This window comes from Pseudomonas sp. R3.Fl, from assembly GCF_023516765.1.
Lineage (GTDB): Bacteria > Pseudomonadota > Gammaproteobacteria > Pseudomonadales > Pseudomonadaceae > Pseudomonas > Pseudomonas citronellolis.
The window spans coordinates 4,552,105-5,005,231 of the sequence record NZ_JAMGSO010000001.1 but is presented as its reverse complement, the minus strand read 5'-3'; the positions used below and the strand labels follow the sequence as shown (position 1 = coordinate 5,005,231).

The following is a 453,127-nucleotide window of genomic DNA, read 5'->3' as shown; positions in this document are numbered from 1 at the left end:
GCCGTCCGGCACGCGGGTCGTCGGCGGCCAGCAGGTGCGCCAGGCGGCGCACCACCTGCTCGGCCTGCTGGCGCTCGGCCGCCGGCAGTTCGACCGCCGGCGGCCCCGCCGGTTCTGGCGCCTCCAGCAGCGGCGGCGCCGTCGAGGGCGAGCGCAGGATGCGCGACAGGTCGATGGGCCGCGCGTCCTCCACATGGCCCAGGGGCAGGCGGCACCAGAACAGGCTGCCCTTGTCCGACTCGCTGTCCACCCCGACCTCGCCGCCCATGGCCTCGGCCAGGCGCTTGCAGATCGCCAGGCCCAGGCCCGAGCCGCCGTAGCGCCGGGTGATGGAGTTGTCGGCCTGGCGGAAGGACTCGAACAGGCGCTCCTGCTGCGCCGGGCTGATGCCGATGCCGGTGTCGCGCAGGCCGAAGTACAGCCAGTCCTCGTCGCCGGCCTGCATGTCCAGGCGCACTTCCAGCTCCAGCCCGCCGTGCTCGGTGAACTTGAGCGCGTTGTTGCCGTAGTTCATCAGGATCTGCCGCAGGCGCAGCGAGTCGCCCAGCAGGTGCGAGGGCAGCCGCGGGTCGATGTGGCAGTCCAGGCTCAGGCCCTTGCCCGCGGCGCGGATCGCCAGCAGGTCGACCAGCTCGCCGAGCAGGCGCTCCAGGTCGAAGTCCAGGTGCTCGAACTCCAGGCGCCCGGCCTCCACCTTGGACAGGTCGAGGATGTCGCTGATCAGCTCCAGCAGGTACTGGCCCGAGCCCTGGATCTTGCCCAGGTAGTCGCGTTGCTGCGGGTCCAGGGCGGTCTGTTCGAGCAGGTGCGCCAGGCCGATGATGATGTTCAGCGGGGTGCGGATCTCGTGGCTGACGTTGGCCAGGAACTCGCTCTTCAGCCGAGCCGCCTGCTCGGCCAGGTCGCGGGCCTGGGCCAGGGCCTCCTCGGTGGCCTTGCGCGCGGTGATGTCGCGGCTCACCCCGACCAGCCCGAGCAGCGCGCCGTGGTCGTCGTGGAAGGCACTGCGCAGGGTGTCGAACAGCACCCGCCGGCCGTCCGGGTAGACCACCCAGCCCTCGCTGGCGAACGGCTGGCTGGCCGACAGCGCCTGGCGGTCGCGCTCGCCGCGGCCGGCGCTGGCGGCGTCGCTGAACAGCTGGGCGTCGCTGCGCCCGATCACGTCCTCGGCCGGCAGCCCCAGGCATTCGGCGAAGGCGTGGTTGGCGCCCAGGTAGCGGCCCTCGGTGTCCTTGAACCAGATGGGGTCGGGGATGGCGTTGATCAGCGCCAGCAGGGTGCGCCGCTGGCGGTGCTCCTCGGCCTCGGCGCGGGCGCGCTCGGCCACCTGGATCTGCAGGCGGCGGTTCCAGACCAGGACGAAGGCGAGCAGAGCGAAGAAGCCCGCCACGTAGGGCCAGGCCGCCTGCAGCAGCTGCATCCAGTCGAAGGCGTCGATCTGCGGCAGCCAGCGCTGGCGGATGCGCTCCTGCTCGTCGTCGTCGATGCTGGCCAGGGCACGGTCGAGCAGCGGCACCAGGGGCGCCAGCTCGCGGCGCACGGCGAAGCGCACCTGGCTGTTGTCCAGGCCGCTGTCGCCGCGCACCTCCAGGTTGCTCAGGTTGAGCTGGCCGATCAGGTAGTTGGTCGAGATGAGATTGCCCACGTAGGCGTCGGCGTTCCCGGAAGCCACGGCCTTGAGGGCTTCGGTGGTGTCGTCGACGATGACGAAGGCCACCCCCGGCACCGCCGTGCGCAGCAGGTCGTGCACGGCGAAGTCGCGCTCCACGGCCACGCGCTTGCCGGAGAGGTCGTCCAGCACCCGCACATTGCTGTCGCGGCGGGCGAAGATCAGGCTGCTGGTGCTCAGGTAGGGCTGGCTGAAGGCGAGGAAGCTCTCGCGCTCGGGCGAGCGCGCCACGGTCGGCAGCAGGTCGACCTCGCCCTTGCGCGCCGCTTCGATCACCTGCGCCCAGTCGTCGAAGGTCTGCGTCTGCAACTGCAGGCCCAGGCGCTGGGCGACCTGGTTCAGATAGTCGGCGCTGATGCCCTGGAACCTGCCCTGGGCGTCGACCATCTCGAACGGCGGCCAGCCATCGCGGGAAATGCCCACCCGCAGCGTCGGGTGGGCCTCCAGCCAGCTGCGTTCGTGGCCGCTGAGCGCCAGTTCCGCGCCCCACAGCGGTGGGCACAGCAGGAGGCAAAGCAGCAGGCAATGACTGAGGAGTCGGCGGCAGGGCATGGCGGGCTCTCGACGGACCTCCTGCAAGCGTAGCCGGCAGTTTGAAAAGCGATTACGGATTGCCCGCCCGCCGGGTGACGCCGACAATTTCCCCATGTACCCGGTCCTCCCTGGAGAGCGCCATGCCCCCACTTCCCGATGATGAACGCTGCTGGCAGGCGGTCTGCGAGCGTGACGCCGGCTTCGACCAGCGTTTCGTGTTTTCCGTTCGTTCCACCGGCGTCTATTGCCGGCCGAGCTGCCCGGCGCGGCGGCCGAGCCGCGCCAACGTGCGTTTCCATGCCGACGCGGCGGCCGCCGAAGCCGCGGGCTTCCGCCCCTGCAAGCGCTGCACGCCCGACGGCGAAAGCCCGGCGCAGCGCCTGGACGCGCTGGTCGCCGCCGCCTGCCTGTTGCTGGAGCAGGCCGAGCGCCCGTTGACCATGGACGAACTGGCCGCGCGCATCGGTCTCTCGGCTTCGCACCTGGCCCGCGCCTTCAAGGCCCGTACCGGCCTGACGCCCCGCGCCTGGGCCGAGGCCCGCCGCCAGCAGCGCCTGGCCGCCGCCCTGCCGCAGGCGCGTTCGGTGCTCGATGCCGCCCTGGAAGCGGGCTATTCCGGCACCCGCGCACTCTACGAGGCGCCCACCGCACTGAGCCCGGCGCAGCGCCGGCAGAAAGGCGCCGGCACCCGCCTGCGCTATGCCATTGCCCCCTGCCCGCTCGGCCAGGTGCTGCTGGCGGCAAGCCCGCGGGGCGTCTGCGCCCTGCTGTTCGGCGACGCGCCGGAGCAGTTGGAGGCGGAACTCCGCCAGCGCTTCGCCGCCGCCGAACTGCAACGCGACGACGCCGGCCTGGGCGACTGGCTGGGCCGGGTGCTGCGCCAGCTGGAGCAGCCCGAACGCGCCGCCGGCCTGCCCCTGGACCTGCACGGCAGCGCCTTCCAGCTGCGCGTCTGGCTCGCCCTGGCGCAGATTCCCAGCGGGCAGACACGGCGCTACGGCGAACTGGCCGAGCAGTTGCACAGCCATCCCCGGGCCATCGCCCGCGCCTGCGCGAGCAACCCGGTGGGGCTGCTGGTGCCCTGCCACCGGGTGGTGGCCGCCGACGGCGGCAGCGGCGGCTACCGCTGGGGCCTGGAGCGCAAGCGCGAGCTGCTGCGCCGCGAGGACCGGGCGGCGCAGCAGGACGAACCGGCCTGAGCCGCCTCCGATCGGCCGGGCCCATGGCAGAGCCGTCGCTGTGCTATGGTTCGGCCCCTCGAAGGACCGCCTGCAAGCCCCATGACCCTCTGGAACCTCATCACCCGTTTCGGCGACAGCTCGCTGCTGTTGCCCTGCGCGCTGTTCATCTATGCCTGGCTGCTGCTGCGCCGGGAAAGCCAGAACGCCCACTGCTGGCTGCTGCTGTTCGGCCTGGCCGCCAGCGTAACCCTGGTCTCCAAGCTGGCCTTCATGGGCTGGGGCATCGGTATTCCGGCGTGGAACTTCACCGGGCTGTCCGGCCACAGCATGATGGCCGCCAGCGTCCTGCCGGTGCTCTGCAGCCTGCTGCTGCCCGCCCGCCCCGCCTGGCGCCTGGCCGCCGCGGCCGGCGGCGCCGTGCTGGCGGTGCTGGTGGGCGTGTCGCGGCTGCAGATCAACGTCCATTCGCCGGCGGAGGTGTACGGCGGGCTGGCCGTGGGCCTGGCCGCCAGCGGCGCCTTCCTCTGCCTGACGCAGCGCCGCCTGCCGTCGCTGTCGCCCGTGCTGCTGGCCCTCGTCCTGCTGCTGGCCTCGCTGCAGGGCGTGACGGGCGTGCGCGCCCCCACCCACCAGATGCTGGAACGCATCGCCGCCTACATGGCCGACCGCGACAAGCCGTTCAAGCGCGGCGAGTGGGGCGGCTTCCATCGCCTCGACGGGCAGCGGGCGCCGGCGGCCTGAGCCGAGATGCGCTTCGCAGGATGGGTTGAGCCTGCGAAACCCATGCTGTCGTGGTGATGGGTATCGCTTCGCTCAACCCATCCTACGGTGAAATACCCTGCCTCCCTTACAGACCGCGCCGGAGTGCTCTTCGTAGGAGCGGGCCCTGCCCGCGATTCGCGCGCAGGGCGCGCTCCTACAAGGGAGCGGCGTGCGCGTTCGGAAAACCGAACACACGAACGGCGTCTATTCGGCAGTCCGAACACCCGTCTCGCCAACGGCCCGCCGATCCCGAATATAAATCCTTTAAATTCAATTACTTGAAATAAATCCCAGGGACTGGCACGGTCCCTGCTCCAGTGCTTCCCGTGAGCATGCGGCAGCGCCGCGCTTGCCCGCCGGCCGCCAGGAGGGCCCGCCGCCGGGTACGCCTGCCGCAGGATCGACAACAACCAGAACAAGTCGAGGAAGCATCAATGCGTATCGCACCCCGTGTGCTGGGCGTGGCCATCGTCGCCGCCCTGTTCGCCACTCCGGCCCTTTCCGAGGAACTCACCGGCACCCTGAAGAAGATCAAGGACTCCGGCACCATCGTCCTCGGCCACCGTGACGCCTCCATTCCCTTCTCCTACCTGGCCGACGACCCGCGCCAGCCGGTGGGCTATTCCCACGACCTGCAGCTGAAAGTGGTCGAGGCGGTCAAGCAGGAACTGGGCATGCCCGACCTCAAGGTGCGCTACAACCTGGTCACCTCGCAGACGCGCATCCCGCTGGTGCAGAACGGCACCGTGGACATCGAGTGCGGCTCCACCACCAATAACCTCGAGCGCCAGAAGCAGGTCGACTTCTCCCTCGGCATCTTCGAGGTCGGCACCCGCCTGCTGACCAGGAAGACCAGCGGCATCAGCGACTTCGCCGACCTCAAGGGCAAGAACGTGGTGACCACCGCCGGCACCACCTCCGAGCGCCTGCTCAAGTCGATGAACGCCGAGAAGAAGATGGGCATGAACATCATCTCGGCCAAGGACCACGGCGAGTCCTTCCTGATGCTCGAATCCGGCCGCGCCGTGGCCTTCATGATGGACGACGCGCTGCTCTACGGCGAAATGGCCAAGGCCCGCAAGCCCGACGACTGGGCGGTGGTCGGCACCCCGCAGTCCTACGAAATCTACGGCTGCATGGTGCGCAAGGGCGACGAGGGCTTCAAGAAAGTGGTCGACAAGGCCATCGCCGATACCTTCGCCTCCGGGCAGATCAACGACATCTACGCCAAGTGGTTCACCCAGCCGGTGCCGCCCAAGGGCCTGAACCTCGAATTCCCGATGAGCGACACGCTCAAGAAGCTGATCGCCAGTCCCACCGACAAGTCTGCCGAGCAGATGTAACGGTGGCGCCCCGCCGCGCTCACGAGGCGCGGTTGGGCGGGGAACGGGAGCGCCAGCGGCGCTCCCGGCCTCCCCTTCCTTCCTGATCCACCACCGGAACACGCCCGCCACCCACGGGCGCAGGCGCCTGCGCGCCGCGTTCCGGCCGTTTCGACGCCCCGCACGGGGCCATCGAGGGCAACCTTCATGAACTACAACTGGGACTGGGGCGTGTTCTTCAAGTCCACCGGGATCGGCGACGAGATCTACCTGGACTGGTACCTCACCGGCCTGGGCTGGACCATCGCCGTCGCCCTCAGCGCCTGGCTCCTCGCGCTGGCGCTGGGCTCGCTGCTGGGCGTGCTGCGCACCGTGCCGAACCGCTGGCTGTCGGCCATCGGCACCGGCTACGTCGAGCTGTTCCGCAACGTGCCGCTGCTGGTGCAGCTGTTTATCTGGTACTTCCTGGTCCCGGACCTGCTGCCGCAGCCGCTGCAGGACTGGTTCAAGCTCGGCCTGGCGCCGGAGACCTCGGCCTTCGTCAGCGTCGTGGTGTGCCTGGGCCTGTTCACCGCCGCGCGCGTCTGCGAGCAGGTGCGCACCGGCATCCAGGCGCTGCCCGGGGGGCAGGTCGCCGCCGGCCGCGCCATGGGCTTCAGCCTGCCGCAGGTGTACCGCTACGTGCTGCTGCCGCAGGCCTTGCGCATCATCATCCCGCCGCTGACCTCGGAGTTCCTCAACATCTTCAAGAACTCCTCGGTGGCCTCGCTGATCGGCCTCATGGAGCTGCTGGCGCAGACCAAGCAGACTGCCGAGTTCAGCGCCAACCTGTTCGAGGCCTTCACCCTGGCCACGGCGATCTACTTCACCCTGAACATGAGCCTGATGCTGTTCATGCGCCTGGTCGAGCGCAAGGTCGCGCTGCCCGGGCTGATTTCCGTGGGAGGCAAATGATGGACTTCAGCTCGATCGTCCCGGCGCTGCCGGGCCTGTGGGACGGCATGGCCATGACCCTGCAGCTGACCGGCCTGGGCGTGCTCGGCGGCGTGGTGCTGGGCACCCTGCTGGCGCTGATGCGCCTGTCCCACAACCGCCTGCTGAGTAACCTCGCCGGCTTCTACGTCAACTACTTCCGTTCCATCCCGCTGCTGCTGGTGATCACCTGGTTCTACCTGGCGGTGCCCTACATCCTGCGCTGGATCACCGGCAGCGACACCCCGGTGGGCGCCTTCACCAGTTGCCTGGTGGCCTTCGTGATGTTCGAGGCGGCGTACTTCTGCGAGATCGTCCGCGCCGGCATCCAGGCCATCCCCAAGGGCCAGATGGGCGCCGCGCAAGCCCTGGGCATGACCTACGGCCAGTGCATGCGGCTGATCATCCTGCCCCAGGCGTTCCGCAAGATGACCCCGCTGCTGCTGCAGCAGAGCATCATCCTGTTCCAGGACACCTCGCTGGTCTACACCGTCGGCCTGATGGACTTCCTCAACGCGGCGCGCTCGCGCGGCGACATCATCGGCCAGCCCCACGAATTCCTGATCTTCGCCGGTCTCGTCTACTTCATCGTCAGCTTCACCGCCTCCTTCGCGGTCAAGCGCCTGCAGAAAGGGTTAGCCCTATGATCACCATCGACAACGTCAACAAGTGGTACGGCGACTTCCAGGTCCTCACCGACTGCAGCACCTCTGTCGCCAAGGGTGAAGTGGTGGTGGTCTGCGGGCCGTCCGGCTCGGGCAAGTCGACGCTGATCAAGTGCGTCAACGCCCTGGAGCCGTTCCAGAAGGGCGACATCGTGGTCGACGGCACTTCCATCGCCGATCCGAAGACCAACCTGCCGAAGCTGCGCTCGCGGGTGGGCATGGTGTTCCAGCACTTCGAGCTGTTCCCGCACCTGACCATCACCGAGAACCTGACCATCGCCCAGGTCAAGGTGCTCGGCCGCGGCAAGGACGAGGCTACCGAGAAAGGCCTGGCGCTGCTCGACCGCGTCGGCCTCAAGGCCCACGCCCACAAGCACCCCGGCCAGCTCTCCGGCGGCCAGCAGCAGCGCGTGGCCATCGCCCGCGCCCTGGCCATGGACCCGATCGTGATGCTGTTCGACGAACCGACCTCGGCGCTGGACCCGGAGATGGTCAACGAAGTGCTCGACGTGATGGTCCAGCTGGCCCAGGAAGGCATGACCATGATGTGCGTGACCCACGAGATGGGCTTCGCCCGCAAGGTGGCCGACCGGGTGATCTTCATGGACCGCGGGCAGATCGTCGAAGACTGCGCCAAGGAAGAGTTCTTCGGCGACCTGGAAGCCCGCTCCGAGCGCGCCCGGCAGTTCCTGGCCAAGATCCTCACCCACTGAGAAGCCGACAGGCCTCTCGTAGGGGCGAGCTTGCTCGCGAACAGACTCCGCAGCGGGGCTCGTTCGCGAGCAAGAACTAGGCGTCCCCCTCGCTCCTACGAAGAGCAGCATTGGCACCTCTCCATCGGCCCGGCCCGGCGCCGGGCTGGTCCGCTTCCGACGACTGTGATGCAATGCCCGCCCAGCCATTGACCCTGCCACCGCCGAACGTGAAGCCGAGCCTCGTGCGCAACCTGCTGTTGCCGATTCCGCTGATCCTGCTGATGCTCGGCTTCGGCTACGGCGGCTACCTGGTCAGCGCCGGCGCCGGCACCCGCGCCCTGGTCGCCAGCGGCGAGCGCCAGCTGGAGCTGCACGCCCGCGGGGTGGAAAGCGAGATCAGCCGCTACACCTACCTGCCCAGCCTGCTGGAGCTGGAAAACAACGTCACCCGCCTGCTGCTGGAACCCACGCCCTACCGCCGCGACCTGGTCAACGCCTACCTCGAAGGCCTCAACCGCCGCGCCGGCAGCCGCGCCATCTACCTGCTCGACACCTCCGGCCGCGTGCTGGCCACCAGCAACTGGCAGGACGCCGACAGCTACCTGGGCGAGGACCTGTCCTTCCGCGCCTACTTCCAGGACGCCGTGCAGGGCCGCCCGGGGCGCTTCTACGGCATCGGCAGCACCGTCGGCGAGCCCGGCTACTACCTGGCCCACGGCCTGGTGCATGGCGGGCGCATCGTCGGCGTGGCGGTGGTCAAGGTGAAGATGGAGGCCCTGGAGGAACGCTGGGAGAAAGCGCAGTTGCAGGCCTTCGTCAGCGACGAGAACGGCATCATCGTCCTCTCCAGCAACCCGCAACTGCGCCTGAAGGCGGTGCGCCCGCTCAGCGCCGAGGACAAGGAACGCCTGGCGCGCAGCCTGCAGTACTACTGGTGGGCGCTCAACGAATGGCAGCCCAGCTCGCGCCGGGCCCTGGGCGAGGGCGTGGAGGAAATCGGCTTCCGCGACCGCGACGCCAGCGGCGAGCAGCACGCCGAGCGCCTGTACCTGAAGCAGAGCCGCCGCCTGAACGACACCCCCTGGGACTTCACCCTGCTCAGCCCGCTGCAGGACGTGCGCCGCGAAGCCATGATCCACGGCGTGCTGGCCGCGGTGGGCTTCGCCCTGCTGGCGTTTCTGCTGATCGCCTGGAACGAGCGGCGCAAGGTCCTGGCCACCCGCCTGGCCGCCCGCGAGGCGCTGGAACAGGCCAACGACGAACTGGAGCGGCGCATCGCCGAGCGCACCGCCGACCTGCGCGCCAGCAACCAGCATCTACGCGAACAGATCCGCGAGCGCCGCCAGGCCGAGGACACCCTGCGCAAGGCCCAGGACCGCCTGGTCCAGGCCGGCAAGCTGGCGGTGATCGGGCAGATGTCCACCAGCATCGCCCACGAGCTGAACCAGCCGCTGGCGGCGCTGCGCACCCTCTCCGGCAACACCGTGCGCTTCCTCCAGCGCGGCGCCCTGGACATCGCCAGCAGCAACCTGGAGGCGATCAACGAAATGGTCGACCGCATGGGCCGCATCACCGCCAGCCTGCGCGCCTTCGCCCGGCGCGCCGACGACCACGGCCAGGCGCGCCTGGGCAAGGCGGTGGACGCCGCGCTGCGGGTGCTGCAGGTGCGCCTGAAGGACTGCCCGCTGGCCCTGCACCGCGAATTCGACGACGTGTGCCTGGGCATCGACCAGACGCGCCTGGAACAGATCCTGGTCAACCTGATCGCCAACGCCCTCGACGCCATGAGCGCGCAGGCCGACCGCCAGCTCTGGCTCAGCGGCCGCGCCGAGGGCGCGCAGTACCACCTGACGGTGCGCGACAACGGCCCGGGCATCCCGCCGGATGCCCGCGAGCACCTGTTCGAACCCTTCTTCACCACCAAGCCCGGCGAGCACGGCCTGGGCCTGGGCCTGACGCTCTCGGCCAGCCTCGCCACCGCCGCCGGCGGCAGCCTCGGCGTGGCCCACCCGGAGGCCGGCGGCACCGCCTTCGAACTCAGCCTGCCACTGCTGCCCACTCAGGAACCCACGCCATGAGCGACGAAAAACTCCGCGTACTGGTGGTCGAGGACGACCCCCACGTGCTGCTCGGCTGCCAGCAGGCCCTGGCCCTGGAAGACCTCGACAGCGACGGCGTGGCCAGCGCCGAGGAAGCGCTGCGGCGCGTGGGCGCCGACTTCCCCGGCATCGTCATCAGCGACATCCGCCTGCCCGGCATGGACGGCCTGCAACTGCTGGCCCGCCTGCGCGAGAAGGACGCGCAGCTGCCGGTGGTGCTGATCACCGGCCACGGCGACATCGCCATGGCGGTGCAGGCCATGCGCGACGGCGCCTACGACTTCATGGAAAAACCCTTCGCCCCCGAGCGCCTGGTGGACGTGGCGCGGCGCGCCCTGGAACACCGCCAGCTCAGCCGCGAGATCGGCCAGCTGCGCCGCCAACTGGCCGGGCGCCAGGCCCTGGAAGCCCGGCTGATCGGCCGTTCGCCGGCGATGCAGGCGCTGCGCGAGCTGATCGCCAACGTCGCCGACACCTCGGCCAACGTGCTCATCGAAGGCGAGACCGGCACCGGCAAGGAGCTGGTCGCCCGCTGCCTGCACGACTACAGCCGGCGCCAGGCCAAGGCCTTCGTCGCGCTGAACTGCGGCGGCCTGCCGGAAAGCCTGATCGACAGCGAAATCTTCGGCCACGAGGCCCACGCCTTCACCGGCGCCGGCAAGCGGCGCATCGGCAAGATCGAACACGCCGACGGCGGCAGCCTGTTCCTCGACGAGATCGAGAGCATGCCGCTGAACCTGCAGATCAAGCTGCTGCGGGTGCTGCAGGAACACCAGCTGGAACGCCTGGGCTCCAACCAGCTGATCCCGGTGGACTGCCGGGTGATCGCCGCGACCAAGTCGGACCTCGCCGCCATGGGCCGCGAGGGCAGCTTCCGCAGCGACCTCTACTACCGCCTCAACGTCATCACCCTGCAACTGCCGCCGCTGCGGGAAAGACGCGAGGACATCCTGATGCTCTTCGAGCACTTCCTGCAGCAGTCCTCGCTGCGCTTCGACCGCCCGGCGCCGGCCATCGACAACGCCACCGCCGCCAGCCTGATGGCCCACGACTGGCCGGGCAACGTGCGCGAACTGCGCAACGTCGCCGAACGCTTCGCCCTCGGCCTGCCGGTGCTGACCAGCAGCGGCCAGGGCCCGGACGCCAGCGAACCGCGCTTCGCCGAAGCCGTGGAAGCCTTCGAGCGCAGCCTGCTGCAAAGCGCCCTGGAACGCCACGCCGGCAACCTCAGCCAGGCCGCCGTGGCCCTGGGCATGGCCAAGACCACGCTGTTCGACAAGGTGAAGAAGTACGGCCTGGCGTAACGCCAATCCCTACGGGGTTCGCGAGCAAGCTCGCTCCTACGGTTCCGGGGAAGCACGGTCGTAGGGCGTATAACGCTCCGCGTTATACGCCGCTACACCCATGCCCTCGTCGACGCCGGGGTCGAACCGGGGCAATCCTCTTCCGTCGGTGGAGACGGCCAAGGTCGGCTCCGAGCAGGATGTGGCCGAGGTCAGGCGGCGTATAACCGCGAACGGTTATACGCCCTACGCGAATCGCGGGAAGCACGGTCGTAGGGCGTATAACGCTCCGCGTTATACGCCGCTACACCCATGCCCCCGCCAACGCCGGGGTCGAACCGGGGCGATCCTCTTCCGTCGGCGGAAACGGCCAAGGTCGGCTCCGAGCGGGGCATGGCCAAGGTCAGGCGGCGTATAACCGCGAACGGTTATACGCCCTACGCTACACTAGCCGCCTTTCCCATCGCCGCCCCGCCGGAGCCGCCCCATGTCCGCCAAATCCGAAGCCTTCTGGAACCAGCTCTGCGCCGACGCCGGCGTCGATCCGCAGCGGCGCCTGGCCGCGCGCCAGGCCATTCTGGCCGACGCGAAGGCGGTGGATGCCTGCTTCTACCGCCCCGATGACGCCGACCCGGACGCCGAGGAACTCGACCTGGGCGACGCCAGGGTACTCATTCTCGGCCCCTTCGAGGCGCCCGCCGACTGGGACGCCGCCGAGCGCGAGGCGTTCTTCGAGGACGCCGACCCGGCGGCCTTCTTCAGCGCCCTGGTGGAGTGCGAGGCCGCGCCCGGCAGCAAGGCCTTCTTCGTCCCGGAGATCGGCGATTTCGTCGCCGTGATGCCGAGCCCCGACAAGGTGCAGATGTACTTCCTGCACGACTGGCACGAAGAGGAAGACGGCTGCCATTGCGTGCTGGTGCGCGACGACGAAGGTCTCTGAGCCGACACGCAACCCAGGCTTTTTCCTACAGAAGCAGCGGTGAATCTCCACTAGGCCGGGCGCCGGGCCGAACCTACAGTTGCGGGCTCATTGCACCCAGCGGCGCCCGCCATGCCCCACGATCACGACAGCCTGCCGGTGGAACTCGAAACCCACCTGCCCAACCACGCCCCGCGCATCCTGCGCGGGCGCATCAGCCTGAACGACTACCACGACCTGCTGCTGGGCGACACGCCCGCCCTGGTGCGCCTGACGGACCTGCATGGCCAGAGCGACCTGTTCATCCGCGGGGTGAACATCCGCTGGGTGGTCCGCACCGACGACAGCGACGCAGCCGCCTAGGCGCCACGCCGAAACGTGCCCGGGCGCGGGGCTAACTGAACCGAAGCTGAATATCGCCACGATTCATTGGCGCCCGGGGAACCGGGCGGCGCGGCGTCAGTCCCAAGGGAATACGAAAGGTACTTCGGCAACTTCCTACGCAGCCTTCGGCAGCAGCGCCGTGCGAGAGCCCACCATGCAACCGGATCAAGACACCCTCTGGGTCGAACTGGAAACCCTGGACAACGCCCAGCGCCCGCACCGCCTGCGCGGACGCATGCAACTGCGCGACTACTTCGACCTGCTGGCCGGTTGCGCCCCCAGCCTGGTGCGCCTGGACGACTGCCGCGCCGACCGCCGCGGCCCGGTGGCCGACCTGTTCATCCGCAGCGTGCACATCCTGCGGGTGATGGCCCTGGGCCCGGTGCCGGCCTGAAGCGCCTTCAGTCGGCCATTCCCTTGTAGACATAGGTCATCGGCCTGGGCCCCGGCAGGTACTCGCGGCTCAGTTCGCGCACCTGGAAACCGCCGGCCTCGATCAGCGCCGGGATGTCGCGGTCCAGGTGGCAGCCGCCGGCCAGCGGCTTCCAGATCGGCGTCAGGCGGTGCTGCCAGGCGCGCACGCCAGCGTCCGGCGCCAGGCCGTGTTCGCAGAAGAGGAACTCGCCGCCCGGCTTGAGCACCCGGCGCATCTCGCGCAGCGCCGCCAGCACGTCCGGAATACTGCACAGGGTGAAGGTGCAGACGATGGAGTCGAAGCTGCCGGCGTCGGCGCGAATCTGACCCAGCTCCAGCGCCACCATTTCCACCGGGATGCCGATGCCCGCCGCGCGCTTGCGCGCCAGGCCCTGCATCTGCGCCGCCGGGTCGACGCCGACGATTGTCGACACTTTCCCCGCGTCGTAGAAACCCAGGTTCAACCCGGTGCCGATGCCGATCTCCAGCACCCGGCCACGGGCCCGCGGCACCAGCTTCGAACGCTGCTTCATCACCTCGCCCATGCCGCAGGCGCAGTCGATCAGCCGTGGCAGCAGGTAGCGATCGTAGACACCCATGCTCGTCTCCCCTGGCGGTTTCGCCCAGCCTAGCGCAGCCCAGGCCGCGCCGCGCGGGCTTTTCCGCCATCCGCCGGATTCCTGGGAACCTTTGTGCATAACTCGTCGGCCCATTAGACGATTGTCGACAATCCCCTTGACCACACGAACAAGGGGGGTTAGTTTTCGCCGCACCTGATGTGGATTGTCGACACCATGAACGAATCCCTGCTCCTGCCCAACGACGTCGAAGGCGACGGCGAGACGCTTTCGGAACACGTGTTCCGCAAGATCCAGTCGGCCATCGTCAAGGGCGAGATCGCCCCCGGCAGCAAGATCTCCGAGCCGGAGCTGGCGCGCACCTACGGCATCAGCCGCGGCCCGCTGCGCGAGGCGATCCACCGCCTGGAGGGCCAGAAGCTGCTGGTGCGCGTGCCCCACGTCGGCGCGCGGGTGGTGTCGCTGAGCCATGCCGAACTGATCGAGCTGTACGAAATCCGCGAATCCCTGGAAGGCATGGCCTGCCGCCTGGCCGCCGAGCGCATGAGCCAGGCCGAGATCGACGAGCTGCGCCGGGTGCTCGACACCCACGAGCGCGACGAGGCCTTCCAGGCCGGGCGCGGCTACTACCAGCAGGAAGGCGACTTCGACTTCCACTACCGGATCATCCAGGGCAGCGGCAATCGCACCCTGAGCCAGATGCTTTGCGGCGAGCTGTACCAGCTGGTGCGCATGTACCGCCTGCAGTTCTCCGCCGTGCCGAACCGGCCGCGCCAGGCCTTCGCCGAGCACCACCGCATTCTCGATGCCATCGCCGACCGTGACGGCGAACTGGCCGAACTCCTGATGCGCCGTCACATCGGCGCTTCCAAGCGCAACATCGAGCGTCACTACCTGGACGCCCAAGCCAAGACAGCCAACGAACGAGGTGAGTCATGAGTCTGCTTTCCCCCGGCCAGCGTTTCCGTACCGCCCTTGCCGAAGAGAAACCGCTGCAGGTGATCGGTGCGATCAACGCCAACCACGCCCTGCTCGCCAAGCGCGCCGGCTTCAAGGCCATCTACCTGTCCGGCGGCGGCGTGGCCGCCGGCTCCCTGGGCCTGCCGGACCTGGGCATCAACACCCTGGACGACGTGCTCACCGACGTGCGCCGCATCACCGACGTCTGCGACCTGCCGCTGCTGGTGGACATCGACACCGGCTTCGGCCCCAGCGCCTTCAACATCGAGCGCACGGTCAAGAGCCTGATCAAGGCCGGCGCCGCCGCCGCGCACATCGAGGACCAGGTCGGCGCCAAGCGCTGCGGCCACCGTCCGGGCAAGGAAATCGTCTCCACCGAGGAGATGGCCGACCGCGTGAAGGCCGCCGCCGACGCCAAGACCGACCCGAACTTCTTCCTCATCGCCCGCACCGACGCCATCCAGGCCGAGGGCGTGGACGCCGCCATCGAGCGCTGCCTGCGCTACGTGGAAGCCGGCGCCGACGGCATCTTCGCCGAGGCCGCCTACGACCTGCCGACCTACAAGCGCTTCGTCGACGCGCTGAACGTGCCGGTGCTGGCCAACATCACCGAGTTCGGCGCCACCCCGCTGTTCACCCGCGACGAGCTGGCCTCGGTCGGCGTGGCCATCCAGCTCTACCCGCTGTCGGCCTTCCGCGCCGCCAACAAGGCCGCCGAAGCCGTGTACACCGCGATCCGCCAGGAAGGCCACCAGCAGAACGTCATCGAGCTGATGCAGACTCGTGCCGAGCTGTACGACCGCATCGGCTACCACGCCTTCGAGCAGAAGCTCGACGCGCTCTTCGCCAGCAAGAAATAAAGCCGATAAAGGCCGAAAAAAGCGCTGGAGGCTGAACGACGAGAGCGGATGCCCTTCGTCCAGCCTACAGCCTCCAGCGCTCTTATCGGCTCTTGAAGCCCAGAACAATAGAGATGAGGAAACACCGATGAGCGCGACTGAAACCACCACAGCCTTCAAACCGAAGAAATCCGTGGCCCTGAGCGGCACCGCCGCCGGCAACACCGCCCTGTGCACCGTCGGCCGCACCGGCAACGACCTGCACTACCGCGGCTATGACGTGCTCGACTTCGCCAACCGCTGCGAATTCGAGGAAATCGCCCACCTGCTGGTCCACGGCAAGCTGCCCAACGTCGCCGAACTGGCCGCCTACAAGGCCAAGCTGAAGGCCCTGCGCGGCCTGCCGGCGGGCGTCAAGGCCGCCCTGGAAACCCTGCCGCCGTCGGCCCACCCGATGGACGTAATGCGCACCGCCGTGTCCGTGCTCGGCTGCCTGTCGCCGGAGAAGGACGACCACAACCACCCCGGCGCCCGCGACATCGCCGACAAGCTGATGGCTTCCCTGGGCTCGGCCCTGCTGTACTGGTACCACTTCAGCCACAACGGCAAGCGCATCGACGTGGAGACCGACGACGACTCCATCGGCGGCCACTTCCTGCACCTGCTGCACGGCGAGAAGCCGCGCGAGTCCTGGGTGCACGCCATGCACACCTCGCTGAACCTGTACGCCGAGCACGAGTTCAACGCCTCCACCTTCACCTCCCGCGTCATCGCCGGCACCGGCTCGGACATGTACTCCTGCATCGCCGGCGCCATCGGCGCCCTGCGCGGCCCGAAACACGGCGGCGCCAACGAGGTGGCCTTCGAGATCCAGAAGCGCTACGACAACCCGGACGAAGCCGAGGCCGACATCCGCGCCCGCGTCGAGAAGAAGGAAGTGGTGATCGGCTTCGGCCACCCGGTCTACACCGTGTCCGACCCGCGCAACAAGGTGATCAAGGAAGTCGCCCGCCAGCTCTCCGAAGAGCAGGGCAACAGCAAGATGTACGACATCGCCGAGCGCCTGGAAAGCGTGATGTGGGAAATCAAGAAGATGTTCCCCAACCTCGACTGGTTCAGCGCCGTGAGCTACCACATGATGGGCGTGCCCACCGCCATGTTCACCCCGCTGTTCGTGATCGCCCGCACCGCCGGCTGGTCCGCCCACGTTATCGAGCAGCGCATCGACGGCAAGATCATCCGCCCGAGCGCCAACTACACCGGTCCCGAAGACCTGAAGTTCGTGCCGCTCAAGGACCGTAAATAATCATGAACAGCCAATACCGTAAAAGCCTGCCCGGCACACAACTGGACTACTTCGACGCCCGTGCGGCCGTCGAAGAGATCCAGGCTGGTGCCTGGGACAAACTCCCGTACACCTCGCGCGTGCTGGCCGAACAGCTGGTGCGCCGCTGCGAGCCGGAACTGCTGACCGCTGCGCTGGAACAGCTGATCTACCGCAAGCGCGACCTCGACTTCCCCTGGTACCCGGCACGCGTGGTCTGCCACGACATCCTCGGGCAGACCGCGCTGGTCGACCTGGCCGGCCTGCGCGACGCCATCGCCGACCAGGGCGGCGACCCGTCCAAGGTCAACCCGGTGGTGCCAACGCAGCTGATCGTCGACCACTCCCTGGCCGTGGAAGCCCCGGGCTTCGACCCGGAGGCCTTCGAGAAGAACCGCGCCATCGAGGACCGCCGCAACGAGGACCGCTTCCACTTCATCGAGTGGACCAAGACCGCGTTCAAGAACGTCGACGTGATCCCCGCCGGCAACGGCATCATGCACCAGATCAACCTGGAGAAGATGAGCCCGGTGATCCAGGCGCGCGGCGGCGTGGCCTTCCCCGACACCTGCGTGGGCACCGACTCGCACACCCCGCACGTGGACGCCCTGGGCGTGATCGCCATCGGCGTCGGCGGCCTGGAAGCGGAAACCGTGATGCTCGGCCACCCATCGATGATGCGCCTGCCCGACATCGTCGGCGTCGAGCTGACCGGCAAGCGCCACCCGGGCATCACCGCCACCGACATCGTCCTGGCGCTGACCGAGTTCCTGCGCAAGGAGCGCGTGGTGGGTGCCTACGTGGAGTTCTTCGGCGAAGGCGCCGACAGCCTCTCCGTCGGCGACCGCGCGACCATCTCCAACATGTGCCCGGAATACGGCGCCACCGCCTCGATGTTCTACATCGATGGCCAGACCATCGACTACCTCAAGCTCACCGGCCGCGAGCCCGAGCAGGTGGCCCTGGTGGAGAACTACGCGAAGACCCTCGGCCTGTGGGGCGACGCCCTGAAGACCGCCGAGTACGAGCGCGTGCTCAGCTTCGACCTGGGCAGCGTGGTGCGCAACATGGCCGGCCCGTCCAACCCGCACCGCCGCCTGCCGACCTCGGCGCTGGCCGAGCGCGGCATCGCCGACGAGGCCAAGCTGGAATCCGGCCGCGACGAAGAAGCCCATGGCCTGATGCCCGACGGCGCGGTGATCATCGCCGCCATCACCAGTTGCACCAACACCTCCAACCCGCGCAACGTGGTGGCCGCCGGCCTGCTGGCGAAGAAGGCCAACGCGCTGGGCCTGGTGCGCAAGCCCTGGGTGAAGACCTCCTTCGCGCCGGGCTCGAAAGTCGCCAGGCTGTACCTGGAAGAAGCCGGCCTGCTGACCGAGCTGGAGAAGCTCGGCTTCGGCATCGTCGCCTACGCCTGCACCACCTGCAACGGCATGTCCGGGGCGCTGGAGCCGAAGATCCAGCAGGAGATCATCGACCGCGACCTGTACGCCACCGCCGTGCTCTCGGGCAACCGCAACTTCGACGGGCGCATCCACCCCTACGCCAAGCAGGCCTTCCTCGCCTCGCCGCCGCTGGTGGTGGCCTACGCCATCGCCGGCACCGTGCGCTTCGACATCGAGCAGGACCCGCTGGGTACCGACGCCAACGGCAACCCGATCACCCTCAAGGACCTGTGGCCGTCCGATGAAGAGATCGACGCCATTGTCGCGGCCAGCGTGAAGCCCGAGCAGTTCCGCCAGGTGTACATCCCGATGTTCGACCTGGGCAGCGTGAAGGAAGCCGATAGCCCGCTGTACGACTGGCGCCCGATGTCCACCTACATCCGCCGCCCGCCCTACTGGGAAGGCGCGCTGGCCGGCGAACGCACGCTCAAGGGCATGCTGCCGCTGGCGATCCTGCCGGACAACATCACCACCGACCACCTGTCGCCGTCCAACGCCATCCTCGCCAGCTCCGCGGCCGGCGAGTACCTGGCGAAAATGGGCCTGCCGGAGGAGGACTTCAACTCCTACGCGACCCACCGCGGCGACCACCTCACCGCGCAGCGCGCCACCTTCGCCAACCCGCAGCTGGTCAACGAAATGGCCGTGGTCGATGGCGCGGTGAAGAAGGGCTCGCTGGCCCGCGTGGAGCCGGAAGGCAAGGTGATGCGCATGTGGGAAGCCATCGAGACCTACATGAACCGCAAGCAGAACCTGATCATCGTCGCCGGCGCCGACTACGGCCAGGGCTCGTCCCGCGACTGGGCGGCCAAGGGCGTGCGCCTGGCCGGCGTGGAAGTGATCGTGGCCGAAGGTTTCGAGCGCATCCACCGCACCAACCTGGTGGGCATGGGCGTGCTGCCGGTGGAATTCAAGCCGGGCACCACGCGCCTGACCCTGGGCCTGGACGGCACCGAGACCTACGACATCGAAGGCGAACTGTCGCCGCGCTGCGACCTGACCCTGGTGGTCAACCGCCGCAACGGTGAAGTGCTCCGCGTCCCGGTGACCTGCCGCCTGGACACCGCCGCCGACGTCAGCGTGTACAAGGCCGGCGGCGTGCTGCAGCGCTTCGCCAAGGACTTCCTCGAGTCGTCCGCGGCGTGATGCCAGCTGGGTTGGGCGGGGCGATACCGCATGGGTATCGCTCCGCTCAACCCATCCTACGCGGCTCATGCGAACCGTAGGTTGGCGTTGAGCGCAGCGATACCCAACAGCATTCCAGGACAGCGACCCCATGCCCCACGTACCCCAAGTGAAAATCCCCGCCACCTACATCCGCGGCGGCACCAGCAAGGGCGTGTTCTTCCGCCTGCAGGACCTGCCCGAGCGCTGCCAGGTGCCCGGAGCGGCGCGCGACAAGCTGTTCATGCGCGTGATCGGCAGCCCCGACCCCTACTCGGCGCACATCGACGGCATGGGCGGCGCCACTTCCAGCACCAGCAAGTGCGTGATCCTGTCGAAAAGCAGCCAGCCCGGCCACGACGTCGACTACCTCTACGGGCAGATCTCCATCGACAAGGCCTTCGTCGACTGGAGCGGCAACTGCGGCAACCTCTCCACCGCCGCCGGCGCCTTCGCCATCCACGCCGGCCTGGTCGATCCCGAACGCATCCCGGACAACGGCACCTGCGTGGTGCGCATCTGGCAGGCCAACATCAACAAGACCATCATCGCCCACGTCCCGGTCACCAACGGCCAGGTCCAGGAAACCGGCGACTTCGAGCTGGACGGGGTGACCTTCCCCGCCGCCGAGATCGTGCTGGAATTCCTCGACCCGTCCGACGACGGCGAGGAAGGCGGCTCGATGTTCCCCACCGGCAACCTGGTGGACGACCTGGAAGTGCCCGGCGTCGGCACCTTCAAGGCGACCATGATCAGCGCCGGCATCCCCACCGTGTTCGTCAACGCCGAGGACATCGGCTACAAGGGCACCGAGCTGCGCGAAGACATCAACTCCGATCCCGAGCAACTGGCGCGCTTCGAGCAGATCCGCATCGCCGGCGCCCTGCGCATGGGCCTGATCAAGACCCCGGAAGAAGCGGCCACCCGCCAGCACACGCCGAAGATCGCCTTCGTCTCCCCGCCCAAGGACTACCGCACCTCCAGCGGCAAGCAGGTGCAGGCCGGCGACGTCGACCTGCTGGTGCGCGCGCTGTCCATGGGCAAGCTGCACCACGCCATGATGGGCACCGCCGCCGTGGCCATCGGCACCGCCGCGGCCGTGCCGGGCACCCTGGTCAACCTGGCCGCCGGTGGCGGCGAGCGCAGCGCCGTGCGCTTCGGCCACCCCTCCGGCATCCTGCGCGTGGGCGCCGAGGCGAAGCAGGTGGACGGCGAATGGAGCGTGACCAAGGCCATCATGAGCCGCAGCGCGCGCATCCTCATGGAAGGCTGGGTGCGGGTGCCAGGCGACGCCTTCTGAGCGCCGCCCCGTAGGAGCGGACTCCGTCCGCGATGGCCCCTCCTGCCGTCGGGGAGGCCCGGCTTCTCGTAGGAGCGAGCTTGCTCGCGAACAAACGCGGTGCCATGCGATTCGCGAGCAAGCTCGCTCCCACGAAGAGCGCCCCGGCGCGACCTGCAAGACAGTTGCTCTTACGTTGTTTTCTGGGTTCCCGCGTTCGCGGGAATGACGGGATCGAGTGTCGTGTTTCCCGGCGTCATTCCCGCGAACGCGGGAACCCAGTAGACAACCCCAGCGTCTAGACTCTCCCGGATTACCGCGCAGGAGCACGCCATGAGCACCAACGCCGATCCGAACACCCGCCCCGACTACGACGGCGTCCTGCAGCAGATCGCCGACTACGTCCTGACCTACCGCGTCGACTCCCCCGAGGCCCGCGACACCGCGCGGCTGTGCCTGATGGACAGCCTGGCCTGCGCCCTGCTGGCCCTGCGCTTCCCCGAATGCACCAAGCTGCTCGGCCCGCAGGTGGAAGGCACCGTGGTGCCCCACGGCTCGCGGGTGCCAGGCACGCGCTTCTGCCTCGATCCGGTCAAGGCCGCCTGGGACATAGGCGCGCTGGTGCGCTGGCTGGACTACAACGACACCTGGCTGGCCGCCGAATGGGGCCACCCGTCGGATAACCTCGGCGCCATCCTCGGCCTCGCCGACCACCTGGCGCAGCGCGCCCAGGCCAATGGCGAACCGCCGCTGAGCATGGGCGACGTGCTGGAATCCATGGTCCTGGCCCACGAGATCCAGGGCGTGTTCGCCCTGGAGAACGCCTTCAACCGCGTCGGCCTGGACCACGTGCTCCTGGTCAAGCTCGCCTCCACGGCGGTGAGCGCACGGCTGCTCGGCGCCGACCGCGAGCAACTGCTCTCCGCCCTCTCCCACGCCTGCGTCGACGGCCAGGCCCTGCGCACCTACCGCCACGCGCCCAACGCCGGCTCGCGCAAGTCCTGGGCCGCCGGCGACGCCAGCAGCCGCGGCCTGCGCCTGGCGGACATCGCCCGGCGCGGCGAGATGGGCATCCCCGGCGTGCTGACCGCGCCGCAATGGGGCTTCTACGACGTGCTGTTCAGCCACACCAACAAGGACCTGGCGCTCAAGCCCGACGACCAGCGCCGCTTCCGCCTGCCGCAGCCCTTCGCCAGCTACGTGATGGAGAACGTGCTGTTCAAGATCAGCTTCCCCGCCGAGTTCCATGCGCAGACCGCCGTGGAAGCCGCGGTGCAGCTGCACCCGCTGGTGCGCAACCGCATCAGCGAGATCACCCGCATCGTCATCGACACCCAGGAATCGGCGATCCGCATCATCTCCAAGACCGGACCCCTGGCCAACGCCGCCGACCGCGACCACTGCATCCAGTACATGGTCGCCGTGCCGCTGATCTACGGCACCCTGGAGGCCGAGCACTACGAGGATGCCTTCCACGCCGCGCACCCACTGATCGACCGCCTGCGCGACAAGATGGAAGTGGTGGAAGACGCGCGCTACAGCCGCGAATACCTGGAGCCGGGCAAGCGCAGCATCGCCAACGCCGTGCAGGTGTTCTTCTCAGACGGCAGCAACACGCCGAAGATCGAGGTGGAATACCCGGTGGGCCACCGCCGCCGCCGCGCCGAAGGCATCCCGCTGCTGGAGGCGAAATTCCGCAACGCCCTGGCCACCCGCTTCGCCCCCCAGCGCTGCGCGCAGATAACCGCGCTGTGCGACGACCCCGCGCAGCTGGAAGCCACGCCGGTGCACCGCTTCATGGATTTGCTGGTGATCTGAAGCGCTTTTGCAGGATGGGTTGAGCCCTGGCGAAACCCATGCGGTCATGGCGATGGGTATCGCTGCGCTACGCCATTCCCTTGTAGGAGCGCGCCCTGCGCGCGAATCGCGGGCAGGGCCCGCTCCTACAGGTTGCCGTGAGGCATGGCATTCTCTCCCCGTAGGAGCGGACCTTGTCCGCGATAGCCGGAACCAACGGCGCGATTCGCGGATGAGATCCGCTCCTACAGGGCGGCCACAACGCTCAGGCCAACAGATCCCCCTGCAACTGCTCCAGCAGCACCTGGATGCGCGCCAGGCGTACCGTGGGGTCGTCCATCTCCAGCAGCACCTGCTTCTGCTCCGGCTCGAAGGGCAGCAGGTAGGCCAGCTGGCAGGCCAGCTCCTGCTGGCCGTGGACTTCGCCGCCCATCTCCAGGGTGGCGACCATCGGGTGCAGCGACAGCGCGCCGAGCAGCGCAGCCAGGTCGTCGTGCTCCTCGGTCAGCGGCTGGTCGGGTTGCTCCTCCAGCCAGGCCACGTCGGCTTCCAGCAGTTGGTCCGGCTGCACCTGCGTATCGCTTATCCGGAAACGCCGGCCACCCTCGACGCGGATGCCCAGCAGCCCATTGGGCAACTGCTGCCAGTCGCGGATCAGCGCCTCGCAGCCGACCTGGCTGAACGCCTCCGGCGCCTCGCCCACTTCGCGGCCTTCGACGATGGACACCACGCCGAAGCCGCCGCCCTGCTTCATGCAGCGGCCGATCATGTCCAGGTAGCGCGCCTCGAAGATCTGCAGGTCCAGGCGGCAACCGGGGAACAGCACGGTGTTGAGGGGGAAGAGCGGCAACTTCATGTGAATCTTCCTGCTTCAGGCGATCAACGCTACCGCCAACGGTAGCAGCACTGCGGTGGCCACGCCCATCAGGCTCATCGCCAGGGCGGCGAAGGCGCCGCATTCCTCGCCCTCCTGCAGGGCGCGGGAGGTGCCCACGGCGTGGGCGGTCATGCCCAGCGCCATGCCCTGGGCGGCCGGGTGGCGCACGCCGATGCGGCGCAGCAGCTCCGGGCCGAGGATGGCGCCGAGCACCCCGGTGATCAGCACGAACACCGCCGCCAGCGCCGCCACGCCGCCGATCTGGCTGGCCACCAGCATGGCGATGGGCGAGGTCACCGACTTCGGCGCCAGGCTCATCAGCAGCTCGCCGCGCAGGCCGAACAGCCAGCCCAGGCCGATGCCGGCCACGGTGGCCAGCACGCCGGCCACCAGCAGGGTGACCAGGGTCGGCCAGAACAGCTGGCGGATGCGCCTGAGGTTGAGGAACAGCGGCACCGCCAGGGCCACGGTGGCCGGGCCGAGCAGCACGGTCAGCACGCTGACCCCGGCGCTGTAGGCCTGGTAGTCGATGCCGGTGCCCAGCAGCACCAGGATCACCATGGCCATGGACACCAGCACCGGCTGCAGGAACACCCAGCGCGTGCGCTCGTAGGCCGCCAGGGCCAGTTGGTAGGCCGCCAGGGTGATGCCGATGCAGAACAGCGGATGGTGGGTGACCGCCTGCCAGGCGCCTTGCCAGTCAAGCATCGCGGGCTTCCTTGCGGCCGCGCTGGCGGTCGATCAGCTTCTGCATCAGCCAGCCGGCGAACAGGAAGGAGCCCAGCAGCGACAGCGCCAGGGCCCCGGCCAGCGGCCAGAAGTCCGCCAGCAGCTGGCGGCCGTAGACCATCACCCCCACCGCCGGCGGCACCAGCAGCAGCGGCAGGTAGCGCAGCAGCGAGGAGGCCGCGAGCGTGATCGGCTCGCCCACTTCCCCGCGCGCCAGCAGGAACGCCAGCAACAGCACCAGCCCAATGATCGGGCCGGGGATCATCGGCAGGATGAGAACATTCAGACCGGTGCCCAGCAGTTGGAACAGCACCAGCCAGGTCAGGCCGCGGAGCAGCATGGCAACCTCCTGTGAAAAAGCCCGACATTATGCCCAAGTACGCCCGGCCTATGGCATGGCATTCGCTTCAAGCATAGGTGCGCAGCCGTCATCGACCTGTGCCATGCTGCATCGCACGCAAAAAACAACAACACGCGTTCGCGGAGGAAAACATGCCGTTCGTTCCCGTCAGCACCCTCAAGGACTACATTGGCAAGGACCTGGGCCATTCCGAATGGCTCACCATCGACCAGAACCGCATCAACCAGTTCGCCGAGTGCACCGAGGACCACCAGTTCATCCACGTGGACCCGGAGAAGGCGAAGAAGACCCCGTTCGGCGGCACCATCGCCCACGGCTTCCTCTCCCTGTCGCTGATTCCCAAGCTCTGCGAGGGCCTGCTGGTGCTCCCGGAGAACCCGAAGATGGTGGTCAACTACGGCCTCGACAGCGTGCGCTTCATCCAGCCGGTGCCGGTGGATTCGCGGGTGCGCCTGCAGGTGACCATCCTCGACGTCAGCGAGAAGAACCCCGGCCAGTGGCTGATCAAGGCGCGCTGCACCCTGGAGATCGAAGGCCTGCCCAAGCCGGCCTACATCGCCGAATCGCTGAGCCTGGCCTTCGTCTGACGCCGGCGCCCGGCCCCCGGTAAAAAAGCCCGCGCCCGCGGGCTTTTTTGCGTCACACTGGTGCAAAACCGCCGTGACCGACCTGCCGCATGCGCCTGCACCTTCCCCTCCTCGCCCTGATCCTGGCCCTGGCGGCCTGCGACCAGGGCCCCGCCCAGCCCTCGGCCGACCTGGTGCTGCCCGACGGCGCGCGCTACCACGGCGCTCTCGTCGATGGCCGCCTGCACGGCGAGGGGCGCCTGGAGCACGGTAACGGCGCCTGGTACCAGGGCCGCTTCGCCAAGGGCCTGTTCGACGGCCCGGGCGAATGGCACGGCGCCGACGGCAGCCACTACCAGGGCGGCTTCCGCGCTGGCCTCTACCACGGCCAGGGCCAGCTGGACGATGGCCAGGGCAACGAATACGCCGGCACCTTCGAGAACGGCCAGTTGCGCGGCAAGGGCAGCTTCAGCGACGCCGACGGCGACCGCTACGAGGGCGGCTTCGAGAACACCGAATTCAGCGGCCAGGGGCGCTTCGTCAACGCCGACGGCGACGTGTGGAGCGGCCAGTTCAGCCAGGGCGCGCTGAACGGCCAGGGCAAGTACGAAGGCCGCGACGGCAGCCGCTACGAAGGCGGCTTCAAGGACTGGCGCTTCGCCGGCGAAGGCGTGCTGACCCAGGCCGACGGCCAGGTCTACCGTGGCCAGTTCGCCGACGGCAAGTTCGCCGGCAAGGGCAGCCTGCGCGGCGCCGACGGGCGCCTGCAGGCCGGCACCTGGAGCAACGGCCTGCTGCGCCGCGACGAACAGGGCCGGCGCCTGCCCAACCCGGTTGAGGTCGGCCTGCTGGAACAGGGCCGCCTGCTCGACCGCGCCCTGGCCGCGCTGCCGCCCTCCACGCCGCAGGTGGAGCTGTACGCCCTGAGCGTGGGCGGCGACGGCAAGCAGAGCGTGTTCCTGCGCGAGGCCGACTACGTCGCCCGCCTGCTCGGCCAGCGCTTCGGCGCGCGCGGCGTGGTCACCCTGGTGAACAACCGCAACCACGCCGACGACCGCCCCATGGCCACCCGCGAGAGCCTGGCGCGGGCGATCCGCGCCCTGGCGCGTAGCAGCGGCCCGGAGGACCTGGTGTTCATCTACCTGACAAGCCACGGCAGCCACGACCACCAACTGATCCTCGACATGCCCGGCATCCGCCTGGACAACCTGCCCGCCGCCGACCTCGCCGAACTCCTCGCGCCGCTGAAGGAGCGCTACAAGGTGCTGGTGATCTCGGCCTGCTACAGCGGCGGCTTCATCGAACCTCTGAAGGACGACAGGACTCTGATCATGACGGCGGCGCGCAGCGACCGGGTGTCCTTCGGCTGTTCCGAGGAAGCGGACTTCACCTACTTCGGCCAGGCCCTGTTCGCCAACGCCCTGAACGCCACCGACGACCTGCAGCAGGCCTTCCAGCTGGCCAGCAGCGAGGTCGCCCGGCGCGAGACGGCGGACGGCTTCGACGCCTCCGAGCCGCAGCTGTGGGCGCCGCCGGCCGTCCTGCAGCGCTGGAACGCCTTGCGCGCAGGCCAGGCTAGCCGGGCCCTGAGCGCCGATGCGGGGCACGTGCAGGAAAAACGATAGCCCGGCAACTACGCTTGTAACTGTGTCAGCGGAGAAACCAGGATGTATTCAACACCGACGCATGTCATTCTCGCCGGCGCCACCGGCCTCACCGGCGAACACCTGCTCGACCGCATGCTCAGCGAGCCGACGGTCAAGCGCGTGCTGGCGCCGACGCGCCGGCCACTGGCCGCCCACCCGCGCCTGGAGAACCCCATCGGCCCGCTGGCCGAACTCATCCCCGGCCTGGCCGGGCCGGTGGACACGGTGTTCTGCTGCCTGGGCACCACGCTCAAGGAGGCCGGCTCCGAAGCGGCCTTCAAGGCGGTGGACTACGACCTGCCGCTGGCCCTGGGCGAGCACGCGCTCAAGCTCGGCGCGCGGCACTACGTGGTGGTCAGCGCGCTGGGCGCGGACAGCAAGTCCTCGCTGTTCTACAACCGCGTCAAGGGCGAGCTGGAAGAAGCCCTGCAGAAACAGGGCTGGGCGCAACTGACCATCGCCCGCCCGTCCCTGCTGCTGGGCCAGCGCGAGGAAATCCGCCTGGCCGAACTGCTCGCCGCGCCCTTCGCCCGCATCCTCCCCGGCAAGCTGCACGGCATCGAAGCCTGCGCCCTGGCCCGCGCCCTCTGGCGCCTGGCCCTGGAGACGGGCAAGGGTGTGCGGTTCGTGGAGTCGGATGAGCTGCGCAGGCTCGGGAAATAACCCCAGCTGCGCCGAGATGCTCTTCGTAGGAGCGAGCTTGCTCGCGAATGAGCCCCGCAGCAGAGTTTGTTCGCGAGCAAGCTCGCTCCTACGAAAAGCGGTGTTCGCCTGCAATGTAGCGATAGCCGGAGGCTCCGGCGCGGTTCGCGGATAAGATCCGCTCCTACGCGACGCCCACCTGCAGGAGCGCGCCCTGCGCGCGATTTCGCGGGCAAGGCCCGCTCCTACAGTTCGGCATGAGGCATGGCATTTCCCCTGTAGGAGCGGACCTTGTCCGCGATAGCCGGAGGTTCCGGCGCGGTTCGCGGATGAGATCCGCTCCTACGCGACGCCCACCTGTAGGAGCGCGCCCTGCGCGCGATTTCGCGGGCAGGGCCCGCTCCTACAGTTCGGCATGGGGCATGGCATTCCCCTGTAGGAGCGGACCTTGTCCGCGATAGCCGGAGGTTCCGGCGCGGTTCGCGGATGAGATCCGCTCCTACGCGACGCCCACCTGTAGGAGCGCGCCCTGCGCGCGAATCGCGGGCAAGGCCCGCGGCGTCAATTCCCGCCCCACACCTGCAGACCGATCCCCAATTCGGCGGCGATCGACAGCGGCAACAGCACGGTATCCAGCAACGCACTCCCCGGCAGGTCCAGCCGCGGATACTTCGGCGCCTCGGTGCCGTAATGATCCTGCGGGCAACAACCGCCGTTGATGGAATACCAGTCCAGCCGCGTGCCGGCATAGATCAGCGGGGCGCCGGGCTTGTTGGCGTTGAGGGTCTTCACGGTGGCGCAGCCGCCCAGCTGCAACAGCATCAGGGCGGCGAGGAGCTTATTCGTCACTGACAAGGTGGTGTTCGCCCCAGCGCGGCAGCATGTCCTGGGGAATGCCCAGTTGGTTGAGGATGCGCGCGACCACGAAGTCGACCAGGTCGTCGATGGTCTGCGGCTGATGGTAGAAACCCGGCGCCGCCGGCAAGATCACCGCGCCCAGGTTGGACAGCTTGAGCATGTTCTCCAGGTGGATGCTCGACAGCGGCGCCTCGCGCGGCACCAGGATCAACTGGCGGCGCTCCTTCAGGGCGACGTCGGCGGCGCGCTCGATCAGGTTGTTGCAGGCGCCGCTGGCGATCGCCGACAGCGTGCCGGTGGAGCAAGGCACCACCACCATGGCGCCGGGCGCGCCGGAGCCGGAGGCCACCGGGGCCATCCAGTCTTCCTTGCCGTAGACGCGGATCTGCCCCGGTGCGGCGCCGGTGTATTCGCTGAGGAAGGCCTGCATCGCCTGGGGCTTGCCCGGCAGGGTCACGTCGGTCTCGGTGGCCACCACCAGTTGCGCGGCCTTGGAGATCAGGAAGTGCACCTCGCGGTCTTCCTGCACCAGGCAATCGAGCAGGCGCAGGCCGTACTGCGCGCCGGAAGCGCCAGTCATCGCCAGGGTGACGCGTTCGGCTCCCGCCATCTCAGTCCTCCAGGGCCTTGGCCAGCTTGCCGTGCAGGCCGCCGAAGCCGCCGTTGCTCATGATCACCACCTGGGTGCCCGGCGTGGCCACGGCCTTCACGCCTTCGATGATGGCCTCCAGGGAATCGCATACCTGGGTCGGCACGGTCGAGCCGGCCACAGTGGCGGCCAGGTCCCAGCCCAGGTTCGGCGGCGCATACCAGAACACCCGGTCGGCCTGGGTGACGCTGTCCGCCAGGCCGTCGCGGTGGGCGCCCAGCTTCATGGAGTTGGAACGCGGCTCGACCACAGCGATCACCGGGGCGTCGCCGACGCGCTTGCGCAGGCCGTCGAGGGTGGTGGCGATGGCGGTCGGGTGGTGGGCGAAGTCGTCGTAGAGGGTCACGCCCTTCACTTCGGCGACCTTCTCCATGCGCCGCTTGACGCTCTTGAACGCCGACAGCGCGGCGCAGCCCAGCTCCGGCACCACGCCGACGTGGCGCGCCGCGGCCAGGCAGGCCAGGGCGTTGGCGACGTTGTGCTGGCCGGTCAGTTCCCATTCCACCGTGCCCTGGGCGGCGCCGTCGAACAGCACCTCGAAGCGCGAGCCGTCGGCGCTGAGCAGGCGCGCCTGCCACTGGCCGCCCTCGCCGGTGGTCTGCACCGGGGTCCAGCAGCCCATGCCGATCACGCGCTTGAGCGCGGTTTCGTTTTCCGGGTGGATGATCAGGCCTTCGCCGGGGATGGTCCGCACCAGGTGGTGGAACTGCCGCTCGATGGACGCCAGGTCCGGGAAGATGTCCGCGTGATCGAATTCCAGGTTGTTCAGGATGGCGGTGCGCGGGCGGTAGTGGACGAACTTCGAGCGCTTGTCGAAGAAGGCGCTGTCGTACTCGTCGGCTTCCACCACGAAGAACGGCGTGCCGCCCAGGCGCGCGGAGACGCCGAAGTTCTGCGGCACGCCGCCGATCAGGAAACCCGGGCTCATGCCGGCGTGCTCCAGCACCCAGGCCAGCATGCTGCTGGTGGTGGTCTTGCCGTGGGTGCCGGCGGCGGCCAGCACCCAGCGGCCCTGCAGCACGTGGTCGGCCAGCCACTGCGGGCCGGAAACGTAGGGCAGGCCCTTGTTCAGCACGTACTCCACCGCCGGGTTGCCGCGCGACAGGGCGTTGCCGATCACCACCAGGTCCGGCGCCGGCTCCAGGTGGGCGGGCTCGTAGCCCTGCATCAATTCGATGCCCTGGGCCTGCAGCTGGGTGCTCATGGGCGGGTAGACGTTGGCGTCGGAACCGGTGACGCGGTGCCCCAGTTCCTTGGCCAGCACGGCCAGCGAGCCCATGAAGGTGCCGCAGATGCCGAGGATGTGGATATGCATGCAGACTCCTGCAATCAAGCCTGGGAAGGCGCTTCGAATGGGCGGCAGATTAGCACAGCGCCGGGTGCCGGCGGGGTGGCTGGATGCATCAGACGGCGCCATTGGGCGGGGGTTCCACGCAAGCCATTGGTGGGCCTGGCGTAGGGCGTATAACCGTTCGCGGTTATACGCCGATACACCCAATCTTCACCCAAAGCCAAGGTCGAACCTGAAGCCGTCCATCTACACAGCCGCCCCCACCGCCAAGGTCGAACCCGGAGCCGCCTGGGGCCTGGGTCAAACGGCGTACAACCGCGAACGGTTGTACGCCCTACGGTACGGAGCGGCTCAAACCGTGGCGGCGCAGCTTGCGGTAGAGGGTGTTGCGGCTGATGCCCAGTTGCTGCGCGGTGCGGCTCATGTGCCAGCGCTGCGCCTCCAGCACCGCCAGCAGCGCGCCGCGCTCGGCGTCGAGCAGGCAGTCGGCGGGCGCCTCCGCTTCGGGCGCGGGCTTGGGTTGCGCGGCGCGGCGGATGTCCACCGGCAGGTCGGCCAGGTGCACGCGGCCGCCCTCGCTCAGCGCCACCAGGGTGCGCAGCACGTTGCGCAACTGGCGCACATTGCCCGGCCAGGGATGGTCGAGCAGGACCTGGCGCACGTCCTCGTCGAGCACGATGGGCCGGCCCCGGGACTCCTCGGCGAGCAGTTGCGCCAGCAGCTGCGGCCGGTCCTCGCGCTCGCGCAGAGCCGGCAGTTGCAGCACCAGGCCGTTGAGGCGGTAGTAGAGGTCTTCGCGGAAGGTGCCGGCGGCCACCAGCTCCTCCAGGTTGCGGTGGGTGGCGCTGATCAGGCGCAGGTCCACCGGCTGCGCCACGCCGTCGCCCAGGGGCACCACCTGGCGCTCTTCCAGCACCCGCAGCAGGCGCGTCTGCAGGGCCAGGGGCATGTCGCCGATCTCGTCGAGGAACAGGGTGCCGCCGTCGGCCTGCAGCAGCTTGCCGCGCATGCCTTCCTTGCGCGCGCCGGTGAAGCTGCCGCCGCGGTAGCCGAACAGCTCGCTCTCGATCAGGCTTTCCGGGATGGCCGCGCAGTTCAGCGCGACGAAGGCCTTGCCGGCGCGCTCGCCGGACTGGTGCACGGCCTTGGCGAAGGCCTCCTTGCCCGAGCCGGTCTCGCCGTGCAGCAGCAGCGGCACGTCGTGAGCGTAGACCTTGAGCGCGCGACGGAAGTCCGCGGCCAGGCGCTCGTCGCCCAGGCACAGCCCCGGCGCGGCAGGCGCCGGCCGTGATACGGGAATCGCCAGCGGCCGCGGCTCGCCACGCAGCTGGGCGTGGAACTGGCGCCCGGCGTGGCTGCGCAGCGGCCAGCTGAGGCCGGCCTGGGTGCTGGCGCGGCCGAGCAGCTCGTCCAGGCGGATGTCGAAGCAGTCCTCCACCGATCGGCCGAGCAGGCCGTCGCGCGGGCGGTCGAGCAGGTTCAGCGCGCCCTGGTTGGCGGCGAGGATGCGCCCGGCGCCGTCGAAGGCCACCAGGCCCTCGCTGAACAGCCCGACGTACTCGGCCTGCAGGTGGAAGCGCAGCAGCCACTGGCCTTCGAAGCGGCGCAGGAAGTAGCAGCTCTCGATCATCTTCGCCGAGAGGTTGACCAGGGCCATGGTGTGGAACTGGCTCTGCCGCGACAGGTCGCGGCGCGCCGAGGACACGTCGAGCACCGCCAGCAGTTCGCCGTGGGGGTCGAACACCGGGCTCGCCGAGCAGGTCAGGCCGGTGTGCAGGCTGCGGAAATGTTCGTCGCGGTGGATGGTCAGCGCCTGGCGCTCGATCAGGCAGGTGCCGATGCCGTTGGTGCCCTCGCGGGCCTCGCTCCAGTCGGCGCCCAGCCACAGCCCGGCGTGTTCGAAGGTGGCGCGCTCGGCCTCGTCGCAGACGCGGTTGAGGATCACCCCGCGGGCGTCGGTGAGCAGCACCGCGTGGCCGGCGCCGGCGAGCTGCTGGCGCAGGCTGGTCATCTCGCCGCTGGCGATCTCCAGCACCTGCTGCAGGCCTTCGCGGCGCTCCAGCATGCGCCGGTGCTCCAGCACCGTGGGCGGCAGCGTCTGCGCCGGGTCGAGGTGGTATTCCTCCAGGCAGCGCAGCCAGGAACGGGCGATCGACGGATCGGCGGCGGGGCCGCTGGCCGGTTGCTGCCCACGGGCCACTGTCATGACCTGGCGGGCGTGGCGACTCATGGCGTTCGCACTCATTGTTATGGTTCTCCACGGAAGGGACGGCAGGCAGTCCCGGGGCGACCGTTCCCGCAGCATCGTCCAGCGCGCCGCGCAATGCAATGCCCGCGTGACCTGGCGGTCAGTCGCTGTACCGGATGCGGGACAAACTGTCACCCCGGCCTGTGCCAGCGCTGCCACACCGCCCGTCGGCGCGCGCCCGCCAGCCGACCGCCGGCCCAGCAACCACGCGGTTCGCACTGGCATGGCCCGGCCCTTGCTCTACGCTTGTCAGACCGCAAACGCGTCCTCCCCAACAAGCACAAGAGCCAGGAGATCCACCATGCGTTACGCCCAACCCGGTAGCCAAGGTGCTGTCGTTTCCTTCAAGTCCCGCTACGGCAACTACATCGGTGGCGAGTTCGTGCCCCCGGTCAACGGCCAGTACTTCGTCAACACCTCGCCGGTGAACGGCCAGCCCATCGCCGAGTTCCCCCGCTCCGACGCCGCCGACATCGACAAGGCCCTGGACGCCGCCCATGCCGCGGCCGATGCCTGGGGCCGCACTTCGGTGCAGGAGCGCTCGCTGGTCCTGCTGAAGATCGCCGACCGCATCGAACAGAACCTGGAAGTGCTCGCCGTCACCGAGACCTGGGACAACGGCAAGCCGGTGCGCGAAACCCTCAACGCCGACATCCCGCTGGCCGCCGACCACTTCCGCTACTTCGCCGGCTGCATCCGCGCCCAGGAAGGCTCGGCCGCGGAGATCAACGACAGCACCGTGGCCTACCACATCCACGAGCCGCTGGGCGTGGTCGGGCAGATCATCCCGTGGAACTTCCCGCTGCTGATGGCCGCCTGGAAACTCGCCCCGGCCCTGGCCGCCGGCAACTGCGTGGTGCTCAAGCCGGCCGAACAGACGCCGCTGGGCATCTGCGTGCTGATGGAAATCATCGGCGACCTGCTGCCGCCGGGCGTGCTCAACGTGGTGCAAGGCTTCGGCAAGGAAGCCGGCGAGGCGCTGGCCACCAGCAAGCGCATCGCCAAGATCGCCTTCACCGGCTCCACCCCGGTGGGCTCGCACATCCTCGAATGCGCAGCGAAGAACATCATCCCCAGCACTGTCGAGCTGGGCGGCAAGAGCCCGAACATCTACTTCGAAGACATCATGCAGGCCGAGCCGACCTTCATCGAGAAGGCCGCCGAGGGCCTGGTGCTGGCCTTCTTCAACCAGGGCGAGGTGTGCACCTGCCCGTCCCGCGCCCTCGTGCAGGAATCCATCTACCCGCAGTTCATGGAAGTGGTGATGAAGAAGGTCAAGGCGATCAAGCGCGGCGACCCGCTGGACACCGACACCATGGTTGGCGCCCAGGCCTCGCAGCAGCAGTTCGACAAGATCCTCTCCTACCTCGACATCGCCCAGCAGGAAGGCGCCGAAGTGCTGGTCGGCGGCCAGGTCGAGAAGCTCGAAGGCAGTCTGGCCACCGGCTACTACATCCAGCCGACGCTGCTCAAGGGCAGCAACAAGATGCGCGTGTTCCAGGAAGAAATCTTCGGCCCGGTGGTGGGCGTCACCACCTTCAAGGACGAAGCCGAGGCCCTGGCCATCGCCAACGACACCGAATACGGCCTGGGCGCCGGCGTCTGGACCCGCGACATCAACCGCGCCTACCGCATGGGCCGCGGCATCAAGGCCGGCCGCGTGTGGACCAACTGCTACCACCTGTACCCGGCGCACGCCGCGTTCGGCGGCTACAAGAAATCCGGCGTGGGCCGCGAGACCCACAAGATGATGCTCGACCACTACCAGCAGACCAAGAACCTGCTGGTGAGCTACGACATCAACCCGCTGGGCTTCTTCTGATAGCAGCGAGCTTTCGACTCTCTTCTGCGCGGCCTTCGGGCCGCGCTTTTTTTCGTCTCGAAGAAGTAAGCGTTCGCGGTTACCCGCCGTTATCTCCCGCCATGGATGGGAAATTCGCAGTCAACCTGTAGGAGCGGCGCGGGTCGCGCAGCATAATCCGCGCCGGAATCTCCGGTTATCGCGGTCAAGGTCCTACGTTGCAGGCGTGCACGGCTTTTCGTAGGAGCGAGCTTGCTCGCGAATGAGCCCCGCAGCGGGGTCTGTTCGCGAGCAAGCTCGCTCCTACGAAGAGCGCGCCGGCGCGGCCGGGAAGATCAGGCCTCGTCGCTGCGCCACTGCCGCGGGCTCACGCCGAACCAGCGGCGGAAGGCGCGGGAGAAGGCGCTGGTCTCGGAGTAGCCCAGCAGCGGCGCCAGTTCGGAGATCGGCCGCTGGCGCTGGCGCAGGTAGTGCACCGCCAGTTCGCGGCGGGTGTTTTCCACCAGTTGGCTGAAGCTCAGCCCCGCCTCACGCAGGCGCCGTTGCAGGCCGGCGGTGGTCAGCTCCAGGCGCTCGGCGATCAGTTCCAGCACCGGTTCGCCCTCGCTCAGGGCCAGGCGGATATGGGTGCCGGCGTCTTCCAGCAGGTCCGGCCCGCGACCCTGCTCGCCGAGGCGGCGGATCACGTCCTGCACCAGGAACAGCAGGTTGGCGTCGCGCTCGGGCATCAGCCGGCCCTTGATGTCGGCCTTGGGCACCAGCAGCGAATTACAGCCGCGCTGGAAATGCACCGGCGCGCCGAACACCCGCGCATGCTCCTGCCAGCCCTCCGGGCGGGCGTGCTCGAAGCCCACCGCGCGCGGCGACCAGTCCTGGCCGAGGGCATGGCGCAGCAGGTTCAGCGCCATGCCCATGGTCAGCTCGGCATCCTGCCGGCGGTCGAGGATGGCGCCGTGCTGCACCTGGTAGTCGAAGCGGAAGCACTCGCCGCAATCCACCAGGCGGATCAGGGTGCTGTGCTGGTGGAAGGGAAAGGCCGCGGCGAAGTTGCGCAGGGCGTCTTCCAGGGTTTCCGAACACAGCCCCACGTAGCCCAGCAGGCCAAGGGCGCGGGGCTGGAACTGCTGGCCGTAGCGCAGGCCGAAGTTGTCGCAGCCGGACTGCCGCGCCGCCTCCTCCAGCACCTGGCAATAGTTGGTCAGGGCCAGGCTCAGGGTGGGGTGGCGCAGGCGCTCGGGGTCGATGCCGGCGCGGCCGAAGACCCGGTCGATGTCGCCGCCCTGCGCGGTGATGAAGCCATCCAGGCCGCTGGCGGCGGCGGACAGCACGCCCAGGTTGCTCGCCGAGGGCGTGGCGACGGCACAGGAAAACAGGGACGGGTTCATGGGCACGCTCGTTGTTATTGATCGCTTATCCGACAAAACCACATAGCAATTACCGTGCCTCGCCCCGGAGGCCCGAAATACCCCATGACAGCCGCCGCATCGGCCCGTGGACGCGACATTCCCGTGCAGGCCCCGCGCCATCCTGGGGCGATGGGTAACACCTCGTTGCAACTTGACCGCAGAGGCCGCACGGCGGGCTCCAGGGTCAAGTCCTGGGCCCCCGCCGTCGCTACCATCGAAGCCAGGCAACCCGTCCACGCCCCGAGGGGCAGAGGAGTCCGCAATGAGCGCATCACAACTAAAACCGACGCTGGGAACCTTGCACCTCTGGGGCCTGGCCGTGGGCCTGGTGATTTCCGGCGAGTACTTCGGCTGGAGCTACGGCTGGGGCACCGCCGGCACCCTGGGCTTCCTGGTCACCACCCTGATGGTGGCCCTGATGTACACCTGCTTCATCTTCAGCTACACCGAGCTGACCACCGCCATCCCCCACGCCGGCGGGCCCTTCGCCTACAGCCTGCGGGCCTTCGGCAAGAACGGCGCGACCATCGCCGGCATCGCCACCCTGATCGAATTCGTCTTCGCCCCGCCGGCCATCGCCATGGCCATCGGCGCCTACCTCAACGTGCAGTTCCCGGCGCTGGACCCGAAATGGGCGGCCACCGGCGCCTACGCCATCTTCATGACGCTGAACATCCTCGGCGTGAGCATCGCCGCCACCTTCGAGCTGGTGGTCACCGTGCTCGCGGTGGCCGAGCTGCTGGTATTCATGGGCGTGGTGGCGCCGGGCTTCAGCTTCAGCAACTTCGTGCTCAACGGCTGGGCCGGCTCCAGCACCTTCAGCAGCGCGGCCATCGGCGGCATCTTCGCGGCCATTCCCTTCGCCATCTGGTTCTTCCTCGCCATCGAGGGCGCGGCCATGGCCGCCGAGGAAGCCAAGGACCCGAAACGCACCATCCCGCGCGCCTACATCGCCGGCATCCTCACCCTGGTGACGCTGGCCATCGGCGTGATGATCTTCGCCGGCGGCGTCGGCGACTGGCGCGAGCTGTCGAACATCAACGACCCACTGCCGCAGGCGATGAAGGCGGTGGTCGGCAACAACTCCACCTGGATGCACATGCTGGTGTGGATCGGCCTGTTCGGCCTGGTGGCCAGCTTCCACGGCATCATCCTCGGCTACTCGCGGCAATTCTTCGCCCTGGCCCGCGCCGGCTTCCTGCCCGCGGGCCTGGCGAAGCTGTCGCGCTTCCAGACGCCGCACCGGGCCATCCTCGCCGGCGGCGTGGTGGGCATCGCGGCGATCTTCAGCGACAACCTGATCAGCCTGCAGGGCATGACCCTGACCGCCGCAATGATCACCATGAGCGTGTTCGGCGCCATCGTCATGTACATCATGAGCATGCTCAGCCTGTTCAAGCTGCGCCGCAGCGAGCCGCACCTGGAGCGCACCTTCCGCGCGCCCGGCTACCCGATCGTGCCGGGCATCGCCCTGGCCCTGGCACTGGTCTGCCTGGCTGCCATGCTGTGGTACAACCAGGTGATCGCCCTGGTGTTCCTGGCGCTGATGCTCGCCGGCTTCATCTGCTGCAACCTGGTGATCGCCGCGCGCCGTGGCGTACCGGCCAGCTTCGCCAGCGAAGGTTGATCCACCCGCGCCGGGCCGCGAGGTCCGGCGCCGTTGAGCACAAGGAGTTCCCATGCCCGGATACGCCCACAGCGTCGGTGGCCAGACCTGGCGCTTCGACAGCCTCAGGCAGCTGATGGCCAAGGCCAGCCCGGCGCGCTCCGGCGACTGCCTGGCCGGCGTCGCCGCCGGCAGCGACGCCGAGCGCGTGGCCGCGCAGATGGCCCTGGCCGAGGTGCCGCTCAAGCGCTTCCTCGACGAGGCGCTGATCCCCTACGAGCAGGACGAAGTCACCCGCCTGATCATCGACGGTCACGACCGCACCGCCTTCGCCCCGGTCAGCCACCTGACGGTGGGCGACTTCCGCGACTGGCTGCTCGGCGACGCCGCCGACGAGGCCAGCCTGCGCGCCCTGGCGCCGGGGCTGACGCCAGAGATGGCGGCGGCGGTATCGAAGATCATGCGCGTGCAGGACCTGGTGCTGGTGGCGCAGAAAATCCGCGTGGTCACCCGCTTCCGCAACACCCTGGGCCTGCGCGGCCGGCTGTCCACCCGGCTGCAGCCCAACCACCCCACCGACGACCCGGCCGGCATCGCCGCCAGCGTCCTCGACGGCCTGCTCTACGGCAACGGCGACGCCATGCTGGGGATCAACCCGGCCACCGACAGCCTGCAATCCATCTGCACCCTGCTGGAGATGCTCGACGCCATCATCCAGCGCTACGAAATCCCCACCCAGTCCTGCGTGCTGACCCACGTCACCAGCTCCATCGAGGCGATCAACCGCGGCGCGCCGTTGGACCTGGTGTTCCAGTCCATCGCCGGCACCGAGGCGGCCAACGCCAGCTTCGGCGTGAGCCTGGCGGTGCTGCAGGAAGGCTACGAAGCGGGCCTGTCACTCAAGCGCGGGACACTGGGCGACAACCTCATGTACTTCGAGACCGGCCAGGGCAGCGCGCTCTCGGCCAACGCCCACCACGGCGTCGACCAGCAGACCTGCGAGGCCCGCGCCTACGCCGTGGCGCGGCACTTCAAGCCGTTCCTGGTGAACACCGTGGTCGGCTTCATCGGCCCGGAATACCTGTACAACGGCAAGCAGATCATCCGCGCCGGCCTGGAGGACCACTTCTGCGGCAAGCTCCTCGGCGTGCCCATGGGCTGCGACATCTGCTACACCAACCATGCCGAGGCCGACCAGGACGACATGGACATGCTGCTGACCCTGCTGGGCGTGGCCGGCATCAACTTCATCATGGGCATCCCCGGCTCCGACGACGTGATGCTCAATTACCAGACCACCTCCTTCCATGACGCCCTCTACGCCCGCCAGAGCCTGGGCCTGCGCCCGGCGCCGGAGTTCGAGGAGTGGCTGGAACGCATGCACATCCTGCAGCAGCGCGAAGGCAAGGTGCGCCTGGCCGAGCAACTGCCGCCGGCGTTCCGCCCGGCCCTGGCGCAACTGAACTGAGGACGCGCGGATGAGCGAAGAGAAGTCCACCGCCACCCCCAACCCCTGGCAGGAACTGCGCCGCCTGACCCCCGCGCGCATCGCCCTGGGCCGCGCCGGCACCAGCCTGCCGACCAGGGCGCAACTGGACTTCCAGTTCGCCCACGCCCAGGCCCGCGACGCCGTGCACCTGCCCTTCGACCATGCCGGCCTGAGCGCCGCCCTGGCCGAACGCGGGCGCGCCAGCCTGCTGCTGCACAGCGCCGCCGCCGACCGCCACACCTACCTGCAGCGCCCCGACCTGGGCCGCCGCCTGAATGAAGATTCGGCAGCGCTGCTGCGCCGGCACGGCGAGGCCAACCCCGCGGGCTACGACCTGGCCGTGGTGGTGGCCGACGGTCTCTCCGCGCTGGCCGTGCAGCGCCATGCCCTGCCCTTCCTGGAACGCTTGGAGGACATGGCCGCAACCGAGAACTGGAGCCTGTCGCCGGTGGCCCTGGTGCAACAGGGACGCGTCGCGGTGGCGGACGAGGTGGGCGAACTGCTGCGGGCGAAGATGGTGGTCATCCTCATCGGCGAACGCCCCGGCCTCAGCTCGCCGGACAGCCTCGGCCTGTACTTCACCTGGGCGCCGAAGGTGGGCCTGAACGACGCCTACCGCAACTGCATCTCCAACGTGCGCCTGGAAGGCCTGAGCTACGGCATGGCCGCCCACCGCCTGCTGTACCTGATGCGCGAAGCCTGCCGCCGCCAGCTCTCGGGGGTGAACCTGAAGGACGAGGCGGAACTGCCGACGCTGGAAGGCCAGGGGCCGGGGGCCAACTTCCTGCTGGCCGGGCGCTGAGGCCGGCTGCGCCGAAGCGCCCTTCTTCCTTCGTAGGATCGAGGGGGACGCCTAGTTCTTGCTCGCGAACCACATGGCACGGCGTCTGTTCGCGAGCAAGCTCGCTCCTACGAGAAGCCGGGCCTGCCCGTACGGTAGGAGCAACTGTCTTGCCGGCTGCGCCAAGGCGCTTTTCGTAGGATGGGTTGAGCCTTGGCGAAACCCATGCGGTCGTGGTGATGGGTATCGCTTCGCTCAACGCCATCCTACGGGTCTTGTGTTTGCCGGAGGGCGTAGGAGCGGGCCCTGCCCGCGATTCGCGCGCAGGGCGCGCTCCTACATGAGCAGGGTGCGTGGCCGGCTATCGCAGATGAATCCGCTCCTACGGCCGAGCCCATGGAACGTAGGGCGCATAACCGTTCGCGGTTATCCGCCGTTGGCCGGAACACCGCCACCCCACACGCACACCGAAACACCACTGTCGATCAAACGCTCGCTTGGATTGCGCTTTCAACGATTTCTGGTGCAGCATCCGGGCAGTGCTGTGCTGGCACAGCACCTGCATCGTGACAGCAGCCCATTCACCGAACGCAGAGATCCGCCCATGCGCATCGTGCAAGCCACCCTCGATCACCTCGACCTGCTCGCCCCGCTGTTCGTCAAGTACCGTGAGTTCTACGGGATGCTGCCCTACCCCGAATCCTCGCGGAAATTCCTCGAGAAGCGCCTCAAGCGCAAGGAGTCGGTGATCTACCTGGCGCTGCCGGACGACAGCGACGACAAGCTGCTGGGCTTCTGCCAGCTCTACCCGAGCTTCTCCTCGCTGTCGCTCAAGCGCGTGTGGATCCTCAACGACATCTACGTCGCCGAGGACGCCCGCCGCCAGCTGGTGGCCGACCACCTGCTGCAGCACGCCCGGCAGATGGCGCGGGAAACCAACGCCGTGCGCATGCGCGTGTCCACCAGCACCAACAACGAGGTGGCGCAGAAGGTCTACGAGTCCATCGGCTTCCGCGAGGACACCGAGTTCAAGAACTACATCCTGCCCATCAGTGACGATCTCGTCTAAGCCGAGGGCGCATTACGCTGGCAATGGCTTAACGCCAGCATTACAGTGAAGCATCGCACGTGCCGCCCGGCGTTCGGCGGCTAAGGGGCTCCATGGGCAATCCCCAGCGTCTACTGCGTCACTTCACCCTGCTCCTGCTGTTCGGCCTGGGCACCGTCCAGGCCGATACCCTGCGCGTGGCCACCCTCGACTGGGAACCCTACGTCGGCGCCGACCTGCCCGGCCAGGGCCTGGCCAGCCGCATCCTCGACGAGGCCCTGGCGCTCAACGGCGACCGCGCCGAACGGGTGTTCCTGCCCTGGCAGCGGGCCCTCAACGAAACCCGCGAAGGCCACTACGACGCCCTGATGCCGGCCTACCTGTCGGCCGACCGCAGCCGCGACTTCTACACCTCGATGCCGCTGCTGGACTCGCAGCTGGGCTTCTTCCACCGCCGCGACCGCGCCATCGCCTACCGCGCCGGCGACCTCGACAGCCTGCGCCCCTACCGCATCGGCGTGGTGCGCGGCTACGTCAACCAGGCGGACTTCGACAAGGCTGACTTCCTCACCAAGGAAGTGGTCAACAACGACTGGCAGAACCTGGAAAAGCTCCTGCGCGGGCGCCTCGACCTGGCGGTGGTGGACCGCTACACCGGCTACCACCTGCTGGCGCGCAACGCCCCGGCGCTGCGCGAACAGTTGGAATTCATCGAGCCGCCGCTTGAGGTCAAGCCCCTCTACGTGCTGATTCCCAAGACCCGCACCGGCGGCGAGGCGCTGGCCGCCAACCTCGACCGCGGCCTGCGTACGCTGCGCCAGAGCGGTCGCCTGCAACAGCTGATCGCCGACGCCCACCTGGAAACCGCCCAGGGCATGCGCGCCGTGGCCGAACACCCGCTAGCCGAGCAGGTACCAGGCGCCGCCGGCCACGACCGCGCCCGCGAAGGCGCCGACAACCGCCCAGCGGCGCCAACCCTGGACTGGCAGGCGAGCCTGCGCTAACCCGGACTCCAGGGCCTGGACCAGTTCCGACAGCGCCTCGAAGCGGTTTTCCGGCTCCGGCGCCAGGGCCCACGCCAGGCAACCATCCCAGCCGGGCGGCACAGCCACCCCGAGGTCCGCCAGGGGTTGATAACGCACTGCCGCGCCAGCCTCCGGCAAGGCCGGCTCGGGCCAGCGCCCGCTGGCCAGCCAGTAGGCATAGGCGGCCACCACGAACTGCTCGGCGCGGCTGTCCAGCGCTCCGCCCGCGCGCAGCTCCGGCGCCAGCGGCAGCACATCGGCCGGCAACGCCTGACGCGGGCAGCCCGGCACGATCGCCGCCAGCTCCGGCAACAGCAGCAGGCGCCCGCGCTCGTCCACCACGATCTGCCGCGGAGATATCCACAGCCCCTGCATGCCCCGCCGCTGCAGAGCCCGCAGGGCCTCCACCAGTTGCCGCAGCAAGCCCAGCAGCTCCGCCGGGCCCGGCTTGCGCCAGGCGCCGCGCCAATCCGCCAGGCTGCGCCAGCGCCCCGCCGGCAGGGCGAACAGCTGGTAGGCATGCTGGCGCGGCACACGGGGTGAGAGCACGTCGGGCAGGCTCGCCACCTTGCAGCCACGCAGCGCCCATTCGCGCAGCCAGAAGGCCTGGTCGGCAGCCTGTGCCGCGGCCAGCAGCCAGGCCTCGCGGCCATCCTCGTGACGCACGCGGAACAGCCGCCCCTCGGGCCCATAGGGGCAGGCCTCCAGCAGCCGCCAGCCTTCCAGCGCTATCCCCGGCCGCAGCACCGGCGGCGCCGGCCAGCCGGTGGGCACGGGCAGGCCCGGCTGCGCCACCAGGCACTCCGGCAACACCAGCGCGGCGGCGCCGGGCGCCCGCAGCAGCGGCTCCAACAACACCGGCAGCTCAGCCTCGGCGAGCCGTCCAAGGCCCTCCAGCAGCGGCCGGCGATCGATCACCTCGAGCAGCGGCTGTGGCGCCATCAGCAAGGCCTCACCCGCCTGCAGCGACAGGTTGTGCTGGGTCAGCGGCAGCTCGGCCTGGCCACCCAGGCTGCCATCCTCCCGGCCGGGCAGGGCCTGCAGCTCACCGGCGCGGTAACGCAGCAGGCCGATGTTGCCGCAACGCAGGAAATGCGCCTGCCCACCCTGGACCAACAGCACGCCCGCGGCCAGTTCGGCGCTTGGCCGGCCAGCCCGGGCGCGGCGGAAATTCAGCATGTTCAGCGACGCCAGCACCTGGCGCACCGCCTGGGCCTCGGACCAGGCGTCGGGCGCGCAGGCGAAATCGGCGAAGAGCGTATCCAGCTGCACCTCCAGCTCCTGCACCAGATTGGGGCAGCCGCGCCCCCAGAGCAGCCCCAGCATGAACAGCGCCGGCCGCCCCTGGCGCCCGCCCAGCCACTCGGCGCGCACCCGCGCCGCCTGGGCCGGCAGATCGGGCCCGGCGCCAAGGGCGACACCGGGCAGGGGCGAATGGGCAAGACGCAGGGACATGGGGCGAGGTTCCGACAGAGATTTCCACTGCGGAACTGCAGCCTTCATGCCGACAGTCTTTTCACTCGCGCGCTGTAATATCCTGCAACCTGTCCTAGGCAGACGCCTGCGACAAAGCGCGCCCCACTGTAACGCGGGGGTGCCTATAATGCCGGGCTCGGCAGTTCACCACGCGGTTTTCAAGGCTCCTCATGGATTTCAACCCGATCGACCTCGTCCTGCACCTCGACACCTATCTTTCGCTGCTGGTCAGCGACTACGGGGTCTGGATCTACGCCATCCTGTTCCTGGTGATCTTCTGCGAAACCGGCCTGGTGGTAACGCCCTTCCTCCCCGGCGACTCCCTGCTGTTCATCGCCGGCGCCATCTGCGCCACCGGCGGCATGGACCCGTGGGTGCTGGGCGGCCTGCTGCTGTTCGCGGCCATCAGCGGCGACAGCACCAACTACGTGATCGGCCGAACCCTGGGCAAGCGCCTGTTCAGCAACCCGGACTCCAAGGTGTTCCGCCGCGACTACCTGGACCAGACCCACGCCTTCTACGAGCGCCACGGCGGCAAGACCGTGACCCTCGCGCGCTTCCTACCCATCGTGCGCACCTTCGCCCCCTTCGTCGCCGGCATGGCCTACATGCCCTACCTGCGCTTCCTGTTCTTCAGCGTCGCCGGCAGCATCGCCTGGGTCGGCGGCCTGGTCACCCTGGGCTACTTCTTCGGCAACGTGCCCTTCATCAAACAGAACCTGTCGGTGATGATCATCGCCATCATCGCCTTCTCCCTGGTGCCCATGCTGATCGGCGTGATCCGCCACAAGCTGGCGCGCAACGGCAAGCCGCAGGCCTCGGAGCGCTGATACCGCGATGTGGTCGTTCAGCGCCTGGCGCCGCCGGCGCTTCCTCACCCGCCACCCGCTGGACGCCCAGCTGTGGGCCGAGGTGCTGCGCCACCTGCCGATCCTCGACGGCCTGAGCGAAGAGGAACTGCGCCTGCTCGGCGAGCGGGCGCTGCTGTTCCTGCGCGACAAGCACCTCACCGCCCTGCCCGGCGTCGAGCTGGACGACTTCCGCTGCCTGCTGCTGGCGGCCCAGGCCCAGCTGCCGCTGCTGCACCTGCCAGAGCTGAACTGGTACGGCGGTTTCCACGAGCTGGTGCTCTACCCGGACGACTTCCTCAGCCCGCAGAAGCACCGCGACCCGGCCGGGGTAATCCACGAGTTCGACGACGAGCGCAGCGGCGAAACCTCGCTGCAGGGCCCGGTGGTGCTGGCCTGGCCCGGAGTGGAAAACGGCGGCGGCTGGGACGCCTACAACCTGGTGATCCACGAACTGGCGCACAAGCTGGACATGCTCGACGGCGACGCCAACGGCCTGCCGCCGCTGCACCGCGACATGCGCATCGGCGACTGGTCGGCGGCGATGAAATCGGCCTACGACGAGATGAACCGCAAGCTCGACCGCCATCCCGAGGCGCACACCGCCATCGACCCCTACGCGGCGGAGAACCCGGCGGAATTCTTCGCCGTCACCAGCGAATACTTCTTCACCGCCCCGGACCTGCTGCACCGGGCCTATCCGAAGGTCTACGAGCAACTGGGGCTGTTCTACCGGCAAGATCCGCTTGCGCGCCTGCAACGACTGCAGCGCGAGCACCCCGACTATCAGGAAACTCCGGCGCACTGAGCGATGTCTGTGGCTTGACCACGGCAATCTGCCTATAATCCGCCGCACTTTTTCGGCCCGACCAACCCCCTTGGAGTCGTCCATGAGCTACAGCAGCATCCCGGCTGGCAAAGACCTGCCGAACGACATCTACGTCGCCATCGAGATCCCGGCCAACCACGCGCCGATCAAGTACGAGATCGACAAGGACACCGACTGCCTGTTCGTCGACCGTTTCATGGCCACCCCGATGTTCTACCCGGCCAACTACGGCTTCATCCCCAACACCCTGGCCGACGACGGCGACCCCCTGGACGTGCTGGTCGTGACCCCCTACCCGGTGGCCCCGGGTTCGGTGATCCGCGCCCGTCCGGTCGGCGTGCTGAACATGAGCGACGAAGCCGGCGGCGACGCCAAGCTGATCGCCGTACCGCACGACAAGCTGAGCGTGCTGTACCACGACGTGAAGGAATACACCGACCTGCCGGCCCTGCTGCTGGAGCAGATCAAGCACTTCTTCGAGAACTACAAGGACCTCGAGAAGGGCAAGTGGGTCAAGGTCGAAGGTTGGGGCAACGCCGAAGAAGCACGCTCCTACATCACCAAGGCCGTCGCCGCCTTCCAGGCCAAGTGATGGTCGCGGGGCAACCCGCCACGAAGAAGCCCCGCCCCCGCGCGGGGCTTTTTTCTGCGCGCGACGGGCACGCTCGTCGCAACGACGGCGCCCGGCGGAAATGCCATTAGGCAAGCCCGGCCGAATTTGCTAAAGTGCGCGCCCACGACGCCGGTCCCAGAGCCGCGTCCACAGAATTCAAAGGCGGTCGCTGCTTACCAGAAGTAAGGACGGGCCACCCCCTGAAGAGCCGGCCACAAGCCGGCTTTTTTAATGCCTGCAGAAATCCACCAATGTCCGTCAAGCCCTAGAAAATCAAGGGCTTGAGACGTACCATCTGTCTCTCAACATCCACCAATAATCGATAGAATCTCCCGCCAAAGTGTGGGTGAAGGTGTGGGTAGATAGGGAGTCTGTATGGGTAAGCTAACGACCAAGACCATCGAATCCTTGGCTAGGACTGCAGAACCTGGAAAAACCAACGATGGCGATGGGCTCTACTTCCAGGTAGCCAAAGGCGGCTCTTCGAGCTGGATCTTTCGTTACAAGCTGGACGGGCGAAGCCGTGAAATGGGACTCGGCCCCTTCCCGGTCATTACCCTCAGCCAAGCGCGGCAACTCGCAGCGGATCAGCGAAAACTTCTCGCGACCGGGATTGATCCCCTAGCCGCCCGAGATGCAGAACGAGAAGCGAAGCGAGAGGCTGAGCGCCAAGCTGCAGCGCGTCGTACCACGTTCGAAGATCTTGCCCGCGATCATCAACAGGCCCATGGAGCCACCTGGTCTGAAAAATGGCGTAAGGGCTGGCTGCGGAAGCTGGAGCTATACGCATTCCCCATCATCGGGAAGCTATCGGCTGACGACATCCAAACCGATCACATGCTGAGCGTCTTGCGGCCGATTTGGTCGACAAAAACACGCACCGCCGATGAGGTGCGCGGACAAATCGAGCAAGTGCTAGATGCAGCAAAGGCTCGCCGCCTTCGCGGCGGTGACAATCCCGCCCGCTGGCGCGGCCATCTGGAAAACCTCCTCAGCAAAGCTGAAAAGAAGAAAGCTCGGCAACGCCAACACTTCCCAGCCATGCATTGGCGTGACTTGCCGAAGCTGATGAGCAAATTGGCTCAAGACTCCAGTCGGGATGCGGTAGCCGCACGCCTGCTGATCCTAACTGGGGCTCGCTCCCACATGATCCGCTTTGCGCAATGGCCCGAGATGGACTTTGCAGCTGGGACATGGGCGCTTCCGGCCGAACGCATGAAGATGAGAAAGCCGTTCGTCATTCCCCTACCCTCTCAGGCTGTGGATATCCTGCAAAGCCTGCCTCGTACGGATTCGCCGTATCTGTTCCCAGGAAAAGGCAAGAGCGGTGCCATACATGCCAATGCCATACGCAACCTCCTGCATAAGCTAGGGCATGCAGACATTACTCGACATGGCTTTCGCTCCACATTCCGCGACTGGGCCAACGAGAACACTCACTACCCACGAGAGGTATGCGAACTCGCACTCGCTCATGACGAACGGGATCAGACCGAAGCCGCTTACTCTCGCTCAGACTTTCTAGAGAAACGCAGGGCGCTGATGGCTGATTGGGCTGAATTCTGTACAAACCCCATGCGCCAGAAATAACCCCCTTCAGTCGCCTTCTTATCGGCAAAGATCGACCACCAATCCCGACTGTTCACACTCTGCCTTAGCCTTTCTCAACCACTCGACGCCTTTCTGGCAGCCCACTAGTAGCCCCCAGTGGATACACTGAGCCCCCTTCATCGCACAATACCACTTAGCTAGTATCGACTCAGGAGTTCTTCTTCATGTGGCCTAGGGGGGGAGGTACGTCCCCCTGGGCTCTTCGCTAAAATCCTACAGACGCAGCCACGACAGCACGTGCAGCCGCCAGGCGCTTGAGCATCTTGCGCAGCGGTGCGCAATCAAGATACGAACGGGTCAATTTCGCGTGTACTCGATCGATGGCCTTCAGTTGCTCCCTGGCCGTCCGGTACCGCGCAAACTCATTCCCGCTGTAGTAGGCATCCTCTTCCTCCCTGGTGCACTTCCGGTTGCCCCAGGAATTTTCAGCAAACATCCAGTCTTCGAGCTCCGACCGAATGCCACCGAGCGTGTTGTAGGCATCGATGTGGAGATCGGAAACGCTCAGCCGCTGGAAGATCTCGCCCAACGCAACGTGGTTAGCAAGGCTCATGGACGTATCAGGGCGCCACAACGGCTTGAACCCTGGACGGCGCCAGTACTCAATCGCGTTTTTGCTAACCCCATAGGTGGTTCCCGGGCGTGGCTTGCGCTTCGCTCCAGCAGCTTCACGCGAAGGGCTCACAAACTGCGACAGGTAGTCAGCGGAAGTGCCCTGCCATTCATCCAGATCAAGGACTACCTTTGGCAAGGCCTCGATCGTCTGCACCACCTGCTGCAGTAGCGCCTGGTCGGCACAGATCAAGTGGGGAACAGCTTTGTTCGGGTAATAGAGGCCACCCCACGTTGGTCGAGCCCAAAACAACCCATGACTATCCACCCAGGCTGCCCGCGCCGCCGACAACTCTGGCTCAGTAACATGACCGTAGGGCTCATCCAGGACAATCCACTGGCCAGACGGAGCCAGCCAGCGTGACAGATGATCGCGCTTGGGCAAGTTCTCGACGATCTGCATCCTCTTCCGCTGAACCTTGGTCGTTGCCGGGCGCAGACGAGTTGCCTCCATGAACTGCAGCGTCAGCGCAGCGCGGCACAGCACCTCATGCGCACGCTCCTGCGAGCCCAGATCCCCACGCCTCTCAAGGTGGTCATCGTATTCGATATAGAAACCATCAAGATTCCGTGCACTGCTGCACTGGTGCTTCTGCACGATCACAAGCAGCGGACTGGGCAACTCGATCTTCAGCGTTTCCAGTCCCCACTGGAATGGCTTAGTCGACGTGTCGCGCCAATAGGCCGACAGGTAGATGCTGTAGCTTCCCGGCGTAGGGATATCGCCCACACTCAGCCGTTCCAGGACACGACGAGCATGGTGATAATCCTGGTACCCGCAGTTTTGGGCTGCCTGGTTGAGCGCTTGAAAATGGGGAATCTCTTGTTGCCGGCCGATCGACTTAGCCGATCGTTTGATGCCAGGCAGAGATGAAGGAAGTGCGGAATTCGATTGATGGCGCATGGTTTTTTCCTCGCCCCTTCTGCACACGCCACCCGCCTACGCTGCTGAGGGACCAGAGAAAACCTTGGCCTTGAGCTTGGTTTACAGGGTAGTGCCGATTTCCAGCTGCCACTGACGGGTGAGTTGCGCCTACCCAGCGCAACTCAAATCTAACAACAAGCCAAAGTCAGTGCCAGGAGTCTTCAATTTTTGCCCCGGCCCTTAGACCTCGATAAATAATCACCGTCATCAGGCAAGCTGGAGGAATGAGCAGCCCCCGCCCCATAAGGTCCCCTGGGGCAGAAAGGCTTATCTGTACAGATTTGAAAGCGAGGACAGGAGTGATCATCCGATACCGAGTGCGCGCCTGATGAACGTCTGATCCACATCCCCCAAGAACTGACGCCAAGAGCCCTGAGTCTGTCGAAGATACTGGCCTAGGCCATCTACGTCGACCTGCTCGGGAAACTCCAGATTCTTGGCCAAGCGATGTAGCGTCTGAATTGGAATTCCGATTTCCTCCAAGGCATTAACCCCGGCTGGCAGGTGAAAGCTCTCGAAAGTCATCTTGACGTGCGTGTAATCGATCTTGCTGCGGATATCTCGCTTCAGAGCATGAGATTTGACGACATCCTCCAGCAGGCTCAGAAGTTTGGGCAGCGTGTATCCAAAGGTATTGCTGATGATTTTCAAATCGTTGTTTAGCGCGCCTGAAAGCGTGCGTTTCTCCCCTTCGGTGATCCACTGTCTCGCATAGGCAATCTGATTTTTCAGATATTCCGAATAGCTTGAAGCGGTGAGGTAACCGGCGAGCTTGGCGACCATGACGTCAGTGGGGTTAACCTGGACCCCATTGCGACTGAACGTATGGGGCACCAGTCTGGCAATGATTGCTGCAAAAGTCTTGAGAAAGTTGGTCGCGGGGGCCCAATGAAATACCAGCGAGGCAAACTCGGCGTCGTCCATCATCTCGATCATGCTATGCAGTTCCTCGAACTGCTCGACACGGAAGTACGAGTGCTTCTTCACGAGGTCAATGGGAACGCGATCATTCGCGAAGACCTCATCAAAGCGATCCTGCGAAAACTCAGATAAGTGATCTGGCTGAACGCTGGCTAAGAGGTTGATCGGGGTGTCGATGCTTTGAATACCGAGCGGAATCTCCACCTCTTGGTTTAGGTTGTCTTCCGGGATTTCCTCTAAGCAAAAGATTTTACCCACGAAGTGAACGCCCATGCGCCCGGCGCGTCCCTTGATGTTCCCGTGGGTGAATTTGTCGATGCTGCGAATACCGTCGCGGTTATCGTAGATCACGACATTCTTGGCAACGGTGTTGACGCCTTCAATGATCGTGGACGTGCAGAGAAGGAAGCGTAGTTTTCCAGCATTGAACTGGTCTGCGGTGTATTGCTGTAGAGCCCTTGGCAACGCGCCAAAATGCAAGCCAATACCGTTTCTGAGTGCAACGGTGTAATCCCAATCGACATCGAATTCTTCGCTGACCCAATCGATGTGAGGACTCGTAGTCGGAGTGCCATGTCCGAGCCTGATTAACTCGCGTGCAACCACGCCGGCAACAGTTGGCGACTTGCAATAGATGATAGTTGCACCGACGCATGCACACGCAATCTCAGCCAACGCGCTGAGCTTGGCTTTGTCATCATTCGCCTTGATACCGAAGGTTTGGACATCGAGCGCAACCGTGTTGAAGTCGGTGGATACGAAGGTATGCGGGTACCCGAGGCTTTCGAGGCCGCGAATGCTGTTGACGAACGGTCCGGTCAGATAGAACTGCTTGGAGACCTTAAGCAGCTTGCTCAGCGCGATGTTGAGTTCGATGACTCGCTCATCCTGGTAATCCACGGTGCCGTTTTTGAGCTCCCGGAATGCCAGCTTGTAAAACTCATCGATGACGAAAAGGTCGATGTCGACGATGTCGTCTCGCTCGTTCACCCGCTCCTGCGTTAGCACGTAGACAGCTTGCTCGGAATGGCATTCTTGGGAACTGTGGTGAATGATCTGGTATCGACCACCGAACCGCTCTTGCAATCGGCGACGAGTTTCGTCGGCAAGGGCCACGGTCGGAACAACCAGGACGAGCCGCTTCAAAGTGCCCAGGCCGAGCAACGAATCGACAATTGCGCTTTTGCCCATGCTCGTAGGGGCACTCAGCACCACGTTTTGACCTGCCTTGAGCAGATCGAATATGTGGAACTGCATCGAGTGGAAAACGAAGTCGTCCGAGAACGGCGTCCGGTACAAATCAAGCACCCTGAGGTCGTCCGGTGTCAGATCGGTGAATTCCTTTTTTAGGTACGGAAACAGCCCAGACTTTCTCACCATGTTTTTCAGAATGGTGGTATGGCCAGAAAACCGCTCGCGCGCGTCGAGAGCGCGCACGATCAAGTCTCGTCCCAGGTCATAGGAGACTGGATTGGACAGAAGCCTGTTGATCACAGACAAGTATTTGAAGGATGAGAAGTCCTCACCTTGCAGGCTTTGCTTCGCCTGTTCATAGAACTCCATCATATTACCTCCTTCACCTTGGTCTCGACCAATTTGGTTAACTGTTCAAGACTCGGAGCGGGATAGATAAAAACGTGGACGCAAAGAGCCGCGAATGGCGAACCCTCAATGAGGTCAGCAGCGAATTTCTCGAACAGCACTGCCGTTTCCTTCTCTAAGTCATCCTCGTACCCCGGGGTCTCAGGGTCGGTGAGCAGGTGCGAGTCATAGCCTACGAACAGGACGAACGTGAAGCGATCGAGATGAGCATCGAAAGGCTGGCTGCCATCGAGGATCTCGTCGATGTCGTGGCGAAGCAGGTAGTCATCGTCTTTGACGTCGAGGATCTTTTTGCGCGCTGTATCAATGCACTCCGCAATATCTTCGTACAGTTGATCTCGTATCTGCGGCAATCTGACGGCTATGTCGACATCAGTCACTAACTCGCTGAAGCCAATCCAGAGCTGATCACCTTCAGGATCGCGACGAATGATGTGCACGTTTTCGAGAATTTTCTCAGACCCAGACCTTTCCACGTACAGCATGCAGGGTATGGGTTGACTCTCATGGTGTTGTCGAATCGTGGCGTGCAACAGCACTCGTCCCAAAAACTCACGGACATCATGGAGTGATTTGAAGACGGACGTTCGTAGTCGTTCTTGCTTTTCTACGAGCGTCAGCTTGTGAATATCGGACATTTCTTTTGGCCGGAGAAAGACCTCATCCAGCCATTGGCAGACGTTGTCCACGATGTGCTTGTAGCGGTATTGCCTAAGCGAGTACTGCTGATGTAGTACCTGCCCGTTACGCTTGGCGCAGGCCGAAACCATAGGCGCTCTGAATGGCGAAAGAATGTGGGGCAAGTCCCGTTTTACGTAGATTTTGCGGCCTGATCGAGACTGATCATCCTCGACACGCAGCTTGAACCACTCCAGGAGGTCTGGTCGAGTGTAAGTCTTGTCATCAGCACTGTGGATGCGCCGAGAGTACTCGCCCTTACGCGTCACGGTGTCGAGGATACGGCACCATATATCTTCAGCGACGCTTTCGGAGCTGAGAATAACCCCATGCAGATCCTCAGAGGCCATTCGTATGTTTCTAATCCCCATGAGCTCCAACTCGCGCAGGGAGTGATAGACCTCCCAGGTCGCCGCCTCGACCCAGTCGGCGACGCTCACACCCAACGCAGTTTGGTAATTCGTCGTACGCTTGTTGAGATCATCGATCAGCTCCTGCCGGCCAGGCTTACCTGCCCGGGCTGTGAGGCTGATCGTCAGGTACTCTAGGGTTTTGTTCACCTTGTCTTCGGTGACGATCAAATACCTACGGGACAAACCGGCACCTGACTCGCACTGCATCGACTTGTGCAATATTGAACTGCAGGGGATTGTTTTCTTATCGGCGCCCTTGGAGTTCTTGACGATGTCGGAGATGTTCCAGCGTGCTTTCTCGGTACTTTTCACCTGCACGAAGTCGATGTGCCTGTCCGATATGATGTCGATATCGTCTGTGACCTCGCACCGGACACTGCGGATAGTCTTGTCACGAAGCATTCGGGTGACATGGTAAGCGGCAACACAGTCCTGAAATAGGAAACCGTGCTTGGCGGCTACACCGCCTGAATCATTTGATTCCATCTCGACGTCCGTGACAATTTGCCGAGAATCTAGGGGATTCCTCCACCATAGTCCATTCGAATAACGGCACTTGGCCACCTAGGTGCCCGGAGGTAGGGTCTGACGAGATCTAACAATGCATCTAAGGCCCATTGAAAGAGCTCTTATTGCCGAGGCAGTCCAAACAGCGGAGGCGCCGCTGGTCAGGCACGAAGCTGAAATGAAAAGCTGCCCCCCATAGCGGAGCCTTGGTCGCCCTGCTCGATGGCCGATACCCGCAAGTGGCTTGCAGACCGAAAATTACACGGGCCTCCTGATGGCCTATGGCGTCAAAACAGTGGGTCGGGGCGGTTCCCGATGCGACCTCAGTCGAGTTGCCACGCTGGCTAGTGGACGAGCGCCGGCTGGCCGCTTGCTGCCGGCCGCGACCGGCAGCTTTGGGTTTTCTACGTCACAGCAATTCGATTCGAAAAAATCTCAGTCCTACATCACTGCAATGACATACCCACCACGGAGGCCTTCCATGTCATTGCAGTGCCCTCGCTGTAATTCCCCCAAGATCGCAACCCTGCATCCCGCCATGAAGATCGGTGCCCTCGTCGGCACGGTCGGTGGTGTCGCGCGTGGTGCTTCCGCCGCTCTCGCTGGTGGTCAGGCCGGCGCGGCAGTTGGCGCTCTCGCTGGTCCATTAGGTATTACCCTAGGTTCGTTGTCCGGCGCCATTCTTGGCGGCTTGGCTGGCGGTGTCGGCGGTTGTGCTCTGGGCGCCCAACTTGGCGACCAGTTGGATCGTCACGTGCTCGCCAACAACCTCTGCCTGATTTGCGGACATCGCTTCAACCTGCCGTCCTGATCGGCTTCGTTCTTCGCTCCCCTTCCCTTTTATCCCTTTCGCCGGTGCTGCGCGTTGCGCAGCGCTTTATGCCGGCTATTGCTCACAGGAAACTCATCATGGCTCATCTCGTAGAACGTATGGCGTATGTCGGCGAAGCTCCCTGGCATGGCCTGGGCAGTCGCCTGTCCCCGAAACAACCCCTGGAGGTCTGGCAACGCGAAGCTGGGATGGATTGGCAGATCCAGGAGAGCCCGGTCCACTTCAAAGCGGACTCGGTCGGCCACCTGGGCAGCATCCACTCCTTCCCCGAACAGAAGGTGCTCTACCGCTCCGACACCAAGGCCCCGCTCTCGGTGGTCTCCCAGCGTTACCAGGTGGTGCAGCCGCGGGAAGTGCTGGAGTTCTACCGCGACCTCACCCAGGTCTCCGGCTACGAGTTGGAAACCGCCGGCGTGCTCAAGGGCGGTCGTAAGTTCTGGGCGCTGGCACGCACCGGACAGAACACCTCGCTGAAAGGCAACGACCTGGTCAACGGCTACCTGCTGCTGGCCACCTCCTGCGATGGCACCCTGGCCACCACCGCCACGCCGACCACGGTGCGGGTGGTGTGCAACAACACCCTGACCATCGCCGTCGACGGCGCCATCCGGGCGATCAAGGTGCCGCATAGCACCCGCTTCGACGCCCAGGCGGTGAAGAAGCAACTGGGCATCGCCGTCTCGCAATGGGACGAGTTCATGTATCGCATGCGCCACCTGGCCGAGCGCAAGGTGCAATGGCACGAGGCGATGGGCTACTTCATGCAGGTGCTCTGCGATGCCCAACCCAGCAATCCGTTGCCGGATGCCCTACCGAACGAGCGCGCGCTGCGTCGGGTGCAAAGCCTGTACGAAGGCCGCGGCCGTGGCTCGCAATTGGAAGCCGCCAACGGTACTGCCTGGGGCCTGCTCAATGCCGTCACTGAGTACGTCGACCACGAGCGCCGCGCCCGTAGCAACGAGTACCGCATGGACTCGGCCTGGTTCGGCCAGGGAGCAGTGATCAAGCAACGCGCCCTGGATGCAGCCCTGCAGCTGGCGGCCTGACGGCAGCTCCCTCTTCTCGTTGTCCTTCTTCGCCCGCCCAGTTCTGCGACGACAGCAATGGCTCGCAGGTACCGCAGCATTGGGCGTTCCCTTCCACCCGCCGGGGTTCCGCTCCTGGGGAGTGGGCTCCGGTGTTTCATTGGAGGCCTCTCTCATGGGCTGGCTGTTCTCATCCTGTACCCGGTCAGAACTCATCCAAGATCTGATCCGCCCCGAAGACACGGCGCGGGCCAGTGTTCGTGTGCTTGTGCATACCTTGCGCGGCAATGTGCTGTGGTCCGTCAGCGAAGTGACGGCGAAAACCGAAGGCGTTCACCCAGACCTCGCTCCCGGCGAGTCCATGCGCTACATCCGCTGTGATCTGTTGCAACGCAGTGGCGGTGAGTGGGGGTACAAAGCCATGGATGAGTCCATGGCGCCGTACTACTACAGCTGCCCGCTGCGCTATCTCGACATGGCCAAGGAGCTCTCGCCCGGCTGGCGCGAGAAGGTTCGAGCCCATCACGCACGGCGACGGCAGTCGGTGACCGCCATGGCTGGCGGGACAACCCGGTAAGTGGGAGTGATCGCTGCGCCGCCTGGATACGGTCCTCCCATTGATGGCCTGACAGCCATTGCCCACTTCATTCCCCCGATGCCCGACCGGTTCTGCCGGCCGGGCATTTTTATGTCCGGAGAAAAATCCTCATGACTCATGCTCATTCCACGCCCAACAGGGCACGGCAGCGCCCTGCCCTGCGCCTGGTCGGCACCAAAGAGCTGTCCCGTGACGACTGGCTGGCGGTACGCAAGCACGGTATCGGTAGTTCGGACGCGGCGGCCGCGGTCGGCCTCAACCCCTACAAGTCGCAGCTGGAGCTGTGGCTGGAAAAGACTGGCCGCGATGCCGGACTACCCAAGAGCGATCCGAACGACGAGGACAGCCCGACCTACTGGGGCAACATCCTCGAACCCATAGTCGCCAACCACTACGCCCGGCGTACCGGCAACCGGGTGCGGCGGATCAATGCCGTGCTGCAGCACCCTGATTCCAAGTTGGACTGGATGCTGGCCAACATCGACCGCGAGGTGATCGGCGCCAGCGACGTCCAGATCCTCGAATGCAAGACGGCTGGCATCAACGGAGCCCGTCTCTGGAAGGAAGGCGTGCCGGTGTACGTGCAGTTGCAGGTGATGCACCAGTTGGCCGTCACCGGCAAGCAGGCGGCCGACGTGGCCGTGCTACTCGGCGGCCAGCACCTGGAGATCCACCGCATCGAGCGCGATGAGGAGCTCATCGGCCGGCTGATCGATCTGGAGCGCGACTTCTGGGGCTACGTACAACGCGATACGCCACCGCCGGCGGATGGCACCGACTCGGCGGAGCAGGCTCTACGTTGCCTGTACCCGGAGGACCATGGCCACACCCTGGACTTCACCCAGGATCCGGTGTTGTCGGCCGCCTTCGACGAGTTGCAGGCCGTCCGCGCCAGCCTGGAATTACAGAACAAGCGCGAAGCCGAACTGAAGCAACAACTGCAGCAGGCCATGGGTGATGCCAGCCGGGCCTTGTTCACCAACGGCACGGTGTCCTGGCGCAAGGCCAAGGACAGCGTGGTGCTCGATGTGCCGCGGCTGCTCAAGGAAAAGCCCTACCTGCTGGTGCGCTACCCCACCACCAAAACCGGCAGCCGGCGCTTCCTGATTACCTGATTTCGATTCCCCCCTTGACCACCTCGGCGTTTCCCCTGCGCCGGGGTGGTCTTTTTTATTCATCCACTGGAGAACCACCATGCTCAAAGGCTTGGCCATTACCCCGCCGATGCTCGGGCGGATTTCCATCGGCAAGGTCGTCGAGAAGAACGGCAAGCGCCTGCCGGAGAAAGACGATCAATTCACCCTGACCTCGCAGGTCCAGCTGCGCGACGGCTGGCTACCCCATCCCCTAGACGAGGAACTGCGCAAAGCGCAGGGCGGCAAGATCCGCAGCATTCCGATCCGCCTGCTGTTCAACGCGCCGGAGCTGAACTTCCGCGCGGAGTACTGCCTGTTCGATCGGCAGTCCGGACGGCCGCTGTGTGTCGGCAACGGCGAAACCTGCAAGCGCCGCAGCCAGGACGGTATCGCCTCGCTGCCCTGCCCTTCGCCGGATGGCTGTCCGTTGGCAAAGGGCGGTGCCTGCAAGCCCTATGGTCGCCTCAACGTCGCCATCGGCGATGAGGATCCGCTAGGGTGCTTCGTGTTCCGCACCACCGGCTTCAACAGCATCCGCACCCTGGCAGCCCGGCTGCAGTACCTGCAGGCGATTTCCGGCAACCGCCTGGCGTGCCTGCCGCTGGAGCTACGCCTGCGTGGGAAGTCCACCCGACAAAGCCACGGCTCGCCGATCTTCTACGTCGACATCACGGTACGCAGTGGGCTGTCGATGGAGGAAGCGCTGCAGCAGGCGCGGGAACTCGATGAAGCGCGCCAGGCCTCCGGCTTCGACCAGGTGGCGCTGGATGCCACCGCACGGCTGGGCTTTGCCAATGGTGCCTTCGAGGACAGCGATGAGGAGACCGGAGCCATCGCCGAGGAGTTTTTCCCGGAGCCGACTCCTGAATCGCCCCCTTCAACTGTTCCTGCAGCAGAGCCACACACTGCACCGAAAACCACCCTGTCGACGCTGCTGAAAGCCCGCGCCGAAGCTCGGGCCCAACACGCCGCGGAGTGACATCCGCGGCATCACCACCATTCAACCTACGAGGAGGATCGCGCCATGAACCTGGTGCGCTTCATTGGTTTGCTGTTCGTGTTCATCGGTGTGCTGGCCAGCTGTGCAGTGGCTGTTGTGCTGCTGGTACTCATGTTGCGCTTCTGGCCACTACTACTAGTGATCAGTGCCGCCTGCGCAGTCTTCAATAAATTCTTAGAAGGAGGCACGCCGGCTAATCAACCGGGGCAATTGAAGGAGCCAGTCTAACTAGCAAGCAATTCGTCGAGGTATTGCAGCAGTTGTATGCGCTTCGAAGCCTCTAACTGATGAAACTTGGTCAGAAGCTCAGCCTCGTCTTCCTCAGTCGAATAGAAGTAGGCCGCCGGAACCCCGAGAACCAACCCCAAACGCTCGACAAAGTCGGGTGTGGGAATGCGTTTCCCCAGTTCGTAGCGGTTCATGCGCGCGCTAGCAGACATCTCGTCCAAACCAGCCTCTAGCCCGAGACGCTCCTGCGAGAGCCCAACTCGCATCCGGGCCTGCTTGATTCGGCTTCCCAGCACCGACATCCCGATAACTCGCTGCAAAAGCAGCATCGTGCATGTTGGTACTTCACCAAATACTACCGTTTTGGTAGTGTCGCGATGACACTAGGACCCGAACGGATACCTGCGCCCTCATTACAAGGACCAGTCCCTATGCGTAAACACATTTTCACCTCCACATTGCTCAGCCTGATATTCATTACCGCCGCTCACGCCGGCACCAATGAATGGAGCGCCAGCTACACCCAGGGCGTCGAGGAGCACCTGGTCGCCGACGGCCACGGCAACCAGTTGAACATCACCTGCCCGGACGATGACGAAAGCCCCGTCTCCGCCTACGCCACCCTCGCCGGCAAGCGCTACTCCTCCGAAAAAGATGGCTTCGACGTCATCGTCGACGGCACCACCTTCAGCAATCCCTTCTACACCGACTGCGAAGCCTGCAGCTCCAGCTTCCCGGGCTTCTGGGCCGCGCTGCGCAAGGCCCGCACCCTGCAGCTCAGTGCCGGTGGCCAGACGGTGACACTTCCGACCCAGAACCTTCCCCAGGTTCTCCAGCCCCTGACCAGCAAGAAAAACCTCTGCCGCTCCGCCTGGTAGCCCGGAGCTCTTTCACAGGAATCCTTTCGATGAAGAAGTACCTCCCCCTGCTCCTGATCGTCGCCGCGCTGACCGGTTGCGACTCCAAGCCCCCTATCACCGTTGAACTGGGACAGAACGAAATGTGGGGCAGCCCCCAGCTCCAAATCACCTCCAAGAAGAACGAGGTCACCATCAACAGCGTGGAAGTGAACCGAGGGAACTGTAAGCGCTACGTCTGGGAAGACCTTCCGCACAAGATGGCCTTCGGCGAAGTGCTGAAAGTCGATTCCCGCTACTGTCAGAAGGTCGTCGAGGTTTCCATTTCCACCAGCGAAGGTGACTACGAATTCAGCTTCGACAGCTAATACCCAGCCTCCGCTAACCCCCACTCGGAATACCCAACTCCGCCCACGGCCATCGTCTGGCCGTGGGCGGAGCGGGGACCTTTTTGTTTTTTGAAAACCCAGGAGCTGCCCATCGAGACACACCCCAAAAGAACAAAGCACCACGGCCATACACACTCAAGGATCTGAACGCATGACACCGACATACCGTAAAACCCTGCTCGCCCTGGCCATTTCCGCCAGTACCCTTCCCCTCGCCGCCCAGGCACTGACGCTGACCAACAGCGGCCTGAATAGCGAAGGCAACACCTACACCGACAGCACCGAAGTGACCGGTGCCTTCACGGGCAGCGACCAGCCTCTTCGTTTTTACAGCGACACCTTCAACCACGACCTGGTGCTCAATGCCCAGGTGCAAGCCACGGGCGATGACCTCAACGGTGTCGACCTGTCCTACGCTGGCGACGATGACACGCCTTCGCCCATCGGCGCGCCGACTGAAGTCTTCGGCAACCTGCAGAACAAGGGCAACATCACGGTGAAGGGCGCTGGTGTCACCGGTCTACTCATTGATCCGGCCACCATTCACGGCAACCTGGTCAATGAAGGCACCCTGCAGGTGACCGGTGGTGTCCTCGAGGGCGATGGCATTCGCGGCCTCAAGTTCGCCGGCCAGTCGGTGTTGCAGGGTGACCTGGTCAACGCTGCGAGCGGCAAGATCCTCGCCGATGGCGACGAGGCCACGGGCATCCAGCTCAAGGGCGGCAGCATCGGCGGCAAGCTGATCAACAACGGCCTGATCCAGGTCAGCGGTACAAAATCGACGGGCGTTCTCGCTACCTATGACGATGACATGGGTGGCCCGGATCGGCTGGACCTCGGCGGGATCGAGAACCATGGCAGCATCGTGGCCAGCGGCGATGATGCAACCGCGTTGCGTCTCGACGGTGTGAGCTTTGCCAGCGCGCCGGTGCAGGTGCTCAACACCGGCACGATCCAGGCTGACGATGCCGCCATCGAGGTCGGTGCCTTCGACATCGACAGCGCGAATGCCAGCAATCCCCTGGTCATCCAGAACAACGGCAACCTGATCTCCAAGGACGAAGCCATCGATGCCTCCCAGGCCAGTGGCGGTGTACACCTGGTGTGGAATGCCGGCAGCATCACCGGCAACCTGATCGACCTATCCAATATCGAAGTGAACGGTGACGTGACCTTCAATGGCACCGACGCCAGTACCGATGGCGCGAACATCCGCCTGAAGGACGCCGGTTGGCTGGATGTCGGCAGCGATGCGGGCAACACGCCGGCGCACCTGGAGTTCGGTCAGCCGCACACCACTATCCAGGGCAACCTGGACGTGGCCGGCAACTCCTCGCTGGGGCTCAACCTGAGCACAGCCACGGATCCGAACAAGGCCGTGGTTGCGGTCTCCGGTACCGCAGAGTTTGCCAAGGGCTCGCAAATCCAACTGGCGGCCCAGGGCAACGACTTCAAGGCCCAGGGTACGACCTATACCCTGGTCCAGGCCGGCACCCTGCAGGATGAAGGCGTAAGCGTGACCAGCCGCTCGGCCCTGCTGAACGTCGACACCGTCAGCAGCGGCGACAACCAGATCGTGGCCAAGGTCAGCACCAAGAGCCAGGACGAAGTGGGCGATGTGATCGGCCAGATCGGTGGCTCAGCCAACGCCCAACGTGCGGGCGCGGCCTTCAGCCAAGTGGTGACCGGGCTGGCACAGAGCAATCCCAACGATCCGGTGTTCCAAGCCTACGTGAATGCCTCGCAGGATCCGGCAGCGCTGAAGAAATTGGCTGAGCAGTTGGCCCCCGAGGTGAACGGTGGCGCAACCCAAGCCGCCACCAGTGGGCAGACGCTGGTGAGCAATGTTACCGGCAATCGCACCAGCAGCCTGCGCGGTGCGTCCTCTGGCGACACGCTGCAGAACACCGGCATCTGGGCCCAGGCGTTGTATAGCGATGCGAACCAGGACCTGCGTGATGGTGTGGCCGGCTTCAACGCCTACAGCCGTGGCATCGCCATCGGCGCCGATGGCAAGCTCACCGACCAGTTGACCCTGGGCGTGGCCTACAGCGTCCTGCATACCAGAGTGAACAGCGACAGCGGGAACACCACCGATGTCGATGGCAATGCCCTCACCCTGTACAGCGGTTTCGAACAGGGCAACTACTTCGTCGACGCCAACCTGAGCTATGGCCTCAACGACAACGAGAGCAAGCGACGCATCGCCAGCACCACGGCCAAAGGCGACTACGACAGTCAGGTCCTGGGAGCCAACGTCGTCGGTGGCTACACCTATCACCTGAACGAGCAGTTCCTGGTCGAGCCGCGCCTAGCCGCACGCTATGCGCGCGTCGATATCGACGGCTACCACGAGAAAGGCTCGTCGGCAGCGCTCAAGGTGGATAGCCAACGCTACGAAGTGGCGGAACTCGGTGCTGGTGTGCGGGTAGCCGGAGACTTCCAGGTCGGTAACGGCAACCTGCAGCCGCAAGCCAAGCTGATGGCCTACCATGACTTCGCCGCGGACAAAGCCCAGAGCACCTCGACTTTTGTGCTGGGTGGTACGCCCTTCGTGAGCCAGGGCGCCAAGGCGGTGCGCAACAGCTACGAAGCGGGTGTCGGTGCGGACTATCACCTGGGTGCGGTTACTGTCGGGGTCAGTTACGACTACACCGGCAAGACCGACTTCAATGCCGACACCTTCACCGCCAAGGTCCGTTACGACTTCTGATGAGCCACTACCTTTCCGGCCCACGTGCGTGGGCCGGTTTTCTTCGAGTTATCCCAACGCTGCTGCTCGGCGTCCTCCTCGTCGGCTGCCAGTCGCCCCGCGAGGCACTGCAGCAGTTGGCGGATGAGCATGGGCGGCAACTGGAGATACTGTCGGGGCAGCCGTTCCCGTTGGCCATGCTTCCACCGCAGAGCACCACGAAAGCCACTCGTTTACGCGTCTACCTGGAAGGTGATGGCCACGCCTGGGCCACGGCGACGCAGCCCAGCTTGGATCCGAGTCCGCACAATCTACTGGTGGCACAGCTGGCCGTGGACGATCCGACACCGAATGCCTACCTGGCTCGGCCCTGCCAATTCGTCACTGCACCGGCCTGTGAACCCTCGCTCTGGACCAATCGGCGGTTTTCCCAGGAAATCGTCACCAGCCTCAGTCAGGCACTGGACCAACTGAAGCAGCGTTATGGCAATCGGGAATTCGAGCTGGTGGGGTATTCCGGAGGCGCAGCGTTGGCACTGCTGCTGGCAGCCCAACGGAAGGATGTTGCTCAGGTCCAGACTCTAGCGGGCAATCTCAGCCCACGGCTTTGGGCGCAAATGAAAGGGTTCTCGCTCCTCAGCGGCTCGCTGGATCCGTTGGACTATCAGTGTCGGCTGGCATCGATACCACAGCGGCACTTGGTGGGGGACGCAGACGACGCGGTCCCCGCATCGCTAGCCACGACCTACTTGGTGCGGCTGCATCCATATGTCTGCAGTCAGGTTGTAATCTCTCCTGCTACAGATCACCAGCAAGGCTGGGAGACTGCCTGGAAAACATGGCGAGATAAGCCGTTAAGCTGCAAGAGCAACTGGCCAAAACACCTACGACATCAACAATCTGATCGCCCTCAGCGAAGCAAGCCTGGCCCGCTATCGGCCGATTCTGTTGAAAAAGTCGGTTCTGCGGCAGCCAGCCAAGTGCGCCTGCTGTCGAAGTGCCTGCAAGCCACTTCAAGTTGCGGTTCGGCGTTTCACTGAGCGTCCGGACTCAGGTTTGAGGGTTAATTCAAAGGTTTCTGCTCGCAGCAGGCATAACTATCCCGTGAGCGGTGGCCCTTGAGGCAAGGGCTTGGCCATACGGCGCAGATTCTGCACTGTCGCCGCCAAGGTGAATTCGTCAGTGGTACCTGTCAGGCACAGTCTTTCGCTCGCAGCGAGAGACGAGGTACATAGCAAGACACTGTCCGAAGGAGGCTTACCTCAACTTCAGGAGCAGGAGTGTTCCCCCATCAGGAGTGGCTGGCTAGCGTCGGCCCTTTCGCGCAGGAAATTCCAGGTGGCTTTCATCCGAGCAATATCCTTAAGCTCGATAGGCATCAGCATCCAGAAGGTACGAGTGAAGGATATCTGCTCGCCAAGCACGCACTGCAGGCGCGCATCGGCGTCCGCCGCGAACGACGGTAGAATAGCAATCCCCGCCCCCGCAACCGTAGCCTGATGCTGGGCCAAAATACTGGTACTGCGCAGAGCGATGTGCAGGGGCTTGCCGATCTCCTCGAGATAGAACAGCTCCTTGCTATACAGCAGATCATCTATATAGCTGACAAAGCTGTGCTGGCGTAGATCCTCCCCGCTACGTATCGTCGGGTGGTGCTCAAGGTAGTCACTTGAGGCGTACAACTTGAGCACGTAGTCAGTCAATTTGGTGATGATGAACGGCCCACGCTCAGGCCGCTCCAAAGTGATCACAATATCGGCCTCACGTCGCGATAGATGCACCATGCGCGGTACTGCCAGCAGATCAATTCCCAAGTTCGGGTGTTGTTGAGTGAATTCAGCCAGTTGTGGGCCGAGCATTAGCGCACCGTAGCCCTCTGTCGCACCAATGCGTACATGACCAGACAGGCTCTCCCGCTGGCTCTCATGGGTCTTTTCAATGGTAGAGAAGGCACTCTCCATAGCCTCAGCCTGTGGCAGCAGGTCACGCCCCGCCTCGGTCAGGCTGTAACCGGCAACTCCACGCAAAAACAGTTGCGCATCCAAGAGCTTCTCCAACGCCTGAATGCGCCGCGCCACCGTCGTGTAATTGACCCCCAATCGACGGGCCGCAGCACTCAATGTGCCAACGCGAGAAAGCTCAAGGAAATAACGCAGATTGTCCCAGTCCATTCATTCGCCTCATGACTATGCAAAAACGCATATGAGCCCTGCATTTATCCGCATTGATACAGATAAAAACGCACCCTAGCATCATTGCCTGAACCTTATAAAGCCGCCCCTCCATATCTGCTCTTAAAAGCCGGAGCCATAAGCAATGACCGCGCAAGCCAATACTCAGAATGCGATCCCCACCATCAAGCTGTTGATCGGTGGCGAACTCGTCGAATCGAAGACCACCCAGTGGCGCGAGGTAATCAACCCCGCTACCCAGGAAGTGCTGGCCCGCGTGCCCTTCGCCACCGAAGATGAGATGAACGCAGCCGTGGCCGCCGCCAGGACCGCGTTCAAGACCTGGAAGAAGACCTCAATCGGTGCCCGCGCACGCATCTTCCTCAAGTACCAGCAACTGATCCGCGAGAACATGAAGGAACTGGCGGCGATCCTCACTGCCGAGCAAGGCAAGACTCTGGCTGACGCCGAAGGCGACGTGTTCCGCGGCCTCGAGGTGGTCGAGCACGCCGCGGCCATCGGCAATCTGCAACTGGGCGAGTTGGCCAACAACGTGGCCGGCGGCGTCGACACCTTCACCCTGCTGCAGCCGTTGGGCGTGTGCGCCGGGATCACCCCGTTCAACTTCCCTGCGATGATCCCGCTGTGGATGTTCCCCATGGCTATCGCCACCGGTAACACCTTTGTCCTCAAACCCTCCGAGCAGGACCCGATGGTGACCATGCGCCTGGTCGAACTGGCCCTGGAGGCCGGCGTCCCGGCCGGGGTACTCAACGTCATCCATGGCGGAGCCGAGGCGGTCAACCTGATCTGCGACCACCCGGACATCAAAGCCGTTTCCTTCGTCGGCTCGACCAAGGTCGGCACCCACGTCTACAACCGCGCCTCGCTGGCCGGCAAGCGTGTGCAGTGCATGATGGGTGCGAAGAACCACGCCATTATCCTGCCCGACGCCAACAAGGAGCAGACACTCAACAACCTCGCCGGAGCCGCCTTCGGCGCGGCCGGCCAACGGTGCATGGCACTATCGGTAGCGATTCTGGTGGGTGAAGCACAAAGTTGGCTGCCGGAGTTGGCCGAAAAGGCTAAGTCGCTCAAGGTCAGTGCCGGTGTCGAACCAGGCACCGATGTCGGCCCGGTGGTTTCCTGTGCCGCCCTGGACCGCGTCAGCGGCCTCATCGAGCGCGGTGTTAACGAGGGTGCGGAACTGGTGTTGGACGGTCGCAAACCGGAGGTTTCCGGTTACTCCAAAGGCAACTTCGTCGGCCCGACCATCTTCTCTGGCGTCACCCCAGAGATGAGTATCTACAAGGAAGAGATTTTCGGCCCGGTCCTCTGCGTAATGCACGCTGCAACCCTGGACGAAGCCATTGAGCTGATCAACGCGAACCCCAACGGTAACGGCACAGCCATCTTCACCCGCTCTGGCGCCGCTGCCCGCCACTTCCAGGAAGAGATCGACGTCGGCCAGGTGGGTATCAATGTGCCGATTCCTGTACCGGTACCGATGTTCTCTTTCACCGGCTCGCGCGCTTCCAAACTCGGCGACCTCGGCCCCTACGGCAAGCAGGTAGTGCAGTTCTACACCCAGACCAAGACCGTCACCCAACGCTGGTTCGACGAAAACGAAGTGGGTGGCACCGTCAACACCACCATCAACCTGAAATGATCCGGCGCGGCCGGCGCCCTGTTGCGCCGGCTGCTTGCTAGGAGGCAAAGATATGCAGCTGGAAACCCTACTGATGGACATCGAGGACCGGGTCGGGCTGATCACCCTGAACCGCCCGAAAGCGCTCAATGCGCTGAACAGCCAGTTGATCGCTGAACTCAACCAGGCTCTCGACCACTTGGAAAACGACCCGGCCATCGGCTGCATCGTCATCACCGGTTCGCCCAAGGCTTTCGCCGCCGGCGCCGACATCAAGGAAATGGCCGACCTGACCTTTCCTCAGATCTATCTGGACGATTTCTTCGCAGCGGCCGATCGCATCGCCAACCGGCGCAAGCCGATTATCGCCGCTGTGGCAGGTTACGCCCTGGGCGGCGGCTGCGAACTGGCGCTGATGTGCGACTTCATCTACGCCGCCGATAATGCCCGCTTCGGTCTGCCGGAAATCACCCTCGGCGTGCTGCCGGCAATCGGCGGCACCCAGCGCCTGACCCACGCCCTAGGTAAATCCAAAGCCATGGAGCTATGCCTGACCGGTCGCCAGTTGAATGCAGAGGAGGCCGAGCGCGCCGGTTTGGTCGCCCGCATCTTCCCGCTCGACCATTTGCTCGAAGAAACCCTCAAGGTCGCTCAGGGCATCGCCGCCAAATCACTGACCGCCACCCTTATGGTCAAGGAAAGCATCAACCGCGCTTTCGAGGGCAGTCTCAGCGAAGGCCTGCGGTTCGAGCGTCGGGTGTTCCACGCGATCTTCGCCACCTTCGATCAGAAGGAAGGCATGGCTGCCTTCGTCGAGAAGCGGCAGGCACAGTTCAAGCATTGCTGACTTAACAAGAACAAGAGGTTTCCACCATGCATATCGGTTTTCTCGGTCTCGGCAACATGGGTGCCCCCATGGCCCGCAATCTGCTCAAGGCCGGTCACAGGCTGAGTGTCTTCGACCTTTCCGCCAGCGCGGTCGCCGGCCTGGTCGAAGCCGGCTCGACATCAGCCGCATCCCCCGCTGCACTGGCGCAAAGTGATGTCGAGGTGATCATCACCATGCTACCGGCGGCCCCCCATGTGAAGGGTGTCTACCTTGGCACCGATGGCCTGCTGGCCAACGTCCGTCCCGGTGTGCTGCTGATCGACTCCTCGACCATCGATCCCCACAGTGCTCGCGAGGTGGCCAATGCGTCCCTCGCCCAAGGCAACCCGATGCTCGACGCACCAGTCTCCGGCGGAACTGGTGGAGCGACAGCTGGCACTCTGACTTTCATGGTTGGAGGTGCTCGAGGCGACTTCGAGCATGCCCAGCCAATCCTTGCCGCGATGGGCAAGAATATCGTGCACTGCGGCGGGACCGGTAACGGTCAGGTTGCCAAAGTCGCCAACAACATGCTGCTAGGAATCTCGATGATCGGCGTGGCCGAAGCCATGGCCCTCGGCGTTGCCCTAGGCATGGATGCCAGCGTGCTGGCCGGGGTGATCAATACCTCCAGCGGTCGCTGCTGGAGTTCGGATACCTACAACCCCTTCCCTGGCGTCATGGACAATGCTCCGGCATCGCGCGGCTATAGCGGCGGCTTCGGCACCGACCTGATGCTCAAGGACCTAGGCCTCGCCACCGAGGCGGCCAGGCAGGCACATACACCGGTGCTGCTTGGCGCGGCAGCACAGCAGCTCTATCAGGCCTTCAGCCTGCAAGGCAACGGAGCCCTGGACTTCTCCGCCATCATCAACCTATACCGCAAGCAAGAGGCATGAGCATGAGCGATGCCGAAGCCCCGGTACTGGTCGAAGTGCGCAATCGTGTCGGCCACCTGACGCTGAACCGCCCAGCAGGACTGAACGCGCTGACACTGCCGATGATCCGCATCTTGCAGCAACAGTTGCAGGCTTGGGCGGACGACCAGGCGATCCTCGCCGTGGTGCTGCGCGCCAATGGCGAAAAAGCCTTCTGCGCCGGCGGAGACATTCGTGCACTGTACGATAGCTACCGGGCCGGCACTGACCTGCAGCACATCTTCTTTGAAGAAGAATACGCCCTTGACCAATACATCCACGGCTACCCCAAACCCATTGTCGCGCTGATGGATGGCTTCGTTCTCGGTGGCGGCATGGGCCTGGTCCAAGGCGCAGCGCTAAGAGTCGTCACCGAGCGAGTGAAGATGGGCATGCCGGAAACCGGTATCGGCTATTTCCCGGATGTTGGCGGTAGCTATTTCCTCCCTCGCCTGCCGGGTGAGCTGGGTCTCTATCTCGGGATCACCGGCATCCAAATCCGTGCCGCCGATGCCCTGTATGCACGACTTGCCGACTGGTGCCTCCCAAGCGCACAGATCAGCGAATTCGATCGCCGTCTAGATCAGATCATCTGGGTCCACCCTCCGCGGGAGACACTAGCGGGTCTGCTTTCCAGCCTGGCCAACAACCGCCTGCCGGGGGCAGAGCTCAAGACCCTGCATCCAGCCATCGACAAGCACTTTGCGCAACCCGACCTGGCTGCGGTCCGCGCCTCACTACAGGCAGAGAGCCGTCCTGAGTACCAGGATTGGGCTGAGCAAACGGTCGCATTGCTCAACAACCGCTCGCCGCTAGCCATAAGTACCACCCTGAAACTGCTGCGCCTGGGCCGAACCTTGTCTCTGGCCAACTGCTTCGAGTTGGAACTACACCTCGACCGACAATGGTTTGCCAAGGGCGACCTCATGGAAGGAGTGCGTGCACTCCTCATCGACAAAGACAAGACGCCACGCTGGAACCCTCCAACCCTGGAGCAACTCGATGCCAGCCGCGTAGACGAGTTCTTTGACGGCTTCCAGCCCGCCCAAACATGACACTGCGCACCTAAGTCGTACTTCAAAAAATAGAGAAAACTCGATGCATGACCTCGAATTGAGCGAAGAACAACGCATGATCCGCGACATGGCCCGCGACTTCGCTCGCAGTGAGATTGCCCCCAGGTCACAAGCCTGGGAAAAGGCGGGATGGATCGACGACGCCGTGGTGGCGCAGATGGGCGAGTTGGGGTTGCTTGGCATGGTAGTGCCAGAAGAATGGGGTGGCACCTATGTCGACTATGTTGCCTACGCTCTGGCGGTAGAAGAAATTTCCGCTGGTGATGGTGCCACCGGAGCGCTCATGAGCATCCATAACTCTGTCGGTTGCGGACCCGTCCTGCTCTACGGCACTCGGGCACAGAAGAATGAATGGCTACCGGGCCTGGCTAGCGGACAGGCCATAGGTTGTTTCTGCCTGACGGAACCACAGGCAGGTTCCGAAGCACACAATCTCCGTACCCGAGCCGAACTTCGAAATGGACAGTGGGTACTTAGCGGCGCCAAGCAGTTCGTCAGCAATGGTAAACGCGCCAAGTTGGCGATTGTCTTTGCTGTCACAGATCCAGAGCTGGGTAAAAAAGGACTCTCCGCTTTCCTGGTGCCAACCGACACCCCCGGTTTCGTGGTCGATCGCAGTGAGCACAAGATGGGCATCCGCGCCTCCGATACCTGTGCAGTAACGCTAAACGACTGCCACATCCCCGAAGACAGCCTGCTAGGCGAACGCGGTAAGGGGCTGGCAATTGCCCTCGCCAATCTCGAAGGTGGGCGTATCGGTATTGCCGCCCAGGCTTTAGGTATAGCGCGAGCTGCATTCGAAGCGGCCTTGGGATATGCCCGCGAACGCATCCAATTCGGCAAACCCATCATCGAACACCAGAGCGTAGCCAACCTGCTCGCCGATATGCATACCCAACTCAATGCTGCGCGCCTATTGGTGTTACATGCAGCACGGCTAAAGAGTGCCCGGGTTCCCTGCCTATCAGAAGCCTCGCAGGCCAAGCTGTTTGCCTCGGAAATGGCTGAGCGAGTCTGTTCCAAGGCCATTCAAGTGCATGGTGGCTACGGCTACCTGGAGGACTACCCGGTAGAGAAATATTACCGCGACGCCCGCATAACCCAGATTTACGAAGGCGCAAGCGAAATCCAACGCCTGCTGATCGCCCGCGAGTTGGCTCACTATGCCCTGTGAGCCTCATTACGCCGGCGATTTTCCATAGCCCTACTTTTTCCATTTCCACGAGAAGCCCTTTATGAAAATCCTTGTTGCCGTTAAACGAGTGGTCGACTACAACGTCAAGGTCCGCGTCAAGGCGGACAACTCCGGCGTCGATCTCGCCAACGTGAAAATGTCCATGAACCCCTTCTGCGAAATCGCCGTGGAAGAGGCCGTGCGTCTGAAGGAAAAAGGCGTCGCCACTGAAATCGTCGCCGTTTCCGTCGGCCCGACCGCGGCCCAGGAACAACTGCGCACCGCCCTGGCCCTGGGCGCCGACCGCGCCATCCTGGTCGAGATCAACGAAGAACTGAATTCCCTGGCCATCGCCAAGGCCCTGAAGGCCGTGGTCGACAAAGAGCAGCCGCAGTTGGTCATCCTCGGCAAGCAGGCCATCGACAGCGACAACAACCAGACCGGCCAGATGCTGGCCGCGCTGACCGGCTACGCCCAGGGCACCTTCGCCTCCAAGGTCGAAGTGGCTGGCGACAAGGTCAACGTCACCCGTGAAATCGACGGCGGTCTGCAGACCGTTGCGCTGAACCTGCCGGCGATCGTCACCACCGACCTGCGCCTGAACGAGCCGCGCTACGCGTCGCTGCCAAACATCATGAAAGCGAAGAAGAAGCCGCTGGACGTGGTGACCCCGGACGCCCTCGGCGTTTCCACCGCTTCCACCGTGAAGACTCTGAAAGTGGAAGCTCCGGCTGCCCGCAGCGCCGGCATCAAGGTCAAGTCCGTGGCTGAACTGGTCGAGAAACTGAAGAACGAGGCGAAAGTAATCTGATGGCTATCCTGGTAATCGCTGAGCACACTGCTTCTGCAAACGAGAGCGGCGTCCTGGTCCCCGCGACGCTCAATACCGTGACGGCCGCGAAGCGGATCGGTGGCGATGTCGCCGTGCTGGTCGCCGGCCAGAACGTCGGCGCCGTGGCCGAAGCCGCCGCCAAGATCGCGGGCGTTGCCAAGGTGCTGGTCGCCGACAACGCCGCCTACGCCCACCAACTGCCGGAGAACGTCGCTCCGCTGGTCGCTGCTCTTGTTAAAGAGAGCGGGGGCAAGGGCTACAGCCACATCCTGGCCGCCGCCACCACCAACGGCAAGAACTACCTGCCGCGCGTCGCCGCGCTGCTGGACGTCGACCAGATCTCCGAGATCATCGACGTGGTCAGCGCCGACACCTTCAAGCGCCCGATCTACGCCGGCAACGCCATCGCCACCGTGCAGTCCTCGGCTCCGGTCAAGGTCATCACCGTGCGCACCACTGGCTTCGACGCCGTCGCCGCCGAAGGCGGTTCGGCTGCCGTCGAGCAGGTTTCCGGCCCGGCCGATGCCGGCAAGTCCGCCTTCGTCGGCGAAGAGCTGGCCAAGTCCGACCGTCCGGAGCTGACCGCCGCCAAGATCGTGGTCTCCGGTGGCCGCGGCATGGGCAACGGCGACAACTTCAAGATCCTCTACGCCCTGGCCGACAAGCTGGGCGCCGCCGTCGGCGCTTCCCGCGCCGCGGTCGACGCCGGCTTCGTGCCGAACGACATGCAGGTCGGCCAGACCGGCAAGATCGTCGCCCCGCAGCTCTACATCGCCGTGGGCATCTCCGGTGCCATCCAGCACCTGGCGGGCATGAAGGACTCGAAAGTCATCGTGGCCATCAACAAGGACGAAGAGGCGCCGATCTTCCAGGTCGCCGACTACGGCCTGGTGGCGGACCTGTTCGAGGCCGTGCCGGAACTAGGACAGGCAATCTGAGGCCCGGCGCCCCGGCAGGCACAAGCATCTGCTCATACCGCGGATGCATCACTGGACATCCGGCAGAACAGGCTTATCCAAACCCTTCACCGGAGAATAACCAGTGCACATTGGTGCCCCCTTGAGGGCATGCGCGGGTAGCCGCAATCCCGGAAACCATCAAGAAGCTGATCGGCCAAGGCCACCGGGCGAAGGTCAGAGCGATGCTGGTATCAATGCCTGCCAGTCGGACTGCGCCTTCGAAGCCGCCCGCGTACTGATCCTCGACGCCGGCCTGCAGGCCATAGCCACGGCCAGACGCCTGAGCTCGGTGATCGTGACCTCGGACCTACGCCCGGCGGTGAAGGAGCAGATCGAATTCTTCGGCGCACCAGACTGACGAGGAGGTCAGTGCGCCGAAGGCGCCGGTTATATCTGGTCGACCTGCTGGTCGCCTTCATGCAAAGCCTGATCGGCCTGCGAGCAGCACAGCCCGATTTTCGTCGACGGACAAAATCGGGCAGTTCATGACTTTGCTTCTGCTGCAAATGCTGACTCCCTGCCGCTCGAAGTAAATCGGACATTTCAGCAGATTCGCATAGGCGATTACGTCAACGGGTCGTTCGTGCCTGGAAAGCGCCTCGAACGGCCCCTGGCTTGCCGGCATTCCAATTACAGCAGCGGCCCGGCAACGAGCGTATCGAGGGTCCGGTAGATTGGCGATGCTCCGCCAGTGTCGAAGCTGGAGGAAAGGGGAAAGTCCTCGAGGGTTTCGGCAAGCATCACCGTGGGGGAACTTGAGATCGGGCGGGAAGAACGTGCGAAGCGATGCAAGGCATCACCCGGCCCTGCTCATCCACCGGCATCACATAGCCGAGGACTACATCGTCGATCAACACGGTATCGAGCCTGTACCGTGCCATCAGCTCAAAGAAGCTCATCGAGAACAACAAAAAGCATAGCCCTGCACAACACGCGCAAGGCCATGCTACTTCTTTCAGAAGCCCCGTATCGTCACTTCTCCAGCACACCGAGCTGGGACTTGCCTAGGATGTCGTACACCACATCACCGGCCAGGGGCTGGTAGATGCCGGCGCGGGCATCACGGAACGCACGCTCGAGCGCACCACCACGGCGGATGGCGCTGCCGCCGGTCAGGCGCATGGCGATGTCGCTGACCTTGATCGCAGCCTCGGTGGCGGCGATCTTGGCGATCGAGATGCGTGCCGGCCGTTCGGAGGCGCTCCAGGTCGCGTCCACCCCTTCGGACAGCAGGGTGGCGGTTCCCTTGAGCACGCGCTCGGCCATTTCCAGCTCGACCAGGGCCTGACCCAGTTGGTGCTGGACATAGCCGGTGTCACGCACCATCACGTTTTCGCCGGAAACGGTATGGCCCAGCGATTTCTTGGCCAGCGAGTCGCGAACCAGGCGATAGGCGCGATCGGCGATCCCCAAGTAGACGCCGCCGAACGGGAACGCCACCCACTCCATCTCGCCCACCAGGCCGGTACGGAACGGGCCCGCATAGCACTCGGCGGAAACCGGCACCTTGTCCATCACGCAGGTATGGGTACCCGATGCACGCATGCTGAACGTATCCCAAGTGTAGTCGATGCTCATCCCCGGCTGGTTGGCCGGCACGATGAACACCGACTCGCGGGCGGCATGCTCCTTGTAGTCTTCCGGAAGCTTGCCATCGGCATCGGTGATGGTGGCGTTGAAAGTGACGATGTCCGCGCCTTCAATGAAGGTCGCCCAGTTCTTTTTCCCCGACACCAGCCAGCCACCGTTGCCATCAGGAACGGCGATGGTATCTGCAATGGTCGAGAAGCCGGCGCGCTGCTCACTGAAAGGCCCGGAAATCAGGGCCTGCTCCTCGACGATCTGCTTGAACAGACGGGCACGCGGCTCTTCCGGCAGCATGCCGCTGAAAATCCCCACCATGACATGGTGCATGTTGAACGAAAGAGTGATGGCCGGGTCGCCGTAGGAAGACAGAACCTTTTCGACCTGGGCGACTGTCCACAGATCCGCCCCGTGGCCGCCATAGCGCTTGGGCACGATCAGAGAGGCAAGACCGCTCTCCTTGTAGTAGGGGATCAGTTCCAGGGGCAGCCTGCCCTCGGTATCAGCCTTGGCCCCTACCTCTGCGAATTTTTCCGCAAGCCTGTGCGCACGCGCGATAAGAGCTGCGCTTTCGGCAGGAGTGATCTCGATATGGTGTTTTTGTTTTTCCATGATCTTGTCCTCGGATGATTGCTCAGTGGTGTGTATGCAGGCGCAGCAGCGCCTGTTCATGAACTTGGCGCCCGACCGCGGCCAATTGGCCGGCGGCGCCGGCATCGGAACAGCTACCGCCCTCGAAGGCTGTCTGCGAGGTGTTGATGGTGGCTCCCAGCGGGGTCGGCCAGCCGCGCAAGGCATGGACGATCGAGCGCAGGGCGCCCAGGGTCGAGCCTGTGGCCTGCCAACCCCAGGCGGTGACAATCAGCCCCACGGGCAGGCCATCCAGATAGGCGCGCTCGTCCTTGGAGGTGTCCTCGATGTAATCGATGGCGTTCTTCACCAGGCCAGAGATGCTGCCGTGGTATCCAGGGCTCGCGATGATGATTCCGTCGGCTGCGCGTATGGCCTCCACCAGGGCCTTGCCCTCTATGGATATCTGTGCAGCGGGAGTCAGGTAATGCGGCAACGCTGCCAGGTGTTCGCCACCGAACAGTTGCGTCCGCGCGCCCTGGCACTCGGCCGCGGACAGAGCCAGGGCGAGTGCCTGTTCCGTGGAGGAACCCGGTCTGGTGGTGCCGCCGATGCCGACGATAAACGGGGAATATTGTTGTTCTGCCACGTTCGTACCTTCCTTTAGAAGTCTTGCCAGAAAGCTCCACCGGGATTGCGGGCATGACGCCTGATCCGCTCGAAGCGACGGGAGGCGGCCTCCTTTCCACCAAACTAAACACAGAATAATGTATCCATACATACCATGCAATAAGTAAACAGTTTACCAAATGAACATTATTATTTTGGTAGGATATGAAGCTCACGCGGGAGCAGCAGCCGCTCGATCCGGACGCCACCAGCATGGAAATCACGATGAAAATCCAGGAAGACACCACCGCCAACTCTTGCACTCCACTGCCGCCCCGGGCGCTCGTGGAGCAATTGCTGGTTTTCTTCTATCCCATCCACTACCGACTCGGCATGGATCTCGAAACGGTGATGTGCCAAGGGCGCATCTCACGCAAGCAGGCCGCCATCCTTTGGCTGCTCCACTCCCGGAGCACGAAGGGAGGTTGGGTACGTCGCAAGGAAATCGAAACCAGCCTGGCGGCCTGGTTCGAAATGAGTAACTCCAACGTATCCAAGCTGCTGCGAGAGCTGACCAAGCCGCCCCTGCAACTGATTCGTCAGGAAGAGAATCCCGACTCGGGTCGGGAAAAGGTGATATGCCTGACTCCGGCCGGCAGGCTTTTCGTCAAGGACATGATCGAGGCTTCCATCGACTTCCTGACGGAGCAGCTCTCGCACATTTCACAGGATGAGCTGCGCGCGGGTATCCATTTCTTGGCCCGCGCCTCCACGCCGCCTGACGCGCTACAGGACTGAGATGTCCGATGAACATCGCCGTCGGCGCCCAGGTCGAAACCGACCCGGGCGCCGGCGAGCGAACAGACCGCTCACTCCTTCACGGCCGGCTTTCGCCCACTCCCGATCAGGAAAGCGGCAAGCGCAGGTCCGAGCAAGATGGCGCCGAACAGATTGACGACGAACATGAAGGCCAGCAGAACCCCCATGTCTGCCTGGAACTTGAGCGTCGAGAACATCCAGGTTGCGACCGACAGCGACATGGTCACGGCGGTGAACAGCGATGCCGAACCACGCTCGCGCAGCGCCAGGATGAAAGCCTCGCGTAGCGCATACCCGGCGGCCATCTCGTGCTTGGCCCGCTCGAACAGATAGATGCCATAGTCGATGCCGACACCGACCGCGATGGCGATGACAGGCAAGGTATTGACCTTTACCCCGATGCCCAGGACCGCCATCAGGGCATTGCACAGCAAGGTCACCAGTAGCGCAGGCAGCACCACGCAGAGGGTTATGCGCAAGGAACGGAACATGATCAGGCACATCAGGCCCAGAGAAGCGAACACGGTGAAATGCAGCAGCAACTCCGAGCGTTCGACCACTTCGTTCGTCGCCGCCATCACGCCGATGTTGCCCGACGCCAATCGGAACACCAGTTCGTCACTGTCATTCTCGGCCTTGAACGCCTTGATCGTATCGATGATGTGACTGATGGTAGTGGCCTGATGATCGGTGGTGTAGATCGAGATCGGAATCGCGGTGCAACCGGAGTTGAGGTACTCGTTGCCCAGACGGGTCGACATGCCCACGCCCTGTGCGATTTGTGGGACGGTCTCTGGCAGCATCCGCCACTTGTACCACCCCTCGGCAAACTCCTGGGTCACCTGATTGATGAAGCCGGGCAGACTGCGCACCGCCGCCACCCCCTCGGTCTGGCGCATGAGGAAATCGAAGCGCTCGATCTTCTCCTGAATCTCGCGTTTGACGCAGGGCGTCTCCTCGTCGCTGTGGATTTCGGCAATCACCTGCAACAGGTCGACGCCTATGGCGAACTTGTCGGTGATTACCGTGACATCCTGGTTGTAGCGCGAGTCGGCGCGTAACTCCGGCACCCCCTTACCCATGTCGCCAATCTTGAGATCCTGGGCTTTCCACAACCCCAGCCCAAGCATCAGGACAGCGAGCGACAACGGCACGATGGCGCCCACGGGCGTGGTCAGCCAGCCCAGGTGATCCCAGATTCGCCCAGGCTTGTCCTGCTTGCTCTGCAACCGGGCCGTCTCCTTCGAGGAGAAGCGCATGTAGGACAGCAGGATCGGCAGCAGGATCTTATTGGTCAAGATCATCCCGGTGACGCCGATGCTCAGGGTGAAAGCCAGCTCGCGCACCACCTCGATATCAACCACGGCGATGGTGGCGAAGGCCAGGGCGTTGGCGGCCAGCGCAGTGATGCCGGGCATGAACAGCTTGCGGAAGCAGTTGTGCGAAGCGAGGACACCATCACAACCACGCAGGGTCTCCAGCTTCCACGCCTTGGTCATCTGTACCGCGTGGGAAACCCCGATGATGAAGATCAAGAATGGCACCAGGATCGACATCGGATCCAGTCCCAACCCCACCATCGGCAGGAAACCGAGTAGCCATATCACCGGCAACAGCGCGACGATCAATGCCCAGGCCGAGAGCATCAGCGAGCCTGAGTAAAAGTAGAGCAGCACCGCAGTGATCACGAAAGCTATCAGGAAACCCACTAGCACGCTGCTAGCCCCACCAGCGATGTCGGCGGTAGCCTTGGCGAAACCAATGATATGCAGCGACACCCGATCGTTCTCGAACTTGCCGCGAATTTTCTCCAGTTGCTTGCCGACAGCGATCAGATCCAGCGGCTCCCCACTACCCGGCTTGGTCGGGCTGAGGCTGGCAACCACCATGGTGGCGCTCATGTCGTCCGAGACGATGCGACCGATCCAGTCGGACTTTAGGACATTCTCGCGAATCTGCTTCAGCTCGCTCTGGGTACCGAAGAATTCACCCGGCACCAGTCGCCCGCTGCGGAATCCCTCCTCCACCACTTCGTTGTAGCGCACGTTGGTGGTTGTCAACGAGGTGATAGAGTTGCGGTCGACGCCGTCCACATAGAACACTTCGTCGGTGACCTTCTGGATCAGTTCGATAACGTCCTTCTGGAAGATGTCACCGTCCTTGACCTGGATCGCGATCATTATCTTGTCCGCGCCACCGAACTCGTTGCGGTACCGAGAGAAGGTATCCATGAACTCGTGATGGGCCGGAAGCATCTTGTAGAAACCCGAACTAAGTTGCAGCCGAGTCGCCGACCAGGCAAAGAATGCGGTTACGATCACCCCCATGATCAGAAGGGGCAGGCGCCAGAGAAAGATCAGCCGGGCACAGCGATCGACGAAACGACTGACGCCAGCCCCATCGTTTGCTGCAGAGGAAGACTCGGCGCTCTTGCCGGCTACGTCAGTATTCACAAGCACACCTCATGTTCTAATTCGTAGTGGTGTCGTCGGTAATCCGGCCGGTGGCCATGTATCCGACATAGACCAGAACCCCGTCCGCGGCATACAACGCGCTGCCGATCGACGAGGCACTATGTAGCTCGAGCCGGGTGAAACTCTGCCCACGATCATGGCTGACGGTGATCAGGCCCTTGTTGCCAACCAGTACCACACGGCCGTCGGGGGTCACCGATCCCCCATTGATGGTGCTGTTGCTGCCCAGGTCGACCTTGCTCCAGCTCAACCCGCCATCGCTGCTGCGGAACAGGTTGCCCCGCATACCGAATGCCAGCAGCTCGCCACTGGGCAGCGCCTTGATACCGAAGAGCGAGCCTTTATAGGGGAACTGCAGCTTGTCCCAATGGACACCACCGTCACGGGAAATGCCGGCGGTACCGGCCTCACCCACCAGGTAAAGTGCCCCCCCACTCTCTATCACCTCAGAGATGTGCCAATCGAAATCTTCCGAGAAAGCAGACTGACGCCGCCAGCTCTTGCCACCATCCTCAGAGACGCAGTACAGGCCGTAAGCGCCGTAGGCAAGAACCCGACCGTCGCGCAGGACGGTCAGGCCGAGAAATGAATCGCTGCCAGCCCCATCGACGGCAATGCGCTGCCAACTATCACCACCGTCATCGCTACGCAGCATCACTCCGCCATGCCCCGCGGCAAGCAAGGTCTGGCCGCCGAGCACGGCCAGGGAAGTCAGGGTGCGGTCGGTCGGGGTGCGCAGGTATTCCCAGGTGCGCCCCTGATCCCGCGAGCGCATAACCACACCCTCCTCCCCCACGGCGATCAACGCGTCGCCAACCTGTTTCACCTCCATCAGGGCGGTTCGATCCGCCCGCACCCTGACAGTTGCCACTTCACTGGCCGCCGCCTCGGGGAGTACGGTTGATAGCATCAGGCAGGTCAGTAGAGACAGACTTGCAATCAGAACTTTCATGACCATGGATATCCTGAGGTCGGGCTGATGATTGGCCACGCCGTCACGCGCCTGGCCAAAGGAAAGAGTCCGTCAAGCTCGACTGATGTCGGCGGCATTGACCACCCCGTAGATCAACGCGTACCGCGCCGGCGGATGGCGTCGACGCCGAAGTCGGCAGCATTGCCAGTCTGGTTCCACTGGTAGACCGGCTGTTTACGCTCGTTGCCGATGGAGGTGACGATGAAGTTACCGTTGCTCAGGTCAGACTCGATCATCGTGGTCTGGAACATCACTTGCGCATCGTAGGCCTGGAACAGAGGGAAGAACTGGGCACGCCAGAGGTTGCCCCGGCTGTCATAAGCCTCCGAGAGCACGATGAGGTGACTGTCCTCGTCGATATAGAAGCGTCGTTTGGAGTAAATGTGGGAGGCCCCCTCCTTGAGGGTCGCCTCCACTACCCATACGCGGTGCAGCTCGTTGCGCACCAGGTCGGACTTGACGAACCCCTTGTCGAGCATCTCGTCATATTTCAACGTGGGGTCCATCAGCTTGTAGACGTTGTAGGGAATGTACTTTTCCTGCTTGCCCAGCAGCTTCCAGTCGAAGCGGTCGATGGCTCCCTGGAAGCCAAAGAAGCTGTCGATGGTGCGCATCCCTTCAGAACCGTCCTCGATGCCGTCGTAGGCCAAATCCGGTGCCCGCCGCACACGACGCTGCCCGGCGTTATAGATCCAGGCCTGACGCCCCTCGAACGACTTGTCGACAGGATCGAGCACCAGGTAGATGGTACCGACCAGGCTGGAGGGGCGGTCGTAATTGGCTATCAGCGAATACAGGTTGTCCGGCCTGGGCGGGTTCATGTTCGTACCTTGGACCCGGTGCTGGCAGAAGCCGGTGCGATAGAAGGAACCGTTGGCCCGTACCGGCAACCAGTCGGTGCAGGCCTTGTAGCCACCGTAGTATTGCATCAGGTGGTTATAGATCTCCTCGACACCGGTCTTCGGTACTGGGAAGGGAGTTCCGGGCAAGCCGAAGTTCTCCAGCTTGTAACCATTGATACGCGCGCTGCCGGACTTCTCCCGGGTCGCGTCATAGATCGCTTGTGGGTTGGCGAAGGTACGGTGAGTGGGATAGACCGACACATGGAAGCTCGGATACTTCTGCATCATGGCGAGCTGGCCGGGAGTCAGCTTGTCCTTGTACTGCTCGGCATTTCCCGCATTGATCACCACCAGCGGATGTTCGTCCTTGAAGGGATCGACATAGCCTTGCTCAGGCCGCCACCCCGCCGGCGGAGCCGTCAGACCGCCGTCCCAGGCCGGGATCGAGCCATCGTCATTGCCGGCCTTGGTTGCGCCGTTGGGGGTGAGTTCCTCGGCTTGTACCGGCAGCTGTAACGCGCCAACCAACATTCCGAGCAGCGCAAGTTTCAAGGCTCGAGATAGAGTCATTGACATTGTTCTAATCTCCTCAATCATCGGTGATGCGTCCGCAAAGCCCGCATCGCAAGGTATTCGTCAGAAACTCATGGTGAGGGCGGCCGAATAGAAACCACGGTCGCGCAACGGGTCGTAGTCGGCATTGCGATTGAACTCGGTAATCCCCAGATCCAGCGTGTATTTCTTCGCGTAGTTGAATTTGGCGCCCAGACCCAGAGCCATACGATCCTGGGCGAACTGGTTATCGATCGACCAACCGCGCACGTCGTGGGAGAAGAACAAGCTTGGGGTGAAACTGACCCCCGTGTTGAGGACGTTGTTGTAGGTCAGTTCCCCACGCAGTCGATAGCCCCAGGCGGAACGCGTGAAATAGCCGTCATCCTTGCGCCCTTCCTTGGAGATGTTCAGAGGCCCGCCCAGAACCGGGTTCACGGCGCCGGTGTCGCCCCAGGAGCTGTCGGAACCCGGCCCGAATATGAAGCCGCGCCCGTAGCGATAGTCCGACAGATCCAGATCGTTCCACTGCACCCCCACCTCGGCCACAAAAACGTACTGATCCGCCGCAAGCACATTGGTACCGGCCTTGATCGCGTTGAACTGCAACTGAGTCTTGTTGGCGCGGGTATAGCCTTTGTAGTAGGTGCCGCTGTTCCATGCGGTAACGGCCTGATCACCATAGGGACCGAACGGCGTGCCGGCAGGAACCCCGAGTGGCGCACCGAAACCACCGGCGAAGAGTGCCGAATACAGGAAGTCATTGGCATCCTTCTGCACCGCAACGCCACGATGGTGACCCAGCTCAGCCGACACCGACCAGCCCATGAGGTTGCTGGAAATACTGGCGCCAAACACCTTGACGTCTTCCGGATATTCCCACTTGGCACTGATCGGGCTCAGGGTGCCGTTGGTATTGGCCTTGTCGAAGACAGCGGAAACCACCGGAGTACGCGAGTGAATCTTCATCGCGTACAGCCCCACCTCGGAATCGATACCTTCGATATAGCGGCGGAAGGACAGGCCGAACTGCCCGCTGTTACGTGCCTTGTCTCCCTTGAGCGTCGGAATGTACGCGCCGGCGGCGTAGGAGGCCGGATTACCGCCGGAGATACCGGCCAGATGGCCGAAGCCCAGCACGGCATCACAGGAGCCCGGACTGGCACTGATCGAGCCAGCCGCCACGCCCCAATAGTTGCCGCAGGCCCCCTCGATCGGGGTGTTCTCCCATTTGGCTTGCCAGAAGGCCTCCACTGTACCGATGTCCCCCAGACTCTGGGTGGCTAGCACAATGGGCACAGGCAGAAACACTTCCTTGACCTCAACACCCGGCTTGCGGAACGACGGCAGGTCGATCGGGTTGATCTGATTGATGCCCTGGATGAACAGGCTCTCGCCCCAGTTGACCACCTGGTTGCCGACCCGCAGTTGCAACGGGTTACCCGAGACGTCGAAGGTATCGTAGACGTAGGCATCGAGCAGATACGTGCCATCGAAGCGGGCCAGGCGCTCGAAGCCCTTATCGGACAGGCTGTCCTTGCGATAACCGTTGGGCTGGTTGCCGTAATGGACATCCTCTTTATCCTGGGCGTAGTCGTACCACGCCTTGCCACGCACGAAGAAGCCAAGATCATCCTTGCTGGCGCCAACTTCGGTGATCAGCTTGACCTGAGTCGAGAAGGCATCGCCGCGCTGATAGTTGAGGTTACCCTCGTCGGTGCCGTTGTTTCCGGTACCGTTGTACTTTCCAACCAGGGGCCCGTTGTCTTGCCCATAGAGCGCCGAATCTGCGTTGCGCAAACGCCAACTGGAAGACAGAGAGAGGCTGGAGTTCCAACTACCTTCCCAGCTATCGCCGAACTGGAAATCGACCGCTTGCGCTGCTGTACCGTACGCCAGCATGGCGGTCGCGGCAGCAATGCAGGAGCCCTGGCATCTCGCCCTGACGAATGTACATCCCATCATGTTCACCTTCTTGTTTTTGTTGTGAAACACCCTCCATCGGAGAGATGGAGCGATGAGCCGGGCTAAGGCACCAGGTATCCATCAGGAGCAGCCCTGGCACCGTCCCTTTCAGCAATTTAGTACACTACAATATCTTATTCAATACAAACCTTATGCCATCAGGCATTCGTGGCGGAGCGCTTGAGCTGCAACCCACTGCGCCTGCAGTGCGCCACCAGCTCTCCATGCTGGTTGTATGCGCGATGAAGGAATACCACTACGCCGGCATTCGGCCTCGATTGGCTCACCCTCAGCTCCAGTACCTCGGTCTCCACCCGAATGGTGTCGCCATGGAAAAGCGGCTTGGGAAAGCGCACTTCATCCCAACCCAGATTCGCTATCGCAGTGCCAAGGGTGGTGTCTCCCACCGAGATACCGACCATCAGCCCCAGGGTGAAGGCGCTGTTGACCAGACGCTGGCCAAACTCGGTATTCTCACGGCAGTACTCCTCATCCAGGTGCAGTCTGGCCGGGTTGTGCGTGATAGCGCTGAACCACACATTGTCGCTTTCGGTGATGGTGCGCTGGATGTCATGTTTGAACACCTGCCCCACTTGCAGCTCGTCAAAATAAAGTCCCGCCATTGCTACCTCCTCGTCGCCCCAAGGCGCTCTCGATCACCACAAGTACCGCATGAATAAATTATGCAAGCATACCAAATAGACGAATAAATCCCTCTACTTTTGCCTCGCTTAGCCGGGAGTCACCCCCCAGTCACGCAAGGCATCCTGCACATGCTGGCCCGGCTCCGGTGGCGACAGCCGGACTCCGCCAGGAGTCCGGCTGAAGCGTGGTGCGGGCATCGGCTGAAACACGCCATCGCGCTCGCAGTACATGCCACGCTCACGCGCCAACGGATGCTCGCGGGCCTCGTCGAGATCGAGTACCGGAGCGAAACAGGCGTCGGCCGTACCGAACAATTCGCTCCACTGATCGCGACTTCGGCTGCGGAATGCGTGCCCCAACCGTTCTCGCAGGCGTGGCCAGCCAGCACGGTCGTACTGCCCGGGTAACTCCTCCCCCGACAGGCCAAGCTTGTCCAGCAGAATGGCGTAGAAGCGCGGCTCCACCGCTGCCACCGAAACATAGCGACCATCGCTGGTCTCGTAGATGGCGTAGAAAGGAGCGCCACCGTCGAACAGATTGTCGCCACGCTCCAGGCTCCACTGCCCCATCTGTCGCAGGGAGTGGCACAGGGTCATCAGGCTGGCGACGCCATCAACCATCGCCGCATCCACCACCTGGCCCCGTCCTGAATTGCGTGCTTCCAGGGTCGCAGCCAGCACGCCCAGGGCCAGATACAGGGCTCCACCACCGAAGTCGCCGATCAGGTTCAGGGGTACCTGAGGCGGGCCACCCTGCGGGCCAATGGCGTGCAGCACACCGCTCAGAGCGATGTAGTTGAGGTCATGCCCGGCCATCTGCGCCAGCGGCCCGTCCTGGCCCCAGCCGGTCATCCGGCCATAGACCAGGCGCGGATTGCGCGCCTGGCAGTCGATCGGCCCCAGGCCGAGCCGCTCGGTAACCCCCGGGCGGTATCCCTCGATCAGGATGTCAGCTTTCTCGACCAGACGCAGTACGGTCTCACGCCCCTGGGCCGACTTGAGGTCGACGCTCACCGAGCGCTTGTTGCGGTTGAGCAGATCCAGCCTGGGCGGTATGCGCACCCCACCGTCGGCACCATCCCGGCGGTCGATACGCAGGACGTCGGCCCCCATGTCGGCCAACAGCATGCCGCAGAACGGCCCCGGCCCGATGCCGGCCAGCTCCACTACACGTATTCCCTGCAAAGGTCCCATATCGCCCCCCCGGCTACATGCGGAACACGCCATAGCCCGGCTCGCCGATCGGCGCGCTGAGCGAAGCGGACAGGGCGATGCCCAGGGCGTTGCGGGTATCCACCGGATCGAGGATGCCGTCGTCCCAGATTTCCGAGGTGGACCAGTAGGCCGACTGCTTGCGCTTGAACTCTTCCAGGACCGGCTCGCGGATCGCGGCGATCTCGTCCTCGCTCAGGCTGCGCCCCTGTTTCGCCAGTTGGCGGATCTTGACGTCGGCCAGCACGTTGGCCGCCTGCTCCGAGCCCATCACCGAAATCTGCGACTGCGGCCAGGAGAACAGGAACCGCGAATCGAAGGCACGTCCGCTCATACCGTAGTTACCGGCACCGAACGAGCCGTGGCACATCACGGTGAACTTGGGCACCTCGCTGTTGGCCACCGCCATGATCATCTTCGCGCCGTCCTTGGTGATTCCACGCCGTTCGTACTCACGCCCGACCATGAAGCCAGTGATGTTCTGCAGGAAGATGATCGGCGTGCGCGCCTGGTTGCACAGCTCGATGAAGTGCGCCCCCTTGAGCGAGCTATCGTTGAACAACACGCCGTTGTTGGCGAGGATGCCGACCTTGTAGCCCCACAGGTGGGCATAACCGCAGATAAGCGTCTTGCCGTAGCCGGGCTGGTACTCGTGAAAGCGCGAACCATCGACCAGACGGGCAATGACCTCGTGCATGTCGAAGCCCTGCTTGATGTCGCGCGGCAGGATGCCGTACAGGTCGCTGGGCGGATAGAACGGCTCCTCCGGCTCCTGCCATTCGACATGGGCCTTCTGCGGTCGCTTGAACTGGCCGACGATATCCCGGGCAATGGCGATCGCCTCTTCCTCGCTGGAGGCCGGGTAGTCGGAGGTACCGGAAATGCTGGTATGCATGTCGGCGCCGCCGAGTTCGTCGACCGTGACCTCCTCGCCCGTAGCCGCCTTGACCAGCGGCGGACCGGCCAGGAAGATCGCGCCGGTACCGCGCACGATCACACTATAGTCCGACAGGGCCGGTACATAGGCACCGCCTGCGGTGCAGTGACCGAGCACCACCGCCACCTGCTGTACGCCCATTTTCGATAGCAGGCACTGGTTGCGGAAAATCCGCCCGGCATAGTACTTGTCGGCGAACAGCTCGGCCTGCAGCGGCAGAAAGCCGCCGGCCGAGTCGCACAGATGAACCACCGGCAGGCGGTTCTCCACGGCGATATCCAGGGCGCGCACCGTCTTCTTCACGGTCAGCGGATACCAGGCACCGCCCTTGACGCTGGGATCGCCAGCGTTGATCACCACCTCGCGCCCGGCGACGATACCGATACCGGTCACGCAACCAGCGCCGGGCACCTCGCCGTTGTAGGCCTCGTTACCGGCCAGCGAGGAGAACTCGAGGAACGGCGTGCCGGGGTCGAGCAGCAGGCGGATACGCTCACGCACCAGCAGCTTGTTCTGCTTGCGCAGGCGCTCCACGTCACGCTCGGGGCGAGCCTCCCTGGCCGCGCGCTGCTTCTCCCGGAAGGCTTGTGCCAGGCGCAGGTTATGCTCGGCGTTGGCGAGGAATTCGGCGGAGCCGGTGTTGATTCTGGATTCGATTCTTTTCACGTGTCCGACTCCTGGCGAACGACCGGCTCCAGGCTGATCAGCACGGCATCGCGGTCGAAAATCTGGCCCTTATCATGGGCGATGCGCTGTACCACCCCATCGCGCGGGGCGCTGATGGTGGTTTCCATCTTCATGCTCTCCATCACCAACAGCACTCGCCCCTTGCTCACCTGCTCGCCTTCACTCACGTTCACCGAAACGATGCTGCCAGGCATGGGGGCGCGAATGATGTCGTCGGCTCCGCCTGCAGACTGGGCGGCGAGCCGTTCGAGCGGGTGCAGATAGCGCAGCCGGTGAGCCTCGCCAGCGAAATGGATGAACACCTCGTCGCCCTGGATCGCAACGATGACCTCGACGTGCTGATCACCCAGGGTCAGCCAGGTACGTCCATCGGCGGCAGTGCGCAGGTCGGTCGGCAGCTCGCGACCATCCTCCAGGTGCAAACGGTAGGCCGTCGCAGAACGCGACAGGGCCAGGTTGTGCTCGGCATCGCCGAGCCGGAAGGCATGTTGCATGATCAGTTTCTCCAGGCACCGATGGCGGCGTGCAGATCGGGAACGGCGTCGGCGCCATCGCGCACCGGGCGAGTGCTAAGGGCCGCAGCGGCAAGCAACACATGCAGCGTTCGCTCTGCCAACGGCGGGTCCGTGGCGATCTGCGGATTGGCGTCCAGGAAGCCGGTGTGTACGTCGCCAGCGATGAACGCCGGATGATGGATGAGCCGTCGCAGAAAGGCGGTATTGGTCTTGCAGCCGAGCAGTATGGTGTCGGCCAGCGCCTGGTCGGCGCGGGCAATGGCCTCATCGCGGTCGCGGCCATGGACGATCAGCTTGGCGATCATCGGGTCGAAGGCAGCGGTGACCTCCCCCCCTTGCAACACACCACTGTCCCAACGTACCCCCTCGCCCTCAGGCGGCTGCAGACGCAGAATTGGTCCGGTCGTCGGCGTGTAGCCGCTGTGCGGATCCTCGGCATAGATGCGCAGCTCGATGGCATGGCCCTGGGCGCGCACCGCATCCTGGCCATAGCCCAGCGTCTCGCCGGCCGCGACGCGCAGTTGTTCGATGACCAGGTCGATGCCCGTGATCTCCTCGGTCACCGGGTGCTCCACCTGCAGACGGGTATTCATTTCCAAGAAGTAGAATTCGCCGCCCTGGCCGAAAATGAACTCCACGGTGCCGGCATTGCGGTAGCCATTGGCACGAGCGATCCCAGCGGCCGTCTCGCAAATGCGCTGACGCAGCGCTTCGTCGAGGGCCGGCGATGGGGTTTCCTCGACAATCTTCTGGAAGCGCCGCTGCACTGAACATTCGCGCTCGAACACGTGCACTACGCCGCCCTGGCCGTCACCCAGTACCTGAACCTCGATATGCCGCGGGTTCTCGATGTAGCGCTCGACGTACAGGCGACCATCGCCGAAATAGCGCAGGCCTTCGCTGCGAGCGCGCTCGATCTCGGCATCCAGCACCGACAAGTCGCGGACAATGCGCATCCCCTTGCCGCCGCCACCAGCCGAAGGCTTGATCAACAGCGGCGTACCGACGGCGCGGGCACGTTCGTTGAACGTCGCCGGGTCGTCATCCTCGATCGCTGAAGGGGCCACCGGGAAACCTTCACGCTCGACGAAATTGCGCGCCCGGATCTTGTCGCCCATCAGCTCGATCTGTTCCGGGCGCGGCCCGATGAAGGACAGGCCGGCCGCTTCCACTGCGCGGGCGAAGTCGGCATTCTCGGAAAGAAAGCCATACCCCGGATGGATCGCGCCGGCACCGCTGGCGCGTGCGGCGGCGAGGATCTGCTCGCCATCGAGATAGGCCGCCACCGGTGTGACACCGGTGATCTCCAGCGCCTGATCGGCCACCTGCAGGGCCAGGGTGTTGCGGTCCGCCGCGTGATAGACGACAACCCCTCTCAGGCCCAGCTTCTTCACACTGCGCAAAACACGTACGGCAATCTCGCCACGGTTGGCAACCAGTACGGTATGAAAGGGCCAGTGAGATATATCGGGCAATATCCGGCTCATAGAGTTTTCCTGGTGATATCGGCGATCACACGCCCCAACCGGTAGCGGTGAAGTACCGCAACACAGTGGTGCTGCGCGAGTGCCGGACAACTTGATTGTTCTTTGTTATTCGCAGTTGCTGCCCCGGGCAGCATGGAGGCGCTCCCAGGCATGACGATTCTGTTTCATGAAAATACATTATGCAAGCATACTTTATCGAATAAGCCTAACTTCTTTTCCCGGCACAACGACATCCTCCTGCCGCCGCCGGTAATCGCTGCTCAGCAAAGAACAAGGGGGTCTGTAGGCCCCTCCTTGAAAGACAACGGGCCATGGCCGGACGGAAAATACGGCTTCCCGTCCAACCATGGCCCGTCTGTCAGTTTGCTTACTACTTGTCAGCCAGCCAGAACTTCTCCGGCATCGGGTAGGCACCGACCTGCACCGCCACTTCGCGGAAGTTCCATTGGGTATACTCGCGCACGATCTGCCGGTCCTTATAGAGATGGAAGGTCTGCCCACGCACGTAGGTGGTCTTGCCCTTCACCCCGGTGAGCCCGCAGAACTCGTCTACCGTGTGGGTGGCGCGCCAGATCCAGGTGATGTTGGCCCATTCGTCGTAATCCTTGCGATGGCCACCCAGGCTCGCCTCGGCTGCCCATTGATCCCACTCCTCCTGGGTCCAACGGTCCGGCTTGGGCAGCATGACCGCGCGGTGTTCGCCGGCGAGGCCGCCGTCGTAGCGAATGATGTCGAAATCGTGGGTACCGCTGGTACCCTCCGCGGCCTGCGGGTTGCTGAACTGGACAAAGGCGCGGTAGAGATCCTCCTTGTTGTCGATGGTCTGGAAGAAGGTCAGATCCTCGAACACGAAGTCATCGGCGTAGTAGTCGATGATCACGTCCGCCCCCTCGAAGAAGAAGGTGTGTATCCAGTCCTTGGCCGTCTCGACACTCATCCGGCCTGTACCCTTGAAGCCTTTCTTATTTTCCATCTGACTCATCGTCATATCTCCTCTGGGGATGGCGATCGCCCGCAGGCGATCAGGTTCACTTCAATTCTTTGCGGATATAGCGCTCGAGCCTGGCACCGTAGGGCGGCTTGGCACCGAGCAGACCTGCGATGTCGAACCTGGGCTGGCGGTACACCGCCTTGGCGTGACTGAACTCGAGGAAGCCCTCGTGGCCGTGGTAGCGACCGATGCCGGAAGCTCCAACACCCCCGAGCGGCAACTCCTCCTGCATGACGTGGAACACCACGTCGTTGAGGGTCACCCCACCGGCTATGGTGCGCTCCAGCAGGCGACGCTCTTCTATCGCCTCCTCGCCGAAGTAGTACAGGCCGAGCGGTCGATCGCGACGGTTGATGAAGGCGATGGCATCGTCCAGAGTGTCGTAGCCAAGCACCGGGAGCAGTGGCCCGAAGATCTCGTTACGCATGATTGCGCTGTCCACCGGCGGGTTGCGCACCAGGTGGAAGGGCAGGATGCGTGACGCTTCGCCACCCTCCACGCCGACAGCACGCAGCACTTCTGCGCCTCGCTCGGCGGCATCGTCCAGGTAGCCCTGCAGGCGCGCGAAGTGGCGAGCGTCGATGATCGCGGTGTAGTCGGGATTGCCAGCGTAACGCGGGAAGATTGTCGCCGCCTTGTCCAGCAGCGCCCGTACCAGGCTTTCCTCGACGCCCCGCTGCACCAGGACATAGTCCGGCGCCAGGCAGATCTGTCCGGCATTGAGCAACTTGCCGAGGACGATACGCTCGGCGGCCCGCTCGATATCCGCCGAAGCGCTGACCACCACCGGCGACTTGCCGCCGAGCTCCAGGGTCACCGGCACCAGATTGTCTGCCGCGGCATGCATGACGTGACGGCCGACATTGCCGCCGCCAGTGAATACCAAGTGATCGAACGGCAGCGCGGAAAACGCGCTGCCGACCTCGATGCCACCGGTGAACACCGTCACTTCACTCCGGTCAAAGTACCTTCCTACCAGTTCGGCCAACAGCGCCGAGGTCGCCGGGGTCAGTTCGCTGGGCTTGATCATCGCCCTATTGCCGGCCGCCAGTACCCCGGCCAGCGGACCCAAGGTGAGATACACCGGGAAATTCCAGGGCGAAAGGATTCCGACCACACCCTTGGGCTGATACTCGACCCAGGCATCACCACCGAGCAACCGCAGAGGAAAGTCCAGGCTACGCCGGCTGGGCCGGCTCCAGCGCTTCAGGCGGCGGATAGCGTGACGCGCGTTGCGTAGGCTGTAGACGATGTCGGTCAGTTGCGATACATGTCGCGAGCGCTGGCCGAAGTCCTGGCTCATTGCATCGCACAGGGCATCGCAGTTCTCCTGCAACAACCGGATCAATCGCCGGAGGCGGTCGACCCGCTGGATATGGCTCACCGGCAGTTCGGAGAGAAATGCCTGGCGCTGGAGTTCCAGAGTCTGACGCAATTCGTCGGCAACGCCGGCGTCCATCGAAACGATGGCTGTCATATTCAATACACCTCGGCAGAGTCATGGGGACGGGTGGCGACGTCGACGCGCGTCTTCCATTCGGCCAGCAGCGGGAACTGCTCCAACAGCTCGCGCCCGGCGGCCACGTCGGTGATGCAGTGCAGTTGGCTGGCCACCGCGATATCGGCCAGAGTCAGTTGCTCGCCGACGCAGTAGCCATTGCGCTCGATTCGCACCTGCAGGGCCCCGAACAGGCGTCGCAGGTCGCTCAACACCTGCTCGCGACTCTTGCGACCGGTGCCCTGGTGACCAGCGACGGTGCGGGTCAGACGCGGCACCAGCCAGGGTGATAGAAAACGCACCAGGGCGTTGTCGTGCCGGGTCAGTTGGCGGCTCCAGTGATGGTTCTCATCCGGCCAGACGAAGCGCATAGTCATCTCGAAGAAGTACAGCGACTCGTCTGCCCAATCCTCCAGCAGCAGCACTTCGGCACGCAGCGCTGGGTTTTCGGGCAATAGTGCAGGTTGCGGCCGAAGCCGCTCGAGTTCCAGACAGATGTCGGTGGAGTCGTAAAGGCGCTGCCCAGCGTAGTCGAGGATCGGTACCTTGCCGGTCGGCACCAGCTTGCGCAATGCGCCCAGGCGCGCCACCTGCACCTCCTGGGTGGAGAACGCAATGCCCTTGTAGTGCAGCACGCGACGAACCTTGTCACAGAACGGCGAGATACCCATCTGGATCAATATGGCCTTGTCGTCGCTCATGCGCCCTGCTCCTGTCCATGGGTGGATGGCGCCTGGCGCGCCAGATAATCGGTAGCAAAGCGGATGAACCAGGAGAGGCTCTCCGGGTTCGCCACGCTGCCGAGGTTGACAGCGCTGTCAAGCGACTGCCCCAGCAGCAGCTTCTTCACCGGCAGTTCGAGACGCTTGCCGGACAGCGTCTTGGGTATATCCAACACCGCAAAGATATCGTTGGGCACATGGCGTGCGGTCAGGGCATGACGGATGCAATCGTTGATGCGCTGACGCAGTCCATCGTCCAGAACCACACCCGCCTTCAACACGATGAACAATGGCATGTAGGAAGGCTTGCCCAGGTACTCCAGATCCACCACAAGGCAGTCGAGCACCTCCGGCAGAACCTCCACGGCCCTGTACAGCTCGGCGGTTCCCATGCGGATTCCATGACGGTTGATCGTGGCGTCCGAGCGACCATAGATCACCGCACCGCCGCGCGGGGTGATACGCACCCAGTCGCCATGGCGCCAGGTACCGGGCCAGGTATCGAAATAACTGTCCAGGTAACGCTGATCGCCGGGGTCGTTCCAGAAGTACAGAGGCATCGATGGCATCGGCTGGGTACAGACCAGTTCACCGACCTCGTCGATCAATGCCTGCGCGTTGTCGTCGAAAGCCTGTACCGCAGCCCCCAATACCCGGCACTGCATTTCCCCAAGGTACACCGGCATGGTCGGGTTGCCCGCGATGAATGGCCCGGCCAAGTCGGTGCCACCGGACATCGGCGTCAGCCACAGGTCGGCGCCGACATGGTCATAGATCCACTGATAGCACTCCGGGGATAGCGGCGAACCGGTCGAGCCGATCGCACGCAGCGCCGACAAGTCGGCCTGCTCGCGCGGCTCGATGGCGGCCTTCAGGCAGGCAGCATAGTAGGCCGCACCGGCACCGAAGAAGGTCACCCCGGCCTGCCCGGCGAAACGCCACAATGCCCCCATGTCCGGGGTGCCCGGGTTGCCGTCGTACAGGCACAGGGTGCTGCCGACCAGCAGGCCGCTGACCTGGCAATTCCACATGATCCAGCTGGTGCTGGAATACCAGTGGTAGCGATCATCGGGGCCAAGGTCGTTGTGCAGGGCCAGCATCGCCGTCATCGCCAGAAGGATACCGCCGTGGCCGTGCACGATGGGCTTGGGCACCCCGGTGGTGCCCGATGAATAGACGATCCACAACGGATGCTCGAACGGCAGCCAGACCGTCTCCAGCTCCACCTCATCCGCCACCAGCTCGGCCCAGGGTAGCGCCGCCTGCAGAATCGCCGGCGGGTCGGCATCCACGTCTCCCAGCAACGAAACCTTCACGACCCATTCCAGACTCGGCAGGCCAGTCACCAATTCGACCAGTACATCCTGACGTGGGTAGCACCTGCCACCATAGCGGTAGCCGTCGCAAGCAATCAGCACCTTGGGCTCGATCTGACGGAAACGGTCGAGCACGCTGGCCGCCCCCATGTCTGGCGAACACAACGACCAGATCGCACCGATGCTGGCGCAGGCGAGGAAGGCGACCACACACTCCTCGCGGTTGGGCAGCCAGGCACCGACCCGGTCGCCTGGCCTCACGCCGCAACGTCGCAACGCCGAGGCCAGGGAAGCGACCTGGCGCTCCAGCTCGCGCCAGCTCAGGGTACGCAATGCGCCACCTTCGTCGCCGACTATCAGCGCAGGCTGTTCGCCTCGGGCCTGGTGGAACACCTGGCGGGCATAGTTGACCCGGGTGCCTGGGAACCACTGCGCCCCCGGCATGCACCGCTCCGCCAACGTGACGCTCGGTTCATCGGGCGAATGGATCTCGAAGTAATCCCAGATACTGCGCCAGAACGCCTCGATATCGCTGGTCGACCATTCCCACAGTGCCTGGTAGTCGTCGAAGGTGCACCCCTGGCGCATCTCCACCCAGCGCTGATAGTGGCCAATGCGCGCCCGGGCACAGCGCTCCGCGTCCGGGCGCCAGATCGGCAGAGGAGGCTCGTTTGCAATACTCATGGACGGCATGGCTCCTGATTATTGTTGTTATGCTCCGGGGCTGTCCGGTCAATGCCGGAACTCCCCGCCTATTCGGCGCGTCCCTGCGCCCGCTGATCGTTATCGGCCGGTCGGCCACTATCATGTGGCCGACCTTCGTTCAGCTCGCTGCGCCGTGGAAGCGTCCCCCCCCCTCGGCGAACTCGATCAACCAGGGCGAGGGTTCGAAACGCGGCCCCCATTCATCCGCCAGTTCCTGGCATTGCCTGACGAACTCCGCACTGCCCAGAGTATCGATGTAGGACAGTACTCCGCCGGTCCAGGAGGGGTAGCCGATACCGAGGATCGAGCCGATATCGGCATCGGCGGCGCGGGGCACAACGCCCTCTTCGTGGCAACGTGCGGACTCCAGGGCCATGATGGTCAGGAAGCGTCGCTTGAGCACCTCAAGCGACGGCTGCTGCGCATCCACCGGGAAGTGTTCGGCCAACCCTGGCCACAGATACTTGGCGCCCTGCGCGGGGTATCCGTAGAAGCCGCCACCGCCACGGCGGCCAGGGCGCTTGAGCGTGTCGGTCATGCGTTCGAGCACCGGTCGGCCGACCCGCAACCGATAGCGCTCGGGCAGTTCGTCGAGATCCTGGTTGCGCAGAATGCCCAGCATCAACGACATCGATACTTCATCCGCTACTGCCAGCGGGCCAGCCGGGAAGCCCGCCTGGCGTGCGGCGTTTTCCACCAGCGCCGGGGCGACACCGTCGAGCAGCATGCGCATGCCTTCGTGGAGGAAATTCATGATGACCCGACTGGTGAAGAAGCCAGGCGAATCGTGCACCAGGATCGGCGTCTTGCGCAGTTGCTCGATGAAATCCAAGGCACCCGCGATGGTCTCTTCGCTGGTGCGCTCACCGACGATGACTTCGACCAGCGGCATCTTTTCCACTGGCGAGAAGAAGTGCAGGCCGATGAACTGCTCCGGCCGCCGTGAAGACCCGGCCAGGCTGGTGATCGGTAGGGTCGAGGTGTTGGAGGCGAAAATGCCCTCAGTCGCCATGCGCTCCTCAGCCCTGGCTGTCACATCGGCCTTGATCGCCCGATCCTCGAAGACCGCCTCGACGACCAGATCGGCGCCATCCAGCGCCGCATAGTCGTCGGTGGCATGCACCCTCGCCAGCAGCCCATCGACTTTTTCCTGAGTGTTTTTGCCCTTCTGCACGTCTTTGGCCAGCAGCGAAGCGATCCCCGCCTTGCCACGCTCGGCCTGCTCCCGCGTAGCATCGATCAGCACCACCTCGATGCCGGCTGCCGCCGCGACACTGGCGATGCCCGCGCCCATCATGCCTGCGCCAAGCACCCCGAGTTTGCGCACCTTGCGCTTGGCGAAGCCCTGTGGACGGGCCGCCAGCTTGTCGGCGGCATTCTTGTTGACGAACAGCGTACGGATCAGGTTGCGCGCCACCGCACCGGACAGCAGCTTGCCGAAATACTTGGACTCGATACGCAGGCCAACGTCCATTCCCACCTGGGTGCCTTCGTAGACCGCCGAGAGGATCGCCAGTGGCGCCGGATAGTTGCCCTGGCTCGTGGCGGAAATCTGTGCGGTACCGAAGGAGAAACTTTGCCCGGCATGGGCGGCCAGCGGGCCGGCTCCGCCTGGTACGCCGAACCCCTTGCGATCCCAGGGCTGACTGGCGCCTGGCGCCCCTAGGAGCCATTGGCGGGCACGCTCGACGACCTGGTCGACCGCTGCCAGCTCGTGCACTATGCCGACCTTGAGTGCCTCGGCTGGCTTCAGCGGCCGTCCCTGCAGCAGAATCGGCAGAGCCGCAGCGATGCCGATCAAGCGTGGCAGGCGCTGGGTTCCACCAGCTCCGGGCAGCAGCCCGACGTTGACTTCCGGCAGACCAACCACCGCTTTGGGGTCGTCGGCCAGAACGCGATAATGACAGGCCAGCGCCAGTTCCAGGCCTCCGCCCAGCGCCAGGCCGTTGAGCGCCGCTGCCACCGGCTTGCCGCCGCTCTCCAGACGCCGCAGCAGCCCCGACAGCTTTGCCGAGAATTCCTCGCCCTGCGTAGCGTCGATACCGCGCTCGAATGCACCGACCAGATCCTTGAGGTCGGCCCCCGCAATGAACGAGCCAGCCTTCCCGGAAGTGAAGATCGCGCCCTTGATCGCGGCGTCTCCGAGGATACGCTCCACGGCAGCCGTCAGATCGGCGGAGAACTCATCGGTAAATACGTTCATCGGACGTCCGGGGACGTCGATGGTGATCAGCGCGATACCCTGCTCGTCGATTTCAAGATTCAGTGTCGTCATGGGATGTAGGTCCATAGCAAAGGGGGGCTCACACGCGCTCGATGATCACGGCGGTGGCCATGCCGGCACCGATGCACAGAGTAACCAGAGCGGTGGACTGGCCACGACGCTCCAGCTCGTCCAAGGCCGTGCCGACCAGCATCGAACCGGTCGCGCCCAGAGGGTGGCCAAGGGCGATGGCACCACCATTGACGTTGATCCGGTCATGGGACACGCCGAGCTTCTCCATGAAATGCAGCACCACTGAGGCGAACGCTTCGTTGACTTCGAACAGATCGATGTCCCCGGGTGTCATTCCAGCCCGCTCCAGCACCTTCTGTGCCGCCTGAACCGGCCCGGTCAACATGATGGTCGGCTCGGAGCCGACCGAGGCGAAAGCGCGCACCCGCGCCCGAGGCGTCACGCCATTGCGCTCACCAAAAGCCTCGCTGCCGACCAGAACGGCGGCTGCGCCGTCGACGATGCCGCTTGAATTACCAGCAGTGTGTACATGACGGATCGACTCGACCTGTGGATAACGGCGCAAAGCCACGGCATCGAAGCCTCCGCGCCCCATTGCCTCGAAGGCGGGCTTGAGTGCGGCCAGGTCGGAGGCCGTGGTGGCCGGACGCAGATACTCGTCGCGAGCCAGTACGATGTTGCCGATTACGTCACGCACTGGCGCGATGGAGGCGACGAACCGCTCCTCATCCCAAGCGCGGGCAGCCCGCCGCTGGCTTTCCAGGGCGAAGGCATCCACGTCCTCGCGCGAGTGCCCATCCAGCGTGGCGATCAGGTCGGCGCTGATACCCTGGGGAATGAAGCTGACCTTGTGTGCGAATGCCGGATCCATCGCCCAGGCGCCACCATCAGAGCCCAGCGGCACCCGCGACATCGACTCCACGCCGCCGGCTACGATGCCCTGGATCTGTCCCGACATCACCTGAGCGGACGCCAGGTTGAAGGCCTCCAGCCCGGAACCGCAGAAGCGGTTGACCTGAACCCCGGCAATCCGCTCGTCATAACCGGCATTCAGCGCGGCCAGGCGCGGCAACACGGAACCCTGCTCGCCCACCGGCGAAACGATACCAAAGATGACGTCATCGACCAGCGCGGCATCGAACCGCGTACGTTCGGCCAGGGCCGCGAGCACCTGGGTGCCCAACTGCAGCGGCGTTATCTCGTTGAGGGAGCCATCCGCGCGGCCCTTGCCGCGCGGCGTGCGAACGTGGTCATAAATATATGCATGAGGCACGGTTTGATTCTCGCTTTCGGTAGGTGACAGCCAACCTGGAGAGGAAGGACTCTAACTCAAGACATATCATATACAACGAATAATGTACTGTACCATACTTGTTTGCTGCTATATAGTCAAACCAGGTACCGTCCGCAGCGGACGGCCTCTCGATACATGACTCGCATAGGTTTTCTGCGCGTCTCGAATTCGAACAAGAAACAGGAAGGTGACCAAACGTGACGATCAATCCCGTGGCCCAGATAGAGGCTCCCGTTGTGCGCAAGGAACTCTACAAGCACGCGCTCGCAAACAAGGTCGTAGTGATCTCAGGCGGCTCCTCCGGCATAGGCCTGGGCATCGCCTGCCATCTTGGCCGCTTCGGCGCCAGAGTCGTGATCCTGGGGCGCAAGCCGGAGAAACTGGAACAGGCGGCCAGGGCCATTGCCGACGCCGGAGGCAGTTGCGCCGGCTACTCGCTCGATGTGCGGGACAGCGAACTGCTCGGCGCCGTACTCGAGGACATCCATGCCCGCTTCGGCGTCATCGATCTGGTGGTGGCGGCTGCCGCCGGAAATTTCTTCACGCCTGCCGAACGCCTCACCCCTAACGGTTTCAAGACCGTGATCGACATCGACCTGATCGGCACTTTCAACCTGTTCTCCCTGGCTCTGCCACTGCTGAACAAACCCGGCGCGTCGCTGATCGCCATCTCCGCCCCCCAGGCGCAGCGCGCGATGCCACTCCAGGCCCACGCCTGCACTGCCAAGGCAGGTATCGACATGCTGGTCAAGTGCCTAGCGCTCGAGTGGGGCGTCCACGGAGTGCGCGTCAATGCTGTGTCGCCCGGCCCCATAGCCGGCACCGAAGGCCTGGCCCGCCTGTCCGCCTCGCCGGAGATCGAAGGCCAGGTACTGCGCAACACCGCCTTGCGCCGTTTCGGCGAGCCCGATCACATCGCCAAGGCGGTGGCCTTTCTTGCTAGCGACGATGCCGAATACGTCACCGGCACCATCCTCGACTGCGACGGCGGCATGCGCCTCGGCAACCTGGACCTTCTATGAACATGACACCTGCGATCCTGATCGAGGAATCCCTCGACAACCGTCTGCTCACCGCAACGTTCAACCGACCGGATAAGGCCAACTCCATCGACCGAGAGATGGCCAACGCCCTTCAGGCACTGGCAGAGCGCGTCGAACAATCGCCACATATCGACGCGGTAATTTTCACCGGCTCCGGCCGGATATTCTGCGCGGGCGGTGACATCTCGGCCTTCGGCCAAGCCCTGCGCCAGTCACCCGGTGCGCTTCCTGAACTACTCAACGAACTGGCCACAACCGTGCATGGCGCACTGCTACGACTGGTCGAGGCCGGGCCATTGCTGGTCGGAGCGATCAACGGCCCCGCCACCGGCGCCGGCATGGCCCTGGCTTGCGCCTGCGACATCGCCTATGCACGTCCCGGTGCCGTCCTGCGCGCCGGCTTCTCGCGCCTGGGGTTGTCGCCGGATAGCGGTTCGACCCATTTTCTACCGCGCGCCATCGGCTACAAGCGGGCCCTCGAATTCCTGCTCTCCGGCGCCCCCATGAGCGCCCTACAGGCCCATGAATTTGGCATCTATAGCGAATTGCTCGACCTCGACCAGGACGCCTTTTCCGACGAAGTGCACAATCGCACGCTGCAACTGATTGCCTCGGGAGCGGCTGTGCGTGCCACCCGAAACCTTTTGCGCGCGAGCCCGGACACACCTCTGGAGCAGCAACTCGACGTGGAAAGAAAACGTCTGGTCGACCTGGCTGGCACCCCAGACGTGATCGCCGGAATCGGGCGCCTGCTCGGCGGCGCAGGCAGCGGTCAGTGATCCCGGCGGAGAAGACATCATGATTCGATCCTTCCTGTTCGTTCCCGCCGACAGCGAGCGCAAGCTCACCAGATCGCTCGACTCGCAGGCCGATGCACTGATCCTCGATCTGGAGGATTCGGTGATGCCCGAGAACAAGCCAACCGCCCGCATCCTGATGCGCCAGCACCTGGATAGGCTCGACGATCACAGCCGCTGGTGGGTACGGGTCAACAGCCTGTCCTCAGGGGAGCTGCTGCATGATCTGATCGCCACGGTACCGGCCCGGCCGGCCGGCATCCTGCTGCCAAAGATCGAAGGCCCCGAAGACATCGGCACCGTCAATCACTATCTGGATGCCCTGGAAATCGAGCACGGCATCGACCCCGGCTCGACGCGCATCGCCGTGGTGGTGACCGAGACGCCCGCCGTGGTGCTACGCCTGGGCGAACTGGTCAAGTGCCACTACCCACGCGTACGCGCGATTATGTGGGGGGCAGAGGATCTCAGCGCCGCCCTGCAGGCCGGCGACCCCCGTACACCCAAAGGTGACTGGAGACCCACCTACGAGCTTGCCCGCTCCCAGTCCCTACTGCTGGCGTATGCCTGGGGCGTAGAGGCAATCGACACCCTCTACGTTGACTTCCGTGATGCCGAAGGCCTGGAACGGCACTGCATCGATTCCCGCCGCGACGGCTTCACCGGACGGATCGCCATCCATCCCGACCAGGTGGAGACGATCAACCGCTCCTACAGCCCGAGCGAGGCGGAGATCGCCCTGGCCCGTCGCATCGTGGAAGCCTTTACCACGGGCAAGGGCGTGGTCGCTATCGACGGCAAGATGTACGACATCCCCCACCTCAAGGCCGCCAGCCAGCTACTCGCCAGCTACAGAGCCTGATCGACCAGGCCCGGGAGATCACTCCCGGGCCTGATCCTCACACCCGAAATACGGCGATCAGATTCCTCAACCGGACAACCAGTTCGCACAATTCCCGACTCGCCTGTGCGGCCTGCTCGGCGTCCAACGCCGTTCGCGCACCGGCCTGATCGATCTCGACGATGTTCAGATCCATCCCCTGAGCTACCTCCCTCTGCTGCTCGGCAGCATCGGCGATCTGCTGATTCTGCTCAACGATGATGCCCACCGCCCCCAGGATATTCTCCAATCCTTTGCGCACCCTGTCCGCCTCCGTTACGGCCCCATCCATCAGAAGGTGGCTTGCCTCCAGTGCCTTCACCGTGACATCGACACCTTTCTGCAGACACTCGATCATCGCCTCGATCTCTTCCGTGGAAGATTGGGTTCGCCTCGCCAAACCACGCACCTCATCGGCCACCACGGCAAAACCGCGCCCCTGCTCCCCGGCACGCGCCGCCTCGATCGCCGCATTGAGCGCCAATAGATTGGTCTGTTCGGCAATACCCTTGATCACATCCAGTACACGGCTGATTGCCGCGCTATCGCCGGCCAACCGATGGATAGCGACCACCGATCCGTCTATTTCTTCAGCCAGCCCCCGGATGCTGTCGACCTGAGCCTCAACCTGGGAACGCCCCATGGCACTCTCCCGATCGGCCCCCAGGGCGCTTTCTGCCGCCAATGCAGAGCTATGGGCCACATCGCGGGCACTGGCGGACATCTGCCCCATGGCCGACGCTACCCGCCCGATGCGTTCACGTTGCTCGACGACAGCCTGACTGCTGTTGCCAGAAACACGCTCAACCTGATCGGCTTGACGCTCGACCTCGGACAAAGTGCCATCGACGCGCAGAATCAGATCGCGGATCCGCTCCACCGTCCCGTTGAAGGCCCGCCCCAGTTCACCCAGTTCGTCACGCCCCAGTGCCGGGACCGCGGCCGTCATGTCTCCCCCCGCTACTCGCTCCATCGCTTGGCCGAGTTCGTTCAAAGTGGCGCGCATGGAGGCATAGAAAGCGCCATAGAGATAGACTACCGCAACGAATACCAGCAGAAGCACCAGCGCCAGCAGGATCATCCGCCCCTGACTGTCACTCAGGCGCTCTTGCAACTGCCCCCTGAGAAATACCAGCACCCTCTCGTTGAGCCCATGGGTCGCGTCCATCGAGGCGCTGGCCCGCTGGTAGAAATCCAGCCATGGCATCTCGAAGGTGCTCGAGGTGACTACGGCGTCCTCGAAAAGGGTAATCCCGTCCCGAAGGCCGGCTCGGCTGGTCGCCGCACGCTCGGACAAGGCCAAGCCGGCCGCAGCACTGCTACCTAGCGCCTCATCAACAGCCAAACCGTACTCCCCTTCCAGCTTCTCCAGGCGCAGCAACAGCTCATCCATTCGACGGCTAGTCGAAGAATTCAAGATCTTCAATCCCAGGGAGTAGCTGCCCATGACTCGTCCCTCACTCAACGTCCCCGTCACAACCGATGTGCCACGAAGCACCAGATCGATCAGTCGCCGGACATCTTCCTGGCGGTCGAGCCCCAGGCCTCCAGCAGCAACTGCCACCCTGATCAGCAACCGGGACTCCTCGAGCAACTGACGAACCTTGCCAAGCCGTCCTTGCATCGCGGGGTCGTGCTCGACGGCCTGCAGCCCGGCGGATATTCCGGAGCATTTCTGTTCGAATTCAAGCGCATCCGGCTGCGCCCGGCAGAGTCGCTGCAACGCCGCGGCGACCTCGTCATGGGCAGCGGCAATACGCGTATTCAAACCACCGGCCTGATCCACCAGGGCGATCGTCATCCCGATCTCCATCAGATCGGCATAGTTCTCCAAGTCACGGCGCAGCGACAACGATCCGTCGACCAGGTCGAGACCGTCGAGCGCCACCTGGGCCGCGACGAACTGACGGTAAACGTCTCTGACCAGATAGAAGTTGGTCGCCAGCATGGGCAGGAAGAACAGCAGGCTGACCAGGCCGAACTTCATGCCCAGGCTTAGGCGGTTCATCAATACAATGGCAGGACGTAGCAGGCTTCCCATATGAGCTCCCCCTGAACCCGATGGCAGTCGCCCACCAGGCTGTGCCCGGCAGGAGCCATCAGGCAATGATCATTCGGCCAGCCGTCACCACAGCAATGCTCTGCTGCCCCGGGGCCGTATCCACCTGACGAAAACGATTAGAGCGTCGCCATGCCGTCCAGAGCCACCACGGTCTTACCCAGGTAGTACTCCACCCCGGCCGGTACCGAACCGGCATCCCGACCGAGAAGACGGGGTCGAATGAAGAGGTAATGTCTCTGCAGTTCGTCGAGCTCCCTCTCTTTATCCGGCAACTGCATCATCAATTGGCCGAAATGATCGATGACACGGAGGTCGAGGCGCTTCGGAGTATCTTCATCGACCTCCATGAAATAGACGGCCAGCGATCCGAAGGCACGGATCTGGTACATCAGCAGGATGCGGCTGATGTCCAGGCTCTGCTCGTGCAGCATCCGCATTGCGGGGGGCACGCTCAGCGCCGCATAGCGATCGGCAAGCCTCGCATCCAGAAGCGCCTGAGCCTGCAGAGCCGGAATCACCCAGCGTGGCTTGAGCAAGCGGTTGGCGTTCTCGTTGCGCTCCAGCATGCCCACCTGCTCTCTCATCTGCCTCACCGGCTCCTGGAGCTCGACATCTCCAGAGCGAGCAACTAGCTCGGACAGGCGAGCCATGCCTGCCCTGTACGCATCCAGATTGCGGGAGTCCCCCCCGTATCCTCCCGAACTGTGATACAGCAGCAGGTTGCTGCATGTCGTGAACGCAAGGCTTCGGATCGTATGCAACTCATTGGCGAGGGCTCGATCGTCCGCCTGGGCGCCAGGCATGAATGAAAGCGATAGCAGCAACAGCAGGAATCGGAACATGGCTTGGCATTCTTTTGTTGTTATTGGCGGAATTGACCTGGATGCTGGAATGGTTCGGCGAACCGGCAGCCATGCCATCCATGCGCATCAAGTATGCATACAATATAGTATTGATGCATACTTAACTACTGATTATCATCTTTGCTACCCCGCCCTGCCAGTGCAGCGTCCTCCGGATGACCGGAGCGGGATATCCTCAACGGGCACAACAAAAAAGGAGCCACCCATGGCTGCATTCGATCAACCCTCCATCCGGCAGATCTTCAACGGCCTCTCTGCAGACGAAAGCGAGATCCTGACCCAGGCGGATCGCTTCGCCCAGAACGAACTCTATCCCCTGGCCCAGCGAATGGATGACGAAGAATGGTGGCCCGAAGAGGCCTTCGCGAAACTGGCGGAAATCGGTTACCTAGGTGTCACCGCTCCCACCGCCTATGGCGGTGCCGGCATGGATGTGTTTACCAGCGGATTGATCGTCCAGGCGTTCTCGCGCTGGAATCACGCGTTGGCCCTGAGTTGGATCGTTCACGAGAACCTGTGCCTGAACAACATCTTGCGTAACGCCAACGAGCACCTGCAGCAGAAGTACCTACCCGCCATGTGCGCCGGCAAGAGCATCGGCGCTCTCGGCCTGACGGAGCCCGGCGCCGGCTCCGATGCACTCGGCTCGATGCGTACCACGGCACGCCGGGAAGGTGACTACTACTACCTGAACGGCAACAAGATCTTCATCACCAACGGCCCCGTGGCCGACGTCCTTCTGGTCTACGCCAAGACCGACAAGGAGCGTGGCACCCAGGGCATCTCCGCCTTTATCGTCGAAAAGGACTTCCCAGGCTTCGCCATCGCACAGAAGCTGACCAAGATGGGTTTCCGAGGCAGCCAGACTGCCGAACTGGTATTCAATGAATGCCGAGTGCCGGCAGAGAATCTGGTTGGCGAAGAGAATCGTGGCGTCAAGGTACTGATGTCCGGCCTGGATCTGGAGCGAGCGGTAATCGCCCCCATCTGCCTGGGTATCGCCGAGCGAGCCCTGCAGCTATCGGTCGACTATGCCAAACAGCGCCAACAGTTTGGCCGCCCCATCGCCGACTTCCAGATGGTGCAGTCGATGCTTGCGGAGATGTACGTCTGGGTCGAGTCGATCCGCCTCTTCACCTACCAGGTACTGCGCGCCGCCAGCGTGGCGGACGAAGAACAGGGAGGGCGCGGGGAAATCCACAAGATAACCGCCGCGGGAGTCATGCACGCTTCGGAAACCCTGAACAAGGTGCTCAATGCCGCGGTGCAGATACACGGCGGTAGCGGCTATATCTGGGAATCGGAAATCAACCGGCTGTACCGCTCGATCAAGCTGCTGGAGATCGGTGCCGGCACCACCGAAGTACGCAAGATGATCATCAGCAAGGAACTACTGGACGCCTGATCGCACTACCGGCCGCCTGACACGAATGCGCCTGGGCGGCCCTCCGACATGCATGACGGCAACGCCATGCGATCCACAGAAGCCGGGGGAAGCTCAGACGGCGTACCGCGACGAGCTGTTCCAGGACAGCCGAAGCTCGACATGAACGCCCCGGACCAACCCAATGAAGCATCCAGGCATACCTATGGATATCGCCGAAGCCTGCACCTACCTATGCGCACCTTCGGGCCAATCCATCACGGGCGAAGGGCTCCCCCTCGATGGAAGAGACAACCCACAGGGAGAGCCATGAACCAACCGGGATCCTGACTGCTTCGCCCCCCCCTACGCCAGCAATTCCGCTCTGGAGCGGCGAACCTAGTCGAGCGAAGTTTCGGAACCTATGCTGCTTTCCTGCTTGATCGCCAGAAGATTTCTCTTCACCGCCATCAACAACTCGGCCAGCTTTTGCCGAGACTTGACGCTGAGCCCAACCAGGATGCGCTCGCTCATCTCATGACTGAGCACAGTCATCTTCTTGATCATCTGAGTACCGCTCGGAGACAGATAAATGCGTTTGGCACGGCGATCGACTCCATCGGGCCGACGCTCAATGAACCCTGCCACCTCCAGACGATCGATCAGCCCCCCCAGTGCGGCCTTGCCCAGATCCAGGGCGTTCGCCAGATCGCTCTGAATCATGCCGTCATGACGCGACAGGTAGGCCAGCACCCACCATTGTGAACGGGTGATACCAAGGGGGCGCATGAAGTCATCGAAGACCATTCTCCGCAGACGCGATACATCATGCATCAAGAAGCCGAGCCGGAGATCCCAATTCTCATCCTCGAGAATTCCTGGAACAGTTTGGTTCTTTCTGGAGGAAGCCCCCTGGCTGTCTGCCTTGCCGGCGCTACGGGGCTTGGTCGGTGGACGTTCGCTCTCCATTTGTCATGCCTTATTCGAGTCGTGCTGAAGAATTGGGTCGAGGCAACCGAACTTGCGTATCCGCCTCAAACCTTCATGAATATGTAACTTACGCTAGCATCCGATCAAAAAGCAAAACCTGTGCCAAAGCTATCGTCACATGCTACACAAGCACCTGCTGGGAGGTCAGCTCACGAGCAGATGTGCTTGCCTCACCCTATCGCTGAGATTACCATAAGAAACAAGATATGCTAGCATACCTTATCTTTAGAAATATTAATGCAGATAATCGAATAGCCCGCTGAGCAGCAATAATAACAATGGGCAGGACCGGAACGTTGCCATGATCCTCAATCCCTCCTCTATCCCAGCCCTCGGCATGCTGAAGACGACCTCAATGCTGCTCCTCGGCAAATCAGCGATGACCGAGAGCCTGGTCGCACGCATCTCCTCCCGCCCGCTCCTCTCCCCGACACATCCGCTGCCCCAAGCCAGGGGTCAAGAACTCCCTTACAACAATAAATGACGAGGAATTCCAAGCATGCAATTCACCCAAGGCCTGCACCGCGCGGTGCAACAGACTCCCGAATCCATCGCAACAGTATTCGGCTCCAGAAAACAGAGCTTCAGGCAGCTCCAGGAGCGCATCGCACGCCTAGCCGGAGGCCTGGCCAATCTTGGCTACGGACGTGGCGATCGACTCGCCATCCTGAGCCTCAATTCCGACAGGTATCTGGAGTTCTATTTGGCATCGGCCTGGCTCGGTGCAGAGGTCAATCCGGTCAACTTCCGCTGGAGCATCGGTGAAATCACCTACTCGCTCAATGACTCGAACTCCGAGGCATTGTTCCTCGACAATCACTTCGCTGGCAGCGCGGCCGAGATTCAGGCTAAGGCGCCCACACTGCGCCATCTTCTATTCATCGGCGAGGGTGACTGCCCACCCGGACTGGTGGACGTCAACGAATTGATCGAAGGAGCACAGCCGCTTCCCGACGCGGGTGTGGGCGGCGATGACACCTTCGGCATCTTTTACACAGGCGGAACCACTGGCACGCCAAAAGGCGTCATCCTTTCCCATTTGAACATCGCCAGCTCAGCTCTAGCATTGATGGCCGAAGGGCTTTTCGCCGAGGGCACCATCGCCCTACACGCTGCCCCCATGTTCCACCTTGCCGACATGATGGTCACTGCCAGCGTACTACTGCGCGGCGGTAGGCACATCATGACTCCGGCCTTCCGCCCCGATACGGCACTCGACCTGATCGAGGAGCATCAGATCAGCGACCTTCTGTTGGTACCGACGATGCTCCAGGCCCTGGCCGACTGCCCCGATACGCTGGAGCGCGCCAGCAGTGTCCGTAGCGTGCTCTACGGCGCCTCCCCGGCGACCGAAACCTTGCTCGACAATGCCACCCAGGCTTTGCCTGATGCCACCTTCACCCAAGCCTACGGCATGACTGAAATGTCGGCGGTAATGACTGTGCTACCGCCGTTCATGAACAGTGTAGAAGGTCGCCGGCTCGGCAAGGTTCAGTCAGGGGGACGCGCCGCCTATCACGCCCAGGTACGGATCGTCGACGAACAGGATCGCGAACTCCCCCGAGGCGCGGTTGGCGAGATAGTGGCTCGCGGTCCGAACATGATGAAAGGCTACCTGAACATGCCCGAGGCCACTGCAGAAACCCTGCGCAACGGCTGGATGCATACAGGAGACATGGGCTACATGGATGACGATGGCTACGTATTCATCGTCGACCGCCTCAAGGACATGATCATCTCCGGCGGCGAGAACATCTACTGCGTCGAAGTGGAGAACGCAACAGCATCCCATCCGGCTATCGCTGCCTGTGTGGTGTTCGGTATCCCAAGCGCCGAATGGGGCGAAGCGGTGCATGCGGCCATCGTGCTACGCCCCGGTCACTCGTTGACGCTGGAAGAACTCCAGGCCCACTGCCGAGATCGGATCGCCAGCTACAAGTGTCCACGAAGCCTGCAGATCCTCGACGCCCTGCCATTGTCGAGCATGGGCAAGGTACTCAAGACCGAGTTGCGCAAGGCCCACTGGAATGGGCGCGAACGAGCAGTCAACTGAACGACAGACAATACCAATAACAAGAGGACTCCACCATGTACACGGCTCCGGTCGATCATCCGCTCAACCTCACTACCCAACTGGTACTCACCTCCGCAAGCTATGCACTCTTCGTCATCGCCCTGATAGTAGCCATTGGCATGGGCATAAAGCAGCGCACGCCATTTTACCTGCTCATCATGCTGGCGGTCGCTTTTGGCGCTATTTTCGAACCCCTGTACGACGAAGGTCAGATGCTCTACTTCTACTCCATCGGCCAGTGGACACTCTACAGCGCCTTCGAAACCCCACAACCGATCTGGACCATCAGCGGCTATGCGATCCTCTACGGGGCCAATGCGATCTTCATCTGTGACCGCATGCATAGAGGCACGATGGATAGCATCACTCTATACAAATGGGCGCTCATCACCTTCCTCGGCTCCTGCATCTTCGAGATGTATGGAATCAACGGCGGCGCCTATGAATACTACGGCCCCCATGCCTTCCGCGTGCTCGAATATCCCTTGGTGATTGGCGTGTTGGAAACCGCCCAGGTCATCTGCTTCAGCTTCGTCGCAACTGAGCTACGCCGCCGAACCCGAGGGCACCTTCCGCTGCTGATGCTGTTCGTGCTGTTTCCCTGCATGTTCTACTTCACCAACTTCGGCGCAGGAGCCCCGACGATCATTGCTCTGCACCTGGACATGCCGAATCAGACCACGGTGCAGTTGGCGACGCTCCTCAGTATCGGATTCGCCCTGCTGTTAATCCACAGCGTAGCGTGTGCCCTGCCCAAGATGGTCTCCTCCAGCACCAGAGAGATGGCTATGACTTGACCTCTGCAACGGCTGCTCAGGAACTTCGGGTGACCCAGACCCCAGCCAGGCTGATCGCCTGCGGCCGCCAAATCGGGCAGGAATTGGAGCTGGTCAGCATACGTACACCCGATCACATCGTGGTGGGGGCCGGCCCGCATCGAGGGCGCGCCGGCCGGGGTCAAGGGAATCTCGCTGTTCCTGGTGCCGAAGTTCCTGGTCAACGAGGACGGCGGCCCGGGGACGCGCAACGACGTGGCGCTGGCCGGGCTGCTGCACAAGATGGGCTACCGCAACACCACCTCCACCGTCCTCAGCTTCGGTGAAAAGGATGGCGCGGTCGACTATCTGGTAGGCGAAGCCAACAAGGGCCTCGCCTACATGTTCCAGATTAGGCGCCCACCTGGCGCGCGTCGCCAGCCGTACCGGCGCTCGCGTGGTGCTCGCCGCCCGGCGCGTCGAACGCCTGAACCAATTGGCGTGGCCCTCGGCAGGGACGGCGGCACCGCCCTGACGGTGCCGCTAGACGTCACGTCTCGCGACAGTGTCGAGGCAGCCTTCCAGGCGGCAGAAGACGCCTTTGGCGTGGTCGACGTGGTGCTCAACAATGCGGGTACCGGCAATGGCCAGCGCGCCCTGTAGATCAGCGAGGAAGAATGGCGCCAGATGCTCGCCACCAACCTCGACGGCGTCTGGCGCGTGGCCCAATGCGCCGCGCAACGCATGGCCAAGGCCATCGCGCCAGGCAGCATCGTCAACATCGCCTCGATGCTCGGCCTGTGCGTAGGCGCCGACTACAGCCACTACTCGTGCAGTTGACCAAGTCGCTGGCGCTGAAGCCAGCCCGCAGCCAGATCCGCGCCAACGCCATCGCACCGGGCTACTTCAAGACCGAAATGAACGACGCCTACTTCGACAGCGAGAAGGGCCAGACCTACATCCGCAACGCCGTGCCGATACGCCGCCTCGGCCAGTTGGGCGAACTGGAAGGCCCCTTCTTGCTGCTGGCCAGCATCGCCGGCGCCTACAGACCGGCGAGGTAATTGCGGTTGATGGCAGACAGCTTGTGAGCTCGCTCTAGCCGTGCATAAACCGGGGCCCATTGGGCCCCCGTCTTCTTTTTTGCTAACCACCTCCTCGAACAAGCGGTGTCTAACTGGCAGATAGCAGATGCAAATTACTCCCCTCACTTAGCAGACCGAGGAGCACATCCCATCCGGAGCGCCCTAGCCCCCACAGGCTTCACCCGCAACGATTGCCCATCCTCGATCAGGTAGTGGCAGGCGTGGATGACGTTCTGCCGACCCGCATCGTCATCACGCTTGAACATCCCCACCCCACAGCCATCCTCATACGCGCCTTTCTTGTGGTTGCAGCTGTGGAAGTACCCCCAACCCTCGATGATCTTTCTCCACAGCCCACCGATGGCCTCAGCCTTGGCATAGCCACTGCGCACCTCCCGACCATCGAAGAAGAACGCCGCATGGATGTGATAGCCCATGTCCTCCCCCTGCTCCACTGCGCAGATGTAGCCCGTCTCATGCTGGAAGATCGGATCGTGTTCCCGAACCCGGATAAGCCTGTCCAGGTCCTCGAAGACGTCCTCCACCGTCAGGCGAGCACGTGCTGCCTCCCGGTAGTACAGGTCCACCCTCACCAACACGGTACGAGAGCGGCTATCCATCACCCGCTCCACGTATTCAGTCACCGTCTGCCGATTCCCCTTCTCCCGATAAGCACGGTCATTCCTCCCACGCTTGAACCACTTCGCCTGTACGTGCACCCGGATCCTCTCCACGAGCCAGTTGTAGGTCTGGGCCTCTGATAGGAGCCCTCCCTCGCTCTCGTCCATGCACGTCATCCCGAACATCCCGAACTCGATGCCGATGTCGTAGCAAGCCTCCTTGAATGCGAGCAGGTGTTCGCTCAGGGCGTATTTCTCGTCATGCACCAAGTGATACATCTGCCGAATGTGATCGAAGTACCGAGAGAGCCTGGTTCTCTCGATGACTTCATCCCCCTGTGCGTCGTAGCTGATCCTGAATGCAGGGCAGTCATGACGAATCACTGCGTTCACGAGTCGTTCGATCTGGATAGCGATGTCGGATTGGGAGAGATGTTTGGCTGTTTGCTTGATCATGGTGTGTACCTGGTTGTTGGAAGACATACCAAGTACGGAGTGGGTATTTTTAAACTGGAGAGGTGGGTAGCTAGTCACCTGGCTATAGCTGTCAATCTGCGGCCATAGGTGAGTGGGTGTAATGGGAGAAAGGTAGATGATTAGAGATAGCTAGTAGCTATATCAATAAACCACACTGCCCTGCTCGCCAAACACAAAGCGCCATCGAACATTCAGATGAAGAACACCAAGCGTAGCCGGGAAAAATCACAGAGCAGGCAACTGGGAGTTATCTGAGAAAGAGCACTAACCTAAGCAGACGGCAGAGATACCCGATGACCAGGACTCCCTGGTCATCGGGTATCTCTATCGCCATTAATGCTTACCTACTGCCTGGAGTTTCTCATCACGTTCAGCGATCCGCTCAAGGATCCACTCGTGCACTTCGCTCTCCAACCAACGAACGCAACGCTCCCCCACAGATAAGGGAAGCGGGAACGTGCCGAGAGCGATGTACTTATAGATGGTCGAGCGCGCAAGGCTAGTGAGGTCCATGACCTCTTTCAAACTGATGATCCTCATGGACATGGATGGTGCTCCTGTATTGGTCCAGAGGATGGGCAGACAGAGGAAAAATTAACCAATACTGGCAACTAGAACACCTCATCCGTCCTAGCTATACAGGAAGCCTTGAAGAACTACTGAGCTAGCCCCTCACAGTAAAAGCTACGTATTGGGCTACGATGCTAGGCAGCCGAGCCACGAGCGATCGAAGCCTGCATCAGGCCCTACGACCTCAACACAGGCCATCCATAGGCGGAAAGAATCGAGCTAGGCCAGCAACCATCAGCAATGGCACCTCAAACCCAATAGACTAGACAAAAGTAAAATTCATGTGGTATTGATAAATTTTATCTACTATAGATGACCTATGATGACGATAGAGATTAATTAGAATTAAGCTTCAGAACAACTATAAAAACAACATCAAAAGAATACTTTTTTAATTTTGAGATAGAAGAATGGCAGTAAATACAAACGATAATTTATCTAGAATTCTTAGTGATACAAAAATAGATAACCGCAGAGACATATGGCTCTGGTTCATTTTAATAAGGAACGGAGTAGATCTTGGGCCATATATAAGTTTCGACAGAGGAATGCGAGACAAGATTGCCGACGCCCTTCATCACGACAGGCAACTAAAAATAGCTGTACTCGAAGAAGTACCGAACCAACTTCTTCCCGACGTTGAATTAAAATGGATAACCGAAGAGAAAAGGCAGCTAGAATGGATCAACACCAAAATCTTAGAAAAGACCAATATTAGCCACCTAAAACTTCCAAGAGAACTATCCGGAAGAACACTAACAATAGCCTTAATTGACCTAATGGACATCGGAGTTACTGCAAAGAAAATATTACTAGAAGAAATCAAAGGTAAATGGTCGGAACAGAAAGCAAATGACAAGTTATTTTCATGGTTCAAAGATGATAAAGAAAAATGTGAGCTTGCTTGGGAGTGGATAAGAAGAAACGAACCCAGCAGATATCTGCCGAAAGAAAAATTCGAAGACCTGGAAGACCTTCTTATGTTCTTCGATCGAACAAAATTCAGAAGAGAGCAGTGTCTTTACTATATTGAAAAAATCAAGAAAAGCCACAGCCAAGCAAAATACAAAAGCAGGCTAAAAGATAAAAAGCAGTACAACTTCATCCTCCACAACAAAACAATAGAATCTCTAGATCGAATTGCAAACGCATACGAAATAAGTCGAGCCAGAGCTATAGAGATACTAGTAGAAATGGAAGAATTCAAAAAAGAATACATCCCAGAAAAAATAAAGAACATAAAGCTTCTTAACGGGGACTAACCTAGCAAATGAACATATTAAAACTGCCAAGAGATAAACTTGGCAGTGTCAACAGAAAAAGGAGGGGCATCACGCCTTACATAGACACTGGAGTGCATCCCCCCCTAGCGAACGAGCCCCTACAGGCTCAAAGGCCACTTCCTGATTGATTGCTAACATGTTTCCGTCGCTGCGACTGAAAATGGCAACCTGGGCAGTCACCAAGCAAGCGAGGCCCTAGAAAAGGGCGTCCATCAAACAGGTCGGAAATGCGGGATGCAAAGTGAAGAGGGGCCGAGCAGTTCGGCACATACCGCCGACACGTGCACCAGCACCTTGAGCCATACAAGAAATGTATCAAATTCCAGTGAGCTTCAAAGTATGGGTAAAGGTGTGGGCTAAAGGCATACCTCAGATAGAAATTCCTTAAAAATCAACAAGATGACCAATTAAAATGCCGCCCACAAGCCGGCTTTTTTAATGCCTGCGGGAAACGCCGGCCTTGTGCCAGCTTTGCTCTGGCCGCTCAACTCGGCTCAACCTCAGCATCAGACGGCCAGCGCCAAGCCCAGGTGGAAGATATCCACACGCTGCACGCCGAACCATCCGCCGCATGCCCTCCACCAGCAGTCCCGCCGCAGCGAACAAAGTGGCCCTGGCGATGGCCAGCAGCGCCAGGTTTACCGCCAGCGACGAGCCGTCCGGTACCAGCAGCATCACCACGCCTAGCCCCGAGGAGCGCCGCCCCCATCAGCCCCCCGGCAGCTCCTACCCGCGCCACCTCGGCCAACGCCAGGCCAAGGCTGCCGAATGCGCAGGCGGCGGCGATCACCCGCCCCTGAAGATCGCATCCCATGATTCCCCTCACTGAGCGCCCGTAAAGGCCTTCAGACTAACCAGCAGAAGGGAAGATGCTCGTTTCATTGCGACAATGGCCATGACGAATAGCGCCAAGGAAGCAGAGAGTGAAGTATTCGGGAAAGAAGCTTCAGTAAGTGACGTGCTGCGCTATGAGCAGCGTAATACTGCTTCTGAAACCACAGCGGGTTGTCGATTTCCGCTACTTCCAGGCAAGCTATGCGCGGTAGCGGGCCGACTAGAGGATTTCACCGCCATAGCTGGTCAGTTCCTGCGGGTATCTAAGTGATCTAATTAGTTGAAAGCTCATCATCCGCAGATAAAACTCCAGTCGCCTAGTCACTTAAATTTACATTATGCTCAACCAACATCTCTTCAGAACCATCCCATTTAGATGGAGTAACCCAACCACTTCGCCTCTTCCTCCCCAACACAACACCTAGCAAACTATTATCATCACAAAAATAAGCCTGCCCTCCCCAACTTTCACTCCCCAGCACAATCATATTGACCAACTCACCCCCATCCCTTTCAGATAAGGAATCAATCAAAACATCAAAACCAATAATTTCAACACCAGTGGAAACAGCATTATCCCTCTGAGTGGTAGACTCGATTAGAAAACGACCAACAGTTTTTCTGACAACATATCCATCTCGAAATGAAAAGCCTTCTCGGATTTTAAAATCAATCCCCGAAATAAATTTCATCATTTCCGAAGCCAGCAAGAACCCTCCCAAGAGCAAATCAAGCAAATTCATGGTCTAAACACCTCTATATCCCCCTCTCTAACCCCCTTCAAGAGAACCTCTCTCTCCCCCCATATATCTTCTGACATAGTCAATGACCAACTGTCCCCAGGTCTTGGGGCACCAACTCTAACCCTTAGAACTAGCCCACCCTCCCTAGCCCAACTTCTGGCAACCGAGGGAGAGTGCATCCACGATGTATATGGACTCTCAGCCGAGACTCCACCACGATTATGCGTTTCAGGTGTAACGTCACCATTGACGCGCCCTGGAACAACCTTCCCTTTTTGGGCATCGACTTCGGCAGGATGCCCTTTATAGACGCCTCTATAGAGGTATACACCAGGCTCCGCATCAGGCAATACAGGGATATTTTCGTAAGGTACAACCAGCGCCGCCGGATCGTCCCCCTCCCGAGGCTTACGGCCATCGCTACCCGGACAATTGTTCAACCCCAACGGATCCACCCACCCCGTCGGGTTAGGCACGTACTGGTAGTGGTTCAACCCACCCGCCAGCTTGATCGGGTCCGGGGTCAGGAAACGGCCGGGTTGGGATTGTAGTAACGATGCCGGTTGGAGTGCAGGCTGTACCACCCCAGGAATCGCGGTGTGCTGTCAATTCCCGCCACTTCTAAGCAGGTGACATTACTCTAGGCGTAATATCGAGCGATTTAAATAACTCCGTTCTTGCAGGTCTCGAAAAATTGAAATATTAGAATACCCCCCCGTAAGTGCAGCCACGCTAGTCTTGCGTCGAACGCGAAAGCCTTATATTCAAGGCATATAAAACCACCAAGAAGTCAATCCTTCAATATATCAATGATATATTTACTTCCCCCGCCGCTCTTCCAAAAATCCAGCATTGCAATTAATATACTTTCGTCCTTCCGCAGCGCAATCAACGCATCAGAAAGGAGAGGGTGACTCTCTCCTTTGTCACGATAATACTCATACAAACTAGATATCATAATGCACGCGACTGCTGCTCTCACCCCCCAATCTTCTTCACGCTTCAAAAGAATATTTATTGCAGGTGCAATTAAATCAGCATCGGAGAGCGTAAACTCCCAATCCTGTCCCATTTCAGACAGTTTCAAACCTAGGAGAGAAGAAACAACTTTCCTCTCATCCTCAGACGCTCCATAATACTCCAAATAAATCCCCTATCTGGAAGGCAGTCATTAATCCTCCCACCTATTAAAGAACTATTAAAAAACCACCCCATTACCCTTTATATAATTCCAGCAAAAACTCAACCAAACCAATCAACCACCACAACATCAGACCGTTGAATATTACAGGAATAGTATCAAAATCTTAGCCACCTGAAAAAAGAGAAAAATAGAGAGATGCGATCTACGCAAAACACTATTACAAAGAGAGCTTACAATCACATTCTAAATATTTACAATTGATCTACCCACGCAATCATGATCATCAAAGAATATCAATTCACATCCATTGGAGTTTGCCAGCCAGAATGGGTATCCGGTTGTTTCAGAAAGCAGTAATTCAACTTGCTCGATTGATGAAAATCTCCATCCATGCCAGCTAATATCGAAGACTATCAACACTGCCCCCTCCCAGCCTAAATACTTAATTTTTTTCCAAAAGAACGGATCATGCTCTTTACTAGTTACGCACATTTTAGAAGAATCAAGCCCCTCACCTTCTTCAAAAAACCTTGTATTCAAAAAGGAAATCAAGGACCGAAGCTCCTCCTCTCTTAATTTACTTACCAAGAAACCATGCTTCTCAATTTCTTCGTCTATTTCAATCTCGAGATAATTCACTGTTGCACTCCTATCCTTGCACGTGAAACTGGAACACGAGATACCAGTACATGACCTCTTACGGCCCCTCCCTCACCTCTTTTCCCTGGGGTTTGATAACCTATATGTGGGTCTCGTGGCCCATCAGAGCTCACCACTAGAGATGGATCATCGATATTAACCTCTGCCCCTCTATTTTTTCCTTTTAAAACGCGCCATTCGGTGGGGAATGACTTACCATATTGATCCTTCCCCCATTTAGTAACCTCAAATTCACTTTTAGGAATTTTGGTTCGTTCAAATGCCTCATCTAAGCCAGCAGTCATCTGCTGATAGGAGGTCCCAGGAGCAGTTCTTAAGTCAACATCTACTTCGGGATTAAATTTCCATGTACCACCGTTCACTGGTTGTGGACATACATCAGACAACCCCAACGGATCCACCCACCCCGTTGGGTTAGGCACATACTGGTAGTGGTTCAACCCACCCGCCAGCTTGATCGGGTCCGGGGTCAGGAAACGGCCGGTGTTGGGATTGTAGTAACGATGCCGGTTGTAGTGCAGGCCGGTTTCCGCGTCGTAGTACTGCCCCTGGAAGCGCAGCGGGTTGTCGATTTCCGCCACTTCCAGGCGGGCGACGTTGCCGTAGGCGCGGTAGCGGGCCGACCAGAGGATTTCGCCGCCGTAGCTGGTCAGTTTTCTGCAGACACTAGACAGTCGAGTTGGAAAGCGGCTTTCAGTGGAACTTCGCTATCTACTATTGCCAACGAACGGGAACTGTCGGATTTACAGATATAACTAAGACAGGGCAGCCATCGCTTCTGGCGAAGAAATCGCTCTATTTCTGTACCTTTTACTTTAAAGTCCTTCCAAATCATATATACAGCCATCACTTTTTATTTTTTCAAGCCAACCATTCAATGACCTGACCTTTCTGTGTTTATTCTTCTCAGCATACTCCCGCCTTAGAAGCCTAAATAATTCACCAACCTTTTCTCGACCAAGCACTCCTATTTCGCTTAGTATGTCTCCTCGCTGAAGAACTTTTTTATCACGACGAAGTCCGTAGTAGGCGCTCAGATTCATTAGTAGACTGTCGGCTGCCTCATATGAAGTAGAAATCCCTTCCAAGTATCTAAGGAAGAAGTCATTCAATATAGATATTTCAATATTCGACTCAGCTAGATGCGCACAAATACCTTGCCAGTTATTTATATATAAATGCTCCCCCCAGTCAGGATCAGGTGAAAAATAAGGCCCTTTTCCACAAAAAAACTCTACCGGTTCTTTATTCTCTAACGCCATTTGAATTTTTTTCTTCACCGCGGCCCCTATTGTCGATAGTCGCACGACTCAGTAGTGGCTGATCTCTTTCCTACTACAGCATAAACAGCACGTATTTAAATTTGAAAACAAATTAATCAACGCCCCAAGAGCAATGCTCATAGGCACAACTGATACAGTCTTTCTCGCAGATCATCCAAGTTATCATTCTCTTTCTTTAAAATCTTTCCATCCTTAGACAAAACAACATCGTTAAGGGAGCCCATCCCTGAATACATAGAAAAAATGTTACTCGCAACCGACTCTGGGTCAGAGTCAAGATTACGAACCTGAACCTCTAAGGCTCTCCCCCATTCACCCGCCCCTCCGTCAATCAAAAGTATAATCATCTGAGACGCTACATCTCTGATTGCCCGGGAATTTTCACATCAAACGTCATTGTTTAATTATCTCTACGCCTATAGCCACGGCCTTAAATTAATTACCTGTGGAGTGCCGCCTACGTAGAGTCCACCTTGTCACCCAACCTGACCGACATATACCTCACTTCCTGCTGGGCTTGTGCCTCTTCACTCTGAGCGACAGACTTACCCGAAGCTCTGGTGTAATGCTCTCGGGCTTGTATGTTACGGTGCCTACACAGTGCTTTCTATATTAAAGCCTAGGTTGCAACTCCACGATCTCTCCCAGGTTGAATAATTAATAAATTATCTACCTCTCTATTTCTGCAGCGCATGACAAATGGTAAAGCTAAACCGGGGTTCTTCATATAACTTTCAAAAGTATTCTTGTCAATCTCAAAATACTCCTCATAATCAACCATTCCATTGCTTACTGGTATTGAGATATAAAATTTTCCTGAGCTTTCTTCTATCCCTATAGAAAATCGCTCATCCTTGTTGAAATAAGAATCATTAAATCTCATGCGTGTCTAACCTATAAGTCGACTGGAGAAATTTTTAACTTCGGCATGTGGGTTCCCCCAACATCAATTATTGCCTCGCTATTCCCAGTTGGCAGTTTTCCACCCGGAATCCAGAATTCATTAGTCCCTGCCTCATTCCCTGATGGAATTCTAAGATTAAGTTCTTGAGGGTTAGAAATATCAACACGGACCATCTTGTTACTTTCTAGGAAACCTGATGGCAGCCCAAGAGCAGTTTCTAATGCGGGCGCATTTCCTTGGGTAGACTCCAGTAGTTTATCGGCCTCTGTCTTAGGCATGACGAAAGATGTTCCATCACGCTGACCAATGCCATATTTATCCAGATTTTTCTGGGTCATAAATCTAGATGCACCGTTATCAAACTGACTCAGATGATTTTTTATGTATTCTGATGAAAGATACTCACTTGGATCTGGTCGAGCTCCTTTAGGAATTGTCGTAATTTCTTCAATTTTCGCCGTTGTCAACGGAGGAGAGGCGTTAAGACAGTCTCCATGTGTACTAGCCAACCCCAACGGATCCACCCACCCCGTCGGGTTAGGCACGTACTGGTAGTGGTTCAACCCACCCGCCAGCTTGATCGGGTCCGGGGTCAGGAAACGGCCGGTGTTGGGATTGTAGTAACGATGCCGGTTGTAGTGCAGGCCGGTTTCCGCGTCGTAGTACTGCCCCTGGAAGCGCAGCGGGTTGTCGATTTCCGCTACTTCCAGGCGGGCGACGTTGCCGTAGGCGCGGTAGCGGGCCGACCAGAGGATTTCGCCGCCGTAGCTGGTCAGCTCCTGCGGAGTGCCCAGGTGGTCGAGCTGGTAGTAGAAGGGTTCGGCCTTCAGCGGGCCTTCGCCGTCCAGCATGGCCAGCGGGCGGAAGCTGCCGGGTTCGTAGACGTAGCTGCGGTAGCGGCCTTCACCGCTTTCGGCGACCAGGCGGTCGCCCTGCCAGATGAATTCGGTGGTCTTGCCGTCCACTTCCTTGGCGATGCGGCGGCCGAAGGCGTCGTATCGGTAGCTGACCTGGCGGCCATCGGGCAGTTGCACGCCCACCAGGCGGTGCTGGCTGTCGTAGCGGTACTGGGTAACCAGCTTCTGCCCGGCGCCGCGGCGTTCGCGGAGCAGGTTGCCGTAGGCGTCGTAATCGTAGTGGCAGTCCCCCTGCATCAGCAGGCGGTTGCCCTGTACGTTGACCTGCCGTGGGTCGCCCTGCTGGGCATTCTGGGTCAGCAGGTTGCCCGCCGGGTCGTGGGCGAAGCTTTCCGGCAGGTCGCCGCGCACGGCGACCAGGCGGTCCAGCGGGTCGTAGTGGTAACTGCGCACGCCCTTGCGGCTGTCTTCGACGCTGGCGAGGTTGCCGCCGGCGCCGTAGCTGTAGCGCCGCTGGTACAGCGCGCGCTCGCGCTGGCTGACCTGGTGGGCGAGAAGCCGGCCCTGTTCGTCGTACTGGTACTGGCTGAGCAGTTGGCCTTGCTGGCGCTGGCGTTCCCGGCCGAAGCTGAACTGGTGGCTGGTCAGGCGCTGGCCGTTCAGGTCGATGGCGCTGAGTTCGCCGCCCGCCCGGTGGCGGTAGTCGAGGGTGCTGCCATCCGGGAGCCGGCAATGGCTCAGCCGCCCCAGGGCGTCATAGCCGTATTGCAGGGTCGCCCAGCCCTGGTGTTCGCGGGTCAGGCGGTTCTGCAGGTCGTACTCGTAGGCCAGCGGCCATTCGCCGTCGTCCACGCCCACCAGGCGGCCCAGGGCATCGTAGCGGTAGTGGACCTCGCTGCCGTCGGGCTGCGTTCTGACCAGCAGGCGGCCCGAGGCGTCGCGCTGGTAGCGGGTGACGAGTTCGCTGCCGTCCTCGCCATACTCGGTCTTCTCCAGCAGGTGCCCGTTGAGGTCGTAGGCATAGGCGCAAGTGCGCCCGTCGAAACCGGTTTCCCGGCTGATAAGGCCGCTGGGGTGGTAGTCGAGGCGGTACAGCTCGCCACGCTCGTTCTCGATCTCGCTGAGCAGCAGCCGGGCGTTGTCATAGCGGTAGCGCAGCTGGCTGCCGTCGGGGTTGATGCGCCGGGTGACGAGGTGCAGGCCACCGTCGTATTCGTAACGGGCCACCCGGCCGAGCTCATCGCGCTCCGCCGTCACCTTGCCGTAGGCGTTGTATTCGTAGTCGCGGCTGGCGCCCCCCGGCAGGGTGACCTGGCGCAGGCGGCCCAGGGCATCCCACTCGAACTGGGTGACGGCGCCCTGCTCGTCCTGGCGGGTGATCTGGCGGCCGAATACGTCATAGCGATAGCGGCGCACGCCGCCATCCGGCAGGCGTTCCTCGATCAGTTGGCCCAGGCCGTTCCATAGCAGTTGGTGGCTGCTGCCGTCGGGATGCTGGATTTGCAGCAGGCGGCCGCGTTCGTCATAGCGGAAGAAGGTGGAATGGCCGTCCGGATCGGTTTGCTGGATGACGTCGCCCTGGGCATTGCGGCGGTAGCGCCAGTTCGCCTTGCCGCGCTCCACGGCGCTGACGAAGCCGTCGCGGTACTCGAAGCTGGTGGGCTCTTCCTCCGGCGGCACCAGGGCCACCAGGTGGCCGGCCTCGTCGTAGTGGTACTCGGTCACGGCCCCAAGGGGATCGCGCTCGGCCACCAGTTGCCCCTGCGGGTTGTAGGCCTTCTCGTGTACCGCGCCGTCGGGATCGACCTGGCGTACCAGGCGTGCGTTGCCGTCGTGGACGAAGACCTGGCGGCCGCCATCGCTCTGGAGCAGGGTCGCGGTACCCGCTTCGTCGTCCCACTCGAACTGGAAGTCCAGGGGCTCGATGCTCGACCACTGGCGCACGCAGCGAGCCTGCTTGCCGGCGCCCTCCCAGGCCCAGTAGAAGCTGGCGCCGCCGGCCAGGTGGCGTTCGAGGATCACATGCTGTTCGTCGTAGCGGTAGCGCTCGACTTCGCCAAGCGCATTGTGCGCCTCCAGCAGTTGGCCAGCGGTGTTGTAGACGTAGCTGGCCAGTGTCTGCACGCTGCGCCAGGAGGCCTCCTCGGTGTCCGCCGGGACCTGTTGCTGGTATTCCACGGCCTGGATGCGGCTCTGCTCATAGCGGAACGCCAGGGCCCGACCGGCGCCGTTGCTCAGGCGGCTGATGCGGCCGGCGAGGTCGCGGCCGACGTGAAGGCGGTTGCCGTAGGCATCGCTGATGGCGACCAGGTCGCCGCCCTTGCCGTCGTGGCGGAAGTGGTAGAAGCGCGGCTTGTCGCCCGCCTGGGCCAGGACGAGTTCGGCCGGGTCGGCGCCGATGAAGATGGCGGCCTTCGACAGCCGGTTGTTGATGGCGGGCCGCTGCCGGTCCGGCAGCGGGAAGCGGGTGCGGCGGTTTTCATGATCGATCCAGGTCACCTGCCCGTCTTCGATCAGCAGGCGATGGGCCAGTCCGTGGCTCCAGCCGTACCCCAGGCCGTGGTCGAACTCCACCGCGCTGGTGCGGTACAGGCGACTCCAGACGAAGGGCAGCAGGCCATCGAGGCTCGCATCGTCGAGCGTCAGCAGTTCCTCGCCGGTGACCATGGAGACCGGTTCGCCACCGGTGCAGGTTTCCTTGCACGCCTGGGCCGGCCGCTCGTTGGGCGTCGTGGCCTGGCGGTCGACGTTGGGCCGGGCATCGACTTCGCGCAGCGTGCTGTTCTTGCGCGCATCCCAGATCAGTTCCGCCTTGCCACGCTGGACGCCGCTGGCGATGCCGCGGGCGGCCACCACACGGTATTTCTCGATGTAGTCGAGCACGCCTTCGAGGATGCCGAACACCGATTTGACGAAACCGATGACGGCATCGACCAGACGCTTGCCGTACTTGGCCAGGCGCACCGCCAGGTAGGCAATGCCCGTTCCCTCGACCGCGACGGTCAGGACGATGGCGATGAGGATGTCGATCAGCACGGAGACCAGGATCCGCGAGATCTCCTTGGCAGCCGTACCGGCTATCTGGCTCGGCGGCAATGCGGAAAGCCAGAGGGTCGCGCTGCGCAGCAGCAGGTAGAGCACCGCCTCGTCGCTGGCCAGGAGCATCACCCGGGCCATCTTCTGCGGCGCGCTCTTGGCCAGGGCGGCCAGTTCGCTGGCCTTGTCGCCCAGCATGTGGGCGTACTTCATAGGGTCCTGGAGGATCTCGAAGATCAGCTTGATGCCTTCCCAGACATCCTTCACCGCCTGCCAGCTGCCTTCAAGGATGCCGGTTCCGGCGGCCGACAGCACCGACGATACGCCATGGGCCTGCCATTGCGGCCTGAAACCGGCCCACTGCCCACGCAGCCAGGTCTCCAGCTGGTTCGTCAGGCCGTCGTAGCGGCTGAACAGTTCGTCGACCTGTTGGGCACTGACCGCGGAGTTCACCTGGATGGAGTACCACTTGCCGGGCTGCCCCTTGAAGTTGGCCTTGCCGTCGTCGCCCAGGGTCAGGGTCTGCTGCAGGCTATTGTCGTCCCGGGAGCGGACATCTACCTGAATGCGCCCCAGCGGCACCTCGTAGGCCGACTCGAACTTGCTCTCGATTTCCAGGATGCCGCTGAGCGGACACTGCGCGACCAGACCGAAGTCGCTATCGCCCAGGCTCACCGACTTGCTGCTGGAACCGGCCCGGATGCTGCGCTCCATACCCAGCAGGGATGGCAAGTCCGTCGCGCGGCTACCGGCATCGGCCGCCCGGGCGTACCAGCTCTCGGTCATTTCGCGGTATCGGGTCAGGCTGTTCCTGAAGTCATTCAACTCCTGTTCGATTACGGCAATCTGGTCCATCAGTTGAGCTCCAGCGCCAGCTGCTCCAGCAGGGCGTTCTTGAGAGTGGCGACGTCACTGCCGCGACGGGCGAGATGGGCGATCTTCAGCCGCAGGTTCACCTCGGGCAGGCAGTCACAGAGGTCGGGATGTTCTTCCTGCAGCCATTGCAGGAGGTTGGCGGACAAGGTGCTGCTGTCCTCGCGCGCCAGGCTGTCCAGCAGTGCCTGTGGCGGCGTCCACCAGGGGAAGGGCCGCTCGGGCGGCAGTACCGCCTCGGCGGCCTGAAGGGCGCGGCCGTTTATCAGGTAGCGATCGAACATCGGCAGCAGGGTCGTGGCATCCGCACCGAGGAAAGTCAGGATCGGCAGGAGGTGCCGGCCATCCCAGAAGCGGAAGAACACTTCGTTGCCTTCCGGCATCCTTACCTGGGTCAGGCTGCGCAGGTGTCCGAAGATGCGCTCGGGGTCGCCGCTGGAAACGGCCAGCCACCCCCAATCCTCGGCGTCGGTCTCGCCGACCCAATCGAGGAAACTGCCGTCGGTCTCTGGTTCGACGAGATAGGGCATCACCTCTTGCCAATCGGCGTAGGGTGTTCCCTGCCAGAGCGGTCGCAGCGCCCGATGCATGCCCTGGCGGTTCCAGGCGCTCAGCGGGGCGGCCGCGCTGACGCTGCTGAACACGCCGTACAGCCGCTCGCCTTCGGCCAGCGGCTTCGCGGCCAGCCATTCACGTGGGGTGAGGCGTTCAGAAGACACAATGGCCCTCCTTGCACTTCTCGCATTCCTCGCAGAAGGGCGCGCTGCGCTTGAAGGTATTGATCTGCGCCGGGGTCAGGAGGAACCCGGGCCGGTCGGCATCAGCCTGTTGGAGCAGGCCCGGCAGCAAAGGAGCCGCCGCCGTGCCCGTGCCGGGGCTGCCTCCACTGTTGACCCGTACCGTGGCGCCGCTGAGGGTGACGCCAGCGCCGTCCAGCTTGACGAAACTGCCGCCAGCCTTGATGGTCAGTTCGCTACCGGCTTCCAGCACCACCTTGAGTCCGGCGGAGAGGTGGATTTCCTGACCGGCCTCAATGAACTGGCCATTACCGAGCTTCAGGTGCTGGTCGTTGCCCACCGTCAGGTGGTCGTCGGCGCGCACCTCGACCTTGCGGTCGCCATGGGTGGTGCGGTGTTCCTCGGCCTTGAACTCGCTGTAGGCGTTGGCCTCCACCGTGTCGTGGCGTTCATGGCCGACGCGGATCTTCTGGTCGTGCTCGATGTTCTCGTCCCAGTCGCGCTGGGCATGGATGAAGATCTGTTCCTGGCCCTTGCGGTCCTCGATGCGCAGTTCGTTGTAGCCACCGCCGCCGGGGCTGGAGAGCGTCTTGAACAGGCTGCGGGTCTTGTTCGCCGGCAGCTCGTAGGCCGGCAGGTGCTCGGCGTGGTACAGGCAGCCGCTGATCAGCGGCTGGTCCGGGTCGCCTTCGAGGAAGGTCACCAGCACTTCCATGCCGATGCGCGGAATGGCGATGGCGCCGTACTGCTTGCCGGCCCAGTTGGAGGCCACGCGCAGCCAGCAACTGGTCTTGTCGTCGGCCTGGCCTTCTCGGTCCCAGTGGAACTGCACCTTGACCCTGCCGTAGCGGTCACAATGGATCTCCTCGCCCTTCGGCCCTGTCACCACGGCGGTCTGGCTGCCCAGCACGCGCGGCTTGGGATGCGCCAGCGGCGGGCGGTAGGGCACGTCCCAGGGCGTGGCGAGGAAACGGTTGCGGTAGCCCTGGTGGAAGTCGTCCTTGCCGTCGCGGGCGTCGCTGGTGACCGACTCTTCCAGCACCTGCGGCTGCTTGCCTTCGTGCAACACTTCGGTGAGCAACCAGAGGTCGTTCCACTCATCGCGCGGGTGCTCGCGCAGGGGCAGGAAATGGCCGCTGCGCAGGCTCGGCTGGTCGCTGCGGCCCTCGGCCTGGCGGTAGTCGGCGCGGTGCCTTTCCAGGCTGCGTTGGCTCAGCAACTTGCCGCGTTCGCGGTCGGTGAAGCGGCCAGGGTAATCGTAGTCCTCGAGGTCCGGGCGACTGTCGCTGCGCGCCGTGCTTTCCAGTTGCAGCCTGGGCTTCTCGAAGTCGTAGTCGCGGCGGCTGACGCGGGCGGTACGGGTTTCCAGGCGCTGGCCGAAGCGCTTGATCACCGGCTGGTCGGCAACCAGGCCGGAGTCCTGCTGGTAGGCCACCGGGGCCAGCTTGGGGAAGGCCGTCTGGTCGTCGCCGAACACCAGCAGGTGCCCGTCGGGGCTGTGCTCGAAGTGGTAGTGGAGACCTTCCTCTTCGCACAGGCGCTGGACGAAGTGCAGGTCGCTCTCGTCGTACTGGGTGCAGTAGTCGCGCGGCGGGTAGACGGTGGGGCCGAGCTGGAAGCGCTGGGCATCGGCGAGGATGCCGTGTTCCTCCAGCACCTGGGTGATGATCTGCGGCACCGTCAGCTGCTGGAAAATGCGCTGGTTATGCCGATGCGCGAGGTAGGCCAAACGTGGCACCAGGCTCACTTGGTAGCGGGTCAGGCGCTGGCCGGATTCGCCCTGGGCCACCCGGTGCAACTGGCCATGGATGCCGTGGCCCTGCCCCAGGTCCAGGTAGGCGCCCTTGTGCAGCAGGCTTTCCAGGTCCAGGTCGGGACGTTCGCTGACCAGCTCGATGTCGAAGCGGTAGGGCTGGTTCAGGGCTTCGCGGCCATGGAATTCGAGCACCTGCAGGTCGCCGTCGAGGCCGTCGATATTCAGGCTGAAATGGGGCTGGTTGGCCGGGGCGAACATCCTATGTTCCTCTGCGCGGAGGGCCTGCCCGGCAGTTGCCGCAGCGCCGGCTCAGGCCTGGAAAAGACACATCGGCCGGAAACCCGGCCGATGTGAACAGCACGTGTCGCGACCGATCAGGAGGCGATCGGGGTGCGCCAGTCGTCGGAACCGGAGGTACCGGAAACCTCATGGGTCCAGACGATCTTGCGGTAGGTGAAGTAGACGTCTTCCAGGTGGGTGAAATGCGCCATGTTCGGGTCCTGGCAGTTCGGCATGCGCGACTGCACGTCGACGATCACCGCGTCTTCCAGTTCGATGGTGAAGTAGTGCTCCTGGGTGCCGGTGGAGGAGGTGCGGTACCACTCCAGGCGGCACTTGTTCAGGCGCTCGCCGGAGGTCAGAGCGTTGAAGATCAGCGGCGAGGACTTGTCGAAGACCTTGGTGATCATCAGCGGCTTGTGCACGCGCTGGCCGGTCGGCTGGCCGGACTGCGGGTCGCGCGGGATGATGACCTGGTGGTTGAACGCCTGGACCAGGACTTGGTCTTCGTGGCCTTCCTGGAAGATGTTGCCGACCGAGTCCTCGGTGAAGGTGCCGGCGGTGATCAGGCCCTGTTTGGTGCCTTCGAGGGACAGATACGCGGGTGTTGGCATGAAAGCTCTCCTTGCCGTGTGAGTTGATGGCCCCGGGGTTCACGACCCAGTGGGTGGCCGGGCTATAACAATTTGCGTGCCAAACACTTCTCAGCGCCCGGAATACAAGGCTTGCGATAAAGCAGCCATTGTTTTTGAACAACTCACGCCACGGTTAGTGCGCAACTTCTTGCACACCACTGCGCAACTTATTTCACACCAGGCATCCACCCTTACTCCCATCTATTCGGAAGCGATACAACCCGCACTTTTCCCGTGAAAACCTCGGCAAGAATTTGCACACCGTGGAATATCACAGCTCTTCTTCAACATACCAAGGGTTGGAAAAAGTTCCCGGGCAAACTGATATCAAATCGATATCAAACAGCATTAATCGGAGATTAAGAAATTTCTTAGCAATGCTGAAAAGCGCGAAAAAGCACCTGTAAAACCGCTGAAAACCATCATTCTAGAGCCACTCACAAGGAATGAGGGTTGTGTGCGCCAACTCACACGACCTCATTCGGACTTGAAAATCCTACAAATAAAATAGCCAATGTCCTACAAGACATCCTTGATCAATACATGCACTATTGCCCGCCACTTGGCCGGCAGTTTCTTGCCACCCAGGAATGCCGATCGCCCGTCCGGGAACCTCACACGGGAACTTTTAGTACGGCGTCATATAGATAGTTCAGCCTAATCACGGAACGATTGCAGGGATGAGCCACACCAGAAAACTTGCATCGCATTATCTCGAACTGGCCGATACGCCTGCCTCGCAGGTGAATTACGCCGGCGAGGACGTCCGTTATTCGGTGGAATTCGAAGCGCTGGAAACCGAGCTGGGCAAGGCCACCTCCCTGCATGGCGGCGGCCTGATCGACTGGCAGAAGATCCTGGAGGGCAGCGAGCGCCTGCTGCGAGAGCAATCCAAGGATCTACGCGTCGCTGCCTGGCTGACCTGGGCCCTGCAGCAACGCGAATCCTTTTCCGGCCTGCTGGCCGGCCTGGGGATGCTCCTGCGGCTCTGCGAGCAGCACTGGGATGATGTCCACCCGCGCAAGCCTCGGACCCGAGCGGCAGCCCTGGAATGGCTGGCGACACGTCTGGAGCCCCTGTTCGCCGACGACGTTGCGGTAAAGGAGCAACTGCCGCTGTTCCGCCAGTTGGCCGACACCCTCAAGAAGCTGGAGGAGCTCCTCCACGAAAAGCTGGGCGATGACGTCCCCAGGCTGCTTCCACCGCAGAGGGCCCTGGAGGCGATGGTCCACCGGGCCTCCCAGGCACAGCCCGAGCAGGGGCCGGTCGGCGCGGTCATGGCCCAGGTGAAGCAGGCCGCCACTCAATTGCTGGCGCCTGTCAGCAGCATCGAGAACGAGAAGGATGCCCACAAGGCCCTGCGCGCCCAGCAGGACGGGGCCCGCCCGCTCTGCGCCTGGTGGCTGAAGCAGAAGGCCACCGACCTGCGCGCACTGCGCCTGAACCGCACCCTGCTGTGGCTGCCGATCGACAACCTGCCAGAACGCAATGCCGAACAACTCACGGCGCTGCGCGGTCTGCCCCAGGACAAGCTGAACAACTACCGCGAGCGTTTCGAGAAAGGCCACTACGCCGACCTGCTGGTCGACCTGGAAGGCAGTCTCGCGCGTTCGCCCTTCTGGTTCGACGGCCAGCGCCTGGCCTGGGAGTGCCTGCAGGCGCTGGACGCCGAACACGCCATGCGTGAAGTGGAAATCCAGTTGGCGCTGTTCCTGCAGCGACTGCCCGGGATGGTCGAGTTGCGCTTCCACGATGGCAGCCCTTTCGCCGACCCGGCCACTCGCGCCTGGATCAGCGCCTATGTCCTTCCCCATCTGCAGGCGCCGGCCAGCATCCGCGAAGTGCCGGTGAGCCAGGAACTCCCAGCCTGGGAACTGGCCCTGCAGGAAGCCTTGCCGGTGTTGCGCAAGGACGGCCTGAAACCCGCGGTACAGCAGCTCAAGCAGGGGCTGCAGAGCGCCTATGGCGGCCGCCAGCGCTTCTTCTGGCAACTGAGCATGGCGCGCCTGTGCTACCAGGCCAAGAAATACGAACTGGCCCGCACCCAACTGGAATCCCTCGACCAGGAACTGCAGGACACCGGCCTGCACGACTGGGAACCCGACCTCGCCCTGGAGGTGCTGCACCTGTTGCACAGCTGCTGCGAACTGCTACCGCAGAACCATGCCGTGCGCGAGCGCAAGGACGAGGTCTATCGCAGGCTGTGCCATCTCGACCTCGAGATGGTGCTCGACTAGGCCTTCGGGCCCTAACGCAAAGGAGACATGCCATGGCCAAAGAAGGCTCGGTAGCCCCCAAGGAACGCATCAACATCACTTTCAAGCCGGCTACCGGCGGTGCTCAGGAAGAAATCGAGCTGCCGCTGAAGGTACTGGTGCTCGGTGACTTCACCCAGCGCGCAGACGAACGCAAGGTCGAGGATCGCAAGCCGATCGGCATCGACAAGAACAACTTCGACGAAGTGCTGGCCAAGCAGGAACTGGGCCTCACCCTGAGCGTGCCGAACCGACTGCAGGACGAAGGTGGCAGCGACGAACTGGCCATCGCCCTGAAGATCAACTCGATGAAGGACTTCAACCCCGCCAACCTGGTCGACCAGGTGCCGGAGCTGAAGAAGCTGATGGAGCTGCGCGAAGCCCTGGTCGCCCTGAAGGGCCCGCTGGGCAATGCCCCGGCCTTCCGCAAGGCCATCGAGGGCGTGCTCGCCGACGAGGAATCGCGTGGCCGCGTACTCAACGAGCTCGGCCTCGACGGCAACGAGCAGGACGCCTGAGCCAAGGACTGAAAAGGAAGCCAACACATGAGCACCAGCGCAGTACAGCAAAACGGCGGCGCCAGCGCCGAATACGGCATTCTCGACCGCATCATCGCCGAAACCCGCCTGAGCCCGGACGACGACGCCTACGGCATCGCCAAACGCGGCGTGTCGGCCTTCATCGAGGAGCTGCTGAAGCCGCAGAACCAGGGCGAACCGGTGAAGAAGGCCCTGGTCGACCGGATGATCGCCGAGATCGACGCCAAGCTCAGCCAGCAGATGGACGAAATCCTCCACCACGCCGAGTTCCAGGCACTGGAGTCGTCCTGGCGCGGCCTGAAGCTGCTGATCGACCGCACCAACTTCCGCGAGAACATCAAGGTCGAACTGCTCAACGTCTCCAAGCAGGACCTGCTGGATGATTTCGAGGACTCCCCGGAAGTGGTCCAGTCCGGCCTCTACAAGCACATCTACACCGCCGAGTACGGCCAGTTCGGCGGCCAGCCGGTGGGCGCCATCGTCGCCAACTACTACTTCGACCCGAGCGCGCCCGACGTCAAGACCATGCAGTACGTGGCCAGCGTCGCCAGCATGTCCCACGCGCCCTTCATCGCCGCTGCCGGCCCGAAGTTCTTCGGCCTGGAAAGCTTCACCGGGCTACCGGACCTGAAGGACCTGCGCGATCACTTCGAAGGCCCGCAGTTCGCCAAGTGGCAGAGTTTCCGTGAGCAGGAGGACGCGCGCTACGTCGGCCTGACCGTCCCGCGCTTCCTGCTGCGCAACCCGTACGACCCGGAAGACAACCCGGTGAAGACCTTCGTCTACAAGGAAAACGTCGCCAACAACCACGAGCACTACCTGTGGGGCAACACGGCCTATACCTTCGCCAGCAGGCTGACCGACAGCTTCGCCAAGTTCCGCTGGTGCCCGAACATCATCGGCCCGCAGAGCGGCGGCGCGGTGGAGGACCTGCCGCTTCACCACTTCGAGAGCATGGGTGAGATCGAGACCAAGATCCCCACCGAGGTGCTGGTATCCGACCGCCGCGAGTACGAGCTGGCCGAGGAAGGCTTCATCGCCCTGACCATGCGCAAGGGCAGCGACAACGCGGCGTTCTTCTCCGCCAACTCGGTGCAGAAGGCCAAGAACTTCGGCATCAGCGAGGAAGGCAAGATCGCCGAGCTCAACTACAAGCTCGGCACCCAGTTGCCCTACCTGTTCATCGTCAACCGCCTGGCGCATTACCTGAAGGTGCTGCAACGCGAGCAGATCGGTGCCTGGAAGGAGCGCACCGACTTGGAGCTGGAACTCAACAAGTGGATTCGCCAGTACGTCGCCGACCAGGAGAACCCCAGCGCCGAAGTCCGTAGCCGCCGTCCGCTGCGCGCCGCGCAGGTGGTGGTCAGCGATGTCGACGGCGAGCCGGGCTGGTACCGCGTCAGCCTGAGCGTGCGTCCGCACTTCAAGTACATGGGGGCGGACTTCACCCTGTCGCTGGTCGGCAAGCTCGACAAGGAATGAGCAGGAGCTGAGCGATGAGCGGATACGGCAGCCTTTTCGAACGTCTCGGCGGCGAAGCCGGCCAACGTGCCGGCTGGAGCCGGGAGGTCGCCGCCATGGCGTCGGTGGCTGCCCATCTGGCCAAGATGCTCAGCACCCGTGCGGGCAGCGTGCAAACGCTGCCCGACTACGGGCTGCCCGACCTCAACGACATGCGCCTGAGCCTGCACGACGCCCTGAACCAGGCCCGCAATGCCATCGAGCGCTTCATCGAAGCCTATGAGCCACGCCTGTCGAATGTCCGTGTGAGCCCCCTGCCCCGCGAGCGCGACCCGCTGCACCTCGCCTTCTCCATCGAAGGCGTGCTCGAGGTCGACGGCCTCAAGCGTCCGGTCAGCTTCGCCGCGAGCCTGAATGGCAGCGGCCAGGTCCGGGTCAGCTAAGGAGAACCCCATGTCCGGAAAACCCGCCGCCCGCGTCACCGACCCGACCGCCTGCCCCGTCCCGGGCCACGGCGTGAACCCGATCGCCGCCGGCTCCCCCGACGTGCTCTTCGACGGCCTGCCCGCCGCCCGACAAGGCGACCCGTCCGCTTGCGGCGGCGCCATGGCCGGCAACGTGATCCCGAACGTGCTGATCAACGGCAAGCCGGCCGTCGTGGTCGGCAGCGTGGGTAGCCATGGCAATGTGGTCGTTGGTGGGTCGGGGACGGTGCTTATCGGGAGTACCCATTCACCCGCATCTTTCGTGGCACCGCTACCGATTGCCTTTGGCTTCGATGCTCAGTGCCTGCTGACGAACAGCCTGGGCGATCCTTTGGCCAACACCCGCTATTTGATTGTCCGCCAGGATGGCACTGAGGAAAGTGGTATCTCTGACGAGAACGGCCTGACCCATCGCCTGGCGGCACATTCCCAGGCCGAAAAATTCGAAATTTTCATCGAATTCTGAGGGACAGAGCGATGGCTAACGAGCCCAAGCGCCAGAAAGAAGGCGTGAACTACGTAAAGGCTGGCGAGTCCACTTCGTCTGAGGCCAAGCAGACCGCACCGGTAGTGGTCTCCTATTGCCGCTGTACCGGCAAAGAGGTGACTACGCTGAACGGATACGAATCCATCCCCAGCTACCGTGGCGACCTGCCATCTCCCCTACAGATCATCTGGTATGCCCCCAAGGGCGAAGACCTGCTACGAACTAGGTTTTCCGATACGGAAATCCGAAGCTGGATCAAGGACGCGGCTCACTACCACGGAATTCCGCATCTGCTGCTCGCGGTGATCCTGCAACAGGAAAACGGTCCTGGCGCCAGCACAACCCTGCAGGCGCTGCAGTTCGGCGAACGCTCACTGACGACCTTCCTCGCTATCGTCGACGAGGTGGCCTTCGATATCGTCCCCGACAAGGTCGCTGGCAGTTCCAGCGGGTTCGTCAACATGAGTCGAAAGACCCTGAGAGACGCCGCGACCTATACCGAGAGTTACTACTGCAAGAAGCCGATGCCCAAGGATGTGCAGTACCGGATCTTCGGTTTCGACCAAGACACCCGGATTCCCGGTGATGACTGGAAGGCCGATCTTTACTACGCCGCTGCGCATCTTCGACAACTGATCGATCGCATCACCGCAACACCCTGTCACAGCGGCCCCCTGGCACCAGACAAGCTCAAGGCGGTTATCGGAGCCTATAACGGGTCGGGTCCCCTGGCAGAGAAATATGCCAGTGATGCGATGGCACTCCTGGAGCGCGCCAAAACCGGTGCTTCGCCTCTGTACTTCTATGAACGCTAAACGAATCGTTCTACTACTCGTAGCCATCGCCCTACTGAGCATCCTGCTATTCACACGGCTTGCCAGCAATGCACTGATGCTGCTCATGGATCGCACCAACTTCATCCCTGCGCAAGCCTCGATCCTGACGCTGTCCCCGTACGTGATCAGTGAGGGCTCGGGCGCTTACTGGCTCTATGCCGAAGATCGCAACAACTACTACCACTTCACCTACGAGCCCGGCCGGGAATACCTAGTCATGAGCAAGAACCAGTCCTGCCCGTCCTTCAAGAAGGACGATTTCAGGACGTGGTGCCAAGCCAAAGTGCAGAGCATCCGCTAACCAGGCAACGGACGGAAAAGAAGCCAGGCATCCCCTCGAAATGCCTGCGCAAAGATGACCGGACCAGAAAACCAGAAAACCAGAAAACCAGAAAACCAGGGGCTGCCGGGCCCGCCTTGAAACAGCTACAGGGAAGAGCACCCGATGTCCTTCAACCACTACTACCAAAGCGAACTGAGCGCCCTGCGCCAGCTGGGCCGGCGTTTCGCCGAGCGCAGCCCGGCGTTGGCGCCGTTCCTTGCGCAGAGCGGGCGCGATCCGGATGTCGAGCGCCTGCTGGAGGGTTTCGCCTTCCTCACCGGGCGCCTGCGGCAGAAGCTCGACGATGAACTGCCGGAACTGACCCATTCACTGATGCACCTGCTGTGGCCGAACTACATGCGGCCACTGCCGGCGTTCAGCATCCTGCAGTTCGATCCGCTGCCGCATCCCGGCCCGGCGCTGCTGGTCCCACGCGATACGCCCGTGGAAAGCCAGCCCATCGCCGACGTGCGCTGCCGCTTCCGTACCTGCTACCCGACCGAGGTCGTGGCGCTGCGTACCAGCGGCCTGAACTACTCGGTGAAGGGCGATGGCGCGCTGCTCAGCCTGCGCCTGGAAATGACCTGCGATGGCCACCTCGGCGAACTGCAGCTGAACCGTCTGCGCTTCTACCTGGCCGGAGAGCGCTACATCAGCCAGATGCTCTACCTGGGCCTGGTGCACGACCTCGACAACGTCGAGCTGGTACCGCTGGACGGCGAGCACAAGCCCCTCGTCGAAGGCGAGAAGCCGATGCGCCTGCCGGGCGACCGGGTACAGCCGGTCGGCTTCGCCGAAGACGAGGCGCTGATCCCCTACCCGCTCAATACCTTCCGCGGCTATCGCTTCCTGCAGGAATACTTCGCCTTCCAGGACAAGTTCCTGTTCGTCGACCTGCTGGGCCTGGACCGCCTGCGCACCCTCCCCGAGGACAAGCTCAAGCAGGTACGCGGCCTGGAGCTGCGTTTCGACATCCGCCGCAGCGGCATCCAGCGTCTGCGGCCAACCCTGGACAACCTCAAGCTGCACTGCACGCCAATCGCCAATCTGTTCAGCCACGACGCGCTGCCGATCCGCCTGGATGGCAAGCAGGACGAATACCTGCTGCTGCCCGCCGAGTACGACGTGCAGAACTGCGGCGTCTTCGCCGTGGAGAACGTCACCGGCTGGCGTCCCGGCGGCCTGGGCCACCAGGAATACGTGCTGTTCGAGTCCTTCGAGCACGACGCCAGTTTCGACGTGCCCAGCAGCCGCCCGCACTACAGCGTGCGCCAGCGTTCCTCGCTGCTGCACGACGGCCTGGACACCTACCTGAGCTTCGGCGTGCGCGACTACGAAGAGCACGAGACCCTGTCCATCGAGCTGACCTGCACCAACCAGAACCTGCCGCGCCGCCTGAAGCTGGGCGACATCAACCTGGCCAGCGAGAAGACCCCGGAGTTCCTCAGCTTCCGCAACATCACCCCGGTGACGTCCAGCTACGCGCCGCCGCTGAATCGCGACTTCCTCTGGAAGCTCATCAGCAACATGTCGCTGAACTACCTGTCGCTGGCCAACATCGAGGCGCTCAAGGTGATCCTCGAGACGTACGACCTGCCGCGCTACTACGACCAGCAGGCCGAGAAGGTCAGCAAGAACCTGCTCAACGGCCTGCGCTCGGTCCGTCACGAACCGGTCGACCGCCTGCACCGTGGCCTGCCGGTACGCGGCCTGCGCACCGAGCTGACGATCGACCCGCAAGGCTACATCGGCGAAGGCGACATGTTCGTCTTCGCTTCCGTGCTCAATGAATTCTTCGCGCTCTACGCCAGCCTCAACTCGTACCACGAACTGCAGGTGAAAAGCACACAGGGAGAGGTGTACCAATGGACACCGCGCATGGGACAGCAGCCCCTGCTCTGAGCCGGCTCAGCCGGGACATTCGCGAGTACTCGCTGTTCCAGGCCGTGCTCCTGGTCATCGAGCGCCTGCGCCAGGCGACCCCGGAGGGCCTGCCGTGCAGCGACGAGGCGCTCTACGAACGCCTGGAGTTCCAGGCCAACCCGAGCCTGGGTTTTCCCGGCAGCGATATCCACAGCGTGCAGTTCTTCGAGGAGAACGGAGAGCCGCGCGCGCGCCTGCGCCTGAACCTGGTCAGCCTGTGCGGCTCCGGCTCGCCGCTGCCGGCCTTCTATGGCGAGCAGGCGCTGGGCGACAGCGAGGACGGCAACCCGACCCGCGATTTCCTCGACCTCTTCCATCACCGCCTGCACCGGTTATTGCTGCCGATCTGGCGCAAGTACCGCTACCACGCCCGCTTCGAAACGGGCGCGCTGGACGCCTTTTCCGAGCGCCTGTTCGCCCTCATCGGCCTGGGCGGCGAGCAGCTGCGCCGCGCCGAGGAGCTGAACTGGAAGCGCCTGCTGCCGTACCTGGGCCTGCTCAGCCTGCGAGCCCATTCCGCAGCGCTGATCGAGGCGGTGCTGCGTTACTACTTCAAGCACGCCGCGCTTTTCATCGAGCAGTGCATCGAGCGCAGCGTGTGCATCCAGGCGGACCAGCGCAACCGCCTCGGCCTGGCCAACAGCCGCCTGGGCGAGGACCTGGTGCTGGGGGAACAGGTACGCGACCGCAGCGGCAAGTTCCGCATCCACATCCGCGAACTCGACTGGGAGCGCTTCCACGACTTCCTGCCGATCGGCAACGGCTATCAACCGCTCTGCGCCCTGGTGCGCTTCACCCTGCGCGACCCGCTGGACTACGACCTGCGCCTGGAACTGCACCACGAGGCCATCCGCGAGCTACGCATAGGCGCCGACAACCCTTGCCGCCTGGGCTGGACCAGTTGGCTGGGACGGGAGCGTGCCGACGGCATCGTCACCCTGGGCAGCCGCATTCATTAAGGACCGATGACCCATGATCAACCTCGACCTGCAACAACTCGTCCAGGCCCTGGACGCCGAGACCCGCCGCGACCTGGAGGGCGCCGCCGAGCGCTGCGTGGCCCGCAACGGCAGCAAGATCCTCGTCGAGGATCTGCTGCTGGCACTGCTGGAGCGCCCCCAGGGCCTGTTGCAACGCGCCCTGCAGGATGCCGGGGTGGGCGTCGGCGAGCTGGCGGCGGCGCTGCAGCCACGCGCCGAGAACAGCGCCTCGCGCAACCCGGTGTTCGCCGTGGAGCTGATGCAGTGGCTGCAGGACGCCCTGCTGGTGGCCAACCTGGAACTGCGTCAGAGCCTGATCGACCAGGCCGCGCTGATCCTCGCCCTGCTGCGCAATCCCCTGCGCTATGCCGGTAGCCACTACCAGGAGCTGCTGGCCAGACTGAACGCTGAGCGCCTGCGCGAATACGCCCTGGCCCAGCAGGAGCGGCAACCCGCCACTGGCGCCGCCAATCCCGGCGAGTCGATGCTCGAGCGCTTCACCCACAACCTCACCCGCCAGGCCCGCGAAGGCCGGCTGGACCCGGTGCTGTGCCGCGACGGCGCCATCCGCCAGATGATCGACATCCTCGCGCGGCGGCGGAAGAACAACCCCATCGTGGTCGGCGAGGCCGGGGTCGGCAAGACCGCCGTGGTCGAGGGCCTGGCCGCGCGCATCGTCGCCGGCGAGGTGCCCGAGGCACTGCAGGGCGTCGAACTGCTGTCCCTGGACATGGGCCTGCTGCAGGCCGGGGCCAGCGTCAAGGGCGAGTTCGAGCGCCGCCTGAAGGGCGTCATCGAAGAAGTGAAGGGCGCGGCGCGACCGACCATCCTGTTCATCGACGAAGCCCACACCCTGATCGGCGCCGGCGGCCAGGCCGGCGGCTCGGACGCGGCCAACCTGCTCAAGCCGGCCCTGGCGCGCGGCGAGCTGCGCACCATAGCCGCGACCACCTGGACCGAATACAAGAAGTACTTCGAGAAGGATCCGGCGCTGGCGCGGCGCTTCCAGCCGGTGCAACTGCATGAACCCAGCGTGGCCGAGGCGGTGACCATCCTGCGTGGCCTGGCCAAGGTCTACGAGGCCAGCCACGGCATCTACCTGCGCGACGACGCCGTGGTCGCCGCGGCCGAGCTCTCGGCGCGCTACCTGGCCGGCCGCCAGTTGCCGGACAAGGCCGTGGACGTGCTCGACACCGCCTGCGCCCGTGTCCGCATCAGCCTGGCCGCCGCTCCGGAAAGCCTGGAGCGGCTGCGCGGCGAACTGGCCGAAGGCGAGCGCCAGCGCCAGGCCCTGCGCCGCGACCGCGAGGCTGGCCTGGCGGTCGACGATCAGGCCCTGGAAGTATTGCAGCAACGCCTGGAACAGGCCGCGGCGGAACAGACCGAGCTGGAACAGCGCTGGCAACGCCAGCGTGAGCTGGCCAACGAACTGCTCGACCTGCGCCAACGCCTGGCCAGGGCCCGCGAGGACGCGGAAGAGGATTCGGAAGGCCTGGAAGAACGCCTGCACCAGACCCACGCCACCCTGCGCGAAGCCCAGCAGGACGAACGCCTGGTCAGCTTCGAGGTCTGCCCGCGGCTGGTCGCCGAGGTCATCAGCCACTGGACCGGCGTGCCGCTGTCGCAACTGGCCCGCGAGCACAACGCCAAGGTCGCCAGCTTCGCCGCCGACCTGCGCCAGCGCGTGCGCGGCCAGGAACAGGCGGTGCAGGCGCTGGACCGGGCCATGCGCGCCACCGCCGCCGGCCTGAACAAACCCGACGCGCCGGTGGGCGTGTTCCTGCTGGTCGGCCCCAGCGGCGTCGGCAAGACCGAGACCGCCCTCGCCCTGGCCGACCTGCTGTATGGCGGCGAGCGCTTCCTCACCACCATCAACATGTCCGAGTTCCAGGAGAAGCACACCGTGTCCCGGCTGATCGGCGCGCCCCCCGGCTACGTCGGCTACGGCGAAGGCGGCATGCTCACCGAGGCAGTACGCCAGAAGCCCTACTCGGTGGTGCTGCTGGACGAGGTGGAGAAGGCCGACCCGGACGTGCTCAACCTGTTCTACCAGATCTTCGACAAAGGCATCGCCAACGACGGCGAAGGCCGCGAGATCGACTTCCGCAACACCCTGATCCTGATGACCTCGAACCTCGCCAGCGAGCGCATCGCCGCACTCTGCGCCGATGGCCAGCGGCCCGGCGCCCAGGCGCTCGAGGAAGCCATCCGCCCGGCGCTCAGCCGTCACTTCAAACCGGCCCTGCTGGCCCGCATGCGCGTGGTGCCCTACTACCCGGTGGAGGGTGAAGTGTTGCATGAACTGGTGCGCCTCAAGCTGGCCCGCCTGGGCGACCGCCTGCAGCGCCGCCAGCTGCAGTTCAGCCATTGCGATGCCCTGGTCGAACACCTCGCCGCTCGCTGCACCCAGGGCGACAGCGGCGCCCGCCTGATCGACCAGTTGCTCGACCAGCACCTGCTACCGCAGATCGCCGACCGCCTGCTGCAGGCCATGGCCGTGGGCGAAACGCTGAACCGCGTACACGCCACCCTCGATGGTGGCGCGGCCGTTACCTGCGAGTTCGCCTGAGGTGCCGGTCATGTTCAAGCGCATCTCCCAGCCGCTGCGCTATGCCGAAAGCCTGCTCGGCCACTACAACGAGCTGGCCCGGGCAGCGGACGCCCAGGGCCTGCTGGGCGGGTTCGTCCGCGCGGCCGGAGCGCTCAGCGGATGCGAACTGGTCCAGCTGTACCTGCTGGATGCCACCCACACCAGCCTGGGGCTGCATGCGGAGTGCCTGGAGGGGCGCCTGCAACCGCGGGAGGCAACCAGCCTGCCGGCCGACTACAAGGACCAGCAACTGCTGCAATACAGCCTCTGCCAGAACCGTGTACTGAGCCTCGCCGAGCTCAACCCCAGCCTGCACGAAACCGCCTTCCTGCCAAACGGCGGGCAACCGTGGCGAGCCCTGCTCTGCGTACCCCTGCAGGATGGCCAACAGGCGGTGCAAGGCCTGCTGCTGTGCGTCGGTCGCCAGGCCCATGAACTGGGAGGCTTCGCCGCCTCGCTGGAACAACTGGGCACTTTCGCCCTCTCGCAGCTGCAACTGCTGCAGCGCCTGCGTCTGCGCCGGGGCGAAGCCCCCCCGGTATCCACCCCGGCGAGCCCCTGCGCCAGCGGCTACGGCCTAATCGGCGACAGCCCGGCCATGCGCCAGACCTACCAGATGATCGGCAAGGTGCTGCACAGCCCCTACACCATCCTGCTGCAGGGCGAGACCGGCACCGGCAAGGAACTGGTGGCACGCGCCATCCACGACTGCGGGCCGCGCCGCAGCAGTGCCTTCATCGTGCAGAACTGCTCGGCGCTGCCGGAGCATCTGCTGGAAAGCGAGCTGTTCGGCTACCGCAAGGGGGCGTTCACCGGCGCCGACCGCGACCACCAGGGCCTGTTCGACGCCGCTGACGGCGGCACCCTGCTCCTCGACGAGATCGGCGACATGCCCCTGCCGCTGCAAGCCAAGCTGCTGCGGGTGCTGCAGGAGGGCGAAGTGCGGCCGCTGGGCAGTACCCGCACCCACCGCATCGACGTGCGGATCATCGCTGCAACCCACCGCGACCTGAATGCGATGGTCGCCACCGGGGAGTTCCGCGAAGACCTCTACTACCGGTTGGCGCAGTTCCCCATCGAATTGCCGCCGCTGCGCCAGCGCGGCGAAGACATCCCGCGCCTGGCCCGGCACTTCGCCGACAAGGCTTGCGCCTTTCTCCAGCGCGACCTCTGCCACTGGTCCGACGCCGCGCTGGACTGCCTGTCCGCCTATGCCTTCCCCGGCAACGTGCGCGAGCTCAAGGGCATGGTCGAACGCGCCGTGCTGCTTTGCGAAAGCGGCGAACTGCAACCCTCGCACTTCGTCCTGCGCGAAGAACCGGTAGACCCCGACCGCAGCCTCAACCTGCGTGAACGCCTGGAACAGGTGGAACGTGCCCTGCTGCTCGACTGCCTGCGCAAGAACGGCGGCAACCGCACCCTGGCCGCCCGCGAGCTGGGCCTGCCACGACGCACCCTGCTGTATCGCCTGGGGCGCCTGAACATCCATTCGACGGAGGCCTGAGCTTCCATGTCGAGCCCATCCATCACCGCTCTGCCATCAACCGGAGGTCGTCCGATGTCCCCTCTTCCCTGGCGCGCCGCGCTGCTCACCCTGGCCGTTCTGCTCGGCCTGACCGGATGCAGCGGCAACTACAAGTTCAACGACAAGGACTACCGCCCGCTGGGCGACCCGCAGACGCTCAACCGCGGCAACTGACCGCAAGGAGTCCACGACCATGGAACTGGTTTTCGAAATGGTGAGCGCCCAGCAATTCGTGCCCGGGCTACTGACCAACAAGACCTTCAAGCAGGCCGGCGGAGTGATCGGCCGCGCCGAGGACTGCGATTGGGTGATTCCCGATCGCCGCCGGCACCTGTCCGGCCACCACGCCGAAATCAGCTACCGCGATGGCGCCTTCTACCTGACCGACACCAGCAGCAACGGCATCCAGCTCAAGGAGAGCGGGGCCCGCCTGCGCAAGGGCGAGGCCCAGCGCATCGAGCACGGCTGCGTGTACTGCCTGGGCGACTTCGAGATCCGCGCGCGTCTGGTCCAGGACCCTGCGCAGTTCCTCGACCAGGTCGGCCGCCCGAGCGCGGCCGGCAGCATCATCCCGGACGACGCATTCCTCGACCTCGACCCACTGGCCGCTCTCAACCAGCAGGAGCGGGCCTACGTGCAGAGCGACGATTTCGGCCTGCTCGGCGCCCACCAGCAGACGGCGCGCCAGCAGGCCGACTATGCGCGCATCGACATGGAAAGCCTGCCCCTGCCGGAACTGGTGCCCGCCCCGCAGCCGGCGCCGGCCGCCGAGCCACCTGCCGAGCCGCAACGTCAGCCGGATGGTTTCTGGCAACGCTTCGCCGGCGCGCTGGGGGTGCCCCTCGACGACCTCGACCAGGATGCCCGCGAAGCCCTGGCAGTGGACGCCGCGCGCCTGCTACGCCAGTGCGTAGGCGGCCTGCAACAGAGCCTGCGCACACGCACCGAACTGAAGAACGAATTGCGCCTGGCCCTGACCACCGTACAAGGCGCTGGCAACAACCCGCTCAAGCACAGCGCTGACAGCCACGATGCGCTCAACGCCCTGCTGCGCCCCGGCAAGCCCGGCCAACTGCCCGCCGAACAGGCCGTGGCCCGCGCCTTCCGCGACCTGCAGGCGCACCAGGTGGCGTTGCTCAGCGCCAGCCGCGCCGCCGTGCGCGAAGCTCTCGAACACTTCGCCCCGGAACAGCTGGCGCTGCGCTTCGAACGCGATGGCCAGGTCTCGCGCTTCGCCGGCGCCGCCGGCCGCTGGCGCGCCTACGGCCGCTACCACCAGAGCCTGCGCCAGGACGACGAGTGGAGCGAACGCCTGCTCGCCCGCGATTTCGCCCAGACCTACGAAGAACAGGTCCGGCTGATCGCCACCCTCAACAGCGACTCCCAAGGATGATCTCCATGCCCCGCATGAAACCCTTCGTCGTGCTGGCCCTGCTGCTCCTGTGCAGCGCCTGCTCGAGCCTTTCGCCCTATTCCCGGCTGACCAAGCTCGACCTCGAGCTCAGCGCCAGCGAGCAGCTCAACCCCGATCTCAACGGCCGTCCCTCGCCGATCGTGGTGCGCCTGTTCGAACTCAAGCATCCCGTGGCTTTCGAGAACGCCGACTTCTTCAGCCTCTACGAACGCGCCAAGGAATCCCTCGCCCCCGACCTGGTGGCGAGCGAGGAACTGGAACTGCGCCCCGGCGACAAGCGCGAACTGAAGCTCAGCGTCAACGACGGCAGCCGCTACGTCGGCGTGCTCGCCGCCTACCGCGACCTGCCGGAAAGCCAGTGGCGCTACGTGGTGCAACTCACCCCGACACGGCAGACCCGTGCCCAGCTGCGCCTGGAACAGGACGGCATCCACGATCTGGGCGCCAGCCTGGCTAAGAAGGGTGACTGAGCATGACGGCACACAAGGTCATCTGGCGCGAAGGCATGCTCCTGCGCCCACAGCACTTCCAGCAGAACGATCGCTACTACGATCACCAGCTCAAGGCCCGCACACGCCTGTTGAACCGCTACAGCTGGGGCTTCTTCGAACAGGAAGTGGACACCCAGGGCCTGGCCATCGGCAAGCTGGTGCTCAACCGCGCCTCCGGCGTACTGCCCGACGGCACCCTGTTCGACCTGGGCAAGCTCGCCCAACCGCTGGCGGTGGACGTGCCGTCGAACACCAGCAACACCCCGGTGTACCTGGCCCTGCCGCTGGTCACCGGCAACCACATCGAGGCCCGGCGCCCGGAACAGCTGGACTTCCTCGCGCGCTACACCTGCCGCGAACAGGAAGTGGCCGACTCCAACGCCGGTGACGACAGCAGCAGCCAGGTCACCTGCGCCCACCCCGACTTCCAACTGCTGCTGGGCGAGCAGCGCAACGACCAGGCCTACGTGCGCCTGAAACTCTGCGACATCCTCGACACCTCGCCGGAAGGCGGCATCACCCTCGACCCCGAGTTCATTCCCACGCACCTGCACTTCCACGCCAGCGGCTACCTGCTGTCGTGCCTGAAGGAAGTGGTCAGCATGCTCGGCCACCGCGGCGAAACCCTGGCCGAACGCATCCGCTCCACCGGTACAGTGGGCGGCGCCGAGGTCGGCGACTTCCTCATGCTGCAACTCATCAACCGCACCGAACTGGTCCTGCGGCATTGCATGGACCTGGAGCAGGTGCACCCCGAGGAGGTCTACCGCACCCTGCTGGCGATGCTCGGCGAACTGGCCACCTTCGCCAGCGACAGCAAGCGCCCGCGCCTGGATGGGCGCTACCAGCACAGCGACCAGGGCGCCAGCTTCCGCAAGCTGATGGAAGCGATCCGCCAGGTGCTGTCGATGGTGCTGGAACAGCACGCCATCGAGCTGGTCCTGCAACAGCGCCAGTACGGCATCCTGGTCTCGCCGCTGCATGACCACAAACTGCTCGGCAGCGCCTCCTTCGTCCTCGCCGCCAGCGCCCAGTGCGACGCCGAGACACTGCGCCAGCGCCTGCCAGCGCACCTCAAGGCCGGCCCGGTGGAGCGCATCCGCCAACTGGTCAACCTGCACCTGCCGGGTGTCCGCATCAAGCCGCTGCCGGTGGCTCCGCGGCAGATCCCGTTCCACGCCAACAAGACCTACTTCGTTCTCGAACTCAGCCCGGAAGAACAGGCGCAACTGGAACGCTCCGGCGGCTTCGCCTTCCACGTCACCGACGAATTCCCCGGACTCGAGCTGAAGTTCTGGGCCATCAGGAACTGAGCGCATGATCAAGGAAATGGACTATTCGCAGGACGACAAGACCGTCCTGCTCGACCGTCGCACCGAGGAACCGGCCCGCGGCCCGCTGACCGACCTCGAGGAGCCGCCACGCTTCGAGCACCTGGAGCAGCGGATGATCTACGCCGCGCGCCTGCGCCCGGCGGAAGCCATCAACATCGGCCTCAATCCGCTGGTCAGCGCCGCCGCCGAGCTGCTGTCGGAAGTGGTGCGGCTGAAGCACAGCCCGGCCGGCGAGGAGTTGCAGGGCCTCAACCAGCGCCTGTCCGACGGCGTTCGCCAGTTCGAGCTGCTCGCCCTGCAGGACGGCGCCGACAACGGCCAGGTAATGGCCGCCCGCTACGTGCTCTGCACCGTGCTCGACGAGGCGGTGGTCACCACGGCCTGGGGCAACGAGAGCGAGTGGGCGCAGATGAGCCTGCTGAGCAACTTCCACAACGAGACCTTCGGCGGCGAGAAGTTCTTCCAGCTGCTCGAACAGGTGACCCGCAACCCGGTCAAGCACCTGCACATGCTCGAACTGATGTACCTGTGCCTGGCGCTGGGCTTCGAGGGCAAATACCGGGTGCTGCCACGCGGCCTGCTCGAACTGGAGGCGATCCGCGACAGCCTCTACCGGCAGATCCGCCAGCTGCGCGGCGACGTGCCGCGCGAGCTGTCGCCTCACTGGGAAGGCCTGCGCGACCAGCGCCGCGGCCTGGTGCGCATCGTGCCCTGGTGGCTGGTAGCGCTGTTCACCCTGGTCTGCCTCGGAGTGATCTATTCAGGCTTCGCCTGGGTCCTCGGCGAACAGCGCGAAAGCGTCCTGCAACCCTATCAGCAGCTCGACCCGGCGGCGGTCGAGCCCACGTCGTAACACAGGGATTGGTGTAATGAAGAACTTCCTCAAGAAGACCGGCGCCTTCCTGCGCCGGACCTGGGTCTGGAGCCTGCTGCTGGTGCTCCTGCTGGCCCTGCTGGTGTGGTTCGCCGGCCCGCTGCTGGCGGTGGACGACCACAAGTTCTGGGCCGGCGCCAGCGCGCGGCTGCTGAGCATCGCCGTGCTCTTCCTGGCCTGGGGCCTGTTCATGGTCTTCGTCAGCTGGCGCAGCACACGCCGGCGCAAGCAGGAACAGGAGAGCGAAGATGGCCAGGAGCGCCTGCGCCGCGAAGAGATGATGGACGAGGAGCAGCGCGAGCTGCGCAGCCGTTTCAAGGACGCCCTGCACACCCTCAAGGTCTCCAGCCTCTACCGCGGCCGCAGCGAGCGCTGGCGCCAGGAGCTGCCCTGGTACCTGCTGCTCGGCCCGCAGGGCAGCGGCAAGACCAGCCTGCTGGACTTCTCCGGCCTGGAGTTCCCGATCAACCGTATCGACCGCAAGCTGACCCGCGACACCAGCGGCACCCGCTACTGCGACTGGTACTTCGCCGAGCACGGCGTGCTGATCGACAGCGCCGGGCGCTACCTCACGCAGCCGGCCAGCGAGGTCGACAGCAGCGCCTGGCAGACGCTCCTCGACCTGCTGCGCAAGCGTCGTCGCGCACGCCCGCTCAACGGCGTGCTGGTGAACCTGCCGGTGGACCTGCTGCAGCGCGGCAACGAGGAGGAATTGACTCTCCTGGCCCACCAGGTGCGCGCGCGCCTGCTGGAAATCCACCAGCGCCTGCACGTCGAGGTACCGGTGTACGTGGTGCTGAGCAAGGCCGACAAACTGGCCGGCTTCGAGGAATTCTTCGACCAGTTGTCCCGCGAGGAAAGCGACCAGGTGCTCGGCACCAGCTTCCGCCAGGAACAGAACGGCACCGATATCACGGTGCTGCGCCAGGAGTTCGAGGAACTGCTGCGCCGCCTGCACAGCCAGATCATCATGCGCATGCACCAGGAGCGCGATACCCAGCGCCGCGGCCGCATCCTCGACTTCCCGCACCAGCTCGGGCAGATCGGCGAGCAGTTGTGCCTGTTCGTCGACACCGCCTTCACCGGCAACCGCTACCAGCGCGCCACCCAGTTGCGCGGTTTCTACCTGACCAGCGCGCCGCACCTGACCGCCAAGGTGGACAACAGCACCGCCCAGGTCGGCGCCAACACCGGGCTCGCCACCAAGGCCCTGCCGACCTTGCGCAATGGCCGCTCGCGCTTCATCCAGCACCTGTTCAGCCGGGTGATCTTCCCCGAAGCCGACCTCGCCGGGCTCGACCATAAAGAGCGCCGTCGCATCAACTGGGGACAACGTGCGGTCTACGCCACCGCCCTGGTCGTCCTCGGCCTGTTCGGCCTGCTCTGGGCCAACAGCTTCTCCAGCAACCACGGGCGCCTGGAGCAGGTGCACGACATCGATCGCCAACTGCAGGAGCAGCACGCCGCGCTGGCCCCGCAGGACGACGCCCGGGCCGCGCTCAAGGCGCTGGACAGCGCCTATGCCGCCAGCCAGGTATTCCCGCCCAAGGGCGATGTCTCGCTGCTCGAACGCAGCGGCCTGTACCAGGGCGAGAAAAGCACCCCGGTACTGCAGACGGCCTACCAGCGCGAACTGCAAAGCCAGCTGCTGCCGCGCGTCGCCCGCACCCTCGAAGGGCAGATCCACGCCAACCTCGGCGACCGCGAGCGCCTGCTCGGCAGCCTGCGCGCCTACCTGATGCTCAACCTGCCGGAACGCCGCGACCCGGCCTTCCTCAAGGATTGGCTGGCGGCCGACTGGTCGCTGCGCTACAGCGGCGACGCCGTGGTGCAGAACGGCCTGGGCAGCCACTTCGCACGCCTGCTCGAACTGCCCTTCGTCTACCCGCTCAACGACCAACTGGTGGCACAGGCACGCCAGGTGCTGCGCGCCGAATCCCTGGCCAGCGTGGTCTACCGCGTGCTCCGCGAACAGGCCCGCGACCTGCCGCAGTACCGCCTCAGCCAGCACCTGGGCCCGCAGGGCGCGCTGTTCTCCGGCACCGACTACGTGATTCCCGGCCTGTACACCCGCAACGGCTACCAGCAGTACTTCATCGCCCAGGGCACGCCCATGGTCCGCGAGATCCTCCGCGACAACTGGGTGCTCGGCGAAGGCAGCAGCCTCAGCGGCCAGGACCTCAGCCGCCTGATGGTCGAACTGCAGCAGCTGTACTTCCGCGACTATGCCAACCACTGGAGCGAAGCGGTCAACCAGGTGCGCCTGCAACCGGTGGTCGACGCCGGCCGCGGCGCCGACGAAGTGGCCGGGCTCACCGCGGCCAACTCGCCGCTGCTGCAACTGCTCCAGGAAGTGCGCGACAACACCCGCATCCCGGGCCTGGCGGACAACGCCGGGGACGTCGCCGCGGCGGCTGGCGCGGCCAGCGATGCCGGCGGCAAGCTGAGCAAGGTAGGCAAGATGGCGGCGGCCGCCGCCGAACAGGCCCAGGACGCCCTCGCCAAGAACCTGCCGGATACCGCGCGGCAAGCCATGCAAAGGCGCTTCGAGCCACTGCACCGCCTGCTCGACGACAACGGCGGCCCCACCGCCGACCTGGCGCCGGTGATGCAGGCGCTCAACGACCTGCAACTGCAACTGGCCGCCCTGGCCCGCGCCAGCCAACCGCAGCAGGCCGCCTTCGAACTGGCGCGCAACCGCATGGGCGGTCAGCTCGACGCCCTGGCCAACCTGCGCAACGCCGCCACGCGCCTGCCGCAGCCGGTCAACGGCTGGCTGGCCCTGCTCGCCGAGGACAGCTGGACGCTGGTGCTGGGCGACGCCTACATCTACCTCAACCAGCGCTACCAGAGCGAGCTGTACAGCTTCTACTTCAAGGCCATCAACAAGCGCTATCCGTTCAACCCGCAGAGCAGCAGCGACGTGGCCATCGCCGACTTCCGCGAGTTCTTCAAGGCCCAGGGCGTCGCCGACCGCTTCTTCGAAAGCTACCTGCAGCCCTTCGTCAGCGGCGATCCGGGCAACTACCGGCTGCGCAGCGTCGACGGCCACAGCCTGCCGATGTCGCGCGCCTTCCTCGAGCAGATGGGCTACGCCCAGGCGATCCGCCGCAGCTTCTTCGCCGACAACCCGGCCGAGCCCCAGGTGCAGTTCAAGCTGGAGCCCTACTCCATCGACTCCAGCCTGAGCCGCGCCGACTTCCGCTTCGGCGACCAGCAGCTGGAATACCGTCACGGCCCCATCGTGCCGGTGGCCTTCAAATGGCCCACCGACGCCGACGACGGCCGCACCAGCCTGGTCCTCGAGGAACTCGGCGGGCGCCGCGTGAGCCTGGAGAAGAACACCGGCCCCTGGTCACTGTTCCGCCTCTTCGACCAGATGCGCACCGAGTACCACAGCGGGCGCGACGTGCTGATGCTCAAGGCCGACCTGAGTGGCCTGCGCGCCAACTACCTGGTGCTGGCGCAGCGCTCGCCGAACCCGTTCGACCTCGGCACCCTGCGCAGCTTCCGCCTGCCGGTGTCGCTCTGATGCCGTCCGCCAGGCCCTGGCGCAGCGCCGCGCGCACCGACCCCGGCAAGGTCCGTGCGCGCAACGAGGACGCCTTCCTCGACTGCCCGGAGCGCGGCCTCTGGGTGGTCGCCGACGGCATGGGCGGCCACCATGGCGGCGACCGCGCCAGCCGGCTGATCGTCGAAAGCATCGCAGCTCTGCCGAGCGATTGCGGTTTCGAGGCACGCCTGCAGCAGTTGCGCCAGTGCCTGCACTGGCTCAACCGCCGCTTCGGCCAGGAGCTCACGGTCACCGCCGACCAGCCCTCGCGCATCATGGGCAGCACCGTCGCCGCCCTGCTGCTCGACGGCCAGCGCGCCGCCTGCATCTGGGCCGGCGACAGCCGCTGCTACCTGTGGCGCGGCGGGCGCCTCTACCAACTGACCCGCGACCACTCGCTGCAACAGCAGCTGATCGACGAACAGGGCCTGAGCCCGGAGGACGCCCGCCGGCACCCTTCGGCCCACGCCCTGACCCGCGCCATTGGCGCCAGCGACGACCTGACGCTCGACATCCTCGAACTGCTGGTCTACCCCGACGACGCCTTCCTGCTGTGCAGCGACGGCCTCTACCAGTACGTCAGCCAGGAAGCCCTGGGCTACGCCCTCAGCCTGGCCTCGCCCACTGCCGCGCTGGAACGCCTGTTCGACCACGCGCTGCTGGGCATGGCCCGCGACAACCTCACCGCCGTGGTGGTCCGCCGATGAGCAAGCAGAGCATGGCCGCGGACCAGGCCGAAGCCGGCAACCTCACCTACTTCGCCTTCATCGACCCGGAGCGCGCCGTACCGCTGGCCGGCAGCGAACCGCCGCCGGCCCCGGCCACGGCGACCTTCAGCCCCCAGGCGCTCCCCGAAGTACTGGGCGGCCGCTACCGCCTGGAACGCCTGCTGGGCGTCGGTGGCATGGGCGCCGTGTACCGCGCCCGCGACCTGCTGCGCGAGCAGTTCGGCGATCCCGATCCTTATGTGGCGCTCAAGGTGCTGAGCGAAGAGTTCGCCGAATACCCCGACGCCAGCGCCCTGCTCTACAGCGAATACGCCCTGACCATGCGCCTGCGCCACCCGCACGTGGTGCGCCTGCACAGCTTCGAAGTGGACACCGCCTGCCAGCGCGCCTTCATCACCCTGGAACTGATGCGCGGCCTGACCCTCGACCAGTTGCTCAGCGAGCGCCCGCAAGGGCTGCCCTGGGACGAGTTCCGGGAAGTGGCCGGCGCGCTGCTCGACGCCCTGGCCTATTCCCACGAGCGCGGCGTGCTGCACGGCGACCTCAAGCCCAGCAACGTGATGCTCGGCGAAGACGGGCTGCGCCTGTTCGACTATGGCCTGGGCCAGGCCCGCGATGGCCTGCTCGACGGCCTGCCGAAACTCTGCCGCGCCCGCATCGCCGCCTGGACACCACGCTATGCCGCCCTCGAACTGCTCGAAGGCGCGCCGCTGTCGCCGGCCAGCGACCTCTACGCGGTGGCCTGCGTGCTCTACGAACTGCTGTGCGGCACCCACCCGTACCGGCGCCTGAACGCCAAGCAGGCCAGGGCCATGCAACTGGAACAACAGCTGGCGCCTCCCGCGCAGCTGCCGCGACCGGCCTGGCAGGCCTTGCGCTGCGCACTCGCACTGAATGAAGCGGACCGCCAGATCAGCGTCGCGCAACTGCGCGACGCGTTCCGCACACTGCCACCCCAGGGGCTGCGCCGCTGGTTCCGGTGGCGCAACGGATGACTTTCGAACAGGGAGCCCGAGCATGTTCAACCCGGCCAACCAGACCCACTTCAGCCTGACCCTCGACGGCCTGGAGCACGACTTCCAGGTCCTGAGCTTCCACGGCCGCGAAGCCATCAGCCAGCCCTACCGCTTCGAGCTGGAACTGGTCAGCGAACGCCCCGGCCTCGACCTGGAAGCCCTGCTGCACAAGCCCGCGTTCCTCGCCTTCAGCCCCAGCGGGCCGGGCGTCCACGGGCTGATCCAACTGGCTGGGCAAGGCGACGCCGGCCAGCGCCTGACCCGCTACCGGGTGGTCCTGGCACCGCAGCTGGCCTACCTCGCGCTGCGCAGCAACCAGCGCATCTTCCAGCAGCTGACGGTGCCGCAGATCATCGCCCGGGTGCTGGAGGAGCACGGCATCCTCGCCGACGCCTACCGCTTCCAGCTCGGCCCCACCGTCTACCCGCCGCGCGACTACTGCACCCAGTACGACGAGAGCGACCTGCACTTCGTCCAGCGCCTGTGCGAAGAGGAGGGCCTCCACTACCACTTCGAGCACAGCCCCGACGGGCACCTGCTGGTGTTCGGCGACGACCAGACCGCCTTCCCGCGCCTGGGCCAGCCCACACCCTACATCGCCGATACCGGCCTGGTGGCCGACGAGCCGGTGATCAAGGGCTTCGTCCTGCGCCTGGAAGGCCGCACCAGCCGCGTGACCCGCCGCGACTACGACTTCCAGAAACCGCGCCTGCGCATGGAAGCGGCCTACCGGCCGCAGCAGGAGCAGGACCAGCCGGACCTGGAAGACTACGACTACCCCGGTCGTTTCACCGACCGCGAGCGCGGCAAGCTGCTGAGCCAGCGCAGCCTGGAAAGGCACCGCGCCGACTATCGCCAGGCCGAGGGCCGCAGCGACCAGCCGAGCCTGTGCAGCGGCCACTTCCTGGAAATGTCCGAGCACCCGCGCGGCGAATGGAACGACCTCTGGCTGCTCACCGAGGTGCTGCACGAAGGCAGGCAGCCGCAGGTGCTGGAAGAGTCCATCACCAGCGACACCGCCGACAGCCAGGACGACTTCCACCAGGGCTACCGCAACCGCTTCCTCGCCACCCCCTGGGACGTGCACTACCGCCCGCCGCTGGCCCACCCCAAGCCGCGGGTGCTGGGCACCCAGACCGCCGTGGTGACCGGCCCGGCGGGCGAGGAAATCCACTGCGACAAGTACGGGCGGGTCAAGGTGCAGTTCCACTGGGACCGCGAGGGCCAGGCCGACGACAAGACCAGTTGCTGGCTGCGCGTGGCCAGCGGCTGGGCCGGCAACGCCCTGGGCGCCGTGGCCATCCCGCGCGTCGGCATGGAAGTGCTGGTGGACTTCCTCGAAGGCGACCCGGACCAGCCGCTGGTCAGCGGCTGCCTGTACCACGCCGAGCACCTGCCGCCCTACGAACTGCCGGCCCACAAGACCCGCACCCTGTTCAAGAGCAATAGCTCGCCGGGCGGCAGCGGCTACAACGAACTGCGCATCGAGGACCGCAAGGGCCAGGAACAGATCTACCTGCATGCCCAGCGCGACTGGGACGAAAACATCGAGCACGACCAGAAGATCCGCGTCGGCCACGAGCGCCACGACACCGTGGAAGCCAACGCCTACAGCGAGTTCAAGGCCGAGGAACACCAGACCATCCACCTCGACCGCAAAGTGGAAGCCAAGCTCGACGACCACCTGGCGGTGGCCAACAACCAGCACATCCGCCTGGGCAATGCCCAGCTGACCCGCGCCGGCCGGGAAATCCACCTCAAGGCCGGGCAGAAACTGGTGATCGAGGCCGGCCAGGAACTGACCCTCAAGGCCAGCGACAGCTTCATCAAGCTCGACGCCAGCGGTGTCACCGTGTTCGGTCCGCTGGCGAAGATCAACGCCGGCGGCTCGCCGGGCAGCGGTTCGGGCATCGCCCTCAAGCCCCCCCTGCAACCAGGCGCCGCGGATGCGGACAAGGCCGGCGGGCCGATGGACGAGGCGCTGGCCAATCCGCTGAGTGAGACCAAACCCACTGGCCAGTACCCGATGTCCCTTTGAACGAGCCAGAGAGCACTAACGGATAAGGACCATTCAAGATGATCATCAGCCCTCCCTTCCTTCCCGCCCCTATCGCGGGAGAAAGCGATGAAGCCTTCCTCGACCGCGCCATGGTGGGCGGTATTCCGGGTGATGGCGGCTTTCCCCTGAGCTTCGATCTGAACTGGCACGGCGGCATTCATCTCACTGCCCCGCAGGAAGCTGGGGCCCCCCTACCGGTAAGGGCCATCGCCGACGGCACAGTTGTCTATTTCAGGAAACCCACCGAAGAATCCAGCAACCCGGAACACCCATTGCATTACATGGATGGCTGGACCGATGACGGCTGTATCGTCCTCAAGCATGAAACCGAAATCGGCGAAGGCGACGACGCCAAGGTCGTTTACTACTCGATCTACATGCACCTGTCGAAAATCAACCTCGCCAATCCCTCCGTAGGCCAGGTGGTCTACCGCAAGGACAGCATCGGCGAGGCCGGCAAGATCTACGGTAAGGCGGGACGCATTCATTTCGAGATCATCGCCGACCAGACCCAGATCGCCAACCTGACCGGCAGAACCACCCGCGAACTCGACTATCAGTCCGGCAATGGACGAACGGACAGTTGCTGGGGCGACATGTATTTCTTCGTCCCTCCCGAGCTTCTCGCCTACTCGGCGCCCCCGACCAATCGCACCCAGGCGGAAAATACCTCGGCGGTAGCCTACCGCTGCCCCGCCATGCCAGCTGCCACTATGCAAGAAGGCGCCACCTCCACGGGAAGTGCTCCAGCCCAAGTCACTCCGGACGGGTATGAGTGGGCTGTGGCCTCCCAACTACAGCACGGCATCTTCGTGCGTATGAGCTACGAAAAAGGCCAGTGCAAGCTGACTTCGTACTACCTCTCCGGCGACGTCATAGGCATGCAGGAAGAGGAGGCCGATTTCGAATACAACCTCTACAGCAAAGCCTCAACGCTCTATCCCCAAAGCCCCAGCGCCGGGTATGAACTGCTGCGCTTCGGCCGCGTCCTCGGACCGGACATACTGCGCCCCGCCGATGCAGCCCATTGGCGACAGATCAAGGTCCCGGGCAAATCCGGAGAAGAAAGCCGCAGTGCCTGGGTAAACCTGAACGCCCCCACCGTCACCAAGTTCAGCGATGCCGACTTCCCCCACTGGCAAGGTTGGTACCTTGTAGATGACGACACGGACAAAGACAGCCATTGCCAGTCGGCCTTCATCCGCAACCTGCTCAACCTGGACGAAGGAAAAGTGGTAGCGGATAACGGCGATGCCGTAAGCATCGCAACTTCGCCCGCATACGATGCGCTCTCTCCAGACGAACAGAAGAAATTATCCGAGCGTTATGTCAGGGAGCGCACTCTGAACATGAGTCGGTTGACTAGCAGCGAAACCCAGCCGCGCATCAGGCGACTGGTCTGCAAGTTTCCCACGGAGTGGAGCACCAATGACTTCGACGACCGTTATGGCTGGCTTCAGAAAGTAGCAGAAGGAGGCCCCTTGACATCAGACCAGTACGGGAAGCTCAAGAAGCATCAGGAGGCTCTGGCGTTTTGGAAAAATGTCAATCTGGACCAAGTGATAAAAAAACATTGGCATTTCCCACCAAGATATTTTATTCAGGCATTTAGGAAATGCGGCTGGCTTAGTAAGAAAGAATTAACTCAAATAATTCCCAAGAACATAATAAGAAAGCCTGGCTCACATAACTCAAACACGCATGGAGTCTGGGAGCAACCGAATATAAATTATGCCATAAACTTCATAAACACACACCTTTTAGAGATTAACAAATCCCTGCAAAAATTTTTAATAACAACTCCGATGAGGCAAGCCTGTTTCTTTGGAAACTCAACCCAGGAGACAGGTTGGTTCAGATATATGAAGGAATCAAATGGAAACTCGCCGACACTCCACTCAGGATGGTACGGTCGCGGACTGCTCCAACTAACCAACCCCAATGGTAATCTGGGCAATGGCAACAACAACTATTATAAATACTTTAAATTCCTCGGAAGAACACCTGTAGTACCTGCCAGCGCAAACGAAATAGCTTGGCGTAATGAAATTGGAGAAACATCTCGACACGCGTGCCATAGCGCCGGCGCATACTGGGTATGGCCAAATAAGTCCGCTCCAACCGCCAGCAACCCTGACAGGCCACTAGTTGGAAATACCAACCTATACGCAGACACTCCGGCTACAAACTCTCGCAGAACAATACAGACCAATGCAGGCATCAAGACTTGGTATTTCAACCAATCTTTTACAAACTGTGCCACTGCTGTTAACTATCCATCAACAACAGGATCCCCATCTCCGAACATGAATGGGTTAGTAGATAGATCCACAGCGTTTATTAATGCCCTAATAGTCCTAGCGGATAGACCAACATTCGGTACGACCACGGACGCCCTCTCGGACACTCCAGAAGATTACATAAGGAGAGAGACTCAATGAAATCTGCAGCTTTTTTAGGTTTTTTTATAGCCAGCGCATTAATTCCTACCTTATGCAGAGGCGAAGACAATTTTGAAACAAAAACGGAACAAGATAACTACTGCAATTACAGCATTGGAGGCAAGCTAAAAAAGATATCATCCCCCCCCAAAAAAGAAACAAGAAATGGAGTAATAATATACACATCAGAAGTTCATATAAAAACAAAAGATAAAACAAAAATCGGAATTTTAAAATTCTCATGCCTTGAGAATTCAAGGCAACCTTTCGAAGCCTCAGAAGAGACTACCAGTCCATCAGCTGCAGCAGAAATTGAAAACGAAGATTCTGGAGGTAGGTACTACCGGATAGTGAATTGGGAAAAGCCAATAATCGGACAGAACTGGAAAGGTACCATAGCGTATACAAACTCAAGTTTTGGCGACAACCAGAAAACATTGGCCCCTGATTTTTTCTATATATGCCCAAACAACCGTGCCACAACTTGCTTCTCTTTCTCCTTCTCAGAGACTGGCACACTAAAAAACTCAGAGGCCACAACAATTTCTCAGATATTGTCTGACATAAAAATAAATAATTAATAAATTTCAAAACTCAAGAAAAACGATATATCGCCCCTTTATCCGGACCTAGCTATTTGAGAAAGCCATAATCAATAATCTCGACCTATTTTGACTTGACGGCGACTATGAAAACCAGAAACTGCATAGTTTTATTTATCTCTACAACGGGGGCCATCAGCACAGCAATCGCTTCCCCCCCTGAGCACACGGTTTCACTAGGAAACCGGTTGGAAGACGTGAGAGATTTTTCAGGACCAAGTGTAATCGAAACTAAGCAGGGAGACTGTTCATACTCGCTTTCATTAGGTGACCACCAACACGCCCAATACGATGACCCAGATATAGTCATCTATGAGGCACCATCTAAGATTAATAGGAATTCTACCCCATATTTATGGCAAGCGGAATCAGCAACAGGGTACGATTGGGCTTTCAAAAATCCAGGAAACCCTGAATTGAAATGGTTCGGATTAATGTGTGAAAGCAAGGAAAATTTTCCATTTTCCATGACCAACGAAGATGACTTACCCCCCGAATATAGAGAGATATTAGAATCTAACTCCTTAAAGTGCCCAGCAGATTTCAGAAACGGAAGATTCGTAATCAAGCCTAGTATGGCAGGCGATAATAGTTATATTTTTCAGCGATTATCCGAGAACAACTGGGAGGGTGTTCTAGTTCTTCATAAACAGAAGGGAAAAGAAAACTATGACCAGATTCGCTTTTGCTTAGTCCATGAAGGAGTTGTACTAATTGGAACATCCGAAAATGAAGAGCCAGCCCCGAGTATAGATAAGAATTTCGCAGAGGATCTGGCAAAGATCATAAAAACGGTAAATTTCAAAAATCATTAACTCCCAAGACACAGGCTTGAATGACCAAGAGAGTCTTATTTCCATTGAGAGGCACCATGAGTTTCGCCAAATACTTCCTGGTCAACCTTCTATTAGTTAGCACGACTGCTCAGGCATCTCCCTCAATCATGGAGGCTGTATGTGTAGAGCATTTAAATAGTGAGCGAATAACCCGCATAAACATAAAGCAAGAATCAACAACAATAATTGACACAGAAAAAGACTGCAGCTCCACATACACATACTACAAAATACCAAATAAAGGTATTGTAATATTTGCAGGCCCATCAGGCGACGAATTAGGATTAAATGCACAGAACGATGTATTTATTAAGTCTGAAACTGAAAAGATTGCAAAAAGCATTGGATCAATACCCGTAGCATCGACCCCGAAAAATGATGAGATTTATGTAAACATCACACAGTCTGGCGGTTCGGTTTTCAAAACTATCTATGCAATCAAGGACCAAGAAATTGACCTCATCCCCTCGGGGCTAGAGCTAATATTTTCGGATACTCAGTGCATATATGATACGTCCAACAGCCAACACTGTAGAAACATGAAAGGAACATTCGAGAAGCCAATCTGCATACAGCAAATCGATAATAAAAAGATCCTACAACCCCAAGAGGCTTGTGCTGACATGGAAGCGGAGATAGTCCAACTCGACAACTAACAAACAACAATACAGGAAAATCGCCAAATCTTTCCAAGGTAGGCTATCTCTTACATCAAACAAACTTAAAAAGACGCACACAGTGAGATACATACTGTCTTTACTTGCAATTTTATATCTCCCCAAAATTTTTCCAGCTGAACAATGCACATCTGACGAAAAGCATTCAAAACCATATAACTGTACAGGTAAGCTCGAAAACAAAATAGAAACTTTACTCGAAAATCTCTCAGACAATGAAAAAATTGAATGCACAGATATAAACTTCGACGGACAACCCGACATTATAATTAGACATCCGCCCTCCGGTCAGACTCAGATGTCATCCGTTTTTATTTTCGACGAAAAAAGTAAGAGTTTCATAAAGAACGAAGAGATAAGCAACATTCCATGCCTTGCAATTGATGAAAAAAACAAAAGGGTTTCAGGAGCCTGTTTTTCTTCAAGCAACTGCGATACCTGGAGTGAAGAATACAAATTTAGCAAGGAGGGAAAATTAGAAATTACTGCTATGAAAGGAACCTACTGCGCCCCCTCAACAGGAGATGCATACTCTTACTTTGAAACATACAATGACGGAAAAATATCCGAAAGAAAAGTAGCCCCAATAGTTAAGAAAGATTAATGGCCCGTCAGGAGCCTAGCCTTGCGCTCCTCCTTCAGACTAAACGAAAAATAAACGACGAAAATAGAAATGATAAGGAATACTTTATCGTCCTACTCATCTACTGCCGCCAAACTATATAGCAAAAGAGCTATCTTTCCTTACCTAACCATATAGAAAAATCCATATGAAAAAGCACAACCCCACTCTTTATATTCTAGGTTCCTTCTATTCATTCTCTGTGAATACTGCCACTGCTGATCAATACAAACATAAACCCTCATCATTCAGCACTAATCAATACCTAATCGAGACTCTAACAGATGGAGATTTAAACACGAAAAAACTGACACTTAAAGATAGCTCACCCTATGTAACTGAACTAGACAAACTACCCACAGCAATAATAGCCAGCACCAATCAGAATAAATTTGAAAAAGCTATAAAATCTGAAAAGAATGCAAAAAACTATAGCAACACACTAAAACTACCAATCGATGATGAGAGTGTGTCAGTTGCTGAGTCGCCCTTAAGTGCTAGAGAACAAGTGAAAATTCCAAACTGGAGCGTATCAGATATGCAGACAGTTATATACCAGGCACCTAATGGATCAGATGGAGTAATGTTAGTATGCATGACATTGCGGCGAACGATGAAGAATGAAAATCTTGCCATATTGCAATGTAATGACTTCTACCCCGAGAGCCTACAAAGACTAGAACGCATTGCAGAAGAAACTGATAACTACTTTGACACCATCTCCCACGACAAACAGTAGAAAACTAGAAAGGAGAGGCGAGAAAGCATGTAGCCCCCTCGTCCAAACCTTAGCGCCAACAACATAAAATGTAGAGTCTTTTAGTATCAAAAGAGGAACACCGTCATTCGAAACCACTAAAAACAGCCGCATCACAAAAGAAAGCGAGAAAACATCACATTAGTTAGCCAAGCTAAACACATTAGCTTTTAGTGCAAGCGCAAGAAACATTCTTTAAACCATAGATGCTATATATAAAGCATCTAGATTCTCACCCGAGGGCTGACTACCCAGAAGAATTAGCACTCATCCCCTTCTGCCCACGATCTCCCCTGCCCCTTGGCCGGCCCCACTCCAATCGGCCTAGTGACATCCCCTCTCTCCCACCACCCGCCTACTATCAACCCCATCGATCATCATCATCGACCCAAACGAATTCATATCGTTTTTCACCGATATATAGTTCGTTCCCAAGCGATACACACAAAGGCAGCGATGAGCGAAGCACTGAACCTCGACGAAATCTTCAAGGCCCTGGCCCACCCCGTGCGGCGCGACATGTTGCGCTGGCTGAAGGAGCCGGAGCGCTATTTCGACGAGCAGGAGCACCAGCCTTTCGCCATCGGCGTCTGCGCCGGGAAGTTCGACCAGCGCACCGGGTTGTCGCAATCCACCGTCTCGGCGCATCTGGCCACCCTCCAGCGCGCCGGCCTGGTGACCAGTCGGAAAATCGGCCAGTGGCACTTCTTCAAACGCAATGAAGACACCATCGCGGCCTTTGTTCGCCACTTGAGCGAAGCGCTGTAGCCGCAGCGAACTGCCTAGAACGTCCCACTTTCTTCCAGGAGCAGGCGCATGCCCCTTCCGCTTCTCGTCCTCGCTTTGTCCGCGTTCGCCATCGGCACCACGGAATTCGTCATCATGGGGCTGCTGCCGGACGTGGCCGGCGACCTCGCGGTGTCCATCCCCAGCGCCGGCTGGCTGGTCAGCGGCTATGCCTTCGGCGTGGCCATCGGCGCGCCCATCATGGCGCTGCTCACCGCCAAGCTGCCGCGCAAGCGCGCGCTGCTGATGCTCATGGGCATCTTCATCCTCGGCAACTTCCTCTGCGCCGTCGCCGCCAGCTACGGCATGCTGATGCTGGCGCGGATCGTCACCGCGCTGTGCCACGGCGCCTTCTTCGGCATCGGTTCGGTGGTCGCCGCCGGCCTGGTGCCGGCCAACCGCAGGGCTTCCGCCGTGGCGCTGATGTTCACCGGGCTGACCCTCGCCAACGTGCTCGGCGTGCCCCTGGGCACCGCGCTGGGCCAGGTCGCCGGCTGGCGCTCGACCTTCTGGGTGGTGACGGTGATCGGCGTGTTCGCGCTCATCGGCCTATGGCGCATCCTGCCCGCCGGGCACGACGAGGAGGCCGTGGACCTGCGCCAGGAAGCCGCGGCCCTGCGCAGCGGCCAGCTGTGGCTGGCGCTGGCCACCACCGTGCTGTTCTCCGCCGCGGTGTTCGCCCTGTTCACCTACGTCGCGCCGCTGCTCGGCGAGGTCACCCAGGTGTCGCCGCGCGGCGTGACCTGGACCCTGGTGCTGATCGGCCTGGGCCTGACCTTCGGCAACATCCTCGGCGGCCGCCTCGCCGACTGGCGCCTGGGCACCACCCTGGCCGGGGTGTTCGCCACCATGGCCGTGGTTTCCACGGCGCTGAGCTGGACCAGCCACTCGCTGCTGCCGGCCGAGATCACCCTGTTCGTCTGGGCCGCGGCCGCCTTCGCCGCCGTGCCGGCCCTGCAGGTCAACGTGGTGCGCGTCGGCCAGAGCGCGCCGAATCTCGTCGCCACCCTGAACATCGGCGCCTTCAATGTCGGCAACGCCATCGGCGCCTGGGTCGGCGGCAGCGTCATCGACCATGGCCTGGGGCTGACCCGCGTGCCCCTGGCCGGCGCCCTGCTCGCAGTACTGGCGCTGATCGCGGTGATGATCGCCTTCAGCGGCAAGCCCAACCAGGCGCAGCCCGTCCTGGACTGAACCTATCGAACATCCACCGAACCCTCACCGAACATCCCGTAACGGAGCACCGCAGCAATGACCACGCTCTTCGACCCGATCACCCTCGGCGACCTGCAACTGCCGAACCGCATCATCATGGCCCCGCTGACCCGCTGCCGCGCCGACGAGGGCCGCGTGCCCAACGCGCTGATGGCCGAGTACTACACCCAGCGCGCCGACGCCGGCCTGATCCTCAGCGAAGCCACCTCGGTGACGCCCATGGGCGTCGGCTACCCCGACACCCCCGGCATCTGGTCCGACGACCAGGTGCGCGGCTGGAGCAACGTGACCAAGGCCGTGCACGCCAACGGCGGGCGCATCATGCTGCAGCTGTGGCACGTCGGCCGTATTTCCGACCCGCTGTACCTGAACGGCGAAACGCCGGTGGCGCCCAGCGCCATCCAGCCGGCCGGCCACGTCAGCCTGGTGCGCCCGATCAAGGAGTTCGTCACCCCGCGCGCACTGGAGACCGAGGAAATCGCCGACATCGTCGAGGCCTACCGCCAGGGCGCCGAGAACGCCAAGGCCGCCGGCTTCGACGGCGTGGAGATCCACGGCGCCAACGGCTACCTGCTCGACCAGTTCCTGCAGAGCAGCACCAACCAGCGCACCGACCAGTACGGCGGCTCCATCGAGAACCGCGCGCGCCTGCTGCTGGAAGTCACCGACGCCGCCATCGAAGTCTGGGGCGCCGGCCGCGTCGGCGTGCACCTGGCGCCGCGCATGGACTCCCACGACATGGGCGACGCCGACCCGCTGGCGACCTTCGGCTACGTGGCCCGCGAACTGGGCAAGCGCGGCATCGCCTTCATCTGCACCCGCGAGAAGGAAGGCCCCGACAGCATCGGCCCGAAACTGAAGGAAATCTTCGGCGGCCCGTACATTGCCAACGAGCGCTTCACCAAGGCCAGCGCCAACGCCTGGCTGGCCAGCGGCAAGGCGGACGCGGTGGCCTTCGGCATCCCCTTCATCGCCAACCCGGACCTGGTGGAGCGTCTGGCCAAGGATGCGCCGCTGAACGAAGCGCATCCGGAAACCTTCTACGCCAAGGGGCCGGTCGGCTATCTGGACTACCCGCGGTTGTAAGGACAGGGCATGAAGAAAAGGGCGCCTTCGGGAGGCGCCCTTTTCGTTTGTGGCGGATATGTTGCCAACTGCGCCGGCGCGCTTTTCGTAGGATGGGTTGAGTTTGCGAAGGGCCTAGAGCCCCTCTCCCCAACCCTCTCCCTGAAGGGAGAGGGAGCTTGTCCGTGCCGAGAGAAAGTATGGTTTCTGCTGGAAACTACAGTACCAACCGGCTGACTCGGGAAAACCAGGCCACACCGAACGGCCCCTCTCCCTTCAGGGAGAGGGGGCTTGTCCGTGCCGAGAGAAGGTATGGTTTCTGCTGGAAACTACTGTGCCAACCGGCTAACTCGGGAAAACCAGGCCGCACCGAACGGTCCCCTCGCCCTTCAGGGAGAGGGTTAGGGAGAGGGAACGGAGCCAACCCAAAGCACGAAAACCATCGGTGAATACCATTACAAACCATGTAGGAGCGCGCCCTGCGCGCGAATCGCGGGCAGGGCCCGCTCCTACACGGGGACTCAGCGGTTGGTCAGCTGCTGCTGGAGGTACTGCACCTGCGCCTGCAGCGCGTTGATGTTGCGCGTGACCTGGGCGCGGAAGGCGTCGAATTCGGCGGTGCTGCCGCCCTGCTGGCCCTGCTTGCCCTCGACTTCGCTGCGCAGGATCAGCAGGTCGTCCTGGATGCTCTTGATCGACTGGCTCTGGTCGCCGCGCTTCTTCAGTGCCGCGATGTCGGCGCTCAGGTTCTGGATCTGCGCGTTGGCGGTGGCCAGGTCGCCCTGCAGGCTCTTCACCTTGGCCTGTTCATCGGCTAGCGATTTGATCTTGCCGTCGAGCTGGGCGATCAGCTGCGCGGCGCTGTCCTGCTGGGCCTTGAGTTCGTTGTTCAACTGGTCGAGGCGCTTGGCTTGCTGGCCGTCGATCTGCGACAGCGAGTCCTGCTGCTGGCGCGCCTGGTCGGCGAGCCGGCCTTGCAGTTGCTTGACCTGCAGCTTGAGCTGCTCGCGCTCGCTGGTCACCGAGGACTCGTTCTGGACGAACTTGCCGCGGATGTCGTCGAGGCGGCCGGCGGCTTCCTCGCTGATCTTGGCGAAGCTTTCCTGGGTGGCGATCAGTTGCTGCTCCATCAGCGTCAGTTGCTGGTGGCTCCACCAGGCCACGCCGCCGAGGGCGATGGCCATGGCCGCCACCAGCGCCCACAGCGGACCGGTGCTGCCGCCCTGGGCCTTGGGCTGGGGCGCCAGGCGCTTGCCGTCGGGCTCGTAGACGCGGCGCGGATGGTGGCCGAACTCGTCGCGGTCGGCGGCGTCGGTGGTCAGGCTGGGCACATCGTCGAAGTCGTCGAAACTATCGTTACGCATGAAGGAAACCTGTGGGGGAAAGCGGCATGGCGCCTGCGCAGGGCGCAGTATATCCGTTCGCGCCGACGGCTTGGACAGCGCGCCATCGGGGGGCGCGGCGCACCGCGGCGGCGCGCACGGGCCCAGGCAAAGACCACGCCGGCGCGGCCGGGGTTCCCGCCAGGCCGCGGAAATAATGGCAAGGCGACAGTATGGCATATGCCTTGCTCTGCCTCCGCACCGGCGCCGCCCTGGCGCCCACTGCGGGGGAGGGAGTTGGGTGATCGAATTCAACAAGGCCATCCTGGACTGCATGCGCGAACTGCGCCGCCGTCTGCGCGAGGAACAGGCGCTGGACATCCAGTTCCAGCAGGCCGATGCCATCGCGCTCATGCTGCGCGCCTGCGAGGGCTCCAGCCGGGACGACACCCGCGAGCTGGGCCAGCGCCTCAGCGAGCTGAGCGGCGTGCGCCTGCCGCGGGTGGTGCAGGAGCCGAGCTTCCTGCCCAGCGAGTCCGGGCAGCGGCATTACTCGGGGCCGTTGCGCGGGTGACGGCGGGGTCGGGTGCAGCATGGACCCAGGCGATGGGTTTCGCTGCGCTCAACCCATCCTACGGAAGCGATGAAGGCTGCGGGGGACGTTTCAGAGCCCGCTGGCTTTCCACCAGTCGCAGAACTCGTCCACCGCGTCCCACAGGCTGGCGCGCGGCTCGTAGCCGAGGAACTGGCGGGCGCGGCTGATATCCAGGCTGAAGTCCTTGGCCAGCACCGCCATGCCCATGCGCGTCAGCACCGGCTCGGGACGGCCCGGGCGCAGGTAGCAGAGGCCTTCATTCAGCGCCGCCACCGACCAGGCCAGGGGATAGGGCATGTGCGCGGTCACCGGCGGCAGGTCGAGGCGGCGCATCACGTAGTTGACCACGTCCCACAGCGGCACCGGCTGGCCGTTGCTGATGTTGTAGGCCTGGCCCAGCGCGGTGCCGGTGACCAGCAGCGCGCTGAACAGGGCATCGTTGAGGTTCTGGATGCTGGTGAAGTCGACCTTGTTCAGGCCCTTGCCGATGATCTTCAGCTTGCCCTTGCGCTGCGCCGCGATCATTCGCGGGAAGATGCTGGTGTCGCCAGCGCCGGTGACGAAGCGCGGACGCAGCGCCAGCACCTCCAGGCCGAACTCGGCGGCGCCCAGGGCGACCTTCTCCGACTGGTACTTGGTGGCGCCGTAGTGGTTGGCGAAGCGCGTCGGCACCTGGTCTTCGTTCAGGCCGACGTGGGCGCGGCCGTCGAAGTAGATCGACGGCGAGGACAGATGCACCAGGCGCCGCACGCCCTGTTTCAGGCAGGCCTCGACCACGCTTTCGGTCATCACCACGTTGGCCTGGTGGAAGTGTTCGTAGGGGCCCCACACGCCTACCGCGCCGGCGCAGTGCACCACCGCATCGACGCCCTCGCACAGGCGCCGTACCAGGGCCGCGTCCGCCAGGTCGCCCGGCATGAACTCCGCGCCCCGCCGCACCAGCGGCTCCAGGGCCTCGGCGCGACGGCCGTTGACGCGCACCGCCAGGCCCTGTTCCAGGGCGAAGCGGGCGAAACGCCCGCCGATGAACCCGCTGGCGCCGGTGACCAGAATCTTCATGCACGCACCTCTATAGTTGTTGTCTGCCGACTCTAGCAGGCCACCCGCCCGGCCACGCTGGCCGCGCACGCCAGAACGGCGTCCTTGCGAGCCGCCCGACTCGCGGCCGGGTGACAGCCGGTGCCGAGGCCGGTTAGAACCCCGACGATCCTTCCCCGTTCCCTGTGCGAGGCCCCGAATGAGCAAGCCCTACTGGATGATCTACGGCGCCAACGGCTACACCGGCCGCCTGGTGGCCGAGGAGGCCCGACGCCAGGGACTGAGCCCGCTGCTGGGCGGGCGCGATCCCGCCGCCGTGCAGGCGCTGGGCAGCGTGCTGGGCCTGGAGTGCCGGGTATTCGGCGCCGAGGGCGCGGGCGCGGCCCTGGCCGACGTCGCCGTGCTGGCCAACTGCGCCGGGCCCTTCTCCGCCACCGCCGCGCCCCTGCTGGAGGCGTGCCTGGCCAATGCCACGCACTACGTCGACATCACCGGCGAGATCGGCGTCTTCGAACACGCCCACGGCCTGGATGAACGCGCCCGCGCCGCCGGCTGCGTGGTCTGCCCCGGCGTCGGCTTCGACGTCATCCCCACCGACTGCGTCGCCGCCTGCCTGGCCGAGGCCCTGCCCGATGCAACCCAACTGGCGCTGGGCTTCGACACCGGCAGCGGGCTCTCGCCGGGCACCGCCGCGACCACGGTGGAAGGCCTGAAGCTGGGCGGCAAGGTGCGCCGCGACGGCCGCCTGGTGGAGGTGCCGCTGGGCTACAAGCGCCGCGACATCGACTTCGGCCGCGGCCTCAAGCATGCCGTGAGCATTCCCTGGGGCGACGTCGCCACCGCCTTCTACAGCACCGGCATCCCCAACATCGAGGTGTACCTGCCAGCGCCGCCGCTGGCGGCCATGGGCATGCGCCTGATCGACCCACTGCGCCCGCTGCTCGGCCGCGACGGCGTCCAGCACTGGCTCAAGCGCCAGGTGCAGCGGCGCGTGAAGGGCCCCGACGAGCAGGCGCGCGGCCGGTTGCGCACCTGGGTCTGGGGCGAGGTGCGCAACGGCCGCGGCGAGCGGCGCACCGCGCGCCTGGAGACCGCCAACGGCTACGACGTCACCGTGCACGGCGTGCTCCTGGCTGTGCGCCACCTGCTCGGCCACGACGGCCCCGGCGGCTACTTCACGCCCTCGCAGCTGTTCGGCCCGCGCTGCGTGGAGGCCCTGCCGGGCAGCGGGCGCATCGTCATCCGCGGCTGATCGGCACCAGGCTGGCGGCGGCCCGGCGCAGCAGGTGGGCTGTCAGCGCGGCGAGCAGCTCGCCGCCGTTGCGCCAGTGGTGCCAATACAGCGGCACGTCGATGACCTGGCCCGGCAGCAGTTCCACCAGCTCGCCGCGGGCCAGCTCGCCCTGCACCTGCTGCTCCGGCACCAGGCCCCAGCCCAGGCCGCCGCAGGTCATGCGCACGAAGCCCTCGGACGAAGGGCACAGGTGGTAGATGAAGGTGCCGTCCACGCCGAGGTCGGCGAGGTAGCGGTGCTGCAACTGGTCATCCGGGCCGTAGACGATCGCTGGCGCCCGTGCCAGCGCCTCGGCGCGCACCCCCTTGGGAAAATGCCGGGCAACGAACGCCGGGCTGGCCAGACCGCGGTAGCGCATCGCACCCAATGGCTCGCTGCGCGCCCCCGCCACCGGCCGCGGGCTGGCGCACAGGCAGCCGGCCACCTCGCCGGCGCGCATGCGCTTGAGGCCCACTTCCTGGTCTTCCACCACCAGGTCCAGCAGCACCCGGCGTTCGGCGCAGAAGTCACCGATGGCAGCGGCCCACCAGGTCGCCAGGCTGTCGGCGTTGAGCGCCAGGCGCAGGCGCTCGGGCGAGCCGCCCTCGTCCAACGCCGGCACCCACTGCTGCAGGTCGCCCTCCAGCAGGCGCACCTGCTGCACGTGGTTGAGCAGGCGGCGGCCCAGCTCGGTGGGCTGCGGCCGCGCCGCACGCACCAGCACCGGCTGGCCGACGCGCGCCTCGAGCAACTTGATGCGCTGCGAGATCGCCGACTGCGACAGGCCCAGGGCCTGGGCGCCACGTTCGAAGCCGCCCTGCTCCACCACCGCCGCCAGGGCGGCCAGCAATTTGTAATCGAACATCAGTTTTCCTAATGAGCCATCAACAGGATTCGTTTTCCTTATACAGGCACAACCCCCAGACTCGCCAGGCATTCCCCCTCGAACCCGTCCACCGGAGCCCGACCATGCCTGGCCTGACCCTCCCCGTTTCTTCGCTGCCCCGCCAGCGCCCCAGCCATCAAGGGAGGGCCTGAGCATGTGGCAGAGCTACCTCAACGGCCTGCTGGTGGCCGCCGGCCTGATCATCGCCATCGGCGCGCAGAACGCCTTCGTCCTGGCCCAGAGCCTGCGCCGCGAGCATCACCTGTCGGTGGCCGCGCTCTGCGTGCTGTGCGACGCCGTGCTGGTCAGCGCCGGGGTGTTCGGCCTGGCCAAGGTGCTGGCGGAAAACCCGACGCTGCTGGCCGTGGCCCGCTGGGGCGGGGTGATCTTCCTGACCTGGTACGGCGCCAAGGCGCTGCGCCGCGCCATCGCCCCGCAGGCCATGGGCGAGGCCGGGCAGACCGGCCCGCGCTCGCGCCGCGCGGTGCTGATGGCGGCGCTGGCGGTGACGCTGCTCAACCCCCACGTGTACCTGGACACCGTGCTGCTGATCGGCTCCCTCGGCGCCCAGCAGGCCGCCCCCGGCGCCTACGCCATGGGCGCCGCCAGCGCCTCGCTGCTGTGGTTCTTCACCCTGGCCCTGGGCGCCGCCTGGCTCGCGCCCTGGCTGGCGCGTCCGGCCACCTGGCGCCTGGTCGACCTGATGGTGGCGGTGATGATGCTGGGCATGGCCAGCCAACTGGTGCTGGCCAACTGAACGCCGGCGGGACGAAAAAACGAACGTCGAACGGTCATCACAGTCAGCTATGGCGAATCGCGGCGAACGCCCTGCGCCGCGCAGCGATGGGCCTTTGCCCCTACAGTTGCTGCGTGGATATGCCGGGGGACGGGTGCTATGATCCGACCTTCGCGGCGCCAGCCTGCCAGGCCTGCTGGACGCACCCGACGCGCGCCTCGCTCTGCGGAGCAGGGGCGCTACGTACGGATGCCGCGACAATCACCGAACCGGCCCCGTGTACCGGTCGCGCGTTCGCCGCGCTAGTCCTGACCTGAGGAAATAGGAGAAACACCATGGCTTTCGAATTGCCGCCGCTGCCTTACGCCAAGAACGCCCTTGAGCCGCACATTTCCGCGGAAACCCTCGAGTACCACCACGACAAGCACCACAACGCCTACGTCGTGAACCTGAACAACCTGATCCCGGGCACCGAGTTCGAAGGCAAGAGCCTGGAAGACATCGTCAAGACCTCTTCGGGCGGCATCTTCAACAACGCGGCCCAAGTGTGGAACCACACCTTCTACTGGGAATGCCTCGCTCCCAACGGCGGTGGCCAGCCCACCGGCGCCCTGGCCGACGCCATCAACGCCGCCTTCGGTTCCTTCGACAAGTTCAAGGAAGAGTTCACCAAGACCGCCATCGGCACCTTCGGCTCCGGCTGGGCCTGGCTGGTGAAGAAGGCCGACGGTTCCCTGGCCCTGGCCAGCACCATCGGCGCCGGCAACCCGCTGACCAGCGGCGACGCCCCGCTGCTGACCTGCGACGTGTGGGAACACGCCTACTACATCGACTACCGCAACCTGCGTCCGAAGTACGTCGAAGCCTTCTGGAACCTGGTCAACTGGGACTACGTGGCGAAGAACTTCGCTGCCTGATACCCTCGGTTGCTCCGCGGAAACCCGGCCTGAAGCCGGGTTTCTGCTTTCTGCGCGCCAGAAGGACAAGGCTCGGCTAACCTGAGAGTCGGATTTGGTCGGAAAAAGGGTGATGGCCCTTTGACGTCAAAGCTCCGTTTGCCAATACTCAGACCTGTCTTTCGCCGGATGGCGATGAACAAGGAAAGCACCCTTGAAACTGGACCCCCGGCACAGGCTCTCCCTCAAGCTGCTGCGCGTCGTATTGCTCGCGGCGCTGGTGGTGGGTGTCGTCCTGAGTTGCGCGCAGATCGTCTTCGACGCCCACAAGGCGCGGCAGGCGGTGCACAACGATGCCCAGCGGATCCTCGCCATGGTCCGCGACCCGTCCACCCAGGCGGTCTACAGCCTGGACCGCGACATGGCCATGCAGGTGCTCGAAGGCCTGTTCCAGCATGAAGCGGTGCGCTACGCCGCCATCGGCCACCCCGACGAACCCATGCTGGCGGAGAAATCCCGCCCGCTGCTGGACTCCCCCACCCGCTGGCTCACCGACCCCATCCTCGGCCCCGAGCAGCACTATTCCATCCGCCTGGTCGGCCGCGGCGAGCCCGGCGAGTACTACGGCGACCTGAAGATCACCCTGGACACCGCGCCCTACGGCCAGGACTTCGTGGTCACCTCGGTGATCATCTTCCTCTCCGGCATCCTCCGCGCCCTGGCCATGGGCCTGGTGCTGTTCCTGGTCTACCACTGGCTGCTGACCAAGCCGCTGTGGCGCATCATCGACCACCTCACCAGCATCAACCCCGACCGCCCCGGCGAGCACAAGCTGCCGATGCTGGCCGGCCACGAGCACAATGAACTGGGGCTGTGGATCAACACCGCCAACCAGTTGCTGGAGTCCATCGAGCGCAACGGCCACCTGCGCCGCGAGGCGGAGAACAGCCTGCTGCGCATCTCCCAGTACGACTTCCTCACCGGCCTGCCCAACCGCAAGCTGCTGCAGCAGCGCCTGGACCAGATCCTCGCCGACGCCGGCCGCGAGGAGCGCCGCGTGGCGGTGCTGTGCCTGGGCCTGGACGACTTCAAGGGCATCAACGAACAACACGGCTACCAGTTCGGCGACCAACTGCTGATCGCCCTGGCCGACCGCCTGCGCGGCCACAGCGCCCAGCTCGGCGCCCTGGCGCGCCTGGGCGGCGACCAGTTCGCCCTGGTCCAGGCCGACATCGAGCAGCCCTACGAGGCGGCGGAACTGGCCCAGCAGATCCTCGACGACCTGGAGCTGCCCTTCCAGCTCGACGAGCAGCCGGTGCAACTGCGCGCCACCATCGGCATCACCCTCTACCCCGAGGATGGCGAGAGCACCGAGAAGCTGCTGCAGAAGGCCGAGCAGACCATGACCCTGGCCAAGACCCGCTCGCGCAACCGCTACCAGTTCTACATCGCCAGCGTCGACAGCGAGATGCGCCGCCGCCGCGAGCTGGAGAAGGACCTGCGCGAGGCGTTGTCGCGCAACGAGCTGCACATCGTCTACCAGCCGCAGGTGGACTACCGCGACCACCGCGTGGTCGGCGTCGAGGCCCTGCTGCGCTGGCAGCACCCGACCCAGGGCTGGGTCGCGCCGGACCTGTTCATCCCCCTGGCCGAGCAGAACGGCAGCATCTTCGCCATCGGCGAATGGGTGCTCGACCAGTCCTGCAAGCAACTGCGCGAATGGCACGACCAGGGCTTCGACGACCTGCGCCTGGCGGTCAACCTGTCCACCGTGCAGCTGCGCCACAACGCCCTGCCCAGGGTGGTCAGCAACCTGTTGCAGATCCACCGCCTGCCGCCGCGCTCGCTGGAGCTGGAAGTCACCGAGACCGGCCTGATGGAAGACATCTCCACCGCCGCCCAGCACCTGCTCAGCCTGCGCCGCGCCGGCGCGCAGATCGCCATCGACGACTTCGGCACCGGCTACTCCTCGCTCAGCTACCTGAAGAGCCTGCCGCTGGACAAGATCAAGATCGACAAGAGCTTCGTCCAGGACCTGCTGCAGGACGACGACGACGCCACCATCGTCCGGGCCATCATCCAGCTGGGCAAGAGCCTGGGCATGCAGGTCATCGCCGAGGGCGTGGAGACCATCGAGCAGGAGGCCTACATCATCGACCAGGGCTGCCACGAGGGGCAGGGCTACCTGTACAGCAAGCCGCTGCCGGCGCGCGAGCTGACCCTCTATCTGAAGCAGGCGCGGCGCCTGGCCGAGGCCGCCGGCAGCTCCAGCATCGAACGCCGCTGATCCCCCCGCGGTGAAGGCTGCTGGCAAATCGCAAGCGCGGCCTTTTCAAAAATGCAAATCTTTCGCATTATGTTGCCGCTTTCTTTGCGCATCCTATTTTCGCGCCACCCCATGCTAAGGAACCCGTCATGACTCGTATGCCCTGGGCAACTGCCAGCCTGCTGGCCATCGCCATCTCCCTCGCCGGCTGCGGCGACGACAAGAAAGAAGCTTCCGCCCCGGCCAGCCAGGCAGCCACCCCAGCCGCCAGCACCCAGAGCGCCGCCCCGGCCGCCGCCAAGGTCGACGAGGCCGCGGTCAAGGCCGTGGTGAAGAACTACGCGGACATGGCGGAGGCCGTCTTCAGCGACTCCCTGACTACCGCCCAGGCCCTGCAGAAGGCCGTCGACGCCTTCCTCGCCAAGCCCAGCGAAGAAACCCTCAAGGCTGCCCGCGAGGCCTGGCTGGCCGCGCGCGTGCCCTACTCGCAGAGCGAAGCCTTCCGCTTCGGCAACAAGGTGGTCGACGACTGGGAAGGCGCGGTCAACGCCTGGCCGCTGGACGAAGGCCTGATCGACTACGTCGCCAAGGACTACCAGCACGCCGAGGGCAACCCGGCCGCCAGCGCCAACATCGTCGCCAACACCGAGATCCAGGTCGGCGAAGACAAGATCGACGTCAAGGAAATCACCGGCGAGAAGCTGGCCAGCCTGAACGAAGTGGCCGGTTCCGAAGCCAACGTCGCCACCGGCTACCACGCCATCGAGTTCCTCCTCTGGGGCCAGGACCTCAACGGCACCAAGCCCGGCGCCGGCAACCGTCCCTACACCGACTACGTCCAGGGCAAGGACTGCAGCAACGGTCACTGCGACCGCCGCGCGGCCTACCTGAAAGCCGTCACCGACCTGCTGGTGGCCCAGCTGGAAGAAATGGTCGGCAACTGGAAGGCCGGCGTCGCCGACAACTACCGCGCCAAGCTGGAAGCCGACGGCGCCGACGCCAACCTGCGCAAGATCTTCTTCGGCATGGGCAGCCTGTCCCTGGGCGAGCTGGCCGGCGAGCGCATGAAGGTGGCCCTGGAAGCCAACTCCACCGAAGACGAGCACGACTGCTTCAGCGACAACACCCACCACACCCTGTACTTCAACGCCGAAGGCATCCGCAACATCTACCTGGGCGAGTACAAGCGCGTGGATGGCAGCGTGGTCAAGGGCCCGAGCGTGGCCGACCTGGTGGCCAAGGCCGATGCCCAGGCCAACACCGACCTGAAGGCCGACCTCGACGCCACCCAGGCCAAGATGCAGGCCATCGTCGACCGCGCCGAGAAGGATGGCGTGCACTTCGACCAGATGATCGCCCCGGCCGACGAGGCCGACCACAAGATCATCAGCGATACCATCGCTTCCCTGGTCAAGCAGACCGGCGCCATCGAGAAGGCCGCCGCCGCCCTGGGCATCCAGGACCTGAAACCGGACAACGCCGATCACCAGTTCTGATCGACGCCCGCGCTGCGGCAACCGGCCGCAGCGCACTCCGGCTAAGCCAAGGCCCCGCGAACCGGGGCCTTGGCGTTTCATCCGGGCCACACGGCAATAGCGAATACAAATTTTTCATATTTGCATTTGCCCAACTGCTAAGATGGCCCGCCCGTTTTTCAGCCTGGATCGCCTCGATGTACCGCCGTCCAACCGCCGCCCTCGCCGCCCTGCTCGCCACCCTCGCCCTTGCCGGCTGCGGTCGCGAAGAGCCCAAGGCGGTGGCCGAACCGGGCGAGGCCCTGTCCGGCGGCGGCGCCACCGTGTACCAGGCCGACCGCAACGCCTACTCCATGCCCTCGGGCAACCTCACGCCCAGCCGCCGCCTGGACTTCAGCGTGGGCAACAGCTTCTTCCGCAACCCCTGGGTGATCGCGCCCACCACCACCACCGCGCGCGACGGCCTGGGGCCGCTGTACAACACCAACGCCTGCCAGAACTGCCACATCAAGGACGGCCGCGGCCATCCGCCGGGGCCCAAGGACATCAACGCGGTGTCCATGCTGGTGCGCCTGTCGATTCCCGCCGGCGCCGAGGACGCTCGTACCCTGAAGCGCCTGGGCGTGGTGCCCGAGCCGGTCTATGGCGGCCAGTTGCAGGACTCGGCGATTCCCGGCGTGGCCCCCGAGGCGCGGGTGCGCATGGACTACCAGCCGCTGAAGGTGAGCTTCAAGGACGGCACCGAGGTCGAGCTGCGCAAGCCGATCCTGCGCCTCACCGACCTGGGCTACGGCCCCATGCACCCGGACACCCTGTTCTCCGCCCGCGTCGCCCCGCCGATGATCGGCCTGGGCCTGCTGGAGGCCATCCCCGAAGCGGCGATCCTGGCCAATGCCGACGCCGAGGACCGCAACGGCGACGGCATCCGCGGCCGCGCCAACCGCGTCTGGGACGACGCCCGCCAGCAGACCGTGCTCGGCCGCTTCGGCTGGAAGGCCGGGCAGCCCGACGTGGCGCAGCAGAATGCCCACGCCTTCTCCGGCGACATGGGCCTGACCAGCCCCCTGCTGCCCAGCGACGACTGCACCGAAGCCCAGGTCGACTGCCGCCAGGCCGTCGACGGCGGCAAGCCCGAGGTCAGCCAGCGCATCTTCGACCAGGTCGCCTTCTACGCGCGCAACCTCGCGGTGCCGGCGCGGCGCAAGGTCGACGACCCGCAGGTGCTGGCCGGCAAGGCGCTGTTCCACCAGGCCGGCTGCGCCGGCTGCCACACCCCGAAGTTCACCACCGGGCCCGACGCCGCCGAGCCGGAACTGGCCAACCAGGTGATCCGCCCCTACAGCGACCTTCTACTACATGACATGGGCGAGGGACTCGCGGACAATCGCCCGGAATTTCTCGCCAGCGGACGCGACTGGCGCACCCCGCCGCTGTGGGGCATCGGCCTGACCGAGGTGGTCAACGGCCATACCCAGTTCCTCCACGACGGGCGCGCGCGCAACCTGCTGGAAGCCGTGCTCTGGCACGGCGGCGAGGCCGAGGCGGCCAGGCAGCGGGTACTGGCCTTCGACGCCGCGCAGCGCAGCGCCCTGCTGGACTTCCTGAATTCACTCTAAGGAGCCGAACATGTTCCGCCCCCGACTACTGCTCACCAGCCTCGCCATCGCCCTGGGCGCCTGCTCGCCGCAGGACCCGCAGGCGACCACCAGCGCCGCGCTGGCCCAGCAGGTGATCCTGCCGGCCTACAGCCGCTGGGTCGACGCCGACCGCGCCCTGGCCGCCAGCTCCCTGGCCTTCTGCCAGGGCAAGGAAGAGCTGGCCAAGGCTCGCGCCGACTTCGTCGCCGCGCAGAAGGCCTGGGCCGAGCTGCAGCCGCTGCTGATCGGCCCGCTGGCCGAAGGCAACCGCGCCTGGCAGATCCAGTTCTACCCGGACAAGAAGAACCTGGTAGCACGCCAGGTCGAGCAACTGCTCAACGGCGACGCGCAGATCACCCCCGCCACCCTGGCCAAGTCCAGCGTGGTGGTGCAGGGCCTGACCGCCTACGAATACATCCTCTTCGACGCCAGGATCGACCTGGCCGACGCCGCCACCCGCGCGCGCTACTGCCCGCTGCTGGAAGCCATCGGCGAGCACCAGCAGGCCCTGGCCCAGGACATCCTGACGCGCTGGAAGGCCGACAACGGCATGCTCGCGCAGATGAGCAAGTTCCCCAACGAGCGCTACGCCGACGCCCACGAAGCCATCGCCGAGATGCTCCGCGTGCAGGTCACCGCCCTGGACATGCTGAAGAAGAAGCTCGGCACCCCGCTGGGCCGCCAGAGCAAGGGCATCCCGCAGCCGTTCCAGGCCGAAAACTGGCGCAGCGACATCTCCCTGGCCAGCCTGGAGTCAAGCCTGAATGGCGCCGAGGCGCTGTGGAAAGGCACCGACGGCAAGAGCCTGCGCGCCCTGCTGCCGAGCGAGCAGAAGGACCTGGCCGGCAAGATCGACGCCGCCTACGCCGACGTCCACGGCAAGTTCGCCGCGCTCAAGCAGCCCCTGGGCGAACTGCTCAAGGACGATGCTGGGATCAAGCAACTCAACGAGCTGTACGACAGCCTGAACGTGGTCCACCGCCTGCACGAGGGCGAGCTGGCCAAGGCGCTGAACGTGCAGCTGGGCTTCAACGCCAACGACGGCGACTGACCAGCTGAGCGTCGGATTTCAGCTCGCCGGGTCAGGGTGAATGAAGTGAAAGAGGTGAACGCCATGCTGCGACGTCACGTGATCGGCCTGGGCAGCCTGCTGCTCGGCGCCCTCTCCTTCGGCGGCTGGACGCTGTCGCGCAAGGGCAAGGAGCCCCTGCTGCTGTCCGCCCGCGACGACGCGGACGGCAAGCACTACGCGGTGGGCTACCGCCTGGACGGCAGCTGCGCGTTCGCCACCGAGGTCGGCCTGCGCTGCCACGCCATCGTCCAGCACCCGACGCTGCCGCTGGCGCTGTTCGTGGCCCGCCGCCCGGGGCGCCAGAGCTACCTGGTGAGCCTGGAGGACGGCCGCCTGCTGCAGACCCTGGACTCGCAGCCGGACCGCCACTTCTACGGCCACGGCGTGTGGCACAAGGACGGCGAGTGGCTCTACGCCACCGAGAACGACACCACCGACCCGGGCCGCGGCCTGCTCGGCCTCTACCGCTTCGACGGCGAGAAGCTGGCGCACGCCGGTGAAGTACCGACCCATGGCCTGGGCCCCCACGAAGTGGCCTGGCTGCCCGACGGCGAGACCCTGGTGGTGGCCAACGGCGGCATCCGCACCGAGGCCGAAAGCCGGGTGGAGATGAACCTCGACGCCATGGAGCCGAGCCTGGTGCTGATGCGCCGCGACGGCTCGCTGGTCTCCAAGGAAACCCTGGCCCAGCAGATGAACAGCGTGCGCCACCTGGCCATCGCCGCCGACGGCACCATCGTCGCCTGCCAGCAGTTCATGGGCGACGCCCACGAGGCCGCCGACCTGCTCGCCATCAAGCGCCCCGGCCAGCCCTTCCAGCCTTTCCCGCTGGGCGAGGAACAGCGCCAAGCCATGGTCCAGTACACCGCCAGCGTGGCGGTGCACGACGAACTGCGCCTGGTGGCCCTGACCGCGCCGCGCGGCAACCGCTTCTTCATCTGGGACCTGGACAGCGGCGCCCTGCGCCTGGACGCGCCGCTGCCCGACTGCGCCGGCGTCGGCGCGGTGAAGGACGGCTTCGTGGTCACCTCCGGCCAGGGCCGCTGCCGCCTCTACGACTGCCGCGGCGAGAAGATCGCCGCCGAGCCGCTGCAACTGCCGCCGGCGTTCTGGGACAACCACCTGCACCTGGCCTCCTGAACCGCGCAGGGCCGCGCTAAATCCTCCGCGAGGGGAAACGTCCTGCAATCAAGGCACTTTGACGCGGCAGCGAACTCCGTCTAATGTGCGCACTTCTGCCCCGCAACGGGGCATTCCCGCCAGGCTCCGGGAACCTATGCAGTCCCGCGAAGGCAGGGCCGGTCATACAGGAACGGGCCCCTCGCAGCGCAGAGCCGCCAGGCACTTACCAAGGAACAGGAACATGTTGCGCCGCATGCTGATCATGCTCGGCGCGGTCGCCGTCATAGTCGCGGTGCTCGCCGGCTCCAAGTACTTCTCCATCCAGAAGCAGATCGCCCAGTTCACCGCGCCGCGCCCGCCGGTCAGCGTCACCGCGGTCAAGGCCGAGGAACTCACCTGGCAGAGCCGCCTGCCGGCCATCGGCACCCTGCGCGCCAACCAGGGTGTGGTGCTCACCGCCGAAGCCTCGGGCACCGTGCGCCAGGTGCTGTTCGCCTCCGGCGAGAAGGTCCGCGTCGACCAGCCCATCGTGCAACTGGAGAACGACGTCGAGGCCGCCACCCTGCGCACCGCCGAGGCCGACCTCAACCTGGCCCAGGTGGAGTTCGAGCGCGGCCGCAGCCTGGTCGGCCGCCAGGCCATATCCAAGAGCGAGTTCGACCGCCTGGCCGCGCAGTTGCAGCGCTCCAGCGCCACGGTCGCGCAGCTCAAGGCGGCGCTGGCGAAGAAGCGTGTGCTCGCCCCCTTCGGCGGCACCATCGGCATCCGCCAGGTGGACGTCGGCGACTACGTCTCGCCGGGCACGCCCATCGCTACCCTGCAGGACCTTTCCACCCTGCTGGTGGACTTCTTCCTGCCGGAACAGGACTTCCCCCGCCTGCAGGTCGGCCAGCGCGTGCTGGTCACGGTCGCGGCCTACCCGGGCCAGGTGTTCGAGGCGCGCATCCAGGCGCTGAACCCGCGGGTGGACAACGAGACGCGCAACCTGCAGGTGCGCGCCGGCATGGCCAACCCCGACGGCAAGCTGCTGCCGGGGATGTTCGCCAGCCTCGAGGTGCAGCTGCCGGAAACCACGCAGCGCGTGGTGGTGCCGGAAACCGCCATCGCCTTCACCCTGTACGGCAACTCGGTGTACGTGGTGGGGCCGAAGCAGGACAAGGACGGCAAGCCGCAGAACGATGCCAAGGGCCAGCCGCTGCTGGCCGTGGAGCGCCGCTTCGTCAAGGTCGGCGAGCGCCGCGAAGGCAAGGCGGTGATCCTCGACGGCCTGAAGGTCGGCGACCAGGTGGTGACCAGCGGCCAGCTCAAGCTGGACAGCGGCACCCCGGTGGCCATCGTCGACGACGTGCGCTGAGCCGCAACCCAAGCACCAGGGCGGCCCGCGCGGCCGCCGAACCCTGCCCGGCCACGGCCGCGCGGGCGCAATGACAAAGGACTGGAACCATGGCCTTTACCGATCCCTTCATCCGCCGCCCGGTGCTGGCGACGGTGGTCAGCCTGCTGATCGTCCTGCTCGGCATGCAGGCCTTCAGCCGCCTGGTGATCCGCGAATACCCGCAGATGGAGAACGCGCTGATCACCGTCACCACTTTCTACGCCGGGGCCAACGCCGAGACCATCCAGGGCTACATCACCCAGCCGCTGCAGCAGAGCCTGGCCAGCGCCGAGGGCATCGACTACATGACCTCGGTGAGCCGGCAGAACTACTCGGTGATCTCCATCTACGCGCACATCGGCGCCAACACCGACCGCCTGGTGACCGAGCTGCTGTCGAAGATCGGCGAGGTTAAGACGCAGCTGCCGCCCGACGCCGAGGACCCGGTGCTGGACAAGGAAGCCGCCGACGCCTCGGCGCTGATGTACATCAGCTTCTACAGCGAGCACATGGACAACCCGCAGATCACCGACTACCTGTCGCGGGTGATCCAGCCCAAGCTCGCCACCCTGCCGGGCATCGCCGAGGCTGAGATCCTCGGCAACCAGGTGTTCGCCATGCGCCTGTGGCTGGACCCGGTGAAGATGGCCGCCTACGGCATCACCGCCAGCGACATCGACGACGCCGTGCGCAAGTACAACTTCCTCTCCGCCGCTGGCGAGGTGAAGGGCGAGCTGGTGGTCACCAGCGTCAACGCCGCCACCGACCTGAAATCGCCGCAGGCCTTCGCCGCCATCCCGCTGAAGACCCTCGGCGATCGCCGCGTGCTGATGAGCGACGTGGCGCGGGTGGAACTGGGCGCGGCCAGCTACGACTCGGTCAGCTCGTTCAACGGCATCCCCTCGGTGTACATCGGCATCAAGGGCACGCCCAGCTCCAACCCGCTGGACGTGATCAAGGAAGTCCGCGCCAAGATGCCCGAGCTGGAGGAACAGCTGCCGCCGGACCTGAAGGTGTCCATCGCCTACGACGCCACGCGCTTCATCCAGGCCTCCATCGACGAGGTGGTGAAGACCCTCGGCGAGGCCATCCTCATCGTCATCGTGGTGGTCTTCCTGTTCCTCGGCGCCTTCCGCTCGGTGCTGATCCCGGTGGTGACCATCCCGCTGTCGATGATCGGCGTGCTGTTCTTCATGCAGCTGATGGGCTACTCCATCAACCTGCTGACGCTGCTGGCCATGGTGCTCGCCATCGGCCTGGTGGTGGACGACGCCATCGTGGTGGTGGAGAACATCCACCGCCACATCGAGGACGGCAAGTCGCCCTTCCAGGGCGCCATCGAAGGCGCCCGGGAAATCGCCGTGCCGGTGGTCACCATGACCATCACCCTGGCCGCGGTGTACGCCCCCATCGGCTTCCTCAGCGGCCTGACCGGCGCGCTGTTCAAGGAGTTCGCCTTCACCCTGGCCGGCGCGGTGATCATCTCCGGGGTAGTGGCGCTGACGCTGTCGCCGATGATGTGCTCGCGCCTGCTGCGCCACGATGAGAACCCCAGCGGCCTGGCGCATCGCCTGGACCTGCTCTTCGAAGGCCTGAAGCGGCGCTACCAGCGCAGCCTCCACGCCACCCTGGACAATCGCCCGGTGGTGCTGGTGTTCGGCGCGCTGGTACTGGCGATCATCCCGCTGCTGCTGGTGTTCACCCACAAGGAACTGGCGCCGGAGGAAGACCAGGGCATCGTCTTCCTCATGGCCAACGCGCCGCAGACCGCCAACCTGGACTACCTGAACAAGTACACCAGCGAGTACGAGCGCATCTTCCGCACCTTCCCCGAGTACTATTCGGCGTTCCAGATCAACGGCTACAACGGTGTGCAGAGCGGCATCGGCGGCATGCTGCTCAAACCCTGGGACGAACGCGAGCGCAGCCAGATGGAGCTGCTCCACGCGGTGCAGGCAGAGCTGGACAAGATCCCCGGCCTGCAGATCTTCGGCTTCAACCTGCCGTCGCTGCCGGGCACCGGCGAGGGCCTGCCATTCCAGTTCGTGATCAACACCGCCAGCGACTACGAGTCGCTGCTGCAGGTGGCCGAGCGGGTGAAGAAGCGCGCCGAGGAATCCGGCAAGTTCGCCTTCCTCGACCTCGACCTGGCCTTCGACAAGCCGGAGCTGGTGGTCGACATCGACCGCGCCAAGGCGGCGCAGATGGGCGTGTCCATGCAGGACCTGGGCATCACCCTGGCCAGCCTGCTGGGCGAGGGCGAGATCAACCGCTTCACCATCGACGGGCGCAGCTACAAGGTGATCGCCCAGGTCGAGCGGCGCTTCCGCGAGAACCCCGAATGGCTGGGCAGCTACTACGTGAAGAACGGCCGCGGCGAACTGCTGCCGCTGTCCACCGTGGTGACTCTCCACGAGCGCGCACGGCCGCGCCAGCTCAACCAGTTCCAGCAGCTGAACTCGGCGATCGTCTCCGGCGTGCCGCTGGTGAGCATGGGCGACGCCATCGACAGCGTGAAGCAGATCGCCGAGCAGGAGTCGCCGCGCGGCTTCGCCTTCGACTACGCCGGCGCCTCGCGGCAGTTCGTTCAGGAAGGCAACGCGCTGCTGCTGACCTTCGGCCTGGCCCTGGCGGTGATCTTCCTGGTGCTGGCCGCGCAGTTCGAGAGTTTCCGCGACCCGCTGGTGATCATGGTCACGGTGCCGCTGTCGATCTGCGGCGCGCTGGTGCCGCTGTTCCTCGGCCTGTCGAGCCTGAACATCTACACCCAGGTGGGCCTGGTGACGCTGATCGGGCTGATCAGCAAGCACGGCATCCTCATCGTCGAGTTCGCCAACCAACTGCGCCATGAACGCGGCCTGGGCGTGCGCGAGGCGGTGGAAGAAGCCGCGGCCATCCGCCTGCGCCCGGTGCTGATGACCACCGCGGCCATGGTCCTGGGGGTGATCCCGCTGCTGCTGGCCACCGGCGCCGGCGCGGTGAGCCGCTTCGACATCGGCGTGGTGATCGCCACCGGGATGACCGTGGGCACGCTCTTCACCCTGTTCGTGCTGCCGTGCGTGTACACGCTGGTGGCGAAGAAGGACCTGGCGCCAGAGGGCGAGCCGACACCGGCGCATTGAACGAAAAAGCCCCGCAGCAGCGGGGCTTTTTCTTTGCCGGCCTTGCGGCCGGATCGCGGACGGAGTCCGCTCCTACGGGGGAATGGCGTGGGTGGGGTGGCGTAGGAGCGGACTCCGTCCGCAATGGCCCGGCCCCAGCCACGGTGCTGGCCGGGGCATAACAGCCTACGCCGGCTGCCGCTGCATCCCGCCCCTGTCCTGACCGGACTCGCGCTGCAGGCTCCAGTTCTGCAGGTGCTCGCGGCTCTGGCGGTAGGGCTTCAGGCCCATGCCCAGCAGCAGCACGCCGCCCAGCAGCGCCAGGCTGGTGACGATCAGCAGCGAGTAGCGCAGCGCCATGTCGTCGTGGAACACGAAGTCGGTGACCAGCGCCACCGCGGTAGGGCCCACGCCCAGGCCGAACAGGGTGACCACGAACAGGTAGATGGCCGAGGCCTGGCCGCGCATGGAGTTGGGCATGATCTCCTGGATCGCCGCCGGCGCCACGCCGAAGGGCATGCTCAGGCAGAACACCGTGGGCGCCATCAGCAGGGCCACCAGATTGGCGTCGTCCAGCAGCGGGAAGATCACCGACAGCGGCAGCGCCAGGCAGGCCGCCAGCAGGCCCACGCGCATGTTGGCGTCGGTCTTGCCGCGCTTGGCCCAGCGGTCGGCCAGTCGCCCGCCGAAGACGATGCCCAGGCAGCCGAACACCGCCACTATGCTGCCGTACACCACGCCGACGTGGCCGGCGTCCCAGCCGTAGGTGCGGACGAAGAAGGTCGGCACCCAGGCGCCGCTGCCGTAGCTGGCGAAGGAGATGCAGGCGAAGCCGAAGTTGTGGCAGATCACCGTCCTGCGGTTGGCCCGCAGGTAGGCGCCGACCTCGCGCATCGGCACCTCGACGCCGGCGCCCACGCCGTGGCGCTGCGGCTCCTTCACCGCCAGCATCAGCAGGGTGAAGAGCACCCCGGCGGCGCCGAGGAGCAGGAAGATCAGCTGCCAGGGGCGCACTTCGCCGAACAGCGGCAGATGCACATCGCCCTGGGCCGAGGCGAACTTGATCACCAGCCCGCCGAGCAGGAAGGCCAACCCGGAGCCCAGGTAGATGCCCATGGAATAGACGCTGATGGCAGTGGCCCGGCGCTGCGCCGGGAAGCTGTCGGCGATCAGCGAATAGGCCGCCGGCGACAGCGCTGCCTCACCCACGCCGACGCCAACGCGGAACAGCAGGAACTGCCAGTACTGCCGGGCCAGGCCGCAGGCCGCGGTCATGGCGCTCCAGATCAGCACGCCGATGGTGATCAGCCCGCGCCGGCTGCGGCTGTCGGCCATGCGCCCGAGGGGGATGCCGCAAAGGGTGTAGAAGAGCGCGAAGGACAGCCCCATGAGCAGGCTCATCTGGGTGTCGCTGATGGCCAGGTCACGGCGGATCGGCCCGACCAGCAGGTTGAGAATCTGCCGGTCGATGAACGACAGGACGTAGGCGACCATGAGGATCGCCACCGTGGACCAGGCCACGGCACTGGAGGGGTAGCCGTTGTTGTTATTGTGCATGCCGAACTCCTGTTCGCCGCCAACGCGGCCAGAGCGAAGGGGTGGAGTGCAGCTTAGGCAAGCGAGGGGGAAGCTGGCGCGCACTATCAGGCTGCTGAATGCGAGTGGGGGCCTCTGGATGATAAGGCGGAGGGTGGGGGGTGGGGGGTGCGAACCGTGTTCACCGGTGACTTCGGTGTTTGGATTTGGCTCCTTTCCCTCTCCCTAACCCTCTCCCTGAAGGGAGAGGGGACCGTTCGGCGTGCATGGGTATTCCTGCGTCAGCCGGCAAGCGCGGTGGTTTCCGGCTGAAACCATGCCTGTTCTCGGCACGGTCTAGCCCCCTCTCCCTTCAGGGAGAGGGCTGGGGAGAGGGAGCGGAGTCAATCTGTCGCACCTCGACAACCGGGAGGCGCCATTCGCGAGCAAGCTCGCTCCTACGAAAAGCCCCTCAACGCCCCCGCCCTAAGCCGGCGTCAAACACTCCGGCCCATCGCAAGCCGGATCGTTGACTATGCTCGCCAACGCCTGCTCCCGCAGCCGCACCTGCGGCCGCGCCAGCAGGCTCAGCAGCTTGGGCAGCGGCGTCTCGCCCCCCAGCCAGAGCGCCCTGTCCTCCTCGCTCTCCAGCAGCAACGGGCGGCGCAGCGGTCCGGCCGCCTGGGTCACCAGGGCCAGGCTCAGCCAGGTGTGGCCGTCCACCGGGTAGGCTTCCCAGACTGCGGCGAAATAACTCAGGCCACTGGCGCCGGCCACCCAGTAGGGCCGCTTGCGCACGCCGCGCCATTCATAGAAGCCGTTGGCCGGCACCAGGCAGCGGCGGCGGGCGAAGGCTTCGCGGAACATCGGCTGCTCGTGCAGCGTCTCGGCGCGGGCGTGGGCCGGGGTGCGCGACAGGTCGGTGAGCCAGGCCGGGGTCAGGCCCCAGCGCGCCAGGTCGGCGCGGCGCGCGTCGGCCTCCTCGCGCAGCATCAGCAGCTGCGCGCCGGGGGCGAGGTTCCAGTGCGGCGGGTGGTCCTTGGGAAAGCCCGGCAGCTCGGCGAGCTCACGGGTCCAGCGGAACAGGGCAAAGCGGGCGGTCATCGGCGCTCCAGCGCGGCCTCAACAGAGCAGCACGCCGCTGGCCGGGCCGAACTCGTCGGCCGGGCCGGGCAGCGGCTGCGCGGCATTGTACGCCTGGATCAACTCCCGCGCCTGTTGCGCCGCGTCGTCGTCGACCCACAGGTGCAGCAGCCCGTGCAGCGGCAGTTCGCCGATGCCGCCGAGCAGGTGGCGGCCACCGAGGTGGCAGTCGATACCCTCGCTGGCCAGCATGCCGGCCAGCAACTCGGCCTCGGCCAGGTCGGCCGGTTCGTAGACTCGCTGCATCAGTCGTCCTCCCGGTGAACCTCCAGCGTCCACTGGGCGCCGTCGGTGTACAGCTGGAACAGGATGGGCCGGCAACACACCGGACAATCTTCATAATAGCTCTGGTCGCCGCCGGAGAGGTCTAGCACGGCCTCGACCGCTTCCCCGCAATAGGGGCAGTGGTAAGCCTGGGTCTCGAGCATCTGAAGGTCCCCTGTGACTTCCGTTATACTCCCGCGGTCTTTTTATCCGGCCAGGCCCGCGGGCATGGCCGTTTTCCGGGGGAGAGGCCCGCGCCAGACGCGTGCCGTGCCAGTTACACCCATGAACAAGAGAGCATGATGGGCGAGTTCGAAGCCATCCGACCGTACAACGACGCCGAAGTCCCGGCCGTTCTCCAGCGCCTGCTGAGCGACGACGCCTTCCTGGGTATTCTGGCGCGTTATCGTTATCCGCGCCTGTCGCGCCCCTTCGGCTGGCTGCTGCGCCCGCTGATCGCCCACCGCCTGGCCCGCGAGGTCACCGGCATCCGCAGCGTGGTGGAACTGCAGGACAAGTGCGAGCCCTACGTCGACCGCACCATCGAGCACGCCACCGACGGCGTCACCTACTCCGGGCTGGACAACCTCAAGAGCGGCCGCGCCTACCTGTTCATCGCCAACCACCGCGACATCGTGATGGACCCGGCGTTCTGCAACTACGCCATCTACCACGCCAAGCTGCCGACGCCGCGCATCGCCATCGGCGACAACCTGCTGCAGCGGCCCTTCGTCAGTGACCTGATGCGCCTGAACAAGAGCTTCATCGTGCACCGCTCGATCAGCGGCCGGCGCGAGAAGCTGGCGGCCTACAACACCCTCTCGGCCTACATCAACCACTCGATCCGCCACGACGGCGAGTCGGTGTGGATCGCCCAGGCCGAGGGCCGCGCCAAGGACGGTGACGACCGCACCGACTCGGCGATCCTCAAGATGTTCCACATGAGCCGCAAGGACGAGCCCTTCGCCGAGGTGGTCCGCGAGCTGCACCTGATCCCGGTGTCGATCAGCTACGAGTACGACCCCTGCGACGCCGCCAAGGCCCGCGAGCTGTACACCCGCGCCACTACCGGCGAGTACCGCAAGGCGCCGGGCGAGGACGACGCCAGCATCGCCCAGGGCATCACCGGCTACAAAGGCCGCGTGCAGATCAACTTCGGTGCCGAGATGGACGGCGACTACGCCGACGCCAAGCAGCTGGCCGCCGCCCTGGACCGGCAGATCCTCGGCAACTACCGGCTGTTCCCGGTGCACTACCTGGCCTACGAGATGTCCGAGCTGCGCGACCCGGCCCTGGCCGTGCCCGGCGCCGAGAGCCTGTTCGGCGCCGAGGAACTGCGCCGGGCCCGCGAGCAGTGGCAGCAGCGCCTGCAGGCCTGCCCGCCGGAGCACCGCCCCTACCTGGTCCTGCAGTACGCCAACCCGGTGCTGAACCAGTACCGGCTCAAGCAGGCCTGAGCCACCGCATGAACGAAAAGGGCGCCCATGGGCGCCCTTTTGCATCGTGACGGTGCATTTTCAGCCCGGCAGGTGCGTGCTGTACTGGCTCAGCGTGACGGCCAGGGCCAGGCAGGCGAAGCCGAAGAGGTAGAAGAAGCGGTTGATCTTCGCTGTCGAGGCCTCGGCCTCGGCCAGCGGCGCGGCCACGCCATCGCCACCGGCGACCAGGCGTTGCAGGGCCTGGCGCTCGCGCCGGCGGGTGGCCAGCAGCAGCCAGGCGCCGGCCAGGGCGAAGAACAGCGCCAGGTCGTTGAGGACCCGGGCGGGATGGGCCTGGAACAGATTCCAGAGCGCCTGCAGCGACATCACGACCTCCACACTTCAGGACTGCACGCCCGGAAGCAAGAAAGCGCCAAGGCCGAGTTCTGTACGAAGCGACGAACCGCAGTGGGTGCGTCACAGGACTGAAAGAAAGACGCCCGATTGTATCTGTCAGAAGGACAGCGCAGCCAGTTCGGTCGTCTTATTCACGACGAACGTCAGCCTTATCGAGAAGGATTCTAAGCCTTTTCCGACACCTGGCACATGACTGGCTAGTCACCTTTCGCCATCCGGTATCCCGCCTAGGAGATTCGCCATGCTCGAAATCGTACCCCACGAAAGCGCCTACCTGATCGAACACCTGGATGAAATCGAAGCCGTGGTCACCGACCTCTCCTTCAACGTCCAGGACGACCACTGGCTGGTGTACTGCCAGGCCTGCGGCCACGAACACCTGGACCTGCCGGAAGCCGACGAGCGCCGGCCGGCCTACGAGACCGACCCGTTCCGCCAGGCCGCCGCCTGAATTCCCGCGACCATGAACGAAAAAGCCCGGCAAGTACCGGGCTTTTTCATTCGCGCCAGGACGATCAGCGCTGGTTCAGCGTCTGCCCGATGGTCGGGTCCTTGAACACGCGGTCCAGGGCGTCGCTGAGCACGTCGCTGACCAGCTTGGTGTTGGTCTGCTGGTTCGGCGCCATGCCGAAGCGCTGGTTCAGGCTGGAGCCGTAGCGGCCGCTGTAGCGGCGCCCGCCGGCCTGCACCTCGACACGGAAGGTCGCGCCTATGGTGGCTTCGGTGACGTAGACGCCGTCCTTGGGCGACTGGTACTTCAGCTCGGCCAGGGTGAGAGTCAGGGTCGGGGCGTTGTAGGCGTTCGGCGAGGGGGTGAAACCGAGCAGGCGTACCGCCGCCTCGGTCTGCGCCTGCAGCTTGGGAATCACGTCCTGGCTGCGCACGGTGACCGCGCTGGTCTCCGAGTAGAGGCCGCCGCGGGTGCCCAGCTCGGTGCTCTGGCGGCCATCGACCACTTTCACCACCACCGGCTGGCCCTGGCCGACGGCGACCGGCTGGCCCGTGAACAGCGGGTCCGGGTTCAGTTGTTGCGGGCTGAGGGCACAGCCGGACAAGGCCAGGGTGCCGGCGGCGATCAGACTGAGCAACAGACGCTGCAACATGTTCGTGTCTCCATGGGTTGGGCTCGGAACGGCGGGCAGTATACCGGCCGTCGGAGCGCCCTGATAGCGCTCTGCAGCTTGGACGCTGGCACTTTGTTACAGGTTCCTTGGCGGCGACATGCGCGAGGGAGAAGCGCACCATATTGGTGCAAAAACAGGAAATCCGGTGACCGGAACTCGGAAAAAAGTCTAAGTCCGAGGGCTTTTTTTGCTTTTCGTCGTTATAATCGCGCCCCGATTATAAGGACGCCTCCTGATCGGGTCCCACAGCACGACAGCCTTGCGCCCGTCGGCCTGTCACACCCTCCTAGAGAGTCGCCAATTGCGCCGTGGCCACCGGCCCGCGCTTTGTACCGATCGTTGCGACGACACTTTCAGGCAAGGATTGCCGCGAGTCCCCTCCGTACCGAGTCCGGACCCGCCCGCAGCGACGACCCCCTTTGAGCTTCACGTCTCCATAAGAGCGTGATTTGAAGGTTTTTCACTACTTCACGAGAGTGTGGCGAGCGAGAATGGCGAACGAACACGAAGCTTTGGATGTGCTGCTGGTTGGCGCCGGCATCATGAGCGCAACCCTGGCGACCCTGTTGAAGGAAGTCGAACCCGACACCCAACTGGAGATCGTCGAACTGCAGGAGTCCGGAGCCATCGAGAGCTCCAACCCCTGGAACAACGCCGGCACCGGCCACGCCGGCCTCTGCGAGCTGAACTACACGCCGCAGGCCGCCGACGGCTCCATCGACATCAAGAAAGCGGTGCAGATCAACGCCCAGTTCGAGGTGTCCAAGCAGTTCTGGGCGCACCTGGTGGACAAGGAAGGCTTCGGCAATCCGCGCAACTTCATCAACCCGGTGCCGCACCTGAGCTTCGTCCGGGGCAAGGACGTGTCCTTCCTGAAGAAGCGCTTCGAGACGCTGAGCCAGCACCACGCCTTCGAGTCCATGGTCTACACCGAGGACCGTGAGCAGCTGGGCCAGTGGGCGCCGCTGACCATCCCCGGCCGCCCGGCCGACGAGCAGGTCGCCGCCACCCGCGTCGAGCACGGCACCGACGTCAACTTCGGCGCCCTGACCAACCAGCTGCTGGCCCGCCTGGGCAAGCAGGACGGCGCGAAGATCAGCTACTTCCAGAAGGTCGTGGGCCTTGAGCGCGACGGCCAGGACTGGATCGTCGACATCAAGAACACCCAGAACGGCCAGTCGCGCAAGATCCGCACGAAGTTCGTCTTCCTCGGCGCCGGCGGCGGCGCGCTGCCGCTGCTGCAGATGTCCGGCATCCCGGAAAGCAAGGGCTTCGGCGGCTTCCCGGTGAGCGGCCAGTGGCTGCGCTGCGACAACCCCGAGGTGGTCAAGCAGCACCAGGCCAAGGTCTACAGCCAGGCCGAGGTCGGCGCCCCGCCGATGTCCGTGCCGCACCTGGACACCCGCGTGGTCGACGGCAAGAAGTCCCTGCTGTTCGGGCCCTACGCCGGTTTCTCCACCAAGTTCCTGCGCCACGGCTCCTTCCTCGACCTGCCGCTGTCGGTGCGTGGCAGCAACCTGATGCCGATGCTGGCGGTCGCCCGCGACAACATGGACCTGACCCGCTACCTGGTGCGCGAAGTCATGCAGTCCATGGACCAGCGCCTGGAAAGCCTGCGCAAGTTCTACCCGCTGGCCAACCCGGCCGACTGGCGCCTGGAAACCGCCGGCCAGCGCGTGCAGATCATCAAGAAGGACGCCAAGAAAGGCGGCATCCTGCAGTTCGGCACCGAGCTGGTAGCCTCCGAGGACGGCACCATCGCCGCCCTGCTGGGCGCCTCCCCGGGAGCCTCGGTGACCGTGTCGATCATGCTCGGCCTGCTGGAGCGCTGCTTCCCGCAGCAGTACAAGTCCGAAGCCTGGGGCGCCAAGCTCAAGGAAATCTTCCCGGCCCGCGAGAAGCAGCTGGAGACCGATGCCTCGGCCTACCGCGAGATCAACGCCTACACCTGGCAGAAGCTGCAGCTGGATCAGTGATCCACCGCCAGCGCAAAAGGCCCGCCATTCGGCGGGCCTTTTCGTTTCCAGGGCTATCGTTCAGCGGCAGCTGATCATCCAGCCGACGCCGAAGCGGTCGTGGAGCATGCCGAAGCGCTGCGCCCAGAAGGTCTTCTCCAACGGCATGTCCACCCGCCCCTCCTCGGCCAGCGCGGCGAAGGCCTTCTCGGCGGCCACCACGCTGTGCAGGGCCAGATGCAGCGAAAAACCGTTGAACGGCGCCTCGTGCTCGCCGCGGCCGTCGGACATCAGCACCTCGGTCTGGCCGATCTGCAGGCTGGCATGCATGACCTTCTCGCACCAGCCGTCGGGCACCTGCAGCGGCCCCGGCGCCTCCTCGTAGCGCATCAGCGCGTTGAGCTGCGCGCCAAGGGCCTGCTGGTAGAAGGCGATGGCCTCGTCGCACTGGCCGTGGAAGAACAGATAGGGCTGTACATGCATGTCGGCGTCCTCACCTTGTCGTTGTTCTACCTGCAAGTCTAGGCGGGGGGCGAGGGTTCGCGAGCAAGCTCGCTCCTACGAAGAGCATTCCACCCTGTAGGAGCGAGCTTGCTCGCGAACCCTGCGGGCACGAAAAAACCCGCACGCGGCGGGCTTCTTCACGGCAAGGCCAATCAGCCGCGGGCGGCTTCGATCACCTCGATGTAGGGCTCGGCCTGGCGCTGGTCGCGGATCAGCGCGATGAAGTCCTGGCCCTTGGCATCCTTGGCGCCGAGGTCGTAGCCGGCCTCGACGAAGAACTTCACGAAGCGCTCGAAATCGTCGATGCGCAGGCCACGGTAGGCCTTGATCAGCTTGTGCAGCGACGGCGGGGTGTCGTCGGCCGGTTCGACCTCGAGGAACAGCTTGATCGACTCGTCGCCGATCTCTTCGCCAATCACCTGCTTCTTGTCTTTACGCATCGCTCGCTTCTCTCTACGGCACCAGTCGACGGCCCGGCCGTCATCAAAGGCGGCAGTGTAACCCCGCGGCGGGCGCCGGCTCAACGCAGGCGCACGGCGCCGCTGTGCAGGTCGGCCCAGACGTGGCCGTTGGGGTAGCTGAGGAACTGGCAGTACACCGGGCCGTGGCGCAGCAGGTCGAGCAACTGGGTATAGGACGAGGCCGGGTACGACAGGCTCAGCGTGCGGCTGGCAGCGTCGTAGCTGGGCTTCTTCAGGCTCTTGCCCTCGCTGTCGAAGCTGATCAGCACCTGGGTCACGGCGCCGCCCTTGTTCAGCGGCTTGCCCTTCAGGCGCAGCAGCGCCGGGGTGGTGATCGGGATCGGCTGCTGGTTGGACTGGCGCTGGTTGCCCAGCACCACGCTGTATTCGGTGACCTGCAGCAGTTGCTGCTGTTCCGGCGCCTCGCCGCGCAGGTTGTTGTCGTCCGGCGGCAGGAACTGGGCATGGGCCACCGGCGCATCGGCGGCGAACAGCGGCCCGGAAAAGGCCAGGAAGGCAAGGCAGAACAGGTGGCGCAACGTCATCGTGAACCCCGCGGAAAAACTCGTCCGGCACTCTAGCATGGGGCCGGCAGCACTCGTACAGGTACGTGGTGAGGGCCTTCAAGCATTGATAAAATTCGATGCATCCGCTCACTCACATTTCACCAGACGGATGCAGAGGCCCCATGCTGCACAACGTATCCGACCTCGACCTGCGCCTGCTGCGCATCTTCGCCACGGTGGTGCGCTGCGGCGGATTTTCCGCCGCCCAGGGCGAACTGGGCATGGGCCAGTCGACCATCAGCACCCACATCGCCAGCCTGGAGACGCGCCTGGGCTACCGCCTGTGCGAACGCGGCAAGAGTGGCTTCCGCCTGACCGACAAGGGCGCCCTGGTGCTGCAGCACGCCCAGGCGCTGTTCGCAGCCCTGGGCGACTTCCGCGACCAGGTGCAGTCCCTGGCCGGGCGCCTGGTGGGCGAGCTGCGCCTGGGCCTGGCGGACAACATCGCCACCCTGCCCGAGGCCCGCATCCACGAAGCCCTGGCGCGCTTCGGCCGGCGCGACCAGGAAGTGCGCCTGCAGCTGTCGATCGGCTCCTCCAGCGAACTGGAACGCCAGGTGCTGGGCGGCGAACTGCACCTGGCCATCGCCTGCTTCAGCCGGCAATTGCCGAACCTGCGCTATCGCCCGTTGTACAGCGAACGGGTGGCGGTGTTCTGCGGCCGGGGCCATCCGCTGTTCGGACACGAGGCGCCCGGCCAGGCCGAGCTGGAAGCCTGCGCCTGGGTGCAGTACGGCTACGCCCAGGCCGACGTCCAGCTGCCGGCCGACCCACGGCGCAGCACGGCGCAGGCCAGCAACATGGAAGCGGTGGTGCACGCCGTGCGCGCCGGCACCCACCTGGGCTACCTGCCGACGCACTACGCACAGCGCTGGGTGGACCTGGACGAGATGCGCCCGCTGCTCGCCGAGCGGCTCGGCTACGGCATCGAGCACAGCCTGCTGCTGCGCGACGATGCGGGCCACAACCAGGCCCTACAGGCGCTGGTGGAGGACCTTTGCGCCGTGCATGGCGTGTCCCTGCCCTAACGGAGTCTCCTAAAGGTGCAGGAGAACCCCCGTCGTAGGATGGTGTTGAGCGAAGCGATACCCATCACCATGGCCCTACGTTGCAGGCGAGCACGGCTTTTCGTAGGAGCGAGCTTGCTCGCGAACAAACGCGGTGCCATGCAGTTCGCGAGCAAGCTCGCTCCTACGAAGAGCACCTCGGCGCAATCGGCAAGACAGTTGCGCCTGCGACCGTGCTTCCTGGAACCGTAGGAGCGATGTGGGCGGGGCAGCGTAGGGCGTATAACCGTTCGCGGTTATACGCCGGGCCGGTACATCGGAGCCCCACGGGCAAAACCTCAGCGCGGCGCGGTGATGTGCTTGACGCCGAGGAACGCCGACAGCCCCCACAGCCCCAGCTCGCGGCCGATGCCGCTGGCCTTGCCGCCGCCCCAGGAGGTCTGCGGGAACACCACCTGCGGCGAGTTCAGCCAGACGTGGCCGGCCTCCAGGCGCTCGGCGACGCGCTGGGCGCGCGCCAGGTCGGCGCTGACCACGGTGGCGGCCAGGGCGAAGTCGCAATCGTTGGCCTGGCGCAGCGCATCGGCCTCATCGCTGAAGCGGCGCACGCAGAGCACCGGGCCGAAGATTTCCTCGCGCCACAGGCGGCTGTGTTCCGGCACGTCGACATAGACGGTCGGGCGGATGCACCAGCCCTCCCCCACCTCGCCGCCGGTGAGGCAAGCCAGGCCTTCGTCGCGGGCGATGGCGAAGTAGTCCAGCACCTTGCGGTACTGCGCTTGGCTGGTCATCGGCCCCATGTCGATCTCGCCGGCCAGCGGGTCGCCGACGCGCAGCGCCTCGACGGCCACCTTCAGGCGCGCCAGCAGATCATCGGCGATGCTCTCCTCCACCAGCAGGCGCGAAGTGGCCGAGCACATCTGCCCGGCGTTCCAGTACACGCCGGCGATGATCCACTGCACGGCATCGTCCAGGTCGCTGTCGGCGAACACCAGGATCGGCGACTTGCCGCCCAGTTCCAGGCCCACCGGCAGGGTCCGCGCGGCGGCAGCTTGCATGACCTTGCGGCCCACGGCGTTGCTGCCGGTGAAGGACAGCTTGTCGATGCCGGGGTGGCTGCTGATGGCGGCACCGGCGTCGGCCAGGCCCGGCACCAGATTCAGCACGCCGGCGGGCAGGCCGATGGCGTCGGCGACTTCACCGAGCACCAGTTCGATCAGCGGGGTGATCTCCGACGGCTTGAGCACTACGGTGCAGCCGGCGGCCAGGGCCGGCGCGACCTTCCAGGCGCTGGTCACCAGGGGGAAGTTCCACGGCACGATCAGCCCGGCCACGCCCACCGGCTCGAAGCGCGTCTGCGAGCGGAAGCCGGCGTCGGGCAGCGCCACCTCGGCGTTCTGCCGCGCATCCAGGCCTGCGGCCAGCTCGGCGTAGTAGGCGAAGGTGGCGATGGCGTCGCCGACGTCGATCTCCGCCTCCAGGCGCGGCTTGCCGCTGGCGAGCATCTGTAGTTCGACCAGGGCTTCACGACGGGCTTCCAACTGCTCGGCGAAACCGCGCAGGTAATGCGCGCGCTCGGCGCCGGTGGTCTCGCGCCAACCAGCGAAGGCACGGCGAGCGGCGGCCACGGCCAGGTCGACCTCGGCAGCGCCGGCGGCTGCGACGGGTGCAAGCGGCTCGCGGGTGGCCGGGTTGATCGGCTGCAGGGTGGCGCCGTTGGCGGCGTCGCGCCATTGGCCGTCGATATAGAGCTGGGTGCGCATGGTGACCTCGGAGGCGGTTTCAGCGAGGCCGGCAGGATAGGCGGGGGATGGATCGGCAAAAATGCATATCGATGCATGCATGCATCGACGTATATAGATGTGTAGGAGCGAGCTTGCTCGCGAACGGATTCCGCAGCGAGGGTTCGTTCGCGAGCAAGCTCGCTCCTACGAAAAGCCCCGCATCACGCGGGGTTCAGGCGGGGAACTGCGCCCGCATCCAGGCCAGGTATTCAGCCGCGCCGGGCTCGCCCTCGCGCGGGGCCCAGGCGCCGCGCTCGTCATCGGCCAGGGCCTGGTAGGGGCCGGCCTTGCATTCGAACATCAGGCTGTCCGGCGCCAGCGCCACCAGGGCGTGGAAGGTGCCCGGCGGCAGGTCCACGCCAGGGCAATCGCCTTCGGGCGACAGCTCGCGGGTGGCGAGCAGTTCGCCGGCCTCGGAGAAGATCAGCAGGCCCAGGCGCCCCTTGAGCACGATGATGCTCTCGGCCTTATCGGGACTGCGGTGGCAGTGCGGCTGCACGTAGGTATCCGGCTGCAGCGCATTGAGCAGGCGATGGCAGGGCTCTTCCATCGCGTGCAGGTTGTGGTGCTGGCGGCGGCGTGGGCTGGCGGCCGCCTGCCCGGCCAGCCCGGCGAACAGGGCCTGGTCGAGGAAACGCGGCCCGGCCATGGCTCAGAGGCCCTTGACGGCGAAGATGCCCGGGGCGTTGCGCCAGTAGCCCTTGTAGTCCATGCCGTAGCCGAAGATGTAGCGGTCCACGCAGGACAGGCCGACGTAGTTGGCCTTCAGGTCCGGGCGCGCCTTGCGGTCGTGGTCCTTGTCGATCAGCACCGCGGTGTGCACTTCGCGGGCGCCGGCGTGACGGCAGAAGTCGATGATCGCCGAGAGGGTGTGCCCTTCGTCGAGAATGTCGTCGACGATCAGCACGTCGCGGTCGATGAAGGAGATTTCCGGCTTGGCCTTCCAGAACAGCTCGCCGCCGGTGGTCTCGTTGCGGTAGCGGGTGGCGTGCAGGTAGGACAGCTCCAGGGGGAAGTCCAGCTTCGGCAGCAGCTTGCCGGAGAAGATCAGCCCGCCGTTCATCACGCAGAACACCACCGGGTTGCGCTCGGCCAGGTCCGCGTTGATCGCCTGGGCGACGCGGCCGATGGCGGCGTCCACTTCGGCGTCGTTGTACAGGCAATCGGCTTCGGCCATGACTTGGCGGATGTGCGCGAGATCGACGGACATTGGCGGGCTCTCCCGGAAAAAGTGCGCAAAGGTACCCATCCCTCTGCCCTGGAGCAAGTACCGGCGGACGAAAGTCGCCGACAATCCCGCGCCAGGCCAGGCGGGTTCCGGCAGTGGGCGGCCGGCGGCTATTTGTCGCGCACCGACTGCCAACTGCCCCTAAGATGCTTTACGCTACCGCAATTTTTTGCCAGCCCCCTCCCGGAGACCCCGTCCATGCCCGTGCACGAGATTCGCCATCCCCTGATCCGCCACAAGATCGGACTGATGCGCCGCCACGATATCAGCACCAAGAATTTCCGCGAGCTGGCCCAGGAAGTGGGCGCCCTGCTGACCTACGAAGCGACCGCCGACCTGCCGCTGGAGAACTACGAGATCCCCGGCTGGGCCGGCTCGGTGCAGGTGGAGAAGATCGCCGGCAAGAAGATCACCGTGGTGCCCATCCTGCGCGCCGGCATCGGCATGCTCGACGGCGTGCTCAGCCTGATCCCCGGGGCCAAGGTCAGCGCCGTGGGCGTGGCACGCAACGAAGAGACGCTGCAGGCGCACACCTACCTGGAGAAGCTGGCGCCGGACATCGCCGAGCGCCGCTCGCTGATCATCGACCCGATGCTGGCCACCGGCGGCTCCATGGTCGCCACCATCGACCTGCTGAAGAAGGCCGGCTGCAGGGAAATCCGCGCCATGGTGCTGGTGGCCGCGCCCGAGGGCATCAAGGCGGTGGCCGAGGCGCACCCGGACGTCATCATCTATACCGCCTCGATCGATCAGGGGCTGAACGAGAACGGCTACATCATCCCCGGCCTGGGCGATGCCGGCGACAAGATCTTCGGCACCAAGCAGAAGGAAAACTGATCCATGGCCGACGAATTCCATGACCCGCTGTGGCGCCAGGTCATCGCCGGCGCGCAGATGCTCTTCGTCGCCTTCGGCGCCCTGGTGCTGATGCCGCTGATCACCGGCCTGGACCCGAACGTGGCGCTGTTCACCGCCGGCTTCGGCACCCTCATGTTCCAGCTGGTGACCGGGCGCCAGGTGCCGGTGTTCCTGGCCTCCAGCTTCGCCTTCATCACCCCGATCATCCTCGCCAAGGGCCAGTTCGGCCTGGCCGCGACCATGGGCGGGGTGGTCGCCGCCGGCTTCGTCTACACCTTCCTGGGCCTGGCGGTGAAGATCAAGGGCACCGCCTTCATCGACCGCCTGCTGCCGCCGGTGGTGATCGGCCCGGTGATCATCTCCATCGGCCTGGCCATGGCCCCCATCGCCGCCAACATGGCCATGGGCAAGGCCGGCGACGGCACCGAGCTGATCCCCTACCGCACCGCCATGCTGATCTCCATGCCGGCGCTGATCACCACCCTGATAGTCGCCGTGTTCGGCAAGGGCATGCTGCGCCTGGTGCCAATCATCAGCGGCGTGCTGGTGGGCTATGCGCTGGCCTTCATGTTCGGCGTGGTCGACGTGGCCAAGATCGTCGCCGCACCCTGGCTGGAGCTGCCGAAGTTCACCGCGCCGGAGTTCAACTGGCAGGCCATCCTGTTCATCGTCCCGGTGGCCCTGGCCCCGGCCATCGAGCACATCGGCGGGGTGATCGCCGTGGGCGGGGTGACCGGCAAGAACTACCTGAAGACCCCGGGCCTGCACCGCACCCTGCTGGGCGACGGCATCGCCACCTCCGCCGCCGGCCTGTTCGGCGGCCCGCCGAACACCACCTACGCCGAAGTCACCGGCGCGGTGATGCTGACCAAGAACTACAACCCGAAGATCATGACCTGGGCGGCCGCGTTCGCCATCGGCCTGGCCTTCGTCGGCAAGTTCGGTGCCATCCTGCAGAGCATCCCGGTGCCGGTGATGGGCGGCATCCTCTGCCTGCTGTTCGGCACCATCGCCTCGGTGGGCATGAACACCCTGATCCGCCACAAGGTCGACCTGTCCCAGGCGCGCAACCTGTGCATCGTCTCGGTGACCCTGGTGTTCGGCATCGGCGGCGTGCTGATCGGCTCGGGCACCGGCCCGGACGACTTCGGCCTGAAGGGCATCGCCCTGTGCGCCATCGTCGCCATCGTCCTGAACTTGATCCTGCCCGGCGAGGAAGGCTGGCAGAACAAGGCGCTGGAGGAAGGCGCCAAGGAAACCGAACACCCGTGAGCCCCGGATGCCCCGGACCGACGAAAGGACCGGGGCGCCACTGCCGAGGCTGCCGTAGACTCCCCTCAGCGACTGCGAACGCCTGCCCGAAGCGGTAGTCCACAGAAGAGGGAAGCGCACAGTCCCGGAGGTAACCGTTATTTTCGTCTGCCGCAACATCCTGCGCCCCGACCCGAACGGAGCGCGCCCCGCCAGCCCGGAGGCCCGGCCGTGAGCCGCGCCTGGTGGCTGCTGATCGCCCTGCTCGGCGCCTCGCTGGTGCCGCTGGTGCTGGGCGGCCGGCCGATGCTCGAGCAACTGGCGAGCTTCCCGCTGGACAACCTGCTGCTGTTGCTCGGCATGATCCTGCTGTGCTGGCTGATCAACGCCCAGAAGCTGCGCGTGCTGCTGGCCGGCCGCGCCGGGCCGCTGAGCCAGCGGCAGTCGATCGGCATCATCATGGCCTCGGAGTTCGCCTTCTACGCCACCCCCGGCGGCAGCGGCGCGCCGCTGACGCTGATGGCCCTGCTGGCCCGCCGCGGCCTGCGCCCGGCGCAGAGCAGCGCGATCTTCGCCGTCGACCAGTTGAGCGACCTGCTGTTCTTCCTCAGCGCGCTGCTGGTGGTGCTGTGCTACACGCTGTCCCACAGCCTGAGCCCGAACCTGGAATCCTCGCTGCTGGTCAGCGCCGTGCTGCTGGGCGGCATCCTGTTCGGCGTGGTGCTGCTGGCGCGCTTCCAGCGCCGGGTGATCCGCGCCAACGGCCGCCTGCTGGCGCGCCTGGGCGTCAAGCCGCGGCGGCGCCTGCACTGGGCGCGCAAGCTGCTGCACTTCCGCGACAGCATCGCCACCAGCCTCAAACAGCCGCGCCGGCGCCTGGCGCTGGTGTTCCTGCTCACCAGCAGCCACTGGCTGCTGCGCTTCTCGGTGCTCTACCTGATCCTCCAGGCCATGGGCGTGGAGCTGCATTGGGCCTGGACCTTCCTGATCCAGCTGCTGTCCCTGGCCGCCGGCCTGGCCACCCTGCTGCCGGGCGGCGCCGGCGGCACCGAGCTGACCTCGCTGGCGATGCTCAGCCCGCTGGTGGGCAAGCCGACCGCGGCGGCGGCCATCCTGGTCTGGCGGGTGGTGACCTACTACTTCTACCTGGTGGCGGGCGCGCCGGTGTTCGCCATCATGGCCGGACGCCCGCTGCTGCGCCGCCTGATCGGCTTGCGCAACCGCGACGCCTAGAAACTCCGTGCCTCACGACAACTGTAGGAGCGGGCCCTGCCCGCGATTTCGCGCGCAGGGCGCGCTCCTACAGGGGAATGGCGCGGGTGGGGCAGTGCAGGAGCGGATCTCATCCGCGAATCGCGCCGGAACCTCCAGCTATCGCGGACAAGTCCGCTCCTACACCTTCCGGCAAACCCGTCGCCATGGTCCGATGGGTTTCGCAAGCTCAACCCATCCTACGAAAAGCACCTCGGCGCAGTCCTACCGTACGGACAGGCACAGCTTCTCGTAGGAGCGGACTCCGTCCGCGATGGCCGAACATCCACACCACGCTCCCTTTACGGCACCAACACCGCCGCGCCCTGGAAACGCCCGTGGCGCAGATCGTCCAGGGCCTGGTTGGCCTGCTCCAGCGGGTACCGCTGCACCTCGGTACGCACCCTGGCCCGGGCGGCGACGGGGAAGAACTCCAGGCCGTCGCGGCGGGTCAGGTTGGCTACTGAAACCAGCTCGCGTTCGCCCCACAGGATCGAGTAGGGGAAGCTCGGGATGTCGCTCATGTGGATGCCGGCACAGACCACCCGGCCGCCCTTGCGCACGGCGCGCAACGCGGCGGGCACCAGTTCGCCGGCCGGGGCGTAGATGATCGCCGCGTCCAGCGGCTGCGGCGGCGCCTGGTCGGATGGGCCGGCCCAGACGGCGCCCAATGAGCGGGCAAAAGCCTCGGCGGCGTGGTCGCCGGGACGGCTGAAGGCGTAGACCTCGCGCCCCTGCCAGCGCGCCACCTGCAGCACGATGTGCGCCGCCGCGCCGAAGCCGTAGAGGCCCAGGCGCCGGCCGTCGCCGGCCTTGACCAGCGAGCGCCAGCCGATCAGCCCGGCGCAGAGCAGCGGCGCCAGCTCGGCATCGTCGCCCGCCTCGCCCAGGGCGAAGGTGAAACGCGCATCTGCCACCACGTACTCGGCATAGCCTCCCGGCCGGGTGTAGCCGGTGAACTGCGGCGCGTCGCAGAGGTTTTCCTGGTCGCGGGTACAGGGCGGACAGTGACCGCAGGTATGCCCCAGCCAGGGCACGCCGACCCGCTGGCCCAGAGCGAAACCCTCGACGCCCGCGCCCAGGGCATCGACGTAGCCGACGATCTCGTGCCCGGGGATCACCGGCAGGGGCACCGCCGGCAGTTCGCCATCGACCACGTGCAGGTCGGTACGGCACACCCCGCAGGCCGCCACGCGCACGCGCAGCTCACCTGGGCCGGGTTGCGGCACGGGCAGCTCGCGCAATCGCAGCGGCTGGCCCACCTGTTCGAGCAGCATGGCGCGCATGGGTCACCTCCACACGGGCGAATCGGCTAGGGTTTCTTCGGCGGCGCCTCGGGGCGCCCCCTTTCGTCCTGCACTTCGCGCCAGAGTTCGGCGGCGCCGGGGAACTCGGTGCCGTCCTCCTCGCTCAGCGCATCGATGTCGTAGCGGCTGGTACAGCCCTCGCCCAGGGTGGGCGGCGGGGTGGCTGTGCCGGGGGCTTTCTCGTCGGACATGGCCGGGCTCTCCTGCTTCGCGGGTTCGCCCGGCCAATGCGGCTCAGGGCCTGTTTACGATCTCGCGAGCTAGAGCAGAACAAGGCAAAAACAGGCGAGAGAGCGCAGTTTAGTCCGCTAAATGAGCATCGCTCGCCTGTTTTTAACGCAGTTATGCCGACGCGCAGCAGATCGTGGACAGGTCCTCAGTCGAACACCACTGTCTTGTTATCGTGCACCAGCACGCGGTCTTCCAGGTGATAGCGCAAACCGCGCGCCAGCACCATCTTTTCCACGTCCTTGCCCAGGCGCACCATCTCCTCGACGTTGTCGCGATGGCTCACGCGCACCACGTCCTGCTCGATGATCGGGCCGGCGTCCAGTTCCTCGGTGACATAGTGGCAGGTCGCGCCGATCAGCTTCACGCCGCGCAGCGACGCCTGGTGATAGGGCTTGGCGCCGATGAACGAGGGCAGGAAGCTGTGGTGGATGTTGATCACCTGGTGGCGGTACTTCTGGCACAGGTCCGGCGGCAGGATCTGCATGTAGCGCGCCAGCACCACGTTGTCGGCCTGGTGCTCGTCGATCAGCCGCGACACCTCGTCGAAGGCCGGCTGCTTGTTCTTCGCATCCACCGGCACGTGGAAGTACGGGATGCCGTGCCATTCGACCATGCTGCGCAGGTCGTCGTGGTTGGCGATCACGCAGGGGATCTCGCAGTCCAGCTCGCCGCTGTGCCAGCGGTGCAGCAGGTCGGCCAGGCAGTGCGACTCGCGGCTGGCCATCAGCACCACGCGCTTCTTCACCGCCGAGTCGGTGATGCGCCAGACCATGTTGAACTCGCGGGCGATGGGGGCGAAGGCCTGGCGGAACCCGTCGAGGTCGAACGGCAGGGAGTCGGCGCGAATCTCGTGCCGCATGAAGAACCAGCCGTTGTCGTTGTCGGAGTGGTGACTGGCCTCGGTGATCCAGCCGTTGTAAGTGGCCAGGAAATTACTCACCTTGGCGACGATGCCGACCCCGTCGGGACAGGCGATCACCAGTCGGAAAGTGCGCATGGGTGTAGCTCCAGATACTTCGCGAAGGCCGCTATTCTAGCGGCTGCCCGGGAAAACCGCGACCGCCGGCAAGGGACATTCGGACAGGTCCTGATTTAAGTGCGCGGACAATGCGTCTATCGAAGCAAGTTAAATATTACGTTAAGTAGCCAGAAAACTTTATCCAATGGTTTACTCGAACAAATCGGCTGACTATTATTGGGAATACTAATATTCCAGCAACGCTTGACCTCAAGACAAGGTACGCCGACATGTCACTGATCAATGAGTACCGCGCCACCGAAGAAGCCATCAAGGAACTTCAAGAGCGCCTCAAGTCCCTGGAGAAGGACGACAAGCTGAAGAAGGAACTGGAGTTCGAAGAGAAACTCCGCACGCTCATGGGCGGCTATGGCAAGTCCCTGCGTGACATCCTCGCGCTGCTCGATCCGGACGCCAAACTGAGCAAGGCCCCGCGTGCCGCCAAGGCCACCGGCAGCAAGCGCGCGCGCAAGGTCAAGCAATACAAGAACCCGCATAACGGCGAAGTCATCGAAACCAAGGGCGGCAACCACAAGACGCTCAAGGAATGGAAGGCCAAGTGGGGCGCCGACACCGTCGAGAGCTGGGCCACCCTGCTGGGTTAAGCCCCGCGCCACGCGAAAACGCCAGCTTCGGCTGGCGTTTTTTATTGCTCGCGAAGAACTCGCCGAACACTAAAGGCAATAACGCTGACGCAAGACAGCGGCATATGCCTGCCATTCCTGCAGCAATGCCCTACCCTGCAGCCCAGTATTTTCGAGCTGTTCGGCCAGAGTCACTTCGAAGTTCGCCAGGGTATTGGGCGCACCGTACTCGTCGAGCATCAGCCGGCAACGGCAGAACTCCCGCCATTGTTCCTGCTCGGCCGTAGACAAAGTTTCCGGAAAATTCCGCGCGCGATAACGGAACAGAAGTTCCACCAGGCGCGGATCGTCGAATGGCCATTGTTCTCGTCCCAGGCGCACCGGGTCCGCCTGGCGTACCTGTTCGCAGAGCCGCCGGTCACGGTCGCCGATAAACCCGTCATATAGCTGCTGTTCCGGATCCTCGACGCCGGGGAAGTTCTCTTGTTCATATATCGCGGCCAGCTTGTCCTGCCACTGCGGCTTGCCTTCGACCAGCACCTGCGCACGCGCCTGCCAGGCCGCCAGGTCGATGCCCAGGCGCGCCTGGTCCTGCTCGCGCAGCACCGCCAGCGGCGCCAGCACCGGGCAGCGGTTGACGTGCACCAGCTTCAGCGGCACCGGCAGATCGCCCTCGCCGAGTTCCTCGCGGCGGGTGTACAGGCGCTGGCGCAGGGTCTCGGCATCCAGTTCCAGCAACGGCGCCGGGTCCAGCCCCAGGTCGCAGACGATCAGGGCGTTGCGGTTGCGCGGGTGCCAGGCCAGCGGCAGCACCAGCGACAGGAAGCTGCGCGCCGCCGAGAAACGCCCGGACACGTGCACCAGCGGCTTGAGCAGTTGCACCTGGTCGAGCACCGCGTGCTTGCCGCGCAGGCGGTAGAGGAAGTCGTAGAGCTTGGGCTGACGCTGGCGGAGCAGCCGGGCCATGGCGATGGTCGCGCGCACGTCGGACAGGGCGTCGTGGGCCTGGCCGTGCTCCAGGCCGTTGGCCTCGGTCAGGCGCTCCAGCTTCAGGGTGACCACGCCTTCGTCGTTGAGCGGCCACTGGATGCCTTCCGGGCGCAGCGCGTAGGCGGTGCGCACCAGGTCGATGAGGTCCCAGCGGCTGTTGCCACCTTGCCATTCGCGGGCGTAGGGGTCGAAGAAGTTGCGGTAGAGGCTGTAGCGCGTGACTTCGTCGTCGAAGCGCAGGGTGTTGTAGCCGGCAACGCAGGTGCCCGGGCGCGACAGCTCGGCGTGCAGGCGGGTCATGAACTCGGCTTCGCCCAGGCCCTGTTCTTCCAGGCGCCGCGGGGTGATGCCGGTGATCAGACAGGCCGCCGGGTGCGGCAGGATGTCGTCGCTGGGGCGGCAATAGAAGTTCAGCGGCGCCTCGATCTCGTTGAGCGCCTCGTCGGTGCGGATGCCGGCGACCTGCAGCGGGCGGTCGCGGCGCGGGTCGATGCCGGTGGTCTCGTAGTCGTACCAGAAGATGCTGGCGGTCATGACGCTCTCCCTTGGCCTGGCCGGGCAGTCTACCATCCCCCCGCGGGCTGCCCGGAACCTCGGTATGGGTTATGGTGTAGGCGCGGTTTCTTTCACATCACCAGGGATTGGCTCATATGAACCAGGAATTCGAACAGAACCCCTACGCGACACCGGCCAGCCAGCTGCAGCAGAACCCCACGGGCGCGGGTGCGCCCAGCATCGAGGAAGCCCTCGCCCGCGGCTACGACTTCCGCATCGGCGACGTGCTGGGCGAAGCCTGGCACAAGGTCAAGGGCATGAAGGGCACGCTGGTGGTCGCGGCGATCATCTACGGCGTGGCGGTCAACCTGCTGAGCTTCGTCATCGCCTTCGTCCTCGGCCTGCTGGGCCTGATCCACGACTCCGAACCCGGCGCGCTGCAAATCATCGTCAGCGTCCTCGCCAGCGCGCTCTGCTACCCGCTGCTGGCCGGGCTGAACATGATCGGCATCCGCCGCGCCGCCGACCAGCCGGCGACCATCAACGAGCTGTTCGCCTACTTCGGCCTGTTCGTCCCGCTGCTCATCACCGGCCTTGCGATCACCGTGCTGACCTACCTGGGCCTGTTCCTGCTGGTGCTGCCGGGCATCTACCTGGGCGTCTCCTACGCCCTGGCCATCCCGCTGGTGGTGGAGCGCGGCCTGTCGCCCTGGCAGGCCATGGAGGCCTCGCGCAAGGCCGTCGGCCAGCACTGGTTCAAGGTCTTCGGCCTGTTCCTGGCGCTCGGCCTGATCATGCTGCTCAGCGCCATCCCGCTGCTGATCGGCCTGGTCTGGACGCTGCCGCTGGCCTTCATCGCCATCGGCGTGCTCTACCGCACCATCTTCGGCGTCTTGCCGCCGGCCAACTGAGAAACAGCCCGGAATTGCCCGCCGCCCTGGTTGCCTAGCCGGGCGGCGCTGGCTAGCATCGGACTTTCCCTCTAGCGACTGCCAACGCCCTTGATCGCCGCCGCGCCACCACGCCCCGCCAGCCCGCCGCTGGACACCCGCTACCAGGTGGAAACCCCGGAAGGCATCGACCTGCTCCTGCGCCCGGCCGGGCCGGTGGCCCGCGCCCTGGCCTACCTGATCGACCTGGGCATCCGCGTGCTGCTGATGCTGGTCATGTACATCCTGCTGGCCTTCCTCGGCCAACTGGGCACCGGCCTGGGGCTGCTGCTCACCTTCCTCGTCACCTGGTGGTACATGGTCCTGTTCGAAGTGCTCAACCAGGGGCGTTCGCCCGGCAAGCAGGTCATGGGCCTGCGCGTGGTCCACGACGACGGCACGCCGGTCGGCTGGTCCGCCTCGCTGCTGCGCAACCTGCTGCGCTTCGCCGACATCCTGCCCTTCGGCTACACCCTGGGCCTGCTGGCCTGCCTGTCCAACCCGGCGTTCAAGCGCCTGGGCGACCTGGCCGCCGGCACCCTGGTGATCTACCGCGACCCGCCGCCGAGCCGGCCGCAGATTCCCCAGGTGCCGCCGCTGCTGCCGCCGTGCCCGCTGAGCCTGGCCGAGCAGCGCGCCGTCACCGACTTCAGCGAACGCGCCGCGGGCCTGTCGGCGGCGCGCCGCGAGGAACTGGCGGGGATTCTCGCCGAGCCCCTGGGCGTGCCCGCGGAACAGGCCGAGACGCGCCTGGCCGGCATCGCCAGCGGCCTGCTCGGCGGAGGCCTGGCGCCATGAAGCAGAGCCTGTTCGAGCAGCGCCACCGCAACGACTGGAAGCGCTTCGCCAAGCGCCTGGAGCAGCTGGAGAGCGGCAAGCGCGAGGAATCCACCCGCGACGGCGACTTCGCCAGCGACTACCGCAGCCTCTGCCAGCAACTGGCCCTGGCCCAGGACCGCGGCTACAGCAGCCACCTGATCGACCACCTGCAGCAGTTGGCCATGCGCGGCCACCAGCAGTTCTACCGCCACCGCAGCCACCTCGGCTCGCGCCTGATCGGCTTCCTGCTGGCCGGCTTCCCGCGGCTGGTGCGCGAGCAGTGGCGCGCCATCGCCGTCGCCAGCCTGCTGTTCTACGGCACCCTGCTGCTCATGGGCGTGCTGGTGTACTGCTTCCCCGACCTGGTCTACAGCGTGCTCAGCGCCGAACGGGTGGCGGAGATGGAAAGCATGTACGCCCCCGACGCCGCGCGCCTGGGCCCGCTGGGCGAGCGCGGCGCCGGGGACAACTGGCAGATGTTCGCCTTCTACGTGATGAACAACATCGGCATCGCCTTCCAGACCTTCGCCAGCGGCCTGCTGTTCGGCCTTGGCAGCCTGTTCTTCCTGTTCTTCAACGGCCTGATGATTGGCGCGGTGGCCGGCCACCTGACGCAGATCGGCTACGTGCAGACCTTCTGGTCCTTCGTCATCGGCCACGGCGCCTTCGAGCTGACCGCCGTCACCTTCGCCGGCGCCGCCGGGCTCAAGCTCGGCTGGGCGCTGCTCGCCCCGGGGCGCCTGAGCCGCGGCGAAGCGTTGCGCCGGGCCGCGGCCAAGGCCATCCAACTGGTCGCCGGGGTGATCCTGCTGCTGCTCGTCGCCGCCTTCGTCGAGGGCTACTGGTCCTCGCTCACGCGCTTCCCGGCCACGGTCAAGTACGGCGTCGGCGCCGCGCTCTGGCTGCTGGTCGGCAGCTACTTCCTGTTCGCCGGACGCCAGCGCCATGCGCCTGACTGACGCCAGCGTGGCGATCCGCCCGCGCAGCGCCTGGGAGGCGCTGGACCTGGGCGTGCTCCTGGCGCGGCGGCATGCCGGGCTGCTGATGGCCAGTTGGGCGCTGGTCACGCTGCCGGTGTTCGCCGTGCTCAGCCTGTTGCTGTGGGACTACTCCAGCCTGGCCATCCTGATCTTCTGGTGGCTGAAGCCGGCCTTCGAGCGCCTGCCGCTGTACATCCTCTCCCGCGCCCTGTTCGCCGACACCCCGACGCTGCGCGAGGCCCTGCGCGCCTTCCCCGGCCTGCTGCGGCGCCAGCTGCTGCCCAGCCTGCTGTGGCGGCGCTTCAGCCCGACGCGCAGCTTCGACCTGCCGGTGCTGCAACTGGAGGGCCTGGCCGGCCAGGCGCGCAGCCAGCGCCTGGTGGTGCTGGGCCAGCGCAACGCCGGCGGCGCCACCTGGCTGACGGTGGTCGGCATGCACTTCGAGCTGGCCCTGTACCTGGGGCTGATGGCGCTGCTCTACCTGATGCTGCCGCAGCAATGGCTGTCGGACTGGAAATGGCAGGCCCTGCTGGACGCCCTGCAGGGCGACTGGCAATGGCTGGAGCACCTGTCCAACCTGCTCTACGCCTTGGTCCTGGTGGTCTGGGAGCCGGTCTACGTGGCCTGCGGCTTCACCCTCTACCTCAACCGCCGCACCGAGCTGGAGGCCTGGGACATCGAACTGGTGTTCCGCCGCCTGCGCCAGCGCCTGGTCGGCAGCGCCTACGCCCTGCTGCTGGTGTGCGCCGGCGCCCTGGCGATGCTGCCCGGCAGCGCGCCCTGGGCCGCGGAAAGCGCCACCAGCTGCCCGCTGCCCAACCAGGACCCGAACGGCCCCGAGGCCGCGCGCCTGCTGCACCAGAAGCTGACCAGCGAGCAGTCGCGCCAGGCCGTCGACGCCCTGCTCGACGCCCCGCCCTTCCGCAACAGCGAGACGGTCACCCGCTGGCGCCTGGGCGAGCCGCCCAAGGAGAAGGCCGGCAAGGGCAGCGAGGACGACCTCAAGGCCTTCTTCGACGCCCTGGCCCACTGGCGGCCGCTGGGCCTGATCCTGCAGTCGCTGCAGACGCTGCTGTGGGCCGCGCTGATCGCCGCCGTGGTCCTGCTGCTGTGGCGCTACCGCGAATGGCTGCGCCTGTTCGCCTCCCGCCTGGGCCTGCCGCAGAAGGCCCCGCGCGAGGCGCCGGCGGTGCTGTTCGGCCTGGAACTGGCGCCGGAAAGCCTGCCCGAGGACGTCGCCAGCGCCGCCGAGCGGCTCTGGGACGAGCAGCCCCGCGCGGCCCTGGGCCTGCTCTACCGCGCCCTGCTCAGCCGCCTGCTGCACGACTACCGGGTGCCGCTGCGCGATTCCAGCACCGAAGGCGAAGTGCTGGGCCAGGTTGAAGGCCTGCAGCGGCCCGAACTGGACAGCTACGCGCGGGAGCTGACCGGCCACTGGCAGGCCCTCGCCTACGGCCACCGCCCGCCGCCCGGCGAACTGCGCCAGGCGCTGTGCGACGGCTGGCGCCGGCTGTTCGGCCCGGGAGCGCCGGCATGAGCCGCTCCACCCGCTGGCTGCTCGGCGTGCTGGTGCTGCTGGTCGGCGCCGCCGTGGCCTGGTACCTGTACCAGAACCTGCGGCCCTACCCGGAGAAGATCGAGCACGGCCCCTCCCCCGAGGTGCGGGCCAACCCCTACCTGGCCGCCGAACGCTTCCTCCGCGGCCGCGGCCTGCGGGTCGACAGCGCCAAGGGCCTGGAAGTGCTCGACAACCTGCCCAGCCAGGGCCACACCCTGATCCTGCTGGGCGGCCGCGAGAACGTCACCCCCGCGCAGAACCGCGCCCTGCTCGACTGGGCGCGCCGCGGCGGCCACCTGATCGTCACCGCCGAGCGCCTGTGGGACGAGAAGGACGGTAAGAGCGGCGACCTGCTGCTCGACCCGCTGGGCATCCAGCAATACCTGACCGAGGACCTGGACAAGGGCGCCAGCGCCGACAAGCCCGAAGCCGATGGCGAGGCCGCGCCGCCGGCCAAGGTGCCGCCGCCCAAGGGCGTCGAGCAGCCAGCGTCCCCCACGGCGGACCCGGCCAAGGCCGAGGAAGAAGAGGACGCGGACGCCTACCCGGACCTGACCAAGCTCTACCTGGAGAACGAGCAGGCCCCGGCCTACATCGGCTTCGACACCGAGTACCACCTCTACGACTCGAAGAACCTCGCCTACGCCTGGGCCAACAGCCACGACGCCACCCACCTGCTGCAACTGCAGCTGGGCGACGGCCTGGTCACGGTGCTGACCGACAACTGGATCTGGCAGACCGCCAACCTCGACGCCTACGACAACGCCTGGCTGCTCTGGTACCTGACCCAGGACAGCGCCGTGACCCTGGTCTACCGCGCCGACGGCGACAGCCTGCTCAACCTGCTGCTGCGCAACTACCCGCAGGCGCTCGTCGCCCTCGCCCTGCTGCTGGCGCTGCTGCTGTGGCGCGCCGGCCAGCGCCAGGGCCCGCTGCAACCGGTGCCCAGCCGCGCCCGCCGGCAACTGGTGGAACACCTGCGCGCCGGCGCCGACTTCCTGCTCCGCCAGCGCGGCCACGTGGCCCTGGTGCAAGGCCTGCAGCGCGACGTGCTGCGCCGCGCGCGGCAGCGCCAGCCGGGCTTCGAACGCCTGCCGATCGCCGAACAGTGGCAACTGCTCGGGCGCATGACGCGCCTGCCGGTCAGCGCCATCAGCCAGGCCATGCGGCCCTACCCGGCGCCCCGCATGAGCGCCGCCGAATTCACCCGCCAGGTCGCCCACCTGCAAAGCCTCAGGAATGCCCTATGAGCGAACAGACGCCCGAACCCAGCGCCACCCCGTCCGCCAACCCGGCGGCCCAGCGCCAGCGCGCCAGCCAGCTGGCCCAGGCCCTGCGCCACGAACTGCAGAAGGCCCTGATCGGCCAGGTCGGGGTGATCGACGACGTGCTCACCGCCCTGCTCGCCGGCGGCCACATCCTGGTCGAGGGCGTGCCGGGGCTGGGCAAGACCCTCCTGGTGCGCGCCCTGGCCCGTTGCTTCGACGGCGCCTTCGCGCGCATCCAGTTCACCCCCGACCTGATGCCCAGCGACGTCACCGGCCACGCCGTGTACGACCTGGCCAGCGAGCAGTTCAAGCTGCGCAAGGGCCCGGCCTTCACCAACCTGCTGCTGGCCGACGAGATCAACCGCGCCCCGGCCAAGACCCAGGCGGCGCTGCTGGAAGTGATGCAGGAACGCCAGGTCACCCTGGAGGGCCGCGCCCTGCCGGTGCCGCAGCCGTTCATGGTGCTGGCCACGCAGAACCCCATCGAGCAGGAAGGCACCTACCCGCTGCCCGAGGCCGAGCTGGACCGCTTCATGCTCAAGCTGCGCATGGACTACCCGCAGGAGGCCGAGGAGCAGACCCTGGTGCGCCAGGTGACGCGCTCGGCGCGCAGCGACATGCTCGACGTGGCGCCGCTGCGCCCGCTGCTCAAGGACAAGGACGTGCTGGCGCTGCAGAAGATCGCCGCCGACCTGGCCATCGACGACCAGGTGCTCGACTACGCCGTGCGCATCGCCCGCACCACCCGCAGCTGGCCGGGCCTGGCCCTGGGCGCCGGGCCCCGCGCGTCCATCGCCCTGGTGCGCTGCGCCCGCGCCCGCGCGCTGCTGCGCGGCGGCGACTTCGTGATTCCGGACGACGTGAAAGGCTGCGCCCTGGCCGTGCTGCGCCACCGCGTGCGGCTGTCGCCGGAGCTGGACATCGAAGGCCTGTCGGTGGACCAGGTGCTGCAACAGTTGCTCGACCAGGTACCGGCGCCGCGCCTATGAAGCCATCGCGCGTCCTGCTCGCGCTGCTCGCCGCGCTGGCCCTGGCCGCCATCGGCCTGGGCAGCGCCACGGCCCTGGGCAGCCCGGCGCCGGCCTGGCTGCAACAGCTGTGGTGGGTCCTGCTGCTGGCCCTGCTCGGCCTGGCCCTGGGCGACGCCCTGTGGCTGCGCCGCCTGCCCAGCCCGCGCCTGCAGCGCCAGCTGGCCGGCAACCTGCCGCTGGGGCGCTGGAGCGAGGTGCGCCTGCAACTGCAGCACGGCTTCGGCCAGCGCCTGCGGGTGACGCTGTTCGACCACCTGCCCTCGGGCATGGACTTCGAGCACCTGCCCCTGGCCGCGGAACTGCACCCGGGCGAGACCACCCAGCTCGGCTACCGCGTGCGGCCGCTGCAGCGCGGCCACTTCGTCTTCCCCCGCTGCGAGCTGGAACTGCCCAGCCCGCTGCGCCTGTGGCGCGGCCGGCGCTTCCTCGAAGTACGCGACGAAACCCGCGTCTACCCCGACTTCGCGCGTATCTACGGCGCCGAGCTGATGGCCGTGGACCACTGGCTCAGCCGCATCGGCGTGCGCCCCGGCCAGCGCCGCGGCCTGGGCCTGGAATTCCACCAGCTGCGCGAATTCCGCGACGGCGACACCCTGCGCCAGATCGACTGGAAGGCCACCGCGCGCAAACGCACGCCCATCGCCCGCGAGTACCAGGACGAACGCGACCAGCAGATCCTCTTCCTGCTCGACTGCGGCCGCCACATGCGCAGCAAGGACGGCGACCTCTCGCACTTCGACCACGCCCTCAATGCCAGCCTGCTGCTGGCCTACGTGGCCCTGCGCCAGGGCGACGCCGTGGGCCTGCAGACCTTCGCCGGCGAGCGGCCGCGCCACCTGCCGCCGGCCAAGGGCAATGCCCAGCTGGGCGCGCTGCTCAACGCCGTCTACGACCTGGACAGCAGCCAGCGCCCGGCGGACTACGCGGCCGCCGTGCAGGCCCTGCTCACGCGCCAACGCCGCCGCGCCCTGGTGGTGCTGGTGACCAACCTGCGCGACGAGGACGACGAGGAACTGCTGGGCGCGGTGCGCCGCCTCGGCCGCCAGCACCGCGTGCTGGTCGCCAGCCTGCGCGAGGAAGTGCTCGACCAGTTGCGGCAGACGCCGGTGCAGGGCTACGACGAAGCGCTGACCTATTGCGGCGCCCTGGACTACCTGAACGCCCGAGCCGGCCTGCACGAAAAGCTGCTGGCCAATGGCGTGCCGGTGCTGGACGCCAGACCCAGCCAACTGGGTCCGGAACTGGTCAGCCGCTACCTGGGCTGGAAGCGCGCCGGGGCGCTGTGACGGGCGCCTTGCATTGCGCGTAGGGCTCCGGCCCCGCCGGACGTCCCGGTGGCACGGCCGACGGTGGCGATGGGTATCGCTTCGCTCAACACCATCCTACGACGGCGTTTCTCCCGCACTCGTAGGAGCGGACCTTGTCCGCGATAGCCTGGCGTATCGGCGCGATTCGCGGATGAGATCCGCTCCTACGGGTCGCCCCACACGCTACGCCCATGTAGGAGCGCGCCCTGCGCGCGAATCGCGGGCAGGGCCCGCTCCTACACGTATCATTCGCGTACCGCCGATGTTTCCCTTTCCTTCACTACCGCCCAGGTCGGTTCAGCGCATCCCGCGGCTCAGACCGACTCCACCTGGCGGCGAAAACTGAAATAACGGCGCAGCGCTTCGACCAGCTCGACGTACTCCGCCGGCGGCGCCACCAGGCTGAAGCCGGAGTCGAAGCTGCCCGGGGTGACGTCTTCGTGGCACCACTGGCAGGTGCCGCTGAAGTCGATGTGCTGGAGCTTGCCGTCCTGCCCGGGAATCTTCAGGCGCATGTCGAATCGCCCGCCCACCAGCATCGGCAGTTGGCTGATCAGCAGCATGCCGTCCAGCGATACGTTGCCCAGGTAGCCCATGGGCTTGTCGGTGATGCTATTGAACACCTTCAGGTAGTACGGCAGCTGATGGCGCTCTATGTGTCGTTGATGACGCATAATGGCTATTCGCTATGAGTTTTACCCAGTATGACGGCGCGACCGCCCTGCGGCCAGCACTAACGGCAACCTTCGGCCACCCGCTCGGCCAGCGAGCGACGAGCGGCATCGATCTGCTCGTCGCTATAGTAGAGGCGTTCACCCTTGGTATCTGTGGAGTAGTAGCGACCTCCGCGCTGCAATGTCGCCAACTGGTCGCGCAGGCGGTCGCACTCGGCGCCCGCCTTGGCCTGCTGCTCGGCGGCACGGCTGCGCGCCGCGGCCTGCTCCTCGCTGCGCGCCTGGTAGAACTGGCGGGTACGCTCCTCGCGCTCGCGCGTGGCGGCATCGCGCTCGACCACCTGCGGCCGGACCTCGACGCGCTGGGCGCCGGGCGGAGGGGTTTCGCTGAAATGCACCTTGCCCTGGGCATCGGTCCAGCGATAGATGTCGGCCGCTGCCAGCAAGGGGGCCAGGGCCATGCACAGGCACAGCAACGCACGCATCGCAACCTCCTCCTTGAAGGCAGCCTCTTGAGCTTAGCGAGCACCCGGGCCCGCTCAAGGCTGCAACGACCGGCGGTCAGGGACGCACCGGCAACGGTTGGGCGGCCTCGCCCGTCAGGCGCCCATTCTGGCGCAGCGTCTCCAGGCGCGCCTTGGCGCGGTAGGCATATTCGCTGCTCGGATAGCGGGCGATGATGAAGTCGTAGGTCTGCGCCGCGTCGACGTAGTACTTCTGGCGCTCCAGGCACAGGCCGCGGAGCATCGAGATCTCCGGCTGCAGCCAGGGCCGCGCGCGGCTCTTGCGCTCGCTGCGCGACAGGTCGAGCATCACCTGCTCGCAATCGCCGCGCGCGTAGGCGCGGTAGGCGTCGTCCAGGTTCTTGTTGGTCGACCAGCTGTTGCAGCCGGTAACACTCGCCGCCAGGGCCAGGATGCACAGGGTTCGCATGGGGCATATCCTCCGTTGGGAACTGTATCGGCGCGCCTTGGCCGCGCTGAAGGGCATCACTAGACTGCGCAGGGAACCCGCCCCGGCGCCAAGGAGATGCCATGCGCTTGCACCCCGCCCTGCCCCTCGCCGTCCTGCTGGGCCTGCTGGCCGCCTGCTCGCCGACCACCCCGCTGTTCGTCGCCCAGGTCACCACCGGCGAAGTCGCCGAGTACAAGAAGCTCAAGAGCGACCGCATGACCGCCGCGGTGGAGGAGGAAGGCGACCTGCTCACCTACAGCGCCCAGGCCATCCGCGACAACAAGAGCGCCGAGGCCGAGCGGCTCTACCTCAGCGGCTACGACAATAGCCGCTACAGCCCGGACGTGCGCGCCATCGCCCTGTACCAGATCGGCCTGATCTACATGAGCCGCTACAACGACCAGCGCGACGACGCCAAGGCCCTGGACTACTTCCAGCGCATCGACCGCGAGTTCCCCGGCACCGCCGCGGCCAGCCACGCCGACGCGCGCATCCTGATGATCCGCCAGCGCGCCAGGGAGCCGGTGCAGAAGAACGCCCGCGAGCTGCTGGCCACCTGGAAGCCGCAGCAGAACCTCGACCTGAACAAGACCAGCCTCGACCCGGACATGACCCTGCTGTCGCGCCGCGCGGTGCTCAAGGACCGCGTCGCCGAGGCCGAGCAACTGTACCTGCTGGCAGTCAACGACCCGGCCATCCCCGCCGACATCAAGCAGAAGGCGCTGTACCAGTTGGGCCTGATGTACATGGCACCCGACAACCCGCACCCCAGCCGCGCCAAGGCCATCGGCTACCTGCGCCACCTGCTGGTGGACTATCCCGACGGCGAGCTGGCGAACAAGGCCGCGCGCCACCTGGACCAGGCGCTGAACCAGGGCGGCGACTGACGCAGGTCAAGCCGGGCCGGCTACGCTTGCACTGCAATGGCAGTAGCCAAGCGAGGAGCCGACCATGAAACTGCAGCACCTGCTGGTGGTCATCGACCCCACCCGCGACGACCAGCCAGCCCTGACCCGCGCCCAGTGGATCGCCGAGCGCAGCGGCGCCGGCGTGACCCTGCTGGTGTGCGACTACAACCCGGCGCTGGACAACGGCCTGCTGATCCCGCAGCATGAGCTGGAGCGGGTGCGCATCCTGCAGCAGACCGAGCGCCTGGACTGGCTCGACAAGCTGGCCGCGCCGCTGCGCCAGGCCGCCATCGAGGTGCGCTGCCACACCCGCTGGGGCAAGCCGCTGTACCGCGAGATACTCGCCGCCGTGGCCGAGCACCAGCCCGACCTGGTGCTCAAGTCCAGCAGCCGCCACGGCCTGCTCAAGCGCCTGTTCCTGACCAACACCGACTGGCAGTTGATCCGCCATTGCGAGGTGCCGCTGTGGCTGGTCCACCACGGCACCTGGGAAGGGCGCAAGCTGTGCGCCGCCCTCGACCCGCTGCACGAGGGCGACAAGCCGGCGAAGCTGGACCGCCGGCTGATCGCCGCGGCGCTGGAGCTGAACCGCCGCCTGGGCCTGCACGCGAGCTACCTGCACGCCTACGTGGCGCTGCCGCAGACACTGGCCTTCGACGCCCAGCTGCTGGGCAGCTACGACGAACACCTGAAGGCCACCGAGGCGCACCACCGCCAGGCCCTGCACATGCTGATGGCCGCCCACCCGGCCATGGCCGCCGGCGACACCCACCTGCTGCAGGGCTTCCCCGAGGAGGTGATCCCCGAGTTCGTCCGCAACCAGGGCATCGACCTGTTGCTGATGGGCGCGGTGGCCCGTGGCCAGCTGGAGAGCGCGCTGATCGGCCACACCGCCGAGCGCGTGCTGGAAGAAGTCGAGTGCGACCTGCTGGTGCTCAAGCCGGCAGGCGAACCGTCATCGGAAAAGGGGTAAGATGGCCGCCGGGCCGGCCCGGCTCCCGCCGCCGGCCCGCACGCTCGTCTTCCAAGGAGTCCCGCATGTCCGTCCGCCGCACCAAGATAGTCGCCACCCTCGGCCCAGCCAGCCAGTCCCCCGAAGTCCTCGAGCAGCTGATCCTCGCCGGGATCGACGTCGCCCGCCTGAACTTCTCCCACGGCACCCCCGACGAGCACCGCGCCCGCGCCCAACTGGTGCGCGACCTGGCCGCCAAGCATGGCCGCTTCGTCGCCCTGCTCGGCGACTTGCAAGGGCCGAAGATCCGCATCGCCAAGTTCGCCAACAAGCGCATCGAACTGGCCGTGGGCGACAGCTTCCGCTTCTCCACCAGCCACCCGCGCGACGCCGGCACCCAGGAAGTCGTGGGCATCGACTACCCGGACCTGGTCAAGGACTGCGGCGTGGGCGACGAGCTGCTGCTGGACGACGGCCGCGTGGTCATGGTGGTGAAGCAGGTGAAGGCCGACGAACTGGTCTGCGAAGTGCTGATCGGCGGCCCGCTGTCCGACCACAAGGGCATCAACCGCCGCGGCGGCGGCCTGACCGCGCCGGCCCTGACCGACAAGGACAAGGCCGACATCAAGCTGGCCGCGAGCATGGACCTGGACTACGTCGCCGTGTCCTTCCCGCGTGACGCCAAGGACATGGAATACGCCCGCAGCCTGCTCCAGGAGGCCGGCGGCAAGGCCTGGCTGGTGGCCAAGATCGAGCGCGCCGAGGCGGTGGCCGACGACGAGGCGCTGGACGGCCTGATCCGCGCCAGCGACGCGGTGATGGTGGCCCGCGGCGACCTCGGCGTGGAAATCGGCGATGCCGAGCTGGTCGGCATCCAGAAGAAAATCATCCTGCACGCCCGCCGCTACAACAAGGCGGTGATCACCGCGACGCAGATGATGGAGTCGATGATCCACAACCCGATGCCGACCCGCGCGGAAGTCTCGGACGTGGCCAACGCCGTGCTCGACTACACCGACGCCGTGATGCTCTCGGCCGAGAGCGCCGCCGGCGAGTACCCGGTGGAAGCGGTCCAGGCCATGGCGCGCATCTGCCAGGGCGCGGAAAAGCACCCGACCACCAAGAAGTCCAGCCATCGCCTGGGCCAGACCTTCGAGCGCTGCGACGAAAGCATCGCCCTGGCGGCCATGTACACCGCCAACCATTTCCCGGGCATCAAGGCGATCATCTGCCTCACCGAGAGCGGCTACACCCCGCTGATCATGTCGCGCATCCGCTCCTCGGTGCCGATCTTCGCCTACTCCCCGCACCGCGAGACCCAGGCCCGAGTGGCGCTGTTCCGCGGCGTCGAGACCATCCCCTTCGACCCCGCCGCGCTGCCGCCGGAGCGCGTCAGCCAGGAAGCCGTGGACGCGCTGCTGCAACGCGGCGTGGTGACCAAGGGCGACTGGGTGATCCTGACCAAGGGCGACAGCTACACCACCCAGGGCGGCACCAACACCATGAAGGTGCTGCACGTGGGGGACCTGTTGGTCTGAGTGGGATGGTGAGTGATGGAGGCCGCCCTTTGGGCGGCCTTTGTTTTTTGGGGGTTTCGCCGGGGGTATCGCGGCGTTGGCTCGGCTCCGTTCCCTCTCCCCAGCCCTCTCCCTGAAGGGAGAGGGGGCCGTCCGTGCCAGTGGGAAATAATGGTTTTCGCCGGCAACACCGAAGTTGCCGGAAAGCACCGCGGTTACAGTTCGCGCCGAACCAGTCCCCTCTCCCTTCAGGGAGAGGGTTAGGGAGAGGGCCGCGGCCAAGCCACACGCCAAGGCCAACCGGCACACGCCCCCATCGCCACAACCGCATGGGTTTCGCAAACTCAACCCATCCTACGAAAGCACCTTGGCGCAGTCGGCAAGACCGTCCGCCTCCTACATTGCAGGCGAGCACAGCTTTTCGTAGGAGCGAGCTTGCTCGCGAACAGACTCCGCTGCGAGGCTCATTCGCGAGCAAGCTCGCTCCTACGAAGAGCACCTCGGTACAGCCTTATAGTTTTCTGGGTTCCCGCGAACGCGGGACGCGGCTCCATCGCGAACAGCGCTTGCGCTGGCCCGAAGGGGAATAACCCAATAGAACAACTACTCCTACGCACTGGTCAAAACCCGGCCAGCACCGCCCAAGCCTAACAACCACGCGCCCCCGACACATCCGCCCCAAGCTTATCCACAGGCCTTCCCACAGTTATTGTGGGCAAGCCCCGTGCGCTGATCGCACAACCCGCCCCACCGGCCGGCTGTAGGACAATCCCACCAAATCAGGCACTTACGCAGACCCTGGCCAACAGCGAAACGGACAATGGATCAAATACCGAACAACACCGCCCAACCCAGGCCCGGCGGGCGCCCGGGCAGTTGGCCCCAAGGTTATGCACAACTCTGCCCACAGTTTCTGTGGGCAGCCGGCCAGCTCAGGCGAAGCGCGAGAAGTCCGGCTGGCGGCGCTGGGTGAAGGCGCTCAACGCCTCCAGGGCTTCCGGCGAGCTCAGGCGCTGGACGAACAGTTCGCCTTCCTGCGCCACCACCTTGCGCAGTTCATCGATGTAGGGCGCCTTGAGCAGACGCTTGCTCAGCGCCAGGGCCGCCGGCGGCAGGGCCAGCAGGCTCAGGGCCATTTCGCGGGCGCGTTCGAGGGCGGCGGCGCCGTCGGCCAGGGCTTCGTTGGCGATGCCGAAGGCCACCGCCTGTTCACCGCTGAAGCCGTCGCCGCGCATCAGCAGGCTGGCGGCGCGGACGTGGCCGAGCAGGCGCGGCACCAGGAAGCTGGAGCCGAACTCCGGGCACAGGCCGAGGTTGACGAAGGGCATCTTCAGCTTGGCGCCGCGGGCGACGAAGACCTGGTCGCAGTGCAGCAGCAGGGTGGTGCCGATGCCCACCGCCGGGCCGGCCACCGCCGCCAGCACCGGCTTGCTGAACTCCATCAGCGCGCGCATGAAGCGGAACACCGGGCTGTCCTGGCCGCTGGGCGGGTACTGGAGGAAATCGTGGATGTCGTTGCCGGCGGTGAAGCACTCGGCGTTGCCGGCGATCAGCACCACGCGCACGCCGCGATCGTGCTCGGCGGCCTCCAGGGCGTCGGCCAGGGCCGCGTACATTTCCCGGGTCAGCGCGTTCATCTTGTCCGCGCGGTTCAGGCGCAGGGTCAGCAGGCCCTGTTCGCGCTCGACGAGAATCTGTTGGCTCATGGCAACTCCTTGGCAGCAGGCTGTGGCGGCCGGGCTCTGCGGCCCGGCTCAGGCGTGGGAGAGGAACAGGTCGGCCAGGGTCTGGCCGCGCGGCACGCCGGCCAGGTACAGGTGGCGGGCGAAGCGCTCGACGCTGGCGGGCTGGCCGCAGAGTAAGGCGATGCTTCGCCGCGAGACAAGACGGAATTGCGCCAGATGCGCGTCCAGATCGGCCGGCAGCGCCAGCGCCACCTGCAGGTCGGGATGGGCCGCGGCCAGCGCCGCCAGTTCCGCCGCCAGGTAGTGCTCGGCCGGCGTGCGCGCCAGGTGCAGCAGGCGGATCGGCCCCTGGTGCCCTTCGGCCAGGGCCTGGCGCAGGATGCCCCACAGCGGCGCCAGGCCGGTGCCGCTGGCCATCAGCAGCAGCAGGCGTTCCTGCCATTCGGGGTCGTAGTGCAGTGCGCCGCCGCGCAGCTCGCCCAGGCGCAGTTCGTCGCCCACCCGCAGTTGGCGCGCCGCGTCGCAGAAGGCGCCGGGAGCCTGGCAGGCGATGTGGAATTCCAGCCAGGGCTCGGCGCCCGGCAGGCTGGCCAGGGAATAAGGACGCGCCACCTCGCCCAGCCACAGCACCAGGTGCTGGCCGGCGCGGTAGCGCAGGGGGCGTTGCGGCTGTAGGCGCAGACGCAGAATGTCCGCCGCCGGCCAGTCCAGCCCGGCGACCGTCGCCGGCAGGCCGTCACGTTGGGGATCGAAGACCTCGACAGCACAATCCTCTACCACCCGGCACTGGCAGGCCAGGCGCCAGCCCCCGGCGCGGCGCGCGGCGTCCAGCGCCTCGGGGCGATCGTCGAGCAGCTCGCCGCCACTGCAGCGCACCAGGCAGGCATGGCAACTGCCCGCGCGGCAGCTGTAGGGAATAGCGATCCCCTCGGCGCGCAGGGCATCCAGCAGGTTGCTTCCGGCGGCCACTTCCCAGTGTCGGCCGCCGGCATGCAGTTCAGGCATCGCTCTCCTCCCATGCCGCCTCGCAGCGATTGCGTCCGCTGCGTTTGGCACGGTAGAGCGCCTGGTCGGCCCGCTGCAAGGCCTCGTCGAGATCGTCGCCGCTCTGCAGCAGCGTCATGCCGGCGGAAAGGCTCAGCACCGGCACCTCCACGCCCATCGGCTCGGCCGCCGCATAGGCCTGGCGCAGGCGCTCGCAGCAGGCGGCGAGGCGGTCGCTGTCGGCCTCGGGCAGCAGCAGCACGAACTCCTCGCCGCCGTAGCGCGCCAGCACGTCGCCCTCGCGCAGGCAGGCCCGCGCCACCGCGGCGAAGGTCTGCAGCACGCGGTCGCCGGCGGAATGGCCGTGGACGTCGTTGATGCGCTTGAAGTGGTCCAGGTCGATCAGCGCCAGGCCATGGCGCTGCCCCTCGTCCAGATCGTCCAGCGCGCGCCCGGCCAGGCGCAGGAAGTGGCGGCGGTTGAACAGCCCGGTGAGTTCGTCGGTGGCCACCAGGTCTTCCAGCTGGCGCATCATCCCGCGCAGGGTGTCCTGGTGCGCCTGCAGCGCGTAGCGGCGTTGGCGCATGCGCTGGCGCAGGGCCTGCACGTAGCCGGCGAACAGCGTCAGCCAGACCAGCACGATGAACAGCACCAGTAGTTGCAGCACGGCCTGCCCGGGCAATTGCAGGCGCTGGCGGAAGGCTTCCCAGAGGTTGAGGCCGGCGAAGGCGATGAAGGCCAGGCCCGCGCAACGGGCGAACACCCGCGGCTGCAGCTGGAACACGCCGAACAGCAGGATCAGCACGTAGAGCACCATCAGGGTGCCGCGCACGCTGTCGACATGGGCCAGGAAGAAGGTGGTCCAGACCAGCGCCACCAGCACCTGCGGCTCGGTCAGGCTGGCGTCGACGAAGCGCTGGTTGCGGCCGCTGGCGAACAGCCAGAAGAACACCGCCTGGCTGGCCACGGCGCACAGGGTGGCGGCCAGCGCCAACGCCGGGGAGCCATGGTAGAAGTCGCCGATCACGGTCAGCCAGAGCAGCAGCAGGGCCATCGCGTAGGTGCCGAGGGCCATGCCGAACCGCCTGAACAATAGTTTTTGGAGGGCGCGCTGCTTCAGCGGGGAACTCGGTGTGCTCATGGGGGCTCCATCCCGTAATGGCACTTGGCCCTCACTCTACTATCAAAGCCACAGCATGCCTAGCCGACCGGAAAGTGGGCGCTTGCCGCCCCTGCCGACCAAGGTCGGATCGCCGGCGCGTGCGCCCGGCCCTGGCACGGCGCTATACTACGGCGCCCTTTTTGCGCCGGTGCCTGACCGGACGCGTTCGGTGTACGTGGCTTAGCCGCCTGAAATACCCGCCTGACATTCCCGCCTGAAGAGGACCGTGCTCCATGGCCGTGATCAAGCAAGACGACCTCATCCAGAGCGTCGCCGATGCCCTGCAGTTCATCTCCTATTACCACCCGGTCGATTTCATCCAGGCCATGCATGAGGCGTACCTGCGCGAAGAATCGCCGGCCGCCCGCGATTCCATGGCGCAGATCCTCATCAACTCGCGCATGTGCGCCACCGGCCACCGCCCGATCTGCCAGGACACCGGTATCGTCACCGTGTTCGTCCGCGTCGGCATGGACGTGCGCTGGGACGGCGCCACCATGAGCGTCGACGACATGATCAACGAAGGCGTGCGCCGCGCCTACAACCTGCCGGAGAACGTCCTGCGCGCCTCCATCCTGGCCGACCCGGCCGGTGCGCGTAAGAACACCAAGGACAACACCCCGGCGGTGATCCACTACTCCATCGTCCCGGGCAACACCGTGGAAGTGGACGTCGCGGCCAAGGGCGGCGGCTCCGAGAACAAGTCGAAGATGGCCATGCTCAACCCGTCCGACTCCATCGTCGACTGGGTGCTCAAGACCGTCCCGACCATGGGCGCCGGCTGGTGCCCGCCGGGCATGCTCGGCATCGGCATCGGCGGCACCGCCGAGAAGGCCGCGGTGATGGCGAAGGAAGTCCTGATGGACCCGATCGACATCCACGAGCTGAAGGCCCGCGGTGCGCAGAACCGCATCGAGGAACTGCGCCTGGAGCTGTTCGACAAGGTCAACCAGCTGGGCATCGGCGCCCAGGGCCTGGGCGGCCTGACCACCGTGCTCGACGTGAAGATCATGGACTACCCGACCCACGCCGCCTCGCTGCCGGTGTGCATGATCCCCAACTGCGCCGCCACCCGTCACGCCCACTTCGTGCTCGACGGCTCCGGCCCGGCCGAACTGGAAGCCCCGCCGCTGGACGCCTACCCGGAAATCGTCTGGGAAGCCGGCCCCTCCGCGCGCCGCGTCGACCTGGACAAGATCACCCCGGAAGAAGTGCAGAGCTGGAAACCGGGCGAGACCCTGCTGCTCAACGGCAAGATGCTCACCGGCCGCGACGCCGCGCACAAGCGCATGGTCGACATGCTGAACAAGGGCGAAGAGCTGCCGGTGGACCTGAAGGGCCGCTTCATCTACTACGTCGGCCCGGTCGACCCGGTAGGCGACGAAGTGGTCGGCCCGGCCGGCCCGACCACCGCCACCCGCATGGACAAGTTCACCCGGCAGATCCTGGAAAGCACCGGCCTCTTGGGCATGATCGGCAAGTCCGAGCGCGGCCCGATCGCCATCGAGGCGATCAAGGACAACAAGGCCGTGTACCTGATGGCCGTCGGCGGCGCCGCCTACCTGGTGGCCCAGGCGATCAAGAAGTCCAGGGTCCTGGCCTTCGCCGAACTGGGCATGGAAGCGATCTACGAGTTCGACGTGAAGGACATGCCGGTGACCGTGGCGGTCGACACCAACGGCGAGTCGGTGCACATCACCGGCCCGGCGATCTGGAAAGACAAGATCGCCCACAGCCTGGCGGTGGAAGTGAAGTAAGCCTTCGCTTCAGCTCCAGGAAAAAGCCCGGCCATGCGCCGGGCTTTTTCATGCCTGCGCGACAGATCTTCGTAGGAGCGAGCTTGCTCGCGAACCTGATGTCCCGCTGCGGAGTTCGTTCGCGAGCAAGCTCGCTCCTACGAGAAGCCGTGCTCGACATACAAGGAGCGGACCTTGTCCGCGATAGCCGGAACCATCGGCGCGATTCGCGGATGAGATCCGCTCCTACGCCGCCCCACCCACGCCATTCCCCTGTAGGAGCGCGCCCTGCGCGCGAAATCGCGGGCAGGGCCCGCTCCTACGGTTCCAGGAAGCACGGTCGTAGGAGCGGACCTTGTCCGCGATAGCCGGAACCACCGGCGCGATTCGCGGATGAGATCCGCTCCTACGCCGCCCCACCCACGCCATTCCCCTGTAGGAGCGCGCCCTGCGCGCGAAATCGCGGGCAGGGCCCGCTCCTACAGGGTCGGGGATCAGGCGCTGCGCGGCACCCGGCTCAGCTCCACGATGTTGTCGCGGCGCTGGGCCAGGTAGCGGGTGCAGCTCACGCGCAGGAAGGAGGCGAAGTTGACCACTTCGCCGCGGTAGTCCATCACCTCGTCGTAGAGCTTGGCGATCAGCTGGTTGGTGGTCATGCCGTCCACTTCGGCGATCTCCCGCAGGATGTCCCAGAACTGGTTCTCCAGGCGCAGGGTGGTGACCACGCCGCGGATGCGCAGGGACCGGGAGCGCGACTCGTAGAGGATCGGGTCGGCCTTCACGTAGAGCTCGCACATGCTCTGCCTCCTTCTATCTATAGACGCGAACGCCAGTCTACAGGCTGATCTTGGTGCCGAGCACTTCGAGGAACTTCGCCAGCCACGCCGGGTGCGCCGGCCAGGCCGGGGCGCTGACCAGATTGCCGTCGACGTGGGCGGCGTCCACCGGGATGTCCACGTATTCGCCGCCGGCCAGCTTCACTTCCGGGCCGCAGGCCGGGTAGGCGCTGCAGGAGCGGCCTTTCAGCACGCCGGCCGCGGCCAGCAGCTGGGCGCCGTGGCAGACGGCGGCAATGGGTTTCTTCGCGGCATCGAAGGCCTTCACCAGTTCGATCACCCTGGCGTTCAGGCGCAGGTATTCCGGGGCGCGGCCGCCGGGGATCAGCAGCGCGTCGTAGTCTTCAGCGCGAACAGTGGCGAAGTCGGCGTTGAGGGCGAAGTTGTGCCCCGGCTTCTCGCTGTAGGTCTGGTCGCCCTCGAAATCATGGATGGCGGTACGCACGCTCTGCCCAGCCTTCTTGTCCGGGCACGCCGCGTGGACGACGTGGCCAACCATCTGCAGCGCCTGGAAGGGCACCATGGTTTCGTAGTCCTCGGCGTAGTCGCCGACCAACATCAGAATCTTCTTCGCGGCCATCGCAGCATTCCTCCGGGCAGGGGCCCGGCCATGGGTGGCCGGGCATGCCAGACAGGTTAGCCACTCCCCGCCGCGGCGGGTAATAGGCCGCTACTACACCGCCAGGCGCTGCGGCACTTCGGCCTGGACCTGGCGGGCATCCTCCAGGATCAGCTCGGCGCCCTTCTCCGCCACCATCATCACCGCCGCGTTGGTATTGCCGGAGGTGACGTTGGGGAAGATCGACGCATCCACCACGCGCAGGCCCTCGAGGCCATGCACCCGCAGACGCTTGTCGACCACGCTGGACTGCGGGTCGGCACCCATGGCACAGCTGCCGCATAGGTGGTAGATGGAGCCGCAGTTCTCGCGGAAGTACTGCAGCATGGCCTCGTCGGACTGCACCGCCGCACCCGGCAGCACTTCCTCCACGGTCACCGCCTTGAGCGCCGGTGCGTTCATGATCCTGCGGATCAGCCGGCTGCCCTGGATGGCTTCGTCGATGTCCTTCTGCGTGCTCAGGTAGTTGGGGTCGATCAGCGCCGCGTCGGCCGGGTTCTTCGAGGCGATGCGCACTTCGCCGCGGCTGGTCGGCCGGCATGGGTTGAAGCACAGCAGGAAGCCCGAGTACGGCTCCGGCTTGAGGCTGGCCTTGCTGCTCTTGGGAATCTGGTAGGACAGCGGGTTGAAGTACAGCTGCAGGTTCGGGTGCGCCTGCCCGTCGTCGCTGCGGAAGAAACCGCCGCTCTGGTTGACGCTCATGGACAGCGGCCCCTTGCGCGTGAACAGGTACTCCAGCCCCAGCTTGGCCTGGCCCAGCAACGAACCGAAGTCATCGTTCAGGGTGCGCACGTTGGCCTTGTAGTAGTAGCTGACGCACAGGTGGTCCTGGAGGTTCTTGCCCACCGCCGGCAGGTGCAGCACTTCCGGGATGTGATGCTGGCGCAGCAGTTCGCGGTCGGCCACGCCGGAGAGTTGCAGCAGCTTCGGCGAATCCACCGCGCCGGCCGCCAGTATCACCTCGCGGCGGGCGCGGAATTCGCGCTGCACGCCATGCTGGCTGAGGCTCACGCCGACGGCGCGCCTGTTCTCGTCGAACAGCACGCGCTCCACCTGGGCGTGGCGCTCGATGCTCAGGTTCGGCCGGCCCAGCGCCGGGTGCAGGTAGGCGAAGCTGCTGGAGCAGCGCTGGCCATCGCGGGTGTTGACGTCGTAGATGCCGGCGCCTTCGAAGTGCGCGCCGTTGAAGTCCTCGCTGCGCGGGTAGCCGAGTTCCTCGCAGCCCTTGAGGAAGGCGTCGCAGATCGGGTGGGTGTGGCCCTTCATCGGGCTGATGCGGATCGGCCCGCTGGCGCCGTGGTACTCGCTGTCGCCCAGCGGGTGCGACTCCAGCTTGCGGAAGTACGGCAGCACCTCCTTGAACGACCAGCCGTCGTTGCCGTTCGCCGCCCAGTCGTCGAAGTCGTGGGCCTGGCCGCGCACGTAGATCATCGCGTTGATCGAGCCGGAGCCGCCCTGCACCTTCCCGCGCGGCGCATACAGCTGGCGGCCGGCGAGCTGCCGCTGCGGCTGGCTGTAGTACATCCAGTTGAAGGTCGGGTTGTAGTAGAGCTTGGCGAAGCCCACCGGCACCTTGAACCAGGGCGAGGAATCCTTGCCGCCGGCCTCCAGCAGCAGGACGTTGTACTCGCCGGACTCGCTCAGGCGGCTGGCCAGGATGCAGCCGGCCGAGCCGGCGCCGACGATGATGTAGTCGTAAGTCATGAATCTCGTACCGCAAGTAAGGGGGCCCGCGCCGGCCGGCGCGGGCGCGGGCGCGGGTGTCAGCCCTTGGCCGGGGCGTTGTCCTTGACGTCAACCGGGTCCGGGCCCATCTGCAGGTGCAGGCGCTCGCCGGTGTAGGGGGAATGCCGGCGCACCACGTCCATGTCCAGCTCCACGCCCAGGCCGGGCTCGCTGGAGGGGATGATGTAGCCGTCTTCCCAGTGCAGCGGCTTCTTGAGGATTTCCGCGTGGAAGCCGTCCCAGGTGCCGATGCTTTCCTGGATCAGGAAGTTCGGCGTGCAGGTCGCCAGCTGGAAGCTGGCCGCCGCACCAATGGGGCCGTTGTACAGGTGCGGGGCGATCTGCGCGTAGAAGGCTTCGGCCATGGAGGCGATCTTCTTGCCTTCGAGCAGGCCGCCGCAGCGCCCGACGTTCATCTGCAGGATCGACGCGCCGCCGGCCTGCAGCAGGCGGAAGAATTCGTACTTGGTGGTCAAGCGCTCGCCGGTGGCGATGGGGATACTGGTCTTGGCCGCGACCTGGCCCATGGCCTCTTCCTGGCCCGGCGGGATGGGCTCCTCGAACCACAGCGGGTCGTACTTCTCCAGGCGCCTGGCCAGGCGGATGGCCGAGGACGGCACCATCTGCCCGTGGGTGCCGAACAGCAGGTCGCACTTGCTGCCCACCGCTTCGCGGATCTTGCGGCAGAAGGTTTCGCAGCGCTCCAGCACTTCCAGCGACAGCTGGTGGCCGGAGAACGCCGTGTAGGGCCCGGCCGGGTCGAACTTCAGCGCGCTGAAGCCGAGGTTCATGTTGTGCACCGCGCATTCGGCGGCCAGGTCCGCGTCGGAGTAGTCGTACTCGCCCTGGGCGTTCTTCGGGTACAGGTAGGTGTAGGAGCGCAGGCGCTCGTGGACCTTGCCGCCGAGCAGCTCGTACACCGGCTTGTTCGCCGCCTTGCCGACGATGTCCCAGCAGGCCATCTCCAGGCCGCTGACCACGCCCATCATGGTCAGGTCCGGGCGCTGGGTGAAGCCGCTGGAGTAGGCACGGCGGAAGAAGCGCTCGATGTGGTGCGGGTCCTGGTCCAGCAGGTAGCGCTGGAACACGTCCTCGATCACCGGGACCATCGCCCTGGGGTGGAAGGTGGCGGCGTAGATCTCGCCGACGCCCTCGATGCCGCAGTCGGTCTTGAGGGTCACGAACAGCCAGTACATGCCGCCGATGTGCGGCGGCGGGACGGCGACCACGTGGGTCTGCAGGGAGACGACTTTCATGCTTGGCGCGCTCTCTTGTCGATGCGTTTCTTCAGGATCAGGGTGGCGACCACGCCCAGCAGGCCTACCGCCACGACGTAGGAGAAATAGATCTGGTAGCCGACGAAGCCGGGGAAGCGGTCGGTGATCCAGCCGTTGAGCAGCGGCAGGAAGACGTCCGGCGAGTAGCCGACCAGGGAAATGATGCCGATGGCCAGGCCGGTGACGCGCAGCGGGATGTGGCAGTCGTCGAGGATGGCCCAGTACAGGCCGCGGATGGCGTAGGTCATCAGGCCGATGAAGATCACCAGGAACACCAGCACACTCAGCACGTGCAGGCTCGGCAGCAGCACCAGGCCGAGCATGCCCAGGGCCGAGAGCAGCATGGCCCAGGTCAGCACCCCGGTCTTGGAGAAGCGGTCGCCCAGCCAGCCGCCGCCGATGCCGCCGACCGGGCGCATCCACAGCTTGATGGTGGTGATCAGCCCGGCCATGGTCGCGCTCAGGCCGAAGCCGCCTTCCTGCAAGTAGGCCGAGAAGCTGTAGGTGGCCCAGAAGAAGTGGTAGCCGCAGAAGACAATGGCGGTCACCAGCCACAGCTCGGGGATGCGCGCCAGGGTGCGCAGGTCTTCCAGCAGGTTGCCCTTGCCCGAGGCGGCGCGTTCGCCCTGCGCGCCCTGCGGGTCGCGCAGCATCATCAGCACCACGCCGAGGACGATGCAGCAGGCGGCGTAGAGGTGGATGACCAGTTGCAGGCCCTCGGCGTTGCGCTCGCCGCGGGTCTCGGTGACATAGGCGAACAGCGCGATGGCCACGGTGGCCAGCAGCGCCTCCACCAGCCCGCGGCCGCCGTCGAGCACGCCGAAGAAGCGGCCCTGCTCGGTCTCGCCGGCGAGCATGTTCACCCGCTTGATCAGCGAGGCCCAGAAGGTCAGCCCGGTGGTGATGCCGAAGCCGCAGAAGATCGCCAGCAGCGCCTGGAAGCCGGGCAGCTGCGCGTACCACAGGCCCAGCACGCCGGTGCCCAGCAGCGAGAAGCTGATCAGGTAGCGCGGCGAGATGCGGTCGGCCAGCCAGCCGCTGGGCAGGTAGCTGACCAGGAAGGCGCTGCCGAGGATGGAATACAGGTAGCCCAGCTCGCTGTTGCTGATGGCCAGGGCCTCGAGCATGGTGCTCTGGTACACCTGGCGCAGGTAGAGCATGGGGTAGATGGCGCCGGCGGCGAGCACCAGCAACGCCAGTTGCAGGTAGCGCGACAGGTTGGCGCTGGACGGAACGGCCATGGGCATGGCCTCTGCACTTATTGTTTTTTTCATCATGCGTCTCGTGGCCGGCGCGGGCACCGGCGGGTTGTCGGAAAAGCGCGGCGCGCGCCGGGCGCAGGCAGGCGCCCGGCGCGGCTCGTCAGTACTTCAGGACCACCAGGCGGGTCTGGGTGAACTCCAGCATCCCGTGCTTGCCGTCGTCGCCGCCCAGGCCCGAACGCTTCCAGCCGGCGTGGAAGCCCTGGTAGGGGTCGGCGGGGGTGCGGTTGACGTACAGCTCGCCGGCCTCGATGGCGTTGGCCACCTTCATCGCCGTGCGGTAGTTCTCGCTGTAGAGCACCGAGGACAGGCCGAACTGGTGGTCGTTGGCCATGGCCAGGGCTTCGTCGAGGGTCTCGTAGCGCAGCACCGGCAGCACCGGGCCGAAGATTTCCTCCTGGACGATCTCCATGTCCTGGCGGCAATTGCTCAGCAGGGTCGCCGGGTAGAAGTGCCCCGGCCCTTCCGGCAGCACGCCGCCGCATTCCAGCCGGGCACCTTCGGCCAGGGCGCGTTGCACCTTGGCATGGATTTCCTGGCGCGAACGTTCGTTTACCAGTGGGCCCATGCGGCTCGGGTCCTCGCCGCGGTCGCCGCTGCGCACCGCGGCGAGCTTCTCGCGCAGCAGGGCGAGGAAGCGATCGTGCACGCTGGCCTGCACGTACACGCGCTCGATGGCGGTGCACAGCTGGCCGCAGTGGGTGGTCTTGGAGGCGGCGATGGCGCTGGCGGCCTGCTCCAGGTCGGCGTCGGCCTCGATGATCGCCGGGGTCTTGCCGCCCAGCTCCAGCGACGGCTTGGCGATGTTCGCCTTGCAGTAGTCGAGCACGGTGCGCCCGGCGCCGACGCTGCCGGTCAGGGTGATCATGCCCACCGCCGGGTGCTGGCAGAGCGTGGCGGCGACCTCGTGGACCATGGTCAGCACGTTGAACACGCCGGCCGGCAGCTCGGCCTCGGCGGCGGCGCGGGCGATCTCGAAGGCCGAGGTCGGAGTGTTGTTGCTCGGCCGCACCACCACCGTGTTGCCGGTGATCAGCGCCGGGGCGACCTTGCGCAGCAGGGTGTAGACCGGGTAGTTGAAGGGGATCAGGCAGGCCACCACGCCGATCGGCTCGCGCTGCAGCAGGATGGTCTCGTCGCGGGAGTCGCTGGGGATCACCTCGCCCTCGATGCGCCGCGCCCATTCGGCGTGGTAGCGGGTGATCTGCGCGGCGTAGACGGCCTCGTTGGTGGCGTCCTGCAGGCTCTTGCCGGACTCGCGGGCCAGCGCCTCGCCGATGCGCGCGGCGTTGCGCTCGATGGCCTCGGCGAAGCGCCGCAGGTATTCGCCGCGCTCGATGGCCGGCAGCTTCGCCCAGTCGCGCTGGGCGCGTTGCGCGGCTTCCACGGCCTGGCGCACCTCGGCCTCGCTGGCGGCCGGCACCTCGGCGATGCAGGCCTCGGTGGCCGGGTCGGACACGGCGATGCGGGCGGCCACGGAGCCGTCGCGGAAACGGCCGTCGATGAAGTTCTGGTCAGTACGCATGGGCATTCCTGTGGTTCAAGCAGCGCGGTGGCGGAGGAACGACAGGAGCGACGCGGGGCGGGCGCTAGGCCGCGCCGGCAGGCGGGTGCGGGCAGGCATGGGAAACACTCTTGTCGTTCTTGGATGGCCAAGTTTCGACAGGCGCGGCAGGCCGGACAAACGATTAATAACACCGGGTAACCTGCGTTTTTCGCATGTTACCCGGCGACGTTTCAGCGCGGGCTGACGATGTGCGCGGCGTTGTCCAGGCTGCGCTCGGCCAGGCGCACCTCTTCCAGCAGCCAGTCGCGGAAGCGCTCCACGTGCTCCGGCAGCTCCTGCCCCGGGCGGCTCACCCACCAGTAGGACTGGTGGCCGTCCACCTGTACGTCGAGCAGTTGCACCAGTTGCCCGGCCACCAGCTCGCGGGCCACCATCTGGCGGTCGGCCATGGTCACGCCCAGGCCATCGATGGCGGCGCGGATGGCCATGTCCAGCAGGTCGAACTCGTAGCCGCCCTGCAGGTCGACGCCCTGGATCTTCGCCGCGTCCAGCCAGTGGCGCCAGGTCAGGTAGCGCTGGTCGTCGCGGGCCAGCACGTGCAGCAGGGTCATGCCATTGAGCGGCATCCCCTGCTCCGGTTCCTCGCGCTGCGCCAGCAGGCCCGGCGCGCATACGGCGATGTGCCTCTCGTGCATCAGCAGCGAACTGTCCAGGCCCTCCCACTCGCCGTTGCCGAAGCGAATGGCGCAGTCCAGGGTGCCGGTCTCGGCCAGGCTGTCCTGCAGGTGCGTGGTGAGTGTCACCTCCAGCCCCGGATGGGCCTCGCGCAGGCGCCCCAGGCGCGGCAGCAGCCAGCGGCTGGCGAAGGTCGGCGGGGCGTTCAGGCGCAGGCGGTTGAGGTGCTGGCGCTGCTGGATGCCGCGCACCGTCAGCTCGATGCGGTCGAACGACTGCTGCAACGCGCGCAGCAGCATGCGCCCGGCGTCGGTCAGTTGCAGGTGGTGGTGGCGGCGTTGCAGCAGCGGCTCGCCGAGCTGCTCCTCCAGCTGGCGCACCTGGCGGCTGACCGCGCTCTGGGTGACGTTGAGCAGTTCGGCGGCGCGGGTGAAGCTGCCGGTGCTGCCGGCCACCTCGAACGCCTTGAGTGCATTGAGCGCCGGGATCTTGCGCTTCATCGCTGGCCCTCCCCTCGCGCCCCCGTTGGACGCGGCATGCGCATTGGAGTATGGCAGCGGCCCCGGAGTCACCAGGGCCGCCGCCGAGGCTCACTCAGAAGTAATAACCGACGTTGGCGTAGAGCTGATTCTCCCAGTGATCGGTTCCGCCCTGGGCCAGGCTGTCGGTGTAGCTGCTGCCGCCGATGTAGGGGTCGTTGCGGCCGTTGAGCCATTCCACGGCGATGTAGAAGGAACGCACCGAGAACGAGGTGCCGAGGATGAAGCGCTCGGAGGCGTCGAAGCCGCTGGCCGACTTGTCGAAGCGGCTGTAGTTGCCGTACACCTTCATGCCGCTCACCCAGCCGCCGACGAAGGTGCCGGGGAAGCTGTAGCTGAGGTCGCCGACGTAGAGGTTGCCGCGGCTGGCGACGTTGAAGGTGCCGTCGTAGCCACCGAAGCTGACCACCTCGTCGCTGCCCGGGTTGCGCGGCGACATCTGCTGGCGCCCGGCCTGCAGCTGCACGCCCCAGGGGCCGTTCTGCCCCAGGTAGTGCAGGGCGTAGGCGTTGCGCCGGCCGGCGTCGTGGGTGTCCTTGTTCTCCAGGCGCGAAGTCAGGGCCGACACGCCCACCTCGGACTTCCAGTCGCCCAGCTGCAGCGAGCGCGCCAGGCGCGCGACCACGATCTGCCGTTCCTGGTTGCGGGTGCCCTCGGGCACGTAGTCGTCGGCCGAGGTCACCACCGTGGAGTAGGTGCTGCCGTTGCTGGTGCCGCGCCCCGGCCAGGCCGGACGGCCGTACAGGCCCGCCTGCAGGTTCCAGTCGCCCTGCTGCTGGATGTACTTGGCGCCCACCGCCGAGACGTCCTCCAGGCCCACCACGTTGCCGAGGGTCTCGTAGAAGGTGCTGCCGAAGAACGGCTGCAGGCCGAAGGGAATCTGGTTGAGGCCGACCTGCACCTGGCGCTCGGCGTCGAAGCGGTAGCCGACCCAGGCGTACTCGGCGAAGGCGACGTCGCCGATGTGGTCGGTGTACTGGTAGGGGTACTGCTTGCCGTAGAAGCGGTAGCGCGCCGCGCCTATCCAGCTGTCGGAGGTATAGGTGGCGCGCAGCATCAGGGTGTCGAAGCCGGCCTTGTCGATGTCGCGGTCCGGGTCGTGGTCGAAGCGCGCGCGGATGGCGCCGCCGACGTCGAGTTCGTCCGTCACCGGCACCGCCAGGGCGGCGGCGCTGCAAGTCAGCAGGACGGGAAACAGCAGGTGCGCACAGCGGCGCGGCAGGGGAAATCTGGCCACAATGGAAAGCCTCGGCGAAGTTCTTGTCGTTATTCGGCGCACCGGCGCGGACACTCCCCCCACACCTTGTGCGCGGCCGAAACTAGCCCCTGGCGCGAGCCGCGCACAAACGACTAAATCGCCGGGCGAACCGGAGAAAAACGCATGTTTGTAGGACCGGCGCCGGCGCTAGAATCGGCGCACCACGACCAGCCCGCGCGCGCCACCCCGCGCGCCCTTTCGGAAGCCGCCCCATGCGCAGCCTGCCGCCCCTGAACATGCTCCGGGTCTTCGAGGAAGTCGCCCACCACCGCAGCTTCAACCGCGCCGCCGAGGCGCTCAACGTCACCCAGGGCGCGGTCAGCCGGCAGATCAAGCAACTGGAGGACTACCTGGGCGTCAGCCTGTTCGTGCGCACGCCCCGCGGCCTGACCCTCACCGAGACCGGCAGCGCCCTGGCGCCGCACCTGGGCGAGGCCTTCGACCGCATCGAGCGCGCCCTGCAGGCGGTGCGCGTGCCCAACCTGCGCCAGCGCCTGCGCATCCTCGCGCCGCCGACCTGGGGCACGCGCTGGCTGTCGCCGCGCCTGCGCAGCTTCCTGCAGCGCTACCCGGACATCAGCCTGAGCGTGACCAACGCCCAGGACGCGGACAACCCCGGCGAACTGGACTGCCGCATCCGCTTCGGCCTGGAAGCCGCCGCCCACTGCCACAGCCAGCTGCTGGTGATGGAACGGCACATCGCCGTGGCCAGCCCGGAGCTGTTCGACGGCGAACGCCCGCCGGAGCTGCACGCCCACCCGCTGCTGCACATCCTCCACGAGGGCAAGCGCCTGAAGGTCTGGGAGAACTGGCTGGAAGCCGTGGGCCGCAACGACGTCGACGCCGGCAGCGGCATCGAGTTCAGCACCCTCGACCAGGTCATCCACACCGCCCTGGCCGGCGGCGGCCTGGCGGTGATCGACCGGCAGATGATCGAACGCGAACTGGCCGCCGGCAGCCTGCTGCCGATCACCCCGGTGGAAGTGCTCGGCCCCTACGGCTACTGGCTCGACATCCCCGCCGACAAGCGCGGCCTGTCCAAGGTGCAGCGCTTCCAAGACTGGCTGGAACTGATGAGCAACCCCTAGCCGCTTTGAGGATTTGCCGACAGCTTCGCCACGAGCGTGGAAATCTCCCCCGTCCGACTCGGAGGAATTGCACAGGCCTTCGCGCTCCTCCCAAAGGCATGGCGGTCCAAGATCATGCGCTGGAGTCCGCCCCCGCTCACGGACGCCGGAAATCGCCACCGCAAGGACCCGATCATGTCTATCAAGCACACACTGAACCTGCTGGACGAGCGACTGCTGAAGGAGTTGCTCGACGCAGCCCAGGAAGCCCTGAACGACACCGCCACCGCCAAGCGCGTCGCCCACGTGCTGGGCATGGAGCCCGCGCGGGTCCACGCCCTGGCCAACGTCGCCCTGGGCCTGTCGCAGGCGGACGACGAACGCGCCCACGACGTCGGCACCCTGCGCCAGCTGGACGAGCTCACCCGGCGCATCCGCGGGCTGATGAACCCCTGAAGCCGCGCGGCCGTCTCCCGGCGCCTGGCAGCCCTGGAGGGCACCCTCGGCGTGGCCCTCTTCGACCAGGCGCCTGGAGCAGGACATCCCCCGACCGTAGGGCGCATAACGCGAAGCGTTATCCGCCGTTGCCGGATGGCACCTCCAGAACAGCCTGAGGTGCCTAGCGGTATCTACTTACGGATGCCGGTAGCTGGGGGCCGCCCGCTCGAATCCTGATGGGCAAGCTCTTCAAAAAGAGGCGCTGTCGGATACACCAGGCGTAACCGGTCCATATCGGAAGATTCGAAACCCAGCGACTTGTAGTACCTTGCCGCCGCCTCATCCTTGGCGTCGACTGCCAGGAAAGCGATACAGGCATGCTTCGACATTGCATAGAGGCGGCGAAATACATCAGCGAGTAGTCGTTGCCCCAACCCCTGCCGTTGGCACGACCTATCCACCGCCAGACGACTCAGCAGCACTGCCGGAAGCGGATAGCGCGGGAGCCGTTTCCGCTCCTGCTCGGCCACGTCCTCAAGGCGAACCGACGTACTCGCCAGCGTGTACGCTCCTTTCCCAGCGCCAGGAATGTCCTGGACAAATGACGCTTCTGATCCTGGGAGGCGTATTTGACGATGTAGTCGTTGAGGTCTGGAGAGACGCAGTCAAACGTCCTGCGGTTCACCGACTTGTCGAAGTCGACAGTGATGAAATCCATTCATCCTTCTTGGCGCCAGCAGTCAGCGCAGCGAGAGGATCTTCTTCAAGGCCTTGTTAGCCTTCGGTGGATTCTCCAGCATGTCCAGTGCCCGCCGGACATTCAGAACCGTCTCACCACAAGCTGCGAATCGATCGGTATCCCGTGACGCATCCCTCGCCTGGAGCGACGCCACGTACATCGGCTCATGACCTCTCACCGCTTCGGACAAGGCGCTCGCAATCCGGCTGCTGCTGTATTGGAAGCTCCGCATGGCATGATCGTAGGGCTCGATATGTTCCGCCACGATTTCCGGGCTTTTCATGTCCGCGGCACGAATAATGGCGGCATAGAGATTCTTCTGCTCTTCCTCGTCGTCCAGATGGACATGCAGGTAGCGTCCGGTCTCTTCAGGATCGGTAACAGGCACTTCAATGGGAAAAGCTCCGGGCTGAATGCCCTTTCTTTCCTTCCCTGTCTTCGCTTTTGCAGTCATGAGGCACCTCGTGCGGTGCTCAATTATTGCACAAGCTCATACAGCGCATGCATCCCCGCCCCATGTCCGAACCGTCCCGATCGCGAATGGGAGAAAAGCCATTTCGCCTCCCAACCTGAACAGGGAGCCCCTTCACCGCAGACTCCCTGACACGGCCGGCTAGAGCACCGTCGCCACCTTAACCGCCGGCTGTGCCGGCCCCTCCTCGCCTTCGCCCCTGCCAGCGTCGGTCAGCGTCAGGTACTTGGTCTCCGGCGCCCAGGCCATGGAGATCAGCGCGCCGAACAGGAGGATGCCGGCGAGGATGGCCATGGTCGGGTTGAGGCCGATGCCAGCCACGCTGACCGGCAGCAGGAAGGTGCTCAGCGCCGAGCCCAGGCGGCTGGCGGCGGTGGCCAGGCCGATGCCGCCGGCGCGCACTTCGGTGGGGAAGCTTTCCGCCGGGTAGACGCCGACCAGGTTGCTCACCGCCGAGAGCACCAGGGTGAACAGGCCGAAGGTCGCCACCATCAGCCAGGCCAGGCTGCCGGGCAGCAGCACCAGCAGGAAGAGCGCGGCGGAGAGGATCAGGAAGGAGCCGATGAGGAAGCCGCGGCGGGTGAATTTCACCGTGCACCAGATGCCCAGCAGGGCGCCCACCACCAGCAGCGCGTTGAGCAGCATCTCGGTGCCGAAGCCCTCGGCCAGGCCCATCTTCTGCAGGATCGACGGCAGGAAGGTGTAGATGGCGAAGTACGGCATGACGATGCAGATGAAGAACAGGCAGTTGAACGCGGTGCGCTTGCGGTACTGCGCGCTGAACAGCTGGCGGAAGCCGCCCTTGTGCTCCTCGGCCATCTCGTCGTCGAGCACCACGTGCGCGCCCAGGTGCTTGCGCACTATGGCCCGGGCCTCCTCGATGCGGCCCTTGTGCACCAGCCAGCGCGGCGATTCCGGGGTGCCTATGCGGGCGATCAGGATCATGGCCGCGGGGATCGCCGAGGACGCCAGCATCCAGCGCCAGGCGTCGTCGCCCAGGCCGAGCATGGCGGTGCCGACGAAGGTGGCGGCGACGTAGCCGAAGGTCCAGATCACGCTGAAGGAGCCCAGCAGCACGCCGCGGTGCTTCTTCGGCGAGAACTCGGCGAGCATGGCGTGGCCGACGCTGAAGTCGCCGCCCAGGCCGATGCCGATCAGCACCCGGCAGAGGAACAGTTGCAGCGCCGTCTCGGCGAAGAACTGCAGCAGCGAGGCCAGGGTGATCAGCACGAAGCTGATGAGGAAGATTTTCTGCCGCCCCAGGTGGTCGGAGATCCAGCCGAAGAACAGGCTGCCGAAGAACAGGCCGAGCAGCGCCGAGCTGCCGATCAGGCCCTGCCAGAAGGGGTCGAGGTTCAGTTGCGGGTTGATCAGGGTGAAGGCGATGCCGATCAGCCCGAGGATGTAGCCGTCGGTGAAGTGGGCGCCGAAGGTGAGGCCGGCGATCTTGATGTGGAACCTGCCGATGGGCAGGTCATCGATTCTGACTGTGTTACCCGACATGATCGTCTCCGAGTCTTTTTCTTGTTGTCTGAACGGAAGGGTGACCGCCGCACCGGTCGGGGCGGCGGCGGTTGGCGGAACTCCTTAGCGGCGTGGCCGCGGCTGCGTGCGGGGCGGCGTCAGTCGGACAGGCCGCCGAGCAGCAGGTACTTGATCTCCAGGTAGTCGTCGAGGCCGTACTTCGAACCCTCGCGGCCCAGGCCGGATTCCTTGATGCCGCCGAAGGGCGCCACCTCGGTGGAGATGATCCCTTCGTTGATGCCGACCATGCCCGCCTCCAGGCCCTCGGCCATGCGCCAGACGCGGCCGATGTCGCGGCTGTAGAAGTAGGCGGAGAGGCCGTAGGGCGTGTCGTTGGCCAGGCGCAGCGCCTCGGCTTCGTCGCGGAAGCGGAAGCAGGCGGCCACCGGGCCGAAGGTTTCTTCGCCGGCGATGAGCATCCCGGCGTTCGCCTCGGCCAGCACCGTGGGCTCGTAGAAGGTGCCGCCCAGGGCATGGCGCTGGCCGCCGCAGAGCAGCCGGGCGCCCTTCTCCAGGGCGTCGCCGACGTGCTGCTCGACCTTGGCCAGGGCCGCTTCGTTGATCAGCGGGCCCTGCTCGGTATCGCCTTCCAGGGCGTTGCCCACGCGCAGCGCGCGCACCGCTTCGGCGAGCTTGGCGGTGAAGGCTTCGTACACCTCGTCCTGCACGTAGAAGCGGTTGACGCACACGCAGGTCTGCCCGGTGTTGCGGAACTTCGAGGCCATGGCGCCGCGCACCGCGGCGTCCAGGTCGGCATCGGCAAAGACGATGAAGGGCGCGTTGCCGCCCAGTTCCAGGGAGACCTTCTTCAGGGTGTCCGCGGCCTGGCGCATCAGCAGCTTGCCGGTGCGGGTGGAGCCGGTGAACGACAGCTTGCGCACCACGCCGGAGGCCTGCAGCGCGCCGCCGATGGCCGGGGCATCGCCGGAGACGATGTTGAACACCCCGGCGGGAATGCCCGCCTGCTCGGCCAGCACGGCCAGGGCGAAGGCCGACAGCGGCGTCTCTTCCGAGGGCTTGAGGATCAGCGTGCAGCCCGCCGCCAGGGCCGGGCCGACCTTGCGGGTGACCATGGCCAGGGGGAAGTTCCACGGGGTGATGGCGGCCACCACGCCGATCGGCTGCTTGGTGACGACGATGCGCGCGTCGGCCTTGGGCGAGGGGATCACGTCGCCGTACACGCGCTTGGCTTCCTCGGCGAACCATTCGAGGAAGCTCGCGGCGTAGGCCACCTCGCCTTTCGCCTCGGCCAGCGGCTTGCCCTGCTCGCGGCTGAGCAGGCGCGCCAGTTCGTCCTGGCTGGCCAGCATCAGTTCGGCCCAGCGGCGCAGGCGCGCCGCGCGTTCCTTGGCCAGCAGCCCGCGCCAGGCCGGCAGGGCGCGCTCGGCGGCGGCGATGGCGGCGTTGGTTTCCTCGGCGCCGCCGCGCGGCACTTCGGCGACCACCTCGCCGGTGGCCGGGTTGCGTACCGCGTAGGTCGGGCCGCCGCTGTGCCACTGTCCGTCGATGTAGTGGCCGGCTTTCAGCAGTGCGCTCATGCCACGGCCTCCGTCAGCGAAAAGGTCTCGCGCATCGGCCGGGCCACGCGGAGGATGCGCTTGCCGGCGGTGTAGTCGTTGATGACGTCGCAGGGCGTGTAGTTGCGCTCCAGCTCGTAGAGTTCTTCCTCGTCCAGGCGCGTCTCCAGCGCGGCCAGGGCGCTGTCGAACTGCGCCGTGGTGTCGGCGCCGACCAGCATGCAGTCCACGCCGGGGTGGTTGAGCACCCAGGCCTGGGCGATCTGCGCGTTGCTCACGCCGCGGCGCTGGGCCACGCGCTGCACCGAGCGGGCGATCTCGAAGGAGGCCTCGTCGGCGTACATCTGCTGGGTGAAGAAGTCGGTCTGGTTGCGCGTGGATTGCGCATCGCCGGTCAGCAGGCCGCGGGCCAGCGGGCTGAACACCGAGACGCCGAGGCCCTGGTCGCAGCAGAAGGGGATCATCTCGCGCTCTTCCTCGCGGTAGGCGCAGTTGAGCTGCAGCTGCATGTTGATCGGCTTGACCCAGCCGTTGCGCTCGCAGGCCATGAGGATTTTCGCCAACTGCCCGGTGAGCATGGTGGACACGCCGATGTAGCGGGCCTTGCCGGCGCGGACGATGTCGTTCAGCGCACCCATCGCCTCTTCCACGGGGGTGTTCAGGTCATAGAAATGCAGCATGTAGATGTCGACGTAGTCCATGCCCAGCCGGGCCAGGGAGGCGTCGATGCTGTCCATGATGTGCTTGCGCGAATGGCCGCTGGCGTTGATGCCCTGGCGGGTGCCGTAGCCGACCTTGGTGGTGACCACGATGTCCTCGCGGCGCACCAGGCGCTTGAGGATGCGCCCCACCACTTCCTCGCCGACGCCGGCGGAATAGAAGTCGGCCAGGTCGATGAAGTTCACCCCGGCGTCCAGCGCGTGCTTCACGATCGGTTCGCTGCGCTGTTCGTCGAAGATCCACGGCTTCCAGTCCGGGGTGCCCATGTTCATGGTGCCCAGGCACAGCTTGGAGACCTGCAGGCCGGAGTTGCCGAGACGGATGTATTGCATGACGGCGACCTCAGGCTTTGGGGGTGTAGAAGGGGTTGGCGATCTGCCCGACCACGTCGGCCAGCTGCGCGCGCTCGGGCTTGCAGGCCAGCGCCGCGCGGATGGCGGTGCGGCAGGCGTTGTAGTTGTTCAGGTAGACGGCATCCAGGTCGTCGCAGGCCGGGTTGACCCAGTTGGCGGTGACGATGGCCCACTCGTCCTCGGCTTCGGCCGGCAGGGTGCCGTCCAGCAGGGCCTCGGTGACGGCCTTGGCGATGCCGGCCTGGGACGCGCCCCAGGTGGCGTTGGCGTGCAGGTCGCTGCCGATCGGGGCCTTGTTCACGTAGAGGGTCATCGGCTTGACCGGGAGGTTCGGCTGGGCGATCACCATGAACGGGCAGTGGCCCTGGCTGGGCGAGGCCAGGCTGCCGGCGAAGGCCTGGCCGGCGGGGCCGTTGCGCGGGCCGAGCAGGATGTTGATGTGCGCGGCGTTGACGCCGGGGCCTTCGAAGCCTTCACCGATGTAGAGATCGAGCTGTTTCATGGGTACCTCGTGGGATCGTCAGGGCGAGCGGGGGCGCGGGCCGCGAAGGTCCGTGCGCAGGGCTGCGGGGCAGCCGGGTTCAGTAGGCGGTTCGCGACGGGGTTGGAGGAGGAACGAGCGGGAAGCGGGAAAGCAGCGGGAGGAATTCAGGCATGGCGCAATCGCTCGTTGTTGTTGTCGGGAGCCGTTGCGCGATTTTTTAGCACCGGCCCGTTGCGGGCCGGTAAGCATAAAAACTCAAGGAGCTATGAGTTCAACTCATAACCTGGGGGACTCAGATGCCGACCTTGTCCAGGGCCTTGCCGACGCCTTCCCAGAAACGCCGCTGGCGCCGCACCTCGTAGCCGCTGGCGGCGATCTGCGCCGGTTCCTGGATCAGGCGGGTGCGGGCGATCTCGGGTTCGGCCAGGCGCGCCTCGATCAGTTGCAGCGGGCCGTCGCCCTCGCTGTGGCTGCGCTTGGCGGGCACGCGGTCCTCGTCGTAGCGCAGGTAGTAGACGCCGCCGGCCTTGGCTTCGAGCATGAAGCTGGCGATGCGGGTGAAGTCCAGCGGGCCGTCGGCGAAGAAGGTCCAGAAGCTGCCGAACAGCGGCCGGCGCATTTCCAGCTTGAAGCTGCCCGGCTCGAACTCCAGGGCCAGGTAGCCGTTGCTCGGCAGGCTGCCGATCAGCTCGTTGTTGAGGAACAGGCCGGGGGCTTCCAGCTCCTCGTCGGCCCACTGGTTCTGCGGGCGGTAGAGATAGACCAGGGCATGTTGCGCGTCGCCGGGTCGCAGCGGCGCGAAGGCCTGGCCGTCGGTGGCGCCGAAGAAGGCGCCGGGGGAACTGCAACCGGCCAGCAGCAGGAGAACCAGGCCCAGCAGCGATCGCAACATGCGTCAGTCCCTTCTTGTGGTCATGCCGTGAGCATAACCAGCGCCGGCCGCCGGGCCACCCGCCGAAAGTCCGGGTGGCGGCGCCTCAGGGCAAGGTGGCCGGGCGCCTCTGCGCCGCCTGCGGTAACAGGTGACGCACCAACCACTTGCGCGTGGGTACCACCAAGCGCTCCTGGAACAGCACGCAGCTGACCACCATGAACAACAGGAACAGCGGGTACAGCCACAGCGACAGCTGCTGCTCGGTGGCCGCGGTGATGCAGTAGGCCCAGTCGGCCAGGCAGTCGCCGGGCGCGCGGATCAGCTTCTCGGTGCGCGAGAACAGGGTGAACAGCGGCACGTGCAGGGCGAACAGCGACAGCGAGGCCGCGCCCAGGCGCGGCGACCAGTGGCGGATCGCCGGGCTGTGCGGGTCGCGCGGCAAGGCGCTGATGTACACCAGCACCAGTTGCGCCGGCAGCAGCAGGCCGTTGTGCAGCAGGAAGTACCAGTGCCGCGCGCCCTGGGTGTAGAGGTAGTCGGCGGCGAGGAAGTTGGCCACCACGAAGGCGCCCAGCGCCAGCACCGCGCCGGTGCCGGGCAGGCGGCCGCTGTCCTTGTGCTCGCGGAACAGGCCGTAGGCGAGGATGCCGCCGAGGAATTCCGGCAGGCGCAGGATCGGGTTGCGGTGCAGCAGGCCGGTCCAGGGCATGCCGTACTGCTGGTGCAGCGCCAGCAGCAGCGGCGGCACCAGGTACAGCAGCCAGAGCGCCAGCAGCGCCCGCCGCTTGTTGCCGATGCGCATCAGCCGCGGCGCCAGCGCCGGGAAGCAGAGGTAGAAGAAGAACAGCGTGGACAGCGACCAGAGCGGCGCGTTGAAGGTCAGGTACAGCGGGTTCCAGGCCTGCAGCATGGTCAGTTGGAGGATGCTGTTGAGCAGCAGCTCGCGGTCGCTCATCCAGTGGCGGAACAGCTCCGGGTGGGTCTGGCCGAGGGTGTCGTGGGTGTCGTAGACCACGAAGCGCGGGGTGGCCTGGTCCAGGTCCGGGCCAATGCCCAACTGGCTGATCAGCAGCAGCACGCCGATGGTCAGCAGGATCGAGAAGATGTGGATCGGGTAGAGGTTGGAGAAGCGCTTGGTGAGGAAGCTGCGCGGGCTCTCGCGCAGTTGGCCGTCGGTGACGTAGACGTGGGCCAGGAGGAAGCCGGAGAGCACGAAGAAGGTGCTGGTGGCGAAGAAGCCCAGGCTGGTCAGCTCGTCCAGCCCGCGGAACTTCTGCTCCGCCGGGTAGACGTGGAGGGTGTGGTAGATCACCACGTACATCCCGAGCAGGAAGCGCAACCACTCCAGCCCGATGAACCTTTCCTTGCGGATCTTGTTCACGACCTTACTCCCGTTCTCCCCGGGGTGCCTGCCCCGGCGGACTGCTCAACGGCGGCGGTCAAGGAAGTTGACCACCACCCGGTCGAGCCAGCCCCACAACCGCTGGTGCAGGCGCATCCACAGGGAGCGGCCGTGCCACAGCGTGAAATCGATCTCCCGGCTGGCGGCGAAGTCGGCGATCAGGCAATCGGCCACCGCCGCCGTGAAGTCGGCGTCCAGTATCTCGATATTGGCATCCAGATTGAACCGCAAGTTCCAATGGTCGAAGTTGCACGAACCGACGCTCGTCCAATCGTCCACCAGCACCACCTTCATGTGCAGGAAGCGCGGCTGGTACTCGAAGATGCGGATGCCGGCGCGCAGCAGGCGCGGGTAATAACGCTGCCCAGCATAGCGCACGGGGGCGTGGTCGGTGAGCCGGCCGGTCAGCAGCAGGCGCACCTCCACCCCGCGCCGCGCGGCCTTGCGCAGGGCCCGGCGGACCTTCCAAGTGGGCAGGAAATACGGCGTGGCCAGCCAGATGCGCTGCTGCGCGCCGTTCAGGCTGCGCACCAGCGACTGCAGGATGTCGCGGTGCTGGCGGGCGTCGGCGTAGGCCACCCGGCCCAGGCCGCTGCTGCCGACGGGCGTGGGCGGCAGGCGCGCCGGCGACACCATCTGCTGCGGGCGCCAGGCCTTGGCCTGCAGGCAGGCATGCCACTGGCGCTCGAACAGCACCAGCCAGTCGGCCAGCACCGGGCCCTGCATTTCCACCATCACCTCGTGCCAGGCGCTGGCGTTCTCCGGCACCGACCAGAACTCGTCGGTGGCGCCGGCGCCGCCGACGTAGCCCAGGTCCTGGTCCACCAGCAGCAGCTTGCGGTGGTCGCGGAACAGGTTGCGCCAGCCACCGCGCCAGCGCAGCGGGTTGTACAGGCGCAGCTCGCCGCCGGCCTCGCGCAGGCGGCGGCCCCAGGCGCTGCCCAGGCGCAGGGCGCCGAAGCCGTCGAACAGGCAGCGCACGGCCACGCCGCGGCGCAGGGCGTCGATCAGGGTTTCCAGCAGCAGCTCGGAACAGGTGCCGCCCTCCACCAGGTACAGCTCCAGGTCCACCTGGCGCTGCGCCCGGGCGATGGCCGTGAGCATGCTCGGGAAGAAGTCCTCCCCGTCCACCAGCAGGGCGAAGCGGTTGCCGCTGCGCCAGGGGAAGACCGGCCCGCTCACCGCTGGGCGAAAATCAGCACGGCGCCCACCGGCACCGCCAGGTTGATGGTCTGCAGGCCGGCGAGCTTGCGCAGTTGCTCCACCCCCGGCGCCAGGCCGAAGTCGGCGGCGTCGAGGATCAGCGGCGACAGCGTCACCACCTGGAAGCGCCGTTCGTCCAGGCGCGTCACCAGCACCTCGGCGCGGTAGGCGTGGCTGGCGCCGTGCAGGTCCAGGCTCAGGCGCAACGGCATTTCCAGCTGCGCGCCGTTGGCCAGGTCGAGGATCGGCCCCAGGTCCAGCTGCGCCTGCACCGTGGCCTCGGGGTAGCGTTCAGTCTCGAACAGCAGCTCGCGGATGCGCTCGTCGCGCAGCGGCACGCCGCTGAGCACCGAGTCCAGCTCGATGCGCAGGCTGGCCTTGCCGTGGTCGTCGACGCTGCCGTGCATGACCAGGAAGCGGTTGCTGTCGGCGCCGGCGGCGCCGCGGCCGGTGACGAAGTTCAGCCGCGAGGATTCGTAGTCGAGGTACCAGGCCGCCTGGGCGGAAGCGGCGAAGCAGGCCGCGAAGAGGAAGGCGAACAGCGAGCGCATGAAATCCCTTACATGGAAAACGACCGGATCAACGGCCAACGATAGCCGCCCGCCGTCGGCTTGCAAACCGGCCGGCGAGCCCGTTGGGCAGGCGGCAGCGCCATTGGTTCAGTCGGCCAGCAGGGCGGGAATTCCGGCCACCAGCGCATCGATGGCGCAACGGATCTTCAACGGCATGTAGCGGATCTTGGGCCATACCGCGTGGATGTCCAGCGGCGGCAGAGTGATGGGACGACATGCAGGTGAGTAGCCAGAGCACTTCATTGAGGCGTCTTGGCTTAAGGAAGGGACACTCGTGCCCTAATTAATCAGGATGGGGACATCCTGAGCGGGATTGATTAGATGTGAGTTTACTTTCGTGAAAACCAGCGTCTTGGGTTGTCTCTACTCGGGAGACAAAACGTTTGAAACAGGGCACTTATAAAAGCAATCCATCGAACTATATAATTATTTCCAAAAATTTCTTTGGATGGTAAATATAAAAAAATGTAACCATAGCGAGCTACGCTGAGTTGATTTGCCCCCCAAAGCATAAGCAATACAAAAAAAAACCAAAACCTTCGATGCGTAAGACTAACTCCTGAAATCCTTCTTGAGATTGAGTAGAAAGCCCAAAAGACCATCAATGATATAAGTGAATACAATATTACAACAAGCAATAGATTACTTGTCACGACTTTTGCCCTCCAAATACATAGAGTTCACTGTTGCAGTATCGGAGATAACTTCAAATGTTAATGCAGCCTTGCTTGAATTTTCATACCCGCGAACATAATCAGCGCGCACATATCTAAATAAACGCCATGCATCAGGCTTTAATATCAGTCTACCAACGCCGTATGCGGAAAGCCCCAAGTCAACGGATCCATAAGCCATATCCCCTTCAAAGGCTTCTCCGCCCATCATTTTTGCAGCCTCTTGGTAACCCTTCCTGACAGGCCCCTGTATATCTGAGCGACCTTCCCATAAGTTTCGCCCATTTTCATACGCATTATTGGCACCATGTGCCATCAAAGGGGCCCCAGCAAAAAGGCACAGCGTACCAGCTGAGCCGTAGCATATCCCGGCACCTGCTGCGAATTGAAGCGCTCCGGCGATTGCTCCAACGCCTTTTTGAGCCACCTCTAGTGACTGGCTCAGCAGGCTGCTCTGTTCGTTCTTGAGGTCGTTTAGACCCTGCCCAGGGCTTTTTTTACCCTGCTCGACATCATTAACAATGCTTCTAGCGTAATAAGCAACTTCACGGTTAAATTGCAAGCGTAGTGTGCCGTCTTTGATGTGCCTAGCACCTAATGTGCTGGCTTGACTTCCAAGTTTTCTAGCGGCGTCACTAACCATCCAGTAATCACAACTGCCAGGCATGCAACTTTCGCTTGTCGGCTTCATTCGTCATTTCCCCACGTGCTATATCCGCTGGTGCCAGCAGAGTGGTGGGTCCAAGTGATATCTCGGTAACGGATGGCGACATGTTCTTGCGGTTCTGCGTCGTGCAGCAAAATAGCGTGAGGCATTTCGAGTGTCAGGTCAGCAATAATTCCACCATTGATCGAAATAGAATAGAATTTCTCCTGCATGCCAAAGGAAGACACGCGGTAAAAACTGATGGTACAGTTTATTTCCTCTCTACTTGAGAGCGCCTGAGCCAGGAGTGGTGAGGATTTATCAACGTTTTTGGTTATGATAATTGGATAATGTGTTGGCTTATTAATATTTCCGATATTGGCCATATTGTGACTGCAAGACAGCACCATGATTTCGTCGGCATGCGCCGCTTGGCATTTGTTACCGATGGAATCCTGAGTTGAGCAGCCTGCCGAAATCAACCCTTGAGCCTTGCCGGTTATAGTCATGTAACCGTGATTAGCCATATATAAAGCTCCTTTTAGTCAGCTGAGCATCCTATTACAAGGGTTTCAGTCGTTCTGTAGGTAGTTCTCGAAAGTCTTTACGGATATTTCTAGTTTTGGGCTGTCGGCTATCGGCGGTTCGGTGAAAGACCCGGTCAGGTAAGTCTGTGGTCAGGTCGCAAACCAGGTTGTCCAAGCTTAGGCTCGTAGAATGGGCCGAGCGAAGCGATACCCATCGCCAAGGCCGCCACCGACCGGAATACTGGTGCCCAAGGACAACGGCGGATAACGCCGTAGGCGTTATCCGCCCTACGGCTGCGGCAGCAGCCGGCAGCCCTCGCGCGGGCCGAGCCAGGCGGCGGTCTGGGTGCTGCCCAGGCCGCGGGCGGTCACGCGCTTGTGCTCGGCGTCGTCGAGGAAGGCGCTGGTGGGCACGTACTGCTTGGTGTAGCCCTGGCAGTATTCGGCGCTGTTGCCCATGACGTAGCGGCAGGAGCAGTACTCCTTGGCCGTGTAGGCGCCGATGATCGGCGGGAAGGACTCCAGGTGCACGCGGTTGGCCCAGGCCCAGCCGGCCAGGGCGACGAGCAGCAGGAGCAGCAGGCTGAGCAGCGGGTGGCGGCGGATCATGGCTTGGCCTCCGGCTGGGCGAAGGCCGCGAGGGCCCGCTTGAGGAAGTCGTCGTGGCGGTAGCTGCCGTCGCGGTCGTCGGCGTAGCGCACGATCACCAGCTTCTGGTCGGGCAGCACGTAGAGCGCCTGGCCCCAGTGGCCGAGGGCGGCGAAGGTGGTTTCCGGGGCGTTCGGCCAGGGCAGGCCGGCGCCGGCCGGGGCGCGGTTGAGCCACCACTGGCCGCCGGGCACGCCGTCGCTGGCGTCTTCCGCGCTCGGGCGGTAGTTGGCGAACGGCGTGAGGGCGAACTGCATCCAGGCCTGCGGTAGCAGCTGGCGTTCCTTCCAGCGCCCGCCGCGCTGCATCAGCAGGCCGATGCGCGCCAGGTCGCGGGCGCTCATGTAGGCGTAGGAGGAACCGACGAAAGTGCCGCTGGCGTCGCGCTCCCACACCGCCGAGCGGATGCCCAGGGGCTCGAACAACGCGGTCCAGGGGTAGTCCGCGTAGGCGTCGCCGACCATCTGCTTGAGGCTGGCGGCGAGCACGTTGCTGTCGCCGCTGGAGTAGCGGAAGCGCTGGCCCGGCTCGGCGTCGGCGGGGAAGCCGGCGACGAAGCCGGCCATGTCGTCGCGGCCGCGGGTGTAGAGCATGGCCACCACCGAGGACTTCAGCGGGGCGTATTCGTAGTCTTCTTCCCAGGCCAGGCCCGAGGCCCAGTTGAGCAGGTGGCGCATCTTCACCTGCGGGTGCGCGGCGAAGGGCGCGAAGTGCTGCGCCACCGCGTCGTCCAGCTGGAAGCGGCCCTCGCCGTAGGCCACGCCGAGCACGCAGGCCATGATGCTCTTGCTCATCGACCAGGCCAGGTGCGGGGTTTGCGCCCGGGTCGGCCCGGCATAGCGCTCGTAGACCAACTGACCGTCGCGGATCACCACCACGGCGTCGCTGCGCACGCCCTGGCGGGTGGCGTCGTCGCGCGCCGGGAAGGCATAGGCTTCGAAGGCCTGCAACGCCGGGCCACTGGGCGCGGGGCCGGACTGCCAGTCGGCGTCCGGCCAGGTTTCCGCGTGGGCCGGCGCCAGCAGGCACAGGCCGGCGGCCAGGGTGAGGCCACGCAGCAGCGGGCGCAGGGAGGGCATGGGCATCGGCGGGCCTCTTGTTGTCAGCTCCGGCGGAACCCTAGCACGCTGCCATGACGGCTTTAAGCGCCGATCACGCCGTAATGGCGGACGGATTCAGCGCGGCACCTGGTAGTCGGCCGGGCCGAGCAGGTCCATGCCGCATTCCAGGCCGCTTATCCAGTCCAGGAAGGCGTCGATCATCGGCCGCCCGACGAAGGGCCGGCCGTGCTGCGGCACCATCATCTGCACGTCGAGGGTGCGCACCATGTCCGCCCACAGCCGGCACACCTTGTTGCTGGCCATGTAGCGGCGGTGGAAGCCGAGCATGTGCGGCAGGTGCTCGGCGAAGTCCTGCACCGGGTTGGCGTCGTCCACCAGGGAGGCGCCCATGTCGCCGGAGAAGAGGATGCGGCTGACCGGGTCGTAGATCTGGAAGTTGCCCACCGAGTGCAGGAAGTGCGCCGGCAGCACCTTCAGCTGGCAGCGCCCGAGGTTCAGCGACTGGCCCCGGTCGGGCACGGCGATGACGCGGTCGTAGGTGGAGATGCCGTGGCTGACCGCCAGGTAGCTGGCCGTCAGGTGCGGCAGGAAGCGCGCCCAGAGCTTGGAGCAGATGACCTTGGCGCGGGTGTGCAGCAGCCACTTGTCCAGCGCGGCGATGATGTCCGGGTCCTGGTGCGAGGCGAAGATGTAGTCCAGCTCCTGCAACGGCATCAGCTTCGACAGCTCCAGCGATAGCGGCGTGTAGGTCAGGTCGCCGCCCGGGTCGAGCAGCAGGTACTGGCCGTGGTCGACGATGAGGAACTGGTTGGACTGCACCCCGTCGCCACTGACGAGGTCGTCGAAGCACAGGCATTGGTGGGTGCCGTTGTCGAACAGCACTATGGGTTCGCGACGCATGGAGCTTCCTGCGGGTCATGCCGGTGGGGCGGCGGAATGTCGCGCAGGGTACCCAGGCGCGGGCGCCGGCCTCACTGACCTGGGTCAAGCCCCAGTGCCGCCCAGGCCTTGTCCAGGCGCCTGGCGCGGGCGCTGCCACCCAGGGCGAGCACGGCGCGGTCGCGCTTCCACAGCTGCGCCCAGTGCTCCGGGCCCTGGCCGATGGCGGCGTCCAGCGCCGGGGCCAGGGCGTCGAACTGGGCGAACAGGCCGCCCAGCAGCAGGTGCGTCGCCGTGTCGCCCACCGGGTGCCGCGCCACTTCGGCGCAGCCGGCCAGCAGCCCGGCCAGGCGCAGGGGCAATTCCCGCGGCCAGCGGCTGGCCAGGCCCACGCCGTACAGCCAGGCCAGCAGCGCGGCCATCACGTGCAGGTCTTCCAGGCCGCGGAACGGCTTGCTGTAGGCGTCCCAGCCGTCGCCCGGCAGGCGCTCGCAGTGGGCGCCCTCGAGGATCAGCCGGGCGTGGGGGATGTCGGGGATCAGCGGCATGGCCGGCATCGGCTCCAGGCGCGCGCCGGGGGCGCCGGCCAGCACCACGGTCATGGCCAGGCGCGGGGCCTCGCCGTCCGGCTCGTCGCGCGCCGCCACCAGGTACCAGGCGGCGCTGTCGGCGGCGGTGGCGAAGTCCTTGCGGCCGTGCAGGGTCAGGCCGTCCAGGCGGGTGGCCAGGTCCGCCGGGCGCAGGCTCTTGCCCTCGCTGACGCAGAGCGCGCCCAGCCCGGCCGGGGCCGCCGGCCACAGGGCGCGCAGGGCCGCCTGGTAGCCGCCGAGGAAGGCCAGGCCGGGAGTGGCCGCCAGGCGCCCGGCGAGCACCGCCAGCTCCAGCGACCCCGCGCCAGCGGCGCAGGCCAGCAGTTCGGCGTACCAGTCCTCCAGGGCCAGGCCGGCGGGCAGTGGCTCCAGGGGGCCGAGCAGGCGGTTCCAGGGCATGGGGCGATCCTCATCGGGGGGTGGTGTTGTCATACAAGCATCACGCCAGGGTCACAAGCGTGACACCGCCGCTTCCTAGCCTGAGCTTGCACAACAAAGGCGACCGGCCGCAACCCGCCTGGCCGGCCCATGGAGGCCTCCGCATGAGTCAGACCGCCCACGCCTGCGACACCCCGCGCGAAGAACGCCGCCTGAAAGCCGTGCGCCTGCGCGGCGCCCGCGCCCTGCGCGAAGCCCAGGCCCTGCGCTTCCGCGTCTTCAGCAGCGAGTTCGATGCACGCCTCAAAGGCGCCGAACTCGGCCTGGACCTGGACGACTACGACAGCCACTGCCTGCACATCGGCGTGCGCGACCTGGCCAGCGGCGCCCTGGTGGCCACCACCCGCCTGCTCGACCACCGCGCCGCCGAGCGCCTGGGGCGCTTCTACAGCGAAGAGGAATTCCACCTCGACGGCCTGGCCGAGCTGCAGGGCCCGGTGCTGGAGATCGGCCGCACATGCGTCGACCCGGCCTACCGCAACGGCGCCACCATCGCCGTGCTCTGGGGCGAGCTGGCCGAAGTGCTCAACGAGGGCGGCTACCGCTACCTGATGGGCTGCGCCAGCATCCCCATGCGCGACGGCGGCATCCAGGCCCTGGCGGTGATGCAGCGCCTGCGCGAACGCTACCTGTGCCGCGAGAACCTGCGCGCCGAGCCGAAGACGCCGCTGCCGGCGCAGGAGCTGCCGGACAACCTCACCGCCGAGCTGCCGCCGCTGCTCAAGGCCTACATGCGCCTGGGCGCGAAGATCTGCGGCGAGCCCTGCTGGGACCCGGACTTCCAGGTCGCCGACGTGTTCATCCTGCTCAAGCGCGACGAGCTGTGCCCGCGCTACGCCCGCCACTTCAAGGCGGCCGTGTGATGCGCGGCGCCTGGCGCATCGCCCGCCTGCTGGCGGTGATCGGCCTGGGCCTGGCGCTGGCCGCCGGGGTGGCGCTGCTCGAACGCCTTCCCGGCTACGACTGGACCGCCCTGCGCCAGAGCCTGACGCGCTGGTGGCTGGCGCGCCTGAGCCGCGCCCTGCCGTTGCGGGTGAAGGTCTATGGCGAGCTGCCCCGGCAGCCGGCGCTGTGGGTCAGCAACCACGTGTCCTGGCTCGACATCCCGCTGCTCGGCGCCCTGGCCCCGCTGACCTTCCTGTCCAAGGCCGAGGTGCGCCAGTGGCCGCTGGCCGGCTGGCTGGCGGAAAAGGCCGGCACCCTGTTCATCCGCCGCGGCTCGGGCGACGGCAGCCGCCTCGGCGAGCAGATCGCCGGGGCCCTGCAACTGGGCCGCTCGACGCTGATCTTCCCGGAAGGCACCACCACCGACGGCCGCGGCCTGCGCAACTTCCACGGGCGCCTGCTGGCCGGCGCCATCCACGCCGGGGTGCCGCTGCAGCCGGTGGCCCTGCGCTACCTGCGCGACGGCGAGCCGGACCATTTGGCCCCCTTCATCGGCGACGACGAGTTGGTCAGCCACCTGCTGCGGCTGCTGCGCAACGACCGCGGCTGCGTGGAAATCCACCTGCTCGCGCCGCTGCCCAGCCAGGGCCGCGACCGCGCCCAGCTGGCGCAGCAGGCCCACGCCGCCATCGGCACGGTGATCTACGGAGAAGTCGCTCGGGAGCAGGCGCTGGCCGCCTGAAAGAGAAAGTCGAACCTGCCGGGCGCCACGGCTGGCAGGTTCCGCCCCGGACGGCGGCGCAGGCTTGAGCGCCAACCGGAAAGCACGGCGCCCGCCATTGGCGGGCGCCGTCGTTCCAGCGGCGCGCAGGGCCTGCGCCGCGCCGTCCTACACGCCGGTTTCCGGCGGCACGACCAGGATGTCGCAATCCAGTTCGCGCAGGGCGTAGTCGGCAACACTGCCGATCAGGGCACGCTTGATCCCGCCCATGCCCCGGGTACCCATCACCAGCAGGTCCGGCCGGTGCTTCTCGGACATGCGCTCCAGCACGTTGCCCGGCAGGCCGACGGCGACCAGCTGTTCGTCGATCCAGGGTTCCAGCTGCTGGTCGCGCAGGAACGCCTTGAACTCGTCCACCGCCTGGCGCGTCTCGGTGCCGACGAACTCGTCGATGCGCTCCTCGCTGACCCCGGAGTACTGCATCATGCCCTTGGCCAGCGGGCTGAAGGCATAGATGGCGCGGCGCACCGCGCCCTGCAGCAGGCCCAGGCGCTCGGCGACGCGCACCGCATTGGCCGAGGCCGGCGAGGTGTCCAGCGCCAGCAGCAGGTCGCGGTATTCACCGACCGCCGGCTGGTTGACCATCAGCACCGGCAGCTTGCCGGCGCGCACCACGCGTTCCACCGTGGTGCCGACGAAGATGTCGCGCAGCACGCTCTTGCGGTGCGAGCCCATCACCAGCAGGTCGACGTCCTCTTCCAGCGCGCAGCTGACGACCTTCTGGTTCGGGTCGCCGACCTCGACGCGGATGCGCGGGCAACTGCCGCCCAGGGCGGTGAGTTCGACCAGGCGCGCCTCCAGCAGCAGCCGGACCTGCGTCGCCTCCTGCTCGACCAGCGCCGCCGGCTGGTCCTCGTCCACCACGCAGAGCACCGTCCACGGGCAGCCGAAGCGCTTGGCCAGGGCACCGGCGCGTTGCAGGGCCTTCTCCGAGCGCGAAGACAAATCTGTGGCGATCATCAATGATTTGAGCATGCTGCACCTCCCTCTCCGTCGTGGGTTCTATTGCATCCTTTCATGGCTTTCCTACGTTTGATGCATATCAAGCCGGGGGGCGATCCCCAGGCAAATTGTCGCGGCGCCCGGCCAGCGCCAGCAGTTGCGGGTAGAACGCGCGGAAGTCGTCGCTCAGCGGCTGGTAGCGCTCGGCCAGTTCCTCCCAGGCGCCGTCCAGCAGGCCCGGGCGCGACAGCCGCCGGGCCATGCCGGCGAGCACGTCCTGCAGCACCGTGAACTCGCGGTAGCTGCCCAGCCAGTCCTGCGCCGCCATGCGCGGGGCGATGCGCGCCAGGCGCTCGGGCAACTGCGGGGTGGTGTTCAGTACACCATAGACGCGGCGGGTGAATTCGCTGAGCGGCTCGTTGCTGAATGTGTCCCAGTCACGGGCCAGGCAATGGTCGAAGAACACGTCCAGCAGCACGCCCGCCAGGCGCCGCCGTTCGGCGGGAAAGCGCAGCTTCGCCGCATGCACCAGCGGATGGCTGTCGGTGAAGGCATCGATGCGCCGGTGCAGGCGGATGGCCGCCTCGATGTCCGCCGGCCAGCGCCCGGCCAGCGGCCCCTTGACGAAATCGCCATAAAGGCTGCCGAGCAACTGCGCCGGCTGCGAACCGCCGAGGTGGAGATGGGCGAGGTAGTTCATGGCCCAAGCTTAGCGCGAAACATGCGCCACCGGGATGCCGGGCAAGGTCCGCGGATTTGCCCGCAAGGCCCGTCTCTGCTAGTGTCGCCGGGTTCCGAATACCCCGCCGAGATGTCCCCATGGCCCGCAAGAAAGCCGTCGATTTCGAACAGTCCCTCGCCGAACTGCAAACCCTGGTGGAACGCCTGGAAAGTGGCGAGTTGTCCCTGGAGGACTCGCTCGGCGCCTTCGAGCAGGGCATCCGCCTCACCCGCGAATGCCAGGCGGCGCTGAGCCAGGCCGAGCAGAAGGTGCAGGTGCTGCTGGAGCGCGATGGCGAGCTGAGCGAGGCGCCGTTCGACAGCGAAGGCGAAGACGCATGATCGCCGCCTACCAGGCGCGCTGCCAGGCGCGCGTAGACGCCGCTCTGGAAACCCTGTTCACCCCGCCCCGCGAAGACCTCCAGCGCCTCTACCGGGCCATGCGCTACAGCGTGGTCAACGGCGGCAAGCGCGTGCGCCCGCTGCTGGCCTACGCCGCCTGCGAGGCCTTGGGCGGCGACCCCGCCCGGGCCGACGGCGCGGCCTGCGCGGTGGAGCTGATCCACGCCTACTCGCTGGTCCACGACGACCTGCCGGCCATGGACGACGACGACCTGCGCCGCGGCCAGCCGACCACCCACATCGCCTTCGACGAGGCCTGCGCCATCCTCGCCGGCGACGGCCTGCAGGCGCTGGCCTTCGAAGTGCTGGCCGAGGCCCGGCTGAACCCGCAGGACGCCGAGACGCGCCTGGCCATGGTCACCGCCCTGGCCCGCGCCGCCGGCTCCGCCGGCATGGTCGGCGGCCAGGCCATCGACCTCGAGGCGGTGGGCCGCAAGATCGACCAGGCGGCCCTGGAAACCATGCACCGGCACAAGACCGGCGCGCTGATCGAAGCCAGCGTGCGCCTCGGCGCCCTGGCCAGCGGCCAGGCCGACGCCGAACGTCTGGAGGCCCTGGCCCGCTACGCTGGAGCCATCGGCCTGGCGTTCCAGGTGCAGGACGACATCCTCGACGTGGAAAGCGACACCGCCACCCTGGGCAAGACCCAGGGCAAGGACCAGGCCCACGACAAACCCACCTACCCCGCCCTGCTCGGCCTGGAAGCCGCCAAGGCCTACGCCCTGGCCCTGCGCGACCAGGCCCTGGCGGCCCTGGAAGGCTTTGGCGAGGGCGCCGAGCCGCTGCGGGACCTGGCCCGCTACATCGTCGAGCGGCGTAGCTGAGGGGCGCGGTACAGGCCAGGCAGCGGGGTATCGGCGAAGTCCGCAATCCTCAACCCCAGCTCTCACCCAGAGGGAGAGGGGGCCGTTCGGCGTGGGCGGTGAATCCAATCGCGGACAAAGTCCGCTCCTACGCCCTCCGGCAAACACAAGACCCGTAGGATGGCGTTGAGCGAAGCGATACCCATCACCGCAACCGCATGGGTTTCGCAAGCTCAACCCATCCTACGAAGAGCACCTCGGCGCAAGACGGTTGCTCCTACACCCGTGCTTCCCTGAAGCGTAGGAGCGGACTCCGTCTGCGATTCGGCGCATAGCGCCGTACGGATTTCCAGAGAAACATCCGCGCGCACCGGAACGCCCCTTGGAAGGCCAAGCGCTCTGGCCCAAGGCCCACAGGCAAAACCAGCCCCGCCCCACAGGAACAACCGCAAGAAACCCACCCCCTCCCCCAACCAAACAGCACCCCCACCTTGCTTGGGCCTGTCAGAAGCATCAGGTAAACTGCCGCATCTTTGCCTCTCATAACGATCAGCCTGATGCCCACGACGTTCCACGAGATCCCCCGCGAGCGCCCCGCCACCCCCCTGCTCGACCGCGCCAATACGCCGGTCGAGCTGCGCCGGCTGGGCGAGGCGGAGCTCGTCAGCCTCGCCGACGAACTGCGCCAGTACCTGCTCTACAGCGTCGGCCAGACCGGCGGCCACTTCGGCGCCGGCCTGGGGGTGATCGAGCTGACCATCGCCCTGCACTACGTCTTCGACACCCCCGACGACCGCCTGGTGTGGGACGTCGGCCACCAGGCCTACCCGCACAAGATCCTCACCGGCCGCCGCGAGCGCATGGGCACGCTGCGCCAGAAGGACGGTCTGGCCGCCTTCCCGCGGCGCTCGGAGAGCGAGTACGACACCTTCGGCGTCGGCCACTCCAGCACCTCCATCAGCGCCGCCCTGGGCATGGCCATCGCCGCGCGCATGCAGGGCTCGGGGCGCAAGTCGGTGGCGGTGATCGGCGACGGCGCGCTGACCGCCGGCATGGCCTTCGAGGCGCTGAACCACGCCTCCGACGTGCAGGCCGACATGCTGGTGATCCTCAACGACAACGACATGTCGATCTCGCACAACGTCGGCGGCCTGTCCAACTACCTGGCCAAGATTCTCTCCAGCCGCACCTACAGCAGCATGCGCGAAGGCAGCAAGAAGGTGCTCTCGCGCCTGCCCGGCGCCTGGGAGATCGCCCGCCGCACCGAGGAATACGCCAAGGGCATGCTGGTCCCCGGCACCCTCTTCGAGGAGCTGGGCTGGAACTACATCGGCCCGATCGACGGCCACGACCTGCCCACGCTGATCGCCACCCTGCGCAACATGCGCGACCTCAAGGGCCCGCAGTTCCTCCACGTGGTGACCAAGAAGGGCAAGGGCTTCGCCCCCGCCGAGGCCGACCCCATCGGCTACCACGCCATCACCAAGCTGGAACCGGCCGGCGCTGCGCCGAAGAAGGCCGGCGGGCCGAAGTACTCCAACGTCTTCGGCCAGTGGCTGTGCGACATGGCGTCGCAGGACCCGCGCCTGGTCGGCATCACCCCGGCGATGAAGGAAGGCTCTGACCTGGTGGCCTTCGCCGAGCGCTTCCCGGAGCGCTACTTCGACGTCGCCATCGCCGAACAGCACGCCGTGACCCTCGCCGCCGGCATGGCCTGCGACGGCATCAAGCCGGTGGTGGCGATCTACTCCACCTTCCTGCAGCGCGGCTACGACCAGCTGATCCACGACGTCGCGGTGCAGAACCTCGACGTGCTCTTCGCCATCGACCGCGCCGGCCTGGTGGGCGAGGACGGCCCGACCCACGCCGGCAGCTTCGACCTTTCCTACCTGCGCTGCATCCCCGGCATGCTGGTGATGACCCCCAGCGACGAGGACGAACTGCGCAAGCTGCTGACCACCGGCTACCTGTTCCAGGGCCCGGCGGCGGTGCGCTACCCGCGCGGCAGCGGGCCGAACACCCCGATCGACCCGACGCTTGCGCCGGTGGAGATCGGCAAGGGCGTGCTGCGCCGCCAGGGCAAGGCCGGCAAGGTCGCCATCCTGGCCTTCGGCGTGCAGCTGGCCGAGGCCCTGCAGGTGGCCGAGCGCTTCGACGCGACCGTCGCCGACATGCGCTTCGTCAAACCGCTGGACGAGGCCCTGGTGCGTGAGCTGGCCGACAGCCACGAACTGCTGGTGACCCTCGAGGAAAACGCCGTGATGGGCGGCGCCGGCGCCGCGGTCGGCGAGTTCCTCGCCCGCGAGAACCGCCAGCAGCCGCTGCTGCACCTGGGCCTGCCGGACTACTACGTGGAGCACGCCAAGCCGGCGCAGATGCTCGCCGAATGCGGCCTGGACGCCGCCGGCATCGAGCGCGCCATCGCCGAGCGCCTGGCGCTGCTGGCCAACCCCGCGCCCGAGGCCTGAGCCCCGGCGCGCGGCGTCAGCCCAGCAGCGCCAGCGTGTCCAGGGCGATCATGCGCTCCTCGGCGGTGGGCACCACCAGCACCCGCGGCGAGCCGGGCTGGTGGATTTCCCGGCAGCGGCCGCCCACGCAGGCCGCGTTGGCCGCCTCGTCGACGGCGAAGCCGAGGAACCCCAGGTGGGCCAGGGTCCTGGCGCGCACCAGCGTCGAGTTCTCGCCGATCCCGCCGGTGAACACCAGGCCGTCGATGCGCGGCATGGCGCAGCCCATCGCCGCCAGGGACTTGGCCAGGCGGTAGCAGAACACCTCGATGGCCAGGGCCGCGCCCGCGTGGCCCCGGGCGCGCGCCTGTTCCAGGGTGCGCATGTCGTTGGACAAGCCCGACAGGCCGAGCAGGCCGCTGTCTTCGTTGAGCATCCTGTCGACTTCCTCGATGGTCCAGCCCAGGCTGCGGATCAGGTGGCCGTGCAGGTTGGGGTCGACGTCGCCGCTGCGCGTGCCCATCACCAGGCCCTCCAGCGGCGTCATGCCCATGCTGGTGTCGCGGCTGCGGCCGTTGACGATGGCGCAGGTGGAACTGCCGTTGCCCAGGTGCGCCGACAGCCAGCAGCTGTCCTCCGGCGGCAGGCCGCACAGGGCGGCGGCGCACTGGCTGACGTAGCGGTGGCTGGTGCCGTGGAAGCCGTAGCGGCGCACGCCGAAATGCCGGTACAGCCTTTCCGGCAGGGCGTAGCGGTAGGCGTGCTCGGGCAGGCTCTGGTGGAAGGCGGTGTCGAACACCGCCACCTGCGGCAGTTGCGGGTACAGCGCCACGGAGGCCTCGATGCCGGCCAGGGCGCCGGGGTTGTGCAGCGGCGCCAGGGCGACGGTATCGCGGATGTTCTGCATGACCTGCGGGTCGATGCGGCAGGCCTGGCTGAAGTGCTCGCCGCCATGCACCACGCGGTGGCCGATGCCTTGCAGGCGCCCTTCGGCGGCTACCTGCACCAGCGGCAGCAGGCGCGCCAGGGCCTGGCGGTGGTCGGCGTTCGGCAGGGCGAGGTCGACGCGGCCGCCGGCGTCGACGATGCGCAGGCTGGCCTGGGGCGTGCCCAGGCATTCGACGATGCCGCTGGCTCGGAACTCGGGGGCGCTTTCGTCGACCAGGGCGAACTTGATCGACGAACTGCCGCAGTTGATGACGAGGATGCTTCGGTCGGACATGGAAGGTTTTCCTGCAGGACAAGGGAGGGCCCGGCGCGCCGCGCCGCTCCGGACCGCGAAGGGCCGGGCACGGGCGCGCCGGGGAGAAGAGGTGCGGCCTACCAGGCCGCGCTCAGGCGTTCGCGGTTGGCCAGGGTGGCCGAGGGCCTTTCACCGAAGAGCTGCTGGTAGTCGCGCCCGAACTGCCCCATGTGCCAGAAGCCCCAGGCCATGGCGGCGTCCTGCACGGTCGCGTAGGGCGAGTGGGGGCTGCCCAGCTCGCGGTGCACGGCGTTCAGGCGCACGGCCTTGAGGTAGTGGATGGGGCTGCGCCCGAGCACGTCCAGGAAGCAGTTGCGCAACGTGCGCTGGCTGACGTGCAGGAGCCGGCAGAGCTCCAGCGCGCTCACCGGCCGGCTGGGGTTGTCCAACACGTATTCGCGCGCCCTGGCGACCACCCAGTGCTTGCGCAGCAGGGTGCGGGAGCAGGCGTCGCGGGCGGGTTCCGCGCCCTGCAGCAGGTCCAGCAGGCAGAGCAGCAGGTCGTGGTTCAGCTGCCGCGCCACCGCGGGCTCGCGCAGGCTCAGCGGCTCGACCTGGGCCTGCGCCAGCGCGGCGCGCATGAAGTCGCACAGGCGCCGCCGGGCGCCGGGCTCGACCTGCAGCAGGCGCGACTCCTCCAGCAGCAGGCCGAGGTGGCGCAGCTCCTCCAGTTCCAGGTGCTCCAGCAGCGCCTCGCGCTCCACCACCAGGCCGAGGATGTTGTAGTCGTCCGGGGTGCTCAGCTCGAACTCGCGGCCGCCCGGGCGCACGGCGATGGCCTGGGCGTCGATGCAGTCGCGGCCGATGTAGCCGACGTCCTTGTCGCCGTAGGGGATGCCGAACCAGAAGGCGCCGGGCCAGACCATGCAGGACTGGTGCAGCGCGTGGCTGGTGTATTCGCGGAAGAACTGCAGGCCGTCGAGCCAGACCTCGGTCAGCTCGCCGCGGAAGGACCCGGGATCGAGCTGGTCGTAGAGCTGCTGCCAGGCGGTGATGTTGCAGGCGTGGGCGTAGACGTCGCGGGTCTGCCGCCGGCGCACGCCGTCGCAGTGGCCCAGGGGTTCGTCCAGCCTGCCCGGCGTGCCGTCACACGCCCAGAGGTGATGCAGATCGATTGCGCTTTTCTTGTCCGACATGACGCCTTGCCCGATAGCTTCAGGGACCCGCGCGAGCGGGTCGGGTTTCGTCATGCAAGGCACGGCCAGGTGGGTGGCTCTACGGCTACCTCACACTGTGGGGGATTGCTCAGAGCAGGTGTTGCCACAGGTCAAGGTGCGGCCTGGGCACGGTCATGCCGTGGACCAGCAGCCCCTTTTCCCCGGCGCTGGCGCAGGCCACCCGAACCGCCGCCTCCACGTCGGCGACCTCGCCGGTCAGCACCAGGTAGCACTTGCCGCCGATGCCGAAGGCCATGTGCACGCGCACCAGGGTGACGTTGGCCGCCTTCACCGCGGCGTCGGCGGCCTCGATGCAGGCCGCCACGCTGAAGGTTTCCACCACCCCCAGCGCGCGCGGCCGCTCCACCGGGTTGACGCCGCTGATGGCCGGCAGCACCGACTCGTGGATGTTCGCCAGGACGAACTGGTCCACCAGCATCTGCCCGCCCTCGGCCGCGCCGGCCTGCACCGCCTGGCGCACCGCGGCGACCTCGCCGCCGACCATGGCGATGTACTTGCCGGGGCAGATGGTCTTGGCCGCCAGCAGCTGCACGTCGGCGCTTTTCAGCATCAGGTCGGCGAGCTGCACGCCGCGGGCGATGCTGGTCAGTTCGATCAAACCTATGGCGTGGTGCATCAGGCTTCTCCTGGCGGGTTGGCGACGAGGCGGATGTGGCTGTCGCCGACCTCCGCCACGCGGCCGGCGATGCTGGCGTGCAGCGGCACGCCGAGTTGTCCTTCGGGCACTTCGGCGATGCATTCGCCCAGCGCCACCTGCTGGTCCACGGCGACGCGGGGCCGGGCGGCCACGCCGATGTGCTGGCGCAGCGCCAGGCGCACTTCGGCGGGGTGATATTCCTGCGCCAGCAATGGCGCCTTGTGGTTGTAGGCCTGCAACTCCAGGCGCGAGACCAGGCGGCTGACCGGCAACAGGCGGTATTCGGCCATGGGGTCGGCGCCGCGCAGTTCGCCCTGGTAGCGGGCGCCCTCCTCGCGCAGGCGGGCCTTGAGCGCCTGGTTCAGGCGCATCGGCGAAATCTCCACCGGGCAGGCGTAGGCCTCGCAGATGCCGCATTCGGAGCAGGTCAGCGCCGACAGCAGCACGCTGGGCTGGGCGACATGCTGGTAGTTGGTGGCGCGCACGATCAGGTGCGGCGGCAGCTCGTGGCCGATCATGTGCCGCGGGCACAGCTCGGTGCACAGCGTGCACTGCTCGCACACCGAGCGGGCCATGGCCAGCACCGAGTCCATGCTCTGCCGGCGGCGGCGCACCAGCAGGTGATCCTGCGGCAGCACCAGCAGGCCGCCGGTGGTCTTGCCGACCGGTTCGTCGAGGTCGTCCAGCAGGCGCCCCATCATCGGCCCGCCGTTGATGAAGGCCGGGCGCTCCAGGGTGCTGCCGCCGGCCAGGGCCAGGGCCTCGCGCAGCGGCGTGCCCAGCGGCAGGCTGAGGGTCAGCGGCTGGCGCACCGCACCGTTCACGGTCAGGGTGCGGTGGGTCACCGGTTGCTGCCGTTCCACCGCGCGGCCGACGTTGATCAGCGTCTGCACGTTGCTCACCACCACGCCGATGGCCAGCGGCAACGCCGCCGGCGGCACGCGCCGGCCGGTGGCCAGCCAGATGGTGATGACCTCGTCGCCGGCCGGGTAGACGTCCGGCAGTATGTGCAGGCGCACGCACTCAGGCAGCAGCGGCTGCAGGCGCTCGATGGCCGCGCGGTACTTGGCCTTGAGGGCGATGATGCCCTCCTTCGCGCCGGTGGCGGCCATGCCGTGGAGCAGGCCCTTGAGCAGCCATTCGGCCTGTTCCACGGCGAGTTGCTGGTCGACCTTGAGCAGGGGCTCGCACTCGGCGCCGTTGACCAGGTAGATCTCCGCCTGGGCCTCGAGCTTGACGTGGGTCGGGAAGCCCGCGCCGCCCGCCCCCACCACGCCGGCGGCGAACACCCGGCGGCGGATTTCCCCGGCGTCCAGGGCCTCGACGGCGATCATCGCGGCGCCCCTCCCGGCAGGCGGTAGCGGCTACTGCGGCGGCGCAGCCGGCCCTGGGCGAAGAGGCCTTCCAGCCAGGCCCGGGCCTGCGCCACCGGGATGTCGAAGGCCGCCGCCACCTCGCTGGCGCTGTAGCCGTGCTTGCGCCGGGCAAGCAGGCCGAGCAGTGCCTCCTGCGGCGCCGGAGCCGGAGCCGGGCCCTGCCCGGCGTCCAGCAGGCTGCCCAGCAGGTAGGCGGTGTCGTCTTCCGGACGACCGATCTCCTTGCGGCTGACCAGGCAGCCGCGCCGGGTAGCCAGCGCCGCGCCGGCGTCCAGCGCGGCGCGGCAGGCGGCCAGGTCACCCTCCACCACCAGGGTGACCAGCGCCGGGTTGGTCACGGCCTGGCGCAGCAGGCGCACCGACGCCGCCTTGAGCATGGCGTCGGCGGCCTCTATGCCGCAGGCCAGGCCCCTGACCTCCAGCAAGCCCAGGGCATCGATCATGGCGCTCACCTCCTCAGGCCCGCTGGATGGGGTTGCGGGCGATCTCCAGCACCGCCTCGGAGAAGGCGTTGCAGGCGGCGCGGCAGGCCGCCTGGCTGCCGGCGAGGAAGGCCGCCGAGTAGTTGGTTTCCGAGGGCGGCGGCACGTAGGTCACCAGTTGCACGTCGGCGGCCTTGAGCGCGGCGTCGATGCCGTAGGTGGCCTCCAGCGGCGGCGCCACCAGGTAGGCGATGGGGTCGCCCAGGGCGATGCCGGCGCCGGCCGACAGGTAGCTGCCGGTGCGCGACACCACGTGGGCGAGGAAGGCCACGCTGTGGGCGTCGTCGGCCCAGCGGAAGCTCGGGCCGGCCTCGATCACCTCGCTCATGGCGTCGAGCCCGGCGCGCACCTCGGCGGGGTTGGGGCCGCCGAGCATGATCAGCACCTCGCCGGCGGTGGACGAAGGCCCGTTGGCCGCCCCGGCGTACAGCGAGCGGCCGTACACCACTTCCACCTGGGCCTGCTTGGTGGCCTCGTCGGCGGCGATGTAGGCGACGTCGTCGGAATCGACGCTGATCAGCCCGAGGCTGCGGATGTGCTCGCCCACCTTCAGCTCGCGGCGGAAGTCTTCCTGCAACGAGGCGATCAGGCGCATGGCCGTGACGCTCGGTTTGATCGGATCGAGAATGCTCATGTCGGGTTGCTCCTCAGCAATGGGCTCAGCGGTTCAGGGCGATGCCGGAGGCCTGCTTCTCCAGCATCCGCCGGGCCAGGTCGACGATCACCGCCGCCGCTTCCACCGGCGGCGTGCCGCCGCGGTGGATGTTCGAGATGCAGGTGCGGTCGGCCTCCACGGTGCCGGCCAGGGTCGGCTTGTACACGGCGTAGCAGGACAGGCTCTCGGACTGGCCCAGGCCGGGGCGCTCGCCCACCAGCAGGATCACCACCTGGGCGCCGAGCAGTTCGCCGATCTGGTCCTCGACCTTGACCCGCCCGTAGCGCACGAAGAACGGCGTGCCGACGTCCAGCCCGGCGTTCTTCAGGCCCTCCAGCAGCGGCGGGAGGATTTCCTGGAAGTTCACCGTCACCGCGTCGGTGGACAGGCCGTCGGAGATCACCACCTGCACCTGCGGGTTCTTCTTGCACTCGGCGAGCAGGGTCGCCACCGCCTTCTCGCTGAGGCGGCGGCCCATGTCCGGGCGGGTCAGGTACTGGTCCTTGGTGTCGATTTCCGACTGCACTTCCAGCAGGCCCTGCTGGGCCACCCACTCGGCGGGCACCTCCTTGAGCACGGTGTCCTTGGAGCGCGAGTGGTCGGCGAGGAAGCGCAGCAGCGCCTGGGTGCGCGGGCGCACGCCGGCGCGGCCCAGGCACACCCGCGCGGCGGTGGCCTTGCGGAATTCCTCCAGCACCTCGGGGCGCTGCGGGGCCTGGACGCCGATCCACTGGCGGGCCTGTTCCGAGCCCAGGTCCCAGGCGCACAGGCCCTCTTCCACGGCGCTCGGCGCTGCCGCCGCAGCGCCAGGGGCCGCCGGTTCGGGGCGGGCCTGGAGCTCATTCAATACCGAACGGACGATGTCCTCGATCTGCTGCTGATGCATGTCGCTTCCCTCAGAAGAAAATGGATGGATCGCCGGCGCGGGCGGTCAGCCGGCCGTCGCTCATCAGGCCCATGCGTTCGAGCCAGCGCTCGAACTCCGGCGCCGGGCGCAGGCCCAGCAGCTGGCGGATGGTGGCGGTGTCGTGGAAGGCGTTGGTCTGGTAATTGAGCATGATGTCGTCGCCCATCGGCATGCCGATGATGAAGTTGCAGCCGGCGGTGGCGAGCAGGATCATCAGGTTCTCGTTGGAGTTCTGGTCGGCGTCGGCGTGGTTGGTGTAGCAGCAGTCGCAGCCCATGGAGATGCCGCTGAGCTTGCCCATGAAGTGGTCTTCCAGGCCGGCGCGGATGATCTGGCGGTCGTTGTACAGGTACTCCGGGCCGATGAAGCCGACCACGGTGTTGACCATGAAGGGGTCGAAGTGGCGGGCCAGGCCGTAGTTGCGCGCTTCCATGGTCAGCTGGTCGGCGCCGTAGTGGGCGCCGGCGGACAGCGCCGAGCCCTGGCCGGTCTCGAAGTACAGGCAGTTGGGCCCGGCGATGCGGTTGTACTCGGCGCCCACCGCGCGCGCCTCTTCGAGCATCTCCAGCTCCACGCCGAACTCGCGCAGGCCCTTCTCGCTGCCGCAGATGCTCTGGAAGATCAGCCCGCCCGGCGCGCCGCGGCGGATCGCCTCCATCTGCGTGGTGACGTGGGCCAGCACGCAGCCCTGGGTGGGGATGGCGAACTTGTCGATGGCCCCGTAGACGGTGTGCAGCACGCGGGTGAGGTTCTCGACGTTGTCGGTCACCGGGTTGACGCCGATCACCGCGTCGCCGATGCCGTAGGACAGCCCCTCGTACATCTGCGCGGCGATGCTCTGCACGTCGTCGCGGGTGTCGTTGGGCTGCAGCCGCGCGCTGAAGCGCCCGGGCAGGCCCATGGTGTTGTTGGCCTTCTTCACCACCGGCATGCGCTTGGCGGCGTAGATCAGGTCGGCGTTGGAGCAGATCTTCGCCACCGCCGCCACCACCTCGGAACTCAGGCCCTTGCGCAGGAAGGCGATGTCGTCGGCGCCGGTGTCGTCGGCGAGGATGTATTCGCGCAGCTCGCCGATGCGCCACTGGGCGATGCGCGCGTAGGCGCTCTCGTTGATGCCGTCCTGGATCAGCCGGGTGACGCTGTCCTCCTCGTAGGGGATCACCGGGTTCATGCGCACGTCGGCCACCGTCAGTTCCGCCAGCACCTGCTTGGCCGCCACCCGCTCCTGGGCGGTGCCCGCCGCCACGCCGGCGAGCACGTCGCCCGAGCGCGGCTCGTTGGCCTTGGCCAGGACCTCCTTGACGTCCTTGAACTGATAGGTCTTGCCGAACAACTGGGTCTTGAGTTTCATCACACCACCTCAGGAAGGGAAAGCCAGTGACTTGACGGTGACCGGAAGGATCTCGCCGTCGAACAACGGGCTGCCGATATCGATGTAGTCGCCATCGCTGGTCGCCACCTCGTCGATGACCGCCAGGGCGCGGCCGGCCAGGCGCGGCTGCAGGAGCATGCCGAGGACCTTGCCGAGGTCCTGGGCGGCCACCACCAGCAACGGATGGGCTTGGGATTCATGGCGCTGGAAGCCGGCGAGTTCTTCCATGCAGCGCTGGATGGCCCGGTAGGCCACCGGCAGGTCCGCCGGCAGGGCCAGGGCGTAGAGGTCTTCGTCGGCGCGCAGGTCCATGCGCAGCAGGTTCTGCCGCCAGCCGTCGGCGAGGCCCGCGCCCTGGCCGGCGGCCCAATCGGTCGCGCAGGGCACCACCGGCACGTTGCGCATCGGCAGCTGCATTTCGCGCAGCCAGATGGTGCTGCCGGACAGCGACAGGCTGTGGGCGCCGGCGCCGATCACCGTGGCGCGCACGGTCTGCTTCGGCTCGGCCAGCGGCAGGCGCTGGAAGCCGGGGTCCTCGTGCAGCGCCGCGGCCAGCAGCGGGCCGATGTCGCCGAAGCGGAACGGCACCTGCTCCGCGCCGTGGTAGAAACACTCGCCGACGCCGCCGGAGAGGGTCAGCGCCTGCAGCCGGCCCGCCGCCGGCAGCGGCTCGGTCATCAGCAGTTCCCGGGCCAGCGGCGAAAGCGCGCCGTCGATCACCTCGTGAAGCATCGCCGCCATGCGCCGCGCGATCGTGCGCAGTTGCTTGATGGACAGCGCCTGCGGCTCGCCACCGAACAGCTCGCGGCAGATCGCCCGCGCCGGCCCGTGCAGGCGCAGCAGCGCGCCGCGGCTGTCGGTCTCCACCAGGCGCCCGCCGACGTTCAGGCAGGCCGAGCCGATCACCCGGCCGGCCTCGAATAGCACGTAGTTGGCGGTGCCGCCGCCGATGTCGATGTTCAGCACCCGCCCGGCGCAGGCGGCGGACAGCTCCGCCGCGCCGGCGCCGCGCCCGGCGATGACCGATTCCAGGTGCGGCCCGGCGCTGGCGACCACGAAGTCGCCCAGCCGCTCGGCCAGGCGCAGCACCGCCGGGCGGGCGTTGCGCGCCTTGGAGGTCTCGCCGGTGATGATGATGGCGCCGGACTCCACCTGCGCGGGCTCCAGGCCCGCGGCGCGGTACTGTTCGAGGATGAAGGCGAGCAGCTCGTCCTCGCGCAGGTGGCCCTCGAAGTCGATCGGGGTGAAGGCCACCGGGCTGACGTAGGTGACCTCCCGCGCGGCGAACTCGTAGTGCGGCACCTGGGACAGCGAGGCACGGTTGACCAGCACCAGGCGCGAGAAGATCACCTGGGTGGTGGTGGTGCCGACGTCGATGCCGACGCTGCGCAGTTCGCGCCTGCTCATGGCCGCGCCCTACTCGGCCCGCTGCAGGTCGGCGTCGGGCAACGCCACCGGCTCGGGCTGGGCTTCGGACTTGGGCGCGATGAGCATGGCCACGGCCACTGCGGTGATGCCGCCGAACAGCTTGCCGACCAGCATCGGGAAGATCATCGCGGACATGTTCGCCGCGGTGAAGCCGAGGTGGTCGCCCAGGGCGAAGCCGGCGGACACGGCGAAGGCGCAGTTGATGATCTTGCCGCGCGCATCCATCTTGCCGAACATGCCGAACATCGGGATCACGTTGGCCAGGCTCGCCACCATGCCGGCGGCGGCGTCCCGGTTCATGCCCAGCAGGCCGCCAACCTTCATCAGCGGGGTGCCGAACCAGCGCGTCAGCAGCAGCACCATGGGGTAGGCGCCGAGCAGCACGCAGGCGATCGAGCCGATCACCTCCATGGCGCGCATCACCGCGCCGGGCTCGTCGCCCTCGGCCATGAAGATCGGGTCCAGCCCCGGGATCAGCGTCCAGCCCACGGTGAACTGCACCACCGCGGCGGCCAGGCCGAGGGTGATCAGCCCCACCAGCAGTTTGGCGAACACCTCGAAGCCGGCGATGATCTTCTCCGGGCAGAACTTCAGGCCCAGGGCGATCAGCGCCGCGACCGCCAGCACCGGGATCATGTTGATCAGGATCATCGCCAACGAGAAGCTCACCGGCTCGCCGTTGACCTCGATGCCCGAGTACATCGCCACCAGCCCGCCGGCGATGCAGCCCAGGGGCACGGTGACGATCCCGGCCAGGGTGCCCAGGGCCAGGTAGCGGCGGTCGGCGGGGTCGATGATGCCCAGCGCCACCGGGATGATGAACACCAGGGTCGGGCCCATCATGGCGCCGAGGATCAGCCCCGAGTACAGCCAGGCGGCGGTGTCGCCGCCGGCCAGCTCCTTGGCCAGGGAGAAGGCGCCCATGTCGTTGGCCAGCAGGGTGCCGGCGAACATCGCCGGGCTCGCCCCGACGCTCTCGTACAGCGGGATCACCAGCGGCCCCAGCAGGTTGGCCAGCACCGGCGCCAGGGCGGTGATGCCGACCATCGCCAGGCCCAGCGCGCCCATGGCCATGAAGCCTTCCTCGAACTGCCCGCCGGAGCCACCGATGCCGCGCCCGAGCCAGCCCAGGCCGAGATGGCCGAGGACCTTCTCGGAGCCGCCGAACTGGCTGAATACCCGGTCCACCGCTCCGATCAGCAGGAAGACCATCATCACGTACAGGATGATTTCGTTGATGCTCATGACAACTGCTCCTGAACAGAATTGTTTCCTTGCTGGCAGGCGCCTCGGCGCTGCCAGGCGTCCTGGTAGATCGCGCTGATCTGTTGCGCGCAGGCGCTGCGCGGGTTGCCGGCCAGGCAGATGTCCTGCAGGGCCGCCTCGGCCAGCGCGGCGAAGTCCTCGCGGCGCACGCCGTGGGCCCGCAGGTCGCGGCCGGCGGCGCCGACTTCGTCGATCAGGCGCTGCACCGCGGCGATGCTGCGTTCGGCATCCAGGCTTTCGCGGCTGAGGGCGTGGCCGATGTCGGCGTAGGCGCGCTTGCACACCAGTTGGTTGAAGCGCATCACCGCCGGCAGCATCAGCGCGTTGGCCTGGCCGTGGGGAATGCCGTAGCGCGCGCCGAGGGGGTGCGCGGTGGCGTGGCACAGGCCCAGGCCGGAATTGGAAAAGGCCATGCCGGCCATGTACGAGGCGAGCATCATCGACTCGCGGGCGCCGACGTTGCCGCCCTGCCCCACCGCCAGCGGCAGGGCCTCGCCGATCAGCGCCACGGCGCGCAGGGCCAGGCCCTGGGTCAGCGGCGTGGCGCTCGGCGCGACGTAGGCTTCGATGGCGTGGGTCAGCGCGTCTATGCCGGTGGCGGCGGTCACCGCCGGCGGCACGCCGAGGGTCAGGCAGGCGTCGATGATCGCCAGGTCGGGAATCAGGTCGGTGTGCACCAGCACCTGCTTCAGGTGCCGCTGGCTGTCGGTGATCACCGCCACGTTGGTGGCCTCCGAACCGGTGCCGGCGGTGGTCGGCACGGCGATCAGCGGCATGCGCCGGCGCAGCGCCGGGCCGTCGCCGAGGTCGCTCACCCGGCGTTCCGGGTTGGCCGCCAGCAGCGCGGTGGCCTTGGCCGCGTCCAGCACCGAGCCGCCGCCGAAGGCCAGCACGCCGTCGCAGTCGGCGGCCAGCAGTTGCCGGCCGGCGGCCTCCACCACTTCGCTGTGCGGCTCGCCGCCGGCGTAGACCAGGCATTCGCAGCCCAGCCCGGCGTCGTCCAGCGAGCGCAGCAGGCCCTGGTCCAGCGCCTGCTCGTGCAGGCGGCCGTCGACCATCACGAACAGCCGGCGGATACCCAGCGCCGCGCAGGCCTCGCCGGCGCGCACGGTGGCGCCGGGGCCGATGTAGGTGCTGGGCGGCACGCGGAATTCGCGCACCGCGCGGGCATTGAGCATGTCCAGGGCGCGATAGATCACCCGGCCGACGTCCTGCTCGTGCATGTCAGCGTTCCTCCTCGGCTTGCAGGCCGCAGGCGGCGATGGCCAGCGGCGTGGTGAACAGCGGCGGCGCGGGCAGGATCACCCGCTGCGCGGGGAAGGCCGCGGCGAACAGCGGCTGCACGCCGGGCAGGGTGCAGGAGCCGCCGGACAGGTAGATGGCGTCCACGTCCTGGCCTTGCAGGTGCGTGTGGACGATGTCGGCCATCTTTTCGAACACCGGGCGCGCCAGCGGCCACAGGGCCTCGCCCTCCTTGCGCTTGCGCCGCTCGGCTTCCTCCAGCGACACGTCCAGGTGGCCGGCGAGCACCAGGCTGACGTGATGCCCGCCGGTGGGTTCGTCGGCGGAGTAGGTCACCTCGCCGCCGTGCACCACGGCGACGCCGGTGGTGCCGCCACCGATATCCACCACCGCGGCGCGGTCCAGGCGCAGCATCCGCGCCACCGCCGAGGGCTCGTCGATCACGCAGCCGACTTCCAGGCCGACGGCCTCCAGCACATGGGTGGAAATGCTCGCCTCGGTGCCCGGCGGGTACGAGGTCGCGGCGCGCTGGAAGCACACGCCCAACTGCCGCTCCAGGCTCTCCACCTGGCTGCGCACCAGCTTCACCGCGCCGAAGAAGTCCCAGACCACGCCATCGCGCACCACGTCGGCCCAGTCCAGGCGCACCGCCACCGGCAGCGCCTGGGCATCGAGCACCACCGACACCACGGCGCTGGTGCCCAGGTCGATGCCCAGGCTCAGCGGCCCACGGTCGCCCGGTTGCGCGACGGGGTGCGCCAGGCAGTAGGCGGCGCGCTCCAGACGCGGCAGCAACCAGTTTTCGAGATCGCGTTGCATGGCCGCCTCAGACGATCCGCAGGTGGTCGACCATGACGCAGCGGCGCAGGCGCACGAAGGTGCGCGCCGAGGTCACGCCCTCGCCGGTCGGCGTGGTGATGGTCATGGTGGTCCAGCCCTCGCCGCCGAAGCCCAGGCCGGCCAGGCACGGCCCGTTCTTGACGAAGATGCTGGTGTCCATGGCGTTGGCCATGCGGTCCAGGTGGTCGAGGTTGCGCGAGTGCATGGCCGCCGTGTGGTGGCAGCCGCCCTCCAGCTTCACGGCCAGGGCGATGGCCTGGTCGACGTTGGCCACGCGCACCATCGGCAGCACCGGCATCATCATCTCGGTGATGGCGAAGGGATGGTCGGCGGCGGTTTCCAGCAGCAGCAGGCGCGTCTGCTCCGGCACCTGCAGGCCGATGGCGGCGGCGATCTTCGCCGCGTCGCGGCCGACCCAGTCGCGCGAGACGCTGCCGCGCCCCTGCTCGTCGACCTTCGGCAGCAGCAAGGGCAGCAGTTGCTGGCCCTGAGCGGCGCTCAGCTCCACGGCCTGGTGCTTGAGCATCTCGGCCTTGAGGGCGTCGGCGACGCTGTCGACCACGATCAGCACCTTCTCGTCGGCGCAGATGATGTTGTTGTCGAACGAGGCGCCGAACACGATGTCGCGCGCGGCGCGGGCCAGGTCGGCGGTCTCGTCCACCACCACCGGCGGGTTGCCGGCGCCGGCGGCGATCAGGCGCTTGTCGGTGTGCTTGCGCGCGGCTTCCACCACCGCCTCGCCGCCGGTCACCACCAGCAGGCCGATGCCGGGGTAGCGGAACAGCCGCTGGGCGGTCTCGATGTCCGGGCGCTGCACGGTGGTGATCAGGTTGGCCGGCGCGCCGGCTTCGACCATGGCCTCGTTGAGCAGGCTGACGGTGCGCTGCGACACCCGCTTGGCCGCCGGGTGCGGGGCGAACACCACGCTGTTGCCGGCGGCGATCATGCTGATGGCGTTGTTGATGACGGTGGCCGCCGGGTTGGTCGAGGGCGTCACCGAGGCGATCACGCCCCAGGCCGCGTTCTCGATCAGCGTCAGCCCGCGGTCGCCGCTGAGCACCTGCGCCTGCAGGCATTCGCTGCCAGGGGTGTGGCGGGCCTGGGCGATGTTCTTGGCGGTCTTGTCGGCCACCCGGCCCATGCCGGTTTCCTCCACCGCCAGCTCCGCCAGTTCCTGGGCGTGGCGCTCGCCGGCGGCGCGGATGGCGGCGATGGCCCGGTCGCGCAGGGCCACCGAGCGCAATGCCTGCTGCGCCTGCGCGGCGGCGGCCACGGCGGCGTCCAGTTCGACGAACACGCCGGGGGCGCAGGTCGCGCCCGGCGATGCGACAGCGGCCGTGGAGGTCGCCCCTATCGAGGCGAGCACCGCCTTGACCACCTGTTCGATTTCCTTCGGGTTGATGTCCACGTCGTGCCTCACAGAATTCAGGGATGAGCCGGGCCACTCCACCTGGCGCGGGCCGGTGGAGGACGCTTGTCGTGAATGACCGCCGGGGGCGGGCCTATTTGCGGTAGAGCAGGCTGCCGTCGAGCACCGCTTCGTCGACGATGCCGACCACGCACAGGTCGATCGGCGCGCGCACCTCGGCCAGGGCCTGGCGCGCGGCGCTGCCGCCGGCCAGCATCACCCACTCGCCGTTGCCGGCGCCGAGGCTGTCGCTGGCCACGTGCCGTTCACCGTCGGGGCGGCCGGCGCGGTCGAGCATCTCGACCAGCAGTAGCCGGTCCAGGCCCATGCCCGGATGCTTCACGGTGCACACCACCTGCCCCACGACAATCGCCAGTTTCATCGCCTGTTACCTCGTCGGGCCGCGTCCCTCGCGGCGTACGCATGGTTCCTCAGTGGCGGCGCCCGGAACGCGCAGGGCGAGCGCGGGCACCGCTCGGACGGTCGCGGCGAGCCGCTCAATCCACCGGGCGATCCGCCGCCAGCTTGATCGGAAAGACCTCTTCCAGGTCCGAATGCGGACGCGGGATCACCTGCACCGAGACCACTTCGCCGACGCGCTGCGCGGCGGCCGCGCCGGCATCGGTGGCCGCCTTGCAGGCCGCGACGTCGCCGCGGACCATGGCGGTGACCAGGCCTCCGCCGATCTGCTTGACGCCCACCAGCTTCACCCGGGCGGCCTTGACCATGGCGTCGGAGGCCTCGATCAGCGCCACCAGGCCCTTGGTTTCGATCATGCCTAATGCTTCCATCTCACTCTCCTCGAACAATCGATCGCCCTTCGCAGGGCCTCTTCGGAGTGGCTAGCCACTCGCGTTACCCCCGGACGGCGGGGGCCGCCGTCCGGCTCAGGCGACTCGCCCGACAGCCTCGGCGCCGCCGGCCATCTTGTTGGCCAGCAACACCGTCTGGATCATTTCCTCGCTCGTGCAGCCGCGCGACAGGTCGTGCAGCGGCGCGTTCATGCCCTGCAGCATCGGGCCGATGGCGTTCATGCCGCCGAGCCGCTGGGCGATCTTGTAGCCGATGTTCCCGGCCTCCAGGCTGGGGAACACGAACACGTTGGCCGCCCCGCCCAGCGGGCTGCCGGGCACCTTCGCCGCAGCCACCTCGGGGACGAAGGCGGCGTCGAACTGGATCTCGCCGTCGACGCACAGCTCCGGCCGGCGCTCGCGCACCAACTCGCAGGCCTGGCGCACCGCCTCGGCGTCGGCGTGCCTGGCGCTGCCGTGGCTTGAGAACGAGAGCATCGCCACCCGCGCCGGCTCGCCGGTCACCCGCTCGAAGCTGGCCGCCGAGGCCAGGGCGATGTCCGCCAACTGCTCCACCGTCGGCCGGGGCACCACGCCGCAATCGGCGAACGCCAGCGGGGCGCCGCCGTCCGCCGGCAGCATGAAGAACACCGAGGACAGCGTGCGGTTGCCCGGCGCCAGGCCGACCACCCGCAGGCCGGCGCGCAGCACGTCGGCGGTGGCGCTGAGGTTGCCGGCGATGCACAGGTCGACCTGGCCGGCCGCCAGCAGCGCCGCGCCGAACCACAACGGGTCGTGCAGTTGTTCCAGGGCCTGCTCGGGGCTCAGCTTGTCCTGGCGCCGGGCCAGGTCTTGGGCGAAACCGTGCAGCCAGGGCGAGCGCGCGGGGTCGATCAGCCCGAGGTCGCCCAGGCGGATGTGCCGCTCCAGGCAGTAGCCGCGCAGGGCGAAGGGGTTGCCCAGCAGCAGCGGCTCGGCCAGGCCCTCGGCCTTGAGGTATTGCGCCGCTTCGATGGCGCGGCGGTCCAGGGCGTCGGGGAAGACCACCCGCGGCGGGTTCTGCCGGGCGGCCCGGCGGCAGTCGTCGAACAGTTTCATGGGGCCTCTCCCTGCACGCGCCGACTCAGTTCCGCGGCGCTCGGCCAGGGTTGCCCGCGCAGGTGCAGCAGGCTCAGCAGCATGGCCACGTAGAGCGCGCTGGACAGGCGGTTGAGGGCATGCAGCAGGTCCGCGCGGCGCAGCTTGAAGCCGGCCTCCATGAACACCTGGGCGGCGCAGATTTCCACCTCGCGGACCTTGGCCCGCAGCAGGTTGAGCAGCGCCGGCGCGCGGCCGTGGCCGCACTCGGGCACCAGGTGATCGTGGCCCAGGTATTTCAGCGGCGCGTGGGACAGGCGGTGCAGCACAGCCTCGTCAAGCCCGCCGACGGCGAATCCGGCCAGTTCCTCGTCCAGCACGTCGGCGCGCATCAGTTGGCCGAGCAGCGAACGGATGTCGGCCAGCCAGGCGGCCAGTTCGGCCGGCTCCGGCAGCTCCACCTGCAGCCACACCGCCAGGGCGATGGCCGCGTCCAGCTGGGCGCGGAACTGCAGGCGCGGGTCGTTCTTGGCCACCAGTTCGTGGGCGTTCAGGTGGGTCATCCCGGCAGGCTTGTCGGCCGGCGCCGAGCCGCACAGCTGGCAGGTCGCGGCGACGCGCCGGGCGCTGCCGGTCAGCCCGTGCACCGCCTGCAGGCACGGCGCGCCGTCCGCGTCCGGCTCTTCGGTCGCCCGGTACAGGCGGCCCTGTTCGTCATGGAACTTCAGCGACAGGTGGCGCTCGTCGATCAGTGCGCGGGCGGCGGGGGTCAACCGCGCGTCGGCGGGCAGCCGCAGTTCGGTGCCTTCGCTCAGGCCGTGGCGCTCGCGCAGCCAGCTTTCGGTGATGAAAGTGCTCATGGCCGCCTCACTGTTCCTGCCAGTTGGCCGGCCAGGCCACGTAGAGGAAGCGCACCCGGCTCGGGGTGCCGAACTCGATGGCGCTGCCCTTGGGAATGAACAGCAGGTCGCCGGGCTGGCCCACCAGGGTCTCGCCGTTCTGGCGGATGTGCAGTTCGCCCTCCAGCACCAGGTCCACTTCGTCGTAGTTCAGCGTCCAGGGGAAGAAGGCGTTCTCCCACTGCATGAAGCCGGCGCCCATGCTGCTGCCGTCCTCGGCGCCGACCACGTCGGTGATGCCGATCTGGTATTCGCCCGGCACGCCTTCCAGGCGGCCGAAGCGCACGCTGCCGCCCTTCACCAGCTTGATCCCGCCGGCGCCGGTGCGCGCCTCGAAGGCCGCCCGGGCCACGCAGGCGCCGCCCTGTTGCGCGGCCTTGCGCACCAGTTGGTCGACCAGTTGCGCATCCACTTCGGCGGGCAGCCGCGCCAGCACCTCGGCGCGAATCCGCGCCAGCTCGTCCTCGCTCGGCCCGGCCGCGGCTGGCTCGTGCGCTGCCGCCGCCGGCTCGCCGGCCACCCGCTCGACCAGCGCCAGGCCCGCCTGTTCGGCGACCGTGCGCGCCTCCGGGGTGACGATGCAGCGCGGCAGCTCCACGGCCAGGGAACTCTGCCCGGCGGCGATGGCTTCACGGATGTCGTTGGCGGTAATCAGCTTCTTCATCTCAACAGGTCCTCGATCGGATTCCGTGCGTTCAACAGCGCGCGCAGGCGCTCGATGCTGGCGGGGTCGTCGCTGGCGGTGTGGACGATCGCGCCGTCGATGCCGTGGGCGCGCAGCAGGCGCTCGATGGCGGGCAGGTCGACGCCGGGCAGGTCGCACTTGCTGATCACCCCGATCAGCCGCTTGCCGGCGTGGATATCGAGCAGCCCGGGCGGCAGCCGGCACTCCGTCGAGTCGGCGGGGTGCACGTAGACCAGGGTGTCGACGTCGTCGGTGCTGGTGATCAGCGCGCGGTACAGGCGCGGGTGGCTGACGAACTCGCCGGGGGTGTCCAGCGCGCCGCCGGGGCCGTAGTCCAGCGCCTGGGTCTTGCGCGCCGCTTCGGGGTTGCCGCACAGGGCGTTGAACAGGGTGGTCTTGCCGGCTCCGACGCCACCGATCAGGGCATAACGCAGCGCGTCCATGGTCAACTCCTGGTCACCGGGCAGACGCTGTAGTCCAGCAGCCGGCCGAGGGCGGCGCAGGTCTGCGCCAGCGCCTCTTCCACCGCGCCGACGCTGCCGTGCAGCACCAGCGCGCCGCTGAAGCGGTCGAGGAAGCCGATGCGCACGTCGGCGGCCTTGGTGGCGAAGTCGCCGGCGATCATCGCGGTCTCGCCCGGGGTGAGGGTCATGATGCCGATGGCCTGCGCCCCGGGAACGCCGATCTTGCTCGACAGCTCCTCCTGGGGATGCGCGATCAGGTGCGCCAGGGTCACCTGCTTGCCCGGGACGAATTCCTGGATGATGCGCTCTTTGGACACGTGCTCCCCTCCTCTACTGCTTAGGAAGCTAACAAGTGCCCGGACGGCGGCCCTATCAAAATCCGGCAAAGTTTTCCGCCGCCCCGAAAGACCAGAAAACTCCTACAAAAACCGGCTGGAACGCCCGCACGGCGCCGCATTGCTGATTGTTGGCCGGAGCTTTCCGGTCGCGGTTCGCACCGTGCTGAGTGACTTTGTCGCAGCCGCCGGAAAGCCTCCGGGCACAGGCGGGGCGCCGCCATGGACGTGACGGGCCGCAGAGAAAAGGGGCGTCTGACGGACAGGTTCCGCGTCGGCCCGACTTGCCCGGCCGTCGCGTTGTTCGTAAGGTGCGCACGTTTTCGTTCGAGGTAACGGGAAGCAGGTGGAAGACCTGCGCTGCCCCCGCAACGGTAACCGACCGCAGGCCTTGCGCCTGCCGCGCTCCAACCCGCCACTGTGCGCCACGCATGGGAAGGCCGGGAGCGTGCGAGTCGGCAGCCCGGAGACCGCCCTCGACACGCATGACAGGTGTTGCGGAGGGCCGCACCTTCAAGCGCGGCCACTCCCGCCCTTGCCAGCCCTCCTCGAAAGTCCACTTTTGAGGAACCCCAGCGATGAAACTTTCCCGTCTTGCCCTGGCCGTCGCCGTGCTGCCCGCGGCGGCCTTCGCCGACGACGATGCCGAACAGGCCTACCAGCTGCCGTCGATGGTCATCACCTCGGCGCGCCAGGCCGAACCCCGCGGCCAGGCCACCTCGGCCAACACCGTCTTCACCCGCGACGACATCGAGCGCCTGCAGGCGCGCAGCGTGCCCGAGCTGCTGCAGCGCGTACCCGGCGCGCAGTTGAGCAACGCCGGCGGCCTGACCAGCTACTTCCTGCGCGGCACCAACCCCGGCCAGACCCTGGTGCTGGTGGACGGCCAGCGCATCGCCTCGGCGAGCAGCGGCATCGCCCGCCTGGACTACCTGAGCATCGACAACATCGAGCGCGTGGAAGTGACCCGCGGCCCGCGCTCGGCGCTGTACGGCGCCGACGCCATCGGCGGGGTGATCCAGATCTTCACCCGCCGCGGCGAAGCCGGCCTGCACCCGCAAGTGCGCCTGGCCGCCGGCAGCAACGGCACCTTCCAGCGCAGCGCCTCGCTCGCCGGCGGCGACGAGCGCACCCGCTTCGACCTCGGCGCCAGCCTCGACGAGAGCCGCGGCTACGACTACACCCGCGACAACGTCGGCGCCGACAGCGACCACGACGGCCAGCGCAACAAGGCCGTGCACCTGAACCTGGACCACCGCCTGAACGACGACTGGAAGGCCGGCTTCAGCCTCAACGACCAGCGCGGCGACAGCGAATACGACGACGCCTACAGCTACGCCCCCGCCGAGCCCCACGACGAATTCCGCGTCAGCAGCTACAGCGGCTACCTCGAAGGCCAGTTGACCTCGATGTGGAACAGCCGCGTGGAACTGGGCCGCAGCTTCGACCGCAACAAGGCCGTCGGCGCCGCCGAGGTGTGGAACAACGGCACCCTGGAAACCACCCGGCACTCCGCCAGCTGGCTCAACCGCCTGCAGCTGGACACGCGCAACCAGCTCGCCCTGGGCGCGGACTGGTACGAGGACAAGGTCGACGGCAGCACCGCCTTCGCCGAGGACAGCCGCACCAACCACGCCTTCTTCGCCCAGCACAGCTTCAAGGGCGAGGCCTTCTCCACCGAGCTGGGCCTGCGCCACGACGACAACGAGCGCTACGGCTCGCAGAACAGCTGGAACGCCGCCGTCACCCTGCCGGTGGGCGCCAGCCAGAGCTGGATCGCCAGCTACGGCGAGGGCTTCCGCGCGCCGACCTTCAGCGACCTCTACTACCCCGGCGCCAGCAACCCGGACCTGAAGGCCGAGACCTCGAAGACCTACGAGCTGCAATGGCGCGGCGACTTCGCCGGCACGCATCTGGAGGCCGCGCTGTACCGCACCGAGGTGGACGACCTGATCGCCTGGGACAGCGCCAGCAACATGCCGCAGAACATCGCCAAGGCGCGCATCGACGGCTTCGAGGCCAGCCTGGCCCGCGAGGTCCTCGGCTGGCAGGCCAACCTCGGCCTGAGCATCATCGACCCGCGCGACCGCGACACCGGCCACACCCTGCCGCGCCGCGCCCGGCGCACCCTGAGCCTGGATATGGACCGCCAGTTCGGCGCCTTCGGCGTCGGCGGCACCTGGCGCGCGCTGAGCAACAGCTACGCCGACGCGGCCAACCAGGACCGCCTGGGCGGCTACGGTGTGCTCGACCTACGCGGCAGCTGGCAGTTCAGCGAAACCCTGCGCTGGGACCTGAAGCTGCAGAACCTGCTGGACCGCGACTACGCCCGCGCCAGCTACCAGCGCCCGACCGATCCCATGGGCTTCCCCAGCGAGACCGTTCACTACAAGGAAGCCGGGCGCACCGCACTGCTGGCGTTGACCTGGACGCCGGAGCTGTAGCCATCGCGGGCAGGGCCCGCTCCTACAGGTTGACGCCGAACGTCCCGTTCACGCCGGACAGCCCCCTCTCCCTTACACAGGGAGAGGGTTGGGGAGAGGGGACGGCGCCAACCCGGAACACAGTTGCTGCCGGTAAACACCATTCGCGAGCAAGCTCGCTCCTACGAAAAGCACCTCGTCACGGCCCAGTAGGAGCAAGTATCCATTGGGTTCCCGCGTTCGCGGGGATGACGGGGTGAACGCCGTGTTTACCGACGTCATTCCCGCGCCAGTCGTAGGGCGTATAACCGTTCGCGGTTATACGCCGTTGCCCCTGCACGGCATGTCCCCGTTGGGACAACTGTCTTGCTGACCGCGCCGAGGCGCTCTTCGTAGGATGGGTTGAGCCTGCGAAACCCATGCTGCCGTGGTGATGGGTATCGCTTCGCTCGACCCATCCTACGACGGCGTTTCTCCGCACTTCGAGCGGACCTTGTCCGCGATAGCCGGAACCACCGGCGCGTTTCGCGGATGAATCCGCTCCTACGCAACCCCACCCACGCCATTCCAATGTAGGAGCGCGCCCTGCGCGCGAAATCGCGGGCAGGGCCCGCTCCTACAGGTTGCCGTGAGGCATGGCATTCTCACCCGTAGGAGCGGATTCATCCGCGATTCCGCCGGCAGGGCGGACGACGCCCAGGCCCTTGGCGCCGCCGGGGATCGCCGTCAAACGGCGTATAACGCGGAGCGTTATACGCCCTACGCCAACACCCCGGCCAGGCGCCCCAGCGCTGCGCAATCCGCGGCGTGCCAGTCGCTCAGTTCCGGCCAGGGGTTTTCCGCCAGGTTGACCAGCGCCGTGTAGCTGCCCGCCGCGCGGCCGCATTCCAGATCGAAGCGGTAGTCGCCGACCATCAGCATCTCCCTGGGCTGCACGCCCCAACGCTCGGCCAGGTGCAGCAGGCCGTCGGGGTTGGGCTTGGGCCGGGCTTCGCCGCGGCCGAGGATGTCGCCGGTGGCGAAGCAGTCGCCCAGGCCGATGGCCTGGAGGGTCACCAGCGCCAGCTCGTGGGCGTTGCGGGTGAGGATGCCGAGGCGGTAGCCGGCCTCGTGCAGCGCGCGCACCAGGTCCACCGCGCCGGGCGCGGCGGTGGAGGCCAGCGCCAGTTCGCGTTCGTGCTCCAGCAGCCAGGCGTGCTTGGCCGCTGCTTCGGCCGCGGGCAGCGCCGCCAGGTGGGTGAGGATGTCGTCTTCCTGGGGAATGCCCAGGGCCCGCTTGATCGCCGGGAAGTCGTGCACCGCCAGGGTCAGGGTGCCGTCCATGTCGAACACCCAGTGGCGGATCAGGCCCGGTTTCATGCCCAGTCCTCGCGGCGGCGGATCAGGCCTTCCTGGGTCGACGAGGCCACCAACTGGCCGTCGCGGTTGAAGATGCTGCCGCGCACGAAGCCGCGGCCGTTGCCGGCCCAGGGGCTGTCGATGGCGTACAGCAGCCACTCGTCCGCGCGCAGGTCGCGGTGGAACCACACGGAGTGGTCGATGGTGGCCACCTGCATGTCCTTCTGCCACACCGAGCGGCCGTGGGGCAGCAGCGAGGTGGTGAGGAAGCCGAAGTCCGAGGCGTAGGCGAGGATGTACTTGTGCAGCGCCGGCACGTCCGGCAGCTTGCCGTCGGCGCGCAGCCAGAGGTACTTGATCGGCTCGCCGACCTGCGGGTCGTAGGGGTCGTTCTGGGTGACCGGGCGGATCTCGATGGGCTTGGGGTACAGCAGCTTGTCGCGGATGCGCTCGGGGAACTGGGCGATGCTGCGCTGCTTGAGCTCCAGGTCCGTCGGCAGGTTCTCCGGGCCGGCCACGTCGGGCATCGGGATCTGGTGCTGGAAGCCCTCCTCGTCGTACTGGAAGGAGGTGCTCAGGGCGAAGATCGGCTGGCCCTTCTGGATCGCCGTGACGCGTCGGGTGCTGAAGGTGCCGCCATCGCGCACGCGGTCGACCTGGTAGACCACCGGCATGCTGGCGTCGCCCGGGCGCAGGAAGTAGCCGTGCATGGAGTGCACGTGGCGCGCTGGCTCCACCGTCTGGCTGGCCGCCGACAGCGCCTGGCCGAGCACCTGGCCGCCGTACAGCTGGCGGAAGCCGAGGTCCTGGCTGATGCCCCTGAACAGGTTTTCCTCGATGGGTTCCAGGCTCAGCAAAGCCACCAGGTTGTCCAGGATCTGGGTCATGACGTTTCCTCGGAATCGGTACTGCGAATGGGATGCGGGCGGCGCGGCTGGGGGTACGCGGGCGAACTGCTCAGGCGAGTGTCCCATACCGCGCGGCCGATGGTGAAATGATAGAGGCTGACCGGGCGGTCCGGCCCTTCGCCGAGCAATTCCCGCAGCGCCTCGTCGAAGTAGCAGCCGATGCCGGTGCCCGAGAGCCCGGCCGCCTCGGCCTCCAGGTAGAGCAGCTGGCCGATCTGCCCGGCCTCCCAGTACAGCCGTGGGTAGGTCCAGGGACCTTCGGCCAGGGCCGCGTCCAGGTCGGCGAGCATGGCGAAGGCCACGCAGCCGTCGCTGGCGATGTCCTGGCCGCAGGAGAGGAAGGCCGAGAGCTGGCGGGCGTCGCCTTCCAGCAACAGGTACAGCGGCAGCTCGGCGTCCGCCCGGCGCCACTGGAAGTCCCCGCGCAAACCACCCGGCGCACGGCCGCTGCGGCCCAGCCAGTAGAGCCCCGGGGCCAGGCCCTGGACGCGGTGGACGAACAGCAGCAGGTCGATACGCGGCGGCTCGCCCGAGCAGGCGAAGGGCACCGGCGAGTTATCCGGCAGCAGCCGGCGCAGCCAGGCCAGCAGCAGCTCGGCGTGGATGCCGCTGTGGCCGTCCAGGCTCTGCGCGCTGCGCCGCCGGTGCAGGATCGGCCGCAATGCCAGGCCGGGGTTGTCCGCAGTCGCCTCGGCACGCGGCAGACGCCAATCGGCGGGAGCCAGCGCCGGCGCGCGGCACAGGTCGTGGACGCGCTCCAGCTCCGGCCAGTGCCGGTAGCTGCGCGAGAGGCGATTCGGAGCGCCCTGCAACTCCAGCGCCGCCAGCCCCCGCAGCAGCGCATCGGGCACGCGGGGCTCGCGGTCCTGGGGCGGACCTATCCACAGCAAGGCATCCACCGCTTCGCGCTCGTGGAAACCCTCGCGGTCGAGGCCGAACGCGGCATCCAGGCGGCGCTCGTCCACCGCGCGCAGCAGCCGCACTTCCCAGCCCTGGATGGCCGCGGCGATGGCCAGGGCCGCCAGCGCGTGGCCGAAGTCGTGCTGGCAGTAGCGGTAGGCGCGCTCGCCGTACTTCCAGGCCTCGCGCCAGGGAATGCTGGCCAGCGCCAGCAGCAGGCCGGCGCCGGGCAACTGCTGCGCCACGGCGGGAGGCAGCTCGGCGCGCACTTCCAGCAGGTGTTCATCGGCCGTGTAGTGCGCCAGCACGGCGGACTTGTCCACAGCCCCGGCCGGCAGCAGCAGGTAGGCCTCGGTGGGGTGCAGGTTGCCGCTGGAGGGGTTGACGCGCAGCGCCCAGCGGCTGCCGCCGGCTTCCTTCCAGGCGGAGATCGCCAGGCTGTCGTAGAGCAGTTGCGAGACGCTTTCCAGGCCCAGCGGCGCGGGCTCGCCGAGGGGACCGGCGAACACGCCGTCGTAGCCCGGCGACTCCTCCTGCGGGCGGTGCAGCAATTCGATCGGCCGCGCCCCGGCATAGCGGCGGAAGGGCGCCGGCTGGGTCGCCCAGTCCAGTTGGCCGGGCCCCGGGGCGAAGCGCTGCGGGGCGTGGCAGCTCAGCGCGTGGTAGGCGCGCACATCGTCGGCGGCGCTCATGTCTGCGCCTCCAGCCATTGTTCGCGGCTGATGCGGAACAGCACATGCGGACGCAGCGCGTGGCCCTGGGGCAGGCGCGGGTGCTCGAAGTCGGCGGCCGCATCGCGCCGCATGCCCAGGCGCCGCATCAGGCCCTGGGACGGCAGGTTGGCCGGCACGGTGAAGGCCACCACCTCGGTCAGGCGCAGGTGCGCGAAAGCGTATTCCAGCACCGCCCGCGCTGCCTCCAGCGCGTAGCCCTGGCGCCAGAACGCCCGGTTCAGGCGCCAGCCGATCTCCACCGCCGGGGTGAAGGCAGCCTCGAAGCCCACGTGCTGCACGCCCAGCACGCCGAGGAAGGCGCCATCGTCGCGACGCTCGACTATCCACTGGCCGAAGCCGTGCTCGGCGAAGTGCGCGTGGATGCGTGCGGCCAGGGCGTCGCTGTCCTCGCGGCCCATGCAGGCGGGGAAGTGGCGCATCACCTCGGGGTCGGCGTTGAGGGCGGCGAAGGCCTCCAGGTCGCCGTCGCGCCAGGGGCGCAGCAGCAGGCGCGGAGTGCTCAGGCTGGGCAGGTGCATGGTTCGCCTCGGCAAGGTTCGTCAGCTGCCTATTGTGCCCCATGCGCGACCCTGGCGCCCGGCCGCGGGGCCGGCTTACCCTTGCCGCTGAACCGCCCGAGCCCTGCCCCATGCCGTTGCCCCTGGTCTACCACGACGACTACAGCCCGCCCTTCCCCGCCGGCCACCGCTTCCCCATGGAGAAGTTCCGCCTGCTCAAGGAGCATTTGGTGGACAGCGGCCTGACCTGCGATGCGGCGCTGCTGCGCCCCGAACCCTGCCCGGCGGACATCCTCGCCCTGGCCCATGACCGCGGCTACATCGAGCGCTATTGCAGCGGCGACATGAGCCGCGAGGAACTGCGCCGCCTCGGCCTGCCCTGGAGCGAAGCCCTGGCCCGGCGCACGGTGCGCGCGGTGGGCGGCTCGCTGCTGGGCGCCGACCTGGCGCTCAAGCACGGCCTGGCCTGCCACCTGGCCGGCGGCACCCACCACGCGCACCATGACCACGCCTCGGGCTTCTGCATCTTCAACGACCTGGCGGTGATCGCCCTGCAGCTGCTGGCAAGCGGCCGCGCCGGGCGCGTGTTGATCTTCGACTGCGACGTGCACCAGGGCGACGGCACCGCGCGCATCCTGGAGCAGGTGCCGGACGCCATCACCGTCTCGCTGCACTGCGAGAAGAACTTCCCCGCGCGCAAGGCGCACAGCGACTGGGACATCCCCCTGCCGCTGCACATGGGCGACGCCGACTACCTGCGGGTGGTGGACGAGGCGCTGGACTACCTGCTGCCGCTGTACCAGCCGGACCTGGTGCTCTACGACGCCGGAGTGGACGTGCACAAGGACGACGCCCTGGGCTACCTGAACCTCACCGACGCCGGCCTGGCCGCCCGCGACGAGCGCGTGATCGAACGCTGCCTGGCCCGCGACATCCCGGTGCTGGGGGTGATCGGCGGCGGCTACGACAAGGACCGCGCGGCCCTGGCGCGGCGCCACGGCATTCTCCACCACAGCGCGCAGCGGGTGTGGCAGCGCCTGGGCCTGGGCTGAGTTGTCCACGGCAACTGTGGAGCAACCTGTGGAAAAGCTGCGGGGAGTCTGCCCTGGCCCACGCCGGGCCTGGGCCGCAGCCGGATGTACGAAAGATGACCAGGCAGCATGCGGAGGAAAAGGTGCGACTTTTCCACGGATGCTGTGGAACCTCCTGTGGAAAAACTGCGGGGCATTCTCTACAGCCCAGTATTCACGGGCCTTCCAACCCAACGAACAAAATATGACCAGCACGCTTTTCGTAGGAGCGAGCTTGCTCGCGAACGGTGCCACGGCGGGGTTGGGGTTCGCGAGCAAGCTCGCTCCTACAGTCGGCCGGGCACGCTGGTTTGTCCCCGGAAGCTGTGGAGCCGCCTGTGGATATACTGGGTACAAACCTGTGACTTGCCCACGCGCCGGGGCCCCCGCGCAGCCGCCGGCGAATTGACCAGCCCCGGCCGCCAGCGGCTAGGCTAGAATGCGCGCCCTTTCCACCGACCATGCCCAGCCCATGACCGAGCACAGCTCCCTGCCCTCCCCCAGCGCCATCGTCATCGGCGGCGGCCCCGCCGGCCTGATGGCCGCCGAAGTGCTGGCCGGCGCCGGCGTGCGCGTGGCGCTGTACGACGCCATGCCCTCGGTGGGGCGCAAGTTCCTGCTGGCCGGCGTCGGTGGCATGAACATCACCCACTCCGAAGATCAGGCCGCCTTCGTCGGCCGCTACGGCGAGCGCCACGGGGAAATCGGCGCGCTGCTCGCGGGTTTCGACAGCCAGGCCCTGCGCGAGTGGATCCATGGCCTGGGGATAAATACCTTCGTCGGCACTTCCGGCCGCGTCTTCCCCACCGACATGAAGGCCGCACCCTTGCTGCGCGCCTGGCTCAAGCGCCTGCGCGACAGCGGCGTGGTTATCCACACCCGCAGCCGCTGGCAGGGCTGGGACGAACAGGGCCGCCTGCTGGTCGACGGCCCCGAAGGGCGCCAGGCCCTGCAGGCCGACGTGACCGTGCTGGCCCTGGGCGGCGGCAGCTGGCAACGCCTGGGTTCCGACGGCGCCTGGGTGCCGATGCTGCAAGAGCGCGGCGTGGCAGTCGCGCCCCTGCGGCCGTCGAACTGCGGCTTCGAGGTGGCGGGCTGGAGCGAGTTCTTCCGTGACAAGTTCGCCGGCGCGCCGGTCAAGCCGGTGGCCATGAGCCTGGAGGGCGAGGCGCCGCGCCAGGGCGAATTCGTGGTCACCGCCGGCGGCATCGAGGGCAGCCTGGTCTATGCGCTGTCCGCCGGCATCCGCGAGCGCATCGCCCGCGACGGCTCGGCCACCGTGTTGCTCGACCTGCTGCCGGGCCGCAGCGCCGAGCAGGTGGCGAAAGCCCTGGCCCAGCCGCGCGGCTCCAAGTCCATGGCCAACCACCTGCGCGGCCGCCTGGGCCTGGACGGCGTGCGCGCCGGCCTGCTGCGCGAGTTGTCCACAGCCGCCGACTACGCCGAGCCGCAGCGCCTGGCCGCGCTGATCAAGGCCCTGCCGCTGACGGTAGTGCGCCCGCGCCCGCTGGACGAAGCCATCAGCAGCGCCGGCGGCGTCACCTTCGAGGCTGTGGATAAGCAACTGATGCTGAACGCCCTGCCCGGCGTGTTCTGCGCCGGCGAGATGCTCGACTGGGAGGCACCCACCGGCGGCTACCTGCTCACCGCCTGCTTCGCCAGCGGCCGCGCCGCCGGCCTGGGCGCCTTGCGCTGGCTAAAACTAGAACCATAGTGCTAGATTGCGGATTCTCCCCAGCAGAGTCCGCGCCATGCCCCTGAGCTTCCGCCCGGCCCGCCCCGAGGACGTCGACGCCGCCGTCCCGCTGATCTACAGCTCCGGCCCCGATGCCTTCGACTACGCCTTCGCCCGCCCCGACCGCAACAGCGCCCAGGACTTCCTGCGCCACGCCTTCGTCCAGGGCGGCGGCCAGTTCGGCTGGCGCCAGCATACGGTGGGCGAACTGGATGGGCGGGTGGTGGCGGTGGGCACCGTGTTCGGCGGCGAGGCCAACCTCGGCTACCTGCTCGCCGCCAGCCGGCAGATATTCGGCTTCTTCGGCCTGGGCGCGGCGGCGGTGATCCGCCGTGGCCTGCAACTGGAGCGGATCATCTGCCCGCCGCCGAAACGGACGCTGTACCTCGCCCACCTCGGCGTGGCGCCGGAACTGCGCGGCGAAGGCCTGGGCAGCCAGTTGATCGACCACTTCCTCGAACGCGGCCGCCGCGCCGGCCTGCCCATGGCCGCCCTCGACGTGTCGGTGGCCAACCCGCGGGCCCAGGCGCTGTATGAACGCCAGGGCTTCACGGTGCAGGCCGAGCGCCACTCCGACCTGCCGGGCGTGGCCAGCCACCGCTACATGCAGCGCGCCCTCTGAGCCTGCGCTAGACTGCGCGCCAGCCGCCCGGCAGAGGCGGCAACCCACCGTGCCGGCCAGTGCCACGACAAGGAAGCGCCATGAGCAAGCTGAACAGCATCGAACTGAAAGTCTTCGTCCCGGCCCGCGACTACGCCCAGTCCCAGGCCTTCTACCGCGACCTGGGCTTCGCCAACCCGTGGAACTCGGAAGAGCTGAGCTACTTCCACCACGGCGACCACTGCGCCTTCCTGCTGCAGAACTTCTATGTGAAGGAATTCGCCGAGAACCTGATGCTGCACCTGCTGGTGGAGGACGCCGACACCTGGTGGCAGCGTCTGCGCGAGATCGATATCGCCGGGCGCCATGGGGTGCAGCTGGGGGAGCCGGAGGACCGGGCTTGGCGGATGCGGGATTTCACGCTGCATGATCCGAGCGGGGTGTTGTGGCGTATCGGCCACAATCTTGATTGAGCAGGGGCATGGCTTTTCGTAGGAGCGAGCTTGCTCGCGAACAGAGCTTTCCGGCGATTCCGCTGCCTTGGCCTGACTCCGCTCCCTCTCCCTAACCCTCTCCCTGAAGGGAGAGGGGACCGTTGGGCAGGGCTTGATGTTATGGCGTTAGCCGGCGGCTTCGGTGATTTCCGGCTTGTGCCAATTCTTCTCTCGGCACGGACAAGCCCCCTCTCCCTTCAGGGCGGGGCGCGCAGCCGAGGGCTGGGGAGAGGGTGCTCTTGAGGATGCACACCGAACCAACGCCGTTCGCGAGCAAACTCGCTCCTACAGGTACCACCCCCAAGGCTGGTCGGACACATACTCCGTCACCTGCTTCACCTCCAGATAATTCTCCAACCCCCACACCCCCAACTCCCGCCCGATCCCACTCTGCTTCATGCCCCCCCAGGGCGCCTGGGTGAAGGTCGGTTGCGAGCAGTTCACCCACACGATCCCCGCCCGCAACCCATCGGCCACCCTTGCGGCACGTTGCGGATCGCCAGACATCACCGCACCCGCCAGGCCGAAGCGGCTGTCGTTGGCCAGGCGCAGGGCCTCGGCTTCGGTCTTGAAGCGCTTCACGCAGAGCACCGGGCCGAAGATTTCCTCGCGCCAGACGATGGCGTTCTCCGCCGGCTCGTCGAAGATGGCCGGCTCGACGAACCAGCCCTCGTCCAGCCCCGCCGGGCGACGGCCGCCGGTGAGCAGGCGGGCGCCGCTGGCCTTGCCCTGCTCGATGAAGCCGAGCACCTTGTCGTACTGGCCCTGGCTGACCAGCGGGCCGAGCAGCACGCCCGGCTGCAGGCCGTTGCCGATGGTGATGGCGCGGGTGGCTTCCACCAGGCGTTCCAGCAGGCGCGGGGCGATGCCCTCCTGCACCAGCAGGCGCGAGGTGGCGCTGCACACCTGGCCCTGGTTCCAGAAGATGCCGAACAGGATCCACTCCACCGCCGCTTCCACGTCGCTGTCGTCGAAGACGATGAAGGCCGACTTGCCGCCCAGCTCCAGGCTGACGTTCTTGATGTCCTGGGCCGCCGCCGACATGATCTTCGCCCCGGTCGGCACGCTGCCGGTGAAGGCCAGCTTGTCCACGCCCGGGTGCTGGGCCAGCGGCCCGCCGGCGTCGGCCCCCAGGCCCGGCAGCACGTTGAGCACGCCGGCGGGCAGGCCGATGGCGTCGGCCGCGGCGGCCAGTTCCAGGGCGCTCAGCGGCGTCAGCTCGGACGGTTTGAGCACGCAGGTGGCGCCGGCGGCCAGGGCCGGGGCGACCTTCCAGGCGGCCATCAGCAGCGGGTAGTTCCAGGGGATGATCTGCCCGGCCACGCCCACCGGCTCGTGGCGGATGCGGCAGCGGAAGCGCTCGTCGGGCAGCGCCAGCGCCTGGTCCTGGCGGCCGTCCAGCTCGCGCGCAAGCTCGGCGTAGTAGCGGAAGCAGCCGATGGCGTCGGCCACGTCCCATTGCGCCTCGGGCAGCGGCTTGCCGTTGTCGCGCACTTCCAGTTCGGCCAGGGCGGCCTGGTTGCGCTCCAGTTCGTTGGCCAGGGCCTCCAGCCACTCGGCGCGCTCGCTGCCGCGGCTCTGCCCCCAGCCGCGGTTGAACGCCTGGCGCGCCGCGCGCACGGCGTGGTCGACGTCTTCCTCGGTGGCCGCCGGCACTTCGCGCAGCGGCCGGCCGCTGGCCGGGTCGAAGCTGGTGAAGGTGCCGCCCAGGTCCGGGCTCACCCATTGCCCATTGATGTACAGCTGGTCACGCATCGCTCGTCTCCTTGAATGCGGCCCTCAGGCGGCCTGTACGCCGGCGCGGCGGTTCTGCAGGTAGCGGGAGGTGAACAGCAGCGCCAGCGAGGCGCAGATGATCACCGTGGAAATGGCGTTGATCTCCGGGGTGATGCCGCGGCGGATCGAGGAGAAGATGTAGATCGGCAGCGTGGTCTCGGAGCCGGCGACGAAGAAGGCGATGATGAAATCGTCGAAGCTGAAGGTGAACGCCAGCAGGAAGCCGGCGAGGATGGCCGGGGCGATCTGCGGCAGGGTCACCCGGCGGAAGGTCTCCAGCGGCGGCGCGTAGAGGTCGGCGGAGGCTTCCAGCAGGGCCTTGTCCATGGCCTCGACGCGGGTGCGCACGATGACCATCACCAGCGCCATGGTGAACAGCGAGTGCGCCGCCACCACGGTGGGGAAGCCCATGCGCAGCTTCGGCAGGCCCATGTCCAGCGCCAGCAGCAGCGGGTTGAGCACGTCGAACAGGGTGATGAAGGCGATCAGCGTGGCAATGCCGATGACGATCCCAGGGACGATGATCGCGCAGTAGGTCAGCGCGTCGAACAGCAGGCGCACGCGCCGGCCCACGCGCTGCAGGCCGAACACCGCCAGGGTGCCGAAGAAGGTGGCGATCAGTGCCGAGCACAACGCGATCAGCGCGCTGTTGCCCAGAGCCTCCATGATGAAGGGGTTGCCGAAGGCGCGGCCGAACCACTGCACCGAGCAGCACTGGAAGCTCAGGGCGCTGCGCCCGGCGTTGAAGGCGAAGAGCATGATCAGCGCGATGGGCGCGTAGAGGAACAGGTACAGCGAGGTCGAATAGCCGCGCAGCCACATGTCAGAGCACCCCGTCGTTGCGCGGGCCGCCATAGCGCGCCGCGAGTTTCAGGTACAGGCCGATGATCGCCAGCATCATCGCCACCAGGGTCATGGCCACCGCGCTGCCGAACGGCCAGTTGCGCGATTGCAGGAACAGGTCGACCAGGGCGTTGCCGACGAAGAACACCTTGCCGCCGCCGAGGATGGCGGGGATCAGGAACTCGCCCATGAGCAGGATGAACACCAGCATCACCCCGGTGATGACGCCCGGCGCCGACAGCGGCAGGGTCACCCGGCGGAAGGTCTCGAAGGCGCTGGCGCCGAGGTCGCCGGAGGCTTCCAGCAGGCGCTTGTCGAGCTTCTCCAGGCTCACGTAGATGGGGAACACCATCAGCGGCAGGTAGCCGTAGACGATGCCGATCAGCACCGCCCAGGGCGTGTTGATCAGGCGCACGTCGGCGATCCCCAGGCTCTCCAGCAGCGCCGGGATGCCACGGCCGCTGAGGATGAAGATCCAGGCGTAGGTGCGGATCAGGAAGCTGGTCCAGAACGGCACTATCACCAGGGTCAGCAGCAGCGACTTGTTGCGCCGCACCTTCACCGCCAGGAAGTACGCCAGCGGGTAGGCCGCCAGCAGGCAGGCCAGGGTGCCCAGCGGCGCCAGGGTCAGGGTGTTCCAGAAGGCCTGGGCGCGCGAGCCGAGGTTGAGGTAGTTGTCCAGCGTCAGCCCGCCGCCGTAGCCGCCCACCGCGCTGCGCTCGCCGAAGCTGAAGACCAGGATGATCACCAGCGGCATCAACAGCAGCAGCAGGAACCACAGGGTGGAAGGCAGCAGCAGGAGCAGCGTGACGCGGCGGCCGAGGCTCCTCGCCGGAGCGGCCGCCGGCGTCGCAGCGGCCTGCAGGGGGGCGCTGACAGCGATGTTCATGTTCGATTCCCTACGCATTGAGTTGCATGGGCCCTCCCCTGCAGGAGCGAGCTTGCTCGCGAACATCGCCATGCCGAAGCGGTTCGCGAGCAAGCTCGCTCCTACGAAGGGCCGTCCTCAGGCGGCCTTGAAGCGCGCCATCAGCTCGGCCCGCGCCGGGCTGGTGAGGGTCGCCGCGGCGCCGAACTCCAGGGGCGAGAGGCGCTCGGCCGCCGGGTACATGATCGGGTCGTCGAGCATCTCCTTGGGCAGCAGCGCATCCACCCGCTTGTCGCCGCTGGGGTAGCCGTGGGCCAGGACCTCCAGCTTGTTGTGCTGCGGGTCGAGCAGGTAGTTGATGAAGGCGTAGGCGGCGTCGCGGTGCTCGGCGCCCTTGGGGATGGCGAAGAAGTCGCTCCAGATCTCGCCGCCTTCCTTGCCCAGCACGAAGGTCATGTCCGGGTTGTCGCGGTGCAGCTGCGAGGCGTCGCCGGTCCAGGCCATGGCCATCCAGGCATCGCCGTTGCGCAGCGAGGGCTGGATGTCGGAGTTGATGGCGAACAGGTGCGGCTTGGCCTTGATCAGCAGCTTCTCGGCCTCGGCCAGCTCCTTCTCGTCCACCGAGTTGAAGCTGTAGCCGTAGTACTTCAGGGCGTTGCCGATGGCGGTGAGCTGGTAGTCGTGGACGATGGTGCGGCCCGAGGCGCTGGTCAGCGTCAGGTCCCAGAACTGTTTCCACGAATCGAGGTTGTCCTTGATCCGGCTGGCGTCGTAGACGATGCCGGTGGTGCCCCAGTTCTTCGGCACCGCGTAGACCTTGCCGTCCACCGTGCCCTGGGCCATGAAGCGCTGCTCGAAGGCCTGGGCGTCGAAATTGGGGATGCGCGAGAGGTCCAGCGGCTCGATCAGCCCCAGCTTCACGTAGGTGCTGATGGTGTAGTTGGTCGGCACGAAGACGTCCCAGCCGCTGCCGCCGGCCTGCAGCTTGGCGAGCATCTCCTCGTTGGAGCCGAACACGTTCATCTGCACCCGCGCGCCGGTGGCCTTGGCGAAGGCGTCGAAGTTCTCCTGGCTGTGGTAGTTCGGCCAGGTGGCCAGGGTCACACGGTCGCCGAGGTTGCCGCTCTCGCCGGCGTAGGCCTTGCCCAGCAGCAGGCCCGGGGTGTTCGCCGCCACCACCGCCGCCGCCAGGCCCAGGCCGGTGCGGCCGAGGAACTCGCGGCGGGTGATGGAGCCGTTTTCCCAGCTGCGCATGGTTTTGATGAAAGTCTTCTTGTCCATCGTCACTCCCCGCCTGTCTGCTGTCGTTATGGTTGGTTCTTCGAAGGCCACGCAGGGCGCGGCCGCACTGCTCAGAGGCCCATGGCCAGGCCGCTGGCCTGGTTCCAGCCGACCTGCACCCGCGCGCCGTGCTCGAAGGCTTCGCCAGCCTCGGCGCCCTGGCGCGGCACGCGCACGCAGACGATGCCGAAGGCCTCGGTGCGCACCCGGTATTCGGTGAGGTTGCCCAGGTAGATGCGGTCTTCCACGCTGCCGCCCAGGCGCACCTCGCGGGCCAGCTCGGCGCCGGCGGCGGCGATGCCGACCAGCTCCGGGCGCACCGCGATGCAGCCTTCGCTCTGCGCCGCCAGGGCCGGGCCGGTGGGCGTCTGCGGGCTGCTCAGCTCCAGGCCGGCGGCGGTGGCGAGCACCACGCGGCCGCCGTCGATGCGGCGCACGGTGCCGCCGAACAGGTTGGATTCGCCGATGAAGTCGGCCACGTAGCGGCTCGCCGGCGTCTCGTAGAGGGCTTCGGGGGTGGCGGTCTGGATGATCAGGCCGTCCTTCATGATGCTGATGCTGTCGCTCATCGACAGCGCCTCTTCCTGGTCGTGGGTGACCAGCACGAAGGTGATGCCGACCTCGCGTTGCAGGCGCAGCAGCTCGGACTGCATTTCCTTGCGCAGCTTGCGGTCCAGCGCGGCCAGCGGTTCGTCGAGCAGCAACACGGTGGGCTTGTTGACCAGGGCACGGGCCAGGGCCACGCGCTGCTGCTGGCCGCCGGACAGCTCGTGGGGCTTGCGCGCGCCGAAGCCGGACAGGCGCACCATCTCCAGCGCCTCGTCGGCCATGCGCCGTTGCGCCGCGCGGTCCGGGCGCGGGGTGCGATAGCGCAGGCCGTAGGCGATGTTCTCGGCCACGCTCAGGTGCGGGAACAGCGCGTAGTGCTGGAACACCATGTTCACCGGGCGCCGGTGCGCCGGCACCCCGGCCACCGCCTGGCCGGCCAACAGCACCTCGCCTTCGCTGGGCTGCTCGAAGCCGGCGATCATGCGCAGGGTGGTGGTCTTGCCGCAGCCGGAGCTGCCGAGGAAGGAGTGGAAGGCGCCGCGGCGGACCCTGAAGTTCAGGCCGTTGACCGCCGGCACGCTGCCGTAGCGCTTGACCACGTTGCGGAACTCGATGTCGAAAGCCTGGCTGGAATCCATCGCCGCACGCCCCTTCGGTGGCTGTTCTTGTTGGCATCCACGCTAGCAACGGGGCTTTCGGGGTGTATATATCCCTCGGGGGATAGATGCCGGGCGCGCGGCCTACCGCCTCGGCACGGAGATGTTCGCGAGCAAGCTCGCTCCTACGAAAAGACGCCCTTGCCTCAGGCCGCGCGCCCCTGGGCAACGGCGGATAGCGATGAACCTGTAGGAGCGGGCCCTGCCCGCGATTTCGCGCGCAGGGCGCGCTCCTACATGGGCATGGCGTCGGCGATCAGCCCGTGGCGCGCATCTCGCCGGCGTCGTCCTGGCCGGCCAGCTCGCGGATGAACAGGCCGAGCAGCTCCGACTGGCTGCCGATGCCGAGCTTGGCGTAGATGTTCTTGCGGTGGATCTTCACCGTGCCGGGACTGATGTCCAGCTGCTCGGCCACCGAGGCGCTGGAGTGGCCGCGCAGCAGCAGCTGGACGATCTCCTGCTCGCGCGCGGTGAGCAGCTGGGCGCCGAACTGGTCGAAGGCCTCGCGGATCTTGTAGTCCAGGTCCTGCGCCGGGCGCGGCTGGGCGCGGCGCAGTTCCCAGGCTTCGCGCACCACCTGCTCCACCGCCGGGCGGGCGCAGTCCAGCAGTTGCATCTCGTCACGGCTGTAGGCCGGACTCGAAGTCTTGCGCATCAGCGACAGCACCGCCTTGGCGCCGCCGGCCAGGTCGACGAAGAAGGCGATCTCCTCGGTCAGGCCGGTCTGCTGGTAGTAGGTCTGGTAGTACTCGCCCAGGTAGAAGTGGTCCGGGGCGAACTGGCGCAGGCGCCACAGGCCCGGCGCCTGGTTGCGGGTGCAGGCGAGGTAGAAGGGGTCGAGCAGGTAGGGGCCGACCTGGTAGTCCTGCACGTAGACGTGGCGCACGTCCGCCGGGAAGGTGTCGAACAGGTCCAGCGGGCGGTGGTTGCCTTCGTAGACGAAGAGCACGAAGTGGTCCACCGGGCAGGCCTGCTGCAGCCACTGGCTGAGGCCGAGCAGGCGCGGGCGTCCGGGGGCGAGCGGGAGCAACTGGGCGAGCCCGGCGGTCCAGGCTTTGAGTTCCTTGTGGCGCATAGGCTGTCGTTCTTGTTGTGTGCGCGGTGCACACACTATAGGCGTTCAGAATTGCGCACGGAAATGCAGGTTTTGCGCCAGTATCCTGAAAGCCCGCCAGCCGTGGCCCGCAGCGGCAAGGCCGAGGGGCCGGCGCACCAGCGCGAGGCGCCCTGCCCCGCGCTAGCCCTCAGCGGCCCTTCGGCTTGCCCTTGCCGGCCGGCGCCTTGGCGAAGCCCGGCGCCTTGCGCACCGCCTTCACCTGGGGCTTGTCGGCCAGCAGGTCGCCCAGGTGGATATTGCCCGGCTTGGCCGCGGGCACCTTGGGCTGCTTGGGTTTCTTCGGCTTCTTCAGCACCTGCCCGCCGGGCGCGGTCTGCGGGACCCGGTGGTCCGGCTCGAAGCCCTCTTCCTCGCTGCGCGGCAGGGTCTGGCCGATCAGCGTCTCGATGGCCGCCAACTGCTGCACTTCGTCGGCGCACACCAGCGACAGGGCCTGGCCGCTGGCGCCGGCGCGGCCGGTGCGGCCGATGCGGTGCACGTAGTCCTCGGCGACGATGGGCAGGTCGAAGTTGACCACCAGCGGCATCTGGTCGATGTCCAGACCGCGGGCGGCGACGTCGGTGGCCACCAGGAAGTCCACCTCGCCGTCCTTGAACCGCTGCAGGGCGCGCAGGCGCGCCGGCTGCGGCTTGTCGCCGTGGATGGAGTCGGCGGCGATGCCTTCGGCCTGGAGCACGCCGACCAGTTCGTCGACGCCCTTGCGCGTCTTGGCGAACACCAGGGCCTGGCGCCAGCGGCGGGCCTGCAGCAGGTGCAGGAACAGTTCGGCCTTGCGCTTCTTGTCCACGGTGATCAGTTGCTGCTTCACCGTCTTCGCCGCGGTGTTGCGCGGCGCCACCTCGATGGACAGCGGGTCGCGCAGCAGGCCGCCGGCCATCTGGCGGATCGCCTCGGAGAAGGTGGCGGAGAACAGCAATGTCTGGCGCCGCTTCGGCAGCGCGGCGAACACTTCTTCCAGCTCGCGGGCGAAGCCCAGGTCGAGCATGCGGTCGGCCTCGTCCAGCACCAGCACCTGCAGCTGGGTGAATTTCAGGGCGTTCTGCCGGTACAGGTCGAGCAGCCGCCCGGGGGTGGCCACCAGCACGTCGACGCCCTTGCGCAGCTTCATCATCTGCGGGTTGATGCTCACCCCGCCGTAGGCCACCGCCGTGCGCAGCGGCACGTGCTGGCCATAGGCGCGGAAGCTGTCGTGCACCTGCTCGGCCAGCTCGCGGGTGGGCACCAGCACCAGGGCGCGCAGCGAGTTGGCGGCGACCTGCGGGCCTTCCTGCAGCAGCTTCTGCAGCAGCGGCAGGGCGAAGCCGGCGGTCTTGCCGGTGCCGGTCTGCGCCGCGGCCAGCAGGTCGCGGCCCTTGAGCACGGCGGGGATGGCCTGGGCCTGCACGGGGGTCGGGTTCTGGTAGCCGAGGCCGTCGAGGGCGCGCAGCAGGGGTTCGATCAGGCCGAGGGCGGCGAAGGTCATGGAGCACTCACGCAACGGAAGGGGAATGGGCGGCATTGTAGCCGCTAGTGGCGCAGCAGCAGCTCGCCCTCGATGGGCACGTAGCGCGTCGCCGAGCGAATCAGCGCCTGGGCTGTCAGGCCCGGCACGCCATAGGCGGCGGCCGTCTTGCCCTGGGCGCGGACGCGTTGCAGCAGCAGGTCGAAGTCGCCGTCGCCGGAGCACAGCACTATCTCGTCCACCCGCGCCACGGCGTCGAGCACGTCGATGGTGATGCCCACGTCCCAGTCGCCCTTGGCCGAGCCGTCGCTGCGCTGGATGTAGGGTTTGAGCTTCACCTCGAAGCCGAGGTTGCGGAGGATCTGCTGGAACTGCTGCTGGCGCGGGTCGCCACGGTCGATGGCGTAGGCGTAGGCCTCGACGATGCGGCCTTCGCGGCTCAACTCGCTCCACAGGGCGGCGTAGTTGAAATGGCAGCCGTAGGCCTGGCGAACCGTGTAGTAGAGGTTCTGCACATCGGCGAACAGGGCGAGGGTTTTCAACGGCGGCTCCGGATCAGGCGGTGGACGCGCATTATCGCAGCCCACCGCCGCGCCGCCAGCCCCGCGTCGTCGGCGCGGGGCTATCGATCAGCTGAACATGTCGCCGTCGTCGTCGAAGAAGCTGGAGTCGTCGGCGAATCCGCCATCGTCGTAGCCGGTGTCGGTGAAGCCGTTGTCGGCGTAGCGATCACCGTCGGGGAAGGACGGGTTGGAGTCGTCCAGCCCGGAGGATTGCGGGTCGAAATGCTCGGCCGGGACCTCTTCCTGGATCACCTCGACGATTTCCTGCGGCTGCGAGTGGTGGAACATGTTGGTCAGCAGGTCCGCCACCACCATGCCGCCGGCCACGCCTGCCGCCGTCTGCAGGGCGCCACGCAGGAAGCCGCCGCCCTGTGCCGGCGCGGCCTGGGGCGCGGCGGGGCGGAAGTCGTTGGGGTTGCTGGCGTAGTTGGCATTGGCGCCGGGCTGGGAGAAGCGCGTCTGGCCCCAGCCATCCGGGCGCTGTTGCGCTTGCTGGGGTTGCGCCGCCGCTTCGCGCTGGCCGCCGCCGAACAGGCCGGCGAGGAAGCCGCCGCTGCTGGGGCGGTTCTGCTGCTGGCTGGCGGCCTGGGCTTCGAGTTCCTTGACGCGCTGGTCCAGGCGCTTGATCGCCGCCTCCTGGATCAGCATCGCCTGCGCCATGTAGTAGGGCGCGGCCGGCTGGCGCACGAGGTGCCGGTTGATCTGCGCCTCGGCCTGGGCGTCGCGCGGCGCGGTTTGCCGCTCGGCTTCCTGCAGGCGGGTGAACAGGCCATCGATCAGGGTTTGCTCTTCGGAATTCATCTGGGGCCTCGAGTGAGCACCGGGGTGGGAACGATCACAAGATTGTGATCGGCCGGCGAAAAAACAAGTTCCGGTCGATGAAAACTTCTTCATCCGCGCTAGCGGGGGCTCTGGCCTGCGCCGCCGGGCTTGGGTTAGAGTCGATTGCCACCTGGTCCCCTAGACGAGCCGATGAATCCCATCTCCATCCTGCGCGATACCTGGTACTTCTTCAGCCGCCACATCGGCACGCTGCTGCCGCTCTGCCTGCCCTGGATCGTCCTGGAGACGCTCACCCAGCAACAGCTGAGCATGGCCGCCAATTCCCAGCAGTTCGCGCCCTGGGGCATGGCCGCCGGGTTGATCTTCTACCCCATCTACACCGCCAGCCTGCTGCTGTACCTGGTCGACTTCGGCGAGGGCCGCCAGCGTGGCGTCGGCGAACTGTGGCGCGCGGCGCTGCGCCTGTGGCCGGCCTTCGCCCTGCTCTCGGCGCTGAGTTCGCTGCTGATCGTCATCGGCCTGTCGCTGATGGTGCTGCCGGGCATCTACGTGATGATCAAGCTGGCCTTCGCCGAGGTGCTGCTGGTCAAGCGCGGCCTGCGCCCGATCGATGCCATGCGCGAGAGCTTCCGCCTCACCGGCGGGCACTTCTTCCTGCTGCTCAGCACCGTGCTGGTGATCCTCGCCCCCACCTGGGCCCTGCAGGGCTGGATCGAGCAACTGAGCGAGAACGCCCTCGGCTACAGCCTGGCGCTCAGCGCCCTCAGCGGCTTCTTCCAGTTGCTGCTGACCGTCGCCGCCTACCGCATCTACATCCTCGGCCCGGAGCGCGAGGAAGCCTGAGGCAGGCTCCGGCGCGGGCGGCTAACCTTGTCTCTCCCGACCGCGCCAGGAACCTGCCATGAGCGACGACAACAGCCCGCCGAGCTGCATCTCCCACGTGTCCATCGGCACCAATGACTACGACCGCGCCCGCGCCTTCTATGACGCGGTGCTGGCCACGCTCGGCTGCCGCCGGGTGATGGAACACCCCGGCGCCGTGGCCTATGGCCGCGAGTTCCCGGAGTTCTGGGTGCAGACGCCGCTGGACGGAGCCCCGGCCAGCGTCGGCAACGGTACCCACATAGGCTTCATCGCCGACAGCCGCGAAGCGGTGGATGCCTTCCACGCCGCCGCTCTGGCCGCCGGCGGTCACGACGATGGCGCTCCGGGCCCTCGCCCGCACTATGGCGAGCCCTACTACGGCTGCTTCGTCCGCGACCCGGACGGGCACAAGATCGAGGCCACCTTCTGGGACCTGGGCAAGGCCGTGCCGCACACCCACTGACGGGCCCGGCTCAGCGCCGGCTCGGCTTCAGCCCGGACATGCGCGGCACCAGCAGGCGCTCGAACAGCCAGGGGCAGTAACGGGCCAGGATGCGCGCGCGCCAGTTGACGTTGGACAGCACCAGCAGGCGCTTGCGCTGCAGGGCGCCCTGGTAGATCGCCTCGGCCACGTCGCGCGGGGAAGCCACTTCGCTGCCCAGCACCACGGCCGGCTGGCGGATCACCGAGCCGTCGCCGACCAGGGCGTTCTTGCGCAGGTCGGTGGCGGTGAAGCCGGGGCAGGCGAGGGTCACCGAGACGCCGGTGCCCTCCAGTTCCATGCGCAGGGTGTCGAACAGGCCATGCAGTGCATGCTTGCTGGCGTTGTAGGCGCTGCGATAGAGCAAGGGGGCGAAGCCGGTCAGCGAACTGAGCACGACGATCTGCCCCTGGCGGGCGATCAGGCTGGGCAAGGCCGCCCGGGTGCAATGCAGGGCGCCGTAGAAATTCACCGCCATCACCCGCTGGAACACCTTCAGGTCGGTCTCGGCGAACAGGCTGCGGTGGGTGATGCCGGCGTTGTTGATCAGCACGTCGATGCCGCCGAAGCGTTCGATGGCGACGGCCACGGCCTGCTCCACCGCGGCGGGCTCGGTGATGTCGCAGCGCAGCCCCAGGGCCTCGACGTTGAGGTGCTGCTGCAGGTGCTGCACCAGGCTGTCGAGCGCGGCCTGGTCCAGGTCGAGGATCACCGGCCTGGCGCCAGCCTGGGCGAAGCGCAAGACCAGCGCACGGCCGATGCCCGAGCAGCCGCCGGTCACCAGGACCGTCTTGTGCAGGTAGACCTTGCTGGAGAAGACCTTGCGTGGCATGTGCAGAGCCCTCGGCCAGGCGCGGGTGCGGCCGGTTGCCCCTCAAGCATAGCCCCGTGGCGGTCACGCTCCGGCTGCCCCGTGTGCCGCTGGTCGCAGCCCTTGAATGTCGCCGCCGCTTTGCCGGCCGCGGACTGGACAAGCCCCGGTTGGCGACTCATGCTCAATGCAGACACCAACACAAGAACGATAAAGGTGCGGCGCAGCAATGCTCAAGAAACTCCTGTTCCCATTGGCCTCATCGCTGCTTCCGGCGTCGCTGGCCCATGCCCTGCCAGGCCCAGCCGGTGGCCCCCAGTCGCTGGCGGTCGGCTATTACGAGTTCCCGCCGTACATCTATACCGACGATGACGGCAGCACCCAGGGCGAAGGTGCCGAGCTGATCCGCAAGCTGCTGCGCCAGGCAGGCTACCGCGCCGAACTCCGGGCCCTGCCCAGTGCCCGCCTCTACCAGGGCCTGCGCGATGGCAGCGTACAACTGTGGGCCGGGGCCCCCGGCAAGCCCGAGCTGGCCGAAAGCACCCTGGAGTGCGAGCACGTGCTCGGCCAAGTCACCCTCAACCTCTATCGCCTGGCGTCCCATCCCGCCCCGCGCCTGCCCCAGGGCCTGGCCGGCAGCCGGGTGATCCTGATCAGCGGCTACAGCTACTGGCGGCCCGCCACCCAGTTGCTGGACGACCCGCGGCTCAACCTGGAGGTCCACCGCACCACCACCCACAGCGCGGCGCTGCAGATGCTGCTGCGCGACCGCGGCGACTACCTGCTGGACTACCAGGCCCCGGTGGAAGAAGCCCGCAACGCCGCCGGCCTGCCGCCGCTGGCCTACGACACCCTCTACCGTCTACCGTTGAAACTCATCGTCTCCCGTCGCACGCCCGATGCCGAACAACTCCGCCAGCGCCTGGACCAGGCATTCGAGCAGTTGAGTGCGAAGGGGGAGAAGGTAGAGCTGAACTAGGGCCGGGGCGGGGGCGTTCCGTGTAGGAGCGCCCCATGGGCGCGAATCGCGGACAGAGTCCGCTCCTACGTTGCCGGCGAACATGTCTTTTCGTAGGAGCGAGGGGGACGCCTAGTTCTTGCTCGCGAACAGACTCCGCCACGGGGCTCATTCGCGAGCAAGCTCGCTCCTACGAAGAGCACCTCGGCACAGCCCGTAGACAATTGCTCCTACGGGCGCAGGAGACACACCCTCGTAGGATGGCGTTGAGCGCAGCGATACCCATCACCATGGCCCCGCCCCACTGTAGGAGCGGGCCCTGCCCGCGATATCGCGCGCAGGGCGCGCTCCTACAAGGGGAATGCAATGGCGCGGGTATCTGCTCCCATCGCCCCGGCTTTTCCGCGCCCAAAAGCAAAACCCCCGACCAGCCAGGCTGATCAGGGGTTTTGGGATAGGTGCTTGACGATGACCTACTCTCACATGGGGAAACCCCACACTACCATCGGCGATGCGTCGTTTCACTGCTGAGTTCGGGATGGGATCAGGTGGTTCCAACGCTCTATGGTCGTCAAGCAATTCTTTCGGATGCTCGTGGCTTGCGCACACGCTCATCCAGATTCGGGTATGTGACAGATCTTCTTTGCGGTTCACACGAACTTTCGGTTCGTCGACTTCACCGTCTAACACACAAATTGTTTGGGTGTTATATGGTCAAGCCTCACGGGCAATTAGTATCGGTTAGCTCAACGCCTCACAGCGCTTACACACCCGACCTATCAACGTCGTAGTCTTCGACGGCCCTTCAGGGGAATCAAGTTCCCAGTGAGATCTCATCTTGAGGCTAGTTTCCCGCTTAGATGCTTTCAGCGGTTATCTATTCCGAACATAGCTACCCGGCAGTGCCACTGGCGTGACAACCGGAACACCAGAGGTTCGTCCACTCCGGTCCTCTCGTACTAGGAGCAGCCCCTCTCAAATCTCAAACGTCCACGGCAGATAGGGACCGAACTGTCTCACGACGTTCTAAACCCAGCTCGCGTACCACTTTAAATGGCGAACAGCCATACCCTTGGGACCGGCTTCAGCCCCAGGATGTGATGAGCCGACATCGAGGTGCCAAACACCGCCGTCGATATGAACTCTTGGGCGGTATCAGCCTGTTATCCCCGGAGTACCTTTTATCCGTTGAGCGATGGCCCTTCCATACAGAACCACCGGATCACTAAGACCTACTTTCGTACCTGCTCGACGTGTCTGTCTCGCAGTCAAGCGCGCTTTTGCCTTTATACTCTGCGACCGATTTCCGACCGGTCTGAGCGCACCTTCGTACTCCTCCGTTACTCTTTAGGAGGAGACCGCCCCAGTCAAACTGCCCACCATACACTGTCCTCGATCCGGATAACGGATCAGAGTTAGAACCTCAAGCATGCCAGGGTGGTATTTCAAGGTTGGCTCCACGCGAACTGGCGTCCACGCTTCAAAGCCTCCCACCTATCCTACACAAGCAGGCTCAAAGTCCAGTGCAAAGCTACAGTAAAGGTTCACGGGGTCTTTCCGTCTAGCCGCGGATACACTGCATCTTCACAGCGATTTCAATTTCACTGAGTCTCGGGTGGAGACAGCGCCGCCATCGTTACGCCATTCGTGCAGGTCGGAACTTACCCGACAAGGAATTTCGCTACCTTAGGACCGTTATAGTTACGGCCGCCGTTTACCGGGGCTTCGATCAAGAGCTTCGCTTTCGCTAACCCCATCAATTAACCTTCCGGCACCGGGCAGGCGTCACACCCTATACGTCCACTTTCGTGTTTGCAGAGTGCTGTGTTTTTAATAAACAGTCGCAGCGGCCTGGTATCTTCGACCGGCGTGGGCTTACGCAGTAAATACTTCACCCTCACCGGCGCACCTTCTCCCGAAGTTACGGTGCCATTTTGCCTAGTTCCTTCACCCGAGTTCTCTCAAGCGCCTTGGTATTCTCTACCCGACCACCTGTGTCGGTTTCGGGTACGGTTCCTAGTTACCTGAAGCTTAGAAGCTTTTCCTGGAAGCATGGCATCAACCACTTCGCTCTCTAAAAGAAAGCTCGTCATCAGCTCTCGGCCTTGAACACCCGGATTTGCCTAAGTGTCCAGCCTACAACCTTAAACTTGGACAACCAACGCCAAGCTGGCCTAGCCTTCTCCGTCCCTCCATCGCAGTAACTAGAAGTACAGGAATATTAACCTGTTTCCCATCGACTACGCATTTCTGCCTCGCCTTAGGGGCCGACTAACCCTGCGTCGATTAACGTTGCGCAGGAACCCTTGGTCTTTCGGCGTGGGAGTTTTTCACTCCCATTGTCGTTACTCATGTCAGCATTCGCACTTCTGATACCTCCAGCAAGCTTCTCAACTCACCTTCACAGGCTTACAGAACGCTCCTCTACCGCGCATCTTACGATGCACCCGTAGCTTCGGTGTGTGGTTTGAGCCCCGTTACATCTTCCGCGCAGGCCGACTCGACTAGTGAGCTATTACGCTTTCTTTAAAGGGTGGCTGCTTCTAAGCCAACCTCCTAGCTGTCTAAGCCTTCCCACATCGTTTACCACTTAACCACAACTTTGGGACCTTAGCTGACGGTCTGGGTTGTTTCCCTTTTCACGACGGACGTTAGCACCCGCCGTGTGTCTCCCACGCTGACACTTCCAGGTATTCGGAGTTTGCATCGGTTTGGTAAGTCGGGATGACCCCCTAGCCGAAACAGTGCTCTACCCCCTGGAGTGATACGTGAGGCGCTACCTAAATAGCTTTCGAGGAGAACCAGCTATCTCCGAGCTTGATTAGCCTTTCACTCCGATCCACAAGTCATCCCCTACCTTTTCAACGGGAGTGGGTTCGGTCCTCCAGTCAGTGTTACCTAACCTTCAACCTGCTCATGGATAGATCGCCCGGTTTCGGGTCTATACCCAGCGACTAAACGCCCTATTAAGACTCGCTTTCGCTACGCCTCCCCTATTCGGTTAAGCTCGCCACTGAATATAAGTCGCTGACCCATTATACAAAAGGTACGCAGTCACCCAACAAAGTGGGCTCCCACTGCTTGTACGCATACGGTTTCAGGTTCTATTTCACTCCCCTCTCCGGGGTTCTTTTCGCCTTTCCCTCACGGTACTGGTTCACTATCGGTCAGTCAGTAGTATTTAGCCTTGGAGGATGGTCCCCCCATGTTCAGACAACGTTTCACGTGCGCCGTCCTACTCGATTTCACTTCCTAGAACCTTTCACATACGGGGCTATCACCCACTATGGCCGCACTTTCCAGAGCGTTCTGTTAGATTCTAAGAAGCTTAAGGGCTAGTCCCCGTTCGCTCGCCACTACTAAGGGAATCTCGGTTGATTTCTGTTCCTCAGGGTACTTAGATGTTTCAGTTCCCCTGGTTCGCCTCACACACCTATGGATTCAGTGTATGATAACCAGCTTGTGCTGGCTGGGTTCCCCCATTCAGAGATCTCCGGATCAAAGTCTGTTTGCCGACTCCCCGAAGCTTATCGCAGGCTACCACGTCTTTCATCGCCTCTGACTGCCAAGGCATCCACCGTATGCGCTTCTTCACTTGACCATATAACCCCAAGCAATCTGGTCATACGTCTCGAACGTGAAGACGACATTCGCCGAAAATTCGCGCTTGAACTCGCAAATTTTACCTTGACTTGAATGATCACCAGTGAAAGAGATCATTCAGTCTACTTCTATCACATACCCAAATTTTTAAAGAACGGTTCCGGTACAAAGACCAGACAGCAAGGTTCGTTCTATCGAACATTCCTGTCTGAGCTTTACGACGATTGCGGAAGATGGTGGAGCCAAGGAGGATCGAACTCCTGACCTCCTGCGTGCAAAGCAGGCGCTCTCCCAGCTGAGCTATGGCCCCATCAGATCAAGGCACCACCACAACAATTGGTGGGTCTGGGCAGATTCGAACTGCCGACCTCACCCTTATCAGGGGTGCGCTCTAACCAACTGAGCTACAGACCCAATCGTCTAACCAGTGAATCAAGCAATTCGTGTGGGAGCTTATGAGTAAGCTAGGATCTTCGATTAAGGAGGTGATCCAGCCGCAGGTTCCCCTACGGCTACCTTGTTACGACTTCACCCCAGTCATGAATCACTCCGTGGTAACCGTCCCCCTTGCGGTTAGACTAGCTACTTCTGGAGCAACCCACTCCCATGGTGTGACGGGCGGTGTGTACAAGGCCCGGGAACGTATTCACCGTGACATTCTGATTCACGATTACTAGCGATTCCGACTTCACGCAGTCGAGTTGCAGACTGCGATCCGGACTACGATCGGTTTTCTGGGATTAGCTCCACCTCGCGGCTTGGCAACCCTCTGTACCGACCATTGTAGCACGTGTGTAGCCCTGGCCGTAAGGGCCATGATGACTTGACGTCATCCCCACCTTCCTCCGGTTTGTCACCGGCAGTCTCCTTAGAGTGCCCACCATAACGTGCTGGTAACTAAGGACAAGGGTTGCGCTCGTTACGGGACTTAACCCAACATCTCACGACACGAGCTGACGACAGCCATGCAGCACCTGTGTTCCGATTCCCGAAGGCACTCCCGCATCTCTGCAGGATTCCGGACATGTCAAGGCCAGGTAAGGTTCTTCGCGTTGCTTCGAATTAAACCACATGCTCCACCGCTTGTGCGGGCCCCCGTCAATTCATTTGAGTTTTAACCTTGCGGCCGTACTCCCCAGGCGGTCGACTTATCGCGTTAGCTGCGCCACTAAGATCTCAAGGATCCCAACGGCTAGTCGACATCGTTTACGGCGTGGACTACCAGGGTATCTAATCCTGTTTGCTCCCCACGCTTTCGCACCTCAGTGTCAGTATCAGTCCAGGTGGTCGCCTTCGCCACTGGTGTTCCTTCCTATATCTACGCATTTCACCGCTACACAGGAAATTCCACCACCCTCTACCGTACTCTAGTCAGGCAGTTATGGATGCAGTTCCCAGGTTGAGCCCGGGGATTTCACATCCATCTTACCAAACCACCTACGCGCGCTTTACGCCCAGTAATTCCGATTAACGCTTGCACCCTTCGTATTACCGCGGCTGCTGGCACGAAGTTAGCCGGTGCTTATTCTGTTGGTAACGTCAAAACAGCAAGGTATTAACTTACTGCCCTTCCTCCCAACTTAAAGTGCTTTACAATCCGAAGACCTTCTTCACACACGCGGCATGGCTGGATCAGGCTTTCGCCCATTGTCCAATATTCCCCACTGCTGCCTCCCGTAGGAGTCTGGACCGTGTCTCAGTTCCAGTGTGACTGATCATCCTCTCAGACCAGTTACGGATCGTCGCCTAGGTGAGCCATTACCCCACCTACTAGCTAATCCGACCTAGGCTCATCTGATAGCGTGAGGTCCGAAGATCCCCCACTTTCTCCCGTAGGACGTATGCGGTATTAGCGCTCCTTTCGGAACGTTGTCCCCCACTACCAGGCAGATTCCTAGGCATTACTCACCCGTCCGCCGCTGAATCCAGGAGCAAGCTCCCTTCATCCGCTCGACTTGCATGTGTTAGGCCTGCCGCCAGCGTTCAATCTGAGCCATGATCAAACTCTTCAGTTCAATACTGATCGGGTTTTGAGAAAACCCTAAACCTGGCTCAGCAATCGCAAAAAACTCTCGAATTCACGAGTGTTACTTGTGATGCTGATAATCTTGCGATCACCAGTCTTAGCTCACAAGCACCCACACGAATTGCTTGATTCAACTTGTTAAAGAGCAGTTGGTTGATTCTCTCGTCTCAACCGAGGCCGCGCATTCTACGCTAACCTCTTATTTCGTCAAGCGTTATTTTCAGAATTTTTCGTTCCTACTCAACCGCTTGCACTGTCGATCGGCCGGAGCTTCTCGTCAGCGGGAGGCGCATTTTACAGCGATCAAACTCACTGTCAAGCACCTCGGCGATCTTCCTTTTGGCTCGCTGCCGGAGCAGCTGTCGAACCCAAAGGCGGCAAGTGAATCACCTGCCTGATCACCACTCTCAACTTCGAACCTGCTTAAGTGCTTGATTTACAAGCTCTTTCAGCGCTTCGTCGCTGGGAGTGGTGCGCATTATAGGGACTTCAAAATGCCCGTCAACACTTTTCTGAAAGAATCTTCAGCGGGATGCGAAACGGGCCCGCAGCGCCGGCAATTGCCGCGCCACCGGCGGCAGGCGCAGCAACAGCAGGAATACGCCTATGGCTGCATATAGCGACCAGCGCTCGATGTCCGAACGCACGACCCACAGCATATGCAGAAGCCCCAGGGCGAGAATGACATAGACCAGCCGATGCAGTTTCTTCCAGCCGCTGCCCAGTTTGCGCATGCTGTATTTATTAGAGGTGAGAGCCAGCGGCAACAGGCCCAGGAAACCCAGGGTCCCGACGATGATGTAGGGCCGCTTGCGTAATTCGACGCCCAGTTGCGTCCAGTCCAGACCGAGGATGAACACCAAGTAGGCGCACAGGTGCAGGCATATATAGGCGAAACACCACAGACCGAGCTGCCGGCGCACCAGGATCCAGCCGTTCCAGCGCGTCAGCTTCTGCAGCGGGGTCATGGCCAGGGTCAGCAGCAACAAGACCAGGCCGCCCTGCCCCAGGTTGTCGACCAGCACCTTGCCCGGATCGGGCCCCAGGGCAAAGATCCAGGCCTGGTACAGCCAATAGAGCGGTGGCGACAGCGCCAGCAGGAATACGCTGGCGCGCCAGATGGGGTTGCGCATCTGCATCAGTAGTTCTTCCTCAGGTCCATCCCCGCGTACAGCGAGGCCACTTCGTCGGCGTAGCCGTTGAACATGAGGGTGGGACGAACATTGGGGCTGAATAGTCCGCTGGGCAGGCGCCGCTCGCGAGCCTGGCTCCAGCGCGGGTGGTCCACCGTCGGGTTGACGTTGGCGTAGAAGCCGTACTCGTCGGGCGCCAGGCTTTCCCAGGTGGTCTTCGGCTGTTCGGCGACGAAGCTGATGCGGATGATCGACTTGGCGCCCTTGAAACCGTATTTCCACGGCACGATCAGGCGCAGCGGCGCACCATTCTGGTTGGCCAGGATGCGGCCGTACATGCCCACGACGAGAATCGCCAGCGGGTGCATGGCTTCGTCCATCCGCAGGCCCTCCACGTAGGGCCAGTCGATCAGGGCGAAGTTGGATTGCACGCCGGGCATGCGCTCGCGATCGACCAGGGTTTCGAAGCGCAGGTACTTGGCGTTACCGGTGGGCTCGACTCGCTTGATCAGTTCCGACAGCGGGAAGCCGATCCAGGGGATGACCATGGACCAGGCCTCCACGCAGCGCAGGCGATAGATGCGCTCTTCCAGTTGGTAGGGCTTGATGAAGTCCTCGAGGGCATACTTGCCGGGCTTCGCCACCTCGCCATCGATCACCACCGACCAGGGCTCGGTCTTCAGCGCGCCGGCGTTGGCAGCCGGGTCGCCCTTGTCCGGGCCGAACTCGTAGAAGTTGTTGTAAGTGGTCGCATCCTTGAAGGGGGTGATGCTCTCCCCTTGCACGGTGACGGCATCCCATTTGATCGAGGGCAGCTTTTCGCTGAACCAGCCCGGCGTGCTGGCCGCGGCCTCGACCTCGGCATAGCGGGAAGGATCGGCCAACCCCATGGCCGGCAGACCGGCAAGGGCGGCGCCTGCCGCGCTGGCGGCAAGGAAACGGCGGCGGGAAAGATAGAGGGCTTCGGGAGTGACTTCCGACTCGTGGCAAGCGGAAGGTCGGGCAATACGGATCAGCATGGCGGGCTCCGCAACGACTGGCTGTGTGCGCCAATAGACTGCGGAGCCCGGGGGAAATTACATCAGCTCGGGCGGCGACGGCGGCGCAATTGCAACAAGTATTGCACTGGACCGGACGCGGCATAAGCGAGGAACAGCAGCAGCAGGATGCGTGGCGGGTCGGTGAAGACCACGGCGAAGGCCAGCACCACGATCAGGATCGCCATGAACGGCACGCGGCCGCGCAGGTCGAGGTCCTTGAAGCTGTAGTACTTGATGTTGCTGACCATCAGCATGCCGGCGGCGGCAACCATCAGCGCGACCAGCAGGGAAACCTTGGCGCCCTGGATGTCGAAGTCGGCGAAGGCCCACACGGTGCCGGCCACCAGGGCCGCGGCGGCCGGGCTGGCCAGACCGATGAAGTAGCGTTTGTCGGCCTTGCCCACCTGGGTGTTGAAGCGCGCCAGGCGCAGCGCGGCGCCGGCCACATAGATGAAGGCGACCATCCAGCCGACCTTGCCCAGGCTGCTCAGCGCCCATTCGAAGGCGACCAGCGCCGGGGCCACGCCGAAGGCGACCATGTCCGACAGCGAGTCGTACTCGGCGCCGAACGCGCTCTGGGTGTTGGTCAGCCGCGCGACGCGGCCGTCCAGGCCATCCAGGACCATGGCGACGAAGATGGCGATGGCGGCATTGGAGAAATCGCCGCTCATGGCGTTGATGATGGCGTACAGGCCGGTGAACAGCGCCGCGGTGGTGAACAGGTTGGGCAGCAGGTAGATGCCGCGGTGGCGGACCTTGCGGCCGTCGGCGTCGTGCCCTTCCTCGACGTGCTCGTCGATGGGCAGCAGGCTTTCGGTTTCTTCGGAGGCCTTGTTCGGCTCCTCGGGACCTTCACTCATGGAGACTTCCTTAGGGAACTCAGCGGAAAAAGATCGAGCGCGGGGCACGGACGCCCGGGCGCACAGGCTTTATACCAGAACCCTGCGCAAGAACGAAAAAACGCGGCCGGGGCCGCGTTTCTTCGAGTGTCGCTAAGCCCTTAGTTCTTGGACTTGTCGACGATCTTGTTGGCAGCGATCCAGGGCATCATGGCGCGCAGCTGCTCACCGATGACTTCGATGCCGTGAGCGGCGTTGTTACGGCGCTTGGCGGTCATCGATGGGTAGTTGGTGGCGCCTTCGGAGATGAACATCTTGGCGTATTCGCCGTCCTGGATGCGCTTCAGAGCGTTGCGCATGGCCTGACGGGATTCGGCGTTGATCACTTCCGGACCGGTCACGTACTCGCCGTATTCGGCGTTGTTCGAGATCGAGTAGTTCATGTTGGCGATGCCGCCTTCGTACATGAGGTCGACGATCAGCTTCAGCTCGTGCAGGCACTCGAAGTAGGCCATTTCCGGCGCGTAGCCGGCTTCGACCAGGGTTTCGAAACCGGCTTTCACCAGCTCGACGCAACCGCCGCACAGAACGGCCTGCTCGCCGAACAGGTCGGTTTCGGTCTCGTCCTTGAAGGTGGTTTCGATGATGCCGGTACGGCCGCCGCCGACGCCGCAGGCGTAGGACAGGGCGACGTTCTTGGCATTGCCCGAAGCGTCCTGGTAGATGGCGATCAGGTCAGGGATGCCGCCGCCCTTGACGAACTCGGAGCGCACGGTGTGGCCCGGGGCCTTCGGCGCGATCATGATCACATCGAGGTCAGCGCGCGGTACGACCTGGTTGTAGTGAATGGAGAAGCCGTGGGCGAAGGCCAGGGTAGCGCCCTTCTTCAGGTTCGGCTCGATCTCGTCCTTGTACAGGCGGCCCTGGAACTCGTCCGGGGTCAGGATCATCACCAGGTCGGCGGCGGCGACGGCGCTCGGCACGTCAGCCACTTTCAGGCCATGGTTCTGCGCCTTGACGGCGGACGGCGAGCCCGAACGCAGGCCGACGGTGACGTCGACGCCGGAGTCTTTCAGGTTGCAGGCATGGGCGTGGCCCTGGGAACCGTAACCGATGATGGCAACTTTCTTGCCCTGGATGATGGAGAGGTCACAGTCTTTATCGTAGAAAACGCGCATTTGGGTAATCCCCTGGTCTAGTGGCCTCGTGGGCCGTCTTTCAAATTCAGATGCTGAGAGTCTTGTCGCCGCGGGCGATGCCGGTCACGCCGGTCCGCACCGTCTCGATGATCGCAGCGGTACCGATGGCCTGGATGAAGCTGTCGAGCTTGTCGCTGGTGCCGGCCAGCTGCACGGTGTAGACGCTGCTGGTGACGTCGACGATCTGACCGCGGAAGATGTCGGTGGTGCGCTTGACCTCGGCGCGCTGGGCGCCGGTGGCCTTGATCTTCACCAGCATCAGCTCGCGCTCGATGTGGGCGCTTTCCGACAGGTTCACCAGCTTCACCACCTCGATCAGCTTGTTGAGGTTCTTGGTGATCTGCTCGATGACTTCGTCATGCCCGGCCGTGGTCAGGGTGAGGCGCGACAGGGTCGGGTCCTCGGTCGGCGCCACGGTCAGGGTCTCGATGTTGTAGTTGCGCTGGGAGAACAGGCCGACCACGCGGGACAGCGCGCCGGGTTCGTTTTCCAGCAGCAGGGAAATGATGTGTCGCATGATCAGGTACGCTCCGTCTTGCTCAGCCACATGTCTCGCATCGAACCGCCGCGGATCTGCATCGGATAGACGTGCTCGCTGGTGTCGACCTGGATGTCGAGGAAGACCAGGCGGTTCTTCATGGCGAACGCCTCTTCCATCTTCGGCTTCAGGTCCTTGAGGTCGGTGATGCGCATACCGACGTGGCCATAGGCCTCGGCCAGCTTGACGAAGTCAGGCAGGGATTCCATGTAGGAGTGCGAGTAGCGGCTGTTGTACTGCATGTCCTGCCATTGGCGGACCATGCCCAGCGCACCGTTGTTCAGGTTGACGATCTTCACCGGCAGGTCGTACTGCAGGCAGGTCGACAGCTCCTGGATGTTCATCTGGATGCTGCCTTCGCCGGTCACGCAGGCCACGTCGGCCTCCGGGAAGTTCAGCTTCACGCCCATGGCCGCGGGGAAACCGAAGCCCATGGTGCCCAGGCCGCCGGAGTTGATCCAGCGGTTGGGCTTGTTGAAGCGGTAGTACTGGGCGGCGAACATCTGGTGCTGGCCCACGTCGGAGGCCACGAAGGCGTCGCCGCCGGTGACTTCCCAGAGGGTCTCGATGACGCTCTGCGGCTTGATGATGCTGCCGTCGCCCTTGTCGTAGGGGAACAGGCCGCGGTTGCCGCGCCACTCGTCGATCTGCTTCCACCAGGCGGCCAGGGCTTCCTTGTTCGGGGTCTCGCCGATTTCCTTGAGGATGGTGGCCATCTCGGCCAGCACGCTGTCCACCGGGCCGACGATCGGGATGTCGGCCTTGACGGTCTTGGAGATCGAGGCCGGGTCGATGTCGACGTGGATGATCTTGGCGTTCGGGCAGAACTTGGCGGCGGTCTCGCCGTTGATGACGCGGTCATCGAAGCGCGCGCCGACGGCGAAGATCACGTCCGCGTGGTGCATCGCCAGGTTGGCGGTGTAGCTGCCGTGCATGCCGAGCATGCCGACGAACTGGCGGTCGTTGCCGGGGAAGCCGCCCAGGCCCATGAGGGTGTTGGTCACCGGGACGTTGAGCAGGCGCGCCACTTCGGTCAGCGGCTCGGAAGCGTTGCCCATGATGACGCCGCCACCGGAATAGATGATCGGGCGCTTGGCGGCCAGCAGCAGCTCGGCGGCCTTGCGGATCTGGCCGGAGTGGCCGCGGACCGCGGGGCTGTAGGAGCGCAGCTTGACCTTCTTCGGGTAGGCGTACTCGAACTTCTGCGTCGGGTCGCCCATGTCCTTCGGAATGTCGATCACCACCGGGCCCGGACGGCCGGACTGGGCGATGTAGAAGGCCTTCTTGATGACCTCGGGGATTTCCGAAGGGTGCTTGATGATGAAGCTGTGCTTCACGATCGGCCGGGAAATGCCGACCATGTCGGTTTCCTGGAAGGCGTCGGTGCCGACCATGTTGCTCGACACCTGGCCGGAGATCACCACCATCGGGATGGAGTCCATGTAGGCGGTGGCGATGCCGGTGATGGCGTTGGTCGCGCCGGGGCCGGAGGTCACCAGGACCACGCCGGGCTTGCCGGTGGCGCGCGCATAGCCGTCGGCCATGTGGGTAGCGGCCTGCTCGTGACGCACGAGGACGTGGGTCACGTCGTTCTCTTTGAAGAGAGCGTCGTAGATGTGCAGGAGGGCACCGCCCGGGTACCCGTAGATGTACTTAACGCCTTCGTCACGCAACGAGCGGACGACCATTTCAGCGCCGGATAAAAGCTCCACGTTGTCACCTCTAGAACGCTAAACGATCTCCCAGGGGCGGGGGACCGAAACTTGGTTGGCTGCCCGGCAGACAATTGGGCGAATGTAATCGCCGGCTACGTCGACTGCCGAATGAGCAGAACTTGGAGGCGCACCTGGTGTGTTACGGAGGGCCTCCACCCAGCGCGAGGTAACGCGAAGCAGGGTGAAACTTAGCGGCGCGGGTAGCGCCTCTTGTCTGCCGAGTAAAACCAGCTTGCGGCCGGCCCACTGCAGCGAACCTTGGATTCTTCTGATTCGGCCTCGTCAAGTCAAGCCATATATGGATTTGTGTCTAACGCAGGTTGTGATCTTTCTCTGCGGACGCCTCGACACTTTTGGTTATAGTTACCCGCAGTTTCCGCATCCAAGGACCGAAACCGCATGCGACGGACGATTGTGATGGGCGCTCTGATGTTCGCCCTGAGTGCTCCGCTGATGGCCGCCCAGGTATACAAGTGGGTCGACGCCCAGGGCGTCACGCATTTTGGCGCGCAGCCGCCGCAGGGCGCCGAAGCCGCCACCGTGGACACCAAGGTCGCCCCGCCGCCCTCGGGCTTCCCGCTGCCGCCCAGGCCGGCTCCCGCGCCGGCGCCTTCGGCCAGCGACAAGCAGAAGGCCGCCGACGAGAAGGTGCGCCAGGAGGTCGCCCAGCAGGAGGCCGAGCGCGCGCGCTACTGCGACACCCTGCGGACCAACCTGGCGCAATTGAAGAACAACCCGCGGGTGCGGGTGGCCGACGACGACGGCGAGATGCGGCGCATCCCGGAAGAAGAGCGGCAGGCCCGCATCACCCAGACCGAGCAGGACCTGCAGAAGAACTGCAACTGACCGACGCGTAGGCGCGGCTCAGGGCGCCTCGCCGATCAGCCGGTCGAACTCGCCCAGGGCCTCGAACAGGGCGTGCATGTGCTCGCCCTCGTCCACGTAGACCATTTCGGCGATGGCGCGGATGCCCGAGGCGCGCGGCAGCTGCGCGCCCGTCTCGATGATCAGCTTCATGCGCGGCAGGAAGATCCACTGCAGCCATTCCTCCAGCTCCAGCGTATCCACGCAGAACGGCTCCTGGCTGGCCAGCGCCTCCTCCGAGGGCGGCTGTTCCCCCCACAGCGACAGCGCGCGCAGCTCCCGCTCGATCAGCAGGAGCTGGTCGGCCACGGCCGGCAGGCGATCGTCCATCACAGCGTTGCCTTGGCGTTCTGCCGCGCGGTAGCCGCGCCGGCCGCGTCACCCTGGGCCTCGCGGGCCTTGGCGATCACGTCCCACAGGCTGGCCTGCAGCGTCGGCCGGCCATTGGCCAGCGACAGGCCGCGGCGCGCCACCTGCTCGGCCTGGGCGGCGTCGCCCTGGGCCAGGCGCACCTGGGCGAGCTTGTAGAGCACCTGCGGCTCGCGCGGGGCGATGCGCTGGGCGCGCTCCAGGCTGGCCGAGGCGCCGTTGAGGTCGCCGCCGCCCTGCTGTTGCTGGGCAGTGGTGAGTAGAGCCAGGACCGGGCCATCGAGCTGCTCGTCGGCGGCCAGCGGTGCGTTGCGCGAGGGAATGCCGGACGGCGCCTGCACCGGCGCGGCCGGAGCCTGCTGCTGGTAGCTGGGCTGTTGCTGCCGGTAGACCGGCTGCTGGTAGGTCTGCTGGCTGAAGCCGCCGGTGGCGCTGATGTTGCTCGGCGCGCTGCCGACGGGCGCCGCCGGGACGCTGCCGGACTGCACGCCCGGGGTGATCGGGGCGGTGGAGATCGGCGCTGCGCCAGTCTGCGCCGGGAAGGTCTGGATCGGTGCCATGCCGGCATCCTGGGGTACCATCACGGTCACGCCGGAATCACCCGCCGGCTGCGATGCCGCGCTCGGCGCGGTGTTGGCATTGGCCGGGCGGTTGGCATTGGAATAGCCGACCCGCTCCTGGTTGGACACCGAGGTGCCGGAATCCCGCACCGGGATAGCGCCCTGCTGCGGGGAAGCGCAGCCGGACAGCACGGCCGCGGCGGCAGCCACGGCAAACCACGCGTTTTTCACTTCGAATCCTCTCGCCTCAGTTCAGCCAGCCACGGACCCAGTCCATGACCTCGCCGGCCGGCGTCTGGTTGTTGCCACAGCCGGCGCCCGGCGCCGGCTCGCTTCCGCGAATATAGGGCATCTGCACGGCGCCCGGACAATTGGCGTCGCTGCCCTGGCCGGTACGCGGATCGACCCAGGCCATGCTGACATTATCCGGCATCGGCATGTCCAGCGGCAGGGGGTCGGCCTTGCGCATGAAACTGGTCCAGATCTGCAATGCGCCGGTAGCGCCGGTGAAAGGCGTCTTGCCGTTGTCGTCGCGGCCCAGCCAGACCACCGCCAGCAGGTCCTGGCCGAAGCCGGAGAACCAGCTGTCGCGGGAATCGTTGGTGGTGCCGGTCTTGCCCGCCAGGGTCAGGTTCGACGGCAGCTGGTTGTAGGCCGAGCGCGCGGTGCCCTCGCGCATCACCCGCTGCATGGCGTTCTGCAGCAGGTAGATGGAGCCCGAGTCGAAGCGCTGCTGGACCTGGAACGGATAGCGCTTGAGCGGCTGGCCGTCGGCGGCGACCACGCTGCGGATGCTGCGCAGCGGGGTATTGAAGCCGCCGCTGGCGATGGTCTGGTACATGGTCGCCACCTGCATCGGCGTCATGGCGCCGGCGCCCAGCAGCATCGACGGGTAGGCCGGCCAGTCCACCTGCACGCCCAGGCGTTCGAGGGTCTTGAGCACGTTGGGCACGCCCAGGTCCAGGCCCAGCTTGGCGGTGGACAGGTTCAGCGAACGCGCCAGCCCCTGGTAGAGGAAGATGGTGCCGTTGGAGCTGCCTTCGTAGTTCTTCGGCGTCCACACCTGGCCGTCCTTGCCCTTGATGGAGAACGGCTGGTCCTGGATCCAGGTGGTCAGGGTGTACTGGCTGGGCCGTTCGAGGGCGGTCAGGTAGACCGCCGGCTTGACCAGCGAACCGATCGGCCGGGTGGCGTCCACCGCGCGGTTGAAGCCGGCGAAGCGCGAATCGCGGCTGCCGATCAGCGCCTGCACTTCGCCGGTCTCCGGGTTGGTCACGACCATCGCGGTTTCCGTCTGGTCCAGGCCCTTGCGCCCGGCGAAGCGCTTGAAGGTCTCGGTGACCGCGGTTTCCGCCTTGTACTGCAGGATGGGGTCGAAGCTGGTGAAGATGCGCAGACCTTCCTCGGTCAGGTCTTCCTCGCGGTAGTCCTGGCGCAGCTGGCGCTTCACCAGGTCGAGGAACGCCGGGTACGAGCTGTTGGCCATGCTGCCCTGGCGCGTCACGCCCAGGGGAGCCTGCTTGGCCGCCGCGGCCTGCTCGGGGGTGATCACGCCCTGCTCGGCGAGCACGTCGAGCACCACGTTGCGCCGCTCCATGGCGCGCTCCGGGTTGCGCCGCGGATTGTAGTAGGACGGCCCCTTGACCATACCCACCAGCAACGCGATCTGCGGCAGCTTGAGCTCGGACAGCGGCTGGCTGAAGAAGTACTGGCTGGCCAGACCGAAGCCGTTCACCGAACGCTGGCCATCCTGGCCGAGGAACACTTCGTTGAGGTAGCCCTCGAGGATCTCGCGCTTGTCGTAGTGCAGCTCCAGCAGCACCGCCATCATGGCTTCGGTGAGCTTGCGGCTGAGGCTGCGTTCGTTGGTCAGGAAGAAGTTCTTCACCAGCTGCTGGGTCAGGGTGCTGCCGCCCTGGCGCAGCTGCCCGGCGCTGGCGTTGACCCAGACGGCGCGGGCGATGGACTTCAGCGAGACGCCGTGGTGGGACCAGAAGTCGCGGTCTTCCACCGCCACCAGGGTGTCGACCAGGTACGGCGGCACCTCGTCCAGCTTGATGAGGATGCGGTCTTCGTTGTGCGAGGGGTACATGCCGCCGATCAGCAGCGGCTCCATGCGCGCGACGTCCAGCTTGGAACCGTCGGCGCGGGACAGGCCGGCCACGTAGTCGCCGGAGAAACGCACGCGGATGCGCTGCGCGGGCTCGGCGCCCTCGTAGAACTGGAAGCCGCGGGTATTGAGGTCGACCGTGCCGCCGGACACGGCCACCATGCCCGGGCCGCTGACCGTGCCATCGCGTCGGTAACCCAGGGCGCCGAGCTCTTGGAGGAAGTCGTCCTTGTTCAGCTTCAGGCCGACGAACAGCTCCAGCGGCCGGGCATAGACCTTGGCCGGGATGGTCCAGCGCTTGCCGGAGAACTTCTCCTGCACGACCGCATCGAGGTACACGGCGAAACCGGCCAGCACGACCAGGCCGACGAGGCTGAGTTTGAGCAGCCAGCCCAGCCACTTGCGCGACGGAGCGGACTTTTGATTCTTACGGGAACGGGGGGATCGGGGACGCGTCATGGCGGCGCATTATACGTACTTTATCCACAGGGGACAGACGCCGCGCGAGGCGGTGTCCGGGCTCTGTCGCAGGCGCGCGGAAGTGCCCCGGCCAAAGCGACGCAGCTTCGACCAGCGGGCAGCCGATTGGTTGCCTGCGGCGCCAGGCAAGTTTGCAGCCACCGGCGATGCCGCCATAATGCCTGCCTCCCGAATCCGGACAGCCAAGGACAATATCCCGTGAGCCAGACTCTGATCGCTGCCCTGCAGAACCCTGCCCTGTACCCCCACCCGGTGGAGCAGGTGCGGGTCATCGAAACCCACATTTCCTGGGTCCTGCTCACCGGCCAGTACGTTTACAAGATCAAGAAGCCGGTGAACTTCGGCTTCCTCGACTTCACCGACCTCGCGGCGCGCAAGCATTTCTGCGAGGAAGAACTGCGCCTGAACCAGCGCCTCACCGAAGGCCTGTACCTGGAAGTGCTGCCGATCACCGGCAGCGAGGCCGCGCCACAACTGGGCGGCGAAGGCCCGGCGATCGAATACGCGCTCAAGTGCCGCGAATTCCCGCAGAACGCCCTGCTCAGCGAGGTGCAGGCGCGCGGCGAGCTGACCTCCGAGCACATCGACGCCCTGGCGAAGCAGATCGCCGGCTTCCACCTGCGCACCCCGCAGGTGCCGCAGGACAACCCGCTGGGCTCGGCCGAGGCGGTGATGGCGCCGGTGCGGCAGAACTTCGAACAGATCCGCCCGCTGCTCAGCGACAAGGCCGACCTGCTGCAGCTGGACGCCCTGGAAGCCTGGGCCGAAAGCTCCTACGACCGTCTGGAATCGCTGCTGCAGGCGCGCAAGGCGAACGGCTTCATCCGCGAATGCCACGGCGACATCCACCTGGGCAACGCCGCGCTGATCGACGGCCAGGTGGTGCTGTTCGACTGCATCGAGTTCAACGAGCCGTTCCGCTTCACCGACGTCTGCGCCGACTACGCCTTCCTCGCCATGGACCTCGAGGACCGCGGTCTGAAGTGCCATTCGCGGCGCTTCGTCAGCCAGTACCTGGAGCAGACCGGCGACTACCAGTCCCTGGAAATCCTCAACTTCTACAAGGCCTACCGCGCCCTGGTGCGGGCCAAGATCGCCCTGTTCAGCCTGGCCCACCAGAACGACGCCGTGCAGAAGGCCGCGACCCTGCGCCAGTACCGCAACTACGCCAACCTGGCGGAGAGCTACAGCGCCATCCCCTCGCGCTTCCTGGCTCTGACCATGGGCGTTTCCGCGGTGGGCAAGAGCTCGGTGGCGCTGCGCCTGGTCGAGGCCCTGGGCGCCATCCGCCTGCGCTCGGACGTGGAGCGCAAGCGCCTGTTCGGCGAACAGCAGCAAGCCCAGCGCGGCGCCCTGCAAGGCGGCATCTACAATGCCGAATCCAGCGCGGCCACCTACGAGCGCCTCAACGCCCTGGCCGGCGACATCCTCCGCGCCGGCTACCCGGTGGTGCTCGACGCCACCTTCCTCAAGCACGCCCAGCGCCAGGCCGCGCGCCATATCGCCGACGACACCGGGGTGCCCTACCTGATCCTCGACTGCCAGGCGCCGGAAAGCGTGATCGCCGGCTGGCTGGCCCAGCGCCAAGCGCAAGGCGGCGACCCGTCCGACGCCACCCTCGAAGTGGTGCAGGCCCAGCAGGCCGGACGCGAAGCCCTGGACGCCGACGAGCAAGCCCACAGCAAGCGCGTCGACACCCAGGACAGCGCCAGCCTCGACACCCTGGTGGGCAGCATCCGCCAGCGCCTGCCGGGCATCTGACCCCCTCGACGCAGCCCGGGCACGATCGATGCCCGGGCTGCCGTTCGTCACGCCAAGGGCACTTTCGCGCCCGCCGATGTCACAAAGCCACATTACCCCGCCAAGGGCCCGCTACACTTCATCGTCAAGTGAGCCGGCCGTCTCCAGCAGTTCACGGCCCTCGCCGCCATGCATGACCCACCCCGTGTGCCGCATCGCAAGGACCGACGATGAACGACGAACTGCTGCATCTGAAGAATCTCGGCAAGACCTCGGCCCAATGGCTGCACGCCGTGGGCATCCACAACGCCTCCGACCTCCGCCGCCTGGGGGCGGTCGGCGCCTACCGCGCCGTTCGGGCCCGCGGCTTCCGGGCCTCCAAGGTGCTGCTCTACGCCATCGAGGGCGCCCTGCTGGACGTCCATTGGAACGACCTGCCGCCGGCGCACAAGGCCGAACTATTGGGCCAATTGGAGACTTTTCCTCAAAGGAATCAGAGTTAGCTCACAAGCCTTCCAGGAAATGATTTACGGCCGCGGGCCAGAACCCTATCGTTTCAGGGCCCTTCGTGCGCCCCGACCGCCAACGTCCGTCCAAGGAATTACGGCCCATGTACCTACTCGGTGAACAACCGGCCTATGCCGACCAGCTGATCAGCCGTCTGCAGGGGATTCCCGCCCAGCTGCTTTCCGGCCTCGCCCCCTGCGCGGAGCCCATCCGCCTGGAACGTACCGACGACCTGTCGGCCGAGCTGCCGAACCAGCAGCTGTTCCTGATCGAGAACGGCCTGCTCCACGCGCTGGTCGACGAACGCCCGCTGTTCTACCTGCAGGAGGGCGACCTGGTGGGACTGCGCCAGGGCATCGACCTGCCGCCGTGCCGCTACACCAGCGACGAGCCGTTGTGCCTGGTGCCCTATTCGCGCAGCGACGTGTTCCACCACATCCACGCCGACGAGCAGCGCCAGGAACTCTTCCTGCACTACCTGATCGGCCACACCGCCCTGCTTTCCGACGCCCTGGCACACCTCAAGCAGCCGGACATCCGCCCGTCCACCGGCTTCCGCCACTTCGCCGCCGGCGACCAGTTGATCCAGCAGGGCGACGATGCCGAGCACGTGTTCATCATCATCGAGGGTCACGCCGAGGCCTTCGTCGACGGGCAAAAGGTCGGCGACGTGCAGAAGGACGAGATCTTCGGCGCCATGGCCGTGTTCACCGGCGAGAAGCGCAGCGCCAGCGTGGTCGCCAGCGAACCCTGCACCGTGATGGTGATCCCCAAGGACCAGTTCCTCAGCCTGATGCAGAGCAACCCGCGCATCGCCCACAGCCTGATCGAGGGCATGGCCCGGCGCATCGACCTGCTCAACCGCGAGGTCACCCAGCTGCGCCTGCAACTCGGCGCCGGCTAGCCGAAGCCCGGTCCAGACGAAGCCCGGCCATGTGCCGGGCTTCGTCATTTCTGCAGGGCGGACTTTTTTTTGCGAAATGCTGTTGACTCACAAATGATAATAGTTATTATTACCACAGCTGGCCGCGAGGTCGGCGGGTAAGCTGAGAGCCCTACCGCAGTCGGACACTCAGGTTATCTCCTCATCAGGCTAATCACGGTTTTCGACCCGGCTCATCGCCGGGTCTTTTTTTTGCCCGCGTTTTTTCCAGGGCCCCTTCCCTCTGACCGTTCGCCGGAAATTGCCGGGGCGATGAAAAAAGTATTGACTCGCGAATGATAATTGTTATTATTAACTCAACTGGTCGCGAGGCCAGTCGGTAAGCTGAGCGACCACGCAGTCGGACGATCAGATTATCTCCTCATCAGGCTAATCACGGTTTCGACCCGGCTCATCGCCGGGTCTTTTTTTGCCTGAAGGAAAGTCATGGGCGGGGGATTTCTTTTCGTAGGAGCGAGCTTGCTCGCGAACAGCGCTCTGCCGGTTGGGCTCGGTACTCGACCTGGAGAGCGCCCTCTCCCTAACCCTCTCCCTGAAGGGAGAGGGGACCGTTGGGCAGACGCTGATGTTCTGGAGTTAGCCGGCTAGCGCAGAGTTGCCGGCTGAAACCATGCCTGTTCTCGGCACGGACAAGCCCCCTCTCCCTTCAAGGTGGGGCGCGCAGCCGAAGGCTGGGGAGAGGGAAAGGAATGCCACCGAAACATCGAAGCAGCCGGGAGCGCTGTTCGCGAGCAAGCTCGCTCCTACAAAAAGAGGAGCCCTCCCGTCAGGCTATGCCCACATCAACGCAACTTCGCACAATGATCCTGCGGCGGCAGCGCCGGCGTGTACCAGACGTAGTCCGCCTGCTGCGGCGACACCGTCTTGCCGACCTCGGCCAGCATCAGCACCTGCATGCCCTCCCCCGCCTCCAGGTCTTCCAGGTGCAAGGGCACGCCCAGGTCGCGGCGCACGTGGAAGCCGCCGGCGATCAGCACGGCGGGCGCGGGCGCCGCCTTCAGCCGTTCGGCCATGCGCCGGTCGCGCTGCTGCTGTACCGCCAGCATGGCCGGCATCTGGCTTTCCGGCAGCAGGCCGCAGTGGGATTCGCGGATGTCGTCCAGCAGCACCCGGCGCACCTCCTCGGCCGTCGAGCGAGTGCCGGCCAGGGCTGGCTGCTCCCCATAGATGCGCTTGATCTCGCTGCGGTCCAGGTTGGCCGCCAGCAGCGGCGCCGGCTGCCTGACCAGCCAGGTCACCATCGGGCCGTAGAGCGACCAGTCCCAGCCCGGCTGCCAGGCCAATACGGCATACAGGTCCTGCGGCGCCTTGCCTTCGGCAGCCGCGGCCTGTGCGGCCATCACCCGCTGCTGCTGGTTGGGGTTGAGCATTTCCAGCAGCACGCTGCCTTGCTCGCGGCGCTGGGCCAGGGCGCGGACCAGCCACAGCTCCAGGGCGTGATGGTCGGGGTTGTCGTGCTGTTCGCCGACCAGTACGCGGGGCGCGGCCTGCAGGCGTTCGAGCAGTTGCTCCGGGGTCAGCACCTGACCGCTGCGCAGGTCGCGGATGACGCCCAGCTCTGCGCTGTCGCGGCCCTCAGGGCTCTGCCAGGCCGGCAGGGGCGGCGCGGACGGCAGGCTCTGGCAGGCCGCCAACAGCGCCACCAGCGGGATCAGCAGGTATTTCATGTGAACTCCTTTCAGCGGGCGACGATCAGCGGATGGCCGCGCTCGGGGTGGCGCTGCACCAGCACGTCCAGGCCGAACACCTGGCGCAGCGGCTCTGCGCGCAGCACTTCGTCCGGGGTGCCGAACAGATGCGGGCGGCCGTCGTGCAGCAGAAGCAGGCGGTCACAGTAGCGCGCGGCGAGGTTGAGGTCGTGCAGGATGACCAGCACCGCGGCGCCGCGTCCGGCGAATTCGCGCACCGCATGCAAAGTGGTGTGCTGGTGCAGGGGGTCGAGCGCCGAGGTCGGCTCGTCCAGCAGCAGCACCTGCTCCGCGCCGCCCGGCCACAGCTGCGCCAGGACCCGCGCCAGGTGCACGCGCTGGCGCTCGCCGCCGGACAGCGCCAGGTAGCTGCGCCCGGCCAGGTGCGAGGCGTCGGCCGCCGTCATGGCTTCGGCGATGATCTGCAGGTCGCGCTGGCGGCCGCTGTCGTGGGGCAGCCGGCCGAAACCCACCACCGACTCGACGCTGAAGGCGAAATTCAGCGACGAGGACTGCGGCAGCACCGCCAGGCGCTGCGCCCGCGCCGTACCCTGCCATTGATCCAGCGCGCGACCATCGAGGCTCACGCTGCCGCCGGCCAGCGGCAGCTCGCCATTGAGGGCGCCCAGCAGGGTGCTCTTGCCCGCGCCGTTGGGGCCCAACACACCGAGCACCTCGCCCGGCTGCAGCGCCAGGCTCACGCCCTGTAGGACCACCTGATGCCCACGCTTCACCGTCAGGTTCTCCGCCGTCAGCATCAGGAACGCCCCCGGATCAGCAGATAAAGGAAGAAGGGCGCGCCGATCAGCGCCGTGACGATGCCGATCGGCAGCTCCGCCGGCGCCAGCGCCAGGCGCGCCACCAGGTCGGCGAGCAGCAGCAGGATGGCGCCGCCGAACATCGAGGCCGGCAGCAACACCCGGTGATCGGGGCCGACGATCAGACGCAGCAGGTGCGGCACCACCAGGCCGATGAAGCCGATCAGCCCGGCCGCGGCCACCGCGGCGCCAACGCCCAGCGCCGTGCAGAGGATCAGTTCGACCTTCAGCCGCTCGACGTCGAAGCCCAGGTGGCGCGCCTCGGACTCACCCAGCAACAACGCGTTGAGCGCATCCACCCGGCGCGGCAGCCAGCAGGCCACCAGCAGCGTGACCAGCAGCAGCGGCCACAGTCGCGGGTAGCTGGCGCCGTTGAGGCTGCCGAGGTTCCAGAAGGTCAGGGTGCGCAGCGTGGCGTCGTCGGCGAGGTAGGTGAACAGGCCGATCAGCGCGCCGGCCAGCGCGGTGAGGGCGATGCCGGCGAGCAGCATGGTGGCCACGCTGGTCTGCCCATTGTGGCGGCCGAGCCGGTAGACCAGCGCGGTCACCAGCAAACCGCCGCCGAAGGCGCAGGCGGACAGCAAGTAGGGCGCGAAAGCTTCCGGCAGGCCACCCATGGAAGCGCCGAAGACGATAGCGATGGCGGCGCCCAGCGCGGCGCCGCTGGACACCCCGATCAGCCCGGGGTCGGCCAGCGGATTGCGGAACAGCCCCTGCATGGCCACCCCGGCCAGCGCCAGCACGCCGCCGGTGGCGACACCCAGCAGGGTGCGCGGCAGGCGGATCTGCCCAACGATCAGCTCGGCCTGGCCGAGGTCGTCGGCGGACACCGGCAGGCCGCACAGGCGCGCCAGCGCCCGCAGCGTGTCGCCCAGCGGCAGGCTTACCGGCCCCAGGGCCAGGGACAGCCAGAGGACCAGCAGCAGAAGAAAACCAAGGAGCAGGAACAGCGGTCGGGCAGCGTGCTTCGCAGTCAAGGACGACCTTCCGGGTTCAGGGCCTGCGCGGAAGGATAAAAGGCCTTGGAGAGGCTGGCCAATGCGTCCGGAACGCGCGGACCGAGACCGCCGACCAGCAGCGTCGGATCGAGCACCAGCACGCGGGCCTCACGCGCCGCGCGGGTAGCGGCCAACCCGGGGTTCTGTCGGATCAGCGCCTCGCGGGCCTTGTCGCCATCCAGGCTGCGGTCGGCCAGCACCACCACCTGCGGATCGAGGGCGGTCAGGGCTTCGCCGGACAACGCCTTGTAGCCCTTGTGGCTGGCCAGGTTGCGCCCGCCGGCGTGCTGGATCATCCAGTCGCCGGCGGTGTCCTGTCCGGCCACCAGCAGGCTGCCGCCGGCGTTGCCGACCAGCAGCACCACGCCCGGCGCGGCTTGCCCGGCCTGGGCCTTGGCCACCCAGGCCTGCTGCGCCGCCAGGCGCGCCTGGAAGTCCGCCGCCACCTTGCCGGCCTGCTCGGGCGTGCCCAGCAGCTCGCCCAGGCGCAGCAGGTTGTCGTGCACGGTCTTCTCGTCGGCCTTGGCCGACAGGGTTTCGATCCGCACGCCCGCCGCGCGCAGTTGCTGCAGCACCGGCGGCGGCCCCATCTCCTCGCTGCCGAGGAGGATGTCCGGCTTCAGCGCCAGGATGCCTTCGGCCGCCAGCTGGCGCTGGTAGCCGATCTTCGGCAACGCCTTGAGGCTGGCCGGGTGCAGGCTGGTGGTGTCGACGCCGACCAGGCGCGACTCGCCGCCCAGGGCCACAACCCACTCGCTCAGCGAGCCGCCGGCGCTCACCCAGCGCTTGGGCAGGCTGTCGGCGATGGCGCTGGAGGCGGCGAGGCACAGCCCGGCGAAGAGGCCGGCCAGCAGGGGACGCGCAGTCATGGTTGCCTCCTCAGATGGCCGCGAAGGATTCGGCGAGGCTACGCCATTCTTGCAGTTCCGGCACACCCGGCTTGCGTGCGCCGAACACCTGCAGGACCAGCTCGCCGTCGGCGTCGAAGGCTTCCCAGCTGGTGACGATGCCGTCGCTGCTCGGCTTGCGCACGCGCCACAGCTCGCGCACGCCGGAGGTCTTCAGGTGCAGGTTGAACTGCGGGTCGAGCACGTTGAACCAGTCGTCCAGCCACTTCAGGTTGTCCACGGTGCCGGTGTGGATCTGAATGCAGTGGGCATTGCCGACGAAGATCATGATCGGCAGGCGGGACTGGCTGGCGGCCTCCAGCAGGCGCGGCAGCTCGGCGACGTCCAGCGGCTCGGCCCATTCGCGGCCGGCCAGGCGCAGCGCCTGGGTGCGCTCGGCCTTGTGCTTCTTCAGCAGGGCGAAGAAGTGGTGGGTGTCCTTCAGCGCCGCCCAGCCCTGGCGCAGGGAAGCGACGTCGATCTCGCCGTCGGCCAGCGGCGCGGCTTTCGCCTCGGCCGGACGCAGCTCCAGGCGCTCGCTCTGCTCCTCGGCGCGGAAGCGCTCCACCAGCGGCGCCCAGGCGGCGACGTCGCTGTGCTCGGTGAGGAACACCTTGTGCACCGCGGTGCCCTGGCGGTCGAACACCTGGATGCTGCGCTGGGTGCCGCGGGCGGTTTCCTCGCTGATGGCGAACACGCTGTCCCAGCCGCCGAGGAACAGGCGCAGGTCGATGTCCGGGGACACCACCAGGCCCATCTGCCCATTGCCCGATACGGTGACCTCCTGGTACGGCCCCTTGCGCTCATGCACGCAGTGCTCGTTGCGCGTCAGCGCCATGATCGGGCCCAGCTCGCCGAGGGCCGGCAGCAGCGCGGCCCATTCCGGGCGCAAGCGCACGGCATCGACGCCGAGGCGGCTGGCGGTCAGCTCGGCCTCGCTCACATCCAGGTGTTGCGCGGCATCGCGGGCGCGCAGGCGCGGTTTCTCGGCGCGCAGCGCCTGCCAGGCGCGGTACAGCTCGGAAGCCGGCGCGGAAAGGGTAGTCATCGCAGAAATCCTCGTTCGCAAGGGGGCCTGCCGCATCGCGGCACAATGAAAGAAACTCTGCCACAACGAATCCGGCAATTCTATTTGATAATTATTTGCATCTGACTTCATGACCCCCTATGGTGTGCAGCCAATTTTCCGCGGCCATCCAAGCCAACTGCCGGTTTGGGATATGATGCGGGCCCGCGGCGACCTCGGCGATACGCGAACCTGGCCCGAATGCCAGGCGTCGCCAGGGATGAAGCTCCGCCCGTTTAACCTCGGCGAAAAGAAGCACTGGCAATGGGGCGACCTGCACGGTCTCACCGACAACGGCTCCAGCCCGGATCGCAGCGCGCCCTGCGCAACGTCGAGGCTGGTCCTGACGACTTCAGCACAAGGACGTGCACCCTATCCCGACGTCAGAGGGCGCGATGCGCCCTGCTGTCGGCGCCGGGAGCGTCCGGATGATCCTGCTGTGCCATCCGGGCGAGCTGACCGAGGGACGGACCCGCGGCTTCCAGGTCGAAGGTCTGAAGGTCCTCGCCGTGCGCCGCCAGGGCCGCGTCCACGTCTACCGCAACCGCTGCCCGCACCGCGGCGTGCCCCTGGAATGGGAGGCCGACCGCTTCCTCGATGCCAGCGGCGCGCTGCTGCAGTGCGCCCACCACGGCGCACTCTTCCTCATCGAATCCGGCGAATGCATCCAGGGTCCCTGCCTGGGCGAGGTGCTCGACAGCCTGCCGTGCCGCGAGGACGAGCAGGGGTTGTGGATAAGCCTGCCCGAGGATGACTGAGAACCAGCCTACGACCTGCTGCGCGTCGGCATAACTGCGTTAAACACAGGCGAGCGATGCTCATTTAGCGGACTAAACCACGCTCTCTCGCCTATTTGACTCGCTGCGCTCGCCCTTCGGGCCAGCCTTCGGCTGTTACTCCCGTTGGTCGTTGCGCCTTGTTCTGCTCTAGCTCGCGAGATCGTAGACAGGCTCTGAGCGCTCTACAGCTCGATGCGCAGCGGCCGGCTCAGGCGGATTTCGCTGACGTCGATGTCCGCGCCATAGGCCAGCATCTCGACGCCGGCGTCACGCGCCTCGCGCAGCGCCGCGGCATAGACCGGGTCGATTTCCTCCGCCGGGCGCACCGCCTCGATGCCGGATAGGTTCACGCAATACAGCAGCACCGCCCGGGTGCCCTGCCGCGCCAGAGCCGCCAGCTCGCGCAGGTGCTTGGCCCCGCGGGTAGTGACCGCATCGGGGAAGGCCGCCACCGGCGTGGCGTCGAAGCCCAGGGTGACGCTCTTCACCTCGACGAACACCGGCCCGGCGGCGAACTCCAGGCGAAAGTCCGCGCGGCTGTTCTCCACGCCGTAGGCGACTTCCCGGCGCAGCGCGGCAAAGCCGGCCAGTTCGGCGACGCCCCCGGCCAGCAGGGCCTCCTCCACCAGGCGGTTGGCGCGCCCGGTGTTGACGCAGGCCAGGCGCCCCTGGGGCGTCTCGCTCAGCTCCCAGGTGCCCGGCAGCTTGCGCTTGGGGTCGTCCGAGCGGCTGAACCAGACCCGGCAGCCCTCGCTCATGCAGTTGAGCATGGAGCCGGTGTTCGGGCAGTGGATGGTCAGTTGCTCGCCGCCGGCAGTCTCGATATCGGCGAGGAAGCGCTTGTAGCGGCGCAGCAGGCGCGCCTCTTCCAGTTCCGGAGCGAAGCGCATCAGGGCCGCCAGCTCTTCAGGCCGCGGGCGATGCGCTCCACCGCCTGCTCCAGGCGCGCCAGGTTCTGGGTGTAGGCGAAGCGCACGTGGTGGTCGGCCTGGTAGCGGCCGAAGTCCACGCCCGGGGTGAAGGCCACGTGCTCGGTCTCGATGAAATGCTGGCAGAAGCGGTAGGCGTCGCCGCCGAAGGCGCTGATGTCGGCGTACAGGTAGAAGGCCCCTTCCGGCTCCACGGCGATGCCGAAGCCCAGCTCGCGCAGGGCCGGCAGCAGATAGTCGCGGCGACGAGCGAACTCGGCGCGGCGCTCTTCGAGGATGGCCAGGGTGCCTTCCTCGAAACAGGCCAGCGCGGCGTACTGGGCCATGCTCGGGGCGCTGATGTAGAGGTTCTGCGCCAGCTTCTCCAGCTCGCCCACCGCCTCCGGCGGCGCCACCAGCCAGCCCAGGCGCCAGCCGGTCATGCCGAAATATTTGGAGAAACTGTTGAGGACGAAGGCCTCGTCGTCCACTTCCAGCACGCTGCTGGCGTCCACGCCGTAGGTCAGGCCGTGGTAGATCTCGTCCACCACCATGTGCCCGCCGCGGGCCTTCAGCGCCTGCGACAGCGCGGCCAGTTCATCCTTGTGCAGCAAAGTGCCGGTAGGATTCGCCGGCGATGCCAGCAAAGCGCCTACACTGTCCTGATTCCAGTGCGCATTCACCAGCTCCGGGGTGAGCTGGTAACGGCTCTGCGGGCCGACCGGCACCAGTTGCGCAGCCCCCTCCACCAGGCGCAGGAAGTGGCGGTTGCACGGGTAGCCGGGGTCGGCCAGCAGCCAGTGGCGGCCCGGGTCGACCAGCAGACTGCTGGCCAGCAGCAGGGCACCGGAACCGCCCGGGGTGACCAGGATGCGCTCGGGGTCGATGGCCAGGCGGTAGCGCGAGGCGTAGAAGCCGGCGATGGCCTCGCGCAGCTGCGGCAGGCCACGGGCCGCGGTGTAGCGGGTGTGGCCGGCGGCCAATGCGGCCTGGCCGGCGGCGACTATGGGCGCGGCGGTGCTGAAGTCCGGCTCGCCGATCTCCAGGTGGATGACGTCGTGGCCGGCGGCCTGCAGCTCGTTGGCTCGCGCCAGCAACGCCATGACGTGGAAAGGTTCGATGGCGCGGCTGCGGGCACTGAAGGAAGAAACCATGGGAAATACCGAACTTTGCGACGAAGAGGCGATTCTAACCAAGCCATCGGCGGGTGGCAGCAGGCTCGACAACCGGGAGTAGCATCGCGATTATCGATCTGGTAAGTTCGCCCGCTTGCGAGCGCGGGGCCGGCGTCGACCGGAGAGGGACCATCCGCGACAGGATTAGCGAGAGTGAGAGGCGGCCACACATGCCCACCAATGCAAAACAGCAGAGCAGCCAACTGATTCGTGGCTTCGAGCCCTACCAGGAAACCAAGGGCGAGGAGTACATGAGCGAGCGCATGCGCGCCCACTTCACCTCCATCCTCAACAAGTGGAAAGTTGAGCTGATGGAAGAAGTCGATCGCACCGTGCACCACATGCAGGACGAAGCGGCCAACTTCCCGGACCCGGCCGACCGCGCCAGCCAGGAAGAGGAGTTCAGCCTCGAACTGCGCGCCCGCGACCGCGAGCGCAAGCTGATCAAGAAGATCGACGAGACCCTCCAGCTGATCGAGGACAACGACTACGGCTGGTGCGATTCCTGCGGCGTGGAGATCGGCATCCGCCGCCTCGAAGCCCGCCCCACCGCGACCCTCTGCATCGACTGCAAGACCCTCGCGGAAATCAAGGAAAAGCAGCTCGGCTCCTGATGCCGGCGGCTTTTCGCGAACGGGGCGCCTAGGCGCCCCGTCGCGTTTGTGCGGCGCTCCCCGCCCCTGACCACAAGCCTGCGCCATGCCCGACTCCCGCTACACCGGACGCTTCGCCCCCACCCCCAGCGGCTACCTGCACTTCGGCTCGCTGGTCGCCGCCGTCGCCTCCTACCTCGACACCCGCGCCGTCGGCGGGCGCTGGCTGGTGCGCATGGAAGACCTCGACCCGCCGCGGGAAATGCCCGGCGCCCAGGCCGCCATCCTGCAGACGCTGGAGCGCTACGGCTTCGAGTGGGACGGCCCGGTCGAACGCCAGAGCGAACGCGGCGAAGCCTACGCGGCGGTGGTCGAGCAATGGCTGCGCAGCGGCCTGGCCTACGCCTGCACCTGCTCGCGCAAGCAGCTCGAAGGCAGCGGTGGCATCTACCCCGGCACCTGCCGCAACGCCGGCCACGACTGGCACGGCGAGGTGGCCATCCGCATCCGCGTGCCGGAGCTGGAATACGCCTTCGTCGACCGAGTCCAGGGCGAGTTCCGCCAGCATCTGGGCCGCGAGGTGGGCGACTTCGTCATCCGCCGCCGCGACGGTCTCTATGCCTACCAGCTGGCGGTGGTGCTGGACGACGCCTGGCAGGGCGTGACCGATATCGTCCGCGGCGCCGACCTGCTCGACAACACCCCGCGCCAGCTGTACCTGCAGGAGCTGCTCGGGATAGCCCACCCGAGTTACCTGCACGTGCCGCTGATCGTCCAGCCCGACGGCCACAAGCTGGGCAAGTCCTACCGCTCGCCGCCACTGGCCGCCGAGCAGGCCGCCCCGCTGCTGCTGCGCGCGCTGAAGGCCCTGGGCCAGGCCGCGCCGGCGGAACTGGCCGGCGCCACCCCGGCCGAGGTGCTGGCCTGGGGCGTGGCGCACTGGGACGCCGCGCGCATCCCCCGCGTACTGACGCTGGAAGACGCCCGGCTCTAAGATGATGAGAGGGGCCATGCGCCCCGGCTTGCAGGCGCCCATCGGCTGCCTGTAGCCTGCCGTCCGCACAACGAGAGGCATGACATGTACATCTACCGACTGGTGCTGCTCCTGGTCGTGGGCATCTACCTGTTCTCGCCCGCCATCATGGACTGGTGGATCGACCCCAACGGCGCCTGGTATCGCCCTTACCTGCTGTGGCTGATTCTCATAGTCGTGACCTTCATCCTGCAGAGCCAGCGCGATGCTGACGAGCTTTAGCCTCACCCAGCTGATCCTGATCAGCGCCGCCTACCTGACCACCCTGTTCGGGGTCGCCTGGATCACCGAGCGCGGCTACGTGCCGCGCCGCCTGGTGCGCCACCCGCTGGTGTACACCCTGTCGCTGGGCGTCTACGCCAGCGCCTGGGCCTTCTATGGCACCGTCGGCCTGGCCTACCAGTACGGCTACGGCTTCCTGGCCATCTACCTGGGGGTGTCCGGGGCCTTCCTGCTGGCCCCGGTGCTGCTCTACCCGATCCTGCGCATCACCCGCGCCTACCAGCTGTCGTCGCTGGCGGACCTGTTCGCCTTCCGCTTCCGCAGCACCTGGGCCGGCGCGCTGACCACGCTGTTCATGCTGATCGGCGTGCTGCCCATGCTGGCCCTGCAGATCGAGGCGGTGACCAACTCCATCAGCCTGCTGACCCGCGGCGCCGACGCCAACAGCGCGGCGCTGGCGTTCTGCGCGCTGATCACCCTGTTCGCCATCCTCTTCGGCGCCCGCCACATCGCCACCCGCGAGCGCCACGAAGGGCTGGTGATGGCCATCGCCTTCGAATCCCTGGTCAAGCTGATCGCCCTGGGCTCCATCGGCCTGTTCGCCCTCTACGGCGTGTTCGGCGGCCCCGACGGCCTGGAGGTGTGGCTGCTGCAGAACCAGGAGGCCCTGAGCACCCTGCACACGCCGCTGGCCGAGGGGCCCTGGCGCACGCTGCTGCTGGTGTTCTTCGCCTCGGCCATCGTGATGCCGCACATGTATCACATGACCTTCACCGAGAACCTCAACCCGCGCGCCCTGCTCAGCGCCAGCTGGGGCCTGCCGCTGTTCCTGCTGCCGATGAGCCTGGCGGTGCCGCCGATCCTCTGGGCCGGCCTGCACCTGGGCGCCTCGACCAACCCGGAATACTTCACCCTCGGCCTGGGCATGGCGGTGGACAGCCCGGCCCTGGCACTGGCCGCCTTCATCGGCGGCATCTCGGCGGCCAGCGGGCTGATCATCGTGATGACCCTGGCGCTGTCGGGCATGGTCCTCAACCACCTGGTGCTGCCGCTGTACCAGCCGCCGGCCGAGGGCAACATCTACCGCTGGCTGAAATGGACGCGGCGGGCGCTGATCGCCACCATCATCCTGCTCGGCTACGGCTTCTACCTGCTGCTGGGCTCGGAGCAGGAACTGTCGAACCTGGGCATCGTCTCCTTCGTCGCCACCCTGCAGTTCCTCCCCGGCGCGCTCTCGGTACTCTACTGGCCGGCCGCCAACCGCCGCGGCTTCATCGCCGGCCTGGTGGCGGGCATGCTGGTGTGGGGCGCCACCATGCTGGTGCCGCTGATGGGCAACGTGCAGACCCTGCACATCCCGCTGTTCGACTCGCTGTACGTGCTCGACGAGGCCAGCTGGCACCTGGCCGCCCTTGCCTCGCTGGCGGCCAACGTGCTGGTGTTCACCCTGGTGTCGCTGTTCAGCGAGCCCAGCGACGAGGAAAAGGGCGCTGCCGAAGCCTGCGCGGTGGACAACGTGCGCCGCCCGCAGCGCCGCGAACTGCTCGCCGTCTCGCCGCAGGAATTCGCCAGCCAGTTGGCCAAACCGCTGGGCGCGAAGACCGCGCAGAAGGAAGTGGAACAGGCCCTGCGCGACCTGCACCTGCCCTTCGACGAGCGCCGCCCCTATGCCCTGCGCCGCCTGCGCGACCGCATCGAGGCCAACCTCTCCGGGCTGATGGGCCCAAGCGTGGCCCAGGACATGGTCGAGACCTTCCTGCCCTACAAGGCCAGCAGCGAGAGCTACGTCACCGAGGACATCCACTTCATCGAGAGCCGCCTGGAGGACTACCACTCGCGGCTCACCGGCCTGGCCGCGGAGCTGGACGCCCTGCGCCGCTACCACCGGCAGACTCTCCAGGACCTGCCGATGGGCGTGTGCTCGCTGGCCAAGGACCAGGAAGTGCTGATGTGGAACCGCGCCATCGAGGAACTCACCGGGGTGCCCGCGCAGCGCGTGGTCGGCTCGCGCCTGTCGGCCCTGCCGGATCCCTGGAAGGGCCTGCTGGAAGGCTTCATCGAGGCCCCCGACCAGCACCTGCACAAGCAGCGCCTGGCCATCGACGGCCAGACGCGCTGGCTGAACCTGCACAAGGCGGCCATCGAGGAACCCCTGGCGCCGGGCAACAGCGGCCTGGTGCTGCTGGTCGAGGACCTCACCGAGACGCAGTCCCTGGAAGACAAGCTGATCCACTCCGAGCGCCTGGCCTCCATCGGCCGCCTGGCCGCCGGCGTGGCCCACGAGATCGGCAACCCCATCACCGGCATCGCTTGCCTGGCGCAGAACCTGCGCGAGGAACGCGAGGGCGACGGCGAGCTGACCGAGATCAGCGCGCAGATCCTCGAACAGACCAAGCGCGTCTCGCGCATCGTCCAGTCGCTGATGAGCTTCGCCCACGCCGGCGGCAAGCAGGTGGCCGCCGAGCCGGTGTGCCTGGCCGACGTCACCCAGGAAGCCATCAGTTTGCTATCGTTGAACCGGCGCAGCGTCGAAGTGCAGTTCTTCAACCTGTGCGACCCGGACCACTGGGTGGAGGGCGATGCCCAGCGCCTGGCCCAGGTACTCATCAACCTGCTGTCCAACGCCCGCGACGCCTCCCCGCCCGGCGGCGCCATACGGGTACGCAGCGAAGCCTCGGAGAACACCGTCGACCTCATCGTCGAAGACGAAGGCAGCGGCATTCCCAAGTCCATCATCGATCGCCTGTTCGAGCCCTTCTTCACCACCAAGGACCCCGGCAAGGGGACCGGCCTGGGCCTCGCACTGGTCTATTCGATCGTGGAAGAGCATTATGGGCAGATCACCATCGACAGCCCGGCCGATCCGGAACGCGAATGCGGCACCCGCATCCGCGTGACCTTGCCGCGGCATCCTGGCCCGACGGCCGAGCAGTAGACGAGCACGTCGAGAGAGCTGAATACATGGCACATATCCTCATCGTCGAAGACGAAACCATCATCCGTTCCGCCCTGCGACGGTTGCTCGAGCGCAACCAGTACCAGGTCAGCGAGGCCGGCTCGGTCCAGGAGGCCCAGGAGCGCTACAGCATTCCGTCCTTCGACATGATCGTCAGCGACCTGCGCCTGCCCGGCGCGCCCGGCACCGAACTGATCAAGCTGGCCCAGGGCACCCCGGTGCTGATCATGACCAGCTACGCCAGCCTGCGCTCGGCCGTGGACTCGATGAAGATGGGCGCGGTGGACTACATCGCCAAGCCCTTCGACCACGACGAGATGCTCCAGGCCGTGGCGCGCATCCTCAAGGACCGCCAGGAAGGCCGTGGCGCCAGCGCCGAGGCACGGGGTAACACCCGCGCGGCGGGCGAGCGCGGTAACGGTAACGCCGCCCCGGCCGAGGGCGAGATCGGCATCATCGGCTCCTGTCCGCCGATGCTCGAGCTGTACTCGAAGATCCGCAAGGTCGCCCCCACCGACTCCAATGTCCTGATCCAGGGCGAGTCGGGCACCGGCAAGGAACTGGTGGCGCGCGCCCTGCACAACCTGTCCAAGCGCACCAAGGCGCCGCTGATCTCGGTGAACTGCGCGGCCATCCCGGAAACCTTGATCGAATCCGAACTGTTCGGCCACGAGAAGGGCGCCTTCACCGGCGCCAGCGCCGGCCGCGCCGGCCTGGTGGAAGCCGCGGACGGCGGCACCCTGTTCCTCGACGAGATCGGCGAACTGCCGTTGGAGGCCCAGGCCCGCCTGCTGCGCGTGCTGCAGGAAGGCGAGATCCGCCGTGTCGGCTCGGTGCAGTCGCAGAAGGTCGACGTGCGCCTGATCGCCGCCACCCACCGCGACCTGAAGATGCTGGCCAAGACCGGGCAGTTCCGCGAAGACCTCTATTACCGCCTGCACGTCATCTCGCTGAAGCTGCCGCCCCTGCGCGAGCGCGGCAGCGACGTGATGGAGATCGCCCGCGCCTTCCTGGCGCGCCAGTGCTCGCAGATGGGGCGCGCCCCGCTGAGCTTCTCCCACGAGGCCGAACAGGCCATCCGCCACTACCCGTGGCCGGGTAACGTGCGCGAGCTGGAGAACGCCATCGAGCGCGCGGTGATCCTCAGCGAAGGCCAGGAAATCCCCGCCGACCTGCTGGGCATCGACATCGAGCTGGACGATCTGGAGGACGACTTCGTCGACGAGGCGGAGGTGCGCAACGCCGTGGCGGCCAACAACCACGAGCCCACCGAGGACCTGTCGCTGGAGGACTACTTCCAGCATTTCGTCCTCGAGCACCAGGACCACATGACCGAGACCGAGCTGGCCCGCAAGCTGGGTATCAGCCGCAAATGCCTGTGGGAACGGCGCCAGCGCCTGGGCATCCCGCGGCGCAAGTCGGGGGCCTCGGCCGACTCCTGAGGTGCGCACAGCTGTTACCGCGGACATCCCGCGTAACAAAAGCCGGGTTCATCGGTAACGATAACCCGGCTTTTTTGTGCCTGCCCGAAACCCCTTCCTACAGCTAAACCCTTGAAAAATAAGGATTCGCAAAAGTTGGCACGGCATCTGCTTTGTTATTGGCACAACAACAATAACAAGCACGAAACCACAGAACAAAAACAACACGTAACGACTCCAGCACAACAAAAACAAAATCGCGGAGGCGCAGCTAACTGATTCTTTTGGAGGAGAGTAGCTGGCGGGAGAAATCCCGCAACCGATCGAAGAACAATAAAACTGCCTCGAGGCAGCGGCGAAATCGGTTGGATCGAAAGATCACTGCTCACTCAGCGACCAAAGCAATCCGTTTGCTCTTGTCGATCCCGAATGGGAATGCCTCGAAGCGGCTAGCCTCGAGGACGGGTCTACAAACAAAAACAACAAGCCCGGCATCATAACAAGAACAAAGCACGCACCTACTTGGGGGGGAGCTTCGGCTCCCCCAGTAGCTTTCCCCGCTCTCCCCTGCCTCCCTCTCCGTCCTTCGTTCCCCATCTCCTGCGCCCCGATGCTAGAATCCGAACCCGTTCGGACATACAACGCATCAGAATTACCGCCGATTGTTTCCGCTGGCCATGCTTTTCAAGCATGATGGGCTGCCTGCCGACTGCGACCACCGGCCAGGGCACGCTGCGTTGCGCGACGCAATCCACCCCAACCTGTTAATAGTGCCTCCATGCTGAAAAAGCTGATCTCCTCCCTTCGCTCTCCCTTGCGCCGCAAGCGCGCAGTCCGCACCACTCCGGAAATCGTCGGCAGCAACCAGCATCCGCTGCGTCGCGAGCAGTTCAGCCGGCATGCGGTGAGCGTGGTGGACCGGCTGCAGAAGGCGGGATACCAGGCCTACATCGTCGGCGGCGGCGTCCGTGACCAATTGCTGGGCATCGCCCCCAAGGACTTCGACGTGGCCACCAGCGCCACCCCCGAGCAGGTGCGCGCCGAATTCCGCAACGCGCGGGTGATCGGCCGGCGCTTCAAGCTGGTGCACGTGCACTTCGGCCGCGAGATCATCGAGGTGGCCACCTTCCGCGCCCACCACCCGCAGGAAGAAGGCGAAGGCGACAGCAACCAGGCGTCGCGCAACGAGGCCGGGCGCATCCTGCGCGACAACGTATACGGCACCCTGGAAGACGACGCCCAGCGCCGCGACTTCACCATCAACGCCCTGTACTTCGACTGCAGCGACGAGCGCATCCTCGACTACGCCCACGGCGTGCACGACATCCGCAACCGCCTGGTGCGCCTGATCGGCGACCCCGAGCAGCGCTACCTCGAAGACCCGGTGCGCATGCTGCGCGCGGTGCGCTTCGCCGCCAAGCTGGACTTCGAGATCGAGAAGCACAGCGCCGCGCCGATCCGCAAGCTGGCGCCGCTGCTGCGCGAGATTCCCTCGGCACGACTGTTCGACGAAGTGCTCAAGCTGTTCCTCAGCGGCCGCGGCGAGCGCACCTTCGAGCTGCTGCTCGAATACGAACTGTTCGCCCCGCTGTTCCCGGCCAGCGCCAAGGCCCTGGCCCGCGATCCGGAGTACACCGGCAAGCTGATCCGCCAGGCCCTGGCCAACACCGATCTGCGCATCCACCAGGGCAAGCCGGTCACCCCCGCCTTCCTCTTCGCCGCCCTGCTCTGGCCGGCCCTGCCGGCGCGCGTGGCGCAGTTGCAGGAGCGCGGCATGCCGCCGATCCCGGCGATGCAGGAAGCCGCCCACGAACTGATCAGCGAGCAGTGCCAGCGCACCGCCGTGCCCAAGCGCTTCACCATCCCGATCCGCGAGATCTGGGACATGCAGGAACGCCTGCCGCGACGCCAGGGCAAGCGCGCCGACCTGCTGCTGGAGAACCCGCGCTTCCGCGCCGGCTACGACTTCCTGCTGCTGCGCGAGAGCGCCGGCGAAGAAACCGGCGGCCTCGGCGACTGGTGGACCGACTACCAGGACGCCAGCGACGGCGAACGCCGCGGCATGATCCGCAACCTGGCGGCCAGCCAGGACGATGGCGGCGCTGCCCCGCGCAAGCGTCGCCGCGGCGGTGGTAGCCGTCGCCGCCGTGGCCCGCGCAGCGAGGGGGCCGGCAACGAGTGAGCGAGCGCGTCTATCTCGGCCTGGGCAGCAACCTTGCCGATCCCCTGGGCCAACTGCGCGCCGCCATCGAGGCCCTGCAGGCCATTCCGCAGACCACGGTCGCCGCGGTTTCGCCCTTCTACGTCAGCGACCCGCTGGGCCCGCCGGACCAGCCGCGCTACGTCAACGCCGTGGCCGCGCTGGACACCGACCTCGAGCCCCTGGCGCTGCTCGACGCCCTGCAGCGCATCGAGCTGGAACAGGGCCGCGTGCGCAAGGACGAACGCTGGGGCCCGCGCACCCTCGACCTGGACATCCTGCTGTTCGGCGAGCGCCAGCTCGACGAGCCGCGTCTGACCGTGCCGCACTACCACATGCACGCCCGCGCCTTCGTCCTCTACCCCCTGGCGGACCTGGCGCCGCAGCTGCGCCTGCCCGATGGCCGCAGCCTGTCGGAACTGCTGGCGGATTGCCCATTCGCGGGCCTCGAACGGCTATCCTGATCGTCACCCCAGTTGGCGGTAACGCCGTAACAGTCCGGTAACACCCGCGATTGACTTCGCTTCCCCCCATACGGACTATAGGTGCCCCGCGCCGGCGCCAGCCGGCCCAACGAGGACCGTTTTCATGCCTGATGTCACCCTGACCACCCTGCAAGGCCTGAAGCAAAGCGGCGAGAAGATCGCGATGCTCACAGCCTACGATGCCACCTTCGCCCAGGCGGCCAGCGCCGCGGGCGCGGAGATGCTGCTGATCGGCGACTCCCTCGGCATGGTGCTGCAAGGCCACGACAGCACGCTGCCGGTCACGGTCGAGGAAATGGCCTACCACACCGCCTGCGTGAAGCGCGGCAACCAGGGCGCGATGATCGTCACCGACCTGCCCTTCGCCTCCGGCACCTCGCTGCAACGCCTGCTGGACGACGCGGTCAAGGTCATGCAGGCCGGCGCCCACATGGTCAAGCTCGAAGGCGGCGCCTGGCTGGCCGAGCCCATCGTGCGCCTGGCGCAGATGGGCGTGCCGGTGTGCGCGCACCTGGGCCTGACTCCGCAATCGGTCAACCTGTTCGGCGGCTTCAAGGTCCAGGGCCGCCAGGAAGCCCAGGCCCGCCAGCTGCGCGCCGACGCCATCGCCCTGGAGCAGGCCGGCGTCGCCATGCTGCTGCTGGAGTGCGTGCCCAGCGCCCTGGGCCAGGAGATCAGCGAAGCGGTGAAGATCCCGGTGATCGGCATCGGCGCCGGCCCCGGCACCGACGGCCAGGTCCTGGTGATGCACGACATGCTCGGCCTGTCGCTGTCCGGCCGCGCGCCCAAGTTCGTGAAGAACTTCATGGAAGGCCAGGACAGCATCCAGGGCGCCTTCGCCGCCTACGTCAAGGCCGTGAAAGACGGCTCCTTCCCCGGCCCCGAACACGGATTCTCCGCATGAACACCGTCAAGACCGTCCGCGAACTGCGCGCCGCCGTCGCCCGCGCGCGCGGCGAAGGCAAGCGCATCGCCCTGGTGCCGACCATGGGCAACCTGCACGCCGGCCACGCCGCCCTGGTGGCCAAGGCCGGCCAGCGCGCCGACTTCGTGGTCGCCAGCATCTTCGTCAACCCGCTGCAGTTCGGCCCCAGCGAAGACCTGGACAAGTACCCGCGCACCCTCGCCGCCGACCAGGCCAAGCTGCTGGAAGCCGGCTGCCACCTGCTGTTCGCCCCGGGCGTGGAAGAGATGTACCCCGACGGCATGCAAGGCCAGACCAAGGTCAGCGTGCCCGGCGTTTCCGAGGGGCTGTGCGGCGGCAGCCGTCCGGGCCACTTCGATGGCGTCGCCACCGTGGTCTGCAAGCTGCTGAACATGGTGCAGCCGGACATGGCGCTGTTCGGCGAGAAGGACTTCCAGCAACTGGCGGTGATCCGCAAGCTGGTGCGCGACCTGAACATCCCCGTGCAGATCTTCGGCGAGCCCACCGTGCGCGCCGAGGACGGTCTGGCGCTGTCCTCGCGCAACGGCTACCTGAACGACGACGAGCGCGCCCGCGCGCCGGTCATCCAGCGCACCCTGCGCCAGCTCGCCGAGGCCCTGCGCGGCGGCTCGCGCGACTTCCCGGCGCTGCTCGAGGAGGGCCGCCGGCAGATCGAGGCCGCCGGCCTGCGGGTGGACTATCTGGAAATCCGCGAAGCCCTGAGCCTGCGCCCGGCCGGCGCCGGCGACCGGCAGGTGGTGGTCCTGGCCGCCGCTTTCCTCGGCAAGACCCGCCTGATCGACAACCTGCCGCTGCAGCTCGACTGACCCGCCGTTACCCGCCCAGGCCGCGCCGCACGCGGCTTGAGGCCGGGTAACAGGTTGGGCATACTCTGCCGCCGTTCGCGCCAAGCCCCACAACAACAGGAGCGCCGCCATGCACAGCATCATGCTCAAGGCCAAGCTGCACCGCGCCGAAGTCACCCACGCCGTCCTCGACTACGAAGGCTCCTGCGCCATCGATGGCGAGTGGCTGGACCTCGCCGGTATCCGCGAGTACGAACAGATCCAGATCTACAACGTCGACAACGGCGAGCGCTTCACCACCTACGCCATCCGCGGCGAGGAAGGCTCGCGGATGATTTCGGTCAACGGCGCCGCCGCACACAAGGCCAAGGTGGGTGACCGGGTGATCATCTGCGCTTATGCTCAGTACAGCGACGCCGAGCTCGCCAACTACCAGCCGCGCATGCTCTACATGGCCCCGGGCAACCAGCTCAGCCACACCAGCAACGCCATCCCGGTGCAGCTCGCCTGAACCGTCAAAGCCCGGAACCCCCGGGCTTTTTCACGCTCCAACGCACGTCACACCCCCGAAGGTACCGCATGGAACACCACCTCACCCCGCTGGATGCCACTCGCCTGCCGAGCTGGCAGGCACTGGCCGAGCACCGCAAGGATCTGCAGGACTTCAGCATGCGCCAGGCATTCGCCGGCGATCCGAAGCGTTTCGAGCGTTTCTCCCTGAGCGCCTGCGGCCTGTTCCTCGACTTCTCGAAGAACCTGATCCGCGAGGACACCCTCGGCCTGCTGGTCAAGCTGGCGGAAGAAGCCCAGCTGGGCGAGGCCATCCAGTCCATGTTCCGCGGCGACGTGATCAACGCCTCCGAGCGCCGCCCGGTGCTGCACACCGCGCTGCGCCGGCCGATCGGCGACAAGGTGCTGGTGGACGGCGTCGACGTGATGCCGGAAGTGCACCGCGTGCTGCACCAGATGACCGAGCTGGTCAGCTACGTGCACAACGGCCTGTGGCGCGGCTACACCGAGAAGCCCATCACCGATGTGGTGAACATCGGTATCGGCGGCTCCTTCCTCGGCCCGCAGCTGGTCTCCGAGGCCCTGCTGCCTTTCGCCCAGAAAGGCGTGCGCTGCCACTACCTGGCCAATATCGACGGCAGCGAGTTCCGCGAGCTGACCAGCAAGCTGAACGCCGAGACCACCCTGTTCATCGTCTCCTCCAAGTCCTTCGGCACCCTGGAGACACTGAAGAACGCCCAGGCCGCACGTGCCTGGTACCTGGCCCAGGGCGGCAACGAAGCCGAGCTGTACCGCCACTTCATCGCGGTTTCCAGCAACAAGGAAGCGGCGGTGGCCTTCGGCATCCGCGAAGAGAACGTGTTCCCCATGTGGGACTGGGTCGGCGGGCGCTACTCGCTGTGGTCGGCCATCGGCCTGCCGATCGCCATGTCGGTGGGCATCAACAACTTCAAGGAACTGTTGTCCGGCGCCTACAGCATGGACCAGCACTTCCAGAGCGCGCCCTTCGCCCGCAACATCCCGGTGCTGCTGGGCTTGCTCGGCGTCTGGTACGGCGATTTCTGGGGCTCACGCAGCCATGCCATCCTGCCCTACGACTACTACCTGCGGAACATCACCGACCACCTGCAGCAGTTGGACATGGAGTCCAACGGCAAGAGCGTGCGCCAGGACGGCACCCCGGTCAGCGCCGGCACCGGTCCGGTGATCTGGGGCGGCGTCGGCTGCAACGGCCAGCACGCCTACCACCAGTTGCTGCACCAGGGCACCCAGTTGATCCCGGCGGACTTCATCGTCCCGATCTCCAGCTACAACCCGCTGGCTGACCACCACCAGTGGCTGTACGCCAACTGCCTGTCGCAGAGCCAGGCGCTGATGCAGGGCAAGACCCGCGCCGAAGCCGAGGCCGAGCTGCGCGCCAAAGGACTGGACGAGGCCGAGGTGCAGCGCCTGGCGCCGCACAAGGTGATCCCCGGCAACCGCCCGAGCAACACCCTGGTGCTGGAGCGCATCAGCGCCCGCCGCCTGGGCGCGCTGATCGCCATGTACGAGCACAAGGTCTACGTGCAGAGCATTCTCTGGGGCATCAACGCCTTCGACCAGTGGGGCGTGGAGCTGGGCAAGGAGCTGGGCAAGGCCGTCTACGGGCGCCTGGTCGGCAGCGACGAGTCGGGCGCCGAAGACGCCTCCACCCAGGGCCTGATCGACTACTTCCGCGGCCGTCACCGCGGCTGAGGCCCATCGCGGGACAAAGCGCCGTTTCCTCCACAGGGGAAGCGGCGTTTTCATTTCCGCTACGGCAACGCCACCCCGCCATTCCCCTGTAGGAGCGCGCCCTGCGCGCGAAATCGCGGGCAGGGCCCGCTCCTACGTTTCCAGGAAGCACGGCTTTTCGTAGGAACGAGCTTGCTCGCGAATGAGCCCCGCAGCGGAGTGTGTTCGCGAGCAAGCTCGCTCCTACGAAGAGCATCCCAGCGCGGCCTGCAAGACAGTTCCGCCGGGAGGCATGGCATATCCCCGTAGCCCCGGCGCACGAACCGACGGCGGATACCGCTGGCGCGTTATTCGCCCTGCGCAAGGCATTCGCTGCACGCGGGCGTTTGCAAGCCCCGGCCGAACTGCCGGCCATCCCTCCAAGACTTGAACCGGGCCGCGCATTGGCCCAGTCTTGAGCCAGACGCCTTACCAAGACATCACAACAACAAGGATATCGTCATGTTCGAAATCACCGCTCACCCGGTGCCGGACGCCGTTCGCCAGCGTGCCTACCTCGACGAGGAGGACTACCAGCGCCTCTACCGCCAATCCATCGAACAACCGGACGTGTTCTGGGGCGAACAGGCCAAGGCCCTGCTCGACTGGTTCAAGCCCTGGCACTCCGTGCACCACGGCGACCTGGCCCGCGGCCAGGCCAGCTGGTTCAAGGGCGGCCAGCTCAACGTCGCCTACAACTGCATCGACCGCCACCTGGAACAGCGCGGCGAACAGGTCGCCATCATCTGGGAAGGCGACAACCCCGCCGAGTCCGCCCACATCACCTACCGCAAGCTGCACAGCCACGTCTGCCGCCTGGCCAACGTGCTCAAGAGCCGCGGCGTGGAGAAGGGCGACCGGGTGTGCATCTACATGCCGATGATCCCCGAGGCGGCCTATGCCATGCTGGCCTGCGCGCGCATCGGCGCCATCCACTCGGTGGTGTTCGGCGGCTTCTCGCCGGACTCTCTGCGCGACCGCATCCTCGACGCCGACTGCCGCACCGTGATCACCGCCGACGAAGGCGTGCGCGGCGGCAAGTACATCCCGCTCAAGCAGAACGTGGAAAAGGCCCTGCAGGACTGCCCGAACGTCTCCACCGTGGTGGTGGTGCAGCGCACCCAGGGCAAGGTGCCCTGGGTCGAGGGCCGCGACCTCTGGTACCACGAGGCCCTGCACGGCGTCAGCGAGGACTGCCCGCCCGAGCCCATGGACGCCGAGGACCCGTTGTTCATCCTCTACACCTCCGGCTCCACCGGCAAACCCAAGGGCGTGCTGCACACCACCGGCGGCTACCTGCTGGGCGCGGCCATGACGCACAAGTACGTGTTCGACTACCACGAGGGGGACATCTACTGGTGCACCGCCGACGTCGGCTGGGTCACCGGGCACAGCTACATCGTCTACGGCCCGCTGGCCAACGGCGCCACCACCCTGATGTTCGAGGGCGTGCCCAGCTACCCGGACGCCTCGCGCTTCTGGCAGGTGATCGACAAGCACCAGGTGAACATCTTCTACACCGCGCCCACCGCCATCCGCGCCCTGATGCGCGAAGGCGAGGAACCGGTGAAGAAAACCTCGCGCGCCAGCCTGCGCCTGCTCGGCTCGGTGGGCGAGCCGATCAACCCCGAGGCCTGGGAGTGGTACTACCACGTGGTCGGCGAGACGCGCTGCCCGATCGTCGACACCTGGTGGCAGACCGAGACCGGCAGCATCCTCATCACCCCGCTGCCCGGCGCCACCTCGCTCAAGCCCGGCTCGGCGACCCTGCCGTTCTTCGGCGTGCAACCGGTGCTGCTGGACGAGCACGGCAAGGAGATCGACGGCCCCGGCGCCGGCGTGCTGGCGATCAAGGCCAGCTGGCCGAGCCAGATCCGCAGCATCTACGGCGACCACCAGCGCATGGTCGACACCTACTTCAAACCCTACCCCGGCTACTACTTCACCGGCGACGGCGCGCGCCGCGACGAGGACGGCTACTACTGGATCACCGGGCGCGTCGACGACGTGATCAACGTCTCCGGCCACCGCATCGGCACCGCCGAGGTGGAAAGCGCCCTGGTGCTGCACGACGGCATCGCCGAGGCCGCGGTGGTGGGCTACCCCCACGACCTCAAGGGCCAGGGCATCTACGCCTTCGTCACGCCGATGAACGGCGTCGAGCCCAGCGAAGAGCTGAAGCAGGAGCTGCTGGCGGTGGTCAGCAAGGAGATCGGCAGCTTCGCCAAGCCGGAAGTGCTGCAGTGGGCGCCGGGCCTGCCGAAAACGCGTTCGGGCAAGATCATGCGGCGCATCCTGCGCAAGATCGCCTGCAACGAGCTGGACAACCTCGGCGACACCTCGACCCTCGCCGACCCCGGCGTGGTCCAGGGGCTGATCGACAATCGCCTCAACAGGTGAAGGGCGGCTGCAAGCTGCAAGCTGGAGAGCCTGCGGTTAAGCTAACCGTATGCACCACTTGTAGCTTGACGCTTGAGGCTTGCAGCTCCCCGTCATGGAAACCGTTCGCCGTCATATCGAAAGCCAGGTCCTGAGCCTGACCGGACTCGCCCTCGGGGGCGTCGATTTCGAATCCCCCAAGGGCGACCCGGGCCTGTTCGGCCCCGACTCGGCCTGCTGGAAAGTCCATGGCGACTTCAGCTCCATGCTCATCGGCGGCATCAGCGCCCTGCTCCTGCAGATGCTCCACCCCGCCGCCCTGGGCGGCGTCTGGGACCACTCCAACTTCCGCGCCGACATGCTCGGCCGCCTGCGCCGCACCGGCCAGTTCATCTCCACCACCACCTACGGCTCGGTGGCCGACGCCGAGAAGCTGATCGCCCGGGTGCGGCGCATCCACGACAACGTCAGCGGCACCCTGCCCGACGGCACCTTCTACTCGGCCAGCGACCCGGACCTGCTGACCTGGGTGCACGTCGCCGAGGTCAGCTGCTTCCTCAAGTCGCACCTGCGCTACCTGAACCCCGACCTGCCCGGCAGCGAGCAGGACCGCTACTACGACGAGATCGCCCTGGTCGCCGAGCGCCTGGGCGCCCGCGACGTGCCGCGCTCGCGCCTGGAGGTGGCCGAGTACCTGGAGCGCATGCGCCCCCAGCTGCACTACAACGAGCGCACCCGCGACGTGGTCGAGGTGCTGCTCGACGCCCCGGCGCCCAGCTCCCTGGCCAGGCCCTTCAGCGCCCTGATGATGCGCGCCGGCATCGACCTGCTGCCGGACTGGGCCGCCGACATGCTCGGCTTCTCCCTGCGCCCGCTGCAGCGCCAGCTGATCCGCGCCAGCGTGCGACGCAGTGTCCCACTGCTGCGCTGGGCCGTGCGCAACGGCTCGCTGCACCGCGCGCGCCGGCGCATGGGCCTGCCGCCGCTGCGCTGACCGGTCGATCCCGCGCCTGACTCAGCGGTTCGGAGAGTGGTCGGCGGCGCGCCGCCTGTGCAACCATGCCTGCTCGTTCGCCGCGGCCCGTGCCGCCCCATGCTGAGGATTCGTGTCATGCAAGATGTCGTCATAGTCGCTGCCACCCGCACCGCCATCGGCAGCTTCCAGGGTTCCCTGTCGGCCCTGCCGGCCCATGAACTGGGCGCCGCGGTGATCCGCCGCCTGCTCGAGCAGACCGGCGTGGCCGCCGAGGCGGTCGACGAAGTCATCCTCGGCCAGACCCTCACCGCCGGCGCCGGGCAGAACCCCGCGCGCCAGGCCGCCATCGCCGCCGGCCTGCCGAACAGCGTACCGGCGATGACCGTCAACAAGGTCTGCGGCTCTGGCCTCAAGGCCCTGCACCTGGCCGCCCAGGCCATCCGCTGCGGCGATGCCGAAGTGATCATCGCCGGCGGCCAGGAAAGCATGAGCCTGTCGCCCTACGTGCTGCCCAAGGCCCGCACCGGCCTGCGCATGGGTCACGCGCAACTGCTCGACAGCATGATCGTCGACGGCCTGTGGGACGCCTTCAACGACTACCACATGGGCATCACCGCCGAGAACCTGGTGGAGAAATACGGCATCAGCCGCGAGGAACAGGACGCCTTCGCCGCCGAGTCTCAGCGCAAGGCTTCCGAGGCCATCGCCGCCGGGCGCTTCGAGGCGGAAATCACCCCCATCGAGATTCCCCAGCGCAAGGGCGAGCCGCTGAGCTTCGCCACCGACGAGCAGGTCCGCGCCGGCACCAGCGCCGAGTCCCTGGCCAAGCTCAAGCCGGCGTTCAAGAAGGACGGCAGTGTCACCGCCGGCAACGCCTCCAGTCTCAACGACGGCGCCGCCGCGGTGCTGCTGATGAGCGCCGCCAAGGCCGCCGAACTGGGCCTGCCGGTGCTGGCGCGCATCGCCGCCTACGCCAATGCCGGCGTCGACCCGGCGATCATGGGCATCGGCCCGGTCTCCGCCACCCGCCGCTGCCTGGACAAGGCCGGCTGGCAGCTGGCCGAGCTGGACCTGATCGAGGCCAACGAAGCCTTCGCCGCGCAATCCCTGGCGGTGGGCAAGGAACTGGGCTGGGACGCCGCCAAGGTCAACGTCAACGGCGGCGCCATCGCCCTCGGCCACCCCATCGGCGCCTCCGGCTGCCGCGTGCTGGTCAGCCTGCTGCACGAAATGCTCCGCCGCGACGCGAAGAAGGGCCTCGCCACCCTCTGCATCGGCGGTGGCCAGGGCGTCGCGCTGGCCCTGCAACGCTGAGCCTCGCCGGGCGCGGCCGCAAGGTCGCGCCAACTGGGCTATCTTCATTGGGCGGATCGCGCCTTAAAGGATTGCCCATGAACAAACGCGTCATCGTGGTGGAGGATCACCCGGCCATGCGCCTGGCGATTCGCTCGCTGCTCGCCCAGGACCCCCAGTTCGAAATCGTCGGCGAGGCCGACGACGGTAACGCCGGGCTCAACCTGGTGCGCCAGCACAAGCCCGACCTGGTCATCCTCGACCTCAACCTGCCGGGCATGGACGGCATGGACCTGCTGGCGCGGGTGCACATCTTCGACGAGAACATCCGCCTGCTGGTGCTCAGCTCCCAGGACGAGCGGCTCTACGCCAACCGCGTGGAAGCCGCCGGCGGGCACGGTTTCGTCAGCAAGAACAAGGACACCACGGCCATCCTCAACGCCGCGCGCATGCTGGTCGCCGGCTACCGCTGCTTCCCCGAGCGCCCCCTGGGCGCGCCCGGGCAGCCCGGCGACGACCCGGTGGCGGCGCTCACCCCGCGCGAGCTGGTGGTGCTGCGCAGCCTGGTGCGCGGCCTGAGCAACAAGCAGATCGCCGAGGAGCTGTTCCTCAGCCAGAAGACCGTCAGCACCTACAAGACGCGCATCCTCGAGAAACTGCAGCTGAACAGCCTGGTGGACCTGGTGGAGTTCGCCCGCCAGCACAACCTGCAGGCCTGAGCGCCGCGGCCGCGCTGCCACGGCTCAAGACTTGGAACTTTGCACGCGTGCCATACTCCGAGGTACGCCACGACGGAAAATGACTCCCGCTATGCCCAAAGGATTGATTCGCGCGATCGGCACCCTGGTGCTGCTGTTCCTCCTCTATTGCCTGCTGGGCTTCTTGATCCTCCCCGGCATCGCCCTGCGCGTGGCCAACCAGCAACTGGCCCAGTACGCCACCGTGCCGGCGCACATCGAGCGCATCGAACTCAACCCCTTCAGCCTGGAGCTGAACGTCTGGGGCCTGCGCATCGGCCAGCCCGGCCAGGAGCAGGTGGCCTTCGAGCGCCTGTACGCCAACCTGCAGCTCGACAGCCTGTGGACGCGCCAGCTGCACCTGGCCGACGTGCAACTGGACAAGCCCCATGGCGAAGTGGTGTTCGCCGAGGACGGCAGCCTCAACCTCAGCCGCCTGTTCAAGCTGCCGCCCAGCGAGCCCAAGCCCGAGCAGCCGGACAGCAAGCCCTTTCCGCTGCGCATCGAGCGCGTCGCCCTGAGCCAGGGCAGCGTGCACTTCCAGGACAACCGCCCGAGCGAGCAGGTGGATTTCGTCTTCGACCCGCTGGGCTTCGAGCTGCACAACCTCAGCACCCTGCCCGACATCGGCGCGCAGATGACCCTGAGCGGCACCGGCCCCCACGGCGGCAAGGTCGACTGGAAGGGCGACCTCAGCCTGACTCCGCTCGCCTCCAGCGGCAGCCTGTCGATCCAGGGCATTCCGCTCAAGGCCTGGTGGCCCTACGTGCGCGACAACGCGCCGCTGGAGTTGCAGAAGGGCATCCTCAGCGTTGCCACCGAGTACAAGCTGGACCTGAGCAAGGACACCCAGCTGCAGTTGGAAAAGACCAGCGCCAACCTGCGTGACCTCGACCTCAAGAGCCCGGCCGGCAAGCCGCTGGTCACCCTGGCCAGCCTCGACGTGGCCGAGACCAGCCTGGACCTGGCCAAGCGCGAAGTGCTGGTCGGCCAGATCCGCAGCCAGGGCCTGGAAACCTGGGCGGCCCGCGAGAAGGACGGCCAGCTCGACTGGCAGAAACTCTTCGCCGACTTCCAGAAGCCCGCGCGCAAGCCGGCCCCTGCCGAGCAGCCGGAACCCGCCGCCGATGCGGCAGCGCAACCCGCCGACACCGCGCCGGCCGCCAAGCCCGTAGCGGACGCGGCCAGCCCTGCGCCCGCCAAGACCGATGCGGCCCCGGCGGACAAGACCGCAACCCAGGCCGCGGCGAAGCCCGAGGCCAAACCTGAAGCAGAGGCCCAAGCCCAAGCCCAAGCCCAAGCCCAAGCCCAAGCCCAAGCCCAAGCCCAAGCCCAAGCCCAAGCCGACCAGGCTGCGGCCGCCGCCGACAAGCCGGCAAGCCCGCCGCCGGAACCGGCCAAGCCGACCGAGCCGCAGAAGCCCTGGCACGTGGTCCTGCGCGACACCCAGCTGCGCGGCTACAAGGTGCACCTGGCCGACCGCGTACCGGCCAGATCGGTGGCCCTGGATGTCGGCCCGCTGGACCTCGACCTGCAGGACCTCGACAGCTCGCTGACCCAGGCGCTGCAGCTCAAGCTCAAGACCGGCATCGGCAACCGCGGGCTGATCGAGGCCAGCGGCAGCGTCATCCCCAACCCCGTCAGCGCCAAGCTCAAGGTCGCCACCCGCGACATCGACCTGCGCCTGGCGCAGTCGTACCTGGAACCCTTCATCCGCCTGGAGCTGCGCAGCGGCTTCCTCGCCAGCAAGCTCGACGTCGACCTCAAGAGCACCGAGCCGCTGGCCTTCAGCGTCGGCGGCAGCGCCGAGGTCAGCCAGCTGCACACCCTGGACACCCTGAAGAACCGCGACTTCGTCAAATGGCAGAAGCTCACCCTCGACGGGCTGGCCTACAAGCATGGCGACAGCCTGGTGATCCAGAGCGTGTCCTTCGAGCAGCCCTACGCGCGCTTCATCATCAACGAGGACCGCAGCACCAACGTCAGCGAGCTGATCATCGCCCAGCCCGAACAGCCGGCGGCCAAGGGCGCCGCCAGCCCGGCCAAGGCCGGCAGCGACAAGCCCCTGGGCATCCACATCGGCGGCATCCGTATCAACGACGGCTCGGCCAACTTCGCCGACCTGACCCTGCGCCCGGACTTCGCCACCGCCATCCAGCAACTGGGCGGCGAGATCGGCACCCTCGACAACCGCAACCCGCAGCCGGCCAGCGTCGACATCAAGGGCAAGGTCGACAAGTACGCCCCGGTCACCATCAAGGGCAGCCTCAACCCCTTCTCGCCGCTGGAGAAGCTGGACATCGCCACCAGCTTCAAGCGCGTCGAGCTGACCACGCTGACGCCCTACTCCGGCAAGTTCGCCGGCTACCGCATCCGCAAGGGCCGGCTCAACCTGGACCTGCACTACCAGATCACCAAGGGCCAGTTGAAGGCCGACAACAAGGTGCTGGTGGAACACCTGCAGTTGGGCGAGAAGGTCGACAGCCCCGACGCCGTCGACCTGCCAGTGAAGCTGGCGGTGGCCCTGCTCAAGGACACCAACGGCAACATCGACATCCAGCTGCCGGTGGAAGGCGACCTGAACAACCCGCAGTTCAGCGTCATGCCCATCGTCTGGCAGACCCTGCGCAACCTGGTGCTGCGCGCCGTACAGGCGCCCTTCAAGTTCATCGCCGGCCTGGCCGCCGGTGGTGGCGACGAGGACCTGGGCAACGTGCCCTTCGCCGCGGGCTCCAGCGAGCTGACGCCCGCGGCGCAAGGCAACCTCGACAAGCTCGCCGCCGCGCTCAAGCAGCGCCCGGCGCTGAAGCTGGAAGTCGAGGGCGTGAGCGCCGCCGCGGCCGACGGCCCGCTGCTGGCCGAGCAGCGCCTGCAGCAGGAATTCCGCAGCAACTACTACAAGATGCTGCAGCGCCGCGGCGACAAGGTGCCCAGCGACGCCAGCCAGCTGGAGGTGCCGGAAGACCTGCAGCCGGCCCTGCTCGAAGGCATCTACCGCACGCGCCTGAAGAAACAGCCGCCGGCCGAGTGGCAGGAACTGGGCAAGGACGAGCGCACAGCCAAGCTGCGCCAGGCGGTGGTCGACTCCTGGAGCGGCAGCCAGTTGCTGCTGCGCAAGCTGGCCCAGGAGCGCGGCGCGCACATCAAGGACTATCTGGTCACCAAGGGCGGACTGGGGGATGATCGCATCTACCTGATCGACGTCAGCCAGGCCGAGGCGGACAAGGGCGGCGAGGTCGTCACCCAGCTCCACCTCGACAGCGAATGAGGCACGCCCCGATGAAGTCCCTTCCCCTGCTGGCCGGCGCCCTGCTGCTGGCCAGCGCCGCAGCCCAGGCCGACAGCATGCGCTGCGGCAGCGCCCTGGTCAGCGTCGGCGACCGCGCCTGGGAAGTGGAGCAGAAGTGCGGCGCGCCGGACCATCGCGACGACGTCGGCTACACCCTCGGCGGCTACGACCGCCGCGAGTTCAAGGTCGAGGAATGGGTGTACGGCCCGCGCAACGGCGCCACCTACATCCTCACCTTCGAAGCCAACCGCCTCAAGCGCATCGAATTCAAGCGCGACTGACCGCAGCGGAGCCGCCATGCGCCTGTTCGTCCTCCCCCTGCTGCTGCTCGCCGCCGCCCCGGCGCTGGCCGACAGCCTGCGCTGCGGCAGCCGCCTGATCAGCAACGGCGACACCAGCAGCGACGTGCTCGAACGCTGCGGCCAACCGGTGGACCGTTCCTACCTGGGCAACCGCATCGTCGTCGGCGACTGGGGCCAGCGCGAGGAGGTGCGGGTGGAAGAATGGATCTACGGGCCCTGGAACGGCATGCTGTATTTCGTGCGCTTGCGCGGCAACCGCATCGACGCCATCCAGAGCAAGCGCAGCAACTGACAGACAGCGCCCAATGCCGGTGATAGTCTCGCGCCATCACCGCCAAGGACAGGTCGCCCATGCTCATCGTGCCCGCCGAACACCCGCTGGACTGGAAGAAGCCACCGCTGGTGACGCTGCTGCTGATCCTGCTCAACTGCCTGATCTTCTTCGTCTACCAGGGTGGCGACCGGGCCCGCCAGGAACAGGCCGTCGGCGTCTACCTGGAGCTGGACCTGCTGGGCCGCGAGCGCGCCCTGTTCGGCGAATCGCTGGCGCGCCGCGAGAAGCTGGACGACAACCAGAAGCGCGCCATCGAGGGCCTGCGCCGCCAGGACCTGGCCTGGCTGATCCTCCGCGACCTGGAGTTCGGCCATGAACTGCGCGGCCAGCCGGCCTTCCAGCAGGACCCGGCCTGGCAAGCGGCGCGGGCCAGCGCCGAGGCCGCGCGGGACCGCCTGAGTTCACTGCGCTTCGGCTTCATCCCCGCGCAATTCAGCCTGCAGGGGCTGTTCGGCTCCATGTTCCTGCACGGCGACTTCTGGCACCTGGCCGGCAACATGGTGTTCCTGTTCATCTTCGGCTTCGCCCTGGAAATCGCCCTGGGCCGCCTCAAGTACCTCGCCCTGTACCTGGTCAGCGGGCTCTGCTCCGGGCTGCTGTGGTGGGCGCTGGACCCGGTATGGGTCACCGGCATCGGCGCCTCCGGCGCCATCTCCGGGCTGATGGGCATGTACATCGGCGTCTACGGGTTGCGGCGCATCCGCTTCTTCTACTGGCTGGGGCCGCTGCTCGGCTACTTCAGCGCGCCGGCGCTGTGGATACTGCCGCTGTGGATGGGCAAGGAGCTCTACGGCCTGCTGCGCGCCGCCGACCACGTCAACTACTACGCCCACCTCGGCGGCCTGGCCTCGGGCTTCCTGCTGGTGTGGCTGCCGCGCCGCCTCGGGCGGCTGAAGGTCGACGAGGCCTACCTGGCCAAGGAAGACCCCGACGCCGGCTTCAAGCGCGACCTGGCCGCCCTCGACGCGCTGATCGGCCGCTTCGCCCTGGACCAGGCGGCGAGTCGCGGGCAGGACCTGCTGCAGCGCCACCCCGGGCGCCTGCTGCTGATCGAGCGCCTGTACGGCGTGGCCGTCTCCCGCCAGGACGCCGCGCTGCTCGGCGCCATGCTCAAGCAGTTGTTCGCCCTGCCGCCGAGCGAGGCCGCAGCGCTGCTGCGCCGTCTGGCCGACGACAGCGCCGCGGAGAAACAGCGCCAGCTGGCCCACCCCGTGGTGCAACTGCACCTGCTGCAACGGCTCCTGCAACTGGAGGACGGAGCGCGCGCCCTGGGTGCCTGGCGACGCCTGGCGAAAGGCGGCCAGCACCCGGCGCAGCTGCCGCAGATGACGCTGCAACTGGCCAAGCGCCTCGGCGCCCAGCGCGACAGCCAGGGCCTGCGCGAGCTGGCCCAGTTCCTTCGCCAGCGCTACCCCGAGGCCGAGCAGACGCGCCAGCTGGCGCTCTACCAGCAGCAACTGGCGCGCTGACGAAAAGGCCCCGCCGGCTTGCGCCGGCGGGGCCCAGTGAAACCTCGCGCTGGATTACAGGCGGTCGCTGAAGTCGCGGACTTCCCGCTCCGCGCGGTCGCGGCTCCAGCCGTAGCGTTCCTGCAGCTTGCCGACCAGGTATTCGGCATGTCCGTCCGCCACTTGCAGGTCGTCGTCGGTCAGCTTGCCCCACTTTTCCTTCAGGGTGCCGGACAGCTGCTTCCACTTGCCCTTGATCACGTCGGAATTCATCACGCTATTCCTCGTTCGATGGGCAGGCCCGGCGCGAGCCGGGCCGCCATTGTCAGTCCACGGCCTTCAGGCCGTCGGCGGATACCGCCTTGACGCCCTTGATGCCCTTGGTGGTTTCGATCGCCAGGTCACGCTCGGCGTCGGTCTTCACGGTACCGGACAGGGAGACCACGCCCTGGTTGGTTTCCACCTTGATGCTGGTGCCGCTGATGTCCTTGTTGGCGATCAGGCTGGATTTCACCTTGCTGGTGATCCAGGTATCGGAAACCGCTTCCTCGGTCTTCTGCACGGTGTCATTCGCAGCGAGGGTCGTCGGTTGCGCGAACACCGGGCTGGCGAGCGAGAAGCTCAGGGCGGAAGCGGTGGCAGCGGCAAGGGCCAGTTTGCTGAAACGGTGTTTCATGGCGATCTCTCCTGTACTTTGCAAGGAACTGCGACCATGCCTGGCGGCAGTTTCACAAGGGATATCGCAAGCTCCGGGCCAGTTTTTCCGCGAAGGCTAATTCCTTTTAAATCAAACACCTAGCAAAATCGCCCGAGGCCCCTGGACCGGCAAATTGCACACTGGGGGCCAAGGCGCCGTGCAATTTGCACGGGCTAACCGCCCTGGCGGGCCATCTTCTCCAGCACCTGTTCCAGGCTGGCCACCTCGGCGAGCAACGGCGTATCCGGGTAGCGCTGGCGGATGAACGCCAGCAGCTTGCCGGCCGGCTCCAGTTGCCCGAGGCCTTCGGCGAAGCCGCGCGCGGCCAGCAGGTACGCCCGCGGAATCTGCGGGTACTGCGGGAAGCGCTGGTGCAGGTTGCGCAGCAGACTCAGGGCCTCGCGGGCCTTGTGCCGCTGCAGCAGCACCTCGGCGATGCGTTCGCACACCAGCGGGTCGTCCGGCAGGTAGTCGGCCTGCAACTGCCGGGCATCGAGCAGCGCGCCGGCCGCCAGTTGCGGGTTCAGCCGCGTCGCCAGGGGCAGGTAGTCCGCCAGGTGGGCCAGGCAGGCCTCGCGCTCGTTCAGCCCGTACAGCAGCTGGTGGTAGCGCTCGTTCAGGCGCAGGTCCTCGGGGTCCTGGCGCAGGGCCGCGGCCAGGGTTTCCACGGCGGCGCCGCCCTGCCCTTCCTTCACCCGCACCTCGGCCTCGGCCAGCGCCCTGCGCCGGCGCCATTCGGCCTCTGGGAAGCCCTGCACGAGGTCATCGCCGGCCACCGCGTAGCCCAGCGCGCCCTGGTACTGGAACACGGCGTAACCCATCATTGCGCACATCACCACGCCGAAGTAGCCGAGCAGCGCCACCATCACCGGCATCAGCACTACCTTGGGCAGGCCGAAGCCGAGCAGCCAGGCCAGGTAGTTCGGCGATTGCCAGAGGATGAACAGGAAGACGCAGAGGATCAGGTAGCGCCACCCCATGGCGCCGATCACCTGGCCGACCTCCACCGGGCTGAGCGCCGCGCCCAGACTCTTGTCCAGGGCCAGGCGGATGATGCTGGCCGGCAACACCAGCACCAGGGCGACGTTCACCGCCCAGAACAGCGAGGGATTGTCGAAGTCCGCGGCCAGCCACAGCAGCACCGCGGCCACGACGAACACCGCCAGCTGGCGCAGGAAGGCGCCCAGGCTGGAGAGGTCGAAGGCCTCGCCCAGGCCGGGCGCATCGTTGCTGCCCAGGCTGACCACCTCGATGACGCTGTGCAGGTACTTGGTGGCCACGCTCAGCAGGGCCAGCCACAGCAGCAGCATGCTGGGCATGAACAGACTGGCCAGGGCCAGCGCCGCGGCGAACATCAGCGGGCCCGGCTGCAGGGCGTAGGCGAAGAACTTCGGCAGGCGCTCCCAGAACGGCTGGGCGCTGTTGGCCGCGCCCAGGTACTGCAGGCCGTTGCGGCACAGCGGGCAGGCCGGGGCGTATTCCGGCGCGTCGGCGTTCAGCGGCACGCAGCAGTCGCCGTAGTGGCGCTGGCACGGCAGGCAGAACCAGGTGGCGGGCTGCGCCTGGTGGTAGTGGCAGTAATGCTTGTCCATCGGCCTGGCTGTCCTTGCGTGCTGGCGAGGCGCCATTTTCCAGGCAAAAAAAGAGGGCCCGCAAGGGGCCCTCTTTCATTTTGCTACCGCTTAGACGCCAGAGGCTTCGGCAGCTGCCACATCTTTAATAGAGAGCTTGATGCGGCCACGGTTGTCGACGTCCAGAACCAGGACCTTGACTTCCTCGCCTTCCTTGAGCACATCGGTGACCTTGTCGATGCGCTTGTCGCTGATCTGCGAAATGTGCACCAGACCGTCCTTGCCCGGCAGGATGTTGACGAAGGCGCCGAAGTCGACGATGCGCTCGACCTTGCCGACGTAGATCTTGCCGATCTCGGCTTCCGCGGTGATGCCCAGGACGCGCTGCTTGGCGGCCTCGGCGGCTTCCTTGGTTTCGCCGTAGATCTTCACGCTGCCGTCGTCCTCGATGTCGATCGAGGCCTTGGTCTCTTCGCAGATGCCGCGGATGGTGGCGCCGCCCTTGCCGATGACGTCGCGGATCTTGTCCGGATCGATCTTCATCGACAGCATGGTCGGGGCATTTTCCGACAGCTCGGCGCGCGGCTGGGCGATGACCTGGTTCATCTGGCCGAGGATGTTCAGACGCGCTTCCAGCGCCTGCTCCAGGGCGATCTCCATGATCTCTTCGGTGATGCCGTTGATCTTGATGTCCATCTGTAGGGCGGTGACGCCCTTGTCGGTACCGGCGACCTTGAAGTCCATGTCGCCCAGGTGGTCTTCGTCACCCAGGATGTCGGTCAGGACGGCGAACTTGTCACCTTCCTTGACCAGGCCCATGGCGATGCCGGCAACCGGAGCGCGAACCGGCACGCCGGCGTCCATCAGCGCCAGGGAGGCGCCGCACACGGAAGCCATGGAGCTGGAACCGTTGGATTCGGTGATCTCGGAAACCACGCGGATGGTGTAGGGGAACTCGTCCTGCGACGGCAGCATGGCGGCGACGCCACGACGGGCCAGGCGGCCGTGGCCGATTTCGCGACGGCCCGGGCTGCCCATGCGGCCGCACTCGCCCACCGAGAACGGCGGGAAGTTGTAGTGCAGCATGAACGGATCCTTGCGCTCGCCTTCGAGGGTGTCGAGCAGCTGGGCGTCACGGGCGGTGCCGAGGGTGGCGACGACCAGGGCCTGGGTTTCGCCACGGGTGAACAGGGCCGAGCCGTGGGTCTTGCCGAGCACGCCGACTTCGATCTTCAGCGGACGCACGGTGCGGGTGTCGCGACCGTCGATACGCGGCTTGCCGTTGACGATGTTCTCGCGAACGGTGCGGTATTCCAGCAGGCCGAATACGTCCTTGACCTCACCGGCCGGGTACTGGCCTTCGCCTTCGCCGGCGAACCTGGCGACGATCTCGTCGCGCAGGGCGTCCAGGGCCGCGTAGCGATCCTGCTTGATGGTGATGGTGTAGGCATCGGAGATAGCCGCGCCGAACTCGGCCTTGATGGCCTCGACCAGGGCGGTGTTCTCGGCCGGGGCGCTCCAGTTCCAGCTCGGCTTTCCGGCTTCGGTAGCCAGCTCGGCGACGGCGCGGATGACTGCCTGGAACTCTTCATGGGCGTACAGCACGGCGCCCAGCATCTGGTCTTCGGTCAGCTCGTCGGCTTCGGACTCGACCATCAGCACGGCGTCGGAGGTGCCGGCCACGACCATGTCGAGGCTGGAGCTCTGCAGTTGCTCGTAGGTCGGGTTGAGGATGTAGCCGACTTCCGGGTGGAAGCCGACACGGGCGGCGCCGATCGGGCCGGCGAAGGGAATGCCGGAGATCGCCAGGGCGGCGGAGGTGCCGATCATGGCGGCGATGTCCGGATCGGTCTTCTTGCCGGTGGAAACGACGGTGCAGACGACCTGCACTTCGTTCATGAAGCCTTCGGGGAACAGCGGGCGGATCGGACGATCGATCAGGCGCGAGGTCAGGGTTTCCTTCTCGGAAGGACGACCTTCACGCTTGAAGAAACCACCGGGGATGCGGCCGGCTGCGTAGGTCTTTTCCTGGTAGTGCACGGACAGCGGGAAGAAGCCCTTGTTCGGGTCGGCCTGCTTGGCACCCACGACGGTGACCAGCACGGTGACGTCGTCCATGGTGACCAGCACGGCGCCGGTGGCCTGGCGGGCGATGCGGCCAGTCTCGAGGGTTACGGTCGATTGACCGAACTGGAATTTCTTGGTTACCGGGTTCACGGTGTCTTTACCTTCACTTAGTTGCCTTGGGGGAAATCGTGGAAATGCCGGGAGTCGGACCCGATGACATTCCCTAAAAAGCGAGAAGCCGGGAGCCCGAAGCCAACGGCCGGTTTGCACCGACCGTCGACCCCAGACTCCCAGCTTCCCACTTCAGGCTTGCCGTCTTAGCGACGCAGGCCCAGGCGACCGATCAGGGCGCTGTAACGAGCAGTGTCCTTGTTCTTCAGGTAGTCCAGCAGCTTGCGGCGCTGGTTGACCATGCGGATCAGGCCACGACGGGAGTGGTGGTCTTTGCCGTTGGCCTTGAAGTGGTCCTGCAGCTTGTTGATGTTGGCGGACAGCAGGGCAACCTGCACTTCCGGGGAACCGGTGTCGCCTTCAGCTTGCTTGTACTCGTTTACGATCTGGGCTTTCTCTTGGACGCTCAGTGCCATGATGGGCTTTCCTCTGAGGTAACAGGCCAGGGACTTTTCCCTGTGTTCATAAAGGAGGTGTGACCGTGCCTGTTGACAGCCACCCTCGGGTTTCCGGCCTTACGACCGAATCAGTCGACGCGGCGCGATGCGCCCGTCGTCGGTCACTTCACCGATACCGATGAAGCGACCTTCGTGATCCTGTACCCGCAGCATGCCGAACTTCGGTGCCTCGGGTGCGCGTACCGGCTGCCCGTGCAGCCAGTAGTAGGCGCTGTGCTCGGACAGCTGCAGCAGCGGCCAGTGCTCCAGGCCGGCATCCACCGGCAGCAGGAAGCGGTCGAGGGCCTCGTTGCCGCCCTCGGCATGGACCTGCACCAGTTCCTCCAGCGTCACCGCCTGGGCCAGGCCGAAGGGGCCCGCCTGGGTGCGGCGCAGCGCAGCCACGTGGGCTCCGCAGCCCAGCTCGCGGCCGATGTCCTCGACCAGGGTGCGGATGTAGGTGCCCTTGCTGCAGGAAACGGCCAGGGTGGCGCAAGGCGCCTCGAAGGCCAGCAGATCCAAGCGCGCAATAGTAACAGAACGCGCCTCGCGCTCCACTACCTCTCCTGCGCGGGCCAACTTGTACAGCGGCTGGCCGTCCTTCTTCAGTGCCGAATACATCGGCGGCACCTGCTCTATCTCGCCGCGGAAGCGCGGCAGCAGGGCCTCCAGGGCCTCCCGACCGACGGTCACCTGGCGTTCCTCGAGCACTTCGCCCTCGGCGTCGCCGGTGGTGGTGGTGACGCCCAGCTGGGCCACGGTCTCGTAGCCCTTGTCGGCATCCAGCAGGTACTGGGAGAACTTGGTGGCCTCGCCGAAGCACAGCGGCAGCACGCCGGTGGCCAGGGGGTCGAGGCTGCCGGTGTGCCCGGCCTTTTCCGCATTGAGCAGCCAGCGCACCTTCTGCAGGGCCTGGTTGGAGCTCATGCCGCGCGGCTTGTCGAGCACCAGCACACCGTTGACCGCACGGCGGATACGTTTCACCTGGGCCACGCCTTACTCCTCGGAACCGCCACCGTGACGACGGTCTTCCGCCACCGCCCGCTCGATCAGCGCCGACAGCTCGGCACCGCGGCGGATGCTGGCGTCATAGCTGAAATGCAGCTGCGGCACGGTGCGCAGCTTCATCGCCTTGCCCAGGTGCATGCGCAGGAAGCCGGCAGCGTCGTTGAGGATCGAGACGTTCTGCTTGATCAGCTCGGCGTTGTCGTCCTGCCCCATCACGGTGATGAACACCTTGGCGTGGGACAGGTCGCGCGCCACGTCGACGCCAGTGATGGTCACCAGGCCCAGGCGCGGGTCCTTGACCTCGCGCTGGATCAGCAGCGCCAGTTCGCGCTGCATCTGATCGCCGATACGTTGGGTACGGCTGTACTCTTTTGCCATTTTCCTAACCTGCTTCCGGTGGCCCATGGGCACCGGACGAATAAGCGGCAAACGCCCGGATCAGCAAGGCTGACCCGGGCGCTGCGTTTACGCTCGTCGGCCCTTACAGGGTACGAGCGACTTCGACCTTCTCGAACACTTCGATCTTGTCGCCGACGCGGACGTCGTTGTAGCTCTTCACGCCGATACCGCACTCCATGCCGGCACGGACTTCGGCCACGTCGTCCTTGAAGCGGCGCAGCGATTCCAGCTCGCCTTCGAAGATCACCACGTCGTCGCGCAGTACGCGGATCGGACGGTTGCGGTGCACCAGGCCCTCGGTGACCATGCAGCCGGCGACCGCGCCGAACTTCGGCGAACGGAACACGTCACGCACTTCGGCGATACCCAGGATGTTCTCGCGGACATCGCTGCCGAGCATGCCGGTCAGGGCCTTCTTGACGTCTTCGATGATGTCGTAGATCACGTTGTAGTAACGCATGTCCAGGCCTTCGGCCTCGACGATCTTGCGCGCACCGGCGTCGGCACGGACGTTGAAGCCGAACAGCACCGCATTGGAGGCCAGCGCCAGGTTGGCATCGGATTCGGTGATGCCACCGACGCCGCCGCCGACCACGCGGACCTGCACTTCTTCGTTGCCCAGGCCGCTGAGCGAGCCCTGCAGGGCTTCCAGAGAACCACGCACGTCGGCCTTGAGGACGATGTTGAGGGTCTTCTTCTCTTCCTGGCCCATGTTCTCGAAGATGTTTTCCAGCTTGGCCGACTGCTGGCGAGCCAGCTTGACCTCGCGGAACTTGCCCTGGCGGAACAGCGCGACTTCGCGGGCCTTCTTCTCGTCGGCGACCACGGTCACTTCGTCACCGGCGTCCGGCGTGCCGTCCAGGCCGAGGATTTCGACCGGGATGGACGGGCCAGCTTCCTTGATCGGTTTGCCGTTCTCGTCGAGCATTGCGCGCACGCGGCCGTAGTTCACGCCGCAGAGGATCATGTCGCCCTGGCGCAGGGTACCGTCCTGAACCAGCACGGTGGCTACCGGGCCACGGCCCTTGTCCAGGCGCGATTCGACCACCACGCCACGGCCGGGGGCCGACGGGGTGGCTTTGAGTTCCAGGACTTCGGCCTGCAGCAGCACGGCTTCGAGCAGCTCGTCGACACCGGTACCCATCTTCGCCGAGACCGGCACGAAGGGTGCGTCGCCGCCCCACTCTTCCGGGATCACGTCGAGCGCGGCCAGGCCGTTCTTGATGTTGTCCGGGTTGGCGTCGGGCTTGTCGATCTTGTTGATCGCGACCACGATCGGCACGCCAGCGGCTTTCGCGTGCTGGACGGCTTCCTGGGTCTGCGGCATCACGCCGTCGTCGGCCGCCACCACCAGGATGACGATGTCGGTCGCCTGGGCGCCACGGGCACGCATCGCGGTGAACGCGGCGTGGCCGGGGGTGTCGAGGAAGGTGACCATGCCGCGGTCGGTTTCCACGTGGTAGGCGCCGATGTGCTGGGTGATGCCGCCGGCTTCGCCCGCGGCCACCTTGGCACGGCGGATGTAGTCGAGCAGCGAGGTCTTGCCGTGGTCGACGTGGCCCATCACGGTCACTACCGGCGCACGGGCTACCGCCTCGCCTTCGAACTTCAGCGACTCGGCCAGTTGCTCTTCCAGGGCGTTCTCGCTGACCAGCTTGACCTTGTGGCCGAGTTCCTCGGCGATCAGCTGGGCGGTCTCCTGGTCGAGCACCTGGTTGATGGTCACCGGGGTGCCCATCTTGAACATGAACTTGACGACTTCGGCGCCCTTCACCGACATCTGCTGAGCCAGCTCAGCAACTGTGATGGTCTCGCCGATACTCACTTCACGCACAATCGGTCCTGTCGGGCTCTGGAACCCGTGCTGGTTACGCTTCTTCAGCTTCGCCTTGCCGCGACCGCCGCCACGACGACCGAAACTGTCATCGTCATCAACGCCGGAGCGGACAACGCGCGGAGCGGTGGTCTTTTCCTTTTCCTTGATCGACGGGCGATGCTGGGCATGCTTGCGATCGCGGCGCTCGTCTTCCTCTTCGCGCTTCGGCGGACGGCGTACTTCGGCTTCCTTCTTGCGCTCCTCGCCAGCGGCCGGGGCCGCGACGGGGGCAGCGGGAGCCGCAGCCGGAGCCTGGGCGGCAACCGCCGCGGGCGCCGCCGACTGGGGAGCCTGTTCGGGCTGGCGGCGAGCCGCTTCTTCCGCTGCGCGACGGGCTTCGGCCTCGGCCTTCTGGCGAGCTTCTTCCTCGGCCTTCAGGCGTGCGGCTTCTTCCGCGGCACGCTGCTCTTCCAGCTCGCGCTGGCGCTCGGCCTCGATCTCGTCGGGGCTGCGCTTGACGTAGGTCTTCTTCTTGCGGACCTCGACGCTCACCGTCTTGCTGCCGGCCACCCGCAGGGTGGAGGTGGTCTTACGCTGCAGGGTGATCTTGCGCGGTTCTTCCAGGCGATCGCCGTGGCTACCCTTGAGGTGCGCCAGCAGAGCCTGCTTTTCGTTATCGGTCACTACCTGCTCGGCACTGCTGTGCGGCAGGCCCGCCTCGCGCATCTGCTGCAGCAGGCGCTCGACCGGCGTATCGACCGTTTTGGCCAGTTCTTTCACCGTGACTTGCGTCATGCATTTCTCTCCTCAGGCCGCGAATGCTTACTCGAACCAATGGGCCCGGGCGGCCATGATCAACTTGCCGGCACGCTCTTCGTCCATGCCGTCGATGTCGAGCAGGTCGTCGATAGACTGCTCGGCAAGATCTTCACGGGTGGTTACGCCACGCAGCACCAGGTCCAAGGCCAGCTCTTTGGTCATGCCATCGAGGCTGAGCAGGTCTTCGGCCGGTTGCGCGTCGGCAAGTTTTTCCTCGGTCGCGATGGCTTTGGTCAACAGACGGTCCTTGGCGCGCGAGCGCAGCTCGTTGACGATGTCTTCGTCAAAGCCGTCGATGTTGAGCATCTCTTCCATCGGTACGTAGGCGATTTCTTCCAGGGTGGTGAAGCCTTCCTCGACCAGCACCTGGGCCAGTTCCTCGTCGACATCCAGCTCGTCGACGAAGCGCTGCAGGATGTCGCCGGTCTCGGCCTGCTGCTTGGCCTGGATGTCGGCCTCGGTCATCACGTTCAGCGTCCAGCCGGTCAGTTGGCTGGCCAGGCGGACGTTCTGGCCGCTGCGGCCGATGGCCTGGGCCAGGTTGTCCTCGGCGACGGCGATATCCATGGTGTGGGTATCTTCGTCGACGATGATGGCTGCCACTTCGGCCGGAGCCATGGCGTTGATGACGAACTGCGCAGGGTTGTCGTCCCACAGGACGATGTCCACGCGCTCGCCGCCCAGCTCGCCGGACACGGCCTGGACGCGCGAACCGCGCATGCCGATGCAGGCGCCCTGCGGGTCGATGCGCTTGTCCTTGGAGCGGACCGCGATCTTGGCGCGCGAGCCCGGGTCACGGGCAGCGGCCATGACATCGATCAGCTGCTCGGCGATTTCCGGCACTTCGATGCGGAACAGTTCGACCAGCATCTCCGGCGCGGTGCGCGAGAGGACCAGTTGCGGGCCGCGGTTCTCGCTGCGGATTTCCTTGAGCAGGGCACGCACGCGGGTGCCGACGCGGAAGGTCTCGCGCGGGATGATCTGGTCGCGGGCCAGCAGCGCTTCGGCGTTGTTGCCCAGGTCGACGATGACGTTGTCGCGGGTGACCTTCTTGACGGTGCCGGAGATGATCTCGCCGACCTTCTCGCGGTAGGCGTCGACCACCTGGGCGCGCTCGGCCTCGCGGACCTTCTGCACGATGACCTGCTTAGCGGTCTGGGCGGCGATGCGGCCGAACTCGATGGACTCGATCTTCTCTTCGATGACGTCGCCGGCCTTGGTGCCCGGATGGCTTTCCTGCACGTCTTCGACGGTCAGCTCGGCGGCCGGGTTGGAGTAGTCTTCGTCCTCGACCACGGTCCAGCGACGGAAGGTGTCGTAGTTGCCGTTGGTGCGGTTGATCTGCACGCGCAGGTCGACCTCGTCCTCGAAACGCTTCTTGGTGGCGGTCGCCAGAGCCAGTTCCAACGCCTCGAAAATCACGCCGGGCGGTACACCCTTCTCGTTGGATACCGACTCAACAACCAGCAGTACTTCTTTGCTCATCGTACGCCTCGCCTTTCAATCCATTGGAATCCGCTTGATCCGCGGCTCACTCAAATCGGGGAATGATGTTGGCCTTATCGATCGAATCGATCGGCAGCAGGTATTCATGGTCATCCACCAGGACCACCACGTCCTGCTCCTCCACACCGCGGAGGACGCCCTGGAAGTTGCGGCGTCGCTCGAAGGGCACGCGCAACTTGATCTTCACTTGCTCGCCAACGTAGCGGGCGAACTGCTCGAGGGTGAACAGCGGGCGGTCCATACCCGGGGAGGAAACTTCCAAGGTGTATTCGCCGCTGATCGGGTCCTCGACGTCGAGCACGCCGCTGACCTGACGACTGACCGTCTCGCAGTCCTCGATCAGGATGCCGTCGGCCTTGTCGATATAAACCCTCAGCAGGGAATGACGTCCCTGGGACAGGAACTCGAGGCCCCAGCACTCGTAGCCGAGCGCCTCTACCACAGGGGCCAGCAAGGCCTGCAACTGTTCTAGCTTGCTCGACACCTGATCGCCTCGCGTATGCCGTAGAAACGAAAAATGGGCGAAACGCCCATCCCTAAAGGGCCGCCCAGCAACGGCGGCGCGGACTGTCCAGCTAGCAAAAAGCCCCTGAAAAGGGGCTCTGCCATAACTGGTTGCGGGAGCTGGATTTGAACCAACGACCTTCGGGTTATGAGCCCGACGAGCTACCAGACTGCTCCATCCCGCGTCAAAGCTGGTGCGAAATTATACGGTTACACCCTATCCAGGTCAACCGACGCACCGGAAACGAAAGCCCCGCATGCGGGGCTTCGTATATGGTACCGAGGAGGGGACTCGAACCCCTACAGCCTATGGCCACTACCACCTCAAGGTAGCGTGTCTACCAATTCCACCACCTCGGCAAAAACCTTTGCCTTACTTCTGCTCAGGAGCTGCCGGAACGTCACCGTTGCCAGCTGCCGGGGCTTGTTGCTGCCCCTGGGTCGCCGGCACGTCGGAGGTTGCCGGGACCTTCTCCTGCTTCTGCTCCATCACTGCCGGATCAGGAAGTCCGATGTGACGTATCATATCAGCTTTTTCTTTAGCGAAATACGCTAAACCCAAGCTGGTAATGAAAAAAACTGCAGCCAGTACAGCAGTAAAACGACTGAGGAAGGTTGCGGAACCCTGGCTACCGAAAACGGTACCCGAAGCACCAGCGCCAAAGGAGGCACCGGCATCCGCACCCTTGCCATGCTGAAGCAGGACCAGTACAACCAGACCCAGCGCCATCAGCAGGTGAATCACGATTACAACTGTTTCCAGCATCTTCAGCTTCCCGCGGCGCGACAGATCGCGCCGAACTCATCCGCATTCAGGGAGGCACCACCAATCAGCCCCCCATCGATGTCCGGCATGCCGAACAGTTCGACCGCGTTCGCTGCCTTGACGCTACCGCCGTAAAGCAGGCGAACCCCGCGGGCGACCTCGGCATTCTCTGCCGCCAATTGCGCACGGATGGCCGCATGTACTTCCTGGGCTTCTTCAGGCGAGGCGGTAAGCCCCGTCCCGATTGCCCACACCGGCTCGTAAGCCACTACGGCGCGGGAGAAAGCCCCGACGCCCAAATCTTCTATCACCGAGCTCAACTGACGCCCGACGACCTCGAGGGTCTTGCCGGCTTCGCGCTGCTCGCGGGTCTCGCCCACGCACAACACAGGAACCAGGCCACAGGATTGCGCCGCGGCGAACTTGCGACTGATGACACCATCGCTTTCGCCCAGCACCTGGCGGCGCTCGGAGTGCCCCACCAGAACCAGGGAACAACCGGCATCGGCCAGCTGGCTGGCAGCAATCTCGCCCGTGAGGGCGCCCTGCATCGGCTCGATAGCGCAGTTCTGCGCACCGACCGCAACCGCCTTGCCATCCAGGCCCTGAAGAACCTGATTGATGTACAGACAGGGCGGCAGAACCGCCACGTCGACACCTGTAGGCAGAGCCAGTTGTCGCAAGCCTTTGATCAGCTCCGCAACACTGGAGCGGGTACCGTGCATTTTCCAGTTCCCGGCCACTAAGGGTCGACGCATGCTGTACCTCGCTGAGCAAAGTGGGCGCAGATGTTACTCGACAAAAATCGGACTGACAAGAGAAATCAAGCACATACCTCGGTTACGACCTTCGCCAGCTGTTCGGCGTAGGCACGCACCCGGGTCTCTTCGTCGCCCTCGACCATCACCCGCACCAGCGGTTCGGTGCCGGACTTGCGCAGCAGCACGCGACCACGGCCAGCCATGCTTTCGGTGACGCGGGCGCAAGCCTCCTTGACCGCCGGATGCTCGATGGGATCGACGTCCTTGCCCTGGTAGCGCACGTTGATCAGCACCTGCGGGAACCTGCGGATACCCTGGCGCGCCTCGGCGAGGGTCTGGCCGCGGCTCTTCAGCGCCATCAGCACCTGCAGCGCGGCGATGATGGCATCCCCGGTGGTGGTGTGCTGGGCGCAGACCACGTGGCCGGAGTTCTCGCCACCCAGCTGCCAGCCGCGATCGAGCATTTCCGCCATCACGTAGCGGTCGCCGACCTTGGCCCGGGTGAAGGGGATCTGCAGGTCGGCCAGGGCCAGCTCCAGGCCCAGGTTGCTCATCAGGGTGCCGACCACGCCGCCCTGCAGGCGGTTGCGCTCCTGCATGTCACGGGCGATCAGGAAGAGGATCTCGTCGCCGTCCACCACCGCGCCGGTATGGTCGACCATCATCACGCGGTCGCCGTCGCCGTCGAAGGCGATGCCCATGTCAGCCTGCTCGGCGATGACCGCCGCCTGCAACGCGGCGACGTGGGTGGAACCGCAGTTGTCGTTGATGTTCAGGCCGTTGGGCTGCGCGCCGATCACCGAAACCTGGGCACCCAGCTCGCGGAACACGCTGGGCGCGACCTTGTAGGTGGCGCCATGGGCGCAGTCGACGACCAGGCGCAGGCCGGAGAAGTCGGTGCTGGTGGGCACGCTGCTCTTGCAGAACTCGATGTAGCGGCCGGCGGCGTCGTTGATCCGCGAGACCTTGCCCAGGCGCGCGGAGTCGACGACCGTCATGGGCGTGTCGATCAGTTCTTCGATCATCAGCTCGACGTCGTCGGGCAGCTTGGTGCCCTGGCCGGAGAAGAACTTGATGCCGTTGTCGTCGTGGGGATTGTGCGAGGCGCTGATGACGATGCCCGCCTCGGCGTGGAAGGTGCGCGTCAGGTAGGCGATGCCGGGGGTCGGCATCGGGCCCAGCAGCATCACGTCGGCGCCGGCGGCCGACAGGCCGGCCTCCAGGGCCGATTCGAACATGTAGCCGGAAATCCGCGTGTCCTTGCCGACCAGCACGCGGCACTTGCCCTGCTGGCGGAAAGCCATACCTACCGCCCAGCCCAGCTTGAGCACGAAGTCCGGCGTGATCGGCGGCGTGCCGACGCGGCCACGGATGCCATCGGTACCGAAATATTTCCTGCTCATGCTGTCATTCCTTCTTCCTTAGCCTGTTCCACCGCATCGATCATGCGGACCACATCCACCGTTTCGGCAACGTCGTGCACGCGAATGATGCGCGCCCCCTTGGCCACGGCCAAGGCCGCCAGCGCCAGGCTGCCATACAGACGGTCACCGACCTCGCGCCCCAGCGCGCGGCCGATCATGCTCTTGCGCGACACTCCGACCAGCAGCGGGCAGCCCAGTTCCAGCAGACGCTCCATGCGCTGGAACAGCACCAGGTTGTGCGCCTGGGTCTTGGCGAAGCCGAAGCCGGGATCCAGCACCAGGCGCTCGCGCGCGATTCCCGCCGCCTCGCAGACGGCAATGCGCTCGGCGAGGAAGCCATGCACCTCGGCCAGGATGTCGGGGTAGCGCGGGTCGTTCTGCATGGTGCTCGGCTCGCCGCGCATGTGCATCAGGCACACGGCCAACCCGGTATCCACCGCGGCGTCCAGCGCGCCATCGCGCTGCAGCGAGCGCACGTCGTTGATCAGCCCGGCGCCCAGGCGCGCGGTCTCGCGTATCACGGCGGGGGTCGAGGTGTCGACGGAAATCACCACGTCCAGTTCGCGGGCGATGGCTTCCACCACCGGCGCCACGCGCTCCAGCTCCTCTGTCGGCGACACCAGGCGCGCGCCCGGACGGGTCGACTCGCCGCCCACATCGATCAGGCTGGCGCCAGCCTCGACCATCGCGGCGGCGTGGCGCAACGCGACGTCGCGCTGACTGAAGCGACCGCCGTCGGAAAAGGAGTCCGGGGTGACGTTGAGGATACCCATGACATGGGTACGCCCTAAATCAAGAACCCGGTTGCCGCAAGGCAACCGGGTCGGGTACAGCTCGAAACTCATCTAGTGCTCTCAGTGCTCGCCGGCGGGCCCACCGATGGGGTTTTCCTTGCGGCCACCCTCGTCGCGGCTGGCGGTCGCCGAGCCGGAGGAACCGGAACCGCCGCCCTGCCAGTCGCGCGGCTCGCGCGGCACACGGCCGGCCATGATGTCGTCGATCTGGTCGGCGTCGATGGTTTCGTACTTCATCAGCGCGTCGGCCATCATGTCGAGCTTGTCGCGGTTCTCTTCCAGAAGACGCTTGGCAGTGCCGTAGCAGTCGTCGATGATGCGCCGCACTTCCTGGTCGATCAGCTTGGCGGTCTCGCCGGAGACGTTGGCGTGCTGGCTGCCGGCGCTGCGGCCGAGGAACACCTCGCCCTCCTCTTCGGCGTACATCAGCGGGCCGAGCTTCTCGGACAGGCCCCACTTGGTGACCATGTTCCGCGCCAGTTGAGTGGCACGCATGATGTCGTTGGAGGCGCCGGTGGTGACGCCCTCGAAGCCGAGGGTCATCTCTTCCGCGATACGGCCGCCGAACAGCGAGCAGATCTGGCTTTCCAGGGCACGCTTGGACAGGCTGTAGCGATCCTCCTCGGGGAGGAACATGGTCACGCCCAGGGCGCGGCCGCGGGGAATGATGGAAACCTTGTAGACCGGGTCGTGCTCCGGCACCAGGCGGCCGACGATGGCGTGGCCGGCCTCGTGGAAGGCGGTGTTCTTCTTCTCTTTCTCGGACATGACCATGGTCTTGCGCTCGGCGCCCATCATGATCTTGTCCTTGGCCAGCTCGAACTCGCGCATGTCGACGATGCGCTTGTTGGAACGGGCGGCGAACAGCGAGGCCTCGTTGACCAGGTTGGCCAGGTCGGCGCCGGAGAAGCCCGGAGTGCCGCGGGCGATCACCGCGGCGTCGACGTTGTCGCCCAGCGGGACCTTGCGCATGTGCACCTTGAGGATCTGCTCGCGGCCGCGGATGTCTGGCAGGCCGACCACCACCTGGCGGTCGAAGCGGCCCGGGCGCAGCAGCGCCGGGTCGAGCACGTCCGGACGGTTGGTGGCGGCGATGACGATGATGCCGTCGTTCATCTCGAAGCCGTCCATCTCCACCAGCAACTGGTTGAGGGTCTGCTCGCGCTCGTCGTGACCGCCGCCCAGGCCGGCGCCACGATGGCGGCCGACGGCGTCGATCTCGTCGATGAAGATGATGCACGGGGCGTGTTTCTTGGCCTGGTCGAACATGTCGCGCACGCGGGAGGCGCCCACGCCGACGAACATCTCGACGAAGTCGGAACCGGAGATGGTGAAGAACGGCACCTTGGCCTCGCCGGCGATGGCCTTGGCCAGCAGGGTCTTGCCGGTACCGGGCGGGCCGACCATCAGCACGCCGCGCGGGATGCGGCCGCCCAGGCGCTGGAACTTGCCCGGATCACGGAGGAACTCGACCAGCTCGCTGACCTCTTCCTTGGCCTCGTCGCAGCCGGCGACGTCAGCGAAGGTGGTCTTGACCTGGTCCTCGGACAGCAGGCGCGCCTTGCTCTTGCCGAAGCTCATCGGGCCGCCGCGGCCACCGCCGCCGCCCTGCATCTGGCGCATGAAGAACATGAACACGGCAATGATCACCAGGATCGGGAAGCTGGCGACCAGCAGTTGCGTCCAGATGCTCTGCTGCTCGGGCTGCTTGCCCTCGATGACCACGTTGTTGTTGACCAGGTCGCCGATCAGGCCGTTGTCCTGGATCGCCGGACGGACGGTCTTGAAGGTGTCCCCGTCCTGGCGCTTGCCAGTGATCACGTAGCCGTCGACGGTAACCCGCTCGACCTTGCCTTCCTTCACCTGTTGGATGAAGTCCGAGTAGTTGAGCGTCTGCGGCTCGCTCGGACTGGAGAAGTTGTTCATCACGGTGACCAGCACCGCCGCGATGATCAACCACAGGATCAGGTTCTTTGCCATGTCGTTCAATTGATTACCCTCTGAAGCCGGCTCCGCCCTGGAAACCGCTTCACACGACGGCCAGACTCCTTCCGGCCAAATTACTACACAACCCCTAGCGACGTAGGAGGCGTCTGTAACCCTTTATGAACCCCGGCGCGAGCCGGGACAAGCCCTACTTGCGTGCAGTGGACGGACAGACGGCCCATTCGTCGCAGTCTAGGCCCCGCGGAAGCCCCGCGCGAGCAGATATTGCTCGCGGGAGCGGTCGCGGGAGGACAGCGGCTTGCGCATCTGCACCTTCTCGAAATTCTCGCGGACCATCTTCAGGTAGGTGTCGAAGCCCTCGCCCTGGAAGATCTTGATCAGGAAATCGCCGCCCGGTCGCAACACCCGGGTGCACAGGTCCAGCGCCAGCTCGCAGAGGAACATCGCACGGGGCATGTCCACGGCGGGCAGTCCACTCATATTGGGGGCCATATCGGAAATCACAAGGTCCACCGGATTTTCTCCGATGGCCTCGAGCAGCCGGGCGAAGACCTCGTCCTCGGTGAAGTCGCCCTGGATGAAGGTGACATCCGGGATGCTGTCCATCGGCAGGATGTCCGAGGCGATCAGCGTGCCCTTGTCACCGATCACCCGGCTGGTGACCTGCGACCAGCCGCCCGGCGCGGCGCCGAGGTCGACCACGGTCATGCCCGGGCGCAGGATGCGATCCTTCTCCTGGATCTCCAGCAGCTTGTAGCTGGCGCGCGAGCGGTAGCCGTCGCGTTGCGCCATCTTCACGTACGGATCGTCGAAGTGTTCTTTCAGCCAGCGATGGCTAGTCTTGGAACGGGCCACTTGTTACCTCGTCTGAGCGGGCACCCGGTAAACCGAAACTCGGGTAGAATATCCGCCTTTTTTCCCAGGGGTCTGATTATGGCGCTCACTCAGGAGCAGAAGAAACAGTTCAAATCTATCGGCCACCACCTGAAGCCTGTATTGACCGTTGCCGAAAACGGTCTTACCGAAGGCGTCATGGCCGAGCTGGAGCGTGCGCTCAACGATCACGAACTGATCAAGGTGCAGTTCCGCATCACCGAGCGCGACGACCGCCGCGCGCTGATCGAAGAGCTGTGCCGGAACGGCAGTTGCGAGCTGATCCAGACCATCGGCAAGATGGCCCTGGTCTACCGCCGCAACCCCAAGCCGAACCGTAACCTGTCCAACGTCAGCCGCTACAGCGGCCTGTGACAGCGCAGGCCGGGCGCCCAGGCGCCCGGCCAAGGCTCCCTCCGGCGTTCAGCGCGCCGCGTCCCGCCCAGGTACCGGCTGCAGCACCAGCAGCACGCCGCACAGGGCCAGCACCAGGTAGTTGAACAGCAGCCAGCGCTGGGCATCCGGCGCCAACTGGTTCACCACCAGGTAGCTCGCCACCATCGCCAGCACCGTCAGCAGCAATTGCCCGCGCATCTCGCGCCAGAGGCTGGATAAGCCTTGCGCGGTCACCAGCAGCAATACCTGGAGCAGCGCGCAGAAGCCGGCGAAACCCACCAGCAGCGGCGTCAGGGCATCGGCCACCGACTGCACCAGCAGCGGCGCCAGGCCGACCTTCTGCAGCGCCGGCAGGACCACGAAACGCAACAGCCAGAGGCCGCCGACCCAGAAGGTCTGGGCCAGCAACCAACTGGCTGCGGCAGCTTTCAGCGGACGCGACTCAGGCGTGGCGGACTTCAACGATCTCGTACTCGACGTCGCCGCCGGGAGTCCGGACCAGTACCGCGTCGCCCTCAGTCTTGCCGATCAGCGCGCGGGCGATCGGCGAGTTGACCGAGATCTTGCCGCCCTTGATGTCGGCCTCGTCGTCGCCGACGATCTGGTAGGTCACGGTCTCGTCGGTCTCGACGTTGGCGATGTCCACGGTGGTGCCGAAGATCACCTTGCCGGTGTGCGGGATGACGGTGACGTCGATGATCTGCGCATTCGACAGCTTGGCCTCGATGTCACGGATACGCGCCTCGGACATGCCCTGCTGCTCGCGGGCGGCATGGTACTCGGCGTTTTCCTTGAGGTCGCCCAGCTCACGCGCTTCGGCGATGGCCTGGGTGATCTGCGGGCGCAGAACGGTCTTCAGGTGCTTCAGTTCTTCTTCCAGGGCGCGAGCGCCCTGGACGGTCATCGGGAATTTGCTCATGCGTTGATTCCTGCATGCAGGTCCTGCAGCCGGCGAACGGTCTTCTCGGGACCGAACTTGAGCGCCTCGCAGATCGCCTGCCCCGCCGCGATGGTGGTGGTGCAGTAGATCTTGTGCTGCAGGGCGTTACGACGGATCGAATAGGAATCGGCGATCGACTGGCGGCCTTCGGTGGTGTTGATGATCAGGGTGACTTCGTCGTTCTTGATCATGTCGACCACGTGGGGGCGGCCCTCGGTCACCTTGTTCACGCGACGCACCGGCAGGCCGGCCGCCTCGATCACCTTGGCGGTACCGGCGGTGGCGACCACCTCGAAGCCCAGCGCGACCAGGTCACGGGCGACCTGCACGGCCTGCGGCTTGTCGTCCTCGCGGACGCTGATGAAGGCGCAACCGGCGTTCGGCAGGATCTCGCTGGCGCCCAACTGGGCCTTGGCGAAAGCCTCGCCGAAGCTGTCGCCCACGCCCATGACCTCGCCGGTGGATTTCATTTCCGGGCCGAGGATGGGGTCGACGCCAGGGAACTTGGCGAACGGGAACACCGCTTCCTTGACGCTATAGTACGGCGGGATCACCTCTTCGGTGAAGCCGACTTCCTCGAGGCTCTTGCCGGCCATGACGCGCGCCGCGACCTTGGCCAGGGATTCGCCGATGCACTTGGAGACGAAGGGCACGGTACGCGAGGCGCGCGGGTTCACCTCGATCACGTAGATGTCCTCGCCCTGCACCGCCATCTGCACGTTCATCAGGCCGACCACGCCCAGCTCCAGGGCCATCTTCTTGACCTGTTCGCGGATCTCGTCCTGGATGTGCTTGGGCAGCGAGTACGGCGGCAGCGAGCACGCGGAGTCGCCGGAGTGCACGCCGGCCTGCTCGATGTGCTGCATGATGGCGCCGATCACCACGGTCTCGCCGTCGCAGACCGCGTCGATGTCCACTTCGATGGCGCAGTTGAGGAAGCGGTCCAGCAGCACCGGGCTGTCGTTGGAGACCTTCACCGCCTCGCGCATGTAGCGCTTGAGCTCTTCTTCCTGGTAGACGATTTCCATCGCCCGGCCGCCCAGCACGTAGGACGGGCGCACCACCATCGGGTAGCCGATGTTCTTCGACAGGCTCAGGGCCTCGTCTTCGCTGCGCGCGGTGGCGTTGGCCGGCTGGCGCAGGTTCAGGCGCTGGACCATCTGCTGGAAGCGCTCGCGGTCCTCGGCGCGGTCGATGGCGTCGGGGCTGGTGCCAATGATCGGCACGCCGGCCTCTTCCAGGGCGCGGCAGAGTTTCAGCGGGGTCTGGCCGCCGTACTGGACGATCACGCCCTTGGGCTGCTCGACGCGGACGATCTCCAGCACGTCTTCCAGGGTCACCGGCTCGAAGTACAGGCGGTCGGAGGTGTCGTAGTCGGTGGAGACGGTCTCCGGGTTGCAGTTGACCATGATGGTCTCGTAGCCGTCTTCGCGCATCGCCAGCGCCGCGTGCACGCAACAGTAGTCGAACTCGATGCCCTGGCCGATGCGGTTCGGGCCGCCGCCGAGGATCATGATCTTGTCGCGGCCGGACGGGTTGGCCTCGCACTCTTCCTCGTAGGTCGAGTACATGTAGGCGGTGTCGGTGGCGAATTCGGCGGCGCAGGTGTCCACGCGCTTGTACACCGGCACGACTTTCAGCTTGTGGCGGTGGCTGCGCAGATTCTTCTCGGTCACGCCGAGCAGCTTGGCCAGGCGCGCGTCGGAGAAGCCCTTGCGCTTGAGCTTGCGCATCAGGTCGGCGTCGATGCCGGACAGGCCGAGGGTCTTGACCTTCTCTTCTTCCTTGATCAGGTCCTCGATCTGCACCAGGAACCATTCGTCGATCTTGGTCAGGGCGAAGACTTCTTCGATGCTCTTGCCGGCGCGGAAGGCATCGGCCACGTACCAGATACGCTCGGCGCCCGGCACGGTCAGCTCGCGGCGCAGGATGCCCTCGGCTTCCGGGTCGGCCAGGTCGAGTTTCGGATCGAAGCCGGCGACGCCCACTTCCAGGCCGCGCAGGGCTTTCTGCACCGACTCCTGGAAGGTACGGCCGATGGCCATGACCTCGCCCACGGACTTCATCTGGGTGGTCAGGCGGGCGTCGGCCTTGGGGAATTTCTCGAAGGCGAAGCGCGGCACCTTGGTCACGACGTAGTCGATGGCCGGCTCGAAGGACGCCGGGGTGCGGCCGCCGGTGATGTCGTTCTGCAGCTCGTCGAGGGTGTAGCCGACGGCCAGCTTGGCGGCGATCTTGGCGATCGGGAAGCCGGTGGCCTTGGAGGCCAGGGCCGAGGAACGCGACACCCGCGGGTTCATCTCGATCACGACCATGCGCCCGGTGTCCGGGCAGATGCCGAACTGCACGTTGGAACCGCCGGTCTCCACGCCGATCTCGCGCAGCACCGCCAGGGAGGCGTTGCGCATGATCTGGTATTCCTTGTCGGTCAGGGTCTGCGCCGGGGCCACGGTGATGGAGTCACCGGTGTGCACACCCATGGGGTCGAAGTTCTCGATGGAGCAGACGATGATGCAGTTGTCCTTCTTGTCGCGGACAACCTCCATCTCGTATTCCTTCCAGCCGATCAGCGATTCGTCGATCAGCAGTTCGTTGGTCGGCGACAGGTCCAGGCCGCGGGCGCAGATTTCTTCGAACTCTTCGCGGTTGTAGGCGATGCCGCCGCCGGTGCCGCCCATGGTGAAGGACGGACGGATGATGCAGGGGAAGCCGACCTGCTCCAGCACGCCGTAGGCTTCTTCCATGCTGTGGGCGATGCCCGAGCGCGGGCAGGCCAGGCCGATGGCCTTCATGGCCTTGTCGAAGCGCGAGCGGTCCTCGGCCTTGTCGATGGTGTCGGCGTTGGCGCCGATCATCTCAACGCCGAACTTCTCCAGCACGCCGTGGCGCTCCAGGTCCAGCGCGCAGTTCAGCGCGGTCTGGCCGCCCATGGTCGGCAGCAGCGCGTCGGGGCGCTCCTTCTCGATGATCTTGGCCACGGTCTGCCACTTGATCGGCTCGATGTAGGTGGCGTCGGCCATGGCCGGGTCGGTCATGATGGTGGCCGGGTTGGAGTTCACCAGGATGACGCGGAAGCCTTCTTCCTTCAGGGCCTTGCAGGCCTGGGCGCCGGAGTAGTCGAATTCGCAGGCCTGGCCGATGACGATGGGGCCGGCACCGAGGATCAGGATGCTCTTGATGTCTGTACGCTTGGGCATGGGACTCTCGTTGCAATATTCAGGAAAGGGTTGCGCTGGCCAGCTTCACGCCGAAGCCGACGAACAGGGCGCCGACGCCGCTCGAGGCGCCGGCCGCCAGTCGCTGCCGGCGGCGGAACCAGGCCGCCAGGCGCACACCGGAAAAGATCAGGAAGCTGAGGTAGAGGGCGCTGATGACCTCGAGGATCGTGCCCAGCACCAGGAACGACACGCCGGGGTAGGCATAGCCCGGGTCGACGAACTGGATGAAGAAGGACACGAAGAAGAGGATCGCCTTGGGGTTCGACAGGCTCAGCAGCAGCGCCTTGCGGAACGGCTGGGCGACGTCCACGTCCTTCGCCGGGGCGGCCTGTTCCAGCGGCTGGCGCAGCTTCTGCAAGCCGCCGCGGAGCATGCCCAGGCCCAGGTAGAACAGGTAGGCGGCGCCGGCGTACTTCAGGCCGAGGAACAGCACCGGCTCGGCCTTGAGCAGCGAGGCGATGCCCAGGGCCGACAGCAGCATCAGGATGGCGTCGCCCAGGAACACCGCGCTGGCCGCCCGATAGCCGCCGGCGACGCCACGCTGGGCGGCGGTGGCCAGCACGAACAGCGAGTTCGGGCCCGGCAGCAGGACGATGAACAGCGTACCCAGGACGTAGGTCCACAGGTCGGTGATTCCCAGGGTCGGCATCATCTTCGCTTACCTCTTCGCAGGTCTCAGCGACGCTCGGCCATGGCCGAGATGAAACGGTCGAACAGCGGCGCCACGTCGTGCGGACCGGGGCTGGCTTCCGGGTGGCCCTGGAAGCTGAAAGCCACCTTGTCGGTGCGCTCGATGCCCTGCAGGGTACCGTCGAACAGCGACTTGTGGGTGGCGCGCAGGTTGCCCGGCAGGGTTTCCTCGTCCACCGCGAAGCCGTGGTTCTGGCTGGTGATCATCACCACGCCGGTATCCAGGTCCTGCACCGGGTGGTTGGCGCCGTGGTGACCATGGCCCATCTTCATGGTCTTGGCGCCCGACGCCAGGGCCAGCAGTTGGTGGCCGAGGCAGATGCCGAAGACCGGAATCTCGGTGTCGAGGAACTCGCGGATGGCCTGGATGGCGTAGTCGCACGGCTCGGGGTCGCCGGGGCCGTTGGAGAGGAAGATGCCGTCCGGGTTCAGCGCCAGCACTTCGCTGGCCGGGGTCTGCGCCGGCACCACGGTCAGGCGGCAGCCGCGGGCCACCAGCATGCGCAGGATGTTCAGCTTGACGCCATAGTCGTAGGCGACCACGTGGTAGGGCAGTTCGGCGGCGGGGATTTCCGGGTGGCTGTCGGTTTCCAGGTTCCACACGCTGGAGCGCCACTCGTAGCGCTCGGTGGCGGAAACCACCTTGGCCAGGTCCATGCCTTTCAGGCCAGGGAAGGAACGCGCCAGCTCCAGCGCCTTCTCTTCGGTGGCGTCGTCGCCGGCGAGGATGCAGCCGTTCTGCGAGCCCTTCTCGCGCAGGATACGCGTCAGGCGGCGGGTGTCGATGCCGGCGATGGCGACGGTGCCGTTTTCCTTCAGGTAGTCGGGCAGCGACTGCCTGTTGCGCCAGCTGCTGGCCAGCAGCGGCAGGTCGCGGATGATCAGGCCGGCGGCCCAGACGCGGTTGGCCTCGGCGTCTTCCGGGGTGGTCCCGGTGTTGCCGATGTGCGGATAGGTCAGGGTGACGATCTGTTGGGCATAGGAAGGATCGGTAAGGATTTCCTGGTAGCCGGTCATGGCGGTGTTGAACACCACCTCGCCGACGGTCTGGCCGTCGGCACCGATGGCTTCACCGCGAAAAATGCTGCCGTCGGCAAGTGCAAGTATGGCTGGCTTAGTCAAGAAGACCTCCCGTGAATCAAGCCTGGCTGGGCGTGCGCAGATTGTAAAAAAGCGGGATGACATCTGATGAGGTCATCCCGCTTTTTATATGGTTCATGCTGCGCTGCTTTTAGTGGACACACTAAATCTGTAGTTTACAGAAACGCGACATAATGGTCCACCTTTTGCACGACGCAGACGCTACCACCGGGTCATCTCACACCCACCCTGCCGACGCACGGCAGGCCGCTCAGCGCAGCCCGAGCACGTCCTGCATGTCGTACAGGCCGCTGCCCTGCCCTTCCAGCCACAGCGCCGCGCGCACCGCGCCACGGGCGAAGGTCATGCGGCTGGAGGCCTTGTGGGTGATCTCCACGCGCTCGCCCTCGGCGGCGAACAGCACGGTGTGATCACCGACCACGTCGCCGGCGCGCACGGTGGCGAAGCCGATGGTCTCGCGCTCGCGGGCGCCGGTCTGGCCCTCGCGACCGTAGACCGCCACCTTCTCCAGGTCACGCCCCAGGGCATTGGCCACCACTTCGCCCATGCGCAGGGCGGTGCCCGACGGCGCGTCGACCTTGTGCCGGTGGTGGGCCTCGATGATCTCGATGTCCACCTCGTCGCCCAGCACGCGGGCGGCGGTGTCCAGCAGCTTCAGGCAGAGGTTGACGCCGACGCTGTAGTTGGCGGCGAAGACGATCGGGATGTCCTTGGCGGCTTCGGCCAGCAAGGCCTTCTCTTCCACGGAGAAACCGGTGGTGCCGATGACCATGGCCTTGCCGGCCTTGCGGCAGACCTCCAGGTTCTTCAGCGTCACCGTGGGATGGGTGAAGTCGATCAGCACGTCGAACTCGTCGACCACCTTCGCCAGGTCGCCCGACAGCGGCACGCCGATGCGGCCCAGGCCGGCCAGTTCACCAGCGTCGGCGCCCACCAGGGTGCTGTCCGGACGATCGATGGCGGCGGTGAGGCCGGCGCTGCCGTTGGTCTGCTGCACCGCCTCGATCAGGTTCTTGCCCATGCGCCCGGCGGCGCCCATTACGGCTATACGTCGCATAACAGAAAGCTCCAAGCTGGAAGCCAGAAGCAGGAAGCCCGAGCCGGCCCGCTTCAAGCCTCCAGCTTCGAGCTTCCAGCCCATCACTTATAAATCGTCGAAGAATCGCTTCATGCCTTCGAACCAGCCACTGGCGCGGGGCGAGTGGGAGGTGTCGCCCTGCAGGCTGCTGCGGAACTCCTCGAGCAGTTCGCGCTGGCGCTTGTCCAGGTTCACCGGGGTCTCGACCACCACGCGGCACATCAGGTCGCCGGCGCCACCGCCGCGCACCGGGGCCACGCCCTTGCCGCGCAGGCGGAACAGCTTGCCGGTCTGGGTGCCTTCCGGGATCTTCAGCTTCACCCGGCCATCCAGGGTCGGCACTTCCAGCTCACCGCCCAGGGCCGCGTCGGCGAAGCTGATCGGCACTTCGCAGTACAGGTGCTTGCCGTCGCGCTGGAAGATGTCGTGCTCGCGCACGTTGACCACCACGTAGAGGTCGCCCGCCGGGCCGCCATGGGCCCCGGCCTCGCCCTCGCCGGTGAGGCGGATGCGGTCGCCGGTGTCGACGCCGGCCGGCACCTTGACCGACAGCGTCTTCTGCTCTTCCACGCGGCCCTGGCCGTGGCAGGTGCCACAGGGGTCGCTGATCATCTTGCCGCTGCCATGGCAGCGCGGGCAGGTCTGCTGCACCGAGAAGAAGCCCTGCTGCATGCGCACCTGGCCGATGCCGCCGCAGGTGGTGCAGGTGACCGGCGAGGTGCCGGGCTTGGCGCCGCTGCCGCTGCAGGTCTTGCAGCCGACCAGGGTCGGCACGCGGATGGTCACGGTGGTGCCGCGGACCGCGTCTTCCAGGTCCAGGTCGAGGGTGTAGCGCAGGTCGGCGCCGCGCTGCGGGCCGCCGCGGCCGCCCCGGCCACCGCCGCCACCACCGAAGAAGTCGCTGAAGACGTCGCCGAAGATGTCCGAGAAGCTCGCGCCGCCGAAGCCGGCACCGCCGCCGCCCATCTGCGGGTCGACGCCGGCGTGGCCGTACTGGTCGTAGGCCGCGCGCTTGCTGGCGTCGGACAGGATCTCGTACGCCTCGTTGGCCTCCTTGAATTTATCCTCGGCTTCCTTGTCGCCGGGATTGCGGTCCGGGTGGTACTTCATGGCCAGCCGGCGGTAGGCCTTCTTCAGGTCCGACTCGCTGGCGCCACGCTCGACACCCAGTACCTCGTAGAAATCACGTTTGGCCATAAATTCTTTGCACCTTGAAAACCTCTCCCCCAGACACGCCGACGCGGGAGCAAGCCCCCGCGTGACGTTTCATGCACACCGACACGCTGGTCGGTGCGCCGGAGCGCAAGCTTGCACGAGGCTTACTTGTTCTCCTTGACCTCTTCGAACTCGGCGTCGACCACGTCGTCGCCGGCCTTGTGGTCAGCATCGCCGGACTGGGCTTCGGCGCCCGGCTGCGGTTGCTCGGCGTACATCTTCTGCGCCAGCGGGGTGGACGCCTGGGACAGCGCGTTCATCTTCGCTTCGATCTCGGCCTTGTCGTCGCCCTTCACGGCGGCTTCCAGGTCGGCCAGCGCCTTCTCGATGGCAGCCTTCTCCTCGGCGGTGGCCTTGTCGCCAGCCTCGGTGACCATCTTGCGGGTCGCGTGGACCAGCGCATCGCCCTGGTTGCGGGCGGCGGCCAGCTCCTCGAACTTGCGGTCTTCCTCGGCGTTGGCCTCGGCGTCACGCACCATTTGCTGGATCTCGTCCTCGGACAGGCCCGAAGAGGCCTTGATCACGATGGACTGCTGCTTGCCGGTGGCCTTGTCCTTCGCACCGACGTGCAGGATGCCGTTGGCGTCGATGTCGAAGGTCACTTCGATCTGCGGCACGCCGCGCGGCGCCGGCGGGATATCGGCCAGGTCGAACTTGCCCAGCGACTTGTTCTGCGCGGCCTGCTTGCGCTCGCCCTGCAGCACGTGGATGGTCACGGCGCCCTGGTTGTCGTCGGCGGTGGAGAACACCTGCGACTTCTTGGTCGGGATGGTGGTGTTCTTGTCGATCAGCGCGGTCATCACGCCACCCAGGGTCTCGATGCCCAGGGTCAGCGGGGTGACGTCGAGCAGCAGCACGTCCTTGACGTCGCCGGCCAGCACGGCGCCCTGGATGGCAGCTCCCATGGCCACGGCTTCGTCCGGGTTGACGTCCTTGCGCGCTTCCTTGCCGAAGAACTCGGCGACGGTCTTCTGCACCAGCGGCATACGGGTCTGGCCACCGACGAGGATCACTTCGTCGATCTTCGACACGTCCAGGCCGGCGTCCTTCAGGGCCACGCGGCAGGGCTCGATGGTGCGGGTCACCAGGTCTTCCACCAGGGACTCCAGCTTGGCGCGGGACACCTTGACGTTCAGGTGTTTCGGGCCGCTGGCGTCGGCGGTGATGTACGGCAGGTTGACGTCGGTCTGCTGGGTCGAGGACAGCTCGATCTTGGCCTTCTCGGCAGCCTCTTTCAGGCGCTGCATGGCCAGCGGGTCGCCCTTGAGGTCCATGCCGGTTTCTTTCTTGAACTCGTCGACGAGGTAGTCGATCAGGCGCAGGTCGAAGTCCTCACCACCGAGGAAGGTGTCGCCGTTGGTGGCCAGCACTTCGAACTGGTGCTCGCCGTCGACTTCGGCGATCTCGATCACCGAGACGTCGAAGGTACCGCCGCCCAGGTCGTAGACGATGATGGTGTGGTCGCCCTTGGCCTTGTCCAGGCCGTAGGCCAGCGCAGCCGCGGTCGGCTCGTTGATGATGCGCTTGACGTCCAGGCCGGCGATGCGGCCGGCGTCCTTGGTGGCCTGGCGCTGGCTGTCGTTGAAGTAGGCCGGCACGGTGATGACCGCTTCGGTGACCGGCTCGCCCAGGTAGTCCTCGGCGGTCTTCTTCATCTTCTTCAGGACTTCGGCGGAAACCTGCGGCGGAGCCATCTTCTGGCCCTTGGCTTCGACCCAGGCGTCGCCGTTGTCAGCCTTGACGATGCTGTACGGCACCATCTTGATGTCTTTCTGCACGACGTCTTCTTCGAAGCGACGGCCGATCAGGCGCTTCACCGCGTACAGGGTGTTCTTCGGGTTGGTGACCGCCTGGCGCTTGGCCGGCTGGCCGACCAGGATCTCGCCATCGTTGGCGTAGCCGATGATCGACGGGGTGGTGCGAGCGCCTTCGGCGTTCTCGATCACCTTGACGCTGCCGTTTTCCAGGATGGAGACGCAGGAGTTGGTGGTCCCCAGGTCGATACCAATGATTTTGCCCATATTCACTCTCCAGAAATTAGATTCCGTGCTGATCCCGCTGCGGACCTTGTGCTCGGTTGATTACCCAGATGGGGACCGGGTGGCGGATTTCAAGCCTTCTCGTCGATCGAAGGCGGGGTTTGCTCGGGTGCCTTGCTGACCACGACCATGGCCGGGCGCAGCAGGCGACCGTTGAGCAGGTAGCCCTTCTGGAACACCTTGACCACGCTGCCAGGCTCCAGGTGCACGCTCTCCTCCATCGCCATCGCCTGATGGTGCTCGGGGTTGAACGGCTCGCCGTGGGGGTCGACCGGCTCCAGGTTGTAGCGCTTCAGGGTGTCGTGGAACATCTTGAGGGTCAGCTCGATGCCTTCGCGCATCGGCTTGATCGCCTCGTCGTCCGGGCTGGACATCTCCAGCGCGCGCTCCAGGGTGTCAACCACCGGCAGCAGGTCGCCGGAGAACTTCTCCAGGGCGAACTTGTGCGCCTTCTCGATATCCTGCTCGGCGCGACGACGCACGTTCTGCAGCTCGGCGGCGACGCGCAGGCTCTGGTCCTTGGCCGCGGCCAGCTGTTCCTCGAGGTCCAGCACGCGGGCGTTCAGGTCGTCGCCGGCAACCTGTTCCGGCTGCTCGTTCAGGTGCGAATCCTGAGTCTGTTGCTCGTCAGACATGCCACTCTCCTAAAAAAGAAAAAGCCTTTGAAAACAAAGCGAACCCAATAGCTCGCGGCTCTGCCGGCTATATGGGGGCCATTTGCGCCGGTTCAAGGGGTGGGCGGTGAATTGCCAGCGGCAAAAAATACTGTATAAATAAACAGACCTTTTCACCGGAGCCGCCCTCCATGCTGGTTCACCTCTCCGTGCACAACTACGCCATCGTCGAGCACCTCGATCTCGAGCTCGCCGCCGGCATGACCGTGATCACCGGCGAGACCGGCGCCGGCAAGTCGATCATGCTCGACGCCCTCGGCCTGGCCCTGGGCGACCGCGCCGACAGCGGCGTGGTGCGCCCCGGCGCGGACAAGGCCGACATCCTCGCCAGCTTCGACGTCGGCGCCATCGCCGAAGCCCGCGACTGGCTCGCCGAGCGCGACCTGGAGCAGGACGGCCCGTGCATCCTGCGCCGGGTGATCACCGCCGAGGGACGCTCGCGGGGCTACATCAACGGCACACCCTGCACCCTGGGCGACCTCAAGGCCCTGGGCGAGCTACTGATCGATATCCACAGCCAACACGAACACCAGTCGCTGCTCAAGGCCGACACCCATCGCCGCCTGCTCGACGAATACGCCGGCAGCCAGGACCTGGCGCGCCAGGTGCAACTGGCCGCGCAGCGCTGGAAGCAGACGCGCCACGAATTCGACCGCCTGTCGCGCAGCAGCGACGAACAGCGCGCCCGCCACCAGTTGCTCAGCTACCAGTTGGACGAACTGGAGAACCTGGCCCTGGGCGAGAACGAACTGGAGGCGCTGGAGGCCGAGCACAAGACTCTGAGCAACGCCGGCGCGCTGATCGGCGCCTGCCGCCAGGTGGTGGACATGTGCAGCGAAAGCGACGCCGGCAACGTGCTTTCGGTGCTGACCGCCAGCCTCAACCGCCTGACCGCCTTCCAGAGCCAGCCCGCAGCGCTGGCCGAGGCGGTCAACCTGCTATCCAGCGCGCAGATCCAGGTAGAGGAAGCGGTGGGCGAGCTGAACCGCTTCGTCGACAACTTCGATGCCGACCCCAGCCGCCTGCAGCAACTAGAAGAGCGCATGGACGCCATCTACAGCCTGGCCCGCAAGCACCGCGTGCAGCCCCATGATCTTCAAGCCCTGCAACAGCGCCTGCTGGAGGAACTGGAAGCGCTGAACGCCGACGACGAAGCCGCAGAACGCCTGGGCGAAGAACTGGCCGCCTACGAGCGCCATTACCAGGAAAAAGCCGCGGAACTCAGCGCCCTGCGCCGCCAGGCCGCCCCGCAGCTGGCGGCCCTGGTGGAGACGGAAATGCAGCGCCTGGGCATGCCCGGCGGGCGCTTCGCCATCGAACTGAGCGACGCCCCCGCCGACGAGCCCCAGGCCAACGGCCTGGAACAACTGGAATTCCTGGTCAGCGCCAACCCCGGGCAACCGCTGAAAGGCCTGGCGCGAGTCGCCTCCGGCGGCGAACTGTCGCGCATCAGCCTGGCCATCCAGGTGATCACCGCGCAGACCTCGCGCACGCCCACCCTGGTCTTCGACGAAGTGGACGTCGGCATCGGCGGCCCCACCGCGGAAGTGGTCGGCCAACTGCTGCGCCGCCTCGGCGAAGGCGGCCAGGTGCTGACCGTCACCCACCTGCCGCAGGTCGCGGCCCAGGGCCACCAGCACCTGTTCGTGCACAAGGAGCGCGGCAGCAGCGAAACCCGCACCGCGGTAGCCAACCTGAAGAAGGCCGAACGCATAGAAGAGATCGCCCGCATGCTCGGCGGCGTGGACATGACCAAGGAATCCCTGGCCCACGCCCGCAAGATGGTGGACCGGGCGCTGCAGGGCTGAACGATCGCGAACAAAGCCCTACGAACACGGCGGCTTCTCGTAGGAGCGAGCTTGCTCGCGAATGAGCCCCGCAGCGGAGTCTGTTCGCGAGCAAGCTCGCTCCTACGAAGAGCAGCTCGGCGGCCAACTGTAGGAGCAGGCCCTGCCTGCGATTCGCGCGCAGGGCGCGCTCCTACAAGGGCACGATGTATGGGCAACCTGTAGGATCTCATCCGCGAATCGCGCCAGATTGTCCGCACCTACACCCCAGGCAAACACAAGGCCCGTAGGATGGCGTTGAGCGAAGCGATACCCATCACCACCACCGCATGGGTTTCGCAAGCTCAACCCATCCTACGAAAAGCGCCTCGGCGCAGACAGTTGCGCCTACGCGCCAATCTCACCTGAAATCCCCCTGAAAATGAAAACGGCGACCCCAGGGCCGCCGTTTTCCGTTCGTTGCAAGGCTACTTATTTCTTCTTGCGCACGTACAGGACCAGGTTGTGGTCCACCAGCTCGAAGCCGCGTTCCTTGACGATTTCCTTCTGGCGCTTCTCGATCTCGCTGTCCATGAACTCGATGACCTCGCCGGTATCCACGCAGACCATGTGGTCGTGGTGGCCGCTGTCGGCCAGCTCGAACACGGCGTGGCCGCCGTCGAAGTTGTGGCGCACCACCAGGCCGGCTGCCTCGAACTGGGTCAACACGCGGTACACGGTGGCCAGGCCGACATCCTCGCCGGCTTCCATCAGCGCCTTGTAGACGTCCTCGGCGCTCATGTGGCGTTGCTCGGCGGAATCGAGCATCTGCAGGATCTTGACGCGCGGCAGGGTGACTTTAAGGCCGGCCTTGCGCAGTTCGCTATTTTCAACCATGTGTGCTTTCTCGGCGCGGAATGCTTCGCAGCATCCTTCAATGCGGGTATGATCGGGGTTTCGTCGCCCAGCCAAGATAGTGGAAGTCACCCCCTGATGCAAAACACCAAGCTCATGCTGACCAGTCTCGCATTCGCAATGGGACTAGCCGCACTCGCCGGTTGTTCGTTCCCGGGGGTCTACAAGATCGACATCCAGCAAGGCAACGTCGTAACACAAGACATGATAGACCAACTGAAGCCGGGAATGACCCGTCGGCAGGTACGTTTCATCATGGGCAACCCGCTGATCGTGGATACCTTCCACGCTGACCGTTGGGACTACCTGTACAGCATCCAGCCCGGCGGCGGCCAGCGCCAGCAGGAGCGCGTCAGCCTGATGTTCAACGGCAACGACCAGTTGATCGGCCTGAACGGCGACTTCCGCCCGGGCGTCAGCCGCGACGAGGCCATCCTCGGCAAGGAATCCACTCCCGCCTCGCCCGAGCAGCCGCAACAGCAGAAGCCGGAGCAGCCCAAGGAAGAGCCGGCCAAGCCGGGCTCGGTGGAAGAACAGCTGCAGCGCGAAGTCGACGAGGCCAAGCCGGTCGCCGTGCCCACCCCAGAACCGCTGGAAACCAAGCCGCAGTAACAGACGCCTCCATGAAAAAAGCCCGGCATCGACCGGGCTTTTTCATGTCCGCGTGTTTCGCTCAGCGCTTGCCCGCCCTGGCACGGGCGGCGCGCTGCTTGCGCACTTCCTTGGGGTCGGCGATCAGGGGCCGGTAGATTTCCACCCGCTCGCCCTCTTCCAGCACCCGGCCGTCCGGGTCGGCGACCGCCTTGCCGAAGATGCCCAGCGGGCTGTTGAGCACGTCCAGTTCGGGGAACTGCGCGGCGATGCCGGACAGCAGCACCGCCTCGCGCACCCGCGTGCCGTAGGGCACGCTCAGGCGCAGCAGGCGTTGGCGCTCGGGCAGCGCGCAGACCACCTCGATGGCGATGCTCCGGGCATCAGCCATACAGCTGCTTGGCGCGCTGGCAGAAGGCGTCGACCATGGTGTTGGCCGCCTGGGTGAACAGCGGCCCGAGGGTCGCCTTGACCAGGGCGCCGGCGTAGTCGAAGGTCAGGTCCAGGGTGATCTTGCAGGCCTTGTCGCCCAGGGCCTTGAAGGTCCACACGCCGTGCAGCTCGGAGAACGGGCCGTCCTCGAGGTTCATCTCGATGCTCTGCCCGGGCACCAGCACGTTGCGCGTGCTGAAGCGCTGCGACAGGTTGCCCTTGGCCACACTGAGCTCGGCGCGCATCGCCGTTTCGCTTGCCTCCAGCACCTTGCTCGCCGAGCACCAGGGCAGGAACTCCGGGTAGCGCGCCACATCGTTGACCAGGTCGTACAGCGCCTTCGCGGGATAGGGCAGCAGGGCCGAACGCTGGATATGCGTGCTCATAGGGGTCTCGCTTCTTCAGTGGCGGACGCCGGCGAACCGGCGTCCATCGGTACGAAAAACAGCGCGCATTCTCCGAGATTAGCCACCCACCCTCAAGCGCGCATCCCGCCGCACCCGGAATTGGCCGACGCCGATGGCGGCGCGACGAGCGACTCCCTATAATGCGCGGCCTATGGCTAAACAGAAGAAACACCCCCAGGGGACCATCGCGCAGAACAAGAAGGCTCTGCACGACTACTTCATCGAGCAACGCTTCGAGGCGGGCATCGCCCTGGCCGGCTGGGAGGTCAAGAGCCTGCGCGCCGGCAAGGCCCAGCTGGTCGACAGCTACGTCCTGCTCAAGGACGGCGAGGCCTGGCTGCTGGGCAGCCACATCACCCCGCTGACCACCGCCAGCACCCACGTGATCGCCGACCCGGTGCGCACGCGCAAGCTGCTGCTGCACAAGCGCGAGCTGGGCAAGCTGTTCGGCGCGGTGCAGCAGAAGGGCTACGCCTGCGTGGCGCTGTCGATGTACTGGAAGAAGCACCTGATCAAGTGCGAGATCGCGCTGGCCAAGGGCAAGAAGGAATACGACAAGCGCGACACCGAGAAGGAACGCGATTCCAATCGCGAGATCCAGCGCGCCATGCGGCACGGCAAGGACGACTGACGCCAGGCTTTTCGTCGGATGGGTGGAGCGAAGCGATACCAATCGCCATGCCAGCATGGGTTTCGCCAAGGCTCAACCCATCCTACGAAGCTGGCGCCAGCCCCCACTTTTCGTAGGAGCGAGCTTGCTCGCGAACAGGGCAGGCACGGCGCCAGGCCTTGTTCGCGAGCAAGCTCGCTCCTACAGGTTCCTGCCGTTAAACCCCCAGCCTGCGCTGCGCCCGTTCCAGGCGCCGCACTTCGTCCTGCGCCTCCTCCAGCACCTCCCGCACATAGGCAATGTGCCGGTGGGAAATCTCCCGCGCCTCTTCCGCCCGGCCCTGCATGATCGCCTCGTACAGCTCGCGGTGCTGGCTCATCAGCTGCTCGCGGGTTTCCGCGCGCTGGGCGTACATGCCGCCGATGTTGGTCACCACGTTGTGCTTGAGCAGGTCGAACAGGCCACGGATGGTGTGCAGCAGCACGGTGTTGTGGCTGGCCTCGGCGATGGCCAGGTGGAAGCTGGCGTCGGCCGCCCCCTCCTCATCGCTGACCTTGTCGTAGTGCTGGTAGCAGGCCTGCAGCGTCTCGAAGGCGCTGGTCAGGCGCTGGTGGTCCACCTCGGTGGCGCGCAGCGCGGCGTAGTAGGCGCAGGAGCCTTCCAGGGTGTGGCGGAACTCCAGCAGGTCGCGCTGCGCCTCGGGGTTGCTCTCCAGCAGGTGCAGCAATGGGTCGCTGAAGGTCGAGCCCAGGGACTGCGCGACATAGTTGCCGCCGCCCTGGCGGCTGACCAGCAGCCCCTTGGCCACCAGCTTCTGGATCGCCTCGCGCAGCGATGGCCGCGACACGCCGAACTGCTCCGCCAGCACGCGCTCGGCCGGCAGGCGTTCGCCCGCCTTGAGCGTGCCCTCGAGGATCATCGCCTCAAGGCGCTCGACGATATCGTCCGACAAGCGGCGCTGCCGTACCTGATTGAAAGCCATCTTTTCCCCACCTCTCGGCCCGCCTGGCGGAAGGCCCCGTTTCGCAGGGGCGGCAGCCTAACCAGCGGCGCCAACCACAACAAGCCCGACGATCGCCTGGATCGCCCGGTCCGACAAAAGTTGTAGCGCCGCAAATTGACAGCCTACAGGGATGCTTTTACTCTGGGCGCTCGCTTTTGTAAATTGGTATTACCAATTTTCGAGAGATACGCCGAGACGGTCGTCAGCCTGCCGCCAACCCTTCCCGGGGCGGCACAAAACCCACGACGCGGCGCAAGACTAGACTCCAATCAAAAAACAATTAGGAGCCAAAACAGCATGCAAACCTGGCAGCAGATCTATACCCCGCTCGGCAGCCTCGGCCTGTCCGCGCTGGTCGCCGTGATCCCGATCGTCTTCTTCTTCCTCGCCCTCGCCGTGTTCCGCCTCAAGGGCCACGTCGCCGGCACCATCACCCTGATCCTCTCCATCGTCGTCGCCATCGCCGCCTACGGCATGCCGGTCGGCAAGGCCCTGGGCGCCGCGTTCTACGGCTTCCTCTACGGCCTCTGGCCGATCGCCTGGATCATCGTCGCGGCGGTGTTCCTGTACAAACTGACGGTGAAGAGCGGGCAGTTCGAGATCATCCGCAGTTCGGTCCTGTCGATCACCTCCGACCAACGCCTGCAGGTGTTGCTGATCGGCTTCTCCTTCGGCGCCTTCCTGGAAGGCGCGGCCGGCTTCGGCGCGCCGGTGGCGATCACCGCCGCCCTGCTCGTCGGCCTGGGCTTCAACCCGCTGTACGCCGCCGGCCTGTGCCTGATCGCCAACACCGCGCCGGTGGCCTTCGGCGCCCTGGGCATCCCGATCATCGTCGCCGGCCAGGTCTCGGGCATCGACGCCTTCAAGATCGGCGCCATGGCCGGCCGCCAGCTGCCGCTGCTGTCGCTGCTGGTCCCCTTCTGGCTGGTGTTCATGATGGACGGCCTCAAGGGCGTGAAGGAAACCTGGCCGGCTGCGCTGGTCGCCGGCGGCAGCTTCGCCGTCAGCCAGTACTTCACCTCCAACTTCATCGGCCCGGAACTGCCGGACATCACCTCCGCGCTGATCAGCCTGGTGTGCCTGACGCTGTTCCTCAAGGTCTGGCAACCGGCCCACGCCGTGGAAGTGCTCGGCGTCTCCGGTGGCGCAGCCGTCGCCGGCGGTGGCAGCGCCCCGCGCGCCGAGCCCTCGCCCTACAGCACCGGCGAGATCATCAAGGCCTGGTCGCCGTTCCTGGTGCTCACCGTGCTGGTCACCATCTGGACGCTGAAGCCGTTCAAGGCCATGTTCCTGCCCGGCGGCGCGCTCTACAGCCTGGTGTTCAACTTCCCGATCCCGGGCCTGGACCAACTGGTGTTCAAGGGCCCGCCGATCGCTGCCGCCGCCACCGCGCTGCCGGCCGTGTTCAAGTTCGACCCGCTGGCCGCCACCGGCACCGCGATCCTGATCTCCGCGATCGTCTCGATGTTCATCCTGCGCATCGCCGCGAAAACTGGTCTGACCACTTTCAAGGAAACCCTGGTTGAACTGAAGTGGCCGGTGCTGTCCATCGGCATGGTGCTGGCCTTCGCCTTCGTCACCAACTTCTCCGGCATGTCCACCACCCTGGCCCTGGTCCTGGCCGGCACCGGCGCGGCCTTCCCGTTCTTCTCGCCGTTCCTCGGCTGGCTGGGCGTATTCCTGACCGGTTCGGACACCTCGTCCAACGCGCTGTTCGGCGCCCTGCAGGGCACCACCGCGCACCAGATCGGCGTCAACGACACCCTGCTGGTGGCCGCCAACACCACCGGCGGCGTGACCGGCAAGATGATCTCGCCGCAATCCATCGCCGTGGCCTGCGCCGCCACCGGCATGGTCGGCAAGGAATCCGACCTGTTCCGCTTCACCCTGAAGCACAGCCTGCTGTTCGCCGCGGTGATCGGTGTGATCACCCTGCTGCAGGCCTATGTCTTCACCGGCATGCTCGTTCACTAAGCTGTACCTGCCGGGCCCCAGCGCTACGGGGCCCGGCCTTCACCGTCCACCCCAACCGGTGCCCTGCCAGATGATCATTTCCGCCTCCACCGACTACCGCGCCGCGGCCCAACGCAAGATTCCGCCCTTCCTGTTCCACTACGCCGACGGCGGCGCCTACGCCGAGCACACCCTGCGCCGCAACGTGGCGGACCTGTCGGACATCGCCCTGCGCCAGCGCGTGCTGAAGAACATGTCCGAGCTGAGCCTGGAAACCAGGCTGTTCAACGAGACCCTGGCGATGCCGGTGGCCCTGGCCCCGGTCGGCCTGACCGGCATGTACGCCCGCCGCGGCGAAGTGCAGGCGGCGCGCGCCGCGGCCTCCAAGGGCGTGCCCTTCACCCTGTCGACCGTCTCGGTGTGCCCGATCGAGGAAGTGGCGCCGGCCATCGACCGGCCCATGTGGTTCCAGCTCTACGTGCTGAAGGACCGCGGCTTCATGAAGAACGCCCTGGAGCGGGCCAAGGCCGCCGGCTGCTCGACCCTGGTGTTCACCGTGGACATGCCGGTGCCCGGCGCCCGCTACCGCGACGCGCACTCCGGCATGAGCGGCCCGAACGCCCCGCTGCGGCGCATGTGGCAGGCCATGACCCACCCGCAGTGGGCGCTGGACGTGGGCCTGCTGGGCCGCCCGCACGACCTGGGCAACATCTCCAGGTACCGCGGCAACCCCACGGGCCTGGCCGACTACATCGGCTGGCTGGGCGCCAACTTCGACCCGTCGATCTCCTGGAAGGACCTGGAGTGGATCCGCGACTTCTGGGAAGGCCCGATGGTGATCAAGGGCATCCTCGACCCCGAGGACGCCAAGGACGCGGTGAAATTCGGCGCCGACGGCATCGTCGTCTCCAACCACGGCGGCCGCCAGCTCGACGGCGTACTGTCCAGCGCCCGCGCCCTGCCGGCCATCGCCGACGCGGTGAAGGGCGATTTGACCATCCTCGCCGACTCCGGCATCCGCAACGGCCTGGACGTGGTCCGCATGATCGCCCTGGGCGCCGACAGCGTGCTGCTCGGCCGCGCCTTCCTCTACGCCCTGGCGGTGGATGGCGAGGCCGGCGTGCGCAACCTGCTGGAGCTGATCGAGAAGGAAATGCGCGTGGCCATGGTGCTCACCGGCGCCAAGTCGATCAGCGAAATCACCCGCGATTCGCTGGTACGCGAACTCGGCGCCTGAAGGCGCCCCCTGTAGGAGCGAGCTTGCCCGCGAACCTGCCCGGCTCCGAGCCCGCCGGGTTCGCGAGCAAGCTCGCTCCTGCAAAATCAAAAGAACACCGATGGGCCGTCCAGCGGTCCACGCTCACCGATGATGACTGGAGCCGCCATGAGCCTGCCCGCCGCGTTCCTCGACACGGTAGAACACCTGATCCCGCGCGAGCGGCGTTTCGATGATCCCCTATCGACCCTGGCCTTCGGCACCGACGCCAGCTTCTACCGGCTGATCCCCAAGCTGGTGATCCGCGTGGAGAGCGAAGACGAGGTGCGCACCCTGCTGCGCGCCGCCCACGCCCAGCAGGTGGCGGTGACCTTCCGTGCCGCCGGCACCAGCCTTTCCGGCCAGGCGGTCAGCGACTCGGTGCTGCTGGTGCTGGGCGACAACTGGAACGGCCGCGACATCCGCGCCGGCGGCGGGCAGATCCGCCTGCAACCCGGCGTCATCGGCGCCCAGGCCAACGCCTGGCTGGCCCCCTTCGGCCGCAAGATCGGCCCGGACCCGGCCTCGATCAACGCCTGCAAGATCGGCGGCATCGTCGCCAACAACGCCAGCGGCATGTGCTGCGGCACCGCGCAGAACAGCTACAACACCCTGGCCGGCCTGCGTCTGGTGCTGGCCGACGGTACCCTGCTGGACAGCGAGGACGACGCCTGCGTCGAAGCCTTCCAGGCCAGCCACGGCGAGCTGCTGGAACAGTTGGCCGAACTGGGCCGGCAGACCCGCGCCAACACCGAGCTGGCAGCCAAGATCCGCCACAAGTACCGCCTGAAGAACACCACCGGCTTCTCCCTCAACGCCCTGGTGGACTACGACCAACCGCTGGACATCCTCACCCACCTGATGGTCGGCTCCGAGGGCACCCTGGGCTTCATCAGCGCGGTGACCTACGACACCGTGCCGGACCACCCGCACAAGGCCAGCGCGCTGATCGTCTTCCCCGACGTGGAGACCTGCTGCAAGGCCGTGCCGGTGCTCAAGCAGCAGCCGGTGTCCGCCGTGGAGCTGCTGGACCGCCGCAGCCTGCGCTCGGTGGAGAACATGCAGGGCATGCCGGTGTGGGTGAAGAGCCTGTCCGCCGGCGCCTGCGCGCTGCTCATCGAATCCCGCGCAGCGACGCAGACGCTGCTGCACGAACAGCTCGCGCAGATCATGGCCTCCATCGCCGAATTCCCGGTGGAGAAGCAGGTCGACTTCAGCGAAGACCCGCTCGTCTACAACCAGCTCTGGCGCATCCGCAAGGACACCTTCCCGGCGGTGGGCGCGGTGCGCGAGACCGGCACCACGGTGATCATCGAAGACGTCACCTTCCCCGTCGAACAACTGGCCGAAGGCGTCAACCGGCTGATCGAGCTGTTCGACAAGCACGGCTACGACGAGGCGATCCTGTTCGGCCACGCGCTGGAGGGCAACCTGCACTTCGTCTTCACCCAGGGCTTCGACTCGCCCGAGCAGGTGGCGCGCTACTCGGCCTTCATGGACGACGTGGCGCACCTGGTGGCGGTGGAATACGGCGGCTCGCTGAAGGCCGAGCACGGCACCGGGCGCAACATGGCGCCCTTCGTCGAACTGGAATGGGGCCACGACGCCTACCAACTGATGTGGCAGCTCAAGCGCCTGCTCGACCCGCAGGGCATCCTCAACCCCGGCGTCATCCTCACCGACGACCCGCAGCTGCACCTGAAGAACCTCAAGCCGCTGCCGGCCGCCGACGAGATCGTCGACAAGTGCATCGAATGCGGCTTCTGCGAGCCGGTCTGCCCGTCCAAGGGCCTGACCTTGAGCCCGCGCCAGCGCATCGTCATGTGGCGCGACATCCAGGCCAAGCGCCGCAGCGGCGTCGACACCACGCAACTGGAGCGCGACTACCAGTACCAGGGCATCGACACCTGCGCCGCCACCGGCCTGTGCGCCCAGCGCTGCCCGGTGAACATCAACACCGGCGAGCTGGTGAAGAAACTGCGCGGCGAAGAAACCCGCCACCCCGGCACCGCCACCTGGCTGGCGCGCAACTTCGCCACGGCGATGAAAGGCACGCGCTTCATGCTGCATGCCGCCAACGGCGCGCGCAGGCTGCTCGGCGCGCCGCGCCTGGCCAGCCTCAGCGCCTCCGTCAGCCACGCCAGCAAGGGCCGCGTGCCGCAGTGGACGCCGGCCATGCCGCAGCCGGTGCGCTTCAGCCTGCCGGCGGCCAGCGATATCGCCGACAAGCCGCGGGTGGTCTACCTCACCGCCTGCGTGTCCCGCGCCATGGGCCCGGCGGCCGGCGACGAGGAACAGGTGCCGCTGATCGACAAGACCCGCCAGTTGCTGGAAAAGGCCGGCTACCAAGTGGTGTTCCCGGACAACGCCGACAACCTCTGCTGCGGCCAGCCGTTCGCCTCCAAGGGCTACAAGCAGCAGGCCGACGACAAGCGCGACGAACTGCTGGCCGCGCTGCTGCAGGCCAGCCGCGGCGGGCTCGACCCGATCTACTGCGACACCAGCCCCTGCACCCTGCGCCTGGTCCAGGACCTGGCCGACAGCCGGCTGCGGATCTACGACCCGGTGAAGTTCATCCGCAGCTTCCTGGTCGAACGCCTGGACTTCCAGCCGCTGGACAAGCCAGTGGCGGTGCACGTCACCTGCAGCACCCAGCACCTGGGCGAAAGCCAGGCGCTGATCGACCTGGTGCGCCGCTGCACGAACGAAGTGGTGATCCCCGAAGGCATCCACTGCTGCGGCTTCGCCGGCGACAAGGGCTTCACCACCCCGGAACTCAACGCCCACTCGCTGCGCAGCCTGAAAGACGCGGTGCAGTACTGCGAAGAAGGCATCTCCACCAGCCGCACCTGCGAAATCGGCCTGAGCGCCCACAGCGGCATCGACTACCACGGCGTGGTCTACCTGGTGGACCGCGTAACCCGCCCCCGCACAGAGGCAATGAATCGCGGATAAATCCGCTCCTACACGAACGGCCCCCTCTCCCGTCAAGGAGAGGGCTGGGAGAGGGAGCGGCGCCAACCCCGAATGCCGCAGCCTCCGAAAAACTGTAGGAGCGGACTCCGTCCGCGATCCGCCACATCCACCATTGCCCCGGCACACAGCACCCCGGCGAGCTCCCGTAGGATGGGTTGAGCGAAGCGATACCCATCGCCACCACTAACCGCCCCTGCCGCCTTTCCGCTCTTCGTAGGAGCGAGCTTGCTCGCGAACAAACCCCGCTGCCGAGTCTGTTCGCGAGCAAGCTCGCTCCTACAGAAAGCACCACCCTCGTCTTAACCCCACGTTAAGCGAGCCCTGCCAGCCTCTGCCGCGAAACCGCCGCTGCGGCTATCCTGCTCGGCGACACCAGGCGAATGGGGGCGAAGATGAGAATCCTGCTGGCTGAAGACGACCCGCTGCTGGGCGACGGCATCCGCGCCGGGCTGGGCCTGGAAGGCGACACCGTGGACTGGGTGACCGACGGCGTGGCCGCCGACCAGGCCCTGGCCACCGACGAGTTCGACCTGCTGGTGCTCGACCTCGGCCTGCCGCGCCGCGACGGCATGGAAGTCCTGCGCGGCCTGCGCAAGCGCGGCGACATGACGCCGGTGCTGATCCTCACCGCCCGCGACAAGGTCGTCGACCGCGTGGCCGGCCTGGACGCCGGCGCCGACGACTACCTGAGCAAGCCCTTCGACCTCGACGAACTGCTGGCCCGCGTGCGCGCCCTCACCCGCCGCCACACCGGCCGCGCCCAGCCGCTGCTGGAACACGGCGAACTGCGCCTGGACCCGGCCACCCACCAGGTCAGCCTGGGCGGCGAGCCGGTGGAACTGGCCCCGCGCGAATACGCCCTGCTGCGCCTGCTGCTAGAACAGCGCGGCAAGGTGCTCTCGCGCACCCGCCTGGTCGAGGCCCTGTACGGCTGGGATGGCGAGCTGGAAAGCAACGCCATCGAAGTCCACGTGCACCACCTGCGGCGCAAGCTGGGCAACGAGCTGATCCGCACCGTACGCGGCATCGGCTACGGCATCGACCGCCCGGCCAAGGACGCGCCTTGAGCGCCACGCCCGGCCGCACGCGCCGCGCCGGCTCGCTGAGCCGGCGCCTGCTGGCGCTGCTGATCGGCGGCGTGACGCTGTGCTGGCTGCTGGCCGGCACCCTCACCTACCACCTCGCCTCGCGCCAGGTCGACCGGCTCTACGACGAAGACATGATCGACTTCGGCGAAGCCGCCCTGCGCCTGGTGGACGTCGCCGGCGGCCAGGGCGAACTGATCGCCCGCAGCCGCAAGGCCATCGAAGGGCTGCCGCTGGTCAAGCGCGAGTCCGCCCTGGGCTACAGCCTCTGGTACCAGGGCCAGCCGCTGTTCGCCACGCCCGGCCTACCCACCGGCCTGGAAGCCCTGGAGACCGGCCTCTCCGAAATCAGACACGACGGCATCACCTGGCGCGTCCTGCAACTGAGCACCCGCGACGAAAACGCGCGCATCTGGGTGGTGGAAAACCTCCACCACCGCAGCCACACCCTGCACCTGCTACTGCTCAGCGCCCTCTTCCCGCTGCTGCTGGCCCTGCCGCTGCTGGCCCTGCTGGTGTGGTTCGGCGTCAACAACGGCCTGGCGCCGCTGCGCAGCCTCACCGTACAACTTCACCAGCGCAGCGCGCGCAGCCTGCAGCCGGTGGCGCTCAACCGCGCGCCGGTGGAAGTGCACAGCCTGGTCAACGAACTCAACCTGCTGCTCGAACGCCTGGGCACCGCCATGGAAGCCGAGCGCCGCCTGACCAGCGACGCCGCCCACGAAATCCGCACGCCCCTGGCCAGCCTGCGCACCCACGCCCAGGTGGCGCTGCGCTCCTCCGACCCGGCGGTGCTCGCCCACGGCCTGCAGCAGGTCAGCCGCAGCGTCGAACGCATCGGCACGCTGATGGAACAGATCCTCCTGCTGGCGCGCCTGGACAACGAGGAACTGCACGAGACCTTCACCCCCGTCGACCTCGGCCAGCTCAGCGAGGAAACCATCGCCGAGCTGGCGCCCCAGGCCATCGACAAGGGCATCGAGCTGACCCTGGAGAACCAGGGCGCCGTGGTCATGGGCGTGCCGGTGTGGCTGGGCATCATGCTCGGCAACCTGGTGAGCAACGCCCTGCGCTACACCCCCGAGGGCGGCCGCGTGGAAGTGCGCCTGGGCACCGAGGGCACGAAGGTGCAGCTGTGGGTGCTGGACTCCGGCCCCGGCGTGGCCGCCGCCGAGCAGGCCGCCATCTTCACCCGCTTCTACCGCAGCCCCGGCGTCGCCTCCGGCACCGGCGGCAGCGGCCTGGGGCTGCCCATCGTCAAGCGCGTGGTGGAAATCCACCAGGGCCACATCAGCCTGCACCCCGGCCTGGACGGGCGCGGCCTGGGCGTGCGGGTGGAACTGCCGTCCGCGCAACTTTCCTGAACCCCGGCAGCACCGGCGCAGTCCACCGTTCAGGCCCCGCTCGCCTGGCGAGTCGCCGCCTGTGACATGTTCAGCCGTACAGGTACCGCATCATGAAAACCACCATCCTGTTCATCAGTGCCGCGCTGCTCGCGTCGCCGGTGTTCGCCGCCGACCGCTGCAGCGACAACTTGCAGAGAATCGACGAGAGCATGCAGAGCACCAACCGCAGCGACAGCGTACAGGAGCAGGCCATGCGGCTCCAGGAAAAGGCCGCCCAGGCCCAGGAACAGGGCAATACCCAGGCCTGCGTCGCCATGACCGAGAAGGCCCTCAAGCTGCTGAAAGCCTCGTCCAGCAGCTGAGCCGACGCCCGGCGGGCGCCGCCGCGAGCGGGGAAACGCGGTGGCCCCGAGCCGCGGCAATCGACACATGAGGAAACAACCCCTTGAGCGCGCCGGGCAATCCGCTAGAATGCCCGGCGTCATTGGGGAGTAGCCGCCCGCCCGGAACACCGGCGGGGACCACGTCAACATCCTTGGCCGGCAGGCCATGGCGTGGCCAGCGCAAAGCCTGGCAAGACCTTTGACCATGCAACCTCCGCAACGGCCGGGGAGGCGCATGGTCATGGGTACTACACCGGCCGGGAGTTCCACCGTGATGCACCGCCTCCGTCCCGAATCGCCCTCCATCCGCGAGGAGCGCGCGCCATGCTGACCTTCGTCCTCGAACTGCTCGGCATGCTGTTGCTGATCCTGATCGCCGCCGAACTCTTCACCAACGCCCTGGAACACCTGGGCGAGCGCCTGGGCATCTCCGAAGGCGTCACCGGCTCGCTGTTCGCCGCCATCGGCACCGCCCTGCCGGAAACCCTGGTGCCGCTGCTGGCGCTGCTGGCCGGCACCAGCAACGTCTCGCTCAACGAAGAAGTGGGCGTCGGTGCCATCCTCGGCGCGCCGCTGATGCTCTCCACCCTGTCCACCTGCCTGATGGCCTGCTTCGTCCTCCGCGGCCGCGGCCTGCGCGGGCGCCTGGTGCCCGAGCGCAGCGGCCTGCTGCGCGACCTCAACTTCTTCCTCCTGGCCTTCTGCCTGGCCACCGTGGCGATGTTCGTGCCCTCGCAACTGCACAGCTACCGCATCGGCCTGAGCGTGCTGCTGGTGCTCACCTACGTCGGCTACATCACCCTCACCCTGCGCGCCTCCCGCGAGCTGGTGGAAGACGGCCACGGCACCGAGGCGGAAAACCCCATGTGGCTGTCGCGCCTGGGCCTGCCGACCAACGCCTTCACCGTCCTCGTGCAACTGGTGCTGGGCCTGGCCCTGCTGGTGCTCGGCGCCAAGGGCTTCATCCACGGCGTGGAGGGCCTGTCCGACCTGCTCGGCATCTCCGCCCTGCTGCTCTCGCTGCTGATCATCCCCATCGCCACCGAGCTGCCGGAGAAGGTCAACAGCATCCTCTGGGTGCGCCGCGGCAAGGACACCCTGGCCTTCGGCAATATCACCGGCGCCATGGTCTTCCAGGGCACCCTGCTGCCGGCCATCGGCATCCTGCTGACGCCCTGGCAGCCGCGCATCGAAGTGCTCACCGGGGTGCTGGTGACCCTCGGCGCGGCGCTCTGGCTGCGCCTCAACGCCCGCCACAACGGCATCGCCGCCTGGGTGCTGCTGGGCAACGGCGCGCTCTACGTCGCCTACCTGGCCATCACCCTCGGCCGCTGAGCGCCGGCGCCGCCGTGCAAGCCGCGGCGCAGCGCCTAAACTGACGGTTCCGCCAGGCGCCCGGCCGGCGCCTGCCGTCACACCGCTGCATGCAAGGAGAGGCCATGAAGATCCTGGTAGTGCTCACATCCCACGACCAACTGGGCGACACCGGCAAGAAAACCGGCTTCTGGCTGGAGGAATTCGCCGCGCCCTACTACGTGTTCAAGGACGCCGGCGCCGAGCTGACGCTCGCCTCGCCCAAGGGCGGCCAGCCGCCGCTGGACCCGAAAAGCGACGAGCCCGACGCCCAGACGCCGGCCACCGAGCGCTTCCGCAAGGACCCCGAAGCCCAGGCTGCCCTGGCCAACACGCGCAAGCTGGCCGAGGTGAACGAGGCCGACTACGACGCCGTCTTCTACCCCGGCGGCCACGGCCCCCTGTGGGACCTGGCCGAGGACCAGCACTCCATCGCCCTGATCGAATCCTTCGCCAGCGCCGGCAAGCCGGTCGCCGCCGTCTGCCACGCCCCCGGCGTGCTGCGCCACGTGAAGAACGGCGACGGCAAGCCGCTGGTCGAGGGCCGCCACGTCACCGGCTTCTCCAACAGCGAGGAAGAAGCCGTGGGCCTGACCAACGTGGTGCCCTTCCTGGTGCAGAGCGAACTCAAGGCCAAGGGCGGCCGCTACGCCAAGGCCGACGACTGGCAGAGCCACGTGGAAGTGGACCGACTGCTGATCACCGGGCAGAACCCCGCCTCGAGCGAAGCGGTGGCCGCCGCCGTGCTGAAACTCCTGGGCTGACAGGAGCTTGCAGAGCCCCCTGGTGGACTCGCCGGGGGCTTTGCCGTACACTGGCGCGTACCTTCAAAGGTTCTGGGGCCGATTAGGATTCGACGCCGGTAACAAAACTTGAGGGGCATGCCGAGTAGGTGACAGTTCTCGTAAATCCGCTGCCACAATTCATAGTTGCCAACGACGACAACTACGCTCTGGCCGCCTAAGGGCGCCAGCAGACCCTAGGGGATGCCTGTAAACCCGAAGATTAGGTCTGTCAGATAGAACAGGATCGCCGCCAAGTTCGCTGTAGACGTAACGGCTAAAACTCATACAGCTCGCTCCAAGCGCCCTGCCACTCGGGCCGCGCGGAGTTAACTCAGTAGAGATGGCTAAGCATGTAGAACCGATAGCGGAGAGCTGGCGGACGGGGGTTCAAATCCCCCCGGCTCCACCAAACAAGCCCCTGAAAAACCTAGAGTTTTTCGGGGGTTTTCATTTGGCGTCGAAAAAATGTCGAATCGCCTATCCTGAGGCGGCCCACATCAGGCTAAGCACGGACCACACCCATGGCCACCAGTGGAAGATTTCACCAGTCTTTTCGATCTATAATCGGCTGTGCGCCGGAATTGATAAGCAGCCCTCAACAAAGAGGCGCAGGGCGATAAAGCCCAGCCTCCATGCGGAATGAGCTAGCTCGAACGTTAGGCATCGAAGGAACTGTGCTAATGGCAAAAGTCGTAGGTTTTATCAGCGAGAAAGGTGGTGTAGGCAAAACGACGGCGTGCTATCACATCGCGGTTGCTCTAAATCGTTTCCACCATAAACGAGTGTTAGTCATTGATGCTGACTATCAGAGAGGAGGTATTTCTGGCCGCTTCTTCCCTGAGGTTATTGAGCGCTTCGGCAGCTTCACTCAGACCGGCACAACGCTGTTCAATAAATTTCAACAGCTCTATAGCGCTGCACCTCAGACACCCGACATCGATATCGAGCATCACGTGTCCGGTGTAGACCTAATTCTCGCCGATCCACGCCTCTCCACGGTGTCGACCGATAAGCTACCGAGCACGAATAACATTCGCGCCAATAACGTAGCTTTGCTGTCTCACATGAAGACTATTAACAACGTCCTTCAGCCGCTGCATGACGAGTACGACTATGTACTTATCGACTCCCACCCAGAAGTCTCTGACGTTCTTCGTGCAATAATTTACGCATCGGATTACTGCGTTTCGCCAGTCAAGTTAGACCGACAATCCTCGATCGGTGTAGCGACGGTAATCGGAGAGATTACCAACGTCAACAACGACATCAGCATGATCCGAAACTCTTTGAATCTCGAAGATGGCTATCGCGATACAATTTTCTCTGGAGCAATCGGAATGATGGCCAGAGAGTATGCGGAAGCGCTAAAGCAAACCGAGCAACTGGAATTCAGCCGCCTTAGACAAGCTGGCAACATGTTCTCTTCGTACGTCACAGAAGGCGATGGCCTACGCCAGGCGGCTCAAGCTCGAGTCCCGGTTTACGACATCGCGGGAGCAAACGCCAACAAACAGGCCGCGCAGTTCCGAAGCCTCACTAACGAATTTTTGCGGGTGTGCCCATGATTGACCTTGAACTACTCATCAGTTGGCTCGGAACAGATGGAGCCAAAGCCGGGATAGAACATAGCGATCTCACAGTATCGGAGATCGCTGAACTACTGCCCAACCGAAAGCCTTCCAACATATCAAAAATAAAACGGGGAGAACTGATCAACTGGGTCGTAGACCGCAAAAGAGCTGAGCTAACCAAGTCCCCGGAAGAGCTCATGGAAATGGACGAGAGTCAATTAATTAACTATTTCAATTCAATCAAAGCATCAAGCAAAGAAATTCTTGACCTGCTTATATCCATGGACATAAGACCAGGAAGCTCGTCGAAGAAAAACATCACCGAATTCGCTGCGCGAGAAATTAGCGACATAGGAATGTATCGAAGAGTTGCGAAAGGTAACTCAGCGATAAAGCCAGCATCAGAGTCCTAATGGCCCGAATAAAATTGCGTCTTGAAGATAGTCTGGCGAGAGATATGCATAGCGCATACTCATAACGACATTTGAGTGTCCGAGTATCTTTTGCAATGTGAGAATACTGCCTCCATTCATCATGAAATGGCTGGCAAAGGCATGCCTTAATGCATGGTTTGCCTGACCTTGTGGCAGTTGAATCGTGGTGCGCTCCATGGCGCGGCGGAAGGAAGTGATGCAGGACATGAACGGGCCATGCATTCGCCAATGCGCCCTTACCCGATCAGCCAACGCTGTTGGGATCGGTACGTGGCGGACCTTCCCCGATTTGGTCCCGGCATAAGTCGCGACGCTACCCTGGAGCCGTTGTGCGGGAAGCTTCTCAGCCTCGGACCATCGAGCACCAGTAGGAGGCACAGCAGCGTCACCAGTTCCGAATGCGGGTTGTCGCAACGGCTGCGGATAGAGTCGAGAAGCTCGTCGATCTGCTCGGTAGTCAGCCAGGACAGTTCACGCTCTTGCAGCTTGAGCAGCTTCACCCCGGCCAGTGGATTGTCGTAGTCGATCTGGCCCAGGTCCTTCAGCTCGTTGAACACAGCACGGATGTAGCCCAGCTCGTTGTTCAGCGTCTTTCCGAATATCCCCTCCTCCAGCCTTTTGCACCGCAAGCTTGCATACGAAGACGCATCCAGGGCCGTCGCTACCGGGTCGCCCAATCGCGCAGCCAATTGCCGCAGCTTGGAGAGGCGCCGGGGTGCGTCGCGCAGTGAACGGCCGTGCAGGTCGTACCAGAGTTGCACCAGCTCAGAGAGTCGGCGGCGATCCTTAGGCTTGATGCCCCACGCGGGGTTCTCCGCGCATTTCTGCCGCACCGTGGTCTCGAAGCGCGGGGCCTCGCCCTTGGTCTTGAACCGCTTGCGGAAGCGCTTGCCCTTGATCGGTTCGACGTCGACGAACCAGAGGCCATCCGGGAGCTTGGTGATACTCATCAGACGGCATAGCCTTTCTTCAGGTACCGGGGTCGGCCTTGCCGAAAGAGCCTATCGACATGCGCTACAACGTGGCGCCGACCCCCCATGTGCTGCTGACGATCAACGATGAGAGAGTGGTCATCGGTGAGCGCATGAGACGAGGATGGCGGCCGTACAGACCAAGGATCGAGCGACACCGATCAGCGCCCGCGTCGAGAAGGTAGCGCACGGCCCATTCTTCCGCGCGATCTAGCCGCACCGAGTGGACGAAGGCAGGCCGAAGAAGCAGGCTTATTTCATTCGCCGACGCGACGGACAGGCCTGCCTGGCGGCAGCTATCGGCCAGCTCCCAATAGGAGGCGAACACGATGGATTCGTGATCATCACCGCGACGCCCAAGGCAGTATGGCGGACGTGAACGACCGCCGGCTGGTGATGCTATCGCAGGAGTTCGCCGCGGAATGGATGGACCCCGCCGACGCCGAAGTAGCACATCGAACAAATCACGCGCATGGAAGAACCTTCGAGTGGTTCCGCGTCAGCACGGATGCAGGGGACGTCCGGAATCGGAGGGACAGTTGATTGAGCCCACTAAGGAGATTGCCAGAACACAGGTTGACGAAACCGTCTCGCTCAACCATTATAGTTTTCAAGTTGACTACTTGAATCGCCAAAAGCGAGAATACGAAGTAGCAAATCACCGGGGACAAAAGGGAGCTATCTATGTCGCTTACAAAATTCGGCACCGCCGTCAGAGAGTATCGGCGCCATTTGGGGCTGACGCTCAGCAATATGGCCACCGCGCTCGGTACCTCGCCCGCCTTTCTCAGCGCAATGGAGACCGGCAGAAGCAAGGTGCCCATGGAGTGGGTGGAAAAAATTGCTAGCTACTTCAATGCGAAAGGGGAGCACGTCCAAGTAAATCGCCTCAAGGCGATGGCATGCGAATCAAATGAAAGCGTGTCCCTAGAAGGCCTTCCCGCACATCACAAAATGCTGATCGCAGGCTTCGCCAATTCCGACCTCAATCAGGAGCAACTGACCAAGCTCGGCACTCTACTTTCCGAAATTTATGGGGAGAAATGTAAAGATGACGCCTGAAACCGATGATAACTATTGCATGCGGGGACATCGCGTCCCCGCCTTAGATCAGAGATTGATTCGCGACGTCGCCCATCGCGTATGCGAAATCATCAGGATCCGCAAGACGTCGTTCAAAAGCGGCAAAGCAGAAAACCTTGTTTCGCGCCTCGAGCACTACGGCATCCAAGTGGACGTCATCGAAGATGAGGAATGGCTGGACTATACCCGCGCCACAGTCGATCCCAACAAAGGAATGATCTACGTACCTAACAAGCTCTACACCGACCTGTGCCGCGGCAAGGCTGAAGCAGTTCGTATTTTCTTGCATGAGATCGGGCACATCGTGCTTGGCCATAAGCCGTTGCTCCACTTCTCTGAAGGCAAAGCAACGAAGCACGAAGACTCTGAATGGCAGGCAGATTTCTTCGCAGACTCCGTAATTGAGCTGCTCGGGCTGCCAAAAACTGAAATGCAGATGGAGTTTAAGTTCTGACTGAATACGATTGCGGCGTAAACAGTCAGAACTTGGTGGCTAGCAATACCAGCCAAAGAAGTTCTCCACCCGCTTCTTGCAAAACGCAAAGAAGTGTGATAGCGGAGGCTCCCTACGCAAGAGCCAAGTCTAAGCACATCTTTGCGGTTTGTCCAGAACGACAAGTGGTGGCAACCCCCGAAAAGGAATTAGGTCATGACCTACACCGACGAACGGGGCACCTTCATCCTGCGCTGGACTCGCCGCCTGAAAAACGGCCAGATCCAGCGCGCGGTGGGCAAGCCCTTCAAAATCTACATCAGCTGATGTAGCTCGCTCCAAAGGGTGGCCGTAAGGCCACCCTTTCTCATCTGCAGGCTTCCACTGCAGCACACATCTGAGAAAATGAGGACAGATTTATTTTTGTTTCCCGCACCTTGCCCAAACAAAGTATCTAGACCGATACCAAGCCGCTAACAAACCCCACTAAAGGTTTCCCCACGAAGGCCGCCATGCCGGGTATCCATTACGATCCGGAGCCTTCCGATGTCCAGCATCTCGTCCGTCAGCAACATGAATCTCCGCCTCACTTCCACCTCAAACTCATCCACCGCCACCGCGTCGACGAGTGACGACAGCAGCACCGCCTCTAGTGCAACGAGCACATCCCAAACCAATGCAAGCGGTTCGGCGCAGGGTGCTGGCGGGGCCGGTGGCGCCGGGGGGAGCGGCAGCAGTTCCAGCAGCACCTCGGATAGCACGCTGGAGAAACTCAAGGAGGCTGTGGAACAGGCGCAAAAGGAGCTGCAGGAAGCCGAGCAGGAACTTGCCAAGGTCAGCCAGAGCGGCGGCAACCAGACGGAGGAGGAGAAGCAGGCTCGCCAGGTTCAGGAGCAAGCCGCCCGGGCGCGTGTCGCGACCGCCAGCGCTGCGGTGGCGACGGCCTATGCGGCGTACTCCGAGGCGCTGACGGACTCCGGCAGCAGCACCAGCGGGACCGGGGTGAATACCACGGCTTGAAAGCGAAAAAGGGGGAGTATTCCCTTCTGGCACAGCCTGGGGCAGCGACACCGCCGCCAGCTCTGGCATAATCCCCCCCCATTCAGCCGATGGACTCGGCGCTCGCTTTCATCAACGACACGGAGGTCGCCATGCGCGCCATCAAAACCGTTCTGTTCCACCTGCTCTACACCTTCCGCGGCCTGGTACGGCTGGTCTGCAAGCTCCTTTCCGGGCTGTTCCTGTTCGGCTTCATCTTCGGCCTGTTCGCCATCGCCGACCGCGACGGCATGGTTGGCGGCACCTTGAGCATGCTGGTGTTCTGCGTCGGTTTCGGTGCGCTGGCGTTCTACTACGACGTGCTGCTGCTCAAGCTGAAGCCCGAAGGCATCGACCTGGTGCTGCTGCAGTAAGCGCTGCGCCGCCGCCAGAAGCCCTCGCCTCGTCGGGGGCTTTTTGTTGCCGGGCCTGTAATACACACTGTGCGCCATCCCTCCCCCGCCACGAGGCAAGGCCATGGAAGTGCTCTGCGTCCTCATTCTGCTTTCGACGAGCTACTGGTATTTCAAGACCGCGCCTGCCGGCACCCCGATGGCCTTGCGGCTGATTTCGTCTGCCCATGGGGCGTGCGCGCTGTTGCTGTTTTCGCTCGCGCTCGTCATCGGGTTCGGCGGTTGGCATCGGGAGGTGAATGGGCAACTGTAGGCGCTGGTGATTCTGACACCTTGTTCCAGTGATTCTGACCCACTCTGTTCCAAGGAATATGTAGGCAATCTACGGTGGCCAAACGAAGACATTTTCGCGGGCGCGATAAGGTGGGGCGGCAAACGTCCTGGGGCCGGGCGGCCTCCAGGACGAGCAAAGGAGGAGTAACTACTTGGTCATATACCGCTTAACCAACGGGCGCAGCTCACGATCGTGCTTGCCGTAGGTCAACAACGCTTGCTGATAGACCGTCACGTCAGCGCCTGGCAGGGCCTGCTCAACGTCGAAGACCTCCTGCTGCACGGTTTCCCATGCGGCGATCAAGGCCGCATCTGGCAGGGGTTGTTGGCTTTCCGCGTGGATCAGGTAGGTCAGGGTGGCAGTCAGGAAGTCGAGCGTATCCTCGACGCTCTCCAGCAACTCCAGGCATTGGCTGTGCGTCATATCCTGGGCGTCTGCTCCTGGTAAAAGCATGGCAATACCTGCTGTGCCGTGGGTAGTGATAGCCGAGGGCCTCTGGCCCTCGACCATCCTGCTTCTGTTGGTTCAGGCGGACTTAAAGCCAGGAAGCCCGTTGGCAGCACGCCACTTCTTCACTTCCGCCAAAACTCCTTCAGGACTGTCATCCACTCCCGAGGCGGGGTAAAAGATCAAATCTGAGCCTCTAGGATGCTGCGTAACTCTCACGAAATGGTCCGTAAGCTGGCCGATATAGTTTTCAAGCGCTGCACCTTTCAAACCATTGGTGTCTTCGAAGAATTCTCGCAGGAAGGATAGAAATTCAGCTTCCGTGTATTCCTCGATGGTCGCCTTGTTCTGGAAGTTCATCATTGACCCTTACTGGAGCTATGGATGCGGATGTGGTTTCTAGGGGTAGCTACTCGCAAGTTATCGACGTCATAGACTGCTCCACCCTCTACGATACGCTCAATGTGGTGGAGTTCGTGGACCTTACGCCCTCCTACAGCTTCTGTCTGGACTACAAATGGAGATGAGCCGCTGCGCATCAAGCGTCTATTCGCGGCTGAGAACTGACTCGCAAGCTCAGCATCCCTCGAAACCTCTATCCAGAACGCCTCTCGGAAATCGTCGAATCGAGAGAACTCTCGCCCCCGAAGCCTGTCTGCAATACGTGTGGGGATGGGAGCGCCAAGTCCTTCGCTTGCCCCTGCCAACCAAATACCGAAGACATCCTCACCAGCCCCAGTAACTGTCCCTGCATCATGCCGGGCGTTCATTACGATGTAGAGCGGTGCAATTCCAGAGCTAGCCGGGAACACCAGGATAAAGTCCCGATACTCTGGCGGGTAGATTGGATTGACGATAAGGTTGTCGGCCTGCTCTACAGGCGGGTAAATCGTGATCTGCGGGGCCTGGGGAGCAGATTCTAGGGCAGGGATCCCCAGCGTGTCGGAAGGATTGGCGGCAGGCGTCCAGATCAGCTCAACGCCACCCCCGAAGTCAGCCACCATCTGGCTACCCACTCGGGCGAATTGGACGACAGGGATCGTTTCCCAGTCGCTGCGCAGCTGCGTATTGTACCCGTAGCCCTTCAGCGTGCCGTCCGGTCGCTCCTCGACCCTGATGCGTACACGCGTGCGGGCCTGCCGCATCGAGCGAAGCTGCTCTTCTGTGTAGAGGGCGCTATCGCCCAAGCTGGACGGCCAGAGCATCGCCACAACACCAAGGAGCGCGCCACCAACCACTCCACCAGTGAGGATGCCGCCGCCAACTACACGGCCCCCCGTCCCGACAGCTACACGCCCACCACTGGCCACCGCACCACCAGCAGATGCGATCTCGCAGAGCCCACCACAAGATTCCCATGCAACTGAAGGAGCAAGTCCACGTAGCGCCAGGGAGCCGAAACCAGCAGGAACATTTCCGCTGATCTTCTTGAGCTGCACCTTGCCACTGTCATCCGCCTCCCGGCCCCCGAGCAATACAAGGTTTCCGTAATCGTTCACGCTATCGACCGGGAAGGTGTCTTGCTCCGTGCTGTAGTCGATCTCCGAATCAGGCAGCTTGCTGCACTTGGCGAAGATGCAGCCATCTGACGTGACAGCTTTTGCCAGTCTCCCCGCTGATACGCCCTGAGAAGAACCGCTGTTCTGCACCGGCATGGTTGGACTGGGTGCAGTGTCGGCTGCCGTGACGCTGGGTAACGGGGAGACTGGCGTGAAGGGGGCGGGAGTGAATACATCACCGATGATGACGGTTCCCGAGCCACCAATGATCACGTTGCCGTGGGCCCCGATGCTGCCCAGAGTGGCGGCGGGTTGGCCATTGATGAATACGGTCGATGACACCCCGGAAACAATGGGGCTTCCGCAAGCAGAAGCATCGCCCTGTCGTGCCGCAGGCAGGCCGTCAAACATGACGTCAGGAGAACCTTCGGCTATGGGGTTGGTGCCGTGCCCCGGTAATGGGCAGGCCGTGGGATCGGTGACGCGGGCGGCGGGTTTTCCACTCATGTGCGAATCCTTGCATTAGCGAGACGATGTATTGGCAGCTCCGGTAGCCAACTTGGCGTTATCGCCTGATAGCCCGACTGGAGCAGCCCCAGACTATGAGCGATACAATTGCGCGCGAAAGTAACAGAGATGAAGTGCGCAACTTCTTGCGCACCTCACCTACAACCCGCATAGATACGGTGCTGCATGTCTTTTTAACTTTTTTATTCATGACTGAGTGGAGTAGACGCTCCTTGCTGTTGCGGGGTGGGTCAGAACCTCTGGCACGAGTGGGTCACAATCGCTGGAATTGGGTGTCAGCATCACTGGAATACACAGGCAACTGTTCGCCTGGCTGCAGTTGCTTCCCCTGGCCTTGATAGCCTTGTCCTTCTGGGCGTTCCGCGGCCCTAGGGCGCTTCATTGGCTGCAACTGCTCAACGTCCCGGCCACGCTGTGGCTGGCGCTGATCGACAGCATGCTGGTCAGCGGGAAATGGCTTTAGGCATAGCCACCGGCCTCAACGCATCCGCTTCACCACCTCCATCAACTGCCCCCGCAGCCACTGGTTCCCGGCCTCGCCATCGGCGTGCCGTGACCAGTAGAGGTTCAGCGTCACCGGCGGCAGTTCCAGGGGCATTGGCAGCAGGCGGTTGCCCAGGCCGCGGTTGAGCAGTTCGGCGTAGCGCCTGGCCATGGTCAGCAGGCAATCGCTTTGCGACACCAGCAGCGCGGCCGACAGGTAGTGCTGGCAATGCTGGCGCACCTGGCGGGTCAGGCCGAGTTGGCCGAGCGCCAGGTCTTCTATGCAGATGCCGCGGCGCCGTGAGGTGACGGCGACGTGTTCGGCGGCCAGGTAGCGTTCTGCCGTCAGTTCGCCGGCGAAGGCCGGGCCGGCCATTACGCACAGGTCGTCGCGCCACAGTTGCCGGTGGCGCAGCGTGGCGTCGGTGGGGCGGGCGATTTCGATGGCGAAGTCGATGCGGCCGGCGGCCAGTTCCTGTTTCAGTTCCGCCCAGTGCACGCTGCTGCTGCGCACGCCGAGCTGCGGGGCGGTGCGCTGCAGGTGGTCGAGGATGCCCGGCAGCACCACCGGCTCCAGTTGCTCGGGCATGTTCAGGTGGAAGGTGCGCTGGTCGCGCTGCGGGTCGAAGTCCTGGCGGCGGATCACGCTGCGGCGCAGGCCGTTCAAGGCGTGCTGGATGTCCGGCGCCAGCTGTTCGGCCAGCGGCGTCGGCGCCACGCCGCGGCCGTGGCGGACGAACAGCGGGTCGCCGATCTGCTCGCGCAGGCGCGCCAGGGCGTGGCTGACCGCCGACTGGCTCAGGTGCAGGACGTCCGCCGCGCGGGTCAGGTTGCGCTCGCGGTAGACCACCTCGAAGACGCGGAACAGGTTCAGGTCCAGACGACCGAGCGTCGACCATTCATGTGCTTGATTCATGCCTATCACCCTCTATCCCCAGCCGCTCCAGCCTAGCAGCGATCCCTACCGGCACAACCATGCATAGCGTTCATGGATATCGATGAATAGGCGTCAGTTCTTTCGCTCTCCCCGGCTTTTTAAGATGCAGCGCAACAAGAACGACAAGAGTGCCCGCCATGAACGAAGCCCGTTACCTCCAGGCGCTGCATCGCCTCCAGGCCGCCGCCTGGCCAGCCGGCACGCCGCGTGAGCCGCATTACCCGCACGGGCAGCAGCCGCTTGGCGAATACCTGCGCACCTGGGCGCGCCTGAAGCCGGAGGCGCCCGCACTGGACTTCTATGGCCACAGCCTGGCCTGGGCCGAGCTGGACCGCCTGGCCGACCGCTGCGCCGCGTTGCTGGCCGAGCTGGGCGTGCGCCCCGGCGAGCGCGTCGCCGTGTTCCTGCCCAACTGTCCGCAGCTGCACATCGCCTTCTACGGCATCCTGCGCGCGGGGGCGGTGTACGTGCCGGTCAGCCCGTTGTCGAAGGCGCTGGAGCTGGGCTACCAGCTCAACGACAGCGGCGCCGAAACCCTGCTGTGCTTCGACCAGTTGCTGCCGATCGTGCGCCAGGTGCGCGGTGAAACGCCGTTGCGCCGACTGCTGGCCACCAGCCTCAGCGAGCTGTGCCCGGCCACGCCGAGCCTGCCGCCGCCCGACATGCTGCTGGCGCCGAAACTGGCCGGGGACGACTTCATCGACTTCCTCCCGGCCCTGGAGGCCTGCCGGGGGCCGGTGCCGCAGCACCAGGCGCGGCTCGACGAGGTGGCGGCGCTCAACTACACCGGCGGCACCACCGGCCTGCCCAAGGGCTGCGTGCATACCCATGGCGACATGCTCTACACCTGCGCCAGCTACCTGTCGGTGGCGAACCGACTGGAGCAGGACAGCGTCTTGCTGAACTTCCTGCCGGAATTCTGGATCGCCGGAGAGAACGGCGGCCTGCTGTTCCCGGTGTTCGCCGGCTGCCGCCTGGTGCTGCTGGCGCGCTGGGACGCCGAGGCCTTCATGGCCGCCGTGCAGCGCTACCGCGTCAGCCACTGCACCCTGCTGGTCGATAGCGCCGCCGAGGTGCTGGAGCACCCGCAGGTCGGCGAATTCGACTTCTCCTCGCTGCGGGTGTCGGGCGCCATTTCCTTCATCAAGAAGCTGACGCCCAGCTACCGCCGGCGCTGGCGCGAGCTGACCGGCACCACGCTGGTGGAAACCAGCTTCGGCATGACCGAAACCCACACCTGCGACACCTTCATCGTCGGCTTCCAGCAGGACGATTTCGACCTCAACAGCGCGCCGACCTTCGTCGGCCTGCCGGTGCCGGGCACCGACTTCAAGGTCTGCGATTTCGAAACCGGGGAGCTGCTGCCCCTGGGCGCGGAAGGCGAGCTGTGCATCCGCAGCCCGTCACTGCTCAAGGGCTACTGGAACCGCCCCGAGGCCAGCGCCGAGGTGCTGCGCGACGGCTGGCTGCACACCGGCGACCTCGGCCAGATCACCGAGCGGGGCTTCATCCGCTACCTCGGCCGGCGCAAGGAGATGATCAAGGTGAACGGCATGAGCGTGTTCCCCAGCGAGCTGGAGGCGCTGCTCGGCCAGCACCCGGCGGTCCTCGCCAGCGCGGTGCTCGCCCGCCCCGACGAGCGCCGCGGCCAGCAGCCGGTGGCCTTCGTGGTGCTCAAGCCGGGCGCCGGCGAAAGCGCCGAGAGCCTGCTCGCCTGGTGCCGCGAGGCCATGGCCGTCTACAAGGTGCCGGAGGTCCGCGTGGTCGCAAGCCTGCCGATGACCGCCACCGGCAAGATCAAGAAGAACGAACTGGAGCCTCTGCTGTGACCCCGCCCTTCGCCAAGCTGCTGATCGCCAACCGCGGCGAAATCGCCATCCGCATCGCCCAGGCCTGCGCCGACCTGGGCATCCGCAGCGTCGCGGTGTTCGCCGAGGACGACGCCGCCAGCCTGCACACGCGCAAGGCCGACCAGGCCGTGCCGCTCAAGGGGCGCGGCGTGCCCGCCTACCTGGACATGGACCAGCTGATCGCCATCGCCCGCGAGCAGGGCTGCGACGCGGTGCACCCGGGCTACGGCTTCCTCGCCGAGAACCCCGGGTTCGCCCGCCGCTGCCAGGCCGCCGGGCTGACCTTCGTCGGGCCGGCGGCCGAGGTGCTGGAGCTGTTCGGCGACAAGGCCGCCGCCCGCGCCCTGGCCGAGCGCTGCGGCGCCCCGCTGGTGGCCGGCCTGAACCACGCCATCGACCTGGCCGAGGCGCAGGCGTTTGCCGCGCAACACGGCGCGGTGATGCTCAAGGCCCTGGCCGGCGGTGGCGGCCGGGGGATGCGCGCCGTGCGCGAGCCGGCGGAATTGGCCGAGGCCTATGCCCGCTGCCAGTCCGAGGCGCAGGCCGCCTTCGGCAATGGCGCGTTGTATGTGGAGCAGTTGCTGGAGCAGGCCCGGCACATCGAGATTCAGGTGCTCGGCGACGGCACGGGCGCCGTCAGCCACCTGTGGGAGCGCGACTGCAGCCTGCAGCGCCGCCACCAGAAGCTGGTGGAAATCGCCCCCAGCCCCGGCCTGGACGCGGGCCTGCGCGAGGCCATCATCGCCTGCGCCCTGCGCCTGGCCGGCGCGGTGAACTACCGCGGCCTGGGCACCTTCGAATTCCTGGTGGCCGACGGGCGCTTCTACTTCATGGAGGCCAACCCGCGAATCCAGGTGGAGCACACGGTCACCGAGCAGGTCACCGGCGTCGACCTGTTGCATGCCCAACTGCGCCTGGCCGCCGGCGCCACGCTCGGCGAACTTCATCTGGACAAGCCGCCCGCCGTGCAGGGCTGCGCCATACAGCTGCGGCTGAACCTGGAAACGCTCCAGGCCGACGGCAGCGCGCGGCCGGCCGCCGGCGTACTGAGCGCCTACCAGCCGCCCTCCGGCCCCGGCCTGCGGGTGGACGGCTACGGTTACGCCGGCTATGCAGTCAGCCCGGCCTACGACTCGCTGCTGGCCAAGCTGATCGCCAGCGCCGGCGACTACCCAAGTGCCCTGCGCCGCGCCTACCGCGCGCTGTGCGAGTTCCGCCTGGAGGGCGTGGCGAGCAACCTGCACCTGCTGCAGAACCTGCTGCAACGCGAGGAGGTCGCCGCCAACCAGGTCGACACCCGCTTCGTCGAGCGCCACCTGGGCGAACTGCTCAGCGCGCGCGGCGAAAGCCACCCGCACCGCTATTTCAGCGGAGCCGGCAGCGTGGCCGAAACCCGGCGCCAGAACGTCGATGCGCCGCCCGGCACCATCGCCCTGAACGCGCCGAGCACCGGGGTGGTGGTGGCCCTGGCGGTCTCGGAGGGCGACAGCGTGGCCGCCGGCCAGACCGTCGCCGTGCTGGAGGCGATGAAGATGGAATTCGAGGTCAAGGCCACAAGCGGCGGCATCGTCCGCCTGCTGGCGGCAGCCCCGGGCGATGCGCTGGCCGAGGACCAGCCGCTGCTGTTCCTCGAACCGGCCGAGGTCGAGGGCGGCGCGATGCTGAGCGAGCAGGCCGTCGACCTCGCCCACATCCGGGCCGACCTGGCCGAGGTCAGGGAACGCCACGAGCGCCTGGCCGACGCGCGCCGCCCCGAGGCGGTGGCCAAGCGGCGCAGGACCGGCCAGCGCACCGCCCGGGAGAACCTGGCGGACCTGCTGGACGAAGGCAGCTTCAGCGAATACGGCGCCATGGCCCTGGCCGCGCAGCGCCGGCGCCGCTCCACCGAGGAACTGCTGGAGCTGAGCCCGGCCGACGGCCTGGTGGCCGGCATCGGCACCGTGGGCGCCGCGCGGTTCGGCGAGCAGGCGGCGCGCTGCATGGCCATCGCCTACGACTACACGGTGTTCGCCGGCACCCAGGGCGTGATGAACCACAAGAAGACCGACCGCCTGCTCGCGTTGGCAGCGCAATGGCGCCTGCCGGTGGTGCTGTTCGCCGAGGGCGGCGGCGGCCGCCCGGGAGACACCGATTTCGTCGGCGTGGCCGGGCTGGACTGCCACACCTTCGTCAGCTTCGCGAAGCTCTCGGGGCGGGTGCCGACCGTCGGTGTCGTGTCCGGCCGCTGCTTCGCCGGCAACGCCGCCCTGCTCGGCTGCTGCGAGGTGATCATCGCCACCCGCAACGCCAGCATCGGCATGGCCGGGCCGGCGATGATCGAGGGCGGCGGCCTGGGCAGCTACACGCCGGAAGAGGTCGGCCCGACCAGCGTGCAGGGCCCCAACGGGGTGATCGACGTGCTGGTGGAGGACGAGGCCGAGGCGGTGCGGGTGGCCAAGCAGTACCTGGCGTACTTCCAAGGCGAGACGGGCGACTGGCAATGCGCCGACCCGCGCGAGCTGCGCCATGTGATCCCGGAAAACCGCCTGCGCGTCTACGACATCCGCCGGGTGATCGAACTGCTCGCCGACCAGGGCAGCGTGCTGGAGCTGCGCCGCCAGTTCGCCCCCGGGCTGGTCACCGCGCTGGTACGCATCGAGGGCAAGCCGTTCGGCCTGATCGCCAACAACCCCGCGCACCTGGGCGGCGCCATCGACGCGGTGGCCGGCGACAAGGCCGCGCGCTTCATGCAGCTGTGCCAGGCGCGCGGCCTGCCGATCGTCTCGCTGTGCGACACCCCCGGCTTCATGGTCGGCCCCGAGGCGGAAAAGCAGGGCACGGTGCGCCACGTCTCGCGCATGTTCGTCACCGCCGCCAGCCTCAGCGTGCCCTTCTTCACGGTGGTGCTGCGCAAGGGTTACGGCCTGGGCGCCCAGGCGATGGCCGCCGGCAGCTTCCACGCGCCGCTGTTCACCGCCGCCTGGCCCAGTGGCGAGTTCGGCGCCATGGGCCTGGAGGGCGCGGTGCGGCTGGGCTTCGCCAAGGAGCTAAGCGCGCAGCCGGACGAAGCCGCGCGCCAGGCGCTGTTCGACAAGCTGGTGGCCAAGGCCTACGAGAGCGGCAAGGCGCTGAACATGGCGAGCTACCTGGAGATCGACGCGGTAATCGACCCGGCGGATACCCGCGCCTGGCTGCTACGCGGCCTCAACGCCGCTTCCGGTGCCACGCCCGCGGACGCCGGCGGGCGGTCGTTCATCGATACCTGGTAACGACGGCACAGGCACCGGGCGACGCCGCCGGTGCCTTTTCCGTGCCGGCGATGCAAGCCGCCCCGCGCCTGCCACTTCGAGCCGACCGCCGGCAACTCTGCGGCGGAATACAAATCGCTATGATGCGGACTCCTATCAGCCGCTCGCCGCCCCCATGACCAACATCGTTTCCTCCCTGCCCGGCCGCATCCGTGTCCGGGACGCCCGGCTGCGCAATGCCGAACGCCTGCACAGGCTGCACGACAAGCTGGCCGCCCTGGATGGCGTGCTTTCCTGCGAGGCCAACGCCAAGTCGGGTTCGCTGCTGGTGCATTTCGCTGCGGAGCAGGCCAGCCTTGTGGACTTCGAGGGCCGCATCGACGCGCTGGTCGACGCCGAACTGGCCGCCCCGCTGCAGGCCGCCGGCCGGCGCCCACTGAAGATGCGTGTCAACCGCTACGCCAAGCTGGGGATGATCGCCGGGCTGGGCAGTTCGCTGGCCCTGGTGGGCATGGGCTCCAAGCGCGGCCATGCGGCCTGCGGCGCGGTGTTCGTCGCCTGCCTCGGGGTGCACCTGAGCACGCACCGCCGGCACATCCTGCGCTAAGCCTTCAGCCGCCCTCGAACGCCTGCGCCTCCTGGCTGACCAGGCCCACCAGCCGCCTGGCCAGTTCCACGGCTTCGCCCTGCTCGCCGTCGGGCAGGTAGACCTCCATGCCGACGTAGAGGAAGCGCGGGTTGTCCCAGATGCGCCGGGGGATCACCGTGGCGACCGAGTCGTCCAGCGGCACCACTTCGATGCCGCGGCCGGCCAGGCCTTCCCGAGCCAGGGCCGCCGCCAGCGCCTGGCAGAAGCGCGGGCGGCCGCAGTAGAGGTCCACGCTCGGGCCGTCGCGGTCGCGGCCGCTGTGCAGGTCGATCAGCACCCGGTAGCGGCCGCTCGCCAACGGCAGCAGCTGCTCGTACAGGGCGGCATGCAGGAGCTCGTGGTGGAAGCGCTGGTCCGCCCGCGGGTGGCGCCCGGACAGGCCGTCGGGGATGCGCTGCACGTCCGCCTGCGTGGGGTCCACGCCTTCGGCGACGCGTTCGCCGAAGGCCAGTTCCTCGCGGTGGATGCCGATGACCAGCAGCGCCGGCAGCCGCCTCATGGCCCCGCGCCCGGCCTCGCTAGCCATTGCCGGGCGCGGCCGCGGCGACCCATTCGTAGACGACGATGCTGGCCGGGTCGCACTTGCAGCAGGTCCCCCCGCCGCAGGAGGTGCCGCTCGGCAGGCGGCGCACCCGGCCCTTGCGTTCGAGCACGGCGAGCATGCCTTCCAGGGCCTCGGGCGTGGTGTCCAGGTAGTGCTGCATGTCGTGCAGGCTGACGCGCCCGTGCAGCTTCAGGTAGTCGCTCAGTTGCGACAGGATCATGGCGAGCCTCCTGCGGATGGCGAGAGCGGCACGCCGGCCGGCGCCCGTGGCGCGCGCTGGCCGGCGATGCGCAGGGAAACGAAGGCGGCGGCGAAGGCGAGCAGCACACCGGTGCACCAGGCCAGCGAACTCAGCGGGTGCTCCGCCCAGTTCACCAGTTGGTAGAACAGCACCGCCACGCCGTAGGCCAGGCCGGTGGTCCAGCCCACCACGAAGAGCATCCAGCGGGTGCCGGCCTCCTGGTACACGGCGGCCATGGCGGCCGTGCAGGGCGAATAGAGCAGGACGAACAGCAGGTAGGCGAAGGCCGCCGAGGCGCTGACGAAACGGGTGACCATGGCGCCGAAGATGCTGCTCGACACCTCGTTGGCGGCGGCGACCGCGTCCTGGTCCCCCAGGTCGGCCTCCAGGCCGAGCGGGTCGGTCCAGCGGCCGAAGGCCTCGGCCAGGTTGGCCGGCACGGTGGCGAAGGCGTCGACGATGCCGCCGGCCAGGTCGAAGGGCTTGTCGTCCTCCGCTTCCCCCTGCCCGGCCAGCGCGCCGTAAGTGGCGTTGAGCGTACCGACCACCGCTTCCTTGGCCAGGATGCCGGTGATGATGCCCACCGCCGCCGGCCAGTTCTCCTCGGTCACGCCCATGGGGCTGAAGGCCGGCGCTATGCCCCGGCCCACCTCGGCCAGCACCGAGTGGTCGGGCGCCACGCTGGCGAAGCTGCCGTCGGTGCCGGTGGAGTTCAGCATGTTCAGCACCAGCACCGTGGGCACGATGATGCGCCCGGCCTTGATCACGAAGCCCTTGAGCCGCGCCCAGGTGTGCAGCAGCACGCCCTTGAGCGTGGGGATGTGGTACGGCGGCAGCTCCATGATGAAGGGCGTGGCCTCGCCTTCCAGCAGGCTGTGCTTGAGCAGCAGGCCGGTCAGCACGGCGGCGCCGATGCCGATCAGGTAGAGGCCGAACACCACGTTCTGCCCGTGCTCGGGGAAGAACGCCGCGGCGAACAGCACGTACACCGGCAGCCGCGCCCCGCAGGACATGAACGGCGCCATGGCGATGGTCAGCAGGCGGTCGCGGCGGTGTTCCAGGGTGCGCGTGGCCATCACCGCCGGGACGGTGCAGCCGAAGCCGACGATCATCGGCACGAAGGACTTGCCGGGTAGCCCCACCCAGCGCATGAAGCGGTCCATGACGAAGGCCGCGCGGGCCATGTAGCCCGAGTCTTCGAGCACGGAGAGGAACAGGAAGAGGAAGCCGATCACCGGGATGAAGGTGGCCACCGTCTGCACGCCGGCGCCGATGCCCTGGGTCAGCAGCGCCACCAGCCAGTCGGGGGTGCCGAACGCGCCGAGCAGGCGGCCCAGGCCGTCGACGAAGAACAGCGCGCCGAGCTGGTCGAAGAGGTCGATGAAGGAGCTGCCGATGTTGATGGTGAACATGAACATCAGGTACATCATCGCGAAGAAGATCGGGATGCCCAGCATGCGGTTGAGCACCACGCGGTCGATGCGGTCGGTCAGGTCGCGGCTGGTGCGGCCGAGGCGCGTCAGGGCCTCGCGGGTGATGTCGTTGGCCAGCCCGTAGCGGGCGTCCGCCACCATCACGTCGATGTCGTCGCCCAGTTCCTCGGCCAGCCGGTTCGCCTCCCCGGTCACCTGCGGCCCGGCGATGGCGCGGGCCAGGTCGTCGCCCTCCAGCAGGCGTACCGCCAGCCAGCGCGGCGCCATGCCGCTGCCCGCCTCGGCCAGCTGCGGCAGCAACTCGCCGATGGCCTGTTCCAGGGCGGCGTCGTAGGTCACCTTCACGCCCGGCCGGCGGGCCTGGCGCAGGGCCTCGCGCAGCGCCAGCTTGAGTTCGTCGATGCCGGTGCCTTCCGAGGCCACCACGGGCACCACCGGGCAGCCCAGGCGCTCGGCGAGCTTGCCGGCGTCCACCCGCATGGCCTTTTCCTCGGCCACGTCGACCATGTTCAGCACCACCACCAGCGGCACCTGCATCTCGGCCAGCTGCAACGTCAGGTAGAGGTTGCGCTCGAGGTTGGAGGCATCGACGATGTTGACCACCAGGCTCGCCTCGTTGGCGTGCACGTAGTCGCGGGCGATCTTTTCGTCCAGCGAGACTTCCTGGTCGACCACGTCGAGGGAATAGGTGCCGGGCAGGTCGACCACTTCGTAGCGCTCGCCTTCGAAGCGGTATTCGCCGACCTTGCGTTCCACCGTCACCCCCGGCCAGTTGCCGACGCGCTGGCGCGAACCGGTGAGGGCGTTGAACGCCGTGGTCTTGCCGCAATTGGGGTTGCCCACCAGGGCGACGACGCGATGCTCGGTCATGGCAGGCGCTCCACCATCAGCGCATCGGCCTCGGCCTTGCGCAGCGACAGGGAGAAGCCGCGCACGCGGATCTCCACCGGGTCGCCCATCGGCGCCACCCGCGTCACCGAGAGTTCGGCGCCGGGGGTCAGGCCCATGGACAGCAGCTTGCGCCGGTAGGCGCTGCCGCCCTGGTTGAAACCGGTCACCCTGGCCCGCTCACCCACCGCCAGTTCTTTCAGCATTGCCATGGTCTGCCTCCCGGTGCGCCGTCAGACGGGGCACACCATGATTCTGTGAGCCACTCCGGCACCCAGGGCGAAACGCGTCTCGCCCCTGGATACCACCAGACCGCCGCCCTGGCTTTGCCGCACGGTGATCTCGCTGCCGACGTTCAGCCCCATCTCGGTCAACCGCCTGGCCAGGCCCGGCCCGCCGAGCAGCGCGACGATGCGCACCTTGACGTTCTCCCCGGCCATGCTCAGCGGCAGTGCCTCGCTGCTCATGGGGCCTCCTGCGGGCGCGGCGGGCGCGGCAGCCCGGCGCCGGCCAGGGCGCGCAGGAGAATGCCGATGGTGCAGCCGTTGTGCAGCATCGAGGCCGAGACCGGGCTCAGCAGGCCCAGCGCGGCGGCGCCGAGGATGCTGCTGTTGAGGCCGGCGATGAGCTTGAAGTTGCTGTTGATCAGGTCGCGCGCGGCCATGGCGATGGCCCGCACGTCGGCCACCCCGGCGATGCCGTCTTCCAGCAGGGCGATGTCCGAGGCCAGGCGGGCGATGTCCGAGCCCTGGCGCATGGAGATGCCGACGTGGGCGCCGCTGAGCGCCGGCGCGTCGTTGATGCCGTCGCCGACGAAGGCGATGCGCGCGCCCTCCTCGGCCAGCGCCTTGATCGCCTCGGCCTTCTCGTCCGGCAGCAGCCCGGCGCGGAAGCCGTCCAGGCCCAGTTCCTCGGCCAGCGCCTGGGCGCGTTCGGGGTGGTCGCCGGTGAGCATGACGATGCGCCGGGCGCCCAGCTCGCGCAGGCGGGCGATGGTCGCGGCGCTGTCCGGGTGCACGCTGTCGAGCATGCCCAGCACGCCGAGCAGCTCGCCGCCGTAGCCGATGTACAGCAGCGTCTTGCCTGCCCGGCGCAGGCGCTCGATGTCCTGCGCGTAAGCGGCGGTGGAGATGCCCTCGTCCTCCTCGACGAAGTGCCGCGAGCCGACCACGATGCGCTTGCCGTCGATGACGCTGGCCACGCCGTGGGCGACGATGAACTCCACCTCGCCGTGGTTGAAGTGCTGCCGGTGCGGCAGGTGGCTGGCCGCCTCGACCACCGCCATGGCCATGGGGTGGTAGTAGTGTTCTTCCACCGAGGCGGCGATGTTGATCACGTCCTCGGCGCTGTAGCCGGCGCTGCACACCAGCGAGTCGGTGACGCGCAGGGCGCCGGTGGTCAGGGTGCCGGTCTTGTCGAAGACGAAGGTGTCCGCCTCGGCCAGGCGCTCCAGGGCATTGGCGCCCTTGACCAGCACGCCGTGGCGGCCGGCCTGGTACATGGAGGCCTTGAACGCCACCGGCGTGGCCAGCTTGAGGGCGCAGGAATAGTCGGCCTGGAGCACCGCCGAGGCGCGCTGCAGGCTGCCCGACAGCAGCCAGGTGCCACCGGCCAGGCCGAGCACCATGGGCACCAGGCGGTCGGCCAGGCGCGAGGCTTCCAGCTGGGTGGCGCTCTTCACCGCCAGGGATTGCTCGACGAAGCTGGCAATGCGCGCCGCGGCGGCGTGGCGGCCGACCTTTTCCGCGTAGATGCGCAGGCGCCCCTCCTCCACCAGCGTGCCCGAGAGCACGATGTCGCCGCGGTGGCGCACCACCGGCACGCTCTCGCCGGTCATGGTCGCCTGGTTGACCAGCGCCTCGCCGCCCAGCACCGTGCCGTCGACCGGGATCACCGTGCCGGTGGCGGCGATCACCGTGTCGCCGAAGGCCACTTCGCGGGCATCGATCAGTTGCTCGACGCCGTCACGCTCCACCCAGACTTCGTTGCTGGCCGGGCGCAGCAGGCTCTTGAGCAGGTTGTCCGAATGGCGCTCGATGGAGCGCTCCAGGTAATCGCCCAGCGCCAGCAGGAAGGTGGTGATGTTGGCGGTGAGGAAGTCCTGGCGGCCGATGGAGATGGCCACCGCCAGCGCCTCCAGCACGTGGGAGGTGATGCCCCGCTGCACCAGTTCCGCCAGGGCCTTGCCGAACAGCGGCAGCGACACCGCCATGGACAGCGGGCCCTGCAGTTCCGGTTGCAGGCGGCGGTCGGCCAGCAGCGCCGCGCCGGTGGTCAGCACCCCGGCCGGCGATTCGTCGCCATGGCCGCCGGCCCGCCCCGCGGCCAGCGGCAGGTCCGGGTACTCCAGGGCGAGGATGTCCTGGCGCAGGCGCTCGGCGTCGGTCAGCGCGCGTTCATACTCGACGACCAGGGCCTGGATCGCCGGGTTGACGCGCACCTTGCGCACCCCGCGCAGGGACTCGACGGCCCACTCGATGCGGTGCAGTTCGCCGCGCCGACCCGCCTGGCAGCGGTAGCGATAACGCGCCCGCCCGGCGCTGCCGTGCACCAGGTCGAGGCTGGCGAACCAGGGCCCCGGCATCACTTGTCACCGCTTTGCTGCGCGCCCATCTCGGCCTTGAGGTCGGCCATCTGCTCCTTGAACTCCTCCAGGCCGCCGGCCAGGTTGGCGTAGAGCTTCACCACGGACTTCATCAGCTTGCCGCGCAGTTCCTCGTCGCTCATCACCCAGGCCGCCGCGCCGCCGACCAGCAGGCCGAGGAGGAACTGCTCGGTGTGCCGCGAACGCAGGAAGGTCGGCAGCCCCTGGAGGATGCCGGCGTCCATCCCGCCGGCCAGGCCGAACAGCCCGGCCGCCTCCTGCATGCCCGGCGCGCCGCCCATCATCTGCGGCGGCGGCATCTGCCAGCCGGGCGGGTTCTGCGGCGCATAGCCGTAGCCGCCGTAAGCGTTGCCGGCGTAAGCCTCTTCCCCGTAGCCATATCCGGCGGCGTGGTGCCGCCGCTTGCCCTTCTTAGCCATGCTCAGTTCTCCTGACAGGGCCGTGCCCCGTCGCGTAGCCAACGTTCCACAAGCATCACACCCACCGCCCCGGCCATGCCGGCGAACAGCGCCCGTGCGTATTCCTGCCGCTGCAGCGCCCGCGCCGCGAGGGTGCCGGCGCACAGCGCGGTGCCGCCCTGCAGGGCATGGCGCGCCACCCGCCGCAGGTCGGGCTGCCCGCTCGCATCCTGGAAGGCGGACAGGCAGGCGCTGGCGACGAAGCCCTTGGCGAAGTTGGCGTCATCCCACCCCGCCCCGCGCACCACCGGATAGGCTTTCATGCCCCCGGCTCCGTGGCGGGCGCAGGCCGGGTGGCCTTGCGTGGGCGGGCGGCGGGTTTCTTCGCCGCCGCGGCCTTGTTCGCGGCGGGCCGGCGCGCGGCCTTGGGCACCACGACGGGCACCGGCGCCGGTTCGGCCGCTGGCGGTTCTTCGGCGGTTCTCGCCGCCTTGCCGCGGCGGATCAGGCGCAGGGCGACGGCCCCGGCCACCACCCCGGCGGCGAAGGGAATCAGTGGCTGCATGGTCAGTTCTCCTCTTCAGGGTGTGCAGGGTGTGCAGGATTTGCGCGCTGGTGTTTCCACAGGTAGACACCGCCGCCACCGACGGCCACGCCAGCCAGCAGCACCGGATTGACGCGCCGCAGCAACGGCCCGGCCAGGCCCAGCAGGCCGCCCTGGCCGCTGAGGTGGGCGATCAGGTATTCGGTGAAATCGGAAATCGGGCCATGGCTGGCGTAGGCCTCCTGCGGCGGAACGCCCTTGCCGGCGTGGTAGCGCTCCTGGTCGAAGGCGTCGATGGCCGCCTCGCGGAACGCCGCCAGGTGGTTAGCGGAAGCGGCGGCCTGCAGGTCGAGGAACACCCGGCGCACCTCGGGCTGGCGCACGTGGGCCAGCAGGTAGTCGTAGAGGCGGACGTTGGCGCTCTCGCCCACCACCGCACGCATGCAGTTGGCCAGCCAGGTCGGCTCGATGGCGGTCTCCGCCGGGAAGGGGTCCAGCGGCCGGGGAATGCCGAACCGCGCGGCCAGAGCCGACAGCGTCTGGATGTGCCGCTCCTGGTCGCGCAGCACGGCGGGGAACGGCGGCCGCTCGCCGAACGCCTCCACCACCCGGGCGTAGAAACTGCGCGCGGCGTATTCGTCGTACAGGGCGATGCGCACCGCCTGGTGCAGGATCGGGAAGGGCGCGGCGGGTTGCAGCTGGCGCCCGCGCAGGATCGGCTCGTCATAGTTGCGCATCGACGATCTCCCGGTAGCTGTCGAGCAGGATCTCTTCCAGGATGCGGGCCGCCGGCGAGCGGGTACCGGCAAGCAGATCGCCCCAGGCCTGCTCGGGAATGATCCGCGGGTCGTACTCCACGGCACAGGAACGCGCCAGCGGGTTGAGCCGCAGCGAACGCACGCCGGGAATGCGCGCGGCAATGTCATCGACCTTGCGCAAGGCGCCACGCTCCGGCAGGCGGGCGGCGGAAGGCAACTCCAGGTCCACCAGCTTCAGGCGGATGCGCCCGGGAATGTGATGAACCACGCGAACCTTCGGCAAGAGCGCGAGGAGCGTTTCGAATCCGACCATCCCGATACCTCCCTCAAAGGCGGCTCGAAAATTCCCGAAGACAGTCGGAGATCACTCTCAAACGATTCGGAAGGGGCTGATCGACAATTCGATGATTCTTCGAATTCGCCGGCCCTCGTGGCTCACGCTAGTTCTACGCAAATGATTCGCAATTGACGGCGATCAAATAAGCACGTTGGGTGGCGGGGATTTCGGATGTAAGGCGGGGTGGGAGCGAAAGCCGGGCGGGGACTATCCGTGCCACCGGGGCGGCCGGCGTGGTCGGGGAATCCAATCGCAGACGGAGTCCGCTCCTACATCCGTGCGTCCCAGGGGTCTCGATGCCTACCTGTAGGAGCGGGCCCTGCGCGCGATTCGCGGGCAGGGCCCGCTCCTACAATGGCAATGACATGGGTGGTCTGTCTTGCAGGCCGCGCCGAGGCGCTCTTCGTAGGAGCGAGCTTGCTCGCGAACGGGGGGCCGGGGGCTTTGGGTGTTAGGGGGAAGAGCGCCCTCTCCCCAACCCTCTCCCGCAAGCGGGAGAGGGAGCTGTCCTGAGCGAAGGGAGAATCCTGAGTCATCCTGAAAACGCCTAACCCCACCCCGTCATTCCCGCGAACGCGGGACGCGGCTCCATCGCGAACAGCGCTTGCGCTGGCCCGAAGGGGAATAACCCAGTGACTGCGGGGTTCGCGAGCAAGCTCGCTCCTACGAAAAGCAAAAGCAAAAGCGCGTTTGCTCTTGGACTTCCAGAGAAACAACCGAGCGCACCGAAACGCCCCTTCAGAAGGCCGAGCGAAACCCCCGCTCAGGAGGTCATGCGACATGGATGTCGCGAGAGCCCCGTGGGCTACAGGGACGTACCCTCGGGGCGGGCCTCCGTGGCGGGGGAGTTCGTGAGGGTAGCCCGGCTCCATCGGGCCCGTATGTCGGGGCAAGCCTTTTTGGTTCCTTTTTGCGGGGGTGGCCTTCCACCGTTTGACAAAAGGGACTCGCCCGAGGGGGCGAAACAAGACGGTCGGGCAGACTCGGTGCGGCGCAGAAACACCCAAGCCAAGGCAACTGGGTTATTCCCCTTCGGGCCAGCGCAAGCGCTGTTCGCGATGGAGCCGCGTCCCGCGTTCGCGGGAATGCCGGGATCAGGATCCGTGTTTCCAAGGTCACTCCCGCAAACGCGAGAGCCCAGAAAACAGCCCCCTCCCCATCCCCACACAAACCCACCAGCAAAAAAAAGCCGCCCCTGGCGGAGCGGCTGGAAGGACGTTGAATTGAGCAATCACGATTTAATCAACGTCAGGAGCAGGGATTCGGGAATAACCGCTACGCAGCGGGCCGAATCGGATGGGTAATACGTTAACGACCAGCCGGCCTCAGATAAATTCCCTGTCCTGGGAAACACCTTCAGCGAAAACGTAACAATCTGCGGGGAACTCTTGGGGAAGCTGCGATCATCGCGCGGCAACTTCCCCAAGAGAGCGGCGCATCAGAGGATCGACAGCGGATAGTCGACGATCAGCCGCAGTTCGTTGTTGTCGGCCTCGGCCTGGTCGGCGTTGCCGCGGTGGAAGGCCTGGCGCACACGGAAGGACAGGTCCTTGGCCGGGCCGGACTGGACCACGTACTTGGCTTCCACGTCGGTTTCGTGGTGGCTGCCGTCGCTGCCATAGCCGTAGCCGCGGTACGGGCTGTCGGCGGCCATGTGCTCGCCGTTGATGTTGGTGCCGTTGATGTAGCGGGCCATGAAGCTCAGGCCGGGCACGCCGTAGGTGTCCATCGCCAGGTCGTAGCGGGCTTGCCAGCTGCGCTCGCCCGGGCCGTTGAAGTCGGAGTACTGCACCGAGTTGGCCAGGAAGATCGAGTCGCCGGCGGCGCCCGCGCCGTTGTCGCCGAAGCCCACGTAGTCGAACGGGGTGTCGCCCTGCACCTTCTGGAAGGCCAGGGTCAGGGTGTGCGCCTGCAGGAAGGAGTAGGCGGTGGCGAACGACCAGGCGGTGTTGTCGATGCGCCCGGCCTTGGCCTGGCCGTAGTCGTTGGTGCGGTAGATGTTGAAGTCGAAGCCCAGCGACTGGTCGCCGCCCAGCGCCAGGGTGTAGTTGGCGTTGCCGTAGTACTGGCGCCAGATGTCTTCCAGCTCGGCGGCGTAGAGCGACACGCTCAGGTCCGGGGTGATGGCGTAGCGGCCGCCGACGAAGTCGGCGCTGTCGGCCTCGACGTTGGCGTAGGTGGCCCAGATGCCGCCGGTGTGGCTGGTGGTCACCGGGCTGGTGGCGGCGGTGTAGTGGCCGGCTTCCAGGTCCAGGCCCTGCAGCTCGCTGCTCATCAGCGCGAAGCCCTTGGCGGTCTGCGGCATCAGGCGGGTGCCGCCGGCGGCGAAGACCGGGGCGGTGGGCTGCATGTCGCCGAACTTCAACTCGGTCTTGGAGATGCGCACCTTCAGCGCGCCGCCGGCCTTGCCGTAGTCGTCCTCGGGGTTGCCGTGGCGGTCCACCGGGAGGTTGCCGGTGCCGGCGGTGCCGGAGCCGCCGTCGAGCTTGATGCCCAGGTAGCCGAAGGCGTCGACGCCGAAGCCGACGGTGCCCTGGGTGTAGCCGGAGCTGTAGGTGGCGAAGATGCCCTGGGTCCAGTCGCGCTGGTCGCCGGCGCCGTTCTTGCCGTCGTGGTTGTAGTAGAAGTTGCGCAGCAGCAGGTCGAGGTGGCTGTCCTCGAGGAAGCCCTTGGCGTCGGCCTGGTCGCTGACGAAGGGTTCGGCCTGGGCCAGTTGCATGGCGGCGGTGGAAACGGCGAGCACGAGCATGCTGCGTTTGAGGTGCTTCATGGAGTTGCCCCTTGAGTCTTGGAGTGCCGGCCAGTGGTAAGCGTGATGGCCGACTTTTCTTGTAGGCAGGCACAAATGTTCGGCCATGCGTAACAGTCATGGTCGAGCGAACGTAAGTTTCTGTAGTGGAAGTACTTCCGCGCCCCGCTCTATTCCCCTGGCGGAGTGGGGACATGATGCCGGATCGAAGCGCTATTTGAATCCGGATATGGACAAAGGTCTTTTAACAAATACGTAACAATTGTCAGACCTTGTCCGCGCGCCACGCGGCGCGCCTCAGCTCAGGCCGAGGGCTTCCAGCTGGCGCTGCAGGCGCCAGTCCATCACCTGGGCGGCGCCCATCGGGCGGCCGAAGTGGTAGCCCTGGGCGATGTCGCAGCCCAGCCGCGCCAGGGCGGTGGCCGTGGCCGCGTCCTCCACGCCTTCGGCCACCACCTGCATGCCGAAGTTGTGCCCGAGGGCGATGGTCGACTGCACGATCATGGCGTCGGAGAAGTTGTCGGCCATGCCGGAAACGAAGGTGCGGTCGATCTTCAGCACCTGCACCGGCAGGCGCTTGAGGTAGGCCAGGGAGGAGTAGCCGGTGCCGAAGTCGTCGATCGACAGCGTCACCCCCAGGTCGCGGATCGCCTGCAGGCTGCGCAGGGCCATCTCCGGGTCTTCCAGCAGGGTGCCTTCGGTGACTTCCAGCTCGACCAGGGAGCCGGCGATGCCGTGGCGGGCCAGCAGGCCCTGCAGTTCGCTGACGAAGTGCGGGTTGCGCAGGTTGTTGGCGCTGATGTTCACCGCCATGCAGGTTTCCAGGCCGTGCTCGCTCCAGGCGCGCAGCTGGCGCAGGGCCTCGTCCAGCACCCAGCGGGTGAGCGGGTGGATCAGCTCGGTGGACTCGGCCATGGGGATGAATTCGCCGGGCGGGATCATGCCGCGCTCGGGGTGCTCCCAGCGCAGCAGGGCCTCGAAGCCGATCACCTGGCCATCGGCCAGGCTCACCTTGGGCTGGTAGTGTAGCTGCAACCCGCCCTCGCGGATGGCCCGCCCCAGCCAGGTGTGCAGGGCCAGGCGCTCGGGGGTGTAGGTGTCGTCGCAGCGCTGGTAGAGCAGGAAGTCGCGGCGCCCGTGCTTGGCCTGGTACATGGCGATGTCGGCGCAGCGCAGCAGGTCGCCGGGGGTGTCGCCGTGGTCCGGGTAGAGAGCCACGCCGATGCTGGCCGACAACTCCAGCTGGATGCCGCCGGCGGACAGCGGCTGGCGCAGCACCCGGGCGATGCCCTGGCACAGCCCGGGCACGCCGCGCTCGTCGTCCAGCTCGCGGGTGATCACCGCCATCTCGTCGCCGCCCAGGCGGGCGATGCCAGCCTCCTGGGTGCGCAGCCAGGCGCCCAGGCGCGCGCCCACCTGCTGCAGCACGCTGTCGCCGTGCTGGTGGCCGAGGGTGTCGTTGACTTCTTTGAAGCGGTTCATGTCCAGCAGCAGGACGGCGAAGCGCTCGCCGCCGCGGGCGATGCGCTGCTCGATGTGGCGGCCCAGCCAGTAGCGGTTGGGCAGGCCGGTGAGCGAGTCGTGGTTGGCCAGGTATTCCTGCTCGGCGAGGTAGCGCTTGCGTTCGGTGATGTCGTGCAGCACCACCAGCAACAGCGCGTTCTGCTGCCAGCTGAAGCGCGTGACGTGGGCCTCGCAGTCGAACGGCAGGCGGGTGTCGCGGCGCAGGAACTGCCACTCGCTGTCCACCTCGCGCAGCTCGCCGCTGAGCAGCCCTTCCAGGTTGGCGCGGCTGGCCACCAGCGACAGGCGCCCGTCAGGCTGGCACTCCGGCGACAGCTCCGAGGGCAGCAGGCCGATCAGGCGCTCCGGCGAGTCGACGCCGAACATGCTCGCGGCGCGTTCGTTAGTGGCGCGCACCCGGCCGTCCACGCCGATCAGCAGCACGCCGTCGTTGATGTTGGTGAACAGCTGGCGGTAGAAGCGGCCGTTCTGGCTGATCTCGCCGATCAGCCGGCGCAGCTGCCAGGCGGAAAGGCCCAGGGCCAGGGCGCAGATGGCCAGCAGCACCGCGCTGAAGCCGGCGCGCTTGAGCCAGGGCAGCAGGTAGCTGGCCGAGGCCTGGCCGACCACCGCGTGGATCGGGAAGCTCGCCGAGGGCGCGTCGGCGAACAGCGACGGCTCGCCGCTGATGCTGCGGCCCTCGACCAGGGCGAAGTCCGAGCGGCCCAGGCGCGGGAACAGCGGCGACCACTCCGGCAGGCGGCGGCCGACGGAGTTCAGGGTGTCGGGGGTGCGGTAGAGCACGGTGCCGAAGTTGTCGAACATGCCGGCGTTCATGTGCTCGGCCAGGCCCAGGCGGCGCAGCAGGTCGCCGACGCGGTCGGTGTCGATCAGCGCGCCGACGCGCTGGGTGCGGCCGTCGGCGCCGCGCTGGCCGACGTACATCGGCAGCAGGAAGGCGCCGTTGGGGCCGCGCAGCGTGTGGCCGAAGGCCGGGCGCTCGCTGGCCGGCAGGTCGCCCAGGGCGAGCAGCGGGCGCAGGTGCTCCTCGGCCGGCTGGCCGTGGCCGTCCACGGCGTAGAGGTGGCCGTCGCGGAGCACGAACAGGTAGGTCGACACCGGATCGTAGCGCATCGCCTGCACCAGCTTCTCGCGCACCTGGCCGGCGTCGGCGACCTCGGCCAGGCCCTGCAGGTCTTCCGACACCGCGTAGATGCTGCCGTAGCTCTGCAACAGCAGCGCGCTGATGTAGCCCTCCAGCGAGCGGGCCAGCGCCGAGAGGTTCTGCCGCACCTGGTCGGTGCTGCTGCGGTAGTCGCGGTACACGCTCCAGCCGCTCAGCCCGACCAGCAGGGTGAGGACCAGCAGCACGCCGGCATAGAAGAGCACGCCGATGCGCTGCCGGCGCGAGCCTCCCCGGGCGTGGGTGAAGACATCGAAATTGCTGGTCATGTAGATCCGTCTGTGACTGCAGCGAGAGTGTCGAACCCGGTTATGTCACTTAGCCATCATCCGATCAACCTCCGGGCGGGTACCTGATGCCTATCGGCAGACCGACGGCATTCCCCAGTACCGGCCGTCGAACGATGGGCGGGGCGCTCTGCAACGCGCCCCGCCGGCCGTGAAACAGGGCGACCGCAAGGCCCGGGAAATGAAGCGCGGCGGCAGCGGACACAGCGAGATCGGCAGAAATACCCTGTGCATGTTTCAACTGCTCTCGCGCACCATCAGTTCGAAGCCCAGGTCCTGCACCGGCTCGGCGATCGGCCGCCCGGCGATCAGCGCCAGCAGCGTCTCGGCGGCGCGGCGGCCGATGGCCTCGCGCGGGGTACGGATGCTGGACAGGCGCGGCACCATGTAGGCCGAGCTGGGCAGGTCGTTGAAGCCGACCACGGCGACCTGCCGCGGCACTTCGATGCCCTGGCGCAGCGCCTCCAGCAGCGCGCCTTGGGCCAGGTCGTCGTTGCCGAAGAAGATGCCTTCCACGTCCGGCCGCGCGGCCAGTAGCTGGCGGAACAGCTCGCCGCCCAGGCCCACCGAGGACGGCCGCGGCGTCAGCATCTCCAGCGCCGGGTCGTAGCAGCCGGCCTTCTGCAGGGCGCGGCGGAAGCCCTCGCCGCGCAGCAGGGTGCGCTGGTCCAGCTGCGCGCCGACATAGGCCAGGCGCTTGCGCCCGCCGGCCAGCAGGTGCTCGGCGGCGGCCATGCCCGCGGCGATCTGCGAGAAGCCCACGCAGTGCAGACCGGGGCTGTGGTCCAGGTCCATCATGTAGACGCAGGGCACGCCGCTGGCCTCGACCATCCGTCGCGCGCTCTCGGTGCGCTCGAAGCCGGTGAGCAGCAGGCCGCGGGGCTGGTAGGCCAGGTAGTTGCGGATCAGGTCCTCCTCTTCGTCGCGCGAGTAGTGGAAGTTGCCGATCAGCACTTCCAGGCCCTGGGGCCGCAGCACGCCGTGGATGGCCTCCAGGGTGTCGACGAACAGCTGGTTGGACAGCGACGGCACCAGCACCACCACGCTGTGGCTCTGCGCCGAGGCCAGCGCCCGCGCCGCGGGGTTGGCCACGTAGCCCAGCTCGGCGGCGGCCTCGCGGACCTTCAGCACCAGCGCCTCGGCGACGCTGCTGACGCCGCGCAGGGCGCGGGAGGCGGTGATGGGGCTGACGCCGGCGCGCTGCGCCACTTCGTTCAGGGTGGGGCGGCCGCTGGCGCGGGAGTGCTTGTCGTTCTTCTTCTGTGAGGACATCGGCTGGCTTGCCAAACGAAAATCGAGGCACTAAGGTAGCGCTGTCTCGCGAACCCGGCAATTGCCTGAAAGCCCCGGATCGCGCTGTGGCGGAAAAACCGCGGACACCATACGCAAGCACTAGAATGACAAGAAAGCGGAGGCAGCCCCATGCTTTTGGCTTCGACTTTTAAAGACAGCGCTGTCTCCCCACCGAGGTGCGATATGCTCCCCCCCATCCACGCCCTGCTGATCATGGGTGTCTCCGGTTGCGGGAAGACCAGCGTCAGCCAGGCGCTGTGCCGCGCCAGCGGCGCCCACGAGATCGAAGGCGACACCTTCCACCCGGCCGAGAACATCCGCAAGATGAGCGCCGGCATTCCCCTGACCGACGACGACCGCGCCGGCTGGCTGGCCACCCTGGCCGAGCTGCTGCGCCAGGCCGTGGCCGCCGGCCAGCGCCCGGTACTGACCTGCTCGGCGCTCAAGCTGGCCTACCGCGAACGCCTGCGCGAGGCCGTGCCGGGCCTGGGCGTGGTGTTCCTCGAACTGCCCCGCGAGGAAGCCGCGCGCCGCGTCGCCGAGCGCCCCGGGCACTTCATGCCGGCGACCCTGGTGGACAGCCAGTTCGCCGCCCTGGAACCGCCCCACGACGAACCGCTGACCCTCGCCGTCGATGCCACCCTGCCGGTGGAAATCATCGTCGAGCAGGCCCTGGCCTGGTGGCGCGCCCACGAGCCGGCCTGAACCGTTTTTTGCCGCGCGCTGAAGACAGCGCTATCCCAAAACGCCCGTAAAAACAACGACAAGGGAGCCCCGCCATGTTCGGTCTGTCCCACGACACCTACCTGCTGCTGGATGCGCTGGTCACCATCATCGGCCTGATCGTGCTGATCACCCGCTTCAAGATCCACCCCTTCCTCGCCCTGATCATCGCCGCCGGCTTCCTCGGCCTGACCTCGGGCATGCCCGTGGCGCAGATCGTCAAGGCCTTCCAGGACGGCTTCGGCGGGGTGCTCGGCTTCGTCGGGGTGATCCTCGCCCTGGGCACCATGCTCGGCAAGATGATGGCCGAGTCCGGCGGCGCCGATCAGATCGCCCGCACCCTGATCGACGCCTTCGGCGAGCGCAAGGTGCACTGGGCGATGATGCTGGCGGCCTTCCTGGTGGGCATCCCGTTGTTCTTCGAGATCGGCTTCATCCTGCTGATTCCGCTGGTGTTCATCGTCGCGCGGCGCAGCGGCGTGTCGCTGATCAAGATCGGCATCCCGCTGCTGGCCGGGCTTTCCGCGGTGCACGGCCTGGTGCCGCCGCACCCGGGCCCGCTGCTGGCCATCGGCGTGTTCGGCGCCGACATCGGCAAGACCATCCTCTACGGCCTGATCGTCGCGCTGCCCACCGCGGCCATCGCCGGCCCGCTGTTCGGCGCCTGGATCGCCCGGGTGATCCCCGGCAGCCCCTCCGAGGAGCTGGTGGCGCAGATCGCCCATGAGCCGGAAACCAGCAACCTGCCCAGCTTCGGCATCACCCTGCTGACCGTGCTGCTGCCGGTGTTCCTGATGCTGCTGAAGACCTTCGCCGACGTGCTGCTGCCCGACGGCCACGCCTTCCGCGCCTGGATGGACATGATCGGCCACCCGATCACCGCCCTGCTGCTGGCGCTGCTGCTGGCCCTGTACACCTTCGGCTACGCCCGCGGCTTCGGCTCGCAGCAGATTCTCAAGCTGCTCGACCAGAGCCTGGCGCCCACCGCGGCCATCGTGATGATCATCGGCGCCGGCGGCGGCTTCAAGCAGATGCTGGTGGCCAGCGGCGTGGGCGACGTGATCGGCCACCTGGCCGTGCACGCGCAGATCTCGCCGATCCTGCTGGCCTGGCTGGTGGCGGCGGTGATCCGCGTCGCCACCGGCTCGGCCACGGTCGCCACCATCACCGGCGCCGGCATCGTGGTGCCGGTGGTGGGCATGATCCCGGGGGTCAACCGCGAGCTGCTGGTGCTGGCCACCGGCGCCGGCTCGCTGATCCTCTCCCACGTCAACGACGCCGGGTTCTGGCTGGTCAAGCAGTACTTCAACATGAGCGTCGCCGAGACCTTCAAGACCTGGACGGCCATGGAGACACTCCTCTCCGTGGTCGGCCTGGTGTTCATCCTGCTGCTTTCGCTGGTGGTCTGAGGACCGCCGGCTTCCCCCGTGAAAGGAGTACCGCCGATGTCCACCCAAGCCCGCGACCCCAAGCCTTCCCCCGCCAACGACTGGCCGCGCGACTTCGACGTGCGCGAGCGCTATGCCGAGCAGCAGGAGTTGCTCGGCGAGGCCCGGGCGCCAGCCGCGCCCCGGCCGTCCGGCCGCGCCCGCTGAAAGCCCCATGCCGGGCTTTCCGACGAACGCAAGCTGAAACGATTCACCTTCAGGCCGATCCAGGCTAAAAACAACATTCCGGGCGCCCTTCCCTTCTGCCCCAGCGGCGCCCGTTCCTGAGGGAGGAACCATGAGCCACAACCTCGACACCCTGTTCCCCGCCATCGACGACATCCCCGAGGCCTGGCGCCCCGACGCCCCGGTCGAGCAACGCGACTACCTGGTCAACGGCCAACTGCGCCGCTGGGACGGCCCGCTGGCGCCGGTGCGCAGCCCGATCTTCCTGAAGACCGCCGAGGGCGAACGCCAGGTGATCCTCGGCAGCACCCCGCTGCTGGACGCCGACGCCGCGCTGGCCGCCCTCGACGCCGCCGTGGCCGCCTACGACAACGGCCAGGGCCTGTGGCCCAACCTGCGGGTGGCCGAGCGCATCCAGCACGTGGAGACCTTCCTGGCGCGCATGCGCGAGCAGCGCGAGGCGGTGGTGCGCCTGCTGATGTGGGAGATCGGCAAGAACCTCAAGGATTCGGAGAAGGAATTCGACCGCACCTGCGACTACATCGTCGACACCATCGAAGCGCTCAAGGAGCTGGACCGCCGCTCCAGCCGCTTCGAGCTGGAACAGGGCACCCTCGGCCAGATCCGCCGCGTGCCGCTGGGCGTGGCGCTGTGCATGGGCCCGTACAACTACCCGCTGAACGAGACCTTCACCACGCTGATCCCGGCACTGATCATGGGCAACACCGTGGTCTTCAAGCCGGCCAAGTTCGGCGTGCTGCTGATGCGCCCGCTGCTGGAGGCCTTCCGCGACAGCTTCCCGCCGGGCGTCATCAACATCATCTACGGCCGCGGCCGCGAGACCGTCTCGGCGCTGATGGCCAGCGGCAAGGTCGACGTGTTCGCCTTCATCGGCACCCACAAGGGCGCGGCCGACCTCAAGCGCCTGCACCCGCGCCCGCACCGCCTGCGCGCGGCCCTGGGCCTGGACGCGAAGAACCCCGGCATCGTCCTGCCGCATGTGGACCTGGACAACGCCGTGGAGGAAGCCATCACCGGCGCGCTGTCGTTCAACGGCCAGCGCTGCACCGCGCTGAAGATCCTGTTCGTCCACGAAAGCGTGCTGCAGGGCTTCCTCGACAAGTTCAGCGCGCGCCTGGCCCAGCTCAAGCCGGGCATGCCCTGGGAGCCGGGCGTGGCGCTGACGCCGCTGCCCGAGCCGGGCAAGGTGGACTACCTCAACGGCCTGCTGGCAGACGCCCTGGAAAAAGGCGCCAAGGTGATCAACGCCGGCGGCGGCCAGTCGCGCGCGAGCTTCTTCTACCCGGCGCTGCTCAGCCCGGTGACGGCGCGGATGCGCCTGTACCACGAGGAGCAGTTCGGCCCGCTGGTGCCGGTGGTGCCGTACCGCGAGCTGGAAGAGGTGATCGACTACGTGCTGCAGTCCGACTACGGCCAGCAGCTGAGCCTGTTCGGCAGCGACCCCGAGCAGGTCGGCCGGCTGGTGGACGCCTTCGCCAACCAGGTCGGCCGCATCAATATCAACGCCCAGTGCCAGCGCGGCCCGGACAGCTACCCGTTCAACGGCCGCAAGAACTCCGCCGAGGGCACCCTGTCGGTGCACGACGCGCTGCGCACCTTCTCCATCCGCACCCTGGTGGCGACGCGCTTCAATGCCGCCAACAAGGCGCTGATCAGCGAGATCATCCAGGGCCGCGAGTCGAACTTCCTGACTACCGACTACATCTTCTGAAGCCTGCGCAGGCGCCGCCCTAGATACGGATCAGTGTCTCGGTCGGCGGCGCCTGCTCGTTCAGCTCCTCCACCTGCAGCGCGTAGGGGCGGCGCAGGCGCAGCCGCTCGGCATCGCAGAGCAGCGGGCCCTGCGCGTCCTCGGCGCCGAAGGGGTCGTCACGCAGCACGCCGGTGATGCGCCCCTGGCGGAACAGCTCGCGGATCGCCAGCAGGTTGTTCTCGCGCTGCCCGCTCAACTCGGCGAGCGAGCGCGGCTGGCTTTCGGACAGTTGGCACAGCACCGACACCAGCAGCGCCTGCGAAAGTCTGGGCCCCATGGAAGCTCCCCTGTGCAGCCATGAAAACGGTCCTGGCACTATGCGGACGAATTCTTAAAGAATGCTTATCCGGCCGTTTCCATGGCCATCGTTGGTTTCAGTCCAGACCGTTGTCGCGGTCCTGTTCCAGGCGCGCCAGGCGTTCCTCCAGGGCGGCCACGCGGGCCTCCAGTTCGAGGATGCGCGCCTCGTCCTGCACGCTGTGCTCGCCGCGCGGCGCCGGGGCGCCACGGCCGCTGGCGGCGATGGCCGCCTCGCGGTCGGCGGCGCTGCCCAGCAGATGCATGTAGCGGTCCTCGCGCTGGCCGCTCTGGCGTTCCAGCTGCATGGCGAAGCCGCGGGCGGCCAGGCGTTCCAGCTGGTGGCGGACTTCCTCGGTGTCGTCGAAATCGTGCATGCGCATGCTGCGGGTGAGCAGCTCGTTGAGCGTCTGCGGGCCGCGCAGGAACAGCAGGCCGAGCAGCACCCACTGCGGCTTGACCAGCTCCAGCGCCTTGTCCAGGCGCTGCTCCCAGCGGTCGGCGCGGCTGCCCATCACCAGGCGCACCATCTCCAGGCCCTCCAGCTTGCGCAGGGCCTGGCCGACCTGACCGGGGTTGAGGTCCATCACCGGCTCGCGGCTGGTCTTCTGGTTGCAGGCGGTGACCAGGGCGTTGAGCGTCAGCGGATAGGTTTCCGGGGTGGTCAGCTGCTTCTCGATCAGGCTGCCGAGCACACGGATGTCCACCGCGCTGAGGGGTTCACGCTCGGGCAGGCTTGTGGATTCTTCGTTCATGTTGTTTCCAGAGGTCGCGTCGAGGCCCTTAGCCTAGCCGCGTCCGTCGGCTTTGGCACCCTCCATGGCGTCGCGCCTCATGCCGGGTCGGCCTGCAGGCGGCTGACCGATAACGCTTCGCAGGCGACTATTGGCACTGGCGAGGGCTTAAGATATGGTCTCACATGTATTATTCGGCTCGCCTACCCGGCGGCCACTCACACCACAACAACGATCAGGAGCGACCCCACCATGACCCAAGCGACCCGAGCCGACTGGGAAGCCCGCGCCAGCCAACTGCGCATCGAAGGCCGCGCCTTCATCGACGGCCAGTACCGCGACGCCGCCGACGGCGCCACCTTCGACTGCATCAGCCCGGTGGACGGGCGCCTGCTGGCCAAGGTCGCCAGCTGCGACGCCGCCGATGCCGAGCGCGCCGTGCAGAGCGCCCGCGCCGCCTTCGAGGCGGGCACCTGGTCGCAGCAGGCGCCGGCCGCCCGCAAGGCCGTGCTGGTGCGCTTCGCCGAGCTGCTGGAGGAGCACGCCGAGGAGCTGGCGCTGCTGGAAACCCTGGACATGGGCAAGCCCATCGGCGATTCGCTGAACGTCGACCTGCCCGGCGCGGTGGACAGCCTCCGCTGGAGCGGCGAGGCCATCGACAAGGTCTACGACGAAGTGGCCGCCACCCCGCGCGACCAGCTCGGCCTGGTCACCCGCGAAGCGGTGGGCGTGGTCGCCGCCATCGTGCCGTGGAACTTCCCGCTGATGATGGCCAGCTGGAAACTCGGCCCGGCCCTGGCCACCGGCAACTCGGTGATCCTCAAGCCGTCCGAGCGATCGCCGCTGACCGCCATCCGCATCGCCCAGCTGGCGCTGGACGCCGGCCTACCCAAGGGCGTGCTCAACGTGCTGCCGGGCTACGGCCACACCGTGGGCAAGGCCCTGGCGCTGCACATGGACGTGGACACCGTGGTGTTCACCGGCTCGACCAAAATCGCCAAGCAACTGCTGGTCTACGCCGGCGAATCGAACATGAAGCGCGTGTGGCTGGAGGCCGGCGGCAAGAGCCCGAACATCGTCTTCGGCGACGCTCCGGACCTGCAGGCCGCCGCGGAGTCCGCGGCCGCCGCCATCGCTTTCAACCAGGGTGAGGTCTGCACTGCTGGCTCGCGCCTGCTGGTGGAAAAGTCCATCAAGGCGCAGTTCGTGCCCATGGTGGTGGAAGCCCTGAAAGGCTGGAAAGCCGGCCACCCGCTGGATCCGGAAACCAACGTCGGCGCCCTGGTGGACGGCCGCCAGCTGGAGCAGGTGCTGGGCTACATCGAAGCCGGCAAGGCCGAGGGCGCCCAACTGATGACCGGCGGCCGCCAGGTGCTGGAGGAAACCGGCGGCACCTACGTGGAGCCGACGCTGTTCGACGGCGTGAGCAACGCCATGAAGATCGCCCGCGAGGAAATCTTCGGCCCGGTGCTGTCGGTGATCGAGTTCGAAGGCGCCGAGGAAGCCATCCGCATCGCCAACGACACCCAGTACGGCCTGGGCGCCGCAGTCTGGACCCGCGACATCACCAAGGCCCACCAGACCGCCCGCGCCCTGCGCGCCGGCAGCGTGTGGGTGAACCAGTACGACGGCGGCGACATGACCGCGCCCTTCGGAGGCTTCAAGCAGTCGGGCAATGGCCGGGACAAGTCGCTGCATGCGTTCGACAAGTACACCGAGTTGAAGGCGACCTGGATCAAGCTCTGAGGCGGCGCTTGCCGGCTGCGGTGAGGCGCCTTTCGTAGGATGGGTTGAGCTTGTGCGAAACCCATGCGGTGGTGGTGATGGGTATCGCTTCGCTCCACCCATCCTACGGGGCTGACGACACGGCGCTTTTCGTAGGAGCGCGCTTGCTCGCGAACGGAGTCTGCCGGTGACTGTGGTGTGTGGGGCTCCGCGCCCTCTCCCCAACCCTCTCCCTGAAGGGAGAGGGGGCTGTCCGTGCCGCCGGGGAACATGGTTTACGCTGGGACCTCCGGGGTAGCCGGCTAACGCCAGAACAGCCAAGCGCACCGAACGGTCCCCTCTCCCTCTGGGAGAGGGTTAGGGTGAGGGGGCGGAGCCCAGCCGTGCTCCGGAGCGTCGTCGAAGTCCGTCACCCTCACCCCAGCCCTCTCCCAGAGGGAGAGGGGGCTGTCCGTGTCAAGGGGGAATGTGGCTCATGCCGGTACCTCCGGAGCAGCCGGCTAACGCCAGCACAACCAAACGCACCGAACGGTCCCCTCTCCCTCTGGGAGAGGGTTAGGGTGAGGGAGCGGAGCCCGGCCGTGCTCTGGAGCGTCGTCGAAGTCCGTTACCCTCACCCCAGCCCTCTCCCGGAGGGAGAGGGAGCCGTCCGTGCCAAGGTGGAATGTGGCTCACGCCGGCACCTCCGGAGTAGCCGGCTAACGCCAGAACAGCCAAGCACACCGAACGGTCCCCTCTCCCTTCAGGGAGAGGGTTAGGGAGAGGGAACGGAACCAACCCCACACACCACAGCCGCCGGCAGACTCCGTTCGCGAGCAAGCTCGCTCCTACGACAAGCAACAAGCCCCCAATCACAACCGCCCCAGAAAATCCCCCAGCAACCCCCGGCAATTCCCCTTGTTCACCCCCTCCCGCTCGGCAATCTCCGCACGAATCCGCTCCGGCAGGTCCCCCGCCTCGGCCATAAAGCGCCGCCCCTCCTCGCTGCGCCGCCAATAGGCGATCCAGGTATCGAACATCGCTGTGTCGATCTCCGGGTGGAACTGCACGCCCAGGCTGCGCCCATGGCTATAGGCCTGGGCCGCCAACTCAGTTGCACCCAACAGGGTGGCACCCGGCGGCGGGGTGAAGGCGTCGAAGTGGAAGTTCAGCCAGGGGCCGCGGAAGGCCCAGTCCGCCTGCGGGGTGTCGATGGGCGTCCAGCCGATCTCGGCCTGGCGGTTGCGGTACACCTCGCCGCCCAGGGCGCGGGCCAGCAGTTGGCTGCCGAAGCAGATGCCCCAGGTCGGCACGCCGCGCGCCTGCACGGCCTTCAGCCAGGCCAGTTCGCCGCCCAGCCAGGGTACGCGGTGGTCGTAGGCCGACTCGGGGCTGCCCAGCACCAGCAGCAGTTCCAGGCTCTCCGGCGGTGGCAGTCCTTGCTCTACGCAGCGCAGCTCCAGATCGATGCCCTGCTCGGCGAACAGCTCCGGCAGGCAGCCGGCGACGTCGGCGGCGTCGTGCAGCACGGCGATGGCACGGGATGGTTTCATGGCGCTTTCTCCTTAAAAGATTTTAAAACAGATTTTTTATTTGCCTCATCCGCTGCGCTGAAACCCGCATGAAACCTGGACCCTCGCTTTCACGAGCAACCAAACCCCACCCAAAAGGCACCGGAAAGGCGAAAAAAGCCTGTTGAAAACTATGAAACCATATTTTAAATTCAAATCCATCCCCCGCCGTCCACCGACGGCGGATGGCGGCGCCGCCCGGCATCGCCCATCACAACAACAGCGCACCGCCCACTGGCGGCAAGCGCCAGAACGGAGGTGTCCGAATGACCACCAGCGCCCCTACCCGCCTCGATGACGCGCCCTACCTGGATGTCAGCGATCCGAGCTTCTCCATCCGCTCCCAGGCGGTGATGGATGCCCGCGCGCAAAGCTGGTTCGCCCGCACGCCCTATGGCATCGCCGTGCTGCGCTACGACGAGGTGAACAAGCTGCTGCGCGACCAGCGCCTGCGCCAGGGCAGCTACGCCTGGCCCGCGCACAACAACGCCAGCGGCAGCTTCGCCGACTGGTGGATGCGCATGCTGCTGAGCAAGGAAGGCGCCGACCATTCGCGCTTGCGCCGCCTGGCCAACCCGGCCTTCGCGCCCAAGCTGGTGAAGCAGATGATGCCGGACTTCCAGCGCCTGGCCGGCGACCTGATCGCGCAGTTCGAAGGCCGCGGCGAGTGCGAGTTCGTCAGCGAGTTCGCCGAACCCTACGCCACCCAGGTGATCTGCCTGCTGCTCGGCCTGCCGATCAGCGAGTGGAAGGGCCTGGCCGACCTGGCGGTGGAGATGGGCCTGGCCCTGGGCGTGACCTTCAAGCGCGACGAGGCGCGCATCAACGCCGCCACCGACAAGCTGTTCGGCTACGCCCGCCAGGCGGTGGAAGCGCTCAAGCGCAACGGCCTGGGCGAGGACTTCCTCAGCAGCCTGGTGCGCGCCAACGAAGAGGACAAGAACGCCCTCAGCGACCAGGAGCTGTACGACATGATCGTCCTGGCGATCTTCGGCGGCATCGACACCACCCGCAACCAGCTCAGCCTGGCCATGGACACCTTCCTCCAGCACCCCGCGCAATGGGAGCTGCTGGGCAACGACGCGGAACTGGCCCGCGCCGCCGTGGAAGAAGTGATGCGCGTGCGCCCGACCGTCACCTGGGTCACCCGCGAGGCGCTGGAAGACTTCGAATACCAGGGTCTGCACATCGCCAAAGGCACCACCGTGCACCTGTTCAGCCAGGCCGCCGGCAGCGACCCGCACGCCTTCGAGGACGCCAGCTTCGACATCACCGCCAAGCGCCTGCCGCACTTCGGCTTCGGCGCCGGCGCGCACCACTGCATCGGCCACTTCATCGCCCGCGGCGACATGACCGCGGCCCTGGCCCTGCTCGCCCAGCACCTGAAGCACCCGGCGCCCAACGGCGAGGCCGAATGGCTGCCGGACAGCGGCAACACCGGCGCCACCCGCCTGCCGATCCGCTTCGACGCGGTGCCGGCGAAATGAACGCCCCCAGCATAGCCATCGTCGGCAGCGGGCCCTCGGCCTGCTACCTGGCCCAGGCCCTGCGCAAGCACTGGGCGGACGCGCAGATCGTGCTGCTCGAACGCCTGCCCGCGCCCTTCGGCCTGGTGCGCTACGGCGTGGCGCCGGACCACCAGGGCACCAAGGCGGTGTGCCGGCAGTTCGAGCGGCTGTTCGAGCGCGAGGGCGTGGCATTCCTCGGCAACCTGGAGATCGGCCGCGACCTGCCCCTGGAGCAATTGCGCGAGGCCTTCGACCTGGTGGTGCTCGCCACCGGCCTGTATGGCGACCGCCGCCTGGGCATCCCCGGCGACGAGCTGCCCGGCGTCTACGGCTCCGGCCGCGTCACCCGGCTGTTAAACGGCCACCCGGACGAACAGGGCTTCGCCCCGGCGTTCGGCCGCCGCGTGGCCATCGTCGGCAACGGCAACGTGGCCATCGACGTGCTGCGCCTGCTGGCCAAGTCGGCCGAGGACTTCGCCGGCTCCGACATCGCCGAGGCGCCGCTGCAGGCGCTGCTGGCCGAAGGCGTGGAGCGCATCGACATCCTCGGCCGCTCGCCCGCCACCCAGGCCCGCTTCGACCCGGTGATGCTGCGCGAACTGGGCAAGCTGGCCGGGGTGCGCATCCGCATCGAGGACCTGCCGCCGGCAGACGCCCCCTATGCCAACGCCGCCGAGCAGGCGCGCCTGGACGTACTGCGCGCGCTGGCCGCGCAGGAGCAGCCGGCAGCGGGCCGCGAACTGGTGTTCCGCTTCGGCTGGACACCCCAGGCCATTCACGGCGCCGCAAGCGTCGAAGCCCTGGAACTGCGCCACGCCGACGGCCGCGAACTGCGCCTGGAGGTGGACAGCCTGGTCAGCGCCATCGGCTTCGAGCAGGCGGCCGACGGCCTGCTGCAACGCGACGCCCTGCAAGGCGCCAGCGCCGACCTCGAACGGGGCCGCCTGGACGATGGCCTGTACTGCGTCGGCTGGCTGCGCCGCGGCCCGCGCGGGACCATCCCGGAAAACCGCCAGGACGCCCGCCTGGTCGCCGAAGCGATGGTCGCCGACCAGCAGGCCGCGCCGCGCAACGGCCGCCCCGGCCTCGCCGCCCTGCCCGCCGGGCTGCGCGAACGTGCCGTCGGTTACCCGCAGTGGCAGCGCATCGACCACGCCGAAACCCGGGCCGCCGCCCCCGGCCGCGCGCGCCGCAAGATCACCGACCGCGCCGGCATGCTCGCCATCGCCCGCAGCCCCCAGGAGAACCCCGCATGAACATCCTCATCCTCTTCGGCACCGAGACCGGCAACGCCGAGATGGTCGCCGACGACCTCGCCGATGCTATGGGCGCCGACTACCCCACCCAGGTCCGCGACATGGCCGCCTTCGACCCGGCCACGCTGAACCCGCAGGACTTCCACGTCATCGTCTGCTCCACCTACGGCGACGGCGAACTGCCCAACAGCGCCCAGCCGTTCCACGCCGCGCTGCAAGGCCAGCGCCCGGACCTGGCCGGCCTGCGCTTCGCCACCTTCGGCCTGGGCGACAGCTTCTACGAGACCTTCAACCGCGGCAGCCGGATCATCGCCGATGCCCTGCTGGAACTGGGCGCGCAGCAGGTCGGCGAGCACGGCCAGCACGACGCCTCCAGCGGCGAACTGCCCGGCGACGCGGCGCTGGCCTGGGCCAAGGGCCTGCTCGGGCAGATCTGAGGAGAACGCCATGCGCCTGTGCATCATCGAGAACGGCCTGATCCCCGAGGAACTGCAGGAGGCCTTCGGCAGCTACCCGGCGATGATCGAAAGCTGGCTGGCCCCGGCGCTGCCCGAGGCGGACTTCACCTACGTCTCGGCGGTGCGCGGCGAGCCGCTGCCCGAGGCCACCGCCTTCGACGGCTACCTGCTGACCGGCTCGCGCCACAGCTGCTACGAGCACAGCCCCTGGATGCTGCACCTGACGGCCCTGCTGCGGCGCCTGCGCAGCCTGCGCCGGCCGGTGTTCGGCATCTGCTTCGGGCACCAGATCATGGCCGACGCCTATGAAGGCCGCACCACCCGCGCCGAGGTCGGCTGGGGCGTCGGCGCCCAGGCCTACCGGTACGACGCCGAGGGCCTGGAGGACGCGGCCACCCTGGTGTTCCACCAGGACCAGGTCAGCAGCCTGCCGCCGCAGGCGCGCGTGGCCGGCGGTTCCGCGCATTGCCCGCACGGCGTGCTGGAGTATGCCTTCCCGGCGCGCTCGGTGCAGTTCCACCCGGAGTTCAGCGTGGACTACCTGGCCGCCCTGCTCGACCGCTACGGCAACGGCCTGCTGCCGGCGGACGTCACCGCGCGGGCCTGGGAATCGCTGCGGCGGCTGAGCCCGGACAACCGGCAGATCGCCCGCTGGGCCGCCGCCTTCTTCCGCGAACACGCCCGCCCGGCCTGTTCCCCGTTCATCCCCTAGCCCGGCACTTCGCAGAGAGGTTCCGTTCTTCGCTCATAAACATATAAACACAGTTTGTAAATTTAAATTCATCCGCCATCGCAGCGTGCCTTGCCTGCCGCTGCCCGAGGAGAACCCCGAAATGACAGCGCTCGATCTACACAAGGAATACAACACCAGCTCCGCCGTCGCCCAGGACCTCGCCGCGCGCATCCGCGAATCCGGCGTGGAATACCTGTACTACCAGGTGGTCACCCTCAGCGGCCGCGTGCTGGCCAAGGTGGTGCCGGCCAAGCACCTGCTGCGCAACCTGGAGAAGGGCGTACAGTTCCACCGCACCGCGCTCTCCGACCTACAGAGCACCCGCGCCGGCGTGCTGCTCGGTGGCGGCGCCCAGGCCGCCGAGTTCACCGCCATCCCCGACGTCAGCAGCTTCAACGTGCTGCCCTGGGACAAGTCCATCGGCAGCTTCTTCTGCCGCCTGTACGAGCCCGACCATCGCCAGGAAGTCGCCGGCCAGGTGCTGGCCACCGACGCCCGCGGCCTGCTGATCGACAGCCACAAGGCCTTCACCGCCGACACCGGGCTGAGCCTGAAGACCGGCTGCGAACCGGAGATGACCTGGTTCGGCGACAAGCTGGAGGTCAAGGTGCGCCCCGGCGCCAGCCCGGCCTACCACCTGGGCAACCTGGAGACCATGCGGCCGATCTTCCAGCGCGTGATGCAGTACGCCGGCGCCATGGGCCTGGACATGATCGAGGGCGACTACGAGGACCCGGGCCAGCTCGAACTGAACTGGATGTTCGACGACTGCCACCTCACCGCCGACCGCCTGGTGACCTACCGCCTGATCTGCCGCCAGGTGGCCAACGAGTTCGGCGTGCGCGCCAGCTTCATGCCCAAGCCCACCACCGGCAGCATGGGCAGCGGCTGCCACCACAACTTCAGCCTCTGGCGCGGCGAGCAGAACGTGCTGGCCGAAGCCGGCCGCCGCGAACTGCACCTGACCGACACCGGCCGCCACGCCCTCGGCGGGCTGCTGGCCCACGCCCCCGGCTCGATGCTGGTGATGGCTTCCACCGTGAACTCCTACAAGCGCTTCTGGGACGCCGGCCTGTTCGCCCCCAACCGCCTGAACTGGGGCATGGACAACAAGACCTGCACCGTGCGCCTGTCGGCCAACGGCCGCCTGGAATACAAGCTGCCCGACGCCAGCGTGAACCCCTACCTGTCGCACACCCTGCTGCTGGCCGGCATCCGCGACGGCCTGGCCAACCGCACCGACCCGGGCGCCCCGGACAACAGCGACAGCATCCCCGCCGCCCGCGAGAACGTGCGCATGCCGATGACCCTCGGCGAAGCCGTGCAGGCCTTCGACGAAGACGCCGTGGTGCGCGGCGCGCTGCCACCGGCGATGGCCGAACTGTACCGCGACCTCAAGGCCGACGAGTGGGCGCGCTACTGCTCCGTCGTCACCGAGTGGGAAGCCAAGATGTACATGGACTACCTGCCATGAGCGGCGTATTGCGCGTTCTCTGCGCCGACCTGCCGGCCCCGCCGCTGTTCCACAAGGATGCCGAGGGCTACCGCCACGGCTACGAGTCCGACGTCGCCCGCGCCCTGGCCAAGCGCCTGGGCCGCGAAGCGGAGTTCGTCTACCGCAACTGGGCGGACTTCTACCCGGCGCTGCAGGCCGGCGACGCCGACATCCTGCTGTGCGGCCAGGGCATCTCCAACTACCGCCTGACCCTCGCCGACTTCACCGCGCCCTACGCGGTGTTCGACGAGGCGGTGATGGTGCTGCGCGGCAGCCTGGTGCGCAGCCCGGCGGACCTGGTCGGCAAGCGCGTCGGGGCGATCGCCAACAGCCTCAACATGGCCCTGGCGGAAACCTTCGAAGGCTGCATCACCGTGCCCTTCGGCGGCGACACCGACGATGTGCTCGGCGACATGGTCCGGGCCCTGCGCGAGGGCGATATCGACGCCCTGGTGGACGACGACGTGGCACTGGTGCCGCTGGCCGAGGAGCCCGACCTGGCCATCGGCTTCAGCGTGCCCACCCACAACCGCTGGGGCATCGCGGTGAAGCGCGGCCAGGGGCCGTGGCTGGACGAGGTGGACAGCGCCCTGGCGGCGCTGAAGGCAGACGGCGAACTGCAACGCATCTGGCAACAGTGGATGCCGAGCCTGGCCTACCCGTTCTGACACAACTCGCGGCAATCGGCCGCCCCTTTGGGGCGGCCGCTTTCTACATTGAACTCTGAGTATGAGGTTATACTGCGCCAGCCCCTCACCCCCTCCGGCCCTTACAGGAGTTCTGGCTCCGGCGCCCAGCCCCCGCCGCGGCCGCAACGCAGCATGAATGGATCCTCACCCACCGCTCCCGGCCCCTTCATCCGCCTGCGCCAGGAAGGCCGCACCGAAGAGGTCGTGCGCCGGCTGATGGACGCCATCGACCTCGGCCTGTTCGCCGAGGGCCAGCAACTGCCCAGCGAGACCGAGCTGGCCATGCAGTTCGGCGTGGCCACCGTGACCCTCCGCGAAGCCCTGGCCTACCTGCGCCAGCGCGGCGTCATCGAGACCCGCCGCGGGCGCAACGGCGGCAGCTTCATCCGCGCCATCGAGGAAATCCCCGCCGAGATCGTCTTGAGCCGCCTCGACGAGCTGAGCACCATCGACCTGCGCGACCTCTGCGACGAACACATCGCCATTTCCGGCACCGCCGCACGCCTGGCCGCCCGCCGCGCCTCCCGCGAGCACCACCAGCACCTGGCGCAGTACATAGAGACACTGGGCAAGGCCAGTACCCGCCACGAACGCCGTCGCGCCGACGCGCGCTTCCACATCGAGATCGCCGTGGCCTCGCAGTCGGTGCGCCTCACCCACGCGGAAATCCGCCTGCAGGCGGAGATCGGCGAGCTGCTCTGGCTGCCGGTGCCCGGCGCGCCCGGCGTGGAAACCATCCAGCAGGAGCACACGGCGATCCGCGAGGCGATAGTCGCCGGCGACCCGAACCTGGCCGGCGCCCTGGTCGAGGCCCACGTCAACCGCGGCATCAAGCGCCTGATCGACATGAAGCTGGAACTCCTGGCCCAGGAAGCGCCCTAGGCCGAACGGCCCCATGTAGGAGCGCGCCCTGCGCGCGAATCGCGGACAAGGTCCGCTCCTACCCCCACGGCAAATATGACACCCATCGCCTGGCCGCATGGGTTTCGCCAAGGCTCAACCCATCCTACGAAAAGCGCCTCGGTGCAATCGGCAAGACAGTTGCTCCCACATCGGCTGGCGACGTCTTTCGTAGGATGGTGTTGAGCGAAGCGATACCCATCGCCAAGGCAGCATTCACAGCTCAACCCACCCTACGTGGAAGTCGACTGCGTACACCTGTAGGAGCGGGCCCTGCCCGCGATTCGCGCGCAGGGCGCGCTCCTACAGGCGGATTCGGAGCCAATTGGCACAACCCTTGCCCTGTTTTTCCCTTGCAAACCTCTGATTTAGGATTTTTATCCGCCGGAGGTCCGCTTCCCCTTAGAACAAGAGACTCCAGGCCATGGCGAGCGCAGTGTGTGAAACCCCGTTGGACGAGTGCGCCCAGCGCATCGACGTGTCGATCAGTAACATCTTTGCCCAGATCGACACCCTGGCCAACGCCATCGACAGCATCTGGCGCGAGGCCGACGGCAGGCCCGTGGATTCCGCCGACCTGGCCAGCCTGCGGCCGCTGATCGAAGGCTGCCTGACGCAGCCCGGCGCCTGCCTGCAGGGTTGCGGCGTGGTGCTGCAGCCGGGCGTGCTGCGCGACAAGGAGATGTACCTGGAGTGGCGCCAGCTGGGCGCCGGCGGGCGCACCGTGCCGCTGAGCCTGAACTTCAACCGGCGCAGCGAGAACTTCTACGACTACTGCGCCATGCCCTGGTTCGCCATCCCGCGCGACAGCGGGCGCAGCAGCGTGGTCGGTCCCTACGTCGACCTCTACGGCCAGGACATGTACATCCTCACCTTCTCCCGCCCGCTGCTGTTGGAGGGGCGCTTCCTCGGCGTGGCCGCCGCGGACATCGCGCTGAACCGCTTCGAGCGGGTGGTCACCGCCAAGCTCATGCGCCTGGAGCACGAGGCGCTGATCCTCAGTGGCGAGGGCCGGGTGGTGGCGGCCAACACCGCCAACTTCATCGCCGGCGAGATAGCCAGCCTCGGCCTGGCCAGCGATACCCGCTGCCAGCGCGCCAACCTGGCCGAGCAGTCCGCCCACTGGACCCTGGTGCAACTGCCGGAGAAGCGCCACCGCGCAGCCTGAGCCCGCCAGTGCTCCCGAAGGGAGCAATGCGGCGTTACTCCGCCCTATTTTCGTCCCCCGCCGGGGCGCTGAACGGCCCTGGCGGCCCCGTCGCCCGGGCCGTTGCGCGCAAGAGCCCGCCGCTCTAACTCCAGCCTTCCCATCGTCCAGCGCAGAGAGCCCAATAAAACATTTTAAATCATATGTAATATGGCATAGGCTGTGCTTGCTCCACGCAGGCGGCCGCCGCTGTTACCCCGGCCCGGCCGCCCCGGTTTTCACCGCTGCCGCCACACGCCGTGGGCAGCGGGCTCCCAGTCCCGATCCATCTGTTCAATGCCGACGTGCATAGCCATACAGGAACAATAACGATGAACAGTCCGATCCAACCCGGCATCGCCCCGGTCGACCGCGATGCGGAACAGCTCCGCGCGCTGGGCTATTCCTCCAACTTCGAACGCAGCATGAGCCTGTGGCAGAACTTCGCCCTGGGCTTCACCTACCTGTCGCCGGTGGTCGGCGTGTACAGCATCTTCGGCCTGTGCCTGGCCGCCGGCGGGCCGCCGATGTTCTGGTCGTACCTGCTGGTGGGCCTGGGGCAGATGCTGGTGTGCCTGATCTTCTGCGAGGTGGTTTCGCAGTTCCCGATCTCCGGCGGCGTGTACCCCTGGGCCCGACGCCTGGTGGGCAAGCGCTGGGCGTGGATGGTCGGCTGGATCTACTCGGTGTCGCTGTGCGTGACCATCGCCGCGGTGGCCCTGGGCGCCGGCCCCTACGTCGCCACGCTGCTCGGCTTCGAGGCCGACCCGGCGACCAACACCCTGATCGGCCTGGGCCTGACGCTGGTCGCCACGCTGCTCAACCTCAGCGGCACCAAGCTGCTGGCGCGGGTGGCCATGTTCGGCTTCCTCTGCGAGCTGATCGGCGCCATCGTCATCGGCGGCTACCTGCTGATCTTCGAACGCCACCAGCCGATCTCGGTGCTGTTCAACACCTTCGACATCCGCATCGACGGCGCCTACTGGCCGGCGTTCCTCACCGCCTCCCTGGCCGGCATGTTCCTCTACTACGGCTTCGAGGCCTGCGGCGACGTCGCCGAGGAAACCCCGAACCCGAGCCGGCGCATTCCCAAGGCCATGCGCATGACCATCTGGATCGGCGGCGGCGCCTCGATGTTCGCCGCCCTGGCGCTGATCCTCGCGGTGCCGGACATCGGCGCGGTGATCTCCGGCGCCGACAAGGACCCGATGACCACCATCTTCGACGGCGCCTTCGGCCCGCTCGGCGCGCGCCTGGTGATGCTGGTGATCCTGGTGTCGTTCGTCTCCTGCGTGCTCAGCCTGCAGGCCGCCGCCAGCCGCCTGCTGTACTCCTACGCCCGCGACGAGATGGTCATGGGCAGCCGCCTGCTGCAGCGCCTGTCGCCCAACACCCACGTGCCCACCGCGGCCCTGGTGGTGTGCGGGGTGATCCCGGCGATCATCGTGTGCATCGGCTTCTACCTGCAGAACGCCATCGGCACCGTGGTCAGCTTCGCCGCCATCGGCATCTACCTGGCCTTCCAGATGATCGTCGGCGCCGCCCTGTTCGCCCGCCTGCGCGGCTGGAAGCCCAGCGGCGCCTTCACCCTGGGCAAGTGGGGCTGGCCGGTGAACATCGCCGCCCAGGTCTACGGCCTGCTGGCGATCATCAACATGTCCTGGCCGCGCACGCCGGACGCGCCCTGGTACATCAACTACGGGATCATCCTGGTGGGCGCCATCGTGATCGCCGTGGGGCTGGTGTACATGACGGTGTTCAAGCCCTATGACAAGGGCACTGCGCCGGCTGGGGATGCCTGGAAGCTGGCCCGGCATTGAGGCCTGGCCTGAAGAAGAACGCCCGGTGAATGCCGGGCGTTTCTTTTTGAAGAGGGGTCAAGGGCTGGGGAGAGGGAGCGGAGCCCGCCCGATACACCGCAGCCACGGATAGCGAGGTAGGGCGCATAACGCCTACGGCGTTATCCGCCGAATCGCGAACAGAGTCCGCTCCTACGGTTACAGGGAGGCTCGGGCGTAGGAGCGGACTTTGTCCGCGATTCGGCTCACCGTGCGCCCTACGGCTCCCCGCCGCTCACCCCACGATCGCCTCGAACCCCTGGCGGATCTGCTCCTCCGGCAGGTTGTCGCCGATGAACACGATCACGCTCTCGCGCGCCTCCTCGCCCCAGGGAGTGTCCCAGTCGAAGCCGTACAGCCGCAGCACGCCCTGGAACACCAGGCGGCGTTCCTCGCCCTGGATGTTCAGCACGCCCTTGTAGCGCAACAGCGAGTTGCCGTGCCATTGCAGCAGGTCGTCCATGAACTCGCTCAGGCGCTCGATGTTCAGCGGCTTGTCGCTGCGCAGCACCAGGGTGCGGATGCGGTCGTCGCTGGCCGCCACCGGGCGCAGCGGCTGCGGCGGGCGCAGACCGAGGTCGGCGTTGAGGTTGAAGCCGCGCACGTCGAGCAGGCGTTCCAGTTCGATGCGGCCGTGGTCCACCGGGTGCAGCTCGGCGCGGCGGTTGATGTGTTGCAGGCGCTCGGCCAGGGCCTGGTACTGCTCGGCGCTGACCAGGTCGCGCTTGCTCACCAGGATGCGGTCGCCGAAGCCGACCTGGGCCTGGGCGATGGCCTCCTGCAGGTGGCGGTCGGCGTTGGCGGCGTCCACCAGGGTGATGATGCCGTCGAGCAGGTAGCGCTCGCGCAGCGTCTCGTCGACGAAGAAGGTCTGCGCCACCGGCGCCGGGTCGGCCAGGCCGGTGCATTCGATCACCAGGCGGTCGAAGGCGATCTCGCCGCTGTCGCGCTGCTCCAGCAGCAGGTACAGCGAACGCTCCAGGTCGTTGTTGATGGTGCAGCAGACGCAGCCGTTGGACAGCGTCATGACCTGCGCCGGGGCATCGCCCAGCAATTGACCGTCGATGGGGGCGTCGCTGAATTCGTTCTCGATCACCGCGATCTTCAGGCCGTGCTCGGCCTGCAGGATGTGGCGCAACAGGGTGGTTTTGCCGGCGCCGAGGAAGCCGGTGAGCACGGTCACCGGAATCTGCGCGGGCACTACGGAATCACTCATGGGAACCATCCGGGCAGGAAAATGAAAACGGGCCGCTCGCTGGCGGCCCGTCCGTTTATACACCCATCCGCGGCTTCAGCAGCAACGGATCGGTCGCCCCTTGCCGCCGCCGTAGCGTGCCTCCTGGCGTTCGCGGAAGAACTCCTTGTAGCTCATCACCGGCTTGTCCGGGTGCTTGCTGCGCATGTGCTCGACATAGGTGTCGTAGTCGGGCATGCCCACCAGCATCCTGGCGGCCTGCCCGAGGTACTTGCCCATGCGGCTGAGGTCATTGAACACGTATCACCTCCTGCCTCAGGCCTCGGGAATGGGCTGGAACGGCGCTTCCTTGTCGGTGCGCTCCTTCTTGGTCCAGGCCTTGGCGCCGACCTTGATGGAGTACACCAGCACGCTGAACACCACCAGCAGGAACAGCACGGTGAGACCGGCGTTGATGTAGGCGTTGAGCATCACCGTCTTGACCTGGGCGAGGTCCTTGGCCGGGGCCAGGACCTGGCCGGCGTCCAGCGCGGCGCCGTACTTCTGCGCCAGGGCGACGAAGCCCACCGCCGGGTTGCCGTCGAAGATCTTGATCAGGCCCGCGGCGCTGGTGCAGATCAGCAGCCAGGCCGCCGGCAGCGCGGTGACCCACACGTACTGCTGGCGCTTCATCTTGATCAGCACCACGGTGGCGAGCATCAGGGCGATGCCGGCGAGCATCTGGTTGGAGATGCCGAACAGCGGCCACAGGGTGTTGATGCCGCCCAGCGGGTCGACCACGCCCTGGTACAGCAGCCAGCCCCACAGCGCCACGCAGCCGCCGGTGCCGACGATGTTGGCGCCCCAGGAGTCGGTCTTCTTCAGCGACGGGACGAAGTTGCCCAGCAGGTCCTGCAGCATGAAGCGCCCGGCGCGGGTGCCGGCGTCCACCGCGGTGAGGATGAACAGCGCCTCGAAGAGGATCGCGAAGTGGTACCAGAAGGCCATGGTGTTCTCGCCCGGCAGCACCTGGTGGAGGATGTGGGCGATGCCCACGGCCAGGGTCGGGGCGCCGCCGGCGCGGGCCAGGATGGTGGTCTCGCCGATGTCCTTGGCGGTCTGGGTGAGTATTTCCGGGGTGATGGCAAAGCCCCAGCCGCTGACGGTCGCGGCCACCGCGGCGACGTCAGTGCCGACCACCGCCGGCGGGCTGTTCATGGCGAAGTAGATGCCCGGCTCGATCACCGAGGCGGCGACCATGGCCATGATCGCCACGAAGGACTCCATCAGCATGCCGCCGTAGCCGATGTAGCGGGCGTCGGGCTCGCGGTTGAGCAGCTTGGGCGTGGTGCCCGAGGAGATCAGCGCGTGGAAGCCGGACACGGCGCCACAGGCGATGGTGATGAACAGGAAGGGGAACAGGCTGCCCTTCCACACCGGGCCGGTGCCATCGGTGAACTGCGTCAGGGCCGGCATCTTCAGCTCCGGCATGACGATCAGGATGCCGATGGCCAGGGCGACGATGGTGCCGATCTTCAGGAAGGTCGACAGGTAGTCGCGCGGGGCCAGCAGCAGCCACACCGGCAGCACCGAGGCGATGGCGCCGTAGCCGATCAGCATCCAGACGATCTGCACGCCGTGGAAGGTGAACACCGGCGCCCATTCGGGGCTGGCCGCGACCTGCCCGCCGAGCCAGATGGAGCCCAGCAGCAGGGCCACGCCGACCACCGAGATCTCGCCGATGCGGCCCGGGCGGATGTAGCGCATGTACACGCCCATGAGGATCGCGATCGGGATGGTGGCCATCACCGTGAACATGCCCCAGGGGCTTTCCGCCAGGGCTTTCACCACGATCAGGGCGAGCACCGCGAGGATGATGATCATGATCAGGAACGCGCCGAACAGGGCGATGGTCCCCGCCACCTGCCCCATTTCCTCGCGCACCAGTTCACCCAGCGAGCGCCCGTTGCGGCGGCTGGAGATGAACAGGATCATGAAGTCCTGCACCGCGCCGGCCAGGACCACCCCGGCGATCAGCCAGAGGGTGCCGGGCAGGTAGCCCATCTGCGCGGCGAGCACCGGGCCCACCAGCGGGCCGGCGCCGGCGATGGCGGCGAAGTGGTGACCGAAGAGGATGTGCTTGTTGGTCGGGACGTAGTCCAGGCCGTCGTTGTTGAGCACCGCGGGGGTGGCTCGGTTGGGGTCCAGTTGCATCACCTTCTCGGCGATGAACAGGCTGTAGTAGCGGTAGGCGACCAGGTAGATGGCGACCGCCGCTACCACGATCCACAGGGCATTGATGGCTTCGCCGCGGCGAAGCGCCACGACTCCTAAGGCACATGCTCCGACTATCGCCACGATCGCCCAGGCGATGTGACGTAGCAGGCTGTTGTTATTGTTCATGGCGATGCTTCCGACTGTTGAAGGGCGAGAATTCGCAGGAAAAATTCTAGTCCTTTCCGGCGAGTCATTTATACGACCTTAGTCTAGAGCCGTTGCAACGATATTGCCGCCTGAAAAGGGGCGGTCTGGTGTCGCGGCTCGCGTCGCGCAAACCGCTCTGCGTCGAGGGTTTGCGCGCGGGCCGGAGCGGGCTGGGAAGCTCAGGCGGGTTGCTTGGCGTAGCGCGCCAGGGTGGCGTCGCGCTGCATCACCGCCAGGGTGTTGGCGTAGACCTGTTCGCTGGTGGCGTCCTGGCTGGCGAAGATTTCGCCGAAGTGCTGCCGGGTGACCTGGGCAAAGTGCGCGCGGTCCTGCGCCTGCACGCCGAGCAGCGTGGCGTAGGCGTCCAGCGCCTCGCCGTGGCCCCTGGCCATGTCCTCGGCGATGCTGTCGAGCATGCCGTTCATGGCCAGGACCGAGCGGCCGCTGTAGCGGATACGCACGTTGGAGTCGCAGCCGTTGGTGCCGGAGGTGAGGCCGAAGGTGGCGTTGCCCGAGGTGCCGTTGGTGGTGGTGGCCAACAGGTGCGGGAGCAGCCCGCGCTGGCCTTCGAAGAGCAACTGGCCCCAGCCGCAGCCCTTGCTGCTGGCGTCATCGGCCTGGGCCAGCAGGCTCGCCGACGCCAGAACCCCGAGGATAAGCCCCTTTCCCAGAATCTTGTTGTCCATGCTCCGCTCCGCCTTGGTTTGATGGGGAACCGCCCTAGCAGCTTTGGCGACGCCCGGACGGCTGTCAAACCGCCGGCCGGCGATGCGACGGGCGACAGGGGCTTGGCTATAGTGAGGCGAACGCAAATCGGCCGGAGAGCCCACCCATGAGTGACGATCACGCTGAACGACGGCGCTTCAGCCGCATCGCCTTCGACGCCAGCACCGAGGTCGCCCAGGACGGCCAGCGCTGGAAGGCCGAATTGCAAGACCTGTCGCTGCAGGGCCTGCTGGTGACCCGCCCGCCGGGCTGGAACGGCGACCCGGGCAAGCCCTTCGAGGTGCGCATCTACCTGGGCTTCGACGCCAACATCTACATGGAGGCGGACCTGGCCTGGGAACGCGAGGGCCTGCTGGGCTTCATCTGCCGGCACATCGACCTGGACTCCATCAGCCACCTGCGCCGCCTGGTGGAACTCAACCTGGGCGACGCAAGCCTACTGGAGCGCGAGCTGACGGCATTGGGGGAACAGGCGTAGGGCGTACAACCGTTCGCGGTTGTACGCCGTTTGACCCAGGGTACGGCCCGCGCCCAGGTCAGCCTCGGGGCTGCCGGGGAGCACGGCTAACCGGCGGATAACGTCGAACGTTATCCGCCCTACGCCGCCCCACCCACGCCATTCCCCTGTAGGAACGCGCCCTGTGCGCGAATCGCGGGCAGGGCCCGCTCCTACAGTTCGCTGGGTAGCACGGCATTCCTCCCCCGTAGGAGCGGACCTTGTCCGCGATAGCCGGAACTATCGGCGCGATTCGCGGATGAGATCCGCCTACGTCGCCCCACCTGCGCCATTCCCCTGTAGGAGCGCGCCCTGCGCGCGAAATCGCGGGCAGAGCCCGCTCCTACAGTTCGCTGGGTAGCACGGCATTCCTCCCCCGTAGGAGCGGACCTTGTCCGCGATAGCCGGAACTATCGGCGCGATTCGCGGATGAGATCCGCTCCTACGCTGCCCCACCCGTGCCATTCCCCTGTAGGAGCGCGCCCTGCGCGCGAATCGCGGGCAGGACCCGCTCCTACAGTTCGCTGGGTAGCACGGCATTCCTCCCCCGGAGCGGACCTTGTCCGCGATAGCCGGAACTATCGGCGCGATTCGCGGATGAGATCCGCTCCTACGCCGCCCCACCCACGCCATTCCCCTGTAGGAGCGCGCCCTGCGCGCGAATCGCGGGCAGGGCCCGCTCCTACCGTATGGGCGAGCACAGCTTTTCGTAAGCGCGGGCTATTCGAACAACGCATCCAGCGCCTGCTCCAGGCGCGTCACCGGGATCACCTGCAGCCCCGGCGGGGCCTCCTTGGGGGCGTTGCCCTGGGGCACGATGGCGCGCTTGAAGCCGTGCTTGGCGGCCTCCTTCAGGCGCTCCTGGCCGCTGGGCACCGGGCGCACCTCGCCGGACAGGCCGACCTCGCCGAACACCAGCAGCTGATGATCCAGCGGCCGGTTGCGCAGGCTGGACATCACCGCCGCCATCAGCGCCAGGTCCGAGGCGGTTTCCAGCACCTTCACCCCGCCCACCACGTTGAGGAACACGTCCTGGTCGTAGGTGGGGATGCCGCCGTGGCGGTGCAGCACCGCCAGCAGCATGGCGAGGCGGTTCTGGTCCAGGCCCAGGGTGACGCGCCGCGGGTTGGCCAGGTGGCTGGTGTCCACCAGCGCCTGCACCTCCACCAGCATCGGCCGCGAGCCCTCCCAGGTGGCCATGACCACGCTGCCGGGCACCGACTCCTGGGCGCGGGTGAGGAAGATCGCCGAAGGGTTGGAGACCTCCTTCAGGCCGCGGTCGGTCATGGCGAACACGCCCAGCTCGTTGACCGCGCCGAAGCGGTTCTTCACCGCCCGCAGCAGGCGCAGGCGGCCGTCGGACTCGCCCTCGAAATACAGCACGGTGTCGACCATGTGCTCCAGCACCCGCGGACCGGCCAGCGCGCCTTCCTTGGTGACGTGGCCGACCAGGAAGATCGCCGTGCCGCTCTGCTTGGCGAAGCGCACCAGCAGCGCGGCGCTCTCGCGCACCTGGGCGACGCCGCCGGGGGCCGATTGCAGCTGTTCGGTGAAGATGGTCTGGATGGAGTCGATCACCATCACCTTGGGCTGCTCGTGGCGAGCGGTGGCGATGATGGTCTCGATGCAGGTCTCGGTCATGACCTTGAGCTTGTCTTCCGGCAGGCCCAGGCGCCGCGCGCGCATGGCCACCTGCTGCTGCGACTCTTCGCCGGTGACGTAGAGCGCCGGCATGCGGCTGGCGATGCTGCACAGGGTCTGCAGGAGGATGGTCGACTTGCCGATGCCGGGGTCGCCGCCGATCAGCACGACGGAGCCATCCACCAGGCCGCCGCCCAGGGCGCGGTCGAGTTCGTTGGAAGCGGTGCTGAAGCGCGGCATCTCCTCGACGCTGACTTCCGCCAGGGTCTTGATGTTGGCCTGCTGCCCGGCCCAGCCGCCGCGTCCGGAACCAGCGGAACCGCCGGTAGGCGTGGTGTCGACGACGGTCTCCACCAAGGTGTTCCAGGCGCCGCAGTCGGCGCACTGGCCGGCCCATTTGGGGAAGGTGGCGCCGCACTCGGTGCAGCCGTACATGCGCTTGGCCTTGGCCATGGGCGGACTCCGTCGAAGACAAAGCCCGCATCATAGCGGTTCGCGCCGGGCGCTTCAGCCCGGCGCGGCAATGGCCGACGGATGCCGCCGGAGGATCAGCCCGCCAGCAGGCGGTACTGGCTCTCCATGTCGTAGCGCAGGCCTTCGCGACGCATGATCAGCGAGGCCAGGGTGCAGTCGGGGCGCTCGATGCCCTCCTCCACCCGGCTGATGCGCTGGTCCAGCAATTCGTACTGCAGTTTCAGGCGCACCAGGCGCTCCTGGGCCCGGCGCGGGTCGAAGGGGGTCTTGGCCTGCTTGCGGAGGGTCTTACCGAGGGGACGCTGCTCTTTACGCATGGCGAATCACCAGCAGTAGAAAAGGATGTCCGAAGACTACGCCCGACCTCGGCGAGCCCCCTTGATATCGATCAAGCTCAGGCTGAACGCTGCAACAGTTCGGCGATCTCGTCCTTCAGGGCGACCCGCTGCAGCTTGAGGTTGTTCAGCGCCAGGTCATCCAGCGGCTCGCGACCGTCCTCGATGTCGTAGATGCGCCGGTCCAGCTCCTCGTAGGTGCCGGCCAGGCGGGTGAAATGGCTGTTCTCGCCGATGAGCTTGGCGATCTTGGCGCGCTGATCGGGAAACTCACGGGCCAGGGGATGGTGCTCCAGCGGCATGGCGGTCCTCCTTACTGCGTGGGTGGATGATTCCCTTCAGCCTAGACCACCACCGAATTTCGCCCAGCGCCGCCGGTCATGCCGGAACTTTTGCGCTGGCGGCTGTCCATGGCGGCTCGGGGGGAGTGTTCAACGCCGGCGCGGCCGCTAAACTCCCCCCTGTCCCTCTCTATCCCTACAAGGAGTCTGTGCATGAGTCTGCTTAGCGAGTTCAAGGCCTTTGCCGTCAAAGGCAACGTGGTCGACATGGCCGTCGGTATCATCATCGGGGCCGCCTTCGGCAAGATCGTCTCGTCCTTCGTCGGCGACGTGATCATGCCGCCGATCGGCCTGCTGATCGGCGGGGTCGACTTCTCCGACCTGGCCATCACCCTCAAGGCCGCCGAGGGCGACGTCCCGGCGGTGGTGCTGGCCTACGGCAAGTTCATCCAGACCTGCCTGGACTTCCTGATCGTCGCCTTCGCCATCTTCATGGGCGTGAAGGCCATCAACCGGCTCAAGCGCGAAGAGGCCGCCGCCCCCGAAGCGCCGCCGGCGCCGACGCCCGAGGAAGTGCTGCTGACCGAGATCCGCGACCTGCTGAAGAGCCAGCAGAACCACAGCTGAGCCGGCCCCGCGCGCCGTCAGGCGGCGCGCGGCGGCTGCAGCAGCAGGCGCTCGACGCGCCGCTCCTTCACCTCCAGCACCCGCAGGCGCCAGCCGCGGTGCTCCAGTTCGTCCCCCGCCGCCGGCAGGCGGTCCAGCAGGTGCAGCGCCAGGCCGCCCAGGGTGCGGCAATCCTCCGGCGCCTGGCCGCGGAAGCCGATGCGCTCGGCCAGCAGCGCCAGGGTGGTGGCGCCGCGCACGCGCCAGCCATCGCTGCCCTTCTCGATGTCCGGGCCGGTCATCTCGCTGGCGTCCGGCAGTTCACCGGCAATCGCCTGGAGAATGTCGGTCAGCGTCAGCAGGCCCTCGAAACCGCCGAACTCGTTGACCACGAAAGCCACGTGGGTCGAAGCCTGGCGCATCTGTTCCAGGGCGCCGAGCACGCTGCAGCTGTCCGGCAGGTTCAGCGGCGCCCGCAGCAGCGGCTCGATGTCCGGCTGGCGGCCGGCGAGGATGGCCTTGAGCAGCTCCTTCTTGTGCACGTAGCCCAGCGGCTCGTCGACCTGGCCGGCGCGGATCACCAGCAGGCGCGAGAAGGGCGAATCCAGCAGCACCTGGCGCGTCTGAGCGGCGTCGGCGTCCAGGTCGATGCGGTGCACCTCGGTGCGCTCGGTCATCACCGTGCGGATGGAACGCTCGGCCAGCTCCAGCACGCCGCTGATAAGCACCCGCTCACGGCGGTCGAAGGGCGCGTCGGCCGGTTCCTCGCCCAGCATGTCGGCGATCTCCTCGCCCACCTCGTCGGCCTCCACCTTGCCGCCCAGCAGGCGCAGCACCGCATAGCGCGTGCGCTCGCGCGGGCCGCGGCTGCCCTGCAGGCTGCGCCGGCGGCGCCAGCGCACCGCCTGGTTGGCCAGCTCGATGAGGATCGAGAAGCCGATGGCGGCGTACAGGTAGCCCTTCGGGATGTGGAAGCCCAGGCCCTCGGCGGTGAGGCTGAAGCCGATCATCATGAGGAAGCCCAGGCACAGCATGATCACCGTGGGGTGGGCGTTGACGAAGGCGGTCAGCGGTTTGCTGGCGACCATCATCAGGGCCATGGAGAAGACCACGGCGATCATCATCACTTCCAGTTGCTCGACCATGCCCACGGCGGTGATCACCGCGTCCAGGGAGAACACCGCGTCGAGCACCACGATCTGCGCCACCACCGGCCAGAACGCGGCGTAGACCCGCGCGCCGCCAGCCTTGTGCACGCGGCCCTCGAGGCGTTCGTGCAATTCCAGGGTGGCCTTGAACAGCAGGAACAGGCCGCCGAACAGCATGATCAGGTCACGCCCGGAGAAGGCCTTGCCAAAGACTTCGAACAGCGGTTCGGTGAGGGTCACCAGCCAGGAGATGCTGGCCAGCAGGCCCAGGCGCATCAGCAGCGCCAGCGACAGGCCGATCAGCCGGGCGCGGTCGCGCAGCTGCGGCGGCAGCTTGTCGGCGAGGATGGCGATGAACACCAGGTTGTCGATGCCCAGCACCAGCTCCAGCAGGATCAGGGTGAGCAGGCCGAGCCAGGCCGTAGGGTCCAGGAGCCACTCCATGGTCAGCTCCGGGGCGCGCGCAGGGGCGCGGCGAGGGTGTGGGGAAAGGTACTACTGAAGGAGTCGTCGTCGGCCGCCGGGGGCGGCTCGCTCGTGTGGCAGTCCATGGGGTTCCAGGGGCTATGGATGGACGGCCATCCTAAGGGCAAAGACGCCCGCCCCTTAAGCGGGCAATCTTTTCCAAATCTTGCCTACCAGTAGTTCTCCACGGCGATCTGCCCGGGCTTGCGCGTCAGCGCCAGGCTCATGCCGCGGGTCTTCAGCACCGCGCGGGTGTCCTCGATCATCTGCGGGTTGCCGCAAAGCATCACCCGCGAATGCTCGGGGGTGAGTTCCAGGCCGGCGGCGCGCTCCAGCTCGCCGTTCTCGATCAGCGTGGTGATGCGCGCGCCCAGGCAGCCGGGCACCTGCTCGCGGGTCACCACCGGGATGAACTGCAACTTGTGCGCGTGCTCGGCCAGGTAGTCGCGTTCCGCCAGGCCGGCGATGAGCTCGCGGTAGGCCAACTCCTTTTCCTCGCGGGCGCTGTAGACCAGCTTGATGGTCTCGAAACGCTCCCACACCTCGAAGTCCTGGAGGATCGACAGGAAGGGCGCAAGCCCGGTGCCGGTGGCCAGCAGCCAGAGGTCGCGGCCGTCGGGGAAGCGGTCGAGGGTGAGGAAGCCGAAGGCCTGGCGGTCGACCAGCAGCTGGTCGCCCTCGCGCAGGCGGCTCAGCTCGCTGGTGAACTCGCCACCGGGGACCACGATGGAGAAGAACTCCAGGTGCTCGTCATGGGGCGCCGAGACCATCGAATAGGCGCGCCAGACGATGCTGCCGCTGGGCTTGTACACGCCCAGGCGGGCGAACTGCCCGGCGCGGAAGCGAAAGCCCGCATCGCGCGTGGTGCGCAGGGTGAACAGGCTGGGGGTCAGCGTCTGCACGTCGAGCAGCGTCTGACGGGTGAACTTCTCTTCGCTGGCGGTCATACTCCGCTCCCGATCCAATCTTTGCCTACAGTTTCTCCCATCGCAAGAGCGAGAAACACCGTCAGATATCAGGGCCTTTGCCGCAAACCGCGGCCGGCCTGACCTGGCGCAACGAAAAAGCGATGCCCATGCCGACCTTCCACACGCCCTTCGCCGAACTCGATCTGATCCGCCAGCCGGAGCAACGCAACGACCCGCTGCAGGCCTTCGACGCCGCCGACGAATACCTGTTGCGCCAGGTGGCCGCCGACGGCCTGATCGGGGATTGCCGGGTGCTGGTGCTCAACGACGCCTTCGGCGCCCTGGCCGCGGGCCTGGCCGGGCACGCGCAGGTGACCAGCAGCGGCGACTCCTTCCTCGCCGCCCTGGCCCTGGGCAAGAACCTGGCGCGCAACGGCCTGGCGGAGGATGCAGTGGCCTTCGTGCCGGCCAGCGAAACACCGGCGGGGCCCTTCGACCTGGTGCTGCTGCGGGTGCCCAAAACCCTGGCCCTGCTGGAGGAACAACTGATCCGCCTGCACGGCCGCCTGGCGCCGGGCGCGCGGGTGATCGCCGGGGCGATGGTCAAGCACTTGCCGCGCGCCGCCGGCGAGCTGCTGGAAAAATACATCGGCCCGGTGCAGGCCTCGCTGGCCGAAAAGAAGGCCCGCCTGCTGTTCGCCACGCCTGTGGATAAAGCCCCGGTCGCCTCGCCCTACCCCAGCCGCTACACGCTGGACGAGCCGAAGCTGGAACTGCTCAACCATGCCAACGTGTTCTGCCGCGAAGGCCTGGACATCGGCACCCGCGCCTTCCTCCCGCACCTGCCGCGCGGCCTGGGCCGCGCCAGGGTGGCGGACCTGGGCTGCGGCAACGGCGTGCTCGCCATCGCCAGCGCCCTGGCCAACCCGGAGGCCCACTACAGCCTGGTGGACGAATCCTTCATGGCTGTGCAGTCGGCCCGCGAGAACTGGCGCGCCGCCCTGGGCGAACGCGAGGCGGAATTCCACGCCGCCGACGGCCTGGCCGGACAGCCGGCGGACTCGCTGGACGTGGTGCTGTGCAACCCGCCCTTCCACCAGCAGCAGGTGGTCGGCGACTTCCTCGCCTGGCGCATGTTCCAGCAGGCCCGCCACGCGCTGGTCACTGGCGGCCAGCTGTGGATAGTCGGCAACCGCCACCTGGGCTACCACGCCAAGCTCAAGCGCCTGTTCCGCGGCGTCGAACAGGTGGCGGCGAACCCGAAGTTCGTGGTGCTCAAGGCGAGCAAGTGAGACAGGGGGCAGAGGGGCCTTCCGTAGGATGGGTTGAGCGAAGCGATACCCATCGCCATACCCGACCGTACGCCGCCCCCAGCCACGCCGCTCCCCTGTAGGAGCGCGCCCTGCGCGCGAATCGCGGGCAGGGCCCGCTCCTACAGGTTACCGGGAGGCACGGTATTCCTCCCCCGTAGGAGCGGACCTTGTCCGCGATAGCCGGACATATCGGCGCGTTTCGCGGATGAGATCCGCTCCTACGCTGCCCCAGCCACGCCGTGTCCCTGTAGGAGCGCGCCCTGCGCGCGAATCGCGGGCAGGGCCCGCTCCTACAGGTTGCCGGGAGGCACGGTATTCCTCCTTCGTAGGAGCGAACCTTGTCCGCGATAGCCGGACGTATCGGCGCGTTTCGCGGATGAGATCCGCTCCTACGCTGCCCCAGCTGCGGCATTTCCTTGTAGGAGCGAGCTTGCTCGCGAATAAACGCGGTGCCATGCGGTTCGCGAGCAAGCTCGCTCCTACGAAGAGCCGGGTGTCAGGGCCGCGGGGGTGTCTACGTCGCGCAGGACGCCGGGGTCGCCCACTTCGATGGGGCGCCAGGCTTCGCGGTGGGCTTGCAGCACCGTGCGGGCGCCTTCGTCGCCTTGCAGGGCGCGGAGTTCTGGCCAGAAGGCTCGGCCGAAGAGGACCGGGTGGCCACGTTGGCCTTGGTGCAGGGGGAAGACGATGCGCTGTTCGCTGGCCTGCGAAGCCAGCAGGCGCAGGGTTTGCGGGGCTATCCAGGGCATGTCGGCGAGCAGGATCGCCACGCTGGTGGCCGGGTTGTCGGCCAGCGCGGCGACGCCGGCGGCGAGGCTGTGGCCCAGGCCGGATTCCGCCTCCGCGCAGCGCACGATGGAGATATCCACAGGCACGCCAAGCACCGCCGCATCATCCTCCGGGCGCAGCACCACGCAGACTTCGTCGAACGCCTCGCGGGCATTGGCCAGGCTAGCCGCCAGCAAACCACGGCCATCGGCCAGGCGCGCCAGGCGCTTGTCGGCGCCGAAGCGCCGGCCGAAGCCGGCCGCCAGCAGCAGCGCGACGGTCGTCACAGGCTTTCGCGCTGGATGCCGCTGCGGGTGCGGAGGATGTCGGCGAGCACCGCCAGGGCGATTTCCGCCGGGGTCTTGCTGCCCAGGTTGAGGCCGATGGGCGCGTGGATGCGCGCCAGCTCCGCCTCGCCCAGGCCGCCGACGCGCTCCAGGCGCTCCATGCGCCTGGCCGAGGTGGTGCGCGAGCCCATCACGCCGATGTAGAAAGCTTCGGTGCGCACCGCTTCGAGCATCGCCAGGTCGTCGATCTTCGGGTCGTGGGTCAGCGCCACCACCGCGGTATCGGCGTGGCAGCCGCCGTTGGCGATGAAGATCGACGGCAGCTCGCGGCGAATCTCGATGCCGTCCAGCTCGACGCCATCCAGCGCTTCCTCGCGCGGATCGCACAGGATCACTTCGAAGCCCAGGCCCTTGCCGAACTCGGCGCAGGCATGGGCCACGCTGGAATAGCCTGCCAGCAGCAGGCGCTGGGCCGCGCCGACGCGCAACTGCACCGTGCCGGCGTCGCGTTCCACCCGGGGGCCGTGGCTGTGGTCGTCGTTCAGGCTGCGCGCGCCGCTGGCCAGGTCCACCCGGCGCAGCAGACGGCGCTGGCCGAGCAGCGCCGCTTCCAGTTCGCGCAGGTGCGCCTGGACTTCGCAGTCCGGCGCCAGGTTTTCCACCAGCACGTCGAGGATGCCGCCGCAGGGCAGGCGGATGTTGCTGCGCTCGTCGCCTTCGCCGTAGCGCACCACCTTCACCGGCTCGGCGAACTCCCCGGCGGCCACGCGTTCGAGGAAGTCATCCTCGACGCAGCCGCCGGACAGCGAGCCCACCCACTGCCCGCCCTGGTTCACCGCCAGCAGCGAGCCCGGCGCGCGCGGCGCCGAGCCGTAGGTGAAGAGCACGGTGCAGAGCCAGACGCGCTGGCCCTCCCGGGACCAGCGCAGCGCCTGGCGAATCACTTGCAGATCGAGATGTTGCACTTCACATCGCCTTGCCGGCATGGACCGGCACACCATCGGACTTCAGTTGCGCAACCGCCTTGGCGTCGAGGTCGCCGGGCAGGCCACCCCAGCTTTGACGCAGGTAGTTGAGCAGATCGGTGAGTTGCGCGTCATCCAGTTTATCCGCGAAGCCGGGCATCGGCTGCATGCGTTCGAAGCCGCCGAACTGCTGTTCGCCGATGCCGTCGACGATCACCCGCAGCAGGTTGCGCGAGTCGGCCAGGCGCAGGGTGGTGTTGCCCTGCATGGCCACGGCGATGTGCGGCTTGCCCTCGCCTTCGGTGCCGTGGCAGCCGGCGCAGACGTTGAGGTACTGCTGGCGGCCGCGCTTGGCGCTGGCGGACAGTTGTGGATAAGCCACCGCCTGCACCACCTTGGCCGCCGGAGGCTGGTCGCCCAGCAGGTAGCTGGCCATGGCCCGCAGGTCGGCGCTGTCCAGGTGCTGGGTGCTGTGGTGCAGCACCGGGAACATCTCGTTGAACATGCTGCCCTGGGCGCTCATGCCGTGCTCCAGGAAGGCCGACAGGTCGGCGTGGTTCCAGCCGCGCGCGGCCAGGTCCTCGGGCAGCAGGCTGGGCGCCAGGTAGCCGTTGAGCAGGGCGCCGGACAGGCGCTTGTCCTGCTGCAGCGCG

The 453,127-nt window shown here is 65.9% G+C and carries 407 protein-coding genes, 4 tRNA genes, 3 rRNA genes, 1 other RNA gene, 9 pseudogenes and 2 riboswitches (2 of these 426 running past the window's edge); of the genes and pseudogenes, 200 read left to right on the top strand and 224 right to left on the bottom strand.

The genetic code is table 11. From position 1 onward, the window contains the following. On the bottom strand, window positions 1-2,221 hold the 5' portion of the coding sequence (locus tag M8R19_RS22105) for an ATP-binding protein (RefSeq protein WP_249918923.1). The gene continues 143 nt to the left of window position 1, outside the view; only the first 2,221 of its 2,364 coding nucleotides appear in the window; the start codon lies at window positions 2,219-2,221; the stop codon falls past the left edge of the window. 122 nt (window positions 2,222-2,343) lie between these two features. Between M8R19_RS22105 and ada the strand changes: the two genes are divergently transcribed. From ada to M8R19_RS22050, 11 genes are all read left to right on the top strand, one after another. After that, window positions 2,344-3,402, top strand: a complete 1,059-nt coding sequence (gene ada, locus M8R19_RS22100; RefSeq protein WP_249918922.1) for a bifunctional DNA-binding transcriptional regulator/O6-methylguanine-DNA methyltransferase Ada — start codon at window positions 2,344-2,346, stop codon at window positions 3,400-3,402. Between the two features lie 81 nt (window positions 3,403-3,483). Next, window positions 3,484-4,125, top strand: coding sequence for a phosphatase PAP2 family protein (locus tag M8R19_RS22095; protein WP_074984983.1), 642 nt, complete (start codon window positions 3,484-3,486; stop codon window positions 4,123-4,125). 455 nt (window positions 4,126-4,580) lie between these two features. Then, window positions 4,581-5,489 carry a glutamate/aspartate ABC transporter substrate-binding protein gene (locus M8R19_RS22090; protein WP_058070656.1) on the top strand — a complete coding sequence of 303 codons (909 nt, stop codon included), beginning with the start codon at window positions 4,581-4,583 and terminating at the stop codon, window positions 5,487-5,489. A gap of 186 nt (window positions 5,490-5,675) precedes the next feature. After that, entirely contained in the window at window positions 5,676-6,422 is a 747-nt protein-coding gene (locus M8R19_RS22085; RefSeq protein ID WP_074984980.1) for an amino acid ABC transporter permease, read from the top strand. Beyond that, window positions 6,419-7,087, top strand: a complete 669-nt coding sequence (locus tag M8R19_RS22080) for an amino acid ABC transporter permease (RefSeq protein ID WP_174672455.1) — start codon at window positions 6,419-6,421, stop codon at window positions 7,085-7,087. The genes M8R19_RS22085 and M8R19_RS22080 overlap by 4 nt, the downstream gene beginning before the upstream one ends. Continuing rightward, the gene (locus M8R19_RS22075; protein WP_009615999.1) at window positions 7,084-7,818 is read left to right on the top strand and encodes an amino acid ABC transporter ATP-binding protein; all 735 of its coding nucleotides are present in this window, start codon (window positions 7,084-7,086) and stop codon (window positions 7,816-7,818) included. Before M8R19_RS22080 ends, M8R19_RS22075 begins: the two co-directional genes overlap by 4 nt. Window positions 7,819-7,991: 173 nt before the next feature. Next, the gene (locus M8R19_RS22070) at window positions 7,992-9,878 is read left to right on the top strand and encodes a sensor histidine kinase (RefSeq protein WP_249918921.1); all 1,887 of its coding nucleotides are present in this window, start codon (window positions 7,992-7,994) and stop codon (window positions 9,876-9,878) included. Continuing rightward, window positions 9,875-11,203: a two-component response regulator AauR gene (gene aauR, locus M8R19_RS22065; RefSeq protein WP_074984972.1), complete on the top strand. Its 1,329-nt coding sequence runs from the start codon at window positions 9,875-9,877 to the stop codon at window positions 11,201-11,203. Before M8R19_RS22070 ends, aauR begins: the two co-directional genes overlap by 4 nt. A 466-nt stretch (window positions 11,204-11,669) precedes the next feature. Further along, window positions 11,670-12,122 carry a hypothetical protein gene (locus M8R19_RS22060; protein ID WP_069863417.1) on the top strand — a complete coding sequence of 151 codons (453 nt, stop codon included), beginning with the start codon at window positions 11,670-11,672 and terminating at the stop codon, window positions 12,120-12,122. A 111-nt stretch (window positions 12,123-12,233) separates the two neighbouring features. Further along, window positions 12,234-12,464 (top strand): hypothetical protein, encoded by a 231-nt coding sequence (locus tag M8R19_RS22055; RefSeq protein ID WP_009615992.1) that lies wholly within the window; start codon window positions 12,234-12,236, stop codon window positions 12,462-12,464. Between the two features lie 175 nt (window positions 12,465-12,639). After that, window positions 12,640-12,879: a hypothetical protein gene (locus M8R19_RS22050; protein WP_009615991.1), complete on the top strand. Its 240-nt coding sequence runs from the start codon at window positions 12,640-12,642 to the stop codon at window positions 12,877-12,879. Between the two features lie 7 nt (window positions 12,880-12,886). On the opposite strand, the gene M8R19_RS22045 is transcribed toward M8R19_RS22050, so the two are convergent. Then, window positions 12,887-13,498: a class I SAM-dependent methyltransferase gene (locus M8R19_RS22045; RefSeq protein ID WP_058070652.1), complete on the bottom strand. Its 612-nt coding sequence runs from the start codon at window positions 13,496-13,498 to the stop codon at window positions 12,887-12,889. A gap of 195 nt (window positions 13,499-13,693) precedes the next feature. On the opposite strand from M8R19_RS22045, the gene M8R19_RS22040 reads away from it, so the two are divergent. From M8R19_RS22040 to prpD, 6 genes are all read left to right on the top strand, one after another. Next, entirely contained in the window at window positions 13,694-14,416 is a 723-nt protein-coding gene (locus M8R19_RS22040; RefSeq protein ID WP_009615989.1) for a GntR family transcriptional regulator, read from the top strand. Then, the gene (prpB, locus tag M8R19_RS22035) at window positions 14,413-15,297 is read left to right on the top strand and encodes a methylisocitrate lyase (protein WP_009615988.1); all 885 of its coding nucleotides are present in this window, start codon (window positions 14,413-14,415) and stop codon (window positions 15,295-15,297) included. Before M8R19_RS22040 ends, prpB begins: the two co-directional genes overlap by 4 nt. A gap of 127 nt (window positions 15,298-15,424) precedes the next feature. Beyond that, entirely contained in the window at window positions 15,425-16,582 is a 1,158-nt protein-coding gene (gene prpC / locus M8R19_RS22030; protein WP_249918920.1) for a bifunctional 2-methylcitrate synthase/citrate synthase, read from the top strand. Between the two features lie 2 nt (window positions 16,583-16,584). Continuing rightward, window positions 16,585-19,194, top strand: a complete 2,610-nt coding sequence (gene acnD / locus M8R19_RS22025) for a Fe/S-dependent 2-methylisocitrate dehydratase AcnD (protein ID WP_249918919.1) — start codon at window positions 16,585-16,587, stop codon at window positions 19,192-19,194. A 130-nt stretch (window positions 19,195-19,324) separates the two neighbouring features. Then, the gene (gene prpF, locus M8R19_RS22020; protein WP_249918918.1) at window positions 19,325-20,512 is read left to right on the top strand and encodes a 2-methylaconitate cis-trans isomerase PrpF; all 1,188 of its coding nucleotides are present in this window, start codon (window positions 19,325-19,327) and stop codon (window positions 20,510-20,512) included. A 312-nt stretch (window positions 20,513-20,824) separates the two neighbouring features. Then, a complete protein-coding gene (prpD, locus tag M8R19_RS22015; RefSeq protein ID WP_249918917.1) occupies window positions 20,825-22,309 on the top strand; it encodes a 2-methylcitrate dehydratase in 1,485 nt (494 codons plus the stop codon). Between the two features lie 244 nt (window positions 22,310-22,553). On the opposite strand, the gene M8R19_RS22010 is transcribed toward prpD, so the two are convergent. The 3 genes from M8R19_RS22010 to M8R19_RS22000 are packed head-to-tail and all read right to left on the bottom strand — an operon-like array spanning window position 22,554 to window position 24,234. Then, window positions 22,554-23,144 (bottom strand): LON peptidase substrate-binding domain-containing protein, encoded by a 591-nt coding sequence (locus M8R19_RS22010; protein WP_249918916.1) that lies wholly within the window; start codon window positions 23,142-23,144, stop codon window positions 22,554-22,556. A gap of 15 nt (window positions 23,145-23,159) precedes the next feature. Next, entirely contained in the window at window positions 23,160-23,873 is a 714-nt protein-coding gene (locus M8R19_RS22005) for an LrgB family protein (protein WP_249918915.1), read from the bottom strand. After that, window positions 23,866-24,234, bottom strand: a complete 369-nt coding sequence (locus M8R19_RS22000; protein ID WP_009615981.1) for a CidA/LrgA family protein — start codon at window positions 24,232-24,234, stop codon at window positions 23,866-23,868. The genes M8R19_RS22005 and M8R19_RS22000 overlap by 8 nt, the downstream gene beginning before the upstream one ends. 152 nt (window positions 24,235-24,386) lie before the next feature. Between M8R19_RS22000 and M8R19_RS21995 the strand changes: the two genes are divergently transcribed. The 3 genes from M8R19_RS21995 to M8R19_RS21985 all read left to right on the top strand — a co-directional run bounded on the left by M8R19_RS21995 (window position 24,387) and on the right by M8R19_RS21985 (window position 27,130). After that, the gene (locus M8R19_RS21995; RefSeq protein ID WP_009615980.1) at window positions 24,387-24,842 is read left to right on the top strand and encodes a MaoC family dehydratase; all 456 of its coding nucleotides are present in this window, start codon (window positions 24,387-24,389) and stop codon (window positions 24,840-24,842) included. An 89-nt stretch (window positions 24,843-24,931) separates the two neighbouring features. Beyond that, complete coding sequence (locus M8R19_RS21990) at window positions 24,932-26,446, top strand: C13 family peptidase (RefSeq protein WP_249918914.1); 1,515 nt, start codon at window positions 24,932-24,934, stop codon at window positions 26,444-26,446. Between the two features lie 42 nt (window positions 26,447-26,488). After that, window positions 26,489-27,130, top strand: a complete 642-nt coding sequence (locus M8R19_RS21985; protein WP_249918913.1) for an oxidoreductase — start codon at window positions 26,489-26,491, stop codon at window positions 27,128-27,130. 540 nt (window positions 27,131-27,670) lie between these two features. On the opposite strand, the gene M8R19_RS21980 is transcribed toward M8R19_RS21985, so the two are convergent. The 4 genes from M8R19_RS21980 to M8R19_RS21965 form a co-directional block, all read right to left on the bottom strand. After that, complete coding sequence (locus tag M8R19_RS21980; protein WP_009615977.1) at window positions 27,671-27,931, bottom strand: YceK/YidQ family lipoprotein; 261 nt, start codon at window positions 27,929-27,931, stop codon at window positions 27,671-27,673. Between the two features lie 16 nt (window positions 27,932-27,947). Further along, window positions 27,948-28,577: a flavin prenyltransferase UbiX gene (gene ubiX, locus M8R19_RS21975; RefSeq protein ID WP_064584270.1), complete on the bottom strand. Its 630-nt coding sequence runs from the start codon at window positions 28,575-28,577 to the stop codon at window positions 27,948-27,950. Between the two features lies 1 nt (window position 28,578). Then, window positions 28,579-29,931, bottom strand: a complete 1,353-nt coding sequence (gene mpl, locus M8R19_RS21970; RefSeq protein ID WP_249918912.1) for a UDP-N-acetylmuramate:L-alanyl-gamma-D-glutamyl-meso-diaminopimelate ligase — start codon at window positions 29,929-29,931, stop codon at window positions 28,579-28,581. 310 nt (window positions 29,932-30,241) lie between these two features. Further along, on the bottom strand, window positions 30,242-32,152 hold the full coding sequence (locus tag M8R19_RS21965; protein ID WP_249918911.1) for a sigma-54-dependent Fis family transcriptional regulator: 1,911 nt from the start codon (window positions 32,150-32,152) through the stop codon (window positions 30,242-30,244). Between the two features lie 304 nt (window positions 32,153-32,456). On the opposite strand from M8R19_RS21965, the gene exaC reads away from it, so the two are divergent. Continuing rightward, window positions 32,457-33,977 (top strand): acetaldehyde dehydrogenase ExaC, encoded by a 1,521-nt coding sequence (gene exaC / locus M8R19_RS21960; RefSeq protein WP_009615972.1) that lies wholly within the window; start codon window positions 32,457-32,459, stop codon window positions 33,975-33,977. A gap of 314 nt (window positions 33,978-34,291) precedes the next feature. On the opposite strand, the gene qhpR is transcribed toward exaC, so the two are convergent. Further along, window positions 34,292-35,341: an AraC-like transcriptional regulator QhpR gene (gene qhpR / locus M8R19_RS21955; protein ID WP_249918910.1), complete on the bottom strand. Its 1,050-nt coding sequence runs from the start codon at window positions 35,339-35,341 to the stop codon at window positions 34,292-34,294. Window positions 35,342-35,624: 283 nt separating this feature from the next. Between qhpR and eat the strand changes: the two genes are divergently transcribed. The 5 genes from eat (at window position 35,625) to M8R19_RS21930 (ending at window position 41,290) form a co-directional block, all read left to right on the top strand. Further along, window positions 35,625-36,989 (top strand): ethanolamine permease, encoded by a 1,365-nt coding sequence (eat, locus tag M8R19_RS21950; RefSeq protein ID WP_116425572.1) that lies wholly within the window; start codon window positions 35,625-35,627, stop codon window positions 36,987-36,989. 52 nt (window positions 36,990-37,041) lie between these two features. Further along, window positions 37,042-38,436, top strand: coding sequence for an ethanolamine ammonia-lyase subunit EutB (locus tag M8R19_RS21945; RefSeq protein ID WP_249918909.1), 1,395 nt, complete (start codon window positions 37,042-37,044; stop codon window positions 38,434-38,436). A gap of 10 nt (window positions 38,437-38,446) precedes the next feature. Beyond that, window positions 38,447-39,259, top strand: coding sequence for an ethanolamine ammonia-lyase subunit EutC (gene eutC, locus M8R19_RS21940; protein ID WP_249918908.1), 813 nt, complete (start codon window positions 38,447-38,449; stop codon window positions 39,257-39,259). A gap of 583 nt (window positions 39,260-39,842) precedes the next feature. Continuing rightward, complete coding sequence (locus M8R19_RS21935; RefSeq protein WP_009615966.1) at window positions 39,843-40,307, top strand: GNAT family N-acetyltransferase; 465 nt, start codon at window positions 39,843-39,845, stop codon at window positions 40,305-40,307. A gap of 92 nt (window positions 40,308-40,399) precedes the next feature. Beyond that, window positions 40,400-41,290 carry a substrate-binding periplasmic protein gene (locus tag M8R19_RS21930; protein ID WP_074984937.1) on the top strand — a complete coding sequence of 297 codons (891 nt, stop codon included), beginning with the start codon at window positions 40,400-40,402 and terminating at the stop codon, window positions 41,288-41,290. On the opposite strand, the gene M8R19_RS21925 is transcribed toward M8R19_RS21930, so the two are convergent. After that, entirely contained in the window at window positions 41,186-42,766 is a 1,581-nt protein-coding gene (locus M8R19_RS21925) for a PP2C family serine/threonine-protein phosphatase (protein ID WP_249918907.1), read from the bottom strand. The genes M8R19_RS21930 and M8R19_RS21925 overlap by 105 nt on opposite strands. A 191-nt stretch (window positions 42,767-42,957) precedes the next feature. Between M8R19_RS21925 and M8R19_RS21920 the strand changes: the two genes are divergently transcribed. The 4 genes from M8R19_RS21920 (at window position 42,958) to M8R19_RS21905 (ending at window position 46,667) form a co-directional block, all read left to right on the top strand. Further along, window positions 42,958-43,617: a DedA family protein gene (locus M8R19_RS21920; RefSeq protein WP_249918906.1), complete on the top strand. Its 660-nt coding sequence runs from the start codon at window positions 42,958-42,960 to the stop codon at window positions 43,615-43,617. A 7-nt stretch (window positions 43,618-43,624) separates the two neighbouring features. Beyond that, on the top strand, window positions 43,625-44,443 hold the full coding sequence (locus M8R19_RS21915) for a M90 family metallopeptidase (RefSeq protein WP_249918905.1): 819 nt from the start codon (window positions 43,625-43,627) through the stop codon (window positions 44,441-44,443). An 82-nt stretch (window positions 44,444-44,525) separates the two neighbouring features. Beyond that, on the top strand, window positions 44,526-45,056 hold the full coding sequence (gene ppa, locus M8R19_RS21910; protein ID WP_009615962.1) for an inorganic diphosphatase: 531 nt from the start codon (window positions 44,526-44,528) through the stop codon (window positions 45,054-45,056). 396 nt (window positions 45,057-45,452) lie between these two features. Beyond that, window positions 45,453-46,667, top strand: a complete 1,215-nt coding sequence (locus tag M8R19_RS21905; RefSeq protein ID WP_249918904.1) for a tyrosine-type recombinase/integrase — start codon at window positions 45,453-45,455, stop codon at window positions 46,665-46,667. A gap of 226 nt (window positions 46,668-46,893) precedes the next feature. On the opposite strand, the gene M8R19_RS21900 is transcribed toward M8R19_RS21905, so the two are convergent. From M8R19_RS21900 to M8R19_RS21890, 3 genes are all read right to left on the bottom strand, one after another. After that, entirely contained in the window at window positions 46,894-48,204 is a 1,311-nt protein-coding gene (locus M8R19_RS21900) for a DUF5623 domain-containing protein (RefSeq protein ID WP_249918903.1), read from the bottom strand. A gap of 324 nt (window positions 48,205-48,528) precedes the next feature. Then, a complete protein-coding gene (locus M8R19_RS21895; protein WP_249918902.1) occupies window positions 48,529-50,712 on the bottom strand; it encodes a DEAD/DEAH box helicase in 2,184 nt (727 codons plus the stop codon). After that, the gene (locus M8R19_RS21890) at window positions 50,709-52,325 is read right to left on the bottom strand and encodes a HamA C-terminal domain-containing protein (protein WP_249918901.1); all 1,617 of its coding nucleotides are present in this window, start codon (window positions 52,323-52,325) and stop codon (window positions 50,709-50,711) included. The genes M8R19_RS21895 and M8R19_RS21890 overlap by 4 nt, the downstream gene beginning before the upstream one ends. A gap of 559 nt (window positions 52,326-52,884) precedes the next feature. Between M8R19_RS21890 and M8R19_RS21885 the strand changes: the two genes are divergently transcribed. The 6 genes from M8R19_RS21885 (at window position 52,885) to M8R19_RS21860 (ending at window position 57,165) form a co-directional block, all read left to right on the top strand. Beyond that, entirely contained in the window at window positions 52,885-53,157 is a 273-nt protein-coding gene (locus M8R19_RS21885; protein WP_249918900.1) for a hypothetical protein, read from the top strand. A gap of 98 nt (window positions 53,158-53,255) precedes the next feature. Further along, window positions 53,256-54,224, top strand: a complete 969-nt coding sequence (locus M8R19_RS21880) for a DUF932 domain-containing protein (protein WP_249918899.1) — start codon at window positions 53,256-53,258, stop codon at window positions 54,222-54,224. 154 nt (window positions 54,225-54,378) lie between these two features. Next, complete coding sequence (locus tag M8R19_RS21875) at window positions 54,379-54,780, top strand: hypothetical protein (RefSeq protein WP_249918898.1); 402 nt, start codon at window positions 54,379-54,381, stop codon at window positions 54,778-54,780. Between the two features lie 131 nt (window positions 54,781-54,911). Continuing rightward, complete coding sequence (locus tag M8R19_RS21870) at window positions 54,912-55,916, top strand: YqaJ viral recombinase family nuclease (RefSeq protein ID WP_249918897.1); 1,005 nt, start codon at window positions 54,912-54,914, stop codon at window positions 55,914-55,916. Window positions 55,917-55,995: 79 nt separating this feature from the next. Then, entirely contained in the window at window positions 55,996-56,916 is a 921-nt protein-coding gene (locus M8R19_RS21865) for a recombination directionality factor (RefSeq protein WP_249918896.1), read from the top strand. A gap of 45 nt (window positions 56,917-56,961) precedes the next feature. Further along, the gene (locus M8R19_RS21860; RefSeq protein ID WP_249918895.1) at window positions 56,962-57,165 is read left to right on the top strand and encodes a hypothetical protein; all 204 of its coding nucleotides are present in this window, start codon (window positions 56,962-56,964) and stop codon (window positions 57,163-57,165) included. Here M8R19_RS21860 and M8R19_RS21855 read toward each other — a convergent pair. Further along, entirely contained in the window at window positions 57,162-57,494 is a 333-nt protein-coding gene (locus M8R19_RS21855) for a helix-turn-helix domain-containing protein (protein WP_249918894.1), read from the bottom strand. The genes M8R19_RS21860 and M8R19_RS21855 overlap by 4 nt on opposite strands. A 102-nt stretch (window positions 57,495-57,596) precedes the next feature. Here M8R19_RS21855 and M8R19_RS21850 point away from each other — a divergent pair, with 102 nt between their 5' ends. The 4 genes and pseudogenes from M8R19_RS21850 to M8R19_RS21835 form a co-directional block, all read left to right on the top strand. After that, window positions 57,597-58,043: a YfjT/YkfB family phage-associated protein gene (locus M8R19_RS21850; protein WP_249918893.1), complete on the top strand. Its 447-nt coding sequence runs from the start codon at window positions 57,597-57,599 to the stop codon at window positions 58,041-58,043. A 29-nt stretch (window positions 58,044-58,072) separates the two neighbouring features. Then, entirely contained in the window at window positions 58,073-58,390 is a 318-nt protein-coding gene (locus M8R19_RS21845) for a lipoprotein (protein ID WP_249918892.1), read from the top strand. A 172-nt stretch (window positions 58,391-58,562) separates the two neighbouring features. Then, on the top strand, window positions 58,563-61,124 hold the full coding sequence (locus M8R19_RS21840) for an autotransporter family protein (protein WP_249918891.1): 2,562 nt from the start codon (window positions 58,563-58,565) through the stop codon (window positions 61,122-61,124). Then, a pseudogene (locus M8R19_RS21835) lies at window positions 61,124-61,960 on the top strand (alpha/beta hydrolase); the annotation flags it as partial. The gene M8R19_RS21840 and the pseudogene M8R19_RS21835, both read left to right, overlap by 1 nt. Window positions 61,961-62,371: 411 nt before the next feature. On the opposite strand, the gene M8R19_RS21825 reads toward M8R19_RS21835, so the two are convergent. Beyond that, the gene (locus M8R19_RS21825) at window positions 62,372-63,274 is read right to left on the bottom strand and encodes a LysR family transcriptional regulator (protein ID WP_249918890.1); all 903 of its coding nucleotides are present in this window, start codon (window positions 63,272-63,274) and stop codon (window positions 62,372-62,374) included. A gap of 145 nt (window positions 63,275-63,419) precedes the next feature. Between M8R19_RS21825 and M8R19_RS21820 the strand changes: the two genes are divergently transcribed. The 8 genes and pseudogenes from M8R19_RS21820 to M8R19_RS21785 form a co-directional block, all read left to right on the top strand. Beyond that, the gene (locus tag M8R19_RS21820) at window positions 63,420-64,943 is read left to right on the top strand and encodes a CoA-acylating methylmalonate-semialdehyde dehydrogenase (protein ID WP_249918889.1); all 1,524 of its coding nucleotides are present in this window, start codon (window positions 63,420-63,422) and stop codon (window positions 64,941-64,943) included. 52 nt (window positions 64,944-64,995) lie between these two features. Then, window positions 64,996-65,769, top strand: a complete 774-nt coding sequence (locus M8R19_RS21815) for an enoyl-CoA hydratase (RefSeq protein ID WP_249918888.1) — start codon at window positions 64,996-64,998, stop codon at window positions 65,767-65,769. 26 nt (window positions 65,770-65,795) lie between these two features. Further along, window positions 65,796-66,689 (top strand): 3-hydroxyisobutyrate dehydrogenase, encoded by an 894-nt coding sequence (mmsB, locus tag M8R19_RS21810; RefSeq protein ID WP_249918887.1) that lies wholly within the window; start codon window positions 65,796-65,798, stop codon window positions 66,687-66,689. Window positions 66,690-66,691: 2 nt separating this feature from the next. After that, the gene (locus M8R19_RS21805; protein ID WP_249918886.1) at window positions 66,692-67,762 is read left to right on the top strand and encodes an enoyl-CoA hydratase/isomerase family protein; all 1,071 of its coding nucleotides are present in this window, start codon (window positions 66,692-66,694) and stop codon (window positions 67,760-67,762) included. Window positions 67,763-67,805: 43 nt separating this feature from the next. After that, window positions 67,806-68,957 (top strand): acyl-CoA dehydrogenase family protein, encoded by a 1,152-nt coding sequence (locus tag M8R19_RS21800; protein WP_249918885.1) that lies wholly within the window; start codon window positions 67,806-67,808, stop codon window positions 68,955-68,957. Between the two features lie 61 nt (window positions 68,958-69,018). Then, on the top strand, window positions 69,019-69,768 hold the full coding sequence (locus M8R19_RS21795; RefSeq protein ID WP_249918884.1) for an electron transfer flavoprotein subunit beta/FixA family protein: 750 nt from the start codon (window positions 69,019-69,021) through the stop codon (window positions 69,766-69,768). Continuing rightward, window positions 69,768-70,727 (top strand): electron transfer flavoprotein subunit alpha/FixB family protein, encoded by a 960-nt coding sequence (locus tag M8R19_RS21790; protein ID WP_249918883.1) that lies wholly within the window; start codon window positions 69,768-69,770, stop codon window positions 70,725-70,727. Before M8R19_RS21795 ends, M8R19_RS21790 begins: the two co-directional genes overlap by 1 nt. Before the next feature lie 241 nt (window positions 70,728-70,968). Beyond that, window positions 70,969-71,097, top strand: a pseudogene (locus M8R19_RS21785) (NAD(P)(+) transhydrogenase (Re/Si-specific) subunit alpha); the annotation flags it as partial. Window positions 71,098-71,720: 623 nt separating this feature from the next. Here the strand turns inward: M8R19_RS21785 and M8R19_RS21780 are convergent. Both M8R19_RS21780 and M8R19_RS21775 read right to left on the bottom strand, forming a co-directional pair. Then, window positions 71,721-72,944 (bottom strand): acyl-CoA dehydrogenase family protein, encoded by a 1,224-nt coding sequence (locus tag M8R19_RS21780; RefSeq protein ID WP_249918882.1) that lies wholly within the window; start codon window positions 72,942-72,944, stop codon window positions 71,721-71,723. Between the two features lie 22 nt (window positions 72,945-72,966). Next, window positions 72,967-73,551: an NADPH-dependent FMN reductase gene (locus M8R19_RS21775; protein ID WP_249918881.1), complete on the bottom strand. Its 585-nt coding sequence runs from the start codon at window positions 73,549-73,551 to the stop codon at window positions 72,967-72,969. 185 nt (window positions 73,552-73,736) lie between these two features. Between M8R19_RS21775 and M8R19_RS21770 the strand changes: the two genes are divergently transcribed. Next, window positions 73,737-74,309, top strand: a complete 573-nt coding sequence (locus M8R19_RS21770; protein WP_249918880.1) for a MarR family winged helix-turn-helix transcriptional regulator — start codon at window positions 73,737-73,739, stop codon at window positions 74,307-74,309. A gap of 71 nt (window positions 74,310-74,380) precedes the next feature. Here the strand turns inward: M8R19_RS21770 and M8R19_RS21765 are convergent, their stop codons facing one another. The 15 genes from M8R19_RS21765 to M8R19_RS21695 form a co-directional block, all read right to left on the bottom strand. Further along, window positions 74,381-76,783 carry an efflux RND transporter permease subunit gene (locus M8R19_RS21765; RefSeq protein WP_249918879.1) on the bottom strand — a complete coding sequence of 801 codons (2,403 nt, stop codon included), beginning with the start codon at window positions 76,781-76,783 and terminating at the stop codon, window positions 74,381-74,383. A 16-nt stretch (window positions 76,784-76,799) separates the two neighbouring features. After that, the gene (locus tag M8R19_RS21760) at window positions 76,800-77,756 is read right to left on the bottom strand and encodes a WD40/YVTN/BNR-like repeat-containing protein (RefSeq protein ID WP_249918878.1); all 957 of its coding nucleotides are present in this window, start codon (window positions 77,754-77,756) and stop codon (window positions 76,800-76,802) included. Window positions 77,757-77,869: 113 nt separating this feature from the next. Then, window positions 77,870-79,195, bottom strand: coding sequence for a DUF1329 domain-containing protein (locus tag M8R19_RS21755; RefSeq protein WP_249918877.1), 1,326 nt, complete (start codon window positions 79,193-79,195; stop codon window positions 77,870-77,872). Between the two features lie 60 nt (window positions 79,196-79,255). Next, the gene (locus tag M8R19_RS21750) at window positions 79,256-81,133 is read right to left on the bottom strand and encodes a DUF1302 domain-containing protein (protein ID WP_349654712.1); all 1,878 of its coding nucleotides are present in this window, start codon (window positions 81,131-81,133) and stop codon (window positions 79,256-79,258) included. A gap of 161 nt (window positions 81,134-81,294) precedes the next feature. After that, window positions 81,295-81,759: a MaoC family dehydratase gene (locus M8R19_RS21745; protein WP_249918875.1), complete on the bottom strand. Its 465-nt coding sequence runs from the start codon at window positions 81,757-81,759 to the stop codon at window positions 81,295-81,297. Window positions 81,760-81,867: 108 nt separating this feature from the next. Then, on the bottom strand, window positions 81,868-82,974 hold the full coding sequence (locus M8R19_RS21740) for a CaiB/BaiF CoA transferase family protein (protein WP_502942937.1): 1,107 nt from the start codon (window positions 82,972-82,974) through the stop codon (window positions 81,868-81,870). 13 nt (window positions 82,975-82,987) lie between these two features. Next, window positions 82,988-84,595, bottom strand: a complete 1,608-nt coding sequence (locus M8R19_RS21735) for an acyl-CoA carboxylase subunit beta (protein WP_249918873.1) — start codon at window positions 84,593-84,595, stop codon at window positions 82,988-82,990. After that, window positions 84,592-85,110 (bottom strand): acyl-CoA carboxylase biotin carboxyl carrier protein subunit, encoded by a 519-nt coding sequence (locus M8R19_RS33315; protein ID WP_249918872.1) that lies wholly within the window; start codon window positions 85,108-85,110, stop codon window positions 84,592-84,594. The genes M8R19_RS21735 and M8R19_RS33315 overlap by 4 nt, the downstream gene beginning before the upstream one ends. 2 nt (window positions 85,111-85,112) lie before the next feature. After that, window positions 85,113-86,618, bottom strand: coding sequence for an acetyl-CoA carboxylase biotin carboxylase subunit (locus M8R19_RS21725; RefSeq protein WP_249918871.1), 1,506 nt, complete (start codon window positions 86,616-86,618; stop codon window positions 85,113-85,115). A gap of 370 nt (window positions 86,619-86,988) precedes the next feature. Continuing rightward, entirely contained in the window at window positions 86,989-87,600 is a 612-nt protein-coding gene (locus M8R19_RS21720) for a nuclear transport factor 2 family protein (RefSeq protein ID WP_249918870.1), read from the bottom strand. Between the two features lie 46 nt (window positions 87,601-87,646). Then, window positions 87,647-89,086, bottom strand: coding sequence for a coniferyl aldehyde dehydrogenase (locus M8R19_RS21715; RefSeq protein ID WP_249918869.1), 1,440 nt, complete (start codon window positions 89,084-89,086; stop codon window positions 87,647-87,649). A gap of 2 nt (window positions 89,087-89,088) precedes the next feature. Further along, window positions 89,089-89,808, bottom strand: a complete 720-nt coding sequence (locus tag M8R19_RS21710) for a glutathione S-transferase family protein (RefSeq protein ID WP_249918868.1) — start codon at window positions 89,806-89,808, stop codon at window positions 89,089-89,091. Further along, window positions 89,805-91,829, bottom strand: a complete 2,025-nt coding sequence (locus M8R19_RS21705; RefSeq protein ID WP_249918867.1) for an acetoacetate--CoA ligase — start codon at window positions 91,827-91,829, stop codon at window positions 89,805-89,807. The genes M8R19_RS21710 and M8R19_RS21705 overlap by 4 nt, the downstream gene beginning before the upstream one ends. 139 nt (window positions 91,830-91,968) lie before the next feature. Continuing rightward, on the bottom strand, window positions 91,969-94,125 hold the full coding sequence (locus M8R19_RS21700) for a 3-hydroxyacyl-CoA dehydrogenase NAD-binding domain-containing protein (protein ID WP_249918866.1): 2,157 nt from the start codon (window positions 94,123-94,125) through the stop codon (window positions 91,969-91,971). Window positions 94,126-94,153: 28 nt separating this feature from the next. Continuing rightward, the gene (locus M8R19_RS21695; protein ID WP_249918865.1) at window positions 94,154-95,359 is read right to left on the bottom strand and encodes an acetyl-CoA C-acetyltransferase; all 1,206 of its coding nucleotides are present in this window, start codon (window positions 95,357-95,359) and stop codon (window positions 94,154-94,156) included. A gap of 218 nt (window positions 95,360-95,577) precedes the next feature. Here M8R19_RS21695 and M8R19_RS21690 point away from each other — a divergent pair, with 218 nt between their 5' ends. From M8R19_RS21690 to M8R19_RS21680, 3 genes are read left to right on the top strand one after another with little or no spacing between them, the layout of a single operon-like run. After that, on the top strand, window positions 95,578-96,402 hold the full coding sequence (locus tag M8R19_RS21690; RefSeq protein ID WP_249918864.1) for an SDR family oxidoreductase: 825 nt from the start codon (window positions 95,578-95,580) through the stop codon (window positions 96,400-96,402). Further along, window positions 96,399-97,202: an enoyl-CoA hydratase/isomerase family protein gene (locus M8R19_RS21685; RefSeq protein WP_249918863.1), complete on the top strand. Its 804-nt coding sequence runs from the start codon at window positions 96,399-96,401 to the stop codon at window positions 97,200-97,202. Before M8R19_RS21690 ends, M8R19_RS21685 begins: the two co-directional genes overlap by 4 nt. A 19-nt stretch (window positions 97,203-97,221) precedes the next feature. Further along, complete coding sequence (locus tag M8R19_RS21680; protein WP_249918862.1) at window positions 97,222-98,082, top strand: HpcH/HpaI aldolase/citrate lyase family protein; 861 nt, start codon at window positions 97,222-97,224, stop codon at window positions 98,080-98,082. 37 nt (window positions 98,083-98,119) lie between these two features. On the opposite strand, the gene M8R19_RS33500 is transcribed toward M8R19_RS21680, so the two are convergent. From M8R19_RS33500 to M8R19_RS21670, 3 genes and pseudogenes are all read right to left on the bottom strand, one after another. Continuing rightward, entirely contained in the window at window positions 98,120-98,824 is a 705-nt protein-coding gene (locus M8R19_RS33500; protein WP_502943070.1) for a methyl-accepting chemotaxis protein, read from the bottom strand. 150 nt (window positions 98,825-98,974) lie between these two features. Beyond that, window positions 98,975-99,106: pseudogene (locus M8R19_RS33495) on the bottom strand (HAMP domain-containing protein); the annotation flags it as partial. Window positions 99,107-100,278: 1,172 nt separating this feature from the next. After that, the gene (locus M8R19_RS21670) at window positions 100,279-101,004 is read right to left on the bottom strand and encodes a hypothetical protein (protein WP_249918860.1); all 726 of its coding nucleotides are present in this window, start codon (window positions 101,002-101,004) and stop codon (window positions 100,279-100,281) included. A 226-nt stretch (window positions 101,005-101,230) separates the two neighbouring features. On the opposite strand from M8R19_RS21670, the gene M8R19_RS21665 reads away from it, so the two are divergent. After that, on the top strand, window positions 101,231-102,430 hold the full coding sequence (locus M8R19_RS21665; RefSeq protein ID WP_249918859.1) for an acyl-CoA dehydrogenase family protein: 1,200 nt from the start codon (window positions 101,231-101,233) through the stop codon (window positions 102,428-102,430). A 357-nt stretch (window positions 102,431-102,787) separates the two neighbouring features. On the opposite strand, the gene M8R19_RS21660 is transcribed toward M8R19_RS21665, so the two are convergent. Beyond that, window positions 102,788-103,357 carry a MarR family winged helix-turn-helix transcriptional regulator gene (locus M8R19_RS21660; protein WP_249918858.1) on the bottom strand — a complete coding sequence of 190 codons (570 nt, stop codon included), beginning with the start codon at window positions 103,355-103,357 and terminating at the stop codon, window positions 102,788-102,790. A gap of 322 nt (window positions 103,358-103,679) precedes the next feature. Between M8R19_RS21660 and M8R19_RS21655 the strand changes: the two genes are divergently transcribed. The 5 genes and pseudogenes from M8R19_RS21655 to M8R19_RS21635 all read left to right on the top strand — a co-directional run. Next, the gene (locus M8R19_RS21655; protein ID WP_249918857.1) at window positions 103,680-103,862 is read left to right on the top strand and encodes a hypothetical protein; all 183 of its coding nucleotides are present in this window, start codon (window positions 103,680-103,682) and stop codon (window positions 103,860-103,862) included. Window positions 103,863-103,877: 15 nt separating this feature from the next. Beyond that, window positions 103,878-105,431, top strand: a complete 1,554-nt coding sequence (locus M8R19_RS21650) for a long-chain-fatty-acid--CoA ligase (protein WP_249918856.1) — start codon at window positions 103,878-103,880, stop codon at window positions 105,429-105,431. 35 nt (window positions 105,432-105,466) lie between these two features. Continuing rightward, window positions 105,467-106,249 carry a hypothetical protein gene (locus tag M8R19_RS21645; protein ID WP_249918855.1) on the top strand — a complete coding sequence of 261 codons (783 nt, stop codon included), beginning with the start codon at window positions 105,467-105,469 and terminating at the stop codon, window positions 106,247-106,249. 132 nt (window positions 106,250-106,381) lie between these two features. Continuing rightward, window positions 106,382-106,621, top strand: a pseudogene (locus M8R19_RS21640) (acyl-CoA dehydrogenase); the annotation flags it as partial. Continuing rightward, window positions 106,614-107,309 (top strand): annotated as a pseudogene (locus M8R19_RS21635) (SDR family NAD(P)-dependent oxidoreductase); the annotation flags it as partial. The pseudogenes M8R19_RS21640 and M8R19_RS21635, both read left to right, overlap by 8 nt. A 105-nt stretch (window positions 107,310-107,414) precedes the next feature. On the opposite strand, the gene M8R19_RS21630 reads toward M8R19_RS21635, so the two are convergent. Together M8R19_RS21630 and M8R19_RS21625 are read right to left on the bottom strand one after the other, a co-directional pair. Further along, window positions 107,415-108,368, bottom strand: a complete 954-nt coding sequence (locus M8R19_RS21630) for a YagK/YfjJ domain-containing protein (protein ID WP_249918854.1) — start codon at window positions 108,366-108,368, stop codon at window positions 107,415-107,417. Between the two features lie 354 nt (window positions 108,369-108,722). After that, window positions 108,723-108,929: a helix-turn-helix transcriptional regulator gene (locus M8R19_RS21625; RefSeq protein WP_024128445.1), complete on the bottom strand. Its 207-nt coding sequence runs from the start codon at window positions 108,927-108,929 to the stop codon at window positions 108,723-108,725. Window positions 108,930-109,369: 440 nt separating this feature from the next. On the opposite strand from M8R19_RS21625, the gene M8R19_RS21620 reads away from it, so the two are divergent. Beyond that, window positions 109,370-110,221 carry a hypothetical protein gene (locus tag M8R19_RS21620; RefSeq protein WP_249918853.1) on the top strand — a complete coding sequence of 284 codons (852 nt, stop codon included), beginning with the start codon at window positions 109,370-109,372 and terminating at the stop codon, window positions 110,219-110,221. A 592-nt stretch (window positions 110,222-110,813) separates the two neighbouring features. Continuing rightward, window positions 110,814-111,071 (top strand): hypothetical protein, encoded by a 258-nt coding sequence (locus M8R19_RS21615; protein ID WP_249918852.1) that lies wholly within the window; start codon window positions 110,814-110,816, stop codon window positions 111,069-111,071. A 322-nt stretch (window positions 111,072-111,393) separates the two neighbouring features. Here M8R19_RS21615 and M8R19_RS21610 read toward each other — a convergent pair whose 3' ends face one another. The 12 genes and pseudogenes from M8R19_RS21610 to M8R19_RS21560 all read right to left on the bottom strand — a co-directional run bounded on the left by M8R19_RS21610 (window position 111,394) and on the right by M8R19_RS21560 (window position 123,962). After that, a complete protein-coding gene (locus M8R19_RS21610) occupies window positions 111,394-111,819 on the bottom strand; it encodes a hypothetical protein (RefSeq protein WP_249918851.1) in 426 nt (141 codons plus the stop codon). A 422-nt stretch (window positions 111,820-112,241) separates the two neighbouring features. After that, window positions 112,242-112,456 (bottom strand): annotated as a pseudogene (locus M8R19_RS21605) (RHS repeat-associated core domain-containing protein); the annotation flags it as partial. Window positions 112,457-112,609: 153 nt separating this feature from the next. Further along, window positions 112,610-112,963 (bottom strand): hypothetical protein, encoded by a 354-nt coding sequence (locus M8R19_RS21600; RefSeq protein WP_141679849.1) that lies wholly within the window; start codon window positions 112,961-112,963, stop codon window positions 112,610-112,612. Window positions 112,964-113,206: 243 nt separating this feature from the next. Further along, complete coding sequence (locus M8R19_RS21595) at window positions 113,207-113,602, bottom strand: hypothetical protein (RefSeq protein WP_249918850.1); 396 nt, start codon at window positions 113,600-113,602, stop codon at window positions 113,207-113,209. Further along, window positions 113,599-114,380, bottom strand: a pseudogene (locus tag M8R19_RS21590) (RHS repeat-associated core domain-containing protein); the annotation flags it as partial. The gene M8R19_RS21595 and the pseudogene M8R19_RS21590, both read right to left, overlap by 4 nt. Window positions 114,381-114,438: 58 nt before the next feature. Further along, on the bottom strand, window positions 114,439-114,903 hold the full coding sequence (locus tag M8R19_RS21585; protein ID WP_249918849.1) for a hypothetical protein: 465 nt from the start codon (window positions 114,901-114,903) through the stop codon (window positions 114,439-114,441). A gap of 119 nt (window positions 114,904-115,022) precedes the next feature. Next, window positions 115,023-115,253 (bottom strand): DUF6966 domain-containing protein, encoded by a 231-nt coding sequence (locus M8R19_RS33490; protein ID WP_371857843.1) that lies wholly within the window; start codon window positions 115,251-115,253, stop codon window positions 115,023-115,025. Window positions 115,254-115,525: 272 nt separating this feature from the next. Further along, entirely contained in the window at window positions 115,526-115,789 is a 264-nt protein-coding gene (locus M8R19_RS21580; RefSeq protein WP_074986584.1) for a hypothetical protein, read from the bottom strand. 11 nt (window positions 115,790-115,800) lie between these two features. Further along, complete coding sequence (locus tag M8R19_RS21575) at window positions 115,801-120,558, bottom strand: RHS repeat-associated core domain-containing protein (protein ID WP_249918848.1); 4,758 nt, start codon at window positions 120,556-120,558, stop codon at window positions 115,801-115,803. Next, entirely contained in the window at window positions 120,558-121,295 is a 738-nt protein-coding gene (locus M8R19_RS21570) for a DUF4123 domain-containing protein (RefSeq protein ID WP_249918847.1), read from the bottom strand. The genes M8R19_RS21575 and M8R19_RS21570 overlap by 1 nt, the downstream gene beginning before the upstream one ends. Beyond that, entirely contained in the window at window positions 121,285-123,327 is a 2,043-nt protein-coding gene (locus M8R19_RS21565; RefSeq protein WP_249918846.1) for a type VI secretion system Vgr family protein, read from the bottom strand. Before M8R19_RS21565 ends, M8R19_RS21570 begins: the two co-directional genes overlap by 11 nt. Window positions 123,328-123,443: 116 nt before the next feature. Further along, entirely contained in the window at window positions 123,444-123,962 is a 519-nt protein-coding gene (locus M8R19_RS21560) for an Hcp family type VI secretion system effector (protein ID WP_043269424.1), read from the bottom strand. A 701-nt stretch (window positions 123,963-124,663) separates the two neighbouring features. Here M8R19_RS21560 and tssA point away from each other — a divergent pair. The 29 genes from tssA (at window position 124,664) to M8R19_RS21415 (ending at window position 157,877) form a co-directional block, all read left to right on the top strand. Beyond that, a complete protein-coding gene (tssA, locus tag M8R19_RS21555; protein ID WP_249918845.1) occupies window positions 124,664-126,220 on the top strand; it encodes a type VI secretion system protein TssA in 1,557 nt (518 codons plus the stop codon). Between the two features lie 32 nt (window positions 126,221-126,252). After that, window positions 126,253-126,756, top strand: coding sequence for a type VI secretion system contractile sheath small subunit (gene tssB / locus M8R19_RS21550; RefSeq protein WP_043273230.1), 504 nt, complete (start codon window positions 126,253-126,255; stop codon window positions 126,754-126,756). Window positions 126,757-126,783: 27 nt separating this feature from the next. Then, window positions 126,784-128,259: a type VI secretion system contractile sheath large subunit gene (gene tssC / locus M8R19_RS21545; RefSeq protein WP_249918844.1), complete on the top strand. Its 1,476-nt coding sequence runs from the start codon at window positions 126,784-126,786 to the stop codon at window positions 128,257-128,259. A 14-nt stretch (window positions 128,260-128,273) separates the two neighbouring features. Next, complete coding sequence (gene tssE / locus M8R19_RS21540) at window positions 128,274-128,681, top strand: type VI secretion system baseplate subunit TssE (RefSeq protein WP_074986235.1); 408 nt, start codon at window positions 128,274-128,276, stop codon at window positions 128,679-128,681. Between the two features lie 10 nt (window positions 128,682-128,691). After that, window positions 128,692-129,189, top strand: a complete 498-nt coding sequence (locus M8R19_RS21535; protein ID WP_074986232.1) for a PAAR domain-containing protein — start codon at window positions 128,692-128,694, stop codon at window positions 129,187-129,189. An 11-nt stretch (window positions 129,190-129,200) separates the two neighbouring features. After that, complete coding sequence (locus tag M8R19_RS21530; RefSeq protein WP_245322943.1) at window positions 129,201-130,025, top strand: hypothetical protein; 825 nt, start codon at window positions 129,201-129,203, stop codon at window positions 130,023-130,025. A gap of 76 nt (window positions 130,026-130,101) precedes the next feature. Then, window positions 130,102-130,347 carry a hypothetical protein gene (locus tag M8R19_RS21525; RefSeq protein WP_245322942.1) on the top strand — a complete coding sequence of 82 codons (246 nt, stop codon included), beginning with the start codon at window positions 130,102-130,104 and terminating at the stop codon, window positions 130,345-130,347. Window positions 130,348-130,491: 144 nt separating this feature from the next. Then, entirely contained in the window at window positions 130,492-132,270 is a 1,779-nt protein-coding gene (gene tssF, locus M8R19_RS21520) for a type VI secretion system baseplate subunit TssF (RefSeq protein ID WP_074986226.1), read from the top strand. Next, complete coding sequence (tssG, locus tag M8R19_RS21515; protein ID WP_074986223.1) at window positions 132,234-133,250, top strand: type VI secretion system baseplate subunit TssG; 1,017 nt, start codon at window positions 132,234-132,236, stop codon at window positions 133,248-133,250. Before tssF ends, tssG begins: the two co-directional genes overlap by 37 nt. Before the next feature lie 13 nt (window positions 133,251-133,263). Then, window positions 133,264-135,840 (top strand): type VI secretion system ATPase TssH, encoded by a 2,577-nt coding sequence (gene tssH, locus M8R19_RS21510; protein WP_249918843.1) that lies wholly within the window; start codon window positions 133,264-133,266, stop codon window positions 135,838-135,840. A 10-nt stretch (window positions 135,841-135,850) separates the two neighbouring features. Then, window positions 135,851-137,365, top strand: coding sequence for a sigma-54 interaction domain-containing protein (locus M8R19_RS21505; protein WP_249918842.1), 1,515 nt, complete (start codon window positions 135,851-135,853; stop codon window positions 137,363-137,365). A 54-nt stretch (window positions 137,366-137,419) separates the two neighbouring features. Beyond that, the gene (locus M8R19_RS21500; protein ID WP_249918841.1) at window positions 137,420-137,560 is read left to right on the top strand and encodes a type VI secretion protein; all 141 of its coding nucleotides are present in this window, start codon (window positions 137,420-137,422) and stop codon (window positions 137,558-137,560) included. A gap of 19 nt (window positions 137,561-137,579) precedes the next feature. Then, window positions 137,580-138,779 carry a type VI secretion system-associated FHA domain protein TagH gene (gene tagH, locus M8R19_RS21495; protein ID WP_074986211.1) on the top strand — a complete coding sequence of 400 codons (1,200 nt, stop codon included), beginning with the start codon at window positions 137,580-137,582 and terminating at the stop codon, window positions 138,777-138,779. 5 nt (window positions 138,780-138,784) lie between these two features. Then, window positions 138,785-139,270: a type VI secretion system lipoprotein TssJ gene (tssJ, locus tag M8R19_RS21490; protein WP_116425587.1), complete on the top strand. Its 486-nt coding sequence runs from the start codon at window positions 138,785-138,787 to the stop codon at window positions 139,268-139,270. 2 nt (window positions 139,271-139,272) lie between these two features. After that, on the top strand, window positions 139,273-140,604 hold the full coding sequence (tssK, locus tag M8R19_RS21485; protein WP_249918840.1) for a type VI secretion system baseplate subunit TssK: 1,332 nt from the start codon (window positions 139,273-139,275) through the stop codon (window positions 140,602-140,604). Window positions 140,605-140,608: 4 nt separating this feature from the next. Next, the gene (gene icmH / locus M8R19_RS21480) at window positions 140,609-141,478 is read left to right on the top strand and encodes a type IVB secretion system protein IcmH/DotU (RefSeq protein ID WP_116425589.1); all 870 of its coding nucleotides are present in this window, start codon (window positions 140,609-140,611) and stop codon (window positions 141,476-141,478) included. Window positions 141,479-141,494: 16 nt separating this feature from the next. Beyond that, on the top strand, window positions 141,495-145,031 hold the full coding sequence (gene tssM, locus M8R19_RS21475) for a type VI secretion system membrane subunit TssM (RefSeq protein WP_249918839.1): 3,537 nt from the start codon (window positions 141,495-141,497) through the stop codon (window positions 145,029-145,031). Next, window positions 145,031-145,759 (top strand): PP2C family protein-serine/threonine phosphatase, encoded by a 729-nt coding sequence (locus M8R19_RS21470; protein ID WP_116425591.1) that lies wholly within the window; start codon window positions 145,031-145,033, stop codon window positions 145,757-145,759. Before tssM ends, M8R19_RS21470 begins: the two co-directional genes overlap by 1 nt. Further along, window positions 145,756-146,775 carry a serine/threonine-protein kinase gene (locus M8R19_RS21465; protein ID WP_249918838.1) on the top strand — a complete coding sequence of 340 codons (1,020 nt, stop codon included), beginning with the start codon at window positions 145,756-145,758 and terminating at the stop codon, window positions 146,773-146,775. The genes M8R19_RS21470 and M8R19_RS21465 overlap by 4 nt, the downstream gene beginning before the upstream one ends. A 22-nt stretch (window positions 146,776-146,797) precedes the next feature. After that, window positions 146,798-148,834 carry a type VI secretion system Vgr family protein gene (locus M8R19_RS21460; RefSeq protein ID WP_249918837.1) on the top strand — a complete coding sequence of 679 codons (2,037 nt, stop codon included), beginning with the start codon at window positions 146,798-146,800 and terminating at the stop codon, window positions 148,832-148,834. Window positions 148,835-148,872: 38 nt separating this feature from the next. After that, on the top strand, window positions 148,873-151,296 hold the full coding sequence (locus M8R19_RS21455) for a M23 family metallopeptidase (protein ID WP_249918836.1): 2,424 nt from the start codon (window positions 148,873-148,875) through the stop codon (window positions 151,294-151,296). Beyond that, on the top strand, window positions 151,293-151,877 hold the full coding sequence (locus M8R19_RS21450; RefSeq protein WP_249918835.1) for a hypothetical protein: 585 nt from the start codon (window positions 151,293-151,295) through the stop codon (window positions 151,875-151,877). The genes M8R19_RS21455 and M8R19_RS21450 overlap by 4 nt, the downstream gene beginning before the upstream one ends. Window positions 151,878-151,984: 107 nt before the next feature. Then, a complete protein-coding gene (locus M8R19_RS21445) occupies window positions 151,985-152,713 on the top strand; it encodes a hypothetical protein (protein WP_249918834.1) in 729 nt (242 codons plus the stop codon). A gap of 56 nt (window positions 152,714-152,769) precedes the next feature. Beyond that, on the top strand, window positions 152,770-153,390 hold the full coding sequence (locus M8R19_RS21440) for a hypothetical protein (RefSeq protein ID WP_147310773.1): 621 nt from the start codon (window positions 152,770-152,772) through the stop codon (window positions 153,388-153,390). A gap of 82 nt (window positions 153,391-153,472) precedes the next feature. After that, the gene (locus M8R19_RS21435; RefSeq protein ID WP_147310774.1) at window positions 153,473-154,015 is read left to right on the top strand and encodes an XAC2610-related protein; all 543 of its coding nucleotides are present in this window, start codon (window positions 153,473-153,475) and stop codon (window positions 154,013-154,015) included. A gap of 166 nt (window positions 154,016-154,181) precedes the next feature. Continuing rightward, window positions 154,182-154,772 (top strand): hypothetical protein, encoded by a 591-nt coding sequence (locus M8R19_RS21430; RefSeq protein WP_135499944.1) that lies wholly within the window; start codon window positions 154,182-154,184, stop codon window positions 154,770-154,772. Between the two features lie 474 nt (window positions 154,773-155,246). After that, a complete protein-coding gene (locus tag M8R19_RS21425; protein WP_043273253.1) occupies window positions 155,247-155,558 on the top strand; it encodes an ArsR/SmtB family transcription factor in 312 nt (103 codons plus the stop codon). Window positions 155,559-155,606: 48 nt separating this feature from the next. Beyond that, window positions 155,607-156,770 (top strand): MFS transporter, encoded by a 1,164-nt coding sequence (locus M8R19_RS21420; protein WP_249918833.1) that lies wholly within the window; start codon window positions 155,607-155,609, stop codon window positions 156,768-156,770. A gap of 57 nt (window positions 156,771-156,827) precedes the next feature. Further along, the gene (locus tag M8R19_RS21415) at window positions 156,828-157,877 is read left to right on the top strand and encodes an alkene reductase (protein ID WP_249918832.1); all 1,050 of its coding nucleotides are present in this window, start codon (window positions 156,828-156,830) and stop codon (window positions 157,875-157,877) included. 500 nt (window positions 157,878-158,377) lie between these two features. On the opposite strand, the gene M8R19_RS21410 is transcribed toward M8R19_RS21415, so the two are convergent. After that, window positions 158,378-159,220 carry a coiled-coil domain-containing protein gene (locus M8R19_RS21410; protein WP_249918831.1) on the bottom strand — a complete coding sequence of 281 codons (843 nt, stop codon included), beginning with the start codon at window positions 159,218-159,220 and terminating at the stop codon, window positions 158,378-158,380. Between the two features lie 262 nt (window positions 159,221-159,482). Here M8R19_RS21410 and M8R19_RS21405 point away from each other — a divergent pair, with 262 nt between their 5' ends. Next, entirely contained in the window at window positions 159,483-159,752 is a 270-nt protein-coding gene (locus tag M8R19_RS21405; protein ID WP_074982337.1) for a hypothetical protein, read from the top strand. A 90-nt stretch (window positions 159,753-159,842) separates the two neighbouring features. On the opposite strand, the gene M8R19_RS21400 is transcribed toward M8R19_RS21405, so the two are convergent. Continuing rightward, window positions 159,843-160,832 carry an NAD-dependent epimerase/dehydratase family protein gene (locus tag M8R19_RS21400; protein ID WP_043314051.1) on the bottom strand — a complete coding sequence of 330 codons (990 nt, stop codon included), beginning with the start codon at window positions 160,830-160,832 and terminating at the stop codon, window positions 159,843-159,845. Window positions 160,833-161,010: 178 nt separating this feature from the next. Here M8R19_RS21400 and M8R19_RS21395 point away from each other — a divergent pair, with 178 nt between their 5' ends. After that, entirely contained in the window at window positions 161,011-162,063 is a 1,053-nt protein-coding gene (locus M8R19_RS21395) for a saccharopine dehydrogenase family protein (protein ID WP_058070299.1), read from the top strand. On the opposite strand, the gene M8R19_RS21390 is transcribed toward M8R19_RS21395, so the two are convergent. Beyond that, window positions 162,050-162,949 carry a LysR family transcriptional regulator ArgP gene (locus M8R19_RS21390; RefSeq protein ID WP_116425599.1) on the bottom strand — a complete coding sequence of 300 codons (900 nt, stop codon included), beginning with the start codon at window positions 162,947-162,949 and terminating at the stop codon, window positions 162,050-162,052. The two genes, M8R19_RS21395 and M8R19_RS21390, sit on opposite strands and share 14 nt — an antisense overlap. 175 nt (window positions 162,950-163,124) lie before the next feature. Here M8R19_RS21390 and M8R19_RS21385 point away from each other — a divergent pair, with 175 nt between their 5' ends. The 9 genes from M8R19_RS21385 to M8R19_RS21345 all read left to right on the top strand — a co-directional run bounded on the left by M8R19_RS21385 (window position 163,125) and on the right by M8R19_RS21345 (window position 176,671). Further along, the gene (locus tag M8R19_RS21385) at window positions 163,125-163,727 is read left to right on the top strand and encodes a LysE/ArgO family amino acid transporter (RefSeq protein ID WP_249918830.1); all 603 of its coding nucleotides are present in this window, start codon (window positions 163,125-163,127) and stop codon (window positions 163,725-163,727) included. A gap of 314 nt (window positions 163,728-164,041) precedes the next feature. Beyond that, complete coding sequence (sodB, locus tag M8R19_RS21380; RefSeq protein WP_074982322.1) at window positions 164,042-164,623, top strand: superoxide dismutase [Fe]; 582 nt, start codon at window positions 164,042-164,044, stop codon at window positions 164,621-164,623. A gap of 193 nt (window positions 164,624-164,816) precedes the next feature. Beyond that, on the top strand, window positions 164,817-166,889 hold the full coding sequence (locus tag M8R19_RS21375) for a putative bifunctional diguanylate cyclase/phosphodiesterase (RefSeq protein ID WP_249918829.1): 2,073 nt from the start codon (window positions 164,817-164,819) through the stop codon (window positions 166,887-166,889). A gap of 128 nt (window positions 166,890-167,017) precedes the next feature. Then, on the top strand, window positions 167,018-168,364 hold the full coding sequence (locus tag M8R19_RS21370) for an imelysin family protein (RefSeq protein WP_249918828.1): 1,347 nt from the start codon (window positions 167,018-167,020) through the stop codon (window positions 168,362-168,364). A 176-nt stretch (window positions 168,365-168,540) separates the two neighbouring features. Beyond that, entirely contained in the window at window positions 168,541-169,959 is a 1,419-nt protein-coding gene (locus M8R19_RS21365) for a di-heme oxidoreductase family protein (protein WP_249918827.1), read from the top strand. A 10-nt stretch (window positions 169,960-169,969) separates the two neighbouring features. Continuing rightward, a complete protein-coding gene (locus M8R19_RS21360; RefSeq protein WP_249918826.1) occupies window positions 169,970-171,031 on the top strand; it encodes an imelysin family protein in 1,062 nt (353 codons plus the stop codon). Between the two features lie 63 nt (window positions 171,032-171,094). Then, entirely contained in the window at window positions 171,095-172,192 is a 1,098-nt protein-coding gene (locus M8R19_RS21355) for a DUF1513 domain-containing protein (RefSeq protein ID WP_249918825.1), read from the top strand. A 223-nt stretch (window positions 172,193-172,415) separates the two neighbouring features. Beyond that, window positions 172,416-173,528 carry an efflux RND transporter periplasmic adaptor subunit gene (locus M8R19_RS21350; RefSeq protein WP_249918824.1) on the top strand — a complete coding sequence of 371 codons (1,113 nt, stop codon included), beginning with the start codon at window positions 172,416-172,418 and terminating at the stop codon, window positions 173,526-173,528. A gap of 89 nt (window positions 173,529-173,617) precedes the next feature. Beyond that, window positions 173,618-176,671, top strand: coding sequence for a multidrug efflux RND transporter permease subunit (locus tag M8R19_RS21345; RefSeq protein ID WP_116425606.1), 3,054 nt, complete (start codon window positions 173,618-173,620; stop codon window positions 176,669-176,671). Between the two features lie 165 nt (window positions 176,672-176,836). Here the strand turns inward: M8R19_RS21345 and M8R19_RS21340 are convergent, their stop codons facing one another. The 4 genes from M8R19_RS21340 to M8R19_RS21325 form a co-directional block, all read right to left on the bottom strand. Next, window positions 176,837-178,207 carry a spinster family MFS transporter gene (locus M8R19_RS21340; RefSeq protein WP_116425607.1) on the bottom strand — a complete coding sequence of 457 codons (1,371 nt, stop codon included), beginning with the start codon at window positions 178,205-178,207 and terminating at the stop codon, window positions 176,837-176,839. A gap of 444 nt (window positions 178,208-178,651) precedes the next feature. Beyond that, window positions 178,652-179,269, bottom strand: a complete 618-nt coding sequence (locus M8R19_RS21335; protein WP_249918823.1) for an SOS response-associated peptidase — start codon at window positions 179,267-179,269, stop codon at window positions 178,652-178,654. A gap of 18 nt (window positions 179,270-179,287) precedes the next feature. Continuing rightward, complete coding sequence (locus M8R19_RS21330) at window positions 179,288-179,554, bottom strand: putative signal transducing protein (protein ID WP_058487500.1); 267 nt, start codon at window positions 179,552-179,554, stop codon at window positions 179,288-179,290. Next, window positions 179,554-179,736 (bottom strand): CPXCG motif-containing cysteine-rich protein, encoded by a 183-nt coding sequence (locus M8R19_RS21325; protein WP_043273275.1) that lies wholly within the window; start codon window positions 179,734-179,736, stop codon window positions 179,554-179,556. The genes M8R19_RS21330 and M8R19_RS21325 overlap by 1 nt, the downstream gene beginning before the upstream one ends. Window positions 179,737-179,871: 135 nt before the next feature. Here M8R19_RS21325 and M8R19_RS21320 point away from each other — a divergent pair, with 135 nt between their 5' ends. Continuing rightward, complete coding sequence (locus M8R19_RS21320; protein WP_116425609.1) at window positions 179,872-181,029, top strand: 1-acyl-sn-glycerol-3-phosphate acyltransferase; 1,158 nt, start codon at window positions 179,872-179,874, stop codon at window positions 181,027-181,029. Window positions 181,030-181,089: 60 nt separating this feature from the next. Here M8R19_RS21320 and M8R19_RS21315 read toward each other — a convergent pair whose 3' ends face one another. Continuing rightward, the gene (locus M8R19_RS21315) at window positions 181,090-181,377 is read right to left on the bottom strand and encodes a hypothetical protein (protein WP_249918822.1); all 288 of its coding nucleotides are present in this window, start codon (window positions 181,375-181,377) and stop codon (window positions 181,090-181,092) included. A gap of 271 nt (window positions 181,378-181,648) precedes the next feature. On the opposite strand from M8R19_RS21315, the gene M8R19_RS21310 reads away from it, so the two are divergent. Next, window positions 181,649-181,858, top strand: coding sequence for a hypothetical protein (locus M8R19_RS21310; RefSeq protein WP_074982300.1), 210 nt, complete (start codon window positions 181,649-181,651; stop codon window positions 181,856-181,858). Window positions 181,859-181,922: 64 nt separating this feature from the next. On the opposite strand, the gene M8R19_RS21305 is transcribed toward M8R19_RS21310, so the two are convergent. Then, entirely contained in the window at window positions 181,923-182,510 is a 588-nt protein-coding gene (locus tag M8R19_RS21305; RefSeq protein ID WP_074982297.1) for a YajG family lipoprotein, read from the bottom strand. A 512-nt stretch (window positions 182,511-183,022) separates the two neighbouring features. On the opposite strand from M8R19_RS21305, the gene mqo reads away from it, so the two are divergent. Then, a complete protein-coding gene (gene mqo / locus M8R19_RS21300; RefSeq protein WP_249918821.1) occupies window positions 183,023-184,507 on the top strand; it encodes a malate dehydrogenase (quinone) in 1,485 nt (494 codons plus the stop codon). A 60-nt stretch (window positions 184,508-184,567) separates the two neighbouring features. Here mqo and M8R19_RS21295 read toward each other — a convergent pair whose 3' ends face one another. The 3 genes from M8R19_RS21295 to M8R19_RS21285 all read right to left on the bottom strand — a co-directional run bounded on the left by M8R19_RS21295 (window position 184,568) and on the right by M8R19_RS21285 (window position 185,996). Continuing rightward, window positions 184,568-184,969 (bottom strand): VOC family protein, encoded by a 402-nt coding sequence (locus tag M8R19_RS21295; protein ID WP_116425611.1) that lies wholly within the window; start codon window positions 184,967-184,969, stop codon window positions 184,568-184,570. A 173-nt stretch (window positions 184,970-185,142) separates the two neighbouring features. Then, window positions 185,143-185,430: a PA4642 family protein gene (locus M8R19_RS21290; RefSeq protein WP_074982291.1), complete on the bottom strand. Its 288-nt coding sequence runs from the start codon at window positions 185,428-185,430 to the stop codon at window positions 185,143-185,145. Window positions 185,431-185,510: 80 nt separating this feature from the next. After that, window positions 185,511-185,996 carry a hypothetical protein gene (locus M8R19_RS21285; protein WP_249918820.1) on the bottom strand — a complete coding sequence of 162 codons (486 nt, stop codon included), beginning with the start codon at window positions 185,994-185,996 and terminating at the stop codon, window positions 185,511-185,513. 143 nt (window positions 185,997-186,139) lie between these two features. Here M8R19_RS21285 and M8R19_RS21280 point away from each other — a divergent pair, with 143 nt between their 5' ends. Beyond that, window positions 186,140-187,045: a LysR family transcriptional regulator gene (locus M8R19_RS21280; RefSeq protein ID WP_249918819.1), complete on the top strand. Its 906-nt coding sequence runs from the start codon at window positions 186,140-186,142 to the stop codon at window positions 187,043-187,045. A 317-nt stretch (window positions 187,046-187,362) separates the two neighbouring features. Here M8R19_RS21280 and M8R19_RS21275 read toward each other — a convergent pair whose 3' ends face one another. The 3 genes from M8R19_RS21275 to M8R19_RS21265 all read right to left on the bottom strand — a co-directional run bounded on the left by M8R19_RS21275 (window position 187,363) and on the right by M8R19_RS21265 (window position 190,018). Then, a complete protein-coding gene (locus M8R19_RS21275; RefSeq protein ID WP_249918818.1) occupies window positions 187,363-188,787 on the bottom strand; it encodes an aldehyde dehydrogenase family protein in 1,425 nt (474 codons plus the stop codon). A gap of 193 nt (window positions 188,788-188,980) precedes the next feature. After that, window positions 188,981-189,457, bottom strand: coding sequence for a WbuC family cupin fold metalloprotein (locus tag M8R19_RS21270; RefSeq protein ID WP_074982281.1), 477 nt, complete (start codon window positions 189,455-189,457; stop codon window positions 188,981-188,983). Between the two features lie 3 nt (window positions 189,458-189,460). Next, window positions 189,461-190,018, bottom strand: a complete 558-nt coding sequence (locus M8R19_RS21265; protein WP_009615834.1) for a hypoxanthine-guanine phosphoribosyltransferase — start codon at window positions 190,016-190,018, stop codon at window positions 189,461-189,463. Between the two features lie 216 nt (window positions 190,019-190,234). On the opposite strand from M8R19_RS21265, the gene upp reads away from it, so the two are divergent. The 3 genes from upp (at window position 190,235) to gpgF (ending at window position 193,378) form a co-directional block, all read left to right on the top strand. Further along, a complete protein-coding gene (upp, locus tag M8R19_RS21260; RefSeq protein ID WP_009615833.1) occupies window positions 190,235-190,873 on the top strand; it encodes a uracil phosphoribosyltransferase in 639 nt (212 codons plus the stop codon). Window positions 190,874-190,876: 3 nt separating this feature from the next. Further along, window positions 190,877-192,166 carry a uracil-xanthine permease family protein gene (locus tag M8R19_RS21255; protein ID WP_074982279.1) on the top strand — a complete coding sequence of 430 codons (1,290 nt, stop codon included), beginning with the start codon at window positions 190,877-190,879 and terminating at the stop codon, window positions 192,164-192,166. Between the two features lie 210 nt (window positions 192,167-192,376). Further along, window positions 192,377-193,378 (top strand): glucosaminyl phosphatidylglycerol flippase, encoded by a 1,002-nt coding sequence (gene gpgF, locus M8R19_RS21250; protein WP_043273284.1) that lies wholly within the window; start codon window positions 192,377-192,379, stop codon window positions 193,376-193,378. Window positions 193,379-193,698: 320 nt separating this feature from the next. On the opposite strand, the gene M8R19_RS21245 is transcribed toward gpgF, so the two are convergent. From M8R19_RS21245 to purU, 3 genes are all read right to left on the bottom strand, one after another. Then, window positions 193,699-194,682 carry a zinc-dependent alcohol dehydrogenase family protein gene (locus M8R19_RS21245; protein ID WP_074982277.1) on the bottom strand — a complete coding sequence of 328 codons (984 nt, stop codon included), beginning with the start codon at window positions 194,680-194,682 and terminating at the stop codon, window positions 193,699-193,701. Between the two features lie 26 nt (window positions 194,683-194,708). Then, window positions 194,709-194,894: a hypothetical protein gene (locus M8R19_RS21240; protein ID WP_074982275.1), complete on the bottom strand. Its 186-nt coding sequence runs from the start codon at window positions 194,892-194,894 to the stop codon at window positions 194,709-194,711. A gap of 185 nt (window positions 194,895-195,079) precedes the next feature. After that, window positions 195,080-195,931 (bottom strand): formyltetrahydrofolate deformylase, encoded by an 852-nt coding sequence (gene purU / locus M8R19_RS21235; protein WP_009615828.1) that lies wholly within the window; start codon window positions 195,929-195,931, stop codon window positions 195,080-195,082. 251 nt (window positions 195,932-196,182) lie between these two features. Here purU and mvaT point away from each other — a divergent pair, with 251 nt between their 5' ends. Then, the gene (mvaT, locus tag M8R19_RS21230; protein WP_074982273.1) at window positions 196,183-196,557 is read left to right on the top strand and encodes a histone-like nucleoid-structuring protein MvaT; all 375 of its coding nucleotides are present in this window, start codon (window positions 196,183-196,185) and stop codon (window positions 196,555-196,557) included. Between the two features lie 69 nt (window positions 196,558-196,626). Here mvaT and sbcB read toward each other — a convergent pair whose 3' ends face one another. Then, window positions 196,627-198,060, bottom strand: coding sequence for an exodeoxyribonuclease I (sbcB, locus tag M8R19_RS21225; protein ID WP_249918817.1), 1,434 nt, complete (start codon window positions 198,058-198,060; stop codon window positions 196,627-196,629). Between the two features lie 116 nt (window positions 198,061-198,176). Here sbcB and M8R19_RS21220 point away from each other — a divergent pair, with 116 nt between their 5' ends. The 7 genes from M8R19_RS21220 (at window position 198,177) to M8R19_RS21190 (ending at window position 205,892) form a co-directional block, all read left to right on the top strand. Continuing rightward, complete coding sequence (locus tag M8R19_RS21220) at window positions 198,177-198,932, top strand: hypothetical protein (protein WP_249918816.1); 756 nt, start codon at window positions 198,177-198,179, stop codon at window positions 198,930-198,932. Window positions 198,933-199,022: 90 nt separating this feature from the next. After that, complete coding sequence (locus M8R19_RS21215; protein WP_249918815.1) at window positions 199,023-199,748, top strand: RDD family protein; 726 nt, start codon at window positions 199,023-199,025, stop codon at window positions 199,746-199,748. Continuing rightward, a complete protein-coding gene (locus M8R19_RS21210; protein ID WP_249918814.1) occupies window positions 199,745-200,728 on the top strand; it encodes a stage II sporulation protein M in 984 nt (327 codons plus the stop codon). The genes M8R19_RS21215 and M8R19_RS21210 overlap by 4 nt, the downstream gene beginning before the upstream one ends. After that, a complete protein-coding gene (locus tag M8R19_RS21205) occupies window positions 200,715-202,286 on the top strand; it encodes a DUF4129 domain-containing protein (RefSeq protein WP_249918813.1) in 1,572 nt (523 codons plus the stop codon). The genes M8R19_RS21210 and M8R19_RS21205 overlap by 14 nt, the downstream gene beginning before the upstream one ends. Then, entirely contained in the window at window positions 202,283-203,557 is a 1,275-nt protein-coding gene (locus tag M8R19_RS21200; RefSeq protein WP_249918812.1) for a DUF4350 domain-containing protein, read from the top strand. Before M8R19_RS21205 ends, M8R19_RS21200 begins: the two co-directional genes overlap by 4 nt. Beyond that, window positions 203,554-204,564: an AAA family ATPase gene (locus M8R19_RS21195; protein WP_009615810.1), complete on the top strand. Its 1,011-nt coding sequence runs from the start codon at window positions 203,554-203,556 to the stop codon at window positions 204,562-204,564. Before M8R19_RS21200 ends, M8R19_RS21195 begins: the two co-directional genes overlap by 4 nt. Continuing rightward, window positions 204,561-205,892, top strand: a complete 1,332-nt coding sequence (locus M8R19_RS21190; RefSeq protein WP_074982256.1) for a DUF58 domain-containing protein — start codon at window positions 204,561-204,563, stop codon at window positions 205,890-205,892. Before M8R19_RS21195 ends, M8R19_RS21190 begins: the two co-directional genes overlap by 4 nt. Window positions 205,893-206,227: 335 nt before the next feature. Here M8R19_RS21190 and M8R19_RS21185 read toward each other — a convergent pair whose 3' ends face one another. The 3 genes from M8R19_RS21185 to M8R19_RS21175 all read right to left on the bottom strand — a co-directional run bounded on the left by M8R19_RS21185 (window position 206,228) and on the right by M8R19_RS21175 (window position 207,520). Further along, the gene (locus M8R19_RS21185) at window positions 206,228-206,587 is read right to left on the bottom strand and encodes a PilZ domain-containing protein (RefSeq protein WP_009615807.1); all 360 of its coding nucleotides are present in this window, start codon (window positions 206,585-206,587) and stop codon (window positions 206,228-206,230) included. 59 nt (window positions 206,588-206,646) lie between these two features. Then, window positions 206,647-207,072, bottom strand: a complete 426-nt coding sequence (locus tag M8R19_RS21180; protein WP_009615806.1) for a DUF4124 domain-containing protein — start codon at window positions 207,070-207,072, stop codon at window positions 206,647-206,649. 76 nt (window positions 207,073-207,148) lie between these two features. After that, window positions 207,149-207,520, bottom strand: a complete 372-nt coding sequence (locus M8R19_RS21175) for a tol-pal system YbgF family protein (RefSeq protein ID WP_249918811.1) — start codon at window positions 207,518-207,520, stop codon at window positions 207,149-207,151. 101 nt (window positions 207,521-207,621) lie between these two features. On the opposite strand from M8R19_RS21175, the gene M8R19_RS21170 reads away from it, so the two are divergent. The 3 genes from M8R19_RS21170 (at window position 207,622) to pyk (ending at window position 210,939) form a co-directional block, all read left to right on the top strand. Beyond that, window positions 207,622-208,428, top strand: coding sequence for a tetratricopeptide repeat protein (locus M8R19_RS21170; protein ID WP_249918810.1), 807 nt, complete (start codon window positions 207,622-207,624; stop codon window positions 208,426-208,428). A gap of 64 nt (window positions 208,429-208,492) precedes the next feature. Next, window positions 208,493-209,422: a universal stress protein gene (locus tag M8R19_RS21165; RefSeq protein ID WP_249918809.1), complete on the top strand. Its 930-nt coding sequence runs from the start codon at window positions 208,493-208,495 to the stop codon at window positions 209,420-209,422. 65 nt (window positions 209,423-209,487) lie between these two features. After that, window positions 209,488-210,939 carry a pyruvate kinase gene (gene pyk / locus M8R19_RS21160; RefSeq protein WP_116425628.1) on the top strand — a complete coding sequence of 484 codons (1,452 nt, stop codon included), beginning with the start codon at window positions 209,488-209,490 and terminating at the stop codon, window positions 210,937-210,939. Window positions 210,940-211,850: 911 nt separating this feature from the next. Here the strand turns inward: pyk and M8R19_RS21155 are convergent. From M8R19_RS21155 to M8R19_RS21145, 3 genes are read right to left on the bottom strand one after another with little or no spacing between them, the layout of a single operon-like run. Further along, window positions 211,851-212,624 (bottom strand): enoyl-CoA hydratase-related protein, encoded by a 774-nt coding sequence (locus tag M8R19_RS21155; RefSeq protein WP_249918808.1) that lies wholly within the window; start codon window positions 212,622-212,624, stop codon window positions 211,851-211,853. A gap of 48 nt (window positions 212,625-212,672) precedes the next feature. Continuing rightward, window positions 212,673-213,608, bottom strand: a complete 936-nt coding sequence (locus M8R19_RS21150) for an iron-sulfur-binding ferredoxin reductase (protein ID WP_249918807.1) — start codon at window positions 213,606-213,608, stop codon at window positions 212,673-212,675. Beyond that, window positions 213,601-214,728, bottom strand: a complete 1,128-nt coding sequence (locus tag M8R19_RS21145; protein ID WP_043273307.1) for a GGDEF domain-containing protein — start codon at window positions 214,726-214,728, stop codon at window positions 213,601-213,603. The genes M8R19_RS21150 and M8R19_RS21145 overlap by 8 nt, the downstream gene beginning before the upstream one ends. 254 nt (window positions 214,729-214,982) lie before the next feature. Between M8R19_RS21145 and M8R19_RS21140 the strand changes: the two genes are divergently transcribed. Next, window positions 214,983-216,506 (top strand): fumarate hydratase, encoded by a 1,524-nt coding sequence (locus M8R19_RS21140; protein ID WP_058487548.1) that lies wholly within the window; start codon window positions 214,983-214,985, stop codon window positions 216,504-216,506. A gap of 473 nt (window positions 216,507-216,979) precedes the next feature. Here the strand turns inward: M8R19_RS21140 and M8R19_RS21135 are convergent, their stop codons facing one another. The 8 genes from M8R19_RS21135 to M8R19_RS21100 form a co-directional block, all read right to left on the bottom strand. Continuing rightward, a complete protein-coding gene (locus M8R19_RS21135) occupies window positions 216,980-217,282 on the bottom strand; it encodes a ribbon-helix-helix domain-containing protein (protein WP_009615780.1) in 303 nt (100 codons plus the stop codon). A 37-nt stretch (window positions 217,283-217,319) separates the two neighbouring features. After that, window positions 217,320-217,901 carry a DJ-1/PfpI family protein gene (locus M8R19_RS21130; RefSeq protein WP_009615778.1) on the bottom strand — a complete coding sequence of 194 codons (582 nt, stop codon included), beginning with the start codon at window positions 217,899-217,901 and terminating at the stop codon, window positions 217,320-217,322. A 93-nt stretch (window positions 217,902-217,994) separates the two neighbouring features. Further along, window positions 217,995-219,644 carry a GMC family oxidoreductase gene (locus M8R19_RS21125; protein ID WP_249918806.1) on the bottom strand — a complete coding sequence of 550 codons (1,650 nt, stop codon included), beginning with the start codon at window positions 219,642-219,644 and terminating at the stop codon, window positions 217,995-217,997. A gap of 59 nt (window positions 219,645-219,703) precedes the next feature. Continuing rightward, complete coding sequence (locus M8R19_RS21120; protein ID WP_116425633.1) at window positions 219,704-220,921, bottom strand: mandelate racemase/muconate lactonizing enzyme family protein; 1,218 nt, start codon at window positions 220,919-220,921, stop codon at window positions 219,704-219,706. Continuing rightward, the gene (locus M8R19_RS21115) at window positions 220,918-222,216 is read right to left on the bottom strand and encodes an MFS transporter (protein ID WP_256512801.1); all 1,299 of its coding nucleotides are present in this window, start codon (window positions 222,214-222,216) and stop codon (window positions 220,918-220,920) included. Before M8R19_RS21115 ends, M8R19_RS21120 begins: the two co-directional genes overlap by 4 nt. An 88-nt stretch (window positions 222,217-222,304) precedes the next feature. Continuing rightward, window positions 222,305-223,729 (bottom strand): aldehyde dehydrogenase, encoded by a 1,425-nt coding sequence (aldA, locus tag M8R19_RS21110; RefSeq protein ID WP_116425635.1) that lies wholly within the window; start codon window positions 223,727-223,729, stop codon window positions 222,305-222,307. Window positions 223,730-223,941: 212 nt separating this feature from the next. Then, the gene (locus tag M8R19_RS21105; RefSeq protein ID WP_249918805.1) at window positions 223,942-224,886 is read right to left on the bottom strand and encodes a LysR substrate-binding domain-containing protein; all 945 of its coding nucleotides are present in this window, start codon (window positions 224,884-224,886) and stop codon (window positions 223,942-223,944) included. Between the two features lie 94 nt (window positions 224,887-224,980). Further along, window positions 224,981-226,162 (bottom strand): putative porin, encoded by a 1,182-nt coding sequence (locus M8R19_RS21100; protein ID WP_009615766.1) that lies wholly within the window; start codon window positions 226,160-226,162, stop codon window positions 224,981-224,983. Window positions 226,163-226,395: 233 nt separating this feature from the next. On the opposite strand from M8R19_RS21100, the gene M8R19_RS21095 reads away from it, so the two are divergent. Beyond that, window positions 226,396-227,271 (top strand): LysR substrate-binding domain-containing protein, encoded by an 876-nt coding sequence (locus M8R19_RS21095; RefSeq protein ID WP_009615764.1) that lies wholly within the window; start codon window positions 226,396-226,398, stop codon window positions 227,269-227,271. A gap of 174 nt (window positions 227,272-227,445) precedes the next feature. Then, window positions 227,446-227,706: a hypothetical protein gene (locus M8R19_RS21090; RefSeq protein WP_249918804.1), complete on the top strand. Its 261-nt coding sequence runs from the start codon at window positions 227,446-227,448 to the stop codon at window positions 227,704-227,706. Between the two features lie 173 nt (window positions 227,707-227,879). Here the strand turns inward: M8R19_RS21090 and M8R19_RS21085 are convergent, their stop codons facing one another. From M8R19_RS21085 to M8R19_RS21005, 17 genes are all read right to left on the bottom strand, one after another. Next, complete coding sequence (locus M8R19_RS21085) at window positions 227,880-228,149, bottom strand: GNAT family N-acetyltransferase (RefSeq protein WP_249920206.1); 270 nt, start codon at window positions 228,147-228,149, stop codon at window positions 227,880-227,882. Window positions 228,150-228,428: 279 nt separating this feature from the next. After that, window positions 228,429-228,881 (bottom strand): hypothetical protein, encoded by a 453-nt coding sequence (locus M8R19_RS21080; RefSeq protein ID WP_249918803.1) that lies wholly within the window; start codon window positions 228,879-228,881, stop codon window positions 228,429-228,431. Between the two features lie 159 nt (window positions 228,882-229,040). Then, a complete protein-coding gene (locus tag M8R19_RS21075) occupies window positions 229,041-230,402 on the bottom strand; it encodes an MFS transporter (RefSeq protein ID WP_249918802.1) in 1,362 nt (453 codons plus the stop codon). Window positions 230,403-230,521: 119 nt separating this feature from the next. After that, entirely contained in the window at window positions 230,522-231,961 is a 1,440-nt protein-coding gene (locus tag M8R19_RS21070; protein WP_249918801.1) for an NAD-dependent succinate-semialdehyde dehydrogenase, read from the bottom strand. After that, entirely contained in the window at window positions 231,958-232,992 is a 1,035-nt protein-coding gene (locus tag M8R19_RS21065; protein ID WP_116425639.1) for an aldo/keto reductase, read from the bottom strand. The genes M8R19_RS21070 and M8R19_RS21065 overlap by 4 nt, the downstream gene beginning before the upstream one ends. A gap of 10 nt (window positions 232,993-233,002) precedes the next feature. Then, window positions 233,003-233,515, bottom strand: a complete 513-nt coding sequence (gene fae / locus M8R19_RS21060; RefSeq protein WP_249918800.1) for a formaldehyde-activating enzyme — start codon at window positions 233,513-233,515, stop codon at window positions 233,003-233,005. 274 nt (window positions 233,516-233,789) lie between these two features. Then, the gene (locus tag M8R19_RS21055) at window positions 233,790-234,389 is read right to left on the bottom strand and encodes a DUF2846 domain-containing protein (RefSeq protein ID WP_116425640.1); all 600 of its coding nucleotides are present in this window, start codon (window positions 234,387-234,389) and stop codon (window positions 233,790-233,792) included. 85 nt (window positions 234,390-234,474) lie between these two features. Beyond that, window positions 234,475-235,752 carry an acyltransferase family protein gene (locus tag M8R19_RS21050; protein ID WP_349654700.1) on the bottom strand — a complete coding sequence of 426 codons (1,278 nt, stop codon included), beginning with the start codon at window positions 235,750-235,752 and terminating at the stop codon, window positions 234,475-234,477. Between the two features lie 45 nt (window positions 235,753-235,797). Beyond that, entirely contained in the window at window positions 235,798-236,877 is a 1,080-nt protein-coding gene (locus M8R19_RS21045; protein WP_116425652.1) for a phospholipase D-like domain-containing protein, read from the bottom strand. A 74-nt stretch (window positions 236,878-236,951) separates the two neighbouring features. Beyond that, complete coding sequence (locus tag M8R19_RS21040) at window positions 236,952-237,527, bottom strand: YceI family protein (RefSeq protein WP_249918799.1); 576 nt, start codon at window positions 237,525-237,527, stop codon at window positions 236,952-236,954. Window positions 237,528-237,635: 108 nt separating this feature from the next. Then, complete coding sequence (locus tag M8R19_RS21035; RefSeq protein WP_249918798.1) at window positions 237,636-237,791, bottom strand: hypothetical protein; 156 nt, start codon at window positions 237,789-237,791, stop codon at window positions 237,636-237,638. Window positions 237,792-238,190: 399 nt separating this feature from the next. Next, window positions 238,191-238,913, bottom strand: a complete 723-nt coding sequence (locus M8R19_RS21030) for a DUF4225 domain-containing protein (protein ID WP_249918797.1) — start codon at window positions 238,911-238,913, stop codon at window positions 238,191-238,193. Continuing rightward, window positions 238,910-239,395, bottom strand: a complete 486-nt coding sequence (locus tag M8R19_RS21025) for an Hcp family type VI secretion system effector (RefSeq protein WP_249918796.1) — start codon at window positions 239,393-239,395, stop codon at window positions 238,910-238,912. The genes M8R19_RS21030 and M8R19_RS21025 overlap by 4 nt, the downstream gene beginning before the upstream one ends. Window positions 239,396-239,683: 288 nt before the next feature. Continuing rightward, the gene (locus M8R19_RS21020; protein ID WP_043273330.1) at window positions 239,684-240,004 is read right to left on the bottom strand and encodes a hypothetical protein; all 321 of its coding nucleotides are present in this window, start codon (window positions 240,002-240,004) and stop codon (window positions 239,684-239,686) included. Beyond that, window positions 240,001-241,128, bottom strand: a complete 1,128-nt coding sequence (locus tag M8R19_RS21015; protein WP_249918795.1) for a serine hydrolase domain-containing protein — start codon at window positions 241,126-241,128, stop codon at window positions 240,001-240,003. Before M8R19_RS21015 ends, M8R19_RS21020 begins: the two co-directional genes overlap by 4 nt. Before the next feature lie 90 nt (window positions 241,129-241,218). Next, window positions 241,219-242,004: an oxygen-binding di-iron domain-containing protein gene (locus tag M8R19_RS21010; protein ID WP_074982198.1), complete on the bottom strand. Its 786-nt coding sequence runs from the start codon at window positions 242,002-242,004 to the stop codon at window positions 241,219-241,221. 71 nt (window positions 242,005-242,075) lie between these two features. After that, window positions 242,076-242,972, bottom strand: coding sequence for an acyl-CoA dehydrogenase middle domain-containing protein (locus M8R19_RS21005; protein WP_249918794.1), 897 nt, complete (start codon window positions 242,970-242,972; stop codon window positions 242,076-242,078). A 143-nt stretch (window positions 242,973-243,115) separates the two neighbouring features. Here M8R19_RS21005 and olsB point away from each other — a divergent pair, with 143 nt between their 5' ends. Continuing rightward, window positions 243,116-243,874, top strand: a complete 759-nt coding sequence (gene olsB, locus M8R19_RS21000; protein ID WP_043273335.1) for an L-ornithine N(alpha)-acyltransferase — start codon at window positions 243,116-243,118, stop codon at window positions 243,872-243,874. Then, complete coding sequence (locus M8R19_RS20995) at window positions 243,874-244,638, top strand: lysophospholipid acyltransferase family protein (RefSeq protein WP_074982192.1); 765 nt, start codon at window positions 243,874-243,876, stop codon at window positions 244,636-244,638. Before olsB ends, M8R19_RS20995 begins: the two co-directional genes overlap by 1 nt. A 147-nt stretch (window positions 244,639-244,785) precedes the next feature. On the opposite strand, the gene M8R19_RS20990 is transcribed toward M8R19_RS20995, so the two are convergent. Together M8R19_RS20990 and M8R19_RS20985 are read right to left on the bottom strand one after the other, a co-directional pair. Continuing rightward, on the bottom strand, window positions 244,786-245,652 hold the full coding sequence (locus M8R19_RS20990; RefSeq protein WP_249918793.1) for a universal stress protein: 867 nt from the start codon (window positions 245,650-245,652) through the stop codon (window positions 244,786-244,788). 67 nt (window positions 245,653-245,719) lie between these two features. Beyond that, window positions 245,720-246,319: an acyl carrier protein phosphodiesterase gene (locus tag M8R19_RS20985; RefSeq protein ID WP_043316628.1), complete on the bottom strand. Its 600-nt coding sequence runs from the start codon at window positions 246,317-246,319 to the stop codon at window positions 245,720-245,722. Window positions 246,320-246,438: 119 nt separating this feature from the next. Here M8R19_RS20985 and M8R19_RS20980 point away from each other — a divergent pair, with 119 nt between their 5' ends. From M8R19_RS20980 to dxs, 3 genes are all read left to right on the top strand, one after another. After that, a complete protein-coding gene (locus tag M8R19_RS20980; RefSeq protein ID WP_009615726.1) occupies window positions 246,439-246,681 on the top strand; it encodes an exodeoxyribonuclease VII small subunit in 243 nt (80 codons plus the stop codon). Further along, entirely contained in the window at window positions 246,678-247,565 is an 888-nt protein-coding gene (gene ispA, locus M8R19_RS20975) for a (2E,6E)-farnesyl diphosphate synthase (protein ID WP_249918792.1), read from the top strand. Before M8R19_RS20980 ends, ispA begins: the two co-directional genes overlap by 4 nt. Before the next feature lie 536 nt (window positions 247,566-248,101). Further along, window positions 248,102-250,012, top strand: a complete 1,911-nt coding sequence (dxs, locus tag M8R19_RS20970; RefSeq protein ID WP_249918791.1) for a 1-deoxy-D-xylulose-5-phosphate synthase — start codon at window positions 248,102-248,104, stop codon at window positions 250,010-250,012. A gap of 16 nt (window positions 250,013-250,028) precedes the next feature. Here dxs and M8R19_RS20965 read toward each other — a convergent pair whose 3' ends face one another. From M8R19_RS20965 to eutS, 20 genes are all read right to left on the bottom strand, one after another. After that, window positions 250,029-251,213, bottom strand: coding sequence for an acetate/propionate family kinase (locus M8R19_RS20965; protein WP_249918790.1), 1,185 nt, complete (start codon window positions 251,211-251,213; stop codon window positions 250,029-250,031). A 98-nt stretch (window positions 251,214-251,311) separates the two neighbouring features. Continuing rightward, a complete protein-coding gene (gene eutR, locus M8R19_RS20960) occupies window positions 251,312-252,370 on the bottom strand; it encodes an HTH-type transcriptional regulator EutR (protein WP_249918789.1) in 1,059 nt (352 codons plus the stop codon). A gap of 109 nt (window positions 252,371-252,479) precedes the next feature. Continuing rightward, window positions 252,480-253,028: a BMC domain-containing protein gene (locus M8R19_RS33200; protein ID WP_009615720.1), complete on the bottom strand. Its 549-nt coding sequence runs from the start codon at window positions 253,026-253,028 to the stop codon at window positions 252,480-252,482. Continuing rightward, a complete protein-coding gene (locus M8R19_RS20945) occupies window positions 253,028-254,383 on the bottom strand; it encodes a 4Fe-4S dicluster domain-containing protein (RefSeq protein WP_249918788.1) in 1,356 nt (451 codons plus the stop codon). The genes M8R19_RS33200 and M8R19_RS20945 overlap by 1 nt, the downstream gene beginning before the upstream one ends. Further along, window positions 254,380-254,868 carry a BMC domain-containing protein gene (locus tag M8R19_RS20940; RefSeq protein ID WP_064584334.1) on the bottom strand — a complete coding sequence of 163 codons (489 nt, stop codon included), beginning with the start codon at window positions 254,866-254,868 and terminating at the stop codon, window positions 254,380-254,382. Before M8R19_RS20940 ends, M8R19_RS20945 begins: the two co-directional genes overlap by 4 nt. 13 nt (window positions 254,869-254,881) lie before the next feature. Continuing rightward, window positions 254,882-255,541: an ethanolamine utilization microcompartment protein EutL gene (gene eutL / locus M8R19_RS20935; RefSeq protein ID WP_061562765.1), complete on the bottom strand. Its 660-nt coding sequence runs from the start codon at window positions 255,539-255,541 to the stop codon at window positions 254,882-254,884. A gap of 25 nt (window positions 255,542-255,566) precedes the next feature. Next, entirely contained in the window at window positions 255,567-256,448 is an 882-nt protein-coding gene (gene eutC / locus M8R19_RS20930) for an ethanolamine ammonia-lyase subunit EutC (protein ID WP_249918787.1), read from the bottom strand. 10 nt (window positions 256,449-256,458) lie between these two features. Continuing rightward, the gene (locus M8R19_RS20925; protein WP_249918786.1) at window positions 256,459-257,820 is read right to left on the bottom strand and encodes an ethanolamine ammonia-lyase subunit EutB; all 1,362 of its coding nucleotides are present in this window, start codon (window positions 257,818-257,820) and stop codon (window positions 256,459-256,461) included. Window positions 257,821-257,829: 9 nt separating this feature from the next. Beyond that, window positions 257,830-259,248, bottom strand: coding sequence for an ethanolamine ammonia-lyase reactivating factor EutA (locus M8R19_RS20920; RefSeq protein ID WP_249918785.1), 1,419 nt, complete (start codon window positions 259,246-259,248; stop codon window positions 257,830-257,832). Window positions 259,249-259,257: 9 nt separating this feature from the next. Beyond that, the gene (gene eutH, locus M8R19_RS20915) at window positions 259,258-260,514 is read right to left on the bottom strand and encodes an ethanolamine utilization protein EutH (RefSeq protein WP_074982170.1); all 1,257 of its coding nucleotides are present in this window, start codon (window positions 260,512-260,514) and stop codon (window positions 259,258-259,260) included. Then, window positions 260,511-261,758 carry an iron-containing alcohol dehydrogenase family protein gene (locus tag M8R19_RS20910; protein ID WP_074982168.1) on the bottom strand — a complete coding sequence of 416 codons (1,248 nt, stop codon included), beginning with the start codon at window positions 261,756-261,758 and terminating at the stop codon, window positions 260,511-260,513. Before M8R19_RS20910 ends, eutH begins: the two co-directional genes overlap by 4 nt. Before the next feature lies 1 nt (window position 261,759). After that, window positions 261,760-262,596 (bottom strand): ethanolamine utilization protein EutJ, encoded by an 837-nt coding sequence (gene eutJ / locus M8R19_RS20905; protein WP_074982166.1) that lies wholly within the window; start codon window positions 262,594-262,596, stop codon window positions 261,760-261,762. 7 nt (window positions 262,597-262,603) lie between these two features. Beyond that, window positions 262,604-264,025, bottom strand: a complete 1,422-nt coding sequence (locus M8R19_RS20900; RefSeq protein ID WP_249918784.1) for an aldehyde dehydrogenase family protein — start codon at window positions 264,023-264,025, stop codon at window positions 262,604-262,606. Between the two features lie 94 nt (window positions 264,026-264,119). After that, complete coding sequence (gene eutN, locus M8R19_RS20895) at window positions 264,120-264,407, bottom strand: ethanolamine utilization microcompartment protein EutN (RefSeq protein WP_249918783.1); 288 nt, start codon at window positions 264,405-264,407, stop codon at window positions 264,120-264,122. 115 nt (window positions 264,408-264,522) lie between these two features. Further along, a complete protein-coding gene (gene eutM / locus M8R19_RS20890) occupies window positions 264,523-264,816 on the bottom strand; it encodes an ethanolamine utilization microcompartment protein EutM (protein ID WP_009615702.1) in 294 nt (97 codons plus the stop codon). A gap of 96 nt (window positions 264,817-264,912) precedes the next feature. Next, complete coding sequence (locus tag M8R19_RS20885) at window positions 264,913-265,914, bottom strand: phosphate acetyltransferase (protein ID WP_249918782.1); 1,002 nt, start codon at window positions 265,912-265,914, stop codon at window positions 264,913-264,915. Continuing rightward, window positions 265,911-266,753 (bottom strand): ethanolamine utilization cob(I)yrinic acid a,c-diamide adenosyltransferase EutT, encoded by an 843-nt coding sequence (gene eutT / locus M8R19_RS20880; RefSeq protein ID WP_043316655.1) that lies wholly within the window; start codon window positions 266,751-266,753, stop codon window positions 265,911-265,913. The genes M8R19_RS20885 and eutT overlap by 4 nt, the downstream gene beginning before the upstream one ends. A gap of 7 nt (window positions 266,754-266,760) precedes the next feature. Continuing rightward, entirely contained in the window at window positions 266,761-267,456 is a 696-nt protein-coding gene (gene eutQ / locus M8R19_RS20875; RefSeq protein WP_249918781.1) for an ethanolamine utilization acetate kinase EutQ, read from the bottom strand. After that, complete coding sequence (locus M8R19_RS20870; RefSeq protein WP_249918780.1) at window positions 267,453-267,920, bottom strand: EutP/PduV family microcompartment system protein; 468 nt, start codon at window positions 267,918-267,920, stop codon at window positions 267,453-267,455. Before M8R19_RS20870 ends, eutQ begins: the two co-directional genes overlap by 4 nt. A 2-nt stretch (window positions 267,921-267,922) precedes the next feature. Further along, window positions 267,923-268,258, bottom strand: coding sequence for an ethanolamine utilization microcompartment protein EutS (eutS, locus tag M8R19_RS20865; RefSeq protein WP_009615694.1), 336 nt, complete (start codon window positions 268,256-268,258; stop codon window positions 267,923-267,925). A 310-nt stretch (window positions 268,259-268,568) separates the two neighbouring features. Beyond that, window positions 268,569-268,768, top strand: a riboswitch (cobalamin riboswitch). 86 nt (window positions 268,769-268,854) lie between these two features. On the opposite strand from eutS, the gene M8R19_RS20860 reads away from it, so the two are divergent. Next, window positions 268,855-270,720, top strand: a complete 1,866-nt coding sequence (locus M8R19_RS20860) for a TonB-dependent receptor domain-containing protein (RefSeq protein ID WP_249918779.1) — start codon at window positions 268,855-268,857, stop codon at window positions 270,718-270,720. Between the two features lie 738 nt (window positions 270,721-271,458). Here M8R19_RS20860 and M8R19_RS20855 read toward each other — a convergent pair. Genes M8R19_RS20855 through M8R19_RS20840 form a run of 4 tightly spaced genes read right to left on the bottom strand, consistent with a single transcriptional unit; the run spans window position 271,459 to window position 275,097 of the window. Next, window positions 271,459-272,058 carry an HAD family hydrolase gene (locus tag M8R19_RS20855; protein ID WP_074982146.1) on the bottom strand — a complete coding sequence of 200 codons (600 nt, stop codon included), beginning with the start codon at window positions 272,056-272,058 and terminating at the stop codon, window positions 271,459-271,461. Beyond that, window positions 272,055-272,924, bottom strand: coding sequence for an acyl-CoA thioesterase II (tesB, locus tag M8R19_RS20850; protein WP_074982143.1), 870 nt, complete (start codon window positions 272,922-272,924; stop codon window positions 272,055-272,057). The genes M8R19_RS20855 and tesB overlap by 4 nt, the downstream gene beginning before the upstream one ends. Further along, window positions 272,921-274,537: a nitroreductase family protein gene (locus M8R19_RS20845; RefSeq protein WP_249918778.1), complete on the bottom strand. Its 1,617-nt coding sequence runs from the start codon at window positions 274,535-274,537 to the stop codon at window positions 272,921-272,923. The genes tesB and M8R19_RS20845 overlap by 4 nt, the downstream gene beginning before the upstream one ends. Continuing rightward, entirely contained in the window at window positions 274,534-275,097 is a 564-nt protein-coding gene (locus M8R19_RS20840) for a GNAT family N-acetyltransferase (protein ID WP_249918777.1), read from the bottom strand. Before M8R19_RS20840 ends, M8R19_RS20845 begins: the two co-directional genes overlap by 4 nt. A gap of 110 nt (window positions 275,098-275,207) precedes the next feature. Between M8R19_RS20840 and M8R19_RS20835 the strand changes: the two genes are divergently transcribed. The 4 genes from M8R19_RS20835 to M8R19_RS20820 all read left to right on the top strand — a co-directional run bounded on the left by M8R19_RS20835 (window position 275,208) and on the right by M8R19_RS20820 (window position 278,955). Beyond that, window positions 275,208-276,128, top strand: coding sequence for a histone deacetylase family protein (locus M8R19_RS20835; RefSeq protein WP_249918776.1), 921 nt, complete (start codon window positions 275,208-275,210; stop codon window positions 276,126-276,128). 490 nt (window positions 276,129-276,618) lie between these two features. Continuing rightward, window positions 276,619-277,860, top strand: coding sequence for a TIGR03862 family flavoprotein (locus M8R19_RS20830; protein ID WP_283939696.1), 1,242 nt, complete (start codon window positions 276,619-276,621; stop codon window positions 277,858-277,860). Window positions 277,861-277,897: 37 nt separating this feature from the next. After that, on the top strand, window positions 277,898-278,503 hold the full coding sequence (locus M8R19_RS20825) for a GNAT family N-acetyltransferase (RefSeq protein WP_249918775.1): 606 nt from the start codon (window positions 277,898-277,900) through the stop codon (window positions 278,501-278,503). An 80-nt stretch (window positions 278,504-278,583) separates the two neighbouring features. Then, window positions 278,584-278,955, top strand: a complete 372-nt coding sequence (locus M8R19_RS20820) for a VOC family protein (protein WP_249918774.1) — start codon at window positions 278,584-278,586, stop codon at window positions 278,953-278,955. A 306-nt stretch (window positions 278,956-279,261) separates the two neighbouring features. Here M8R19_RS20820 and M8R19_RS20815 read toward each other — a convergent pair whose 3' ends face one another. From M8R19_RS20815 to M8R19_RS20775, 9 genes are all read right to left on the bottom strand, one after another. After that, entirely contained in the window at window positions 279,262-280,731 is a 1,470-nt protein-coding gene (locus M8R19_RS20815) for an aldehyde dehydrogenase family protein (RefSeq protein WP_249918773.1), read from the bottom strand. Window positions 280,732-280,755: 24 nt separating this feature from the next. Then, window positions 280,756-281,574 (bottom strand): ABC transporter permease, encoded by an 819-nt coding sequence (locus M8R19_RS20810; RefSeq protein WP_116426135.1) that lies wholly within the window; start codon window positions 281,572-281,574, stop codon window positions 280,756-280,758. A gap of 1 nt (window position 281,575) precedes the next feature. Continuing rightward, window positions 281,576-282,484 carry an ABC transporter permease gene (locus M8R19_RS20805; protein ID WP_074982122.1) on the bottom strand — a complete coding sequence of 303 codons (909 nt, stop codon included), beginning with the start codon at window positions 282,482-282,484 and terminating at the stop codon, window positions 281,576-281,578. Between the two features lie 117 nt (window positions 282,485-282,601). Then, on the bottom strand, window positions 282,602-283,744 hold the full coding sequence (locus M8R19_RS20800) for an ABC transporter substrate-binding protein (protein WP_074982119.1): 1,143 nt from the start codon (window positions 283,742-283,744) through the stop codon (window positions 282,602-282,604). Between the two features lie 71 nt (window positions 283,745-283,815). Beyond that, entirely contained in the window at window positions 283,816-284,931 is a 1,116-nt protein-coding gene (locus M8R19_RS20795) for an ABC transporter ATP-binding protein (protein WP_074982116.1), read from the bottom strand. Window positions 284,932-285,205: 274 nt separating this feature from the next. After that, window positions 285,206-286,024 carry a helix-turn-helix transcriptional regulator gene (locus M8R19_RS20790; protein ID WP_116426139.1) on the bottom strand — a complete coding sequence of 273 codons (819 nt, stop codon included), beginning with the start codon at window positions 286,022-286,024 and terminating at the stop codon, window positions 285,206-285,208. Between the two features lie 169 nt (window positions 286,025-286,193). Beyond that, complete coding sequence (gene rhlE1 / locus M8R19_RS20785) at window positions 286,194-287,528, bottom strand: RNA helicase RhlE1 (RefSeq protein WP_249918772.1); 1,335 nt, start codon at window positions 287,526-287,528, stop codon at window positions 286,194-286,196. Window positions 287,529-287,572: 44 nt separating this feature from the next. Further along, window positions 287,573-288,049, bottom strand: coding sequence for a LabA-like NYN domain-containing protein (locus M8R19_RS20780; RefSeq protein WP_058070349.1), 477 nt, complete (start codon window positions 288,047-288,049; stop codon window positions 287,573-287,575). 87 nt (window positions 288,050-288,136) lie between these two features. Beyond that, window positions 288,137-288,871 carry a DUF2076 domain-containing protein gene (locus M8R19_RS20775; RefSeq protein WP_249918771.1) on the bottom strand — a complete coding sequence of 245 codons (735 nt, stop codon included), beginning with the start codon at window positions 288,869-288,871 and terminating at the stop codon, window positions 288,137-288,139. 171 nt (window positions 288,872-289,042) lie between these two features. Between M8R19_RS20775 and M8R19_RS20770 the strand changes: the two genes are divergently transcribed. Next, the gene (locus M8R19_RS20770; protein ID WP_043273363.1) at window positions 289,043-289,696 is read left to right on the top strand and encodes a YciC family protein; all 654 of its coding nucleotides are present in this window, start codon (window positions 289,043-289,045) and stop codon (window positions 289,694-289,696) included. 58 nt (window positions 289,697-289,754) lie between these two features. Further along, the gene (locus M8R19_RS20765) at window positions 289,755-290,180 is read left to right on the top strand and encodes a VOC family protein (protein ID WP_074982105.1); all 426 of its coding nucleotides are present in this window, start codon (window positions 289,755-289,757) and stop codon (window positions 290,178-290,180) included. A gap of 10 nt (window positions 290,181-290,190) precedes the next feature. Here the strand turns inward: M8R19_RS20765 and M8R19_RS20760 are convergent, their stop codons facing one another. Further along, window positions 290,191-291,030 carry an SDR family oxidoreductase gene (locus tag M8R19_RS20760; RefSeq protein ID WP_043315738.1) on the bottom strand — a complete coding sequence of 280 codons (840 nt, stop codon included), beginning with the start codon at window positions 291,028-291,030 and terminating at the stop codon, window positions 290,191-290,193. 208 nt (window positions 291,031-291,238) lie between these two features. On the opposite strand from M8R19_RS20760, the gene M8R19_RS20755 reads away from it, so the two are divergent. Further along, window positions 291,239-291,988 carry a substrate-binding periplasmic protein gene (locus M8R19_RS20755; RefSeq protein WP_249918770.1) on the top strand — a complete coding sequence of 250 codons (750 nt, stop codon included), beginning with the start codon at window positions 291,239-291,241 and terminating at the stop codon, window positions 291,986-291,988. 439 nt (window positions 291,989-292,427) lie between these two features. Here the strand turns inward: M8R19_RS20755 and rrf are convergent. From rrf to M8R19_RS20730, 5 genes are all read right to left on the bottom strand, one after another. Next, window positions 292,428-292,543: ribosomal RNA gene (gene rrf, locus M8R19_RS20750) — 5S ribosomal RNA — on the bottom strand. A 134-nt stretch (window positions 292,544-292,677) separates the two neighbouring features. After that, a 23S ribosomal RNA gene (locus tag M8R19_RS20745) occupies window positions 292,678-295,568 on the bottom strand. A 236-nt stretch (window positions 295,569-295,804) separates the two neighbouring features. After that, window positions 295,805-295,880 (bottom strand) — tRNA-Ala (locus M8R19_RS20740). A 27-nt stretch (window positions 295,881-295,907) separates the two neighbouring features. Next, window positions 295,908-295,984, bottom strand: a tRNA-Ile gene (locus M8R19_RS20735). A gap of 64 nt (window positions 295,985-296,048) precedes the next feature. Next, window positions 296,049-297,585, bottom strand: a 16S ribosomal RNA gene (locus M8R19_RS20730). Together the 16S, 23S and 5S rRNA genes with 2 tRNA genes alongside form the textbook arrangement of a ribosomal RNA operon. A 136-nt stretch (window positions 297,586-297,721) precedes the next feature. On the opposite strand from M8R19_RS20730, the gene M8R19_RS20725 reads away from it, so the two are divergent. Continuing rightward, window positions 297,722-297,994, top strand: a complete 273-nt coding sequence (locus M8R19_RS20725; protein WP_249918769.1) for a hypothetical protein — start codon at window positions 297,722-297,724, stop codon at window positions 297,992-297,994. A 126-nt stretch (window positions 297,995-298,120) separates the two neighbouring features. Here M8R19_RS20725 and msrQ read toward each other — a convergent pair whose 3' ends face one another. From msrQ to M8R19_RS20695, 6 genes are all read right to left on the bottom strand, one after another. Further along, entirely contained in the window at window positions 298,121-298,729 is a 609-nt protein-coding gene (gene msrQ, locus M8R19_RS20720) for a protein-methionine-sulfoxide reductase heme-binding subunit MsrQ (RefSeq protein ID WP_249920203.1), read from the bottom strand. 5 nt (window positions 298,730-298,734) lie between these two features. Further along, window positions 298,735-299,748, bottom strand: coding sequence for a protein-methionine-sulfoxide reductase catalytic subunit MsrP (gene msrP, locus M8R19_RS20715; RefSeq protein WP_249918768.1), 1,014 nt, complete (start codon window positions 299,746-299,748; stop codon window positions 298,735-298,737). Between the two features lie 62 nt (window positions 299,749-299,810). Further along, window positions 299,811-300,629 carry a CDP-diacylglycerol--serine O-phosphatidyltransferase gene (gene pssA, locus M8R19_RS20710; RefSeq protein WP_249918767.1) on the bottom strand — a complete coding sequence of 273 codons (819 nt, stop codon included), beginning with the start codon at window positions 300,627-300,629 and terminating at the stop codon, window positions 299,811-299,813. 140 nt (window positions 300,630-300,769) lie between these two features. After that, entirely contained in the window at window positions 300,770-301,786 is a 1,017-nt protein-coding gene (gene ilvC / locus M8R19_RS20705) for a ketol-acid reductoisomerase (RefSeq protein WP_074981404.1), read from the bottom strand. A 46-nt stretch (window positions 301,787-301,832) separates the two neighbouring features. Further along, the gene (gene ilvN, locus M8R19_RS20700) at window positions 301,833-302,324 is read right to left on the bottom strand and encodes an acetolactate synthase small subunit (RefSeq protein WP_009612939.1); all 492 of its coding nucleotides are present in this window, start codon (window positions 302,322-302,324) and stop codon (window positions 301,833-301,835) included. Between the two features lie 2 nt (window positions 302,325-302,326). Continuing rightward, window positions 302,327-304,057: an acetolactate synthase 3 large subunit gene (locus M8R19_RS20695; protein ID WP_249918766.1), complete on the bottom strand. Its 1,731-nt coding sequence runs from the start codon at window positions 304,055-304,057 to the stop codon at window positions 302,327-302,329. A gap of 402 nt (window positions 304,058-304,459) precedes the next feature. On the opposite strand from M8R19_RS20695, the gene M8R19_RS20690 reads away from it, so the two are divergent. Further along, window positions 304,460-304,906, top strand: a complete 447-nt coding sequence (locus M8R19_RS20690; RefSeq protein ID WP_009612942.1) for a DUF4124 domain-containing protein — start codon at window positions 304,460-304,462, stop codon at window positions 304,904-304,906. A gap of 18 nt (window positions 304,907-304,924) precedes the next feature. Here the strand turns inward: M8R19_RS20690 and M8R19_RS20685 are convergent, their stop codons facing one another. From M8R19_RS20685 to mrcB, 3 genes are read right to left on the bottom strand one after another with little or no spacing between them, the layout of a single operon-like run. Further along, complete coding sequence (locus M8R19_RS20685; protein ID WP_009612949.1) at window positions 304,925-305,254, bottom strand: YqcC family protein; 330 nt, start codon at window positions 305,252-305,254, stop codon at window positions 304,925-304,927. Further along, window positions 305,254-306,084 (bottom strand): tetratricopeptide repeat protein, encoded by an 831-nt coding sequence (locus tag M8R19_RS20680; protein ID WP_249918765.1) that lies wholly within the window; start codon window positions 306,082-306,084, stop codon window positions 305,254-305,256. The genes M8R19_RS20685 and M8R19_RS20680 overlap by 1 nt, the downstream gene beginning before the upstream one ends. A 16-nt stretch (window positions 306,085-306,100) precedes the next feature. Continuing rightward, window positions 306,101-308,422, bottom strand: coding sequence for a penicillin-binding protein 1B (mrcB, locus tag M8R19_RS20675; protein WP_074981396.1), 2,322 nt, complete (start codon window positions 308,420-308,422; stop codon window positions 306,101-306,103). Between the two features lie 219 nt (window positions 308,423-308,641). Here mrcB and M8R19_RS20670 point away from each other — a divergent pair, with 219 nt between their 5' ends. The 3 genes from M8R19_RS20670 to M8R19_RS20660 all read left to right on the top strand — a co-directional run bounded on the left by M8R19_RS20670 (window position 308,642) and on the right by M8R19_RS20660 (window position 311,594). After that, window positions 308,642-310,204 carry a bifunctional aminoglycoside phosphotransferase/ATP-binding protein gene (locus M8R19_RS20670; RefSeq protein ID WP_249918764.1) on the top strand — a complete coding sequence of 521 codons (1,563 nt, stop codon included), beginning with the start codon at window positions 308,642-308,644 and terminating at the stop codon, window positions 310,202-310,204. A 209-nt stretch (window positions 310,205-310,413) separates the two neighbouring features. Beyond that, entirely contained in the window at window positions 310,414-310,686 is a 273-nt protein-coding gene (locus M8R19_RS20665; RefSeq protein WP_009612953.1) for a TfoX/Sxy family protein, read from the top strand. A 107-nt stretch (window positions 310,687-310,793) separates the two neighbouring features. Then, complete coding sequence (locus M8R19_RS20660) at window positions 310,794-311,594, top strand: Crp/Fnr family transcriptional regulator (protein WP_074981391.1); 801 nt, start codon at window positions 310,794-310,796, stop codon at window positions 311,592-311,594. An 821-nt stretch (window positions 311,595-312,415) separates the two neighbouring features. Here the strand turns inward: M8R19_RS20660 and M8R19_RS20655 are convergent. The 5 genes from M8R19_RS20655 to M8R19_RS20635 are packed head-to-tail and all read right to left on the bottom strand — an operon-like array spanning window position 312,416 to window position 317,072. Further along, a complete protein-coding gene (locus M8R19_RS20655; RefSeq protein WP_074981389.1) occupies window positions 312,416-313,300 on the bottom strand; it encodes a ChaN family lipoprotein in 885 nt (294 codons plus the stop codon). An 11-nt stretch (window positions 313,301-313,311) separates the two neighbouring features. After that, the gene (locus M8R19_RS20650) at window positions 313,312-314,079 is read right to left on the bottom strand and encodes a heme ABC transporter ATP-binding protein (RefSeq protein WP_074981388.1); all 768 of its coding nucleotides are present in this window, start codon (window positions 314,077-314,079) and stop codon (window positions 313,312-313,314) included. Next, a complete protein-coding gene (locus M8R19_RS20645) occupies window positions 314,079-315,062 on the bottom strand; it encodes a FecCD family ABC transporter permease (RefSeq protein WP_116425910.1) in 984 nt (327 codons plus the stop codon). Before M8R19_RS20645 ends, M8R19_RS20650 begins: the two co-directional genes overlap by 1 nt. A 50-nt stretch (window positions 315,063-315,112) precedes the next feature. Continuing rightward, entirely contained in the window at window positions 315,113-316,006 is an 894-nt protein-coding gene (locus tag M8R19_RS20640; RefSeq protein ID WP_074981385.1) for a heme/hemin ABC transporter substrate-binding protein, read from the bottom strand. 10 nt (window positions 316,007-316,016) lie between these two features. Further along, window positions 316,017-317,072 (bottom strand): hemin-degrading factor, encoded by a 1,056-nt coding sequence (locus M8R19_RS20635; protein ID WP_502942925.1) that lies wholly within the window; start codon window positions 317,070-317,072, stop codon window positions 316,017-316,019. A 446-nt stretch (window positions 317,073-317,518) separates the two neighbouring features. On the opposite strand from M8R19_RS20635, the gene M8R19_RS20630 reads away from it, so the two are divergent. Next, on the top strand, window positions 317,519-317,848 hold the full coding sequence (locus M8R19_RS20630) for a Rieske (2Fe-2S) protein (RefSeq protein ID WP_249918763.1): 330 nt from the start codon (window positions 317,519-317,521) through the stop codon (window positions 317,846-317,848). 203 nt (window positions 317,849-318,051) lie between these two features. Here M8R19_RS20630 and sfsA read toward each other — a convergent pair whose 3' ends face one another. Together sfsA and M8R19_RS20620 are read right to left on the bottom strand one after the other, a co-directional pair. Next, window positions 318,052-318,759, bottom strand: coding sequence for a DNA/RNA nuclease SfsA (sfsA, locus tag M8R19_RS20625; RefSeq protein WP_249918762.1), 708 nt, complete (start codon window positions 318,757-318,759; stop codon window positions 318,052-318,054). Beyond that, window positions 318,759-319,931: a pyridoxal phosphate-dependent aminotransferase gene (locus M8R19_RS20620; RefSeq protein WP_249918761.1), complete on the bottom strand. Its 1,173-nt coding sequence runs from the start codon at window positions 319,929-319,931 to the stop codon at window positions 318,759-318,761. The genes sfsA and M8R19_RS20620 overlap by 1 nt, the downstream gene beginning before the upstream one ends. Window positions 319,932-320,122: 191 nt before the next feature. Between M8R19_RS20620 and dksA the strand changes: the two genes are divergently transcribed. From dksA to M8R19_RS20525, 19 genes are all read left to right on the top strand, one after another. Then, window positions 320,123-320,566 (top strand): RNA polymerase-binding protein DksA, encoded by a 444-nt coding sequence (dksA, locus tag M8R19_RS20615; protein ID WP_009612973.1) that lies wholly within the window; start codon window positions 320,123-320,125, stop codon window positions 320,564-320,566. Between the two features lie 85 nt (window positions 320,567-320,651). Then, on the top strand, window positions 320,652-321,539 hold the full coding sequence (gene gluQRS, locus M8R19_RS20610) for a tRNA glutamyl-Q(34) synthetase GluQRS (protein ID WP_249918760.1): 888 nt from the start codon (window positions 320,652-320,654) through the stop codon (window positions 321,537-321,539). 84 nt (window positions 321,540-321,623) lie between these two features. After that, window positions 321,624-321,800: a hypothetical protein gene (locus tag M8R19_RS20605; protein WP_003095129.1), complete on the top strand. Its 177-nt coding sequence runs from the start codon at window positions 321,624-321,626 to the stop codon at window positions 321,798-321,800. Further along, window positions 321,784-324,735 carry a sensor histidine kinase gene (locus M8R19_RS20600; RefSeq protein WP_249918759.1) on the top strand — a complete coding sequence of 984 codons (2,952 nt, stop codon included), beginning with the start codon at window positions 321,784-321,786 and terminating at the stop codon, window positions 324,733-324,735. Before M8R19_RS20605 ends, M8R19_RS20600 begins: the two co-directional genes overlap by 17 nt. A 26-nt stretch (window positions 324,736-324,761) precedes the next feature. Beyond that, window positions 324,762-326,198 (top strand): sigma-54-dependent transcriptional regulator, encoded by a 1,437-nt coding sequence (locus tag M8R19_RS20595; protein ID WP_009613009.1) that lies wholly within the window; start codon window positions 324,762-324,764, stop codon window positions 326,196-326,198. 757 nt (window positions 326,199-326,955) lie between these two features. Then, window positions 326,956-328,359 carry a polynucleotide adenylyltransferase PcnB gene (locus M8R19_RS20590; RefSeq protein WP_069863305.1) on the top strand — a complete coding sequence of 468 codons (1,404 nt, stop codon included), beginning with the start codon at window positions 326,956-326,958 and terminating at the stop codon, window positions 328,357-328,359. Continuing rightward, window positions 328,356-328,841 carry a 2-amino-4-hydroxy-6-hydroxymethyldihydropteridine diphosphokinase gene (gene folK / locus M8R19_RS20585; RefSeq protein ID WP_069863304.1) on the top strand — a complete coding sequence of 162 codons (486 nt, stop codon included), beginning with the start codon at window positions 328,356-328,358 and terminating at the stop codon, window positions 328,839-328,841. Before M8R19_RS20590 ends, folK begins: the two co-directional genes overlap by 4 nt. A gap of 124 nt (window positions 328,842-328,965) precedes the next feature. Then, on the top strand, window positions 328,966-329,766 hold the full coding sequence (gene panB, locus M8R19_RS20580; RefSeq protein WP_043318551.1) for a 3-methyl-2-oxobutanoate hydroxymethyltransferase: 801 nt from the start codon (window positions 328,966-328,968) through the stop codon (window positions 329,764-329,766). Beyond that, window positions 329,763-330,614 (top strand): pantoate--beta-alanine ligase, encoded by an 852-nt coding sequence (panC, locus tag M8R19_RS20575; protein WP_249918758.1) that lies wholly within the window; start codon window positions 329,763-329,765, stop codon window positions 330,612-330,614. Before panB ends, panC begins: the two co-directional genes overlap by 4 nt. A gap of 109 nt (window positions 330,615-330,723) precedes the next feature. Next, a complete protein-coding gene (gene panD, locus M8R19_RS20570; RefSeq protein ID WP_009613020.1) occupies window positions 330,724-331,104 on the top strand; it encodes an aspartate 1-decarboxylase in 381 nt (126 codons plus the stop codon). A gap of 68 nt (window positions 331,105-331,172) precedes the next feature. Continuing rightward, window positions 331,173-332,837: a glucose-6-phosphate isomerase gene (gene pgi, locus M8R19_RS20565; RefSeq protein ID WP_074981362.1), complete on the top strand. Its 1,665-nt coding sequence runs from the start codon at window positions 331,173-331,175 to the stop codon at window positions 332,835-332,837. A 480-nt stretch (window positions 332,838-333,317) separates the two neighbouring features. Continuing rightward, window positions 333,318-335,255 (top strand): acetate--CoA ligase, encoded by a 1,938-nt coding sequence (gene acs / locus M8R19_RS20560; protein WP_249918757.1) that lies wholly within the window; start codon window positions 333,318-333,320, stop codon window positions 335,253-335,255. A 94-nt stretch (window positions 335,256-335,349) separates the two neighbouring features. Further along, window positions 335,350-336,228 carry an oxygenase MpaB family protein gene (locus tag M8R19_RS20555; protein ID WP_249918756.1) on the top strand — a complete coding sequence of 293 codons (879 nt, stop codon included), beginning with the start codon at window positions 335,350-335,352 and terminating at the stop codon, window positions 336,226-336,228. 117 nt (window positions 336,229-336,345) lie between these two features. Then, complete coding sequence (locus M8R19_RS20550) at window positions 336,346-337,524, top strand: acetyl-CoA C-acetyltransferase (protein ID WP_249918755.1); 1,179 nt, start codon at window positions 336,346-336,348, stop codon at window positions 337,522-337,524. Between the two features lie 77 nt (window positions 337,525-337,601). Next, the gene (locus tag M8R19_RS20545) at window positions 337,602-338,222 is read left to right on the top strand and encodes a response regulator transcription factor (RefSeq protein ID WP_074981355.1); all 621 of its coding nucleotides are present in this window, start codon (window positions 337,602-337,604) and stop codon (window positions 338,220-338,222) included. 91 nt (window positions 338,223-338,313) lie between these two features. After that, entirely contained in the window at window positions 338,314-341,508 is a 3,195-nt protein-coding gene (locus M8R19_RS20540) for a DUF748 domain-containing protein (RefSeq protein WP_249918754.1), read from the top strand. An 11-nt stretch (window positions 341,509-341,519) separates the two neighbouring features. Next, a complete protein-coding gene (locus M8R19_RS20535; RefSeq protein ID WP_043318563.1) occupies window positions 341,520-341,810 on the top strand; it encodes a DUF2845 domain-containing protein in 291 nt (96 codons plus the stop codon). A 16-nt stretch (window positions 341,811-341,826) separates the two neighbouring features. Beyond that, the gene (locus M8R19_RS20530; protein WP_249918753.1) at window positions 341,827-342,123 is read left to right on the top strand and encodes a DUF2845 domain-containing protein; all 297 of its coding nucleotides are present in this window, start codon (window positions 341,827-341,829) and stop codon (window positions 342,121-342,123) included. Between the two features lie 59 nt (window positions 342,124-342,182). Beyond that, window positions 342,183-343,634: a rhomboid family intramembrane serine protease gene (locus tag M8R19_RS20525; RefSeq protein WP_249918752.1), complete on the top strand. Its 1,452-nt coding sequence runs from the start codon at window positions 342,183-342,185 to the stop codon at window positions 343,632-343,634. Window positions 343,635-343,688: 54 nt separating this feature from the next. On the opposite strand, the gene M8R19_RS20520 is transcribed toward M8R19_RS20525, so the two are convergent. The 18 genes from M8R19_RS20520 to rlmE form a co-directional block, all read right to left on the bottom strand. Next, window positions 343,689-343,886 (bottom strand): CsbD family protein, encoded by a 198-nt coding sequence (locus tag M8R19_RS20520; protein WP_061562801.1) that lies wholly within the window; start codon window positions 343,884-343,886, stop codon window positions 343,689-343,691. 52 nt (window positions 343,887-343,938) lie between these two features. Further along, window positions 343,939-344,289, bottom strand: coding sequence for a BON domain-containing protein (locus M8R19_RS20515; RefSeq protein ID WP_009613032.1), 351 nt, complete (start codon window positions 344,287-344,289; stop codon window positions 343,939-343,941). A 194-nt stretch (window positions 344,290-344,483) separates the two neighbouring features. After that, window positions 344,484-345,902, bottom strand: coding sequence for a hypothetical protein (locus M8R19_RS20510; protein ID WP_249918751.1), 1,419 nt, complete (start codon window positions 345,900-345,902; stop codon window positions 344,484-344,486). Between the two features lie 90 nt (window positions 345,903-345,992). Beyond that, on the bottom strand, window positions 345,993-348,098 hold the full coding sequence (pnp, locus tag M8R19_RS20505) for a polyribonucleotide nucleotidyltransferase (RefSeq protein ID WP_116425865.1): 2,106 nt from the start codon (window positions 348,096-348,098) through the stop codon (window positions 345,993-345,995). 167 nt (window positions 348,099-348,265) lie between these two features. Further along, window positions 348,266-348,535 (bottom strand): 30S ribosomal protein S15, encoded by a 270-nt coding sequence (rpsO, locus tag M8R19_RS20500; RefSeq protein WP_009613036.1) that lies wholly within the window; start codon window positions 348,533-348,535, stop codon window positions 348,266-348,268. Window positions 348,536-348,634: 99 nt separating this feature from the next. Further along, window positions 348,635-349,549, bottom strand: a complete 915-nt coding sequence (truB, locus tag M8R19_RS20495; protein ID WP_069863297.1) for a tRNA pseudouridine(55) synthase TruB — start codon at window positions 349,547-349,549, stop codon at window positions 348,635-348,637. Window positions 349,550-349,552: 3 nt separating this feature from the next. Then, window positions 349,553-349,942: a 30S ribosome-binding factor RbfA gene (gene rbfA, locus M8R19_RS20490; protein ID WP_074981341.1), complete on the bottom strand. Its 390-nt coding sequence runs from the start codon at window positions 349,940-349,942 to the stop codon at window positions 349,553-349,555. Between the two features lie 103 nt (window positions 349,943-350,045). Next, window positions 350,046-352,574, bottom strand: a complete 2,529-nt coding sequence (infB, locus tag M8R19_RS20485; RefSeq protein WP_116425867.1) for a translation initiation factor IF-2 — start codon at window positions 352,572-352,574, stop codon at window positions 350,046-350,048. A 27-nt stretch (window positions 352,575-352,601) separates the two neighbouring features. Beyond that, entirely contained in the window at window positions 352,602-354,083 is a 1,482-nt protein-coding gene (gene nusA / locus M8R19_RS20480; protein ID WP_074981337.1) for a transcription termination factor NusA, read from the bottom strand. A gap of 46 nt (window positions 354,084-354,129) precedes the next feature. After that, window positions 354,130-354,588, bottom strand: coding sequence for a ribosome maturation factor RimP (gene rimP, locus M8R19_RS20475; protein ID WP_009613046.1), 459 nt, complete (start codon window positions 354,586-354,588; stop codon window positions 354,130-354,132). A 128-nt stretch (window positions 354,589-354,716) separates the two neighbouring features. Then, window positions 354,717-354,793 (bottom strand) — tRNA-Met (locus M8R19_RS20470). 89 nt (window positions 354,794-354,882) lie between these two features. Continuing rightward, a tRNA-Leu gene (locus tag M8R19_RS20465) sits at window positions 354,883-354,968 on the bottom strand. 13 nt (window positions 354,969-354,981) lie between these two features. Next, entirely contained in the window at window positions 354,982-355,374 is a 393-nt protein-coding gene (secG, locus tag M8R19_RS20460; protein WP_074981335.1) for a preprotein translocase subunit SecG, read from the bottom strand. 2 nt (window positions 355,375-355,376) lie between these two features. Beyond that, on the bottom strand, window positions 355,377-356,132 hold the full coding sequence (tpiA, locus tag M8R19_RS20455) for a triose-phosphate isomerase (protein ID WP_009613048.1): 756 nt from the start codon (window positions 356,130-356,132) through the stop codon (window positions 355,377-355,379). A 65-nt stretch (window positions 356,133-356,197) separates the two neighbouring features. Further along, complete coding sequence (glmM, locus tag M8R19_RS20450; protein WP_009613051.1) at window positions 356,198-357,538, bottom strand: phosphoglucosamine mutase; 1,341 nt, start codon at window positions 357,536-357,538, stop codon at window positions 356,198-356,200. Beyond that, on the bottom strand, window positions 357,535-358,404 hold the full coding sequence (folP, locus tag M8R19_RS20445) for a dihydropteroate synthase (protein ID WP_249918750.1): 870 nt from the start codon (window positions 358,402-358,404) through the stop codon (window positions 357,535-357,537). Before folP ends, glmM begins: the two co-directional genes overlap by 4 nt. 9 nt (window positions 358,405-358,413) lie before the next feature. Continuing rightward, window positions 358,414-360,333: an ATP-dependent zinc metalloprotease FtsH gene (gene ftsH / locus M8R19_RS20440; RefSeq protein WP_074981328.1), complete on the bottom strand. Its 1,920-nt coding sequence runs from the start codon at window positions 360,331-360,333 to the stop codon at window positions 358,414-358,416. 198 nt (window positions 360,334-360,531) lie between these two features. Beyond that, the gene (rlmE, locus tag M8R19_RS20435; protein ID WP_249918749.1) at window positions 360,532-361,155 is read right to left on the bottom strand and encodes a 23S rRNA (uridine(2552)-2'-O)-methyltransferase RlmE; all 624 of its coding nucleotides are present in this window, start codon (window positions 361,153-361,155) and stop codon (window positions 360,532-360,534) included. A gap of 78 nt (window positions 361,156-361,233) precedes the next feature. Between rlmE and yhbY the strand changes: the two genes are divergently transcribed. Then, a complete protein-coding gene (gene yhbY / locus M8R19_RS20430; protein ID WP_249918748.1) occupies window positions 361,234-361,548 on the top strand; it encodes a ribosome assembly RNA-binding protein YhbY in 315 nt (104 codons plus the stop codon). Window positions 361,549-361,596: 48 nt separating this feature from the next. On the opposite strand, the gene M8R19_RS20425 is transcribed toward yhbY, so the two are convergent. The 9 genes from M8R19_RS20425 to grpE form a co-directional block, all read right to left on the bottom strand. Continuing rightward, window positions 361,597-362,001 carry a DUF4149 domain-containing protein gene (locus M8R19_RS20425; RefSeq protein ID WP_249920201.1) on the bottom strand — a complete coding sequence of 135 codons (405 nt, stop codon included), beginning with the start codon at window positions 361,999-362,001 and terminating at the stop codon, window positions 361,597-361,599. A 10-nt stretch (window positions 362,002-362,011) separates the two neighbouring features. Beyond that, window positions 362,012-362,488 (bottom strand): transcription elongation factor GreA, encoded by a 477-nt coding sequence (gene greA / locus M8R19_RS20420; RefSeq protein ID WP_074981323.1) that lies wholly within the window; start codon window positions 362,486-362,488, stop codon window positions 362,012-362,014. Next, a complete protein-coding gene (gene carB / locus M8R19_RS20415) occupies window positions 362,485-365,706 on the bottom strand; it encodes a carbamoyl-phosphate synthase large subunit (RefSeq protein WP_074981321.1) in 3,222 nt (1,073 codons plus the stop codon). Before carB ends, greA begins: the two co-directional genes overlap by 4 nt. A 19-nt stretch (window positions 365,707-365,725) precedes the next feature. Continuing rightward, window positions 365,726-366,376 carry a leucine efflux protein LeuE gene (leuE, locus tag M8R19_RS20410; protein ID WP_135499941.1) on the bottom strand — a complete coding sequence of 217 codons (651 nt, stop codon included), beginning with the start codon at window positions 366,374-366,376 and terminating at the stop codon, window positions 365,726-365,728. A 26-nt stretch (window positions 366,377-366,402) separates the two neighbouring features. Then, a complete protein-coding gene (gene carA / locus M8R19_RS20405) occupies window positions 366,403-367,539 on the bottom strand; it encodes a glutamine-hydrolyzing carbamoyl-phosphate synthase small subunit (RefSeq protein ID WP_249918747.1) in 1,137 nt (378 codons plus the stop codon). 229 nt (window positions 367,540-367,768) lie between these two features. Beyond that, the gene (gene dapB, locus M8R19_RS20400; RefSeq protein ID WP_009613065.1) at window positions 367,769-368,575 is read right to left on the bottom strand and encodes a 4-hydroxy-tetrahydrodipicolinate reductase; all 807 of its coding nucleotides are present in this window, start codon (window positions 368,573-368,575) and stop codon (window positions 367,769-367,771) included. Between the two features lie 87 nt (window positions 368,576-368,662). Next, window positions 368,663-369,793, bottom strand: a complete 1,131-nt coding sequence (gene dnaJ / locus M8R19_RS20395; protein ID WP_116425872.1) for a molecular chaperone DnaJ — start codon at window positions 369,791-369,793, stop codon at window positions 368,663-368,665. Between the two features lie 122 nt (window positions 369,794-369,915). Then, a complete protein-coding gene (dnaK, locus tag M8R19_RS20390; protein WP_074981313.1) occupies window positions 369,916-371,832 on the bottom strand; it encodes a molecular chaperone DnaK in 1,917 nt (638 codons plus the stop codon). A gap of 89 nt (window positions 371,833-371,921) precedes the next feature. After that, window positions 371,922-372,485: a nucleotide exchange factor GrpE gene (gene grpE / locus M8R19_RS20385; RefSeq protein ID WP_009613068.1), complete on the bottom strand. Its 564-nt coding sequence runs from the start codon at window positions 372,483-372,485 to the stop codon at window positions 371,922-371,924. Between the two features lie 170 nt (window positions 372,486-372,655). Here grpE and recN point away from each other — a divergent pair, with 170 nt between their 5' ends. Further along, window positions 372,656-374,332 carry a DNA repair protein RecN gene (gene recN, locus M8R19_RS20380; RefSeq protein ID WP_249918746.1) on the top strand — a complete coding sequence of 559 codons (1,677 nt, stop codon included), beginning with the start codon at window positions 372,656-372,658 and terminating at the stop codon, window positions 374,330-374,332. 450 nt (window positions 374,333-374,782) lie between these two features. Here the strand turns inward: recN and fur are convergent, their stop codons facing one another. After that, the gene (fur, locus tag M8R19_RS20375) at window positions 374,783-375,187 is read right to left on the bottom strand and encodes a ferric iron uptake transcriptional regulator (protein ID WP_009613072.1); all 405 of its coding nucleotides are present in this window, start codon (window positions 375,185-375,187) and stop codon (window positions 374,783-374,785) included. Between the two features lie 96 nt (window positions 375,188-375,283). Between fur and M8R19_RS20370 the strand changes: the two genes are divergently transcribed. Further along, window positions 375,284-375,817, top strand: coding sequence for an outer membrane protein assembly factor BamE (locus M8R19_RS20370; RefSeq protein ID WP_249918745.1), 534 nt, complete (start codon window positions 375,284-375,286; stop codon window positions 375,815-375,817). 61 nt (window positions 375,818-375,878) lie between these two features. Here the strand turns inward: M8R19_RS20370 and M8R19_RS20365 are convergent, their stop codons facing one another. Beyond that, a complete protein-coding gene (locus tag M8R19_RS20365; RefSeq protein WP_249918744.1) occupies window positions 375,879-376,187 on the bottom strand; it encodes an RnfH family protein in 309 nt (102 codons plus the stop codon). Further along, window positions 376,180-376,614: a type II toxin-antitoxin system RatA family toxin gene (locus tag M8R19_RS20360; protein WP_058488394.1), complete on the bottom strand. Its 435-nt coding sequence runs from the start codon at window positions 376,612-376,614 to the stop codon at window positions 376,180-376,182. The genes M8R19_RS20365 and M8R19_RS20360 overlap by 8 nt, the downstream gene beginning before the upstream one ends. A gap of 172 nt (window positions 376,615-376,786) precedes the next feature. On the opposite strand from M8R19_RS20360, the gene smpB reads away from it, so the two are divergent. Further along, the gene (smpB, locus tag M8R19_RS20355) at window positions 376,787-377,266 is read left to right on the top strand and encodes an SsrA-binding protein SmpB (RefSeq protein ID WP_043268990.1); all 480 of its coding nucleotides are present in this window, start codon (window positions 376,787-376,789) and stop codon (window positions 377,264-377,266) included. Window positions 377,267-377,462: 196 nt separating this feature from the next. Here smpB and M8R19_RS20350 read toward each other — a convergent pair whose 3' ends face one another. Further along, the gene (locus M8R19_RS20350) at window positions 377,463-378,227 is read right to left on the bottom strand and encodes an FCD domain-containing protein (RefSeq protein WP_249918743.1); all 765 of its coding nucleotides are present in this window, start codon (window positions 378,225-378,227) and stop codon (window positions 377,463-377,465) included. 318 nt (window positions 378,228-378,545) lie between these two features. Here M8R19_RS20350 and M8R19_RS20345 point away from each other — a divergent pair, with 318 nt between their 5' ends. From M8R19_RS20345 to M8R19_RS20295, 11 genes are all read left to right on the top strand, one after another. Continuing rightward, complete coding sequence (locus M8R19_RS20345) at window positions 378,546-380,222, top strand: lactate permease LctP family transporter (protein WP_074981303.1); 1,677 nt, start codon at window positions 378,546-378,548, stop codon at window positions 380,220-380,222. A 70-nt stretch (window positions 380,223-380,292) separates the two neighbouring features. Continuing rightward, a complete protein-coding gene (gene lldD, locus M8R19_RS20340) occupies window positions 380,293-381,438 on the top strand; it encodes an FMN-dependent L-lactate dehydrogenase LldD (protein ID WP_249918742.1) in 1,146 nt (381 codons plus the stop codon). 147 nt (window positions 381,439-381,585) lie between these two features. Continuing rightward, complete coding sequence (locus tag M8R19_RS20335; protein ID WP_249918741.1) at window positions 381,586-384,411, top strand: FAD-binding and (Fe-S)-binding domain-containing protein; 2,826 nt, start codon at window positions 381,586-381,588, stop codon at window positions 384,409-384,411. 413 nt (window positions 384,412-384,824) lie between these two features. Continuing rightward, window positions 384,825-385,499 carry a response regulator gene (locus tag M8R19_RS20330; protein WP_249918740.1) on the top strand — a complete coding sequence of 225 codons (675 nt, stop codon included), beginning with the start codon at window positions 384,825-384,827 and terminating at the stop codon, window positions 385,497-385,499. Continuing rightward, complete coding sequence (locus tag M8R19_RS20325; RefSeq protein WP_249918739.1) at window positions 385,496-386,881, top strand: sensor histidine kinase; 1,386 nt, start codon at window positions 385,496-385,498, stop codon at window positions 386,879-386,881. Before M8R19_RS20330 ends, M8R19_RS20325 begins: the two co-directional genes overlap by 4 nt. 92 nt (window positions 386,882-386,973) lie before the next feature. Next, on the top strand, window positions 386,974-387,225 hold the full coding sequence (locus M8R19_RS20320) for a PA2433 domain-containing protein (protein ID WP_043268982.1): 252 nt from the start codon (window positions 386,974-386,976) through the stop codon (window positions 387,223-387,225). A 112-nt stretch (window positions 387,226-387,337) separates the two neighbouring features. Continuing rightward, window positions 387,338-387,507: riboswitch (yybP-ykoY riboswitch) on the top strand. 63 nt (window positions 387,508-387,570) lie between these two features. Then, on the top strand, window positions 387,571-388,581 hold the full coding sequence (locus M8R19_RS20315; RefSeq protein ID WP_249918738.1) for a sodium:calcium antiporter: 1,011 nt from the start codon (window positions 387,571-387,573) through the stop codon (window positions 388,579-388,581). Between the two features lie 104 nt (window positions 388,582-388,685). After that, window positions 388,686-389,363, top strand: a complete 678-nt coding sequence (locus tag M8R19_RS20310; RefSeq protein ID WP_249918737.1) for a type 1 glutamine amidotransferase domain-containing protein — start codon at window positions 388,686-388,688, stop codon at window positions 389,361-389,363. 74 nt (window positions 389,364-389,437) lie between these two features. Then, window positions 389,438-389,793: a transfer-messenger RNA gene (ssrA, locus tag M8R19_RS20305) on the top strand. 271 nt (window positions 389,794-390,064) lie between these two features. Further along, complete coding sequence (locus M8R19_RS20300; protein ID WP_249918736.1) at window positions 390,065-390,949, top strand: ParA family protein; 885 nt, start codon at window positions 390,065-390,067, stop codon at window positions 390,947-390,949. Next, window positions 390,946-391,368: a hypothetical protein gene (locus M8R19_RS20295; protein WP_249918735.1), complete on the top strand. Its 423-nt coding sequence runs from the start codon at window positions 390,946-390,948 to the stop codon at window positions 391,366-391,368. The genes M8R19_RS20300 and M8R19_RS20295 overlap by 4 nt, the downstream gene beginning before the upstream one ends. Here the strand turns inward: M8R19_RS20295 and M8R19_RS20290 are convergent. Further along, a pseudogene (locus M8R19_RS20290) lies at window positions 391,357-392,339 on the bottom strand (phage integrase). The gene M8R19_RS20295 and the pseudogene M8R19_RS20290 sit on opposite strands and share 12 nt — an antisense overlap. Window positions 392,340-393,044: 705 nt before the next feature. Between M8R19_RS20290 and M8R19_RS20280 the strand changes: the two are divergent. From M8R19_RS20280 to M8R19_RS20260, 5 genes are all read left to right on the top strand, one after another. Then, window positions 393,045-393,422, top strand: coding sequence for a helix-turn-helix domain-containing protein (locus M8R19_RS20280; RefSeq protein WP_058488347.1), 378 nt, complete (start codon window positions 393,045-393,047; stop codon window positions 393,420-393,422). Beyond that, the gene (locus tag M8R19_RS20275; protein WP_249918734.1) at window positions 393,412-393,897 is read left to right on the top strand and encodes an ImmA/IrrE family metallo-endopeptidase; all 486 of its coding nucleotides are present in this window, start codon (window positions 393,412-393,414) and stop codon (window positions 393,895-393,897) included. The genes M8R19_RS20280 and M8R19_RS20275 overlap by 11 nt, the downstream gene beginning before the upstream one ends. Before the next feature lie 525 nt (window positions 393,898-394,422). Next, window positions 394,423-394,896, top strand: coding sequence for a hypothetical protein (locus tag M8R19_RS20270; RefSeq protein ID WP_249918733.1), 474 nt, complete (start codon window positions 394,423-394,425; stop codon window positions 394,894-394,896). A 131-nt stretch (window positions 394,897-395,027) separates the two neighbouring features. After that, window positions 395,028-395,288, top strand: a complete 261-nt coding sequence (locus M8R19_RS20265) for a hypothetical protein (protein WP_009613102.1) — start codon at window positions 395,028-395,030, stop codon at window positions 395,286-395,288. Between the two features lie 103 nt (window positions 395,289-395,391). Continuing rightward, entirely contained in the window at window positions 395,392-395,580 is a 189-nt protein-coding gene (locus M8R19_RS20260) for a hypothetical protein (RefSeq protein ID WP_249918732.1), read from the top strand. Between the two features lie 168 nt (window positions 395,581-395,748). On the opposite strand, the gene M8R19_RS20255 is transcribed toward M8R19_RS20260, so the two are convergent. The 4 genes and pseudogenes from M8R19_RS20255 to M8R19_RS20240 all read right to left on the bottom strand — a co-directional run. Next, on the bottom strand, window positions 395,749-396,024 hold the full coding sequence (locus M8R19_RS20255) for a hypothetical protein (protein WP_157763342.1): 276 nt from the start codon (window positions 396,022-396,024) through the stop codon (window positions 395,749-395,751). 102 nt (window positions 396,025-396,126) lie between these two features. Next, the gene (locus M8R19_RS20250) at window positions 396,127-396,411 is read right to left on the bottom strand and encodes a bacteriocin immunity protein (RefSeq protein ID WP_415754048.1); all 285 of its coding nucleotides are present in this window, start codon (window positions 396,409-396,411) and stop codon (window positions 396,127-396,129) included. Further along, entirely contained in the window at window positions 396,408-397,703 is a 1,296-nt protein-coding gene (locus M8R19_RS20245; RefSeq protein WP_167543673.1) for a pyocin-S2/colicin E7-DNase domain-containing protein, read from the bottom strand. Before M8R19_RS20245 ends, M8R19_RS20250 begins: the two co-directional genes overlap by 4 nt. A gap of 39 nt (window positions 397,704-397,742) precedes the next feature. After that, window positions 397,743-398,054, bottom strand: a pseudogene (locus tag M8R19_RS20240) (PAAR domain-containing protein); the annotation flags it as partial. Between the two features lie 289 nt (window positions 398,055-398,343). Here M8R19_RS20240 and M8R19_RS20235 point away from each other — a divergent pair. After that, window positions 398,344-398,538: a hypothetical protein gene (locus tag M8R19_RS20235; protein ID WP_249918731.1), complete on the top strand. Its 195-nt coding sequence runs from the start codon at window positions 398,344-398,346 to the stop codon at window positions 398,536-398,538. Window positions 398,539-398,553: 15 nt separating this feature from the next. On the opposite strand, the gene M8R19_RS20230 is transcribed toward M8R19_RS20235, so the two are convergent. Continuing rightward, complete coding sequence (locus tag M8R19_RS20230; RefSeq protein ID WP_249918730.1) at window positions 398,554-399,474, bottom strand: LysR family transcriptional regulator; 921 nt, start codon at window positions 399,472-399,474, stop codon at window positions 398,554-398,556. A 158-nt stretch (window positions 399,475-399,632) separates the two neighbouring features. Between M8R19_RS20230 and M8R19_RS20225 the strand changes: the two genes are divergently transcribed. The 3 genes from M8R19_RS20225 to M8R19_RS20215 all read left to right on the top strand — a co-directional run bounded on the left by M8R19_RS20225 (window position 399,633) and on the right by M8R19_RS20215 (window position 405,179). Next, entirely contained in the window at window positions 399,633-401,324 is a 1,692-nt protein-coding gene (locus M8R19_RS20225; protein ID WP_249918729.1) for an AMP-binding protein, read from the top strand. Beyond that, on the top strand, window positions 401,321-404,593 hold the full coding sequence (locus M8R19_RS20220) for a carboxyl transferase domain-containing protein (RefSeq protein WP_249918728.1): 3,273 nt from the start codon (window positions 401,321-401,323) through the stop codon (window positions 404,591-404,593). Before M8R19_RS20225 ends, M8R19_RS20220 begins: the two co-directional genes overlap by 4 nt. 154 nt (window positions 404,594-404,747) lie before the next feature. Beyond that, a complete protein-coding gene (locus M8R19_RS20215; protein WP_074981259.1) occupies window positions 404,748-405,179 on the top strand; it encodes an HMA2 domain-containing protein in 432 nt (143 codons plus the stop codon). A 4-nt stretch (window positions 405,180-405,183) separates the two neighbouring features. Here the strand turns inward: M8R19_RS20215 and M8R19_RS20210 are convergent, their stop codons facing one another. The 14 genes from M8R19_RS20210 to gntR form a co-directional block, all read right to left on the bottom strand. Beyond that, entirely contained in the window at window positions 405,184-405,720 is a 537-nt protein-coding gene (locus M8R19_RS20210) for a hypothetical protein (protein ID WP_249918727.1), read from the bottom strand. Between the two features lie 19 nt (window positions 405,721-405,739). Next, complete coding sequence (locus M8R19_RS20205) at window positions 405,740-405,985, bottom strand: FeoC-like transcriptional regulator (RefSeq protein ID WP_249918726.1); 246 nt, start codon at window positions 405,983-405,985, stop codon at window positions 405,740-405,742. Continuing rightward, a complete protein-coding gene (gene feoB, locus M8R19_RS20200; protein ID WP_249918725.1) occupies window positions 405,982-408,309 on the bottom strand; it encodes a Fe(2+) transporter permease subunit FeoB in 2,328 nt (775 codons plus the stop codon). Before feoB ends, M8R19_RS20205 begins: the two co-directional genes overlap by 4 nt. Beyond that, window positions 408,306-408,539 carry a FeoA family protein gene (locus M8R19_RS20195; RefSeq protein ID WP_249918724.1) on the bottom strand — a complete coding sequence of 78 codons (234 nt, stop codon included), beginning with the start codon at window positions 408,537-408,539 and terminating at the stop codon, window positions 408,306-408,308. Before M8R19_RS20195 ends, feoB begins: the two co-directional genes overlap by 4 nt. Before the next feature lie 21 nt (window positions 408,540-408,560). After that, entirely contained in the window at window positions 408,561-408,794 is a 234-nt protein-coding gene (locus M8R19_RS20190; RefSeq protein ID WP_249918723.1) for a FeoA family protein, read from the bottom strand. Beyond that, window positions 408,791-410,911, bottom strand: coding sequence for a heavy metal translocating P-type ATPase (locus tag M8R19_RS20185; RefSeq protein ID WP_249918722.1), 2,121 nt, complete (start codon window positions 410,909-410,911; stop codon window positions 408,791-408,793). Before M8R19_RS20185 ends, M8R19_RS20190 begins: the two co-directional genes overlap by 4 nt. Next, a complete protein-coding gene (locus tag M8R19_RS20180; protein ID WP_074981244.1) occupies window positions 410,911-411,351 on the bottom strand; it encodes a YtxH domain-containing protein in 441 nt (146 codons plus the stop codon). Before M8R19_RS20180 ends, M8R19_RS20185 begins: the two co-directional genes overlap by 1 nt. 2 nt (window positions 411,352-411,353) lie before the next feature. After that, on the bottom strand, window positions 411,354-411,653 hold the full coding sequence (locus tag M8R19_RS20175) for a hypothetical protein (RefSeq protein WP_249918721.1): 300 nt from the start codon (window positions 411,651-411,653) through the stop codon (window positions 411,354-411,356). Then, window positions 411,650-411,895 (bottom strand): hypothetical protein, encoded by a 246-nt coding sequence (locus M8R19_RS20170; RefSeq protein ID WP_249918720.1) that lies wholly within the window; start codon window positions 411,893-411,895, stop codon window positions 411,650-411,652. The genes M8R19_RS20175 and M8R19_RS20170 overlap by 4 nt, the downstream gene beginning before the upstream one ends. A 2-nt stretch (window positions 411,896-411,897) precedes the next feature. Beyond that, on the bottom strand, window positions 411,898-412,611 hold the full coding sequence (locus tag M8R19_RS20165; protein ID WP_074981238.1) for a ferritin-like domain-containing protein: 714 nt from the start codon (window positions 412,609-412,611) through the stop codon (window positions 411,898-411,900). Next, window positions 412,598-412,945: a hypothetical protein gene (locus M8R19_RS20160; protein WP_249918719.1), complete on the bottom strand. Its 348-nt coding sequence runs from the start codon at window positions 412,943-412,945 to the stop codon at window positions 412,598-412,600. The genes M8R19_RS20165 and M8R19_RS20160 overlap by 14 nt, the downstream gene beginning before the upstream one ends. A 1,462-nt stretch (window positions 412,946-414,407) precedes the next feature. Further along, window positions 414,408-415,739 carry an OprD family porin gene (locus M8R19_RS20155; protein WP_116425900.1) on the bottom strand — a complete coding sequence of 444 codons (1,332 nt, stop codon included), beginning with the start codon at window positions 415,737-415,739 and terminating at the stop codon, window positions 414,408-414,410. Window positions 415,740-416,015: 276 nt separating this feature from the next. Beyond that, entirely contained in the window at window positions 416,016-418,673 is a 2,658-nt protein-coding gene (locus M8R19_RS20150; RefSeq protein ID WP_249918718.1) for a bifunctional diguanylate cyclase/phosphodiesterase, read from the bottom strand. Between the two features lie 255 nt (window positions 418,674-418,928). After that, entirely contained in the window at window positions 418,929-419,963 is a 1,035-nt protein-coding gene (gene gntR, locus M8R19_RS20145) for an HTH-type transcriptional regulator GntR (protein ID WP_043318641.1), read from the bottom strand. A 204-nt stretch (window positions 419,964-420,167) separates the two neighbouring features. Between gntR and M8R19_RS20140 the strand changes: the two genes are divergently transcribed. From M8R19_RS20140 to M8R19_RS20125, 4 genes are all read left to right on the top strand, one after another. Next, window positions 420,168-420,689, top strand: a complete 522-nt coding sequence (locus tag M8R19_RS20140) for a gluconokinase (protein WP_024128099.1) — start codon at window positions 420,168-420,170, stop codon at window positions 420,687-420,689. Between the two features lie 74 nt (window positions 420,690-420,763). Further along, window positions 420,764-422,116 carry a GntP family permease gene (locus M8R19_RS20135; protein WP_249918717.1) on the top strand — a complete coding sequence of 451 codons (1,353 nt, stop codon included), beginning with the start codon at window positions 420,764-420,766 and terminating at the stop codon, window positions 422,114-422,116. Window positions 422,117-422,152: 36 nt separating this feature from the next. Continuing rightward, a complete protein-coding gene (locus tag M8R19_RS20130) occupies window positions 422,153-422,302 on the top strand; it encodes a hypothetical protein (protein WP_162839894.1) in 150 nt (49 codons plus the stop codon). A gap of 130 nt (window positions 422,303-422,432) precedes the next feature. Continuing rightward, window positions 422,433-424,052 (top strand): NADP-dependent glyceraldehyde-3-phosphate dehydrogenase, encoded by a 1,620-nt coding sequence (locus M8R19_RS20125; RefSeq protein ID WP_249918716.1) that lies wholly within the window; start codon window positions 422,433-422,435, stop codon window positions 424,050-424,052. Window positions 424,053-424,071: 19 nt separating this feature from the next. Here the strand turns inward: M8R19_RS20125 and M8R19_RS20120 are convergent, their stop codons facing one another. Both M8R19_RS20120 and M8R19_RS20115 read right to left on the bottom strand, forming a co-directional pair. Further along, the gene (locus M8R19_RS20120; protein ID WP_074981224.1) at window positions 424,072-424,371 is read right to left on the bottom strand and encodes a hypothetical protein; all 300 of its coding nucleotides are present in this window, start codon (window positions 424,369-424,371) and stop codon (window positions 424,072-424,074) included. Window positions 424,372-424,468: 97 nt separating this feature from the next. After that, window positions 424,469-425,146: a YceH family protein gene (locus M8R19_RS20115; protein WP_249918715.1), complete on the bottom strand. Its 678-nt coding sequence runs from the start codon at window positions 425,144-425,146 to the stop codon at window positions 424,469-424,471. 231 nt (window positions 425,147-425,377) lie between these two features. On the opposite strand from M8R19_RS20115, the gene M8R19_RS20110 reads away from it, so the two are divergent. Further along, window positions 425,378-426,871, top strand: a complete 1,494-nt coding sequence (locus tag M8R19_RS20110) for an aldehyde dehydrogenase (RefSeq protein ID WP_249918714.1) — start codon at window positions 425,378-425,380, stop codon at window positions 426,869-426,871. 830 nt (window positions 426,872-427,701) lie between these two features. Here M8R19_RS20110 and M8R19_RS20105 read toward each other — a convergent pair. Continuing rightward, window positions 427,702-428,382: a type 1 glutamine amidotransferase gene (locus M8R19_RS20105; RefSeq protein ID WP_249918713.1), complete on the bottom strand. Its 681-nt coding sequence runs from the start codon at window positions 428,380-428,382 to the stop codon at window positions 427,702-427,704. 284 nt (window positions 428,383-428,666) lie between these two features. Here M8R19_RS20105 and M8R19_RS20100 point away from each other — a divergent pair, with 284 nt between their 5' ends. From M8R19_RS20100 to M8R19_RS20060, 9 genes are all read left to right on the top strand, one after another. Continuing rightward, window positions 428,667-429,887: a cytochrome P450 gene (locus tag M8R19_RS20100; RefSeq protein ID WP_043268890.1), complete on the top strand. Its 1,221-nt coding sequence runs from the start codon at window positions 428,667-428,669 to the stop codon at window positions 429,885-429,887. Then, window positions 429,884-431,164: an FAD-dependent oxidoreductase gene (locus M8R19_RS20095; protein ID WP_249918712.1), complete on the top strand. Its 1,281-nt coding sequence runs from the start codon at window positions 429,884-429,886 to the stop codon at window positions 431,162-431,164. Before M8R19_RS20100 ends, M8R19_RS20095 begins: the two co-directional genes overlap by 4 nt. Then, window positions 431,161-431,601, top strand: coding sequence for a flavodoxin domain-containing protein (locus M8R19_RS20090; RefSeq protein WP_249918711.1), 441 nt, complete (start codon window positions 431,161-431,163; stop codon window positions 431,599-431,601). Before M8R19_RS20095 ends, M8R19_RS20090 begins: the two co-directional genes overlap by 4 nt. 10 nt (window positions 431,602-431,611) lie before the next feature. Further along, window positions 431,612-432,334 (top strand): type 1 glutamine amidotransferase, encoded by a 723-nt coding sequence (locus tag M8R19_RS20085; RefSeq protein WP_249918710.1) that lies wholly within the window; start codon window positions 431,612-431,614, stop codon window positions 432,332-432,334. A gap of 121 nt (window positions 432,335-432,455) precedes the next feature. Beyond that, window positions 432,456-433,829 carry a glutamine synthetase family protein gene (locus M8R19_RS20080; RefSeq protein WP_043318661.1) on the top strand — a complete coding sequence of 458 codons (1,374 nt, stop codon included), beginning with the start codon at window positions 432,456-432,458 and terminating at the stop codon, window positions 433,827-433,829. Further along, a complete protein-coding gene (locus M8R19_RS20075) occupies window positions 433,826-434,518 on the top strand; it encodes a substrate-binding periplasmic protein (RefSeq protein ID WP_249918709.1) in 693 nt (230 codons plus the stop codon). The genes M8R19_RS20080 and M8R19_RS20075 overlap by 4 nt, the downstream gene beginning before the upstream one ends. A gap of 153 nt (window positions 434,519-434,671) precedes the next feature. Then, window positions 434,672-435,421, top strand: coding sequence for a FadR/GntR family transcriptional regulator (locus tag M8R19_RS20070; protein WP_249918708.1), 750 nt, complete (start codon window positions 434,672-434,674; stop codon window positions 435,419-435,421). A 442-nt stretch (window positions 435,422-435,863) separates the two neighbouring features. After that, window positions 435,864-436,607: a cache domain-containing protein gene (locus M8R19_RS20065; RefSeq protein ID WP_009613135.1), complete on the top strand. Its 744-nt coding sequence runs from the start codon at window positions 435,864-435,866 to the stop codon at window positions 436,605-436,607. Window positions 436,608-436,957: 350 nt separating this feature from the next. After that, a complete protein-coding gene (locus M8R19_RS20060; protein WP_116424349.1) occupies window positions 436,958-438,445 on the top strand; it encodes an APC family permease in 1,488 nt (495 codons plus the stop codon). Between the two features lie 253 nt (window positions 438,446-438,698). Here the strand turns inward: M8R19_RS20060 and yjiA are convergent, their stop codons facing one another. From yjiA to M8R19_RS20040, 4 genes are all read right to left on the bottom strand, one after another. Next, the gene (gene yjiA, locus M8R19_RS20055) at window positions 438,699-439,679 is read right to left on the bottom strand and encodes a GTPase (RefSeq protein ID WP_249918707.1); all 981 of its coding nucleotides are present in this window, start codon (window positions 439,677-439,679) and stop codon (window positions 438,699-438,701) included. 75 nt (window positions 439,680-439,754) lie between these two features. Continuing rightward, window positions 439,755-439,958, bottom strand: a complete 204-nt coding sequence (locus tag M8R19_RS20050; protein WP_249918706.1) for a YbdD/YjiX family protein — start codon at window positions 439,956-439,958, stop codon at window positions 439,755-439,757. A gap of 15 nt (window positions 439,959-439,973) precedes the next feature. Beyond that, a complete protein-coding gene (locus tag M8R19_RS20045; protein ID WP_058070081.1) occupies window positions 439,974-442,040 on the bottom strand; it encodes a carbon starvation CstA family protein in 2,067 nt (688 codons plus the stop codon). A gap of 200 nt (window positions 442,041-442,240) precedes the next feature. Then, complete coding sequence (locus tag M8R19_RS20040; protein WP_074981201.1) at window positions 442,241-442,747, bottom strand: DUF3015 domain-containing protein; 507 nt, start codon at window positions 442,745-442,747, stop codon at window positions 442,241-442,243. Between the two features lie 146 nt (window positions 442,748-442,893). Between M8R19_RS20040 and M8R19_RS20035 the strand changes: the two genes are divergently transcribed. Beyond that, window positions 442,894-443,265, top strand: a complete 372-nt coding sequence (locus M8R19_RS20035) for a PilZ domain-containing protein (RefSeq protein WP_009613140.1) — start codon at window positions 442,894-442,896, stop codon at window positions 443,263-443,265. A gap of 738 nt (window positions 443,266-444,003) precedes the next feature. Here the strand turns inward: M8R19_RS20035 and radA are convergent. The 3 genes from radA to M8R19_RS20020 all read right to left on the bottom strand — a co-directional run bounded on the left by radA (window position 444,004) and on the right by M8R19_RS20020 (window position 446,035). Further along, entirely contained in the window at window positions 444,004-445,377 is a 1,374-nt protein-coding gene (gene radA, locus M8R19_RS20030) for a DNA repair protein RadA (protein WP_249918705.1), read from the bottom strand. A gap of 95 nt (window positions 445,378-445,472) precedes the next feature. Further along, window positions 445,473-445,715, bottom strand: coding sequence for a hypothetical protein (locus M8R19_RS20025; RefSeq protein ID WP_074981196.1), 243 nt, complete (start codon window positions 445,713-445,715; stop codon window positions 445,473-445,475). A gap of 77 nt (window positions 445,716-445,792) precedes the next feature. After that, window positions 445,793-446,035 carry an HP1242/YdcH family protein gene (locus M8R19_RS20020; RefSeq protein WP_074981193.1) on the bottom strand — a complete coding sequence of 81 codons (243 nt, stop codon included), beginning with the start codon at window positions 446,033-446,035 and terminating at the stop codon, window positions 445,793-445,795. Between the two features lie 192 nt (window positions 446,036-446,227). On the opposite strand from M8R19_RS20020, the gene mscL reads away from it, so the two are divergent. Then, window positions 446,228-446,641 carry a large-conductance mechanosensitive channel protein MscL gene (mscL, locus tag M8R19_RS20015; protein WP_249918704.1) on the top strand — a complete coding sequence of 138 codons (414 nt, stop codon included), beginning with the start codon at window positions 446,228-446,230 and terminating at the stop codon, window positions 446,639-446,641. Window positions 446,642-446,658: 17 nt separating this feature from the next. Here the strand turns inward: mscL and M8R19_RS20010 are convergent, their stop codons facing one another. Then, entirely contained in the window at window positions 446,659-448,212 is a 1,554-nt protein-coding gene (locus M8R19_RS20010) for a TerC family protein (RefSeq protein ID WP_249918703.1), read from the bottom strand. A gap of 191 nt (window positions 448,213-448,403) precedes the next feature. Beyond that, entirely contained in the window at window positions 448,404-449,180 is a 777-nt protein-coding gene (locus M8R19_RS20005; RefSeq protein ID WP_249918702.1) for a ferredoxin--NADP reductase, read from the bottom strand. 128 nt (window positions 449,181-449,308) lie between these two features. On the opposite strand from M8R19_RS20005, the gene M8R19_RS20000 reads away from it, so the two are divergent. Next, window positions 449,309-450,433: a methyltransferase gene (locus M8R19_RS20000; protein WP_249920200.1), complete on the top strand. Its 1,125-nt coding sequence runs from the start codon at window positions 449,309-449,311 to the stop codon at window positions 450,431-450,433. Window positions 450,434-450,933: 500 nt separating this feature from the next. On the opposite strand, the gene M8R19_RS19995 is transcribed toward M8R19_RS20000, so the two are convergent. The 3 genes in view from M8R19_RS19995 to M8R19_RS19985 are tightly spaced (at most 1 nt apart) and all read right to left on the bottom strand, a layout consistent with a single transcriptional unit that may run on beyond the window. Further along, the gene (locus M8R19_RS19995; RefSeq protein WP_249918701.1) at window positions 450,934-451,509 is read right to left on the bottom strand and encodes a nucleotidyltransferase family protein; all 576 of its coding nucleotides are present in this window, start codon (window positions 451,507-451,509) and stop codon (window positions 450,934-450,936) included. Beyond that, window positions 451,506-452,474: an XdhC family protein gene (locus tag M8R19_RS19990; RefSeq protein ID WP_249918700.1), complete on the bottom strand. Its 969-nt coding sequence runs from the start codon at window positions 452,472-452,474 to the stop codon at window positions 451,506-451,508. Before M8R19_RS19990 ends, M8R19_RS19995 begins: the two co-directional genes overlap by 4 nt. Window position 452,475: 1 nt before the next feature. Next, window positions 452,476-453,127, bottom strand: partial view of a c-type cytochrome gene (locus tag M8R19_RS19985; RefSeq protein WP_249918699.1) — the 3' portion only. The gene runs 584 nt beyond the window's last position; only the last 652 of its 1,236 coding nucleotides appear in the window; its start codon lies off the right edge, out of view; the stop codon is at window positions 452,476-452,478.

Bases quoted from the DNA above. Each gene is read 5' to 3' on its own strand.
- ada (WP_249918922.1), top strand. From the start codon at position 2,344: ATGCCCCCACTTCCCGATGATGAACGCTGCTGGCAGGCGGTCTGCGAG.
- M8R19_RS22095 (WP_074984983.1), top strand. From the start codon at position 3,484: ATGACCCTCTGGAACCTCATCACCCGTTTCGGCGACAGCTCGCTGCTG.
- M8R19_RS22090 (WP_058070656.1), top strand. From the start codon at position 4,581: ATGCGTATCGCACCCCGTGTGCTGGGCGTGGCCATCGTCGCCGCCCTG.
- M8R19_RS22085 (WP_074984980.1), top strand. From the start codon at position 5,676: ATGAACTACAACTGGGACTGGGGCGTGTTCTTCAAGTCCACCGGGATC.
- M8R19_RS22080 (WP_174672455.1), top strand. From the start codon at position 6,419: ATGATGGACTTCAGCTCGATCGTCCCGGCGCTGCCGGGCCTGTGGGAC.
- M8R19_RS22075 (WP_009615999.1), top strand. From the start codon at position 7,084: ATGATCACCATCGACAACGTCAACAAGTGGTACGGCGACTTCCAGGTC.
- M8R19_RS22070 (WP_249918921.1), top strand. From the start codon at position 7,992: ATGCCCGCCCAGCCATTGACCCTGCCACCGCCGAACGTGAAGCCGAGC.
- aauR (WP_074984972.1), top strand. From the start codon at position 9,875: ATGAGCGACGAAAAACTCCGCGTACTGGTGGTCGAGGACGACCCCCAC.
- M8R19_RS22060 (WP_069863417.1), top strand. From the start codon at position 11,670: ATGTCCGCCAAATCCGAAGCCTTCTGGAACCAGCTCTGCGCCGACGCC.
- M8R19_RS22055 (WP_009615992.1), top strand. From the start codon at position 12,234: ATGCCCCACGATCACGACAGCCTGCCGGTGGAACTCGAAACCCACCTG.
- M8R19_RS22050 (WP_009615991.1), top strand. From the start codon at position 12,640: ATGCAACCGGATCAAGACACCCTCTGGGTCGAACTGGAAACCCTGGAC.
- M8R19_RS22045 (WP_058070652.1), bottom strand. From the start codon at position 13,498: ATGGGTGTCTACGATCGCTACCTGCTGCCACGGCTGATCGACTGCGCC.
- M8R19_RS22040 (WP_009615989.1), top strand. From the start codon at position 13,694: ATGAACGAATCCCTGCTCCTGCCCAACGACGTCGAAGGCGACGGCGAG.
- prpB (WP_009615988.1), top strand. From the start codon at position 14,413: ATGAGTCTGCTTTCCCCCGGCCAGCGTTTCCGTACCGCCCTTGCCGAA.
- prpC (WP_249918920.1), top strand. From the start codon at position 15,425: ATGAGCGCGACTGAAACCACCACAGCCTTCAAACCGAAGAAATCCGTG.
- acnD (WP_249918919.1), top strand. From the start codon at position 16,585: ATGAACAGCCAATACCGTAAAAGCCTGCCCGGCACACAACTGGACTAC.
- prpF (WP_249918918.1), top strand. From the start codon at position 19,325: ATGCCCCACGTACCCCAAGTGAAAATCCCCGCCACCTACATCCGCGGC.
- prpD (WP_249918917.1), top strand. From the start codon at position 20,825: ATGAGCACCAACGCCGATCCGAACACCCGCCCCGACTACGACGGCGTC.
- M8R19_RS22010 (WP_249918916.1), bottom strand. From the start codon at position 23,144: ATGAAGTTGCCGCTCTTCCCCCTCAACACCGTGCTGTTCCCCGGTTGC.
- M8R19_RS22005 (WP_249918915.1), bottom strand. From the start codon at position 23,873: ATGCTTGACTGGCAAGGCGCCTGGCAGGCGGTCACCCACCATCCGCTG.
- M8R19_RS22000 (WP_009615981.1), bottom strand. From the start codon at position 24,234: ATGCTGCTCCGCGGCCTGACCTGGCTGGTGCTGTTCCAACTGCTGGGC.
- M8R19_RS21995 (WP_009615980.1), top strand. From the start codon at position 24,387: ATGCCGTTCGTTCCCGTCAGCACCCTCAAGGACTACATTGGCAAGGAC.
- M8R19_RS21990 (WP_249918914.1), top strand. From the start codon at position 24,932: ATGCGCCTGCACCTTCCCCTCCTCGCCCTGATCCTGGCCCTGGCGGCC.
- M8R19_RS21985 (WP_249918913.1), top strand. From the start codon at position 26,489: ATGTATTCAACACCGACGCATGTCATTCTCGCCGGCGCCACCGGCCTC.
- M8R19_RS21980 (WP_009615977.1), bottom strand. From the start codon at position 27,931: ATGCTGTTGCAGCTGGGCGGCTGCGCCACCGTGAAGACCCTCAACGCC.
- ubiX (WP_064584270.1), bottom strand. From the start codon at position 28,577: ATGGCGGGAGCCGAACGCGTCACCCTGGCGATGACTGGCGCTTCCGGC.
- mpl (WP_249918912.1), bottom strand. From the start codon at position 29,931: ATGCATATCCACATCCTCGGCATCTGCGGCACCTTCATGGGCTCGCTG.
- M8R19_RS21965 (WP_249918911.1), bottom strand. From the start codon at position 32,152: ATGAGTGCGAACGCCATGAGTCGCCACGCCCGCCAGGTCATGACAGTG.
- exaC (WP_009615972.1), top strand. From the start codon at position 32,457: ATGCGTTACGCCCAACCCGGTAGCCAAGGTGCTGTCGTTTCCTTCAAG.
- qhpR (WP_249918910.1), bottom strand. From the start codon at position 35,341: ATGAACCCGTCCCTGTTTTCCTGTGCCGTCGCCACGCCCTCGGCGAGC.
- eat (WP_116425572.1), top strand. From the start codon at position 35,625: ATGAGCGCATCACAACTAAAACCGACGCTGGGAACCTTGCACCTCTGG.
- M8R19_RS21945 (WP_249918909.1), top strand. From the start codon at position 37,042: ATGCCCGGATACGCCCACAGCGTCGGTGGCCAGACCTGGCGCTTCGAC.
- eutC (WP_249918908.1), top strand. From the start codon at position 38,447: ATGAGCGAAGAGAAGTCCACCGCCACCCCCAACCCCTGGCAGGAACTG.
- M8R19_RS21935 (WP_009615966.1), top strand. From the start codon at position 39,843: ATGCGCATCGTGCAAGCCACCCTCGATCACCTCGACCTGCTCGCCCCG.
- M8R19_RS21930 (WP_074984937.1), top strand. From the start codon at position 40,400: ATGGGCAATCCCCAGCGTCTACTGCGTCACTTCACCCTGCTCCTGCTG.
- M8R19_RS21925 (WP_249918907.1), bottom strand. From the start codon at position 42,766: ATGTCCCTGCGTCTTGCCCATTCGCCCCTGCCCGGTGTCGCCCTTGGC.
- M8R19_RS21920 (WP_249918906.1), top strand. From the start codon at position 42,958: ATGGATTTCAACCCGATCGACCTCGTCCTGCACCTCGACACCTATCTT.
- M8R19_RS21915 (WP_249918905.1), top strand. From the start codon at position 43,625: ATGTGGTCGTTCAGCGCCTGGCGCCGCCGGCGCTTCCTCACCCGCCAC.
- ppa (WP_009615962.1), top strand. From the start codon at position 44,526: ATGAGCTACAGCAGCATCCCGGCTGGCAAAGACCTGCCGAACGACATC.
- M8R19_RS21905 (WP_249918904.1), top strand. From the start codon at position 45,453: ATGGGTAAGCTAACGACCAAGACCATCGAATCCTTGGCTAGGACTGCA.
- M8R19_RS21900 (WP_249918903.1), bottom strand. From the start codon at position 48,204: ATGCGCCATCAATCGAATTCCGCACTTCCTTCATCTCTGCCTGGCATC.
- M8R19_RS21895 (WP_249918902.1), bottom strand. From the start codon at position 50,712: ATGATGGAGTTCTATGAACAGGCGAAGCAAAGCCTGCAAGGTGAGGAC.
- M8R19_RS21890 (WP_249918901.1), bottom strand. From the start codon at position 52,325: ATGGAATCAAATGATTCAGGCGGTGTAGCCGCCAAGCACGGTTTCCTA.
- M8R19_RS21885 (WP_249918900.1), top strand. From the start codon at position 52,885: ATGAAGATCGGTGCCCTCGTCGGCACGGTCGGTGGTGTCGCGCGTGGT.
- M8R19_RS21880 (WP_249918899.1), top strand. From the start codon at position 53,256: ATGGCTCATCTCGTAGAACGTATGGCGTATGTCGGCGAAGCTCCCTGG.
- M8R19_RS21875 (WP_249918898.1), top strand. From the start codon at position 54,379: ATGGGCTGGCTGTTCTCATCCTGTACCCGGTCAGAACTCATCCAAGAT.
- M8R19_RS21870 (WP_249918897.1), top strand. From the start codon at position 54,912: ATGACTCATGCTCATTCCACGCCCAACAGGGCACGGCAGCGCCCTGCC.
- M8R19_RS21865 (WP_249918896.1), top strand. From the start codon at position 55,996: ATGCTCAAAGGCTTGGCCATTACCCCGCCGATGCTCGGGCGGATTTCC.
- M8R19_RS21860 (WP_249918895.1), top strand. From the start codon at position 56,962: ATGAACCTGGTGCGCTTCATTGGTTTGCTGTTCGTGTTCATCGGTGTG.
- M8R19_RS21855 (WP_249918894.1), bottom strand. From the start codon at position 57,494: ATGCTGCTTTTGCAGCGAGTTATCGGGATGTCGGTGCTGGGAAGCCGA.
- M8R19_RS21850 (WP_249918893.1), top strand. From the start codon at position 57,597: ATGCGTAAACACATTTTCACCTCCACATTGCTCAGCCTGATATTCATT.
- M8R19_RS21845 (WP_249918892.1), top strand. From the start codon at position 58,073: ATGAAGAAGTACCTCCCCCTGCTCCTGATCGTCGCCGCGCTGACCGGT.
- M8R19_RS21840 (WP_249918891.1), top strand. From the start codon at position 58,563: ATGACACCGACATACCGTAAAACCCTGCTCGCCCTGGCCATTTCCGCC.
- M8R19_RS21825 (WP_249918890.1), bottom strand. From the start codon at position 63,274: ATGGACTGGGACAATCTGCGTTATTTCCTTGAGCTTTCTCGCGTTGGC.
- M8R19_RS21820 (WP_249918889.1), top strand. From the start codon at position 63,420: ATGACCGCGCAAGCCAATACTCAGAATGCGATCCCCACCATCAAGCTG.
- M8R19_RS21815 (WP_249918888.1), top strand. From the start codon at position 64,996: ATGCAGCTGGAAACCCTACTGATGGACATCGAGGACCGGGTCGGGCTG.
- mmsB (WP_249918887.1), top strand. From the start codon at position 65,796: ATGCATATCGGTTTTCTCGGTCTCGGCAACATGGGTGCCCCCATGGCC.
- M8R19_RS21805 (WP_249918886.1), top strand. From the start codon at position 66,692: ATGAGCGATGCCGAAGCCCCGGTACTGGTCGAAGTGCGCAATCGTGTC.
- M8R19_RS21800 (WP_249918885.1), top strand. From the start codon at position 67,806: ATGCATGACCTCGAATTGAGCGAAGAACAACGCATGATCCGCGACATG.
- M8R19_RS21795 (WP_249918884.1), top strand. From the start codon at position 69,019: ATGAAAATCCTTGTTGCCGTTAAACGAGTGGTCGACTACAACGTCAAG.
- M8R19_RS21790 (WP_249918883.1), top strand. From the start codon at position 69,768: ATGGCTATCCTGGTAATCGCTGAGCACACTGCTTCTGCAAACGAGAGC.
- M8R19_RS21780 (WP_249918882.1), bottom strand. From the start codon at position 72,944: ATGGAAAAACAAAAACACCATATCGAGATCACTCCTGCCGAAAGCGCA.
- M8R19_RS21770 (WP_249918880.1), top strand. From the start codon at position 73,737: ATGAAGCTCACGCGGGAGCAGCAGCCGCTCGATCCGGACGCCACCAGC.
- M8R19_RS21760 (WP_249918878.1), bottom strand. From the start codon at position 77,756: ATGAAAGTTCTGATTGCAAGTCTGTCTCTACTGACCTGCCTGATGCTA.
- M8R19_RS21755 (WP_249918877.1), bottom strand. From the start codon at position 79,195: ATGTCAATGACTCTATCTCGAGCCTTGAAACTTGCGCTGCTCGGAATG.
- M8R19_RS21750 (WP_349654712.1), bottom strand. From the start codon at position 81,133: ATGGGATGTACATTCGTCAGGGCGAGATGCCAGGGCTCCTGCATTGCT.
- M8R19_RS21745 (WP_249918875.1), bottom strand. From the start codon at position 81,759: ATGGCGGGACTTTATTTTGACGAGCTGCAAGTGGGGCAGGTGTTCAAA.
- M8R19_RS21740 (WP_502942937.1), bottom strand. From the start codon at position 82,974: ATGGGACCTTTGCAGGGAATACGTGTAGTGGAGCTGGCCGGCATCGGG.
- M8R19_RS33315 (WP_249918872.1), bottom strand. From the start codon at position 85,110: ATGCAACATGCCTTCCGGCTCGGCGATGCCGAGCACAACCTGGCCCTG.
- M8R19_RS21725 (WP_249918871.1), bottom strand. From the start codon at position 86,618: ATGAGCCGGATATTGCCCGATATATCTCACTGGCCCTTTCATACCGTA.
- M8R19_RS21720 (WP_249918870.1), bottom strand. From the start codon at position 87,600: ATGAGTCAGATGGAAAATAAGAAAGGCTTCAAGGGTACAGGCCGGATG.
- M8R19_RS21715 (WP_249918869.1), bottom strand. From the start codon at position 89,086: ATGACAGCCATCGTTTCGATGGACGCCGGCGTTGCCGACGAATTGCGT.
- M8R19_RS21710 (WP_249918868.1), bottom strand. From the start codon at position 89,808: ATGAGCGACGACAAGGCCATATTGATCCAGATGGGTATCTCGCCGTTC.
- M8R19_RS21705 (WP_249918867.1), bottom strand. From the start codon at position 91,829: ATGAGTATTGCAAACGAGCCTCCTCTGCCGATCTGGCGCCCGGACGCG.
- M8R19_RS21700 (WP_249918866.1), bottom strand. From the start codon at position 94,125: ATGACGACACTGAATCTTGAAATCGACGAGCAGGGTATCGCGCTGATC.
- M8R19_RS21685 (WP_249918863.1), top strand. From the start codon at position 96,399: ATGAACATGACACCTGCGATCCTGATCGAGGAATCCCTCGACAACCGT.
- M8R19_RS21680 (WP_249918862.1), top strand. From the start codon at position 97,222: ATGATTCGATCCTTCCTGTTCGTTCCCGCCGACAGCGAGCGCAAGCTC.
- M8R19_RS33500 (WP_502943070.1), bottom strand. From the start codon at position 98,824: ATGTCCGCCAGTGCCCGCGATGTGGCCCATAGCTCTGCATTGGCGGCA.
- M8R19_RS21670 (WP_249918860.1), bottom strand. From the start codon at position 101,004: ATGTTCCGATTCCTGCTGTTGCTGCTATCGCTTTCATTCATGCCTGGC.
- M8R19_RS21665 (WP_249918859.1), top strand. From the start codon at position 101,231: ATGGCTGCATTCGATCAACCCTCCATCCGGCAGATCTTCAACGGCCTC.
- M8R19_RS21660 (WP_249918858.1), bottom strand. From the start codon at position 103,357: ATGGAGAGCGAACGTCCACCGACCAAGCCCCGTAGCGCCGGCAAGGCA.
- M8R19_RS21655 (WP_249918857.1), top strand. From the start codon at position 103,680: ATGATCCTCAATCCCTCCTCTATCCCAGCCCTCGGCATGCTGAAGACG.
- M8R19_RS21650 (WP_249918856.1), top strand. From the start codon at position 103,878: ATGCAATTCACCCAAGGCCTGCACCGCGCGGTGCAACAGACTCCCGAA.
- M8R19_RS21645 (WP_249918855.1), top strand. From the start codon at position 105,467: ATGTACACGGCTCCGGTCGATCATCCGCTCAACCTCACTACCCAACTG.
- M8R19_RS21630 (WP_249918854.1), bottom strand. From the start codon at position 108,368: ATGATCAAGCAAACAGCCAAACATCTCTCCCAATCCGACATCGCTATC.
- M8R19_RS21625 (WP_024128445.1), bottom strand. From the start codon at position 108,929: ATGAGGATCATCAGTTTGAAAGAGGTCATGGACCTCACTAGCCTTGCG.
- M8R19_RS21620 (WP_249918853.1), top strand. From the start codon at position 109,370: ATGGCAGTAAATACAAACGATAATTTATCTAGAATTCTTAGTGATACA.
- M8R19_RS21615 (WP_249918852.1), top strand. From the start codon at position 110,814: ATGCCCTCCACCAGCAGTCCCGCCGCAGCGAACAAAGTGGCCCTGGCG.
- M8R19_RS21610 (WP_249918851.1), bottom strand. From the start codon at position 111,819: ATGAATTTGCTTGATTTGCTCTTGGGAGGGTTCTTGCTGGCTTCGGAA.
- M8R19_RS33490 (WP_371857843.1), bottom strand. From the start codon at position 115,253: ATGATTATACTTTTGATTGACGGAGGGGCGGGTGAATGGGGGAGAGCC.
- M8R19_RS21580 (WP_074986584.1), bottom strand. From the start codon at position 115,789: ATGAGATTTAATGATTCTTATTTCAACAAGGATGAGCGATTTTCTATA.
- M8R19_RS21575 (WP_249918848.1), bottom strand. From the start codon at position 120,558: ATGGACCAGATTGCCGTAATCGAACAGGAGTTGAATGACTTCAGGAAC.
- M8R19_RS21565 (WP_249918846.1), bottom strand. From the start codon at position 123,327: ATGTTCGCCCCGGCCAACCAGCCCCATTTCAGCCTGAATATCGACGGC.
- M8R19_RS21560 (WP_043269424.1), bottom strand. From the start codon at position 123,962: ATGCCAACACCCGCGTATCTGTCCCTCGAAGGCACCAAACAGGGCCTG.
- tssA (WP_249918845.1), top strand. From the start codon at position 124,664: ATGAGCCACACCAGAAAACTTGCATCGCATTATCTCGAACTGGCCGAT.
- tssB (WP_043273230.1), top strand. From the start codon at position 126,253: ATGGCCAAAGAAGGCTCGGTAGCCCCCAAGGAACGCATCAACATCACT.
- tssC (WP_249918844.1), top strand. From the start codon at position 126,784: ATGAGCACCAGCGCAGTACAGCAAAACGGCGGCGCCAGCGCCGAATAC.
- tssE (WP_074986235.1), top strand. From the start codon at position 128,274: ATGAGCGGATACGGCAGCCTTTTCGAACGTCTCGGCGGCGAAGCCGGC.
- M8R19_RS21535 (WP_074986232.1), top strand. From the start codon at position 128,692: ATGTCCGGAAAACCCGCCGCCCGCGTCACCGACCCGACCGCCTGCCCC.
- M8R19_RS21530 (WP_245322943.1), top strand. From the start codon at position 129,201: ATGGCTAACGAGCCCAAGCGCCAGAAAGAAGGCGTGAACTACGTAAAG.
- M8R19_RS21525 (WP_245322942.1), top strand. From the start codon at position 130,102: ATGCTGCTCATGGATCGCACCAACTTCATCCCTGCGCAAGCCTCGATC.
- tssF (WP_074986226.1), top strand. From the start codon at position 130,492: ATGTCCTTCAACCACTACTACCAAAGCGAACTGAGCGCCCTGCGCCAG.
- tssG (WP_074986223.1), top strand. From the start codon at position 132,234: ATGGACACCGCGCATGGGACAGCAGCCCCTGCTCTGAGCCGGCTCAGC.
- tssH (WP_249918843.1), top strand. From the start codon at position 133,264: ATGATCAACCTCGACCTGCAACAACTCGTCCAGGCCCTGGACGCCGAG.
- M8R19_RS21505 (WP_249918842.1), top strand. From the start codon at position 135,851: ATGTTCAAGCGCATCTCCCAGCCGCTGCGCTATGCCGAAAGCCTGCTC.
- M8R19_RS21500 (WP_249918841.1), top strand. From the start codon at position 137,420: ATGTCCCCTCTTCCCTGGCGCGCCGCGCTGCTCACCCTGGCCGTTCTG.
- tagH (WP_074986211.1), top strand. From the start codon at position 137,580: ATGGAACTGGTTTTCGAAATGGTGAGCGCCCAGCAATTCGTGCCCGGG.
- tssJ (WP_116425587.1), top strand. From the start codon at position 138,785: ATGCCCCGCATGAAACCCTTCGTCGTGCTGGCCCTGCTGCTCCTGTGC.
- tssK (WP_249918840.1), top strand. From the start codon at position 139,273: ATGACGGCACACAAGGTCATCTGGCGCGAAGGCATGCTCCTGCGCCCA.
- icmH (WP_116425589.1), top strand. From the start codon at position 140,609: ATGATCAAGGAAATGGACTATTCGCAGGACGACAAGACCGTCCTGCTC.
- tssM (WP_249918839.1), top strand. From the start codon at position 141,495: ATGAAGAACTTCCTCAAGAAGACCGGCGCCTTCCTGCGCCGGACCTGG.
- M8R19_RS21470 (WP_116425591.1), top strand. From the start codon at position 145,031: ATGCCGTCCGCCAGGCCCTGGCGCAGCGCCGCGCGCACCGACCCCGGC.
- M8R19_RS21465 (WP_249918838.1), top strand. From the start codon at position 145,756: ATGAGCAAGCAGAGCATGGCCGCGGACCAGGCCGAAGCCGGCAACCTC.
- M8R19_RS21460 (WP_249918837.1), top strand. From the start codon at position 146,798: ATGTTCAACCCGGCCAACCAGACCCACTTCAGCCTGACCCTCGACGGC.
- M8R19_RS21455 (WP_249918836.1), top strand. From the start codon at position 148,873: ATGATCATCAGCCCTCCCTTCCTTCCCGCCCCTATCGCGGGAGAAAGC.
- M8R19_RS21450 (WP_249918835.1), top strand. From the start codon at position 151,293: ATGAAATCTGCAGCTTTTTTAGGTTTTTTTATAGCCAGCGCATTAATT.
- M8R19_RS21445 (WP_249918834.1), top strand. From the start codon at position 151,985: ATGAAAACCAGAAACTGCATAGTTTTATTTATCTCTACAACGGGGGCC.
- M8R19_RS21440 (WP_147310773.1), top strand. From the start codon at position 152,770: ATGAGTTTCGCCAAATACTTCCTGGTCAACCTTCTATTAGTTAGCACG.
- M8R19_RS21430 (WP_135499944.1), top strand. From the start codon at position 154,182: ATGAAAAAGCACAACCCCACTCTTTATATTCTAGGTTCCTTCTATTCA.
- M8R19_RS21425 (WP_043273253.1), top strand. From the start codon at position 155,247: ATGAGCGAAGCACTGAACCTCGACGAAATCTTCAAGGCCCTGGCCCAC.
- M8R19_RS21420 (WP_249918833.1), top strand. From the start codon at position 155,607: ATGCCCCTTCCGCTTCTCGTCCTCGCTTTGTCCGCGTTCGCCATCGGC.
- M8R19_RS21415 (WP_249918832.1), top strand. From the start codon at position 156,828: ATGACCACGCTCTTCGACCCGATCACCCTCGGCGACCTGCAACTGCCG.
- M8R19_RS21410 (WP_249918831.1), bottom strand. From the start codon at position 159,220: ATGCGTAACGATAGTTTCGACGACTTCGACGATGTGCCCAGCCTGACC.
- M8R19_RS21400 (WP_043314051.1), bottom strand. From the start codon at position 160,832: ATGAAGATTCTGGTCACCGGCGCCAGCGGGTTCATCGGCGGGCGTTTC.
- M8R19_RS21395 (WP_058070299.1), top strand. From the start codon at position 161,011: ATGAGCAAGCCCTACTGGATGATCTACGGCGCCAACGGCTACACCGGC.
- M8R19_RS21390 (WP_116425599.1), bottom strand. From the start codon at position 162,949: ATGTTCGATTACAAATTGCTGGCCGCCCTGGCGGCGGTGGTGGAGCAG.
- M8R19_RS21385 (WP_249918830.1), top strand. From the start codon at position 163,125: ATGTGGCAGAGCTACCTCAACGGCCTGCTGGTGGCCGCCGGCCTGATC.
- sodB (WP_074982322.1), top strand. From the start codon at position 164,042: ATGGCTTTCGAATTGCCGCCGCTGCCTTACGCCAAGAACGCCCTTGAG.
- M8R19_RS21370 (WP_249918828.1), top strand. From the start codon at position 167,018: ATGACTCGTATGCCCTGGGCAACTGCCAGCCTGCTGGCCATCGCCATC.
- M8R19_RS21365 (WP_249918827.1), top strand. From the start codon at position 168,541: ATGTACCGCCGTCCAACCGCCGCCCTCGCCGCCCTGCTCGCCACCCTC.
- M8R19_RS21360 (WP_249918826.1), top strand. From the start codon at position 169,970: ATGTTCCGCCCCCGACTACTGCTCACCAGCCTCGCCATCGCCCTGGGC.
- M8R19_RS21355 (WP_249918825.1), top strand. From the start codon at position 171,095: ATGCTGCGACGTCACGTGATCGGCCTGGGCAGCCTGCTGCTCGGCGCC.
- M8R19_RS21350 (WP_249918824.1), top strand. From the start codon at position 172,416: ATGTTGCGCCGCATGCTGATCATGCTCGGCGCGGTCGCCGTCATAGTC.
- M8R19_RS21345 (WP_116425606.1), top strand. From the start codon at position 173,618: ATGGCCTTTACCGATCCCTTCATCCGCCGCCCGGTGCTGGCGACGGTG.
- M8R19_RS21340 (WP_116425607.1), bottom strand. From the start codon at position 178,207: ATGCACAATAACAACAACGGCTACCCCTCCAGTGCCGTGGCCTGGTCC.
- M8R19_RS21335 (WP_249918823.1), bottom strand. From the start codon at position 179,269: ATGACCGCCCGCTTTGCCCTGTTCCGCTGGACCCGTGAGCTCGCCGAG.
- M8R19_RS21330 (WP_058487500.1), bottom strand. From the start codon at position 179,554: ATGCAGCGAGTCTACGAACCGGCCGACCTGGCCGAGGCCGAGTTGCTG.
- M8R19_RS21325 (WP_043273275.1), bottom strand. From the start codon at position 179,736: ATGCTCGAGACCCAGGCTTACCACTGCCCCTATTGCGGGGAAGCGGTC.
- M8R19_RS21320 (WP_116425609.1), top strand. From the start codon at position 179,872: ATGATGGGCGAGTTCGAAGCCATCCGACCGTACAACGACGCCGAAGTC.
- M8R19_RS21315 (WP_249918822.1), bottom strand. From the start codon at position 181,377: ATGTCGCTGCAGGCGCTCTGGAATCTGTTCCAGGCCCATCCCGCCCGG.
- M8R19_RS21310 (WP_074982300.1), top strand. From the start codon at position 181,649: ATGCTCGAAATCGTACCCCACGAAAGCGCCTACCTGATCGAACACCTG.
- M8R19_RS21305 (WP_074982297.1), bottom strand. From the start codon at position 182,510: ATGTTGCAGCGTCTGTTGCTCAGTCTGATCGCCGCCGGCACCCTGGCC.
- mqo (WP_249918821.1), top strand. From the start codon at position 183,023: ATGGCGAACGAACACGAAGCTTTGGATGTGCTGCTGGTTGGCGCCGGC.
- M8R19_RS21295 (WP_116425611.1), bottom strand. From the start codon at position 184,969: ATGCATGTACAGCCCTATCTGTTCTTCCACGGCCAGTGCGACGAGGCC.
- M8R19_RS21290 (WP_074982291.1), bottom strand. From the start codon at position 185,430: ATGCGTAAAGACAAGAAGCAGGTGATTGGCGAAGAGATCGGCGACGAG.
- M8R19_RS21285 (WP_249918820.1), bottom strand. From the start codon at position 185,996: ATGACGTTGCGCCACCTGTTCTGCCTTGCCTTCCTGGCCTTTTCCGGG.
- M8R19_RS21280 (WP_249918819.1), top strand. From the start codon at position 186,140: ATGCTGCACAACGTATCCGACCTCGACCTGCGCCTGCTGCGCATCTTC.
- M8R19_RS21275 (WP_249918818.1), bottom strand. From the start codon at position 188,787: ATGCGCACCCAGCTCTATATCGACGGCCAATGGCGCGACGCCGCCAAC.
- M8R19_RS21270 (WP_074982281.1), bottom strand. From the start codon at position 189,457: ATGGCCGGGCCGCGTTTCCTCGACCAGGCCCTGTTCGCCGGGCTGGCC.
- M8R19_RS21265 (WP_009615834.1), bottom strand. From the start codon at position 190,018: ATGTCCGTCGATCTCGCGCACATCCGCCAAGTCATGGCCGAAGCCGAT.
- upp (WP_009615833.1), top strand. From the start codon at position 190,235: ATGCCCGTGCACGAGATTCGCCATCCCCTGATCCGCCACAAGATCGGA.
- M8R19_RS21255 (WP_074982279.1), top strand. From the start codon at position 190,877: ATGGCCGACGAATTCCATGACCCGCTGTGGCGCCAGGTCATCGCCGGC.
- M8R19_RS21245 (WP_074982277.1), bottom strand. From the start codon at position 194,682: ATGCGCGCCATGCTGCTCGAACAGGTGGGCCAGCCGCTGCGATTGCGC.
- M8R19_RS21240 (WP_074982275.1), bottom strand. From the start codon at position 194,894: ATGTCCGACGAGAAAGCCCCCGGCACAGCCACCCCGCCGCCCACCCTG.
- purU (WP_009615828.1), bottom strand. From the start codon at position 195,931: ATGCGCACTTTCCGACTGGTGATCGCCTGTCCCGACGGGGTCGGCATC.
- mvaT (WP_074982273.1), top strand. From the start codon at position 196,183: ATGTCACTGATCAATGAGTACCGCGCCACCGAAGAAGCCATCAAGGAA.
- sbcB (WP_249918817.1), bottom strand. From the start codon at position 198,060: ATGACCGCCAGCATCTTCTGGTACGACTACGAGACCACCGGCATCGAC.
- M8R19_RS21220 (WP_249918816.1), top strand. From the start codon at position 198,177: ATGAACCAGGAATTCGAACAGAACCCCTACGCGACACCGGCCAGCCAG.
- M8R19_RS21210 (WP_249918814.1), top strand. From the start codon at position 199,745: ATGAAGCAGAGCCTGTTCGAGCAGCGCCACCGCAACGACTGGAAGCGC.
- M8R19_RS21205 (WP_249918813.1), top strand. From the start codon at position 200,715: ATGCGCCTGACTGACGCCAGCGTGGCGATCCGCCCGCGCAGCGCCTGG.
- M8R19_RS21200 (WP_249918812.1), top strand. From the start codon at position 202,283: ATGAGCCGCTCCACCCGCTGGCTGCTCGGCGTGCTGGTGCTGCTGGTC.
- M8R19_RS21195 (WP_009615810.1), top strand. From the start codon at position 203,554: ATGAGCGAACAGACGCCCGAACCCAGCGCCACCCCGTCCGCCAACCCG.
- M8R19_RS21190 (WP_074982256.1), top strand. From the start codon at position 204,561: ATGAAGCCATCGCGCGTCCTGCTCGCGCTGCTCGCCGCGCTGGCCCTG.
- M8R19_RS21185 (WP_009615807.1), bottom strand. From the start codon at position 206,587: ATGCGTCATCAACGACACATAGAGCGCCATCAGCTGCCGTACTACCTG.
- M8R19_RS21180 (WP_009615806.1), bottom strand. From the start codon at position 207,072: ATGCGTGCGTTGCTGTGCCTGTGCATGGCCCTGGCCCCCTTGCTGGCA.
- M8R19_RS21175 (WP_249918811.1), bottom strand. From the start codon at position 207,520: ATGCGAACCCTGTGCATCCTGGCCCTGGCGGCGAGTGTTACCGGCTGC.
- M8R19_RS21170 (WP_249918810.1), top strand. From the start codon at position 207,622: ATGCGCTTGCACCCCGCCCTGCCCCTCGCCGTCCTGCTGGGCCTGCTG.
- M8R19_RS21165 (WP_249918809.1), top strand. From the start codon at position 208,493: ATGAAACTGCAGCACCTGCTGGTGGTCATCGACCCCACCCGCGACGAC.
- pyk (WP_116425628.1), top strand. From the start codon at position 209,488: ATGTCCGTCCGCCGCACCAAGATAGTCGCCACCCTCGGCCCAGCCAGC.
- M8R19_RS21155 (WP_249918808.1), bottom strand. From the start codon at position 212,624: ATGAGCCAACAGATTCTCGTCGAGCGCGAACAGGGCCTGCTGACCCTG.
- M8R19_RS21150 (WP_249918807.1), bottom strand. From the start codon at position 213,608: ATGCCTGAACTGCATGCCGGCGGCCGACACTGGGAAGTGGCCGCCGGA.
- M8R19_RS21145 (WP_043273307.1), bottom strand. From the start codon at position 214,728: ATGAGCACACCGAGTTCCCCGCTGAAGCAGCGCGCCCTCCAAAAACTA.
- M8R19_RS21140 (WP_058487548.1), top strand. From the start codon at position 214,983: ATGGCCGTGATCAAGCAAGACGACCTCATCCAGAGCGTCGCCGATGCC.
- M8R19_RS21135 (WP_009615780.1), bottom strand. From the start codon at position 217,282: ATGTGCGAGCTCTACGTGAAGGCCGACCCGATCCTCTACGAGTCGCGC.
- M8R19_RS21130 (WP_009615778.1), bottom strand. From the start codon at position 217,901: ATGGCCGCGAAGAAGATTCTGATGTTGGTCGGCGACTACGCCGAGGAC.
- M8R19_RS21125 (WP_249918806.1), bottom strand. From the start codon at position 219,644: ATGACTTACGACTACATCATCGTCGGCGCCGGCTCGGCCGGCTGCATC.
- M8R19_RS21120 (WP_116425633.1), bottom strand. From the start codon at position 220,921: ATGAAAGTCGTCTCCCTGCAGACCCACGTGGTCGCCGTCCCGCCGCCG.
- M8R19_RS21115 (WP_256512801.1), bottom strand. From the start codon at position 222,216: ATGAAAAAAACAATAAGTGCAGAGGCCATGCCCATGGCCGTTCCGTCC.
- aldA (WP_116425635.1), bottom strand. From the start codon at position 223,729: ATGCGTACTGACCAGAACTTCATCGACGGCCGTTTCCGCGACGGCTCC.
- M8R19_RS21105 (WP_249918805.1), bottom strand. From the start codon at position 224,886: ATGAAGCGCAAGATCCCGGCGCTCAATGCACTCAAGGCGTTCGAGGTG.
- M8R19_RS21095 (WP_009615764.1), top strand. From the start codon at position 226,396: ATGCGCAGCCTGCCGCCCCTGAACATGCTCCGGGTCTTCGAGGAAGTC.
- M8R19_RS21090 (WP_249918804.1), top strand. From the start codon at position 227,446: ATGTCTATCAAGCACACACTGAACCTGCTGGACGAGCGACTGCTGAAG.
- M8R19_RS21080 (WP_249918803.1), bottom strand. From the start codon at position 228,881: ATGACTGCAAAAGCGAAGACAGGGAAGGAAAGAAAGGGCATTCAGCCC.
- M8R19_RS21075 (WP_249918802.1), bottom strand. From the start codon at position 230,402: ATGTCGGGTAACACAGTCAGAATCGATGACCTGCCCATCGGCAGGTTC.
- M8R19_RS21070 (WP_249918801.1), bottom strand. From the start codon at position 231,961: ATGAGCGCACTGCTGAAAGCCGGCCACTACATCGACGGACAGTGGCAC.
- M8R19_RS21065 (WP_116425639.1), bottom strand. From the start codon at position 232,992: ATGCAATACATCCGTCTCGGCAACTCCGGCCTGCAGGTCTCCAAGCTG.
- fae (WP_249918800.1), bottom strand. From the start codon at position 233,515: ATGAAACAGCTCGATCTCTACATCGGTGAAGGCTTCGAAGGCCCCGGC.
- M8R19_RS21055 (WP_116425640.1), bottom strand. From the start codon at position 234,389: ATGTTGCGATCGCTGCTGGGCCTGGTTCTCCTGCTGCTGGCCGGTTGC.
- M8R19_RS21045 (WP_116425652.1), bottom strand. From the start codon at position 236,877: ATGCTCACGGCCATCGCCCGGGCGCAGCGCCAGGTGGACCTGGAGCTG.
- M8R19_RS21040 (WP_249918799.1), bottom strand. From the start codon at position 237,527: ATGCGCTCGCTGTTCGCCTTCCTCTTCGCGGCCTGCTTCGCCGCTTCC.
- M8R19_RS21035 (WP_249918798.1), bottom strand. From the start codon at position 237,791: ATGAAGTGCTCTGGCTACTCACCTGCATGTCGTCCCATCACTCTGCCG.
- M8R19_RS21030 (WP_249918797.1), bottom strand. From the start codon at position 238,913: ATGAAGCCGACAAGCGAAAGTTGCATGCCTGGCAGTTGTGATTACTGG.
- M8R19_RS21025 (WP_249918796.1), bottom strand. From the start codon at position 239,395: ATGGCTAATCACGGTTACATGACTATAACCGGCAAGGCTCAAGGGTTG.
- M8R19_RS21020 (WP_043273330.1), bottom strand. From the start codon at position 240,004: ATGATCCGCCGCCACCCGCTGCTCAGCCTGCTGCTCCTGCTGCTCGTC.
- M8R19_RS21015 (WP_249918795.1), bottom strand. From the start codon at position 241,128: ATGCCCATGCCCTCCCTGCGCCCGCTGCTGCGTGGCCTCACCCTGGCC.
- M8R19_RS21010 (WP_074982198.1), bottom strand. From the start codon at position 242,004: ATGCGTCGCGAACCCATAGTGCTGTTCGACAACGGCACCCACCAATGC.
- M8R19_RS21005 (WP_249918794.1), bottom strand. From the start codon at position 242,972: ATGCCCTGGAACCGCCTGCTCGGCCCCCTGGAGCCACTGCCCGCCGGC.
- olsB (WP_043273335.1), top strand. From the start codon at position 243,116: ATGAGTCAGACCGCCCACGCCTGCGACACCCCGCGCGAAGAACGCCGC.
- M8R19_RS20995 (WP_074982192.1), top strand. From the start codon at position 243,874: ATGCGCGGCGCCTGGCGCATCGCCCGCCTGCTGGCGGTGATCGGCCTG.
- M8R19_RS20990 (WP_249918793.1), bottom strand. From the start codon at position 245,652: ATGCTCAAATCATTGATGATCGCCACAGATTTGTCTTCGCGCTCGGAG.
- M8R19_RS20985 (WP_043316628.1), bottom strand. From the start codon at position 246,319: ATGAACTACCTCGCCCATCTCCACCTCGGCGGTTCGCAGCCGGCGCAG.
- M8R19_RS20980 (WP_009615726.1), top strand. From the start codon at position 246,439: ATGGCCCGCAAGAAAGCCGTCGATTTCGAACAGTCCCTCGCCGAACTG.
- ispA (WP_249918792.1), top strand. From the start codon at position 246,678: ATGATCGCCGCCTACCAGGCGCGCTGCCAGGCGCGCGTAGACGCCGCT.
- dxs (WP_249918791.1), top strand. From the start codon at position 248,102: ATGCCCACGACGTTCCACGAGATCCCCCGCGAGCGCCCCGCCACCCCC.
- M8R19_RS20965 (WP_249918790.1), bottom strand. From the start codon at position 251,213: ATGTCCGACCGAAGCATCCTCGTCATCAACTGCGGCAGTTCGTCGATC.
- eutR (WP_249918789.1), bottom strand. From the start codon at position 252,370: ATGTCGGACAAGAAAAGCGCAATCGATCTGCATCACCTCTGGGCGTGT.
- M8R19_RS33200 (WP_009615720.1), bottom strand. From the start codon at position 253,028: ATGCACCACGCCATAGGTTTGATCGAACTGACCAGCATCGCCCGCGGC.
- M8R19_RS20945 (WP_249918788.1), bottom strand. From the start codon at position 254,383: ATGATCGCCGTCGAGGCCCTGGACGCCGGGGAAATCCGCCGCCGGGTG.
- M8R19_RS20940 (WP_064584334.1), bottom strand. From the start codon at position 254,868: ATGATCGATGCCCTGGGCTTGCTGGAGGTCAGGGGCCTGGCCTGCGGC.
- eutL (WP_061562765.1), bottom strand. From the start codon at position 255,541: ATGAGCATTCTCGATCCGATCAAACCGAGCGTCACGGCCATGCGCCTG.
- eutC (WP_249918787.1), bottom strand. From the start codon at position 256,448: ATGCATCAGCAGCAGATCGAGGACATCGTCCGTTCGGTATTGAATGAG.
- M8R19_RS20925 (WP_249918786.1), bottom strand. From the start codon at position 257,820: ATGAAACTCAAGACCCAGTTGTTCGGCAAGACCTATCAGTTCAAGGAC.
- M8R19_RS20920 (WP_249918785.1), bottom strand. From the start codon at position 259,248: ATGAGCAGGCGCGAACTGCGCAGCGTCGGCATCGACGTCGGCACCACC.
- eutH (WP_074982170.1), bottom strand. From the start codon at position 260,514: ATGAGCATCAACGAAATCATCCTGTACGTGATGATGGTCTTCCTGCTG.
- M8R19_RS20910 (WP_074982168.1), bottom strand. From the start codon at position 261,758: ATGCACGAGCAGGACGTCGGCCGGGTGATCTATCGCGCCCTGGACATG.
- eutJ (WP_074982166.1), bottom strand. From the start codon at position 262,596: ATGCAACGCGATCTCGAAAACTGGTTGCTGCCGCGTCTGGAGCGCGCC.
- eutN (WP_249918783.1), bottom strand. From the start codon at position 264,407: ATGAAACTGGCGATTGTCGTGGGGCAGGTGGTGTGCACCGTGAAGCAT.
- eutM (WP_009615702.1), bottom strand. From the start codon at position 264,816: ATGGAAGCATTAGGCATGATCGAAACCAAGGGCCTGGTGGCGCTGATC.
- M8R19_RS20885 (WP_249918782.1), bottom strand. From the start codon at position 265,914: ATGAAACTGTTCGACGACTGCCGCCGGGCCGCCCGGCAGAACCCGCCG.
- eutT (WP_043316655.1), bottom strand. From the start codon at position 266,753: ATGAGCACTTTCATCACCGAAAGCTGGCTGCGCGAGCGCCACGGCCTG.
- eutQ (WP_249918781.1), bottom strand. From the start codon at position 267,456: ATGAAGAAGCTGATTACCGCCAACGACATCCGTGAAGCCATCGCCGCC.
- M8R19_RS20870 (WP_249918780.1), bottom strand. From the start codon at position 267,920: ATGGACGCGCTGCGTTATGCCCTGATCGGTGGCGTCGGAGCCGGCAAG.
- M8R19_RS20860 (WP_249918779.1), top strand. From the start codon at position 268,855: ATGAAACTTTCCCGTCTTGCCCTGGCCGTCGCCGTGCTGCCCGCGGCG.
- M8R19_RS20855 (WP_074982146.1), bottom strand. From the start codon at position 272,058: ATGAAACCGGGCCTGATCCGCCACTGGGTGTTCGACATGGACGGCACC.
- tesB (WP_074982143.1), bottom strand. From the start codon at position 272,924: ATGACCCAGATCCTGGACAACCTGGTGGCTTTGCTGAGCCTGGAACCC.
- M8R19_RS20845 (WP_249918778.1), bottom strand. From the start codon at position 274,537: ATGAGCGCCGCCGACGATGTGCGCGCCTACCACGCGCTGAGCTGCCAC.
- M8R19_RS20840 (WP_249918777.1), bottom strand. From the start codon at position 275,097: ATGCACCTGCCCAGCCTGAGCACTCCGCGCCTGCTGCTGCGCCCCTGG.
- M8R19_RS20835 (WP_249918776.1), top strand. From the start codon at position 275,208: ATGCCGTTGCCCCTGGTCTACCACGACGACTACAGCCCGCCCTTCCCC.
- M8R19_RS20830 (WP_283939696.1), top strand. From the start codon at position 276,619: ATGACCGAGCACAGCTCCCTGCCCTCCCCCAGCGCCATCGTCATCGGC.
- M8R19_RS20825 (WP_249918775.1), top strand. From the start codon at position 277,898: ATGCCCCTGAGCTTCCGCCCGGCCCGCCCCGAGGACGTCGACGCCGCC.
- M8R19_RS20820 (WP_249918774.1), top strand. From the start codon at position 278,584: ATGAGCAAGCTGAACAGCATCGAACTGAAAGTCTTCGTCCCGGCCCGC.
- M8R19_RS20815 (WP_249918773.1), bottom strand. From the start codon at position 280,731: ATGCGTGACCAGCTGTACATCAATGGGCAATGGGTGAGCCCGGACCTG.
- M8R19_RS20810 (WP_116426135.1), bottom strand. From the start codon at position 281,574: ATGTGGCTGCGCGGCTATTCGACCTCGCTGTACCTGTTCCTCTACGCG.
- M8R19_RS20805 (WP_074982122.1), bottom strand. From the start codon at position 282,484: ATGAACATCGCTGTCAGCGCCCCCCTGCAGGCCGCTGCGACGCCGGCG.
- M8R19_RS20800 (WP_074982119.1), bottom strand. From the start codon at position 283,744: ATGGACAAGAAGACTTTCATCAAAACCATGCGCAGCTGGGAAAACGGC.
- M8R19_RS20795 (WP_074982116.1), bottom strand. From the start codon at position 284,931: ATGGATTCCAGCCAGGCTTTCGACATCGAGTTCCGCAACGTGGTCAAG.
- M8R19_RS20790 (WP_116426139.1), bottom strand. From the start codon at position 286,024: ATGCGCCACAAGGAACTCAAAGCCTGGACCGCCGGGCTCGCCCAGTTG.
- rhlE1 (WP_249918772.1), bottom strand. From the start codon at position 287,528: ATGACCTTCGCCGCCCTCGGCCTGATCGAACCCCTGCTGCGCGCCCTC.
- M8R19_RS20775 (WP_249918771.1), bottom strand. From the start codon at position 288,871: ATGAATTCCGAAGAGCAAACCCTGATCGATGGCCTGTTCACCCGCCTG.
- M8R19_RS20770 (WP_043273363.1), top strand. From the start codon at position 289,043: ATGAATCCCATCTCCATCCTGCGCGATACCTGGTACTTCTTCAGCCGC.
- M8R19_RS20765 (WP_074982105.1), top strand. From the start codon at position 289,755: ATGAGCGACGACAACAGCCCGCCGAGCTGCATCTCCCACGTGTCCATC.
- M8R19_RS20760 (WP_043315738.1), bottom strand. From the start codon at position 291,030: ATGCCACGCAAGGTCTTCTCCAGCAAGGTCTACCTGCACAAGACGGTC.
- M8R19_RS20755 (WP_249918770.1), top strand. From the start codon at position 291,239: ATGCTCAAGAAACTCCTGTTCCCATTGGCCTCATCGCTGCTTCCGGCG.
- msrQ (WP_249920203.1), bottom strand. From the start codon at position 298,729: ATGCGCAACCCCATCTGGCGCGCCAGCGTATTCCTGCTGGCGCTGTCG.
- msrP (WP_249918768.1), bottom strand. From the start codon at position 299,748: ATGCTGATCCGTATTGCCCGACCTTCCGCTTGCCACGAGTCGGAAGTC.
- pssA (WP_249918767.1), bottom strand. From the start codon at position 300,629: ATGAGTGAAGGTCCCGAGGAGCCGAACAAGGCCTCCGAAGAAACCGAA.
- ilvC (WP_074981404.1), bottom strand. From the start codon at position 301,786: ATGCGCGTTTTCTACGATAAAGACTGTGACCTCTCCATCATCCAGGGC.
- ilvN (WP_009612939.1), bottom strand. From the start codon at position 302,324: ATGCGACACATCATTTCCCTGCTGCTGGAAAACGAACCCGGCGCGCTG.
- M8R19_RS20690 (WP_009612942.1), top strand. From the start codon at position 304,460: ATGCGACGGACGATTGTGATGGGCGCTCTGATGTTCGCCCTGAGTGCT.
- M8R19_RS20685 (WP_009612949.1), bottom strand. From the start codon at position 305,254: ATGGACGATCGCCTGCCGGCCGTGGCCGACCAGCTCCTGCTGATCGAG.
- mrcB (WP_074981396.1), bottom strand. From the start codon at position 308,422: ATGACGCGTCCCCGATCCCCCCGTTCCCGTAAGAATCAAAAGTCCGCT.
- M8R19_RS20665 (WP_009612953.1), top strand. From the start codon at position 310,414: ATGAACGACGAACTGCTGCATCTGAAGAATCTCGGCAAGACCTCGGCC.
- M8R19_RS20660 (WP_074981391.1), top strand. From the start codon at position 310,794: ATGTACCTACTCGGTGAACAACCGGCCTATGCCGACCAGCTGATCAGC.
- M8R19_RS20655 (WP_074981389.1), bottom strand. From the start codon at position 313,300: ATGAAATACCTGCTGATCCCGCTGGTGGCGCTGTTGGCGGCCTGCCAG.
- M8R19_RS20650 (WP_074981388.1), bottom strand. From the start codon at position 314,079: ATGCTGACGGCGGAGAACCTGACGGTGAAGCGTGGGCATCAGGTGGTC.
- M8R19_RS20640 (WP_074981385.1), bottom strand. From the start codon at position 316,006: ATGACTGCGCGTCCCCTGCTGGCCGGCCTCTTCGCCGGGCTGTGCCTC.
- M8R19_RS20635 (WP_502942925.1), bottom strand. From the start codon at position 317,072: ATGACTACCCTTTCCGCGCCGGCTTCCGAGCTGTACCGCGCCTGGCAG.
- M8R19_RS20630 (WP_249918763.1), top strand. From the start codon at position 317,519: ATGATCCTGCTGTGCCATCCGGGCGAGCTGACCGAGGGACGGACCCGC.
- sfsA (WP_249918762.1), bottom strand. From the start codon at position 318,759: ATGCGCTTCGCTCCGGAACTGGAAGAGGCGCGCCTGCTGCGCCGCTAC.
- M8R19_RS20620 (WP_249918761.1), bottom strand. From the start codon at position 319,931: ATGGTTTCTTCCTTCAGTGCCCGCAGCCGCGCCATCGAACCTTTCCAC.
- dksA (WP_009612973.1), top strand. From the start codon at position 320,123: ATGCCCACCAATGCAAAACAGCAGAGCAGCCAACTGATTCGTGGCTTC.
- gluQRS (WP_249918760.1), top strand. From the start codon at position 320,652: ATGCCCGACTCCCGCTACACCGGACGCTTCGCCCCCACCCCCAGCGGC.
- M8R19_RS20605 (WP_003095129.1), top strand. From the start codon at position 321,624: ATGTACATCTACCGACTGGTGCTGCTCCTGGTCGTGGGCATCTACCTG.
- M8R19_RS20600 (WP_249918759.1), top strand. From the start codon at position 321,784: ATGCTGACGAGCTTTAGCCTCACCCAGCTGATCCTGATCAGCGCCGCC.
- M8R19_RS20595 (WP_009613009.1), top strand. From the start codon at position 324,762: ATGGCACATATCCTCATCGTCGAAGACGAAACCATCATCCGTTCCGCC.
- M8R19_RS20590 (WP_069863305.1), top strand. From the start codon at position 326,956: ATGCTGAAAAAGCTGATCTCCTCCCTTCGCTCTCCCTTGCGCCGCAAG.
- panB (WP_043318551.1), top strand. From the start codon at position 328,966: ATGCCTGATGTCACCCTGACCACCCTGCAAGGCCTGAAGCAAAGCGGC.
- panC (WP_249918758.1), top strand. From the start codon at position 329,763: ATGAACACCGTCAAGACCGTCCGCGAACTGCGCGCCGCCGTCGCCCGC.
- panD (WP_009613020.1), top strand. From the start codon at position 330,724: ATGCACAGCATCATGCTCAAGGCCAAGCTGCACCGCGCCGAAGTCACC.
- pgi (WP_074981362.1), top strand. From the start codon at position 331,173: ATGGAACACCACCTCACCCCGCTGGATGCCACTCGCCTGCCGAGCTGG.
- acs (WP_249918757.1), top strand. From the start codon at position 333,318: ATGTTCGAAATCACCGCTCACCCGGTGCCGGACGCCGTTCGCCAGCGT.
- M8R19_RS20555 (WP_249918756.1), top strand. From the start codon at position 335,350: ATGGAAACCGTTCGCCGTCATATCGAAAGCCAGGTCCTGAGCCTGACC.
- M8R19_RS20550 (WP_249918755.1), top strand. From the start codon at position 336,346: ATGCAAGATGTCGTCATAGTCGCTGCCACCCGCACCGCCATCGGCAGC.
- M8R19_RS20545 (WP_074981355.1), top strand. From the start codon at position 337,602: ATGAACAAACGCGTCATCGTGGTGGAGGATCACCCGGCCATGCGCCTG.
- M8R19_RS20540 (WP_249918754.1), top strand. From the start codon at position 338,314: ATGCCCAAAGGATTGATTCGCGCGATCGGCACCCTGGTGCTGCTGTTC.
- M8R19_RS20535 (WP_043318563.1), top strand. From the start codon at position 341,520: ATGAAGTCCCTTCCCCTGCTGGCCGGCGCCCTGCTGCTGGCCAGCGCC.
- M8R19_RS20530 (WP_249918753.1), top strand. From the start codon at position 341,827: ATGCGCCTGTTCGTCCTCCCCCTGCTGCTGCTCGCCGCCGCCCCGGCG.
- M8R19_RS20525 (WP_249918752.1), top strand. From the start codon at position 342,183: ATGCTCATCGTGCCCGCCGAACACCCGCTGGACTGGAAGAAGCCACCG.
- M8R19_RS20520 (WP_061562801.1), bottom strand. From the start codon at position 343,886: ATGAATTCCGACGTGATCAAGGGCAAGTGGAAGCAGCTGTCCGGCACC.
- M8R19_RS20515 (WP_009613032.1), bottom strand. From the start codon at position 344,289: ATGAAACACCGTTTCAGCAAACTGGCCCTTGCCGCTGCCACCGCTTCC.
- M8R19_RS20510 (WP_249918751.1), bottom strand. From the start codon at position 345,902: ATGGACAAGCATTACTGCCACTACCACCAGGCGCAGCCCGCCACCTGG.
- rpsO (WP_009613036.1), bottom strand. From the start codon at position 348,535: ATGGCACTGAGCGTCCAAGAGAAAGCCCAGATCGTAAACGAGTACAAG.
- rbfA (WP_074981341.1), bottom strand. From the start codon at position 349,942: ATGGCAAAAGAGTACAGCCGTACCCAACGTATCGGCGATCAGATGCAG.
- infB (WP_116425867.1), bottom strand. From the start codon at position 352,574: ATGACGCAAGTCACGGTGAAAGAACTGGCCAAAACGGTCGATACGCCG.
- nusA (WP_074981337.1), bottom strand. From the start codon at position 354,083: ATGAGCAAAGAAGTACTGCTGGTTGTTGAGTCGGTATCCAACGAGAAG.
- secG (WP_074981335.1), bottom strand. From the start codon at position 355,374: ATGCTGGAAACAGTTGTAATCGTGATTCACCTGCTGATGGCGCTGGGT.
- tpiA (WP_009613048.1), bottom strand. From the start codon at position 356,132: ATGCGTCGACCCTTAGTGGCCGGGAACTGGAAAATGCACGGTACCCGC.
- glmM (WP_009613051.1), bottom strand. From the start codon at position 357,538: ATGAGCAGGAAATATTTCGGTACCGATGGCATCCGTGGCCGCGTCGGC.
- folP (WP_249918750.1), bottom strand. From the start codon at position 358,404: ATGAGTTTCGAGCTGTACCCGACCCGGTTGCCTTGCGGCAACCGGGTT.
- ftsH (WP_074981328.1), bottom strand. From the start codon at position 360,333: ATGGCAAAGAACCTGATCCTGTGGTTGATCATCGCGGCGGTGCTGGTC.
- yhbY (WP_249918748.1), top strand. From the start codon at position 361,234: ATGGCGCTCACTCAGGAGCAGAAGAAACAGTTCAAATCTATCGGCCAC.
- greA (WP_074981323.1), bottom strand. From the start codon at position 362,488: ATGAGCAAATTCCCGATGACCGTCCAGGGCGCTCGCGCCCTGGAAGAA.
- carB (WP_074981321.1), bottom strand. From the start codon at position 365,706: ATGCCCAAGCGTACAGACATCAAGAGCATCCTGATCCTCGGTGCCGGC.
- leuE (WP_135499941.1), bottom strand. From the start codon at position 366,376: ATGCCGACCCTGGGAATCACCGACCTGTGGACCTACGTCCTGGGTACG.
- dapB (WP_009613065.1), bottom strand. From the start codon at position 368,575: ATGCGACGTATAGCCGTAATGGGCGCCGCCGGGCGCATGGGCAAGAAC.
- dnaJ (WP_116425872.1), bottom strand. From the start codon at position 369,793: ATGGCCAAACGTGATTTCTACGAGGTACTGGGTGTCGAGCGTGGCGCC.
- dnaK (WP_074981313.1), bottom strand. From the start codon at position 371,832: ATGGGCAAAATCATTGGTATCGACCTGGGGACCACCAACTCCTGCGTC.
- grpE (WP_009613068.1), bottom strand. From the start codon at position 372,485: ATGTCTGACGAGCAACAGACTCAGGATTCGCACCTGAACGAGCAGCCG.
- recN (WP_249918746.1), top strand. From the start codon at position 372,656: ATGCTGGTTCACCTCTCCGTGCACAACTACGCCATCGTCGAGCACCTC.
- fur (WP_009613072.1), bottom strand. From the start codon at position 375,187: ATGGTTGAAAATAGCGAACTGCGCAAGGCCGGCCTTAAAGTCACCCTG.
- M8R19_RS20370 (WP_249918745.1), top strand. From the start codon at position 375,284: ATGCAAAACACCAAGCTCATGCTGACCAGTCTCGCATTCGCAATGGGA.
- M8R19_RS20365 (WP_249918744.1), bottom strand. From the start codon at position 376,187: ATGGCTGATGCCCGGAGCATCGCCATCGAGGTGGTCTGCGCGCTGCCC.
- M8R19_RS20360 (WP_058488394.1), bottom strand. From the start codon at position 376,614: ATGAGCACGCATATCCAGCGTTCGGCCCTGCTGCCCTATCCCGCGAAG.
- smpB (WP_043268990.1), top strand. From the start codon at position 376,787: ATGGCTAAACAGAAGAAACACCCCCAGGGGACCATCGCGCAGAACAAG.
- M8R19_RS20350 (WP_249918743.1), bottom strand. From the start codon at position 378,227: ATGGCTTTCAATCAGGTACGGCAGCGCCGCTTGTCGGACGATATCGTC.
- M8R19_RS20345 (WP_074981303.1), top strand. From the start codon at position 378,546: ATGCAAACCTGGCAGCAGATCTATACCCCGCTCGGCAGCCTCGGCCTG.
- lldD (WP_249918742.1), top strand. From the start codon at position 380,293: ATGATCATTTCCGCCTCCACCGACTACCGCGCCGCGGCCCAACGCAAG.
- M8R19_RS20335 (WP_249918741.1), top strand. From the start codon at position 381,586: ATGAGCCTGCCCGCCGCGTTCCTCGACACGGTAGAACACCTGATCCCG.
- M8R19_RS20330 (WP_249918740.1), top strand. From the start codon at position 384,825: ATGAGAATCCTGCTGGCTGAAGACGACCCGCTGCTGGGCGACGGCATC.
- M8R19_RS20320 (WP_043268982.1), top strand. From the start codon at position 386,974: ATGAAAACCACCATCCTGTTCATCAGTGCCGCGCTGCTCGCGTCGCCG.
- M8R19_RS20315 (WP_249918738.1), top strand. From the start codon at position 387,571: ATGCTGACCTTCGTCCTCGAACTGCTCGGCATGCTGTTGCTGATCCTG.
- M8R19_RS20310 (WP_249918737.1), top strand. From the start codon at position 388,686: ATGAAGATCCTGGTAGTGCTCACATCCCACGACCAACTGGGCGACACC.
- M8R19_RS20300 (WP_249918736.1), top strand. From the start codon at position 390,065: ATGGCAAAAGTCGTAGGTTTTATCAGCGAGAAAGGTGGTGTAGGCAAA.
- M8R19_RS20295 (WP_249918735.1), top strand. From the start codon at position 390,946: ATGATTGACCTTGAACTACTCATCAGTTGGCTCGGAACAGATGGAGCC.
- M8R19_RS20280 (WP_058488347.1), top strand. From the start codon at position 393,045: ATGTCGCTTACAAAATTCGGCACCGCCGTCAGAGAGTATCGGCGCCAT.
- M8R19_RS20275 (WP_249918734.1), top strand. From the start codon at position 393,412: ATGACGCCTGAAACCGATGATAACTATTGCATGCGGGGACATCGCGTC.
- M8R19_RS20270 (WP_249918733.1), top strand. From the start codon at position 394,423: ATGTCCAGCATCTCGTCCGTCAGCAACATGAATCTCCGCCTCACTTCC.
- M8R19_RS20265 (WP_009613102.1), top strand. From the start codon at position 395,028: ATGCGCGCCATCAAAACCGTTCTGTTCCACCTGCTCTACACCTTCCGC.
- M8R19_RS20260 (WP_249918732.1), top strand. From the start codon at position 395,392: ATGGAAGTGCTCTGCGTCCTCATTCTGCTTTCGACGAGCTACTGGTAT.
- M8R19_RS20255 (WP_157763342.1), bottom strand. From the start codon at position 396,024: ATGACGCACAGCCAATGCCTGGAGTTGCTGGAGAGCGTCGAGGATACG.
- M8R19_RS20250 (WP_415754048.1), bottom strand. From the start codon at position 396,411: ATGATGAACTTCCAGAACAAGGCGACCATCGAGGAATACACGGAAGCT.
- M8R19_RS20245 (WP_167543673.1), bottom strand. From the start codon at position 397,703: ATGCCGGTGCAGAACAGCGGTTCTTCTCAGGGCGTATCAGCGGGGAGA.
- M8R19_RS20230 (WP_249918730.1), bottom strand. From the start codon at position 399,474: ATGAATCAAGCACATGAATGGTCGACGCTCGGTCGTCTGGACCTGAAC.
- M8R19_RS20225 (WP_249918729.1), top strand. From the start codon at position 399,633: ATGAACGAAGCCCGTTACCTCCAGGCGCTGCATCGCCTCCAGGCCGCC.
- M8R19_RS20215 (WP_074981259.1), top strand. From the start codon at position 404,748: ATGACCAACATCGTTTCCTCCCTGCCCGGCCGCATCCGTGTCCGGGAC.
- M8R19_RS20210 (WP_249918727.1), bottom strand. From the start codon at position 405,720: ATGAGGCGGCTGCCGGCGCTGCTGGTCATCGGCATCCACCGCGAGGAA.
- M8R19_RS20205 (WP_249918726.1), bottom strand. From the start codon at position 405,985: ATGATCCTGTCGCAACTGAGCGACTACCTGAAGCTGCACGGGCGCGTC.
- feoB (WP_249918725.1), bottom strand. From the start codon at position 408,309: ATGACCGAGCATCGCGTCGTCGCCCTGGTGGGCAACCCCAATTGCGGC.
- M8R19_RS20195 (WP_249918724.1), bottom strand. From the start codon at position 408,539: ATGGCAATGCTGAAAGAACTGGCGGTGGGTGAGCGGGCCAGGGTGACC.
- M8R19_RS20190 (WP_249918723.1), bottom strand. From the start codon at position 408,794: ATGAGCAGCGAGGCACTGCCGCTGAGCATGGCCGGGGAGAACGTCAAG.
- M8R19_RS20185 (WP_249918722.1), bottom strand. From the start codon at position 410,911: ATGCCGGGGCCCTGGTTCGCCAGCCTCGACCTGGTGCACGGCAGCGCC.
- M8R19_RS20180 (WP_074981244.1), bottom strand. From the start codon at position 411,351: ATGGCTAAGAAGGGCAAGCGGCGGCACCACGCCGCCGGATATGGCTAC.
- M8R19_RS20175 (WP_249918721.1), bottom strand. From the start codon at position 411,653: ATGAAAGCCTATCCGGTGGTGCGCGGGGCGGGGTGGGATGACGCCAAC.
- M8R19_RS20170 (WP_249918720.1), bottom strand. From the start codon at position 411,895: ATGCAGCCACTGATTCCCTTCGCCGCCGGGGTGGTGGCCGGGGCCGTC.
- M8R19_RS20165 (WP_074981238.1), bottom strand. From the start codon at position 412,611: ATGCGCAACTATGACGAGCCGATCCTGCGCGGGCGCCAGCTGCAACCC.
- M8R19_RS20160 (WP_249918719.1), bottom strand. From the start codon at position 412,945: ATGGTCGGATTCGAAACGCTCCTCGCGCTCTTGCCGAAGGTTCGCGTG.
- M8R19_RS20155 (WP_116425900.1), bottom strand. From the start codon at position 415,739: ATGAAGCACCTCAAACGCAGCATGCTCGTGCTCGCCGTTTCCACCGCC.
- M8R19_RS20150 (WP_249918718.1), bottom strand. From the start codon at position 418,673: ATGACCAGCAATTTCGATGTCTTCACCCACGCCCGGGGAGGCTCGCGC.
- gntR (WP_043318641.1), bottom strand. From the start codon at position 419,963: ATGTCCTCACAGAAGAAGAACGACAAGCACTCCCGCGCCAGCGGCCGC.
- M8R19_RS20140 (WP_024128099.1), top strand. From the start codon at position 420,168: ATGCTCCCCCCCATCCACGCCCTGCTGATCATGGGTGTCTCCGGTTGC.
- M8R19_RS20135 (WP_249918717.1), top strand. From the start codon at position 420,764: ATGTTCGGTCTGTCCCACGACACCTACCTGCTGCTGGATGCGCTGGTC.
- M8R19_RS20130 (WP_162839894.1), top strand. From the start codon at position 422,153: ATGTCCACCCAAGCCCGCGACCCCAAGCCTTCCCCCGCCAACGACTGG.
- M8R19_RS20125 (WP_249918716.1), top strand. From the start codon at position 422,433: ATGAGCCACAACCTCGACACCCTGTTCCCCGCCATCGACGACATCCCC.
- M8R19_RS20120 (WP_074981224.1), bottom strand. From the start codon at position 424,371: ATGGGGCCCAGACTTTCGCAGGCGCTGCTGGTGTCGGTGCTGTGCCAA.
- M8R19_RS20115 (WP_249918715.1), bottom strand. From the start codon at position 425,146: ATGAACGAAGAATCCACAAGCCTGCCCGAGCGTGAACCCCTCAGCGCG.
- M8R19_RS20110 (WP_249918714.1), top strand. From the start codon at position 425,378: ATGACCCAAGCGACCCGAGCCGACTGGGAAGCCCGCGCCAGCCAACTG.
- M8R19_RS20105 (WP_249918713.1), bottom strand. From the start codon at position 428,382: ATGAAACCATCCCGTGCCATCGCCGTGCTGCACGACGCCGCCGACGTC.
- M8R19_RS20100 (WP_043268890.1), top strand. From the start codon at position 428,667: ATGACCACCAGCGCCCCTACCCGCCTCGATGACGCGCCCTACCTGGAT.
- M8R19_RS20095 (WP_249918712.1), top strand. From the start codon at position 429,884: ATGAACGCCCCCAGCATAGCCATCGTCGGCAGCGGGCCCTCGGCCTGC.
- M8R19_RS20090 (WP_249918711.1), top strand. From the start codon at position 431,161: ATGAACATCCTCATCCTCTTCGGCACCGAGACCGGCAACGCCGAGATG.
- M8R19_RS20085 (WP_249918710.1), top strand. From the start codon at position 431,612: ATGCGCCTGTGCATCATCGAGAACGGCCTGATCCCCGAGGAACTGCAG.
- M8R19_RS20080 (WP_043318661.1), top strand. From the start codon at position 432,456: ATGACAGCGCTCGATCTACACAAGGAATACAACACCAGCTCCGCCGTC.
- M8R19_RS20075 (WP_249918709.1), top strand. From the start codon at position 433,826: ATGAGCGGCGTATTGCGCGTTCTCTGCGCCGACCTGCCGGCCCCGCCG.
- M8R19_RS20070 (WP_249918708.1), top strand. From the start codon at position 434,672: ATGAATGGATCCTCACCCACCGCTCCCGGCCCCTTCATCCGCCTGCGC.
- M8R19_RS20065 (WP_009613135.1), top strand. From the start codon at position 435,864: ATGGCGAGCGCAGTGTGTGAAACCCCGTTGGACGAGTGCGCCCAGCGC.
- M8R19_RS20060 (WP_116424349.1), top strand. From the start codon at position 436,958: ATGAACAGTCCGATCCAACCCGGCATCGCCCCGGTCGACCGCGATGCG.
- yjiA (WP_249918707.1), bottom strand. From the start codon at position 439,679: ATGAGTGATTCCGTAGTGCCCGCGCAGATTCCGGTGACCGTGCTCACC.
- M8R19_RS20045 (WP_058070081.1), bottom strand. From the start codon at position 442,040: ATGAACAATAACAACAGCCTGCTACGTCACATCGCCTGGGCGATCGTG.
- M8R19_RS20040 (WP_074981201.1), bottom strand. From the start codon at position 442,747: ATGGACAACAAGATTCTGGGAAAGGGGCTTATCCTCGGGGTTCTGGCG.
- M8R19_RS20035 (WP_009613140.1), top strand. From the start codon at position 442,894: ATGAGTGACGATCACGCTGAACGACGGCGCTTCAGCCGCATCGCCTTC.
- radA (WP_249918705.1), bottom strand. From the start codon at position 445,377: ATGGCCAAGGCCAAGCGCATGTACGGCTGCACCGAGTGCGGCGCCACC.
- M8R19_RS20025 (WP_074981196.1), bottom strand. From the start codon at position 445,715: ATGCGTAAAGAGCAGCGTCCCCTCGGTAAGACCCTCCGCAAGCAGGCC.
- M8R19_RS20020 (WP_074981193.1), bottom strand. From the start codon at position 446,035: ATGCCGCTGGAGCACCATCCCCTGGCCCGTGAGTTTCCCGATCAGCGC.
- mscL (WP_249918704.1), top strand. From the start codon at position 446,228: ATGAGTCTGCTTAGCGAGTTCAAGGCCTTTGCCGTCAAAGGCAACGTG.
- M8R19_RS20010 (WP_249918703.1), bottom strand. From the start codon at position 448,212: ATGGAGTGGCTCCTGGACCCTACGGCCTGGCTCGGCCTGCTCACCCTG.
- M8R19_RS20005 (WP_249918702.1), bottom strand. From the start codon at position 449,180: ATGACCGCCAGCGAAGAGAAGTTCACCCGTCAGACGCTGCTCGACGTG.
- M8R19_RS20000 (WP_249920200.1), top strand. From the start codon at position 449,309: ATGCCGACCTTCCACACGCCCTTCGCCGAACTCGATCTGATCCGCCAG.